The organism is Bradyrhizobium sp. C-145, from assembly GCF_023375135.1.
In the GTDB taxonomy this organism is placed as follows: domain Bacteria; phylum Pseudomonadota; class Alphaproteobacteria; order Rhizobiales; family Xanthobacteraceae; genus Bradyrhizobium; species Bradyrhizobium zhanjiangense.
The window spans coordinates 1,798,405-2,259,777 of record NZ_CP088150.1 but is presented as its reverse complement, the minus strand read 5'-3'; the positions used below and the strand labels follow the sequence as shown (position 1 = coordinate 2,259,777).

Below are 461,373 nucleotides of genomic sequence, written 5' to 3'. Positions count from 1 at the left end.
GACGGCGCGAAGCTTCGGACGATAGTCCGAAGCTCAGCCGATCTGGATTTTCGTGTCGGAAACGAACTGGTACGGCGGCACTGGCAGGTTCGCGGGCGCGGGCCCCTGGCGTATGCGGCCGGACGAATCGTACTGCGACCCATGGCAGGGGCAGAAGAACCCGTCGTAATTGCCCTCATGAGCGATCGGGATGCAGCCGAGATGGGTGCAAATGCCTATCACGACCAGCCACTGCTCGTGGCCGGACTTGACCCGGGCTTCGTCGGACTGCGGATCGGGCAGGCTCGCCACGTTGACGGCGCGCGCTTCGTCGATCTGCTTCTTGGTGCGGTGGCTGATGTAGATCGGCTTGCCGCGCCAGAACACCTTGATGTCCTGGCCCTCGGCGATCGGGCTGAGATCGACCTCGATCGGCGCACCGGCGGCGATGGTCGACGCATCCGGATTCATTTGCGAGATGAAGGGCCAGAGCGCGGCCGCGCCCCCTACTGCAGCGGCTGCCCCCGTTGCAACGAATAAGAAATCACGGCGTGTCGGATGGTCCGCCGAAGACGCTGTCGTCACGATTCCAACCCTTTCTTCTTATGCGACCGGTCGAACCGCTCCGGGGGGCGCCCATGAGGTCCCCAGAAGGCTGCCGGCGCCCGCGGCCCCCCGCGGCGGCAGAACTTTGCTTGCTCACGCCCAAAACGGGGAAAACAGCAGTCCAGAATCGTTCTATTGGCACCCTTGCCGGGCGAGCGCAAGCCCGCTATCGGCGCGGGAGCGTGCAATGCACGAATTCCCGGGGATGCGATGTTTTATTGAGACATTTTGCCCCCGCAACCAACCCGCCACAGCCCATGCAGATAGCGCTTTTCCAACCCGACATTCCCCAGAACACCGGCACGATTCTCAGGCTCTGCGCCTGTCTGGGCATGGCCGCTCACATCATCGAACCGGCAGGGTTCCCCGTCTCGGACCGCTCGTTCCGCCGGGCGGGAATGGACTACCTCGACCAGGTCAGCATCACCCGGCACGACTCCTGGGCGAGATTCGAGGACTGGCGTGCGGCACAAGGCTACCGCCTGTTGCTGTTCACCACCAAAGGTGCCACCGACTACCGCGATTTCCGTTACCAGACGTCGGACATCCTGCTATTCGGACGCGAGAGCGCCGGCGTCACGGATGCGGTGCTCGAGGCTGCGGATGCGCGGCTGGTGATACCGATCAGGGCCGGCCTGCGGTCGCTCAATGTGGCCATGACCGCGGCGATGGCCGCCGGCGAGGCGCTGCGCCAGATCCGGAACCCCGAAGGCCCAAAGGATTGAGGAGCGAGAGTTGAGTTACGCGGTCAAGGAAATCTTCCTGACCCTGCAAGGCGAAGGCGCCCATGCCGGGCGCGCGTCGGTGTTTTGCCGTTTTGCCGGCTGCAACCTCTGGAGCGGCCGCGAGGCGGACCGCAGCGAGGCGACCTGCAAGTTCTGCGACACGGATTTCGTCGGCACCGACGGCACGCTCGGCGGCCGCTACGCCTCGGCTGCGGAACTCGCCGACACCATCGCCGCGCAATGGGCCGCATCCACTGCCAACCGCTACGTGGTGCTCACTGGCGGCGAGCCACTGCTCCAGGTCGATACCGCCTTGATCGACGCCCTGCACGCCCGCGGCTTCGAGATCGGCGTCGAGACCAACGGCACGATTGCCGCCCCGGCGGGGCTCGACTGGATCTGTGTCAGCCCCAAGGGCGGCAGCGAACTCGTGCTACGCCACGGCCACGAGCTGAAGCTGGTCTATCCGCAGGCGCTCGCCGCGCCCGAGACCTACGAAGGCCTCGCCTTCGAGCGTTTCTCGCTGCAGCCGATGGACGGACCCGAGGTCGCCCAAAACACCGCGCGTGCGATCGACTATTGCCTGCGCCATCCGCAATGGCGGTTGAGCGTGCAGACGCATAAATCGCTCGGCATCAGATAGGATTGTTGACGGACAGATGTGGGAATTGACGAAATCGTTCCGCTTCGAGGCGGCGCACTCTTTGTCGGGCACGACGTTCGGTGCGGCGAGCGAAGAGATCCACGGCCACTCCTTCCGCGCCGAGGTAACGGTTCGCGGCACGCCGGATCCCAACACTGGCATGGTCGTCGACCTCGGGCTCCTTCAGCGCGCCATCGAGGACGTGCGCCTGATGCTGGACCACAAATATCTCAACAAGATCGAGGCGCTGGGCACCCCGACGCTGGAAAACCTCTCGCGCTTCGTCTGGGACAGGCTGGCGCATATCGGCAAGCTCACCCGCGTCAGCATCCACCGCGACAGTTGCAACGAGAGCTGCACCTATTACGGTCCGCAAGAGTGAGATTCGTAGGGTCGGCAAAGCGCAAGCGTGCCCACCGTTCGGAATCGCGGTGAAGATGGTGGGCACGGCGCAAGGGCGCCTTTGCCCACCCTACGGCAGGTTCGTTTCGGGAATTGAGTATGGACGCCTCAACAATCGAAGACCGCAAGGGCCGCGCTCGCGCCTGGTTCGAAGCCTTGCGCGACGACATCTGCGCGAGCTTCGAGCGGCTGGAGGACGACGCGCCGCAAAGCCTCTATCCGGGCGAAGCCGGTCGTTTCAAGCGCACGCCGTGGCAGCGCACCGATCATACCGGCGCGGCCGGAGGTGGCGGCGTGATGTCGACGATGCATGGCCGCTTGTTCGAGAAGGTCGGCGTGCATTGCTCGACCGTTCACGGCGAATTCGCCCCTGAATTTCGTGCTCAGATCCCCGGCGCCGCAGAGGATCCAAAATTCTGGGCCTCCGGCATCTCGCTGATCGCGCATCTGCGCAATCCGCATGTGCCCGCGGTGCATATGAACACACGCTTCGTCGTCACCACAAAAGCCTGGTTCGGCGGCGGCGCCGACCTTACGCCGGTGCTGGAGCGGCGGCGGACGCAGGACGATGCCGACAGCATCGCCTTCCACGCCGCGATGAAGGAGGCCTGCGCGCAGCCGAGCGGTGTCGCCGACTATGACAAGTACAGGAAGTGGTGCGACGAATATTTCTACCTGCCGCACCGCAAAGAGGCGCGCGGCATCGGCGGCATCTTCTACGACTGGCATGACAGCGGCGACTGGGACGCAGATCTTGCCTTCACCCAGGACGTCGGCCGCGCCTTCCTCAAGATCTATCCTGAGATCGTGCGGCGCAATTTCGCGAGCGCCTGGACCGCGGCGGATCGCGAGGAGCAATTGATCCGGCGCGGGCGCTATGTCGAGTTCAACCTGCTCTACGACCGCGGCACGATCTTCGGGCTCAAGACCGGCGGCAATGTGGATTCGATCCTGTCGTCGCTGCCGCCGGAAGTGAAATGGCCATGAGCCTCGCCATGCCGCCGCTCCCTCGCGCCATGCTGATCGACATGGACGACACCATTCTGTCGGCCTATGGCCGGCCCGAGATCGCGTGGAACACGATCACGGCCGAGTTCGCCGAAGAACTCGCGCCGCTGCCGCCACAGCTGGTCGCAACCGCGGTGCTGGCGTTCGCGCGAAACTTCTGGGCCAACGCGGAAGCCGCATGGCGGCTGAAGCTCGCCGAAGCCCGCCACCTCACGGTCAAGGGCGGCTTTGCCGCGCTCGCGGCCGCCGGCCACCGCGCCCTGCCCGACGATCTCGCCATCCGCATCGCCGACCGTTTCACCGCCTATCGCGAGGAGGAGATGTTCGTCTTCCCCGGCGCGCATGAGGCAATCGACCAGCTGAAGGCGCTCGGCATCAAGCTCGCTCTGGTGACCAACGGCGCCGCCGACACCCAGCGCGCCAAGGTCGAGCGCTTCGAGCTCGCGCACCGCTTCCATCACATCCAGATCGAAGGCGAGCACGGCTTCGGCAAGCCCGAGGAGCGCGCCTATCTGCACGCGATGGAGGCGCTCGGCGTCAGCGCTGATGACACCTGGATGATCGGCGACAATCTGGAATGGGAAGTCGTGACGCCGCAGCGCCTCGGCATCTATTCGATCTGGATCGACGTGCATGGCGACGGCCTGCCCGAGGGCTCGATCGTCAAGCCAGACCGCATCATCCGCTCGCTGACCGAGCTGCTGCCGGGGTAAACAAGCCCGCGACAACAAATTATCGAAAAACAACCCCATGCACAGTAGCCGACTGTTGCAAACTCAAGGGCTTACGGCAAACGCAAGCTCGATTTTCGATTTTACGAAATTCTTTTTGACACGTCGGGCAAAACAGGGGCATGATGGCATCGTCGCAGGCCTTGCGATGAAGGCCCCCTTTGCCAGCGGCCCCGGCACCTGAGCGTTCCGTGCATGGGAGTGCGCGGTCTCATCCACCGCCCCCGTTTTCCGGATGTCATGACAAATTGCTAGCTTCGCGTCCGGTCGATCAACGCGAAAGGACAATCCATGGAAGTGAAAGCCGGTGATGTCGTGATGCTGAAATCCGGCGGCCAGCCGCTGACGGTCGCGGAAGTGAAGGAGAACGACGTGATCTGCCTCTGGATGGGCATGGAAGGCGATTTGTTCCGCGAGACGCTGCCGCTGGCCACGCTCGCGCGCGTGGAAGAGGACGAGAGCGACGAAGACGACGAGGATGAAGACGAGGACGAAGACGACGAGGAGTAGGCAGACCGAAGACCACAGCGCCTGGTCAGATCGGAGTGCTCGGCTCCGGCGCGCCCGATGTCCGCTTCACTGCCACTAGCGCGCAATAGCGGACATCGCTGAATGTCGCAGAAGGGCCAAATCCGGACTCATGCGGGCAGCAAATTGGCCTGAGCCTATCCGACTTTGTCGTCGCTGGATTCACACCGTGATCAAGGCGCTGGATAATTTTTGAGGCCATGCGCTGCCCTCCTCTTCGAAATCTAAAGAATGATGACCTGTGCTGCCGCTCGTACATCGCGCGTCTCGAAGCCCTAGACCAGTTTTTTTCGGCCAACCTCTGAGTGCGGGCAAGATTGGAGATGCCGGGGCCTACGCACTCCCGATTTTCAAGCAACAAAGCGTGCCGCAATCGGCAGACATTTAAATTGCAACGCCGGGTAGAGGCGCGCGCTGGATATTTAAATTTCGTATCCAATTTGTTTGGAGTTGGCCAATCCGAATACCGTCACCGGTGTCCCCCCGGAGCGGCACGATGAATTTATGATCATGCGGCCGTGACCGCTATTCTAACTTGCCATCCTGAGGTTATACAATTAAAATGCAAAAAATATAATGCATTTAAATGGTGCGGGACGGCGAGATCCCGAGCCCGCTTAATTAGGGAAGGCTGATCATGGCCATTAAAAAGAATGTCGTTTTGAGAGGCGCGGCGGCTCCGACAGAGGTGACGGTTCCAACCTTCTCCTTCAGCCCCAACGATTCGCTCGCGCAGTTGATCGTCGACGCGTGGGTCGAAGACGATTTCCGAAATTCGCTGCTGGAACGTGAGGCGGACAACACTACCGTGACGGCCGCCGCCGCGAACCGAGCCAAAGTCGCGCTCGCGGCGCGAGGTATCTATCTGAACCGCGCGGTCATCATCACGGAAGAAGAGCACGATGGTCACTACATCATGCAAGACCCCGATGAAGTCGTCTTTGTGCTGCCGAACAGAGGCCGCGTGACCCCTCGACCCGGCCAGTCTCTTCTGGAAACGGCTCGCTTGCTGATGTCTTGTACGCCCAACGGAATCTAGCGCGGTTACCGTTCGGTTCGAGGGGAGGCGCGATCCGTCTCCAGTTTGAAGCGCGTGTCCGAAGTGGCAACGGCAGACAGACGGTCCGTGCTGAGCACTGCAGGTTGGGAGGTTTCTAATGAAGCGGTTGAGGACGGAGTGGGTCAACGTCACGGGTGATATTTCGATCATTGCTCGCGACTCCGGACAGGTCTGGTTCCACACCACGGGTGGGACGAAAGGGAACGTAGATCCATTCGCGACGCCGATGACGGGCGTGGGTACGGCGGGCAGCGCGATCGGGCTGCTCGACGGCGCGATCAATCTCGGATTTGCCGCGATTGAAGAACGCCTCGCACGTCCGGACCAGACGCTCGCGGGCTATGTTGCGGCCCTGGTCGGCGCCTATCACACGTCTGTCGATACGCCTCGAAATCTGCGGCGCGCGGCCAGCCGCTTCGAGGAACTGGGCAGGCCCGAGGTCGCGGCCTACCTTGAAGAACGGGCGCGCGAGGAGTCTGGTCACGATCGCCTCGCGCTCAAGGATCTGCGTGCGCTCGGTTTGCCGGCCGAGCGACTCGTCACCAATTTCATCCCGCAGGGGATCAAGCCACTCTGCAAGCGCTTCGATGACCTTTGCTCGCAGGACTACCCGATCGGCTGCATAGGGTATTCCTACTGCCTGGAGCGCATCGCCGCGCTCAAGCAGAAGGCCGACGTCGAGAAAGTCCAGGCGCTGTGTCCGGATGGCGTCGACGCGACCCGCTTTCTCAGAAGCCATAGCTCTCTCGGAAGTGAGGCCACGCACGTCAAAGACACCATCGACTTCGTCGCGTCTCTTCCTGCGAGTGACCGTATCGCAGTCGTTCAGGAGACGTATGAATCGGCATTGATCATGGCGGAAGGCTATAATCACGAACTCCATAAATCCGAAGCCGAGATGGTCGACGAGCTTCGACAGGCGATCGGAGAAGCGCTCCCATACTGTCTCAGTTCAGGGCCTTCAAAAGACGAGGATTGCAGCGCTCGTCCCGCGGCTTGAGCGGAACAGCGCGACGTCATCGCGGTTTGCTGGGCCTGAGCGCAAGCACGCACTGTTCCGGCGTCCCCGTCGTGAGATAGTATAAGGGGTCCTACGGCGGTAAGAGGAGGGCCTCTTCGATGACGAGGACAAACACCGACTTAGCTGAGTGGCTGGTCAGACACGGTCTAGGCCAGTACGCCCAAGCCTTCGCGGAAAACAACATCGAATATTCCCTCCTTCCGGATTTGACGGAAAACGATCTCAAGCAAATTGGAGTTTCTTCCTTAGGTCACCGCAAGAAGCTGCTTAGGGCGATTGAAGCATTGACCGCTTCGCGCCAGCCCGGCGGCGAGACGCTTGCGGGTTCAAGAGTCGCTGTGGCGCCGCCCTCCATTGCGCAGCATCGCGAACCTGAGTTCCGTCAGATTACCGTACTGTTCAGCGACCTTGTGGCTTCTACACAGCTCTCCGAGAAGCTGGACCCTGAGGATCTCCAAAAACTTATCGACGCGTACCGGGAGGAATGCAGCACCGCGATCGGGCGGTATGGCGGCGAGGTGGCCCGGTATTTCGGCGATGGCGTCATGGCATTTTTCGGCTGGCCCTCCGCTCATGAGGATGACGCCATTCGTGCCGTTCACGCCGCACTGGAGATCGCGTCCGGGGTCACGAAGATCTCAGGTCCGGTTACTCTGTCTTGTCGAGTGGGTGTTTGCTCTGGACCGGTTGTTGTCGGTGACATTGGAGATAGCGGCCGCTGGTCGATGGACGCGGTGGGAGAGACACCGAACATTGCGGCGCGCCTGCAGGCCCTTGCCGCTCCAGATACGGTACTCATCTCAGAGACGACGAGGCGTCTCATATCGGCCGCTTTTGATTTTCAGGACCTCGGCATCCACGAACTCAAGGGTGTGACTCACCCCCTTCATTTGTATCGCGTGCTGGCGGCGAAAAGCACGGTTAGCCGCTTCGAGGCTGCGCATACGGGCTCTCTTACTCCGCTCATTGGACGCTCAAGCGAACTGAGCCTGCTGCTCGACAGGTGGCAGAAAGTCAAGGAGCGTGATGGCCAGGTCATACTCCTTTCGGGTATTCCGGGAGTCGGGAAGTCGAGGCTGCTCCACGAGTTGAAATCGCATATTCAGCAGGAACCGCATATTCTGCTGCATCATCAATGCTCGCCCTACCATAATCAGAGCGCGTTCTTCCCCGTCATCGAGCAGATCCAACATTCGGCCCAAATAACACCGCGCGAGCCCGATGCAGACAAGCTCGCCAAGCTCAGGGCTTACCTTCCCGATAATTCCGCCGAGCCGGTCCTGCTGGTCGCCAGGCTGTTATCCATCCCAGTGCATGATCACCTCCAATTGTCTCGCCTGACCCCGCAGCAAATAAAGAACAGAACCATAAGTACGCTTGTCGATATGCTGTTGGCGTTCTCCGTCCAAGGGCCCACGCTCTGCATCTTTGAGGATGCACACTGGCTGGATCCGTCGACGGTTGAGTTGCTTGACCTGATTATCAGCCGGATCGACCACGCCCGCGTGCTGCTTATAGTGTCGTGCCGACCGGAGTTCCGCCCTGCATGGATCACTCATGCGAATATCACCGTGCACTCGCTGACTCGATTATCGCATACGGAAGTGAAGGCGATGATTGGAGGTCTGTTGAGGGGCGGGAGAATGCCTCAGCCGCTGCTGGACCAAATTATCGAAAAGGCCGATGGCGTCCCGCTATACATCGAGGAACTGACAAACAGTATGTTGAGCGCACCTGTACTCGGTCGAGGTGCGTCCGAGCGGACGGCACAAGCAGCATTGCTCAGGGTTCCGGACACGCTGAGTGACGCATTGATGGAGCGGCTCGACCGCGTTGCGCCGAGTCGCAAACTTGCAATGATTGCGGCGGTGATCGGGCGCGAGTTCTCTTATGATCTGTTGTCGGCCGTATCGCAACTCGACGAAGATAATATCCTGTCAGCACTCTCGCTGCTCGAACAGGCTGACATCATATATCGAGTCGACATTTCGCCTTCCCTCCGCTTCGCGTTCAAACACGTATTGCTGCGTGATGCGATCTACGATTCTTTGCTCAGGAGCAAAAGACAGCAGATCCACGCCGAGATCGCCATGGTCCTGGAGCATGACTTTCCGGAGCTTGCGGAAAATCAGACCGAAGTCGTGGCGTATCATCATCAGGAAGCAGGCAATCACAATTCGGCTATCCGTTATTGGTTCAAGTCCGGGCAGCGCGCGCTCGCGCACTCCGCCAACATCGAAGCGATTGCCAATTTTCGAAGTGCGCTTCAGCTTCTGAAAACGATGCCCGAAACGCCCGAGCGGACCAAACAAGAGGTCGAGGTTCAGCTGGCGCTGGGAATACCGCTTATCGCCGTCAAAGGGTATGCCTCCACGGAAACCCGCGAAGCGTTTTCCAGAGCTAGCGCCTTATGCCTGCGTCTCGGCGACATCCCTGAATATTTCCAAGCCCTGTTTGGGTTGTGGGGACACTCATGGATGGGGGGAAGGAACGATGAGGCGCTCAGCATGGCCGATGAGTTTCTGCTGCGGTCACGAGACTTGTCTAGCCCCGTGCTGGCGATGGTGGCTCATAGAGTGATGGGCAGCACGTTGTTGACAATCGGGGACTTCCAATCCTCAGCGAACCATTTCGAAGAGACGATCAGGCTTTCGATCAGCGAAGGAAGACAGCCCCTTTATCACCTTTACATGGTGGAGCCTCAAGCGGCTTCACTGCTGCTTCAGTCCTGGGACTTGTGGTTCCTCGGCTATCCCGATCGATCCCTTTCGCGCGTGTCGGAAGCGTTGGCCCTGGCTCAGGATCTTGCTCACCCGTACACAGTGGCGTTCGCTCATTACATGACCTCTGTCGTGCACCTTCTGCGCGGGGACGCCGCTCGCGCTCTCGAGAGCGCCCAGAACAGCTTCGAAATGTCACAAGAACAGCGGTTTTCGCTGTACGTAATTCTATCGCGAATTTCGCGAGGCCGGGCCGTCGGCGAGATTGGCCGAATTGAGGAGGCCCGATCCGAGATCGCACTGGGAATCGACGAGGCGCGGCGCAACGGTGTCGGTTTCATGATGCCAATGATGAATAGCTGGCTGGCGGAAATTGACGCCAAGGCCGGCGAGAATGAACGCGCACTAACGTTGGTCGAAAGGCTCCTGGCCGGCTTAGGTGATGTGACGGGCAGGGCATGGGAGTCGGAATTACACCGGCAAAAAGCCCAAATTCTCCTATCGCTCGACCCATCGAAAGTCGGCGAAGCCGAGTCTCATCTTAGGAAATCCATTGAGGTGGCGCGTGGTCAAGGCGCCAAGTCCTTGGAGTTGCGCGCCGCCACAAGCCTCGCAGAACTCTGGCGGAGCCAAGGAAGGATTGATGAGGCGCGCACGCTGCTAGAACCGATCTGCGATTGGTTTGACGAAGGAGCCGAAACGGCTGACCTCAAGCGTGCGCGCGATCAATGCGCACTGCATTAATCCTGCCTCTCGCAGAAGTGACAGCCAATCGGACCCTTTCCCGTCGACCCGCCATGAGCGGACATGATGGCGCTGGTCCGCCAGGTTAGCTCGGAGCCGCCCTCCGGCGGCCAGCCGCTGACGCTGGGCGTCATCGAAGCTGGTGACAGGGAGGTCACCAGTCCTGAGCGAATTCCCCTCACCACCGGAATTGGCCAACTGCCGGCGTTAGATGGCCGCCTCGGTCTGCGCGTCGAAAACGTGAAGCCTGGAAGGCCGCATGGCAACGCGCAGCTTATCGCCCACCCTCACCCTCGCGGTCGGCTCGATGCTCGCCACCATGATGCTCTCGCCGACCTTCATATCGAGCAGGATTTCCGAGCCGAGTTGCTCGACCACCTCAATCACAGCATCGAAGCATGGGTGGCCGAGATCAACGCTACCCGCCACGGTGAGGTCCTCCGGCCGCACGCCGAGCATGACCTCGCGTCCGATATGGCCGTGCAGCCGCTGCGCGGTCTCGTCCGGTAGCTTGATGCGCAGGCCGGAGTTCTCGGCGATCAGCGATCCATTCGCCTCGGTCACCGTAACGGCGGCGAAATTCATGGCCGGGGAGCCGATGAAGCCGGCGACAAACTTGTTGGCGGGCTGATTGTACAGCTCTAGCGGCTCCCCCACCTGCTGCACCACGCCGTCTTTCATGACCACGACCCGGTCACCCAGCGTCATGGCTTCGACTTGATCATGAGTAACGTAAATGGCTGTAGTGCCGAGTCGCAGATGCAACTTCTTCAGCTCAACGCGCATCTGCACCCGCAGCTTGGCATCGAGGTTCGACAGCGGCTCGTCGAACAGGAACACGCGAGGGTGGCGCACGATAGCACGGCCTAACGCCACGCGCTGGCGCTGGCCGCCTGAGAGCTGGCGTGGCCTGCGCTTTAGCAGTTCGCCGATGCCGAGGATGTCAGCCGCCTCCAGCACGCGCTTGTCTATCTCGGACTTTTCGAATTTGCGCATCTTCAGGCCGAACGCCATGTTGTCGTACACGCTCATGTGCGGGTACAGCGCGTAGTTCTGGAACACCATGGCGATGTCGCGGTCCATGGGCGCCAATTCATTGACCACGTTGCCGTCGATGGAAATATCGCCGGAACTGATCGCTTCAAGCCCGGCGATCATCCTGAGCGTCGTCGTCTTGCCACAGCCGGAGGGGCCGACGAACACCACGAACTCTTTATCGCGGATCTGCAGATTGACGTCTTTGACAGCGTGCACGCTGTCAAAGAACTTGTTGATCCCCTTGAGGACGACCTGGCCCATTCACTTTCACCTGCCTCCCAACGACCTACGCGCAATCTGGATTCGCGCCTTCGAATCCCTATGATCCGTCGTGCTGTCAGCCCTTCACCGATCCGGTCAATCCTGCGACGTAGTGCTCGACGAAAAACGAATAGGCGATAGCAACCGGTATCGATCCAAGCAGGGCCCCAGCCATCAGCGGTCCCCAGTAGAATACATCGCCACGGATCAGCTCCGATGTGACGCCGACCGGCACAGTCTTCTGCTCAGGCGAGGACAGGAAGACAAGTGCATAGATGAACTCGTTCCACGACAGCGTGAAAGCGAAGATGCCGGCCGAGAGGATGCCCGGGATCGCCACCGGGATGACGATGTAGAGCATAGCCTGCCAGCGCGAGGCGCCATCAATGCGCGCGCATTCCTCGAGCTCCTTGGGTACCGCCTTGAAGTAGCCCATCATGAGCCAGGTGCAGAACGGAATAAGAAAGGTCGGATAGGTCAGAATCAGTGACCAAGGCGTGTCACCCAGCCGATAGTTGCGTATGATCTCTGCCAGCGGAATGAACAGCAGCGTTTGCGGTACCAGATAAGTAATGAAGATGCCGGTGCCCAGGCTGCCGGCAAATGGAAAGTTCAGCCGCGACAGAGCATAGCCGGCGAACACGCCGCACACGAGCGAGATAGCGGTTGACGCGAGCGCGATGAACGTCGTGTTCCACAGCCACGATGCGAACAGCGTTTCCTCGAACAAGTACCTGACATGGTCCCAGGTCGGTTTCCAAGTCCAGAACGGATTGTAGTTGATCGAATTCCAAGGCCGGTAAAGCTCGCCGTCCGGCCGCACCGAAGTGATCACCATCCAGTAGAACGGGAACAGCAGGAAAAGCAGGAACAGCGCCATGGGGACGTAGAAGAACATCCACTTTCGCCACCTTGCGCCTTCGATCATGGCTCAGCGGACCTCCACGCGGCGGATGTAGAGAAGTTGGATAATGACGACCAGAAACAGGACCGGAAACATTGCGAGCGATATTGCGGCGCCCTCGCTCAAGAGGCCGGTGCCGATACCAATCTGATAGGCGTAGGTGGCAAACAGGTGCGTTGCGTTGGCTGGTCCGCCGCCCGTCATCACATAGACGATCTGGAAGTCGGCGAACGTCTGAATCACTGAGAACAGCACCACGACCATGGTCACGGGCAGCAGCAGTGGCCAGGTGATGTGCCAGAACCGCTGCCACGGCTTGGCGCCGTCGATGGCGGCGGCCTCGTTGAGTTCGGGACTGATAGTCTGCAAGCCTGCGAGCAGGCTGATGGCAAAGAACGGCACCCCGCGCCAGATGTTGACGATGATAATCGAGATCATGGCGAGGTCCGGATCGCCCAGCCAATTGATCCGACCGGTGATCAAGCCGAAATGGTAGAGGAGCCAATTGAGAACGCTGAACGTCGGGTCGAACATCCACTTCCAGGCGAAAGTCGAGAGCACGGTCGGGATAATGAAAGGCAGCAGGATGAAAGCACGGGTAAAGGCCTTGCCGCGGAAATTACGGTTGAGCAGCATGGCCAGCCACAGCCCGAGCGCCAGCTTGAAGACGGTGGTCACGCCCGTATAGAGGAAGGTGTTGTAAACGGAGGTGCGAAAGATTCCGTCATTGAAGATCTTGTAGAAGTTAGCGAGGCCGACGAAGTCGCCGGGCATACCGACGCGCGAGTTGGTGACCGACAGCAATATCCCTCGAATGAAGGGATAGGCAATGAACATGCCGAGCAGCGCGATGGTCGGCACCAGCAGCACGAATGCCAACCAGCGCTCGTCCTCGAGCAACCGCTGTCGCCGCGGAGGGGGCGCCTCGCGGAGCGTGGTGGCGGAAACCGCGCTTATCCCCATGTTCGATCCTCGTCGGCCGGAAGATTCCCTTCCCCCACGAAAATGGGAGAGGGACGGCTTAACCTCAGACGTAGACCTTCTTGAGCTCAGCCTCTGCCCACTTCACGGCATCCTCGGCGGGCATGCCTTGGACGGCCTTTGCGTACATATCAATGATGATGTACTTGGTAACGACCTCGGCTGCCTTGCGCGTAGAGGGGCCTTGGTAGCCAGCGAAGCGCCCTGTGCGCGCCGCTTGCTTGTAGGGCAGCATGATCGGGTCGTCGCCCCACAGCTTGTGCTTTTCCCAATCCGTGGTCGGGCCGACCGAGAAGCCCTTCTGGGAGACGAACCACTTGTCGTAGACGTCCTTGGAGTGAATCCAGCCAAGGAATTTCTTCGCCGCATCCTGGTTCTTCGAATAACCCGTCAGGAGGTTCGAGAACGGGACGTGATAGCTGAACTGCCCGCCGGGGCCCTTGGGCAGCGCGGCGTGCAGGATGTCGTCCTTCAATTGCCCGCCTGCCTCCGTCTTGTAGGTATCCGGCTTACGCAGAGCCTCGATGTAGATCGAGGCGCCATTGAGCGTGGCGCTGCACGTCCCGGACAGAAAAGCGCGGTTGTTGTTGGAATCGTCCCAGGCGAGCCCGCCTTCATCGTGGGCGTCCTTCCAGAAGGCCACCATGAACTTTACCGACTCGACTGTCGCTGGGCTATTCAGCACAACGGTCTTGCCGTCTGCTTCGACCTCTTTGCCGCCCCAGGACCACAGATAGGGGTAAGCGAAGGCGGGCGCATCGCCGAACGTGTGACCCAGCGTTTGGCCGATCGGCCGTCCCTTTGCCTTCAGCTTCTTGCCGGCCTCGCGATACTCTTCCCAAGTCTGGGGAAATTTTCCATCGGTGTAGCCGATCTCGGCAAACCAGGACTTTCGGTATGCGATCTGCAGGCCGACGATGCACCACGGCACTGCGATCCATTTTTTTCCGTCATTGGCGACCGCGCGGGATGTTTCGTAGAAGCCGCCCTGGCTCTTGCCGAGTGCCTCAGCGAGGTCGCTGACATCCGCGACGCTCTCGCCGTAAAGTTGCCCCCAATTGTTGAGGACACAGACGACGTCCGGGCCTGACCCCGACTGGATAGCCGAGGTGACGCGGGCCTGGATATCGTTGGCGTTGATGGTCTCGATATTGAGCTTTATGCCGAGCGCCTTCTCGCCCTCCCTGGCGATCTCGTTGCGCAGAAGCTGATCTGACGCCGGAACGAAGTCGGTCCAGCGCAGCCAGTGCACCGTGGTGGCTTGCGCATAGGCGGGCGCCCTGCCGGTCGCCAAGATGCCGGCCATGCCGCCCACAACCGCGGCACCGCCCTTGAGGACGTTACGTCGGGTTACCGTCGTCATGCATCCCTCCCTCTGTGTGTCTGAGCTGATGCCCTTCGGCCGGTCTTACGCCGGCTTGGACTCCCTTTCAGCCTATCGCGCCTCCGTGGCTCAACGCATGCCCACGCCGTCGCCTGCGCGATACGTTGGCTCGATGATCTTTTGTAGGTGTTCCACTTGCAGCGCCGTGGTGGCGAGTTCGCCGCGAAACATGGTGAATTCTTCGCAGAGCAGCGGCGCGACCACGTCGTTCCCAATCGTAGCGGCGATACGCCCGGCGGCCCGGATCGTGTCGGCGCTGCAGCATGAACCGCACCGTCATAACGGTCCCTCCCGCGCAGCGACGGTATTGCCGTGGCCAAGCGGGTTTTCCCCGTCTTATATGAAGTTCAGTACCGGAAGCTGGCGTGACGTCATTGTCGCCCGTCGCAGCAGGAAATCAAGTGCTAGCTTGACGCGCCGGCCATGGTCTCACTTCGGCTCTCTATGCGGGTTCGCGGCCAACGAGTCTCCTTTGGGGCAATCGCGCCAGGTCGCCGGCGGGTCGAAAGGGCTGCTTCGCACCTTTCATTCCTTTCTTCTGGAGATCTGGTCCTTCACCAAGAGCAAGCCGACGGCAAAGAGCCTGCTGGCGCACCTGTCGCAGCCGAAGGCAATCGAAAGGATGGTGGCCGCGAGCGGAGGCCACGACCTTCGGGCCTTCGACAACCTGACGACGCTCAAGACCTGGGCCGACCAAGGACCGCCGAAGGGCACGCTCTACCACTACCCGAATCCCTACGACCACCAGATCCTATCGATTGCCGCGCAGCCAACACCGCTCAAGATCGCAGTGCAGATCCATTCCTGGGGCCTCATGACCCAGATGACAGTCCGCCACATGCAGGGCGAGCCGCTAGAGAAGACGCTCGCCTGGGCTGAGGGCGAGGTTGAAGGCTACTTGCGCATGTGAAGTCGCGGGTCACGTCGTTGTCCAACGAGCAGACGTTCGATTGGGGCGGGTTCTCGGCATGTCCGGTCTGGCCTCAACTGCTGACATGCCGAGCGCGACCGTGATCTTCGTCTTAGCGGCCCTTCGGCGTTCACCCAACCGAAGCAGGCATCGGTCAGCGCGGCTGACATTTCAAGACAACAACTGGAATGGGCCCTTGGGGCGACCCCGTGAAAGCGCGTTGGCGCTGGCGTGTGATCCGTCGTACAAAATGTGCTGAGCAGGGTTGCTCGCGATGGTGCAAGAACGGCCGGTCCGGGTCGAGCGCAGGTTGTCGGCGATTTTGGCTGCCGATGTGGCTAGCCGATGTGGCTAGCTATTCGCGGCTCATGCACACGGATGAAGAGGCTACGCATGCCAAATTGGCGGCGCTCCTAGCCGATGCTGTCAATCCAGCAATCACGGAACACTGCGGCCACGTCGTCAAAAATACTGGCGACGGGTTCTTGGCGGAGTTTCCGAGCGCGGTTGAAGCAGTACGGGCTGCGGTGCAATTCCTCCCGTATTCATGAACTTTCAGTCGGAGACGCTGAAGACAGGCGCCTTGCTTTCCGCCTCGGCGTCAATATCGGCGACGTAATCGTCGAGCCGCACGACATCTTTGGCGATGGCGTCAACCGAGAGGTCGGGCTTGTCTGAACTGGAAAGTGCTCGGCGTGAACCTCCTGGCCACGGCGCGCGCCTTGCCCTCGCATGTTTCCAACGCAATCTTCTGGGCAAGCATGACATCTCCGATCGGCAGCGCGCCGATCGGCATGAAGCACAGCCCCTCCCGCACGCGGCCTCTTTCGTCAATCTCGCACACGTTCACCGACGTCCCGGCGTGGATCCGGTACCGCTTCCCACTTTCGCTTCCGACAACCTCGAAGTAGCCCCTCCTTGCGAACTGCTCCCACTGCGCGGGCGATAGCCAACGCCGCAAGAGCAGCAGCGACCGCCCCTCGGGTGTGCGCTCAGCGCCGTGCCTGATGAAGAGCATTCGCGCCGCTCTCGTGCGGGAGCGGACGCCCGACGCGGACGGCCGAAAGCCGAACATGAGCGGCTAGCCGCCGATCAATCTGGGGAAAAAGAGGGTTTCATCCGCACTGGGGTCGAACGATCGGATCTGCGAGATCTGACCGGGACCCGTCCGGACCGCGGCGGTGAAGCCGGCATTCGTCAGTTCATAGAACCGCTGCTCCGCCTTCGCCACTTCCTGCAGGTCGCGGGGGTTGAAAGGGTGATGGCTGTCGCCGGTGCGGTCCATCACGATCTGAATCGCCATGATCGTCCTCCTCGGATTGATAATGGCCCAAGGGATCCTATCCAGTATCCGACTAACGTGACGAACTTTCAAGACAAGACCACTTCAATCCGAAGAGCGATCTGCTGCTGACCGCAGAAGACAACCGAGTTCTGGAAACGTGCCGTCATCGACGCGGTCAGCGCGAATGCTGTCGTCGGCCCGCCATCGGGCCGCGACGGCCGGCTTCCTTCCGGCTGAAGCTGATAAGACAGGTCGAAGAGTATCCCGCAGGACCCGCGCGCGGCTCGTTCAGCCCTTTGAACGCATGCGGATCATGAATGTTTCATATGAATACTCCGCGATCTGCCACCAGAGATTCTCGTCGTTTCGAAAGTCCACTTGCGAATCGTAGATCTTCTTGAAATCAGGGTTGGACGCGGAGGTTTCCGCATTGACCTCGTTCGAAGCCTTTAGGCACGCTTCCATCACCGCCTGGCTGAATGGACGCAGAAGTGTCCCGTTGGCGACGAGCCGTTTGATGGCCGCCGGATTGCGAGCATCATAGCGCGCCTGAACGTCCATGTTGGCATAGCCGCAGGCCAGAGCGAGGAGCGACTTGTAAGCCTTTGGCAGGGCGTTCCACTTGTCCAGGTTGATGAAGAAATGCAGCGCCGTGCCACCTTCCCACCAGCCCGGATAATAGTAGTACCTCGCGACCTTGTAGAAGCCGAGCTTCTCGTCGTCATAGGGACCGACCCATTCGGTTGCGTCGATCGTGCCTTTTTCCAATGCGGGATAAATGTCGCCGCCTGCGATCTGCTGCGGAACCACGCCGAGCTTTGAAAGGGTCTTGCCCGCCCAACCGCCGATCCGCATCTTCAATCCGCTGAGATCTTCGACGCTGTTGATCTCCTTGCGGAACCAGCCGCCCATCTGAGTGCCGGTATTGCCGCCCGCAATACCGTATATGTTGTACTTCTTGCCGAACTCGTTGAGCATGTCCTGACCGCCGTGATCCTGAAACCATGCGTTCTGCTGGCGCGAGTTCAGGCCGAACGGTACCGAGCAATAGAGTGCGAAGGTCGGATCCTTGCCGATGAAATAATAGGCGGCGGTGTGGCACATTTCGACCGTTGCATTGCTTACTGCATCGACAGCCTGCAAGGCAGGCACGATCTCGCCGCCTGCGAAGGGCTGAATTTGAAACTTGTTGTCGGTAGCTTCCGCAACATATTTCGCGATCGTCTCTGATGCACTGAAAGGCACATCCAGCGACTTCGGCCAACTCGTGGTGCAGCGCCACTTTAGTTCAGGCATCGACTGGGCGATGGCTGGCGCAACAACGGCGGCAGACGCGGCGAGGCCGGCGCCTGCCGTACTTAGAAATTGACGACGTTTCATGGCGTTTCCCCTGTGGATGATTGCACATTGAATAGAACCGCCGGCCCGCGACGATTTCGACGGCAGTGCTCCTCCGGGGATCAAGTTTTCATGCGGGCCTTTCTTGGATGAACCCGGCAGATATCAATTATATCAGACATAGGGATGCGCAGGAGATGCGGACAGCCACCACCTGCAAGTCGAATAGGACCGGATGGATTGGGAAGCGGCCACGCTGCATTGCGGCAATCTTGCGCCGACGAACCCCGCCCGCCTGAACCACTGACGGCGCGAAGCGACGCAATAAATGACATCACTTCGGCTTGCGTCGTCAGGCGAGATGGCGAGCGAAGGTCCAGGACCGCTTCGGGTCAAAACCGGCGGTCTGGACCGGTGCAAGCCGCTTCCTGTCTACTCGACGGCCGCCGCTTGGACGCGCATCGAGCTAGGCAGCATCGGGCCAATAAGCGAAGTCGGTGTAGAGCTCGATGACCGAAATCAAATTGCCTCTGATGCCCGAGTGAACAGATTGGGCCGCCAGCTAACAGCCTATTCGTTGGGGAGTTGAAGGCGCCTTTGACCTGCCGTCGCTGGATTGTCGGGTGCCGGTGACTCCAGGTCGAAGAGGGAGTAGCTTCGCGAGGAGGAAGCCCCAATGCCGGCGGAACAAGGCCGGATCGAGATGCATCCAGGGGATAGCCCCATGGGATAGTGTTCAAAGGTACGCTGGGTGGTGGCGACCGCGAACAGACGGTGCGGGTTCAAAACCGTCTGCTGGGCGGTCTTGCGCCGGCGTCCTTTGAGCAGCTTCGTCCCTTCCTGCAGCCCGTTGCGCTCAAGCGCCGGGCAATTCTTCAGGACTACCACCATCCCATCGAGCATATCTACTTCATCGAACGCGGCGTCGCCTCGCTGCTGGTGCGAACGCAGCGTGATGGTCCGGTCGGAATCGCCATGGTTGGACGGCTCGGTTTTGTCGGAGTGGCGGCGGCGCTCGGTATGCAGCGCTCACCCAATCGCTGCCTAATGTCGGTCCCCGGTTATGCATTGCGCATCGCGGTGCCGGACCTAAGCAGGGCCGCGCACAGATCCCCGGACATCCAGCAGCAGCTGTTCAGCTATATCCACGCGCTGTTGGTCCAGAATGCGCAGACAACGCTTTGCAGCGCCCGCCACAGCCTGGAGGAACGGCTGAGCCGCTGGCTGCTGCTCGCAGCCGACCGCCTGGACGACCGGATCATCCCCGTGACGCACGATATGCTGTCGGTCATCCTCGGCGTGCGACGCGCCAGCATCACGACAACGCTTGCGGAACTGGAACAGTCCGGCGGGCTCATCAGGCAGCGAGGTGGCATCGACGTGTGCGATCACGCGGCCCTCGAGCTTAGAACATGCGAATGCTATCAGATCATAGCGTCGGAATACCGGTACCTAAATCGCAGCGGCCTGCACGAGCACCGCATTTCCGCGGACGCCGACCTTATGCGCGCCTGCCTTTGCTGCGTCTGACGCAGCCATCCAAACAGCTTGCTTCCGGCCAGCGCCGCGCGACTTCGTCCGCTGTCAATCTTTGTACGGCAGCGTACCGACTGACCGGCTTTAGTAGAAAGGCCGGTCCGGGCCTCAAAGCTATAGTGACGCCAGCGATAACAAGATCCAGGGCGGAGCTAGACTGATCCCTCATCTGGATGAGCCTTTCTCCAACTGGCGATATCCGCAGGAGGAGTCCAGATGAGCACGGGCAATTTTTTGCGCGTCACGCGACGTCGTTTCCTGACACAAACTGGTCTTATCCTCGCCGCCGCTTCGGTGCCGTCCCTTGCTGCCCCATTCGTTTCCCGTGCGCTTGCCGACACCAAATCCGTCTCCATCGTACAGTGGAGCCATTTCGTTCCGGAATACGACAAATGGTTCGATCAGTTCGCAAAGGATTGGGGCACGAAAAATAACCTCGACGTCACCGTCGACCACATCCCGGTCGCCAACGTCGCCGCGCGCGCGGCCGCCGAAGCCTCGGCTCAGTCAGGTCACGATCTGTTCGGATGGAACGGCGCAGGCGGAGCGCACCTCTACCGCAAATTCCTCGTCGACATGACAAGCCTCGTCGAGGCAACCGAGAAGAAGTACGGCAAGGTCAGCAGGATCGGCCGCCAGATCGGATACAACCAGGACGATAAGACTTGGTCAGCTTTCCCCGATTTTTACATCAACTTCCCCGCCATGTACCGCAAGAGCATGTGGGACGAGATCGGGATGCAGCCGGACACGTGGGACAACGTGCGTATCGGCGGCGCCAAGCTGAAAGCCAAGGGCCATCCGGTCGGCATTTCGCTCGGACACAGCAACGACCCGAACACGACCTGGCGCGGCCTGCTGTGGAGCTTTGGCGGTGCACTTCAGGACACCGAAGGCAAGAACGTCGTGCTCAACAGCAAGGAGACGATCGAAGCCGTCAAGTTCGTCACCGCGCTGTACAAGGAAGCGATGACGTCCGAAGTGCTGTCGTGGGACGACTCCAGCAACAATCGCTATCTCGTTTCGGGCATCGGCTCGCTGATCGTCAACCCGATCTCCGCCTATCGGACGTTCCAGAAGGCAAACAAGAAGGGCGCCGACGACACCTTCGTGATGGCTCCGCCAAAGGGGCCGGTACGCCAGATCATGGGCGGCGCTTCCGAATTCTACGGCATCTGGAAGTTCGCCAAGAACAAGGAAGGCGCAATCGAGTTCCTCAAATACTACGCCGATCATTGGCCGGAGGCGTTCAAGGCGAGCGAAGGCTACAATAACCCCTGCTTCGCCAATCTGGTGCCGAAGCCGATGCCGATCCTCTCGAACGATCCGACTTCGACGCCATCAGACAAATTAGCGGTGCTACAGGAGTCCGAGCAGTGGTCGGCCTCCCCGGGATATCCCGGGCCGTCCTGGCCCGCCGTCGACGAGGTCTATAACGACTTCGTTATCTGCGACATGATGGCAAAGGCGGCGAGCGGTCAGATGTCCGCCGAGGACTCGGTCAAATGGGCGCACCAACAATCTGATGCCATTTTCAAGAAGTGGCACGAGAAAGCCTGAAGCCGTGTCCGGACGCAGCCCTCCTTTGCGCGCTCCGGCAGCCGGCCACGTTGCAGCTCATTGGCAAACACGATTGGCGCCCTGCCCAGCGATTGGCAGCAGAGCGCCATGCATGAGCTCCGGGAGGATCGATGGCAGCCGTATTGACCAGGGATATCGTCAAGAAGTTCGGCGAGATTAACGCCGTCAACGGCATCTCGCTGAGGGTGCCGGATGGCGAGTTCATGGTGCTGCTCGGCCCCTCGGGCTGCGGCAAGACGACGTTCCTCCGCATCATCTGCGGCCTCGAGCAACAGACCAGCGGCGACCTCCTGATCGGCGGCAATGTCGTCAACGACATCCCGCCCCGCGCCCGCGGCATTGCGATGATGTTCCAGAGCTACGGCCTTTATCCGCACTACACGGTACGTAATAACATCGCCTTTCCGCTGCGCACGCAGCGCATGCCCTCCCAGGACATCCAAAACAAGGTCGAGTGGGCCTCGCAGTTGCTCGGCATCGGCCATCTTCTCGACCGGCGGCCACGCCAGCTCTCAGGCGGCGAGCGCCAGCGTGTGGCGCTTGCGCGCGCGCTCGTTCGCGAACCGACCGCGCTTCTGCTCGACGAGCCGCTGTCCAATCTGGATGCCAAGCTCCGTACCTCGGCCCGCCAGGAGATCAAGAACTTTCAGCAGCGCGTTGGCCTCACCACCATTTACGTGACCCACGACCAGATCGAAGCGATGGGCATGGGCGACCGTATCGCGGTGATCGATCATGGAAGGGTTCGGCAAGTGGGAACGCCAACCGATATCTATGAAGATCCTGCCGACCTTTTTGTCGCAACCTTTGTCGGCGCGCCGCCGATGAACATCGTCACCCGCAATTGCGGCGGCTATCTCGGATTCCGGCCGGAGAATTTCTTGCCCAGGGACATGATTGAAGACGGAGGCGCGACCGAATTTTCGTTTCGCGTCGACCGTTCGGAATATCTCGGGTCCGAGCGCATTGTTTACGGCGTGGTGGATGGCTTTGACTCGAAGCAGCCGATCACGGCGAAGTTGCCGCCAGCCCACGTCGCCGAAGGAAGCATTCGGCCCGGAGAGTGGCATCCGTTCGCCGTGAAGAACAGCGCGCTGCGCCACTTCGACGCCAACGGCAATCGTCGCACTCGCCACTGAACCGGGGATTCGCCGATGGCTGTCATCGCAGAGCCTGTTGCCAAGCCGATTTCGCGCTTTCACTTCGTCCTCGACCGTCGCGAGGTACTCGAAACAATCTTGGTCGCGCCGGCGATCCTCTACGTCTTGCTATTGGTCGGCCTGCCGCTCCTGCTCGCGGTCTATTACTCGCTCAGCGCCTATACCATCTACAACCCAACCTGGAAGTTCGTCGGCCTGGCGAATTTCGAGCAGATCCTGCAAAATCCGAATTTCCTCGACACATTGCGCAACACCTTCATCTTTACATTCGGGTCGCAATTGCTCGGCCTCGTGCTCGGAAAGTTCGGCGCCTTCCTGCTGTTGCAGCCCTTCCCCGGCCGCAAGATCGTGCGAGCGCTAATCATCCTGCCTTTTGCGGTACCGGTCGCGCTCGCTACGATCGCCTGGCAGTGGATGTTCGATTCGCTCTACAGCGTGATCAACTGGACCCTGATTGCGGCTGGCATCCTTACTCGCGAAGAGGCGCCGAACTGGCTCGGCAATCCGTACCTTGCGATGCTGTGCATTGTCATTATCAACGCTTGGCGCTTCTTTCCATTTGCCATCGTGATTTTCCTCGCCGGCATCACTGCGGTTCCGCAGGACGTGATCGACGCCGCGACGGTCGATGGTGCAGGCTTTTGGCGCCGCAACTACCAGATCATCCTGCCGATGATCCTGCCGATCATGGCCATCGGCCTGATCTTCGGCATCGTGTTCACGTTCACTGATCTTTCCATCGTCTTCCTGCTGACCCAGGGCGGCCCCGGTGGCGCAACCTCGGTGCTGGGCTTTGAAGGCTTTCAGACCGGTATTGTTTCCGGCGACGTGGCGCACGGCGCCGCGATCTCGCTGTTCATGCTGCCGGTGCTGCTAGTCGTGGTGATCTTCATGCTTCGCTTTATTCGTCGCCGGGAGATTTGACATGTCGGAGCCTTTTGTTCGCTCGCTCCGCGGAACCGGGTTTTTCCTCGGCGTCGCATTCTTCGTTATCCTGGCCGCGTTTCCGTTCTATTGGATGGTGATCACGGCGTTCAAGCAGAACAGTGACCTTTACAACGTCACCAACATCCCGTTCTGGTTCAACGAGCCGCCGACGCTGGAGCACATCAAGTACCTGTTCGAGGAAACCCTGTTCGCGCGCTGGCTGTTGAACTCGCTGATCGTCGGCGTCTGCGTTACCGCGATCACCCTGGTCACCGCGGTTCCGGCCGGTTACAGCCTGGCCCGCATGACCAGTCGCAAGGGCGAAGCGCTCGGAATCATGATTTTCCTAACCTACCTGGTGCCGCCGACTTTGTTGTTCCTGCCGCTGTCCCGGATCATCGCCGAACTCGGACTGCAAAACTCGATGTGGTCGCTGGTGCTGGTCTACCCGACCTTCACGATCCCGTTCTGCTCCTGGCTGCTGATGGGGTTCTTCAAGGCGCTCCCGGTCGAGATCGAGGAAGCCGCAATCGTCGACGGCTGCAGCCTGTTTGGCGCCTTCATCAAGATGGCGATCCCGCTGTCGGTGCCGGCGATCCTGACGGTGGTGATCTTTACGTTCACCCTGACCTTGCAGGAATTCGTCTACGCGCTGACCTTCATCTCGTCGTCCGACCAAAAGCCGATCACGCTAGGCGTCTCGACCGACCTGATCCGGGGCGACGTGTTCTTCTGGGGCGAGATCATGGCGGGCGCTTTGATTGCCGCCATCCCCGTAGCCATCGCCTACAATATCTTCCTCGATCGCTTCATCGCCGGCATCACCGGAGGCGCTGTCAAATAGCCGTCGTGCCGCTTCTGGCAAGGGGGTGAACTAGGCTCCTGTGCGCCGCCTTCTTGGACCCGCGCCTCGGCCGTAGCCGGACGCCGCGAGAACACAGAGCCGGATCCACTGTTCGGACATCATCCGACCATGGCGATGTGTCGGCTCAAAGAGAATGGGCGTTCGGACAGTCTGGCTGCCAAATTACATCGCTTGCGCCCGTACTACTTTGAGCGTTGAATTCATCGTGATGCTACGGCGCTGCTGAACGAATACATTCGGCCGCAGCAATCACCGTCTGGTGTCTGCACCCCTCGCCGAGGTCAGGAGACGAGCTGCACGGATGAGGCAGCTTCTGCAAGAGGCCGCAGCAGACTGCATGTTGGATGTAGTTCCCCGCGATACAATAAGGGAGGCAGAACAATGACAGTCAGTACAAGGCACCTTACCTATGTTGCCGCACTGGCCGCTATGCTTGCACCATCAGCTTGGGCGATCGCGCCGTCAGAGATCAATTCCGCTCGCATCGAGGCGGCCGAGCAGAACCCAGGTGATTGGCTGACCTATCACGGCGGCTATAAATCGTATCACTACAGCGGGCTCGATCAAATCAATGCGAGCAATGTAAAGAATCTCGAGGTCGCCTGGATCCATATGCCCGGACGTTCCACGCGCGGTCTGCAGTCGATGCCGCTCGTTGCTGACGGCGTGCTCTATTATTCGGGGTCCTATAGCCGCGTCTATGCGCTCGACGGGGCAACCGGCAAGATGATCTGGTCGCACTTTCCGGTGCTCGACGAGGAACTCGTCGCGATGCAGACGCACTCACCGTACAACCGCGGTGTCGCGCTCGGCGATGGCAAGGTCTTCGTTGGCACCGTCGACGGGCATCTCATCGCGCTCGACATGAAAACCGGCAAGGAGGTGTGGAACACGCAGCTGGTCGACTCCAAGAAGCTCACGGTCGGCTTCACGGGTGCGCCGCTGGTGGTGAAGGACACCGTCATCATCGGCAGCCAGGGCGGCGAATGGACCTCGCGCGGTCCGCTGTTCGGAGTCGATATCAAGACGGGCAAGAAGAAATGGGAATTCTTCACCGTCGCCGGCACCGAGGAAGCCAAGGCCACCTGGGGTGGTGATTCCTGGCGCACCGGCGGGGGTGGCGCATGGATGCCCGGCACCTACGATCCTGAAACCAACACCGTCTGGTGGGGAACGGCCAATCCTGCACCGCTTTACGACTGGTCCGGCGCGGACTGGAAGAACAGCGGACCGCGGCCAGGCACCAATCTCTACACAACTTCGGTCATCGCGCTCGATCCCGACACCGGCAAGCTGAAATTCTATCATCAGGAGCTGCCTCATGATGCATGGGATTTCGACTCGGCAGTCGGTGAGTTCGTGATGATCGACCGCGACGGCCGCAAGCTCGTCGTGCATCCGAACAAGGGTGGTTTTGTGTTCGTCTACGACCGCGCCGATGGGAAGGTGCAGAACGTGTGGCGGATCGCGAAGAATATCAATTTCGTCAAGGATATCGATCCGAAAACCGGCGAACTGATCGGCCGGCGCGACTTGAGTCTCGGGAAAGCGAGCGAGCCGCTTTGTCCGGCGATTGCCGGCGGCGTCAGCTGGAACTCGGGCGCCTACAGCCCGAAGACAGGCCTGTGGTACAAGCTCGCCCAGGAATGGTGCATGGATGTGGACGTGATAAAGACCACGCCAATCACCGAGCCGATGGCGCAGCTCAATATCGGCGCGAATTTCAAGCTCGTTCCGCCGCCGGACGGAGCGGCGCGCGGTCATCTTGATGCACGTGATCCCGTGACTGGTGCGAAGAAATGGGAGGTCAATTTCGACGAGCCTCCGCTGGCGAGCGTGCTTGCGACGGCCGGCAATCTGGTGTTCGTGCCTGACTCGCGTGGTGTGCTGCGCGCTTACAATGCGGAGACCGGACAGGAACTGTGGTCGCATTTCAATGGCGTCGGTCACAATGGCGGCATCATCAGCTACAGCGCCGGCGACAAGCAATACATCGCAGTGCCGGCCGGTTGGGGCGGCATGGTGGCGGACGAGTTCCCGGCCCTTTTCGGCGAACCCTTTACGAGCATGCCGAAGGACGCCGGTGCGCTCGTTGTCTTCACGCTGAAGCAATAAGAATGGTGAGGAGAGCCAGGGTGCAGTCGCCCCCTGTCTCTCCGGTCCAGATGCCAATGTTGAAGTCGATTCTTCTCATCGCCGGCATTGCGTTGTCAGTGCCCTTCGGCCTCTTTGCGCAGCAGAGCCAGGCTCCCAAGCAGGATCAATCGGCCCGCGAAACCGATATCGAGGGCGGGACGATGTTCGCGACCTCGTGTGGCTTCTGTCACGAGAACGGCGGCCGCGCCGCCGGCAAAGGGCCGAAGCTCGCGGGTACGGCGCGCAGCGACGATTTTATCGTGGAGCGGATCAAGAAGGGTAAGCCCGGAGCCATGCCCGCCTTCGGAGGCGCCTTTTCGGAGAGCCAGATCATGGCGATCCTGGCCTACATCCGAAGTCTGGAAGAATGAGGCCGGAGATGCGCCAAAGCGTTTTCGTAGGCCTTTTGGTCCTGCTCGGAGCCACCGGTGCCAGCGCGCGCTCGCTGGAGGCGATTCGTACACGCGGGGCGCTCACGCTTTGCGCACACCCCAATGCGTTGCCGTTTGCCAGCAAGCGTGATGTCGACCCCGGATTCCAGGTCGAGATCGCCCGTGAACTGGCGAAGCAGTTGAAGGTCGCGCTGGAGCAGCACTGGGTCGTCAACAGCTTTCAGTACCGCCGCGCGGACTGCGACATCATCATGGATGCGATCGCGAACCCCGCGGCGCTGGCGGAGGTGGGATTGCGCATGTCGCGGCCCTATCAGCGCAGCGGGGTCGCGTTGGCCGTCCGGGCCGACTCTGGCGCGGCGTCGCTGGCGGATTTGAGGCCTGGTCAGCGCGTCGGGGTGCAGGTCGGCTCGATCGCCTCCATGACACTCAGCAAGCGAGGCATCCAAACCTCTCCTTTTGTCTTCGAAGATGAAATCATGGACGCGCTTGCCAAGAACGAGATCGACGCCGCGGCGGTTACACCCGCCGCAATTGGTTGGTTCAACCAAGTTCATCCCGATGCGCACGTGCGCCGCATTCCTGCTTTCGAAGACGATCCCGACTTGAACTGGAATGTCGCTGTTGGGATGCTCAGCCCAGACGAGAAGCTCAGGCAAGGACTCGACGCAGCCCTTGAAGCATTGCTCGCCGACGGCACCCTCGCGCGGATCTACGCGCATTACAATGTCGAATTGCGGTCGCCAAAATGAGCAGGGCTCCCGGCGCAAGAACTGGCGGAGCAGCCGGAATTCATTGGATGATGTTCAGCCTATCTTGACGTTCAACTTCGTCTCAAACAGCCTCGTGCACAAAGGAGTGCCAGCCTTCGGCATCGCACCCCCGGGGATTTTGTTGGCCCGATTGCTCTGGATTCGGCAGGTCGTCTCTGGGGCATTCGCGTCGGTTTGGCCGGTGCCGACGACTTCCGCCCTCCCCCTATAAACAGACATCGTTACCGCGCGTCGGCTCGTCTCAAACGGGCCATATTGCACTTGCCATTCCCAAGGATGGAAATTCACTGGCTTTCCGCTATTTTGTGTTGAGCCGCAATTCTGTAGCGGCGATCTCGAAACGAGGTTCGCGATGACCTCCAGGTCCTCAATCAGGCGGCTCGGCGCGCCGCTCGTCGCTTTTTTTCTGACCATCTGGCCGTTGGTCCCTCCGGTACATGCGATTGAGGACGCTGCAAAGGTTGGCGTGGTGTCCTTTGGTCTGTACGGGGATCAAGGCGTGTTTAGATCCGAGGCGACCGGCGCGGCTGAGGTCGTGGCCGGCCGTTTCGAGACTGGACCGATCAACGTGGGGTACAATTCCAAGAAAGGGGGACGTGCAACGATCGAAGCTCTGACCAAGTCGTTGCAGACGGCCGCCAACCGCTTGGATCCCGAGAAAGACGTTCTCTTTTTGATTCTCACCTCGCATGGCTCTCCTGATGGCCTTGCAATCAAGGCGGGGCGGCTCACAGAAACGCTTACACCATCTCGTCTCCGCGACATGCTCGCGAAGACTGGTGTGCGACACAAGGTGGTGGTCATCTCGGCTTGTTATTCCGGAGTTTTTATCCCGCGCCTGGCGAGTCCCGATGTGCTGGTCATCACCGCGGCCGATGACAAGCATCCGTCATTCGGCTGCCAGGACAAGGCCAAGTGGACCTATTTTGGCGACGCTTTTTTCAATGTCGCGCTCCGGAAAGCCGTCAGCCTGAAGGATGCGTTTCTCGATGCGCGCTCACTCGTCCGGAAGCGAGAATTGCGGGAACATTTCGAGCCGTCGAATCCGCTCATGGCGGGCGGTGCAGACGTGCTGCCATTGCTTGTCGGACGCCCTTGAGCAACCGGCCGCGAGCGCCAAGGCTATTGCTCGCGGGCGTATCGCCGTTTCCGGTCACCCCCGATAAGCAGACTGTTTGGCGGCCCCCTAGGCTTCGCATTCGGGCCACAAGCGGAAAAGGGGCAAGTTGCTGCATTATCCACGAGCTTCCTCGACCTTTTGTAGGATCGAACGAAACCTCCGCGCGATGCTGTCCCCGAAGAAGCTCGCTATGGCGAGCCCTACGAACGCCCCAATGCCAAGGCCACCAAAGCCGAAAAATACGAGAAGGCCGGCAATAAACGCTTTGGCCCAATTAGCGCTCCAAAAATCCAGATAAGCGAGAAAGAAGAGCGCTGGGATATTAGCGCAGATCGCGAGGCCCCAGGCCAAGACTGGATGATTGCGACCGAGAAGTGGAAAAACGAAAGCAGCAAACGCAAATGCAACTGCGTTGCAAAAAATGATGTACCACATCGTCACTTCTTTCGACTGCGCTCATTGACCTGGATCGGTGCACAGCAATTGTACTCACAAAGTAACTGTTTTGCGTCAATTTCGGCCATTGGAACGGTCGCAATTAGCGCGCGCACTCTCAAGTCCGCGATGGGGTCAAAATCGGCAGTCTACACCGTTGCAAGCCCCTTCCGGTCTACACCCAACAGCCGACGCTTGGACCGGCATCGAGCTAGGCAGGATCGAGCCGCAAGCGGACATCATTCAATGACCTCGTCGGCGGCGGCGAGGAGTGTCGGGGTCATTTCGAGGCTGAGCGCCTTCGCAGCCTTCAGATTGATGACCAACTGGAATTTGTTGGGCCGATAGATCGGGATGTCGCCGGGCTTGGTCCCGTTCAGGATCTGATGCACGTCGATGGCAAGGCGTTGGGCAAGCTCGCCCAGATCCGGCGCATAGCTCATCAGCCCACCTGAATCCACATAGTCGCGAAAGGGATAGACGATCGGAAGATGAAGTTTCCTGGCGAGTTCGGCAATGGAGGCGCGTCGTGCCAAAAAGGTGCCGCTCGCGTCAACCATGGCAGCGTCGAATTGCTGTGACGTCATCTCGGCAAAGGCGCGACGGAGTTGCGCGTCATTTAACCTCCGGGAGGAAATTCCAGGTCAGCGCGATGCCCAGGCCCTGCCCCGCTTTCTGAAGCGACAATCCGAGTGAGGTATCCATAAAGATCCGGGACGACGTCAGGTAAGCGACCTTGGCGGCCAAGGGCACCGCCTCCTTCAGGATTTGCAAACGCTTGGCGACGATTTCGTAGCCTGCATCGATGCTGACACCCGTAAGGTTGCCTCCGGGATGCGCGAGGTTTGCAACCAATCCTGTCGCGATCGGATCTCCCATGATCGCAACAATCGGTATCGTTGTGGTGGCCGCCGCGAACGCTTCGACGAGATCATTAAGATTGACAACGATCACCTGCGGGTCGCGGCCAACGACGGCGGCGGCAAGAGACGCAAAATGTTCGGAGCGACCCTCTGCGGAATAACGCTCGACGACGATATTGGCTCCTTCCGCATAGCCCAACCCGCGCAGCGTTTCATGAAACCGCCGCACCCAGAAGGGGCCGGCAGTCTCGGTCAGCTGACCAGCGGGAATGCCCGAATGAACAAACGCAATGCGGTGCTGCCGCGGGGCCCGCTGCGCCCAAGCTGGGAGCGGCCAAGCCGCTGTCGCACCGCTCAGAAGCCTGATGAACTCCCGTCGCTGCATCGCCAATCCCCGACGCTCCGACCCGAAACTGCCGCCCGACCCATTCCGAGGCCAAAGCAACAGAAAGGGCCACCCTGCGGTGGCCCTTTTGATCATTTTTGAAGGTTTGCGAAGAACTTGGCGGCTTCGGCCTTCGCTTCCTGATCAGCTTTGGCGTCGTATCTGAGCGGCAAATTGAACTTCTTGCCGAGTTCGGTCGCTTCGGGGTTCGTGAACGCGTGCACAGCGCCGGGATACTCGATAACCTGATAATCGGCCTTCGCTGCGTCGAAGTCCTTCTTAAGCGCATCGTACTGCTCGCGCTTCGCGAACGGGTCGTCCGCGCCGTTCAGAATGAGGGTTTTAGCTTTGACGGTTCCCGGCGCCGGTGCAGGAGTGTTGAGACCAAGTGTTGCGTGAAAGCCCGCAACGGCGGCGAGATCAGCGCCGGCGCGTGCCATGTTCAGCACCACCGCGCCGCCGAAGCAGTAACCGACTGCGCCGACCCGCTGGGGATTGACCGAGCTCTGCTTGGCGAGTTGCTCCCGCGCTGCGTTGAAGCGCGCCTCCATCACCTTCGGATCCTTCATCACGGATCCCGAGAGCGCGCCGGCGTCCTTCGGGTTGTCGGCGGTCTTGCCGTCGCCGTACATATCCGCAATGAACGCCGTGTAGCCCTGCTGTGCGAATTTCCGTGCCTCGTTATGGATATGCTTGGTGATGCCCCACCATTCGGACACCATGACGATGCCAGGCCGCTTGGCCTGGGTCGCGTCGTCGTAGACAACGAAGCCCTTCATCGTGGTCTGGCCATCCGTGTAGGTGACCGGCTCTTCCCTGACCGCTGCGTGTGCGCTCGCGACCATGGCGATGGCGCAAAGTGCTCCCACTATGTTCGTTCGCATGCTGACCTCCCGCGGGTTTGGCACAAGACTAACATTGGCATACCAGCGACTCCTGCGCCAGGCTTTGAAACCCGTGCAGGTGCCCTCGGTGGCTGCGCCTAAACTTCAAGTTTCCGGACCTCCAGCTTGAGGCGGAGCGTGCCGACATTGCGCTTGGTCGCTGGATGACGCAAAGGCGCGTTGCGCGGTCCGCCCCAACCGGGCGCTGTGGCCCATCTCGGAAAGTAGGCTCTGGTCCGACCGGGAGCGATATGCTTTGATGGGTAGGGGCGAGTGGCGCGTGGTGGCCTCATGTACATGGTCATTCGCAAGTACACCAAGGTTCGTTCGGTCGCGGACGCCGCCCGCCGCGCCAAGAGCGGCGTCGGCGAGATCCTCAGGCAATCGCACGGCTTCAGATCTTACCATGTGCTGGATGCCGGCGACGGTGTCGGTATCGCCGTGATGATATTTGACGACCGCGAAAGCGCCAATGCGGCGAACGCCAAGATACTCGCGTTTGTTCAAGCCAGTCTGCATGACCTCGATCTTGGAGTTCCCGAAATCGCTGCCGGCGAGGTTTTGGTGAACATCGAGCCTAATGGGCCCTCGGGCATCAAGTAGCCGAAAACCTCAGCAGTTGCGTGGCGGGTGTCGCCCCTTACTCATGTCGACCTGATGTCCCCGTCGCGTTTGCAGCGATCACGCCCTGGGCATCTGCATGTCGTCGGCCAGGAATATGTGACTGCACGTGCTTGGGGAGCACAACGACATGAAGCAACACACCTCCGAAGCATTTTCCATCACAGCAATCGGCTGGACACCGCTCGTACTTATGGACACTGCGATGCCGCCACGAGATCCCGATGAAGACTAGGAGGAGGAAGACGACGAAGAGGACGATGACGAACCGGCGGTCGTGCGCGAGCCGGACGAAGACTAGGCTAGCGCGTGCTCGACAGTCGGCGCTATAATATCTGCCATGGGCTGGGATGCGAAAGACATAGCGCTCCTCACTAGGCTCTGGTCCGCAGGACAGAGCGCAGCGCAGATCGCGCGCCGTCTCGGGTGCAGTCGTAACGCGGTCTGCGGCATGCTGACTCGTCAGGGCCTGAAGCGCGGCCACAAGCCGCCCACGGCAAGACCCAAGATAAGGCCGCCCCCGAAGCTGAGGCCGACGTCATCGGCAGCCTGCGTCCGTCCGGTCGCAAAGAAGGTGTCGCGGAAGACAGCGGAGAGGCAGCAGCCCAAGGAATTCAGCAAGCAGCAGCTTTACGCCATGCTGGCTGAGGCGGTCAGAAACACTGGCTAAGAGCTCACCACGAACGTCGTTGCGCTTCGTCAGTGCCGGGCTCAGCTCGACGGGTTCTTCCGCCGTGTAGCTTCCCAAGCCATTGTCTGCTTTCAATGTCTGCTTTCAACTCAGATGGCAGCTCCGGCCAGCAAGAAAACGCCGCCAAGCGCGACCATCACGAGCCCAGGCCAGTTCGATTTGATGCCGAAGCCGCTACCTGGCCTTTCAGGTTCCAGCGTGTCACGCCCGGAGCGAAGCCACTTTCCACCGCTGAATCGGCCTCGCCAGATGGGCTGAAACGCCATTTGGAGTACGCCGACGAAAACAAGGAGCACACCAAGCAATATGAGAGTCATGCTCACCTCCTCTACCTGCGAACGCCGATAGGTTGCTGCGCCGAGAACCGTGGTCCATTCAGCGCCTGCCCGCTGCTCTCGGAATCAGACCGACCCTTGGAATCCGCCGGACACACCAGCGCGCCGCACGCAGGCTGGGGATCGCACTCACCGAAACTCAGGCGACGTCTAAGCGTCCTGCTTAGTCCTCGTCCGGCTCGCGCACGACCGGCGGTTCGTCGGTTTGGTTCTCTTCATCGTCTTGCTCTTCCTCCTCATCCTCTTCGTCGTCATCAGGATCTCGGGGCGGCATCGTGTCGGGCATGATCGCGAAGACGTGCCGGTCGATCTCGGCCGGAACCAGCTCGGGGAGTTGGGTCATGGTGTTGCTCCTCGGATGTGACCCTGGGGCACTCTACCCCTTTTCGGCGGGGCAGGCACGAAATTGGCGGCCGGCGCGGACGGTTGCGGGAGTGAAGGAGGAGGACTTTGCCTTTGGATGGCATGGAAGGCGATCTGTTCCGCGAGACCTGCGCGAGGTGCTGCGCCGGTCGAGTGCAGCCAGATGCCGGGCGGGCTGTTCAGCCCGGCGACCCGGTCCCCCGAGTTTGATCCAGCGCAAGATTCTGAATCGCTTTCAGGATAGCTTTGATCATTCAATGGTTCGTTGGAGGCCACAATGATCATTGAGCGCCTATCCCAAGAACACCGCAATATTGAGACGCTGCTCGCCGTGCTTGAGCACGAGCTTGAGATTTTCGATCGCGGCGACCACCCCGACTATGAGGTCATTCGCGCAATCATCAGCTACTTCGAACTCTATCCCGAGATTTACCATCATCCCCTGGAGGAGCTGGTCCTTGCCAAGCTAGAGCTTCGGGATCCGGCTGCGGCGGCAAGCGTCGGCAACCTGAGACTTGAGCACCAAAAGGGGACTGATCGTTTGCGCCGCGTTGCTCGTGCGATCGACGGTGTCCTGTCGGATCGGGAAATCCTTCGGCAAAACGTGGACAATATCGTTCGCGACTTCATAGAGAGCGAGCGGCGTCACATCATGATTGAAGACCGCGATTTCTTTCCTGCGGCTCTCAAGGCTCTAAAGCCTGCAGATTGGAGCGAAATCGCTTCGACCTCAATCGATCATGAGGATCCGCTGTTTAGCGAGGCTGCCGAAGAGACCTTCGGCGCGCTCCGAGAGCGCATCTTGCAGATGGAGCACGAGTCTGAAGTCGGACGACGTTAGAAGCGCTCCACCGGTGCACAATCGAAGATATCAATGCCTCGGCCGTGTATCAGGTCAGCTGCCTCGCCGCCGCCGAGATCATCACCAGCCCGCCGGTGATCACCGCGAGGTCCAAGATCGCGGTGTGGATGTGCACCGGCATCCGCTCGACGAAGGCTTTTGCGAGGAACGCACCGGGGATCGCAATCGCGCCGATCAGCAGCGCGAAGGCGAGCACCTGCGCGGTCACGGCACCGGCAAGGCCGAACACCGAGATTTTGATCAGGCCGGTGCCGAGCGAGATCATCGCATCGGTTGCGATCACCGCCGCGCCTTCGAGCCCGGCGGCCATCAGCAGCGATAGCAGGATCACGCCGGAGCCCGAGGTGCCGCCGACCAGCACGCCGTAACCGATCGAACCGGCGGCAAGGCCGGTGTCGCCGATCCTGACCTCACGGCGGCGCAGCACGCGGCGCAGCGGCACGCTCAGGATCAGCATGGAGCCGATCACGAGCGCCGCGCCCGCATTGGTCAGCCGCGTGTAGCCATAGGCGCCGAGTGCCGTCGTCAGCGCCGCGCAGAGAAGCACGATCAGCGCGCGGCGGCGGTCGGCATGGCGCAGATAGGCGATGGCGCGGCTGCAATTGGTGAAGATGGCGGAGATCGCGATGATCGGCACCACGGGCTCGGCGCCGACCAGCGGCACCAGCACCAGCGGCATCAAGGCGCCGGTGCCGTAACCGGCGAGACCACCGATGATCGAAGCCAACAACGCCATCAACGCGACCAGCAGGAGCTGAAGAATCGAGATGTCGGCGAAGCCTGAGACGATGGTCACGTTTTCTCATCGCGGCTGACGCGTGCCGCAGCTTGATCGGCGATGGAAGCGAGCGCGGCTTGCTCTAGTGGAAAATCCGCCGCAAGCCAAGCGTCCTCGGCGAGCGTCAACACATGTCCGAGCGAAGGCCCTTCCGCCATGCCGCGCGCGATGAAATCGGCGGCCTTCAGCGGAAATTTCGGCGCAGTCCAGCGCTGCGGCAGCTCGGCGAGCGCACGCCATCGCGACGATCCGATGTCGCCGCCGGCCCGCGCCCAGGCCAGCAACACGCGATCGTGATAGCACTCGGCGCCGAGGCGATAGAGCAGCCGGCGTGCGTCGGCCTCGTCCTTGGTGGCCAAGCGCCACCAGCGGTGCCCCATCGAATCCAGCGCCTTGGTCTCGCTATTGGAGAGCCGCAGGCGCGTGGCGATGCGCTTGGCATCCTCGGTCACGGCGACCGTCAGCGCGGCCAGGCGCCGCGTTGCATTCGCCGGCAGGCCGAGCTCGCGCTCGATCGCGATCATCGCCGACAGCGGACCTGTATAGACGACGCCCCCGGTCAGCGCCTGCAGCAATCCGCCCTCGGCCATCGCCAGCGCTGCGGCCGACGCACCGCCGGCCACCAGTAGCTTGAGCATTTCCATGCGCACCCGCTCGGCCGAGAGGCTAGCCAGGCCCGCGCGTCCCCGGATGCAGGCGAGACAGCCGTCACGGTCTGGCTCGCCCGCACCGAAGGCGGCGTGGATGCGGAAGAAGCGCAGGATGCGCAGATAATCCTCGGCGATGCGCTGGCCGGGATCGCCGATGAACCGCACGCGACGCGCTCTGGCGTCCGCGATCCCGCCGACATAGTCGTGCACGACGCCATCAGCATCGACCGACAGGCCGTTCATGGTGAAATCGCGCCGCTCGGCGTCCTTCACCCAGTCGCGTCCGAATGCGACCTTGGCTTTGCGACCGAAGGTTTCGGTGTCCTCGCGCAGCGTCGTCACTTCGTAGGGATGCCCGTCGATGACGAGCGTGACGGTGCCATGATCGATGCCGGTCGGCACGCTCTTGATGCCGGCGGCCTTGGCGCGCCGCATCACTTCGTCCGGCAACGCGGTGGTCGCGATGTCGATGTCACCGGGCTTAAGACCGAGCAGCGCGTTGCGCACCGCGCCGCCGACCACCCGCGCCTCTTCGCCGTCCGCGCCCAGCAATTGCAGCACGCGCGCGGTCCCGCCTGCGGTCAGCCAGGGCGCATGGGCAAGTAAAGGCTCCGCGATCATCCGTCGGCCCCTATTTTTCCACGCCCGGCACGAGCTTGCCGTTCTCGATATGGGCGGGAACGTAGGTCGAATCCGGCGCCGCGCCGGAGAAATGCGCGAGGCCGATCAACCCCGCGATCACCAGCACGATCGCCGCCAGCGCAAGGCGCGCGACGATCGCAACCGGCCAGGAAGATCGCGCGAACAGGCCGGTCCGGGTGGCGGCCAGGAACAGCGCATAGACGGCAAAAGGGATGAGGAAGATTCCGATCTCGGTCAGAACCGGCCGGATCATGATGAATAGATCCGCTCATAAAGCACACGCAGCATACCCGCTGTCGCACCCCAGATGTAGCGTTCCGCGAACGGCATCGCGTAATAGAACCGCTCCATGCCGCGGAATTCCTTGCTGTGCACCTGGTGGTTCACCGGGTTCATCAAGAAGGATAGCGGCACTTCGAACGCGTCATCAACCTCGGAATGGTTGATGGTGAGCTTGAAGCCCGGCCTGACCCTCGCGACCGTCGGCAGGATGCGGAAGCCGAAGGCGGTGCCGTAGAGATCAAGATAGCCGATCGGCTCGACGAAGTCCCGCGACAGTCCGACCTCTTCCTCGGCTTCGCGCAGCGCCGCATCGAGCGGTGAGGAATCGGTCGCGTCGATCTTGCCGCCGGGAAAGGCGATCTGGCCGGCATGGTCGTTGAGGTGCGCCGAGCGCTGCGTCAGCAGGATGGTCGGCTCGGGATGGTCGACCACCGCGATCAGGACCGCCGCCGGCCGCACCGGCTGCTCGCGCGCGATGATCTCCAGCATCTTGTCGGTGCCGGGGTCGCCCGAGGCCGGAATGATATTCGGATCATAGAGGCCGGGCGGGACGTCGAAGCCGAGCCTGGCCCTGGAGCGGGCGAAGAAATCCGCCGCGCTGAGCGCGACCGGATCGTTCTTCAGGATAGTTTTGTTCAAAGCGCGGCCCTCACCTGCTCCGCGTCGGCCATGGCGAAGAATTCGCCGGCCGACTCGACGCCGAACATCGGCTGGCCATCGACCATCCGCTCCTCGCCCATGTCAACCAGATCGTAATAGAGCGCACGGGTGACCTTGGCCCAGAGATCGGCGCGGACATGCAAGTAGGGCGTCAGCCCGCCGTCCTTCGCCTGCTCGAAGCGCAGCCGGTGCGCGGCATCGCAGGTCACCCAGTCGTCGACATTGGTGCGGAAGCTCAGCACGCGGTGGCTGCCCTCGCCGTGCTTCAGCATCTCGACCGCCATGAATGGCGCGTCGTCGACGCGAATGCCGACCTTCTCCACCGGCGTGACCAGGAAATGCTTGTCGCCTTCGCGCTTGAGAATGGTCGAGAACAGGCGGACCAGCGCATGACGCCCGATTGGCGTCCCCATGTAGAACCAAGTACCATCAGAGGCGATTCGGATATCGAGATCCCCGCAAAACGGCGGATTCCATAGATGCACCGGAGGCAGGCCCTTTTTGGCGCCCTCGGCATTGGCAGCGCTTTTGGCGGCGGCAGTCAGCCCCTCGAGACCGCGATCGGCACTCTGCCCTTGGTTCGCCATGGTTTGCCCTGACTTTGTCATTTGGCACGATTGGTGCAGGTCTACGTTGTACCTCGGTGAGCGGTTCCACTCCGGATGAGTCCGGTGTGCGAGGTCGCCACTTCGTGATGCCGTACATAACCCGAAGCCGATAAGGTGGGGATAGGTTAATTCAACGAATACATGGCCTTCCTGCAAGTCTAGCATAGGGCCCATGATCCGACGGATGGCCTGACGTGATGTGCTGAGGTGAAGCGCTGACGTGACGACGCAGGCAAGCCGCGTGGCAGGCTGAAGGAGCGAGCGAATGGCGGAAAGTGTCGAGAAACTCGAGGACGGTATCGTCCGTTCGGCCGAGCAGGTGTCGGGCCAGATTCGCGCGGCGAAGGAAGCGATCGCATCCGTCATCTTCGGCCAGGATCGCGTGATCGAGAACACGCTCGTCACCATCCTCTCCGGCGGTCATGCGCTGCTGATCGGCGTCCCCGGCCTCGCCAAGACCAAGCTGGTCGAGACGCTCGGCGTCACGCTCGGCTTAGATGCCAAGCGCATCCAGTTCACGCCCGACCTGATGCCGTCGGACATTCTCGGCGCCGAGGTGCTAGACGAGAGCACCGCGGGCAGGCGTGCGTTCCGCTTCATTGCAGGTCCGGTGTTCGCGCAGCTCCTGATGGCCGACGAGATCAACCGCGCCAGTCCGCGCACGCAGTCGGCGCTGCTGCAGGCGATGCAGGAGCAGCACATCACGGTTGCGGGTGCGCGCCACGACCTGCCGAAGCCCTTCCACGTGCTCGCCACGCAAAACCCGCTGGAGCAGGAAGGCACCTATCCGCTGCCCGAGGCGCAGCTCGACCGCTTCCTGATGGAGATCGACGTCGACTATCCCGATCGCGACGCCGAGCGCCGCATCCTGTTCGAGACCACCGGCGCCGAGGAGACGCTGGCCAGGGGATCGATGACCGCCGATGCGCTGATCGCCGCGCAGCGGCTGATCCGCCGCCTGCCGGTCGGCGATTCCGTGGTGGAGGCGATCCTGTCGCTGGTGCGCTCGGCCCGTCCGGGTCCCGACGCCGGCGAAGCCGGCAAGTTCATCGCGTGGGGACCCGGCCCGCGCGCCAGCCAATCGCTGATGCTGGCTGTGCGCGCGCGTGCGCTGATCGACGGCCGTCTCGCGCCCTCGGTCGACGACGTGCTCGACCTCGCCGAGCCCGTGCTGAAGCACCGCATGGCGCTGACGTTCCAGGCGCGCGCGGAAGGACGCACGATTCCGGACGTGATCCGGCAATTGAAGACACGGATCGGTTGATGGCGGCAGAGAACGGGCACACAGCAAAGGAGATCATAGCGATCCGACGTGCCGATGGCGAAAGCCGCACGCTCGCCGCTTCGCTGCCGCGCCTGGTGCTCGAGGCCCGCCGTATCGCCGCCAACGTCATCCACGGCCTGCATGGAAGGCGCCGTGCCGGCTCCGGCGAAAGTTTCTGGCAGTACCGTCGCTTCGTCTCGGGCGAGCCGTCGCAGAACGTCGACTGGCGCCGCTCGGCGCGTGACGACCATCTTTACGTGCGCGAGCAGGAGTGGGAAGCCGCGCACACGGTCTGGATCTGGCCCGACCGCTCGCCCTCGATGGCCTTCGCCTCCAAGACCGCGCGCGAATCCAAGCTCGAACGCACGCTGATCGTCGCCTTCGCGCTGGCCGAGCTGCTGGTGTCCGGCGGCGAACGCGTCGGCATTCCCGGGCTGATGGCGCCGACCGCGAGCCGCAGCGTGATCGACAAGATGGCGCAGGCGATGCTGCCTGACGATGCCGAACGCCTCAGCCTGCCGCCGTCCTTCGTGCCCTCGGCGCTTGCCGAGACGATCGTGCTGTCGGATTTCTGGTCGCCGATCTCCGAGATCAGGGCCACGCTCGCAGGGCTCTCCGGCTCCGGCGCACATGGCACCATGGTGCAGATCGTCGATCCCGCCGAAGAGTCGTTTCCGTACTCCGGCCGCATCGAGTTCGTCGAGCCGGAAGGGTTCGGCGTGATCACCGCCGGCCGGGCCGAGAGCTGGGTGCAGGATTACACCGCGCGGCTCACGCTGCACCGCGACCAGATCCGCGCCGAGACCAACAAGCTCGACTGGCTGTTCACCACGCACGCGACCGACCGCTCGGCCGCCGAACTGCTGTTGTTCCTGCATGCCGGCCTGCAGGTGAGCAAGTCGGGCGCACGCACCACGACGATCAAGGCGGGGCCGGCCGCATGATGGGATTGCCGCTCGCCTTCACCGAACCACTGCTCCTGATCGGCCTCGTCAGCCTGCCCGTGCTGTGGTGGCTGCTGCGGGTGATGCCTCCGCGGCCGCGCCGGATCGAGTTTCCGCCGACACGGCTGTTGTTCGACATCGCGCCGCGCGAAGAGACGCCCTCGCGGACGCCGTGGTGGCTGACCGCGTTGCGCCTGCTCGCGGCGGCGCTGGTGATCTTCGCCGCCGCCGGCCTGATCTGGAATCCGCAGACGGGTCTTGCCGGCAGCAAGGCGCCGCTGATGATCATATTCGACGACGGCTGGAGCGCGGCATCGCATTGGGACGTCAGGATCAGGGCCGCCGACGAGCTGATCGCCAACGCCGACAATGACCGCCGCGCCATCGCGCTGGTGCCGCTGTCCGAGCCGAACCGCGACATCACCCTGATGCCGGCGGGCGCAGCGCGCGTCGCGCTGCGGCAGCTCGCGCCAAAGCCCTATTCGATCGACCGCGTCGAGACCCTGACCGCAATCGATCGTTTCCTCAAAGCCACCGGCGACTGCGAGATCGCCTGGCTCTCCGACGGCGTCGACACCGGCCGCGGCGAGGAATTCGTAGCTGGCCTCGGCAAGACCATCGGCGATCGCAGCCTGACCGTGTTCGAAGGCGGCACCTCCGCGCCGCTGGCGCTGGTCGCGGCCGAGAACGCCGCCGCCAGGATGACGGTGAAGGTGCTGCGCACCGACAGCGGCATCGCCGTCGGCACCGTGCGCGCGCTGGACCAGAAGGCCTCGCCGATCGGCGAAGCCCGCTATTCATTCGGCCCGCAGGACAAGGAGACCGACGCGGCGTTCGATCTGCCGGTCGAGCTGCGCAACGACATCACCCGGCTCGAGATCTCGGGCGAGCGCTCCGCCGGCGCGGTGCAGCTGCTGGACAAGCGCTGGCGCCGCCGCGCCATCGGCATCGTCTCGGGCTCGACCAGCGAGACCGCGCAGCCGCTGCTGGCGCCCACCTTCTATCTCACCCGCGCGCTGGCGCCGTTCGCCGACGTGCGGCTCGCCGACAAGGGCTCGCCGCAGCAGGGCATCACCCAGTTCCTCGACCAGAAGCTGCCGATGATCATCCTCGCCGATGTCGGCACCATCGCCCCTGAGCTGCGCGAGCGCCTCAATGCCTGGATCGATCAGGGCGGCGTGCTGGTGCGGTTCGCAGGGCCCCGGCTGGCGCAGGCCGAAGACGATCTCGTGCCGGTCAAGCTGCGCAAGGGCGGCCGCACGCTCGGCGGCAGCCTGACCTGGGAGAAGCCGCAGCATCTCGCCTCCTTCGCCGCCGACGGTCCGTTTGCCGGCGTCGTGGCCCCCAAGGACGTCACCGTGAGCCGCCAGGTGCTGGCCGAGCCCGACGCGGTGCTCGCCACCAAGAGCTGGGCCTCGCTGGAGGACGGCACGCCGCTGGTGACGGGCGAGCATCGCGGCAAGGGGCTGGTCAGCCTGTTCCACGTCAGCGCCGACATGCGCTGGTCGGATCTGCCGATGTCAGGCACCTTCGTCGAAATGCTGCGGCGGGTGGTCGACATGTCCGGCTACACGTCCAAGCCCGGCGCCGGGGTCGCGGCCGAGACGACCGCCGAGACGGTGGCGCCCCTGCACATCCTCGACGGCTTCGGCGCCTTCGGCCCGCCGCCGGCCACCGCAAAACCGCTGCCGGCGGATTATCGCGATCGCGCCACACCCGATCATCCGCCGGGCTTCTATGGTCCGGCCGAAGGACCGCTCGCCGTGAACACGCTTGCCGCCGCCGACCGCATCGCAGCCCTGAACACCGCGAGCCTGCGCGCCCGGCACGCCACCTACACCAACGCCGAGCCGCGCGACTTGCGCGGCTGGCTGCTGTCGACGGCGCTGGCATTGTTCCTGATCGACGCAATTATCGTCGCGCTGCTCGGCGGCGGGATTGCCGCGCTGCTGCGCCGCCGCGCTGCGCCAGCGATGATCGTCTTCGCGCTGGTGCTCGCAGGCGTCGCGGCGCTCTCGCCGACGCCGGCGCGCGCCGACGGCGTCACGGACGAGTTCGCGATGAAGGCGGTGTCGCAGACCCGCCTCGCCTATGTCGTGACGGGCAATGCCGACGTCGATTCCATCGTCAGGGCGGGGATGAACGGGCTGACGCTGTTCCTGGCGCAGCGCACCGCGCTCGAGGCCGGCGACCCCGTCGGCGTCAATCCCGCGCGCGACGAGCTCGCCTTCTTCCCGCTGATCTACTGGCCAATCGTGCCCGGGGCGCCCAAGCCGCCGCAGGATGCCATCAACAAGATCGACGCCTACATGAAGCAGGGCGGCACCGTGCTGTTCGACACCCGCGACGCGATCGAAGCACCGCCCGGCGCGAACGGCGCGGCGCAGACCCCGGCCATGCAGACGCTGCGCGAGATCCTGTCCTCGCTCGACGTGCCCGAGCTCGAGCCGGTGCCGCGCGAGCACGTGCTGACCAAGACCTTCTACCTGCTGCGCGACTTCCCCGGCCGCTTCGTCTCCGGCCAGACCTGGGTCGAGACCCTGCCGCGCGACGAGGACGAGGACAGCGCGCAGCGGCCGGCGCGCGGCGGCGACGGCGTCTCGCCGATCATCATCACCTCGAACGACCTTGCCGGCGCCTGGGCGGTGCGGCCCGACGGCCAGGCCATGCTGCCGGTGACCGGCGGCGACACCCGCCAGCGCGAATTCGCCTACCGCGCCGGCGCCAACATCGTGATGTACACCCTGACCGGCAACTACAAGGCCGACCAGGTGCACGCACCCGCCCTGATCGAACGGCTCGGGCAATAGGATAGATATGAATTACGGCATCGCGTTCACGCCGCTTGTTCCCGCGATCGTCCTCTGGCTTGCGCTGGCGGCGATCGTCATTGTCGCGCTCGTGCTGCTGCTGGCGCGCGCACGCGGCGCCGCCGTGCGTGTGGCCGCGTTGGCGCTGTTCCTGCTGGCGCTCGCCAATCCCTCCTTCACCCGCGAGGATCGCGATCCCCTCACCTCGGTCGCCGCCGTCGTCGTCGACAAGAGCCCGAGCCAGAATTTCGGCAACCGCAATCGCGAGGCCGCGCAAGCGCAGGAAGCTCTGGTCGACAGCCTGAAGAAGATCAAGGGCCTCGAAGTCCGCGTCGTCGATGCCGGACAGGCCGACGGTGAGACCGACGGCACGAAACTGTTCGGCGCCCTCGCCTCGGCCTTGTCGGACGTGCCGGTCGACCGCGTCGCCGGCGCGTTCCTGATCACCGACGGCCGCGTCCACGACATTCCGGCGAACGCCGCCGCGCTCGGCTTCCAGGCGCCGGTGCAAGCGCTGGTCACCGGGCAGAAGGACGAGCGCGACCGCCGCATCGCGATCACGGCAGCGCCGCGCTTCGGCATCGTCGGGCAGACCCAGACCATCAGCTACCGCCTCGACGACCAGGGCGTCTCCGGCGAGCGTGCCAAGGTCACGGTCCGCAGGGACGGCGAGGTCATCAACGAGCGCACGCTGTCGAGCGGCCAGGCCGCGAGCGTCGACGTCGACATCAAGCATGCCGGTCCGAACATCGTCGAGATCGAGGCCTCGCCGCTCGAACGAGAATTGACGCCGGTGAACAACCGCGCGGTCGTTGCCATCGACGGCGTGCGCGACAAGCTGCGCGTGCTCTTGGTCTCGGGCGAGCCGCATTCGGGTGAGCGCACCTGGCGCAATCTGCTCAAATCCGACGCCAGCGTCGATCTCGTGCATTTCACCATTCTGCGTCCGCCGGAGAAGCAGGACGGCACGCCGATCAACGAATTGTCGCTGATCGCGTTTCCGACCCGCGAGCTGTTCCAGCAGAAGATCAACGAATTCCAGCTGATCATCTTCGACCGCTACGCCCGCCAGGGCGTGCTGCCGATCGCCTATTTCGACAACATCGCGCGTTATGTGCGCTCCGGCGGCGCGGTGCTGGTCTCGGCCGGCCCCGACTACGCCTCCAACACCAGCATCTGGCGCACGCCGCTGGATTCGGTGTTGCCGGCCGAGCCCGTCGGCGTGACGGAAAAGCCGTTCTATGCGCATCTGTCAGACATCGGCAAACGCCATCCCGTCACGCGCGGGCTGGAGGGCTCGGGATCCGAGCCGCCGCATTGGAGCCGGTTCTTCCGCACTGTCGACACCCGCAATGCGGTCAACCCCCCTGTGATGACCGGGGTCGACGGCAAGCCGCTGCTGTTCCTGTCGCGCTTTGGGGAGGGCCGCGTTGCGCTGCTACTGTCCGATCACATCTGGCTATGGGCGCGCGGCTATGAGGGCGGCGGCCCGCATCTCGACCTGCTCAGGCGGATGTCGCACTGGCTGATGAAGCAGCCGGATCTCGATGAAGAAGCGCTGCGCCTCCAGGTGCAGGGCAAGGATCTCATGGTGGTGCGCCAGACCATGTCGGACAGCGTCCAGCCGGTGAACGTGACCTCGCCGTCGGGCGTGTCGCACGACCTGACGCTCAGCCCCGGCGATCCCGGCGAGTGGCGCGCCAGCCTGCCGGCGAACGAGCTCGGCCTGTGGCAGGCCACCGACGGCACGCTGAAGGCGCTGATCAATGTCGGCCCGACCAATCCGAAGGAGTTTTCGGAAGTCACCTCTACCACCGAGACGTTGAAGCCGCTGACCCAGGCGACCGGCGGCAACGCCGTGCGCGTGGCCAGTGGCTCCAGCGTCGAGCTGCCGCGCATCCTGCCGGTGCGCTCCACCAGCGTCTTCCACGGCGACGGCTGGATGGGCGTGCGGATGCGCGATGCCAGCGTCGTGAAGGGCGTCGGCGTGCTGCCCATCTTCGCCGGCCTGATCGGCCTGTTGCTGCTGCTCGGCGCCTTCGCCGCGACCTGGGTCCGCGAGGGGCGGTGATCTCTTGGTCGGGGCCTCGTTCAACCTCTCCCGCTTGCGGGAGAGGTTGGCGCGAAGCGCCGGGTGAGGGTTCTCTCCAAACAGGGGGTCTCGCCTTTCGAAGACACCCTCTCCCCAGCCCTCGCCCGCAAGCGGGAGAGGGAGCGCACCTTCTGCGTTGCTGCATCAGGCCTAATCTCAATCCACTCTAGTTGCCGGAACGACACATTGGGTCGGCGGCCTGCGCGCGCCGATCCGCCCGCCGTTGACATCCGCTGATCGATCGGGCGATGTTATATTGTAACGCCGCGATGCCAGGGGATTGGCCGCGCGGTGTGGGGCGCTTTCGGATGAAATGGTTTCGGTCAAATGTGAGGCACGGTGCCCGGCTCGCGCTGTTCGCGATGCTGGTGCAGTTCGCGCTGACGTTCGGCCATAGCCACTGGTTCGCGCAGGCCGCGCCCCTCGCCCAATCCTCGCTGCAGCAGACGGACAGCGCCAAGGACATCGCCAAGGGCGTTGCTGCGATGGACCGCGCCGCGGTCCAGAAGCAATCGCCCGCCCGTCCTGACCGCGAGCATCCCGGCGACGACAATTGCGCGATCTGCGCCGTCGTCGCGATGGCGGGCACAATCGTGTTCGCGACGCCGCCGGTGCTGCTGCTGCCGCGGGCGATCGAACTGCTCCACCGCACCACCGATGCCGAATTCATCCATCTGAAATCGGCCGGCACGGCGTTCCAGCCACGCGCCCCTCCTGCGTCCTGACCTCCAACGCTTGATCATGCCCAGCCTCGCCGCATGGCGGCGAATGCCTGGGAGAAGTTGAAGTCGAATTCCGTCGCGCTGCGACGGCAGGCCGCCTCCGATCAGCAGACAATCATGCGGACGGCCTGGCTGGAATCAGGACCATGTCATTTCAATTGCGACGCGCGCAGCGCCTTGGCGGAGCAAGCCTGCTCCTGCTCGGCGTCGCCGCCACGCCCGCCTTCGCCCAAGAGCCGGCACAACAGCCTGCGCAAGACAAATCGTCGACCGAGATCCCGGCCGTCACCGTGACGGCGCCGAGCCCGATCGTGCGCCGAGCGGTGGTGCCGTCGCGGACCCCGGGTCGCGGCACGCGAACCGCGCGGGTGCGCAGCCGGCAACAAACGGCGGAAGCCCCGCCCGCAGCCCCCGCGCCCGCCGCGCCTCAGCAGGGCGTGCTGCCTATCGTGACCAACCAGTTCGCGACCGTCACGGTGGTGCCGAATGAAGAGATCCGCCGCGAGGGCGGCGGTCAACTCGGCGATCTCCTGTTCTCCAAGCCCGGCATTACCGGCTCGAGCTTCGCGCCCGGCGCCTCCAGCCGGCCGATCATCCGGGGCCTCGATGTCAACCGCGTCGGCATCGTCGAGAACGGCACCAATGGCGGTGGCGCGTCCGATCTCGGCGAGGATCATTTCGTCCCGATCGATCCGCTCGCCACCAACCAGGTCGAAGTGGTGCGCGGGCCGGCCGCGCTGCGCTACGGCTCGACCTCGATCGGCGGCGTCGTCAGCGCCACCAACAACCGGATTCCGGACGCGATGCCGTCCTGCGCGCCATCGTTCCAGGCCTACGGCCTGCCGACCAAAGCCCCGCTCGCGAGCGCCGCGACCTCGCCTTGCGTCACCGCCGAGACGCGCACCGCGTTCAGCTCGGTCGATCGCGGCGTCGAAAGCGGCGTGCTGCTCGATACCGGCGGCGGCAATTTTGCATTCCACGCCGACGCCTATGGCCGCACGACCTCCGACTATTACATCCCGAGCTATCCCTATCTCACCGACCAGTCGCGCCCCGTGAACGGTCGCCAGCCCAACTCGGCGACGCGCTCCGACGGCGCCTCGATCGGCGGCTCCTACTTCTTCCAGGGCGGCTATATCGGCGCGTCGATCACCCAGAACGACTCGCTCTACCACATCCCCGGCATCGACGGCGCCGACCACAACACGCGGATCGACGGCCACCAGACCAAGATCAACGTCAAAGGCGAGTACCATCCCGACGCGGCCGCGATCGATGCCGTCCGCTTCTGGGCCGGCGCGACGGATTACCGGCACAACGAGATCGGCCTTGCCGATCCCGCTGACCTGAGCAGCGACGGCATCAGGCAGACCTTCACCAACAAGGAGCAGGAGATCCGCACCGAGGTGCAGCTGATGCCGTTCAACGCCCGCTTCGCCGAGGTGACGACGGCGCTGGGCTTCCAGGTCGGGCATCAGGAATTGAGCGCGCCGAGCCCCGACAATCCCGGCACGCTGTTCAACGGCCTGTGGGACCCCAACAACAGCACCCGCGTTGCCGGTTACGCCTTCAACGAGTTCAAGTTCACGGAGGCGACGCGGGCGCAGATCGCCGGCCGTATCGAGCATGTCGAGCTGCACGGCACGACGCCGGACTTCCCCGCCGATTACCTGCCCGACGGCACGCCACAGGCGGCGATCTCGCGCAATCCGTCCTTCACGCCGAAGAGCGGCAGCATCGGCCTGTTGCAGGACCTGCCGGGCGGCATGGTCGGCAGCATCACCGCACAATATGTCGAGCGCGCGCCGAAGGCGGCCGAGCTGTTTTCCCGCGGCGGCCACGACGCGACCGCGACCTTCGACATCGGCAATCCGAACCTCACCATCGAGACCGCGAAATCGGTCGAGCTCGGCGTGCGCAAGGCGACGGGGCCGTTCCGGTTCGAGGCGACGGTCTACTACACGCATTTCGACAATTTCATCTTCCGCCGTCTCACCGGCGTGTCCTGCGACGACGACTTTGCGTCCTGCGGCACGCCGGGCGCCGAGCTGAACCAGGCGGTCTACTCGCAACGCAATGCGAATTTCCGCGGCGGCGAATTCCAGTCGCAGCTCGACGTCGGCGCGTTCCAGGGCGGCATCTGGGGCATCGAGAACCAGCTCGATTTCGTCCGCGCCACCTTCAGCGACGGCACCAACGTGCCGCGGATTCCGCCGCTCAGAATGGGCGGCGGCGTGTTCTGGCGCGACGACAACTGGCTGATGCGCGTCAACCTGCTGCATGCCTTCGCGCAGAACAACGTCGCGGTGATCGCGGAGACGCCGACGGCGGGCTACAATCTGCTGAAGGCCGAAGTCAGCTACAAGACCAAGCTCGACCGCAACTGGTTCGGCGCACGCGAGATGATGGCCGGCATCGTCGGCAACAATCTCCTCAACGAGAACATCCGCAACTCGGTGTCCTACACCAAGGACGAGGTGTTAATGCCCGGCATCGGCGTCAGGGCATTCGCGAACTTCAAGTTCTGATCTCGTGTCAGTCGGGGCCTACGGCCCCCGACATACATTGTCATTGCGAGGAGCCCTTGCGACGAAGCAATCCAGGCTGCTTTTGCGGAAAGATTCTGGATTGCTTCGCTGCGCTCGCAATGACGGTGTATGAGGCAACGCCGCGCTTCCAATTCGCAGCGTCGTAGCCCCTACCCCCGCGCCTTGCTCCAGTCGGGACCGACCGCGCCCGACACGCCTTCGAAAGCGCCGTCGACGAGCTCGAACACCAGGATACGGGCGGCGTCGACCGGGCCCGGCATGGTGACGCGGCCCTTGGGGACCGGCTTGAAGCCGACCCGGCTGTAATAGGGCTCGTCGCCGACCAGGAGCACGATGGCGTGGCCTTTTTCCTTGGCGTCCTTCAGCGCGCGCTCCATCAACAGACGGCCGATGCCGCGGTCGCGGAACGGCGGCTCGACGGTGAGCGGCCCGAGCAGCAGCGCCGGCGTGTCGCCGATCAGGATCGGCAATTGCCTGACCGAGCCGACCAGCAGCGTGCCGATGCGCGCGGTGAAGGACAGTTCGAGCAGATGGTCGACGTGCTCGCGAATCCGATAGGCGCTGAGCACGAAGCGGCCGGGACCAAAGGTGCGCTCGTGCAGCCGTTCGATCGCCTGGGCGTCGCCGGCGGCCTCGGGAAAGATGGTGAGTGAGAGATCGGTCATGTCAGTTGGCGGGATAGCACCTGAACGCAGCGCGGTCCATCGGGCAGCAAAGATGCTCAGTTCCTTTTCAGCGCCGGCGGGAGAGGTGTTCTGACTCGCCGTTGAACGACCAGTACAGCCCGCCCTCAGCGCCACGTCGCAATCAGGGGCTTGCCGCCCAGCACTTCCGCGATCCGCAGCCGTGTGCCGGGCGTGGTCCCCTCGGGCAGCGCCGTGATCGCGAAGTACCCGCATTCGACGATCTCGTGATTGGGCGCGGGCAGGCGGTCCTGACTGAACTGCCTGACGACGTAGACCGCGACATGGTCGCGGCGGGAGACGTGGCTGTTGAGGAAGATGCCGTGCAGCACGGCATCTCCGATCAGATCGATGTCACCCTCCTCCTTGAGCTCGCGCCGTAGCGCGTGCGCCATGGTCTCGCCGAAATCGACGCCGCCGCCGGGCAGGTACCAGCCGCTGACGTAGCTGTGCCTGACCAGGAACACCCGGTTCTCCGCGTCCAGCACCACGGCGCGGACGCCGAGCGTCATGCCGCGGACCAACAGGAAATAGACATGGAAGAGGCGCCGCAGCAGCGGCTCGAATTTTCGTCGAATGGTGTTCAGACGTTCTCCCATCAGGCTTTCCTTGACACCCCCTTTTGAGGCCCTGCTTGCGCGCCGGCTGCGACCTTGCCATTACAGCGGAGCAATAGCGAGGCAATCGCGCGCCATGGCCCCCTTCACGCTCGCCCATCTGTCCGATCCGCATCTGCCGCCACTGCCGGAGCCGCGGCTGATCGAACTCGCCGGCAAGCGCGCGCTCGGTTACGTCAACTGGACGCGCAATCGGCACAAATACCAGCGCCGTGAGGTGCTCGACGCGCTGGTTGCCGACATGAAGGCGCAGGCGCCCGACCACATCGCGGTAACGGGCGATCTCGTCAACCTCGCGCTGGAAGCCGAATTCGCGCCGGCCCTGGCCTGGCTCGAAAGCGTCGGCCCGCCCGACCGCGTCACCGCGATCCCCGGTAATCACGATGCCTATGTCAGCGCGACGCGTCATCGTTTCGGCGAGACGTTCCTGCACTACATCGCCGCGGACACGCCCGACACTGTGGCTTTCCCAGCCGTCCGTCGGCGTGGGCCGCTGGCGCTGATCAGCCTGTCGACGGCGGTGCCGACCCTGCCGCTGATGGCGACGGGCACGCTCGGGCGCGATCAGCTCGCGTCGCTCGAACAGGTTCTCGACCGGCTCGCCGCGGAAGACGTCTTCCGCGTGCTGCTGGTGCACCACCCACTGAAATCCGTCGCGCGCCAGAAGCGGATGACGGACGCGGCCGAGCTGCTGGCACTGTTGAAACGCCACGGCGTCGAGTTGATCCTGCACGGGCACGACCACATTCATTCGACGATGTGGTTCGAGGGCCCGAACGGCAACATCCCTGCGGTCGGCGTGCCCTCCGCCTCCGCGCTCGCGCACGGACGCTACCCGGCGGCGGCGTATAATCTGTTCACGATCGAGAAGGACAATGCCGGCTGGCGTTGCGAGCAGACGGTGCGGAGCTTGGGGGCCGGATTCCAGATCGGACAGATCAAGCATACGCGGTTGATTTAGTTCACCGTCATTGCGAGCGCAGCGAAGCAATCCAGAGTCCCTCCGCGGAAAGATTCCTGGATTGCTTCGTCGCAAGGGCTCCTCGCAATGACGACGGAGAGAGCCTCACCAGCTCCGCAGGGCCGCCAGCAAGGCGACGCCGAACAAGGCGGCGGCGCCGAGGATGAAGCCAAACACGAACGGCCACAGGCGCGAGCGGCGCGGCGGCTCGGTGGCCGGTGCTTGCGGTTCGGGCGGGACCACCATCGCATGCTCGCGCTCGATCATGCGACGCGCGACATAGTCGGTGACGGCCTCGACGATAACAGCGGTGTCGTGCGATTCGGCGAGCACGATGCGGCCGAAGCGGGTGTCCTGGACGAAGCGGTACATCCGCTTGTCACGCCCCATCATGATATGGGCGACGACGTCGATCCAGAGCCTGGGCGTATCGCCTTGGCTGATGCCGCGGTCGAACAGGTCGATCTTATCAGGCACCTGCGCGAACAGGGGATCGAGCGCGTCGTTGAGGATTTCGAGCCGGGCGACCTCGGCGTCCCTGAGATCGACGACCACGCCGGTCCGGTCGGCGGCCTCGATCCGGGCGCGCAACAGCGCATCGCGCAGCCGCACCGGGCGCGGCTGGCTGGGATGGATTCCGCTGGTTTCGGGCTCTGACATTGTCGGCCTCGTCCTCAAACACCATGGTTAACCTATCAGCAACCACAGCGTCCGCAAAGGGCCCACAATTCCAGATACTTACGGCACCCACAGACGTTTCACCCGTGCCAAAAACAGACGATCCCACCCAGGCAGGGCCTGGATGGGACCATCCGTCCTTGGACGTCTTCTTAGTTCAGTGCGTCAGGCTGGGACCCGCGACGGCTCTTCCACGATGGAGAAGCGGACGCCGGCCTTGTGGCGGCTCTCCTCCGACACCTCGCGCCAGCAGTCCTCGGCTTCCTTGCGGGTCTTGAACGGACCTTTGACCTGGGCCGAGCCTTCCACGAGCTTGTGGAAGTTCATCGAACCGAACTCGCCCCCGATCACCCAGAAATTGCTGCCTGTGGTCATTGTCAGTCTCCTGTCGAAGTGCCTGATGCGTTAGCCGAACTGGTTCATCGTGTTGTGGACGCCACCCGCCTTCAGGGCAGCTTCGCCGGCGAAGTACTCCTTGTGGTCGTCGCCGATATCGGAACCGGCCATGTTCTGGTGCTTCACGCAGGCGATGCCCTGACGGATCTCGGCGCGCTGGACGTTCTTGACGTAACCGAGCATGCCCTGCTCGCCGAAATACTCGCGTGCGAGATTGTCGGTCGAGAGCGCCGCCGTGTGATAGGTCGGCAACGTGATCAGGTGATGGAAGATGCCGGCACGCTTGGCCGAATCCGCCTGGAAGGTGCGGATTCGCTCGTCGGCTTCCTTCGCCAGCGGCGTGTCGTCATACTCCGCCTTCATCAGCTCGGCGCGGTTGTACTGGCTGACGTCCTTGCCGGCTTCCTTCATCGCATCGTAGACCTGCCAACGGAAGTTGAGGGTCCAGTTGAACGACGGCGAGTTGTTGTAGGCCAGCTTCGCATTCGGAACGACCTTGCGGATGCGGTCGACCATCTTGGCGATCTGCTCGATATGCGGCTTCTCGGTCTCGATCCAGAGCAGGTCGGCGCCGTTCTGGAGCGAGGTGATGCAGTCCAGCACGCAGCGGTCTTCGCCGGTGCCGGGGCGGAACTGGTAGAGGTTGGAAGGCAGCCGCTTCGGACGCATCATCTTGCCGTTGCGGTTGATGATGACGTCGCCATTCTTGGCGTTCTCCGCCGTCACTTCCTCGCAATCCAGGAAGCTGTTGTACTGGTCGCCGATGTCGCCGGGCTTGTGGCTGACGGCGATCTGCTGCGTCAGGCCGGCGCCGAGCGAGTCGGTGCGGGTCACGACGACGCCGTCTTCGACGCCGAGCTCGAGGAAGGCGTGGCGGCAGGCCCGGATCTTCGCGAGGAAGACGTCATGCGGCACGGTGACCTTGCCGTCCTGATGGCCGCACTGCTTCTCGTCTGAGACCTGGTTCTCGATCTGAAGCGCGCAGGCGCCCGCCTCGATCATCTTCTTGGCGAGCAGATAGGTCGCCTCCGCGTTGCCGAAGCCGGCATCGATGTCGGCGATGACGGGCACGACGTGGGTCTGGAAGTTGTCGATCTTCCCGATCAGCTCCTTCTCCCTGACCTTGTCGCCTTCCTTGCGCGCCTTGTCGAGCGCGCGGAAGATGTCGTTGAGCTCGCGGGAATCCGCCTGACGCAGGAAGGTGTAGAGCTCCTCGATCAGCGCCGGCACCGAGGTCTTCTCGTGCATCGACTGGTCGGGCAGCGGGCCGAATTCGGAGCGCAGCGCGGCGATCATCCAGCCCGAGAGATACAGGTAGGTGCGATCGGTCTTGCCAAAGTGCTTCTTGACCGAGATCAGCTTCTGCTGGGCGATGAAGCCGTGCCAGCAGCCCAGCGACTGGGTGTACTTGGTGGGGTCGCCGTCATAGGCGGCCATGTCGGCCCGCATCAAGGCCGCGGTGTAGCGGGCGACGTCGAGGCCGGTCTTGAAGCGGTTCTGCAGGCGCATGCGTGCGACGGCCTCGGCCGTCACCCCGTTCCAGGTCGGCTGGGTCTTAAGAAGCGTCTGAGCCGCCTCGACCTCGCTCTGATACGAAGCCGGGCGCAGGAGGGGGCTGATGCCGCGGGGCTGATAATTCATGGCCTGATCCTTTTCGCTGACGACGACTGTTTTGCCATCGACATTTTTGACAGTGCATTGCGAAATGCGTGTCAGGAGCTAAACGCGAAAACGGAAACTTCGTACAGGCGCCTTGTTTTTTATTGGTGATGTCATGTAACATCGGAACATGTAATAGATGTTATTTTGTAAATGCTGTTAAGAATTTAGGTCAACGAGACTGTCCTTGATGTACACGGAGACCTGAAATGGCCGCCGATTCCGGCAAGAAACTCTTCGTCGGTCCGCGCTTCCGGCGCATCCGGCAGCAGTTGGGGCTGTCGCAGACCCAGATCGCCGAAGGGCTCTCGATCTCGCCGAGCTATGTCAACCTGATCGAGCGCAACCAGCGCCCGGTGACGGCGCAGATCCTGCTGCGGCTGGCCGAGACCTATGACCTCGACCTGCGCGACCTCGCCACCGCCGACGAGGACCGCTTCTTTGCCGAGCTCAACGAGATCTTCTCCGATCCGTTGTTCCGCCAGATCGACGTTCCCAAGCAGGAGCTGCGCGACCTCGCCGAGCTCTGCCCGGGCGTGACCCATGCGCTGCAACGGCTCTATGCGGCCTATACCGAGGCACGTCAGGGCGAGACGCTGGCGGCGGCGCAAATGGCCGACCGCGACGTCGGCACGCGCTACGAGGCCAATCCGGTCGAGCGCGTGCGCGAGCTGATCGAGGCCAACCGCAACTATTTCCCGGAGCTGGAGCAGGCCGCGGAAACTCTTCGCGACGAGTTGAACGTGCCGGCCGAAGGGCTCTACGCGGCGCTGGCCGCGCGCTTGCGCGAAAAGCATTCGATCCAGACCCGCATCATGCCCGTCGACGTGATGCGCGAGACACTCCGGCGGTTCGACCGCCACCGCCGCCAGCTCCTGATCTCCGAGCTGGTCGACCCGCCCGGCCGCGCGTTCCAGCTCGCCTTCCAGCTGGGCCTAGGTGAATGCGCGCAGCATCTGGAGACCATCATCGGTCGATCCGGCCCGCTCGACGACGCGCCGCGGCGACTGTTCCGCATCACGCTCGGCAATTACTTTGCAGCCGCTGTCATGATGCCCTACCCGGCATTCCTCGCCGCGGCCGAGGCGCTCAATTACGACATCCACGTGCTGGCGCAGCGCTTCAATTCCGGCTTCGAGCAGGTCTGCCATCGCCTCACGACATTGCAGCGGCCGAACGCGCGCGGCATTCCGTTCTTCCTGCTCCGTGTCGACAATGCCGGCAACGTCTCGAAGCGCTTCTCGTCAGGCACGTTCCCGTTCTCGAAATTCGGCGGCACCTGCCCCTTGTGGAACGTGCACTCGACCTTCGACACGCCGGACCGCCTGCTCAAGCAGGTGATCGAGCTTCCCGACGGCACGCGCTATTTCTCGATCGCGCAGATGGTGCGCCGCCCGGTCGCGCCGCATCCGCTGCCACAGCCGCGCTTCGCCATCGGCCTCGGCTGCGAGATCCGTCACGCCGCGCGCCTGACCTACGCCGCGGGCATCGACCTGGAGAAGACCGAAGGCACGCCGATCGGCGTCAACTGCCGTCTCTGCGAGCGCGAAAACTGCGCCCAGCGCGCCGAGCCGCCGATCACGCGCACGCTGATCCTGGACGAGACGACGAGAAGGGTGAGTTCGTTTGCGTTTTCGAATGCACGGGAGTTGTGAGGGGTGTTCGATGGCAAGCGTGCACCACACACCACCGTCGTCCTGGACAAGCGAAGCGCAGATCCAGGACCCATTACCCCAAGATCGAGTTTGGCGTCACTACGATCTCGCGCCACAACTACTCCCTGGGGTAATGGGTCCTGGCTTTCGCCAGGACGATGTTGGGGACATAGCTCGCGCTTAAATCACGCCAGCGTATGCACGATCACCGGCCCGGCCACGGCGCGGGCGTCGCCGGCGAGCAGCGGCCCCAGATCCTTCTCGATCCAGGCGATCGCGCGCCGGTTCGCCTCCTCCGCCTGCTCGAACTTGTCGAAGATCGAGATCGCGGTCACCGTGTCGTCGCCGGCATAGACGACGTAATAGGCGCGGAAACCGTCGACGTCGCTGATGATCGGAACGGCGCCGTCCTTGATGCGGCGCGCCAGCTCTTCCGCACTCCCGCTTTTCGCCTTGGCCTGACGGATGGCGGCATACATGGCATCCTCCTTCCGGCTACTGATGTGAGGGCCCGGTGCCCGAAGCGGATGTTACGCCGAAGCGCGCCGCCAATCCACGCTTGGTTAACCCCGCCCTAATCCGCCTCCACGATCTGCAACCAAGGATTAAGCACGCCTCAACATCGGTGCCTTAGTCTTGCCCCACTCACTTTTCGCAAACAACGGTGGCCTATCCTGCCGGCGAAGTGAGATCAGGGGGTTCATCATGCGCATTGCGTTGCTGCTGACCGCAACCATCGTCGGCGCGCTCTTCGCCAATCCATCCATTGCCGGATCGCTCGATGCGTCCACTGACGCAGCGCAGCCGCTGCCGCCAGGCTTCCAGAGCTACCGCGGCTACATGTTCGACCTGTCCGAGAATCGCGACCGCAAGGATGTCGACAAGCTCACCGACAATCTGAAGAGCCAGATCGACGTCGTCGAAGGCGTCGGCCTGTCGCCGCGCGTGCTGCGCTTCTTCCACACCGTTCCGATCGTCGCGAGCGAGCTGGCCTGCCTCGACGAAGGTGCCGCGACCGCGTGCTACGGCCGGGTCACGCCGGACATCCAGCGCAGCGCGCCCCGGACGCTGACGGTCTGGGACCCCGGCAAGCAGCGCTGGACCAATCCCAATGCCATCGATCTCGCGGTCGATTCGGGCCTCGGCGTGATCATGCTGCGGCCCGACATGATGCGTTACGAGAAGGAGGCCGTGCTGCTGCACGAGCTGCTGCACGCCTATCACGCGCGGCTGTTGCCGGACGGCTACGCCAACAAGGGCGTGATCGCCTACTATGCCCTGGCCAAGTCCAAGGACCTGCTGCCCAAGGAATCCTATGCGCTGAAGAATCCCATGGAGTTCTTTGCCGTGACCGCGAGCATCTTCCTCTCCGGAAAGAGCGAATTCCACGATCCGAAGTCGCGCGAGACGCTCAAGGAGAAGATGCCGGACTATTACAAATATCTGGTCGGCGTGTTCGGCTTCGATCCCGACCCGGCAGCCTCGAGCGGTCCGGTCGCCTCGCTGAAGTGAGGCAGACGTCGCGCGTCCTGCGCCAGACCACATCAGAGCCGCGCGAAATGCGCGGCTTTTTTGTTTTGTCAGCCGGAAGCTGCGGATGACGCGCAGGCGGCAATTGCCAAGGCGGGGCTCGATCTGCATAGTCCCGCCCGCATCGATACCGTTTTCGAAGGGGATAGAACAACATGGCGGACGCCGACCTGGATGTCGTGATCCGGCAACTGGCCAGACAGCTGCATACGGGCCTGATGACCCGCGCCAAGGAGCGGCGGGATCGCTTCAACGGCCTTGCGGCCAAGGCCAAGGGCAAGGAGACCAGCGACCGCTTCAAGATGATGGCCAAGGCCACCCTGGAGCAGGCCACCGCCGCCGCCAAGCGCCTGCAGATGTCCGCCGACAACGTCGCCGACAGCTACGCCCGCGCCATGCGCCTCGCCGCCAGCACGCCGGTTGCGGCCAAGGTGGAGAAGAAGGCGAAGGAAGAGAAGCCGGCGAAGAAGGCTGCCAAGGCGAAGAAGGCAAAAGCCAAGAAGGCGAAGTAAGGCGCGGCGCTTATCCCTTGCGGGAGAAGGTGGCATAGGCGGCCTTCGGCCGCCGTTCTTGAGAACGCCGATACTTCGCATCGGCTATGGCGCCGGATGAGGGGTTGTTTCCGCAAGTTCAGCCGCAAGAGATTCGCGCGCGGAGAGATACCCCTCACCCGTCTCGCCGCTATCGCGGCGAGCCACCCTCTCCCGCAAGGGGAGAGGGAAGGCAGCGAAGTCTCACGACAATCTCACCTTCTCGGCGCGGCGAGCCGGGTCGGCTCGACATTCGAAAGCTCGGCGAGCTTGGCGCGCGCGGCTTCGCGGGTGCGGGCGTCCTTGCCGGGCGGCAGTGCCAGCGTGGCTTCGAAATCGGCACGTGCATCGTCGGTCTGGCCATGGGCGAGGAATGCGAAGCCCCGGTCGAGGCGGGCCTGCGCATCCGAGGGATCGAGGCGGACCGCGGTGCTGTAGCTCAGGATGGCACGGTCGAGATCGCCCTTGGCGGCGAGCGCGAGACCGCGCTGGTGATAGGGCGCGGCGAGCTTCGGATCATGCGCGATCGCCTCGTCATAATCCGCGATGGCAAGCTCGAGGTCGCCGTTCTGCCGGCGCGCCAGCGCCCGGTCGCGATAGAGTGAGGCGCGGTTGGGATTGAGGTGGATGGCCTCGTCGAAATCGGCGATCGCCCGCCTGAGGTCGCCGTGGCGCAGCGCGGTCCGCCCGCGCCCTTCATAGGCGAAGGCGATCAGCGAGCCGCGCAGCGGCGAGAAGCCGATCACGGCCGAGCAGATGTCGGGATCGTCCTCGTCGCCGCAATTGACGACCATGTGCGTGGACAGCCCAATGAGCACGCAAAGGACGATCAGCAATGGTACGGCAGCTCTGGTCATCTTCGACGCTGGCCGGCTGAGGTCCGGCCACGCATCCCCTTTCGAAGAAATGGTCTCGCCGGGGTGTTAACACCGGCGCCGGGGAATTTGTGTGCGCCAGGTCACAAAGCCTGGCGCAAATTCCAGCCGGTTCCGCGTCAGCCCCAAGGACCACGTGAAGGAGAGGAGCGGCCCCACGGGCTTCGCGGCGGATAGTTCTCGTTGGCGCCGACCGACGGCGCCTGCGCGCCGAGCTCGGCCGCGAGCTGTTGAAGCGCCGCGATGCGGTTCTGGGTCGAGGGATGGGTGGCGAACAGATTGTCGACGCCGTGGCCCGACAGTGGATTGATGATAAACATGTGCGCGGTTGCGGGGTTTCGCTCGGCTTCCAAGTTCGGCACCTGATGCGCGGCGCCCTCGATCTTCACCAGCGCGGACGCCAGCCACATCGGCTGTCCCGCAATGCGCGCGCCGAGATTGTCGGCGGCATATTCGCGCGTGCGGCTGATCGCCATCTGCACCAGCATGGCGCCGAGCGGGGCGAGGATCATCATCAGGATCGAGCCGACGATGCCCAGACCATTGTTGTTGTCGCGATTGCCGCCGAAGAACATGCCGAACTGCGCCAGCATGGAGATCGCGCCGGCGATGGTCGCGGTAACAGTCATCAGAAGCGTGTCGTGATTCTTGATATGCGCGAGCTCATGCGCGATCACGCCGGCGAGCTCCTCGCGGCTGAGCTGGTTCATCAGGCCCGTGGTGACGGCAACCGCGGCGTTCTCGGGATTGCGTCCGGTCGCGAACGCGTTGGGCTGCGGCTCGTCCATCAGGAACACGCGCGGCATCGGCAAGCCGGCGCGGCCGGCAAGCTCGGCGACGAGACCGACCAGCTCCGGCGCGCTGGCACGATCGACCTCGTGGGCGCCGTACATCGAGAGCACCATGCGGTCGGAGTTCCAGTAGGTGAAGAGATTGGTCGCGGCGGCAATGACGAGCGCGATCATGGCGCCCGAGGCACCGCCGATCAGATAGCCCACGCCCATGAACAGGGCAGTGAGGCCTGCGAGCAGCATTGCGGTACGAAGATAGTTCATGGCCGTCTCCTGGCGCGGCCGCGCCGCTGGAGGCATTGCAGGCCGGCAAGCCTGAGGTAGGGATGACCCCGGCCCGGGTGCAAGGTTTCAAGGTGCGTCGCGGGGCCGCGGCTATTGTGGGAAGAGGTCATTCGGGGTCACCCAATGGGCCCGGACTGACGAAGGGAATGGCTCGGCCGCTTTCATTCCTTTAGACTGCGGCAGATTCCTCCTCCCCTCCGGAAACCTCATGCTCCTGACCCGATGTGCGATCGCGACCATTGCTCTCGTCGCGTGCTCCTTTGCTGCCTCCGCCCAGTTCGCGCCAACGCCCGCCAAGCCCGTGGCGCCGAAGGCGCCCTCGCCGCGCGCGGCATCGTGCCACAATGGCGCGAGCTTCGATCGCTTCCTGGCCGACGTGAAGCAACAGGCGGTGGCCGCCGGCGTGTCGCAGCGCACGATCGCGGAAGCCTCGCCGTATCTCGTCTATGACCAGGGCATCGTCAATCGCGACCGCGGCCAGCGCGTGTTCGGTCAGCTCTTCACCGAATTTGCCGGCCGCATGGCCGCATCCTACCGCATGCAGAACGGACAGCAGCACATCAAGCAATACGCGGCCGCATTCGCGCGCGCCGAGAAGGAATATGGCGTGCCGCCGGCCGTGATCGCCGCCTTCGGGGGGCTGGAGAGCGACTTCGGCGCCAACATGGGCAATTTGCCGACGCTGAAATCACTGGTGTCGCTCGCGTATGATTGCCGCCGCTCCGAGATGTTCGTGAACGAGACCATCGCCGCGCTGAAGATCATCGACCGCGGCGATCTGCATCCCGACGAGATGATCGGCTCCTGGGCCGGCGAGCTCGGGCAGACGCAATTCCTGCCCGTGCATTATGTCAACTACGCGGTCGATTATGACGGCGACGGGCGGCGCGACCTGCTGCGCTCGGGACCCGACGTGATCGGCTCGACCGCGAATTACATCGCCAATGGATTGAAATGGCGGCGCGGCGAGCCGTGGTTGGAAGAGATCAAGGTGCCGCAAAACCTGCCGTGGGATAAGACCGATCTCACGGTGCGAGAGCCACGCTCGACCTGGGCCCAGCTCGGGGTGACCTATCCCGACGGACGGCCACTGCCGAATGACAATCTCGCGGGGTCCGTGCTGCTGCCGATGGGGCGCTTTGGACCAGCCTTCATGGCGTATGCGAATTTCGCGGCTTACACCGAGTGGAATAACTCGCTGATCTATTCGACCACCGCGGGCTATCTCGCCTCGCGCATCGCTGGCGCCCCGCCAATGCGCAAGCCAATGACGCCGGTGGCGCAGCTGCCGTTCAACGAGCTCAAGGAATTGCAGCAATTGCTGGTACGTGCCGGCTTCAATGTCGGCAAGGTCGACGGCGTGCTCGGCCAGCAGAGCCGCGCCGCGGTGAAGGCGATGCAGATCAAATACGGCCTGCCGGCCGATTCCTGGCCGACCGCGGAGCTCTTGGCACGCATGCGCGGCGGCACGGCGCAGGCGCAGCCAGCGGGTGTGTTGCGATAGCGGTCCATCCGCTGTCATGCCCAGCGAAAGCGGGCATCCAGTACGCCGCAGCCCATCGGTTCAGCCACAGCCGTCTCGCCGTACTGGATCGCCCGGTCAAGTGTTCAGCCCGGGGACATGACCGACGGGTGTTCGGGGACATAGCCGACACTTTCTCCGCTCGCCAAGTCGATGATAGCGATTTGGTGGGCGGCAAAGAAGATCCCGTATTGCGCATCGTTTGCCGAGGGGCGGATGGCGAGGCGCTCGCCACGGAAGGCCTGTGGCACTTTCCACAGACGTCCCTTGAAGCTGACATAGGCCTTGGTCGTGGAGACGCGGCGCACGATCTCATGGCTGTCGTATTCGACCTGTGGCAATCGATCGGGCATTGGTCGCTGGCTGGGCCGATATCGACTGGCCGGGACCTGTTGTCCGAGCGCCTCGTGTGGCCGTTCGAAGTTGTAGACTTCCCGCCAGGCGTCGAAGGCACGCTGCGTCTCTGCGAGATCGCGGAACTGTCGCAGTGCGAACACCTCAGCCGCGAGGGTGCGGTGGAATCGTTCATTCTTGCCGCGGCTTTGCGGGTGATATGGGCGGCTGCGGATGACGGCGACGCCAAGCTTGAGCAGCCACACCGAGAACCGTGTCCATCGCTCGCCGGAAGGATCACCCCAGGGCGAACCATTGTCGACGAAGAAGGCCTCCGGGAGCCCGTAGTGGCGAAAGGTCTTCTCCAGGCGGCTGCGCACGGTATCTGTGCGTTGATCGGCACAGGCCTGCAGACACAGATCATAGCGGGAGTGGTCATCCACCACCGTCAGAGGATGGCACTGGGTATCATTGCCGAGCCGAACCCAGCCTTTGAAGTCCATCTGCCACAACAGATTGGGGGCCGGCATCTCGAAACGCTGGCTTGCCATCGGGCCGCCGATCGGAGGCTTGATGCGGCCAGACCGACGCAAGATCTGATGAACTGTTGAGACTGCTGGCGAACGCAAACCATTGCGCTCCAGGCAGTGAGCTATCTTGCGAGCTCCCCATGCCGGATGGGCATCGCGCACCGCGAGAATACGTGCCTCGAGCTCGCAATCGGTCTGTCCCGGGCTCGCATGCGGTCGGCGCGAGCGGTCGTTGACATTCTGATCCGCTTGCCATCGTGCAAGCCACTTGTAGCCCGTGTCGGGATGGATATTGAACCGCCGGCAGAGCTCCCGCCGGTTCGCTCCCTCCTGCATCGCAAGCCGCACGAACTCCCGCCGCTGATCCATCACCGACACCTCTCGCCAGGGCATGGACTTGGCCTCCTTTACCGCCAAATCCCTGCACTATGATGTGTCGGCTATGTCCCCGAACACCCGTCGGTCATGTCCCCGGGCTGAACATCAAGCCGGGCGATGACGGTGTGAGAGAATTTTCGCATCGCACAAGCCGCTTCCGCGATTGTATTTTTCCATGACGTTCCCATGTGAGTGGCTCAGGTTTTCTCCTGAGGTTTTCCACCATCACAGCGAGCATCACATGTCCTTCTACGACGCCGTCGTCCCCGCCTATTTGCAAATGCTAAATAGCCTCACCGGCCTGCTCACCAAGGCGGAGGCGCATTGCGCGGCCAAAAAGATCGACCCCGGCGTCCTGCTCGGGTCCCGCCTCTTCCCGGACATGCTGCCGCTGTCGAAGCAGATCCAGCTCGTCAGCGATTTCGCCACCAAGGGCTGCGCGCGGCTGACCCACAGCGAGGTGCCGTCGACGCCCGACACGGAGATCAGCTTCGCGGAATTGAAGCAGCGGCTGGCGAAGACGATCGACTACGTGAAGTCGTTCAAGCCCGAGCAGTTCGAAGGTGCCGACGTCAAGGACGTCACCTTCCCGGCCGGTCCGGACAAATCCATCACCATGAAGGGCCAGCAATTCCTGAGCGCGTTCTCGCTGCCGAACTTCTATTTCCACGCCGCAATCGCCCACGGTATTTTGCGCCACAACGGCGTCGAGATCGGCAAACGCGATTTCCTCGGCGCGAACTGATTTGCCAAATCGCACGGCCGCGTAGCGGAATTTCCCTGCCGTGGCCGAAATTGCACATGAATCATGCTACGCGGCCTTGCCGCGTAGCTCGCCTGCAGTTTGAGTATGGCTCCGCCCTTGCGCCTGATGTCGCGATGCACAAGTGTTCGTGACCTCTCATTGCCTGGAAACATTCCCCATGAGCCGTCCGACCAAATTGTTTGAGACCTACAAGCTCGGCCCGATCACGCTGGCCAACCGCCTGGTGATGGCGCCGCTGACGCGCAACCGTGCCGCGCCCGGCACGTTCGTGCCCAGCCCTCTCGCCGCCGATTATTACAGCCAGCGCGCCTCCGCCGGGCTTCTGATCACCGAAGCGAGCCAGGTCTCGCAGCAAGGTCAGGGCTACCAGGACACGCCCGGCATCTATTCCAAGGACCAGGTCGCCGGCTGGCGCAAGGTCACCGATCGCGTGCATGAGCGCGGCAGCAAGATCTTCATCCAGCTCTGGCATGTCGGCCGCATCTCGCATGTCGATCTCCAGGCGAATGGCGCAGCCCCGGTGGCGCCGAGCGCGATCCGCGCCAAAGGCAAGACATTCGTGAACGGCACCTTCGCCGACGTCTCGGAGCCGCGGGCGCTCGAGGTCTCCGAAATTCCGGGGATCATCGACGACTTCAAGCGTGCGACGAAGAATGCGCTCGAAGCCGGTTTCGACGGCGTCGAGATCCACGGCGCCAACGGCTATCTGCTCGACCAGTTCGCCCGGGACGGCGCCAACAAGCGCACCGATGCCTATGGCGGCTCGATCGAGAACCGCGCGCGGCTGATGCTCGAGGTCTCCAAGGCGGTTGCAACTGAGGCCGGCGCCGACCGCACCGGCATCCGCATCTCGCCGGTTACGCCGGCCAACGACCTCTCCGACTCCAACCCACAAGCCTTGTTCGATCACATCGTCGACGGTCTCAGCGCGCTCAAGCTGGTCTATCTCCACGTGGTCGAGGGCGCCACCGGCGGTCCGCGCGACATCGCGCCGTTCGACTATGCATCCTTGCGCAAGCGCTTTGCCGGCGCCTACGTCGCCAACAACGGCTACGATTTCGATCTCGCCACCAAGGTGCTGGACGCGGACGCTGCCGACCTGATCGCCTTCGGCAAGCCCTTCATCTCCAACCCCGACCTGGTCGAGCGGCTGAAGCAGGGCGTAGGCCTGAACGATTGGGACAAGGCCACATTCTACGGCGGCGGCGCCAAGGGGTACACGGATTACCCGACGCTGGCGGCGGAGCCGGCGGAGTAAGGCGCATACGCTGTCATGCCCCGCCACCGGGTCTCGCCTCCGGCGAGCCCGATGGCGGGCTCCGGCGGGACATCCAGTACGCCGCATCTTCTCGATTCAATCACGACCGTCTCTGGAATACTGGATCGCCCGCCTTCGCGGGCGATGACACCGAATGTGTGGGACGCTTGTGCCACAAGCTCGTCATTGCGAGGAGTTCGCGACAAAATTGCGAAGCAATTTTGCGCTGGCGATGAAGCAATCCAGACTGGCTCCGCGGAAAGACTCTGGATTGCTTCGCTGCGCTCGCAATGACGGCGCGGTTGCAGGGTGCGCTCACCAACAAAGAAGGTCGGGGTTGCACCCGGCCTGTACCTGCCGGCAGACTCACGCCAATGCGCGTGTCTCAGTTTCTGCAGTCACCATGCGTTCCACGATGCGACGCATGCGCTGCGGGGCGGCATCGATGGCGAGGCGGATGGTCTTGGCATTGGGGCGCGCCTGCACGACCTCCTCGATGCGCTCCAGAATCTCCTTGTCCTCGTTAAAGGCGATACGGAAATCGGCGTGCAGGCGCTGATCGACATCGGCATCGTCAAGCGCAAAATTGCGAATATGAAGCCAGTGATCGATGCAGATGTGATCGTCGACCGGCGTGATGAAGTGGCATGCGAAGATGCGCAACCCCCTGCCCCGGTCTGTGGCATCGACGATCTTGCCTACGTCCGCGCTGCCGAAATCGATCACCGCGATACAGGGCGCGATATAGTCGTAATAGTGCCAGCGATCGACATTGCCGGCGAAATTGCCGTACTTGGCGAACAGCGGGATCGGCGGCGCGTTCCTGATCCACCGCCACACCAGAACGCCATCCTCGGAAAAAGTGTGCTCGACCGGAATGTCTTCGCTGGCCGAATTGCCGAGCGTCGACAGGTGGACGAAGCTGACATGCGCGGGATCGCAGAGATTGTCGGCGAGGTTGAGATAGTTGGTTTCGATTCGAAGAGCGTCTCCTTCCGCCGCATGCCAGTCGTTCTGACCGTATTGCGGCAGATCATAAATCCGCGACGGGTCGGCGAGCGCGGGATCGCCGGGCCAGATCCAGACCAGTCCCATCTTCTCCCTGAGCGGATAGGACGACACCCGTGCATTCGGCGGGATCATCGACTGCCCCGGAATCCGGACACAGCGCCCGTTGGCCCCAAATGTCATTCCGTGATAGCCGCACTCGATTGCATCGCCCTTGAGCTTGCCCATCGACAGCGGCGCCAATCGATGTGGGCATGCGTCGTCGAGCGCAACGACGCCGCCCGCTTCGCTGCGGTAGACGACAAGGTCCATGCCGAGAATGCGGTGGCGCGACAACGTGCGCGTGACGTTGCGCGACCACGTCAGCGGGTACCAAGTGTTGCGGGGAGCAAGCAGGTTCATGCGGCACCTCTAGTTCTTGAGCTTGGCCATCACCTCGGCGTCGGCGGGCTGGTAGTCGGCGCCGTCGACATAGCGCCAGTCGGTCATCACGCCCTGGCCGTCCCGTACTGCGAGCCTGCCGACATAGACGCCCATGGTGGATTGATGGTCGATCGCACGGAAGGCGATCGGCCCGACCGGCGTGTCGACCTTCAGATGCTCCATCGCCTTGATCAGATCATCGGTCTTGGTGGAGCCGGCCATCTCGATCGCCTTCGCGAGAACCAGCGTGTTGGTGTAGCCGATGAGTGCGCCGATGTTGGGCGGCTCTTTGAAACGAGCGACATAAGCTTGCAGGAACGCATCATGGGCCGGGGTCTTGATCTCGCTCCAGGGATATCCGGTGACCAGCCAACCGGGCGGCGCCTCGTCCCTCAGCGGCGCGAGATATTCCGGCTCCCCGGAGAGGATGCTGACGACAGCGCGGTTTGCGAACGCCTTGCGCGTCGACCCCTCGCGCACGAACTTGGCGAGGTCGGCCCCGAATGTCGCGTTGAAGATGGCGTCCGGGCTCTCCGCCATCATCGCCTGCACGACCGCACCTGCATCGATCTTGCCGAGAGGCGGCCATTGTTCGGAGACGAATTCGACGTCGGGCTTCAATCGCTTCAGTTCGCGCTTGAAGCTCGCCACCGCCGCCTGACCGAACTCGTAGTTCGGTGCAATCGTCGCCCAGCGCCGCGCGGGGAACTTGGCCGCCTCCTTTGCGAGGATGGACGCCTGGGTATACGTGCTCGGCCGCAGCCTGAACGTATAGCGATTGCCCTTCTCCCAGATGAGGGCGTCAGTCAGGGGCTGTGAGGCGAGGAAGAATGTCCGCTTCTGCTTTGCGAAATCGGCGACGGCGAGGCCAACATGGGAGAGGATCGTGCCCGTCAGGAGGTCGACCTGCTCACCGTCGACGAGCTGACCGGCTGCGGTGATGGCGACGTCCGGTTTGCCGGCGTCGTCACGGGCGATGATCTCGAGCTTGCGGCCGAGCACGCCGCCTTTGCCGTTGATCTCGTCGCGCGCGAGCTCCCAGCCCTGGCGATAGCCGCGGGTCCCCAGCGGGAGGGCCGAATAGCTTGAGATATCTCCGATCCTGATCGGCGGCGGCTCTGCGGCCCGACCTGCGCCGCAGGCCACCGCCAGGACAAGTCCGACGAACTTCGCAACAGCCAAAATGCGCATATCAGCCTCCCGCCATTGGGACCAGCTTATGTATGTAGTACTTACTACATAGCGAATACCAAGAGCTAGTGATTGTCAATGGCGAAGAAATCGGCGGGCTTGCCAAAAAAACGGCAAGCCCCATCCTGCTGGTTGTGATTCCCTGGGATACGCGATGCCCAACGATACAGAGCTGCCAGCCCGTACACTGGCCGGCCCGCGCCTCAAGCGGGCAGCCAAGCGGAAAAAAGCTTCAACGGTTCGACGGACGCGAGCGCCCGATCAGACCCGCGAGGCCATTCTGCGTGCGGCCGTCGCCGAGTTCGCCCGCGAGGGCTATGGCGGCGCGCGGGTCGACCGCATCAGCAAGGCCGCCAAGAGCAACGACCGGATGCTCTATTACTACTTCAAGAGCAAGGAGAAGCTCTTTCATCAGGTCATCGAGCATTGCTATGCCGATCTGGTCGCGTCGGAAGAGGCGCTCGATCTCGACTTTTCCAGCCCGCGCCAGGCGCTGGCGGCACTCGTCGCCTTCAATTGGAACTACTATTGGGCCCACCCGGAACTATTGAGCATTCTCGCTACGGAGAATCTCTTCAAGGGTCGTCACGTCAAGAACAACATCCGCCGCAGCTTCGCAAATACCCAACTGGGCATGCTGGAGCGCGTGCTCCAGAGCGGCATCGAGCGGCGTGAGTTCAGGCCGGACTGTGACCGCCTCCACCTTTATCTGTCGATCCTATCGCTGACCTATTTCTACCGCGCCAACCTCTATACGCTGTCGAGCTACATGCAGACCGACCTCGCCGATCAGGAGATGCGGAGGGCGTGGCTTGCACATGTGCAGGCCATGATCGAGGATCTGGTGAGACGGAAGGAGTGAAGGCGCGCGCTACAGGCTCGTCATGGCGAGCGCAGCGAAGCAAACCAGAATCCTTCCGCGGCGACAGTCTGGATTGCTTCGCTGCGCTCGCAATGACGGTGTGGAGACAGCGCGCCGAACTCCAGAAAAAGGAGAAAGGCCGGGATCGCTCCCGGCCTTTCGTGCTTGATGATGCTTTACGCGCCGCTTACTTCGCTTCCGCGCGCTTGGGCGGGGTGGCCGGCCACGACTTGATCAGCGTGTCGTAGTCGACCGTCTCGCCCTTCGGCTTCTCGTTGGCGAGCTTGCGCTGCGGGGCAATCGTGCCGTCCTTCTGGGCCTTGGCGAACCAGTATTCGGCCGACTCCTTCTTGTGCAGCTTCGGACCGCAGGCGCCCTGCACGCCGGACTTCTCCAGGCGCTCCATGACGGAGTCCTGGGCGGCCGCAAGGGCATCCATCGCGGCTTGCGGCGTCTTCGCACCGGACGATGCATCGCCGATGTTCTGCCACCAGAGCTGCGCGAGCTTCGGATAGTCGGGCACGTTGTTGCCGGTCGGGGTCCACTGCACGCGGGCGGGCGAACGGTAGAACTCGATCAGGCCGCCGAGCTTCGGCGCACGTTCCGTGAAGGACTTATCCCAGATGTCGGATTCACGGATGAAGGTGAGACCGACATGGCTCTTCTTCAGGCTCACCGACTTGGAGACGATGAACTGGAGATAGAGCCAGGCTGCCTTGCGGCGGTCCGCCGGAGTCGACTTCAGCAGCGTCGCTGAGCCGGCGTCCTGGTAGCCGAGCTTCATGCCTTCCTTCCAGTACGAGCCATGCGGCGACGGAGCCATGCGCCATTTTGGCGTACCGTCCGCGTTCACCACCGGCAGACCCGGCTTCACCATGTCGGCGGTGAAGGCGGTGTACCAGAACATCTGCTGGGCGATGTTGCCCTGCGCCGGCACCGGGCCGGCCTCCGAGAAGGTCATGCCCTGCGCCTGCGGGGGCGCGTACTTCTTCAGCCACTCGAGATACTTGGTGATCGAGTAGACCGCGGCCGGGCCGTTGGTGTCGCCACCACGCTCCACTGAGGAGCCGACCGGACGGCAGCCTTCCATACGGATGCCCCACTCGTCGACCGGCAGGCCGTTCGGAATGCCCTTGTCACCGTTGCCGGCCATCGACAGCCAGGCGTCGGTGAAACGCCATCCGAGCGAGGGGTCCTTCTTGCCATAATCCATATGGCCGTAGACCTTGACGCCGTTGATCTCCTTGATGTCGTTGGTGAAGAACTCGGCGATGTCCTCATAGGCGGACCAGTTCACGGGCACGCCGAGCTCGTAGCCATACTTGGCCTTGAACTTGGCCTTGTAGTCGGGATTGGTGAACCAGTCGTAGCGGAACCAGTAGAGGTTGGCGAACTGCTGGTCGGGAAGCTGATATAGCTTGCCGTCCGGCCCCGTGGTGAACGACTTGCCAATGAAGTCGTTGACGTCGAGCATGGGATCGGTGACGTCCTTGCCCTCGCCGGTCATGTAATCCGACAGCACGATGGTCTGGCCGTAGCGGAAGTGCGTGCCGATCAGGTCGGAATCGTTGATCCAGCCGTCATAGACGTTCTTGCCCGACTGCATCTGGGTCTGGAGCTTCTCGACGACGTCACCTTCCTGGATGAGGTCGTGCTTGAGCTTGATGCCGGTGAGCTCGGAGAACGCCTTGGCCAGCGTCTGCGATTCATATTCGTGGGTCGTGATGGTCTCGGAGACGACGTTGATCTCCATGCCCTTGAAGGGTTCGGCGGCCTTGGCGAACCATTCCAGCTCCTTCTTCTGGTCTTCCTTCGACAGCGTCGAGGGCTGGAATTCCGCGATCCACTTCTGGATCACGGCGTCGTCGGCGGCGCGAACCGGCGCCGAGACAGCGAACGACACCGCAACAATCGCGGCGACGCTGGACATGGTCAGAAAGCTATTCTTGGTCAATGGACCTTTCCTTCTCCTAAACTGTCGCATGTTATTCCTCCGTTGCAGCGACAAACTTTTATACAGGCCCGGGTTGGTCCCGGATCTGGCCGTCCCTTCGCAAGCTTCAGACCGTGCGGAAAATGAGCACGGCCGTGGCCAGCGAAATTCCTGACGCGAGCCACAGGCTCGAGATCTCAAAACCCTCCTCACCGATCGGCAGCGTGGCGATCGCATCGGTGCCGACGAGGCCGATCCACACGAGGTGAATGACGGCGGCCGCGATCAGCGAGATGAACAGGCGGTCGCCGCGCGTGGTCGGAATGCTGAGTACGCCGACGCGCTCGGCCTCGGGATAGACCGCGGCAAGCCACGTCATCACGGCCAGCGTGCAGGCGAGCGCGGCGAAGAAGATCGCGGTCGGCAGCGTCCAGGCCATCCATGCGATTGATTCCATGCTCGCCTCCTTACACGCGACCGAGCGCAAAGCCGCGCGCGATATAGTTGCGGACGAACCAGATCACGAGCGCGCCCGGAATGATGGTGAGCACGCCGGCGGCGGCGAGCAGGCCCCAGTCCATGCCGGCGGCCGACACCGTGCGCGTCATGATCGCGGCGATCGGCTTGGCCTGCACCGAGGTCAGCGTGCGTGCGAGCAGGAGCTCGACCCAGGAGAACATGAAGCAGAAGAACGCGGCGACGCCGATGCCGCTCGCGATCAGCGGCACCAGGATCCTGATGAAGAAGCGCGGGAACGAATAGCCGTCGAGGAAGGCAGTCTCATCGATCTCGCGCGGCACGCCGGAGACGAAGCCTTCGAGGATCCACACCGCCAGCGGTACGTTGAAGATGCAGTGCGCCAGCGCGACCGCCCAGGGCGTATCGAACAGGCCGATCGCCGAATAGAGGTTGAAGAACGGCAGCGCATAGACCGCGGCCGGCGCCATGCGGTTCGACAAGAGCCAGAAGAACAGGTGCTTGTCGCCGAGGAAGCGGTAACGCGAGAACGCGTAGGCCGCCGGCAGCGCCACCGCGATCGAGATGATGGTGTTGAGGACAACGTATTCCAGCGAGTTGATATAGCCGGAATACCAGCTCTCGTCGGTGAAGATGCGCTTGTAGTGCTGCAGCGTCGGGGTGTGCGGCCACAGCGTCATCGTCGAGACGATCTCGCTGTTGGTCTTGAAGCTCATGTTGACGAGCCAGTAGATCGGCAACAACAGGAAGATCAGGAACAGCCCCATGACGAGGCGGCGGCCGGGGATCGAATGCATCAGGCCACTCCTTCCTTAGGCTTGAGCGCGGGCACGGGCTTGAGCCCAGCCACAGGCTTGGGCTCCACCGCCGGCTCGCTCTCCGCCTGGACTTTGCGTTCGACGCCGGCATTGGTCATGACGGTGTAGAAGATCCAACAGACGATCAGGATGATCAGATTGTAGACCAGCGACAGCGCGGCGGCCTTGCCGAGGTCGAACTGGCCGAGCGCGATCTTGACGAGCTCAATCGACACGAAGGTCGTGGAGTTGCCGGGCCCGCCGCCGGTGACGACGAAGGGCTCGGTGTAGATCATGAAACTGTCCATGAAGCGCAACAGCACAGCGATCAAGAGCACGCGGTTCATCTTCGGCAGCTGGATCGCCTTGAACACGGCCCAGCGCGAGGCGCCGTCGATTTGGGCGGCCTGGTAATAGGCTTCGGGAATCGACTTCAGGCCGGCATAGCAGAGCAGCGCGACGAGGCTGGTCCAGTGCCAGACATCCATCACGATGACGGTGACCCAGGCGTCGATGTCGTTGGAGACGTAATTGTAGTCGAAGCCCATCGCGTTGAGGACATAGCCGAGCAGGCCGATGTCCGGACGGCCGAAGATCTGCCAGATCGTGCCGACCACGTTCCACGGAATCAATAGCGGCAGCGCGAGGATCACGAGGCAGGCCGCAACGGTCCAGCCCTCGCGCGGCATCGACAGCGCGACGACGATGCCGAGCGGCACCTCGATGGCGAGAATCACCAGCGAGAAAAACAGATTACGGCCGAGCGAGGCGAGGAAGCGGCCGCCGAGATCGGTCGAAGGATCGAGCAGCTCCTTGAACCAGCCGACGCCGTTCCAGAAGAACTGGTTGTTGCCGAAGGTGTCCTGCATCGAATAGTTCACCACCGTCATCAGCGGCAGCACCGCCGAGAAGGCGACGACCAGGAACACCGGCAGCACCAGGAACCAGGCTTTTTGGTTGACGGTCTTGTCCATCAGGCGGCTCCCTCCACCAGAAGGCTGTCGGCATAGACGTGGACATGCGACGGATCGAATTGCAGCCCGGCGTTGCCATCCGGGCTGGTGAAGCCGCCAGGGGCGCGCGCCGCGAGCTTTGCGTCCCCGAGCCGCGCTCGCGCGAAACGGATGCGACCGAGATCGTCGATGCGCTCGATCTTCGCGGTGAGCAGGTCGGGCGCGGGCGCGACGACCTCGACGAATTCGGGACGGACGCCGATCTCGATCTTCGCGCCCGAAGGCAGATTGTCGTAGCTGCGGTTGAGCGCGATGACATGGCCGCCGATCCGCGCCTCGCGTCCCCTCACCTCCGCGGGCAGGATGTTCATGCCGGGCGAGCCGATGAAATAGCCGACGAAGGTGTGCGCCGGCCTGTCGAACAGTTCGGCCGGCGTGCCGCTCTGCACCACGCGGCCGTCATGCATGACGACCACGGTGTCGGCGAAGGTCAGCGCCTCGGTCTGGTCATGGGTAACGTAGATCATCGTGAGATCGAGCTCGCGATGCAGCGCCTTCAGCTTGGAGCGGAGCTGCCATTTCAGCTCCGGATCGATCACCGTCAGCGGCTCATCGAACAGCACGGCGGCGACGTCGGAACGCACCAGGCCGCGGCCGAGCGAGATCTTCTGCTTGGCGTCGGCCGTGAGCCGCGTCGCCTTGCGGTTCAGATAGGGTTCGAGATCGAGCAGGCGGCCGATCTCGGCAACGCGCTTGTCGATTTCGGCCTTCGGCACGCCGCGGTTCTTCAGCGGAAACGCCAGGTTCTGCCCCACCGTCATGGTGTCGTAAATCACCGGAAACTGGAATACCTGGGCGATGTTGCGCTTCTGGGTTGACAGCGGTGTGATGTCCACCCCATCGAACATGATCCTTCCGCGCGAGGGCGTGATGATGCCGGAGATGACGTTGAGCAGCGTGGTCTTGCCGCAGCCGGACGGCCCGAGCAGCGCATAGGCGCCGCCCTGCCGCCACGTCATGGTGACGGGCTTCAGCGCAAAGCTATCCGGCGCGGCATCATTGCCGCCGTAGGAGTGCGCGAGATCGACGAGGTCAATGCGGGCCATGTCGCACCTCCCTCAAGAGCTTTTTCTGTTTGACGCGTTTTCTTCACGCGAACCGCTACGCACTTCGCTTGAAAACGCTATGCCAGGAGCCGCGACGAGCCGGTCGGCCGCGTCGAAGACAAAGACATCATTGGGATCGAGCACGGCATCGATGGTCTGGCCCGGCTCGAACTCATGCACGCCGTGCAGCACCGCCACCCAATTCAATCCGTCGCGGGTCAGATGCACGAAACTCTCCGAACCGGTGATCTCGGTCACCGTCACCGTGGCATGGAAGGCGTGGCGGTCGGCCTCGCCATCGGCAAGGGCGAGCTGATGCGCGCGGAAGCCGACGCGATAGGCGCCGTCGGCAAGGCCTGCATAGAGCCCCCTGGCCGGTGAGGTCGTGCCGCCGGCATATTGCACGGAGCCGTTCTTCTTCTCGAGACCGACGAGATTCAGCGGCGGATCCGAAAACACCTGGGCGACGCGCAGCGTCTGCGGGCGGCGGTAGACGTTGGCGGTCTCGCCCATCTGAAGCGCCCGGCCCTCCCACATGCACACCGTATTGCCGCCGAGCAGCAGCGCTTCGGTCGGCTCGGTCGTGGCATAGACGAAGATCGCGCCGGAAGCCTCGAAGATGCGCGGCAGCTCGGCGCGCAGCTCCTCGCGCAGCTTGTAGTCGAGATTGGCGAGCGGCTCGTCGAGCAGCACGAGGTCGGCGCCCTTGACCAGCGCGCGCGCGATCGCGGTACGCTGCTGCTGGCCACCGGAGAGCTGGAGCGGCGTGCGCTTCAGGAACGGCTCGAGGCGGAGCAGTCTTGCAGCCTCCGCGACACGCGCCTCGATCTCGTCGCGCGGCTTGCCCTGCACGCGCAAGGGCGAGGCGATGTTCTCATACACCGTGAGCGAGGGGTAATTGATGAACTGCTGATAGACCATCGCGACCGAACGCTGGCGCACATCGGCGCCGGTGACGTCCTTGCCATTGACCAGCACCTTGCCCGTGGTCGGCTTGTCGAGGCCGGCGAGCAGCCGCATGATCGAGGTCTTGCCTGACAGCGTCGGGCCGAGCAGCACGTTGAGGGTTCCGCTCTCGAGCGTCAGCGAGACGTCGCGGATGTGCGGGACGCCTTCGACAGTCCGGGTCACGTGATCGAGTGTCACGGTCATGAGCGCCCTCCCGCTTCCAGCAGGGGAGTTTGCGGCACGGCGTGGGTCCTGATCCAGTCGTCAAGCGCCGCGATCTCGTCGGCAGATAGTCGCAGGCCGAGCTTGGACCGGCGCCAGACGATGTCGTCGGCGGTGACGGCCCATTCATTGGCCATGAGATAGCGGACCTCGCGCTCGGTCAGCGTCGCACCAAAGGCCTGGCCGAGATCGGCGGCCGATTTCGCATCGCCGAGCAGCTTGATCGCCCTTGTGCCGTAGGCGCGGGCGAGGCGCCGCGCATGCTCGTGGCTGAGGAAGGGATAGCCGCGCTGGAGCTCGGCGATCAGGCCGTCGATGTCGGACACGTTCATGTCGCCGCCGGGCAGCGGCCATTTGCCGGTCCAGCCCTCGCGCGCTTTCGCGCTGCGAAGATAAGGCGCGAGCCGTTCCAGGGCCTCTTCGGCGAGGCGGCGGTAGGTCGTGATCTTGCCGCCATAGATCGACAGCAGCGGCGCGCCGCCGGGTGTGTCGAGCTCGAACACATAGTCGCGGGTTGCGGCCTTGGCTTCGCTGGCGCCGTCGTCATAGAGCGGGCGCACCCCGGAATAGGTCCAGACCACGTCCTCTGGCGTGACCGGTTTGGCCAGATATTCGCTGGCGGCAGCGCAAAGATACTGGATCTCCTCAGGTGTCGCCTTCACCTTGGCGGGATCGCCGTCATAGTCGCGGTCGGTGGTGCCGATCAGCGTGAAATCGTCCTGGTACGGGATCACGAAGATGATGCGGCCGTCGGCGTTCTGGAACATGTAGGCGCGGTCGTGGTCGTAGAGCTTCTTGACCACGATGTGCGAGCCCTGGACCAAGCGTACCTTGGCCTTCGCGTTGACGCCGGCGCCGCGGCCGAGCACGTCCTCGACCCAGGGACCACCGGCATTGACCAGCGCGCGCGCCTGGATCGACGAGCGCGCGCCAGTCAGCGTGTCGACCATGCTCACGGTCCAGATGCCGTCGGACTGGCGGATCTCGGTCGCGCGGGTGCGGGTGCGGATCTCGGCGCCCTTGTCGGCGGCATCGCGCGCGTTCAGCACGACGAGGCGGGCGTCATCGACGAAGCAGTCGGAATATTCGAATGCGCGGGAGTAGCGGTTCGGGATCAGCGGGCGGCCGACCTCGTCGCGTCGGAGATCGACCGTGCGCGTGGCGGGCAGCAGGTGGCGGCCGCCGATATGGTCATAGAGGAAGAGGCCGAGGCGCAGCAGCCAGGCCGGGCGCAGGCCGGCGTGATGCGGCAGGACGAACCTCAGGGGGCGGATGATGTGGGGCGCGATGCCCCAGAGGATCTCGCGCTCGATCAGCGCCTCGCGGACTAGGCGGAACTCGTAATATTCGAGATAGCGCAGGCCGCCATGCACCAGCTTGGTCGACCAGGACGACGTCCCGCTCGCCAGATCGTTCATTTCGCACAGGAAAACCGTGTTGCCGCGGCCCACCGCATCGCGCGCGATGCCGCAGCCGTTCACACCGCCTCCGATAATGGCGAGGTCGAAAATACGCTCCAACAGACGCATCCCCCGAAGACCGCCCGTTCCATCGAGCGGCTACTTTCGTTTTTGATTAGATCACACCGGAAAACGAAAGCAAGATGAAAGAGAGGTGAAAGGAAGTGAAAGCGGAACATTTTATGTGGGCGTTGCGAGGGACAAGCCGCAATGTAGCGGAGACCCAAAGCAGGACTCACTGAAATGGAGCGGGGAATCGAGCTACCAGTAAATGCGTTGACTGCTTAAATGTAGTAACATGCCTACATAAGATTTGTACCGGCGAAGCCCCGGCCAGGAGGTGCAAGCAATGGTGACCACTCTCACCAGCCGAGAGTTCAATCACGATACCAGCGGCGCAAAAAAAGCGGCTTCGCGGGGACCGGTCTTTATTACGGACCGCGGCCGCCCGGCCCATGTCCTGCTGACGATCGAAGATTATTTGCGCCTAGCTGGCGGGCACATGAGCCTTGCCGAAGCCTTGGCGCAGGCCGGAACGGACTTCGATTTCGATCCGCCGCGCATTGCCAGTGGGATCTTCAAGCCGGCCGATCTCGACTGATGTTTCTGCTGGACACCAATGTCATTTCCGAACTGAGGCGACCAAATAAAGCTCATCGCAACGTCGCCGCCTGGGCCAGCTCAATTCCGGCGGCAAGCTTCTTCATATCCGTCATCTCGATACTCGAAATCGAACTTGGCGCACGCCTTATCGAGCGCAAAGACACCACGCAAGGAGCCATTCTGCGCGCTTGGATCGACAACCAATTTCTGGCTCGCTTTGAAGACCGAATCCTGGCCATCGACACGGCCGTGGCGCAGCGCTGCGCCCAACTTCACGTTCCCAACCCGCGCGCCGAACGCGACGCTCTTATTGCGGCAACCGCGTTTGTTCACGGCTTGACGATCGTTACGCGCAACGTCGGGGATTTCGAACCTACCGGCGTGCCGCTGCTCAACCCGTGGGGCGACGCCTAAGGCACTATCGCAGCCTGACCACCGGCGCCGCTTCAGGCGCGGCGTCCTGCGCATCGGCCTGGGCCTCATCGATCTCCCTCACCTCCTTCGGCATCGCTTCGACCACCTCGATGCCCTTGCTGTGGCAGATGGTGGCGAGGCGCTCGGGCAGCTCCTGGTCGGTGACGAAGGTCTGGATCTGGGTGATGTGAGCGATGCGCACCGGCGCGCTGCGGCGCAGCTTTGTGGAATCGGCGACCAGCATGACGCTGCGGGCATTGGCGATGATGGCCTGCGCCACCTGCACCTCGCGATAGTCGAAGTCGAGCAAAGCGCCCTCTTCATCGATCGCGGACGCACCGATGATGGCATAGTCGACCTTGAACTGGCCGATCAGCTGCGTCGCGGTCGAGCCGACCACCGCGCCGTCGGCGCGCCGCACCGTGCCACCGGCGACGACCACCTCGATGCGGGGATGGCGGTAGAGCAGCATGGCAACGTTGAGATTGTTGGTGATGACGAGGAGATCCTCGTGCGAGGTCAGCGCGCTCGCGACCTCCTCGGTGGTGGTGCCGATGTTGATGAACAGCGAACAGCCGTTCGGGATCAGCGAGGCGGCGGCGGCGCCAATCGCCTTCTTCTCGTCGGCGGCGACGAAGCGGCGCGCCTCATAGGCGAGGTTTTCGACGCCCGAGGCGATGATGGCGCCGCCATGGATGCGGGTCAGCGATCTCCGCTCGCAGAGATCGTTGAGATCTTTCCGGATGGTCTGCGCGGAAACCTCGAACCGGCGCGCGAGCTCCTCGACCATGACGCGGCCCGAGGCGCGCGCGATGTTGAGGATTTCGGCTTGGCGATGGGTCAGTCCGGTCACGGCAAGGGCCTCACATCAGGAAGCTGCATGGTGCGGCGGTTCACGCGTCCGGTCAATGCGTGATCACGGTTAACGGACAAGGATCTTCACCACGCCATCGCGGCTGCGAGGTGCGCAAGCAGCTCCGGATCGTCGAACGCACCCGCGGAAGCGACCGCGCCGGCCGCAACGAGGTCAGCATGGCTGAGCGTGGTGCGCAGCCCGATGGTGGGAATGCCGGCCGCCGCGGCCGATTGCACGCCGGAGCGTGAATCCTCGAATGCGATCGAGGCTGGCGCGCTGGCGCCGACGAAACGCAGCCCTTCCTGATAGGGCAGCGGATGCGGCTTGCCGTGCGGCAGCTCGTCGCCGATCACGATTGCCTTGAACCGCTCGGTGATGCCGAGGCCCGAGAGCAGCAGCTCGGCGTTGAGCCGCGGCGCGTTGGTCACGGCGACCATAGGGATGCCGGCACCATCCGCACGGTCGAGCAGCGCCATCAGCCCCGGTATCGGCGCGATCTGCCCGGCCACCAGATCACGAAAGATCGCCTCCTTCTCGCCGAGGATCGCGAGCCGCCGTTCCGGCGATTCGTCTGGCAGAAATCGCTCCCCGATCGAAACATTGGAAAAGCCCTGAAGCTCGCGCTTAAAGCGCTCATCATCCACGACGTGGCCGCGCGGGGCGAACACGCGGTGAAAGGCCTCGCGATGAAGCGGATCCGTATCGGCCAGCGTGCCGTCGATGTCGAACAGCAACGCCCTGCCCATCGCTTGCCTTTTGGCCTCGATCATTTCCGTACTTTCCCACATGCGCAGCGCATCAATGCGAAAGACGTATCAATACGGCCTCGCACGCGCAATGAGCATCCACATGACGACAATGCGACACTCGACAAAGTCGCGCGCGGCTGCAACACTCGTCGCAAGATCAAAAAGGAGGAAACGATGACGATCAACCGACGCGATCTGGCTCTCTCGACTCTCGCCGTCTCCGCGCTCGCTCTCACCACACCGGCGTTCGCTGCCTCGGCAGACGAAGAGGCCGTGGCGAAGAAGGTGGAGGCCTTCCGTCTCGCCCAGATCGCGGCCGACCCGAAGGCGCTCGGCGCACTGTGCTGGGACGATCTCAGCTACAGCCATTCCAGCGGCAAGGTCGAGGACAAGGCGACCTTCATCGCCAACGCCACCGACGGCAAGTCGAAATTCCTGTCGATCGAATACAAGGACCCGACCATCAAGGTCGTCGGCCCTGCGGCGATCGTCCGTTTCCACTGGCTTGGCGAGCAGGAGATGGCAGCCGATGGAAAAAAAGTGTCGACCAATCTTCATATCCTGATGAACTGGCAGAAGCAGGGCGACGACTGGAAGCTGCTCTCGCGGGCTGCGACGAAGTTGTGATGACAGTTCTTACCCTCTCCCCTTGCGGGAGAGGGTGGCTCGAGGCGAGACGGGTGAGGGGTATGCTTCAGCGAGTCATTCTCTCGCTTTTCAATTGCCGATAGACCCCTCATCCGGCGCCATAGCCGAAGCTTTGCTTCGGCGTTCTCTTAAGAACGGCGGCTGAAGCCGACTTATGCCACCCTCTCCCACAAGGGGGAAAAGGAAAGGCAGCTGTGTGCTCGGCAAAAAATTCCGACCTCGCGCCTCGCGCGCCCCAGAATGACGAGTGCGGCGCTTACGCCGCCTCCTTCTCATCGCCGTTAATCAACTTGCGCGCGGCGCGCTCGGCTTCGCGGGCGTTGCGGAAGAGTTGACCTTCGAGGCGGTTGAAGCGGTGGGATGAAGCGAAGAAGCAGTAGCCTCCGGAAGAACGAACGACGATACCTGCGGTCTGCGAGTCGACTTCGATGATGTAGCTATCCGGCATGGTCCGTGGATTCCTCAGTGCGGGCAAATAACGGTGCTCCTGCCCAAAGGTTCCTCAGGCATTTGAGGCCGTTTCCACCCCGAATCGACACGCAATTGAGTACGCTGGGACCTCATCCGTTTTATGACTGGTTCTTGACTGGTTCTTGGCGAGGGCGCGACGCGATGACTTCGTCGCGCCGCGTTTGGCGGTGCTGCACATCTTCGCGAGATGAGGCAGAGCGTCGCGCGCGATTACGTCGCGATCCTCGTGTCGGTCGCGCGAACCGCCTGCGGGCGGCCGTGCTCGTCGATCGAGACGTAGGTGAAGTTGCCGTCGGTGACGAGGAACGGATGCTCCTCGCCGCGCCGCAGCGCCCATGCTTCCAGATGCACGGTGAGCGAGGTGCGGCCGACGCGCACGAGATTGGCGTAGACGGACACGAGATCGCCGACATAGACCGCCTTGCGAAAATTCATCGCTTCGATCGCGACAGTCACCGTGCGCGACTTCGCGACTTTCGAGGCGAACACACCGCCGCCGACATCCATCTGGCTGAGCAGCCAGCCGCCGAAGATGTCACCATTGGCGTTGGTGTCGGCGGGCATCGCCAGCGTGCGGATGCAGAGATCGCCGCTCGGCCCGGTCATGGCTTGTTCGTTCATGCCTGTCTCACTTGAAATTGTCCCAGCCCGGATCGGGCGCGAAGCGCTCGCCGAATCGCTCGGCCAGTGCGCGCAACGTGGATACGACATTCTCCACGCCACGCGTGCGCGCATAGTTCAACGGACCGCCACGGAACGGTGCATAACCGGTGCCGAAGATCATGGCGCCATCGACCGCGTCGGCATCGTCGACGATGCCTTCGCGCAGCGCCGCGACGCAGACATTGGACATCGGCAGCACCAGGCGATCGATCATCTGGTCGGTGACGCGCGGACCGGTCTCGGGAAGCTGTGCCTTCTCCGCCTTGCCGTCCTTCCAGACATAAAAACCCTTGCCGCTCTTGCGGCCGAGTTCACCCTTGGTGACCTTCTCGCGCAGCCAGGCCGGCGTCGGCGGCAAGAGATCGCCGAACTTGGTGCGCAGCATGTCGCCGACATCGAGACAGATGTCGAGCCCGACCTGGTCGGCCAGCTCGATCGGTCCCATCGGCATGCCGAACTGCTCGGCCGCGGCGTCGATCAGCCGCTGGTCGGTCTTCTCGTCCAGCATCACCATCGCCTCCAGCATGTACGGCGTCAGCGCGCGGTTGACGAGGAAGCCGGGCGAGCTCTTCACGGCGAGCGGCAGGCGATCAATCGCGCCGACGAAGGCGAGCGCCTCCTTCAGCACTTGCGGGTCATTGCCGTCATGGCTGACGACCTCGACCAGTTGCAGCCGCGACACCGGATTGAAGAAGTGCAGGCCGACCAGCCGCTCCGGCCGCGCCAGCGTCGTCCGCAGATCCTGGAGCGGAATGCTCGACGTGTTGGTCGCAAGGATCGCGCCCGGCTTCATCCGCGGCTCGATGCCGGCATAGACCTTCTGCTTCAGCTCTAACTTTTCCGGCACGGCCTCGATGATGAGATCGGCGTTGCGCACGCCTTCCCCGTCCATGTCAGGGATGAGGCGATCGAGTGCGTCGCGCACGTCGGTCGGCTTGCGGATGATCTTGCCGTAGAGCTCGTTGGCGCGCTTCACCGCGCCGGCGATCGGCTCCGCCTTCATGTCGGCGAGCGAGACGCGCAGTCCCTGCCCCGCGCACCAGGCCGCGATGTCGCCGCCCATGGCGCCGGCGCCGATGACATGGACATGCTTGACGGCATTGCGGCTGCCCGCCGCCTTCTTCATCTGCTCGCGCAGGAAGAACACGCGGATCAGGTTCTGTGCGGTCGGCGTCACCATCAGCTTGGCAAATGACGCCTGCTCGGCCCTCAGCATCGCGATCTTGCTGCCGCCATGGGTCTCCCAGAGATCGATCAGCGCGTAAGGCGCGGGATAGTGCTCGCGGGACGCCGCCTTCGCCGCCTCCGAGCGCATGCGCTTGGCGAGCAGCCCGCGCACGAAGCCGAAACCCGCCGCGCGCGTCAGCAAGCCCGGCCGCGCCCGCTTCAGGCGTCCGAACAGCGCGTCCTTCACGGCGTTGTGGACGTGGCGCTCCTGCGTGACGGTGTCGACGAGGCCGAGTGATCTGGCGCGGCGCGCATCGATGGTGCGCCCGGTCAGCATCAGGGTCATCGACTGCGTCGGATTGACCAGCGCGGTGAAGCGCGCGGTGCCGCCGAGGCCGGGATGCAAGCCCAGCATCACCTCCGGGAAGCCGAACCGCGCCCCCTCGATGGCGATGCGAGTCTGGCAGGCGAGCGCAACCTCGAGGCCGCCGCCGAGGCAGAAGCCGTGGATGACCGCCACCGTCGGCAGCCTCAGGGCTTCCAGATGGTCGACCACCGCATGCGCGGCGCGGATGCGCGTCTCCACCATGTCGGGATCGCTGGCGCCGCGGAATTCGTTGACGTCGGCGCCCGCAATGAAACCGGACGGCTTGGCCGAGCGGATCACGAGGCCGGCGGGACGCTCGGTCTCGATCGCCGCGAGCACAGCGTCGAACTCCTCCATCACATCCGAGGACAGCGTGTTGGCGCTTGTCTCGGCGCGGTCGAACAGCAGCCAGGCGACACCATCGGCATCGCGTGTCAGCTTGAAGTGCTTGTAGGGACCGTCGGTCGCAGGCTTGGGCCCGAGCGCCAGCACGCGGTCGCCAAGCGCGGTCATGATCTTGGAATCCATGGTCACACCGCCTCGATCAGCATGGCGCCGCCGAGCCCGCCGCCGATGCATTCGGTGGCAACGCCGCGCCGCGTGCCAAGCCGCTTCATCGCGTTGACGAGATGCAGCACGATCCGGTTGCCGGAGGTGCCGACGGGATGGCCGAGCGAGATCGCGCCGCCGTCGACATTCAGTCTTTCGTGGTCGATCTCGCCTGCTGCGCCGTCGAGGCCGAGAATCTCACGGCAGAATTTATCGTCCTTCCACGCGGCGAGGCAGCCGAGCACTTGCGTCGCAAAAGCCTCGTTCAGCTCCCAGGTCTCGACGTCTTTGATGGTGAGGTCGTTGCGCTGGAGCAGCGGCGTCGCCGACATCACCGGACCCAGGCCCATGATGCTGGGATCGAGCGCAGCCCAATGGCTGTCAACGATGACGGCTTTCGGCGTCAGCTTGTGCTTGGCCACCGCCTGGTCGGAGGCCAGGATCACCCAGGAGGCGCCATCGGTGATCTGCGAGGAATTTCCGGCGGTGACCTGTCCCCAGGGGCGCTCGAACACCGGCCGGAGCTTTGCCAGCGTCTCGGCCGTCGAGTCCTTGCGCACGCCGTCGTCATGGTCGAAGAACTTGCCGTCGCGGGAAAACGCGGTCTCGACCTCGCCCTTGAGAAAACCCGCGTCTTGCGCATGCGCGAGCCGGCGATGGCTCTCTGCGGCGTAAGCATCGGACTGCGCTCGGGTGATGCCGAAGAGATGGCCGACGACCTCGGCGGTCTGGCCCATATTCAGATCGGTGACGGGATCGGTCAGTCCGCGCTCGAGGCCGATGATCGGCTTGAGATAACGCGGGCGCAGCTTGAAGGCCGCGCCGAGCTTCGCAGCCACGCCCTTGGCGGTGGCAAGGCCGGCAAACCAGCGCACGCCGGAATTCGGCCAGACCAGCGGCGCGTGGCTCAGCGCCTCGGTGCCGCCGGCCAGGATCATGTCGGCATGGCCTTCGCGGATGTAGCGATAGGCGGTGTCGATCGACTGCATCCCGGAGCCGCAATTGATCTGCACGGTGAAGGCGACCATGTCCTCGCCCATGCCGAGCCGCAGCGCGGCGACACGGGCCGGGTTCATCTCGTCCGCGATCACGTTGACGCAGCCGAGGATGACTTGGTCGAAGTCAGTCGGGGCGAACAGCTGGCGCGCCAGCAGCGGCCGGCCGCATTGCACGGCAAGATCGACCGGCGTGAACGGCCCTGGTCCCGAACGCGCCTTCAGAAACGGCGTCCGGCTGCCGTCGACGATGAAAACCGGTCGTGCCATCAGCTCGCCGCCCTCTGTTCACCGAGTTCCTGGAAGAATTGATGCACGTCGCTGGATTTCTTGTAAATCGGCGACAGCGCCTCCGGCGCAAAATCGTCGACCTCAATCACCTCGGTGACGGCGTCGCGGGCCGCGGCAACCTGCTCGCCCTCAGCCTGCGTGATCACGCCTTTGGTGACCGCTTCCTTCCAGTCGCGGACATGCGCCGCGCGCATGCGCTTGGCGATGGCCTCCGTGCCGGCGACCAGCTTGAACGCGCGCTCCAGCCGGGCAAAGCCGCCGTTGTCATCGACTTGGGCCAGATCCGGCGTCAGACGCTCGCGCGCCGCCGAGGGCTCCAGCACCAAGCTCGCGCATTGGTGCACGACACGGTCGGAGGGGCCGAGCACGCGGGCACCGAACGGCTGGACCACGAGCTTGAGGAAGATTGCGACAAAGCGGTTCGGCAGATTCGCGAGGATTTCGGCGAGCCGGTTCTCGATGGTCCGGAAGCCCGTCGCCATGCACCATTCCAGCGCAGCGAAATCCTCCTTCTGCCGGCCCTCGTCCTGCCAGCGCTTCAGCACCGCCGAGAGCAGATAGAGCTCGGACAGGATGTCGCCGAACCGCGCCGACAGCATCTCCTTGCGCTTGAGCGCGCCGCCGAGCGTCAGCAGCGCCATGTCGGCGCAGAGCGCGAAGGCGGCGGAGTAACGCGAGAGCTGGCGATAGAAGGGCGTGGCATCGCCCGCGTCCGGCGCAGGCGCGAAGGCGCTAAAGGTCCAGCTCCGGCCGAAGGCGCGGAACAGGGTCCGGAAGCTGTGGCCGACGTGCTTCCAGAACGCCTTATCGAACGCGGCGAGGCCACGCTCGCGATCGGTGTCGGCCAGCGCGTTCATCTCGTCGAGCAGATGGGGATGGGCGCGGATAGCGCCCTGCCCGAACACGATCAGATTACGAGTCAGGATGTTGGCGCCTTCCACCGTGATGCCGACCGGCACGGCGCGATGCAGATTGCCGAGATAGTTTTGCGGACCGTCGATCACGGCCTTGCCGCCGTGGATGTCCATGGCATCGTCGATCGCGACCCGCATCCGCTCGGTCGCGTGCAGCTTCATGATGCCGGAGATGACGGCAGGATGAATGCCGGCATTCAGCGCCGAGCAGGTCAGGCGCCGCGCGGCGTCCAGCTGATAGGCGGTCGCGACGATGCGCGCGAGCGGCTCCTCGATGCCTTCAAACTTGGAGATGGAGATGCCGAACTGCTCGCGGATGCGGGCATAGGCGCCGGTGGTGCGCGCCGCAAAGGCAGCGCCGGCGGCCGAGAGTGATGGCAGCGAGATGCCGCGACCGGCGGCGAGCGCGGTCATCAGCATCTTCCAGCCCTGCCCCAGGCGCTCCTTGTCGCCGATGACATAGTCGAGCGGAATGAAGACGTCGCGGCCCCGGTTCGGTCCGTTCTGGAACACCTGCATCGACGGCAGATGACGGTGACCGATCTCGACGCCGGGCAGATTGGTCGGGATCAGTGCCACGGTGATGCCGAGCTCTTCCTGATCGCCGACGAGATGATCGGGATCATAGGCCTTGAAGGCGAGGCCGAGCAGCGTCGCGACGGGGCCGAGCGTGATGTAGCGCTTGTGCCAGTTGAGCCTGAGGCCGAGGACTTCGCGGCCCTCGAAATCGCCCTTGCAGATGATACCGGTGTCGACCATCGAGGCGGCATCGGAGCCGGCCTCGGGGCTGGTGAGGCCGAAGCAGGGAATGTCGCGGCCGTCGGCGAGGCGCGGCAGCCAGCGCTGCTGCTGCTCCCTGGTGCCGAAGCGCATCAGCAGTTCGCCGGGGCCGAGCGAGTTCGGCACCATCACCGTGACCGCGGCCGCGATCGAGCGCGTCGAGATTTTCCGCACGACTTCGGAATGCGCATAGGGCGAGAAGCCGAGGCCGCCAAACTCCTTCGGAATGATCATGCCGAAGAACTTCTCGCGCTTGACGAAGTGCCAGACGTCCTGCGGCAGGTCGCGCCATTCCCAGAAGATCTTCCACTCGTCGAGCATGGCGCAGAGTTCGTCGACAGGGCCCTTGAGGAAGGCCTGCTCCTCCGCGGTCAACCTCGCCTGCGGGACCTTCAGCAGCTTCGACCAGTCAGGATTGCCGGTGAAGAGATCGGCGTCCCACCAGACGTCACCGGCCTCCAGCGCCTCGCGCTCGGTATCGGACATCGCCGGCAGCACGCCGCGCGCGCGAGAGTGAAGATCGGCTTCGTCAGAGTGTCGCGGCGGAAGCTCATGGCGGACCTCATGCATCGGCGCGGTACCGGGCATTTTAGCGGAAACTGGCTGGCGGAGGCGAACACTTCGCCTGCAAAATTGACGCGGCCGCGGGCGGCCGCCCAAGGTCATAACGGCCGGGGCGTGAGGGCAGTTCCGGGAGGGGGAATGGGGTGAATGTCTCGCCACGGTCATTCCGGGGCACGCGAAGCGTGAGCCCGGAATCCATCGTGCGGCGGGTTTGGTAGATGAATGGATTCTATGATGCGCAATTGTGCATCATAGTTCGCGCCTGGCGGCGCGCCCCGGAATGACGGCATGGGAAGAGGCGCCTGCCTAATCCGGCCGGACCATCTCGAACATATTTTCCGGCTTGATCTCGAAATAATCGCCGCGGCGGCCGGCACGGACGATCGGGCGGGCGGCGGCGGTCTGGTAGATGCCGTCCTTGATCATGGCCTTGTCGATGTGGACGGCGACGACCTCGCCCAGCGTCAACCAGGCGTCAGCCTCCTTGCCGGCAGCGCCCTTGAGGCGGACGATGTCGGAGACCTTGCATTCGAAGGCGACGGGGCTCTCAGCCACGCGAGGCACGTTGACGAGCCGGCCGGGCACGGCGGTGAGGCCGGCGACCTCGAATTCGTCGACCTCGGGGCCGACATGCGCGGCGGTCGCGTTCATGTGCTTCGCCAGATCCATCGTGGCGAGATTCCAGGCGAACTCGCCGGTCTGCTGGATGTTCTCGACCGTATCCTTCCAGTTGGTGGAGGAGAAGCCGATGATCGGCGGCACGTAACAGAAGGCGTTGAAGAAGCTGTAGGGCGCGAGGTTGACATGGCCCCTGGCGTCGCGCGAGGAGATCCAACCGATCGGCCGCGGCGCGATGATGGCGTTGAAGGGATCGTGCTTGAGGCCGTGGCCCTTGGAGGGCTCGTAGAAATAAAGCTCTTTGTCGGTCACGCTGGCTTTCCCCTGCTCGTCATTGCGAGCGCAGCGAAGCAATCTAGGATCCGTCCGCGGAGACAGCCTGGATTGCTTCGCTACGCTCGCAATGACGGAGTTTGACGATCCGTCCTGGGCCGCCACGCGGCGGTCAGCCCGGAGCGGTCGGCCTGCTTATAGGAAGAAACGGCTCCGCCCGTCAGTGGCGCGGCGACAGACCCGCGATGACGAAATCGATCATCTGGTCGATGGTCGGGCCCGGCTTGGTGGCGCACTGGGCGATCATCTGGGGGTGGAAGAAGCGTATCATCGCGGTGCAGGCGCAGAGCGAGGCGAGCTGCAGGTCGGGCGCCTCGAACTCGCCGGAGGCAACGCCTTGCGCGATCATCTGGCCGATCACGCCCGCAATGCACTCCATGTGGGCGACGCAGACGTCCCAGTCCTCCTCCATCGCGATCGCGACCATCTCGTGCAGCTTGTTGTCACCGACATAGCGCTCGGTGTTCATTCGATGGATGGTGGTGAGCAGCTCGCGGAAGCGCGGGAGCACCGGGCCGGGCCGGGTCACGATCCGCTGCGCCTCCAGCTCGACCTCGCCCATCAAGCCCCGCGCCACCGCCTGATGGATCGCCTTCTTCGATTCGAAGAAGCGATAGACATTGGCGGGGCTCATCCTGAGCTCCTTGGCGATGTCCCCGACCGTGGTCTTCTGATAGCCGATCTGGCGGAACAGCCGCTCGGCCACCTCAAGGATACGATCCCGGGTGTCGCCTTCGATATGTTCCGCAACCAGTGTCATCTGTCAGGACTCGTCATTCAGCACTACTTCTCACTTATTCAGCCGCTTCAGCAAGCGGAATTGCGTGCTGGTCATCGCTCCCATGCTGCGGCGCGGCAGGCTGCTCGGGGGTGCCCGCCTCGTCCAGGCTCTTCCTGAACCAGAGCGCATAGAGGCCCGGCAGGTACAAGAGCGTCAGGAAGGTCGCGACGAACAGGCCGCCCATGATGGTGATCGCCATCGGGCCCCAGAAGGCCGAGCGCGACAGCGGGATCATGGCGAGGATGGCGGCGAGCGCCGTCAGCACCACCGGACGGGCGCGGCGGACGGTCGCCTCCACGATCGCCTCGCGCCGGGTCAGGCCGTGCGAGACGTCGGTCTCGATCTGGTCGACCAGGATGACGGTGTTGCGCATGATCATGCCGGCAAGCGCGATCAGGCCGAGCAGCGCCACGAAGCCGAACGGGGCATTGGCGACGTTGAGCCCGAGCGAGGCGCCGACAATGCCGAGCGGCGCGGTCAGGAACACCAGGATCAGGCGCGAGAAGCTCTGCAGCTGGATCATGAGCAGCGTCAGCATCACCATGACCATCACCGGGAAGAGGATGAAGATCGAGGCGTTACCCTTGGCGGATTCCTCGAACGCGCCGCCCGGCTCGATGCGGTAGGCCGGCTCGAGGTTGTCCTTGATCGCCTTCAGCTTCGGCGTGATCTGGTTGGTGACGTCGGGCGCCTGCACGCCGTCGACCACGTCGGAGCGCACGGTAATCGCCATGTCGCGGTTGCGCCGCCACATGATCGGCTCCTCGTGGGCATATTCGATCTTCGCGATCTGCTGCAGCGGCACGGCCACGCCGTTACGCGAGGTGATGGTGAGGTCGCCGACGCCGCCGAGGTCGAGGCGTTCGGACGGGATCGCACGGGCGACCACGCCGACCTTCTCGATGCCGTCACGTACCGTCGTGACCTGCGAACCCGAGATCAGCATCGCCAGCGCCTGCGAGACCTCCTGCGGGGTCAGGCCCATGGCACGAGCACGGTCCTGGTCGACGACGAGCTTCAGGTAGGGCGACTGCTCGTTCCAGTCGAGCTGGACGTCCTTCATGCTCTTGTTCTGGCGCATGACGTCGCGGACCTGGTAGGCGATCTCGCGCACCTTGTTGGCGTCGGGCCCGATCACGCGGAACTGGACGGGGAAGCCGACCGGCGGGCCGAAATTGAAGCGGTCGACGCGGACGCGCGCCTCCGTCAGCACGCCCTCGGCAGCGGCGTTCTCGATCTTGGCCTTGATCCGCTCGCGCGCCTCGACGCCCTTGGCGACGATGACGATCTCGGCAAAGGCCTCGTTCGGCAGTTGCGGGTTGAGGCCGAGCCAGAAGCGCGGCGAGCCCTGGCCGACATAGGACGTATAGGTCTCGATGTCCTTGTCGTCCTTCAGCAGCGTCTCGGCCTTCTTCACAGCCTTCTCGGTGACGTTGAAGGCAGTGCCCTCGGGCAGACGCAGCTGGAGGAACAGCTCGGGCCGCTCCGACAGCGGGAAGAACTGCTGCTGGACATGGCCGAAGCCGACGATCGAAGCGACGAAGACGCCGACGGTCGCGACCACCACGGTGATGCGGTGGTTGACACACCATTGCACGATGGCGCGCAGGCCGCGGTACATGCGGGTCTCGTAGACCGCGTGCGGATCGTGGTTGTGGTGCTTCATCTCCGGCAGCAGCTTGACGCCGATATAGGGCGTGAAGATCACCGCCACGAACCAGGAGGCGACCAGCGCGATCGCCACGATCCAGAAGATGCTGCCGGCATATTCGCCGACCGCAGAATTGGCAAAGCCGATGGGGAGGAAGCCAGCGGCCGTGACCAGCGTTCCCGTGAGCATCGGAAACGCAGTTGATTCCCAGGCAAAGGACGCCGCACGCATGCGGTCCCAGCCCTGCTCCATCTTTACCACCATCATCTCGACCGCGATGATGGCGTCGTCGACGAGCAGGCCGAGCGCGATGATCAGCGCTCCCAGCGTGATGCGATGCAGGTCGAGCGACATCGTATTCATGACGACGAAGACGATGCCGAGCACCAGCGGCACCGACAGCGCGACCACGATGCCGGTGCGCCAGCCGAGCGCCAGGAACGAGACGAACAGCACGATGACGAGCGCCTCCATGAAGGAGTGCACGAACTCGCCGACGGCGTTCTCGACCACCTTGGGCTGGTCGGCGATGAGCTTGACGTCGATGCCCTGCGGCACGGCCTTCATGAATTCGCTGGTCGCCTTCTCGACCTCCTTGCCGAGATCGAGGATGTTGGCGCCCTTGGCGGTGACGACGCCGATGCCGATCGCGGGCTTGCCTTCCTGGCGGACGACGAAGCTCGGCGGATCGACATAGCCATGGGTGACGGTGGCGATGTCGCCGAGGCGGAAGACGCGGCCGTTGCTCTCGACCGGCGTCTCGGCCACGGCCTTGGCGCCGTCGAGCGCGCCGGTGACGCGCAGCGGCACGCGCTGCGACGAGGTTTCGACCGTGCCGGCCGGCGTCACGTTGTTCTGCTTGGCGAGCGAATCGAACAGCGCCTGCGGCGTGATGCCGAGGGTGGCGAGCTTGGCGTGGCTGAACTCGACGAAGATGCGTTCGTCCTGATTGCCGTAGACGTCGACCTTGGTCACGCCGGGCACCTTCAACAGGCGCTGACGGAAGCCTTCCGAGACCTTCTTCAGTTGGGCATAGTCGGCGCCCTCGCCGGTCATCATGTAGAGGATGGAATCGACGTCGGAGAACTCGTCATTGACGACGGGCCCGAGGATGCCGGACGGCAGCTGGCCCTGCACGTCGACCAGCTTTTTGCGCAGCAGGTAGAAGAGATAGGGTACGTCCTTCGGCGGAGTGTTGTCGCGGAAGGTCACCTGGAGCGCGGTGAAGGCGGGCTTGGAATAGGTCTGCACCTTCTCGAAATAGGGCAGCTCCTGGATCTTCTTCTCGATGGGATCGGCGACCTGGGTCTGCATCTCCTGCGCGGTCGCGCCCGGCCACATCACGGAGACATTGACCACCTTCACCGTGAAGAACGGATCCTCGGCGCGGCCGAGCTTCTCATAGGAGAAGAAGCCGGCGACGCCGAGCACGATCATCAGGAAGAGCACCAGCGTCGGATGGCTGACGGCCCAGGCCGAAAGGTTGAAGCGCTTCATCGCACTCTCCGAAAGACGATCCAATTGCCAAAAACGACAGCCACTCTGTTCAAGGCGTCATCGCGAGGCAGCGAAGCAATCCAGGGGGCTGGGCAGGTTCTGGATCGCTTCGCCGCTTCAGCCTTCGCATTTGCGCTCGGGCCGAAACTCGCCTTGCAACGACGAACTCAAAAACACTTAGAAAGACAGCGACGACACGATCCGCACCCTCTGGCTAGGATCGAGCTTCTGCACGCCGAGGGCGACGATCTTGGCGCCCTCTTCGACACCGTTGGTAATGACGACGTCGTTGCTCTCGTAGGATTTCACCACGACCGGCTTCAGCGTGACCGCGCCGTTATCGTCGACAACGTAGAACGAGGGCTTGCCGCCTTCGTTGAAAAGCGCCGACAGCGGCAGCCGCGCAACACGCTCGGTGGCGGCGTCCGACAGCGTCAGCGTCGCGGTCATGCCGAGCGCGACCTTGTCGTCGGCCTCGGGCAGCGAGAATTTTGCCAGATAGGTGCGCGTGGCAGGATCGGCCGCCGGCGCGATCTCGCGCAGCTTGGCCGTGTACTTCCTGTCCGGCTCGGACCAAAGAGTGACACTGGCGACGCCCGACTTGGCGCGTCCAACCAGCGTCTCAGGGATCGCGACGACCGCTTCCTTCTCGGCAAAGCGGGCGACACGGATCGAAGCCTGGCCCGCGGCGACCACCTGGCCGGGCTCGATCAGCGTTGCGGTGACGACGCCACGGGCGTCGGCAACAAGCGTCGCGTAGGAAAGGGAATTCTTGCTCAATTCGAGCGCGCGCTCGGCGCGGTTCAGGCGGGCGCGGGCTTCATCCGCGGCGGCGCGGCTCGAGTCCATCTGCGCGTCCGTGGTCCAGCCCTTGGCCTTGAGGTCCTTGGCGCGCTGCTCGGCGGCGGCAGCCTGGGCCAGCACACCGGTCGCGGCGGTCTGCTCGGCCAGCGCCTGCTCGGCCTGGAGCTTCAAATCGACCTCGTCCAGGGTGGCGAGCGGCTGACCAACCTCTACCGTCTGGCCGACTTCGACCAGGCGCTTTGCGACCTTGCCGGCGACTCGGAAGCCGAGGTCGCTCTCGATCCGCGGCCTGATGGTGCCGACGAAACTCCGCTCCGGCGTCTCGGCATCATAATGGGCGGTTGCGACCAGAACCGGCCGCGGCGGCTCGGCCTTCTCGGCGACGGTGTCATTACACCCGGCCAGCGCAGCGGCCATCAGGGCCAGCGAGACACCCGCCAAGAGCCTGGAATAGCTGGACAAAACCGACCGGACGAACATCGAAGGACACTCCTGCATCTCGAATGAGAGGAATGTCGACTAATCACTGATAAAAGTCAATAATCGTCAGTCATCAGGAAAGCGTGATCGTGAAGAGGTAGTAAGGATTGGGCGGCTGCGGCTAAGAAGGTGCTATCGTAGGGTGGGCAAAGCGTAAGCGTGCCCACCGGAGGGGGTTCCATAGGGGAAGATCGTGGGCACGGCGTGCGAAGAGCACGCCTTTGCCCACCCTACAAGGGTCGCGTTACCGCCCCCGTTCAGCAAACTCCTGCTTGCTGTCGTGGACGCCGATGAAGACCAGGAGGCCGGCGATCAGCGGCAGAACGGCAAGGACGAGCAAACCGGTCGAGGTCTGGCCGGTGGCTTCCTTGACCCAGCCGATCAGATAGGGACCACCGAAGCCGGCGAGATTGCCGATCGAGTTGATCAGGGCGATGGCGCCGGCCGCCGCCGTGCCGGAGAGCCAGGCGGTCGGAAGCGTCCAGAACACGCCGAAGCAGCAGAACACCCCGATCGCGGCGACCGTCAGCACCACCATCGTGAGGGTGGGGTCGGTGAGATAGGAGGAGATGCCGAGCGCAACGGCGGTGAGCAGCAGCGGCGCGCCGACATGCATCACGCGCTCGCGGCTCGCATCCGAATGCCGCGCCCACAGGATCATGGCGATGGTGCCGAACAGATAGGGGATCGCGGTGACGAAGCCGGTCTGCGCGTTGGTGAGGCCGAACGCCTTGACGATCTGCGGCAGCCAGAACTGCATGCCATAGAGCGCGCCGACGAAGCCGAAATAGATCAGGCTGAGCGCGATCACCTTCGGCGACGACAGCGCCTGGCCGAGCGAGGGATGCTTCACCGCCTGCTTGGCGGCGATCTCGGAATCGAGCTTGGCCTTGAGCCAGGCTTTCTGCTCGGTCGAGAGCCAATTCGCCTTCTCCGGTCTGTCGGTGAGATAGAACCAGGTGATGAGGCCGAGCAGCACGGAAGGGATGCCCTCGATGATGAACAGCCACTGCCAGCCCTTCAGCCCCATCATGCCGTCGAGCCCGAGCAAGAGGCCCGAGACCGGCGCGCCGATCACGGTCGAGACCGGCACGGCGATGGCGAAGGCGGCGAGGAATCGCGCGCGGTATTCGGCCGGGTACCAATAGGTCAGATACAGGATGATGCCCGGGAAGAAGCCGGCCTCGGCGACGCCGAGCAGGAAGCGCAGGACGTAGAAGCTCGTGACACCGCTGACCAGCGCCATCAGCGCCGAGATGATGCCCCAGGTCACCATGATGCGGGCGATCCAGCGGCTGGCGCCGAATTTTTCCAGCGCAAGGTTGCTCGGCACCTCGAAGATGAAATAGCCGATGAAGAAGATGCCGGCGCCCCAGGAGAAGATCAGCGGCGTGAACTTCAGCTCCGCATTCATGGTCAGCGCGGCGAAGCCGAGATTGACGCGGTCGAGATAGGAGAAGAAGTAGGCCAGCACCAGGAACGGAATCAGGCGCCAGGAGATGGCGCGGATGGTCGAGGTCTCAATGTCGCTCTTACTGGCGTTCCTGGCAGCGCCGGCGGAACCGGCATAGGTGGTGGTCTGGCTCATGGCTCCCCCCGGGGTTGTTGCTTTTGTGGGCTGGTTGGCGGTTTTCAGCATCGCAGGCAAAGAGTCAATGGAGCGAGCAATGCACGGAGCGCAGCCGGATAAACCTGTTGCGCTGTTACGGACATCCCTGATCCGCGCCGCCCTCGCGCTCGGGGTGATCGTCTGCGGACTCTCCTTGCGCTGGTACGGCTTTCCGCTCGGACTGCCCGCCTTCGTCGTGAAGTATGGTGGCTCGATCTTGTGGGCGACAATGGTGCTTCTGCTGGCCGGGGTTTTGCTGCCGCGGCTCACTCGGACGCAGATCGCGGCGACCGCGGTGATGATCGCCATCGTGGTCGAGTTCTCCCGGCTGGTTCACACGCCGTGGCTCGATGCGTTCCGGCTGACGACGGCTGGCGCGCTGCTGCTGGGGCGGATTTTTTCGCTGTTGAATTTAGTGGCCTATGCGGTGGGGATTTTGCTCGGCGTTTGGCTCGATCGAATTGTCACAATGCGTGGTCTCGTAGGGCGGGCAAAGGCGCCCTAGCGCCGTGCCCACCATTCGCATCACCTAGGACGATGGTGGGCACGCTTCGCTTTGTCCACCCGACGAAACCGACACCGTGGCGAGCAGTGTTCACTCCGCCAATTGAAACCGCTCGAAGCGATCGAGTTCGTCCTCGATCTTGCGCTTGAGCTCCTTGCGGCCTGCGGTCTTCTTGCCCTCGCCGACCCAGGTCCATTTCTGCATCAGGAGCTTCTTCGCCTGCCGGTCCGTCTTGAGGTCGAGCGCGGCAACGATCTCGTCGCCGACCAGGACGGGCAGCGCGAAATAGCCGAGCTTGCGCTTGGCCTTCGGCACATAGGCTTCGAACAGATGGTTGTAGCCGAAGATGAGATTGGTGCGCTTGCGCTGGATGATCAGCGGATCGAACGGCGACAGGATATGGACGAGATCCGGCGATGCCCGCTCACCCAGCTCCAGCGCGCCCGGCGCCGCCCAATGCTCCTGCTTGCCCGCGCCGTCGATCGCGACAGGCACGAGCTCGCCGCGGCGCACGCGCGAGGCGACCAGGCCCGCCACCGCCTTCTTGCGCGGCGCATCGAGATGGCAGATCGAATCCAGGCTCACCACGCCCTGCGAGCGCAGCGCGCGCTCGAGCAGATAGGCCGTGATCTCCTTCGCCGACGCGGGCTTCGGCAGCTTGTCCCAGCCGAAATGCCGCGTCATCAGTTCATAGGTCTTGAGCATGCCCTGACGCGCGCTGATGGTCACGGCGCCGGTGTAGAAGGCGAGCTGCAAGGCCCGCTTCGAGGGCTTGCGGCTCTGCCACAAATGCTCTTTCTCGACGAGCACGTCGTCCTCGATGTCGCGGATCGTCAGCGGGCCGGCGCGCAGCAGCCGCATCACCTTGCGCGTGTCGGCCGGCTGCACCGAAGCGAACCATTTATGGCCCTCGCGCCGGTGCTCGCGCATCGCCGGCAGGAAGAAACGGAAGTCGCTCGCCGGCACGTAGGACAGCGCATGCGTCCAGTATTCGAACACACTTCGGTCGACGCTCTGGGCATGGCGAAGATCGGCGCGCCGGTAGGACGGGATACGGCTGAACAGGATGTGGTGGTGGCAGCGCTCGATCACGTTGATGGTGTCGATCTGCACATAACCGAGATGAGCGACTGCGTCCGCGACGGCCTGCGCGCCGTCGCCGAACGGGGCGCGCTCGCCCAGCCGCTGTGCATGTAGCCAGATCTGCCGGGCCTGTATCGTCGAGAGGGGAAGAGGTTTCGGGGACATTGCGGAAAGCAATGTAGCGGGATTCGCGCCGAGGCAAACAAGAGAGGCAAAGAAAACCGCGCTGCCATCTGCTGACAGCGCGATCTGTCGACGAATGGAGCAAATTATTTTGCGCTCATCTTCTGCGCCTGCATGTAATGCTTGCAGGCGGCGCGCATATTGCCTTTGCTCATCTCGCTGTTGGCCGCAGCCATTTCCTTGGCCATCGCCTGTTTGGCGGGCGAATCCACGGTTCCCATCGCGGTCATGGACTTGCCGATGGCCTCGCCTGTGCAGGGCTGCATCTTTGCCGCAGAAGCCGGCGAGACCGCGAACGCAGCGAGCACAACGGCCGAAAGCAACATCTTCATCGAATGTCTCCTCCGTAGAACAAAACCGGCGTCATGCCGGCCAACGCAAGAGCCATTCTTCAGCGACAAGTTTTCAGGGAGAAGACATTTTCGTTGCTGCGGCGCAGCGATAGCCGCTCCTAGCGTGCGGCTTTTGGGCGCTCCCCAAGGCTGCCGGTGGCAGTGTCCGGCTCGCACGAGGCCTTGCCGCGCCCCTCCGACTGGCAGCGATAGACGCTGCCGGTGAGACGATCGACCAGCCACATGTTATCCTCGGCCGGCCCTTCCAGGCCGACATAGCGGGAGGTCAGCCCCGTGATCAATGTCGACAGAAGGATCGCCACCGCGATCATCGCCGCGCCGATATAGATGGGCATTGAGCTCAGGGACACTGTCCGATCCGGCGGGCCGCTGCGATAGAACTGGTAGTCACTCGGCCTCGGCACTGGATGGAACTCGGCTCCCTCGCGGACGAATTATTGAATGATCAAAACCTGCTAGGCGCGCATCTGGACGAATTCTTGTTCGTAGGCGGGCCGTGGGGCGACGCCTTTGCGACGATCGGTGAACGCGGATTTCCGGGAGTGGTCGGGGAGCTGGTTCGGCGCAACCCCCAAACCAACACTGTGACCTCCGGCTCGTGGCTTCGAATGTGACAAAGATCACATCAGGGTCTTTGAACCTTCCCTAGGCTCGCAACATCAAATCGCCATCAGGCGTAACAGCGAGGATACGACAATGACCCGTTTTGATAAATTTTTCGGACTGAAGGCGATTACTCTCTCCGCGGCCCTGTCGATGACGGCGAGCCTTGCCCTGGCCGGCGACAACAACGTCTCCGCGGGCCAGATCCTGGATGCACTGAAGCCGAAGCCGGTAACTCGTGGCCTGTCCGTTGGGCCGCAGGTCGATACCGCCGCGCAGGCCAAGGAATCGACCTTCCTCAACACCGTGCGCAACCGCTCGACCCGGTCGCTATCGACGGGCGAACGCGAGCAGATTGCAGAGCTCGCGGCGACCAAGCCGAAGATCGATCTGGAGATCCAGTTCGACTACAACTCGGCTGAGATCGCCAAGACGTCGGTGGCATCGGTGCAAGCGCTCGGCAAGGCTCTGTCCGATCCGGCGCTCAAAGGTTCGACCTTCGTGGTCGCCGGCCACACCGACACGATCGGCGGCGAACAGTACAACCAGGGCCTCTCCGAACGGCGCGCCGACACCATCAAGAAATACCTGGTGCAGAACTACGGCCTGAACAGCGCTGATCTCGTCACCGTCGGTTACGGCGAGACCAAGCTGAAGGACGCCGCCAACGGCGCCGACCCGATCAACCGCCGCGTCCAGGTCGTGAACATGGACACCAAGACCGCGTCGAAGTGATCTCCAAGTTACGCCTGACGAAACGCGCCGCCTGCTCTAATCCGGCAGGCGGCGATGTCATATCCAGCTCTGGAACAACATCAGCCGGCCGAAGGTTCGCATGGAGGTGCCGACGAAGGCCGCGGAGATCGGCAGCAGAAGCGCAAAGCCGGCCGCGGCGACGCTGACATAGGCCCACAGCAGCCAGCGCGGCAGCCCCTCCCGGCGCAGCACATAGACCAGCGCAAGCGACGCCGCGGTCGCGGCCGGCAAATAGTAATAGATGAAACCCAGCGTGCGCGGCAGCAAGGCCCAGGCGAGCCAGGGACCGAAATAGAACGCCGCAATCAGGAATGCATCCCAGCGCCGCGCCACGATGAAATCGCGTAGCACCACAGTGAGCGCGAGCAGCGCCGGCCATAACACCAGCGGATTGCCGAGGAAGACGATCGCGGCAATGTTGTCCTCCGTCGTCTTGTCGAACAAGAACCAGACCGGACGGGCGAGCAACGGCCAGGATGGCCACGCGCTCATATAGGTGTGGCCGGCGATCGCGGTCGTGGTGTTGTCGGTGAAGATTCGCCGCTGCGCCTCGATCAAATCCGGCAACGACAATCCATAGAGCGGAACGAAAGCGGCAAGATACGTCAAGGCCGGCAGGACGGCGAAGCAGAGCGCGGCATGCTGCACCCGAAAACCGGCCCAGAGATCGGGCCGATACCAGTCGCTCGGCCTGGCGTCGGCAAACTGCGTGCGCCAGCCCTGCATCAGGCGGATCACCGCAACGATAACGATGCAGACGCCCAGTGGAAACAGGCCGCTCCATTTGCAGGCCGCAGCACAGCCAAACAGGCTGCCCGTGAGCGCGAACAGCGCATGCGGCCGCTCTCTTCGAAAACCATGCATGAAGGCGGCGGTCGCGAGCAGGCCGAAGCCGAGCGCAAAGATGTCGAGCATGGCGATGCGCGCCTGCACATAGAGCATCTGGTTGCTGCCAGCGATGAGCGCGGCTGCGATCGCGGGCCCCTGCGCGGAGAACAGCGCGAGGCCGCACAGATAGATCGCGACGACCGCGAGCGCGCCGAACAAGGTCGCCGGATAGCGCCAGCCAAACGCGTTGTCGCCAAAGGCTGCGATCGATGCCGCGATCAGCTCCTTGCCCAGCGGCGGGTGCATTGGATTGAGCATCGGCTCCGACATCACAGGCGCCAGCATCTGCCGCGCCGCCGGCACATAATGCACCTCGTCGAAGACGAACTTCTCCGGCGTCGCGAGACCGATCAGCAGCGCGAGATGAGCAACCAGGAAAATCGCGACGGCAATGACTGCGCTCCGCGACACTTTTGGAACCGCGGATAATTCGAGCGTCGGCTGTGGAGATGTTTTGCGTGGCAAATTGGCGTCACCGCGGACAAAAAGGAGATCGCGGTTTTCATTGAACGCATTCTGCCGCGACTGTCACTAAGCATAACGCACGTCCCGCGCCGCTTGTGATAATTCCGCCACATCGCAAGTGCGCGCGATCCGGTACGATCAGGGACATATCGATCGGTTGCGAAATGAATTTGCGTTTCTGGCTTTTCCCCTCTCTGTTGTCGGCCGCATTGTGCGCAGGCCCTTGCGCGCAGGCGCAGACGCGCGTCGGCGAAGCCGTCGTGATCCAGAACGAAGTGGTGCGCGTGGCCGTGACCACCACGCCGATCAATGTCGGCGACAGCATGCTGCGCGACGAGACCGTGCGCACCGGCGCCGACAGCGCAGCGCGCTTCGTCATGACCGACAGCACCAACCTGTCGCTGGGCCCGAGCGCCACGCTGAAGCTCGACCGCACCGTCTTCAACGACCAGCACAGCTATCGCGACGTCGCGATCCGCATGACCACCGGCGCCTTCCGCTTCGTCACCGGGCACTCCGAGAAGACGGCCTACAAGATCACGACCCCGCTTGCGACCATCGGCGTGCGCGGCACCACGCTCGACATCCTCTCGCAGCGCAGCCGCTCCGTCGTCGTGCTTCAGGAGGGCGCGGCCAGCGTCTGCACGAAGAGCTCCCAGTGCGTGCAGCTCACCCAGCCCGGCGACGCCGCCATCATCACCTCGACCGGTGGCAAGGTCGGCATCACCAAGACCAACACACCGCCCTGGACGTTTGCCGCCAACTGCGCAGCGAGTGCTGGGCTTTGCGCCGTCAACCAATATGCCGCCGCCTCGCCGACCATCACGCCTGCCGTCCAAGACGACGGCATGCTGTGCGGGCGGTGACAATGGTGAAACTCCGCTTGAAGCGCTGGGTTCTCGCTGGCGCGCTGGCCGCCTTGGCTGCGCTTGCCTTTGCGCTGGACATTCGACCGGCGGCAGCCCAGGCGACGTGCGGATCCGAATGCGGTGAGCCGACGCCTGACCCGACCTATTCGCCGTCCCCAACGCCGACCTATTCTCCGTCACCCTCCCCCTCGCCGAGCCCCTCTCCGTCGCCCTCGCCGACCCCGGATCCTGCGTCCGCGCCGAGCCCGAATCCATCGCCAAGCCCGACGCCGACCGGCGCGGATTCCAGCGGCAATTCGATCGGCGGCCTTGCCAATCAGCGCTTCAACCAGATGATCACCAACCGCGTGCTCGGCACGGTACTGCTCGGCGTCAACGAGCAGATCAATTGCAGCGACTGCATCAGCGCGTTCGGCTCGGCCGGCTCGTTCTCCGCCGGCATCCACGGCCGCAAGGAGCTGACCAACAATCTGTCGCTGCTCGCCGGCATCGCCTACACGCACTACAACGAGGGCGGCTACAAGATCACGAGCGCACCGATCGGCGCCTTCGCGCTACGTTATGACTTCACCGACTGGGGCTCGTCGCGCCCGTTCTTCGACGTCGGCGCGATCCTGACGCCGTGGGAGAAGGCGCGCTACACGCGCAGCTACGATACTAGCCTCGGTCCTGTGAGCGTGACCGGCTCGACCAACGCATCGAACTACGCCGTGTACGGCCGCGCCGGCTGGATCAGCCGCCTGTCGCCGCGCGACGAGGTCGCGGCCTCAGTCGAGGTCTGGCAGCTCTGGCAGCGCGTGTCGGGCTACACCGATAGCGCAGTGGCCTTCAATCCGTTCGACGCCACGATTGCGACCGGTACCGACCGCACCAGCCTGGTCAAGATCGGCGGCCAGTGGACGCATCTCTACGGCAGCAACATCGAGGCCAATATCAACGGCGGCTGGGTGCAGTCGTTCGCCAGCCACAGCGGCATCGTGGCGACCGTGACCGGCAACGGCGTGGTGGTCCCGAGCATGGGCACCCAGGGCTGGTTCGAATATGGCGGCCGCCTCGGCTTCCGCCTGCAAAAGGGCTGGATCGTGGATCTCTTCGCCAACGGCACGCTGGGCCCGCAGCCGGTCGGCAACACCATCCATGGCGGCGTGGGGCTGCGGATCAACTACTAGAAAGCCTCACTGAAGCACAGTCTCGTAGGGTGGGCAAAGCAGAGCGTGCCCACCAACGCTCTCAATCGGGGATGGTGGTGGGCACGGCGCAAGCGCGCCTTTGCCCACCCTACGGCACCTGTGTTGACGTCACGCCGCCGACTTGCCCTCGAACGCGCGACGCAACGCGTCGACATCCAGCTTGACCATCTTCATCATCGCCTGCATCGCGCGCGCGGCCGCGGCCTTGTCCGGGCTCGACAGGAATTCGAACATCACATTCGGCACCACCTGCCAGGCCACGCCCCAGCGATCCCTGAGCCAGCCGCACTGCTCTTCCTTTCCGCCATGGGCGAGGAAAGCGTTCCAGACGCTGTCGACCTGGGCCTGGTCGTCGCAATTGATCATCAGCGACAGCGCGTGGGTATACTCCATCTTCATCCCGCCATTCAGCGCGACCAGGCGCTGCCCGCCGAGCGTGAACTCGACGACGAGCACCGAACCCTGCTTGCCGGAGGGGCCATCGGAGACGTTGCGCTGGACATGCACGATCTTGGAGTCGGGCAGCAGGGAGACGTAGAAGTTGGCGGCTTGTTCAGCGTCACCGTTGAACCACAGGCAGGGCGTGACCTTGGACATTTGAATGCTCCTGTTCTGGGCCGCGATCAGGCGTTCGCCATCTCGGGCTGCAGAGGGGCGGCCGCGAGATCCATCCAGTTCACGCCCCACATGTGGCCGTCCGGATCCTCGAAGCTGCGGCCGTACATGAAGCTGTATTCGTCCTTCGGACTGGGATCGGCCACCCCGCCCGCAGCCTCGGCCTTGCCGACAATATCATCGACATCGCTGCGACTGTCCGCGGACAGGCAGAACAGCACCTGATTCGAGGTCTTGGCATCCGCGATCGGCTTCGGCGTGAACTGACGGAATTTGTCGTAGGTCAGCAGCATGGCGAAAATGGTCTCGGAAAAGACCATGCAGCTCGCTGTCTCATCGCTGAATTGCGGGTTCTTGACCGCGCCAATCGCCTCGTAGAAGGCAGTGGCGCGCTTGAGGTCGGTCACCGGCAGATTGACGAAGATCATCTTGGGCATCGGAAGCTCCTTGGCGGGGGTTCTGCCCAAGGACGGACCAGCCGGCGGTCATCCGACACGGCTTCCGAATATTTTTTGGTCTTCCCGCTGCGAGGTTCTGTCGCACCGAACCTCGCTCCTCGGACGGCCTTACTTCTTCTCGTTGGGATCGCGGTGCACTGGGTCGATCCACAGCACGGTCTCGGGCTTCTCGACCGGCTCGATATCGAGATTGATCGCGACCGCCTCGCCGTCGCTGCGCACCAGCACGCATTCCAGCACCTCGTCGGGGCTGGCGTTGATCTCCTGATGCGGGACGTAAGGCGGGACGAAAATGAAATCGCCGGGCCCGGCCTCCGCGGTGAATTGCAGACGCTCGCCCCAGCGCATCCGCGCCTTGCCCTTCACCACATAGATGACGCTTTCGAGATGGCCGTGGTGATGCGCGCCGGTCTTGGCGTCGGGCTTGATGCTGACCGTGCCCGCCCACAATTTCTGCGCGCCGACGCGCGCGAAATTGATCGCGGCCGCGCGGTCCATGCCTGCCGTCGACGGCACGTTCGTATCGAGCTGGTTGCCGGGAATGACGCGCACGCCGTCATGTTTCCAGCGATCTTCGTGATCGTGTGCATGGTGCGAATGCGTGTGGTCATGGCCGGTCATGGGACTTGCTTTCTGTTGGTTCCTTGGGCGGCAAACTAACCCAAAGCCGCACCCACGAGCCACAGCAAAATCGGAGCCCTCATAGTCATGAGACCATGCTTTCGCGAGCAAACCCGTATGGCTCAGTCATCCCGGGGCGATGCGCGGCACGAACCCGGGATGACTGCGCAAACTATTTTACCGCGAGCAATTCCACGTCGAACATCAGCGTCGCGTTCGGCGGGATCACGCCGCCGGCACCGCGGGCGCCGTAGCCCAGCTGCGGCGGGATGATCAGCGTACGCTTGCCGCCGACCTTCATCGAGGCAACGCCCTCGTCCCAGCCGGCGATGACGCGGCCCTTCCCGATCGGGAATTCGAACGGCTCGTTGCGATCGACGGACGAGTCGAATTTCTTGCCCTTCTGGCCGTTCTCGTAGAGCCAGCCGGTGTAGTGCATCACGCAGATCTGGCCCGGCTTTGGCGAAGCGCCAGTGCCGGCGACGCTGTCGATGATCTGCAAGCCTGAAGCTGTGGTCATGGTCTTTCCTGCAGTCTGGGCCGAGGCCGTGGTGGAAACGAAATGCGACACGCCGGCGACCACGGTGATCGCGAGTGCCGACATCAGGGCGAGGAGTGCGCGCTGGAAACGCTGCATTAGGCACCTTCCGTTTGAAGCGGGAGGTGTCTAGCGCAACGCGGGTGAGGTTTCCACCCCTCACACCTCGATATTTTCCAGCCGGACCGGCAGCTTGCGGATGCGCTGGCCCGTGGCGTGATAGATCGCATTGCAGACCGCCGCATTGGTGCCGACATTGGCAAGCTCGCCGAGGCCCTTCGCACCTGCCGGATTGATGTGATCGTCCTGCTCGGAGAGCATGATGACCTCGACGCTGGGCACGTCCGCATTCACGGGCACGAGGTAGTCCGCGAAATTGTCGTTGACGTAGCGCGCGTTGCGTTCGTCGATCTCGGTGGCCTCGAGCAGCGCCGACGACATGCCCCAGATCAGCCCGCCCATCAGCTGGCTCCGCGCGGTGCGCGGGTTCATAATGCGGCCTGCCGCGAACGCGCCGACCAGACGGGGCGCACGGATTTCGTGCGTGAAGCGGTTGACGCGGACCTCGACGAACTCCGCACCGAAGGCATAGGCGATTTGGTCTTTCATGGCGTGGCCACCGACCAGCCGCACCTGGCCGCTGTGCATGGCGCGGAAGGAATCCAGCGGCGCGTCTTCCGGCTTCCACTCGCCATATTCCTCGACGACGCCGACACCGAGCGCGTCGAAGGCTTTCTCCAGGTCGAGCGCGCGGTCGCCCTTCGCCGCCTGCGTGGCCGGTGTCTGGCCGATACCCACGGTCTCCTTGGCCTTGTCCGTCAGGCTTTGGCTCGGCATCACCGCCTTGAACAGGCGCTGGCGGATCTGGTCGCACACCATCATCACCACGGAGCAGGTGCTGGCCGTCGAATTCGAGCCTCCGGCAACCGGCGCCGGTGGCAGATCGCTGTCGCCGATGAAGACGGCGACCTTCTCGAGCGGCACGCCGAGCCGCTCGGCGGCGGTCTGGGCGATGACGGTGTAGGCGCCGGTCCCGATCTCGTGGCCGGCGATCTCCACACGGGTGCGGCCGTCACGCTGGAGGCGCACGCGCGCGGCGGACGGCCCCATGTGCGTCGGATAGCAGGTGGTGGCACAGCCATAACCGATCAGCCAGTCGCCATCCGACATCGATTTCGGCTGAGGCGAACGCTGCGCCCAGCCGAACGCCTTGGCGGCGTCGTCGAAGCAGGCCATCAGCGACCGCGACGTATAGGGCTTGCCGCTGATCGGCTCAACGGTGGTGTCGTTGATGCGGCGGAGCTCGATCGGATCCATGTTCAGCTCCACCGCCAGCTCGTCCATCGCGCTCTCCAGCGCGAACAGATACGGCACCTCCGGTGGCGAGCGCATGAAGCCGGGCGTGTTGCGATCGGCGCGCACGATCGAGACGACGCTGTCGACGTTCGGACAGGCATAGAGCCGCGTCGTCGTCTTGGTGCCACCGACGCAATAGGGATCGGGGCGCGAAGAGACCTCGGCGCCCTCGTGCCTGAGCGCGACCAGCTTGCCGTCGCGACGCGCACCAAGCTTGATCTCGTGGCGGGTCTCGGCGCGATAGGTGGTGATGGTAAAGCCCTGGTCGCGGGTCGGGACCAGCTTGATCGGCCGGTTCACGCGCTGTGCGATAGCGGCGATGATGGCGGTGCGCGGCGTCATCGATCCGCGCGAGCCGAAGCCGCCGCCGACATAGGGATTGACCACGCGGACCTTGTCGGCGTCGATGCCGAGCTGTTCGGCGACGCCGTTCTTCAGACCGTAGACGAACTGGCTGGGCTCGTAGATGACGAGGTTGTCGCCCATCCAGGCGCAACTCGTCGAGAACAGCTCCATCGGATTGTGATGCTGCGTCGGCGTGTCGTAGGAGGCCGTCAGCTTGACCTCGGCCTCGTCGAACGCCTTGGCGAAATCGCCGACCTTCGGGTCTTCCTTGAACTGAGCATTCTGTCCCTTCGCTGCCGCCGTGGTCGTTCCGGGCGAGTCGAAGGTCGCGCTTGGCGTAGTGGCCGTGTAGCTGACCTTGACCCGGTTGGCGGCCTCGCGCGCCGCCTCGTAGCTCTCGGCAACGACCACCGCAATGATCTGGCCGTCATGGGCAATATCGGCCGATTTCAACGGCTGGATCGTCGTGCCCGCATAGCCGCCATTGCTGAAGAGTTTCGACTCCTTCAGCTTCGGTGCGTTCTCGTGGGTGACGATGTCGATCACGCCGCGGACACGCCTGGCGTCATCGAGATCGAAGCGATCGACCCGCCCCTTGGCGATGGCGCTGGTGACGAGGAATGCATAGGCGGGGTCGGCGAGCGGCATGTCGGACGCATAGGTCGCGCGTCCAGTCACCTTTACGGCCGCGTCATAGCGCGGCACGGGCTGGCCCATGTTCGTCTTCGGCTCCGGAGCAGCAGCGGTCATGATCAGATCTCCATCGTTACGGCCTGCTGGAGCGCGCGTGCCACTACCCGCTTGCCGAGCGCGATCTTGAAGCTGTTGTGCCGCCGCCCCCTGGCATCTGCGAAAGCGGCATCGGCGACGCGCTGCGCAAGAGCTTCGTCGAACTTTTGCCCCTTGAGCAGCGCCTCCGCTTCGCGCGCCCGCCAGGGCACAGTGGCGACACCGCCGAGCGCGACGCGCGCGTCCCTGATCGTGCCGTCCTGCACGTCGAGCGCGACCGCAGCCGAGGACAGCGCGAACTCGTAGGATTGCCGGTCGCGCGCCTTGAGATACACCGAGCGCGGCCAGCGTCCTGGCACCGCGAAGGCCGAGATCAGCTCACCGGGCTGAAGCGTGGTTTCGATGTCGGGCGTACTGCCCGGCGTCTTGTGAAGCTGGGCAAACGGCATGCTGCGCGTGCCGGCCTTGCCCGTGATCTCGACCATGGCATCGAGAGCGATCAGCGCCTGGGCGAAATCGCCTGGATAGGTCGCGATGCACTGGTCGGAGACGCCGAGCACGGCATGCATGCGATTGACGCCGTCCATCGCGGCGCAACCGGAGCCGGGATGGCGCTTGTTGCAGTTCTCATAGGAAACATCGCGGAAATAGCTGCAACGCGTTCGCTGCATCACGTTGCCGCCGAGCGTCGCCATATGGCGCAGCTGGGCGCTCGCCGCGAGCTTCAGCGAATTGGCAATCACCGGATAGTTGCGCTGGATGCCGTCATGCGCGGCGACGTCGGACATCTTCGCGAGCGCGCCGAGCCGCAGGCCGTCATCCTTCGGCTCGATCGCCGACCAGTCGCGCGCGAGCGGATTGATATCGACGATCGCGGCCGGCCGCATCACATCCAGCTTCATTAGATCGATCAGCGTGGTGCCGCCGGCGAGCGGCTGCGCAGGGGCCTGTGTCAGCGGATTGTTCGCGGCCGCGGCGGCGCTGAGCGCCTGCACGGCCATGTCAGGGTCTGTTGCCCTCTGATACGAAAACGGTCGCATGCGCCTAGCCTTTCATGATCTCGGGCGCGGCCTGCTTCACGGCGGCGACGATGTTGGGATAGGCGGCACAGCGGCAGATATTGCCGCTCATATATTCGCGGATGTCCGCCTCGTTGTTTGCATGCCCCTCCTTGACGCAGGCGACGGCAGACATGATCTGGCCGGGCGTGCAATAGCCGCACTGGAACGCGTCGTTGTCGATGAAGGCCTGCTGCATCGGATGCAGGCGGTCGTCGGTGGCGAGGCCTTCGATCGTCGTGATCTCCTGGCCTTCGGCCGCAAGTGCGAGCGTCAGACACGACACCACGCGCCGGTCGCCGATCAGCACCGTGCAGGCGCCGCACTGGCCGTGATCGCATCCCTTCTTGCTGCCGGTGAGCTTGAGCTGTTCGCGCAGCGCGTCGAGCACAGTGGTTCGCGCATCGATGCTCAGGCGCTTGTCCTTGCCGTTCACGTGGAGGGTGACCTCGACAGGAAGCGCCGGATCTTGTGCGACCGGCGCATTCGCGTCCTGCGTGGCGGCACGCGCCGTCATCGGTACGAGCGCGCTCCCAGCGACGCCGGCCATGAAGGCGCGCCGATCGAATGCGGATGCTCTGGAACTTGATTTATCGGACATGGACGGCCTCCACTGCTTCAAACCAAGCAGCGCACGCCTGCACCGCTCATCGCCCCTTAACCTGAAGCAATGAGCTCCGTTCCGAACGAGAAAGGGCGACGCAGCAAATGCCGCGCCGCCCTTCGTCAACTTTTCCTGATCTGTGCGGGGAACCGCGCGGGCGCTCAATAGCCCAGCGCGCAACCGTCCTTGCGCGGATCGGAACCGCCGGTGAGTGTGCCCTTGTCCCAGTCGATCCAGATCGCCTGGGCGCCGCCGAGCGGACCGACCACACTGGTGGTCTTGTGGCCGAGCTTCTTCAGGCCCTCGACGATCGCGGCGGGCACGCTGTCCTCGAGCTGATACTGGCCCTCGTAATGCAGGCCGCGCGGCATATCGATCGCCTCTTGCACGTCGCAGCCATAGTCGAGGATGTTGGTCAGCACATGCGTCTGGCCGGTCGGTTGATACTGTCCGCCCATCACGGCGAACGGCATCACGGAACGGCCACCCTTGGTGAGCAGGCTCGGCATGATCGTATGCAGCGGGCGCTTGCCGCCTGCGATGCAGTTGGGATGGCCCGGCTGGATGCGGAATCCGCCGGCTCGGTTCTGGAACAGGACGCCGGTCTTGTTGGAGACGATCGCCGAACCGAAGGAATGGGCGATCGAGTTGATGAACGAGCAGACGTTGCGGTCCTTGTCCACCACCGTGATGTAAATGGTCGACGGATTCATCGGCGGCGCGACATTCGGCAGCTCGAGCATGCCGTCCATCCGGATCTTGCTGATGTACTCGTCGGCAAAGCCCTTGGCGAGCATCTCGGCGACGTTGATCCTCATATGATCGGGGGCAGCGACATGCATCTCGCGATTCATGTAGGCGATGCGCGCAGCCTCCGCCTCGAGGTGGAAGCGCTCGACGCTGAGCGGTGCGAACTTGGTCAGATCGAACCGCGACAGGATGTTCAGCATCAGCAGCATGGTGACGCCGGGTCCGTTCGGCGGGCACTGCCAGACGTCGTAACCCTTGTACATGGTGCCGATCGGCGTGGTCACTTCCGTCGTGTGCGCGGCGAAATCATCGAGCGTGTGCAGGCCGCCGATCCCGCGCAGGGTTTCGACCATGTCCTCCGCGATCTCGCCCTTGTAGAAGGCGTCGCGGCCGTCCTTGGCGATCGCGCGCAGGGTCTTGCCGAGCTCTGCCTGGCGGATGACGTCGCCGGCCACCGGCGGCTTGCCGCCCGGCAACAGGTAACGCACGGTGTTGGTGCCACCCTTCAGCTTCTCGAACTGGTTCTTCCAGTCGAAGGCGATGCGCGGCGCGACGACGTAGCCCTCTTCCGCCGCCTTGATCGCGGGCTGCAGCAGCCGGTCGAAGCCGAACTTGCCGTGATCGCGCAGCACGGTGGCAAAGGCATCGACCACGCCGGGGATCGACACCGCATGCGCCGAGGTCAGCGGGACGGAATTGATCTTGCGCTCGAGATACCAGTCGGCGTTCGCCGCCTTCGGCGCGCGGCCGGAGCCATTATAGGCGATGATCTTGCCCTCGCCCCGCGGCTGGATCAGTGCGAAGCAGTCGCCGCCGATGCCGGTCGATTGCGGCTCGATCACACCGAGCACGGCCGAGCCGGCGACCGCTGCGTCCACCGCCGTGCCGCCCTCGCGCAGCACCTCGATCGCGGCGAGCGAAGCCTGCGGATGCGAGGTCGCCACCATCGCATTGGTGGCGTGGACCGTGGACCTGCCGGGGAAATGGAAGTTTCTCATGCGAATTCTTGCTTTCTTGGACATCCGGCGCGACGGCGCGCCATCTCGGAAAAACCCGGCCTACATGACATATTCCGGCCAGCCGGAGCAATGCTGGCATACCAATGAAATGGCTGCCATCCGCTGGGCGTATGGACCGTTCACGGCTTTCAGCCATGCGGGTTTTCCGGGCGCCGGCGGGCTGCTAAACGAGCCGCCATGTCTGACAACAATTCGGTCACCAAGGTTGCCGCCTTCTACCAATTCGCCGCCCTCCCGGATTACCGCGAGCTGCGCGAACCGTTGCGTGCGTTCTGCGCTCGCCTGGCGCTGAAGGGGAGCGTGCTGCTGGCCCAGGAGGGCATCAACGGCACTGTCGCGGGCACCCCGGAGGCGATCGGCGCCTTCGCTCACGAGCTCGCGCACGGCGACATGTTCGGCGGCCGGCTCGACAATCTCGAACTCAAATTCTCGACCGCCGCGGCGATGCCGTTCGGCCGGCTCAAGGTGCGGCTGAAGAAGGAGATCGTCACGCTCGGCGATGCGACCGCCGATCCGACAAAGCAGGTCGGCACCTATGTCGACGCCGCCGAATGGAACGCGCTGATCGCGGCACCCGATACGCTGCTGCTCGACACCCGCAATGCCTTCGAGGTGGCGATGGGCACGTTCGAGGGCGCGGTCGATCCCGGCATCAAGAGTTTTGGCCAGTTCAAGGATTTTGCCGCCGCGCAGCTCGATCCGGCAAAGCACCGCAGGATCGCGATGTTCTGCACCGGCGGCATCCGCTGCGAGAAGGCCAGCGCGCATCTGCTCGCGCGCGGCTTTGCCGAGGTCTATCACCTCAAGGGCGGCATCCTCAAATATCTGGAGCAGGTGCCGGAGACGCAGAGCCGCTGGCGCGGCGAATGCTTCGTGTTCGACGAGCGCGTCGCGCTCGGGCATGGATTGCGCGAGCTTGGCTTGCGAGAACTTGGCCTGCGCGAACCGGACAAGGGGCACGGCCGTGACGAATGAGATCAAGACGCTGAGCGAGCGAATCGACACGCTGGAGATGCGCCTTGCCTATCAGGACGACACGATCGAGACGCTGAACCAGACCATCACGGCGCAGTGGAAGCAGATCGATGCGCTGACGCGGCAGATCGCACAGCTGAGCGAACGGCTCCAGGAGGCCGAGGCGAATGCGCCGGGCCCTGCCAACGAGCGCCCGCCGCATTATTGAAAAAGATGAGCTACTGGCCAGACGCCTTGGGCATCAGGCTGGCCACTTCGCCCGACATCATCAACCGGTTGCGCCCGGCTTCCTTCGCGGCGTAGAGCGCCTGATCGGCCGCCTCGACGAGCGAGGCCACGCCCGCCGTGCGCTCCAGCACCGGCCGGCACGCCGCGCCTCCGAGCGAAGCGGTGACGCAACCGGTCGCACGGTTGGTGGTGTGGACGAGGCCCGCCTCGCGGATCGCGCGCCTGATCCGGTTGCCGATCCGGGCGCAGCCTTCGGCATCGGTGTCCGGCAGCAGCATGGCGAACTCCTCGCCGCCATAGCGGGCCGCCAGATCGCCGGGACGCTGCATCTCGGTCGCGATGATCTGCGCCACCACGCGGAGGCAGGCGTCGCCCGCGGGATGGCCGTATTCGTCGTTGTAGGCCTTGAAGTGGTCCACGTCGATCATCAGCAAGGCGAGGCTGGAGCGGTCGCGATAGGAACGCGCCCACTCCTCCTTCAGCCGTTCGTCGAAGCGGCGGCGGTTGGCAAGGCCCGTGAGGCTGTCCTCGATCGCGAGGGTCTCGAGCCTGGTCTCCAGCTTCTTGTGTTCGGATATGTCGCGCGAGATCGCCACCACGCCGTCGACGCGGCCATTGTCCTTGCGCGTCACCCGCATGGTCGATTCGAGCCAGACTTCGCCGTTCTCCCGGTGCGCGTTGCGATAGACGAGGCGCGCCTCCTCCGTCTCGCCACGCTTCATGGCGTCGACGATCGCCTGGACCTGCGGCAGATCCTCCGGATTGATGCCCGCGAGCGCAGGCGTGCCGATCAGTTGATTGGCGCGCCAGCCGACGAGGCGCTCCGACGCAGGCGAGACATAGCGCAGCCGCTCGTCGAGCCCGATGCGGGTCACCATGTCGCTGGAGCCTTCCGCGAGCAGGCGGAAGTGAGCCTCCTTCTCGATCAGGGCCGCGGCCATGCGCTGGCCCCGCTGCAACTGCCGCACCAGCATGGCACCGATGATCGCGATCAGCATCACCAGGGCGATCACGTAGAGCATGCGGGAGATTGCGGCCGCGCGCCAGGGCGCCAGCAACTCGTCCTTGTCGACGGTGGCAAGCAGGACCAGCGGGTAGCGGCTGCTGCGCTTGAAGAAGCTGACGCGCTGGGCGCCGTCCAGCGGCGACTTGAAATGATAAGCGCCGCCCGGCCGCTGCAGGCTGGCGTCGCGGAACAGCGGCTTGTCGGCAACACTGTGTCCGACGAACTTTTCGTTGTTCGGGTTGCGCGCGACGATCAGGCCGTCGCCATGCGTCAGCGCCACCGAGCTGTTGCGGCCAATCTCGAACTGCTCGTAGAAATGCGAAAGATATTTCGAGCTGATGGTCGCGAGCACCACGCCGCCGAAGCTGCCGTCCGCCTTGTTGAAGCGGCGCGACAGGGTGACGACCCATTCGCCGTCCAGGAGGCTCTTCACGGGACGGCCGACATGGGGCTCTCGTTTCGGAGAGAGCTGGTGATGACGGAAGAACGCGTCGTCGCTGAAGGTCGAGCCGATCGTGCCGGGCAAGGTCAGCCAATTGCCCTGATCGTCGATGATGCCGAGGCTGTGAATGCGCTCGATGGCCTTCTTTCGCGCTTCCAGCAGGGTACGCAGCTTCGCGATCGTGGCAGGGCCGGCGCCATCCATCTCCAGCCGGCTGACGACGCCGACGACGCCGGAATCCAGGAGATCGAGGCTGTCCTCTGCATGCTGTGTCAGCGAGCGGGCAACGTTGGCCATCTCGGTCTCGGCGCTCTTGAGCACGGCATCGCGCGCGGCCCATTCGCGCCAGGCGCTGACCCCAAGGATGGTCGCGCAGGTGAGCACGACGAACGCGGCCGCGCGCAGCGGCAGACGGCTCCATCCGGCTCTTTGGGTCGCAGCACTCATGCGGCAGAATTCTCCGATCGTTCGGAAACTCTGCCGCTTCTGTTATTGAACTCTGAAATTACCGCAGCAATGCGCGGCGATCCCGTAGTCGTACGGACGCAAGCGTCAGCGCATTGCTAACAGAACATTAGCGTGCTTATCGGAATCCGGCTCCCGCCGGCTAGCTGAAGATGGCCTTAACTTTGTTCCAGAGCGAGGGATGCTCGGCATCCGCATCCGCCTTCGAGGGTGTCGGTTGCGCGGCGCTCACGGGATCGGAGGCCGGGAACGTATCCTTCAGACCGTCATCGAGCTTGGCGTTGCGATCGGCGGCGAGCGCTTCGCGCAGGTCGTCGGCGTGCTTGTCGTGCGGCGCAGGGTTGAATGTCTGAGCCATGAGATCCTCCTCGATTGGCTGGTCAACGCGGCGCATTTGCGCTGGTTCCCCTGTTCCGCTCGTGCCTCCCACGGTGTATCAGGAACCTCAATCTGCATCAGGACAGCTCGTGCCCCAGTCTGCGACAAAGCCCTTCATCGACGTGCTCTCCGGCCAGCGCCAGGCCATCCCGCCCATGTGGATGATGCGGCAGGCCGGCCGCTACCTGCCGGAATATCGCGAGGTGCGCGCCAAAGCGGGCGGCTTCCTCGATCTCTGCTTCACCCCGGAGCTTGCCGCGGAGGTGACGCTGCAGCCGATCCGGCGGTTCGGCTTCAATGCTGCGATCATCTTCTCGGATATTCTGGTGATCCCCTATGCGCTCGGCCGCTCCGTGCGATTCGAGGTCGGCGAAGGCCCGCGGCTCGAACCGCTGGATGATCCGGCGAAGGTTGCGACGCTGGCCGCGCGCGCCGATTTCTCCAAGCTCGCGCCGGTGTTCGAGGCGCTGCGGATCGTGCGCGGCGCGCTTGCTCCCGAGGTTGCCCTGATCGGCTTCTGCGGCGCGCCGTGGACGGTGGCGACCTACATGATCGCCGGCCAGGGCACGCCCGACCAGGCGCCGGCACGAATGATGGCCTACCGGCATCCGGAGGCCTTTGCGCAAATCATCGATGTGCTGGTCGACAACTCGGTCGAATATCTGCTGGCGCAGCTCGCCGCCGGCGCCGACGCCTTGCAGATCTTCGACACCTGGGCCGGCGTGCTGCCGCCCGCCGAGTTCGCGCGCTGGTCGGTCGAGCCGACGCGGCGCATCGTCGAAGGCGTCCGCGCGAAGGCGCCGGATGCGAAGATCATCGGCTTCCCGCGCGGTGCCGGCGCGCAGCTACCGGCCTATGTCGAGGCAACCGGCGTCAACGCGGTGAGCATCGACTGGACCGCGGAGCCGGCCTTCATCCGCGAGCGTGTGCAGAGCAAGGTCGCCGTGCAGGGTAATCTCGACCCGCTGGTGCTGATCACTGGTGGCACGGCGCTCGACCGCGCCGTCGACGACGTGCTGGCGAATTTTGCGCAAGGACGCCTGATCTTCAATCTCGGGCACGGCATCCAGCCGGAAACGCCGATCGCCCATGTCGAGCAGATGATCAGGCGCGTGCGGGGCTGATTTATTTCGCCCGTGGGGCGCGGCAAAACAAAAAGCTGCGAAAACAACCCCATGCACAGTAGACAAGTCATTGAGAAGTCTAGGCCGGCATGATTCACCCCGCGCGTTTGACACGTCGGGCAAAACAGGCGCAGGATGGTACCGTCGCGCATTGTGATTTCGCGGGCAGGCTCAGCGCGGCCGGCTGCGCTCGATGATCTCGGCGGCCCCTTTGGCCAACAAATCCAGCCCCACAGCACGACCGAGCTCGCGCGGACGGTTGGCGGGGCCGGAGTGTGAGGCTTCGATGATGGTATTGCCGGAAAGGTCGAGCACGGATGCGGCCAGCGACATCTGATCACCGGCAATGGTCGAGAACCCGGCCACCGGCGAATTGCAGTGACCGTTGAGCACCCACAGCACTTCGCGCTCGGCATCGGCGCAGGCATGCGCGGCGGGATCGTCGATCGATGAAAGGATTTGCCGCGTCTGCCAGTCCTGCGCCGCGCATTCGACCGCGACGATGCCCTGCCCCGCCGCAGGCAGCATCTCCGCCGCGGTGAATTCATAGGCGATGCGGCTGGAAAGACCGACGCGGTCGAGGCCCGACCGCGCCATGATCAGTGCATCGGCCGGCCCCACCGTGCCGCCATCCGGCAGGCGCTGCTTCTCGCCATTGTCGAGCTTGCGCACGCGCGTGTCGGCGGCGCCGCGGAAGTGGATCACCTCCACCTCCGGAAACAGGCGCCGCGCATAGGCGGCGCGGCGGACAGCGTTGGTCCCGATCTTGAAACCCTTGCCGCGGGACTGGCGCAGCGCCTCCAGCGTCACGCCGCCGCGCAGCACCAGCGCGTCACTGGGCGGATCGCGCGACAAGGTGGCGCCGATGACAAGGCCGGGCGTATCCTCGTTGCCAGGCATGTCCTTCAGCGAATGCATCGCCGCCTGGAGCTCGCCCGACAGGACGGCGGCGCGGATCTGCGCCACGAAGGCGCCGCCCTTGCCGCCGTGGGGCAGGAGCTTGCTGGTCTGGTCGAGATCGCCGGTGGTGTCGAACTTGACGATCTCGATATCGAGACCGGGCACGGCGGCGGTCAGGCGGCGCGCGATCTCTTCCGTCTGTGCCAGCGCCATCGCGCTCTTGCGGGTGCCGATCTTGAATCGCGTAGCCAAGTCCTGATCCTTTCGAGACGCGTCATTTTGTTTGAGCATGATCTTATCGGAAAACCGGTTCCCACTTTGCGCTAACGCGGCCCTTCGGGTCCGGATCATGCTCTAACGCGCATCCTCCAATATCATGTCGGAGGCCTTTTCGGCGATCATGATGATCGGCGCGTTGGTGTTCCCCGACACGAGGTCCGGCATGATCGAGCCGTCGACAACGCGAAGGCCGACGAGCCCCCTCACCTTCAGCCGCTGGTCGACCACCGCGAGCGCGTCATTGCCCATACGACAGGTCGAGGTCGGATGGTAGATGGTGCTGCCGCGCTCGCGGCAGAAATCCAGGAGCTCGGCATCCGTGGATACCTTCGTGCCGGGGTCGACCTCGCCAGCGACGAACGGCTTCAGCGCCGGCGCGTTCAGGATCTTGCGCAGGATCTTGAGGCCCTCGACGTTGGTGGTGCGGTCGGTCTCGGTCGACATGTAGTTGATGCGGATCTCCGGCGGCACGGTCGGGTCGGCGCTTTTGATGCGCAAGGTCCCGCGGCTTTCGGGCCGGAGCTGGCACACGGAGGCGGTGAAGCCGGAGAAATCGTGCAGCTTCTCGCCCATCTTGTCGGTCGAGAACGGCAGGAAGTGCACCTGGATGTCGGGCGAAGCCAGCCGCGGGCTGGTCTTGAAGAACGCGCCCGCTGTGCCGGCCGCGATCGTCAGCCAGCCCTTCCGGAACAGCGCATAGCGCGCGCCGGCCATCGTACGGCGGAGCGGATGATTGATGGTGTCGTTGAGCGTGATCTTCTGCGAGCAGCGCATCACGATGCGGACCTGCATGTGGTCCTGGAGGTCATGGCCGACACCGGGAGCATCGAGCACGATGTCTATGCCGTGCTTGCGCAAGAGATCGGCGGGACCGACGCCGGAGAGCTGAAGCAGCTGCGGCGAGTTGTAGGCCCCGCTCGAAAGCACGATCTCCTTGCGGGCCCGCGCGCGGCGCAAGGCCGCGCCTTGCCGGTATTCGACGCCGACGGCGCGGCGCCCTTCGAACAAGACGCGCTGGGCGTGTGCGGAGGTCTCGATCTTGAGATTGCTGCGGGTCTTGGCCGGGCCGAGATAGGCCACCGCCGTCGAGGCGCGCCGGCCGTTGCGCGTCGTGGTCTGGAACAGGCCGACGCCTTCCTGCGTGGCGCCGTTGAAATCGGGGTTGTAGGGCAGACCGGTCTCGACCGCGGCGTCGATGAAGGCCTTCGACAGCGGATCGGTCACGATCATGTTGGAGACCGGCAGCGGCCCGCCCGTGCCGTGAAATTGATCGGCGCCGCGCGACTGGTTCTCGGCCTTCTTGAAATAGGGCAACACGTCGTCATAGCCCCAGCCGGTGTTGCCGAGCTGGCGCCAGCGGTCGTAGTCCTCGTGCTGGCCGCGGACATAGAGCAGGCCGTTGATCGAGCTCGAGCCGCCCAGCGTCTTGCCGCGCGGCTGGAACACCTGGCGTCCCTTCAGTTCGGGCTCCGGCTCGGTCTGATACATCCAGTTGACGCTCTTCTCCTTGAACAGCTTGCCGTAGCCGAGTGGGACGTGGATCCAGATGTTGGAATCCTTCGGGCCGGCCTCGAGCAGCAACACACTGTGCCTGCCGTTCGCAGAGAGCCTGTTGGCGAGCACGCAGCCGGCGGAGCCGGCACCGACGATGATGTAGTCGAATTCGGGATCGGACGGCGCGAGCGAGGAATTTGCGTTCATGCGCTACTGTTCTTCTTGTTGGTGTTGGCGTTTCCGTTTCGTCACTTAGCACAATCATGCACGCAGGCGCAGCGCCTCGACCAGCGACCTGAACGCACGGGCATATTCCGCACCCGCCCTTGCGATATCGGCGCGCCCGGCGCAGGCGACCGCGGCTTCCGTGACGGCGCCGAGCAGCAGCCGTGCCAGCGGCTCGACCGGCTGGCGCGCGATCAGGCCGGCGTCCATGGCCGCCGCGATCGCGCGCGGCAGCTTGCCGCCAAAGTGCTTGGCGTCGATCTCGCGCCAGCGTTCCCAACCGAGCACCGCGGGCCCGTCACGCAAGATGATCTGGCCGGCGGGGCCCTTTGCCGTCGCCGCAAAGTAGTGCTGGGTACCGGCGACCATGGCGGCGAGAACGTCCTTCTCAGCGCGCGCGGTGCTGTCGATCTCGACGACGAGGTCGCGCGAGACCTGGTCGAACACGGCTTCGAACACCGCTTCCTTGGTCTTGAAGTGATGATAGACCGCGCCTTTGGCAATGCGGGCGGCCTCGGCGATCTCGTCCATGGTGGTGGCGGCGAATCCTCGGCTCCCGAAGAGGCGGCGTGCCGCCGTCAGGATCGCTTCCATCGTCGCCGCGCGCCGTTCCGCCTGCTTCGCCATCAGTCTCGTCTAATCGAATTCGCAGCAAGCGGCCAGTTGACTTTTCGACCATCGGTCGGTATTTACCGACTATCAGTCGGTTTTGATTTGTGAGGTGTTCGATGCCGAGCCGTGACATTGTCGAAGCGTTTGCGCAGCGGCTGGAAGCCGGAGACTTCATCGGCGCCATCGAACAGTTCTGCACGCTTGATGCCGTGACCTACGAGAACAACGCTGCCTCGACGGTCGGCCGCGACAAGCTCGTCGCCAAGGAACGCGGCATGCTGGCTGCGTCCAGGGACGTCAAGGCCGTGCGTATCGGGCCGAGCCTGATCGAGGGCGACCACGTCGCGACCCGCTGGGTCTTCAGCTTCACCAATGCCGAGGGCGTCACGCGGACACTGGACGAGATCGCGTGGCAGACCTGGCGGGGCGATCAGCTGATCGAGGAACGGTTTTATTACGATCCGAAGCAGCTGGGGCGGTGACCGCGCCTCTCTCTCGCCCTACCACCGCTGTCATCGCCCGGCTTGCTGCCTTCGCTGATGCTTCGGCGTGCCGAGCGCCCGCGTGGGCCTCGGCGTAGCCTTGGCGGAGCCGGGACCGGGCGATCCAGTACGCCGCGGCGGCTGTGATGAGTCGAGGGGCCGCGGTGTACTGGATGCCCCGCCTGCGCGGGGCATGACAGTGGAGTTAGGGGGCGAACATTCCCCTGCCGTCACGCATTTGTATCGATTTGTTATCGATACCTTCGTTTGAACACGTAGAAGTGCTCATTCCGATCGCGGCAGCTATGGATAATTCATAGTTCGTCAAAGGTTTGCAGCGAATTTTCCGGTTCTAGCCGGACAATCGGCCGATGCTGCCAGGCTCTGGAATGCGGACTCAAACGACCAGCTATTTCGCACGGCTGTTCGCCGGCGATCTGTCGGCCTTTGGCGGTCCCGCAACCGACGAGGCCGTGGCCGGCCATATCCGGGCCGAGCAGATGTCGCTGGTGCTCGGCTATTCGTTCGGCATCATGCTTGCCAACGCCTGCAACGCCATCGTGCTGGCCATCGCGCTGTGGCAGTCGCCGGACAGGATGCCCGCCCTGATCTGGGCGGCCATCGTCGCCAGCGCCGCGATCGGTTTCGGCGTGCAATCCCACGCCGCGCGCCGCATCACCAAGCCGCAATTCGTCTCGCGCCGCGCCATGCACCGGCTGGTGCGCAACGCCTTCATCCTTGGCGCGGCCTGGGGCATCGTCCCGGTCGCCTTCTTCGCCGATGCTTCGACCGGCGGCCAGCTCGTCATCACCTGCCTGTGCTCGGGCATGCTGGCGGGCGGCGCGCTGGCGTTCGCCACGATCCCGATCGCGGCCATCGCCTTCACCGCGCCCATCTTCCTCGGCATCGCCATCTGCCTCGGCAGGAACGGCGATCTCGCCTTCCTGCTGATCGCCTTCCTCGTCGTGGTCTACGGCAGCGTGCTGCTGCGCGGTGTGTTCGTCAATTCGTTCGCGTTCGCGCGGCGCGTGATGCGGCAGATCGAGGCGGAGCGCACGGTGCGGCAGGATCCCCTCACCCATTTGCCCAACCGTGTCGCCTTCAACGAAACGCTTGATGCCGCGCTCAAACGACTGGCATTGTCCGGCGAGGAATTCGCGGTGCTGCTGCTCGACCTCGATCGCTTCAAGGAGGTCAACGACCAGTTCGGTCATCCCGCCGGCGACGAATTCCTGGTCCAGGTCGCAAGCCGCCTGCAACGCTGCACGCGCGCGGCCGAGCATGTCGCGCGCATCGGCGGCGACGAATTCGCGCTGGTCATGAACAATTTGGCGCGGCCGGAAGATGCGCTCGAGATCGCCGAGCGCTTCGTTGCTGCTTTCACCGAGCCGTTCCAGATCGAGGGCCGCCAGATCGTCGGCGCGACCAGCGTCGGCATTGTGCTGGCACCGCGCGACGGCACCACGCCGCTTGACGTCATGAAGAATGCCGATGCCGCGCTCTATCGTGCCAAGAAGGCGGGAGCCGGCACGGTCTGCTTTTTCGAGACCAGCGACGACAGGGTATCGCGCGACCGCAAGGCGCTGCAATCGGACCTCGCGGGCGCGATCGCGAGGGACGAGCTGTTCCTGGTGTTCCAGCCGTTCCTCGATCTCGGCGACAACCGCATCACCGGCTTCGAGGCGCTGCTGCGCTGGCAGCATCCCACACGCGGGCTGGTGCCGCCGAGCGAATTCATCCCGATCGCCGAGGAGACCGGACTGATCCACGAGATCGGCGAATGGGTCATCCGCCGCGCCTGCGCGACGGTGGCGCAATGGCCTGAAGAGATCAGGGTCGCCGTGAATTTCTCAGCGGCGCAATTTCACAACACCGGCGTCCTCCAGACCATCGTGCAGGCGCTTGCCGATGCGAAGGTCTCTCCCAGCCGGCTCGAGATCGAGATCACGGAATCGATGCTGCTGTCGAAATACGGCTCGGCAGAATCAGTCCTGAATGCGCTGCTGGAGCTCGGCGTCACCGTGGCGCTCGACGATTTCGGGACGGGCTTCTCCTCGCTCACCTATTTGCGCAAGCTGCCGTTCAGCCGCATCAAGATCGATCAGTCTTTCATCAGCGACGTGCTGGTGCAGCCGGACTGCGCCGCCATCGTGAAGTCGGTGATCTCGCTCGCGCGGGACCTGCACATCGGCGTCGTCGCCGAAGGCGTCGAGACCGCCGACCAGCTCGAATATCTGCGCCAGATCAGTTGCGACGAGGTGCAGGGCTATCTGATCAGCCGGCCGGTGGCGGCCGATGCCGTGCTGGCGCTGCTGGACGCGAAGAAGTATCGGGCGACTTACGCGGCGTAGGTGGAAATTATAGGGGGCCTGAGAGCCGGCGATGAGGGCGGTGAGCCCCCTCTCCCGCTTGCGGGAGAGGGCTGGGGAGAGGGTCTCTCCACGGAGGGACTCTCCAAGAGGAGAGAACCCTCACCCGGCGCTTCGCGCCGACCTCTCCCGCAAGCCGGAGAGGTGGAGGCCGCGGCGCCGTCCATTTATCCTCACGGAATTCCGGGCTCGGTTAGACCGCATCCGCGCGCAGCAGCGTGTCCACCGTGATCGTACCCCGCGCGCGGGAGACGCAGGCGCAGATCTTCTGGTTGCTCTGCTTCTGATGGTCGCTGAAGAAAACGTCGCGATGGTCGATCTCGCCGTCGACCGCGACCACGTCGATGGCGCACAGGCCGCATTCGCCGCGCTTGCAATCATACATCACGTCGTGGCCGCTGGCATTGAGCACGTCAAGCATCGAGCGCTCGCGCGGAATCTCGAGCTCGACATTTGAGTCCTTCAGACGCACCCGGAACGTCTCGGTCGGCAGCGTGCCGCTGGAGCCGAACGTCTCGTAGCGCAGATCGGGAAGCGGATGGCCGGCGCCGATCCAGGCGTGGCGCGCGGCATCGAGCATGCGCATCGGGCCGCAGAACAGCACGAGCGCGCCTTGAGGCAGCGAGACGAACAGGGCCTCGAGATCGAGGCGCTTACCTTCGTCGCTGGCATGAACGACCAGGCGATCGTCGAGCAGCGTGGCGAGATCGTCGAGATAGGCGGCTTCGCTGCGCGAACGCACGGCATAGTGCAGCGTGACGTCAGCGCCGCGGCGGGTCAGCGCCTGCGCGGCGCCGAGGATCGGCGTGATGCCGATGCCGCCGGCGATCAGGCAATAATTTTCGCGCGCCCAGTCCACCGCAAGCAGCGAGGCGGGCTGCGTGATGTCGAGCCGCGCGCCTGGCGCCAATTGCCACATGTAGCGCGAGCCGCCGCGAGAATCCTCAGCGCGGCGCACCGCGATCTTGAGGCCGTGGGACGAAGCTTCGCCGACCAGCGAATAGGACCGCGTCTCCGGCAGGCCGTCGATGCTGACGCTGACATTGATGTGGCTGCCGACCGGATAGGCCGCACCGTCGAACTGATCGGGCCGGATCAGGAATTCGCGGATGCCGGGCGCAAGGTCGCGCGTCGAGACGAGCGTCGCCGGAATCCAGGTTTCGATGAAGCGCATGGTGATTGCCTCAATCGTTTGCGGTCTTGATCAGCGCGAGTGCCGGCAAGAGGTCGAGATGGGTCCGGTTGCGCAGCGCGAGCCGCAGGTTTCGCACCGCGAGCCGCGCATGCTCGCGCATGACGGCTTCGGCGCGCGCGCCTTCGCGGTTCTCGATCGCGTCGATCACGACGCGATGATGCTCCTGCCCGATGATCAGGATCTGTTGGGCCTCCGGCAGCGCCGACTGCGCCATCACGAAGCCGCTCGGCGAGGCGAACGGTAGCGCCGAGGCGCGGTCGATCTGCCGGATCAAGGGCGGGCTGCGCGACAATTCCGTCAGCAGGGCGTGGAAGCGCGCGTTCAGCGTGACGTAAGACGAAAATGCGTCGACCGAGATCGGCACCTGGCGCAGCAATTCGTCGATCGCGGCGAGGCACTCCTTGAGCGGCTCGAGCTCGCGCGCGGAGACACCGCGCTCGGCGGCAAAGCGCGCGGCGAGGCCTTCCAGCGTGCCGCGCAGCTCGATGGAGTCGGAGATATCGCGCTCCGAGAACGCCTTCACCATGAAGCCGCCGGATGGGATCGCCTCCAACAGGCCCTCCTCCTCCAGCCGCACCAGCGCCATGCGCACCGGAGTGCGCGAGGCGCCAGTCGTCTCCACCGCCTGGAGCTCGGAGATGCGCTCGCCCGGACGCAACGAGCCCGACAGGATCTGATCGCGCAGCGCTAGCTGCGCCTTCACGGTCTGCGAGATGGAACGATCAACCTCACGTTCGGCCATCGTCTACTCCGCGGCCTGGAGATGTGTTGGCGCGTTTTCCTTCGCCACCATGCGATCGATCAGCTTGCGCGACCACATCGCGCCGGCGTCGATGTTGAGGTTGTAGAAGATGCGATCCGGGTTCTCGTCCATCGCGCGCTGCTGCGCTTCGAGAATCAGCTCGTCCTCGTGGAAGATGCCGGAGACGCCCTCGCGGATCTCGGTGGTGATGCGCTGCTCGCCGAGGCGATAGTTGCGCACGAAGGCCCAGAAATAATGGCAGGTCTTCTCGGTCTCCGGCGTGATGGTGTTGAGCACGAACCCGTTGACGCCCTGCGAGCGGTCGCCCTCCGGCGCGCCGGTGCCGGTCGGCGCCACGCCGACGTCGATGGCGATGGTGCACGGGGCCTCGAAACGGATGATCTGCCAGCGATCGACGAGACCGGGCTTGCCGAGCTGCTTGGCCCAGAACGGCGGCGGCTCGATGCCGCGCATCCAGCGCGTCACCGTCACCGTCTTCTCGCCATGGGTGACGTCGAACGGCGCCTCGGCCACCGCATCGTTACCGATGGAGGAGCCGTGCACGAAAGTCTCGTGGGTGAGATCCATGAGATTGTCGAGCACGAGGCGATAGTCGCATTTGACGTGGATGGTCTTGCCGTCGCCGGCCCAGGCCGGATCGTGATTCCAGTGCATGTCCGGAACGAGCGCGGGATCGGCCAGCGCGGGATCGCCCATCCAGAGCCAGATGTAGCGGTGACGCTCGACCACGGGATAGGCGCGGACACAGGCGGAGGGATTGATGGTCTCCTGCGAGGGCATGAAGGTGCAGCGCCCTTGCGCGTTGTACTTCAGGCCGTGATAGCCGCAGACGACCGTGTCGCCTTCGAGCCGGCCCTTGGACAGCGGCACTAGGCGATGCCAGCAGGCATCCTCCAGCGCGGCGACCGAGCCGTCGGCCTTGCGGTACATCACGATGTGCTTGCCGCAGATCGTCCGCGGCAACAGCGCCGGCTTCACCTCGGCATCCCAGGCGGCGGCGTACCAGGCGTTCATGGGGAAGGGTTTTGTCATCGGTCTCGCTCCCACGGGCTTATGCATACGTTATGTATACAGTATCAGCGATGCGGGATCAATCAAGCCCGACCATAAAGTATTAAAGTACCTAAATCGTCGTTATTGTATACATCGCACCCGTCATTCCCCGCGAAGGCGGGGAATCCAGTGCTCCGCGGCGGACATAGGGTTCACACAACTCCTGCCGCGGCGTACTGGATCGCCCGCCTGCGCGAGCGATGACACCGGAGGATACGGCGACCGCTCCGCTGGAGGGGCCCCTGCGGCGCCGGCCCCGCGCCCTACGCCCCGAACACCTTCGCCAAGCCGGCCTTGGCTTCTTCCTGAATGCGCGTCAGGTGCTCGGCGCTGCGGAAGCTTTCCGCGTAGATCTTGTAGACGTCCTCCGTCCCCGACGGCCTGGCCGCGAACCAGCCGAAATCGGTCTCGACCTTGATGCCGCCAAAAGGCTCGCCGTTGCCGGGCGCCTTGCTCAGCGTAGCGCGGACGGGATCGCCGGCGAGATCCTTCAGGCCGAGCTGCTCGGGTGTGACGGACTTCAAAATGCTCTTCTGCGGCCCGGTGGCGGCGACGTCGATGCGCGCGTAATGGGGCACGCCGAACTCGGCGGTGAGGTCATTGAAGAGCTGGCTGGGATCGCGGCCGGTCTTGGCCATGATCTCGGCTGCGAGCAGGCCGAGGATGGCGCCGTCCTTGTCGGTGGTCCACACCGTGCCGTCGCGGCGCAGGAACGAGGCCCCTGCACTCTCCTCGCCGCCAAAGCCGAAGGAGCCCGTGAGGAGGCCGTCGACGAACCATTTGAAGCCGACTGGCGTCTCGACCAGCTTGCGCCCGAGCTTTTTCGCAACGCGGTCGATGATCGAGCTCGACACCACGGTCTTGCCGATCGCGGCATCCTTGCCCCAGTCCGGCCGGTGCGCGAACAGATAGGAGATCGCGGTCGCAAGATAATGGTTCGGGTTCATCAGGCCGCCGGTGCGCGTCACGATGCCGTGGCGATCGGCATCGGTGTCGTTGGCAAAGGCGACGTCGAAGCGGTCACGCATCCCGATCAGGCTCGCCATGGCGTAGGGCGAGGAGCAGTCCATGCGGATCTTGCCGTCCCAGTCGACCGTCATGAATCGGAAGGTCGGATCGATCGCCTCGTTCACGACGGTGGCCTTGAGGCCATAGCGCTCGATGATCGGATGCCAGTAATGCACGGCGGCACCGCCTAGCGGATCGATGCCGATCGTGACGCCGGCGGATTTGACCAGGTCGAGATCGACGACATTGCCGAGATCGGCGACGTAAGGCGTGATGAAATCATAGGCGTGGACATTCGCGGATTTCTTCGCCTTGGCATAGTCGATGCGCTTCACGCCCTTGAGGGCGTCGGCGAGATAAGCATTGGCGCGCTTTTCGACCACGCCGGTGACATCGGTGTCGGCGGGGCCGCCATGCGGCGGATTGTATTTATAGCCGCCATCTTCGGGGGGATTGTGCGAGGGCGTGATCACGACGCCATCGGCGAGGCCCGAGCTGCGCCCCTTGTTGTAGGTCAGGATCGCGTGTGAGATCACCGGCGTCGGCGTGTAGCCGCCGTCCTTGTCGATCATGACGTCGACGCCGTTGGCCGCGAACACCTCGACGGCGCTGACCAACGCGGGCTCTGCCAGCGCATGGGTATCGATGCCGATGAAGAGCGGGCCGGTCAGCCCCTTTTCTCTTCTGTAGTCACAAATCGCTTGCGTGGTCGCGAGGATGTGACCCTCGTTGAAGGTGTTCTTGAACGAGGTGCCGCGGTGACCCGAGGTGCCGAACGCAACCCGTTGCGCGGGGTCGGCCGCATCAGGCTTGCCGGCGAAATATTCCGTCACCAGCCGCGGAATATTGGTGAGCGCGTCCGGCGAGGCCTGCTTGCCTGCCGCGGGATGAACATCAGCCACTGAAATACCTCGTCCTTGTCAAATTGAGGCCTGCTGCACCATAGCATCGGGCTTGCACGCGCCAACTCAAAAGCCATTAGCGACACCGGCAACAAATGGCCGCATTTGGGCCCATGAATAGTGACATGACCATTTTCGCAACGACCCTGCTGCTCGCCGGTTCCTTGGCGCTATCGTCTCCGGCACATGTCGGGCGAACCGACGTCGAACTCAACCCGATGCTGCGCAACGCGGCCGTGGATCATGACCTCGCCAAGGTGAAGCAGCAGTTTGAACGGGAGCTCCACAGCGACGCTGCAGACCGCTCCGCGGCATCCAGCCAGCGCTAGCGCCGCGGGCCGGGCGCATCCAAAGGCATTCCTGACGGCCGCACATGGCGTTTACTTCCTTGGGGTCGCCTTGAAAGAGGCAGGCACCACAATGCAAATTGCGGGATCATGCTATGGTTGATGCGTCCCCGCTGCCGCGCCGCAAGGCCGGTTTGTTAACTCCAAAGCTCTATCACAGACCCATGCTGTGGGATCGGACACGCTTCAATCTCGGCGCGACGTGGGGACGCGTGGCGGTCGCCCTGCTTTTGTCGACTCCGATCTGCGCGCAGGCCAAGGACGGCGGTCCGGACGAGCCGCGCACGACGGCGACGCTGCCTGACGGCGGGATCGAACTCGGCGCCGGAGAAACGCCGGCATCCCGCGCCGCGATCCGGAAAATCATCGAGCGAGAGATCGCAAACACCCATTTGCCCGCCGACATCGCCGAAGCGGTGGTCTTCGTCGAGAGCGGCTACAATCCGGCCGTGATCGGCAGCGTCGGCGAGATCGGGCTGATGCAGGTGCGGCCCGAGACCGCAGCGATGCTGGGATTCCGGGGAAGCAATGCCGAACTGGCAGAGCCGGACATCAACATCCATTACGGGGTGATTTATCTCAGCCAGGCCTGGCGTCTGGCCGGCGGGGATCTCTGCCGTGCGCTGATGAAATATCGGGCGGGTCATGGCGAGGAGACGATGACCCCGCGGTCGCAAGTCTATTGCAACCGGGCCCGTAACCGGCTTCTCGCGATGAACTCGGCATCGCTGAACGTCGAAGCCACGGCCGTTCCGGCTCCCGCGCCCCCGGCCATTCCCGCGGCTGCTGCGGCGCCGGCAAAACTGGCAAGTGCACCGAAGATGTCGACGCAGCCCAAAGCCGTCTATGCCCGATACCGTCAGGGCACGGCCGCCGCCAGCCGCGCCTATTGGGCCGCCCACGAGGCCCGGATCAGCCAAATCAAGGCTCGCATCGAAGCAAGATGGAAGCGCGTCGCATCACGTTGACGGCGATGCCCCGATCTGCCGCTAGAGCCGCTCGCTGAGCGCGAGCTTGTAGCCGACGCCGGTGACGGTCGCGATCACGGGCGTGCCGCTGCCGGTGCGACACCGCCAATTCGGCACATCCGGCTCCGCACGTCCGCCGTTAACGTAAAGGACGCCTTCGGCTTCGAAAACGCCGGCTCCGCCTCTATGGTCCCCGCTCGCAGATATGAGACCACGGAGAAGGCGTGATGCAGGGGCAGGCCCGCTTGGCAACCGGTCGAACCAAAGAAGGCACAACGTCCTTCGGCCGTTCGCACACGCTCGACTTGCTGCGCGGTCTTGCCATTGCCGGCGTGATGGCGATCCACGTCTCACAGTCGTTCCCGTCGCACATCGGCGCCGTCGACTTCGCCTTCATGTGCGGCTGGACCGGCGTCAACGTGTTCTACTTCGTCAGCGCCATGACGATGTGCCTGATGTGGACGCAGCGCACCGAAACGAATCCGGCGCGCAAGTTCTACATCCGCCGTTTCCTGCGCATCGCGCCGCTGTTCTGGCTCGCGATCCCGGTCTACCTGCTCGTCAACGGCACCGGGCCGAGCGCCAACGCTCCCAACGGCATCGGACCGCTTCAGGTGATCCTGACCGCGACGTTCCTGCACGGCTTCTGGCCGGACAGCGTCAACAGCGTCGTGCCGGGCGATTGGTCGATCGCCGCGGAGATGACGTTCTATCTGGTCTTTCCGCTTCTGATCACCGCGTTCGGAGCACGCCGTCATCTCTATCTCGCGCTCGCGATCGTGCTGCATCTCGTCAATGTCTGCCTCTTTAAGCCGTGGGCCTTCGCGCTGTTCTCGGCCTATTACGGATCGGGCAACGAAGCCTTCGTCTGGACCACGCTGCACATCAGCTTCCTCAACCAGCTTCCGGTTTTCCTCGTCGGCTGCGCGCTGTTCTTCTCGCTGCGCGACGGCTTTGCGAAGTCGGATGCCGCGGTCTTCGCCGTCTTCATCGCAGTGTCCTTCATCGCCGACCGCGCCACCGGCTCGCATGAATTCAACTATCTGATGATCAATCTCGTGCTCGGTGCGCTGGTCGCCGGCTGCATCCGTCTCGAGATCCGCTGGCGGCCGCTCGAGACGCTCGGCCGCAATTCCTATTCGATGTATCTGTCGCACTTCGCGGTGATCTGTGGCCTGAGCCAGATCTGGCCGCTCGCGGACGGACCGGTCTCGTTGCTCATCGCCTATGCCGTCACCGCCGCGCTCAGCTATTTCGTCGCCCGCGCGACCTGGCATCTGGTCGAGCGGCATGCGCAGGATCTGGCGCACCGCCTGACGTCCGCGCGGGCGGACCGATCAACCATCCGGCCGACCCTCGCCGCCACTGCGGCCGCCATGCGCTGAGCGGCCTGCTCCGTTCCGGCGTCGGCCTTGATGCGGCTTGCTTGGCTTGCCGTGTTCAAATCTACTGTGAAAGATTTTCACGCTGGAGGTGGCGCCATGGAGGTCATATTGCTCGGCACCGGCGGCCCACGCCCGGATCCACGCCGGATGGCGACGACCACGCTGATCAGGCTCGGCGACGAGAACATCCTGATCGACGCCGGCCGCGGCGTCATGCTGCAGCTCAGCAAAGCCGGCGTGCCGCTCGGCGCCATCAACACGGTCTTTCTCACCCATCACCATTTCGACCACATCGGCGACCTCTACGATGTGATGCTGAATTCATGGATGCATGGCCGCAAGGACGAGCTGCGCATCTATGGTCCCCCGGATACCGAACGGCTGGTCAATACGCTGATCACGCAGGTCTACGACAAGGACATCACCTGGCGGGATCGCGGCGAGCCGACCTTCGGCGGCTGGAAACCGGTGGTCGCAACGGACATCGTGCCCGGCCCCGTTCTCGACACCGGCCGCTGGAAGATCAGCGCCGAGCTCGTCTCGCATGGCGACGGCCTCGACATGCCGCCGGCCTTCCTCCAACGCTGGATGTGTCTCGGCTACCGCTTCGAGGCGGAGGGCAAGGTCATTGCGATTTCCGGCGACACGGTCCCCTGCCCCGGTCTCGAGCGACTGGCTGAGGGCGCCGACCTGCTGGTTCAGTGCTGCTTCCTCGCAACGCCAGAGATCAACAACGAGCACTTGCGCCGGCTTGCGAAATTCACGATCGCCTGCGGCGATACGGTCGGCAAGGTCGCGGCCAAGGCCGGTGTCAAGAAGCTCGCCCTGACCCATCACCGGCCGCGCACCGACGATTCCATGCTGAGCGCGCTGCTCAACGATGTCCGGCGGGATTACTCAGGCCCTGTCGTGCTCGGCGAGGACCTCACGCGCATCGAGGTCTAACGGAGATCTCAGGACGATCCGATGTCGATCCGGAACGACAAGCGTTCTTCCGCTCCCGCCGCGATATGCATCAGGCCAGGCTTGTCGGTGAACTCGCCCTCGAAGCTGGCGGGACTGGCATGGCCGCGCCAGGGCTCGATACAGAGGAACGGCGCGCCCGACGGCTTCGACCAGACGCCGAGCTCGCGAAAGCCGCGCCAGGACATTTTCAGCCAGGGCCCGGTTGATGCGCCCGGCCCGGCGGCATAGCGGACCGAGCTGCTCTCAATGCGGTCGAAGATGACAGCGTCATCGACGAATAGGGCTTCGGACAAGGGCAGCGATTTATCTTTGACCGGACTTGGCTCCGTTGCCGCGCGCAGTAAGCCGCCGTCGAGACGGCGGACGGGAGACGCTTCCGCGTTCGCAAAGGTCAGCGCATAGCTCTCCTTCGCCAGTCCGGATTGCAACGGCCAGTTGAAGGCGGGATGACCGCCGAGCGACGCCGGTAATGTCTCCTTGCCGGTGTTGGCGATGGTGAACGTCACATCAAGGCCTGTGTCGTCGATCGCATAGGCCACGGTGAGCCGGAACGTGAACGGATAGAGCGCGCGCGTCGCCTCGCTGTCTTCGAGCACCAGGGTGCAGCGGCTCTCGCCGCGTTCTGCCCAGGCAAAGCGGTTGTCGCGCGCAAAGCCGTGCTGGGTCATCCGATACGTCTTGCCCCGGTGACGCAATTTGTCATTGGCGAGGCGCCCGACGATCGGAAACAATAGCGGCGCGTGGCGCGGCCATTCCGGCCCCGCCTTCCAGACGAATTCGATGCCGCCTCCGTCCTTGAGCGAGCACAACTCGGCGCCGTGCGCCTTGATGGCCGCGCTGAGCCGGCCGCTTCGAATGGAGTGGGTTTCATCGCTCATGCGCGACATCTACACCGCGACCCCATATGCAGCAAGGCGGCGCCAGCGGAGGCGTGACGGTCATCGATGGCGCTTGCTTGTACAGAGCGTTGAAACGTAAAAGAGAATTTGGGTTCGTTCTGTGGACCATCGCCAGCTCGACACCGCGACTACGTGCAGCAACTCGCATGATCAGCGCCTGGGTTGTTACGCCGTCGGACCTTCAGAGCAGTCGCGCTAGGCCGAATACAAAAGTAAGCCGCCGAGGTCCGCAACGCCCTCGACTTTGCCACAGGACTGAGGCGCAGCCGCGAACTCGAGCACCGACCATACCTTCGACCCCGCAGTCCCAGATGTCCCAGCAGGGAGTCCTCTCAGGACGATGCGGCCGGTTTCGACTCAGCACGACGGGATACCCCAGCGCCGGCGAGTTCGTCGGAATTGGAGTTGCGTAACAGGAACAACGACCTCCAATCGCGCTGATGGCCAAATTCGATATAGCGATAGCTCAGGGCACTTAGCAGGATTGTTATTGCAAGATACGGAAATGAAAGTCGAAGCGTGTCTTGCAACGGAGACGTATCGGGCGGGATCATTTCAACCATGATGATCGAATGCCACGCATAGATACTGTAGCACATGCATCCGACGACCTGAATTGGCCACGCCTCGAACAAGCGATTTGCGGACCATGCCCCGCACAACACCGCCAGCAGCACCATGGAAAACCCGGCGCAAAAGATCGTGGCGTAGAGAATGCTCACAGCCCAGGGGCCATTATCCTTGAGATAGATGGCGGCAATCATCAGCAGCAGTCCGGGCAGCAGCCCGCGCGACTGAAATCTCCTGAGTGAAACACTGTCCCTGGACTTGACGTAGAGATCGCAAACCAACATTCCGAAAATGAACTGGTAACACGACCCAAATATTCCACCCACAAACGGGCGAAACATCCCAATCCGATCCACCGCGATAAGATGCCCAGCCACCACGAAAGCTGAGCAAATGACGACGCTCAACAGCAACAGCCTTCCAAGGCCGAAGCGCGCGATCAGAAGAATCAGCAGCGGAAACAAAAGGCTGAACCAGATTTCAACGCCTACGGACCACAATACGGGATTGGAGGGGGGCATAAACCCGTGCGGCACAAAAATGAAAAGCGTAGATAACAGTCCGCCGAGCTCCAGGTACCACGCGTGCGATCCAGCGGGCGACTTGGCATGGAGTGCAATCGTCACGAGGACAACCGTATAGTAAAGTGGAAGCAACCGGGCTGCGCGATGCCAATAGAAATGCGGGAAGTCGGCGAGCCGATCGATGGCTCGCTTCTTTGTGCGATAGGGCAGGTACAGAACGAATCCGGAGAGCACAAAAAAGATATTTACGCCCAAGAAGCCGTGCTTCGCGACAATGGCCAGGAGACCGTTTGGATCAAGTTCGCCGGGAAACGCCGGCGCGCTGGATGTGAACGGAACAAGCAAGTGAAAGAGGATCACCATCAAGATGGCGAGTCCGCGAAAACCGTTGACGGCCCCGATCTTCTGCGCGCGACTATCGGCTATGATGGTGGAACCTGGGGATTGTAACGACAAGGGGGCAATCTCAGTATTCGTGGTTTCCTGTTTGCGATGTTCGCTACGTTGAGCGAGCTGTCAATCGATGGCCGTCGCATCACTCACGACACGTGCGATGCCAAACCGAAGGCGCATTGACCAGCAAATAGGCAAGTCATCGGATCGCGGGGGATGCAGCGAATATCTCGTATCGCGAACACCTCACGCCTCGTCGGAAGCGATCCTCAGGCGAGCGCAGCCCTCCCCGGACACGGCGAACGACGTGCCTTCAAATCGTCAATTACGGCATCTATCAACTACGGGATATAGACGGTAGCAGGTTAACTCTGAGGCAGAATTATGAGTGGGCGCGTATAGTTTGATGGTTGGGCTCCTCATCATATTTGTTCTGCTCGCGATTGGCTTCGCGGCCGGCTACGGCACGCGCGAGCTGATCTCTCGTAAGCGGCACGCCGAGTACTTGCACTTGCAGCCCTACGTTTCGCCCGCGCTCAGAACCGGGCGACCATCTTCCGATGAAAGCACCAGGACGCGATACGCCACACCTCAACCCGCAATGACTGAGCAGGTGAATTATGACATGCCTCAGTCGTTTAAACCCGTATCCATTCGGGAGCCGAAGCCAGTGAAATCGAAATCCGGGCCTGCCGGCGCAAGCTTGCGTCTGATCGAGCCGCAGTCCTCTAAACCCGATACCGGATCTTTGCAGTCCGTGGACATTGAGCAGAGCCTCGAAGAACTGGTCGGACTCCTGCTGCGCAAAAGACAGGGGAGCTAGGACCGGTCTCATCCGAGGCGTCTTGGTCACAAGCCTCTTGCCGCGTTTGCGTGTCGGCCTGTTGCCGAGGTCGACCACCCGGGGTGGAAAAGTAAAGCCCCTGGAACCGAAAAGCATCAATGTCAGCAGGAGAACTCCGGGATCCAGGGGACCGGATCGACGATCGAGCAAGTTCCAGGGCAGAACCGCCCGCCCGCAGCACGGCGGTAGGCGCACCAAAGATTTGGCCACGCCTGCGCAAAAGTGGTATGTTTTTAGCGGTTCTGTGGCTACAATACGGCCCGTCACGCGTCCAGAACATCTCTGGTGCAAGAGCAGGAGGGCAGATCTTGGTTGTGCTGATGATCGCAAGCGCCGTGGCCGGTGTTCTTCTGGGGCGTTTTCTTCGCGCATACGCCCTTATTCCCGCAACGATGCTGATCCTGGTTGCCGCGTGGTATTTGGGTCTTGAGCAGGGTTTCGCCACGGGCTTGATAGCATTCGTCGCCAGCGCGGTAATTTTGCAAGTCGTCTATTGCGCGAGCCTGCTGATCTATCTGCTCATCGCGAACCTCTCGGTGCTCGACCAGGTGCAGTCGGAGGCATCACCGCAGATGCGTGAATCGCGAATCGCAGTCTAATCAGACCCCTATCATGAGCGGCCGGCGAGGATGTTGTCGCATGGCCGTATATTGTTACATCCTCCTGTAGAAGCTCCGCACCTGCTTAATTGCCATGCAGATCATCCCGCAGGGCCGCATTCCTGCCGGTGTGCTTGTGAGCGCTTCGTTTACGCGGCATGATCCCCTGCGCGCGTGATGCTCTGCAGAAAGCTCTTGCCGCAGCTCCAATCTGCTCAACGGCTCGAAAGATCTCCGGCACCAACTGAATACGCTTGGCGGAGGCTTCTTCTTTGACTTTGATTTCGGCCCCTTGAAACTTCAGCGGAATGGCTGTGTTGCACAAAGTCGACCGGGCAAAATGTTTTTGGACGACACGACCGGCGACAAGCTGGAGCGACACATCAAGTATGCTCAAGACGTTTGAAGTATGCTCAAGACGTTTGGAAATGAATGGTAACGCAATTTATTTGGAACCCGACGCGAAGCCGTCGGCCGATATTCCTCGATTGCAAAGAAGAAGCGCACATTTGCGCCCTGCCACGGGCTTATGAGGCTAGATCAACCCGCTGAGACAAAGTGACCGTCCATAGCACCTATATTCGCCGTCTTTATTCGATAATGCAGATGTGATCGGTTGGCTGGAAATTAAAAATGGAATTGCTGGCGAGAACAGCCGCGGGCGGCAACGGCGCGCAGAACGCGTTACAAAAGTTGATCGTAAGGGGTCAAGCGGCTGTCGCACTTTTGACGCCAGCGCGATCACGGGCCAAGCAGCGTCCCGATCCGGTCATTCACCGGATTGATACCCGGCCCCTCGACTTCGGCGCCGATGAGATCGTGGCTGTTGGCAAGCTCCGCAACGAAATGCTGCGATTACCCGAATTCCTGCGCCATCATCGCCGGCTCGGGGTCGGACGTTTCCTCGCGATCGATGACCGTTCGGATGACGGCACGCGAGCATTCCTGCTCGATCAGCCGGACGTTCACGTGTTCGAGATCCGGGAGCCCTTTGCAGAATCAAGTGGTGGCGCGCGTTGGACCAGCGCCGTGCTCGACCAATTCGCGCCAGGACGGTGGGCGCTGACGCTCGACGCCGACGAACTCTTTGTCTATCCCGGTTGCGAAAATTTTGATCTTCGATGGCTGTGCCGATATCTGGAGAGCACCGGCGCCGATTGCATGACCGCGGAGATGGTCGATATGTATCCACGCTGGCTCGGAGGCCCGGAGCGCTACCAAGCCGGTGAGAGCCTCGTCGCGTTCTGCCCCTACTTCGATTCAGATACCTATGTGAAGCGCCGTCGGCGCGGCTTTCCGACCAACTACCTGGTGGGCGGTGCGCGAGCGAGGCTGTTTTATGACGAACCGATGCCGCCGAAGATCGCCCTTTATGACGCACTCGTACAGTTGCTTGAGCCATACGGGCTGGCGCGGCTGCTGCCTGCAGTTAACATCACGCGCTGGCAGCCACCGCTGCTCACTAAAGTGCCGCTCGCGCGCTGGTTGCCCAGCCGTCGCTATATCGCCGCCGGTCACCTGATGGCCCCACCAGGCAAGCCAGGCGATGTCACAGGCGCCCTGCTCCATTTCAAATTTCTCCACGACTTCACCGATAAGGTCGCAATCGCGGTCCGTGAAGGGAATTACTATCTCGGATCGGTCGAGTATCAGCGCTACGCGGAGCGACTCGATCAAAATCGGTCATTCGAGCTCATCTATCCGAAAAGCCTGATCTACCAATCATCCGACGACCTTGTCCGTTGCGGCCTAATGCGTCTCTCTCCGGCCTATCAGGCCGCGACGCGATAACCTGCCCCACCGCTTCTTGTACACAGGAGGCGCGCTGGAGCCTTCCTCCAATCGTCATCGGACCCCGTCGTTGTGCTTGATGTTTTCGTCGGAAGGACCGACCGGTATCCGCTGTTCCGGAGCATTGATCTCATCGATCAGCTTGCGGCCGAGAAGCCGAAGGAGAAGCTTCCTTCCACGCACCAGTGCCGGATAAAGTGCCCTTGCGAGGCGTGGCCGGGAGAACACCAGCCGATTAAGGCGATTGAAGACAGTCGTCTCCCCGGCAAGCGTTGCCAGCAGATGCATTGCATCGGCCCCATGGTAGTGCCGCCCACGCCAGCGAACCACCATGCCTTCATTGAGATCGAGGTTGCGGGCGCGGATATCGCCGACGATCGGATGCTCCGAACGCGCGTCGATCAGGTGAATGCGCTGCCCACGCTCCCGCAACTGGTACAGCAGAACATAGCGGCTGCATAACGGGCACTCGCCGTCATAGACCACCCAGATCTCGTCATCACTATGGGTCAATTCGATAGTCCGTTCGATTCCGAACGTCGCGCACAAGCTTGCCCTCCGCCAGGCCGAGGCATACTGAGTCCACCACATAGTGATAGGCGACGATATCGTCCATGGTCAGCTTGTTGAATTCGCCATACAGCCATGGATTGGACAGCATGTGGTGCGGATAGGCATAAAAGCTGTTGTTGTCCTTCACCCAGGGATAGACACGAAAAAAGCGATCCGTCTCGCGGACCAATTTTTCCACGGCCTCCATGGCTACGCCTGTGTCCTGACGCGGAAGGATCTCCGGGCCGCAGGTAGTCGCGTCGTGCCAAGTCGTAAGATCGTGGTTGTTGCCGCCAACGCGAGCCCGGAAATGATTCTCAGGGATGTACATGGTTCCGGTTCCGATCATGTACGAGTAGATGCCGAAATACGTGGAAGGCGCGAGAACTTGGCGACCATCGCGGGTCTCGACGAAAAGCCGCGGGCTTGCCAGCTTCGGCCCGTCCAGCCATCCCAGGTGATTGGTGTAGAAGAAGAACCGGCCACAGATGACGGTCACGACCATCACAACCTTCATCGCCGGGGTGAACCCATCATGCGGCAGCGTGCGTGCCGCGACTACGATGAACAGGTTGAGCGCAATCCAGAAGAAGAAAAGAGCCCCGAGCGTGAAGTACACGCCGATGTGGAAGACGTCGAACAGCAGGCAGAAGAACGACAGCGCGCGCGTCGAGATCGCAGCCAGGGGCGACAGGAGCTGGGCACCCAGCACGAAGACGTTGAAGATCAGCTGGTTGCTCACGATCGCGTCCCAGATGGTCTGCAATGCGCCCGGCCACAGGCCGAGCGGGGCGTCGCCGCGTTCGAGGCCCATCAGGATCGAGGTTTGCGTGGGATTTGCGAGCAGCCAGGTCCATGGCTTCTCGCCACCAGCCTGCAGCTTTGCGATTCCCGACCAGAAATAGCTGCCGAGATGCGCCCCGACGGCGCACGCCCAAATCAAGCCATAGGCGCGATCGCGAAGCTGCTTCACGTCATCTGCGGAAGCGAACAGAGTTCGCAGCCACGGCACGCGATCCATAACCCAGGCGCTGGTGAGAACGATCGTGCCGAGCACGCCAAGCACGGCGAAGTTACCGACGTCGAGCATACCGAGATAATCGGTCTCCGTCACGAAGATGCCGGACACGACGCTCACCATTTCGCGCCATGCATGATAGAAGTAGAACAGCGGCACAAGAAATGAAGGACGCCAGATCGCGGCTATTCCTGCCACAACCGCAAGCACCGCACCGTAGCGGAAGAACAGAATCTTGTCGCCCGCCCCGAACAGGATGTTGGGAGGCCCTGCGAAGGGCCCCAATGAATCGAACAGCAACTGCACAAAGATCGTCATTCCGATCGCGAAGGCGGTGATCCGCAATGGCGGCGAGAAATCACGGTAGCGAATGGAGCTGAAGGCGAGCGCGCCGGCAAATGCCGAGCAAACCAGCACCAGAGCGTAAATGTCAGACCAGCGCGCGAGATGTGTGACGGCCCGCCGCGAAATCGCAGATAGAATGACGGCTACTGCAAGGAGGAAGAGAGGTCCCGCAAGCGACGCGACGCCAGACCGCACTCCTTGCCGTGATGCAACAGTGTACAACGTCATCCCGTCTCGGACCTCCGGAGCTTCGCCATCGAGATCAACCGAACATTATAGAATGACTAGCGGCCTGCAAATATCGCAAGCCAGCTTGCCCTTCTCCTGGTGTGAGTGCTCACAAAATCATCTCACGGGAACCTCAGCGCTGTGAATTGAAATATGACAAACTGCGGGCATTGATGTGACCACAAGTGTCCGCATTGACGTTGGTGACGTCCGGCCATCGCTTGAGATCAGTTTCGAGCAGGCTCGCCCAGGTACGCCGATCCCACATCGCCCGATCACGTCTTCCGTTCGTGTCAAGGCCAAGCTAAAAGCCGGAGACGATCGGAACCGCCATCGTGCAGCGCGCTGGATTTCCCGCGGCATTTGCTGGCAGGCGCGAGACCGCGCAAGAGGTGTTTGAGATCGCGGGGGGTGAGCTCGTTGGACAAGGACAGCAAGTCACGGGCCGTAACCAACATCCTCATAACGGGCGGGTCCCAGGCCTGGAAACTGTCGGCCGGTTTTGTCCTGACGATATTCTCGACGCGAAATCTTGCCCCGTCCGACTTCGGCCTGCTGGCCATGTCTGCGACGGCCGCAACGTTCCTCGGGCTCATCAAGGATGTCGGCGTTGGACAGGCTATCATTCAACGCGCGGAAATCGCCAAGGGCCAGATCGATGCGCTGTTCTGGCTGTCGGTGCTCGCTTCCGCGGCATCTGCTCTCGTTCTGGCATTGAGTGCGCATCCGGTTGCGCTGTTTTACGGCGATACGAGGCTTCAGCAGCTCATGATCGCAATTGCCGGCCTAAGTTTCATTGCTGGCCTTCCGACCGTTCCGGCGGCGCTACTTGCCAGAGAATCCCGATTTAAGGCCCTAGCAATCCTGGATGTCGCCGCGACAACCGCTTCCGTTGTCGCAGGGATCGTCGCTGTAATCATCTTGAGAAACTATTGGGCACTTTACCTGTCCACGCTCGTTCTTACGCTCTTTTCGACAATCGGGATCTGGGCCTATTCCGGCTATCGCCCCGGATATCCCAGTCTGGACAGCGAGACGCGGCACATGGCGCGATTTGGCCTGCACGTGTCAGGGTTCAACCTCGTCAACTATCTTTCGAGAAATGCGGACAACATTCTCATCGGCAAATTTCGAGGCGGCGACGAACTTGGCCTGTACGATCGGGCCTATAAGCTGTTGCTGCTGCCGATCGTCCAATTACACAACCCGATCGGCCAGGTGATTGTCCCGCTGCTTTCGCGGCTTCGTTTCGATAAGGAGAGATATCTCAGTACCTACAACGATGCCCTTTCCATGGTTATGCTCATATGTCAGCCGGGCATCGTGTTCGCCATCCTGCTCTCGGAGCCGCTCTTCAGAGTTCTCCTTGGCGAGCATTGGGTGGGCGCAGCCCCGATTTTTTCCTGGCTCGGCGTTGCCGGCTTGATCCAGGTCGCGACCGCGACGGCAGCTTGGCTGTTCCTCAGTCAAGGCCGTAGCCAGGAGTACTTCAGGCTTGGCGTTTGGACCGCCTTGATCAACGTGACCTCATTCCTCGTCGGTCTTCCTTGGGGCGCGCTCGGAATCGCCGCGGCGTATACGCTGGTGAACTGCACCGTCGTGCTGCCGCTTTGCGCGATATCTATCGGTCGTCATGGCCCGGTGACGACAACGAGCCTGGTCAAGACGACCGTCCCGCATTGGATCGGTTGTGGCGTTGCGGCGGCCGTCACAAGGATTTCGAACATCTCATTGCTGGATGGAAACTCTTTCGCTGGGCTGGTTACGCTGCTGGCGCTTGCCTATGCATCATACCTCCTCGCCATGATCTCCTTCACGCGGAAACGGGAACTTGCGAAACGCGCGTTGCGCAACGTTGTTCGAAAGGCAAAGACCTTCAGCGAAGCATGAAGTCATGCAACTCCGCCAGATGGACATCAATCGGGGCTACCGCGTGAACGGCGTCGACCTGATGAAGGCTCGAGTCAACATCTGGATAAGTGGTGGCCGCGAGGAGCCCTACCTTGGCCGTTTCATGAAACGCCTCGTTAACTAAGTCATATGCGTTGGAGGTGGCGGACTGCTCGAACATGAACCCCTCGCCTCCCAGGCGCGCGGTGCCGACGGCTTGTGCGGTAGCAGGAGGCTGCGACGGCGCAACCGCCGAAAAATCAAAGCTAGCCTTCGGAGGATCGATAACCAGCGTGCCCCCGGATCCGTCGCTCGAGAGATTGAAGGTCGAGTTGGTGTAGTTGCCAACAAGCGAGATATGTGCCGTGTGATTTTGAGCGTCGACCACGGTCAACACGCCACCGGCTGTATCGCCGGAAAAGGACGCCGTCGTTCCCGCTCCGTACGCGATGTCCTTCAGGTCGATATGGTTGGAATTTGACGCGGTGCCGTCACCCGTCAGACCGATGAGCGTTCCCGTAAATTGCGACGCGTGGTCCAACACCAGATTGCCGGTCGACGCCTTGAAGGTGATCGACCCGGAAGCGGCGCCGGACAATTCGAGCGTGGCGCCGGGGTCGACCGTCGCGGCCTGTGACATATTGCCCAGATTCAATACGACATTTCCGGAGATCTTGAGGATGGTCGATGACGTATTGATTACACCATCGCCATTGAGGTCCTGATAAAACGTCGTCTCGACCGCTTTAAGAGCAGGGTCGGTCGGGGACACCTTGTTCAGGAGGTTCGATAGATAGTTGCCATTGCTGTCCGTGGTCCACACACAGAGTTCGCCGGTGGCCGGAATCTTCCAGGCGACATCATAGCCGCTGGTCGTTTGCTCAACGCCCACCGGCGTCCAAGCGCCGAACTGTCCCGACACAACCGCTACGCCACCGTACTTCAAGGTCGGCCCCGCGCCGCTGGCCATCGCGTCGAGCAAGTAATTCGAGCCGACCAGAACCAGGCTGGTTGAGCCGGACGCCTCGATTGTCGTGCCTGAAACCTGCTGGGGCGTTGGTGGAAGACCAATCACGCCATCACCGTTGAGATCCTGGTGAAAGAGGGTCTCGCTCGACTCAAGAGCCGGGTCGGTGCCGGACACCTTGTTCAGATAGTTGGATACGAAATTGCCGTTGCTGTCGGTGCTCCAGACCGCGAACTGGCCGGTCGAGGGGATCTTCCACGCGACGAGATAGCCGTTCGACGACGCTTCCGCAGCCACTGGCACCCATGCGCCAAGCTGCCCCGCGACAACGGCCGTTCCGCCATTCTTCAGGATCACCGATGAGCCGGCCGTCGAAAGGTAGAAGTTGCTTCCCGACTTGATAAGCGATGTCGTGCCGGTCGCTTCGATCACCGTACCCACGGCGGAACTGAAAGCATTGGAAAGCTGGCTCAAATTGCCGGCGATGTCGGTGGCGGTCGCGGTGAAGCTGTGTTGCCCTGCCGTGAGCGATCCGGTGGTGACGCTCCAGGCCCCACTCGTCGCCGCGACGCCCGTGCCGAGCAAGGTCGAGCCTTCGTACAGCCGGACAGTGCTTCCGGCTTCTGCCGTGCCGGACACGATTATCGCGCTCGAAGCTCCAGGTGCGCCCGAGGTCAGGATAGGTGCAACCGGGGCACGCGTATCGACCGTGACGTTCAGCGCACCGGAGGAAGCGCTGACGTTGCCGGCGGTGTCCGCGGTCTTGCCGGTAAAGGTGTGATTACCGTCCGCCAACGTTGCGGTGGCAAAGGACCAGGCTCCGTTGGTATCGGCGATCGCCGTTCCGATCATCGTCGCGCCGTCGAAGACCTGCACCGTGCTCCCGGCGTCCGCGGTTCCAGTCAAATTCACGTGGTTGACATTGGTGACGCCATCGCCGGCGACGTTGCTGTCGGGCGAGAACGACGCGAGCTTGGGCACGTTCGGGGCGATCGTATCGATGGTGACATTCACCCCGGCTGAGAGCGCGGTGAGATTGCCGACACCGTCCATCGCTGCGGCGGCAAAGGTGTGGCCGCCTTCGGCCAGCATTGCAGTCGCCATGCTCCAGCTACCGTTGCCGTCGGCGATCGCCGTGCCGATCTGAGTTGTCCCGTCGAAAACCTTGACGGTTACACCTGCCTGCGCGCGACCCGTGAGGACCAGATGATTTGTATTGATGAGGCCCGACACGATCGAGCCGCTGTCGTTGACAGCCGAGATCGTCGGCACGGCGATAGATGTCATCGTCATCGGCGAATTCGTCGCGGAAACGAATGAATAGTCGGCCGACGTCAAGCTGGTGACGCCCGCAATGCGCAGCGTATCTGCTCCACCCGCGTAGTGAACGGTCCACACGTCGTTCACATGGGTCAAATAGGCGCCGCTATCATAACCTTTCAGAATCAGCTTGTCGTGTTCGGCAGTCGCGCTTGTGAAGACGTGGAAATCGGCGACTGTATCGTTGCCGCTGCCTGCATTGTAAATGAAGGTATCGTTTCCGGCTCCTCCGGAGAGCCAGTCATTCCCGCCCGCGCCATCCAGGAAATCGTCACCGCTCGAGCCGACCATACGGTTTGCCATTTGGTTGCCGACGCCGGCGAGCCCGCCCATCATCAACGTCAAGTTTTCGACGTTTGCCGACAACGTGTACGACGTCCACGCCTCCACACTGTCAACGCCGCCGCCGGGATTCTCGACGATTTTCTGGTTCGCATTACCGATGACGTAGGTATCGTCGCCGTTCCACCCGACGAGCGTGTCATCGATATTGACCGCCGAGAGCTTGTCGTTCGCCGCGGTACCGTACACCATGCGGCTGCTCGCTTTCCCGCTGATCCAGGACGTAATTGTCCCGCCGGCCGGGAGCGTTGCTGGCAATTGGAAATCGTCGCTGGTGAATGCCGAGACCGTCGTGTTGCGGAACACCAGGGTATCCTGGCTCGTCAGCTTCAGATATACGTCGCTTCCGACCTGGCTCATCGCCGCTTGAACGTCGGCGAATGAGGTGAAGGCAAAGCCGTTCAATTGGACAACATCGTGTCCAGCGCCTGATCCCGGCGAAAAGTCGGTGATGATGTCCGAACCGTCGCCGGAGTTGATTACGAAGCTATCCGCACCGCCCCCGCCGGTCAGGATATCATTGCCGAGCCCGCCGGTGATCACGTTTGCCGCGGCATTGCCGATGATGATGTTGGACTGAATATTGCCGGTCGCGTTGATGGCCGCCGAACCGGTGAGCGTCAGATTCTCGACGTAGCTCGAAAGCGTATACCTCACGGAGGAGTTTACCGTGTCGATGCCTCCGCCATAGGCCTCGATAACCTTCGCACCGGAATCGGTGACGACATAAGTGTCATCGCCGGCACCGCCGGTCATGACATCGGCCCCTCCTGCACCACCGATCAGATCATTGCCGGATGTGCCGCTCAGCGTGTCCGCAGCCGCGCTTCCCACGATCGTGTTGGTCGGTGCGCCACTCGTGAGCAGGGTGTAGTTCGCAAGCGTGTACTCCGGCAATTGATAGGCTTTGATTGAATCGATCGTCATCGTCGCCGTCGATCCTGGAGCGGCGTTGCCCGGCCAGCTCCCGCCCATCGCCAGATTGGCGATCATATACATCGCCGAATTCATGTCGGAGGGTGTGGCCTGCTGTGCGACCACCTTCCCGTCGACGAAGAATGTCAGGTCGTAAGGGGTCCATTTGAGCGCAAACGTGTGTTCTCCGGTGGTCAGGTTGGCTGTATTTGCCCAACCCCCATTCGTCGCAGGCGCGTAGGGCGAGTGAATGGCCCAATGCGCCTGGTCAGGATCCTGACCAAAGGCCTCGAGCACATCGATTTCCGTCTTGAGGTTATTGGCAGTGCTGGGCAGCAACCAGAACGCCGGCCACGCGCCGCTCGTGCTGGGCAGCGTGGCCGTCATCTCGAAATAGCCGTAGGTCTGGGTAAAGCTGTTCTGGGTCGAGATCATGCCCGACGAGAAAATGGCACTGCCTGTATAAGGCGTTGCGCTCGCAGGCAAGGGCTGCGCCGTGATGACGAGGTGACCGTCCTGAATCGAGAACGGATTAAGCCCGAGCGACGTTGACGCCTGAGTTGCCGGCAGCCCGGAAAAGCTGGGATCGACATACACTTCCTGTTCGCCGGCCAGCCCGTAGCCTGCCGCTCCGCTCCAGGCATAACTCGTGCGCCAGGTCAGGCTGGGATCCTGCCCCGCGGACAGCGTGTTGAAGTCGTCGTTGAAGGTCTGGACCAGTCCAGTCAGGGGACTGACGATGTTTATATTGGCGGTCGTGAGATTCTGGAGGCTGGTGTTTTCAAGTGTTATCGTTTCGCCGCTGGCGATCGTCAGGACAAGGTCGGTGCCCACCTGCTTCATGGCCGCCGTGACATCAGTGAACGTCTTGAAGCCGGTGTTGTTGAGCTGCAGGATGTCCCCGCCGGCGCCCGCCTGAAAGTCGGTGACGATGTCGTTGCCGTTGCCCGCTGTCACGACAAAGGTGTCGCGACCGGCCCCACCGGTCAGCACATCGTTGCCTCGCCCGCCGTCAATCATGTTGTCGCCGGCATTGCCGACAATGATGTTGTTGAGATCATTGCCGGTGGCGGGCGACGGAACACTATCTGTCAGGACAAGATTCTCGACGTTCGGCGCATTGACGAGGCTGTATCCATTGATGTTCCAGACACGGATCGTATCGATACCCTCTCCGGCCTGCTCGACAACCTTGGTGTTGTGGTCATAGACATAGTAGGTGTCGTCCCCTGCTCCGCCGATCAGCGTGACGCCCGTGCCGCCGGCCTCCATGCCGTCATTTGTCGCCCCGGTCGTCAGCGTGCCGCCTGCGGGGACGGTACCCGCCCAGTTCCATGCCGTTCCGCTCGCTGGCAGCGGATTGTCCAGCGCGACATTGCTTGCAACCAAGGTCGAAAGCGCGACATTCTGCAGCGTCAGGGTTTCGGTGGACGACAGCGTGACGACCGTATCGGAGCCCATTTGGGTGGCCGCTGCCAGGAAACTGGCGAACGTCGCAAAACCGTAGTTCTGCAACCGCAACACATCGCCGCCTAAACCCGCCTGAAAATCAACGACCGTATCGGAGCCGTACCCCTTCGAGATGACGAAGGTATCGCTGCCTGCGCCTCCGGTCAGAACATCGTTTCCGGTCCCGCCAAACAGAACGTCAGCACCGGAACTTCCATTGATAATGGTCATGATGGATACGTGCTCCTTTTACGTGGCACACAACTATGCATGCGTTCAAAAGAACCTTATGGATTCGACGCAATTTGACGCATGATGAGAGAAACAGCTGGCGGCTGGCGATTTCTGCGGAGACACCGGAATGCTACGGGCTCATGTGAAGTCCACGCTGCTTTGCAAGTGTAGGACCCGTCATTCACTGAGCAGGCGCCGAACACGCTGGGTTCCGATTAGGGAACCGTATTCCGCATCCGATATGTGAGCACATCATCTTGCGAAGTTCCCGTTACGCACGCTCCTCGACTCGCCAGGACTTTCGCCGGAGGGCCCTCAGCGCGAACTCGGCCGTTTTCAATGCACACCACATGGTCCGCATCGCGCACTGAATCCAGGCGATGTGTTATCAGCAACAAGGTTCGGTTCTTGAATTGTAGCTGGATCGCGCGTCGAATGCTGTCCTCGAGCGTCAGATCGAGCGCGCTCATCGCTTCGTCGAGGATGAGGAACTTCGGATTGCGCACAATCGCACGTGCAAGACCAAGACGCTGACGCTGACCGCCCGAGAAGCGCAGACCATGCTGTCCTATCCAGGTGTCGTATTTGTGAGGTAAGGCCTCGACGACCTCTGAAATGCCCGCGACCCGCAGCGCCTGCCGAACCTCTTCCTCGGAGGCGTCGTTCCTAGCCATCCGCACGTTTTCGATCACCGTGCCTTCGACCAGGTCGACATCCTGGCCCGCAATCGCGAGCATGTCGAGCCAATCGGTTCGACGAACGTCTTCGATGGATCGCCCATCAACCCGTATGACACCCGCGTTGGCCGAATAGAGTCGCAACAATAGATTTACGATCGTGGTCTTGCCCGCTCCACTGGCTCCAATGAGCGCAGTGGTCTTCCCCGCAGGAATGTCAAACGAAACATCCAAAAGCGCGGGCTCGGTACCGGCATCATAGCGGAACGTCACGTTGCGAAATGAAATGCCGTTCTCCAGTTTAGCCACGGCCACGTGCCCGGCCTTCGGGTACTCCTTGTCATCTGTCGACCTGATGGACCGCAGCTGCGGCTCGATCTGCGCCATATACAGCAGGTTCCCTTCCAGATCTCGCATATGCGGCTGCAATCGATAGAGCAATGCGACCGCGGTCAAGCTTGTCGCGAAGCCAATTCCCCACATATCAGCGAACGCGATGACGAGAAACAGCACGGCAAGATAGCCCACCTCCGTCAGGGGCGAGACCAGAGCGGACAGACGCGCAAGCCGCAGCGCGACCTGCCGTGCCTGCGTCGACGCGTGCTCGAAGCGCTTCTGGTGAACCTCCTCCTGGCCATATGCGCGGATCGTGCGCATACCCTGGAGTGTCATCAGCATATGCTCACCCAGTTTTTGATGAACCAGCTTGACGCCGGCACCCAACTGCTGAATCGGCAACGAAAGATGACGCAATCCAGCCGACACGAGCATTGAGGCCGCGACGGCGAGGACGGTTATCTTGATCGAGAGCGCCAACAGAAAGGACGCGAAGAGAAAAACCGAGCACGAACTCACGATAATGCGGGTAAGAGTGGCGTATGCCCCGGAGATCACCCATGTCTCGGTTCCCAACACCTCCATGAGATATGCTTCGTCATGGCGTTGGAAGAACGAATACGAAGTTGACAGATACTGCAGATGAACGCGGTTGCGCGCGACTTCATTGATCTTCTCTCCAACACGCGCACTGATTAATGTGTTGATAAAGGAAAGAGCACCGCGAGCAATGATGAGAAGGAGCAGCACGACAGCAGTTTCGCTCGAGCTGTGAAACCAGTTAGCCGCATATCGGAGCGCTTCGCCCAGGAGGCCACTGGTCGACGTTGCAAGTTCCACCTGACCCATGGCGAAATAGAAGAACAGGAGTACGAGAGTAATCCCGACCGTCTCCGCCAACGATGTAGCAAGGCCAAGGACAATCAGCGCGGGCGTCACCCAACCGGGCAGCGGAGCAAGCTTGAGCAGCTTGAACAGTTCGACCAATGCAGCGCGGCGAGCAGCTCTCGGTCTTCGTATGTTGTTCGGGTGCTCTGTCATAGCGATTGACTTGGATCGCCGATGGCAAACAACGAAGCTGGAGGTCGAACCACCCTGCGACGCTGATGACGCCATTTCCACCGGATTTCCGAGACGGTATCCCGCGGAACATCGTGCACGGCGACCCTGAGCGCGAGCAAGGGATGCCGTCTGAAAAGGTGTCCAAAGATTGAAACGAAGTACCACAACTGACCGCCCGTCAGAGCTCTGCGAAGCAGCCAACGCGCATAGTTTCTGAAGCCCAGGTCGAGGAGCGCCCTGCGCTCAGGGTGCCGCGTCATGATCTCATCCGCGACCAGCATCCACGACCGGAACATCCGCGTCTTGTTGCTTGACATGTTGTTCGGGAGGTAACGATAGCCGATCTGGTACTCGGGCACGACCGCGAACTGGTACGCCTCCGCGACACGGCAATAGAACAGCAGATCCTCGCAGCCTTCTGCCCCCGATGCCCTGAGTCCGCTCTCGAAACCTTTTGCAGCTATGAGGGCTTCGCGGCGGACCAGCGCCGAGCTGCCGTTGCCAATGAAATTTCCCTGACAGAGATAGTCCAGCACCTCGCCCGCATGAAAGACGGGATCGGACCTGGCAGTTACGCGACTATCGGCATCGATCCAGTCATACCAGCTGTAGACAAGACCAGTCCGCTCTCCTGCATCAAGCAAGGCTTGAAGCTGTTTCTCAATCTTGCGGAGCGTCCAGAGATCATCGGCATCAATGAACGCGACGAAGTCCGCGCGCGCCGCCTGCCAGCCCGCATTCCGGGCGGCCGCCACCCCTGCATTACGCTGTTCTATGATGGTTATTCGAGAATCCTCGGCCAAATGTCGCTGGACGACCGCAATCGTATTGTCGGTGGAGCCGTCGTCCACGACTATGATTTCCAGCTCCCGATGCGACTGAGATCTGACGCTGCGAAGCGTCTCGTCGATCGTTGCATCGGCGTTGTAGGCCGGAATAACCACACTGACGAGGAGCGCACCGGTGCTCATTGATACTGCTCCAAGCAGCGCGCGAATGTGTCCAGCGTAAAATCGCCCCTGACCTCAATTCGCGGCAGGTCTAACAAATTGTCTCTGAGGGTGGCGGCCCGGCTGACCGTTTTGAACAGGGTCTTGTAGCCGCATTCGGCTGCGAGGATTCCAAGCCGCTGATCCGTGGAGCCAAACGGCGCGGCAAGCGACGTTATAGGTCGCCCAAGCCATCGCTCCAATTGCGCACGAGATCGCGTCAGTTCCTCGGCGAGATTCCAGGTCGCAAGTTCCTCGCTGCGCGGGTGGCTCGCCAAATGGCTACCAAAGGATACGCCTTCGGCGGCAAGCCCGGCAATCCTGACCGCATCGAGCAGCGGAGCGGGTTCTCCGAACGGAGCATCCCACTCCGCCCGCTTTCCCGCGAAGTCGGTCGCAACGAACACCTCTGCCGAGAAATCGTTTGCCTGCAGGATCGGCCATGCATGCTCGGCAAAATCCTCGTACCCATCGTCGAAGGTGATCAGCACCGGCCTGCCAACGAACGGATGATTGCTTGCCACGAACCAGGCGAGCTGATCCGAATTGATCGCGTGGTAGCCATTTCGGCGCAGCCACAGCATCTGTTGCCCGAACGCATCCGGAGACAAGCGGTACCGCGCCAGTTCGCCGGGTCCTTCGGCCGCAATTCGGTGGTACATCAGGACCGGAACGTGCGTGCGTCTTTCGGATTGCGCGACGTCAAACCTGCGCGCCGCAGCCCCACCCCACACGATGGACCGCGCAACCTCGACCTCGATCGGCGCGTCGATAGCCGCGCATGTCACCTGTGTGTCAGGGGCCGCTTCGCCCGGAAGTAACCGCCTGAACCGATCGATACGGTACAGCTCCGTCTCGATCGACGTCTCCAGGGCGAGTCCGGGTACGCCCTGGAGAATTCGTGTGATCGTCTCCGCCCCATACGGACTCTCCCAGTCGAGCCCCGTTCGCGACATGTTGTCCTTCAACACAAAGGCATGGGCCGCCACAAGGTGACCGCCAGGACGCAGCGCCTGCACCAGTCGCTTCGCGACCGACTCTAGTTCGGCTTCATTATTAAGGTAGTAAAGGACCTCGGAGCAGACGATCAGATCGATGTCCTGCGGGAGCGGATCGGCGGACAAATCCAGTTGAGAGAATTCGATATTCTGATGCCCATTGCATCGGACACGAGCGCGATCGAGCGCCTTGGTCGAAATATCGGCGGCCCTGAGGCGCTTGACCCTGGGTGCCAATTGGCGCGTGAAATGTCCTTCCGCGCACGCGAGCTCGAGCGCGTGATCCACTGGCTGGTCTGGCAGAAGCTCGAGCTGCCGAGTGTACTTTTCCTGTTCATACGGCGAACCATAGTTCCAGGATCCTCCTGCTCGAAGAAACCCTCCCAAAATTGCTGGCGTGCGGTGTCTCGAGGCTTTTCGGCACATCGCTTCCGTCTGCTGGAATCGGGGATACCTGAAATGGCCAGCGGCCGCGCCTCACGCGAGGCCCGCGTGGCCAACTCGCGCAGGCGCTCCCGATGAGTATCTCGGCCGTCTCGCATCAAAGATCGAACCCGTTCGGTCCGCTTGTGGAGTGCGATTTTCGCCCGAACCAGCCTTCCAATCTGGTCTTTGACCTGCAAATGAACGAGGCCATGGCCGGCCAGCGCGATCCAGAAGCGGCTGTCGACAGTGCCGAGGGCACCAATATCGAGCAGCGTCAGGATGCGAGGCCCGTCACAGAGATAGACGTACAATCGATCAACAGTCCCGATCGGCCTAATAGTACCGATACGGCGAAGGTCAACGCGCGTGCCGAACGTCAACGTGAGGACCCTGGGCGCCGAAAGGTCGTCATAGTCGAGCACTTTCCGCTCAAAGCGGTATTGGCACTTTCGCCCTGCCGCCGGGTCGTTCCATGCGCGACCGATCGCTGAAATGAGGTTGGTTACGCCCTCCCCGTATTGCGGCCACCGTTCCGCCAGCTTGGCGGGCACCGTTCTTGCCCCGACCGTCACGGCATCGAGCAGAACAGCGGCAATGAAGTCCGCCGTTGTCTCGGTCTTTGGAATGTCGCTGAGCGTTTCCAGCGATGGATCGCTGGCGTTCCTGCGGCCGCATTCAACTCCGGCGCACCAGAGCGCGAAATACGCGTACGCCGTCGCGGCGCTGCCATATGCAGTTGATGCTCCAGACCGATGTGCAGGTGCCGGCTCGCTGACGCGCTTATCGCTGGAAAATCCGCGCGCAATGACCACCTGCGCATCGGCCAGCATCCGTTTGACGTCTTGTGTCAGAGAACGGTCGCTTGTTCGATAATAGCTCAATTTCTCATCGACATGGATCCACCTGCCGCCGCAGCGAGCGATCCGTTGCCATAGGTCCCAATCTTCGCACGTGCGGAGACTGGTCTCAAAGCCACCAACCTTTGCGACCGCGCCCTTTAGGACGAGCACGCCATGGATGAACGTGGCACACGTGCGGGCGAACCGTTCAAATGCGTTGTCCTGGATGGCCGGATCGCGGCGAACGGGAGTTTCACTGCCGTCAGGCATAACCCGGCAACAGTTGCAATAGGCGGCCACCGCCGCGGGATCGCGATCCAGCGCAGCATTCATCCGCGCAAGGAAGGATCGATCAATCCAATCGTCACTGTCCAGGAACAGTATTCGTTCGCCGCGCGCGCTTGCAATTCCCTTGTTGCGGGCACCGGAAGCGCCTGCTCCGCCAGTCTGCAGAATCCGAAAGCGGGAATCCCGCGCCACGTATTCAGCCACGATCGCGGCCGTGGCATCGGTCGAACCGTCATCCACGACAAGCGCCTCCCAGTCGGCGGCGCTCTGCGCGAGCACGCTGTCAAGCGTTTCAGCAACGGTCCCTGCAGCATCGCGGGCGGCGATCACGACGGACGTACGCGGATGGGCCGTCATCTGCGAAACCTTCGACGATGATAGAACAGCAATCCGGCGAGATATCCGGTCACCTCCTCCTTCAGGAAGCGGTCGCGAATGTTGTCTCCTTCCACTACTTTCCGGAGCAGCCGAGAGAAGTACCAACGCGGCTTGCGATAGTAGGCCAGACGCCGGTTCGCCGAGATTCCCGTTCTTTCATACTGCACCAAAAGCGCTGCCGCATGACCGCGCATGTAGTGATAGATCTGGCTGGCCAGGCCATCCATTGTCCTGCGGTGAAAGTGGAATGCGATTGACGCCGGAGTGTAACGACACGTGTAGCCGCCCGCGAGCAATCGATACCAGTATTCCGAGTCGCCCGAGCAGCCGGCCTGACCGACGTCCAGTCGCTCATCAAAAAGCCCGACGGCCTGAAACACCTCGCGCCGGAACGCCATGCTCGCTCCGGCGCCGATGTCCCACGCGGGAAGGACCTGGCCGCGATGCGATCGGAAGGCTGCGCTGTCGTAATCCTGTTCGCGATAGCCTTTGCCAAATCCCCAATACGTCTCGAAATGCCGTTGCGCCTCGGTCGCGAGCTCGGCGGGAAGCACCAGCCCAGTCACCGCACCGATCTGGGGGGAGTCAAACGCACATGTCAGTTGCTCCAGCCAACGCGGGTGAAGCAGCACATCGTCGTCCGTATAGGCGACAATATCTCCGGTCGCCTGGAGCGCGCCGGCATTGCGCGCAATATCCAGACCGGGTCGCTCCTCGCGAATATAGGTTGCTGCCGCGGCCAACGCGACATCCCGCGTCCGCCGATCGCGCGATGCATTGTCCACCACAATGACTTCTCGGGGAGGATGGGTCTGCCGCGGCAACGACGACAAGCATTTTTTCAGCTCCTCCGGACGGTCGCGCGTGCAGATCACCACGCTCGCCGAGAGCCTCACTTTCGTCGGGATTCGCACTTGGGAATCGACGGCTGACAGGAAGGCGTCGTCGATATGATCGATCCTGGCGTCGGTTATCTGGCCTTCATGCATCAGCACATGGCCGATCGGCTGGTCGGCGCGCCAGAACACCGTCATGCCCTCGTTCAATGTCGTTACCGCAACATCGGACGCCGACGTCACGGAGACATGCGCCACGCCTCTTCCCAGTCCAATTCCTGCGAATGGGGTGTCCATCATCGTCGTGCGAAATCATGCCGGCGGGTTGCTATCGCTCCACCTGAGCGCAGTCTCAATAATGAAATCGATCCCGGATTGGCGCGGGCTCCAACCGAGCTCCCGCTTGGCTTTGGCAAAGGAGGCGACGAGCATGGGCGGGTCGCCCGCGCGGCGCGGGCCGCGGCGGACGACCGGATCGTCTCCGGAGACACGCTTCACGGCCTTTATTAGTTCGAGCACACTCGTGCCAACCCCTGTACCGAGATTGAAGACATGAGTACCGCCTCGAGCCACCAGCATGTCACCTGCGAGAAGGTGCGCCTGCGCCAGGTCATTGACGTGGATATAGTCCCTGATTGCACTGCCATCCGGCGTCGGAAAGTCCGTTCCCAGAATGGTGAAAGGCCGATCGGGTCGGCGCGCTGCTTCGATCGCCAGCGGAATGGCATGCGTTTCCGGTTCGTGGCGCTCGCCGAGCTCGCCGTCAGGGTCACAGCCCGCCGCGTTGAAATAGCGCAGCGAAACCGACGACATCTCGTACGCGCGACCAAAGTCCTCCAGCATACGCTCGATGATCATCTTGGACCAACCATAGGGATTAATCGGCGCCTGCGGATGTGTTTCGTCTATCGGGGTGTGCTTGGGTACTCCGTAACTGGCACACGTGCTGGAAAAGAGCACGCGCGAGCAGCCGGCCGCTCGCATTGACTCCAGGAGGGCAAGCGTTCCTCTCGTGTTATTGTCGTAATAGATGGCGGGATCAGCCACGGATTCGCCGACATAAGCCAGCGCCGCAAAGTGCGCGACGAGGTCTGGCTTATAGGTGTCCAGCACTGCGCGCACGCCGGTTGAATTGCGAATATCGCACTCGACCAACGGTCCCCAGCGCACCGCATCGCGCCAGCCCCGGGAAAGATTGTCGAGCGTCACGACGTTCCAACCCGCCGTCGCAAACGCCTTGCAGCAATGCGAGCCGACGTAGCCGGCACCGCCGGTGACCAGAACGGTCTTCTTCATCTCGCCGCGTCCGCGCGCTGCGCATCGGTCGGAGGTGGGGGACTACCGAAATTTGTCGGACCGGTAAAATCGTTACGCGGCTTAATCAACCTTCGCGCCAACAACACTCAACTCCTTGTCACGAAGAACGACCTTGTTCTTGATCTCCAATATTCCAAATTCCATCAAATCATATCTAGATGGATTGTGGCGTCATTCGTACGATCAAACGGCGGCGCGCAGACGCGTGGAGCTGCCACGCGCAGTTGCAAAGGCCCGAAACGGTGCAATACATGGATTGATGTTGCGAAGTTATTGCTTCGCTACGGTTTCATCCGCGGGATAGAATCGCGCCTGATGCGCTTCCGATAGAACCTGTCCCGTCGATGATTTCACGAGGGCGGTCCATTCATACAGACCCGGCTTGCAAGGACCAAATGTCCGGATCGTCCCCGATGGCACGACGCCATTGCTCGGAACCGGAACGTTCTGGCCTCCCATTTCGCGAGCGCCTTCCGCAAGTGTGAGCGTCATCGAAGTGGCACCGGCGGGAATGTTGCGCAGACGTATCTCCGGATTTGGGAACAGCGTGACACAGCCGTGCGCCCCGCGCCATGAGAAATCCAACGTCATCGGATCGGCCGATGCAGGATGACAGACCGCTAGCAACAAAGCGACGGCAACAACAACAGCTCTCACATATCGCTCCCAGTCCGGTTCGCTTCCGATCTTCAAGCGATCGGGGCACGCGCTATTCACGATTCACGCAGAATAGATCGCCCATTTTAAGGCGCCATCGGTAAGCCCACTTGCTGATCGATGCATCAAAAGAAGCAGTCACGAGTTGGCCATTCTTTTGACGGACCGTCGGTTCGTCCTTTGGCGTGCATCAACGACCATTCCCGCGCCTGCCAACGGATTGAGCAAACAATGGCAAGTGGCAGCTAAACCGTGTCCAGAAACGTCCTGATCGTCGTACCCGTTTTGAACGAGGCTTCCCATATCGAGACCGTTGTCCGCAATCTGGCGCGGGACAGTCTCGACGAGGATCGCACGATAGTGGTTGCAGATGGCGGCAGCACCGATGGGACGCCTGACATTGTCCGCCAGCTCGGCAGGGAGATTCGCGGCGTCCATCTGTTGCGCAATCCCCAGCGGCTGCAGAGTGCCGGGGTCAATCTAGCCATACAAGTCTATGGTGCTGCGGCGCAGGTCCTGGTGCGGTGTGACGCCCATTGCGAATATCCAGCCGATTATGTTTCGAGCCTCCTCAAGACTCTGGACGAGCGCAAGGCCGACTCGGTCGTGGTCCCCATGGACTCCCGAGGTGACGGCTGCCTGCAAAAGGCCGTCGCCTGGGTCTCGGACACCAAGGTCGGTTCGGGCGGATCGGCACATCGCGGCGGAAAGCAAAGCGGCTTTGTCGATCACGGGCACCATGCGGCGATGACCATCGATGCCTTTCGCAGGGCCGGTGGTTACGATGAAACCTTCACTCACAATGAAGATGCAGAGTTTGACTGCAGGCTGCGTGCACTCGGCGGCCGGATATTTCTGGATTCGGACATCCGCCTTTCATATCGACCGCGGTCGAGTTTTCTGAGTCTGGCGAAGCAGTACTTCAACTACGGGCGTGGTCGATCGAGAACGGTGAGACGGCATCCAGGATCGTTGCGACTGCGTCAATTCCTGGTGCCCACTCATGTTGCATTGACGCTCGGCGCCATCGTGCTGTCGCCGGCGGCGCCGCTGCTGTTGACGTTGCCGGCGGCCTATCTGGCGATACTGGCGCTGATCGCAATGATGATTGCAGTAAAACATCGCTCCATTTGCGGGCTGCTTGCACTGCCGGCCGCTGTCGTGATGCACTTCGCGTGGGCACTTGGCTTTTTCTGGGGCATCCTGTCGATCCGCCAGGCCACCTGGCAGATGACCCCTTCAGTTTCCTGAACCCTGCAGAACCTGGGCACTGGCCGGCGCGCCCACACGCCGGCCCGCCTTCGCATAGGCCGCCTCGGTCAGGCGTGCAATCGAGGTCCACGTCGGCACCGAGTCTCGCAGATCCAGCATTCCTTGACTCTTGCGGTTTCGATAATCGGGGTCGCTGATCAAGCGCTCGAGCGTCCGGGACAATGCGGCGGGATCACCTGGAGGAACGAGCGTCCCCTCTGCCCGATCGCTCAGCCATTCCGAGAACGTTCCAAGGTTCGAAGCGACGATCGGGCGTCCCGCCGCGATCGCCAGCATCAGCACACCCGATGCGTCGATATCCCGGTACGGAAAAGCCAGGATGTCAGCGCGCGCGACCAGCGAGGTCACTTCATCTTCCGGAACGAAACGCAGGTCGAATTCGACATGGTCTTCGAGCTGCAGATCCTTCACCATCGCAAACAGCGGCTCCATCGCCATTTCCGGCCAGCCCACGACCTTCACCACGCAATTCGCCCTCACCTCTCGGGGAAGCAGCGCAAGCGCGCGAAGCATGACGTCGACGCCCTTGTAGGGCTTTATCTTGCCGAACAGGAGTATTTGAACGCGCCCGTCCCCGGCCGAGGGCTCGTCGGCCGGTCGGGTGATATGATCCGTCAGCAATCCGTGCGCGATAACGGATATCTTTTCGTCCGGGATACCAACGCGTAGCAGGCGATCGCGCGCAACGGTCGTATGAACGATAAGATGGTCGAAGCAATGCAGAATGCTGAACACGCCAATTCGCTGTATCCGCGAGCTCGGATTGTTATTGAACGGATTCGAGTCATGGACGGTCAGAACCGTTGGCGCGACCCTCCTGAACTTGGGAATGAACTGGCTGTCGACGATTGCCAGCGGCGCCCATTGAAAATGGATCACATCGGGCGGCGTCTTCCTGAAGCGCCTGATCAGCCGTGTCATTGATTCAGCGTGACTGAGGCCCTTCAGCCCCAGCTGCACGTTGCGTGGAAGTCTCTTGAAAAAGCGCGACTGCAATCCCGGATAAAAATGCCGGTCAAGAAACAGGTCTTCATCAACGGAGGGCTTCCGCCCGAGCTGGCGCCCGACAATGCTGGCTGCATGCCCAATATCGGTCAATCCTTTGGCTAATTTAAGATCATATGGCCAAGTAAACAGTGACGGATCGATCAGAGCGATTTTCATGCGATTGCCTCACCAACCATGCTTTGCGGACCGTGAAATTACTTCTGGCTCATCAAGGCATGGATTGATAGCCTCTTCTGTCACCTTCAAATTGTGAGCGACACGCGTTGAAGATCAGCATCGTCATAACTGTCTACAATTACGAACGGTATGTCGGATTGGCAATCGACAGCGCGTTGAATCAGACCCGTCCGGCGGACGAGATCGTCGTCGTCGACGACGGATCGATCGACGGTTCCCGCCAGATCATCGCCGGCTATGGTGACAGGATTCGAGCCATATTTCAGGCAAATCAGGGCAACATCGCAGCATTCGAAGTTGGGTATCGCGCGGCGACAGGCGATGTACTGCTGTTCCTCGATGCGGACGACATCCTGATGCCGACGGCGGTCGAAAACGTCGCCGCGCACTGGCGTGAAGGTGTTTCGAAAGTTCAGTTCAATCTGGACATCATCGATGGCGCCGGCAGGCGACTTGGGCGCTCGTTTTGTGCGTTTCCTGAATCCTATGCACCAGACGATGTGCACGCAGAATTTACCCGGTCGGGAACGTACATCTGGCCAGTCATGTCGGGAAATGCGTACTCCCGAGAGTTTCTTCGACAGGTCATCCCCCTCAACCCGCCCGTCGGATATGACGGCGCCCTCAACACGATCGCGCCTCTTTACGGAGACGTGATCACGGTGCAGGAAACCCTGGGGCAATATCGGCTCCATGGCAGAAATATCAGCCGAAATGACGCGAAGGGCCGGGCGCAGCGCTTTCCGGATTTTCCTAGGCAGATCGGGTTCCGCGTCGCCGAGTTCGATATCCTGAAGGCACATTGCGACAGGAAGTCCATGCACGTGCAAGCGGCACGGCCGATCGATAACGAGATCGTCTTTGTCAACTATCGCCTCGCGTCGCGTAAATTGGGACTGCGCTATGTTGGGCAGGACGCGGACACGTCGAGTTCACTTCTCCGCCGTGGGATATGGCTTGCGCTGACCACGACCACACATTGGCGCGCCGCCGCCTCTCATATCGTCTGGTTCACAGGGTTGTTCTTGAGCCCTTCCTGGCTTGCGTACCAGCTGATCATGCTCCGGTTCAACAGGGCAGAACTCCTGAGGCCGCTCGTCAGGTTCGGAAGTGTCATCCGCGGCAAGCCCGCCTGAGGGGCAACGGCGCAAAGGCAACCCGCCTCGTCAGATCTCGTCCGGCGCACTCCGGGCGTCAATCACGCGCTTTCGATCGTACGAATTGTCTCCGGCATTGGCCCGGAAAGACCGGTTGCGCCGACGAGGCGGGCGCGAATTCGCCTGTCGGACTGGCGAAGGCGGATATTTTCCGACAGGCGCAGAACATATTCCTTCGATTTCCACGCAAACCGAGCCGCTCTGTCAAACGCACTAGGCTCGCGGACCGACTCCGCCGCCTTTGCGATCGAAGATGTCAGCGTCGCCTCAAGGCACGGAAAAGGAAACAAGGCATAATTGTGGAGGCCATTTGCCCAGAAGCGGTCCATCTCCCAGTCGATCGGCCGATGGATCGTTGTCACGCTGTCGATGAATCGACGCGCGGCATGGCCGGAGATCAGATACGCTTGCGTTCCCATTGGCGCACGCTCAAACCGCACCAATTCCCGCTGATCCAGCCAGGCAACGTGCTTGCACGGCGCCATGTGTCGTCCATACAGCCGTAGATAGTCGATCTCGGCAGCCTTGCAGATGTCCGGAAGCGATCGAAAGCTGAACCCGGTATCGAGAATGACGTCGTCTTCGATCACAAGTGTCCATGAATTGTCGGCATCTGACGCTGCCACTTGCGCCATGACGCTCATATGACTCGCTGCGCAGCCGATCTCGGCCCGTGAAAGGCCCCTGCCCCAAAAGCGGATGGCCAGCGCTTCATCATATTGCGGGAGCCCCTTGGCCGGCACACGCAAGGCATCAAAGAAAGTCCATGGAATCTCAAGCGACTCCAGATTTGCACTCGCGCGCTCGCGGCGCACGGAACCGGCCAAACTAATCGCCACAATTCTGAGATTGCTGCCCATGGATTGATCAGTCCGACACCTTGATTGGGAACCGTATTGCACGTGATCTCCAAACGATTACCGCGAACTTGTCTCTGCTGACAAGGACGCGGCACGTGCCCGGCGGTTGCCATGCTGGTGGCCATTTCACATTCTTGTCTCGTAAAGCACAGCGAAATCTGCGGCTATACCTAAAGCGGTCCGCATTCGGAGGCCTTGGATCGAACCAACGGTTCCTCACAGACGAGTGACACATGTACATCGCGAAAGTCGCGATGGTCTCAAGCAAAGAGGCGCGGATGCCATCAAAGCATCGATTCACCAGCACCATTGCAGCATTGTCCGTCGCGTCATTGGTTGTCGGTGCCTCAGTAATTTATCTTGGCGCTATCAATGATGGACTCATCCCGCTGTTTAAGGAACGCAGCCAGGTCGTCGGCGGCGCCGTCATCGGCCAGAATGGCAGCGGGTTGTATGCGAGCTATACGCTGTCGTGGGGTGATGAATTCAACACTCTCGATATCGTGGGTCCTGCAAACCCTCGCGGCAAGTTCTTCCCGACTGGCGCCTATCATCCAGGCATCCGCGGCAATACCACGTCGCTCGGGACGGCTTTTGATGCCGACCCGCTGACCACAGGCTACAAGGACCGCAACCGCGGCGTCGCGGTTGGCTTCGACAACATGTCGGTCTCCGGCTCGGTCCTGCGCCTCGGAGCGCGCAAGGCAACAGCGCGCGAGCAGGCATTCCTTACGCCGACCGACCGATCCATCAACGAAGGCGTGCGGCCGCACCTCTCCGCGATGATTCATACCGCCGGGGCGTTTGCATACTACCCGACCACCAACGCCGTCATCATCGAGATGCGTGCCCGGTTCAGCCCCAGGCTTACAAATCCGGCCGGCTTTCATCCCGCGTTCTGGACCTATTCGGTCGCACCCGTGCTCAATCCAACCGGCAACGAGTGGGATCTGGAATGCAACTCCCAAGGGATGCACTTCAGCAATATCGTCCATACCTCGGGGGCAATCTCGACCGACAACAGCGCCGGACCATTCGACTATATGGACGGCGCGTTCCACGTCTTCAGCTTTGTCTTTCGAAACGGTGGAAACACCCAACTCTACGTCGATGGCGCGCTTCGATCCCAGTTTGCCGGCGTGGATTCCAATACCAAGAATATGCCCTCATTTGTGCTGCTGACGTCACACATATTCAACAACACGTTCGCGGGCGAGGCGTATGACGCCGCAGCGTGGGCCAGCTCGGCGACCGGCGCCTATCTCGATGTCGACTGGATCCGCGGCTGGCGGACGACAGGCGTCAAGCATTGGAAGCCGCTGGTTTCGGTCGCAGATCTCAATGTCGATTACGACGGCAACGGCAAGATTGTGCTGCCGAGCGCCAAGGCCCTCTGGGGTGATGCAAGCGTTACCGAATTCGTCCAGGTCATACCCTATGACAGCTCCGAACCCGACATGACGGAGCAGACAACCTTTACGCAATTCCCGGAAGGAATTTCCTACGATGCGGTGTCGCGCACGATCAAGGCGGACTTCACCGCCGGCAAGGGCAATGCCGGACGGTCTCATGTCGTCGTTTACGGCTACAAACCTGACGGCTCAACGATGGAGCCGGTGCGATTCTCCATCAATCGCGGTCCGCGCGTGACGACGGGCCCCCTTTCAGCCGCCGCAGGCGACAGCTACCACCACGATGTCTATGCGGAGTGCGATGTCGGGGTCATGATGCCGAAGATCTTGTCCGTCAAAGGACTGCCGCGGGGGCTCTCCTTTGACCGATCCACCGGACTGATCAGCGGCGGCCCAACGGCAACAGGGGTCAGCAAGCTGACAATATCCTGCGCAAACAATGCGGGCCAGACGACAGAGAGGACGACGACGTTCACCGTCCACGCGCACGATGCGGCGAGCCGCCCGGACCGACGATGATGCTCGACCTTCAACCTTGATCCGTCGGGGCGGAACCGCCAAGAAATTTTGCGAGTGCCTCGGCCACACTCGTGCTCAATGGCCGGCTCAACTTTTCGAAGGGCTTGCTCCAGGCATCGACAAAGGTGCTGATTTTCCCATAATTGTTGTCAAGGACCGAGTGCGGCACATTCAACAACACGCAAAAAATGTGCGTGTGAAGCCGGTCCGTGATCACATAGGCCGACGATCCAACTTGTCTCATTCCGCGGGCTACACGGTTCGACGCCAGAAGGTGAAACCAGCGAATACGCACATCGAGCTCTGACGGCTTCCTGCCCTTGAGCACGAGGAGCGCCGTCTCAAGCAGCGCCTTCACAAACAACCACTTTCCCAAGCCTCGTCGTTCGACGAGCCAGTCCTCGACAACTGCAACGTTTGGGAGCGGAGGGAAACCTTTTCGCTCCACCTTCTCGTGATCGGTTCGGAGCAGCAGCAACAATTTCCTGGTTATTGCTGCTGGCGAGCTCTGCGCCCCCAGACAGAACGCCATGTCCGGACAGAGATCGACGGGCGCCGTAAATTCCTTTGTCGCGATATTCAAACTTTGCACGTCGCGGACCAGAATCCGGAACTTTTTATGCGAGTTGATAATGTCCGCGGCGCGCTTGAGACTTGCCGCCGAGGAGAAGTGTATGGTTTGCGGCAACTGGATGATCTGGCGATCCGGAAACTCCGACAGAAGCCTGAGCCGAAACTCCTGATGGCTGGGCCACAGGTCGCCGAAATTGCCCCCACCATGGATAAGGATAGGTCCGGCAGGAACGGCTCTTTCAAACTCTTCCCTTGACCAGGTGTCATAGGTGCAGACGTAGGACGGTGCTCTGCCTAGCTTCTTCTGCAGATAGGTCTCTTCACCCAACCATATGGCGCTGTCGCCCACATTTGAGTGGTTGGGGAAATCCACCAGCGCAAAATTCTCGACGCCCTCCAGATGAGGCCCGATGACCCTGTCGATTTCATTCTGTAACTCGGTAATGAGGGAACGAGAATCCTTCATGGGCTTTTCGGCCATCGTCCTGAGCTCTTCGGCGCCACCGGTCGCATCACAGCATCGAACCGCTTCTGATGCATCACCCAAACTTCGCATTCGTCAAACCCACTTCTGCCATTGCGCGAGGCACTCGCTACGGTTGCGCGAAGGACTTGACCGCAACGCCGGACTTTTGCGCTGCCGAGCTTCCCGCGTCGGTCATTCGATCTTTCGCACTCAGCCGGCTTCTGCCTCTAACACGCGCGCTCCCTCGGCGTCCCTACCGATGCGGAAGCTGACCGGGTTCCAGAGCACGGAATAGATCGGCTTAGCAGCCAAAAGGCAAGTCTCGGCAACGCCGCCTTAGCGACAACACCGCACATATTCATGACAAAAATCGAATCTATTGAAGTCCTAAGGCAGGCAAATGTGTTCATCGCAACGAACATAGGCATCGAGCCTACGGGAGTGCCGCTTCTTGCAGCAAGCCCGCACCCAGGTGCGTTAGCGAGTTCGGAGTGAACTGCATGATTGGTTTGTTGAAAGACTACGTAAAGGCACGCCTGCTCGATAACGACTTTATGATATCCGGCACCTCAAAGGAGGAGGAGCTCAGGGAGTTCTTCCGGGACCTTTTCCCTGTCGTGACGGACAAGAAGTTGATTCGACTGGGCGGATCGGCTGATGGCGGCTATCTGGTTCCGGACGACCTGGATGGATGCGTCGGCTGCTTTTCACCGGGCGTCTACAACGTCTCTGACTTCGAGCTCGGCCTTGCCGAACGCGGCATCCCATGTTTCCTCGCTGACTTCTCGGTGGATGCACCCGCGATCCACAATGACCTCCTCGATTTCGAAAAGAAATTCCTCGGAAACGAAAACAATGCCAAGTTCATGACTCTAGAGAACTGGATGTCGAGAAAGGGCCCTCACACCGGCGACCTCATCCTCCAGATGGACATTGAAGGCGGCGAGTACGAAGTTCTCATTGAAACGAGCTGGGAGTACTTGAAGCGCTTCAGGATCATAATCATCGAGTTCCATTCCTTGGACAGAATTCTCAATCCGATCGGACTCAAGCTGATCGGCGCTGTTTTCAAGAAGATCACCAAGCACTTCGACGTCGTACACATTCATCCAAACAATTACTTCAAACCCATCGAATACAGGGACTTCAAGGTCCCGCCGATCATGGAATTCTCGTTCTTGCGCAAGGATCGCGTTTCTCGCCGGACGCCTGCGAGAAGGTTTCCTCACGACCTCGATAGGAGAAACGTCGCAAACAGGGATGATGTCGTGCTGCCGAAATGCTGGTTCGCTCCGGAGTGATCGCCCCGTGGCCGCGCCGATGAATCGCGCCAGCCGCTGACAGCGGGCGCGCCGATGCGCGACCGTTGGCTCGCAATGACGAGGCGCGGTCCCTATTCCCCCGCCTGACGGTTTTCGCTGAGATATGCCTGATAGGCCAACTTGAGCCCATCCTCGAGCGAGGTCTTGGCCCGCCAACCCAGCTTCGCCAACCGGTTGACGTCGAGCAATTTGCGTGGGGTGCCGTCGGGGCGCGAGGTGTCAAAGCTGATCTCGCCGGAATAGCCGACGGTCGCCGCGACTAGGCGTGCAAATTCGGCGATCGCAATGTCCACGCCGGTGCCGATGTTGACGAGCTCGCCGCTCGAATAGGTCTTCATCAGGTGGATGCAGGCGTCCGCCAGATCGTCGACAAAGAGGAATTCGCGCCGCGGCGTGCCGGTGCCCCACACCACGACGTTCTTCGCCCCCGACGTCTTGGCCTCATGGAAGCGGCGGATCAACGCCGCGACGACGTGGCTGTATTCGGGATGATAGTTGTCGCCGCGACCGTAAAGGTTGGTCGGCATCACACTGATGAAGTTTGAACCATACTGGCTGCGATAGGCCTCGACCATCTTGATGCCGGCGATCTTGGCGATCGCGTAGGGTTCGTTGGTTGGCTCCAGCGGGCCAGTCAGCATCGACTCTTCGCGCAGCGGCTGGACTGCCAGTTTGGGGTAGATGCAGGAGGAGCCAAAGAACATCAGCTTCTCGCATCGATTGACATGCGCAGCGTGAATGACGTTGGCCGCGATCGCGAGATTTTCGTAGAGGAACTCGGCGCGCAGCGTATTGTTGGCGACGATGCCGCCGACCTTGGCGGCAGCAAGGAACACTGCCTGCGGACGCCTTGCAGCGAACCATCTATCGACGGCGGCCTGGTCACGCAGGTCAACCTCGCTCCGCGACACCGTCAGCAGCTCGACATTTTCCGTCGCAAGCCGCCTCACCAACGCGGAGCCAACCATGCCGCGATGGCCGGCGACGAAGACGGTCTTGCCGGCAAGTTCAAATGGATTGCTTGCCATTGGCAACCTCTCGCCTGGCCTCGAACAAATCGGAAGCCACCATTTCCTTGACCAGTTGCGCGAACGGGGTCCTGGATTTCCAGCCAAGCTTCTCGCGCGCCTTGCTGGGATCGCCGATCAGGAGATCGACCTCGGTAGGACGGAAATAGGTCGGATCGATTCGCACGACGATCCTGCCTGACTTCTTGTCGATACCGGTTTCCTCGACGCCCTTGCCCCGCCATTCGACTTTGCGGCCGACTTCGGCAAAGGCGAGCTCCACGAACTCGCGCACCGAGCGGGTCTCCCCGGTTGCCAGCACGAAATCGTCGGGCCGGTCGGCCTGCAGGACCATGTGCATGCCTTCGACATAATCCCTGGCGTGGCCCCAGTCGCGCTTGGCCTCGAGATTCCCGAGATACAACGTCTCTTCGAGGCCCGTCTCGATGCGGGCAACGGCACGCGTGATCTTGCGGGTGACGAAGGTTTCGCCGCGGATCGGGCTCTCGTGGTTGAAGAGAATGCCATTCGAGGCGAACATGCCGTAGGCCTCGCGGTAGTTCACCGTGATCCAATAGGCGTAGAGCTTCGCCACCGCGTAAGGGGAGCGCGGGTAAAAGGGAGTCGTTTCCTTCTGCGGCACTTCCTGCACGAGGCCGTAGAGCTCGGAGGTGGACGCCTGATAGAACCGCGTCTCCTTTTCCATGCCAAGAATGCGGATCGCCTCCAATAGCCGCAGCGTTCCGATCGCGTCAGCATTCGCGGTGTACTCCGGGCTCTCGAAACTGACCGCCACATGGCTCTGTGCAGCCAGATTGTAGATCTCGGTTGGCCGGATCTGCTGCATCAGGCGGATCAGGTTTGTCGAATCCGTCATGTCGCCGTAATGCATCAGGAACGGCACATCGCCGGCATGCGGATCCTGATAGAGATGATCGACACGGGCGGTGTTGAAGGAGGACGATCGCCGCTTGATGCCGTGGACGACGTAGCCCAGGCCAACCAGATACTCAGCGAGATAGGCACCGTCCTGACCGGTGACGCCCGTAATCAGCGCGACGCGGCGCTTCGACCTTTCATTCATATTGCTCACCCGACTGCTTAATTGTCATCGACGATTTTCCCATTTTCCCGAACCTGTTGGCGATTGCGCCGAGGATTCGCAGGATCTCACGCTCGGGCCCGGCCGGCGAGCCTGTCGCTCGCCAGAATCCAAAGAGTGACCCGACATAGGCAAGCGCGCTCACGAGAACAACAGCGATCAACCGAGCATAGACGTGAGACTCATGGCCAACAGATGTGATGAAGGCCAAATTGGTCAGAAGACCGACAATGATCATCGTGCAGGTGGACAAAGCGGTCCTCAGATTCACGAGAAATTGCCGGGAGACAGAAGTGTCGATCAATTCGCGGACCAGGACCATGTTGTAGACGACACCGCCAAGCGTAACCGCCACGCGAGCTACCAGCAGGCCAAGTAACCCTCCTACCCACAGGCCCGCAACAATGACAGGCAGCCTCACGATTAGGATCGCAACGTCGCGATGAAATAACCTGCGCGTCTGCCCAAGCGCCAGACCAAGGGGTTGGACGGTCGCGCTGAGCGTATGCAACGCAATTGCACCACCGAGGAGCTGGATCACGATTGTCGCGCCTGCCCAGGCCTCACCCAGCACAAGCGGAACGAATTGATCGGCGATCAACGCGAAACCGAACCCGGCCGGAAAGGCGATCGCACACAGCATTGCTTGCGCCGACAGATAAGCTCGTTGAAGGGCGGCTTTGTCGTCCCTCAGCCTCACGAACGCGGGAAACAGCGTCCCGGCAAGCGGATTTGTTGCTTCTCGTGTCGGCGTCGCGGCCAGGTCGCTGCCCAGCACATATCCACCCAGGGCGGATTTCCCGAGAAAATATCCAATGATGATCTGGTCGAAACGCCAGTTCAGCGTGCTGACGGCCTGTCCGAGCGATAGCCACACAGAGAACGAGAATAGAGAGCGGCTACCCTTTATCCGGAATTTCGGTCGGAACGGCTGGATCAGATAAGAGGCGACGACATCGATGAAGTTGGCGACGACAGCCCCGGCGATCAGCGCCCAGTAGCTCCTGAAGCAAATGGCGATCCCGGAGGAGACGAGGATGGTAGCGAGCGCCCGGCTGCTGCTCGTCACAAATTCCTGCCAGAAGACGAGTTGACGCTGCATCATCGCTAGCATCGGATTTCGAAGGCCGGATATCACGATCGAACAGCTCAGGACCAACAGGATCGGAATCAAACGTCCATCGCCGTAGGACAAAGACACCGGATAAGCGAGCAACGACAGCAAGAGTGCGAGCAAGCAGGCGCGAGCCAGGCTCAACGTCCATGCGGCGTGGAATTGATCTTCACTTGGATCCTTATGGTGAATGAGCGCCGATGCCAGGGACAGTTCAGTCATCGACGTCAGAACAGCAATGATGGCCGTCGCGACGGCAACCAGGCCGAAATCCTCCGGCGTGAGCATTCTTGCCAATATGAGCGTGTTCAGGAAGCCGAGACTGGCAACCACCAGCCGGCTCACGCCGATCCAGGCAGCTCCGATGGCGATTGAATTTTTCGACAAAGGGGGCGCCGTACGCGCACCAATAGCGACCATTTTCAATGCTCGTTCATTGACAGATGGCCTCCAGTGCGCGCTTGAAGATGTCAGGCGCAACCTCGAAATCGAATGGACTGGGCCCAAACGCTCCCTGCGGGCGCGTTCCCTGGCTATCCCCCACGATGTAAGAATAGTCCGCGCCGGCGGACGTTGCGATCGTGTAGTAGTAGGGATGCACGTGGTCTGAAGGGATCAGCTCCAGGACTTTCGTTCCAGGCGAGCAGAATACGAGATTGGTGAGCCCCGCACCATGTGGGCCAACGACAATCGAGCATTCCGAGAAAAACGCCGCTTCATCCTCAACGTCATCAAAGTCGTAGACCTGGAAGCCGAACTTTTTCAGTGCAGGCATCAGCTCTTCTTCGTTGGCAATCTTCCTTTGTCCTTTGCGCGGAACGTATACGCGCCTGTCGTGACGAAGCGGCGACTTGGCTACCTGTAAGCGGAAGAACTCCGTAAGCCATGGCGCATAGTTCCGTCGCAAGCCTGGAAACGAAGTGCCGATTACGAGATCGGCCTGGATATCCTCCTGGGCTGCCCACACGCACTTGTGCATTGGAATTCCAAGCCGGCGAACGAGTTTGGCTGCCGTTTCGGACGCAGGCTTGGGCAAATAGACCCAATCGACATCATCGAGCGACAGGCCACTTTTTTGAAATAGCGCCAAGCGTCCCAGGCAGTCGAGCAGGAAGTGCCCATAGTTTCCTCCGGCGAAATCACTCGCCAGCGAGAGACAGGTGCCGCTTAGCGGCAGCGGCGTCCCGTAGGCAATTGATCGCGGATGGCGCGAGAACGACGATCCGTACCAGGTGCTCTCGTAGAGCAGCGATCCATCCTCCGTCACGAGCCAGCCGTCGGGACCGAGGATGCGGGCCTTGTCCAGGCGGAGAATGCCTAGCTCGGGCATTCTGTTGTCAACGCTTTCACCGAAACCTGCGTCGCGGCTGCCGAATCGAACCGGCGGCTTCCGCGCCAGTACCTCTTCCTCGACGGCAGTCAGCCAAGTATGCGGATGTTCACTTCGCCACGTGCGATGATCACAAAGCCGGCTCGGGCTGCCGCGCAATGCACCACGGAGGATTTGCCTGACGGCGCGAACCTTTGAGTTCATGGACGACTACCATTGCAAGAGACACTGACCGTGACAGGCAAGCCCGCATGACGGCTCACGTGCCATGGCCAAAGCAAAATTCAGACCGACCTTCGGACAGCGTGCCGATCGCAATCAGCGGTACTCGGCTTGATCCAGATCAGACGGAGCTTGATGCAACCTTTGGATGCACCCCTCCGATCAGCGGCGCACATGCAGCGACAGTAGACGGCAAGATCTGGCTTTTTTTGGTTGGATCACCGTGGTGTCGCAAGCAACTGGGACTTCTTTGGGGCCGACCTCGCCCGCGACCTCAGCCGTCAGTTTGCTGCCCAGCAGATAGTTCCCTTCACGCGGCACGGCCGGCAGCGCAAATTCGATCACGCTGACGCCATCTTCCCCTTCCTTGCGAGAGACCTGTTGCAGCGGCTTCTTTGCCGATGCGACCATGACGCCGGTTGTTGCATCGAAGACGTAGGCATGAAGCGTTCGATTTGTCGGATAGTCGTCCGGAATCTTGATCGGAATTTCGATCTTGAGCGGATCGGTTGTGCTCAGTGACAATACCCCCGCATCCGGCTTCTTATCCGCTACCACATTCGTAACATTAAGGAATGTCGGCTTGGGCATGTCGTTGAGCGCCGCCCTATATCCAAATTCATTCGGATCCGGTGTCACGTCGCTCGGGCCGCATTTTCGGCTCCCCCGCTCAGAGGACGTGAACTGGCAGACGCGAACGTAGTCGATCTTGAACGTCTGCGGAAAAGCCGCGTCATCGATCCCGTGCCGGCCGGCCCAGGCTGCTCCGCCGATGGCGAAATTGAGATCGATGTGCGCCGGCGGCCCCAACTGGCCGTCCTTCCTGAGCCACTGATACATGCGCGTGTAGACGAGACGGCCGTCCCAGAAGAACGAAATGCGGTCAGGAGCCCAAACGAAGCCAGCAATATGCCAGTCCTTGTTCAGATCCTCCTTGCTGACCATGTCCTGAAACCTGAGCACGAACGAGTTGTCCAGATACGTGTAGGACTGCGGCGTCCACTTATCTTTACTCATGGCATTCGAGTGCAGCATGTTCGGCTTGTCTTCCACGCCATTGATGACGTACTCGAAAATGTCGATCTCCGGCGGATGCCAGAACTTTCCATCGATGTCGTAATCGGCTTCGAGCCAGAATGCCGGCCACGATCCCCGCGCATTCGGAAGAAAGACCCGCGCTTCATAGTAGCCGTAGTAGAATGTCTGATGGCTCCGGATCATCGCGGAATCGAACGTGTCCGTCCCCTCATTCTTTTTTGCAGTCAGATTCAGCGCACCTTCGGACACCACGTGGTTGTCGCGGTAGCGCTGCTTTTCATCGTTGAAACGATCCATCGTTTCGTTGTTGTAGATGTATCGGGTGGCCCATTTGGTTCGATCAAGCTTGTCGCCGTTGAACTCATCCGAAAAAACCAGCTCCCAGCCAGCGCACCAGGCCGGCGTTGCGGATCCGAGTGCAACGAGTATCGAGGCGACACAAAGGACTTGCCTGCGCACGGCTGCGATCATCAACGAGGTCCTTTCGGTTCGGCTGTTAGCCCGGCCGGGAAACGCTGTGCCGGTCCAATGCGCAAAGACGATGGCAACGGTTATGCTGCCACGTCGCAAGCCGGCACAATCAAGCGCACGACTCTGCGGCTTTTTCCCGAATAGACAGTCAACTTGCGATCGTTTTGGGGCGCTGACTGGTCGAACAATCAAGAACATTTGACTGTTCCTCGATCAGGTTCCCTCCCTGAGTGCCGTCGAGTGCTTGAATGATCGGCCGGACGGCCGGTTTCGCTTCCGAAGCCCTATCGAGCCGTTTTCGAATCTGTCCCGTCACCTTCACTTCAAGGAAGCGATGGCTGATCGTTGCTACGATAAGCGACGGCGGAAGCGAGACCAGGAGGAAAAACAGTTGCGATCCGCTCCCCAATGCATCGATCATGCCCGTTCGATGCATGATCAGCTTGACCCCGGCCATGACGATCGGCGGCCAGAGATAAAAACTGAAGCTGATCGTTCCCAGCCACTGCATCACCTGCCAACGCAGCATTCTTCCGAACAGACCGTTTCCTCGGGACATGCCGAGCAGGAAAATAGTCCCGAAGACGCCACCAAGAACAACAAATGGAAAAGCAGAGACCCAGTCATGGAATGACAAATATGCCGGCGTGACAAAGCCAACGTAGTCTGTTGCGCTGGCAAGCTCGAGGCCTCTCCAGACAGTCAGGAACAGCACGAAGAAGATCGCCGGGTACTTCGCCAGGGATTGCAACAAGATCGACGATAAGTACTTCTCCGCAATGAGCACGCCACCAATCATCAGGAGCGCGCGGGGATAGTACACGAGCAAGATCAGCGAACTGACGGCTAATGCCAGGGCCAGCGGCCGACTGACGCCGCTGGTCAGGAAAACGACAGCACATACTGCATAGAACAGGAATTCGTATCCGAGCGACCACGCGGCGGGATTGATCTGGATGATGTCAATAAATGGAGGCGGCGCCAATAGATTTGCACCAACCAGCAGCAGACTTGGACCCTTTCCTGAAAGCCAGCCAAAAATAGCGATCGCGAACACGGTCGCCCAGAGCACAGGAAGGATCCTCGCATAGCGATCAAGAATAAAGGTCACGACCGAGGATGCCCGATACAGGCTTGGCAGAATCACGATTCCACTGATGCCGAAGAAGAACTCGACACCGAATTTTCCGGTCTGCAGCGCTTCCCCCAACAGCCCCCTGGCAAACAGATCGAACGTCGGGAGGCCGGAATGAACGACGTGATAGACGAATACCATGAGGCAAAACAAACCTCTGGCACCATGAACGTAAGGGTTAAATCTTGCGCTCGTGTCGTGTTCCATGTGGGAAGTCACTACAGGCTCAAGTATAGAGGGTGAACAGCCTCACGAGCGAGACCAAGATCGACCGCGATCGTTGCCCTGCGCTCAGACGTACCCACCAACCGAGGCGCCAAGAAGCAGTAATCGACGAGTCCTAACATGGTGAGCCTCGACACATTCCCAGCCAGAACCTCGTCTAACAAGCGCGCTGCAGCAGCGTCAAGCGACGAGACCAACAGCGTCATTTTCGCGCATATCGCCTTCATTCTGTGCATTTGCATGCAGCGCTTCGGACTCCTCATCGGAACCGGACAGATCTTCTTTTCGCTGTTCGGATTCTTCGCGCTCGTCGCGTGGGGATGGTGGGTTGGTCTGGTGAGCATTCGCGGGCCGCAGACTCTCGCATTCGGACTCGTCGTCGTCTGGTTTCTCTTCAGCGCGGTCGCCGCAGCCGAATCTCCCGATCGCGGTGTCGAGACCAGTGCGGCATCACTTGCGATGGTTCTTGTCACGAATTCGATCTTCCTGTTTGGACCCTCGACGAGATTCTCGAACGAGGCGGTCCTTCCCGTCTTCCTGTTCTATGTTCGCCTGTGCGCCGTTCTGGCAATCGTCCAGATCGTTCTTCAATTCGGCGGAATACGCATCTTCTCGTTCAAGGATGCAATCCCGGCGCTCGATCCGGTCCTCGTCGAGTCCGCCTACAATCAAAATGCGGTGGAATTTTATGGGTCTTTGAATCGGCGCGCGAACGGGTTTTTCCCGATGGAGCCGGGAGCGCTGTCTCAATTGCTCGCTATAGGTGTTATCGTCGATGTGTTCGTTTTGCGGCGACTTGCCTATCTTCCGTTGTACGCCATCTCGTACGTGCTCACTCGGTCCGGATCTGGCCTCCTGGTGCTCGTCGTGTCCCTCGGTGCCTATCCCCTGATTGCTCCGCTCAAATCACTGCGGGTTATCGCCATCGGGGCGGCCGTTGCCTTGGTGATCGGCACAACGTACCTCGTTGCACCGGAACCTTTTGATCCCATCGTTAGTCGGCTTGATGAATTCAGTTCAACCAAGTCGAGCGGCTATGCTCGCTACGTCGCACAACTACAGACCTGGGACTATCTCTTTCAGACCGACAGAGTGCTTATCGGGTCCGGGCCCGGCGGGTTGGAACGCTCGCCTGCCTACTTTGGCGGCAGCGGAAATCCCGTTCTCAAGCTCGTCGCGGATTACGGAATTATCGGGCTACTGATTTTCCTGTTCTATCTCATCCTCTCGATATTCAGGAAAGACAACTCGATGCTCGCATTGACAATGCTGGCCTGCTATCAGCTCGGCGGCGGCAACCTCGCGATGGCTCCATTCCTGATCATGATGGCAATGCTGTGCGTATGGTCGCAGCCGCCAGGCGCCGGCCTCAGGTCGATCCGTCCCAAAGCTGCCGTCTGACCGAAGTGTCCCAGCCCTGCCCTGATCATCGAATGATCCGGAATCGGCCGAGCAACGCGCGCAACCATTTCGGCCGCTGGGCGGGCACGTAGCGCAAACTCACCAGGGCCCGACGGAAGTACTGCGGACTGATCAGGATGCAGAAGATCCAAGCCAGCAGCGATATGCGCTGCGATCTTGAGAAACCTTGCGGCGACGCAGCCGCTCCAAGCGCATCGACAGCGATGCTCAATGAACTATCCGCCGCGATTGGATGAAGGTCCGGCCGCAGCTTGAACGACGCTATCCGCAAACAAAGAAATATCAAATTGCTCTTGAGCGCATCGGGCGCAACCGGCAGCTTCTCCGTGCGCGCGATCTCGGAAAAGAACTTGTACCGCCTCCGCGTGAGGTCGATCTCTCTCGCAAAGCGGGTATCGTCGAGTTGAAGGAAAGCCCCGTGATTGAGGCCGTGCACGCGATAGTCTGCCAACGGCTTGGTGATCGTCACGATCTCGCCACATGCAGGAGCGGCCGCCAAAAGATAACTGTCCGGAGCCCGATCAACGAAGTCGGACTCAAAGCCGAAGACACGCTCGACAAACCATTTCGGGTAGGCATTTCCTGACCCGGGTGGCGTCGGATAGGCGCCGGTGGTTGCCATCCACTTGCGGACATCCTCCGAGGACGGACAGGAGAAGTACTGCGGCAGGACATTTCCGGTCGGCTTCCCGTCGGCATCGATCACGCGCATCTGAAACTGATATTTGCTCGCGGCTTTGGACCAGACGGATACGATCTCCGTCATGACATCAGGATGCAGGGCATCGTCCGAGTCGAGAAATATGATGATATCGCCGGACGACCTGCGAAAGCCGTTCACACAGGACATCATCTGCCCGGCGTTCGCCTGGCTGATGATTGTGACTTCGTCTGCAAATTCGTTGATGACGTCGAGTGAATGGTCCGTCGACCCGTCATCGACGACGATCACTTCGACGTTTGGCCATCGTATGTCCAGCGCGCTGCGGATCGCGGATCCCACGTAAGCTGCGTAATTGTGGTTCGGAATGACGACCGAGAGGCGCGGCGGGGTCGCCAGTTCGACTTCTGGCAACACTGCGTGCCCTGGTATCTCCTTCAACATTCGCCGCTCAGAATACTCGCGTTGTAAGTACGTCGCATGACCGCCGACAGAACATCACAGTCGACGGACGTCAGACACCCAATCCAGGAAGGTGCAGCCTCTAGCACGTGTTTTCAAGCGCAAGGAAGAGGCAAGATTCCTCCTGCAATCCCGGGAACCATTTTGCCTGTCATTCTGTTGCCGCAACTGCAAATCTATCCTGCCGCCGACAATCGCGGCTTCTTTCGAGAGCTGGTCCCAACCATCATGGATGTGCAGAGCAGTGAAGATACATGATAACCGATCTAGGCGCTCAGACGGTTATGTGGCGATATGTGTAGCGATCGCTTCATCGCTCCTCGCAACGACGGCCGATGCTCAAATTTCCGGCTTCGGTCGCACATCTCCTCCGATGTATGGCGGCTCCGGCATTTCCACTCGGCCTTCGAGTTCGATTCGACCGATGGAAGGTACTTTCGCTCCAAATCACACGACAGCGGACGGAAAGCTTTGCATATCGGTCAATCCATTGACGCACCCCCAAGCCAACAATCCCAAGATCATCGAGCAGATCGTGCTGGTTCAAAACATTTGCGGTCAATCGATCAGGGTTCGGGTTTGCTACGCGGGAAGTTCCGACTGCATTGTCGTTCCGCTCGCAGGCTACCAGAAGCTGCAGAGACTATTGGGGATTGCGGCCGGATCAACGAACTTTCAATTTGAGTATCGCGAGCTCTATTGAGTCGTCGATTCAGACGAAAACCCCTGGTTGCACGCTCAAGAAATGTGCGAGTTGCCGCTTGAACCGAGGCCACCGCATTCGGGATCGCCAAGATGGAACTGACGCTTCCGCGTTCACACGCGCTGCCTGTAACGATCTTGTTATCGCCGCATCAAAAGCGCACGACTAACCAATTGCTGCCCCGATTTGCTCGCTTCATTGATACCCAGCAGCGAAAGCGCTCGCGGTCGCGAGCGGGCGTACCGCGTGTCAAGCGATCCTGGTCTGTGCAGGTACAACTCTTGCAACGGCGGGGCGTGCAGTTCTTCAATGCGCGTGCTCGATCGTCAGCAAGCCTTGACCGAACTTCGTCGCAGTTGATTCAGCACATTCACTCACGTTGACCCTCGCGCACATGTCCCATCCCACCCAGGCTATTGTATTTGGAGGCGCAGGCTTCATCGGTACACATCTGATGACGCGAATGCTCGCTTCCGGCCGCTACGACCGAATCGTCTCAGTGGATATCGCGAAGCCCAGGGCGCACGTCGAAGGCGTCGAATATGTCCATCATGATGTCCGTGAGCCAATCGACCCGAAGCTCGGTGGCGGGGTGCCTGCCGATATCTTCAACCTCGCCGCGATCCATGTCACCCCGGGTCATCCGGACGGCGACTATTATTATACAAACGTGCTGGGTGCGGTGCACGTCTGCCGATTTGCGAGAGACACTGGCAGCCGGAATGTCATCTTTACCAGCTCGATATCGGTCTACGGTCCGACGGAAACCCCACTTACCGAAGATGCGACGCCAGTCCCCGTCAGTGCTTATGGGCGTTCCAAACTCTCGGCCGAAGCAATCCATCGCCTATGGCAGTCGGAGGACCCGGACAGGCGGCTGACCATCGTGCGCCCCGCCGTCATCTATGGGCGCTACGAGCGAGGTAATTTCACGCGATTGTCGAGGCTTCTCGAAAGGCGAGCGTTCATCTATCCCGGCCGAACCGACACCATCAAGTCGTGCGGCTACGTGAAGGACCTGGTCTCGTCGATGCTCTTCATGGCGTCTCGCAACGACAGTTTGTCGATCTACAATTTCTGCTATGAGCACCGTTACACCATCAGCGAGATTTGCTCCGCCTTCTCTGAAGCTGCCGAATACCCAAAGCCGACGATAACGATTCCGGTATGGCTCATGAATCTCGCCGTGCTTCCATTCGAGGTGCTGCAAGCTGTCGGCATCAAGACCGGCATCAATCGTGACCGGATCAAGAAGTTGTGGTTTTCTACGAACATTCTGCCGAAGCACCTGATCGCAAGCGGGTTCAAATTCGACTACGATCTGGCAAGCTCGCTTGTGGATTGGAATCGGGAATCCTCCATCAAAGATTTTGATTGAGGTCTCGTTGGCTTGATCATTCAAGTGCCCGGAGATCGGAGATTCACCGGTGGAACTTCAAAGCCGACCCTCGCCACCATAGCGGACGAAACCAGACTCGTTCGCATTCCGGCGTCTCATTCGGTCGTAACCCCTGAGACCGGATTCGACTTGCCTGCGGCAGCTGATCGATCCCCATCCTTGTCCGTCACACTCAGGCCGATATTGCATCGCAGAATTCGTGGCCGGTCGGGCGCTGTTCCACCGGGTCGGCACGCGGGATTCGGGCAACCTGCCCAATTCATGGGCGAACAATGATCTTCTCAGGCGGCGTAAATTGCCTCGATCTTGAAAGTCGCTTTTTTGGCGGAGTTGACGGAGATGGCATTATGACGATTTTGCGGCGAGCGGCACCGACAATGGCCCGGCAGCGTTGCCGACACTTCTCTGACCAACAACGTGCCGAACGATCCGGCTAGGTGTTCTCGCCGAGGCCTCGATGCCATTGCTCAACTCTCGAGCGCCGCGATCTCGATCACCGCATCCGGCGTGTCGACAACGTGCAACTTCTACGCGGCACTTTGCAATTCACGAATTCAGCGCGGCGGCAAGGCCAGCCTGATGCCGCATTCACAGAGATTTAGGTAGGCGGGCCGGATGCTTCAAAAGATCACATCTCGCGAGATTGAAACCACCGCGCCGGAGGCTCCATCGCTGGAGCAGACCATCTCCTCTGCGCTTGCGCTGGTGAGCCGCCAGTATCCAGTAATGATTTTCACGCTGCTCCTGTGCATCTGTCTTGCCGGCGTTTACGTGTTCACGGCACCGAAGCGATATACCGGAACGGCCATCCTGATGATCGACAGCCGCAAGATGCAGGGCCTGCAGACGCAAGCGCCCGCGACCGGCGCAGACAACCCGATCGACTCGGCGATGGTCGACAGTCAGGTCGAACTTCTCAAGTCCGAAGCGATCGCCTCCAAAGTCATCAAGGACCTGAAACTTGCGGAGTCGGCAGACTTCATGAGCGACGGTGGCGGATTGCTCAGCAGCATCAGTAACGCGATTACCAGAATATTCTCCGAGTCGACCCCGCCCACGGAAGAGCAAATACTGCGCGCAGCACTCGCTCGCTTTGCGAGCGGCCTCAGCATCAAGCGCGTCGGCGTGAGCTATGTTATCGAGATCTCCTTTCAGGCATTATCGCAGGACCTGGCAGCGCGGATCGCCAACGCGGTCGCCGACGGCTATATCGTGGACTCGTTGGAATCGAAATATCAGGCCTCGAGACGGGCGGCGGTCTGGCTGCAGGACCGATTGAAGGAATTGCGGTCGCAGGCGTCTTCCGCCGAACGCACCGTTGCGGATTTCAAGGCCAAGAACAACATCGTCGACGCCGGCGGGCGACTGCTCACCGAGCAGCAACTCGCTGAAATCAATACTTCGTTGACGACTGCGCGTAGCCAACGTGCGGAGGCACAAGCTAAGCTCGAACGCATCACCGCGATATTGAATGCGGACACCGAAGATTCCAAGGTCATTCTGAATGAACTGGCGACTGTGAGCGAGACGATGGCCAACCCGGTCATCACCAAGTTGCGCCAGACCTATCTCGAGTACGCGGCCAAGCAGGCCGATTGGTCGAACCGGTATGGATCGACACATCTGGCGGTTGTCAATTTACGCAACCAGATGCGAGAAATCCGACGCTCGATCATTGACGAACTGCGACGCACGGCCGAGGTCTACAAGAGTGACCTTGAAATTGCCAAGGCGCGCGAGGAGTCCAGCCAGAAGAGCTTGAACGATACGATCGCGGTCTCGAATAATACCAGCCAAGCCCAGATCATCCTGAGAGATCTGGAAAGCAACGCTCAGAGCGCTCGCGCATTGTCGGACAACTTTCTGCAACTGTACATGGTCTCGGTTCAGCAGCAATCGTTTCCCGTTACTGAAGCGAGGGTGATCAGTCAGGCCGCGTCGACTCTTCCCAACAAGACGTCGCCAAGAACGACACTCATTCTGCTTGCGGCGATCGTGGGTGGGTCGATTCTCGCGGCTCTCGTCGCAATTCTACTTGATATGATGGATCGCGTCTTCCGCACCGTTTCTCAGGTCGAGCAGTTCGTGGATACCCGCTGTCTCGCTTCGATTCCGGTCATAGAGCAGGGTGCCGTCAAAGCGATTTCCGCTGAATCCGGCAAGGCCGCCTGGCGATTCGGTAAACGCGACAAGCCCAAACCGCAGCAGGCACCGCCGAGGTACGGAGCATCTGGCACGACGTTGCCACTACATGGGTCCGCGCCCGGGTTCAGCCACCAGCAGTCGCATCGCGACCGTCTGCTTTCAACCGAGGAGAGCGTCGGGCGGCACGTGATCAATGCCCCGTTTTCACGCTTCGCAGAGGGATTTCGGTCAATCAAGCTAGCCAGCGATTTTGCAAATTTCGGTGCAGGGTCCAACAAGGTCCTGGGGATTACCTCCGCACTTCCGAACGAGGGAAAGTCAACCGTCAGCGAAGCGCTGGCGCAGACCCTGGCGCAAAGCGGGTGCCGTACGCTGCTGATCGATGGCGACATCCGCAACCCAAGCCTCACCGCAAGGCTTACGCCGGCTGCTCAGGACGGCTTGATCCATGTCGTCATCGGCCAAGCCGACTGGAGGAACGTGGTCTGGATAGACCCGCAGACGAATCTACATTTTCTTCCTTGTGCCATCACATCCCGCTTCTCGAATTCGAGCGACCTTCTGGCCTCGCAACAGATGGAAGACCTGTTCCAGCAACTACGGCAGCACTTTGATCGCATCGTTCTCGATCTTAGCCCGCTGGCGCCGGTCGTCGACGTTCGGGCGACCAGGGGGTTGGCTGATTCCTATATCCTTGTCATCGAATGGGCGAAGTCGAAAATCGATATCGTCGAGCGCGTGCTAGGCGAAACGCCGGTTGTGCGCGAGCGGATGCTCGGTGCGGTTCTTAACAAGGTGAACGTGTCGGTGATGAGCCGCTACGATACGTACGGCGCAGCCTACTATCGCAATCGATACTACAAGAGGTATGGTTACGTCGATTGACGTCAGATGCTTGATCCGGACCGGTGGGCAGCGCTTGCCCGATTTTTGACAGGGCCCTTGGATACAATATGAATGATTTGGCGCTAGCGCATGTCAGGTCGGCGCTTCTCATGGCGCGCTCAGTTCTGCTCGGCGCCGGTCTGTTGATGACGACGACTCCCGGTCGAGCCGAGCCGGTGCGTCCGGGCATTCTGAACTGCGGGTCTGGCATCAGCGCCGAGCAGCGTCGACGTTGCGACGAAGAGGCATTCAAGCAGATCGAGTCCGGCAGCCAATCGACACAGCTTGAGGGCGGATGGCGCCTAGTGAAGAGCAAGAATCCAGACGGCGGCGACGATGCCATTTCAGTGATGCATGTCGTCGATAGTGCCAAGTCGGATACGCGCCTTGCCGGTCTGAGCCTGCAATGCGGGAAGGGCGGCATCGAAATTGTACTCATTGTACTCGAGCCACTGTCCCGCTCGGCGCGACCGAACGTAGCCCTCATGGCAGGAGAGAAGCGCGCAGAGTTCCAGGCATCTGTGATCCAGGGCGGCGTGGCGCTCCTACTACCCGCCGACGCCTCGAAGCTTGCTGCCAGCGACTGGCAAACCGCAAACGAGCTTGCGGTCGAAATCGGTACTACACCGAGCGCGATCCGCGGCGCGGTGCCGATGGCTGGACTGGCGACGGCTCTCCGTTACTTGTCGCAGCACTGCTATGCTCGATAGTTTAGCTGGTCACGGAAACTGTCATGCCGGGCGAATCCCGTAAATCGACTGCATGTGACGAGTTGACAGGCCGCGTTGTGATGATGCGTCATAGTGGCAACTATCCGATCATCCATCACCGAGACGACGCGTGCTCGGCTATGCGACGCGTATCAATGTCCCACTCGCGCAATGCTGCGCTCCATTCCCGCTTCCACGTCTCACGGTTCTCCGATTGCTTATCGCTTCCTGGCTTTTGATCACATTGCTGGCCGCGACTCCGATCTTGGCCATCACAAGCGGCTCCTTCGCACAGCATGTGATTTCACTTGCTACTGCCTTGATGATGGCAATGGCAACAAGAGGTCCGGAGGCGCAAATCGCGTCTGCCGCGCAGTTGCTGAAGCAATTTCTCCTTATATTCTTGCTTCCGGTCGTCTGGATGACGTTGCAAATCGTTCCGATGTCTTCGCTTGCGAACCCGATCTGGTCGGCGACTTCGATCGCATTGAATCAGCCATCGCTGCAGGGCCGCATTAGCGTTGATACGGGCGCAACGCTGCAAAGCCTGTTCCTCTATCTGGTCAATGTGTCGCTCCTGGTGTCGACCGTCATCATCACAAGGGATCGCCGTATGGCCGAAACGATCCTGTTCGTATTGAGCGCAGTGACGACCCTCATGTCAGTCGAGTTCCTACTCGGCCGGCTCGATTTATTCGCCGGAATCATTCCCCAGTCCGGCGCAGCTAAGAATCTGTTTCCGGCAGCTGCGGCTCTTGCGATATTGACAAATGGCGCGCTGGTCGCTCGGGCACTCGAACGCCACCTGCACCAGCAGAACATCCACAATCTGGCCTCGCCCCAACTGTGGGTCGGCGTTTTCTGCGGCCTGTCAGGAATTGCCGTAGCCTTCGCCGCACTTGCGGCCCTCGAACAACACACATTGGTGGCGGTTACTGGCTGCGGATTGATGGTCCTTGTGTTCATAGCCGCTGTCCGGCGCTTGGGATTTCGGTTTTGGCCCTCGGCTCTATTGTTCTTGGTCCTTGCAGCAATCGCCAGCGCGATGGTTGTGCCGCACTCTCTATCCGGAAGCTTGGGTCTCGTTGGATTCGTCAGCCTCCCCCCGGAAGCAGTTGCGCCGGCAAGGCACCTGCTCTCTGATGCACCAACGTGGGGGAATGGTCTCGGAACCTTTAGGTTGACTTCGAGAGCCTATCAGGAGTTCGGAGCTGCGCTGGCAGACCCTCCCTCTACCGCAGTCTTGATGGCTGTCGAGGCGGGAAGATTGCCGAGCGCCATCCTGGCAGCGTTCGCCGCCCAGTTCTTCCTCGTTAGCTTTCGCGGCGCCGTCCGGCGAGGACGTGATTCCTTTTTCGCGGCCACCGCGGCCGCCGGCGTCGTCGTTGTACTCTGCGAGAGCTTTCTTGACTCAAGCCTCTCAAACCCCACGATTCAAGCGATTGTGGCGATGATGGTTGGAGTTGGACTTGCACAATCAGTGGGACGGACCAGTGGCGCCAACCACTCGGCGGCATCCGCGCACCGTAACACTAGCTTTATATTGAACTAATGCATCGACAATGAGTTCATCGGGCTCCTTTCGCATTCTTTTGATGGCGTTGACCGTGACGGTCGGATGCTATGCCATTGTGTCGGCCGTGACGGCGCTAAGGCGGACAACATTTCCCGCAGATGCGGCCGAGATTGGGGCGCGGTGGACTGGAGATGCGACCTCAGTGTTGGGAACGCGCTCGCCGTTTGGATCGGAGCTGGAGAGCAATCATTCCTTGATCGGCGCGCTGCAGACAATTGAGTCCGGTCAGCAAGGGCCCACGATCCTACGATCAATAGCGCATACCGACGCTCTCAGCCGGGTCCGGCGGACGCTGTCGACCTCTCCTTACAATCCTGAACTATGGCTGGCGCTGGCGCTGCTTCAGGTCCAGCGGGACCCGCACGATCCGGTCGTGGTCGAGGCCCTGAAGATGGCATATTTCGTCGCACCAAACGACGCGCGATTGATGCCGGTGCGGATCGACATGGTGGCCCACTTCGACGCACTCGCCCTTCCCGATGTCAAGGACCTCGTACGCAATGACATTCGGCTCATCCTGATACGCCGATCTGGGTCGAGATCGGCACTTGTGTCCGCTTATCGGAGGGCATCAAAACTGGGCAAAGCTTTCCTGGAGGATGCCGTTGAATCGATCGACCCGTCCTTCCTGGCAACACTGCGCGGTTGAATTCGGACAGGACACTCCTGATGAAGTGCGGGGAGCCGTCGGCACCGGGTGATGCCGGAGTTGACCGCTTCGTTCATAGGTTACAGATCTTCGATCGTTCAGGAAAAGGTTATGATTGGCGCGCTGCCGCGCGTTTTCTTTTCACGATCAATGCTCTTGCGCTATACGGGGCGGTTCCCGCCGCCGGCGAACTCACCTAGCGCTCGCGCGATCCATAAGTCCAGCGCCAACCGTAGTGGTACGGAGTCCACAAACGACGGTCATTGTCGTAGCCGATGTTTGCGGGGATTGACGAAGGCGGGCGTGGGGTGATCGAGACAATCTCGGGAACTCATCGGCTGAAAAGGAGCCTGCTGACGCTGCAACAGCGCTGTGCACCCTTTCCTTCCGCGGTTCCGACGGTTAACTTGATCCCATACTGCTGCATTTCGGTGGGACTGGATGACGATACTTGCCATATTAAGCATCTGGCTGCTGCTCAACGTTTTATTCGTGCTCATCGTGGTTCCTCCCCGCGGGTCGCGATCGCGGCTCAACAGGTCGGGAACAATCCTTGCGCCGGTCCCGATCGAAAAGAATCAAGACCAGCTCGATAACAACGAAAAATTCTCCCTTCGCCACGCTCTCGGATCACTCGCGACGGGAGTCTTTTTCGTCCTGATGCCCCGGCTGATCGCGATACGGGAGGTCATCGTGCGGCTATGGAACAGGACGCGTAGGCATAAGGCCTAAAACTTGGTGATGAGCGCGACGACCTGATTCAAAGGCTCCAAAAGGAGTCCTCGCCTCAATCCGCATCTAGCTCAGCGCATATGAATGAGTCCGCGCCGCGCCCCGCCAAGGCCGCCCCGCTGACCTAGTACGCCTCTTGGGAAATGACGGTAGCCGCCGTGCGCGCCATGATTTTCAGATCGAGCCAAATGCTCCAATTCCTTACATACCAAACGTCATATTCTACCCGCTTTTCCATCAGGTCGATGGTCGGCGTTTCCCCCCGGAAGCCGTTAACCTGAGCCCAGCCCGTGAGGCCCGGCTTCATGTGGTGGCGGTATACGTAATTGCTGATGATCTCGTCATAATAATTATCGTGGGCAAGCGCATGTGGGCGTGGTCCGACCAATGACATGTCGCCGCGCAGCACGTTCCAGAGCTGGGGCAACTCGTCAATGCTGGTCATGCGGAGGAAGCGCCCAATCCTCGTGACGCGCGCGTCCCTCTTGGTTGCCTGAGTAATCGAGTTACCATTCTCGCACACGTACATGCTGCGAAATTTCCAGATATCAAACGGCTTGCCGTTGAAGCCGCGGCGCGACTGTCGAAAGATCACGCTCCCAGGCGAATCCAGCTTGATCAGAATGGAGACGGTGATCAGCACCGGCGCCAGGGCCACTAGCGAAAACAACGCCAGACCGATGTCGAGGCAGCGCTTCTGGAGACGTTCAAACACGCTGAGCGGTGGTCGCTGAATCTCGATTGCCACCGTGCCGCTGACCGGCAAAAACGGGCGCGATACCAGATCAGCGATCGAATTGTCCGGCAAGAGACGGATCGGCTGTGGTACAGCGCGCAAGTGCAGTTCGAGTTGCTGCAACAACGGCAGCTCGTTCCAATCAACCGCCAACAGGTACTCCTCGACATCCGCTGCACGGGATTGGAGAATGACATCGCGAATTTGCCTCTCCCAGCTGGTCCCATGGTTGTTAGCGGGAAGCACGAAATGGCGAACCACGTCGAATCCGTTCTTGCGCAGGTCCTTGAAACGGCTCGAGGTGAAATCAAGCGGCTTCAAGCTGAGCAAGGCAACCTTGCGATCGACCAATCGGCCCTTGGCAAAGTTCGTGCCGAGCACCCACTGCCACGCAAAGCGCAGGCTGAGCAACCCAAGGCCGCCAATTCCGGTGAAGACGAGGAACGTGCCGCGGGACAGATTGTCCGACGATTTCAATAGAAACGCCGCGACCGCAAGGATCGTCAGTGACACCAGCCAGATGATCACCGCTTTGCGCAATTGCCAGACCAGACTAAGCAAACGGTGCGTTGCATACACACCCTGAAAATAGGCGATTGCAACGAACACTGCGCTGACGATCAGTCCGGCGCCGATGGGCGCTCCGTCTCCAGATGACGGCGTGGCGACGCTATAAAGTTCCGACGCCAGCGCGTAGCAGAGCAAGATCAGCAAAAGGTCGGCCGCGATGACGAGGAGCTGAAAAGGCTTCTGAAGAGCCGTGCCCCGTGCGGAGGACGTGGCATAGGTGCTATCAGAGCCATAAGTGGCAACAACCATTCGATCCTCTACGTGTGGAGAGTGCCTGGCGGTCATTGTGATGCTGAAGATTTACCGCTTCCAAACGAAGGGTGTTAAGTGATCGCAGCGACATTGTGGCGCTGCATGCAAAACTTTTGCGATGCACGAATGATGTGTCGCGTTGAAATGCGCATCGACAATTCGACGCGCGCTGAAAATCTCGTCACAGTGCTGACATATCAGCGACGCGCTGCCGCATTTTGACTCAAGTTCCATATCCTCCGCGTGCTTTAACGGTCACGCGAGCGCGTCTTCGCTCATCTTTGAGGCGCTCATCCTGTCGCGAGAGCGCGAGGAGCCACTTGCGGGAACATAGATGAATTTCAATCTGCGGATGCATCAATGCATCTTTGCCGCGCTATGCAGTACAGCGCTGCAATTTCCGCGGACTGGTGGAACCCGTCGCAAGGGTGGGCAAGAAGTTCCGCCCTTCTTTTGGCGTGATCAAGCCGGAGAACGAGGACCTACTCCATCCACCGCACATTGTTCGTATCAGATGGGGAGTTCTCAGGTGCCGGCGACTTGGGGAAATTTCTCGACCACCTGATCGATTTTGCTCCATGATATCTTTCGCCCGACCACGTCGGCCAATCCACAAGCCGCACTTGCCCGACGGGATTCGCATCTATGCGATCTCGGATATTCACGGCTGTGCGCATCTGCTGCAGCCGATGTTGCGGGTGATCGACGCCGACGTGGCTCGCAGCCGCCCGCACTATGCGATCGAGGTTTTCATGGGCGATTACATCGATCGTGGTCCGGACACGCGCGCCACCCTCGACATCCTCGTCGAGCGGAGTCGCCGGGGAAATGCGGTCTTCCTCAAAGGTAATCACGAGGCATTTCTGGTGAGGGTGTTCGAGGACCCTTCACTGTTCGAGGATTGGATTGCCGTCGGCGGAACCCAGACATTGATGTCCTACGGGCTCGCTCCGCCAGATCTCAAGCGCGACGAGCCAACATCGATTTTGCGCGATTTGATTCGCGCAATGCCGACTGAGCATCTGGAATTCCTGGACAATCTGCGGCTGAGCTTTACGTGCGGAGACTTCTTCTTCGTTCACGCCGGCGTTCGACCTGGCGTGGCGCTATCCGAACAGCAGGAGAACGATCTCTTGTGGATTCGCGAGGAGTTCCTGGAGAGCAAAAAGCATTTCGGCAAATATATCGTGCACGGTCACACGCCAGTGCGGCGCGCCGATGTGCGAAACAATCGCGCCAACATCGATACCGGCGCCTATGCGACCGGCAATCTCACCCTGATGAGCATCCAGGGAAGCCGCATGCTCGCGGTGTGACATGTTGGCAACCGCTTGCCATCTGCCAAAGCCCCTTCCGCGACGAGGGTCGAATGGGCCTCGGCGCCCAGAGGTGACGCGCCTTGCCTAATTGAGGACTTGCCTAATTGAGCAAGCAGGGCTTCTGCGGCCGGGCACGCGTCTCGGCCATCCAATCGTTCCAGGCTCGCTCATGCTTGACGTAGAGCTCCAGCCAGCGCGCGCCGTGCTCGTTCTGGTGCAGACGACGCTCCTGGTCAGGCAAACCGGCGCGCAATCGCGCATCCGGATTGTCCAGCGTTTCGAACTCGACCGTCTCCGAAATCGTCAGGCCGACGAGAACACGCTGTCCCGCGCCATCCACGATGTATCGCCGCGGAGCGTCCTTCTTGGGTTCACTCATCTCGTCATGCCCCCATTCGTTTCAGTGAGAACCCCGAGTGCCCCCCGGCGAGCCCGACGGTGCCTAAAAGGCTCGTCGGGCATGGCCGAATGTTGAGGTGGGAGTCGAGGTCTCACCGGAACTTGCAGCCCTTCGCTGGACGCGCCAAGCACGCAGCGCATATCCCAAGATGAGGCCAGCGCCAAAAATGGAAGCGGAGACAAATGCAGAAGCCATGGAGAGTCGTCCCGGATAGTCCGGGGACACATCAAGACCGAGCAGTGTGTCGACATCATGATTCTCGGTGCCTCCCGGCGCCGAAAGATTGTTCACGCCTCGACTTCTTGTGTGCATGCAATGCGATGCCGCGTCCGCTCGTCCTCCCCATCTCTCATTTCGGTCCGGAACGATCACTCTCTATATAGAGAAGCCTTTGCGAGCTATATAGAGAAGCCTTTGCGAGCTGGCGGGCCCGAGCCTTTATCGTCGAGCAGGAGCGCTTCGAGCAGACCTTGTCTCCCGCAACGGGGAATTTCGCGCCGATCGTTCGGCCGATGCCCTTGCAACCGTCCGGGAGCCGTCGCATTATTTCGCATCGCATTTTAGAAGGGATTCAATCCAATGAACTTCCGCGTGCTTATTCCATGCATTGCTCTGTCTGCTCTTGGCCTCACCTTGACCGCATCCGTGGCGCCAGCCGCCGAGCTCGCGCTTGGTCCGGCGCATCATCGGGCGGCTTCCGTCCAAGGCGGACTTGTGCTGTGGGATGATGTCTACCCGCCCGCGATCTATGGTCCTCAGCTTCGCCCGGTCGAGGAAGTCGCGGCCATGAAGGCGCAGGCACGGCCCGTGTCCCAGCGCTGGTGGGGATACTGGTACGCCTGGTAAATTGGAGAGCGCTTGGCTGAGGCCGAGCCAGGCTGGATTAACGACTGCCGCCACAACGGGTAACCGGATGGCGGCGGTCTTTGTTTTGAGGCGCGCTGCATATGTCCGGCGGCCGCGGGGGCCATAGGGCCCCGAAGCCGACGCCTTCTCCAAAGCCTAGGTGATGAGGAAGTTGCCATTGTGCAGCGTGCCAGTGGCATTTTGCAGGCTAACGTCCATATCACTGGCTCCATCGCCATCGATATCGATCTGGAGGTAGTCGTTGCCAGGCCCAAAACTCTGCAAATGGGCCGAAGCCTGGTTGGCGCCGAGGAGCGCCGCACTATCCACATACTCGATGTGACCGCCGGCGATGCTGATGCCTGAGAAGGTAAAGCTATCGTTGGCTGCGTCGAAATTGTGAATGGTATCGGCAGCACCGGCGGCGGAATCTGCGATGCTGACGAAACGGAAACTGTCGTGGCCCGCACTGGCGAAGATCTCATCCGCGCCCGCGCCGGCAGTGATCGTCGTGTTGCCGGACGTATTGCCGATGGTGATCCTGTCGAAATTCGCGCCAGCATTGATGTTTTCGACGTTGCTTACCGTGATGTCGTAGACGTTCGCGTTGAAGGTCAAGCTGTCATTCCCGTCGCCGAGATCGATCACGTTCGCCGGACTGCCGTTCAACGTCAGGGTATCGTTCGACGAGCTCCCGTTGAGCAGATTCACGTTCCAGAGATTGTCGAACGAATTGCTGCCTGCGGCGAGGTTCAGCACATTGGCTGTACCCTCGCCGAGATTGACCGTGACGCCGGATACGGTGTTCAGAAGTGTGACCGTGTCGTCCGATGGGTTGAGATTGCCGGTGAAATCACTGCCGTTGAGGTTTTCGACCCCAACGATGCTGAGCGAATTCACGCCATTGGCGAGAGAAACCAGATCGCTGCCACCGCCCATGTCGATTGCGATGCCGTCGACATTGTTCGTCAAGCTCAAGGAATAATCGCCTGCATTGCCGTTGATGTGCTCGACACCGACCGCGGCAAATGCAGCGAAGTTTCCGTTGAGGACGATGGTGTCCTCGCCATTGCCGAGGTCGATTGCGACCCCGTTCGCAGCAGAGATTGCGCCGGTCACACTCAGAGTGTCATCACCCCCGGTTCCATTGACGTGATTGACGTCGAAGATATTCACGAACGAGTTCGCGCCGGCGGCGAGATTCATCGTGTTGTCGCCGTTGCCGAGGCTGATCTCCAGGCCAGTGACCGTCGTCGACAAGTTGAGCACGTCATTGACGCCAGGCGTCGCACCGAAATCGGATCCGGCGATCCCCTCGACGTCCACGAGGCTCAGCGTATTGGTACCGCCCACGAGGCTGAGATGGTCATTGCCGGCACCGAGGTTTACGACCAATCCGTCAGCGTGGTTCGTCAGGTTGACGAATTCGTCGCTATTGCTGCCGACCAGGTTCCCGACGCCGGCAAGATTGAGCGTGTAACCGTTGCCGAAGACGCTGCCGTTGAGCAAGACCGTGTCCGCGCCCCCGCCGCCCAGATTGATCTGATGGCCGAAGATGTTGCTCCCGATACGGAGATAATCGTCACCGGCCGTTCCGATGACGGGCGCATTGCCGGAGATCTGCTGTTGCGTCGAGAGATCAATCGGACTGCCCGAAGAACCCGACGACAGCAACACGATGCCGTCGCTGAACTGTAGCACTTCGACATTGCTCAGGCTGTCGGTGCCGTCACGGCCCGCCGTATTGTCTTGAACCACAATCGGTCCAGGCGTCGTGACGGTATACTGCGATTGCGTCCCGCTGAAGATCACCATGTCGGTGCCGGCGCCGCCATCGATCGTGTCGTTGCCGCCCTGGCCGGTGATGCCGTCATTGCCGCCGCCGGCACTGATCGTGTCGGCGCCGCCACCGCCGAAGAAGTACTCGTCATTTGAACTGCCGACCAATGTGTCGGCCAGATTGGAACCCTGGACGCTGTTGACGCCACCCGTGATGACGTCGGCGCCTGCGGCCCCGCTCACCGCTCCGGTCGAGAGATCGACGGAAATGCCTCCGCTTGCCTGGGAATATGAGACGCGCGTATTGCCGTTGCCGGTGATGGTATCGTTGCCGAGGAGGCCCTCGAACAAATTGAAGGTACCGAACAATCCGACGAATGTCGCCGCATTGTAAGTGTCGGCCTGGTTGCTACCGGTCGCGCTGTTGACACCGGTATAGGTGTCGGCGCCGATCGAGCTGCCGCCGGTTGCAGTCCCTGCCTGCAGGTTGATCGTTACGGCATCGGCCGCGCTGGCGTAGATGATGCGGGTGTTGCCGTTTCCGGTGATGGTGTCATTGCCGGCCAAGCCTTCGAACTGATTGAAATTGCCGTTGTTGCCGACGTTGTTGACGGCGGCATTCTGGAAGCCAATCGCACCAAAATTCGTCGCCGTGAAGACGTCGTTGAAAGTGGTGCCCTGGGCGCCCTCGATCCCGCGGAACGTGTCATTGCCGATCGAACTGTCACCGGTCGCAGTGCCGGCCGTGAAGTCGATGGTTACCGGGCCGGTGGAGAAGTAGATATTGTTGTAACTGATGAGGTCGAAGCCGCCGCGACCATTGATGGAGTCGTCACCGGCAAGGCCAGTGAACGTCTCGGTAGCTGCGGTGTTGTTGCTTCCATAAATGACATCGTTGAACATCGAGGCCATCACGGCATTGACGCCGCTGAAGGTGTCGCTGCCGGTGGATGCGTCACCACTCGCCGTGCCCGCCAGCAGGTCGACGGTCACGAGACCGGTCGCATTGGTGAACGCGATACGCGTGTTGCCGTTACCGGTGATGCTGTCGTTGCCTCCCATGCCGATGAATTCGTTGAAGGTCCCGTTGGAGCCGGCATTCGTGCTGCCTGCACCGAAGCCGGTGGCGTTGAAGACGTCCGCGTCATTCGAGCCGCGCACGGATTCGATCGATCGAAGCGTGTCGGTGCCGACCGTCGCAGCATCGCCCGTCACGGTTCCCGCAGCGAGCTGAACGTTGATGCCGCCCACGGCTGCCGGATCGAGCGCGTAGTCCGCCCGGTCGAAACCGGCCCGGCCATCGATGGAGTCGTTGCCGGCGCGACCTTCGAAGGTCTCCACGGTCCCCGGTCCATTGGCGCTGCCCAGCAACTGGTCGGCAAATCCAGAGCCGACGATGCCGGCAAAGCCCGAGCCAACCAGGGTATCGGTCCCGACCGAGCTATCTCCCGTCGCCGAATGCGCGGCCAGATCCACTGTCACGCTACCCGTCGCGTTGGCGTAAGAGATGCGCGTCAGCAGCGCACCCAGGCTGTTGGTGGCTCCCGTGATGTTGTCGTCGCCGCCGCGACCCTCGAATTCGTTGAAGCCGAGATTCGTGCCGGCAATGCCGGTGTTACCCGCAAAGCCGGTCGCGTTGAACGTGTCGGCAAAGCTGCTGCCGACGATGCCCTCGATATTCGCGAGCGTGTCAGTTCCGACACCCGGACCTGTCACCGAGCCTGCGGCGAGACTTGCGGTAATGCCGCCCGTCGCATCGGTATAGTCGGCGCGGTCGAAGCCGAGGCCGCCGTCGAGCAAATCATTGCCATCGAGGCCCTTCAGGCGATCGTTGCCGCCGAGGCCACTCAGGCTGTCGGCATAGGCTGTGCCGGTCAGCGTGTTCGCATTGCCGTCGCCAGTGAGGTTGACGCCTTGCCCCAGGATGAAATCGGCCGCCGTCAGGTTCGACAGCGTCACGTTCGAGAGCGTCAGGCTGTCGCCATTGCCGAAGTCGATGACCGTGTTCAGCCCAACCTGAGTGGCAAGCGCCTGAACCTGCGCAAAACTGGAGACGCCCGCGACGCCCGTGAGGTCGATCTTGTCAGTCTGCGCCTGCAAGAAGTCGCCGATGGTGTCCGCGCCACCGCCGGTGGCGTAGACGAAGGTATCGGCGCCGAGACCGCCACCCAGGAAGTCGTTGCCGGCACCGCCGTTGAGCAGGTCGTTGCCGTTGTTCCCGAACAACTGGTCGCCACTGGCCGAGCCGGTGATCGTGTCGTTGAAGTTCGAGCCCGCGACGTTGGTCACCCCTCCTGTGATGGTGTCGTGACCCACAGAGCCGTCGCCGTCCGCGGTGCCGCCAGCGAGATTGACGGTCACACCTGACGTGGCGCTGCCGTACTGGATCTGGGTGGAGCCGTTGCCGGTGATGGCATCGTTGCCGGAGCCGCCCTGGAAGAAGTTGGCCCCGACGAAGCCGGCCGCGTTGAACGTATCGTTGCCGCTGCCGCCGACCGCACTGTTGACGCCTGTGAAGGTGTCATGGCCGGTTGAGGTATCGCCACTGGCCGTGCCTGCGGCGAGGTTGATGGTCACGCCGGACGTCGCATTCCCGAACAGGATCTGCGTGTTGCCATTGCCGATGATGGTATCGTCGCCGCCCTGGCCCTGGAACGCGTTGAACCCGACGAATCCCGTCGCGTCGAAGCTGTCGGCAAGATTGCTGCCGGTTGCGCTGTTGACACCCATAAAGCTGTCATGCCCGACCGAGGCATCGCCGCTGACGGTGCCGCTGCCGAGATCGACAGTCACCCCGCCAGTTGCATTGGCGTAGATGATGCGGGTGTTGCCGTTGCCGGTGATGACGTCATCGCCGCCCAGGCCTTCGAACTGGTTATAGGTGCCGTTGTTACCGACGTTGGAAGCGCCATTCTGGCCGTAGCCCGTTGCGTTGTAGCTGTCGGCGTAGCCCGTGCCCTGAATGCCCTCGATCGAGCGCAGCGTATCGCTGCCGATCGACGCATCGCCGGTCGCCGTGCCTGCCGCCATGTCGACGGTCACGCCGCCCGTGACCGTGCTGAGGCTGTTGTAGATGGCAACGTCGAACCCGCCGCGACCGTCGATGTAATCGTCACCGCCAAGACCGGTGAAGTTGTTGTTGAAGCTGCTGCCGAGCAGCGTGTCCGAGAAAGTCGAGCCCTGCACCGCATTGACGCCGGTGAAGGTGTCGGTCCCCTCGGTCGCACCCGTGGCACTGCCGGCGACCGTGACTGCATTCGTCGTCCCGACGGCGCTGGTCTCGAGGTCGACGCTGACGCTTGAGGCGGCGATCTGGTAGTTCAGGCGGGTGAAGCCGTTGCCGATGATGGTGTCGTTGCCGCTGGCGCCGGCGAAGTCGTTGAAGGCCCCCGAGGAGCCGACATTGGTCGCCCCGGCCTGACCGAAGCCGGTCGCATCGAAGGTGTCGTCAAAATTGGTGCCGCGGGCGGCCTCAACGTTGCGCAACGTATCGGTGCCGACGGTCGCATCGCCGTTCACAACGCCCGCGGCCAGGTGAACGTAGATGCCTGACGTGGTCGTCGTATCCGAATTGTAGGTGACCTGGTCGTAGCCGCCGCGGCCATCGATATAGTCGTCGCCGCCGCGCCCCTCATAGGTCTCATAGGTGAAGGCCGCATTGTCGCTGCCGTAGATCGTGTCGTTGTAAGCCGAGCCCCAGATGGTCGAGACATTGGAGAAGGTGTCGTGACCGACGGAGGCGTCGCCGTCGGCGGTGCCTGCGCCGATATCGACCGTGACGGCACCGGTCGCGCTCAGATAGGACAACCGCGTCACCGCCTGCCCCAGGGCGTTGAGATCGCCGATGACGCTATCGTCGCCGCCGCGCCCCTCGAACTCACTTTGACCGGCCGCCACGCCGGGCAGGCCGGTCGAGCCAGTAAATCCAGCCGCGTTGAACGTATCGGCAAAATTGCTGCCGAGGATGCCCTCGACATTCGCCAGCACGTCGCTGCCGACGCCGGGACCCGTCACCGAGCCGGCCGCCAGGTTGGCGGTGATGCCACCCGTCGCATCGCTGTAATCGGCGCGGTCAAAACCCTGGCCGCCGTCGAGCTGGTCATTGCCGCCGAGCCCCTGCAGGACATCGTTGCCGCCGAGGCCGCTCAGGATATCGGCATAGCCGGTGCCGACCAGCGTGTTCGGATTGGCGTCGCCAATCAGGTGAACGCCCGGCGAGAAGATGAAGTCCGCCGCGGTGAGGTTCGACAGGGTGACGTTCTGCAGCGTCAGGCTGTCACCATTGCCGAAGTTGATGAACGTGTTCGGCCCCTGCTGTGAGGCGAGCGCCTGGACGTCGGCCAGCGTATAGATGCCGGTGACGCCCGAGAGGTCGATCTTGTCGGCCTGCGCTTGCGAGAAGTCGCCGATGAAATCGGCTCCGCCGCCGCTGGCATAGATGAATGTGTCGGCTCCGCCGTTGCCGAGCAGACTGTCGGCACCGCCGCTTCCCTTCAGCGTATCGCTGAAGCCCGATCCGGCAACGCTGTTCACACCACCGGTAATGATGTCGTGCCCGACCGAGGCATCGCCGCTGACGGTGCCGCTGCCGAGATCGACAGTCACCCCGCCGGTCGCATTGGCGTAGATGATGCGGGTGTTGCCGTTGCCGGTGATGACGTCATCGCCGCCCAGGCCCTCGAACTGGTTGTAGGTGCCGTTGTTGCCGACGTTGGAGGCGCCATTCTGGCCGTAGCCCGTTGCGTTGTAGCTGTCGGCGTAGCCCGTGCCCTGAATGCCCTCGATCGAGCGCAGCGTATCGCTGCCGATCGACGCATCGCCGGTCGCCGTGCCTGCCGCCATATCGACGGTCACACCACCCATGACCGTGCTGAGGCTGTTGTAGATGGCAACGTCGAACCCGCCGCGACCGTCGATGTAATCGTCACCGCCAAGTCCGGTGAAGTTGTTGTTGAAGCTGCTGCCGAGCAGGGTATCGGCGAAGGTCGATCCCTGCACCGCATTGACGCCGGTGAAGGTGTCGGTCCCCTCGGTCGCACCCGTGGCACTGCCGGCGACCGTGACTGCATTCGTCGTCCCAACGGCGCTGGTCTCGAGATCGACGCTGACGCTCGAGGCGGCGATCTGGTAGTTCAGGCGGGTGAAGCCGTTGCCGATGATGGTGTCGTTGCCGCCGGCGCCGGCGAAGTCATTGAAGGCCCCCGAGGAGCCGACATTGGTCGCCCCGGGCTGACCGAATCCGGTCGCATCGAAGGTGTCGTCAAAATTGGTGCCGCGAGCGGCCTCGACGTTGCGCAACGTGTCGGTGCCGACGGTCGCATCGCCGTTCACAACGCCCGCGGCCAGGTGAACGTAGATGCCTGACGTGGTCGTCGTATCCGAGTTGTAGGTGACCTGGTCGTAGCCGCCGCGGCCGTCGATATAGTCGTCGCCGCCGCGCCCTTCATAGGTCTCGTAGGTGAAGGCGGCATTGTCGCTGCCGTAGATGGTGTCGTTGTAGGCCGAGGCCCAGATGGTCGAGACGTTGGAGAAGGTGTCGTGACCGACGGAGGCGTCGCCGTCGGCGGTGCCTGCGCCGATGTCGACCGTGACGGCACCGGTCGCGCTCAGATAGGACAATCGCGTCACCGCCTGCCCCAGGGCGTTGAGATCGCCGATGACGCTGTCGTCACCGCCCCGCCCCTCGAACTCACTTTGGCCGGCCGCCACGCCGGGCAGGCCGGTCGAGCCGGTAAACCCAGCCGCGTTGAACGTATCGGCAAAATTGCTGCCGACCACCCCCTCGATGCCAACGAGTGTGTCGGTTCCGACGCCCGGCCCTGAGGCGACGCCTGCTGCCAGATTGATCGTGATGCCGCCGGTCGCGTCGGTATAGACGGCGCGGTCGAAGCCCGCTCCGCCATCCAGGAGGTCGCTGCCACCCAGGCCCTGAAGGCGATCGTTGCCGCCGAGGCCGCTGATGGATTCGGCATTTGCCGTTCCGGCGAGGCTGTTGGCGTCGTCGTCGCCGACGATCGGCGCGGCCGGCGTGCCGAACAGGAAATCGCTCGCCGTCAGGCTGCTCCGAGTGACGTTCTGAAGCGTGATTCCGTCACCGGAACTGAACGTGATGACCGTGTTCGGGCCGCTCTGCTCCGCGTGCGATTGCAGATCGGAGAGGCTATAGATGCCGTAGACTCCGGTCAGATCGATCCTGTCCTGGCCATGGACGAAATCCTGGATGAAGTCGAAACCGCCGCCGCTCGCATAGACAAAGGTGTCTGCACCGGCTCCGCCGCTAAGGAAATCGTTGCCGGCTCGGCCATCCAGCGTGTCATTGCCGCCGCTGCCGGAGAGGCCGTCATTGCTGGCGCTACCGACGATCGTATCGTTGAAATTCGATCCGAAGACGTTGAAGACGCCCCCGGCGATGGTGTCATGGCCGACCGAGCCGTCACCATCAGCCGTACCCGCGGTGAGATTGATGGTCACGCCGCTGGTCGCGCTGCCATACTGAATCAGGGTGTTGCCGTTGCCGATAATGCTGTCGTTTCCGGCGTTGCCCTGGAATGAATTGAAATTTGCGTTGACGCCGGTGAAGCCCGTTGCGTCATAGACGTCGTTGAAATTGCTGCCGATGGCGCTGTTCACGCCGCTGAAACTGTCGTGGCCGACCGACGTGTCGCCGCTGGCAGAACCGGCCGCGAGATTGATGGTCACACCGCCGGTGGCGTTGTTGTACTGGATCTGCGTCGTGCCGTTGCCGATGATCTGGTCGTCGCCCCCCTGCCCCTGGAACGAGGTCCCGCTCGGGCCAGAGAATCCGGTCGCGTCGAAAATGTCGGCAAAGTTGCTGCCGAGGGCGCTGTTGACACCGGTGAAGCTGTCGTGACCGGTCGAACCGTCACCGTTGGCGGTGCCGCCCACGAGATTGATGGTCACGCCGCCGGTGGCATTGGCGAAAATGAGGCGTGTGTTGCCGTTGCCGGTGATGACGTCGTCACCGCGCAGCCCTTCGAACTGGTTGAAGGTCCCGTTGTTGCCGATGTTGTCCCCGGTCACGCCGTAACCGGTCGCATCGTAGGTATCGTTGAAGTTTGTGCCCTGAATGCCTTCGATCGAACGAAGCGTGTCCGTGCCGTTCGAGACATCGCCGGTGACGATGCCGGCCGCCATATTGACGGTGATGCCCCCCGTGGTGAAAAAGATGTTGTTGTAAGACGATACGTCGAAGCCACCGCGGCCGTCGATATGATCGTTGCCGGCAAGGCCGGTGAAGGTATCGTTGGTCGCGCCGCCATACAGGGAGTCATCGAACATCGATGCTTGGACGGCGTTGACGCCCGTGAAATGGTCGGTGCCGACGGATGAATCACCGGTGGCGATGCCGGTCACGAAGTCGACCTGGACGCCCGCCGTCGCATTGTTGAAACCGAGCCGCGTAAAGCCGTTGCCGGTGATGGTGTCGTCGCCGCCGTTGCCGGTGAACTCGTTGAACGTCCCATTCGAGCCGGCATTGACGCTGCTGGAGCCGAAACCGGAGGCATTGTAGGTATCCGCGAAGTTGGTGCCGCGGATTGCCTCGATCGCGCGCAGCGTGTCCGTTCCGATGGTGGCGTCGCCGGTCACGATGCCGGCTGCCAGATTGACCGTGATTCCCGTCGCCGTGGTCGGATCGACGTTATAGTCGACGCGGTCATAGCCGCCGCGGCCGTCGATATAGTCGTTACCGGCCAAGCCCGAGTACACTTCCGCGGTGAACATCGGATTGTTGCTGCCGAGAATCGTGTCGTCATGGGCTGAGCCCCAGACGCCGTTGAAGCCGGAACCGACCAGCGTATCGTGGCCCACCGACGCATCACCCTGCGCATAGCCGGCCGCGAGATCCACCGTCACCGCCCCGGTCGCGCTCACATAGGAGACGCGCGTGAGCTCCGCCCCCTGGCTGTTGGTATTGCTGATGATGGTGTCGTCGCCGCCCTTGCCCTCGAACTCATTGTAACCGACGGGGCTGCCCGGAACACGCGCGTCGCCGGTGAATCCGGCGCCGTTGAATATGTCGGCGAATTCGCTGCCGATGGCGGCTTCGATGTTGACGAGCGTGTCCGTATCCACTCCGGCGCCGGACGCGGTTGCCGCCGCGAGATTGATCGTGACTCCGCCGGTCGCGTCGGTATAGACGGCGCGGTCGAATCCTGGCCCGCCGTCGAGAACATCGTCACCGGCACCGCCCGTGAGATAATCCTTGCCGGCGCCACCAAAGAGAATGTCGTTCCCGGCGCCGCCGCTGATGCGGTCGTTGCCGTCCTGACCGTCGATCAGATCGCTGCCACCCCCGCCCGAGAGCACGTCATCGCCGAGCGAGCCGAACTGGGCGCTGCCGACCGGCGTCAGCACGGCATTCCCGACCTGCTGGTCAAGGTTGTCGACGTAGAGGGTGGTGAGCTCAGTCACCGAATCCGGGTCGGAAAAGTCCGTCGCGGCCAACTGGTCCGTGGCCGCGCCTTGAGCAACCTGGCCGGCCTGCGCTAGCTCGGTCACGTTCGTAGCTGATTGAATACTCTTGTTCGCGGCAGCAACGACCTCGACAAGCGTCGCGGCAGCCGCCGCGTCGACGCCGGAGGACACAACTACGCTCTGCACCGTTTCCTGCGAGCTGAGATCGAAGGGCAGCGGATTGTCCGGATCGGCCTGAGCGGCAGCAACCGCATCCGCAATTGCGGCTATGACCGTATCCGGCGCAACGCCGACGGCCGAGACCTGCGCCACCGTGCTCTGGACCTGGATGGCCGCCGCAAGCACCGCGGTCGCCGTTGGATCGCTATTCACCGCATCAGGCACCGGATCGTACGACCTCAAGTCGATACCGGTCAGGTCAAGGTCGAAGGCGGCGGCCACGGCGTTCATGGCCTGGTCAGCTGTCAGCGACGTGCTGTCGATCAAGGCAGCGATCAACGTCGTCAGCGGCGTGATGACGGTGGATCCCTCCGGCGCCCTCAGCACGCCATCGACCTGCAGTCCCGTCGAGATGTCGACACGGCCGATGCTCACGAGCGGACCGGATCCGCCGGACAGCGTGAAGCTACCGTCGGCCCGGGTCGTCGTGAACGCCTCGCCCGCATCGAGAATTCCGTTGTTGTTGGCGTCGGCAAAGACCGTGGCTCCGCCGATGTAGCCGTCAATATCCAACGCATTGATCTCGTTGGCGCCGGGCGTCACGGTCAGCGTGAGCTCGGCCGAGCTCGACGCCCGATGCACGCCGTCGTCGGAGGTGGCCGTGACCTTCAGTGTGAATGGGGTCGTGCTGCCGACGGCATTGTGCGGGATCAAGACGATCTCGGAGATTGAATCGCCGGTCACGAGCCAGGTGCCGTCTCCGATTGCCACGCCGTGCTCGACGTCAAACGTCGTCGGCACACCTTCGATCTTGACCGACAAGGTGCTGCCTTGATCGACTTTGCTGGCCGCGACGTTGAGCGTGATCTCTCCGTCGGCGGCGCCAGATGCGTCCTGAACGCTCAAGCTCGGCGCGTCCTGCGCGCCGTGGATATCGAAGCTGATCTCCTTGGTCGTGCCGTCGATCGACGTGACGGTGAAGGTCTCCGTCTTGGTGTCGGTGGCACTGAGATATTGGATCGCCGCGTTGTCGACCGAATAGGTGTAGTGACCGTCGGCAGACAGTGTCACTGCGCCGAGATTGCCCGGTGCCGTGATCACGCCGGCCTGGAACGCGGCCTGGTTCTGGTCGGGATCGCTGATGGACAGCTGCCCCGATGCCGTCAGCTGGCTGTCCTCGGTGACGTCGTGCTGTGCAGGATCACCTATCGCGGCTACGTCGTTGGCGCCCGTGATGTTCACCACGATATCGGAGGTGGCGCTGCCGTCGGCCGAGGCGACCGTCAGGGTGTCGGTGACGTGCTGCCCTGCGACGAGCGAATCCGATTTCGCAGAATCGAGCGTATAGGTCCAGGCACCGGTCGCTGGATTGAAGGTGAAGTTGCCGTACGTGCCGGCCAGGGAAGCCGGGGTGGCGAAATGGTCTTGGCCGCTGTCGAGGTCGTGCACCGCGAGTTGGCCCGACGCGTTGGGATCGCCGGCCACTGCGTCGGCAACGCCGCCGGCCTCGATCACCGAAATATCCTGGCTCCCAGACACGGTGATCGTGGCCGCGTCGTTACTGCCGGTGACGGTCACCGTGAGCGTCGACGAGCCCGTGCCTCCGTGGTTGTCAGCATTCGTGTAGGTGAACTGATCCGTTACCTGCTGGCCTTCGGCGAGCGCTTGCACGGATGCGCTGGAATTGTTGAGCGTATAGGTGTAGGCGCCGGTCGCCTTGGTGACGACCAGCGTTCCATAGGCGCTGACGACCGTGATCGTGGTGCCGTTGTCCGTGCCTCCCGCTACCGCCGATACGATGTGGGTGTCGCCGACATCGGCATCCGTGTCGTTTGCGAGCAAATTGCCGCTCGCAACCGTCGTCGCATCCTCCGTGACGGAGACGATATCTGCGACTGCGACCGGCGCATGATTGGTCGCGCCTTCGATGACGACCTCGACCTTCTCGATCGAGACGATGGCCAGGTTGAAGCTCCTGAACGCGTAGTCCGCGCTGCCATAGCGCGCGATAAGCGCCTGGATTGCCGCAAGATCGGACCTGAACGAAGCCGAGTTCGCCAGTTCCTGCGTGACGACGAGGCGGAGCGTGTCCTGGCCTTTGCCGCCATCATAGATATCGCAAGAACCCACATTCTCCGAAACGCGGTAGATCAGGATATCGTTGCCATTCTCGCCGCTGACGATGTCACGACCCGCACCGCCGTCGATGATGTCGTCGCCGTTTCCGCCGCCGATCAGATCATTGCCCGTCCCACCGAGCAGCGTATCGTTGCCGTTGCCGCCGAGAATGACGTCATTTCCGGCGCCGCCATCCACCGTGTCATTGCCATTTCCGGCGTCGATCAGGTCGTTGCCCGCACCAGCATTTATGCTGTCATTGCCGTTGCCGGCCTGAATGAGATCATTGCCTGCCCCGGCGTTGACGATATCGTCGCCGTTTTTTGCATTGATGACGTCAGCCGTATTAGTGCCGGCGATCTGATTGTTTGCGTCGGTGCCGTTGATGATCATGGTGGTTCATCTTCCTCGATAGGGCAACAGGCATTGCTCGCGAGCGCGCGGAAGCGGCTTGCGTTATGCGGATGGAGAAATCTTCAATCGTCGATGGTGGAACGCGATATGGACGCGACGCGTAACGTCGTGCGGTCCCTCATGGTGAGCCCCTTCCGTAACCTCTTTGATTTTTCAAGTTCGCCGTCAGCCCAACGGCGCGAGTTGGAAATGAACTGGTCTTGTTATTGTTCTACTGAAGTACCGCTCGACGAGGCATCGTGATGCAGCGTCGAACGTCGAAGTCGTACCGCGGACCGTCAAAAGGTTTTTGACAATTGCAAATTGTTTCCATTGTTGCGCGACAGCGTCAAGACAGCACAGCTGCTAACCTTAAGCAGGACGCGAACCGAACGGTGCAGCTGCGAAATTATGCGTGTCCGATTTGCGACGGCCGGCCATCTCACCGAGCCAAAGCATCGACGCGTCGCCGGGCCACGGCGCAATCCGCACCGAAATGAAATGTGCGCGCTCTCCACCTGTCGCGATCGGACCAGATCGCCCAAGCTGCTGATAAAACGAATTGCTACCGTTGATAGCGCCGGCCCCCGGGCCGCGTCGCGTGCCGCAGACCGCACTGCGACACTCTGACGCGCCGAGGCGTCCCCACAGAAACAGAGCATGAGCGGAAACCGAAAACCTGCAACAAACTGGCTCAAGGCCTTAATTCCTGGATCAAAGGCTATTCCTCCCCAATGGAATAGCGCTGGCACGTCTCGACGCATGACCCGAATGGGTCATTGAGAGCTTGCTGGCGCCGCCTCACGGCAGCGATCTCATTAGACTTTCGTCGACCGCGATTCTTCAGGAAAAGCAGGCAACAGGGCTTGCTTCGAGCTGCCGTCTCACGAAGCATCCTGGACCAGGGAAGCGCGTTCGAGGGGGCCCAGGGTCGGTTGTGGGCCTTCTGCACGGCATGCAACGAAGCTCGCCGGCTGCAACGAATGCCTTGGGCACGGCGGAGGGGGGCCGCTCTTGAGGACCAATAAGATAGACCATCAGGAATTGTCGAAGGTCATCGATCGGCTCGGCGAAGCCGCCGTGAATCCAGATGCGTGGCGCGACATCATGGATGACATTTGCAAGGCGGTCGGAGCGTCAGCGGCACTCCTGCTTCAGAGCGACATCAGGACCCCGGACGTCCCACGCACCGAATCGATCGACGAAGGGACCCAATTCTACTTCAGGAACAACTGGCATCTGAAGGATCCCCGCGCCAGGGGGTTTCCGCGCATGATGGCGGGCGAGGTCGTGACCGACCTCGACGTGATGACCCTGGAGCAGATTCGCTCCGATCCCATGTACAACGAGGTGCTATTTCCGTTCGGATACCGTTGGTTCGCCGGCATAGGCTTCTGGGCCGACACCGCAGCATGGGCATTGACGATCCAGCGAACGGGCCGCGAGGGCATGTTCGAGACCCGCGACAAGCAATTGCTCGCGCAATTGGCGCCGCGCCTCACCGAGACCGCCACGCTCGCGACCGCCGTCGGCAGGGTCGCGCTGACGTCGATGACCGACGTCCTCAGCCGTGTTCGTCAACCTGCATTGGTCCTCAACCGAGAGGGAATGGTCCTGCGCACGAACGAGGTGGCCGACTGTGGCTTTGACGATGAGATCCGCATCAGGGAGCGGCGTCTCGTTCTGCGCGACAAGCAGGCGATGACGAAACTCGATCAGCTGATCAGCTTGATCCGGTCTACGCCTGACGCCATCGCGATCCCCGCCTCTCCGATCCTCATTCGTCGGACGACAAAGCCACCGGTTGTCTTACGCATACTGCCAGTGGACGGCGCCGCGCGTTCCGTCTTCCTCGGAGCGCGTGCCGTGCTGATCCTATCCAACCTCGTCCCGCGCGCTGCGCCAGACCCGGCGCTCATCGGCCAAGCCTTCGACCTCACACGAGCCGAAGCTCGATTGGCCGCGCTGCTTGCAACTGGCGCATCGATCGACAGCGCCTCCGAACACCTCGGCATTTCGCGCGAAACGGCTCGCAATCACCTGAAAGCGATCTTCTCGAAGACGGGAGCGCACCGCCAGTCGGAGCTGGTCACTCTCGTTTCTCAACTGGCATGAGCGGGACGTTACTATCAACGCTGCAAGACTCTTCGGCGTCCTCACAGGTCGCTACAGGTCCAGCTGGTTGCGCAATGCGTCACGCTCTTCAAAGAGTTCTCGGAGTCGCTGAGCATTGTCGGATTGCATCTCCTGCCATTCGATGCGATCCTCCGCGGTCCACAAGTAAGACTCGCGATTGAATCGGTCTTTTTCTGCCTTATCAAATTCCATGTACAGTTTGATATCGCACTCAACTTGATCAAGTTGCTCTCGAAGAGTTCTTGGCATCAGCCGTTCCCTCGGCTCTGCCTCTAGCCCACTTTTGATCTTTGACGCTATCGGTGCGGCGATCAATAGGCCTTCTCTCCCCACGGATGATGCCCTCAATCTTATTTAAAGTTGTATGGTCGGCGTGGCTCTCTCTGCGTCAATCCTTGGCCCGAACGATCAACAAGTCGGGGCCCGTATAGGCCGCCCGTTGATGAACGCGTCACTCTAAGCTGCCGTAGCATTGTCCAGAATCATTCACTTACGATTGCAACGTATGCAAAGTGAAGAGTGATCGGTGTTTTTGAACCGTCCAATATGATACGGAGGCTTTTGGGATGATATCCAGCACCAATCAAAGTCCCAGTTCTGCCAGACAACCGTGGTCCGGCAGATGGTCTTACCTCGATGCGAGCGCCAACAGTAAATTGCTCTTTGATTGAGAGAGAATCTTGCATCGCTGATGCCCGCACCAAATTCCGGGTTTACTCGATCCAGGCTACGGCTTCTTGGTCGAAGCGCCGAAGACGCTGGCTTGCCATTTCATCACCAGGCGCGGTCCAACAAGGATTTCCTCGTCGACGACTTTTGCGGACTCGCGAACCAACGGCAATAGTGACCTCGCTTAGTAGCAAGCGTATTTTGCCCCCGGCCTGCATCCCTTCTTAGCGCCCTTGGCTTTGTCGGGTGTGTTTTGCTGGGCCAGTGCTGGAGACGGGTAGAGCGGCGCGACGGTCGAAATAGCGAACAGAATTATGACTGTGAGCATGATCGATTTCATCGAAGACACCCCTTCTTGACCCGCACAGATTTATCTGCCATTTTAAATACGACGCATTGATATAAAATATTTAAAAAGACCTCTTCAAGAGCTATTTTCAAATATCGTACTCATTCCCGCCCGGATGGAAGATGATGGACGAGAAGATTGTCCGTTTGCGCACATATCAGAAGAACATAGATCGGTATGTGCGCCTGCTCGAAACGACGCTGACCGAAGTTGAACGGCAGTACATTGAGAGGCGCCTGACCGAAGAACGATCGGCTATGGCATTGCTGTCTGCCTCGTCGCTTCAGATGGCCATCGAGGCTAACGTTGCCAATCAGGCATGCAATCGCCAGCCCAGCTTCAACGCCGCGGAATAGAGCTAACATCGGTCAACCGAGATCCGCTGTGCAACTGCCCCGCAAGTGAGGATGCACAGAGATCCGGGCAGCGACGAATGCACGAATCTGCGCAAGCGGCTGCGGTCCGCAACTCTACGTCAGCATGGCCGGAATCGGGTCCGGTGCCAAAGCCGGAATTTTTTGGTCATTGCATCGGTGATGCGCGCGCCGATGCTCTGGGCCTGCTGCTGCTTGCACTAAGCTGAAGGACAAGCTTGGCAGCGGTTACCTCTCTGATCGGGACTTAGGTCAACTAACCTTCGGATGTGCCTCGGAGCGCAATTTGAACAGCCTTGCGAATTCGCTCACTTTGGCTGGGGGCGATGCCATCCAAGTGGTAAATCCGGCATAGCAGGCCGTTGATGCGCCTTACGATAACGCGGTTACTGGAATGTCGGTTGCGCGCGCGCACCAACTGACGCCGCACCTCGATCAGGTCAAGGCGACGAAACGCTCTTGATCGTACCATGTGAGTTGGACCTTCCGCACGGGTGCCAACGCTCTCGCTTGATTCCGGGGTCGAACGATCATGGGCTTCAAACAGATTCCGACGCCGACCGCACAATCGGTTTGCAGTTAATTTACGATGTGTTATTAACACAAAATTAATTAATTTCAATTTCTGAGTGGGGCACTATTTGAATACCCCATTAAACCAAAAGCTCGATGTTGCCGGATCTGAGGTCGCTTCGGAGTCCTTCAGCTTCCCTGAACCTCGCCCAGCCAACGCGCTCATCATTCCTGACGCGCATCTCTTGTTCTCGGGTGAATATGCACGTTCGGGCCATGATCTCATCATTTCCGATCCCAACCATCGGATCACGATCCCCAATTACTTTCTCGGTGAGAAGCGTTCGCCGCTCAGCTCTGCGGACGGCGCACTGCTCGATGCAAGAGTCGTTGAAGCTCTCACCGGCTACCAAACCTTTGCTCAAGCCGGAGGAAATGCTGCCGCTGGAAAGGTGATTGGCCATGTCGCCACCATAACGGGCAGCGCGAGCATCGTTCGCAACGGCGTTACTATCGAGGCGAATAACGGAGACGTCGTCTATCAGAACGATATCGTGCAGACTGGAAGCAGCTCTACCCTCGGCCTCGTTCTGATCGACGGCTCAACGTTCAACCTGAGTGCCAATGCTCGCTTCATGTTGAACGAATTGGGGTATGAGGGGCAGAGTAGTGCGAGCGGTACCTTAGTCAGTCTGACGAGTGGCGCGAACCATTCGCTGTTCACTCTCGTCCAGGGCGCCGCCAGTTTCGTCGCCGGCCAGGTTGCCAAAACGGGTGACATGCAGGTCGCAACGCCTACCGCCGTGATCGGAATTCGCGGTACAGCCGTCCTTCTTAACGTCGATGCAGTGGATGGACAGGTCTCGGTTTCCGTTGCTGATCAGCAAGACGGTCAGGTTCATTCCGTACAGGTCTTCAAATGCGTCCCAACGAACTTGCTTCAAGGTGTTTGTACCGCGGGGGATCCAATCGGGATAGTTACCAGCGACGGCCCATCGATGACCATCACGCCAACCGCGAATTTCGAGGTGATCACCCAAGCCGTCAGTAAGAGCCCAGGCCAGGTTGCGCAGGAATTCAACGCCTTTCAGCAGGTGTTAACGACCTACGATATCGGGAAACAGATCGCTCCAGACACTCCGGCACCTAGCGACGGCAAGCGAGGAGACGTCGATACAAAATCACTGCAGAAGTTCGCTGGGAGCCCGCCACCATCACCCACCGAGGCTCCGACTACCGTTGTTGCGGACGACGTCAAGGGCCAAGCTGGTGGCGGCTCGATCACTCCAACTTTTGCGCCCCTCGCCTCCATCACGGGAGGTTCTGCGTCCGCATCGAAACCGCTCGTCCCCACTTTGGATACAACGCAAGTTATCGCCTTGGTTTCGTTGGCGCCTGTAACTATCGCCAATGCAGGTGGCCCAACCAATCAAGGAGGCCAAACGATCAGCGGAACTGTCGACGCGTCCCTCGTTGGAACGACAGTGACGCTGTACGATACCTACAATGGTGTCACCACACAAATTGGAAAGGTGACCGTTGGCTCCGGCGGTGTTTGGAGCACGGCAGTCACTCTGGCAGGAGATGGCGACCACAGCATCGTCGCTTTGGACGCTAGCGGCAACGTTAGCACAAGCGTGCCCGTTGTTTTCACCCTCGACACGACGGCGCCCACCGTCGCCATCACCAGCGCGGGCGGACCGGTGAACCAGGCGAGCCAGACCATCACCGGCACGGTGGGCGTGGCCGATGCCGGCGCCACCGTCACCGTCCTGGACGGCACCACCGCAATCGGCACCGCCACCGTGCAGGGCAACGGCAGCTGGAGCAGCACGGTCACGCTCAACAACGGCCCGAACTCGCTGACCGCGCGGGTGAGCGATGCGGCCGGCAACACCGCGACCAGCAGCGCGGTGGTCTACACGCTCAGCACCACCGGCCCAACGGTGACCGAGGCCCTGGTCGCCGACACCGGCACTTCAGTCACTGATCACGTCACCGCCAACCCAGCGCTGAGCGGCACCGGCCTCGCCAACACGGTGGTGCATCTGACGATCGATGGCGTTCTCAGCACCGCCACGGTGACCACCGATGCGCAAGGTGCCTGGTCGTTTACACCAAGCGGGCTGGCCGATGGACCACACACCATCGTGGCGAGCCAGTCCGACAGCTTCGGCAACACCGGGTCGGCCTCGCTGAGCTTCTCGCTCGACACCACGGCCCCCGCCGTCGCGATCACCAGTGCGGGCGGGCCGGTCAACCAGGCCAGCCAAACCATCACCGGCACGGTGGACGTTGCCGATGCCGGCGCCACCGTCACCATCCTGGACGGCACCACCGCGATCGGCACCGCCATCGTGCAGGGCAACGGCAGCTGGAGCAGCACGGTCACGCTCAACAACGGCCCGAACTCGCTGACCGCACGGGTGAGCGATGCGGCCGGCAACACCGCAACCAGCAGCGCGGTGGTCTACACGCTCAGCACCACCGGCCCGACCGTGACCGAGGCCCTGGTCGCCGACACCGGCACTTCGGCGACTGATCATGTCACCGCCAACCCAGCGCTGAGCGGCACCGGCCTCGCCAACACCGTGGTGCACTTCACCATCGACGGCAGCCCGATCGCGGCGACGGTGACCGCCGATGCGCAAGGTGCCTGGTCGTTTACACCGAGCGGGCTGGCCGACGGACCGCACACCATCGTGGCGAGCCAGACCGACACCTTCGGCAACACCGGCTCGGCCTCGCTGAGCTTCTCGCTCGACACCACGGCCCCCGCCGTCGCGATCACCAGCGCGGGCGGGCCGGTCAACCAGGCCAGCCAGACCATCACCGGCACGGTGGACGTCGCCGATGCCGGCGCGACCGTCACCATCCTGGACGGCACCACCGCGATCGGCACCGCCACCGTGCTGGGCAACGGCAGCTGGAGCAGCACGGTCACGCTCAACAACGGCCAAAACTCGCTGACCGCGCGGGTGAGCGATGCGGCCGGCAACACCGCAACCAGCAGCGCGGTGGTCTACACGCTCGGCACCGCCGGCCCGACGGTGACCGAGGCCCTGGTCGCCGACACCGGCACCTCGGCGACTGATCATGTCACCGCCAACCCGACGCTGAACGGCACCGGTCTCGCCAACACCGTGGTGCACTTCACCATCGACGGCAGCCCGATCGCCGCAACGGCGACCACCGATGCGCAAGGTGCCTGGTCGTTTACACCAAGCGGGCTGGCCGATGGACCACACACCATCGTGGCGAGCCAGATCGACAGCTTCGGCAACACCGGCTCGGCGTCACTGAGCTTCACCCTGGACACGACGGCCCCGGGCGGCGGCACGCCAGATCTGACGGCGGGCTCGGACAGCGGCAGCTCGGGCACGGACAACATCACCTCGGCGACCTCGCCGAGCTTCACGGTGGCGCTGAGCCCGACGGCGGCCATCGGCGATACAGTGCAGCTGTTGCTGGGCGGCTCGCCGCTGGCACACCCGGTCACGCATGTGATCACGGCTGCCGACGTCACGGCCGGCAGCGTCAGCTTGACGGTGACTGCCGGCGATCTTGGCGCCGATGGCGCCAAGCAGGTCACGGCACAGCTCAGCGATGCCGCCGGCAACAGTTCGACGACTGCTGCGCTGAGCTTCACGCTGGACACCACGGCGCCCACCGTCGCGATCACCAGCGCGGGCGGGCCGGTGAACCAGGCCAGCCAGACCATCACCGGCACGGTGGACGTTGCCGATGCCGGCGCGACCGTCACCATCCTGGACGGCACCACCGCGATCGGCACCGCCATCGTGCAGGGCAACGGCAGCTGGAGCAGCACGGTCACGCTCAACAACGGCCAAAACTCGCTGACCGCACGGGTGAGCGATGCGGCCGGCAACACCGCAACCAGCAGCGCGGTGGTCTACACGCTCAGCACCGCCGGCCCGACGGTGACCGAGGCCCTGGTCGCCGACACCGGCACCTCGGCCACCGACCACGTCACCGCCAACCCGGCGCTGAACGGCACCGGCCTCGCCAACACGGTGGTGCATCTGACGATCGATGGCGTTCTCAGCACCACCACGGCGACCACCGATGCGCAAGGCGCCTGGTCGTTTACGCCGAGCGGGCTGGCCGATGGACCACACACCATCGTGGCGAGCCAGTCCGACAGCTTCGGCAACACCGGGTCGGCATCGCTGGGCTTCACGCTGGACACCACGGCACCGGGCGGCGGCACGCCAGATCTGACGGCGGGCTCGGACAGCGGCAGCTCGGGCACCGACAACATCACCTCGGCGACCTCGCCGAGCTTCACGGTGGCGCTGAACCCGGCGGCGGCCATCGGCGATACGGTGCAGCTGTTGCTGGGCGGCTCGCCGCTGGCACATCCGGTCACGCATGTGATCACGGCGGCCGACGTCACGGCCGGCAGCGTCAGCCTGACGGTGACTGCCGGTGATCTCGGCGCCGATGGCGCCAAGCAGGTCACGGCACAGCTCAGCGATGCCGCCGGCAACAGTTCGACGACTGCTGCGCTGAGCTTCACCCTCGACACCACGGCGCCCACCGTCGCGATCAACAGCGCAGGCGGGCCGGTCAACCAGGCCAGCCAGACCATCACCGGCACGGTCGGCATCGCCGATGCCGGCGCCACCGTCACCATCCTGGACGGCACCACCACAATCGGCACCGCCACCGTGCTGGGTAACGGCAGCTGGAGCAGCACGGTCACGCTCAACAACGGCCAAAACTCGCTGACGGCGCGGGTGAGTGATGCCGCCGGCAACACCGCGACCAGCAGCGCGGTGGTCTACACGCTCAGCACCACCGGCCCGACGGTGACCGAGGCCCTGGTCGCCGACACCGGCACTTCAGTCACCGATCACGTCACCGCCAACCCGGCGCTGAGCGGCACCGGCCTCGCCAACACGGCGGTGCACTTCACCATCGACGGCAGCCCGATCGCCGCGACGGTGACCGCCGATGCGCAAGGCGCCTGGTCGTTTACGCCGAGCGGGCTGGCCGATGGACCACACACCATCGTGGCGAGCCAGACCGACTCCTTCGGCAACACCGGGTCGGCATCGCTGGGCTTCACCCTGGACACGACGGCCCCGGGCGGCGGCACGCCAGATCTGACGGCGGGCTCGGACAGCGGCAGCTCGGGCACGGACAACATCACCTCGACGACCTCGCCGAGCTTCACGGTGGCGCTGAACCCGACGACGGCCATCGGCGATACGGTGCAGCTGTTGCTGGGCGGCTCGCCGCTGGCACATCCGGTCACGCATGTGATCACGGCTGCCGACGTCACGGCCGGCAGCGTCAGCTTGACGGTGACTGCCGGCGATCTCGGCGCCGATGGCGCCAAGCAGGTCACGGCACAGCTCAGCGATGCCGCCGGCAACAGTTCGACGACTGCTGCGCTGAGCTTCACCCTGGACACCACGGCGCCCGCGGTCGCGATCACCAGCGCGGGTGGGCCGGTGAACCAGGCCAGCCAGACCATCACCGGCACGGTGGACGTCGCCGATGCCGGCGCGACCGTCACCATCCTGGACGGCGCCACCGCGATCGGCACCGCCACCGTGCAAGGTAACGGCAGCTGGAGCAGCACAGTCACGCTCAACAACGGCCCGAACTCGCTGACGGCGCGGGTGAGCGATGCGGCCGGCAACACCGCGACCAGCGGTGCGGTGGTCTACACGCTCAGCACCGCCGGCCCGACGGTGACCGAGGCCCTGGTCGCCGACACCGGCACCTCGGCGACTGATCATGTCACCGCCAACCCGGCGCTGAGCGGCACCGGTCTCGCCAACACCGTGGTGCACTTCACCATCGACGGCAGCCCGATCGCCGCAACGGCGACCACCGATGCGCAAGGCGCCTGGTCGTTTACGCCGAGCGGGCTGGCCGATGGACCACACACCATCGTGGCGAGCCAGACCGATCCCTTCGGCAACACCGGCTCGGCCTCGCTGAGCTTCACCCTGGACACGGCGGCCCCGAGCGGCGGCACGCCAGACCTGACGGCGGGCTCGGACAGCGGCAGCTCGAACACGGACGACATCACCTCGGCGACCTCGCCGAGCTTCACGGTGGCGCTGAACCCGACGGCGGCCATCGGCGATACGGTGCAGCTGTTGCTGGGCGGCTCGCCGCTGGCACATCCGGTCACGCATGTGATCACGGCCGCCGACGTCACGGCCGGCAGCGTCAGCCTGACGGTGACTGCCGGTGATCTCGGCGCCGATGGCGCCAAGCAGGTGACGGCGCAGTTCAGCGATGCCGCCGGCAACAGTTCGACGACTGCTGCGCTGAGCTTCACCCTCGACACCACGGCGCCCGCGGTCGCGATCACCAGCGCGGGTGGGCCGGTGAACCAGGCCAGCCAGACCATCACCGGCACGGTGGACGTCGCCGATGCCGGCGCGACCGTCACCATCCTGGACGGCACCACCGCGATTGGCACCGCCACCGTGCAGGGCAACGGCAGCTGGAGCAGCACGGTCACGCTCAACAACGGCCAAAACTCGCTGACGGCGCGGGTGAGTGATGCGGCCGGCAACACCGCGACTAGCAGCGCGGTGGTCTATTTTGTCGGCGTGCCCGGCGCCATTCTCGGCGACGCTGGCGACAACACCCTGACCGGGACTGCCGGGAACGATGTATTCCAGGGCTTTGGTGGTAATGACATATTCAACGGCTTGTCGGGTGTTGATCGAGCGGTCTATGTCGACGCGACCGGGGGCATCACCGCCGATCTGACGGCAGGGACCGTGACGGGTCCAGGTGTCGGCACCGACACGTTGATCGGTATCGAAGCCATCCAGGGCAGCAACTTTGCCGACCATTACTCGGCGGTCGGCTTCAGCGGCAATTCCGGGGTGCCTGGTACGCCAATTGGCTTCAACAGTTTCGAAGGCATGGGGGGAGATGACATCATCGCCGGCACGGTCAATCCTTCCGGAGAGATTCTGACTCGCATTTCCTATGTCAGTGCGACAGCGGCAGTCGTCGTTGATTTCGCCGCGGGAACGGCGAACGGCGATGCATCAGTCGGCAACGACACCTTCACCAACGTCAACTCGGTCATTGGGTCGGCATTTGGAGACACGCTGCGGGGCAGCGACAATCCGAACGGCACTTTCGAGCAATATGACGGTCGTGCCGGCAACGATCTGATCGATGGCCGCGGCGGCTACGATTTCGCCATCTATAACAACGACGTCGCCACAGCCACGGGCATAACCGTCAATCTTGCAACCGGAACCGTCACTGGCGATGCTACGATCGGAACCGACACGCTGCGGTCAGTGGAAGCCGTCCGCGGCACCAACTTCGCTGATACTTACGATGCCACCGGTTTTAGCGGCACCAGCACCAATGCTGGATCAAGCGGCACCTTCAATAATTTTGAAGGCATGGGCGGCAACGATACCATCATCGGCAATGGCAACACCCGTATCCAATATACACAATCAAGCGCCGGCGTGACGGTCGATTTCCTTGCGGGCACCGCGATCGGCGATGCCTCGGTGGGGACCGATACATTCACCGGCGTCAACGCCGTCATGGGCTCGATGTTTGCCGACACCTTTTCGGGCAGCGGCGCCAACGAGAACTTCATGGGCCTTGCCGGCGATGATTTTATCGACGGAAAAGGCGGCTTCGACACGGCGCAATATGCCAACCTCACCTTCACGACGGGTGGGATCAGCGTTCACCTTGCAGCTGGAACGGTGACAGGCGATGCCTCGAGCGGCACCGATACCTTGCGTTCAATCGAAGCCATTCAGGGCACTAACTTTATCGACACCTATGACGCGATCAATTTCGGCGTCACGGGAGCTATCGATCCCGCTACCGGCCTCCCCTATGCCAACGTCGGCAACAATGGCACCTTCAATCAATTTGAGGGAATGGGCGGTAACGACATCATCACCGGTAACGGCAATACGCGTCTGATCTACGCCAATGCGACCGGTCCCGTGACAATCACTTTCAGTCTCAATGGCTGGACCAGCAGCACCAGCGGCGCGTCGGGGACCGTAACCGGCGATGGGTCCGTAGGCACCGACACCTTCTCCGGTGTCGGCTTGGTATCGGGATCGTCATTTGCCGACACCATCACCGGCTCGAACAATCCGAACAACACCTCCGAAGACTTTTCGGGGCGCGCCGGCAATGACTTCATCGACGGAAAGGGTGGGTTCGACAGAGCTTTCTACAACAACGACGGCACGGCTTCAGGTATTCAAGTCGATCTGGCTTCGGGCGTGGTGACCGGCGACGCTGCTATCGGAACGGACACCCTTCGATCGGTCGAAGCGATCCGTGGGACCGCCTTCGCCGACACTTATGTCGCGACCAATTTCGGCGTCTCCGGGCCGAATCTCGGCGATTTCGGTACTTTCAATGAGTTTGAGGGGATGGCTGGCAATGACACCATCACCGGCAACGGCAATACCCGCATTGCATTCTACAATGCCCTGGACGGGGTGACCGTCGATCTCGCCGCAGGCAGCTCCCACGGGACGGCCTCCGGTGACGTCGCAGGCACCGGGATAGACACGTTCACCGGCGTGAATGCCGTCCGCGGCTCGTCGTTTGCCGACGTCATCCTCGGAGATGCCAATGCCAATACCCTCGACGGCAGGGATGGCAACGACCGGATCGATGGCCGTGGCGGTGCCGATACCCTGACTGGCGGGAACGGCTCTGACACTTTCGTCTATGCCGATGGCGGCGGAGCAGACACCATCACGGACTTTGACCGCAGCCAGGGCGACACCATTGATCTGACAGGTTTGTCCGGCATCTTCACGTTCGCAGACGTTCAATCGAAATCGACGTTGAGTGCTGGCAATACCATCATCAATTTTGGGAGCGGAAATACTCTGACGCTGATTGGTGTGACAAGCCTCCAGCAAAGCGACTTCATCTTTCCGAACGCCACCAACGGCACCTCGGGCTCGGATGTGCTGCTCGGAACGAGCCAAGCGGATGCAATTTACGGGCTTGCAGGAAATGATCGGCTTCAGGGATTCGGCGGCAACGATCTGCTCGACGGCGGGGCCGATTTCGACCGCGCTGTCTACACCGATGCCACGGGCGGAATCTCCGTCGACCTGGCGGCGGGCACGGCATCCGGTCCGGCAGTGGGCTCCGACACGCTCGTCGCGATTGAAGGCGCAGTTGGCAGCGATTTCGCGGACACATTCAATGCGACCGGCTTCGCGGGAGCCACCGGTATTCCCGGCACACCCGTCGGGTTTAACGAGTTCGAGGGTCGGGGCGGCAATGACACCATTCTAACTGCCGTGAACCCATTAGGCGCGGCTCTGACGCGGGTTTCTTATGTGAGCGCCACCGCGGGTGTGACTGTCGATATCGCAGCCGGTACGGCGGATGGAGATGGATCCGTTGGTCACGACACGTTTGTCGGCTCCGGCATTATTGCAGTCTGGGGCTCTGCGTTCGCCGATACCCTTTTCGGAAGCAACAATGGATTCGGCACGATCGAGGTCTTTGCAGGCTTTGCTGGCAACGATGTGATCGACGGCCGCGGCGGCTTCGACCGTGTCGACTACAATAACGATCCGACCACCACATCAGGTATCACCATCAATCTCGCGGCTGGCACCCTGACGGGAGATGCCACGGTTGGTAATGATACACTGGTGTCGATCGAAGCTGTCCGCGGCACCAATTTTGCTGATACCTACAACGCCTCCGGGTTTGGCAACACCAGCACGAACTCCGGATCATCGGGGACCTTCAATGAGTTCACCGGCGAGGGCGGCAACGACATCATCATCGGCAACGGCAACACGCGCATCGGATTCAATAATGCGACGGCGGGCGTTGTGGTGGACATAGCAGCCGGCACGGCTACCGGGGACTCCTCGGTCGGAAGCGATACGTTCACCGGCGTGAATGCCATCATGGGCACGATGTTCATCGATTCCCTGTCGGGAAGCAGCACCAACGAGACATTTACAGGGCTTGGCGGCAACGACACGATTGACGGTCGCGGCGGCTTTGATACCGCCAGCTATCACAACATCTACCTTTCGACCGGCAGTGTCACCATTGACATGGCAACCGGCACGGCTACGGGCGATTCCTCGATCGGCGTGGACACGCTGCGCTCGATCGAAGCTATCCAGGGAACCATCCTTGCCGATACCTATGTGGCAACGGGATACGGCCTCGCAGGCGCTCTTAACGTCGGCAACAACGGCACCTTCAACCAGTTCGAGGGACTTGGTGGTGACGATTCCATCACCGGCAATGGCAGTACGCGTCTGGTCTACAGCAATGCAACCGGTCCAGTGACGATCACTTTCGGCCTTAATAGCTGGACCAGCACCACCAGCGGCGCGTCGGGGACCGTGACCGGCGATGGGTCCGTAGGCACCGACACCTTCTCAGGCGTTGGCTCGGTGTCGGGGTCGTCATTTGCCGATACCATCACCGGCTCTAACAATCCTAATGGCACCGCGGAAGATTTTGCGGGTCGCGGTGGCAACGACTTCATCGACGGCAAGACTGGTTTCGACAGGGCGCTCTACAACAACGACGGTTCTGCGTCAGGTATTCAGGTCGACATGGCTTCGGGCGTGGTGAGCGGCGACGCTACTATCGGAACGGACACCCTTCGATCGGTCGAAGCGATCCGCGGGACCGCTTTGGCCGACACTTATGTCGCGACCAATTTCGGCGTCTCCGGGCCGAATGTCGGCGATTTCGGTACTTTCAACGAGTTTGAGGGGATGGCCGGCAATGACACCATCACCGGCAACGGCAATACCCGCATTGCATTCTACAATGCCCTGGATGGGGTGACCGTCGATCTCGCCGCCGGCAACTCCCACGGGACGGTCTCTGGTGATGCCGCAGGTACGGGGACAGATGCGTTCACCGGCGTGAATGCCGTCCGTGGTTCAGCCTTCGCTGACTTCATTTTCGGCGATGCCGGCAACAACACATTGGATGGGCAAGCTGGAAATGACGTGATCCAGGGGCGAGGAGGCGCCGACACGTTGATAGGAGGAGCGGGAAACGACCAATTCGTCTTCGCGGCGGTTTCCGACTCCACGGTAGCAAGCCATGATACGATCAGTGATTTCGTTCATGGTGCGGACCTCATCGACACCTCGGCGATCGCGGGAGTGACGAGCGTCCAGGGCCTGCTAAGTGGAGGCGCCCAAGTTGCGGCGCATAGTATCGCGTGGATTCAGAGCGGCGCGAATACAATTGTCTACGTCAACAGCTCGGGCGCTGCGCAGAATCAGGGGGCGGCGGATATGGAAATTGTTTTGACCAGCGTTACTGCGAATACTTTGACCAATCAGGACTTTCTCTTCCAGATCTAACGGCGCAATTCTTTGCTCCTCGGAGATCGAGGGCGTCCCGCTAATCTGAGCCCGGTCGTGACGCCGCTAGTCGATGCGCTGGATCGGTACGTCATCGTGCGCGCGGAGCCGCCCGCCCAAAAGCGTAAAAGGGACCGGGGATCAATTCCCTGCTTTCAGGGAATTTTGCAGGGAAAAATGCCCGCCACAGGGGCGCCACCGGGCATAAAAATGCGAAATGGGCGTTGAAATCGCAGGCATTGCGTCGCGATGCATTAAAATCGAAACAGGGAAATTCCGCTGATGATGAGGGAATGTGCTCGCGTCAAACAGGCAAAATGTCTTGCCGCTCCCATCATTGGAGCGGATTGGATTGGCTCTGTGACGTTTGGGGTGCTCAAGGAGAGGCGCCTCCCCACGAGCGCGACCGTCGCCGATATGCCGTCGGCAATGAAGCAAGATCACATCCCGATGACAACGCTTCCGACGGGTCAAAAGCAGCGGCGCATGCGATCATGGATCGGCGACCGCTCTTCCACCGACAGCTAACGCACGACTACTTAGGCGCGTCGCAAAGGCCCGCGCAACTCAATCTGAGTTGGTCGCTGTTGTTAGACGCGAGATATCTCCCCGCCGCGGCCGCCATGGTTCGCAAGCAACCCCATCCCCATCGCGATCGTGGTGCTTCCAATAGCCTGGCTCTCCGCGCCTCGCGGGTGCTAGGCCGACCAAGCGGGCAAAATCACAGTTGGGGGCGGACGCGATATGTTTGAGCGTCATCGTGACGGGCCACGGGCTCGAAATAAGGAGCCAAATAGCCGGATAGGCGACCAAAATGGCAGCGGCTGCGATCAATGCCGTGATAGCCCACCGCAGCTTAGTAGTTCGATTATGGCGCGCCGATACCGCACGGAAACTACGCTGCAATGTGCAGTCGCTGTTCAGGACCGGGACCGGGACGAACGGGATTGGGGTTAGGAAGGTGGGGCATGAAATGATCAGAATACCATCACGGAAATCTTCATTCGCGAACTAGGTGCGCGGCAGGCGCGTTCGAAACACGGCGGCTATGTCGCCACCTCGCTTGCGGCCGATTCGCCCGTAACAGTTCGCATTCGCAAGCTCTGTCTGTACTCGATGGCCTCGGCTATTTCGCGGAATTCCAACAATTGGCCGGCTAGTTGATCAAGATGCGCCTTCACCTTGGATGGCGTCGCTCGAAAGAACTCTCGTCTTCGGTTCACTTCGTTTACGCGGCAGTCCGACAATCGATCATGCATGGACGTTTCGATCCCCAAAAGAACTGGACTGCCGCCGGAGTTACCAACACGATCTCAGGTTGAATGAGAATTCCAGAGCGTCCCTGCACTTTCAAGCAGAGTCGTGAGATCGCGACGTCAGACCTTGGGCTTAGCGCAAGGGCCGAAGCACCCGTCAATTTCCCAAGTATTGGCCAGCAGACTCACTGGTTAACTACTGCGGTCAAGCGCCGCACCATGACAAGCCGAAGCCAAAGCAATAGGGCCGAGCAGAAGTCCGACGTTTGGTCCTGCTCACCCGCAGGGAGTTCGTGTATCGAGATCGCGGCCAAACTGGGCCGTCCCGCCGGCTCAGTGAGGGCGAATGGCGCGGACGATAGGCATACTGTTGAAGAGGTCGCTGTCGAGGGACCTCTCATGCGCTGCCCGAACGAAGGCAACGCGGCTGATCCTAAAGGCCGAAGCCTCGACCAATCTCCCGCACAAGCTTGAGCGCGGCGTCAGTATTGCGGCCATAGAAGAACGCTCGATCAAGCTGCGAGAAGATGCCTATTCCAAATAGCGCGATAGCAATGCCTCTAAACATGGTTGTGGATCGGGTTGAACGATGCTGCGAAAGTTCAAAACGGCCCCAGCCGCAGGATTGGGGCAACAGCCGGGGCCGGCATTCCCATTCCAATGTGCCGCACTCCGCGGTAATCGGCACCCGCTCAGCTAGCCACATGAAAGCTAATGAACTCTTTCGCTCGCCCTTGTTCGGGCGGCCCGCCCCCGCCGTCGAAGTTGGTGCAATGTGTCGCACACACTCCCCGTCTGCTGCTTCGCTGACCTGCGCACGCTTCTCCTCTCGATGCGGAAAGCGAATTTAGAACGCCTACTGGCGCGCCGTCCTGAAGGCGTCTTCGTCAGTCCCTTTGAACGCGGTGAGCTTGGGCCTGATCTGTTTCGAGCTGCCTGCACTTGAAGGGCTAGTATGCAAGCCCGGGGACCGGCCCCGAGGCTGGATGCTGTCGCGCTTGAATCAAAGTGAAGAACCGGTCCCACCCCCGGTTGCTTGCGTCAACGAAGCATTTGCCTGAACTTTTTCACGGCTTGGCTTCATCCCGCACCTAGCCTAACATTAGCTAGCTTTAAAGCGAACCGCATCAGCCAGCGGACCTTCATAGCGATGGGGGCTTATCGTGGCCGCGGTGTCGTTTGGCAGAGCGACGGGTTTCTCTATGAGCCGCGGCTCTTGCGATGCGCCTTCAAAACCTCACTTTTGATAATTGGCTGGAGCACGCATTTGGACGCGAGGTTCGCTTTCAGCAAGCGCCTTGGTACTTCGATGCCGCGCATGATTGGTGGGATCCGCCCCCGATAGAAGCCGTGGCTTATCTCACTCGACTGTTTGAAGATCCGGAGCCAGCGTTACAGGGATTCGCTGATAGCCAAATCGCGCAAGGCTTAACCTATCTCGTGAATACGAACGCAGGTGGCGATAACCGATGGCTTTGTTCAACTGATGTTCCGGTCGAAGACCGTGTTCGGTGCTTCCGTCGCTGCTCTATTTGCGAAATTGTTCGAGCCTCGTTGCGCTCCTACCCTGTCCCACCTGAGCGAGGCCGATACCAAAGCACTAAACTGTGTTTGCTACATGTGGTGGGATGCGTTTCCGAGCTTGGCTCTTCCTGACGACCCCGACCTGCCAACGCTCCACGATTGCGCGCTGCATACCATGGAGCGCATCCTTCAGCTCAAATCGATCGCCTGCCAGGAAAGCGCTCTACACGGGCTTGGACACTGGCACCGAGACTACAGCGAGAAAGTCACCCAAATCATAGACCGCTTTTGCCAGGCGCATTCTAGCGCCGACCCGCGCCTTTCGGCCTATGCCCGATCGGCTCGGTGCGGATGCGTCCTGTGATCCGCGGCAGTGGCGCCATGGTTGCGTCCCGTCCCGCATTGAGCGCATCATCGAGACCTCGTGTTGAGGATTATCAGGGAGTCGGCGGCGCCCGAACAGGGAACGGCCGTCAGCGTCCGAACGTCGGAAGTGTCTATTGTCGCGCACTTACTCGAGGTTCGCCCTCAATGCCTCAGTTGCAGATCGCCGGATCGGCGTGTTCGATGCAGCGGAGCTGGCCCTGGTGGTCTTTCACTCACTCGAGAAGCCAAGCGAATACAGCTGAGCAGATGAGCTGGCCTTTTTCCCGGCGCGATCGCGACTGCGGCACTCAATTGGTCTGCGCTTTTGGACCGAGGCCTGGTCGATTAGGAAATCGTCCAGCTTGCACCCCCTCGCAGTTGCGGCCGCAGCCACCGAGGCAGCCTACCGCGACCGGACCATGTCTCCGCCGGGTTCTTCGGATTGCGATATTTGGGACGCACGGGCGGATAGGGACGGCGCTTGCGATCAAACCGTGTGGCCTCGTCGGCCAGTCCAATCTTCTGGAGTCATTCCTCCAACCGTGCTTTCCGTACCAAAATTCTCTGGATGACGCTGGCGGCCACCTGTTGGTGAAGTATGCAGAGCTCGTCAAGGGAGAGAGAATTGAAATGCGCGGTATTCATGGCTTGATCCGAATTCCCGAGAGAAGGCGCACGCAGACAAATCGGGAATGACGGAGCAGACAAGCCGTCAGTTAAGTCCGAGCCGGATAATCCACATTTAAATGCGGGAGATTGCAGGGAGAAGGGGATGACGGCGGTAATATCATGGCGGAGCATTTAATTTGCTCTGAGGGATAAGGCTCGTTGAGGCCCTCACAGCGGGATCGTGACATCCAGAAACTTACCGCCCGCCAGTTGCGCGTTCGCATCGCCAGTTGCCAGCGCGGACAGGAGCGCAAATGTGACCGCAGCGACGGCGATCAACCGGGCGGCTGCGTCGCGGACCGCGGGCGGGAGCGATGTCCGGCGACACGCAGGTGGCTCGATTGATTGAGCGCGCGTGCAGCAACCCAGGCGGGCCGGACGAGCCGATTAATTCGGTTGCCAGGACCACGATTAATTCATTGCGCTGCCAGATTTAAGTCGTATGGGAGCCCATGTCGCCGCGAAGGCTCGTGCCGGGTGGGGGGGCATCACCGGGAGTTTTCGATGTCCGGTCATTTGCGATGTTATTTCGCCAGTTTGGTCCTTGCTGGAGGTCTTACGGCCACACCTGCGTTCTCTAATCCATTCACCGACTTGTTCAATGTTGCTCCGCGCGAGCCCGCTGCAACCTCTTCGCCGCAGCCGGAATGCTTGTCGCGGCCCGGCAATTCGCCGGGCCCAGGCCAGCGCTGGGTGTATCGGTGGGACGGTCACCGCAAATGCTGGTTCTTGGCCGAGGGGATTGCGCCGGTGCGAAAGCCGGTTCATGGCCGTGTGGCCAACCGCGCCGCACGCCCCGACGAGAACGCGGCCGCGCGGCAAAGCCAGAGCCCGGTGATCGATGCGCGCGCGGAATTGCTCGGCGCTTCGCCGGCCGAGGAGGCTTCGCCGAGGCCGCCGGCACGCGAACTCAAGCTGGCTGATGCCGCGTCTGTTGTCGATGCGGGCACGCCGGCGCTGATGACCGCGGCAACCGTCACCAATCGCCCCACCGGCCCGCTCACGCCCGAACACTCCGTGCCGCCCCAACTGGACGTGGAGAAGCTCGCGCGAGCCGCCTCACCTCCAGCTATGCCGATGCGCAATGAAGAGGCGCCCGACGAGGCGCGCAGCCGGACGGTAACCTGGCTAGGTGTGCTGCTGATGACGCTGGGGGGCTTCTCGCTCCTAAGCTCGAGTCGCACGCTTCGGCAGGTGGTGAGATTGCGCTTCTGAAGCGCGCTATACGGCTTACCTGACGCGCTCACCGCGAAGTCGATGAGTTCACGCTTATAGCTGAATTGCCACACGTACAAAGGTTCCGCGCACCGCCACTGAGTTTCTCCCTGACTTGGACGGACATTCGATTACGATGACGGTGCCTCTTTGGGATGGGACTACCATCATGCGGTACAAAGTGTTCGTGGTGGACAGCAGCCGCCGAGTGATCTGTGCCGCAAAGTCGACTGCATCGACGAGCAGGCGGCAAGGCATCGAGCCGGTGGCGAGCACGACGTGGAGCTTTGGGAGGGTGACCGGCTCGTTGCGGTTTTTCAAGGTGCGACGCCGAACGGAAATCGGTGCGAGCGCCCTGTCCGAATAGACGGCCGGTCTCGCCGCCGCGTTAGTCCACGGCGCTTGCTCTGCTGCCGGGTTTGGCACACCGTCTTCTGCCGATTGTTCTTGCTTCTACACGCCGGAGCTTACCTCGAAGCTTCTCCACTTCTCTAAGCTCCGCCACAAGCGCTTGGCGCCGTTCACTCAGAACGGCACAGCTGTAAATCTGACGCAGACTGGACATGATCGCCTCGAACTATGACTTGAAGTAAGAAGTCGATGAAAAGAGAAGCAACGAAGAATCACTCAGCCGAAGCTCACTGAGCCAAAGCCGCAGCCGCCAGATGCTCCCAGTACTCTGCCTCAGCGAGCAGTTTCCAGCTTCTCTCAGGTTGGCGCACGGCAGTCTGTCGGCAAAGCAACGCCATGGCGCGAAAACGGCGGGCAGCTTCCATTTTGAGCTCCCATTTTTCCCAAGCATATTTTTTAACTTTATGCTGGAGTCATCAGCATTATCAATCATAATCGAATTTATCATTCTAACGGCAGCCGTTTAAGCGGCTGGCGACGAGCCGACGGGGAATTGCTTTCGATTTGAACTTCACATCAGTTTCGAATCCGGCTGCTTGCCAGGGTGTTGCGCGTTCAAGCGCGTCTGCGGCCGTATCGCGGACGTGTGAAGCGGCACCGCGATCACGGGAACGCCTGGGCAAGCATCGCAATGTCCGGCTCCGAACCGGTTGGAGCCGCGGGACTCGTCTCCAATTCGTCCGCTGCTGAGCACCGAACCATATTGGCGATCAGCCTGGCGCAAATGCTGGGCTTATTCGTCGGCGGCGCTTGGAGACTTCGCAAGAGCCGACCGCGCAAAGGCAAGCCGGATCATGTCGTGGACCGAGCACATCTCGCCGGGCGAGCACGATGTTGTCGGCTTGCACGACCTCGCAGGATCATGTGTCGGCGTTCATCCGGGCAGCGACCGCAACATCGGATAAAGCCCGTATGAATCCGGGTGCTTCCCGCCCGAAGCGAAGCAACCGCCTCTTTGCGGCTGATTTTCATGCATTAATTATTAAATACAGAGGTTGAATAAATAAATGGACCGCCGCATTATTTTAATCTAGCTTTAATTTAATCCCGAGCCCAACGATCGTGATCGCTCCTGATCACGCACGGCACTCGGGAGCCGAACAATGCTGCAGATCGATATTGTCAACGTGGGCGGACGAGGACCGCACACGAATGGGCAGGGGGATACAGCTCTAAATCTTTTCGCGTAACTTGCGAGCGGACATGTCATTCGTCCGAGCGAACGCTCGCGGTCTGCGTGAATTGATTTGGCGGCGACACTCTCTGCTCAGCATTAGCAGACGAGGGTCGCGAATGAGCATGAGGCGCGCGCGTTTTGTCTGGGAGTCCGAGACCATCTTCGGCCGGGCTCAAGTTGAAGTCGATCTTCAGGCGATTTCGAATTCTTCTCTGTCGGCATGTGATCCTTCGATCGAGCTCAGTGTGCGGTTCGCGAACGATTCCGTCGCGCACGGCCCGACGCTCAAGGACTATCTCTCGTTCCTGTCAGGCCGCGACCGGCTGTTGCGAGCTCGGAGCGACGCTAGCTCCAGACAAGCTTGAGCTCGTCGCATGCATTCTTCGCACATTTTCGTAGCCCTTAGCATGACGACAGTCTTGCTCGGCAGCACAGCATTTTTCTTCAACGGTGTAGGCAAGGCATCGGCCGACCATCACCGCGCAATTGTGCAATTCCAGGTCCGTGAACGCGGACGGCATATCACCCAGAGGATTTAGCTATGGCGACGCAGACGACGGGCGGCGGCAGCACGGTTTCGTTCGGAACTACTCCGCAAGCCAACACCGATATTTTCTCGTTCACGGAAGACGCCAGCAACATTCTCATCTTGAATGTGCTGGCAAATGATCTTGGCGGCGCTGCCAAGACGCTGTTCTCGCTGGACGACGGAACGAGCGCCTCCGCGTCCACCAAGAGCTACGCACCTGCGGATTTGCTGGTCAAGGACGTGGCGTACAGCAGTGACGCAGCCGGCATGGCCGGAACCGGTGACCGCAGCGCGCTCGGTGCGCGCATCTGGATCGCATCGGACGGCACCGTTCATTACGACAAGGGCGACATCAACGCTCAGCTTCAGGCGCTGGCGGCCGGGCAAAGCCTGACTGACACATTCACCTACGCGATCCAGCTGGGCAACGGCACGCTCAGCTGGGCGACGGTGACACTCCAATTCAATGGCGCAAACGACGCGGTCTATATGACCTCGAGCCCGCAGAGCGGCTCGGTGGTCGAAGGCGCGCCGTCGACATCGGCCCCCTCGGAGTCCCTGAATACCGCAGGCACCATCAGCTTCACCGATGCGGATCTGAGTGATACGCACACAGCGACGTTTGTAGCGTCACCCACGAATACAACCTCGCTTGGCACGTTTTCGCTCGATCCGGTCAACGAGGCGGCCAATGCCGCGAACGGCTCGGTGCAGTGGCACTATGCCTTGAACAATAGTGCTGCGCAGTATCTCGCCGCTGGCCAGAGCGTCACCGAGAGCTTCGTGGTGACCGTCAACGACGGCCACGGCTCGACGTCTACGCAGACGGTTACGGTAACGATCACCGGGACCAATGATCTGGCAACCGTCAGCTCGGACTCCAGGTCCGTCACCGAAGGCGACACCGCCGCGGCGCTCAACACTTCCGGGCAACTCACCATCACCGACCCGGACACCGGCGAAGCCCATGTCGTGGCGCAGACCAACGTCCACGGGACCTATGGCGACTTCACGATCGATGCCAACGGCGCCTGGAGCTACATCGGCAACGGTGCGCACAATGAGCTCACCTCTGGCCAGCAGGTCCAGGACCAGTTCACGGTGATGAGCCAGGACGGCACCGCGACCGGCACTGTGACGGTGACGATCACCGGAACCAACGACAACGCGACCGTTAGCTCTGACTCGAAGTCCGTTACCGAAGGCGACACTACGTCAGCGCTGAACACCTCGGGTCAGCTCACCATCACCGACCCGGACACCGGCGAAGCCCATGTCGTGGCGCAAACCAATGTCCACGGGAGCTACAGCGACTTCACGATCGATGCCAACGGGGCCTGGAGCTACACCGGCAACGGCGCCCACAATGAGCTCACCGCCGGCCAGCAGGTGCAGGATCAGTTCACGGTGACCAGCCAGGACGGCACCGCCACCGGCACCGTGACGGTGACCATCACCGGGACCAATGATGCGGCGACGGTCTCGTCGGACTCCAAGGCGGTGACCGAAGGCGACACGGCAGCAGCGCTGAACACTTCCGGGCAGCTGACGATTGTGGATCCCGACAGCGGCGAAGCCCATGTCGTGGCGCAAACCAACGCGCATGGGGCCTACGGCGACTTCAGCATCGATGCCAACGGGGCCTGGAGCTACACCGGCAACGGCGCCCATAATGAGCTCACCGCCGGCCAGCAGGTGCAGGATCAGTTCACGGTGACCAGCCAGGACGGCACCGCCACCGGAACGGTGACGGTGACCGTCACCGGCACCAACGACGCGGCGACGATCTCGTCCGACTCGAAGTCCGTGACCGAAGGCGACACGGCAGCGGCGCTCAACACTTCCGGGCAGCTGACGGTTGTGGATCCCGACAGCGGCGAAGCCCACGTCGGCGCCCAGACCAATGTCCACGGCAGCTACGGTGACTTCAGCATCGATGTCGACGGGGCCTGGAGCTACACCGGCAACGGCGCCCACAATGAGCTCACCTCTGGCCAGCAGGTCCAGGATCAGTTCACGGTAACAAGCCAGGACGGCACGGCCACCGGTACCGTCACGGTGACCATCACCGGCACCAACGATGCCGCCACTGTCTCATCGGACTCGAAGTCCATGACCGAGGGCGATACCGCCGCGGCGCTCAGCGCCAGCGGCCAGCTCAGGATCACCGACCCGGACACCGGCGAAGCCCATGTAGTGGCGCAGAGCAACGTTCACGGCAGCTATGGCGACTTCGCCATCGATGTCGACGGGGCCTGGAGCTACACCGGCAACGGCGCCCACAATGAGCTCACCGCCGGCCAGCAGGTGCAGGACCAGTTTACGGTCGTGAGCCAGGACGGCACGGCGAGCGGCACCGTGACGGTCACCATCACCGGCACCAACGACGCGGCGTCGGTCTCGTCGGACTCCAAGGCGGTGACCGAAGGCGACACGGCAGCAGCGCTGAACACTTCCGGCCAGCTGACGATTGTGGATCCCGACAGCGGCGAAGCCCATGTCGTGGCGCAGAGCAACGTCCACGGCAGCTACGGCGACTTCAGCATCGATGCCAACGGGGCCTGGAGCTACACCGGCAATGGTGCGCACAATGAGCTCACCGCCGGCCAGCAGGTGCAGGATCAGTTCACGGTGACAAGCCAGGACGGCACCGCGACCAGCACCGTGACGCTGACCATCACCGGGACCAATGATGCGGCGACGGTCTCGTCGGACTCAAGGTCCGTGACCGAGGGCGATACCGCCGCGGCGCTCAACGCCAGCGGCCAGCTCACCACCACCGACCCGGACAGCGGCGAAGCCCATGTAGTGGCGCAGAGCAACGTTCACGGCAGCTATGGCGACTTCGCCATCGATGCCACCGGCGCCTGGAGCTACATCGGCAATGGCGCCCACAACGAGCTCGCCGCCGGCCAACAGGTGCAGGATCAGTTCACGGTGACCAGCCAGGATGGCACGGCCACCGGCACTGTGACGGTGACCATCACCGGCACCAATGATGCCGCCACTGTCTCGTCGGACTCGAAATCCGTCACCGAGGCCGACACGGCCGCGGCGCTCAACACCTCCGGGCAGCTGACGATTGTGGATCCCGACACGGGCGAAGCCCACATCGTCGCGCAAACCAACGTCCACGGCACCTACGGCGACTTCAGCATCGATGCCAACGGCGCCTGGAGCTACATCGGCAATGGCGCCCACAATGAGCTCACCGCCGGCCAGCAGGTGCAGGACCAGTTCACGGTGACCAGCCAGGACGGCACTGCCACCGGGACCGTGACGGTGACCATCACCGGGACCAACGACGCGGCGACGGTCTCGTCCGACTCGAAGTCCGTCACCGAAAGCGATACCGCGGCGGCGCTCAACACCTCGGGGCAATTGACCATCACCGACCCGGATTCGGGCGAAGCCCATGTCGTGGCGCAGAGCAACGTCCACGGCACCTATGGCGACTTCACGATCGATGCCAACGGCGCCTGGAGCTACATCGGCAATGGCGCCCACAATGAGCTCACCGCCGGACAACAGGTGCAGGATCAGTTCACGGTGACCAGCCAGGACGGCACGGCGAGCGGCACCGTGACGGTGACCATCACCGGGACCAATGATGCGGCAACCGTTAGCTCGGACTCCAAGGCGGTAACCGAAGGCGACACAACGTCGGCGTTGAGCACCAGCGGCCAGCTCACCATCACCGACCCCGACATCGGCCAGGCCCATGTCGTGGCCCAGAGCAACGTCCACGGGACCTATGGCGACTTCACCATCGACGCCGACGGGGCCTGGAGCTACACCGGCAATGGCGCCCACAACGAGCTCACTGCCGGCCAGCAGGTGCAGGACCAGTTCACGGTGACCAGCCAGGACGGCACCGCCACCGGCACCGTGACGGTGACGATCACCGGCACCAACGACAACGCGACCGTGAGCTCGGACTCCAAGTCCGTGACCGAGGGCGATACCGCCGACACGCTCAATACCAGTGGCCAGCTCACCATCACCGATCCGGACACCGGCGAGGCCCACGTCGTGGCGCAATCGAACGTCCACGGCACCTACGGCGACTTCACCATCGATGCCAACGGCGCCTGGAGCTACGTCGGCAATGGTGCCCACAATGAGCTCACTGCCGGCCAGCAGGTGCAGGACCAGTTCACGGTGACCAGCCAGGACGGCACTGCCACCGGGACCGTGACGGTGACGATCACCGGGACCAACGACAACGCGACCGTGAGTTCGAACTCCAAGTCCGTCACCGAGGGCAATACCGCCGACGCGCTCAATACCAGTGGCCAGCTCACCATCACCGATCCGGACACCGGCGAGGCCCACGTCGTGGCGCAATCGAACGTCCACGGCACCTACGGCGACTCCACGATCGATGCCAACGGCGCCTGGAGCTACGTCGGCAATGGTGCCCACAATGAGCTCACCGCGGGCCAGCAGGTGCAGGACCAGTTCACGGTGACGAGCCAGGACGGCACCGCCACCAGCACCGTCACAGTGACCATCACCGGCACCAACGACAACGCGACCGTGAGCTCGGACTCGAAGCCCGTCACCGAGGGCGACACGGCAGCAGCGCTGAACACTTCCGGGCAGCTGACGATTGTGGATCCCGACACGGGCGAGGCTCATGTCGTGGCGCAGAGCAGCGTCCACGGCACCTATGGCGATTTCACCATCGATGCCGACGGGGCCTGGAGCTACACCGGAAATGGCGCCCACAACGAGCTCACTGCCGGCCAGCAGGTGCAGGATCAATTCACGGTGAAAAGCCAGGACGGCACCGCCACCGGTACGGTTACGGTCACCATCACCGGCACCAATGACGCAGCAAGTGTCAGCTCGGACTCGAAGTCCGTCACCGAGGCCGACACCGCCGCAGCGCTCAATACCAGTGGCCAGCTCACCATCACCGACGCCGACAGCGGCGAGGCTCATGTCGTGGCGCAAACCAACGCGCACGGGACCTATGGCGACTTCAGCATCGATGCCAACGGCGCCTGGAGCTACATCGGCAATGGCGCCCACAATGAGCTCACCTCTGGCCAGCAGGTGCAGGATCAGTTCACGGTGACCAGCCAGGACGGCACCGCCACCGCTACGGTGACGGTGACCATCACCGGCACCAATGACGCGGCAAGTGTCAGCTCGGACTCGAAGTCCGTCACGGAAGGCGACACGGCCGCGACGCTCAACACCTCCGGGCAGCTGACGATTGTGGATCCCGACACGGGCGAAGCCCATCTCGTGGCGCAAACCAATGTCAACGGCACCTACGGTGACTTCACGATCGATGCCAACGGCGCCTGGAGCTACACCGGCAACGGCGCCCACAATGAACTCACCGCTGGGCAGCAGGTGCAGGACCAGTTCACGGTGGTGAGCCAGGATGGCACCGCCAGCGGCACGGTCACGGTCACCATCACCGGCACCAACGACACGGCCATCGTGAGCTCGGACTCAAAGCCCGTGACCGAGGGAGATACCGCCGCCGCACTGAACACCTCCGGGCAGCTGACGATTGTGGATCCCGACAGCGGCGAGGCCCATGTCGTCGCGCAGACCACCGTCCACGGGACCTATGGCGACTTCACGATCGATGCCAACGGCGCCTGGAGCTACACCGGCAACGGCGCCCACAATGAACTCACCGCCGGGCAGCAGGTGCAGGACCAGTTCACGGTGGTGAGCCAGGATGGCACCGCCAGCGGCACGGTCACGGTCACCATCACCGGCACCAACGACACGGCCACCGTGAGCTCGGACTCGAAGTCCGTGACCGAGGGAGATACCGCCGCCGCACTGAACACCTCCGGGCAGCTGACGATTGTGGATCCCGACAGCGGCGAAGCCCATGTCGTCGCGCAAACCACCGTCCACGGGATCTATGGCGACTTCAGCATCGATGCCAACGGCGCCTGGAGCTACACCGGCACCGGCGCCCACAATGAGCTCACCGCCGGCCAGCAGGTGCAGGACCAGTTCACGGTGACAAGCCAGGACGGCACCGCCACTGGGACCGTGACGGTGACCATCACGGGCACCAACGATGCCGCCACTGTTTCATCGGAGTCCAAGTCCGTCACCGAGGGCGACACCGCAGCTGCGCTCAACACCTCGGGCCAGCTCACCATCACCGACCCGGATACCGGCGAAGCCCATGTCGTGGCGCAGACGAACGTGCACGGCAGCTACGGCGACTTCAGCATCGATGCCAATGGCGCCTGGAGCTACACCGGCAACGGCGTCCACAATGAGCTCACTGCCGGCCAGCAGGTGCAGGACCAGTTCACGGTGACAAGCCAGGACGGCACCGCCACTGGGACCGTGACGGTGACGATCACGGGCACCAACGATGCCGCCACTGTTTCATCGGAGTCCAAGTCCGTCACCGAGGGCGACACCGCAGCTGCGCTCAACACCTCGGGCCAACTCACCATCAGCGACCCCGACACCGGCGAAGCCCATGTCGTGGCGCAGACGAACGTGCACGGCAGCTACGGCGACTTCAGCATCGATGCCAATGGCGCCTGGAGCTACACCGGCAACGGCGTCCACAATGAGCTCACTGCCGGCCAGCAGGTGCAGGACCAGTTCACGGTGACAAGCCAGGACGGCACCGCCACTGGGACCGTGACGGTGACGATCACGGGCACCAACGATGCCGCCACTGTTTCATCGGAGTCCAAGTCCGTCACCGAGGGCGACACCGCAGCTGCGCTCAACACCTCGGGCCAACTCACCATCAGCGACCCCGACACCGGCGAGGCCCATGTCGTCGCCCAGACCAATGTCCACGGGACCTACGGCAACTTCAGCATCGATGCCAACGGGGCCTGGAGCTACACCGGCAACGGCGCCCACAATGAGCTCACCGCCGGCCAGCAGGTGCAGGATCAGTTCACGGTGACAAGCCAGGACGGCACCGCCACCGGCACCGTGACAATCACCATCACCGGCACCAATGATGCCGCCACCGTCTCGTCGAACTCCAAGTCCGTCACCGAGGCCGATGCCGCAGCGGCGCTCAACACGAGCGGCCAGCTCACCATCACCGACCCCGACACCGGCCAGGCCCATGTCGTGGCGCAGACCAATGTCCACGGGACCTACGGCGACTTTACCATCGATGCCAACGGCGCCTGGAGCTACACCGGCAATGGCGCCCACAATGGGCTCACCGCCGGACAGCAGGTGCAGGACCAGTTCACGGTGACCAGCCAGGACGGCACCGCCACCGGCACTGTCACCGTAACCATCACTGGCACCAACGACGCGGCAAGTGTCAGCTCGGACTCCAAGGCGGTGACGGAGGCCGACACCGCCTCCGCGCTGAACACCTCCGGGCAGCTGACGATTGTGGATCCCGACACGGGCGAAGCCCACGTCGTCGCGCAGACCAATGTGCACGGGACCTACGGCGACTTCACGATCGATGCCGACGGGGCCTGGAGCTACACCGGAAACGGCGCCCACAACGAGCTCACTGCCGGCCAGCAGGTGCAGGACCAGTTCACGGTGACCAGCCAGGACGGCACCGCCACCGGCACCGTGACGGTGACCATCACCGGGACCAACGACGCGGCGACGGTCTCTTCCGACGCGAAGTCTGTCACCGAGACCAACACTGCCGCGGCGCTGAACACCAGCGGCCAGCTCAGCATCACCGACTCCGACGCCGGCGAGGCTCATGTCGTGGCGCAAACCAGCGCGCACGGGACCTATGGCGACTTCAGCATCGATGCCAACGGCGCCTGGAGCTACACCGGCAATGGCGCCCACAATGAGCTCACGGCGGGCCAGCAGGTGCAAGACCAGTTCACGGTGACGAGCCAGGACGGCACTGCCACCGGCACTGTGACGGTGACCATCACTGGGACCAACGACAACGCGATCGTGAGCTCGGACTCGAAGTCCGTGACCGAGGGCGACACGGCAGCAGCGCTGAACACTTCCGGGCAGCTGACGATTGTGGATCCCGACAGCGGCGAAGCCCATGTCCTGGCGCAGAGCAACGTCCACGGCAGCTACGGCGACTTCAGCATCGATGCCAACGGGGCCTGGAGCTACACCGGCAATGGCGCGCACGATGAACTCACCGCCGGCCAACAGGTGCAGGACCAGTTCACGGTCGTAAGCCAGGATGGCACCGCCACCGGCACGGTCACGGTGAGGATCACCGGGACCAATGACGCGGCAACCGTCAGCTCCGACTCCAAGGCGGTGACGGAGGGCGACATTGCCTCTGCGCTGAACACCTCCGGGCAGCTGACGATTGTAGATCCCGATACGAGCGAAGCCCATGTCTTCGCACAGACCAACGCGCACGGCAGCTACGGCGACTTCAGCATCGATGCCAACGGGGCCTGGAACTACAGCGGCAACGGCGCCCACAATGAGCTCACCGCCGGACAGTTGGTGCAGGACCAGTTCACGGTGACGAGCCAGGACGGCACCGCCACCGGCACCGTGACGGTGACGATCACCGGCACCAACGACAACGCGGCCGTGAGCTCGGACGCCAAGTCCGTGACCGAAGGCGACACCGCCACCGCACTCAACACCTCGGGCCAGCTCACCATCACCGACCCGGACACCGGCGAAGCCCATGTAGTGGCGCAGAGCAACGTTCACGGCAGCTATGGCGACTTCACCATCGATGCCAACGGCGCCTGGAGCTACACCGGCAATGGTGCCCATAATGAGCTCACCGCCGGCCAGCAGGTGCAGGACCAGTTCACGGTAGTGAGCCAGGACGGCACGGCGAGCGGCACCGTCACGGTGACGATCACCGGCACAAATGATGCGCCGCTCGCCGTGAATGACACCGGTGCCGCGACCGAGAAAGGCGGCACGGCCAACGGATCGGGGGGCACCAACGGCAGTGGCAATCTGCTGACCAATGACACCGATGTCGACAGCGGCAGCCTGACGGTCAGTGCGATCCGCACCGGCGGCACCGAGGGGGCCGGCACGGCCGGCACTTTAGGCGTCGGCCTGGTGGGCGCGCACGGCACGCTGACACTCAATGCCAACGGCAACTACACGTACGTGGTCAACGAGAACGACGCAACCGTGCAGGCGCTCAACGTCGGCCAGTCGACGACCGACACCTTCAACTACACCGTGACTGACGGCAGCATGACCGACACGGCGGTGCTAACCGTTACCATCAGCGGCGCCAATGATGCGCCGGTCAACACCGTTCCGGGGCAGCAGACCGTGGGAAACGGTACCGGCGGCGGCTCGACAGCAACTTTCACGCTGAGAGTCAGTGATGTCGACAACGGCATCGAGACTGTTTCACTCTCACTGGGCAACTCCCCGCAATCGTCGACCGGCATTTTAACACTCTCCACTACATCAGGCCTTACATTCAGTTCCGGTGCCAACGGCACGAAGGCCATGACGTTCTCCGGCTCGATCTCGGACATCAATGCGGCCTTGGCTAGCGTGACGTTTAGTGGTGGGTCAAACAACACCACGCGGACGTTGACCATGACAACGACCGACGCAGGAGGCCTCGCCGACGCTGACACCGTCACGATCGTGAAAGGGAGCGGAGCCACTGCCCTTGCGCCCGCCGGTATCGCCGGCGAGGCCATCAATCTGGCTCTGGTCGATCCTTCAGATGATCCCAACGATGTCATCACCGTCACGATCAGCGGGGTGCCCTTGGGCTGGAGCCTTAGTAACGCTACGAATAACGGCGATGGCACCTGGACTGCTCAGACAAATGATGTGCAATCGATGACAATCACTTCGCCGCTAGATTTCGCGGGTGCGGTGGTGCTGAACGTCACGCAAACCTGGACGAACGCCGATGGCACTACGGGAACGGCAACCGTGGCCGACAATGTCGAAGCCTATGCGCAGGGATCGCCGATCTTTGCTGTGTCGGGCGACGATCATCTGACGGCTTCGAGCGGGAACGACCTGCTGGTGTTCTCGCAGCCGATCGGTCACGACGTGGTTTATAACTTCGACGCGATGCACGACCAAATCGATCTGATCGATTACGCCACCGTCACCTCGTTCGCCGACGTCCAGGCGCATACTGTGAGCGACGCCAACGGCAACGCCGTGATCGAGTTGGGAGAAGGCCAATCGATCACCTTGCAAGGTCTGGATCCGACGTCGCTCACATCGAGCAATTTCGTGTTCGATCAAACCCCCGTTACGGAAAATTCCGGCAGCCTGGTGATAGGCGACGGCGCGTTGCTTCCGTTGAGCGGCACCATCGACAACACGGGTACAATTGAGTTGAACTCGACCGGAAACGGGACAAACCTCGAGCTGATCGAACACGGCATCACGCTCCAGGGTCATGGGCAGGTCGTGCTGTCCGACAGCGATCAGAACCTGATCACCGGAACGACCTCAGACGTCACGCTGACGAATGTGGACAACACGATCGCCGGCGCGGGCCACCTCGGGGACGGGATGATGGGACTGGTCAACAAAGGCCTGATTGTCGCCACCGGCATCAATGTGCTCGATATCGATACCGGGACGAACACCATCGTCAATTCCGGAACGCTTGAAGCGACTGGGAGCGGCGGGATGGTCATCGACAGCAACCTTGATAATTCTGGGCTGCTGTGGGCGCATGGAGCCAACATCACCCTCAATGGCAGCGTCACTGGCGGCGGCACCGCCTTGATGGATGGAGTAGCCACGCTCGAATTCGGAGCCGCCTCATCGACCAAGATAACGCTTGATGCCGGAGCCACCGGGACAATCGTGCTCCACGACTCCTTCGACTTTAGCGGGGTCGTGTCCGGATTTAACGGGGATGACCACCTCGATCTCCTCGATGTGGCATTCGGGGTCGGCACGACCGCGAGTTATGTCGCAAATCAGGCCGGCACTGGAGGAACCCTGTCGGTGACTGACGGCGTCCATACCACCGACATTACCCTGTTGGGCCAGTACGATGCCGCGGGCTTCCAGACGGAGGCAGACAAGAACACGGGAACGCTTATCAGCTATCACGACTATCTGGTCTGACGTTGCGGGGGATGGATCGGGCGAATGTTGCGGCCCGGCTTGCCGAGCTCTATGCGATCGAGACCATCATCCGGGCCAGACCGCCGTCATCCGGCAGAGCGCGCGCCAAGCCAGATCGCTGCCGCTGGTTGGGGCCATGAAATTCTGCTGGAAGCCCAACTTGCCCACATCCCGCCCCGCAATAGCGTTGCTGATGCGATCCGTTATGCGCTGGCCCGCTGGGACGCTCTTTGCCGCTTCGTCGATGATGGCCGCATCGAACTCGATACCAACACCGTTGAGCGCGCGATCCGGCCCATCGCGCTCGGCCGCAAGAACCATCCGTTTGCCAGATCCGACGGCGGCGCCGATCGCTGGGCGACGGTCTGCTCCCTCCTCACCACCGCCAAGCTAAACGACGTCGAGCCCTTCAGCTATCTCCAGGACGTGCTCGAGCGCATCTCTATCGGGCATCCCATCACCCGCCTCGACGAGCTCCTACCGTGGAACTGGCGACCACCGACCGTCGTCAACGGACATCACGTGTCAGAAATGGACGCTTACAGCCTCCGGCCCTCCGGCAGCGAAAGGACTAGGGTCTTGGAGGTGTTGATCGCTGCGCGTGATGGGCACGCGACAACCGCCAGCATTGAGCACCGACCGGGGCCTCGACTTAACCATCGGAATGAGAGATGGAGCTCTGACTTCAGCGCATGACGTTGCGCGCCACGTGCAATCACCAGCACGGAGAACGTCGCTGCGAGCACCTCAAACGGGCTACGCCTGCCGCACAGTACCGCGAGCGGGCCACCATAACGTCCAGTCCCTCTGGACAGCCCTGTTTGTAACCTGATATCACGCTCCAATGGATGACTACAAGCGCAACCAGGTCGAGGACGCCATTGTGGCGGGGCTCGGCGCCAATGACGCCAAGTCAGCGGCGAACCTAGTGACGCGCCTAAAACGCCTATTGGACACCGACCGTGCGTTAGACGTGCGTCCGCAATCGAACCGAGCCGAACTGGCTAACTACGCTTTTGTTAGTGGCGACGCTCCGGGTAAGGGCGGCCAGATTCAGTTTTCGGAATATGAGAGCTTTGCCTTGCTGATCGGCTTGCAAATGCTCAATCACAGATGGCCGCAGAAATTTGTCGTCGAATCCTTGCGGCGCATCAGGCCGGCGCTGGAACGCCAGCATAAAAAGATCATGAAGCTCGATCGCGCCAAGTTGTTCGATCCGGATCAGATCCGGCTGCAAGCCAAACCTGGGAGTCCAGCTTTGGCGACGACCTCACCAGTATTTTTACTGATTTGGTCGGATCAACGGACGGCGGAAGACCCCGCCCCGACCGTTGAGATTTTCGAGGACTATAGCGCGGCGTTCAAGCGTGGCCTTGAAAAGCCGGGCCGTTCCACCACCTGGCTCGAACTCACGCGATCAGCACACGCGTTGTCAGAACAGCTCGCCAAGACGCGACCGCGCAAGCGAGGACGCAGCTGAACCAGCCGAATAGAAGGAGAAGGACCATGCACTCACGTTTAATTGAACCCCATATCGACGCTTCAAAACAAGTTGGCGCGACCGGTGCATGGGCTGGCGAAGCTACCGCGGCCACGGAAGCGCGCATAGGGGCGCGCGGACTGAATGAGCCGAAGGAAAAAGTACGATGCACGCATGTCCAATTGAAACCTGTATCGACGCTTCCAACAGGCCACACGACAAAACATCCGCGCTGTCACCCAAAGGAGTAAACGATGACTGCATCATCGAAACACAACGAGGTCTTCACACAACTGGGACCGGTCGAGCGTCTTGCCATCGAGGCAATTTCGCTGCCTCGGCGATCGCTCCGCAAACACACCGATCGGCACAAGAAACAATACGCGAAATGCATCGAGAAAGTGGGCTTGATCAGCCCTGTTATCATCGATTCTGCGGGCGTGATCGTGGCCGGTTTGATCTGGTACCTTGGCGCGCTGCAGCTTGGCTTGCGCGACCTCCCGGTCATCCGAGCCACGCATCTCACTCCCGAAAAACTCGAACTCTACCGGATTGCTGAGCAGCGGCTCGGCGAGCTAGCGCCTTGGGACGACCGCGCGGTCGCAGAAACCTTCAAGGAGCTCTCTCAGCTCGACCTTGGGTTCAGTCTCGAGGTCACGGGCTTCTCCCAGGGAGAGATCGATTTTCGAATCGAGAATCTCGAATCTCTGCAGGTTGAGCCGTCTCCTGACCCAGCCGACATCGTTCCTGCAGCTCTCCCGACCACGGTTTCGGCTGTCAACGATCTCTGGCAAGCCGGACCACATCGGATACTGTGCCAAAGCGCACTTCAGTCCGATTCATTCTCCGCCCTCATGGCCGGCGAACGCGTCCGCGCCGTGATAACCGATCCGCCGTTCAACGTCCCCATTCGAGGGCACGTCTCGGGCAAAGGACGCATTCGCCACCCCGAGTTTGCGATGGCGTCCGGCGAACTGTCCGATGACGGGTTTAAGGGTTTCCTGAGCGGCTATCTGCGCCATGCGACCGAGCACCTCTCCCAGGGAGCCCTCCTCTACATTTTTATGGACTGGCGCCACTCCGCTCAGATTCTTGCCGCCGGCAAGGCAATTGGCGTCGAGCTCAAGAACATATGCGCGTGGGTCAAATCGAATGCTGGCATGGGATCACTCTATCGCAGCCAGCACGAATTCGTCTTTGTCTTTAAGCACGGCAAAGTGCCCCACCGCAACAACGTCGAGCTCGGTCGACATGGTCGCTTCAGAACCAACGTATGGCAATATCCAGGATGCAATAGCTTCGAACGTAACGGCGAAGAAGGTAACCTGCTTGCCTTACACCCAACCGTGAAGCCGGTTCAGTTGCTTGCCGATGCGATCCTCGACTGCACGGAACGCAATGACATTGTTTTGGACAACTTCCTGGGCAGCGGCTCGACTTTGCTGGCAGCCGAAAGGGTCGGCCGGCGCCTCTACGCGACGGAGCTAGAGCCGCGTTACGTTGACGTCGCGATAAGGCGCTGGCAACGCCACACCGGCCAAAGCGCTGTCCACGTCCAAACCAGGCGCCTGTTCGACGAAATCGCCGCAGATCAGCAACGGGAGTGCGCGGAATGACCAAGCGCAAATCCGAAAACTATCAGGTTGGCTACGGAAAACCTCCCAAAGAGCGACGCTTCAAGCCCGGCCAGTCCGGCAATCCAAGCGGTAGGCCGAAAAAGTGTCTCACGTTAATCGAGCTAGTTGCACACGAAGTGAAGCGGAAGCGACCCATCGTCGAAGACGGCCAACGATTGCGCATTGAGACGGACAGGGTACTGGTTAAGCGACTGATCGATCTCGCGCTCAAGGGCAATTTGAGAGCCTTGAGTTTGATGATGACACTGATTCAGCAAATTCGCGAAATCGAAAGTGCAAAGATCGAACGCGATTATGACGCGATGTCGATGGAGGAGATAAGGGCCGATTTCGAGCGACTACGGGCCACCACGCGGGCCGACCTCACCCGCGCCAAGGGGATTGACGATACTTTTCCGTAGCCCGGAGAAGATCCAGCCGGATGGCTGTCCAAGGCGCAGCCTCACGCTGAGTCGTCTCTAATCGATCGCGTTTGGCTAGGCGAGCCTCTCCATCACCCAATCGTGCAGCCCGAGCCGCATGATGGTCGAACCTAACTCGCGACCGGTCCAGATGTGAATGTCAGCGCGGTCGTCGGGGGCGCTCAGCGCCCCCTTCGGCGAATGACAAATGAAGAAGAACCGGTCGAACTGCTCGGTGGCGTCCATCCGGCGGATATAGGCGTCCAAGGTCTTTTGGCTGGCGGCAGACTTGACCTGGACTGCCGCCCGCTCGTTGATCACCGCATGCTCCAGCTCGAGGTCGACCAGCTTCTTGGTGCCACCGAGCACGGAGACTCGATTCCAGCCACTGCGCGCAAAGATGATGTCAACGAGGGTTTCGAAATCGGCCCAGTGCAGCAGCTGCAGGGCCTCGATCGTTACCTCGAGCAGCGCGGTCCGGATTTGGCTGGCCTTCGCGACGATCGGCTCCTCGATACCATTGATCCGTCGCAACAGGTAGTCCTGCGCCTTTGACCGCACAGATCGTCCGCCGATTAGCTTGCAACCTTGGTCAGCTTGGTGCTGAGCGAGCTTATTTTGAGCGGCGTCCCATTGATGTCGGTGTTGCACCACCTGAAGCGCTCGCCTGCACGCGTTGGATCAGGTTTGACCCAGGTGACCTCTCGCTCCGCAAACGTCCACCACAGATGATCGCGCGCGAACGTAATCCAAAGACACGCTTCGTCCAAATCGTAGAAGTCGGCAACCTCCTGCGCGTCGCGCGCGGTGGCCTGCGGCGACCGGCCAAGCGCAATCAGGTGGGTGATGATCTTCGCCCGGTTGCCTTCACGGGCAAGTTCGTGGGTCACCGACCCATAGCCGAAGTGCAGCTCAGCGCGGTCCAGGCTGTTCTCCCACCGGCCGCCAGCGCCGAGCTTGATGTACCGAACCGTCGTCGCTGAGACCTTCATAAGGTGCCCCGTGGCTGTACCACTGATAGCTCGGCCGACCAAAATTATCCAGTTTTGGGATAATCCAAGTTGGGGATCAAATTGACCGCCGCCGATTCTCTGGCCCGGCGGTCATGCAAAAGTCCCTGAGATCCGCGGAACATGCCCGCCTGATCGAACTTCTTGTCGCAGCGCGACAGAAGGCCGGCATCCGCCAGCATGCTTTGGCCAAGAAGCTCGGACGGCCGCAATCGTTCATTGCTAAATATGAGGGCGGCGAACGACGGATCGATGTCTATAGCGCGACAATCAGGATGAGAGCGGCGCGTCAATCAAGATGAGACGAGGCGGCCGAGTCAGGAGATAATTGACGCTGGCCGCCGGCTTGGCAAGCGTTGATTGACGCTGCGCGACAATCAAGCGGCGCTGCCAGCGTCAATCGCAGTCTTGTCGAGTTCGTTGGGGGTAGTGTGAACAGGCGGCCGGCCTGGACCGCGCTTGCGATCGAGGGCAACTTTTCGACGGTAACTTTCGACGTTCATCTCGAGGATCGTGGCGTGGTGGACCAAACGATCGATGGCAGCCAACGTCATTGCTTGGTCCGGGAAGATACGCCCCCATTCGCCAAATGGCTGATTGGCCGTGATCAGCAGCGAGCGTCGTTCGTAGCGGGCGGCGATCAACTCGAACAGCACACTGGTTTCCGCCTGATCCTTGCTCACATATGTGATGTCGTCGAGGATCAGGAGGTCATAGCGATCGAGTTTGCCGATCGCGGACTCCAGCGCCAGCTCGCGCCGCGCGACCTGCAGCCGTTGCACCAGATCAGTGGTGCGCGCGAAGAGAACGCGCCAACCGTTCTCGACGAGAGCCAGGCCGATCGCCGCGCCGAGATGGGTCTTGCCGCCGCCCGGTGGACCGAACAAGAGCAAATTGGCGCCGGCCTTCAACCAGGCGTCGCCGGCAGCGAGCGCCATCGCCTGTGCCTTTGATAGCATCGGCACGCTCTCGAAGTCGAAGGTGGCGAGCGTCTTGCCGGCGGGCAAACGCGCTTCCACCATGTGTCGCTCGATCCGACGGCGGGTACGATCGGATGCCTCGTGCTCGGCAAGGGCGGCGAGGAAGCGGGCGGCAGGCCACCCTTCCTTGTCCGACTGTGCGGCGAGCTTCGGCCAGATCGCCTTGACGCCCGGCAGGCGGAGCTCATTGAGAAGCAACTCGACACGAGCAGCATCGACGGAGGTGGCGATGCTGGTCATGCTGCCTCTCCCAGATTCGAGCGGCCCGACATGACGCTGACGGAGGCGAGTTCATCGTAGACGTCGAGCGGCGCCAGCTTGACGGCGACGCGCGGGATCGAGGCCGCCTCGGGTCGGAAGCGGTCGCGCAGCGCGGCAAGATCGGGTAACTGTCCGGCGTCCAGATCCATCGCGATCGCCTTGGCGAGCTCGGCTTCGCAGGCTCGCTCGTGGGCCAGCGCTAGAAGTTCGACCGTCACCTTGCAGGCGCGCCGATCGTCACCGTGCTCCCGCAAGGTCTCGAACAGGCGTCTGTAAGCGGCGCGCGGGAAGAGCTGGTCGCGATAGACGAGGTTGAGGAGCGCCATCGGCTTGCGCCGCAGGGCATGGATGACGTGCCGATAATCGACGACATGCCCGCCCTGGCTCTCCGACACAGGCCGACCGCGCCGCAACGTCACAACCGGCGTGACGCCGAGGAAGCATTCGAGCCGGTCGTCGAAGATGCGCACACGCAGGCGATGGCCAATCAGCCTTGAAGGAACGGTGTAGAACACGCGCCGCAGGATGAAGCCGCCTGACGACGTCACCGGGATCACTTTCTCGTCGAAGTCGGTCGTGCGGCCTTTCGGCAGCGGCGCCAATGCCTCCTTCTCGAGCGCGATCGGCTTGGCGAGATTGGCGTTGCGCCGGCCGACAATCTCGTCGACAAAAGCCCGGTAGGCATCGAGACTGGCGAAGTCGCGCGTCCCCCGCAGCAACAGCGCATCTTCCAGTGCGCGCTTGAGATGGCCGTGCGCACTCTCGATCGAGCCGTTCTCGTGTGCAATGCCCGCATTGTTGCGTGTTGGTGCCATGCCATAGTGGCCCATCAGCGCAGCGTAGCGCTGTGTCAGATCCTCACGCGCGTCAGCCGCCAGATTGCGGAACGCCGCCGATAGGCTGTCGCTGCGATGCTCCCGTGGAACGCCGCCAAGCGCCCACAGGGCGTTCTGCAAGCCCTCCGCCAGGGCGACGAAGCTTTCGCCCCCGAGCACGACATGGGCATGCTCGAAGCCGGAGAACGCCAACCGGAAGTGATAGAGCCGGTGATCGAGTGGCTCACCTACGATGGTAATGCCGAGCGCGCTCACGTCGGTGAAGTCGGACAGACCCAGCCGCCCGGGCTCGTGCTCTTGGCGGAAGATCACGTCCTGTTCGGGGCCGTTGAGCGCCCGCCACGCATTGATGCGCCGCTCCAGCGTGCGTCGGATGTTGGGGTTGAGGTCGCGATGCCGCCGGCGCAGTTCGTCCAGCACACCGATCACGCGGATGCCGGGAGCAGCCTTCAGGATCGGAACGATCTCGGCGTCCCAATAGGGCGCGAGTGGATCGGATCGTCGCCGGCCCCTCGGCGCCTTCTTCTGCGATGGCGGGCGCGCATCGCCCTCAATCCGATACGCACTCGCTTTCGAGAACCCCGCCTTGGCCGCGGCCGCTTCGGGGGACAATGTCAGTCGGTAGGTCATGTACAGCCTCATCTGGTGGTCGGTGATGTGAAGGCCAGGCAAGGCATCGATTCCCTCTTGTCGAGACGAATCAAAAGCTTGCACCAGCCCCGCCCAGCCGCCAGACGGGTCCAAAAACGCGCCACGCCGATGGGGACGGTCCTCCGGTCGGGCTACGCCCTCCCTTCGGTCCGTCCCCATCGGCGCAGTCTCACCTTGATTGTCGCTGGAGTCTCACCCTGATCGCCGCCGCGCAGATGTCGTAGAATTTGTCGCGATCGCCCGAGCGCTGGGCGTTGATCCCGTGAAGCTATTCCGGGAATTGCTGTCGGCTAAAGCTCGTGGTTCTGCTCGCAAGCGGCCCACGCGCTAAGCCCCATCAGGCTTTGGCGGGCGGTTTTGGGAGCTCTGCCGCAGCCATGGGGGTGGTGCGGACAATTTCCAGAACGAAGCCAAGTGACCACGCGTCAACCTTTAAGGCTGAGCGCTCGAAGCGCCCGCCTCTGTTGCACTAAAGCGGCCCGTTCGTAGCGCTCAAGCCCTTTAAGACATTTTAGGTCTGCCGGAAGCGGCCCGCCCAAGAGCGCCGCCAACTTCTCCTGCCGCAAAGTGCGGAGGCGCAGCAGCGCGAGCTTGGACCGTGCAAGTACCATCGCCGACTCCGGTGTGACCTGATGCCCGAGCCCCAAAGCAATTGCGACGGCAAAATTCTCGGTCACGGCAGGATCGCCACTCCGTGCCAACCCATGGCGCAGCGCATTTTGGCTGGACCTCGCCTTTCCACCCGCCGTTTTCGGGCCGGTACTGCGCTTGGCGTTGCTGCGATTGGCTTCGATTTGTCGAATTGACGCCATGTCCGAGCTCCTCGGCTTTTGCTGATTGCGACACCCGGAGAACTCGCTCCAATGCATTGAGATATCAAGAGTTTTCGGGGCGAAAGAACAGCAAATTTGCTGCAGAAAGGACTGGCATTCCCGCGCAAAAGGAGCGTTACTGATCCGACCGGGCCTTGGCCATTGGCCCCGGTCTCTCTCCTCGCCGGTGCGGGGCTTTTGGTGGTGCGGCGGCAAGCCGCGTGTGCCAAACCAAGGAGAGACCCGGTGATCCCGATTTCAACCGACGGCGCCGAGGCGCCCCACTCCGTCATCAGGTTCAGTCCGCACGACCGGCGCGCCTTCATCGGCGGCTCGGACGCGCGCATCATCATGGGCGATGATCAGGACGAGCTCATGCGCCTGTGGCGGGAAAAGCGCGGCGAGATCGCGCCACAAGATTTGTCCCGCAACCTGGTCGTTCAGCTCGGCATCGCCACCGAAGCGCTCAACCGCAGCTGGTACCAGGGCGCCACGGGTCAAGCGATCACCGACATTCAGAAACGGATGCGCCATCCCGTCCACGCCTGGATGGCGGCCACGCTGGACGGCATGGTCGCGCAGAGCGGCGCGGTGTTCGAGGCCAAGTTCATGCTGCCCTGGGCCTTTACCGAGGAGGCAGCGGCCGAGAAGCACATGGCGCAGCTGCAACACAACATGTGGGTGGTCGCGGCGCGCTCGGCCGTGCTTTCGATCATCACCGGCGGCGGCAAATGGGTGGAGATCACCGTGCATGCCGACCCGCTCTACCAGCACCTGCTGCTGACCGCGGAAAAGAAGTTCTGGCGCTGCGTGCAGAGCGGCGAGCCGCCGCTGCTGTTCGGAATCGAGACCCCGCGCCCGCGGCTCGCGGCGATCAAGGTCGTCGACATGACCGCCTCCAATCTATGGGCCGAGTGCGCGGCGAGTTACCTGCGCACCCGGGCGGCCCATGGCGAGCACGAACTAGCCAAGACCGAGCTCAAGAAGCTGCTGCCCGAGGATGCCAAGGAGGCATTTGGCCACGGCGTTCGCGCCAAGCGCTCCAAAGCCGGCGCGATCAGTTTTGATCCGGTTGAGACGGAGCGCGTCCATGCACCAGGCAAGTGAGCATATCGGGGCGATCGCAGCCGCCTTGGCCCGTGCGCAAGCCGAACTGACCAACCCGGAAAAGACCCTGACCGGGATGATCCGCTCGCCGTTCCTGCGCGATGACGACCGCACCTTTCGTTACGCCTCGCTGGCGAGCGGCCTCGACATCGTGCGCAAGACCCTCAGCCAGCAGGAGATCGCCACCATCCAGAGCACCCGGGTCGAGGCGACCACCGGCCACATCCATCTCACCACCCTGCTCGCCCATTCCTCCGGCGAGTGGATCTCCTCGGACTGGCCGGTCTGCGCCTCAAGGGACGTCGAGGCGCCGCACCGGATGGGCGCGGCGCTTACCTACGCCCGGCGCTACGCCCTGTTCGCGCTGGTCGGAATTGCCGGCGAGGATGATCTGGACGCCCCGGACGCGGTGGCCAGCCCGCCGGCAGCAGAGCCGCAGGCAACCGCGGGCGCGAACCCCAAACCCGCCAAGGGGATGCTAAACCGCGCACCGGTGCTGGGGCCGCCGCAGTCGGCCGAGCTCCGGGAGCAACTCTTGCGCCAGCTCGCATCCCTAGCCGCCAGCGAAGACCTGCTGGCCTGGGCCAAGGCCAGCCTGCCGCTGAAAAACACCCTGCTGGAAGCCGACGCCCGGGTCGTCGAGGCCGCCTATCAGGCCAAGCTTGAGGACGCTGCGGGTCCCGCGGCAGCAGCGTCGCTCCCTGCTGCGGACGCCGAGGCCGCGCTGCAGCCAGCACTGCCTGCCACGCCTGAGACCGGGCTCGCACATGCCAAGGAGCCTCCCCGCAAGCGCAGCAAGGCGCACCTGTTATTTGTCCAGGAGCAGCCCTGCCTCGTCTGCCAGCAAACGCCGTGCGATGCCCATCATCTGAAATTCGCCCAACCCAGAGCGCTCGGCCGCAAGGTCAGTGATGAGTTCGCCGTTCCGTTGTGTCGCGCGCATCACGAGGAGCTGCATCGGCACGGCAACGAGCGCGCTTGGTGGACCAACCTGCAGATCGCGCCGTTACCGGTCGCGCAGGACTTGTGGGCTGCGAGCCCCGTCCACGGTCCGGCCGACGCCGCGGTCGGCACCGCGCCCCGTCCCGCAAACCTTGGTTCGGAGGCCTCATCCCGATGAACGGGCCCTTCCAAACGGCGCGCGAACTAACCGCAACGGCGCTGCCGGTCGAGTTTGAGGCGTTGGCGCCGCCGCCCCTGCTGCTGCCCGGGGAACACCTCGAACATTACCAGGCCCTGCGGCAGGTGATCTTCGCGGACCTTGCGCCCCGATCCGCCATCGAGTGGCTGCTCGCGATCGACGTCGCCGAACTGTCCTGGGAAATCCAACGCTATTTGTTAAACGGCGAAAGGTGGGTGCCGGCTAACCAATCGACCTCGCCGGCTCGCACTGATGTCGCCGTGCCCCGTGGTGTCCCGGCTGCTGGAGCTAACCGGACAACGCGATTCCTACGATTGGGCGTTAACCGTATAATGCCGAATCGGGGCCTGCCGAGTCGGCGGCCTTGCATTGGGGCCGCCTTTGTCGCCATCGACCTCCTCGCGACCGTTCGGAGCGCGCTATTCCGTCCGGGCCTATGTCTTCATCTTTGTGGCCGTCTTTGTCGCGTCGTCGCTTCTATTGCGGGCTGGCTGGTCCTGCGATCGGTAACATTCGTCGAAGCAGAATTTCAGAAGCGCGCGGCGCAGGAAATCCTTGCGTCGATCGAGCGCGAGATTGCCGGTATTCAGAACGTGTTATTGGCGCTGGCAGCCTCGCCGGCAACGCATGACGGAGAGCTGGCGCAGTTTCAGCGCCGCGCCGCCAAGGTTGCCCGGCAACTCGACCTGCCCATCGTCTTGCGAGAGGTCGGCACCGGACAACCGGTGATAGGCCCTTCGCTGGAGCCCGATAGGCTCGTTCTCCAGAATGTGTCGGTACCGACCCGGGAAGCAATTCGGCGAACGGGCGAGTCGGGAAGGCCGGCCGTTTCCGGCGCTTTCTTCGATCCAAGCGCGGGTAGATATGTGGTAACAGTGGCGGTGCCGTTCGGGGAGGGCCTTTGACCAGAAGGCCTTATCCTGCCTTCTGCTCCGAGACCTGAGTCCGAACGGTAGGGTTGGTCTGTCTTGCGGGGAACGGAGTCAGTAACAGCGACCCGGCAATGATCACGGGCGTGTTTCACGTGATGGAATTTGCCGGCTCACGAGGCTTGTCGGCGGACTAAAATGGATGGCGAACAACGGTGTGCCGGCGTGAAAAAAAGGCCGCACCGGGATTCCTAAAGAACACCTGGCATGGGGGATAGATGACCAGGCTTTCAGCGGGATCCGAATCGTCGATTCGACCCATGTTCTAGCTGGTCCGTTTGCGAGCTATCAGCTCGGCGTCCTCGGTGCGGAAGTTAACAAGGTCGAATCTCCGCACAGTCCGGTAGGACATCTCCGCCGGTCCTGGAGCTGTTGGGTGCGCACGAAGATGGGCGGCCCGAGCGCCCCAGTGGACCTCGAGACCGGACAGCGGACCCAGTTGTCATTCGTGTCGCGCGAAGTAGCGGAATCCGTGCTGCTTGATCAGTTCGTCCCGCTTCGCGGATTCGAGATCCTCCTTCATCATCTCCCGAACTAGGCTCTCGAACGACGTTTTCGGCTCCCACCCGAGCTTCTGTTTCGCCTTGGCAGGATCACCGAGAAGCGTCTCGACTTCCGTCGGTCGGAAGTACCTGGGATCGACCGATACAACGCACTTTCCAGTTTTGGCATCGTATCCCTTTTCATCGACCCCCGCGCCTTCCCAGCGAATTCGCATTCCAATCTCGCTGGCCGCGACATTGACGAAGTCCCTCACCGAGTGTTGTTTGCCGGTGGCGATGACGAAATCCTCTGCCTTCTCCTGCTGCAACATCAACCATTGCATCTCAACATAATCGCGGGCATGTCCCCAGTCGCGCAGCGCGTCGAGATTACCGAGATACAAACGTTCCTGCAGGCCCAAATGGATCCGCGCCAGGGCGCGCGTGATTTTTCGGGTGACAAAGGTCTCGCCCCGGACGGGAGACTCGTGATTGAACAGGATGCCGTTGCAAGCATACATCCCATAGGCTTCGCGATAGTTCACTGTAATCCAGTAGGCGTAAAGTTTAGCAACCGCGTACGGTGAGCGCGGATAGAAAGGCGTGGTTTCTTTCTGAGGGATCTCCTGGACCAACCCATAGAGTTCGGACGTCGAGGCCTGGTAGAAGCGCGTCTTCTTCTCCAAGCCGACGATCCGCATAGCTTCGAGAATCCGCAGAGTGCCCAGGCCGTCGGAGTTGGCCGTGTATTCGGGTTCCTCAAATGAAACGGCCACATGGCTCTGGGCAGCGAGATTGTAGATCTCGTCTGGCTGCACCTGGCCCACAATCCTGATGAGGCTCGAGGAGTCCGTCAGGTCGCCGTAGTGGAGCCGAAACGGCGGGTCGGGCTCGTGCGGATCGAGATAGAGGTGGTCGATGCGATCGGTGTTGAACAGCGAGGTTCGCCGCTTGATGCCGTGGACTTCATAGCCTTTCGCAAGAAGCAATTCAGCGAGATAGGCGCCGTCCTGCCCCGTAACGCCCGTGATTAGTGCTCGTTTTTTGGTCATGCAAATCTCGTCTAATTTGGCAGCTGTTCTTACCCAAAAGCAACGCTCGGTGCTAGCGAACGCGAAGCATTCTTGGGCTGTTTACTTGCTAATGTTAATGGCCTGAGGAGGACGGCTTTGGGTCGGGGCTTGGCCCCAAGCGGCCAGACATCTTCGGCGACTGAGAGCGCAACCCGCAAACGCAGCCCGTTGAGATCGAGAGCCGAGCCTCGCCACTAAAAACGCCGCAAGCGTGCGCACCCAGAGCCGGGGAGCCCGATCCGACTCTGTGCGCACAAGAACGTACTTGTCCAAGGCTTCGTTCAGTTCAATGACGATCGTGCTCAGATTGTCGAGAACGAAGACACTCCTTCCTTCTCGTGCAAGCAGGACAAAATGATGTTCTCCGCTTGCGCGGATGATCACCTCCGCGAGAAGAAGCGATGAACTTGGCCAGCCGGCGCGAAGCAGCAAATGGCGTTTTGTGACGGCATAGTCGCTGCAGTTTCCATCAAAAGGAAAGATCTGCCAGTCGTGATCAAGCTGACTGGCCACCTGCTTCTTTGGCACAATAGCGACATTGACGGTCGAGTTGATTTGGTTGAGCTCCCGCCAGCGCTGCCCTCGAGATTGGAAGTTCGTTATCCGCCGGTCGGGTTGTTCCTCACATTCTTCAGGATACTGGATGCAGAACAGCGCGAACGAAAGGGGAGGCACGACCTCCAGGGTCTCGATAGTTGAATGGGCTGGTTGGGTGCAAACGCAATACATCGTAGCCAGCATGCGGGCAGCTTGTCTGATCATCGCTTCGGCCTGCAAGCTCCAGAGTCTTAATCGGCGTGGGGTCCCGACGCCGATCGGCGCGCTAAGCTATTGATCTAACGAGTGGTGGAGGGGGCAATCTTGGACGCTTATTCACATTTTTGGCTTTTGCCGGACACGCTAGGTAAGCAATAGGTAAGCAGTCGCCACGACCTTCCCGCCAGCACCGCGCTGAGCTTCGATTTTTTATTCACAAGTACCCACCCGTTTTGGGGCCCCACTGCTTCCCGATCGGAGCGCCAAAAGAGCCATTTCGTGCCCACTCACGTCGAATGGGTCGTGGATCAGCCTCAGTGTTCCAATCCCTCGACCGGGTGATCTCATCAACAGCCAGCGCGCCGGCAAGCCGATCACGCCAAAGGCTGGAAACGCCGTCGACCTGATGGAGGCGCCGTAGCGTCGGTAAGGAGGCCCCGCTGGTAAAGGCAGCCAAGCCCGCCAAGAAGCCGCGCAAGGCTTCGAGCGGCCAGAAGGAAATGCTGATGCCCATCGAAGGCAAGAAGCCGGCGAAGGAAACCGCGGCAAAGAGGACGGCGGCCAGGCCGCAGCGGAAGTCAGCCTAGCCCAGTGCGGAAATCCAGACGCGCTTCTGTGATGCGCAACCTAACCGCGCTTGCGCGCATCCGATTTCCGTCTCAGGTCTGCCCGAGGCCCCAACATGCTCTTTTTCGCGTTTCGTGCTTGCCTTGTGACGGGCTCGTTGCCACGTCAGTGTTTACTCACGCCGCCAATCAACCTTGTAGGTCCGGAAGCCGTCACCGGCGGCCGTGAGAATGCCATCCTTCAATTTTCCCGATAGCCGTGCGCTCACCAAGCGATGCCCGCTGCTGTTCTCTATGTTCACCTCGATTGTAACGTCTCCCTTATCGGAAACAACTCCAGAGATCACATTGCTCAGGCCGGGGTCTCTGGCAGGGTATCGCGCGGAAATTTTGCTCTCTCTGACAATGATGCCTGACGCCGCATAGCAACGAGCAGTGTCCTCCCGATAAGGCCCAAGGCACACTTGCCCCCCATAGCGGCCATCTTGCGCCAGCGCTATTTGGCGCTGTCGATAGAACGAATACGACCAGTATCCTCCGATTAGCAGCAACGTAAGCCCAACAATTCCTCCAATCAGTTTCCAACTTGGCCTGCGTCTCGCGGCTGCCGCAGACGCGTGGAGTTCGCTTGATTCGGCGATGGAATAAGTGCGCACCGGTTGAGGAATGTTTTTGTAGTTTTTTTTGCCCAAAGGTTTGAATGACAGCGACAGCTTGTTTCGAATCTGATCGTAGACACTGCCTGAAATGCAAACCCCGCCGGGGTCCGCTGCGGACTGGATCCTGGCCGCAACATTAACCCCATCACCAAGCAAGTCCGACCCTTGCAACATGACGTCGCCGAGATTTACGCCGATACGGAACCTGACTTGGCGAGATGGTGCCAGTTGATCATTTCGCGTCCGCAAAGCTGCTTGAATTTCTGTCGCGCAGCGCACGGCTTCAACGGCGCTGCCGAACTCCGCGAGAATTGCATCACCTGCGGTGTTGAAGACGCGTCCGCGGTGACTGGCAACAAGCGACTCAAAGACCGCTTTGTGGCCGCGAAACGTTTGCACGGTCTGCTCTTCGTTTTCGGCCATCAGGCGGCTGTATTCCGCAACATCGGCCGACAGAATCGTCGCGAGCTTCCGTTCGACCATCTCGGAGACGCCAAGTTCATCAACCATAGGCTCCGCCCTGATGCGATGACGAAAACTTCTGTCAAAGGCTCATCGATCTACGCAAAAATGCGATCGTATCTGCGAGTGATTTCGCGCGCGTCTGTGAACTGAATCCCATCGAATACCCTCGGCTATCGCTTCGGCAGCTCTCCCACAGCGTCGGGTTGAAGCTCTTGTCTTCTCCGTTTATCAACAGACCAATCCGCGCTTCACCAATGAGCATTGTCGGACACTTGCGTGCGCTGCCGAAATCCTTGAAAAAGTTGGGCGCGCGGAAGGCAGGATTGGTCCAGCCATGGTACGCGGCGGGATAGGTTAGCTTTTCGATCGACTGCGGCGTATTCGTGCTCGTCAGATATGCCAGGTAAGTGTCTACCTTGTCGGCGGGAGTCAACTCGTCCTTCTCTCCCAGAAGTAGAAGAACGGGAGAGCCTGTGTAAGCGGTTGGGCCACCGCGAGTGCCCATCGTCCAAGCCGGATAGAAAGCTACGTGGGCAGCAAAGCGTTGATCTGGCGCCATCGCCTTACGAAATCTCTCGAACGCGGCCATATGCGCAACATCGCCGCCCAGCGAAAACCCGACCACCGCGATCTTTTGCGGATTTATCTTGGGTTGGCCAGCTAGAAACCTTAATGCAGCGAAGGCGTCGGCAAGTACCGAGGGATTGACGCCTGGATTAGCTCCCGCCGTTTGGCTACTCCATTTCCGCGATTTAATGCTGTCATAGGTCAGCGTCGCAAAGCCGGCCTTTCGCAACTCAGCAGCGAACCAGCCCTCGTTTGCCTCATTGTAGCCGCCAATCGTATGGGCAACTACTATTGCCGGGTAACGACCTTCTTTACCGCTTGGGAAACGTAGATCTGCGTTGATGTTGACTTCCCCGACAGATGCTCCCTGGATCGCCTGTACGAAATTCGAGAACGTGACTGATGAAAACGTAGTCTCTGCCGAAAACGCAGTCGATGACGCCAGGGAAGACGCCAGGATCCCTATTACGCAAAGCCTGAGCCTGGATGCCATTTTCATTTGCTGAGATCAGCGCCAAGCGCTTCCCTGTTGAAGAGATGAAAACCAAATCAATTAGGGCTTATGGTATTTCAGCAATCGAGCTTTCTCAGCACAGTCACACAAAGATTTAGCCGGCCTTGCAATTCTAGCAATCTTAGTTTGTCTTACTCAGGTGACAATTTTGAATTGGATTGTGGGCAAGGATCGGTCCCATTACAAGGACTTTTGGGACCTAAGTGGTGACAGCCAGATCGCGCTCTGTAAGAGGGCCGATGGTTGAAATTGATAACCTCGCCTCCGTCGAGCCGGAGCATCGACGATGGTTCACGTTTGCCCCGCGTACACGGCGCAGTCGGCTATCGGTCCGCGCGCTACCAGAGGGCTAGGGGCGCAACTAGACCTGCCGCCCTTGCATACAGGCGACAACGAAGTCTCGTCTGGTCCGGCGGTCAAACCTACTTCCTGTATAGCCTCGTTGAAGAGATAACTCCTTGCATCGAGCGAGTCTTGCCGCAAAGAATCCGGGGTAATTCCGCTGCAAGCACTGTCTTTTCTCAGGACCAAACGGGAGGCTCCTGCACATTTGTGCCTGTGCAGGAGACCACATTCCGAACAATACAATTGCGCGAACAATGGCTTTCATCTGTTTCGCTCCCATCGCTAAAGAATTAATGTTCCGTCAGAGGGAGGGGTCAATTAGCCCAACTTGTCAGACTGGCCCGCCATGTGAACCCGCAGAGAGCGCCGGGAGAACTGCAGTTTCAGGTGCTTTCGATTTCGAAGGCCACTGGGACTCTGAGGTCGACGTGAACGGCTTGCCGAGGACGCCGCGGGAGATCAGGGCGGCCGACCTCCTGTAGCACGGAGATCGCGTCTGGATCGCCACCGACGCTGCTTCATCATCAGCATCGAGATCGCTCCTGCCCGAGACGTCCTTTCGACCCGTCCCTCGTTTTCTGGGGGCACAACGCAGGGATTCCGAATTGCTGGGCTGCGGCTTTTTCACCTGTTCCGCCATCCTGTGCAAAGACACGCCAATCCTCAATTTGGCAACAGCCTGTTGCAAAATTGAACTTTGGGATCTACTCGGCCACCGCATCTTCCTTCTCGCCGGTCGCGACGATCTTTAGGGCTCCGTCCAGCGGTGGCCCCTGCAGCGCCTCCTACGAAGGCGCCCGCAGCCATACGTCGTGCTCCTCGGGCGTCGTTAGGATCACCGCCCGCGCGAGCGGATTGCCGCGCATCAGCGCATAGGCGGCAATCACAAGCACACCACCGTGCCGGAGCATATGGCCTCCAGCCATCGCCGCTACACCGGCTGGACCATCGTGCGCATCCGCCAGGACGCCGCCGCGATCGGCCCGGCGACCAGCGCGTTGTGCGACCTCATTCTCGACGAACGCTCGCACCCCGAGCAGGGATTCCGCGCCTGTCTCGGCATCCTCCGGCTCGCCGCGTCCTACGGGCGCGAGCGCCTGGACGCGGCAGCCGCGCGGGCGATCGACATCGGCGCGCGCACCTATGGCTCGGTCAAATCGATCCTCGCCAACAACCTCGATCGGCGTCCTGGTCCCCAGCCTGTCGGTAGGTCGTCATCGCGATTGATGAGAAGCAAGTAAGCGCTCTCGCGGCGCTTAATGTTGGCTGCTCGTGCCCAAGCGACGTCATCGGTGTCATCCCTCTTTAGGCAAGCGAACCGCATCTTCCATCGGCAGTGGGGAATGAGGCGTTAGAGACCGGACCGACGTCTCGCTGCTCTTGCCAAGACCCCAAGGTTTCCGAGGAGATGTCTTGCCGCTATCGCCGCACTCTTGCCTTCGGTGACTTCCTGGAGCTTATACTCAAAGTAGTCGGGCAGGACGCGATCCAGGTCGAAGGGGCTGGTTAGCGACGAATAACCTTCGGGACAACGATCGCCGCGACAAAAAACGAGAAGGTTCTGTCGATACCAGGGCCGAATTCGGCTGTCGTCATATATCTGCGGTCGGACGCAATCGAAGGCGCTGTAACCATGGCCGCTGAAACGTTCTGCCCAGTAGGATGGCCACTGCTCGTTCAGGTGGTTTCTACCGCCCTGCCCTTTGACTGCAGCAGAGAACAGTACGATTGGTGCAGCGGCCACGAGCGCGGAAACGAACTCATTCGCGCTACTCTCGGGCAAATGCTCGGCCACCTCTAACGAACACGCCAAATCGAATTTGCGGCCGATATCGGTGATGGATCGAAGGTCCATGGATCTGAACCTTTCCGACGGAATTCTGAGCTGATCACGAGGCACATAGTCGCCGTCAATTCCGAGATAATCGCTCACACCGTTCGTAGCGAATTCGTGCAGCCAGGCGCCGACACCGCAGCCGACGTCAACGACCGAATTGACTTTGAAAAGTCGAAGCACCAGCGGGACGATCACCGACGCAGATTCGAAAGACCCGCCTGACTGTTCCTTGAAGAACTGCGCACCGTAATGCTCAGCGACAGATTTCTCCATATCGACACCTCCGGACACCCAACCCGCCGGACAATCAAAGCTGCGCCATGCCGGCGCATAACGTCAAGCCCGTCACTCATTGGAGTTGCAGCAAAAATGCGACCTGTGCGATCGAGTTCCGTACTGCCACATTTGTGGTAAGCGACCTCGGCTCGCAGATCGCACTCTCAATTTCGGGCGCTGCAATAACGCGCGCTCTATGCGGCAATACGTTCGGGGGCTTTTCGGAAAAAGGCCTTCCTCCGTCTTCAATTGATCTTTCACCGACTTTGAAGCACCTGGGCAACATCGCGTACTTCGTCGAATGCGTCGCCGCTTTGCCGCCATTGTTTCCAACGGAACACTGGCGTGCTTAGTATAGAGTGGGTTGACCTCCCTTCACGCACAGGTCAAATTGCCGGGTGGGCTGTTCAGGCGATAAGCACAGGCGAACTCATTATGCTCACAGCGCCGCTACGCTTTGCCGGCCGATTGCGCCGCTACATTTCCCGCCGCCTTTACGGCGATCCCGACTCCTATCTTGAACTATGTTCCGGCGTGATTCATGTCGGGGCAAATGCTGGCCAAGAACGGGACCTCTATGCCCGACACAAACTCAAGGTGGCGTGGATAGAACCTGTGCCGGAGCAATTTGAAATGCTTCGACAAAATATCCGCTCGCTGCCTGACCAGCGGGCAATCAACGCGCTGATCGCCGATACTGATGGCAAGCCCTATACTTTCCATGTCTCGAACAATGATGGCCTGTCATCGTCCATTCTGGATTTGCAAGACCACAAGGACATTTGGCCGGATGTGCATTTCGTCCGCGACATAACGATTCGTTCTTCGACGTTGAAAACGGCTCTTGAAATGTGGCAGGTCGATCCCGGGCAATACAATGCCCTTGTGTTGGACACCCAGGGCTCGGAGTTGCTGGTTCTGCGGGGTGCGCAAGACATCTTGCGGCAATTCAGATTCATCAAGGCTGAAGCGGCGGACTTCGAGTCATACCGGAATTGTGCGACCGTTGATCAAATACGCTCTTATCTGAAAGATTTTGGCTTTCAGGTGAGACGCGAGGACCGGTTTGCGAAGCGTGCATCTGGTGGCGCCTATTTCGACATCTTGTTCGAACGCGTCTAAGGCTGAGGTCACCGAATAACGCCAATCTGCCGGCTTTGGTCCGAGCGGATATTATCTGCAGATTACTTCTCCGCGCCTGGCGGGTCAGCTCCGACTTCTCCTTCGCGTATCCGCCGACACTAGCCCCTGCCTCGCCGCCGCCCCACGAACAGCTGAAAACGGACAAACTCCCCGAACGAAATGCGTGGTACTGATTGTTCGCGCGTTTTCTAGATGCAATGTGCACAGCAACAGACATGCAGCCCGTATCGCGAGCGGCGACCCATTTCAGAGCCGATGTCGAGGGGCTGAGGGCGATCGCAGTTCTATCGGTGGTCGCCTTTCATTACGGAGTTCCGGGCTTAACCGGCGGATTTGTCGGTGTAGACGTGTTCTTCGTCATATCCGGCTTCCTGATCACGCAACTTTTGCTTCGGGAGATAGCCGCGACCGGGAAACTCGATTTACTTGGCTTCTATGGTCGCAGGGCTAAGAGACTCTTGCCTGCCGCCTTCGCGGTCACGCTAACGACCCTGATCATCGGATACTTCGTGCTGGCGCCCTTTGAACAGAAGGAGATGGCCAAGTCGGCCGCAGCTTCAGCGCTGTATGCCGCCAATGTTTGGCTCCTCCGCCAATCCATGAACTATTTCGCCCCCGAAAGTTCGCTCAATCCCTTCCTTCATACGTGGTCACTTTCAGTCGAGGAACAATTTTACTTGGTCTGGCCCGCGTTTCTCCTCATTGTCGGTCGTTTCAGCCAAAAGATCATCTTGCTCGCTCTACTGATCGTAGTGTTCGGATCGTTCGCTGCCTGCATCTACCTGACCTACGGCAAGCAAGCTTGGGCGTTCTATCTCGCGCCCCCTCGGGCGTGGGAGTTTGGAGCAGGAGCTCTGATCGCAACAAGACCCTTCGAGCGCTGGGCAAAGCAGCCTGGCTCGAGTTCGATCGTTGGATGGTTGTCCTTCGCAATTCTCATCCTGTCATTCTTTGCTATCGACGGCTTCATGGCGTTCCCGGGAGTAGTTGCCGTTGTTCCGGTGGCAGCTACGGCACTGCTGCTGCTCACGGGGAACAATCCTGCTGGACCATCGGCTTTGCTCAGGACGCATCCGTTTCAGTTCTTCGGTGCCCGGTCCTACGCCATTTACCTCTGGCATTGGCCGATTGCAGTTCTTGGTACGGTGCTTGTTGGCAGCACGGCACTCGCCAATTGCCTTTTCTTTGTCATGACAATCGTTCTCTCGTCGCTCAGCCTCGCCTGGCTCGAACACCCCATCAGAGCTAGTCACTGGCTGGCACAACGATCTGTACGATCAATAGTCATGGGTGGCGCCGTTACGTTAGCCGCCACGGTTGCCGGCATCCTTTCGTTCGCCATTGCGCAGCACGTCACGAATGCCGCGCAAGCGAAGATAGTTGCCTCGACTTCGAAATATTCACTTTCGAGCGAGAGTGGTTGTCTGGCCGGGTTCACCACACAAAGTCCCACCCGCTGCGTGTTCGGCCCATCTAGCTATACAAAGACAATTGTGCTGTTGGGAGATTCTCACGCCGATCAATGGACGACCGCGCTCGCGGCTATTGCCGAACAGAGAGGATGGCGGCTTATTACCTACCTGAAGGCCTCGTGTCCTATCGCCGATATCCCGGTTTCCAAGGTCTACAGTTTGCGACTTCGCCGGCTCTCGCCGCAGTGCGCAAGCTGGCGCGAGCAGGCAATCGCCATGATAAAAACTCAAGATAGCCCGGACGCGATACTGTTGGCGCAGTTTTCGAGCGGAAACGTCAAGGGACCATTCACCAATCTGGGACCTCACGCAGTGAGCATTGAGACATGGGAGCGTGGATTATTTGGAGCGCTCAAGGAACTCGAACCGGTCAACGCCAAGCTCATTGTGATCCGCGACAATCCCACTCCTTACCACCCCGTCGGCAATTGTCTTGCTCGGGCGGAATGGCGGCGCTTACCATTTAGCACCTGCAGTCGCAGTCTTTCGCTCACTACAAGCAACGAAGTGTTCGAAGCAGAGCAACGTGCCGTCTCGTCCATTAACAACGCGCGCATGATCGACCTAACATCGTCGATTTGCACAGGCTTGGTATGTCCGGCCATTCGCGACGGCGTCGTTGTCTATAGAGACGCAAACCATCTCACAGTCGATTTCACACTAGTGCTTATGGATCGTCTCGCCGCAGAACTAACAGCCGCCCTCTGAGGAAGATCCTGTCGGTCAAGCATCGCAGCGAGCGAGACTCGGGTATGAGCGCTCATCGCGGCGCTTACTTCCGGCTAGTCTCGGTCGAAAGGCGCTTTCCAAAAGAACTCTCAAAAGCTACCTCCAATTGCTTCAGGTACTTACGGAGATCGATTTGCGAAATTGCCCGTATCCCGCGAATCCCTTCTCGATACTCGCAAAGTGAAGCAGCGAACTTGCGCTCGGTGAGCACCCGCCATCGGGGCATGCCAGCTTCAGCCTTGAGCCTCGGGCTCGTTTGCGGAGTTGATTGATGCTTCAATCATCCGGACTGGCGACTTCCTCTTATGCATCATCAGCTCGTCGGCCGCTTGCAATTTAAAGAACCGGTGCACCTGCTGATCGATCAGTCGCTCGATGCGCTCTTCGGCGGCAAGGTCTGCGAACAGGCGCTTCTCGTTCAGCACCTTCGCAGCAGCTTCTGCGGAACGATTGCCTTCTGTGGTGGGGTGACGCCTGCGCACCATTGGAAGCAATACGCCGTCAACCTCCCTTTTAAGCGCAACGATCCATTGAGAATTGGTTTCGTAGTTTCCTTCCGGGCAGGCCTTCTTGAGGTGTTCGGCGAATTCGGCGGGCAACATCTCAATTGCGCGCCGTAAGGTCGACGCAGCGAGGTCGCGATAGAGGCTGGTACTGAAATTAAAGAGCTCATCGTAATCTTCGCGGACGCGCCGAGAGCGCGTATTCGCCTCAGTGAGCCTTGCGGCCTCCTGTTTCATGTGTTCGAGCCAATCATCAGCGAGCGGCGGCGGGTGCTGCCACAGAACAGCATTTTCCGCACGATCAAGTTCGGCAGCCAGATCGAGTTCGCGCCTCTTCTGAATCCGACGCTTGCGCCACATCAGGGAAGCGATGCTCGCCATGCATTCTTCCTGGAGAGGGCCGTCGGGGCAGTATTTCTCGATTAGCCGACGACACAACCGGTCGAACTCGTCCGCGCTTTCCCAAGGCATCAAGTCGATCGAAGAGAAGGCGCCGTGCTTCAGGGCGCTCGGCTTCCTGGAGATGACAGCTTTCCGCGCGCTACCGGCGGCTCTTGTGCGAGGGCTGAGAGGCTCATCTTGAGACATGAGGTAACTTCTCCGTCTTGCTAAAAGCCGACCTCCCCCTTTCGATTTTTGTTCTGAAGTTAGAAAAATCGGCCAGGCGAGAGCCTGCTGCGGCATTCCCGTTGCCGATTCGAATACTGATCTTCCTACCGTTCGAGAAAGCGGTCTAGCTCTACCGTCAGAATGTCCACACTTTTGAAGGGCCGAGCTAGCGCGGGCTACCGACAGGCTGCAAGCGCACTACGGGCCAGCTAAAGGCGCCGGTCGGCACATCTGCCATACGCATGAATCAAATGAACATCAACTCTGCGGCGAGCGTTACCAGCCAAAGCAGTAGGCGCACACGAGCAATACCATGCGGCGTTCAATGGAAATTATACACAAGCTCAAAGTCCAACCGGAGAACTCGGAGACCGCTCAGGAAATGATGCAGTTGCATCGGCAATAGATCGCTTGTTGACGGCGATCGCGAACGCTCAATCCGCACTGACCTATGAACAAATGGCGATTGAGGACCGCATCACCTCCGCGCTCGCTCGCCGCTTTGGGCTTTGGAGATAGATGGACGTGCTCGTCGGTCGACAGCAATCTCCGCTGATGTAATAAACTCGTCTTCCTGGCGTTAGCCTAGCCACGCCGATCCTATTGTGGGCTATCGTCAGTAGAGCGGAGGCGGAGGCGCGCTCGCCTCGCCTGCCGCTTGTGCCCAAAGCTGACACCATGTGCAGGTGGCGACGAAACCGACTGCTCCCTTGACGCCCCTCAGAGCGATGAGGCCATGAAGGTCGACAAAGTTTCATCCGCGGTCCTGCGGCGCGCCTTGTTCTGCCAAACGCCCGAGGTCACGTCAGGAACCGGGCGATGCCTTCGCGCATACAAGCCAGGATTTCATCCTGCCGCTCCTCAAGACGGGACACTGGGCCGCCGACGCCGAGGACCAGGTTGCGTCCGAAGTCGCGCTTTGGCAGCAGGACTGCAATCACCCCGGCGTCCTGGACGATGATGTGTTTTGAGAACATGTAGCCGTCGCGCCGGATGCCGTTGATGATCTTCATCAACGCGTTCAGTTCGAAGTGCTCTTCCCGCGGGCAAACGGCATTGATGCGGCGCAGTAGCCGTTCAATCTCGACGTCGGTATGACCACTGAGCAGCGTCCGCCCGATTCCGCTGATCGCAAGCGGCCGGACATCGCCAGACTTCACTTCGAAGCGCAAACGTTTGCTGGTTTGTAAAGCGTGAATGTATTGAGCATGCAGATCGGATTGCGTGCTGATGCTCACAAGCTCGTCGAGCTTCTCATGGACGAAATCGACCAGCGCAAGGATGGCGCTGTCGCCGAATAGCCCGGTGTCCAGCCACCGGCCCATCTGGGCAATGCGCATCGTCGGCATGTAGGTGCGATTGTAGCTGTCGTAGAACAGGTAACCGAGCATCGCCATGCTCTTCAGCAACGCCGCAGCGCTGGACGTGGGATAGTCGCACTTGGTCGCGACTTCCTTTAGCGAGATCGGTCGTTTCACATCCTCGAAGTACTCGAGGACTTCGAAGATCCGCTTGGCTGACTTGATGCTGGAATCCATCATCTTCACATATGTGGAAATATTTCCAATAACTGGATCAGATATTCTGAATAGGCCAGAACTTGGCGCGAGCGCAAACTTAGCGCCTTAACACCGTGATCGCGACTATTTTCCATATATATGTAAATAGAAATACATATCTGTAAAGAGTAGACTCAGCGGCGCCCTGCTCTTAGTGTTCTCCCCCGGCCGGCAAGGCCGCGGCGTCACAGCCGCCCAACAACAAAAACGCTCACGGGTGGCGCGCGCTTGCAAGGAGACGTCATGGAGCTGGGAATGAAATTGTCTGCCGCGTTCGACTGATGCCGGCCGGAGCGACCGGTCGCTGCACGGCTCCCCGTCGCCAAGTTGAACCTGCTCGCGACCATTCTCTTGAAGATCAACCCTCGCGCTCACGACGGTGACGCTGGCCAGGCCATTGTGCGCAGCGACGGCAACACCTCTCAATACCGAACAGGGATTTGCTTGCATGGACTATCGATTGCCTGAAGGCAGCTGCGATTGTCATTTTCACATCTACGGCCCGTTCGATCGCTTTCCGCCCGGAAACGAGGGACGCTTTACCGCCGCACGGCCATTCACGATCGAAGACGCCTTTGCCATCTGGGACAAGCTCGGCGTCACGCGCGGCGTTATCGTTCATGCGGTGGGATCTGGAGAAGACAACGCTGTCACTTACGACGCGCTGCGTCGCTATCCCGACAGGCTTCGTGCCGTCGCAATCCTGCGGCCCGACGTCTCGGATCGCCGGCTCGATGAACTCACCAATGCCGGCTTCAAGGCGGTGCGCGTCACCATGATCCGGCAGGACGGCAAACCGGTCTCGACACTCGGCACCAGCTACGACGATCTGGTCAAGCTCGCCCCTCGCATCGCGGAGCGAGGCTGGCATGCCCAGCTCTGGATCGAGAGTTCGGATCTGGTCGCCGCTGCCGCCGAGCTTGAGAAGCTGCCGCTGAACTACGTGATCGACCATATGTCGCGGACCATGGCCGACAAGGGGCACGAGCATCCGGATTTTCGCGCCTTCACCGACCGGCTGAAGACCGGCCGGTACTGGACCAAGATCTCGGGTGCGGATCGCAACACGCGTGTCGGCCGTCCCTATGCGGACACGGCGCCCTTCATGCGCGCCATCGTTCAGGCTGCCCCGGATCAGGTCGTGTGGGGCAGCGATTGGCCCCATGTTGGCCACAGCGCCGAGACGAGGCCCGATCTTCAGGATCTGCTTCGCCTGCTGCACGAGTGCGTCCCCGGCGAAGCCATCCGCCGAAAGATCCTGATCGCCAATCCGGCGCGGCTCTACAATTTCTGACAAGACCGAGGAAGCCTTGGAGAACAACAACAAGCTGCCGCTCGATGGCGTGATCGTCATCGATCTCGGGCAGGTGTATCAGGGTCCGTATGCCGGCTTCCTGATGGCGCAGGCCGGAGCGACCGTCATCAAGGTGGAGCCGCCGAACGGCGAGCCGGTGCGTCATCGTGCCCGCATCAGCAAGGGCAACGCCGTCCCGTTCGCGATGCTCAATGCGAACAAACGCAACATCAGCCTGAATCTGAAGTCGCCAGACGGGGCCAGGGTCCTGAAGGAGCTCGCGGCGAAGTCCGACGTGCTGATCGAGAACTACGCGCCAGGCGTGCTCGATCGACTGGGCGTCGGCTACGCCGTGCTCAGCGCCATCAATCCGCGGCTGATCTACGGCTCGGCCACCGGCTACGGCCTGTCGGGCCCCAGCCGGGACAATCTGGCGATGGACCTGACCGTCCAGGCGATCTCCGGCATCATGAGCGTGACCGGCTTTGCCGATGGTCCCCCGGTCAAGGCGGGGCCGGCCATTACCGACTTCATCAGCGGTGTGCATCTGTACGCCGGCATCCTCACCGCGCTCTACGATCGGGCGAAGAGCGGCCGCGGCCGGCTGGTCGAGATCGCGATGGTCGAGACCGTCTATCCGGCGATGGCCTCGAACCTGGCCGACGTCTTCAATCGCAAGGCGGCGGCCCCTCGCACCGGCAACCGCCACGGCGGGCTCGCGGAGGCGCCCTATAATGTCTATCCCGCGTCCGACGGGTATGTCGCCATCATCAGCGTCAACGAATCCCACTGGACCGGACTGACGCGCGCGATGGGACGGCCGGAGCTGGCCGACGATGCGCGCTTCAAAACGGTGCTCGACCGTTTGAAACACATCGATCTGACGGACCAGGTCGTCTCCGAGTGGTCCTCGCAGCTCACGCGCGACCAGGTCACCGAGCTTTGCCGCATCAACAGGGTACCTTGCGCCGCGGTTCGCGATTTGCGTGAAGTGACCGAGGACAATCACCTCCACGCCAGGGGCATGTTGCGCGAGATCGAGCACCCGGAATACGGCGACATCCTCGTTCATCGCAGTCCGCTGGTGCTCCACGATACGGCAGCGCCGGACTACGTCCCGTCCGCGCGTCTTGGTCAGCACAATGGCGAGGTCCTGTCGGAATATCTCGGCTTGTCCACCAGCGAGATCGATGCGTTGCGGCGCTCCGGCGCCATTGCACAAGCATGACGCACGTCGAGGCGCGAATTTCCGGTCCGCTAATTCGGGGGAAGATCACAATGGTCAAGCTGTTTGAAAGCATCGCGTTTCGTGGCGTCGAGTTGAGCAACCGGATCGTCGTCTCGCCGATGGGCATGTACTCGGCCGAGAACGGCTACGTCACGCCGTTCCATCTGGTTCACTATGGCAAGTTCGCCATGGGCGGGGCCGGACTTGTCTTCGTCGAGCAGACGTCGGTGACCCGGAAGGGGCGCATCACCAACGGCGATCCCGGATTGTGGGAGGACGGCCAGATCGACGGCATGCGCCAGATCGTTCATGTCATCAAATCGCATGGCGCCAAAGCGGCGATCCAGATCAATCACGGCGGACGAAAATCGAGCCAGCAGCGCGCGTTCCGGGGCAACAGTCATTTGACGGACCGCGATATCGAGATGGGAGAGGAAACCTGGGTGCCCACGGGGCCGTCGGATGTCGCGTTCTCCGAAGGCTTCCAGACTCCTATTCCTCTTAGCAAGGAAGGCCTCGTCGGCGTGCGCGATGCATTCGTCGCGACGGCGCGCCGGGCCGTGCTGGCGGGTTTCGACGTCATCGAGCTTCACATGGCTCACGGCTATCTCCTGCAATCATTCCTGTCGCCGCTCGCCAATTTCCGCAGCGACGAATATGGCGGCAGCCTCGAAAACCGGATGCGTTTTCCGCTGGAAGTGACGCGCGCCGTGAGGGCCGCGCTCCCTTCGTCCACCCCGCTCTTCGTGCGCATCTCGGCCACGGACTGGATCGATGGTGGCTGGGAAATCGAAGATAGCGTCGTCTTCTCCCGCAAATTGAAGGAGCTGGGCGTTGATCTGGTCGACTGTTCGACAGGCGGTAATCTTCGCGCCGGATCGACCAATGCCAATCTCGGTCGCGGCCCAGGCTACCAAGTGCCGTTCGCCGAACGCATTCGCCACGAGGCCAACATTGCAACCGGCGCAGTCGGCATGATCCGAACCCCGGATTTCGCGGAGAAGATCCTGCAGGACGACCGTGCCGACCTCATCTTCATGGCCCGCCAGATGCTCTTCAATCCGTTCTGGGCGCTCCACGCGGCAGAGCATTTCGGGCTGACCGGCAACTTCGAGAAGTGGCCCGAACAATATGGCTGGTGGCTCGCCAAATGGGGCGGAGCGCTTCGCACCAATGGCGAAAGCCTGCACGGGGTGGAGCGATACCACGAGGCCGCGGAATAGCGGCCTCCGCCAGCGCGGCTGGCGTCGCAAGATCGATTCTGATTTCGAGGGTTAAAATTTCAAAGGGAGTGAAAAAATGAGAAGTGTGCTGGCCGCGTCGATGGTCTTCCTAAGTCTTGCTTCGGCTCACGCGCAGACGCCTGCGTCGAAGCCGGTCAAGCTCGGCGTGCTCAACGATCAATCGGGCCAATATGCGGATGCCGCGGGGCCTGCGGCCGTTGAAGTCACCAAGATGGCGATCGCCGATTTCGGCGGTAAGCTGCTGGGGCAGCCGATCGAGCTCATTTTCGCCGATCATCAGAACAAGACGGATATCGCCTCGGCTATCGCCAGGCGCTGGATCGACACGGAAAACGTCGACGTCATTCTCGACATCGGAAACTCGGCGGTCGCGCTGGCGCTTGCCGATCTGGTCCGCGACAAGAACAAGATGATGATCGTGTCGTCGGCGGGGGCCTCGACGATCACCAACGAAAAATGCTCCCCCAACACCTTCCAGTGGACGTATAACACCAACACGCTGGCGCGCAGCACGGCGAAGGCGTTGATGGGGCAAGGCGGCAACGAATGGTTCTTCCTGACGGCCGATTATGCCTTCGGTCACGCGTTCGAAGCGGATGCTTCGGCCGTGGTCAAGGCGAACGGCGGCAAGGTCGTCGGTTCCGTACGCCACCCCTTCAACACAAGCGACTTCTCGTCGTTCCTGCTGCAGGCCCAGAGCTCCGGCGCCAATGTGCTGGCGCTCGCCAATGCCAGCGGTGATACCTCCAACTCGCTCATGCAGGCTCACGAATTCGGCTTGCTCGGACTCAAGAGCAAGATGAAGGTGGCGGCGCTGCTGTTCCAGATCACGGATGCCAAGTCTGTCGGTCTGAAAAACATGCAGGGTCTGTACACTTCGGAGGCCTTCTACTGGGATCGGAATGACGCCTCGCGCGCGTTCGGGAAGCGGTTCTTCGAGAAGGTCGGCCGTATGCCGACCATGGTTCAGGCCGGCCTGTACTCGGCAACCATGCACTATCTGAAGGCCGTCGAAGCGGCCGGAACGCTCGATACCGCCGCCGTGCTCGCAAAATTTCGTTCGATGCCCGTGAACGATTTCTTCTCGGAGAAGGGATATGTTCGTGAGGACGGCATGCACATCCACGACTACTATCTTCTGCGCGCAAAGACGGTCGAGCGGTCCAAGGGACCTTGGGACTTCTATGACGTTGTCGCAACCGTCCCGGCCGAAGACGCCAACATTCCTCGCGAACAAAGCAAGTGTTCGCTGATGAAGAAGTCCTGATCTCCGGGCGTCATGGACCAGCCAGGGCTTGATCGGCAGTTGCAGTGCTGCCGCTCAGGCCTCTCGCTTCCAACGCTCGGGAAATCGTCAGCACTACTTTTCACATCCATGGAAATGCGACGTCGTTCCTGACGCGCATTGGCATGCGGAGACTGGCCCCCTAATCTTGGATCAACAAGGGAGGCCGGGATGAACGAAACGTTGCTGTTCTCGCCACTACGTATCCGGGATGTCGAATTCAAGAACCGGATCGTGGTCCCGCCGATGCTGCAATACGTTGCAGAGCGCGGCTTTCCGACGCCCTGGCATCTGAGCAACGCCGGCAAATTCGCCGCGGGCGGCGCCGGTCTTGTGATCGTGGAGTCGACCAAGGTCGAACGCCGCGGCTGCGGGACGATTGGAGACCTCGGCATCTGGGATGACAAGTTCATCGCGCCGCTCCGGCAGATCGCCAGCCTCATCAAATCGAACGGCGCGTTGGCTGGCATCCAGCTCGGGCACACCGGCCGGAAGGGCAAGGCCCGGCGTCCCTGGGAAGGTGACGGCACGCTGTCTGCGCAGGAGCTCGCAGCGGTTGAGGACGTGCAAGGCTGGGACCTGATCGGTCCGAGCCCGCTTTCATTCGGCAGCGGCTATGTGACGCCCCGTGCCCTGGAGCGCAGCGAGATCCCCGATGCGATCGACGCCTGGGGCAAGGCGGCGGCGCGGGCCGACCAGGCCGGCTTCGACGTCGTCGAGCTGCATGCCGCCCACGGCTATCTGATCCATTCGTTCCTCTCGCCCGAGGCCAATCAGAGAACGGACGACTATGGTGGCAGCGAAGCCAACCGAATGAGATTTGCCATCGAGGTCGCCGAGTCCGTTCGCGCCCATTGGCCGGCGTCCAAGCCCCTGTTTGTCCGCCTGTCGATCGAGGACGAGGCGGGTTGGGGACCGGCGGAGAACGCCCGGCTGGTGCGTATCCTGAAGACGAAGGACGTCGATGTCATCGACTGCAGCACAGGAGGCCTCAACAGCAAGGTCCCGAACTTTTTCCGCCTCAACGCGTACGGCTATCAGGTCCAGTTCGCGGACTATATCCGCCGCGAGGCAGACATTATGACCATGGCGGTCGGTCTCATCATCCACGGCGATCAGGCCGAAGCGATCCTTCAGAACAAGAAGGCCGATCTCGTCGCGGTCGGCCGCGAGTTCATCAATAACCCGAACTGGGCGATGGACGCGGCACAGAAGCTCGGCGCCGATCCGACCTTCAGCGCGGTCCCGCCCCAAATGGGTTACTGGCTCGAAAAGCGAGCCCGCCGCGGTTTCGGCGGAAATCCCTCCACGTGGCAAAAGGGCATCGCGGCGGATAGCTGATCACCGCTGGGCGGAGTTGCGGAGCCGTTCCGCTCATGTTGATTACCTGCAGGCGTGCCGTGGCTCGCCTCGTGCAGAATCCGAGCAGCGAGCAATCAGAGAGACATGTCCACTTCAGAACTGATCAGGCAGATCGAAGCGCGGCGTCCGCCGGCATGGGAGCTTCTCGGCATAGGAGGCGTCACCTACGATAAGATACTAAACCGCGTCACGATCGAGTGGCATGCCGAACAACGCCACTGCCACTCGGTTGAAGGCCACCCAAGGGGCGGCATCGTCCAGGGCGGAATTGTCACGGGATGGCTCGACGCCGCCATGGCCACCGCGTGCCTGTTGCGTGGTGAATACCAGATCGCGGTCGCAAGCCTCGAAATCAAGGTCGCGTTCCTGCTGCCCGCGCATCCGGGCCTGTACCGTTCTTACGGCAAGGTCGTGCGACAATGACGCAGCATCGGCTTCCTGGAAGCCGAGCTGCGGGATTCGAACGACGTGCTCATCGCGACGGCAAGTTCGACGGCGGCCCTGCGGGCCAAGAATCCCGCCGGGACCAGCCCAGTGTGATCCCCTCGCGGCTTTCGGCTCTCAGAAGCCGTAGAGCCGGCTCGGATTGTCGATCAGGATCTTCCTGCGGACAGCTTCGTCAGGCACGCAGCGCCTGAACAGGTCCATCAGCACGGACTCTTTCGGGACCGCATCGCCGGTGTGTCCGACATGCGGCCAATCGCTGCCCCAGACCAGCCGGTCGGGGTTAGCGGCGGCCAGCGCCTTCATGAAATCCTCGGTGTCCTTGTACGGGCTGCCGACGCGCGTGTTGCGGTCGGCGCCGGACAGCTTGCACCAGTAGCGGCCGCTCTTGAGGCCGCGGTCGCAGAACCATTGGTAGCCGCTGTAATTGACAGTCTTGTCCGCCATGGTACGCCCCTGGTGATCAATCACGAAATCAAGCGGGAGCTTTTCGATCTCAGGCGCCAGCTGCTGCAGATCGCCGGTCTCGATCCAGAGCTGCGCGTGCCAGCCGCGCTCGGCGATGCGCGGCGCCAAGGCCTTCAGATCGTCCAGGTTCATGCCGCCCGACATCACGGGCTTGCCATCCTGATACAACAGATTGATGCGCACGCCCTTGAAGCCGGCGTCGGTCAACTCGTCCAGCCGCTTGTCAGTGACGTCCCGGTTGAGGATCGCGACAGCGCGCAGCTTGTCTGGAAAACGCTTCAAGGCTTCGAGCGTCACCTCATTGTCCGAGCCGGCATTGCCGGCATGGACGATAACGCCGCGCGAGATGCCGATCGACTTCCAAACGTCGAACAGCATCTCGACCGGGAATTCCTGCTTCGGCGAAAACCGGCCGGCATGGTCGGCCGGGAAGCGATTGAAGGGCCCGTAGATGTGGACATGGCAATCGCAGCTGCCGTCCGGGAATTTTTCGAGCTTCTCCGTCATGATGGCCCCTCACTTGCCAGTGAAATTGGCGGATCGGCGCTCCGCCGTGGATTTGACGCCTTCGCGAAAATCGTCCGTCACACGCAGGCGGTTCTGCTCGGCGAGCTCGTGATCCGTGGCGCGCTTGACGCGGTCCGCCAGACCTGCCCGCATGGTGGCGCGGGTCGACAGGAGGCCGAGCGGCGAGCATTCGGCAATCTCCTGCGCGAGCGACACAGCGGCCGCACGAACCTGATCCTGAGGAACCAGCACGCTGGCCAATCCCATTGCCCGCGCCTGCTCACCGGTGACGCGCCGGCTCGTGTAGAACATCAGCTCTGCGTTCGACTTGCCAATGGCTTCCGGCAGCGTGACGGTCAGCCCGAAGCCGGGGTGGAAACCGAGACGGGTGAAGTTCGCGGCAAACCGGGCCTCGGGGCACGTCACGCGAAAATCCGCCGACATCGCCAGGCCAAAGCCGCCGCCGATCGCCGCGCCATGCACGGCCGCGACGATCGGCTTCTTGTTCCGGAAGATGCGAACCGCCTCGATATAGAGGTGGCCGCCGTCCCGCCGGTCGTTGTTCGCCTGCGCGCCCTGAGCCGGCGTATTGAAATCCGCACCGGCGCAGAACGCCTTGCCCTGCGCGGCAAGGACGACCGCCCGGATTTCGCTCTCCGCATCAATCTTGTCGAGTGCGTCGGCAATGTCGCGAATAAGCTGAAGATCAAAATAATTCAGCGGCGGCCGCTGGATCTCGATCGTTGCGACGTGGCCTTGCCTGGTAACTGCGATATCAGTGCTCATGTGGTGCCGAATTCCTTTCGTATCTGCTGATCAGCGAAGCCCGAGCCCGCGCGCGATGATGCCACGCAGGACTTCCGTGGTGCCGCCCTGGATCGTCAGCTTCGGTGCGATCTTGAGCTCGAAGTCCAGCTTGTTGCGGAAGGCGTCCTCTTCGTCGTCCTCGAGGTCGAGCAGCGAAGCGAGCTCGCGGACCCGGTGCGGCAGGCCCTGCTCCCAGACCGTGCCGAGGTCCTTGACGATTGCGGCCTCGACGACGGGTTCGCGGCCGGCCTCGAGCATCCCCGCCACCGAGACGGACATGCGGCGCAGCGTGTGCAATTGCGCGACCAGTCGCCCGATGCCGACCGTCACTCGGACGTCCGGCTTGACGCCCGCCGCGTTGGTGAGCGCGAGCAGCGCGTCATAGGTTTCGAGAAACCGCTCCGGCCCGGAGCGCTCATAGGCCAGCTCGCTCGTGGCCTGCTTCCAGGCACCGTCGACCTCGCCGATGACGTGGTCATCCGGAATGAAGGCATCTTCGAAGATGACCTCGTTGAAGTCGCGCTGGCCGCTCATCTGTCCGATTGGTCGGCAGGTGATGCCCCGCGTCTTCATGTCGACCAGGAACGACGTCAGGCCATGCCGCCGGTTCTCCTTGATCGAGCTCGAGGTCCGGAACAGGCCGATCATGTAGTCCGCCAGATGCGCACTGCTGGTCCAGACCTTCGATCCGTTGATCAGCCAGCCGCCGTCGGTCTTGGTCGCTTTCGTCCGCGCCGCGAACAGGTCCGAGCCGGAGTTGGGCTCGCTCATGCCGATGCAGAAAAACAGCTCGCCGCGGATGATGCGGGGAAGCACGTCCTGCTTGATCTTTTCATGGGCGTAGCGAATGAGGGTTGGACCGCTCTGCCGATCCGCGACGAAGAAGCGCCGCACGGGAGCATTGGCAATCCGCATCTCCTCGGTCACGACATAGCGCTCGAGAAAGCTGCGCTCCTGACCGCCATACTTCTTCGGCCAGGTCATGCCGATCCAGCCTTTCGCGCCGACGCGGCGGGAGAATTCATCGGCATTCTTCGCGCCGACCTCCGGCCCGTCGGGATCGAACGTGCCCGCTGCGATCTCGCTCTGCAGAAACGCCCGGACCTCCTTGCGCAGCTCCTGGCAATGATTCGGCAGGCGCATGGCGTCGAAATGAATAAGGGACATTGTGGCTCCTTTCAGCGAGAGGCCAGCAAGGGCCAGAGCTCCCGGGGACCTCTGGCTGTGATGAACTCGCCAAGCTTAAGGCTCCAGAACGTTTCGTCGCCGAACTCATCCCGCCACGAGAGCAGGCGCAGCGTGAAGCGGTGCAGGATGTGCTCATCCGTAAACCCGATCGCGCCGTGCACCTGATGGGCGATGCCGGCACCGACCTCTGCGGCCTCGCTGCAACGAATCTTGGCTGCTGCGATCTCCAGCAGAGCTGCGTCATCATCGAAGCCGGTGTTGGCGATGGTATCGGCCGCTGACGCCGCAGCGGACGCTGCCGCAGCAACCTCACCGCCGAGCCGGGCCAGGCTGTGCTGAATTGCCTGGAATTTCGAGATCGGCTTTTCGAATGCGATCCGCTGCTGCGAATACAGGACGGAAAGCTCGAGTATCCTGTCCAGAGCACCCGCAATCTGCTGCGCTCGCGCCGCCGCGCCCATCAGCAGGAGAACATACTTTTCTTGAGCTGCCGCACCCTTCACGCGTGAACATTCAACCGGCAACACGTTCGCGAATTCCACGGTGTCGCGCGCATCGTCCGCGAGACTCTTGCCGGGCCTGAGTTTGCAATCGGCCCTTCGGACCAGAGCCACCGCAGGCCCGTCGTCCGCCGTGGCCAGCACGACGATATGCTCGACATCGCCGGCGAAGGGCACCATGCGGGCGCGGCCGTTGATGCGGCCGGTGCTGTCCAGCGTGAGATGATCTTTCGGCCGCACCGGTGCCACCGTCATCTGCCCGCCCGGCGCGGTCAGACCCGCACGGTCCAGCAGCCACCCGGCCAAAAGCGTTTCCGCGAGCGGCGCTGCCAATGCCGCGCGGCCTGCCTCGCGGATGATGCCGAAGCCATCGGCCAGGGACGCCCCTGCCCCGCCGGCGGTCTCCGAGACCCAGGCGAGGTCGAGGCCAATCTCCTGCAGCGACGACCAGAGCGGCGCCTTCCAGGCATCATCACGCTTCTGCACGATCGTCTGTGGATCGGCCAGATCCGCAAGGACACGCGCGGCGGTTTCGACGACGAGGGTTTCCGAAGCTGACATCGTCATTTTCTCACAATGTGGATGAGGGGCGCGGGCCGATCACGCCCTCGGTTCGCAGCGCGGCAATCTCGGGCTCGGACATGTCGAGCATCGACGTCAGCACCTCATCGGTGTTCGCGCCCAATCTGGAGGAGACCGCCGCCGGCAACCTGTCGGCGCCGTGGATGCGGATGGGGCTGTTCGGAATCACGATCCGTCCGAACTGCGGGTGCTCGATCCATTCCAACATGCCGCGCGCATGCATGTGCCGGTCGTTGCAGACCTCTTCGAGGTCGCGGACCGGCGCGGACGGTACCTTGAACTTCGCGAGCGCAGCGCAGGCTTGCTGTCGGGTTATCTTCGAGCTCCAGTCCGCAATCAACTGGTCGGTTTGGTCCATGTTGCGAACACGCGCGACTTTGTCCCGAAATCGCGGATCATCTGCGAGCTCGGTGCGCCCGATCGCCTGCAGCAAATTGCTCCAATGCTTGTCATTGGTCGCGATGATCGCGATGTACCCATCGCTCGCCGGATAGACATTGTACGGCGCCGCGGAGAGCCCGCCGTGCCGATTTCCGGTGCGCGGCGGCGCCCGGCCGATGTCGTACATGTAGGCAAGGTTCGAGGCGAGCGCAGGAAACACAGCCTCCTGCATCGCGACCTCCACGAGCCGGCCGACGCCCGTGATCTGCCGCTCGTACAATGCCGTCATCACGCCGGCATAGAGGTGAATTCCACTCATGAAATCGACCAGCGCCGGCCCCGCCTTGACGGGCGGGCTGTCAGGAAAGCCGGTGACGCTCATGAGGCCTGACACGGCCTGAACGGTCACGTCCATGGCCAGATTGTCCTTGTCCGGGCCCGACAGCCCGTAACCGGATCCCGAAGCGTAGACCAGCCGGGGATTGAGTTCGTGCAACACGGACCAGCCGATGCCGAGCCGATGCATCACGCCCGGCGCGTAGTTTTCCAGAAGAACGTCGGCGTCCTTGACCAGGCGCTTGAGGATTTCCTTCCCTTTCGTGGATTTCAGGTCGAGCGTGATGCACTTCTTGTGGCCGTTGAGCATTGCGAATGGTGCGCCCGAGCCGCGACTGACGCTGTCGCGCTGACGAACCGGCTCACCTGCCAGCGGTTCGATCTTGATTACCTTGGCCCCGGCCTTGGCCATCAGGTACGTTGCGTAAGGGCCCTGATAGACCTGACCAAGATCGATGACCGTGAGGCCATCGAGCGGAAGATTGCGTCGACCCTGCATGTCTCTGCCTCAAATCCTTTGCAACGAGCTGTGTCCGCTAGGCGCCGAGATAGGCTTCCTGGATGTCGGGGGCGTCAGCGATTTCGCCGGCCGATCCCTCGCGCACGATCGAGCCAACCCTCAGCACATAGGCGCGGTCGGCGATCTTGAGCGCCGCGCGCATGTTTTGTTCGACCAGAAGCGCCGAGAGGCCCTTGGCCCTCAGCGCGCCGATGGCGCCAAGCACGAACTTGGAGAAGAACGGCGACAAACCGAGCGACGGCTCGTCGAACAGGATGAGCCGGGGACGTGCCATCAGACCTCGGCCGATCGCAAGCATCTGCTGCTCGCCGCCGCTGAGATTTCCGGCGGCCTGCCGGAAGCGCTCGCGCAGACGCGGAAACATGTTCAGCACGTCCTCGACCGTGAACACGGGGCCGCTGCCAAACGCATCGACGATGTTCAGATTCGCCTCGACCGTCATCGACGGAAAGATCTCGCGCCCTTCGGGCACGTGGCTGATGCCGGCCCGGCTGAGCGTCCAGGGCTTGCGGCCGTCGATACGCTGTTTTGCAAATTCGATGCGGCCCGCCGCGATCGGCAGAACGCCGGAGATCGCGTTCAGCAATGTGGTCTTGCCGGCGCCGTTGGCGCCCAAGATGGCGACGATCTCGCCGCGATTGACCGATAGCGAGACGCCACGGAGCGCAACGACCTTGCCATAAGCCGCCGAGACGTCCTTGACCGTCAGCAGCGTGCCATCATTCGTCATCATCAGTCCCCAGGTATGCGGTCACGACTTCGGGATGGCTGAGAACGTGATGCGGCGCGTCCACCACGACCGGCTTGCCGTCGACGACGACGAGCGCGCGGCCACAGAGCTGCCGGATAACGGCCATGTCGTGCTCGACGATCAGGAGCGTCCGTCCGGGGGCGATCGCACGGATCAGCGCGATGAAGTCGGCGGTCTCGCGGCCGTTCATTCCGGCAGCCGGCTCATCGAGGAACATGATCTTCGGATCGGACATCAATGCGATGCCGACAGCGAGCCGGCGCTGCACGCCGTAGGCCAGCACGCCGGCCTTGCGGTGTCGCTCTCCGTCAAGGCCGATCAGCGTGAGCACCTCCTCGACGCGAGCCTGGAAGGCCTGCTGATCCCCGGCATAGGATTTGCTGCCGATGATCCGGCCCAGGACGCCGTGATGAAAGCTCGCATGGCGCCCGAACAGGAGATTTTCAAGCACCGTACTTTCGGCGAACACCGCGGTCCTCTGGAACGTTCGGGCGACGCCCGCGCGCGCGATGAGATGCGGCGATATTCCTGCGATCTCGCTACCCATGATGCGGATCGATCCGCTGGTCGGCACGGTGATGCCGCAGAGGATGTCGAACAACGTCGACTTGCCCGCGCCATTCGGACCGATGATGCCGAAGATCTCGCCTTCCTGGACGTCGAGGCTGACGCCGTTCAGGGCCGTCACGCCGCCATACCGCTTGACGATGTCCCGGGCCGAGACGGCTGGACGCTCAACGACTGCGATCGTCATCTGTCTTCCTTCCCAACCGGTCACGCAGAGCAAGGCCCAGTTGATGCAATCCCCCGGGGGCAAACATCATGATCAGAATGATGATCGACGAGAACACCAGGATCCTCACGTTCGGATCGAGGTTCATGGCCTGCGGTATCAGCGTGAACATCGCAGCGCCGATGACGGGACCGATCACGAGCTGGGCGCCGCCCAGCAGCACCATCAGGAGGCCATCCACCGTGTTCGCGACGCTGAACACCTCGGGCGTCACGATCTGGGTGTAGGGAACGGCAAGCGCGCCGGCCAGCGCAGCGAACGGCGCACTCAGCATGAACGCCTTCAGTCGGACACGCGCGACATCGACGCCGACTGAGCGGGCGAGATGAGGATTTTGGCGCACGCTGTCCATCGCGCCGCCGAACGGAGACCGGCGCAGGGCGACCAGGAAGAGGATCGCGAGCAGAAGAATCGTGGCAGTGACCGCGAAATAGGTCTGCGGATCCGACAGCTCAAGCGGGCCGATCTCGATCGGTGGAAAGCCGAACAGGCCGAGCGGACCCCCGGTGATCTCCTCGAGATTCGTCGCCGCGACCATGGCGACGCCGGTGAGGCCCCAGGAAACGATCGAGAAATAAGCGCCGGTCAGACGCAGCGTGATGACGCCGATGATCGCGGCCAGCACCACGGACAAGACGAGCGCGATCAGCACCGCGACCTCGAAAGGCAGCCCCAGCTTGCCCATTCCGATCGCCGCGCCATAGGCGCCGACGCCGAAGAACAAACATTGGCCGAGCGGCACTTCCCCGACGCCGCCGAGGATGATGTTGATGCTCAGAGCGAACAGAGCGAATGCGCAGGTGTAGCCGGCGAGAGTGACCACAAACGGATCGGTGAACGCGAATACGAACGCCGCGATGGCCACAACGGCGCATACGACATAGAGCGACTCTCGCGCCATTCGCCCCGACTTATTCCTGGCGATGGCGCCGACCTGCTGCTTCCTGTCCATCACCGTGCCGAAATCCTGAATCGCCATGTCAGTGCCGATGCTGCTGGAGTTGGCCGAGCAGTCCCTGTGGCCGGAACAGCAGCGTGGCGATCACGAGTCCCCACCCCAACGCGGGGGTCCACGACACCGACACGAAAGTCTCGAACAGGGCGTTGGCAACGCCGATCAGCAGCGCTCCCAACATCGCGCCGGGGATGCTGCCCATCCCGCCCAGGATCACGACCGTGAATCCAACGATTAGCGCGCTGTACCCCATCGTCGGGTAGATCGTCGAAATCGGCGCCAGCAGCGCACCGGCCAAACCAGCGGCGGCGACGCCGAGCACAAACGCGAGTGCGCGGATCCAGGGCACGTCGATGCCGGAATAGAGCGCACCACGCGCATTCTGGGCAACGGCCACGACCTGCTGGCCCTTGATGCTCAGGCGGAGCCACAGGCCGAGCGCTCCGAGCACCAGCACCGAGCAGATGAAGATGAATGCGCGTTGGGAGGTCACGAAGATGCCCAGTAATCGCATCGTGCTCTGCCCAAGCGGCGATGTCACGGGAAGCGGATCAGGCCCGAAGATCAGGATCAATCCGGCCACCGCGGCCTGGCCGAGCGCGAAGGTCACGATGAGCGAACCGTGGTGCGAGTCGCCGTAGAGGCTGCGCCGGATAACGATCCATTCGGTCACGGCGCCGATGACCACGACGATCAGCACCGAGAGCGGCACAGCGGCGAAATAGTTCAGGCCTCGCGACGTCAGCAGATAGCAGGCATAGCCGCCCATGGCGAAGAACGCGCCATGGGCGAAGTTTGCAATGCCCACGATCCCGAAGATCAGCGTCAGGCCGACGGCAATGACGGCGTAGCCGGCGCCCAGCACCATTCCGTTGACGAGGGTTTGAACCAGAAGTTCCAAAGCCGTACGTACCTTTTGCGTTTAATCCGGTCGATCTTCAGTTCGCGCTGACGCGCTCGAGCTGGACGACAGCCCCGTTCTCAACTCGCTGGATGTAGAAGTACGGCGCGCGCGCCCTGCCCTTCTCGTCGAACTTGAGCAGGCCACGCGGGCTCTGCCATGCACCCTCCCGAATGGTTTTCGAGATCTTGTCGTAGTCGCTATCGGTGCCGGCCTTGTCCATCGCGGACGCAATCAGGTTGATCGCTTCGAAGATCACCAGCTCGCCTTTGCCCGGGACGCTGTTGAACTTCTTCTGGTAGTTCTCGACGAATTCTTTGCCGTCGGGCCCCGGATCGGACGCCATGAAGATTTCGCCGGTGATGACGCCGTTCATGGCGCCCTCCGACGGCTTGATCATGCCCGGCGTCACCACGCCCGGCGACATCACTTCGGTCTTGAAGCCGCCGATCTGACGCACCTGCTTCCAGAGCTGCGCCGCGCGCGCCGGATAGGCGTCGGCGACGTAGATCATGTCCGGATTGCTCGCCTTGATCTTCGTGAGGATGGACGTGAAGTCGTTGGTCTCGGCGTCGTAGGTCGATGCGCTCATCAGCTCAATGCCGGCGGACTTGAGGCTCACCTTGAGCTTCTCAAGCACCGTCTTGTTGAACTCGGAGTTCTCGCCCATGTAGGCGACGGTCTTCGGCTTCAGCGTCTTGATGATGTAGGCGTTGAACGCCTCCGAATTGAGCGACACCGTATTGTTGATCTGGAACAGCCAAGGGCTGCCCTGATCCGTGATGGCGTCGGCCTGCGCGCCGGCGTTCACCTGCAGAATCCGCTTTTTCGTGACCGAGGATTCCGCGAGCACGACCGAGCTGTTGGTGCCCCCGGTGATCGCCTTCACGCGCCCCACGGACATCAGCTTCTGCACCGCTGCGACGCCGCCCTGCGGCGTGCCCTTCTCGTCCTCGAAGACCAGCTCGATCTTCCGGCCGCCGAGAATGCCGCCGCGCTGATTGACGAGGTCCGCCGCATATTCAGCGCCGCGCTGCAACTCCTGGCCGTAAGTCGCCGCCGCGCCGCTCAGGGGCAGCGCGAGGCCGATCTTGACCGAGTCGGCCGCCATCGCGCCGGGCGCGTAGGCGAGTTGCACAGTGGCAGCCACGACGGCCCCCAACGAAAACATGATCTTTCGGCGATCCGCATGCATCATCGTTCTTCCCCTATGATTTTATCCGGCCAGCCCATGGCGACGCCGCGGCGGCCTTCTTGAATGCAGGACAATTCAGATGTTCGAGCTCAATTCAGATTGCGCTGAAAGAGATCGAACAGACGCTCCCAATGCCGCTCGCTGCTGGCCTTATGGTAGAGGCGCCGTGTTGGAAAGGCAAAGCCGTGCTCGGCTTCCGGATAGTATTCCATCCGTCCCATGATGCCGGTCGTCTTGATCGCCTGCGACACCTGCTCGAGCATCTCGGGCGGCGCGTAGTGATCATGCTCGGCGAGAGCAAAGTAGATCTCGCCCTTGATCTTGTCGGTGACGAGATGTGCGGAGTCCGGCTGGTCGGTGACGAGGCGCGCACCGTAGACGGAGGCGCCGGCGGCCATGCGATCAGGAAACACGCCCATCGCGCGATAGACGTAGCGGCCGCTCATGCAGTAGCCGACGCATCCCGTCTTGCCCTGCCGCGCCGCCGGTTCATTGGCGAGGAAGTCGAACATGACCTGAGTGTCCTCCATCACCATCGTGTTGGTGAGGTGACGGTTGAGCTTCCACATGAACTCCAGCTTGTCTGCGCAAGCGGGGTCCCACAGCCGATTGGCGTCGAGATCGACGCAGCGGACCATGCGGTAATACATGTTCGGCATGATGACGTAGTAGCCGACTGTCGCGAGACGCCGGCACATGTCGGACAGCTCCTCGCGGACGCCGACCGAGTCCATATAGAAGATGACGACAGGGAACGGTCCTGGACGGTCCGGGTGAAACACATACGTGTTCATCACCCCGTCCTTGGTTTTCAGATCGACGACCTTCTCCTGCACGACTCCACCCTTCTAACCATTTTGTATCTCCGCGCGTTCAAGGCGTGGAGTGGGCGGAAGAATGTGCCGGGCCGAAGCTGAAAGCCAGAGCATTACAGATATGCGTGTGTATTTACAGATATGTGAAAATGGCGCTCGGTCAGTTGCGGGCTTTTGGCGCGGGAGCGCCATCCTCGCGCGAGACGAATTTGTCGATACCTTCGCGCAGTGATCTCAGGATCTGCGTTCGCTTGGACACGAGCCGATCGACTGGCCCGCCGACGCCGATCGCCAGGATGCGGCCGTGGCGCCGCTCCGGCAACAACATACCGATGACGCCTGCCCCCGCCGTCACGGTGTGAAGGGAGATGACGTAGCCATCCTTGCGGATCTTGCGGAGCTTCTGCATCAGCTCCTTCAGATCGACCTTCTTCTTCCGGTCCTCTTCCTCGAAATTGATGCGGCGCACGAGCTTCTCGATCGTCTCATCAGAGCGCGCGCTCAGCAGCATCCATCCGAGACCCGAACGCGCAAGCGGCCGGATCGTCCCGGGCCTGATCGAAAACTGGATTGTGCGCGGCGAAGGCTGGACATGGATATATTGCATGTACAGATCGCTCTGGGTCGCGATGCTGACCGTCTCTTCCGTTTCCTTGTTGAGGTGGTTGACCAGCGCCGAAATTCCGCGCTCACCGAAAAGCGCGCCTTGCACCCAGTGCCCGAGCTGAACGATCCGCATGGTTGGCATGTACGTCCGCGAATAACGGTCGAAGTCGACATAGCCGAGCACCACCATGCTCTTGAGAACCGCGGAGGCGCTTGAGACGGGGTAGCCGAAACGCAACGCGACCTCCTTGAGACTGAGGGGGCGCTGCACTTCGTCGAAATATTCCAGGATCTCGAACAGCCGCTTGGCCGTCTTGATGACCTCTTTGGACATGGTTTCCTCTCGCTTTTTCACATAGATAGAAAAGTTTTCCCGTGTACGAAAGGCATTTCGCGGGTTCCTCGCGTTTGCTAGAAGGCTCGCCAACTGAGGTCGCCCATGGTTTCTGCAGAGCAGATGAAGTTCGAAGTGTCCGATCGCGTCGCGACGATCACGTTCGACCGACCGGACAAGATGAACGCCTGGACGCCGGTCATGGAGAGCGAGCTGCGCCGCCTGATGGCGATCGCATCCGAGGACGACGAGGTCCGGGCGATCGTGATCACCGGCGCAGGCCGGGGCTTCTGCGCTGGCGCCGACATGGGCCGCCTCTCCGACGCAGCGTCAGGAAGCGCAGCCGCCGCTGCACCGGTCGTCCCCCCGGAGAGCGATGATGATCTGGCGCAGCGATACAGCTATCTCCTGGCCGTTCCCAAGCCGATCATTGCGGGCATCAATGGCGCAATCGCAGGCGTCGGTCTTTGCATCGCGCTCTATTGCGATCTGCGCTTCATGGCCGCAGGCGCAAAGCTGACAACGTCCTTCGCCCGGCGCGGCTTGATCGCGGAGCACGGCAGCGCCTGGATGTTGCGCCGGCTCATCGGACCGATGAATGCCGCGGATCTTCTTCTTTCGGGGCGCGTGGTTGAAGCTGCGGAAGCCGAGCGGCTTGGCCTCGTCAGAATGCTGCCGGCGGACACTTTCCGCGAAACCGTCCAACGAATGGCTTCGGACTTCGCCAATCTCTGCTCTCCCCGGTCCATGCGCATTATCAAGCTGCAGCTGACGGCCGCTCCCCGGCAGACATTGGCCGAAGCCACGCAGCTCGCGAACAGGGAGGTCGTGATCTGCCGCGGAACGGAAGACTTTAAGGAGGGCGTTGCTCATTTCGTCGAAAAGCGGGCGCCGCGCTTCACCGGCAAGTGAACGCGAGGTCGCGCGCGTCTTTCAACGAAACTGAGTTCCGGGCCGAGCGCTTGCCCCGGGCGCCGGAGCAGCCGGGCTCGGCTGGGCATGGGCAATATTGTGATCGGCCGCGGCTGGCTGCTCGAGGGTCGCGAGAAAGCTGCGGCCTTCCGCGGTGATGCTCCACATGCCCGGCTCGCGCATCACCAGTTTCTGGCCGAATATATCAAGGTCGGGCACCCGCTCGGCCACGCGCTTCATACGTCCGGTCCATTCCTGGCCACTCGTATAGAGGATAGCAAGGTGCTGCTTGATGACCTCGAGACTGGCCCGTCCGTCGGTCTGCCCGTCGAGAATCTTCAGTATCGAAAGCTGGAAACTCACATGCGACTCAGACCGTACGATTCACCTGGGCCCTATATGTGAGTGGAGCATGATGTGAAAGTCATGACCGCTCCGTCGAACTTGGATACCGGCCCTGTCGATGGGCTCGACTGGACCTGCCAGCGCAACCCGACTAACGTGCCGCCAAATGGACATGGAATAAGGATTTCGGCGCGGCGTTACCGGATGTCTGCGGAATTGCCGGCACAGTCAGACGATGGCCAGAAGAAGCAAGACAGGAACAGCAGACGATCAGATCACGGAAGCCACGAGCTACGGCCCGCCGGCGGCGGGATCGGTCAAGTCGGCGGGACGTGTACTGCGAATTCTGGAATTCTTCGACGAGATCCAGCGGGACGCGCGCGTTGCCGAAGTGGCCGAGCGGCTGGGATTTCCGCAATCGTCGACCTCGATCCTGCTCAACTGCCTCGTCGAGCTCGGTTACATGGACTATCTGCCGGGAAGCCGCAGTTTCCTGCCTTCGCCTCGCGTCACCTTGCTCGGGACCTGGCTCGACAAAGGCCCTGTCAGAAACGGCAGCCTGATGAGGATGCTCGAAGAGCTCTCCCAGAAAACAGGTGACACCGTCATCATTGCCGCGCGGAGCGGCATCTTTGCGCAATATATCCACGTCTTGCAGGCGCGAGCGACCATGCGCTTCCACGTTCCGCCCGGGTCCAGGCGCCTCGTCGTCTGGTCAGCCACCGGATTTTCGCTGCTGACGGCCAGCAGCGACAAGGAGATTCGCAGCCTGTGCACGCGCACCAACGCGGAAGCGGCGCTCGACATACCGCGCATCGATATCAATCAGGTGCTCGAAAATGTGGAGCGAACGCGGCGTGACGGGTTCTTCTTCTCGGCCGGCCTGGTCACGCCGGGCGCCGGATCGATTGCCGTACCGCTGCCCGAGGGCATCGATGGCTGGAACCGCGCGCTTGCTGTCGCTGTGTCAGGCCCGCTCCAGGATATCACGCGGCGACAGACGCAGATCGTCGCGCTGCTCAACGATGTCGTGCAGCGCTATCTTTGTCCAACCTCCTCGAGCTAGACGGCACCGGCGGTTGCCGCCCGGTCAACGAGCAGCGGCCACAAGCCTTCGTCGTCCTGCTCGCGGATCATCCGGCCGGTTTTTTTCTGCCACCAGCTCCAAGGCACCTCGTTCGAGGTGCTGGAGATCATTCCTTCCTTGGTGCAACACTGATTTGATGCCAGGCCATGCTGAAGACCCCCCACGCGATGCCGCTGGTGGATTTCATCAACGAGACAATTGAAGTTCTTCACCAGCAGCCCACTCCGCATGAGATCAAAGTGAAGCGCCTGAGCGTTCTGCGAGATGCGGAGGCAGAGGGGCGATTTGAGCAGACCTTCAACATGCTCAACGGAACTCATTGACGGATTCCACAATAAATCTGCGAATGAGTCGTGCTCGCAGCTTTCCTCACCCACGAAAGTCAAGGAGCGCGCGGTCTTCGGCAAGCGCATGATCGAGTTTCAGAATACACGCATGGTGTCCGAGGGACGACGGGGTTGACCAGCCCGGTCCGTTGGGCTGCGTTGCCCTTCAAGCACCGATGCGAGCGCCGAGCCGCGCTCCGAAAGCGAGCGCCCCAGATCAGCAGGAGCAAAGTCAAGAGAAACTACTCTCAGGCCGAATTGGCCGATGTGCATGGAGCTATGCGGCAGTGACGGCCTTGCTGTCGATGGCGGCCTGGATTTCGGCCTCGCTCAGGCCGGCCTCGCGCAGCACCTCGCGCGAATGCTCGCCGAGGTGCGGCGCGACGCGATGGATGCCGGCCGGGCTTTCCGAGAATTTCGTCGCCGGGCGCGCCTGCCGGATGCGTCCTTCGGTTGGGTGATCGACGTCTGCGAACAGCCCAACGGCGGCAAGATGCGGCTGCTCCCCGATCTCAGTAAGCCGGGCGAAGGCGGTGTGCGGCACATCTAGCCGGAGCAGTAATTCCTCCCACTCAGCGGTGGTGCGGGTCAGGCCGATCTCACTCATGCGGTCATAGATTTTGTCGATGTTCTGGGAGCGTAGCACGGGATCGCGCACGCCGAGTTCATCGCTCAATTCAGGGCGGCCCACGGCTTCAAAAAACCCACACCAGTTGTCCCCGGAATAAGGCAGCATGGTCAGCCAACCATCCTTGGTTCGCACCGGGCGCCGATTCTTCATTCGCTTGTAGCCGATCGGGCCGATTGGCGGATCGAAGGCGTGGCCGCCTAGCATCTCGATGCTGTTGAAGCTGGCGATGGTTTCCAGCATTGGCACTTCGACCATCTGGCCCTGCCCGCTGCGCTCACGCCGGAATAGAGCGGCGGAGACCGCGCCGACCATCGCCATCGCGCAGATCTTGTCGCCGATCAGGCTCGGGACAAATTCAGGCTCCTCGTCCGATCCGATCGATGACGCAAGCCCTGACGCAGCTTGGATTATTTCGTCGAAGGCGGGTCGCGCCGCCCACGGACCGTCTTGGCCGAAGCCGGTGGCCGCAGCATAGATCAGCCGGGGATTGAGTGTCGCGCAGGCCTCGTAACCGAAGCCAAGACGCGCCATCGCGGCCGGGCGCACATTCGTGACGAGCGCGTCGACGGTTGGGATCAGCTTCGCGAGCGCGGCCTTGCCCTCGGGCTTCTTCAGATCGAGCGCGAGGCTGCGCTTGTTACGGTTGACCGCCATGAATTGGCCGCTCATGCCGCGGTTACGAAATACACCCGTGTAGCGCCAGGTGTCGCCGGCGGGCGGCTCGACCTTGATGACATCGGCGCCCCAGTCGCCTAACATCTGCGCGGCATAGGGACCGAACAGCACGCTAGTCAGATCGAGAACGCGGATACCGCTGAGGGGACCTGTCAGCATTTCTTCAACTGGGGCTGGAGGAATCGACCAATAAATGCCAAGCGGGAAAAGCTGGAGCACCTGCCCGCTTGTCATTGCGTCTGGACTATTCGCCGATCACGTCGCCGAACAGCTCCCAAGATTTGTCGTTGAACCGCGCCATCTGCAACTGGCGGATCGGCGTGACCTGTTCGGCCGAGGTATTGAGCTTGATGCCCGGCAGCAGCATCGGCAGCTCGACGTCCTTGAACGACTGCGTCTGCTTCATCAGGTTCGCGCGCGTCAGATCGTTGCCGGCACGTAGTAGCACCAACTCCATGATCTGCGCCATGGTGTAGCCGGTGACGTTGAAGATGTCGGCAGGATCAGCTCCGGGATTATACGTCTTCATCCACTCGCGCCAGGCCTTCATGCCAGCGTCATTCTCCCACCGCGGATCGCCGGGATCCTTCTGAAAGGCGCCGGTGACGATGCCGATGGAATTCTCGAGCCCGGCCGGTACCAACACGGAGCCCACGGAATTGGAGACGGCGGGAAGGATGATCTGCGGCTTCCAGCCGAGCTCCGCGATCTTCTTGATCGCTTGCGCCGCGAATTTCGGCGTGCATTCGTTGAAGACAACGTCGGCGCCGGCGGCCTTGAACTTAACTATCTGCGAGTCGACGGTCGGATCGGATGTCTCGTAGACGGCTTCAGAGACGATCTGATTGACGTGCTCGCCCAGCCCTTCCTTGAAGCCCGCAAGATAGTCGCGCCCCGGATCCTCGTTCGGCGTGATGACGGCGATTTTGGCGTCCGGCTTGTTCGCCAGAATCCATTTCGCGTAGATCCGCCCCTCCGTCCTGTAGGTCGGCTGCGAACCGGTGGTCCAGGGGAAATGCCGCGGGTCATTCCAGCGGCTGGCGCCGCTCGACGGAAATAGTTGCGGTATCTTCTTGGCGTTGAGATACTTCTGCGCCGCGATGTTCGGACCAGTTCCGAGCATCGAGAACATCGCCAAAACTTCATCGCTCTCGGCGAGACGCCGCACCTGCTCCACCGTCTTCGCCGGCGAATATGCATCGTCCATGCTGAGAAGCTCGACTTTGCGTCCGTTGATGCCGCCCTTGTCGTTGAGCATCTTGAAATAAGCGATCTCGGCGCGACCAATCGCGGAATAGGCCGAGGCCGGCCCCGAATAGGGCATGGTCTGGCCGAGCTTGATTGTCGTGTCCGTCGCACCCGTGTCGTAGTTGCCGGCGATTGCAGCCGAAGCGACACAGAAACTTGTGAATAGAGCGAAAGCGCCAAGGACGAGTTGTCTTCTCTGCATTTCAAATTCTCCCCGCCAAGACCGTGACCGCGAGCTAACGGCGTGTCGTTTGTTCTTGATTGTCCCAAGCCGCAGTAATCTCGACATCGCTGGCGGAGATTATACTCGCGGTTTGAAGTTTGAGATGTAGCGGAGATGTCAGACGCTTATGCGCAACTTGCAATCGCTCGTCGTGCAGCGCCGTCTACGTCCAACCTCCTCGAGCTAGGCGGCGCCGGCGACTGCCGGCCGATCGACGAGCAGCGACCAGAAGCCTTCGCCGCCCTGCTGGCAGATCATCCGGCCGGTTTTTTCCTGCCACCAGGGCTCAGCGCCCCATTCGTCGCGCCACGACCAGAGACGACGGGTGGCGTAGTGCAGCGGATGCTCCTGGGTAAATCCCATCGCGCCATGGACCTGATGGCAGAGCGCGGCGACCTGCCCGGCAGATTCGCCGCACCGGGATTTTGCGATCGCAACGGCGAGCGTGTCATCGCCCAGCCTCGGCGATTCCGTGAGCGCATCACCCGCCGCCGACGCCGCGGCAAACTGGCCTGCCGCAATCGCCAGCATGTGCTGGATCGCCTGGAATTTCGCGATCGGGCGGCCAAACTGCACGCGCTCATTGGAGTAGGACAGCGCATACTCCATGCACCGCTCCATCCCGCCGATCATCTGCTGGACACGGATAGCGGCGCCAAACGGCATCAGGCCATCGGCGCCGAGGCAGGCGGGCGCCGGCAAGATGTCGCTCGCGGCCAATCGCACGCCGCCGAAATCGACGTCTTCGCGCGGCTCATAGGCAACGTTCCGACGCGTCTTGTTCGAGCGCGTCTTGCCGCTCGGCACGCGGCACAGGAAGGCTTTGCCATTCGCGTCGCGAGCAAGGACGAGCACAGACGGTGCCTGCTTGCCCCAGGCAACATGTCGCGCGATGCCCTGCAGCGTTGAGCCCGTGGCATTCGACGTAAGGGTGATGCGATCCTGGGGATTGACCGGCGCAAGCGTCACAGCACCCGCGATGACCTCGCCGCCGGCGTAGGCCCAGAGCGCGTTGGCGATCATGGTCTCCGCCAGCGGCAGCGGAACGGAATGAAATGCACACCTGCGGATCAGGTTTGCCGCAACGTCCGGGGCCAGCCCCGCCCCGCCGTTCATTTCGGGCACTAGCGCCAGCGGCAATCCGGCGTCTTCCACCGCACTCCAGAGCGCATCGGGCCACTGCCCTGCGTCGGCCGCGGACAGAACCTTCTTGTCAATGTGTTGCGCAAACAAGCGATCGGCCTGTTCGAGCACAATGGCGGACATGTCTTCCACGGCGTCCTCCCCGTCAGCGCAGGCCAAGACCGCGGGCAATCATCCCGCGCAGAATTTCCGGCGTGCCGCCGCGAATGGTGAACGAGGGCGCGTGCAGCAGCACATGCGCCATCGCCTGCGAATACTCGTCGTCGTCATCAAGACTCGCCTCGATCGGCAACAGCTTCCGCACCATTTCCGGAACCTCCCTTTCGAATGCCGTTCCGACGTCCTTGACGAGGGCGGCTTCCGTGACCGGGCTCTCGCCGCGCTCCAGAAGCCCGGCGATCGACGACGACATCCTGCGCAGCGTGGCGAAGTGAGACGCCAGCCGGCCAATCTCGACCGCCTGCCGCTCATTCGGCTCGCGCCCGATCTTGTCGACCAGCTCGACCAGGAGCCGGATGTCAGACATGAAACGATCCGGGCCGGCGCGCTCGAACGCCAGTTCGCCCGTCACCCGCGTCCAGCCTTCACCGGGCTTTCCGATCATCATGTCGTCGGGAACGAAGCAGTTCTTGAAGAACACCTCGTTGAATTCGTGCCCGCCAGACAGGTTCATGATCGGCCTGATCTCGATACCTTCCGAGCCCGTATCCACGATGAACTGGGACAGGCCGGCGTGACGGTTCTCGCTCGGCGGCTCGGTGCGGGCCAGCACGATCAGGTAATGAACGCGATGCGCGTTCGAGGTCCAGATCTTGGTGCCGTTGATGACCCAGCCGCCATCGACCCTGTCCGCCTTGGTGCGGGCCGCCGCAAGGTCGGAGCCGGAATCAGGCTCGCTCATGCCGATGCCGAAATAGCATTCGCCCATCGCGATCTTCGGCAGGATCAGCTCCCGCGCCCGCTCGCTGCCGTGCTTGAGGATCTGCGGCCCGGACTGCCGATCCGCGATCCAGTGCGCGCCCCCCGGCGCACCGGCCGCGAGCATTTCCTCGGTCACGACGAAGCGCTGCAGGTTGGAGTACTCGCCGCCGCCATATTGCTTCGGCCAGGTCATGCCGATAAAGCCCGCCTTGGCGGCGCGCTTGCTGAACTCCGGATCGAATGTCGACCAGGATGTCCGGTGGGCCGCGTAACAGCCGTTGTCACGCTCCTCCTGCAGGAAGGCGCGGGCCTTGCGCCTCATCTCGTCGGCCTCGGGCGGCAATTTGAGGGATTCGAACCGGAATGCGCGCATTCTAGCCTCCATTCATCAAAAGTCGTTGTTTGGCGGAATATCAGTCGTCAACTGCGCCTCACTTGCGACTGCCGCTGATGGAAGCCATCTCCGCGGCGTCCACGCCGATTTCCGCGAGGATCTCGGCCGTATGCTCACCTAGCCGCGGCGCATGGCGGCGGAGCCGGAACGGCGCCGAGCTGAAGGACACCGGCGCCCGGATTGATTTGTACGCTCCTTCGGACGGGTGCTCGGCCCGGCTGAACATGCCGACCGCCTTCATGTGCTCGTCGTCGGGCAGATCGGCGAGGCCGAGCACGGGCATGCAGGGAATGCTGACCTCGTCGCAGAACGACACCCAAGCGGCCGTGGAATGCCTGGCGGCTTCCTGCTCGATAATTTCGTAGAGCGTCTCGAGATGGGCTGCCCGCTCGACCAGCGGAAAGAAGCGGGTGTCGGACTTCAGTTGGGGACGGCCGACGAAGTCGAAGAAGTCGCGCCAGTTGCGATCCGAATAGGGCAGGATGCACATGTATCCGTCGCGCGTGCGAAACGGCTTCCGGCGCGGACTGACGACTCGGCTATAGCCGGGATTGCCGAGGGACGGCTCAAAGGCGAAGCCAAGCAGATGCTCGATATAGGCGAATTCCGCCGTGGTTTCGAACATCGGCACCTCGATCGCCTGACCTCCGCCGCCGCGCTCACGCTGGAACAGGGCTGCCATCACTGAATAGGCGATCGCCTGCCCGGACAGCTTGTCGCACAGCACCGTCGGCATGAAGGCCGGCTCGCCGCGCGCGGCCATATGCAATGCAGCGAGCCCGGAGCCGGCCTGGATGATATCGTCATAGGCGGCCTTGTCGCGGTAAGGCCCCTTCTCGCTAAACCCGTAAGCGCCGCAATAAATGATCTCAGGCTTGATGGCGCGAACTACCTGATAGCCGAGCCCTAACTTGTCGATGGCCCTGGGCCGCAGCGAGTGGACGAACACGTCGGCCGTCGCGATCAGGTTGCGCAGGGCATCCATCCCCGACGGCTGCTTCAGATCGAGCATGACGCTGCGCTTGTTGCGGTTGAGATGGAGAAAGCCGCCGGCCATGCCTTCATGGCGATTGGGCCGGTAAGTCCGGAAAGAATCACCTTCCTCGCTCTCGATCTTGATCACGTCGGCCCCGAGATCGGCCATGATGTGGGTCGCAAACGGTCCCATGATCACGTTGGTCAGGTCGATGACGCGAATTCCACCTAACGGGCCGTCTGCAGGGGTCGTGTCCATCCGGAAGCTCTCTTGTTCAACTTGCCGCGCCGACTGGCGCGTGCCGGGCGGGACGTCCAACTTCTACGTGATTGCAATCGGATCAATACGGTTCGGCCCGGTCGCGCCAATTATCACATATGCGATTGATTACGCCCCTTCGCTCTCTTGCTGGCGGGAAGGCGATCAAACATAGTTTCGCCCAACCAAAAAAAGACTTGGGAGAAAACAATGATATCGACGAGCCGTCGCCAACTTGCGGGCGTGATCGCGGGGGCTATTGCATTGGCCGGCTTCGCGGCGCCAGCCGCAGCCGCCGAGAAATGGGATCTTTACATCTACAATCCCGTAGCAACTGTGGCAGCGGCCAAGGGCATGAATGCCGTCGCCGAGCAGATTGAAAAGGACACCGGCGGCGAGCTGTCGGTCCGGCTGCACCTCGGAGGATCGCTCCCCATCAACACCACCACCATCACCCAGGCCGTCAGCGACGACGTCGTGCAGATGGGCGACGACGGGTATTTCCTCGGCAACGTGCCGATCGGCGGTGTCCTGCGGCTGCCGATGCTGATCCGCTCGCTCCATGAATACAAGAAGGCGGCGGACATTATGGCGCCGTACCTGGAGAAGGCCTTCGAGAAGAAGGGCGTCCTGGTGCTTGGGCAATATCTCTATCCCTACCAAGTCGCGTTTTCGAGCAAGAAGCTGACCGCGCTGGCCGACATCAAGGGCCAGAAGATCCGCGTGACCTCGCCCGAGCAGAGCGAATTCATCAAGCGGCTCGGCGGCGTGCCGGTCACGCTCGGCGCCCCGGAAGTTCCCTCCGCACTCGACCGCAGCATCGTCGACGGCGTGCTCACGGCGAACACCGGCGGCGGAAATACCTGGAAGGACCTGCTGAAGTTCAACTACCGGCTAGGCATCAACTATTTCAACTCCGTCGTCATCGTGAACAAGGACCGCTTTAACAAGCTGTCGCCGGAGATCCAGGCCAAGGTCCGCAAGGCCGTTGCCGACAACATGCCGCTGATCACCAAGTCCATGGCGGATGAGGAAGACAGTCTCAGCAAGAAGTTCGCCGAAGGCGGCATGACGGTGACCGAGCAGCAGCCCGGCGATCTCGACGTCGGTACGAAGGTAATCTCGACCTATTGGGACGAATGGGCAAAGGCGAAGGGGCCGGATGCTGCGGCGGCGCTCAAGCAGGTTCGTGCGGCGCTCGGCCGGTGATCGGACATGGCCAGCAGCATCGAGATCAAGGAGGTGGCGCCTGACGGCGCCGTCCACCTCATCGACAACGTCTCATCGGGCCCCGGCCCGGTGGAGAACGCCTCGGAAGCCGTCTGCGCGCTCTTGCTGATCGGCATGATCGTCCTGATCGGGGCCGAGGCGATTGCGCGCAATGTGTTCGCGACGTCGCTTCAGATCACCGACGAGATCGGCGGTTATCTGCTGGTGGCGACGACCTTCCTGAGCATGTCAGTCGCCGAAGCCCATGGCGCGTTTCACCGGGTCGAACTGGTCCAGGCCCGCCTCGGACAATCCGCCCGGCTTATTTCGCAGATCCTGTTCGACCTGATGTCGCTGGTCGCCTCCGCATTTATCACCTGGCAGCTCGCGCGCCTGGTCATGAACTCGTGGCGCTCGGAGGACGTGGCGCCCACGCCGCTCCAGACGCCGCTGTGGATGCCACAAACCACCATGGCGATCGGCATGTTCCTGCTCTGCCTCGCCCTCGTCCGGACCATCCTGGCCAGGGTTCGCTGCCTTCGCAGGAGTGCGCAGCCATGACCGCGGGCGTCGAACTGATTTTTGTGCTGGCGATCTTCATCGGCCTGCTTTGCGCAGGCATGACGATCCCGTTTGCGATCACGGTGCCATCCGTCCTCTATTTGCTCCTGCACGCAGGCCTCCCCGGCTTGAAGGGCATCGGCCTCGTCAGCTGGGGCAGCATGAACAGCTTCACGCTGAGTGCCATTCCCCTGTTCATCCTGATGGCAGAAATCCTTCAGGAGAGCCGCCTTAGCTTGCGGGTTTATCATGGCCTGTCCAAGCTGGTGTCCTGGATCCCCGGCGGCCTGCTGCAAACCAACATCGCCGGTTGCGCGATCTTCGCCGCCATCAGCGGCTCGAGCGTGGTCACCGCCGCCTCGATCGGGCGTGTCGCGCTCCCCGAACTGCAGAAGCGCAAATACAGTCCGCGGATGTCCGCGGGTTCGCTGGCGGCGGGAGGCACGCTGGGCATCCTGATCCCGCCGAGTATCGCGATGATCGTCTACGGCACCTTCACCGAGACTTCCGTCGCAAAACTGTTCATGGCCGGCGTGATGCCCGGCCTGCTACTGACGGCGATGTTCATGGCCTATATCGCGGTGCATGCCTGGTTCAAGGCCGGGACCGCTCCAATCGAAGTCGGCGCCCGGTCGGTTCGCGAATTCCTCGCAGCTCTGCTCGACGTCATCCCCTTCATGGCGCTGATCGGCGGGACCATCGGCAGCATCTATTCGGGGCTGGTCACGCCGACCGAGGCAGCGGCGGTCGGCTGCGTGCTGGCGATGATCATTGCGGTGTTCTGGGGCGAGTTCAGCGTCGCGATCCTCTGGCGCGCCTTGCAGACCACCGTGCGCGTGTGCGGCAACATCCTGTTCATCGTCTATGCCGCCTTCCTGTTCTCCTACGCGATCAGTTACGCCGGCGTCGGTGAGCAGATCACCCAATTCCTGGTCAATCTTAAGCTTTCGAAGCTGGAGTTCTTCTTCGCCCTGTTCGTTCTCTACACGGTGCTGGGCTGCCTGGTCGAAAGCCTCGGCATGATCGTGGTGACGGTGCCGCTGCTCTATCCCGTTCTCGTTCAGTACGGCATCGATGCGATCTGGTTCGGCGTGATCCTGGTCCTCTTCATCGAGATGGGCCAGATCTCCCCGCCGATCGGCATCAATCTGTTCGTGATCCAGAGCATCTGGACCGGCAAGCTGAGCGACGTCGTCGCGGGCACGATCCCGTTTCACCTGATCATGTTCGTGCTGCTCGGCCTGCTCGTCATGTTCCCCGAAATCGCAATGTGGCTGCCTTCACAAGTCACTGCCGTGCCTTAAGCGAGATGCCCTAATGTACGCACCACCCCAAGAGATCAAGACCGAGGTCTTCGCCCGCCTGCCGGACAAATTCCGCCGCAAGGACCCCGACAATGCCTGGTCGCTGGTCAACCGCCGCGGCCTGACGGCGGACTCCTTCATCGAGGGTCCGTCGTTCGACCGCGACGGCAATCTCTATATCGTCGATATTCCCTATGGGCGGATCTTCCGGATCTCGCCGGCGGGGGAGTTCACGCTGGTCGCCGAATACGACGGCGAGCCGAACGGATTGAAGATCGCGTGCGACGGGCGGATCGTGATCACGGACTATCGTCATGGCCTCATGACGCTCGACCCGGCCAGCGGCAAGGTCACCTCTATGCTGGAGCGACGCTGGTCAGAGCGTTTCAAGGGCGTCAACGACCTGGTCTTCGCCGGTAACGGCAACATCTACTTCACCGACCAGGGCCAGACCGGCATGCACGACCCAACTGGCCGCGTCTATCGCCTACGCGTGGACGGAACGCTCGACCAGATCGTCAACAACGTCCCCAGTCCGAACGGCCTCGTGCTCAACGGCAGCGAACATATCCTTTACGTTGCCGCCACGCGGGGCAATGCGATCTGGCGAATACCGCTGATGCCTGATGGCACCGCATCGAAGGTCGGGATCTTCATCCAACTGTCCGGGAGCCTCGGCGGCCCCGACGGCCTCGCGATGGACGAGCAGGACAACCTTGCCATCGCTCACGCCGGCCTTGGCACGGTCTGGATCTTCAGCCGCCTCGGCGAGCCACTCTATCGGATCCGCTCCTGCCAGGGCCTAGCCACCACCAACGTGGCCTATGGCGGCGCCGACAACAAGAGCCTCTACATCACGGAATCCGAGAGCGGCTGCATCCTGGTCGCGCGCGTTCCCGTTGCTGGACGAGTCATGGCATCGCATCGATAGTGCTGGAAGAGGTTGGCAAGGGCTCGGGGCCAGGCAGGTCACGACAGAACAGCCGGATAATTGTTTATTACGAAGAATGAAAGGGCAGCCTTCATGTTGAGGAAGGTTCGAACAGTCATACTGATGCTTGGCCTGACCGCTTCGGGATCGGCGATGGCCGCATGGCCCGACGACAAACCGATCGAGGTCGTGGTTGGCTTCGCCGCGGGTGGCGGGACCGACGTCATGGCCCGCAAGCTTCTTCCTTTCGTCGAGAAGAGGCTCGGAAACGCGAGATTTGTCGTCCTCAACAAGCCCGGCGCCGGCGGCGAGATCGCGTTCACCGCGATCGCACGCGCGGCCCCCGATGCCTACTCGATGGGCGTGGTCAACGTGCCCGGCTACAACTTCCTGCCGATGACGCGGAAGACCCAATACACCATGGACGAGATCCGTCTGGTCGCGCGCGTGGTCGACGATCCCAGCGTGATCGTCGTTCGCAACGACAGCCCGTTCACGACGCTGGCAAGTGTGCTCGGCGCATTGCGCAAGAAGCCCGGTTCGGTCACATTCGGCCATAACGGCGCTGGCACGAACGGCCATTTGGCCATCCGCATGCTTTCAAAGGCCGCCGGCGTCGAGCCGAACGAGATTTCCTATCGCGGGACAGCGGCGCAGAGGACCGACGTCCTCGGCGGCCATCTCGATATCGGAATGGTCAGCCTGAGCGAAGTGCCCGAGCTGCACGGCACGAACAAGGGAGAGCTCCGGGCCATCGCAATTCTGTCGAAGGCTCGTTCCCCGTCCTTGCCCGGCGTACCCACCGCCGAGGAAGCCGGCGTTCCCGTCATCATGACCGCGGAGCGCGGCTTTGCGCTGCCGAAGGGGGCACCTGACGACGTCGCGAAGAAGCTGGAATCTGCAATCGCTGAGAGCCTCAGGGATCCCGACTACGTCAAGAGCTCACCTGGTGATGCTCCGGTGCTCGCCTTCATGCCCGGAGCCGAATGGCAGAAGCGCCTCGACGAGATGACGAAGGCGTTGCAGCCGCTCGCCAGCGAGCTGGCCGAGCCGAAATAGCTTTAATCCAGCAGAGCTCGCCGCTTATGCCTATCCCTCATTGATATCCGGCGGGGCAAGCACATTCTCGGACGGATGCGGACCGACCAACTCCATGCCGAGCGGCCGGTCGTCATCGAAAGACGGTGGCGTTCAGGCTCTGCGCCTCCGGAACGCCTACACCAGCCATTCGCTAAGTTCGACAATAGGTGGTCCAGCCCCATTTCTAACGTGCCGCAGCGATTTCCTGGGGCTGTCGGCAGCCCTCCGCCGACAGAAGGCCCCCGCGCCGAGTCCATCAAGGCACTGCAGGAACGGATCAATAACGGCATTGATCCGCTCTATGTGGGCGAACTGGTTCGCGAGGCCATCGAAAACGACCGGCCCTACATTTTCACCGATACTGAGCACGAACCGTTCGTCGACAAGCGCTTCGCAGCGATCAAGCAGGGCTTCGACCGTATACGCGGACGAACGCCGCGACGTTAGCTCTCGCATCTGCTCACAGGCGACGCCGCGGACACGGTAATTGGGTTTCCGAAAACTACTTCCAACGGTAGCTCTAGCGGACCGATAAATGGGTCCCCATTTCTTTGGTCCAACACGTTGCGCCAGCTCTGCCCATTGCGATTCGGCTGAATGAAATGAAGAACAGATATTTTGGTTCTGAACGTTTGCTACTGCTCTATGCAAAGCAGTTCACCACTCTCGTGGCGGCCTACAGAGGCAGCGATTTAAACATGCAAAGCCGTCTTCATTTGAAGATGTCTCACATCCTTGAGCTAAGCGGCAAGGCAATGACAGCTGCAAAGCGCAGATGTGAATGTCGGTTGGAATACGACATCCGTGACTTCGTCGTACACAGAAGACCCTTCGAACGGCCTATCGCTTCTCATGAGGCCGAAGCGGTGCGGCGCTATTATGCCACACCTTCTGTCTACCATCTCGTCGCTTCGTCGGGGTTTGAATTATCCGGACTAGCCGATCTCCTCGAGGGATGGGCTCAGGACAAGCGGCTCGATTGTCGCTCAATGATCGAATTGCTCGGCTGGTCCGAGGGCATGCGTAGCTTGGTGGACGCGGTCGGCCTCGACTATACGGCCCTGCCCTGGCCTCAGGGCCCAAAGCCCCCGCTTTTCAAGTTTCTCGCGACCAAAATACTTCGACGCTAGCTACGCGTTCCTATGCCTTGGAAAATGCAAGGAAGGTTACGTGAGCCGGATTGAAAGATTCCGACGCACCTTCGGACCAACTCGCCTAAACCCGCACTCGCCGCCGGCTCGGAACGAGCCACTGCCGCGGCCGCTCCGTGGCGGAAGAAAGCCTTCTCGATAGATAGCAATTTAGAGTGCCTGCACTAGCCGCGTCTAGGCGTCGGCTTACGCATGCGGACACCAGGGCCGCCTCCGTTTTCCTCTATGAACTCGATCCCGGCAGCCTGCAAAGCCCGCAAAATTTTTGAAGACGTCTCGGCTCGCCCGCCGAGGGAGTCGTCCGACGCTTCCAGCCGCTTAATCGTGGGAATCGAAACGCCGGCGGAATGAGCCAACTCGTCTTGCGACCAACCCAAGAGGGCACGTGCAGCCTTCACCTGACGAATTGATACTTTTAGTATTGACATTTGAGGTGTGATTGATACTTTTGGTATCATATGAGGTTGAATCGGATGGCGGAGAATTACAACTATGCACGCAATTGCCAACTCAAGAGTCGATCGCCGTTACTACATTGGCGGGTCCGACGCCCGCATCATCATGGGGGACGATCAGGACAAGCTGCTCCGGCTTTGGCGCGAGAAGCGGGGCGAAGCGCTGCCACAGGATTTCAGCAATGACTTGATCGTCCAGCTCGGCAGCATCACCGAGGATCTCAACCGCACTTGGTATGAGCGCGTGAGCGGCCACAGCGTTGAAGACGTGCAGAGAAAGGTCAGGCACCCGATCCACAAATGGATGGGGGCTACCTTGGACGGAAGGGTGCAGCAAACCGGTGCGGTGTATGAGGCCAAGTTCATGCTGCCCTGGAATTTCTCCGAAGAAGCGGCAGCCGAGAAACACATGGCTCAGCTGCAGCACAACATGTGGGTCGTGGCGGCACGTTCAGCAGTGCTTTCGATCATTACCGGAGGCGGCAAGTGGATCGAGATCACTGTTCATGCTGACCCGCTGTACCAGCACCTCCTCCTCACTGCGGAAAAGAAGTTCTGGCGTTGCGTGCAGACTGGCGAGCCGCCCGTGCTGTTCAACATCGAGACGCCCCGGCCGCGGCTTGAGGCGGTCAAGATCGTCGACATGGCAGCATCCAATTCTTGGGCAGAGCTCGCTGCAGTTTATCTTCGCACTCGGGAAGCCCATAGCGATCATGAATTTGCCAAGGCCGAACTGAAGAAGCTGGTGCCTGAGGACGCGAAGGAAGCAACTGGTCACGGCATCAAGGCCAAACGCTCCAAATCAGGCGCAATCAGCTTCGAGGTGTTTTCGATAGAGGTCGCTCATGCACCGGTCCAGTGAGCGCATTGGCGCCATCGCCGCGGCTTTAGCCAAAGCACAGGGCGAGCTGACTAATCCTGAGAAGACAATGACTGCCACCATCTACTCGCCGTTCCCGAGAGAAGGAAGCCGAACCTTCCGCTACGCCTCGCTCGCAAGCGGGCTTGACGTCGTGCGGAAGACGTTGAGCCAGCAAGAAATTGCAACAATTCAGACGACGCGAACCGAACAGGCGACCGGCCATATCTACCTCACCACGCTTCTTGCCCACTCGTCGGGGGAGTGGATTTCGTCGGACCTTCCGGTGTGTGCCGGCAAAGACCTGGAGGCTCCCCATCGAATGGGAGCGGCACTCACATATGCGCGCAGGTATGCGCTCTTTGCACTAGTTGGCATTGCCGGCGAGGATGATCTCGATGCCCCTGATAGTTCGGCCGCGCCGCCCACGCCGCCTGAGCCGAACATCGCCCCAAGCCCGAAGAGCAAGTCTCCCAAGATCAATGGGGAGCGTCCAGCAATCCTAAACCAGAATAAATCCTCCGAGCTGCGCGACCAACTGCTCGGTGAAATCGCTCCTTTGGAAACAAGCGACGATCTTCTGGTTTGGGCAAAGAGAACCCTACCTATTAAGAACTCCCTCGCTCAGGCCGATGCCCGCAGCGTCGAAGATGCTTATCAACAGAAACTCACGAAGCTGGAATCATTCGGTACTAACGTTGCGGAAGACCAACTCGCCCCAGCGGGTCGTGGACAAACTCAGGACGATTTCTCCTCGGGTGAAGCGAATCATTCAGGAGACAATTCCCGCGCCGACTTGCAGGGGCAGCTGGCTTTTCCTAAGGAGCCAGCGCGGAAGCGAAGCAAGGCACATTTACAGTTCGTCAGAACACAACCGTGTCTGATCTGCAAGCAGACGCCTTGCGATCCACATCACGTCAAGTTCGCTCAGCCTAGATCCTTGGGACGCAAAGTGAGTGACGAATTTACCGTTCCTTTGTGCAGGGCACATCATCAACAGCTGCACCGAAAAGGCAACGAGAAGGCATGGTGGTCAGACATGCAAGTCTTGCCGCTGCCTATCGCAAAGCAGCTCTGGATGTCGAGCCCCATTCACAGAAGCTCGGCCGCACAATGATATTCCACCCTAGAATTTCTTGTGAGTACTGATGGGTTGATGTTAAAAGCCTCACCCTCGAACACTGGGCATCTTGCTCAGTGTTAAGGTCAGCCAAGCGGCGCCGAGCTCCTCAAGGAGGTGTTGCTGACGAGGCTCGGTATGGATACCGCTAGTATGTAGGAAGGGCACGAAGCAGGAACAGGCTGCGTGTCCCAGGAGGGCTCGGGCGGAATGGCGGCGCTTACCATTTAGCACCTGCAGTCGTAGTCTTTCGCTCACTACAAGCAACGAAGTGTTCGAAGCAGAGCAACGTGCCGTCTCGTCCATCAAGAACGCGCGCATGATCGGCCTAACATCTCATCGCGGCACTTACTTCCGGCTAGTCTCGGTCGACAAAGCTATCGTAGCGGAGCTGGTTGAGGCCAGGCACCTCAGGGTACACGAACCGCATCCTCGACCGGCAATGCAACGTTGTCGTTAGCGCCTGCCGAGCCGCTTTCCTTTTTCCCAGTTGAGTTGGACTCCCCTGCCATGACTTCCGCCCACCGCCGAACGATGGTCCACCGATCCCATCGCTCGAGGGCGCGCTTTCGTCCTTCATCGCCGTAACGCCGGCGCAGTGCGGGCGACTCACTGAGCTGGCAGATCGCAACTTCCAGAGCGGACAAATCTCCCGGCGGAATCACGAGACCGGCGCCGGTCACTTCCGCCGCCAGCCCGGTACCTTCTTCGGCCATCGCTATGACCGGCCGCGCGGACGCGAAGATCGCACCAAGTTTCGAGGGCAACACCAGATCGGCCGCCTCGGCCTTCTGCGGAATGAGATGAAAATCGGCCGTCGCCATCAATTCGTTGAAGCTCTCGTTGGGCTGAAGTCCGAAAAAATGGACGTTGGAATGTCCGGCGCCCATCTGCTCGAGCCTCATTTTGTGCGGTCCCTCGCCGGCAAGAATAAAGTGAACATTTGGACGGCTTTGCTCCAAGCTGACCGCAGCCTCGATTACGAGATCGAGCCCCTGCTTGTTCGACATCGTTCCAGAGTAGAGCGCAACAATATCGCCCTCGCCAAGGTTTAACTGCCGGCGGTATCTTGTCATTCGTGATCCGGGGCAGATCGTGCTGGTATCAATCCAATTTCTGACCTCAAGCGCTTTGTTGGGCGATAGTCCTTTGATTACCAGGCGCAGCAGCATCGCCTCCGAAATAGTTGAGACGCGATCGAATGATTTGAGGATTGCAGCTTCCGTTCTCAACATCCACTTGCGCAGTGAATGGTTGCGCAGCAGACCAAGATCGAATGCCGCGTCCACCTCGAAATCCTGCACATGAAGCCATGATTTGGCACCGACGCGGCGAGCGACGAACGAGACGAAGGCAGCCGACATCAGAGATGGCGCGACAGCGATCATAACGTCGGGTCGCCAGGATAGCGCCTCGAAGAGGACCGGCGCCGCGCTCGTGAGCGCGAATGAAGCGTGATGGACCAGCCGTTTAGCGCCCGAGGGATGTCCGGGCACATAAATCGGCGCACGTGTTACTCGAACGCCGTTAATATCCCTCGATCTGAAGTACGACGATTTGAACGCGGGGGGGATCTTCCAGGCCGGATAATAGGGAGGCGCCGTAATGACTTTTACTTCATGACCTTCGGCTGCCAAACTTTCGCAGAGCTCGGCGTTGTATTTCGCCACGCCAATCAGATCGGGGGCATAGTTGATGCCGACCAAGAGAACACGCATAAAGCACACCCCAATTCAAACTTCAGAATAAAAAAATCGCTTGCAATCTAAGTCGTCTACTCAGCGCGTTGCGCCGACTTCCAGATGACGTCCGTAGCCTCCTAGATAATCTGCGTAGGCCGTCGCGAGGCCGGCTCGCAGAGCAACTTTCGGTCGCCAACCAAGCCCTCGAATTCTCGAGCTATCCAGCAGCTTGCGTGGCGTTCCGTCAGGCTTGGAGGTATCGAACGCGAGCTTGCCTCCATAGCCCACGACTTCCGCTACGGCCGCCGCGAAGTCTGCGATCGATAACTCATCACCACTACCGACGTTTATCGGTAGGTCGCTCGAATAATTCTTCAGAAGGAAAACGCAGGCATCGGCGAAATCATCGACGTTGAGAAATTCGCGGAGCGGCGTGCCGGTGCCCCATACGGAGACGCTCGGCGCATTGGCGACCTTGGCTTCGTGGAAGCGCCGGATCAGCGCTGCAGGAACGTGACTATGGTCCGGATGATAATTGTCGCCGCGACCGTAAAGATTGGTCGGCATCACCGAGATGAAACCATCGCCATATTGCCGACGATACGCATGGCACATCTTGAGGCCGGCAATCTTGGCGATCGCGTACCACTCGTTGGTCGGCTCAAGCGGTCCCGTCAGCAATTCGCTTTCGGCGATCGGCTGCTTGGCGTGCTTAGGGTAAATACACGACGAGCCCAGAAAGAGCAGGCGCTGCACGCCAACCGAGTGACTTGCGCGGATCACGTTCAATTCCATCGCAAGATTGTCGCAGAGAAAGTCGACCGGGAAATTATTGTTGGCCGCGATACCACCAACCTTTGCAGCGGCGTGAACCACGACCTCGGGACGATTGGCCTCAAGCCATTTCAGCGTGGGTTCTTCTTTTGTGAGGTCCAGCTCACGCCGATCGGCGACCAGCACGGCGCAGTTCTCTGACGCAAGCCTACGGACGACGGCCGATCCCACCATGCCGCGGTGACCCGCGACAAAGACACGTTTGCCCGTGAGCTCGTAGGTTGAGACCCCTGTCATCGTATCCTTACCAGCGTCCGTTTGACCGGATCACCGCTCCGGGCGATCCGACCACCGTCGCTTGCGCAATCACGCTGCCGATGCAGCCCCGTCAAACTGGTAACACAATCTTCACCACGCGACAGCCTGTCGCGGCACCACAAAGATATTCATGATGAACGGCACTGAGCGCACAAAAGGTCAGCGTAATGAAACAAAAACGAGCAAGGCAGCCGCATGAGCTGTGCGGCTGCCTGGAGAGATACTTGATTAGTGGCAGCCGCCGTTAGCTCACCCTCAGTACGCCCGGCGGAGGACAGGACCGATAGGCGCGCAAACGCGGTCCATGTACCAGCCATAGGGCGTCTCGACCCGCACCAAGGGGCAACGGCGCACCGGCACATAGCGGTATGGGTACGGCTGCGCCCAGAACGTAACGGGCGTCACCTGGCTCTCGCCCGTGAGCAGGGCAGCCGGTGCCGGCATTTGCATCGCGGCACTTGCTCCGCTCGCTGCGCAGAAGGTAGCAGTTGCGGCCAAAAGTCCCGCTCGCATCAACGTCTTAAACATCCCAAAAAGCTCCTCGCCCTTGCGGATTTGATCCCCGACTCGTGCTTGCCAGACCCCAGCCGAGCCCGTAAAGCCACTCCGCAACTAGCCCAAATAGTGAACCGAACTTTACCAAGGCCACCGGCGGAAATGCAACCGATGCCGGGGCGGCCGGGGCACTTTTGGGACGATATGGCGCGCAAGTGTGGCTTCTTGGTCCTACTTTTCCTCGCTCCAGGCACCCGGGGCGGCGAGGTCGGGTGAACGGCGGTACACATCCCGAAGGAACTGGTAGTTGACCGTCTGAGCCAGCGGCACGTCTTCCTCGCCGAGCTTGGCGAAAATGAGAATATCCCGGAGCGTCCGCCAGCGGCTTTCGTCGTAGTCGCCAATACGACCGCCCGTCGGCAGCACCAACGGCCGCTGCTGCTGCAGCTCGAATTTCAGCCGCTCAGAGCTCAGCCTGGTCGGGCCGGCGCCCACGAGAACGGGCACGCTCCGTGCATAGTCCGCGTAGGTAAATTGCCAACCTCGAATGAGGCCCTGAAGGATGTCGGCAATCATGGATGGCTGTTCATGGACGAGACCATTGCTCGCGAAGTAGACCAAGCCAGGGACATGGATGCCGTAGTCTTGCGGCTTGATGACATTCAGCTTCACGAAAGCCGAACTGGAGGAATCGGGTTGCTCGTCGATTGCGGTGATGATCGCATCCACCTCCCCGGCCCGCAGAGCCTCGAAGCTGTCGCGGCCTGGGACCTTGGTGATCTGGCTCCGGGGAAGCCCGAGCTGCGCCATCATGGCATCGAAAACGACGTCTCCCTCACTCGCCCTGCGGTATCCGACCCGCTTTCCGACCAGATCAGCCGGCCGCCGCAATCCCGAGGCTTCGAGCGTGAAAATCGCGACAGAAGTATCGAGAAAGCTCGCAGCAAAGGCGGTCACGGGCACGCCACGCCAGCTCGCGAGCAAGAACTTCTGGCCGCTCGTCACGCCGATGGCATGCTGGCGTGCAATGGTTTGGACGAAGTCAGGGTCTTCAGGCTGGGCCGACACCTCAATACGGGAGGAGAAGTATCCCTGTCTGGATGCCGCGAGTTCGCCGGCAAACCGCGCGCCATATGGCCCGTCCAGGACCAGTTTGACCGTTACGGGCTTGGAAGCTGTTGGCGCTCGTGGAGGGGCCGCATCGGAACGAAGAAGGAGAAGCACGATTCCCACTGAGGCGACGGCCGCAAGGCCGATGCCAACGTACCACTTCCCTCTCGGCCGCGCCCTTCGCCGGGACTGGATTCGAGGCAACGAGATCTTCCTAACAAGTTGTGGAATTTGACATATCAGCTGAGGCGAGATGGACGACAATACAGTTGTGGGGTAAGGTTAATTTTTCCTTCGCCTTGTTTTAACAGCGATTTTGACCGATAGCGCAGCTGTTCAAGCAAATAAATTTTATGTCGCTGGATTTCGCAGGATGACGATTCTTTCCACTCGGCCGGTGCCCGTCCCTGGTTCTGTGACGGAAAATCGCGTGGTCGAGCAATCTCCGACAACAGCTATAAGAATTGCGCCGAGCTGGTTGCGCCCTGTGGTTGCCGAGTACTTGATAGCAATGGTCGATGCAGCTCTGATCGTGGTCAGCGGAGTCGGCTGCGCGGTTGGCTATCACGTGACCACCGCGGGCACGCTCGGCAAGGCCGACATCTATGCGGCGGCGAGCCTGCTCGTTGCCATCAATTTCGTGCTTCTGACCATCGTGCAGCAGGGCTACCGGCTGAAGGCGGTCACCTACTTAGCCCGCACGTTCCGGATGACGCTGACGACGTGGACCGGCTTGTTCGGCGCGCTGCTCGCGATCGCCTTCACGATGAAGGTCAGCGAAGAGTTCTCCCGCGGCACTACGATCTCGTTCTATCTGATCGGTCTCGCCGTCCTGCTAGTCTGGAAGACTGCGGCTGCGCGCTGGACTGCGCAAGCCTTGCGCACCGGCGGCTTCGCCAATGGCCGCGCGATTATGATCGCAGAATTAGGGCTTGCCACCTCGTCCAACGCTGTGGATGACCTCGGCCAGCACGGCTACCGCCTGATGCGGATCATGGAAATCCCCGCCAGGCAGCTCGCCTCGCCGCTGCTGCTCTCCGCGCTGGCGCCGCGCTTCGAGGAGCTGATCACGTACGCGCGCGAGCACCGGATCGAGCACGTCTTCCTGCTGATCAACTGGAGCCGACAGCATGCGATCGATAGCATCCTGGACATGCTGAAGATCCTCCCCGTCCCGGTGCATCTGGTGCCGGACGCCAACACGGCGCGCTTCCTGCGCTACCCGCTTGAAGGCACCGGCAACACCTTCACCGCCGAGCTGCGCCGCGCCCCGCTGTCCATTCGCGAACGCGCGCACAAGCGCGCGCTGGACCTTGTCGGCGCGATCCTTGCGCTCTTCGTGTTCGCCCCCGTGATGCTGGCCGTCGCCATGCTGATCAAGCTGACCTCGAAGGGCCCGGTGTTCTTCCGCCAGACCCGCAACGGCTTCAACGGCCGTGCGTTCAAGATCGTTAAGTTCCGCACCATGCACGTGCTGGAGGACGGCCCGACCATTGTACAAGCGCAGAGGAACGACCCGCGCGTCACGCCGATCGGCAAATGGCTGCGGAAGACGTCGATCGACGAGCTGCCGCAGCTCTTCAATGTTCTGAGCGGGGTCATGTCGCTGGTAGGCCCCCGCCCGCACGCGGCCGCCCACAACACCGAATATGAGCAGATCATCGGCAATTATGCCTTCCGCCACCACGTGAAGCCAGGCATTACGGGATGGGCGCAGATTAATGGTTATCGCGGAGAAACGAACACGATCGAGCTGATGCAGAAGCGCGTGGAGTACGATCTCTGGTATATCAACAATTGGAGTGTCTGGCTGGAAATCTCGATCATCTTGCGGACGGCCGTGACCATCTTCCACAAAACAGCATACTAAGCTTGCCTTACGTAAGGATTTTAGTTGGACATGAAATGGCCGTCAGTATCTCGGCGCAAGTTCATAGAACGTTCGTTTGCGCTTTCTGCATTTCCAACGCTTTCTAGCGCCAAGCCGATGACTTCAAGTGCGTCAAAAGCAGCTTGGATGAGCGGCCGTTGGGGCATCATGCTGCACTGGATTGCTCCAGGGCCTGCAGCCAGATCGGGCCGATACCGATCTGATGTCAACGATGCAGTGGATCACTTCGATCTTGATCGTCTTGTGAACCAGATATCGCGCACGAAAGCTTCTTGGGTAATCTTCACGGTAGGCCAGAACAGCGGATTCTATGCAAGCCCAAGTTCATATCTCAAATCGATTGCTGGAGCCGGGCGAACCCCCACCCGTGATCTAGTCTTAGACTTAGCCAAAGCGCTTCACTCTAGAAGCATAGCGATGATTGCCTATGCGCCTGGAGAGATAAAGGCTGTAAAAGAGCTGCATGACTCCTTTGGTTGGAATCCCGAGAATCAAGTCGTCTTCCAACAAAGGTATACCGAATTTCTACGGGAATACGCGGTGCGTTACGGCAGCTATTGCGCAGGTTGGTGGATTGATGGATGCTACAATTGGCGAGATTTCCCGAATTCGAGCCGAGATTGGCCTCTTTGGTGCAATGCTTTGAGAGCCGGGAATCCGAACGCAGCCTTGTCCTTCAATGATGGATGCTTCCTCGTCAATCATCCGTATCCTTTAACAGACCAGCAGGATTTTCTTTCTGGTGAAGCCGATGGGCTCAGCTCTGCCGGTCCGCTGATTAAAAAGAGTGGAGCCACTCGACCCTTCGCCTTGACCGATGACTATCTGCAGGCACTGCCCTGCCAGGCTCACGTCGTGGCACCGATCGACAACAACGGAAAATGGGGCTACGGAGGACCGGGAGAAATGGGACCTCCGTTGTACACGGTTGAACATCTGTCAGGTGTGATCAGTCGCTATCGTGCCTTAGGGGTCGCGCTCACATTCAACATCGGAATATACCAGGAAGGATTCCTCGGCGACCAAACCGTCGAATTTCTTGAGCGCCTGCCATAGTCACGAATCGAGTTTGGGATGCCGGCCAAGTACATCATGTCGCACAACTACGCATACGTCTCCAATCCTGGCGGCGTAGCAGATGTGGCACAAAACCTATCGGTGGCCTTCAAGAATAATTTGGCCGGCTTCCACGAGGTCTTTCCCTCCGAGAGCCGCTCTAAGGCACGAACGTTTCACCGTTTCGCCAGCGAAATCACATTAGAACTTAGGCATTGGAGAAAAGACGTCGTTCTTATATTTCCTAATTATTTCGCATTTCCGCTACCCGGCTCGTCAACGCGAGACATCGTTGTCGTGCACGACCTGCAATATAAAAGCTTTCCGCAATTTCATTCTTTGCCTAAGAGATTGCTGCTGGAAGCCTCGCACAGATTAGCAAGAAGGCGAGCAGCTGGGATCGTCTTCATCAGTAAAGCGACAGAAGGGGATTTCGACCGATTTTTTGGTTTACCGCGAAAGCACAGGGTTATTCTAAATCCGGTAGCGGTACGGGATCTCGGAGCGATCGACGCTCGCCTGACTAAGGCGATTGGGTCTTCACCTTATGCAATAGCGAACTTTCACCATTATCCTCACAAGAACATCGAGAAGGTCTTGTCGTTCTTTCGCCAGATGCGGCTTCAGTATCCAGAATTGAAGCTTGTGCTGACCGGTAGACACTCACAAATTGGCTTGCTGTTGAGGCAATACGGCCTGGACGACGACTCTGTAGTAGTCAGTGGCTTTCTCCCGAAGAACATGGTGCTTCAGTTAGTTGCCAACGCGGCGTTTTTCGTTTCGTTGTCCCTGTTTGAAGGGTTCAACATGGCCGCTGCGGAGGCCGCCAAGCTCGGCCGACCACTGCTGCTGTCCAATATTACCGTACATCGGGAGCTATTTGATGATTTTGCCTTCTTTGTCGATCCTCACATTGCCGAGTTTCCACTCAGTAGTTTCAACGAATATTTAAGGGAGCATCGCTCGAAGGGGTACTGGAAATTCTCCGATGCCACCGAACCAGAGGCAGTCGCAGCGCGTTATGCTGATTTTTTTGATGAAGTATTAGCAGAACCGGAGAATCGAGCATGAGTGCAGGCTCGAACCCCTTTCCCAAGATCAACAGCTTTTCTCAAGGAAGCAGGTAGAATTGGCTTATCGAGACGCTTTCATTGCGCGGCTTCGCTTCTCCGCGCTTGTCTTGGGCCGGGCGCTCGTCTATGCGACGGGTTTCCTATATAATTTCGTCTTTTCAAAGCTGCTGTCGCCGAGTGAATTTGGGAGCTTCGCGACGGTCATGTCTGCGGCGGAACTACTCGCCGCTTTATGCACTATGGGTGGTTCACTTCTGATCTACCGATACGTTCGACGGTCGCAAGCTATTTCAGTGACTGCGATGGCCCTGATGATGATTGTGGGTACAGTCATCGCTTCGCTCATTACCATCGTTGTGAACGGCATTTCCGAACTTTACGGACAAATATTGATGAACGGACTGCTAGTGGCAGTCCCTTTGGGAGCTTCGGTATTGCTTATCAGTGGGTACCGAGGTTTAGGTCGAGTAACCATCTTCGTGATCGATCCCGCAATCCGCTACGTGCTCTACATCTCTTTGATAATCTCGGCGTATCTTTGCGTCCAGATTGACAGTTTTGGCGCTCTGGTAACCGTGTCGCTAGCCAACTTTATTTTGGCGACCGTCTATGGCGGAGTTCTTGCCTGGCAGAAACGGCTATCTACGGAAATCCCGCCGATCGAATGGAATGAGCAATGGTCAATTCTGATGACCGCCGTTGCTGGATTCATGGTACGAAAGAGTGATCTGCTTATTTTCGCTTTCGGAATTAGCTTAGCGGCGATGGGCGGACTAAAGATCGCCATTGTGCTAGCCGAAGCTCCTCTACAGTTTGTTCAGGTTCTCTACTTCCAACATGCCAGCCTCTTTGAATTTCAGTCATCACATGCTGACGCAAAGCGAAGATCAGTAGCGGTCAATCTGGCACTTACCGCTGTTGCACTGACTCTAGCCATGTACGCTGTTTCGCAAGTACTCCAGTCGACCGTCCTCGAGCAGTATCGTTTTACTTGGGCTTTGCCCTACTTGGCTGGCTACTTTCTCTGTAAGCTGATAACCATCCCACTCGATCAAGCCTATGTCATGGGAAATAAGACTCGCGAACTAATGCTGACTTACGGAATAATGGCCGGAGCCAAGCTACTGACGTTGGGAGCTGGCATTATGCTGCTCGGAGAGAATGCTGTTCTCCTCTATCCGATTGTCGGACTAGTTGAAATTTGCATTGTCGAATGCTCCACCCGTTACTCATTCGGCAAATCGTTTTTCCATTTGCTCATAGGATCGAACCCTTCCGTCAGGTTAAAGTCACTTTGATGCCCCCCCGTAGCACTCAACGCGCACGCAGTGTTTTATCTCCGTTCTCGTTGGCGGTGTTCGCAACGTCTGTCGTTGGAGCGCCATTCTTTTTGCTTTTTGGCCCCAATGCGATCACGTACTATGGCTTATTCGCGCTGTACGCATCCTCCTTAGGGATTTGGTTCATTCACGGTGATTACAGGGAGGACTTTCTTGCTCTTTCAACTATGTTTGTGTCCGTATACGTCTTGCTACCCGAACCGGCCTTATCGGACGCGCACTATTATTTCTGGGGAGCATCGTCTGAATTGAACGAACCGAATGTCCGCGTTCTCCTGCTGTGCGCGGCGTTTCTCGGAACGGGTGCTGCAACCACTCTGAGTGTACCTCCGGCTCCCCCTCGATTGCCGAAAATCCCTATCGTGGAGCTTAGAATTCTCCCCCTGCTCATGATAGCTGCCATTCTGGTGATGTTTGCTGCCGTGTTTCCAGACATATTATTCTCCAGTCGAACAGAAGCAGCCATAAGCTTGGGCGCGGCAAGACCTTTTGAAATGCTGCTACTTTTACTGCTTCCGCGTGGAGTTGCGATCGGATACTGCATTCTCTTAATGATGCGGATCTGCAGTTTGGTGAAAAACAACCGGATCCCGCTTTTTGAAATGCTTTTGCTTCTGCCCGGCTTGATCTATTTCAACCCGGTCGCTCTTTCCCGGCAGGCCCTATCTACAGGCGTGCTTGCGCTATTCTTTATCTTGTCGCGGTACCGCTTGCTTGACCGGCGATGGATCGTTGGTTTTCTTCCTTTGGCAGCGCTCTTTTTAGCACCGGCGCTTTCTAATATTACAAGGTATGAGATGCGCAATGATTGGTTTCCATTTGCCCCCGATTTCGATGTCCACCAGAACGCCGCTGTAGCGCTGCAGTTGCTGGATGCGGAAGGGTTCAGGTGGGGAAGCCATCTTCTTGCATCTCTATCCACCGTTCTTCCATCCGAGCTGAAGCTCTTTGAATCCTCTCATCTACTGGCCTCAGAGCGACTGAAAGGACTTTACGATCAGACAAATATCTCGCTACCGGCGTTTGTCGAATTTTTCATTGACTTCGGATGGATTGGCCTGTTTGCACTGACCTACCTTGTCTCTAGGGCACTCCGAGCAGTACAGACCAGGGCTTACTTCCATCGGAGATCCGATCTGTGGATCATAGGAGCTTCCTGCATTGTAGGCGGAGATTGGCTGGCTCTAAATCGCGGCCCTTTCTTAGGCAACGCACCGGTACTAATCATATTTCTAATTGGTTGGACGTTTTGCTACTGCGTTGCAGTAAAGTCGAGACAATCCAAATTATTGAAGCCGGAATCATACTCACGTCACGGCGCAGTGCCGGCCAATTAGAATATCGGAGAAACAAGAGGTGTCTCGGATTTGCTATTTGGGCCCAGATCAGCCTGGCTCATACTCTGGGTCTCCATTCTATTTTGCTTCCGCGCTTAGGTCCGCTCTGACAGAGGCGGAGCTTGGCGATTTCCATATCGTTCGGACGCCGAGGACCAGAGAGGTTCTCGCACAAGCAGTCATATGGGGAATGCTCAGGAGGTCTGACCCAAGAGTTTACAACATCTCGATCGAGTTCTTGGACAGGGTCTTGCGCAACGTACCATTTGCAGAGCGGTCCGTGTGGATATATCCTTTGCAAGCAATGCCTACCGCCCTCCTGTCATCTGATCACAAGAAGGTAAGGATTGCTCAGTTCATTGACTGCACTTTGAGCTATTTGATCGAGGGATACCGGCTTGAGAGCCGACTGTCTCGTTCTGTCCGGCGACAGCTACTCGATCGAGAGCACGAATCGTACCTACGCGCCGATGCGATCTTTTGTTTCCACGAGGGCATCCGCCAAGAAATAGTAAGCCGTCACGGAATCGCTCTCGACAAGGTACGAACAATTGGACGAGGCGTTAATATTGACAGGGCTGTCGCAGAGCCGGGCCGGCACTCATCTTCGGAGCTCTTCAAACTGATTTTTGTAGGCGCGGACGCTCATAGGAAAGGTCTCTTCGAGCTAATCGCAGCAATCGATCGTTTGGTGGAAACTCAGAGGAATCGGGTCGAACTGACCGTTATTGGCCCCCCAGCAAATAAAGTACCAAAACGACCTTACGTTCGGGCCAAAGGGTTTCTTGGCGTTGAACACCGCGAAACAGTTCTCGAGCTAATGCAAGCGGCTGATGTTGGCGTGCTGCTGTCTAGTGCTGAAGGTCTTCCAGGCTTCATTTGGGAGATGCTCTATTTGGGAAAGCCGGTTCTTGTCGCCAATCTACCGCACTATGACGATCTCCCAGCCGGTTTTCCGATCGTGCAGGTTTCACAGCCTCTCAAGCTTGATGAAGTCACCGAAACGTTGAGTAAGATGATTGACCGAACTCTCATGTCCCCTGCACCATCGATGGAACTGCGAAGCTCTCTTTCTTGGGAGGTACAAGCCAAGATAGTCAGCGATTGGATTAAATCGGCGTGCCAGTAGCGCGCTTATGCTTTGGGTGGTGGGCATCGCTGCAATGATCTCCAAATTGCCAGCAACGCTGTTATCCTGGAAAGCCGCTAATCTTGGACCGAAGTAGATTGGGGCCCAAGTTGTGACACGCGTGTCCTGGCCTTAACTGGTCCGATATAGCCAGAAAGTGCACGGTAAAGAGGCATGGCACGAACGCGGCGAAATGAAACAATCCGGGAAGTAGCTACCCCCAAATGTGCGGCGGGCGGAATGACGGAATTCAGGGCAATTAGGTTAATGCTGTTCGGTCAGCGCTCTTGGGTTAGGCGGTCATTAGATTGCAGGTCTTTTCAGGCCGAATGCATGTCGCTTGCCAGCCAATTTGATGAGGATCCGCGTCAGAGCCTCTTGACCCGGAATCTCAATAAACCTCCGAGACAAAAATGAAGCTGCAAAGGTGAGGGGGCACGCAACAATAATCGCGTGCAGTCGAGGAACGTGCTGCTGGTCCGCGAGCCAGACCAAAACCAGAGCGATGGGCAAATGAAGCAAGTAGAGGGAGTAAGAGTACTCGCCCGACTCCACGAGCCAGCGGGGAGGTTGCAAGGCAGTGATCGCCGCGCACCAAACGGAAGCAATATAGGCACCGTTGAGAAGAAAGTACGTTAAAGGAGGGATTCTCGCCCACCATTCATCGCGTCCGAAGGCGGAGTAGCCAACTGCTAGAGCCAACGCAACAAAGACGGGTACGCTGCGATAGCCAGAGACCAATCGATAGAGCATCATCCCTGCGATGAAGAGATGACCAAATTTGATCATCGTTAGGAATTCAAGCTTGAGCGCGTGAAGGTCGATGTGAGAGATCCGTACGGCATACGCCAAGACGAGCCATGCAATGGCGAAGTAGTCGATATTTCGAAGTAAGCCGAGAGCGACAACGCAGGCCATAACAAAGTAAAACAGTAACTCATATGCCAGTGTCCAATACGGAGGGATCAGGTCCTCAACCATCATGAATTTTTGCAAGAGGGTCAGATTTATCACTGCTTGGATCGGGGTGGCTGCGCCTATCGAAAAAAGAAACAGAGCCGACAGGACGACCGAGACGATGTAGGCGGGATAGATTCTGGCGACTCGTCCAATTAAGAAATGGAGACTATTGGTCGCTCTGTCGAGCGTGAGCAGTATCACGAAACCGCTGATGACGAAGAAGAGCTCAACGCCTGTCAGCCCAAGATGAAAGAAATTTCTAGCCGTGTCAGGCCATAGATTTGGCCATTGGAAATCTAACAATGCCTCGTAATGGAACGCCATAACCGCCGTCGCGGCGACGCCGCGCAAAGCGTCAATTGACCGATATCTCATTTCGCGAAACCAGCTCTATATCGCAATCATTATCACGCAATCACTGAGTTGCTTTCCCTGCCAAGGACACAGATGGCCTAAGACCGTAAATCTGCACAGATTCCAGTCGTTTCCCGAAGTCTGATGTAGACGGAAGAGCAATTATCTCGCAACGCCGTAGTGAGCGCATTCTTGCTGAAGCCAAGGCGCATATTATTAGGGCATTCGCCTAGCACTCAAATTCAGGATGCAACGTCCAGATAGACTTATTAAAGACCCGAGACGAGCTCTATTTTGCCGCCGTTTTGCGCTTGATAAGATAACTCACACGCCCGATCGGCCCTTGGCATATCCGTTGGATCGGGTCCGTCGCGCCGAAAAATTCGTTAATCGCCTTTGTGCAGCCATCCCATGTTTGATAATCGTCTATCAGAAGCACCCCCCCCTCAGCTACGCTTGTCCAAAATTTCCTAAGGCACAGAATCGTACTCTCGTACCAATCAGCATCTAGTCGAAGGACGGCTATAGGTCCAACTCTCGACATATCGAATGTTGGAAAGGTCTTATCGTAAAAGCCTTGAATGATTCGGCGATTGTATGAAGGCCCCCTGACTCGCGATATAGCCCCCTCAAATTCCTTGATCGTAGCCCTGCAATTATCGCGGTAGTGTATAGAGCTAACGTCAGCCTGATAAGCCACTGCCGCTGGTCCATCTTCCGACGTCGCGGGCGGCAAACCTTCGAAGGAATCAAAGAAGTAATATTGACGGTCGGGCCCCATTGTACTCATCAGTCCAGCAGACATGCCGCCTCGCCATGTGCCGCACTCGATAATTGCGCCGGGGACGTTGCGTGCCGCAGTCGAAGCTATCGCCAGATTCTCAATGTACTGTAGATGACCGACCATAGTAGCATTTTTAAACTTGCGATAGACAAGCTCCGCGCGCAATGCTGCGGTCGCGTATCGAATTTTATTCAAAACTTACCCCTACTTAAAATTTTCGGCTGCTAGAAAGACAAACAACAGGTCTGGCGGGAGACGGGCCGGCACTTGGGACGCGTCTGGTGTCAGATGAGGCCCGGAGCCGGAACGCACAGCGATTCCTAGGCGTCGATTAGGTTCAACCTGGTTTGTTCAGACGCTTTTCGAAAGCCCTCGCTGTAGCCCGCGGGATCTTCTTCAATAAATCCCGCGGTCCATCTTGCCTAAGCGACATCTCTGGGTGCACGATATCTAATATGCTGCCCAGTGCATCCGAGCAATTCAGCTCAGCTCCCTTTTGCTCTGTCATATAGAGCAGTGCATTCTGCTTGTACCAGAAATCAATTTTGTCACTGTACCACACCTTAGGTCTAACAAGGTCATAGGGCAGCCGCCCCTGCGAGCGAAAGAGATCCGCCCAATAACTTTGCCATTGCTCGTTGACGTGGTTATTGCCGCCTTGTCCTGGTACGGCGGCCCCGAATAGAACCACATCGGAAAGCCCACAGAGGTCTGAAATTAAGGATGGCGCCCTTCGTTCAGATAGATGCTCGGCCACTTCCATGCAGATGACGAGGTCAAATCGGTCAGTTAGTGGGATGCTCGCTTCGAGGTCGGCCAGCACTACAGGCTCGGTTATCGCCATCCTCGCGTCTTTTATCCAGGCTCCCTCAACGCCCACCACCCTTTGAGCGCCCAGTGACTTTGCAGCAGCTAGCCAAGTGCCGACGCCGCAACCGACGTCTATGACGCTCTTAGGTTTTACTATTTCGAAAACGATAGGAAGCATATTTACAGCGGACGAGAATGACGCCTCGCGCTGCCAATTGTAGAACTCTTCGCCATAAAACGTGTTGGACATGCTACTTCTCTGCAGCCCCAAAATCATACGATACTTCGATTCATGTCGTCTTAGATAAGGGCGAGCAACGATTAAGACGTGATACGGTTAATCTCGACGAGGGGCTTTATTTTCCTCAGAGAGCTGATTAGCCCGAACTTAATAGCTGCAGCCAAACGCCTCCGTTCTAGCACATCAGCCATCGATATTTTGTACCTGCCCTGAAAGTGCAATGCGAGGGGGCTAACAAGAGAGCCACTTCTTGTGCGAAACTTGAAAATTCCGTCCGAATGGACCAGTTGCTTTACACCCAATCTCATACTGAATTGATCTGGCTCAGAATGAGTAGCTAACGCAATATTGTGATCAATCGTCACACCCTGGATGATAGTGGTACTATTCAAAAAATTTGGCTTCTCACTTTGGACCCACAACGCACAAAGGGTCATGTCGGAGACGCCGGACCGGTTCGATATCTGCTGGTTAGTGGACGCTGTCGACCTAATCAGCTCCTGACCTTTGCTAGATGTGTAACACCAAACGATGAAATTGATGAACGACGCAAGGGAATCTCTCGTCCAGTAAGAGAAATGAGGGGACATTTCCATGTACGAAGATCCTCTACCGCGCTGATCCAGCGCGCTCAACATTACGTCTACCCCTCCGACATACTGGTCTATGCACGTTGTGAAGCAGGGCTGAACCAAAACGTCAGTGTCAGACAGGATGGCGTCGTTCAGACAAGAGCGGACTAAGTACTCATTTACCGCGAAATAGCGATCGAAGCACGCCAGTTCAAATGCCGGCGGGTTCGGAGACAAATGAAAATAGTTTTCTCGAAAGCGCTTATAATGGGAATGTGACCTCTCCGGACCGGACTGCACTACTTCTACGTTGGCGCTCGACCTCTTGCAGGACTCCAAGAAAGCGGCGAGATGCGGTACAACTCGACTCTCGTATGCAACTATTCTTGGCGGCATCTGTACTCCGGTCTCTGCTAATCTATCTGGCCATTTTACCTAGCGCTGCTGAATGGAGTAACGGAAGAACCGCCTTCCGCTCGTGCTGCCTAAGACCGTGTCGACCCGTTTGTACGCCTGCACATCAAACAGATTGCAATTTTCTGACCCAAAGTAGCAGACTTTGACTTTGATTGCTCTGGGGCAGTTGTTTTTTACGCTAACTATATCATCCATGATTTGCGAGTTCACGATATGGGTACGCGACATAGCCTCCACGTCTAGACAAGGTCTATTCAACGCGTCCCGAATAACGGGTGAATTAGACTTTTCAGCCGGTCCTTGGATGGTGAATCGAGAACTTGTTTCGCTACGTGCCTCGCCGCCCAGGATGGAGAGCCAAGCTGCAAGTAGAAGCGTAATGGCAGGACAGGAAACAAACCGCTGACTTGTGGTCTCAACAATCACCGCAAAAACCTTTCGTCAATTCTAATTCCAGGCACGTCAGCCTTTACACCGATCTGCGCCAATTTCCTTGCGAGCGTCTCGCGACGCGAAATATCTACGGATACCAGATTGCTAAGAAGGCGGACTCGCTCTTCCCACCCGACCCCAGTAAGGTTGGCCATTGCAATCTCGATAAACTCTGCATCGACCATCTTCGCAAATTCCGCGATGACCGAGTCTTGGGTTTTCCTTTCAAGCAGAGCGAACACGGAGAGCGCTAGTCTATTTCGACGAAGTGCAACCCACCCCTCCAGCGGTCCAGTCATATAGGACTGATGGAGATAGCTGATACATTCGCGACGGAAGCCATTCCGTGTCGTGTCGATAGAATACATCATCAGCCACAGGAAGGAATCAGTCGGATACACGGCGAGCGTCAGCTGGATCTTCCTTTCGGCTGTCTCCAATCTATGATCCGCTTCAGTCGAGCCGTTTCGTTCGAGCGCGTCCTCACCCGCCTGCAATTGGATTAGAGCTTCGGCGCGCGCGAGTTCCGGCGGCGATGGCGTCCTGACCGGTTGCGCCTGCATTCGATTCAAAATCTCCGCCAAAGCTCCCGGTCTAAACCTAACCTGTTTGAGAACTTGCTCGGAAACTGTTCGGGCTGCCGCCGTCAGCCAGAACGAAGGAAAGACCGAAACGGACCAAAGCACGCTGGCAAGGCCAAGCAAGCAGATCGACGTCCGCAATACTCTCCGCTGCATCTAGATCAACTCGATTTGAGCCTGCGCTACTCCACATATCCATATCGGGCATAGTATTTTTGATAGTAGTAGCGACCGTGATACGACTCATAGCGCGACAGCAGCCTAGTGTCGGCCTTGTTCAAAACGATGCCCAAAAGCTTGTCCTGAATTTCCGGCGCGTTGCGCAAGTTATGCCGTACCACGTCAATCTTGGTCTTGCCCCATTCGACGACAAATACATAGGAATCGACAAAAGGTGATGTGACGCGGACGTCCACGACCGGCGCCATTGGCGGCATGTCAAGAACGACATAATCGTATTTCGAGCGTAGCAGCGCTACGAGGTCGCGCATCTGCTTAGAGGCGAGGATCTCGTTAGTATGCAGCAACTTCGAGGTGGTACCTGCGGGCAGGATCGCGAGTTGGGTTTGTGGATCGACCGTGATGACATCCTGGAGCTGCGCCTGTTGAGCGACGACATCGACAAGGCCTCTTTGCGTATCCGTCATCAGCAGGGCACGCGACAGCGAGGGATTGCGCAAATCGGCGTCGACCAGAATCACCCGGGCGCCGCCGTGGGCGATGAGCTGCGCCAGATTGGTTGAAAGCGTACTCTTTCCCTCGTTGGGCAGGGTCGAAGTCACTGCCAAGACCCGGTTCTCGCGCACGATCGAATTGAGATCGACCGCCACCTTCAGTGAACGCACCGCTTCTGAGAAGCGCGACAAGGGATTGTCCACCACGTAGCGTAACAGATCCGACTGAGGATTATTCTTCCTCCTGCCGAGCTTCCCTGGAAGCGTCGGACCTAGGCCTGGCCCGCGTAGAGTCGGCAGGATAGCCAGGCAATTGGCGCCGAGTTGCTCCTCGACTTGGACCGTGGTGCGAAAAACCTTGTCAATGAGCTCGCGCGCGATCGCGATTCCCAAGCTGAGCATCAAACCGCCGAGTAGCGCCGCAGCCAGGATCATCAAGCTTTTGGGAGAGCTCTTGATCAGCGGAGTGGTCGCCGCGCTGATCACACGCGCCTCGGTTATTGGGAACGACTGCTGCTGCACGCTTTCCATATAGCGCTGCAAGAAATTGTCATACATCGCCTGATAGGACTGCGCGTTGCTCTCGAGCTCGCGCAGCTGCACCTGGGCCTGATTGGTGAGCTGCGATTCCGAGACCACGTTGGCGAGGCTCGACTTGATCGCCTCTTCCCGAGTCATCGCGATGTCGTAGTCGCTCTTGTAGGATTCCTGGATGCGCCTAAGCTCATCCTGAATGTTCTTCCTGATCTCGGCCATTTGGGTGCGCAGATTGACCGCAGCTAGATGATCGCGACCATATTTGGTGGACCAGATCGATTCCTTCGAGGCCATATCAACATATTGCCCGCGCAGCTTGACGATAGTGTCGTTCTTCAGCGCGTCGGTTATGTTGGCATCCGGAATGTCTTGCTTGACGATCTCATTCATGCGATCGAGCCGAGCCTTCGCCTCGGCAGTGGCCGCATGCGCCAGGATGAGTTGGCTGTTGACCTCCGCAAGCTGCTGCTCATTCATCAGCCGCCCGCCGGCGTCGACGATATTGTTGGCGGCCTTGAAATCTACGACTGCCTTCTGCGCGGCGGAAGCCTGGGTGCGCAATTCCCTGATGCGATCTTGCAACCACACGCTGGCGCGGCGCGTCGCCTGGTATTTTGCCTCGAGCTGGTCGACAATATAGGCGTCGGCGATCGCGTTCGCGATCTTAGCAGCCTTCGCTGGATCCGGCGAAGTGTAGCCAATTTCCATCACATAGGTCAGCCCAACCCTTTTGATGATGCGACTCCTCTCAAGGTGCTGCAGCGCCTTGCGCGTCAATTCAAATTCGGAAGGCGCGTTGCCGGAAGAAAAGAAGCCGACAAACGTGCCCATGATCGCGCCAAACAGGCCGCCTCCGTTGGCGATGAATTCCGGATCTTCCGTGAGATGTAGGTCGCGGATCACCGCGAGGCTGATGTTCTCGGATTTCAGGATCTCGACCTGGGTTTCAACAGTGGCGGAATCGATCGCGATATCGCCGAGCACGGATTGCTGCTGGAATAGCTGCACCTTGCGGGTGTCGATCACCATCGAAGCGGTGGAGGTGAATTGCGGCGCGGCGGTGAAGAGATAGAGCAGCGCCAGGATCACGCAGCTCGAGACGATCGCGACCATGGTCGGGAACTGGCGGCGGACGATGTCGAGATAAGAGGTCAGCGTCTGCGACGGAGAGCCGTCGGCCTCGGCGAAATCACGGTTGATCTCCGAGGTCGGCTTGTTCACCTGCAACATCTAGGAATTCCTGAAAATGAATCGATTAGCTTAAAGATTGGAAGTCTACCAATAGGCCCGCGGCATCCGGAGGAACAAATCCGATCCGTAAAGCTCACCTACGTCCAAGACTAACACAATATCATCTGCAATTGAATGTCATTGATGCAGCGCAACCATCCCAACTCGCAACCAATTAATGTGAACCTTAACAAGCTAAAAGCAAAGCGGCGCCGACGGCGCCGCTGTTATGATGAAGGAAGCTCGTGCCTTTCGCTGATTACCGCGGGCTGACGCTGTTCGTTGTACTTCCAACCGAACCACTGGCGGTACCCGTGCCATTGTTTGCAGTCGTATTGCTGCCGAACGTAGAGCCACCGCCGCCATTGCCGCCGGTCGCAAATCCGCTCGTTCCCGTCGGGCCGCCCGCGCCAGTACCGCCGCCACCCGCGCCGCCTGTTGCAGCAGTCGCAACGTCGCCAGTCGCGGCCTGATAGGCGGCGATCACATCGGGATTTCCGGTGCCGGCGATCGCGGTCTGGATCTCATTGCCATAGGCCTGGTCCTGCTGCGCCGCCATGCGAGCCACCTGCGCGAGACCGGCCACGATCGCACGCATCTGGTCCTTGCTCGTCGCGGGATCCTTCAGAAGCGCGATCAGGCCCGGGAGCGTGGTCGGATCGGAGGCGCCGAGGTCGCGCACGCGCGAGATCAGCTGCGGGCCGCCGGTCGGATATTGCTGCAACAAGCTGTTGGGCGAGGCCTTGAACTCGGAAATGATTTGGGCCGGCAGTTGGCGCTGCGGCGGATAAACGGCGGCACTTGCGACTGAGGTGATCGTCGCGGTGAGGGCCGCGGCGGCAGCCATGCGAAGCGCAATCTTGATAACGCTCATAAATAGACCTCCAAAAAAATCAGCTGCCCCGCTTTGCTTCCTCGGCCCCGGGGCAAATGGCTGTGCAGCGCGGAACCTATCCGAAGAGAAATGAGCTGTCCATTTATTCTAAAGACTTCGTAAACAGCGCAACTGCTTCAAATCTAGATACTTTCATGAAGCTGAGGCATTCGCCGCGCGGTTGTGTCAGCGGTTGAGGTGCGGCCCTCGCCTCGCTCGCGGGTAGCGACGGCATCGCTTGCGGAGCGGCCCTCCCGGGTCGAGAAGGACTGCGCCAGGCCCGCGCCGAAAAGCGCAAAGAATGGAATGCTGTAGCCGGGCACCTGGAGCGTGAAGTCGAGGCACGAATGCAGCAGCGACAGCGTGGCGGTGGCCGCGGCCGCCAGCGGGATGATGGCGTCGCGCCGTCGCCCGAACACGCCCTTGGCCAGAACCAGCAGCATGATCCCCCAGGCGGCCGCAACCAGGAGCGCCATCGGAATGCCCACCTCGGAGGCAAGCTCCAGCGGCGTCGAATGCGCGGCATCCCAGATGCCGCGAATCGAGATGTTGGGACTGCGATAGGGCGGGAAGGCCCATTGGAAGGTGCCCATGCCGGTGCCGAACAGGGGATTATCGGCGATGATTCGAAGCGTCGATTTCCACGCCTCGATGCGGCCCTCGTCGACCAGGCCCTGGCTGTCGAACCGGCTCGAGACGCGGCCGCCCAGGAGCTGTAAGAGGCCGAGCGCGACGGCGAGGCCGGAGCCGAGCGAGATCCAGATGCCGGTGCGTCGCGGCAGATCCTTCCGGAGGAACAGCGTGAACGCGACGATCATCGCGAGCAGCGACAGGCCGACGCCGGCGCGCGATCCCGTCATGAACATCGCCATCAGGCAGATCAGGAGACATGTGAGCTGCGGCAGGATTTCTTTTGGAGGGATCGTGCGCAGATCGAGCGACAGGCGTCGCCATTCGATATGCCGCTCCGGCAGGCGGCGGCGGACATCTTCCAGGATCAGCAGCATCCAGATCACCGCGCAGGAGCCGAAATAGGCCGCCGCCGTGTTGCGGTTGATAAAGGTGCCGGTGACGCTGCCGAGATAGGCCGTCTTGTCCCGCCACAGGATCATGGTCGGCTCGATCAGGAACGAGAGCACGCCATAGAGCGCGTAAGCCGCGCCCGAGATCGCGATCACCCACAGCATGCAGCGCGCGCGCTCGCGATCGGCCCCGACGGTGATGCCGAGGACGATGGCGAGGATGTTGGCGAGCGGCGCGCCGAGCGCGAAGAACGCCTCGTTCTTCACGATGGAAGCGGACGGGGCGATCGGCACGCCGAGCAGATCCGACGCCTGCTTCCAGATCGGCTGGAATGGCGCGACCCAGGGATGATCGGATAGCTGCTCATGCAGCACGAACGCGTAGGCGGCAACGATCACGGCGATGCCGGCGAGCAGCCATAGATGCGGCCTTCGCAGCTCGCGCGTCGGCGCGAAGATCACCGCGATTCCCAAGCACAGGCACCAGAACGCGATCGACAGATCGTTGGTCGAGCCGAACGGAAACGGTGCGCTGGCGACCACGAAGAACAGGATGAAGGTCGCGGGCAGGCTCCACGACCAGCGAATCCTGGACCAGCTTATGTTGGGAGGCCAAATGCGCATCGTCGTTCTGGAGCGAGCTTTGCTTTAGCTTTTAGACGAAGCAATCAATCGGATAGATCTTCAGATCAACGTTGAGGCGGCTGTTCCGGGTCTGCGCCCGGAAGGCGTAGAATAGCCCAAGACTATCACTCCCCGGCTTGAGTTTTATTCCGGGGGTTAACTCATCCGGTGGGACCAAAAGGCCGATGTGCCGGTTGATGGCGGAAATCTCGATCCGCCCCTCCCCCTCGCCGAACCGACCCTCAAGCCGGGTGACGGTGACCTTGGGCAGGCCGCGGCGCTGATGACAGACATCCTCCTCCCAGAGCTTGGTCTGTTGGACCAGCGGCTTGCCCGAGCCATCGGGGACGACGATCTCCGGTAAAGACGGGCGCAGCATCCCGAAAAATCGGCTCTCTTTGGAGTTCGCCGACAGCCGGACTGTGAACGAGAGCTCGCCCTTTTCCCCGCGAAGACGCGACAAGATCGGCGCATCGGGTTCGGCGGAGACTATCACGTCGATGCGATGGCGAACGCCGAGCTCCCCTGCAGCAGCAAGGGCCTGCCCGAACGGTCCAAGTCCGACGGCAGCAGGGACGAGAGCCAGAAGACGCCAGAATGCTCGAAAGCGCATGAAGCCCCTTGCAACACTGCGGGATGACCGATGGCCGGCGCGACGTGCTCAGTGGCGCCTTGATCCAAATCCCGAAATCGTAGCCGCAGCAGAACCGCTTCGGTTGCTAAACGAAAATGGCACCGGGACAAAGCCCCGGTGCCATCGGTTTTGGTCGATCAAGTCGGCGTCTTACGGCGCCGTCTTGATGTTGTTGCGGAAGATCAGGACATCGTTGGAGAGGTTCACGGCATCGCTGCCGGTCGCCATGATCACGCGCAGGTAGTTCAGGAACTTGGCAACTTCGACGTTGCGCGAGTTCGAAACGTAGATGATGTCCTGGTTCTTCATCATGACCTTGGTGGCGAGGAAGAAGCCACCCGGATCGCGGAAATTGACCGCGAAGATGACCGGGATCGTCTCTGACGTGTACTTGCTCACGTCGATGCCGAGCTGGGCGGCAACCTCGCGCGGCTCGCGGCGGTAGAGATACACGGCAGCCGGATCGGCCTGGCCATCCAAGAGACCACCGGCCTTGCCGACGGCTTCGCCGAGGTTGATGCGCCAGGCATCGAAATTGAACTCGCCGCTCTGGCCGCTGGCGCCGAACGCCAGGAACTTCTGCTGCTCGCGATAGACATAGATGCTGTCGTCGGGGCGAACATAGATGTTGTTCTCGGGCGTCATCACGAGATTTTCGAACGGCACGGTTGCCCGCCGTCCGCCACGCTCCAGCATGACCCAGGTCTCGAAGCCCTGACCCTTGATACCGCCGGCGCGGGTGATCGCGTCGAGCACGCGATCCTTCGCACCCGCCGCGCTCGCCGGATAACGCGCCGGCGAGTTGACTTCGCCGAGCACGCTGATGAGCTGGGTTCGCTGCGAGGACATCGCAACCACAACCTGCGGCTCGATGGCGCGGTTGGATATCTTTTCAACGATGGCTCGCTGAATCTGAACCGCTGTGAGGCCCGCCGCCTTGACCTGACCGGCATAGGGCACGGTGATGAAGCCGTCATTGTCGACCGATTGATCCGGGATCGTCACGAAGTTACCCGGACGGACGCCGGCTTCCGCCGGGATGAACAGACCACCGGCGGCAGCTTCGAAGATAGTAACGCTGACGACGTCGCCGATGCCGAACACGATGCTGGCCGGCGGCCGCTTGTCCGTGAAGGCCCCCGCGAGCCCCTTGGGCTCGTGGGTGTGCAGGATCTTCACCGTAGCGGGGTTGATCGGCACCAGCTCGTAAGCAGGCGCGTTTTCTGTCTGGATCTTGTTGTTGACGTCATCTGTCAACGGACCCGAGCCGGGATTGGTCGAGCAGGCCCCGAGCGCTAAAGCGACCAGCAAGAACGCAGGCTTGAACACATAGGTCTTGGCAATAGATTGCATGAATCGCGCCCGAGAGGTCCCCAATTGATGTAAATTGGTACGGCCTAGGGGGCGGTGCGACAAGGGTTCCCGGTGGTTAATGGTGCGATCCGTCCGCCACTGTTGCGTGCGGGCCACTCTTTGGGGCGTAGTTTAACCCTTTGTGACCATTTGTTGTGTTTGGTGTGCCCGGTCGCCAAACAAATCGCCTAAGGCGAGGGCGTGGTGTGTCCAGGACAAGGCTCCTTCCCTCTTTATATTAAGATCAAGAATCCCCGTGTCTGGCCTCCTTCTAATCCCGCTGCTGGCAGGTTCCCTCCTTGGCGCCGCTGATCGCCCATTGGACGGTACAATACCTTGCGCTGACAGCGCCCGATCCACCTGCCACGACCCGGCTGTTGTTGAGGTCGCCACCTCCGCCTCCTCCTCCGTCTGGAAATTCAGCCGGACCCAAGGGACGAAGGACGGCGAGAGCTTCGCCGCGATCATGAAGACGGCGGACACCAGCCAATCCGATCCGGACTTCGCCGGCCTGATCGTCCGTTGCGCGCCGAAGGGCAAGATCGACGTGTTGGTGGCCTTGATCCGGCCTTTCCCACCGCGGAGCCATCCTAGGGTCACGATCGCTGCGGCCGGCGGCGGCACCTTGACCTTTTATGCCAGCATGGCGGCCGCGGGGGCCGCCGTGCTCTTGCCCGATGAGGTCTCGGCCTTTGCCGCCGGAAAGTGGCAGACGACCCCCTCACTGTCCGTTGCCGTCGAGGAAAGCGACAGCGAGATCAAAGGTACGGTGGCCCTAAACGGACTGCGGGAGGCCTATCATTCGCTGCTGGCAAATTGCAGCCAATAGGCCAAATTTAGCCATACAACTTAAGGGTCTTTTTAGCGGGGGAACCTAGGGTCCGGAGCACGGAGAGTGTTTCGGATGACCGCGTTTTTGATTTTCAGCTTTCTCGTAGGTGCCGTGCTGGGCCAACGCTTTCGCGTCCTGGTGCTCCTGCCGTTGACCTTCGTCATGGTGCTCGCCGCGATTCCGGTCGGCTTGATGGTCGATCTCACCGTGGTTGAGAGCCTGAAAGACGTGATGTTCGCCGCCATTGCCCTCCAGGGCGGCTATCTCTTTGGATCAGGGGCGCGCTTTGGCCTTGCTGCCGCGCGTGCCAGACGCGTGTTCGCCCGCCCAGTCAAGACGGCTCGCTGATTTACGCCGACTGACACTGCGATGGACCTTCGCGGGCGCGCGAAGGCTGAAGGTCAAGCTGTTGTCCTGATAGACGTCTGTTTGAAAACCCATCGCCCGCTTGTATGGTGACCTGACCGTTTCAGGATTCCCTTCGAGCGCGCCGTTTGTCCTTCGCTTATTTTGCCCTCATCGTTTCAATCGTCTCAGCTTCTGCTCTCGAAATTGCCGGCGCCAGGGTCGGTGCGCAGCTCGGGACGATGGCCGCAGCGCTGAGCTTGCTGGCGGCCGCTTCGGCCGCGCGGAAGGCCGACTACGACCATTATGTGCGCGCGGCCGCCTGGGGCCGGTGGATCCTGCTCGCCATTCCGCTGTGCATCGCGGCCCAACTCGTCCCTCTTCCGCTGAGCTGGGCGCATCCGATCTGGGCCAGCGCTCACGACGTCCTCGGTGGCCTGTCGCTCGGGCCGATCACGGCCGATACCGGCTTGACGGTGAACGCGCTGCTGCTGGCACTCGCGGCGATCTCATTGCTCGGCGTCACCATCCTGGTGGTCCGCAACCGCGGCCGTGCCGAGCTGGTTCTCTTCGTGCTCAGCGGAGTGACCGCGGTCTCCGCCTTGACCTTGGACTTGCATCGGCTGTCGCCGGCCGTTGCGGCAGCCGCGCCCTCTGACTTCACCACGACTTTGGCCGGCTTCGGCCTCATGCTCAATTTAGCGGTCATGCAGCTCGCTGCTGAACGGGCCGAAACGCATCACTCGGTCCTTCGCTCGATCGCGATCGGCCTTTGCGGCCTTGTCGGAGCCTCGGCCAGCGCAGCCGCGATCTTTGGGTTTTCCGGAACGAACAGCGCGATCGCAGCGGCCTTTGGTGTTATGCTGATCCTGCTGATCCTCGTCATCCGGAGGCTCGACCTCTCGCCGTTGGCCGCGGGCGCATTGTCGGCGGCAGCTCTGATCGGCGCGACCATCATCCTGACCTTCCTCTTCGAGAAGAGCTCTGGGCCGATCCTCATGCGGCTCGTCCCGGATGCGGGAGGCGAGACGAAGGCCGCCCTCGAGCGGATGTTGGCCGACACACGCTGGTTCGGCGCGGGGGCAGGAAGCTTTTCGGCCGTCGCGAAGATCTATCAGAGCGAGGCTGGCACGACTTTGGCTGCGCCCTCGGCGGCCATCGCCGTCTTTGCGGATACGGGATGGATCGGTTTGACCGCCATGATGGCAGTAAGCCTGATCGCTCTGGTGCGCCTGTTCTTCGGCGCGCTCCAGCGCGGACGCGACTCGTTCTTCCCAGCGGCGACCGCGGCCTGCGTTCTCTTTGCACTCGTCCAGAGCTTCGCCGGTCCGGGACTGCTGCGCCCGGCAGCAATCCTGTGTCTTTCGGTGATCGTGGGACTGGGGCTGTCGCAGAGCGTCAGCCAATCCTCATCACGATAGAACGCCGATCATCAGACGGCGCGATCGCCGAGTGACGCCCAGTAGTTCGGGTTCTTGGGTGACTGGATGCGGACCCAGCGATAGGGCTTCTTCGACCACGGTAGGATGTGACCGGAGAGATTGTCCAGCACGAGATCGCCGGAGAAGGTGCGCACCACGACCACGAGATGATGCTCGCCCCAGGTGGTCACGACCTCGCTGAGCAGCACCGAGCGCGCCGGAAAGCCCTTGGCGATCAAATCGTGGCGTTTTGTCACAGCGTAGTCGTTGCAGTCGCCGCTCGCCGGATGCAGCAGCCATTTCTCGCCGCGCAGCCCCTCCAGGTTGGCCTCGGGACGGATCGCGGTGTTGATCCTTTGGTTAACCTCTTGCATCTGCGCCAGCCGTTCGGCCGTAAGCTTCAGACGACCGCCCCTGAACACGATCTGCTGCGGCCGCGGCCTGCACTCGTCCTTGTACTTCAGGCAAAAGATGGTGAACGCCATCGGTGCCAGAGTCGGCTGATCGAACTTGATGTACTGGATGGCACCGCGCAACCCCAAGGGCGCGCCGACGAAGGCGGCTTCCGCTCTCTGCTGCACCCCCGCAGTAACGACGATTGCGGCCACGGCCGCCAGGAACTTTACAACTTTGCGCATGTCGCGCTCCCCTTCTTGTAGGAAAGGACGCTACGCGAGACCTCTTGAAATACGGCTCAAAGGCCACGCGATCCTTTAATCAAAATGCGGGCGCGTTGGTTGCAAACAATTAAGAATATCGATGTGTGACTGGTTCTGCTAAGAGCGGTCACGACGCTCGTGACGCTGGATGCGATTCGACCGACCTGATGGGCCTTTCCTCACGCTTTCGAAAGAAGACCAAGCCTCGGCTACCCGACGGCGTTCGCGTCTATGCGATCGGCGACGTGCATGGCCGCGCCGATTTGCTTCAATCGCTGTTAACCGTGATCGACGCCGATCTTGCCCGCTCGGCTCCCCAACGAGCCATCCAGGTGTTTCTCGGTGACTATGTCGACCGCGGCCCGGACTCGCGCGCCGTTCTTGATCTCTTGATCGCGCGCTCGAAATCACACGAGACGGTTTGTCTGAAGGGCAACCACGAAGTCTTCCTGCTCGAGGTCCTCAGGGACCCCGCCCGCTTGCAGGAGTGGCGCCACTATGGGGGCCTCCTGACGCTGGTCTCCTATGGCATCAGGCCGACCATGAATCCGTCCGCGGAGCAGCAGGTCGAGCTGATCGAGGAATTGAAGCGCGCGCTCCCGCCCGAGCATCTCGCCTTCCTCCAGCAACTGCCGTCCTCCTTCACGTGCGGCGATTTCTTTTTCGTTCACGCCGGCGTCAAGCCAGGCATCGCGCTCGATCGCCAAAAGGATGAGGATCTGCTCTGGATCCGCGAGGAATTCCTGGCCTCCGAGGAGCGCTTCGGCAAATATATCGTTCACGGTCACACGCCGGTCAGCGCGCCCGATATTCGACCAAACCGCATCAACATCGACACCGGCGCCTACGCGACCGGCAACTTGACGCTGTTGACGATCCAAGGCGATAGTCTGCTCGCAATTTGAGGGCTCTGGCTGAACCTCGGTCCCGTCGTCGGCTCGCGCTCACAGGCCTCGTCAATTCCACCATGAATCGCATGATCCCGCTTCGTGTCATCGGCATCTTGACCGCAATCGTGCTGGCGCTTCACACCGGCATGGCGTTCTACGGCGATCTCATACGGCCGAACTTTCGTGCGAGCGACTTGTTCTCGGGCGAGATTCCGCCCGACAAGGCCAAGCTGGCGGCAGCCGGTGGCCTTGCATCCTTTTCATGGGATGGCGAGTTGCTTGCGAATTACGCGGCAGCGATGGCCGCTGACTTCCTTCACCGCCCCTCCATCGACGCGGGCGGCAGGGCCAGCGAGAACAAGGCAGCTCAAGGTGCCGTCGTGGCCGCCTTGAAACTATCACCGATCAGGCCCGCGCTATGGCTCACGCTCGGCACGCTACAGGCTCAGGCCGGCGAGGCGGTAACGCCTGCGGTGAAGATGTCTTACTTGACCGGATCGGTGCCGATCGACGTTGCCTTCTCTCGCGTTCAGACCGTGACGTCGAGCGCGGCCGCGACCGATGAAGAGATCAAGCTCCTGGCGCAGTCCGACATCCGGTCGGCGCTGGCCAATCGCTCTCGTTACGAGCCCCTGCTGATCGCGGCCTACGTGCAGGCGACGCCGCAAGGCAAGTCGCTGCTGCTCGAGACCACGAAAGTGACCGACCCCAAATTCAACGAGATTATGCGGCGATACTGAACCCGTGCGAGCTTCGTTGCTATCGCTCCTGGGCTGCCGCGAATTCCTCAGCGCACCGATTTCGGGTTGACCGGCACAAAGTCGTGATCGCGGCGCGGTTGCTCGGATCGCCCCTGGTAGACGAACATGCCTTTCTTGGTCGCGACGATGTCGCCTCGTTGCAAGCTGTCGTCGTTGAGGAGACGTTCGGACGCGACAAGGTCCGGATCTTCCGGAATCGGCTTGTAGAGCTCTGGATGCTCGCGCCGCTCGCGTGAGACCTCCTTGGCGCGGCGCCGCGCGTCCTCGATCCGCTGCCGCCATTCGTCGCGCGTGATCTCCGGCTCGCTTGGCGGAAGATAGTCGTTGATCGAGGGCTCCGGTTCGGTCTGAGCGAGACACAAGGACGGACAGGCAAGACTAAGGCCGAGCAACCGGCAACGATGATGACCGCCTGAGGCAGCTTCCCAAACCGCTTTTCACAGTGGCCACGTCGACCCGTTCGCACGCTAATGACTCCAGGCAGAGCGACAAGGACTGCCATTGACCAATTTCCTCATCTCCAGTTTTTCAGTCTATACCTTTGCCGATTGCAAGAAAGCCAATTCGCGGGGCAACCTTTCCACTTAGCTCGCGGGGATTTCAGCACCTGGGGGCCTTCGGGGGCCGTCCTATCAAAAAATTGAAAAACAACCCCATGCACAGTAGCCGGCACCAGTCGGATCAATGGGTTACGCCTTTTCCGAAATTCGGATTGACTCGTCGGGCAAAACAGGGGCAGGATGGCATGATCCGGAAAGAGGCCGACGGATGATTGATGTATCTGAGATCCGCGTCATTTGATCGGCTTGAGGGCAAACGCTCTGTTCTAAGACCTCGTTAGGTCATTGCTGTTAACTTCGGCACGCGCTGGTGGAGTTGCCGAGAATGCGTGCAAGACCGTTATTGCTGTTAAGTATTGCCGTCGCGGCTTCCTTCATGTCTGGCCTGACGGCGCACGCCAGTCCCGTCTGCATCAAGGAGCGGACGCCGTTTGCCTTTTCGGAAGATTCAGTGAGATGGACCATGTCGATCGCGCCTGGGGCAGATTGCATCCAGGGACTGCGTTGGTCGTATATGCAGATTTTCAACGTGTCGGTCGTGAGCGGACCATCATGGGGACAATTGGCGGTGGTCGGGTCCGGCTTCCGCTATTCGGCAGGAAACGAAACGCCCGGCGCCGACAAGTTCACGCTGGTGATCTCGGGCAAGGGCCGTCATCATCGCGAGACATCGATCCTGGAGGTCGAGGTAAACCCGCAATAGCTGTCTCACGACGCCACCGAAAGGTGCAGGCAGGGCTAACGACGGCTCGACCCGCTGCCCCGGGTTCTGTTCCCGTGATAGGGGTGAGCGTGTCCGCCCCTCGTCACGGGAGGCTCGATTCGACTCGGAATATTTGGCGTCGCTGTGGACGGCGAGGGCTGCGACGGGTTGACGATGATCACGTTGCGATTGGGCGTCGACGGATCGTTGACGCCCTGGGCCCAGGCGCCGGCAGGCACGACAAGCGCGAGTGTGATCAAGACTAAGCGTTTCATGCGAGATCTCCCGAGCAAGAACGTCAGGGAGGCGAACACCGTTCCTTCACGGCTGCTTCACGGTTCCTTGCGTGACCTCACCGAGGCACGGCAATCAGCTTGCCATCCCGCCAGACGCCTTGGACCGCCCTTCCGGCAGGAAGGCTCCCCGTCACATTTCGGACGGCGGTCGGCCGCGACGCGGCCTGGATGGTCTGCGCCTTTTTCGTGGGCGTTGTGATGATGCTGGAGCTGGTGGTGTTGGCCTGATCCTTGACCCCTTGCGCCGAAGCGGGCTGAACCAGGAACGCCAAAAATGTGATTGCTGTCAAAATGCCGCGCATCGTCAAACACCGGAAAGAGGAGCTGGGCGAAATGTCACAGGTTTTTGCCCAAAAGCAAGCTCTTCGAGACATGTGCGCGCAGGATCGAGGGATCCGGGGATGAAAAAGCCTAGCGAAACAGCTGTATCCGGGGTAGTTGATCGGCCTTGATGACCGAGCCCGGCGACACTGCAGCCAACGCGGACGAGATCAAGGCTGGACTTGTCCGCCTGTTATCAGGGCGGATCCGCGAAATCTCCGACGACCCCGGGCAGATGCGGGACGTCGTTTACGAATTGGCCCGCATCAGGCTGCTGGAACAATTCAACCACGCCGATGCGCGGGAGGCGCGCGCGCTCCAGCAAGTGCTCGAACGCGCCATCCGGGAGGTCGAACGGTCCTTTGAGCGAAGCGAGCCGTCCTCACCGGCAAGGGCAGCCGCCACTGTCGTGGCGAATTCTCCGCCGGACAACGCCCCTGCTCCGCCGCCCATTCCGACGCCGCCGGCTATGGCTTCGCCAGCCCCTTCGAAGGCCGCGGAAACGCCACGCGGACCCGCGGCACCGTCAAGATCGCTGGACCAACTCAAACGGAGCGGCGTCTTCAAATCTCTCGTTCGATTGACCGCCATCCTCCTGGTCATTGCGGGTGTCGGGGCCGCGGCTGCCTATTGGTCGCGATTGAGGACACAACCGACCACATTGTCGCAGGTGGCGCTGCCGCTCGAGCGCGCACCCAAAGGCCCGGAATCTCAGCCGGCCGTCACTCCGACTCCCTCGGTGGGCGAAACCGTTGAACGGACCCCGAATAAGGAGCCGACGCAAGCTGCACAGCCGTCGATGCCTTTGCCGACGACGTTCGGCGTCTACGCCTTGAGCGAGGGCCAGCTCCATGAGCTCAAGCCGGTGCCCGGAAAGATTCCGGACCGGCGCGTCGCGATCTCGGCAGCCATCAACACGCCGAGCGCAACCACATTGATGGGCGGCGACGTCAGATTCATCGTGTTCAGGCCCGACGGGGGTGTCGATGCGAGCGGAACCGAAGTTCGGGTGGTCGCGAAAGTCTCCCGGGCGATGGGCGTCGATGCCACCGGGAAAGCCGCCATGGTCAGCGCCGGCGATTCCTGGGTCATCCGCAGCATGTCGTACCCCTACAAGGTAGGTCCGGTCGAAGACCAGTCGAGAATGCTGTTGCTCCAACCGGAGCAAGACGGCTTTACGCTCGCCCCCGGTCGCTACGTCGTGGTGGTCAAGGGCATGGGCTACGACTTCACGGTCGCCGGAACGGTCACTGATCCCAATCAATGCGTCGAACGCATCAATGCGGCGAACGGCGCGTTCTACTCGCCCTGTCCGCCGCCCCGACGCTAAAGCGCGATGAGATCAGGATGTATCGTCATCGCGCTTTAGGTTGTTGTTTGAGCATGATCTTTTCGGAAAATCGCGGCGCACTTTTCCGGATCATGCTTTAAAGCATGATCGGTTCTGATTGAATCAGAACCGAAGCTCTAGATTCTTGTTTTGACGCGTTTTCTTCACGCGAACCGGTATCCGCTTCGCTCGAAAACGCTCCGGCCGTAGCCACCCTGTTCTTATTTCGCCGGCTTGTTGTCCTTTGGCGCGTCCGCCGGCATGTCGTCGACCTTGCCATTGTTGGCAACGCATTTTTGGAAGTATTCGCGCTTATCCTTGGCCGTTCCCTTGGTGCTCCCGGCCGCGGGGTTGCCGATCTGTTTGGGCGGAAAGGCCTTGGCCATCGCCGCATCGCATGCGCGGGCCACTTCCGCCGTGATGGCCGAAGCCGTCGCCGGCGCGGCCAGCGTCAAAGCGCATGCCAATCCAACCAACGTCCTCAAATTCTTGACTGGCACCTCTTTCGCTCCTTCAATCCGTGAATGGCCGCCGAACCATATCAAAAAGGCTCGAAGCGCCCAACGGCAAAGCAGCGCCGAATTGTCACGCGGTCTGCCCTGCCTGCCGCAGGGCTATCGGAAATGACTCTTGGTGGCGGCCTGCGCGCACACGCCTCGTCCTTCGAGACGGCGCTTACGCGCCTCCTCAGGATGACGCTAATCGGCGTCAGCCCCGTTGAAACTGCTGCCGCGCATTCCGTCCTCATCCTGAGGAGCCCGCCTAGAGCGGGCGTCTCGAAGGATGGCCGCAGAGCGCGCAGCAAGATCCGCGATACTAGCTGTCGAGCTGCGGCGGCTTGAAATCCGGAAAGCGCGTGAGCATTGCGGTCTTGACGAACTTCAAGTGCGCGATGGTGCTTGCCAATTCCTTGAGCCGTCGCTGGCCATTCGAGATGTCGGCCGCAAAGAGATCCTGATGATAATTGTCGAGCGGCTCCCGCTCGAGATACTCATCGGTGCCGTTTCCGAAGGTGACGGATGCACGTGCGAGAGCATCGTCAACACGCCGGTTGAGGCCGGCCTGCTCCCTCTCCGCCTCCTGCAATGCTGTTTCGATCGCCGCCAGCACGGCACCGATCCGCGCGCGGTCGGTCTCTGCGTCACGCTCGACGGAGCGGGCTTTAAAACCTTTGTCCTCACGGCGGGAGCCGAGAAGATTGTGTGCGCGCGCTCTCAGGAACAGCTGAAACATTTGGGCCATCCCACATTCGAGATTTAGGCGGCTACCATCGGTCAGACATAGTTAACAAAGCTTAAATCCTGCGCCCGCTCCGCCTGGCTTTGTGCGATCCACGCCCGCCAAGCCCCTTCGTGCTTGGAATAGAGCTCAAGCCAGCGAACTTCGTCCGCCGCAACGGCTCCGTCGTTCACACAAATCTCGGACGCGAATTGCGCCGTCTCGTTCTGTGAAGGATCCAGCGCTTCGAACTCCGCCGTCTCTTCCAGCGAAAGGCCGATCAGGACGCGATGCCCTTGGGCGTCGACGAAATACCTGCGGGGTGCGTTGTGCCTTTGATCAATCATTCGAATGGCCCTCATTCATGATCCAAGGCCCCGGAAGATCTTTCAGTCGCCGATCAAAGGTACAAACAAAAGCGATCAAAATGAGGACGCAAGTCGCGCCCAGCAACGCAATCAAATACGCCATCTACGCCCACTCATGCGGGCCCCGAGAAAATCGAGGCGGCTAAACTCTTGCAATGAACCGATACGTTTTAGGTTGCCTTTCCGAAGCTCTCAAGGACCGCACCACGTTAACCTAACCGCACATGGTTATCCGACCTTGCCGCGAGGCAAGATCAACTTCCGACCGAAACATCGCGCCCATGGTTCTGCCATTACGATGGATGCTCGCTTTGTCTCACTCCCATCGATGCCGGCGTGTAGGGCGCATAGAGACGATATCGTTCTGATCGCTTGCGCGAGCGCCACGCTCGCACACCATAGCCACAGCCAAAGCCAGCTGCAAAAATCGAAATCAAAACCAGAATCGCAAGCATTTGGAATGTTCCCAATTTTCGGAACGCTCCTCCCGGTACATTTCAACGTGATGTTGCGACGACTTCAAGGTCATCGGCGCTGAAACTTTTGTCAGACGATCATGAAGTTTGTGCAACATGGTGCTTGAAGTTTGGTCGCGCGAAAACCTAGGGGCAGGAGAGGATGACGAAATCTCTCATTGTTCGAGAGCGATATCCAGCCGACGATGTTAACCCCTGTTCACCTCGGCAAGCAGCCGCAAGCTGCAAGCGCGCTGGTGGTCGAGCATGTCTGTAGTTTGCGTGATGAAGCTACCTCCGACACATTTTTCGCACGTGGCTGCTGGCGATTGCAGACAATTCCTACGAAACCTCCGTGGTTATACGGAGCGTCATACACCAACTTCATCGCGGTAAGGTTGAGCGGTTAGCTTAATCCGCAGTGTTTGTTGCGAAGTCTCGCGTTTCGCTTATCCATCTTCGCACCGGGCTCCCCCAAGTCCGGCCCCACCCAAGCAAAGCCGTCGAGCGAACATGGGTCGCTTGGCGGCTTTGTCCCTTGTGTCGACGAGAGGATCATTTCGGTTATGGCGCGCAAGCCCTGGTCGTTCAAGGAAGACCGCCGGCTCATGGAGCTGGCCAAGTCTTCGGCTTCGCTGGAAGAGGCGGCGAAAGTTCTCGGGCGCTCGACTGATGCGATCAAGCGCATGGCGTTGCGGCTTGGTCTTTCGTTGAAGCCGAAGACGAATAAGAAAGGCTAGCCTCGGAAAGAGAGAGTCGAGGACGGCAGCGCCATCATCGCGGCAAGGCTCCTCTTCGACCCAGCGGCAGCTTTTCGCCTTGGCAGGACGGAACCAAAGCAACCATTGGGTGTTTGATTCCAGACTTCACGGCGAGGTCTGGCAGTGCTCCACTTTGCCATTTCCGCGATATTGGTTTGGCTGGCGATCAACGTCGCTTTCGTGGTGCTTCGGCTGCGAGCCACCCGCCATCCCGCCACGCTCCACCGCGATAGGCCGAGCCGACCTTCTCCAGAGGTCATTTCCCTCCGCCATCGCGGCGGGCGGTGAGCGCCAATTGAGCCGCCTGCCTGCGGCGGTCCGTCCGGCCCGTTCACCGGCCAGTTGTACGTCTTCTTCTAGGCCCCTCTAAAGGTGGTTCCGTAGCTGGGGCATCTCCGTTCCTTCGGCCCGTTAAACGCTATCTTAGTCCCCGCAGGCTAGGATCAATTTTCAAGCCTGCCCTGAATTTCGCCCGGACCGGATGAGATTACAGCGACCCGACCTCCCGTTTGCGGAGCTCGTGCTTGCGAGCACGATGGCGTTCGCCCTGGCGGGCCATTTCGCCGCGGAGGCCGTCATTCGCCACCAGCAGGCGCATCAGCTGAGCGAGTTGACCGAGGTCGTTCTGCGCCGCTCCGAATTTGCGGTCGATTTTGCCGCGGCCAGCCTGGACGAGCTCGCAAAGCGCAATCTCGCCAGCTGCGAGCCCGCGGCATTGCAAGCCATCCGCCTCCACGTCTATCAGCGCTCGGCGATCAAGGACGTCCGCCTCGTCAACCCGGACGGCTCGGTGATCTGCTCGGCCTATTCCGAGACGCTCGAATTCGACAAGGGATGGGTGAATCGCCGCGATATGCTGCCTTCGCGCGACAAGGCGCTTTCGCTGTTCCGCGTGGAGCAGTTCGGCGGCGACGCCTTGGGCGTGCTCAGGGACATCAATGGCAGCTCCGCCCTCGTCGCCATTGTCGGCATCAACGCCAGCCTGTTCGACATCATGCCTGCCGAACTGCGGGCGCACAGCGAGGTGATCCTCGCCTTGAGCAGTGGCGAGAAGCTTGGCGAATTCCAGACCGACGCCGGCAAGTCCCTGCTGGAGCCGATCAGCTTCGACAGGACTTCCACGCGCTTCCCGCTTCATGCCACGATCGGGCTCGAGCATGCGGTGCTTTCGAGCTGGAATCAGGAGGCTTATTGGCCCGCGCTCGCAGTAGCCCTTGGACTTGGCGCAATCTTTGGCATCCTGCTGGCACGCAGCCGCCGAATGGAGGGGCCCGTCGCCGATCTCGACCGGGCGCTGGCGGCCGGCGAATTCAAGCCATACTACCAACCGATCTTCGATCTCAGGACAGGTCAGATCAAGGGCTGCGAGATTCTGGTTCGCTGGCTGCGCCGAGATGGCTCGGTCGTCCCGCCGATGAACTTCATTCCGCTCGCCGAATCCAGCGGACGCATCCAGGCGATGACCTGGCAGATCCTGGGATCGGCGCTCGCCGAGCTGAAGCCATTGCTGAGGGCAAACAAGAATTTCAAGATGTCCTTGAATGTCGTGCCCGGGCATCTCCTGAGTGCAGGCTTCGTTGAAACGCTGCGTCGCAAGGTTCTGACCGCAAGGGTCTCCGCGCGCCAGATCGTGGTCGAGATAACCGAGCGCGATGAGCTCGACGATCTCGCGCGCGCCGCGGCGGTTGTCGCCGAGCTGCGGGACCACGGCTTCCGCGTCGCCATCGACGACGTCGGCGTCGGCCATAGCGGACTGTCTCGACTGAAGGGCCTCGGCGCCGACATGATCAAGATCGACAAGTTCTTCGTGGACACGATCACGGTGGACGCGTCGACGACGACGATCGTGGAGATGCTGGTGGCGCTCGCGAGAGACCTCCATATGAGCGTGGTCGCCGAAGGCATCGAGACCGAGGAGCAGCTCCGCGCACTGCTCGCATCCGGCGTAGCGGAGGGCCAAGGTTATCTCGTTGCGCCGCCCCTGCCCTTCGCCAAGTTTAGTGAGCTCGTCGAGTCGCGCCGGGCGGCGCAGTCAGGCGCGGCGGTCTCGAACGATGCGGCTTTGGTGGCCTGACCGTCGAGGAAGAACTTCCGTTTCCCTAACGGGAGGGTGAGCCGCCAAACGGTATCACCGTGCTTGTGCCAGCGGAGCCTTTGACAGCGGCCAACGCCTTTAACGATATTTTCGTCTTTCGAACCGGACGGGCGCCCAACCTTGTATGTTGGCGCTATGGGCAGGAGCCACCTCATCGCAGCCGCGAGCATCTGTCTAGCGCTGATCGTCTATGCCACCCTGGCGAAGCTGGCGGGAAGACCCGCGCTCATGGGACATCACGAGGCCTATTGGATCGTCGTGATCGAGCGCTTCAGCGCCTATGGGCTGCTCGGCTTCCTGCTTTCCTTCCTGCTGCCGGGACGGCTCGGTTTGGCTTGCTCGCTCGTCGTGGCGGTCGCTATGGGGCTGGAGCTGATGCAGGCGTTCATACCCAACCGGGATCCGGGCTTTCTCGACGTGCTCCAGAAGGCGGCGGGGGGCACCGTGGGTGTCATGCTCGCCCAGATGATCCTGGCGTTCTTGCCGAGACCGCCGTCCTGAAGCGACCGGTATCGCTTGAGCGAGATGACCGGTGGCACGCGCAACCGGTCCTTACTTCATCATCTGGCCGCGCAACTCACCGCCCGGGTTCGCGGCCGTATGGATGTTCGCGTACCATTTTCCGGTCAGCAGATCTGCCGCCTGCGCGTCGGTGAGTGTGGCACTGCCCTGGATCGGGCTTTGCACCGTCTTGAACGGGAGGACGATGCCGGCGTTCTTGCCGGCTTCGCCGGGGCCATGGAAATGCGCCCCCATTGCCGGTCCAGTCAGCCCGGCATAGGTGACGGTGTAAGTCAGAACCTTCGTTACAGTGTCGTAGCTGGCTTCTGCCTTGCCCGATCCGGACGAGCTGTTCGGGGGCACTTCATTGCCTCCCTTGAGCTCGGCTTGCAGCTTCACGGCTTCCGCGTTTGCTATTCCGCTCGCTGCAATGACGCTTCCAACCAGCGCGATCGTCCCCAACAGTGCCACCGACGGCCGACACACGGCTTTGCTCATGCACTCCTCCTGCAGGCTTCGCTCCCCATCGCGATTTGAACACCGACGACAGCCGGAAATTCCGCTGCAGAGCTTATGCTGATTCGGGACAACGAGCGCGGGAATTAGCCTGCGGCGTAGGCCGGAACATGCGGAGGTTCAGGCCACCCCTCGCCTGCTGTGGAGCTGGGTGGGAGCCAGGAGCTCGGCCATCTGCCGGTGGGTGTTGTGCAGCGCCTCAATGGCGCAATCGAGTTCGAAATCAGCCTCACGAACGGATGCAAAGAACCTGGCCGTCAGTGCCAGATCGAGTTTGACCCGCGTCGTCCCGTCGCGACTTTTGCGACGATCGAGCGACAGATGGATGGCGCGGTCCCTGGCCTCCATTGCGCCGCAGCCGCAAAGCGCGCCGAGTTCGTCGTATGTCATCCAGATTTGAGGCATGTTCTTCCACCACGCTTGATCGGCCGCGAGACTAGCTCCCGCTTCTAAAGGCAGAGTTGCTGCAGCGCGGCCGCGGCGTGATTTCGAGACAACAGCGTCAATGCAACGCTAATCACGGTGCTGGGCGCGCGTGGAGCTACGCGAATTCACTTGGACGGGCCGGCCGTGAACGGATGCCGCGGCCGGTAACGGCTGTCGGGCCCCTTGGGCAGCTTATCTACGTTCAGCCTCACGACTGCGCTCCTGACGTCGGCAGGCGGCGCGTCTTCCTGGCTGTAGATCAGCGTCGCCTCGAACTTCACGTCAGGCGCTTGCTTCGCCGTCCCCGAGCAGGTCGCCATCGCACCGCTGAAGACGCCGGAGAGATAGACTTCGACCTCGTCACGTCCGAACACGGTTGGCGGGCCCTCCGCATGACGGCGCGTGGTCAGAACGGCAGTGAAACGCTGGTCGTCATCGAATTGATAGGAGCCGCCATAGGTGAAGAAGCTGTCGCTGCCCGAAATCCGGCCCTGGGACAGATGCACAATGCCGGTGCCTTGCGCTTGCGCGGTTCTAAACCATGCCGCGTATTTGCCCTCTTTCAGCATGGAAACATCCGTCGTGAATTCCATGCGTATTTGCAACGAACCGTGGGGCGCGACAATGACCCAAGCGGCGTGCATTCCGCCACGGTTAATGCCTCGCAAAGTCAACCTGTCAAATTGCTGAAGCCGGCAGTGACGTCAGAACAGTTCTATGCCGTCATCGGCAGTCTCGACCGCCTCGACCCGGCGCGTAGTGGCGATCGACGCCAGCCCGAGCGTTTGCAGGAATTGCCTGTGGACGTCCCGCTCGCGCTCCATCGTATAGCGCGCGAAGAGTTCGTCGAGCATGGCCTCGTCCTGCGGACGCGGTTTCTGCGCGCCGGCACCGGCCGTCTCGAGGCGCGCAGCGACCGCGGGCAAAGCCGCGGAGCCTTCGCCGAGCGTGCTCATCAGGCCTTGCGCCGAATTCATCAGCCCCTCGAACTCCGCGCCTTCAACCACGAGCCGATTCATCAGCTTGCCGAGCCGTTCATTGCCGGCCTCGACCTCGCGCAGCGCCTGAAGGATCTGCGGCTCGAGCTTGGCGAGCTGCGTGGGATCGCCCTGCACGCGGAGTTGCTTCAGTTCCCTGGCCGAGCGCTCGATGCCATCGAGCACCGGCCGCAAGCGTCCTGCCCCCGCCGAGACCTGGTCGGCGGTCGTCTTGAGCTCGTTGGCGATGACGACGAAGGCGCTGCCGCGGCTGCCGAGATGGCTTGCCTTGAGACCGGCATTCATCCCGATCAGCGTGATGTCGACGGTCGCCTCGGCAAGCCCGGCGATCGCCTGACGAAACTTCGTCAGCGTGTCCTCGACGATCGCAAGCGCTTCATCCACCGAGCGGCCAGCGCCCTCGCAGGTGGCAATCAGGGTCGAGGCGTGTGCCAGCGTCTCTTTGATGCGCGCCAGGAACGATGACGACCCGCCGTCCTCGCCGCCGAACAGCGTGCGGCCGTGGCCGACGACACTGCTCGCATCGTGCAGGATGGCGGTCAGCGCGCGAACGATCTGGCCGATGTCGCCGCCAAACTCGCGCTGGGCATCCCTGAGCTGGACCGCCTGCAACTGGCAAATCGCGCGCGCGCCGTCATTGCTCGCGACCGGTTCAGGAACGAGGCTCGGGGTCGATTCCGAGGCGAGTCCGAGACCGTAAGCGACATGCTCGAGGCGCTGGCGCGTGCTGTCGCCGGCCTGCAAGGAGATGATCGCGCTCCCCACCGCCTCGGCGATCTTCCTGGTGCTGGAACTCGCAAGGTCGGCGAGACGGCTGCTGTTGCGGCGCTGATCGTGCAATCCGGAATAGGCCGCACCAAGCTCGACGCTCTCCGCCGCCAGTTGATTCCGGTAGCGGCTCTCGAACTCCTTCTGCCGGCCGAGTGCGGTGGCGACCGCCTCGGACAGGCGCTGCTGATCGCGCGCGCAGCCCTCGATCGAGCCCTGCACGGCCCTGCCGAGATCATAGGCCTCCTGCGTGAAGGCGAGAAAGCCCTCGCGGTCGCCGTCGAGCGAGGCTGCCTCGATCCGCGCGCTGCGGGCGATGATGGTGATCATCTGGATGTGCTTGAACACCGGCTTGAGCAGCGAGGACGCCTCCGCCGTGCTCTTGCCGATCGTCTCCAGCAGGGCAGTCTCGGCCGGAAGCGCCTGCGCCAGCTCGCTGAGCTGTGCGGCGATCTCCTGCAACGCGGTCGCGGCGCCCTCGATCTCTGCGCCGGAGAGTTCCGAGGACAGCGTCGCGAGACCTTGGTTCAGCTCCTTGAAGATGAGGTGGCCGCGCCCGAGCTCCTGGCCGACGCGCGCGAACACGTCTTCGATGCGCGAGGAAACGTCCTCTACCGCGGTGATCGCCTCATTGAGCGTGTTGGCCGGAATGACGGACATTGCGATCAACCTGCCGCCGCGGCGTGGCCGGCCTGGTACCAGTGCATGATCTCGCGCGGGATATGATGCAGCGATACGACCTTCTCGACGCCGCCATGGGCGATGGCTTCCTTGGGCATGCCGAACACCACGCAGCTCTCTTCGTCCTGCGCCCGCGTCGAGGCGCCGAGCTTGCGCATCTCCAGCATTCCGCGCGCGCCGTCGTCGCCCATGCCGGTCATGATCACCCCGAGCGCGTTGGCGCCGGCATGCTGGGCCGCCGAGCGGAACAGCACGTCGACGGACGGACGATGGCGCGACACCGGCGGGCCATCCTTGATCGCGATCTGGTAGCGCAGGCCGATGCGCTGGAGCAGCATGTGACGGGCACCCGGCGCGATGTAGGCGCAGTCCGGCAGCACCGGCTCGCCGTCCTCGGCCTCCTTGACCCGGATCTGGCAGACGCCGTCGAGACGTTTGGCAAAGGCCGCGGTGAAGCCCGCCGGCATGTGCTGGACGATGACGATAGGCGGACAATGCGAGGGCAGCATCTCGAGGACGTCGTTGAGCGCCTCGGTGCCGCCCGTCGAGGCGCCGATGCACACGATGCGCTCGGTGGTCGGGCGGACCTTGCCCTGCACCGGCGGCGGGATGATCGCATCGGCCGTCAGCTTCTTCTCGACCACCCGACGCTGCGCACGCGGGCGCACCCGGGCGCGGGCGGCCGATTTCACGGCCTCGCGCAGCCGCGTGGAGCATTCGAGCAGCGCCTGCCGCGTGTCGATCTTCGGCTTCGGCACGATGTCGACCGCACCCGCCTCGAACGCCTCGAACATCACGTTCGAGCCCTCCTCGGTCAGCGAGGAGCAGATGATCACCGGGATCGGACGTTGCGCCATGATCTTGCGCAGGAACGTCATGCCGTCCATGCGCGGCATCTCGATGTCGAGGATGATGACGTCGGGAATTTCGTTCTGGAGGCGGCGCGCCGCCGCGAACGGATCCGAAGCCGTTGCCATCACCTCGATGTCGGGATCGTCGTTGAGGATCGTCTGCAGGATTTGGCGCACCGACGCCGAATCGTCCACGATCAGTACGCGAACTTTCTCCTTCGGCATTTTTGGCGGCGCTCCGATCAAACCTGGAAGATGGTGGGCTGGACCTGCTTCAGACCCGGCACGGCGCTGTGAATCATCGATTCCGAATGCCCGACCAGCAGATAACCGCCGGGCCGCAAATGGCTGCACAGCTGCTCGATCACCTTGCGCTGGGTCTCGCGCTCGAAATAGATCAGGACGTTGCGGCAGAAGATGATGTCGACGTCGCGATCGACGGGATAGGACGTATCCATGAGATTCATTCGCATGAAATGCGTCATGCGCCGCAATTCCGGTACCACCCGCACCTCGCCGCGCGACTTGTCCCGCGACAACAGGAAATATCGCTTCACGAAGTTTTCCGGCACCGGCGCAAGCACGTCGCGCGTGTAGATGGCGGTCTTGGCAAGGCGCAGCACTGCAGTCGAGATGTCGGTCCCGAGGATGCGGTATTGAAACCGCGAGCCGTTCCGCGTCATGTCGTCCAGCACCATCGCGGTCGTATAGGCTTCCATGCCGGTGGAGCTCGCCGAGCTCCAGATCTTCAGGTTCGCATTCTTGCGTCCATGCGATTTGAGCAGGGCGGGGATCGCGACATCCCGCAAGAAGGTGAAGTGCTGCGGCTCGCGGAAGAAGTCGGTCTTGTTGGTCGTCACCACATCGATGAGATGAGTGAGCTCGGTGTCGAAATGATCGGCCTCGAACAGGTTTTCGACGTACTCGTTCAGATCCGAATAGTTCAGCGCGCGCACGCGCTTGTGCAGCCGCCCTTCCAGCATCAGCCGCTTGCCCGGCGGCAGCTTGATGCCGACCTGGCCCTCGATCAATTGGGCGATGGTCCGGAAGTGGCGGTCCGACAGATGCACGGCCGTATCCTGCACGGCGGGCATCATGGCCGCCTGCCCCGGTCCGGGATGGCCGCCTGCAGTGAATGTCGGGCCGTCCTGGCCATCTTGAATCCTACGCGTTCACGTAACCGCTGAAAACGGACCGGTCCACCGTCATCGAGCGGGCCGGCCCGCAGGAGCCCTCGCGGGCCCTAGCGCTGGAAATCGGCGTCCCGGTCGTCCCCGCCGTCGTTCATGTCGAATGCGAAGCCGCCGCCATTGGCAGCCTTCAGGGCGCGCACCGGCTTGCCTTGCGGCTTCTTGGCCGGACGCTCAGTGGCCGCCATTGTCGCCGCCTTGGCCCGCAACTGATTGACCGCCCGATCGATCGGGGCAGCCGCGTGGCTCTTTCCGTCGTGCTCGATGCGGAAATAGGCGATCGTGGACTGCAGCTGTTCGGCCTGCGAGGCGAGCTCCTCGGAGGTCGAGGACACCTGCTCGGAGGCGCTGGCGTTCTGCTGGCCGACCTTGTCGAGCTGCTGGATCGCCTGATTGATCTGCGCCGAGCCAACGTCCTGCTCGCGGCAGGCCGCGGTGATCTCCTCGACGAGCTCGGCTGTCCTCTTGATGTCCGGAACGAGCTTGGAAAGCATGGCGCCGGCCTCCTGCGCCACCTTGACGGTGTCGGCCGAGAGCGTGCCGATCTCGGCGGCGGCGGCCTGGCTGCGCTCGGCGAGCTTGCGCACTTCGGACGCCACCACCGCAAAGCCCTTGCCGTGCTCGCCGGCGCGGGCGGCCTCGACCGCCGCGTTGAGCGCGAGCAGGTCGGTCTGGCGCGCGATCTCCTGCACGATCGTGATCTTCTCGGCGATGGTCTGCATCGCGTCGACGGCGCGGCCGACCGCGGCGCCGCTGGCCTCCGCGTCCTTGGCGGACTGCGCCGCGATCTTCTCGGTCTGGTTGGCGTTGTCGGCGTTCTGCTTCACGTTCGAGGCCATCTCCTCCATCGAGGAGGAGGCCTCCTCGGCGGACGAGGCCTGCTCGGTCGCGCCCTGCGAGAGCTGTTCGGCGCTGGCGGAGAGCTCCTGGCTGCCGGCCGAGACGTTCTGCGCCGCGGTGAGCGCCTCCGATACGATCTGCCGGAGCTTCTCCACCATGCGTTCGAGCGCGAGACCGAGCGTGTCCTTGTCCGACAGCGGCTTGGCTTCGACCATCAGATTGCCTTGTGAGATCTCATTGGCGACGGCCGCGGTCTTGTTGAGGTTGACCGTCATCGCGTTCAGGGACTTCACGAGATCGCCGATCTCGTCGTTGCTGGACGCATCGATCTTCTGGCTGAGATCGCCGATCGCCACAGCATCCGCCAGTCCGACGGCCTTGGCGAGGGACCGGCTGATATTGATCGAAATCCAGACTGCGCTGATCGCGGCAGCGATGAGCGAGACGACGATGAGAACGATGAGGATCAACTGGGCGCGACGGCTGTCTTCATTGGACTGCACGGCCTGCTCGGCCATCTGCCTCTTCGTGTTCGCGACATAGGCTCCCATCGCCTCCGTCGCGTCCGCGACCACCTTGCGCCCGTCACCCATCGAGCGCTCCGTTGCCTTGGTCTTGTCCGTCTTTGCCAGCCTGATCGTCTCTTCCTGGTAGACATTCATCCTGGCGTAGACACTCGCAAAATTGTCGAGCAGCTTCCTGCCACCTTCACTGGCGAGCGCATAGACCTCGTCCTTGATCTTCGTCGCCTCCTCGCGGAGCTTGGCCGCGTTCGCGGCGAATTCATCGACTTCGCTTGGTGTTCCCAGAATTGCGTTCTTTTCCGCCCTGACCTGCTGCCAAATGATCCTTTCGACTTCGGATGCTTTCTCCATCCGCTTGGCGCGAAGCACCATGGAATCTGCAGTCGCGGCCATGTCGGCCAATTTCGTGTAGCTCACAGCGCCTGCCACAATGAACAGAAGGATGACGACGCCGAAGGCGCTGGCAAGCTTAGCTTTGACGGTGAATCTCATGTTCGATCTCATTGGTTCAAATTGGGATTGCTACTCGGCAACGCTTTACGCTTCGCAATTCATGCGGCGCGAGATGCATCGGCATCACGCCCCTCCGGGATCTCGTCATGCGCCATCAGCTTGGCGAGATCGAAGATGACGACGAACTTTTCGCCCTTACGGCCGATTCCGGCGGCATAGTCGGATTGCCATTTCCCGCCGACTTCGGGGATGGGCTCGATCGCCTGCTCGTCGATATCGGTGACCTCAAAGACGCAGTCGGCAACGAAGCCGACGCCGACCAGGCGATCTTTCATCGGTACATCGAGGATGATGATCCGGGTTGCTTCAGTGGCAGCGACGCTCGGCAGGCCGAGCTTGGTCCGGAGATCGACGATCGGATAGCCGCTGCCGCGCACGTCGATCATGCCGAGCAGGAAATCCGGCGCATGCGGAAGCCGCGAGATCGGCCGCATGTCGAGAATTTCGCGGACGTTGCGGATGCTGATGCCGAACGTCTCGCCGGCGAGCCCGAGCGTCAGATATTGCGAGGTTGCGGCCATGATGCAGTCCAAGGGTCCGAAGGAGGGTCCGAAGGTTTGGAAATGAGCACGGTCCGGCTCGAGGCCGGACCAGTCAGTCAGCGTTGAAACTCGGCGTCGCGATCGTCCTCGCCGTCATGCATGTCGAAGGCGAAGCCGCCGCCGCTTGCGACCTTCATCGCACGCGCCGGCTTGCGGACGGGCGCGGGCTTCTTCGCGCCCCGGTCCGCCGCCGCCATGTGCGCAGCCTTGGCACGGAGCTGGGTCACGGCACGGTCGATCGGCGCGGGCGCGGCACTCTCGCCGCGGCCGGCATGCTCGATGCGGAAGAACGAGATGGTCGACTGGAGCTGCTCGGCCTGCGAGGCGAGCTCCTCCGAGGTCGAGGACACCTGCTCGGAGGCGCTGGCGTTCTGCTGGCCGACCTTGTCGAGCTGCTGGATGGCCTGGTTGATCTGGGCCGAGCCGACGTCCTGCTCGCGGCAGGCGGCGGTGATCTCCTGAACCAGCTCCGCGGTCTTCTTGATGTCGGGCACGAGCTTGGACAGCATCTGGCCCGCCTCCTGCGCCACCTTCACACTCTCGGTCGACAGCGTGCCGATATCTGCCGCAGCGGCCTGGCTGCGTTCGGCGAGCTTGCGGACCTCGGAAGCGACCACGGCAAAACCCTTGCCGTGCTCGCCGGCGCGTGCGGCCTCGACGGCCGCGTTGAGCGCGAGCAGGTCGGTCTGGCGGGCGATCTCCTGCACGATGGTGATCTTTTCGGCGATGGTCCGCATCGCCTCGACGGCGCGACCGACAGCGACACCGCTGGCTTCGGCATCCTTGGCCGATTGCGCAGCAATCTTCTCGGTCTGGTTGGCGTTGTCGGCGTTCTGCTTCACGTTCGAGGCCATCTCCTCCATCGAGGAGGAGGCTTCCTCCGCGGACGAGGCCTGCTCGGTCGCGCCTTGCGAGAGCTGCTCGGCGCTGGCCGACAGCTCCTGGCTGCCGGCGGAAACGTTCTGCGCCGCCGTGATCGCCTCGGCGACGATCTGCCGGAGCTTCTCGACCATGCCGTTCAGCGACTTGACGAGATCTCCGATCTCGTCGTTGCTCGCCGAAGGTATGGTCTGGCTGAGGTCACCCTCGGCGACCGCGCCTGCGAGGCCAACAGCCCTTCCGAGCGAACGACTGATCGAGATAGAGATCCAAAGCGCGGCCCCGATCGCAACTGCCAACGAGATGCCGATCAGCGTCATCAGCAAGAATTGCGCCTGGTGCCCCTCTGCCTTGGATTGGACGGCCTGCTCGGCCATCTGCTTCTTGGTGTTGACGACATAGGCGCCCATCGCCTCCATCGCGTCTGCGACGACCTTGCGGCCGTCGCCCATCGAGCGCTCCATGGCCTTCGTCTTGTCCATCTTCGCCAGCCGGATCGTCTCTTCCTGGTACGTATTCATCTTCGCGTATGCGGCTGCAAAGCTGTCGAGCAGCTTCCTGCCCGCCTCGCTCGCCAACGCGTAGACCTCATCCCTGGTCTTCGTCGCCTCCTCACGAAGCCTGGCTGCTTCCGCTGCAAATTGTTCGGCCTGGGCTTCCGTTCCGAGAACGGAGTTCTTTTCCGCGCGCAGTTGAAGCAGGATATCCTTTTCGATCTGCGTCGCCTTCTCCATCCGGCTTGCGCGCAGGACCATGCTGTCTGCGGTCGCCATCATGTCGCTGAGCTTCATGTAAGCCACACCGCCCGCAAGCGCGGACAGGATGATGATCAAGCCGAATGCAGTGGCAAGCTTTGCCTTGACGGTAAATCTCATTTCCAGCCCCTACCCCAGTCTCGCCTGAGACCCCGTTTCAATTCAGAATGCGTTCCATGTTGGGAACGATGACGAACTCTTCCCGCCATTTGGCGATGAAGCGAATGAATTCCGGCTTCCAGTGCATGCCGACGCGCGGCGTCTGCTGCACGTCCGTGTGCGAAATCTCCGTGACCTCGTAGACCTTGTCGGCGGTGACGCCGACCAGCACAGGCTCGCCGTCAAGCTCGAGCTCGATGACGACGATGCGCGTATCGGCCGAATTGTCGAGCTGCGGCATGCCGAAGCGGATACGGAGGTCGGCGAGCGGAATGACGTTGCCGCGCACATTGATCACGCTGGGAACGAAGGCGCGCGCACCCGCGACCTTGGTCACGGGAACGGGATCAATGATCTCGCGCACGAGGCCGGCGTCGAGCGCGAATTTCTCCTCGCCGAGCCCGATCATCACGACCTGCATCGCGTCAGCCTGGCGCTCGCCAGCCAAACCCTCGTTCATCACGCTGCCTCGCTGATGTGCTTCTCGACCTTCGACTGAGCCAGCGCGACGAGCTGCGCGACGTCGAGGATCAACGCCGCCGTGCCGTCACCGAGGATGGTCGCGCCGGAGAACATCGTGACATCGGAATGCAGCTTGGAGAGCGACTTGATCACGGTCTGGTGGTTGCCGATGATCTGATCGGCAACGAGGCCGACGCGGGTCTCGCCGGTCGAGATGATGATCGTTTTCTGGTGGCGGTCGGGCACGCCCGATGCGCTCATGATCTCGCGCAAGCGCAGGAACGGGACCAGATTGCCGCGCACGTTGAGGAAATTGCGGCCGCGCGAACGTTCGTCCTCGGCCGTGAGCTCGACGCATTCTTCCACCGCCGACAGCGGAATGATGTAGCGGCCTTCGCCGACGCGGATCAGGAGGCCCTCGATGATTGCGAGCGTCAGCGGCAGGCGCAGCGTCACGGTGGTGCCCTGGCCCGACCTGGTCGACAGGTCGATCGAGCCGCGCATGTTCTCGATGGTGCGCTTGACCACGTCCATGCCGACGCCGCGGCCTGATAGCGCCGAGATGGTCTGCGCGGTCGAGAAGCCCGGGTGGAACAGAAATTGGTGGATCTCGTGATCGGTGAGCACGGCCCCCGCCGCGATCAGCCCCTGCTCTTCCGCCTTGGCGCGGATGCGCGCGGTGTTGAGGCCGCCGCCATTGTCCTTCACGGTGACCAGCACCTGCGCGCCGGAATGGACGGCGGCGAGCTCGATCCGGCCCTGCTCGGTCTTGCCGCTGGCAGCGCGCGTCGCGGTGTCCTCGATGCCGTGGTCGATGGCGTTGCGGATCAGGTGCACCAGCGGATCGGCGAGGCACTCGATCATGGTCTTGTCGAGCTCGGTGTCCTCGCCCGAGGTGACGAATTCGACCGGCTTCGACAGGTCGCGCGACAGATCGTGCACCAGGCGGCGGAAGCGGCCGAACAGCGAGCCGATCGGCACCAGGCGCGCGCCCATCGTGGTGTCGCGCAAGGAGGACGCAAGGCGCTCGATCTCCTCGGCGATCATCTTGATCGAGAGGTCGGAGCCGGCGGCGGCGAGCTGGGTCAGCCGCGCTTGGGCGATGACGAGCTCGCCGACCCGATCCATGAGCTCGTCGAGGCGCTCGGCCTGGACGCGGACGGTGGCGATGCCGCGATCGTCGCGCTTGGCCTCGGCCTTCGGTTCCGGCTTTGATTCAGATTTCGGCTCCGCCTTTGCAACAGGCTGCTCGACCGGCGCGGCAGCAAGCTCAACCGCCGGCGCAGGCATCTCGGCCAGCGGGGCCGCCGGCTCCTCGTCGAGCAGCTGGAACAGCGGTACCGGGGCGGGCGCCTCAACATGCTCCAGCGGCGAGAGCGTCAGCTTCATCTCGTCCTGGACGAACATGAAGACGTCGTCGATCGCGTCCTTGTCGCAGGCCGCGTGCAGTTTGACATCCCACTTCAGATAGCAGTCTTCGGGCTCCATCTCGTCGAGGAACGGTATGCCGTCGGTGATCGGGACGACGAAGCAGGGGCCGAGCTTGCAGAGATCTTCCAGCAAGTCGAGCGGGTTCGAGCCGTTGCGCAGGACGTGGGATTCGAATTCGAGATTGAGGTGCCAGCCGGCCTGCTTGCGCGCGCCGGGGACCAGCGGCGGCGCCTCCTCGATCTCGGCGACGGGTGCGGCAGGCTGGTCGGACGAGACGAAGCGCCTGAGGTCGTCGAGGATGGCTTCGCCGATGATGTCGTCGGTGGACTGGGGATCCTCGATCAGGGCGCGGATGTAGTCCTTGGCGGCGAGCGCGACCGAGATCAGCTCCTGCGTCGGCTTGATCTCGCCTTTGCGGACGCGGTCGAAGGCGGTCTCGAATTCGTGCGTGAACGAGGCGACCTTGTCGAAGCCGAACATGGCGCCCGAGCCCTTGATCGTGTGCAGGGCGCGAAATGCGGAATCGACCAGCTCGCGGTCGTCGGGACGCTGGCCGAGATCGAGCAGAGCCCCTTCCAGAACTTCGAAGAGCTCGCTGGCTTCCTGACGAAAGACCTCGGTCGGGTCCATTGCGCTCATGCACGCACCAGCTTGCCGACGACGGCGAGCAACTGCTCGGGCTTGAACGGTTTGGTGATCCAGCCGGTGGCGCCGGCGCTCTTGGCTTCCTGCTTCACCGTGTCGTTGGATTCGGTAGTCAGGAACACGATGGGCATGCCGACCGCGCTCGGCAGCTTGCGCAGCGCCCGGATCAGCTCCAGCCCGTTCATGACGGGCATGTTGAGGTCGGTGATGACGAGGTCGAGCTTGCCGGCCTGAGCCTTGGCAAGCCCCTGCGCGCCATCGCCGGCCTCGATCACGTTGTGACCGGCCGGCTCGAGCACGACCTTGATCATTTGCCGAATGCTGGGGGAATCGTCGACGGTCAGAATCGTGGCCATCAGGTGCCATCTTTCTTTTGCGGGAAGTGCTGATCCATCATCGCTTCGCTGGCAAAGCCGGCGCGGCGAAGGGTGTTGCGCAGAGACTGAGAGAAGGAGGTCAGGACCACCGGGCGGCCTTGCGCCTCGCCCGTCTTGGCGGTCGACAGCAGAAGCTGGATCGAGGTGACGTCGGCCTTGTCGACGCTGGAGCAGTCGATCTCGAGCCGCTCCTGGCGGCCGAACGCCTCGCGAATGAGGTCATAGACGCTGCGAATGGCCGCAATGCTGCAATCGGCGGGCAACCGCAACGACCACTTCGGCTCCGTGGGATTGAGCGCCATCGCTGCCCCGCCTTTGCAAAATTCCGATACACGTTTAACGCGAATCGGATGAGCAAACCCCTAACGCGGGACTCCGTACAACTACGGGTCACACTCCCGCGTAATTCGCGCAAATGCATGCAAGCGTGCACAGCCTGCTGACATCTCGTGCGCGGGCGCGCATTTCCTTGAGCGCCATGGCCTCCGTACGGGCATTTGCTTCGCGTTAAATTCGCTCGGGTTATGCGTGGGGTTCGTGCCTTTGCCAGCGAAGAGAGCCCCGGCCGCCGATGCTGACCCAAGCGCTTCTGGTTGATGACAGCCGTTCCGTCCTCAACTTCCTCAAACGTCATATCGAGGCCGAAGGTCTGGTCGAAGCCACCACCTTCCTCGATCCCGTCGAAGCGCTGGCCTGCGCGCGCGAGCGCGTCTTCGACCTCGTGCTGGTCGACTACGAGATGCCGCATATGGACGGCATCAGCTTCATCCGTGTCTTCCGCACCCTGCCCGGCTGCGCCGACATCCCGATCGGGATGATCACCTCGCGACAGACCGATGACCTCAAGATGGAAGCGCTGCAGGCCGGTGCGACCGACTTCCTGCCCAAGCAGCCGCAAAGCGTCGAGATGACGGTACGTCTGCGCAACTTGATTCAGCTTGGTGCAGCCGTGCGCAAGCTCAGCGATCGTGCCGCGCATCTGGCCAGCGACGTCGCGGCAGCAACACGAAAGCTCGGCGAGCGCGAGGAGGAGATCATCCTGCGGCTCGCGCTCGCGGTCGAATACCGCGACAATGACACCGGCGAGCACACCCTGAGAGTCGCCCGCTATAGCCGCATCATCGCCGAACAGCTCGACCTGCCGGCCCGGCTCTGCCGCGACATTTATCTGGCCGCGCCCCTGCACGACGTCGGCAAAGTCGCCATTCCCGACAATATCCTGCTCAAGCCCGGCAAGCTCACCGAGGAGGAGATGGCAGTGATCAGGACGCATGCAACGATCGGCGAGCGGATCCTGGCGGATTCCAGCTGCGAGCTGATCCGGCTCGGAGCACAAATTGCCGCAGGCCATCACGAGCGCTGGGACGGCGCGGGCTATCCGAACGGCCTCAGGGCGGACGCGATTCCGGTCGCCGCGCGCGTAGTCGCGGTCGCCGATGTCTTCGACGCCCTGACGACCCGTCGGCCCTATAAGGAGCCGATGCCGCTCGAGGTGGCGCGCAATTACCTGGTCGAGAACAAGGGTCGACAGTTCGATCCGGCCTGCGTCGAGGCCTTCCTGTCGCGCTGGGACGAGGTGGTCGAGATCGCCGCCGGTCGGCTTGATACCCGATCGCCGATTTGAACCTGTTCCTGATAAGGTGCACCAATATCAAAGAGTGATTCTGGTCACACTTGCCTGGGCGCGCCGCTGCTAAGCATCGGACCGGGACGGGGACCGGCAAAGTATCGGTCGAACTGAATGAGAATACGCATGAGAAGCCTGATCGGCGCCCTTGTCGGCGCGTTCTGTGTTGCGGGCTCCGCCCTGGCGGAGACCCCGGCCGCAATCGTCGAGGATGTGCAAGGCAAGATCGACGGAGTCGAGTTCATGGACTATGTGGCGCCGGGCAAAATCATCAAGCTCGGGCCCAAGACCAGCATTACCCTCAGCTATCTCAAATCCTGCTTGCGCGAGACGATCAGCGAAGGCGTCGTCCTGGTCGGCACTGAACAGAGCACCGTGCAGCTCGGCGACGTGCAGCGCGCCAAGGTGCCCTGCGATACCAAGGCGGCGCAGCTCTCCGAACGCGAGGCGAACCAGAGTGCCGCGACCACGTTCCGGACCATGCGGTCCGATGCCAAGGGCGCTCCGTCCAAGCTGCCGACGATCTATGGCGTTGCGCCGCTGGTCCAGGCCAAGAGCGGCAGCACGCTGGTGATCGAGCGCACCGACGGCAAGGAGCCCACGATCAGCGTGCCGCTCAAGAACGACGTCATGATCCGCGGCAAGTTCTATGACTTTGCCAAGGCCGGAAAGTCACTGACCCCGGGCGGCAGCTATCTCGCCATTCTCGGCGCCAAGCGTTACGCCTTCCAGGTCGACGCCAGCGCCACCGCGTCGCCCACCCCGGTGATCGGCCGCTTGCTGCGGCTCGAATAGACGGCCTCGACAACACGATGCGGCGGATCGGCAGGCGGGACATCGTTGTGGCGATCCTGATCGCGCTCCTCGCGGGCGCGATCGTCACGTCTCCGCCACTCCAGATGCTGCAAGGTCTCTCGCTCGACATCCTCACGGCGATGCGCGGCAAGCTGGTCGGCGAGCGCCGCGAACCTGCGACGTCGCCAGTCGTCGTGGTGGCGATCGATGGAGAGACCTACGACACACCACCCTTCAAGGGATCGCCGACCCAGACCTGGACGCGCGAAATCGGCCGGGTGCTCGGCAGCATCACCGAGGGCGGCGCCAAGGTTATCGGCTTCGACGTGATCTTCAAGAACTCGATCGAACAGTCGGAGATTCCTTTCGGCGACATGTCGGTCGGCAGCCGCATGAAGGGATTTGATCGGGATTATCTGATCGCCCTGCGGCAAATCTCCGACAGCGGCAAACTCGTGCTCGGCGAAATCCTGAGCATCGATCATCCGGAAGTGCCCTATCGCGCACAGCAAGTGGCAGTGCGCAACACCATCCGCGCGCTCAATGTCTACACCGACCACGACGACGTGATCCGCCGAATGCCGTTGAGCTTTGCCATCGAGGGCAGGTCGGTCCCCGCGATGGCGGTCGAGCTCGCTGCGCGTGCGCTTGGCGCAAAGCCCGAAATTGCGTCGTCCGGCGCGACCGAATTGTCCGGCTATGCGATCCCGAGCGCGATGCCGAATACAATGACGCTCAACTTTCGCGGGCTGGGTCGCGACGTCCCGACCTTCTCCTTCGCCGACCTGCGCGCCTGCGTCGAGAAGGGCGATCGCGATTTCTTTCGCCGCGCCTTCGACGGCAAGGTCGTGCTGCTTGGCACGGTCCTGAATTTCGAGGACCGTAAGCTCACCTCGATGCGCCTGTCTGGCGGATATGACGGCACGCCGGCCGCGCGATGCGCCCTGCCCGCGCCGGAGCGTGGCGCGCAACGCCCGCGCAGCGATGTCGCCGGCGTGTTCGTGCACGCCACCGTCGTTCGCAACCTGATCGAACGCGATGCCGTGACCGAGCTCGGCTTTCCCGCACGGAGCATTCTCACGATCGCGTTCGCCCTCGTCATCGCTTGCGCCGCCGGCATGCTTGCGCCGAGCGGCGCGCTGATTGCCTGGCTCGGCCTCACCGCCGTTTACGCCGCAATGGCCGTCGGTGCGTTCGTTCACGCATTGGCGCTGCCGCTGACCGAGCCCGCGCTCGCAAGCCTTGCGGCGCTCGCGATGATGATCGGCTACCGCTTCGTGCTGGCCGATCGCGACGAGCGCTTCCTGCGCAAGAGCTTTGCCCTCTATCTCGCCCCTGAAGTGATTAACACCATGGTTGCGTCCGGCAAGATGCCGGCGCTCGGCGGCGAGATGCGCAATGTCACCATGTTCTTCTCCGATCTCAGCGGCTTCTCCTCGATCGCGGAGACGATGACACCTGGCGAGCTTGTGACCCTGATGAACGAGTATCTGTCCGCCATGACCGATATCATCGAGGGCCATGGCGGCTACGTCGACAAATATATCGGCGATTCCATCGTCGCCATGTTCGGTGCTCCGGCCGACGATCGCGCACATGCGCGCAATGCCGTCCATGCCGCGCTGGAGTGCCACCAGAAGCTGGCGGAGCTCAACGCCGACAATCCCGCTTTCGCCGGCCATGGCCTGTCGCACCGTATCGGCCTCAACAGCGGCGAAGCCGTGGTCGGCAATATCGGCTCGCGCCGCCGATTCAATTACACCGTGATGAGCGACACGGTGAACGTGGCCTCGCGGCTCGAGGGTGCCAACAAATATTACGGCACCGCGATCATGGCCTCCGAAACCACGATGGCGCAGACCGGCGACACCTTCGCCTGGCGCGAGCTCGATGCGATCAGGGTGATGGGACGCGGCGAAGCGATCAGGGTGTTCGAGCCGCTGGCGGAGAGGGGCGCAGAGAGCGCCGAGCAAACAAAGGTAGCCGCGGCGTATGCCGAAGGGCTGGCCTGCTGGCGGGCAAAGGATTTCGTCAAGGCGGCTGATGCGTTCGATGGCGTAGCGAAGATCGATCTACCGTCATCAATATTCGCGGAGCGCGCAAAAGCATTAACTGCTAATCCGCCACCGCCGGAGTGGACGCCGGTAAACACGTTGGAAGGGAAGTAGCGACGTCAACCGCGGGCGTACTTCCCCTCTCCCCTTGTGGGAGAGGGTGGCTCGCCGCGCAGCGGCGAGACGGGTGAGGAGTCTCTCTCCGCGCGCACTTCTCTCAATGAGTCCGTGGAGGGAGACCCCTCATCCGGCGCTTCGCGCCACCTTCTCCCACAAGGGGAGAAGGGAAGACGTCCGCGCTAGACGCGCCCCTGCCTAAAACGGCAGCCCCACATAATTCTCCGCGAGCAGGCGCTGCGCGGTCTCCGACGAGAGCAGATAGTCGAGCTCCGTCTGCTGAAGCCGATCCTCATATTCGAGCCGATCGGGGAAGCGGTGCAGCAGCATCGTCATCCACCACGAGAAGCGTTGCGCCTTCCATATCCGCGCCAGCGCCTTGGCGGAATAGCCCTTGAGGCCGGAATCGTCGCCGTGCTGATAGTGCGCGAGCATGGCGTGGTAGAGGTAGTAGATATCGGAGGCGGCGCTGTTCAGCCCGCGCGCGCCGGTCGGCGGCACGATGTGGGCGGCGTCTCCGGCGAGGAACAGGCGGCCATAGCTCATCGGCTCGGCCACGAAACTGCGCAAGGGCGCGATGCTCTTCTCGATCGACGGACCGGTGATCAGGCGGCCGGCGACCTCGACCGGCAGGCGGCGCTTCAGCTCGGCCCAGAACGCATCGTCGCTCCAGTCCTCCACCTTGTCGGTCAAGGGCACCTGGATGTAGTAGCGGCTCAGCACCTGCGAGCGCAGGGAACAGAGCGCGAAGCCGCGCTCATGCTTCACATAGATCAGCTCGGGCGACACCGGTTTCGTGCGCGACAGCACTCCTAACCAGCCGAACGGATAAACCTTCTCATATTCGCGCAGCACGTCTCTTGGGATCGACTTGCGGCTGACGCCGTGAAAGCCGTCGGCGCCGACGATGTAGTCGCAATCGATGCGAACGGTCTCGCCGTTCGAACGATAGGTCACGTAGGGACGGTCCGACGTCAGATCGCGCGGCGTCACGTCCTCGGCATTGTGCACGACCTTGCCGCCGAGCCGGTCGCGCGCTTCGTAGAGGTCGCGCGTCAGCTCGGTCTGGCCGTAGACCAGCACAGAATTGCCGCCGGAATGCTTGTGCAGGTCGATCTGGGAGAGCATGCCGTCATGGGCGATCTCGAACCCCCGATGGATCTCGCCCTCGCGGTCCATCCGCTCGCCGCATTGCGCCTCGCGCATCAGTTTTGCAAAACCGTGCTCGAGCACGCCGGCGCGGATGCGGGCCAGCACGTGGTCGCGGCCGTATTTCTCCAGCACGACGGTATCGATGCCCTTCAGATGCAGCAGCTGGGACAACAGCAGCCCGGACGGCCCGCCGCCGATGATACAGACCTGAACTTTCATTTTTGCGTCCTCCCGTCGGCGCTATTTTGCAGATTCAAAGCCGCAAACCGATGGAGGGTTTCGTCTTTGTCTTGTACTATTCGAACATGAGAAGCACAGCCCCTGCCCCGGCGATCCGGGTCTACAATCTCTTTGGCGAGTCCGGTGACCTGCCCGACGTCGTGCATTGCGAGACCATCGCGTCCCGCTCGGTGCTGCACGACTGGACACTGGCCGTGCACCGCCACGCCCGGTTGCACCAGGTGCTCCTGATCGAGCGCGGTGGCGGCGAGGCAACGCTGGACGGGCGCGTGGTATCCTTGAGACCGATGCAGATCGTCAACGTTCCGGTCGGACACGTCCACGGCTTCCGCTTCGTGCCCGATACCCAGGGCTGGGTGCTAACCATCGCCGCGGAGATCCTGGACGAGGCGCTGCTTGCGGCCGAAGGTCTGCGCGGAGCTCTGTCGCAATCGGGCGTGGTGCGCGGCACGCCGCAGATTCGCGCCACCATGAAGCAGATCTTCGCCGAACACGCCGCCCGCGATTTCGGCCGCGCGCATGTGCTGCGCGCGTTGTCGTCGGCCATGATCGGGCTCGTGGCGCGCGCGCTCACGAGCGAGAGCGGCGGCAACGGTTCAGCGGAAAGCGGATTGTTCCGCCGCTTCGAGGCGCTGCTGGAGCAGCATCATCTGGAGCGCTGGAGCGTCGCCGACTATGCCAATGCGCTGTCGGTGACGCCGACGCATCTCAACCGGATCACGCGGGCGGCGACCGGCGACACAGCCTCGCATCTGATTCTCAACCGGCTGATCCGCGAGGCGCGGCGCAACCTCGTTTACACCAACCTGCCGGTCTCGACGATTGCGTACGCGCTCGGCTTCGAGGATCCCGCCTATTTCAGCCGCGTCTACGCCGCGGCCACCGGGCTGTCGCCGCGCGCCTTCCGCGCGCAGCTCCATGGCAGCGAAAGCTGAGGCCCCGGATGCCAAACTTCCAAGCGTCGCATTCTACTCGCGTGCGCTTTCCCGCCTGCCATGGATCGGCTCTTCCTCGGGATGCCTCTTGTCGTAGTGGAGGAAGAGATCGAGCAGCGCCAGAAGCACAATGACGATACCGAAGCCGATGCTGAGGTGCATCGCGCGCGTGTGCGGGAAGCCAAGCAACCAGGGCGACACGATGAGCCAAATGCCCATCAGAACGTTGAGCCACTCCTCCCAATCCCGATAGGCGATGATGGCAGCCAGCGACAGGATGCCGATGATCGCGCTCGTTACCCAGAGGTCGATCTTGCCCTGGCTGATCGTCAGCTTGAACAGCCACGGGGATATGAAGAGTACAGCGGCGAGAAACAGATTGTAGACGTCAGGGACAGTTTCGCGCTCTTGCAACCTGCTCATGACACACCTCTCAACGAGGATATGTTGGAGGAAGCATTCGCCAGCGCTTTGGTTCCCGATCAACGCGCTTGGCACAATAGACTTTGGTCGCAGGCTGTGGTGTGAGCCGACCTGCTCAATCCGGCGTCTTCGCAGCCACTTACCTTCGTATATAGGCCCTTTACCTCAGTACAATTGAGTAGGGCATGCGCAGGCTTTAGCGTGGCTGCATTCGGCGCCCTGGCGCTGGTGGCATGGAACCTCCCTGACCTTGGCGCAAGACGGCTACCCCTGTCTGGTCGTCTGCGCCGCCTTTTTCAGCAAGCCATCGGCGCCTTCAGTGTTTTCCGGCTGGCAAGGCGTGCCCTGTCGGCTGGACCGGCTTTTTTGCGGAACTGGAGATTTGTGCACAATGTCTTCTCTCGAGAAGATCGCACTCTTTATCGATGGCTCCAATCTCTATGCCACCTCCAAGGCGCTCGGCTTCGACATCGATTTCAGGCGGTTGCTCGGCGAATTTCAAAGCCGAGGCTCACTGTTGCGCGCTTTTTACTACACGACCGTCATCGAGGATCAGGAGTTTTCGTCAATCCGCCCGTTGATCGATTGGCTCGACTATAACGGATACACCGTCGTCACGAAGCTCACCAAGGAGTACGTCGACGCCACCACCGGCCGCCGCAAGGTGAAGGGCAGCATGGATGTCGACCTCGCCGTAAGAGCGATGGAGCTCGCCGAGCACGTCGATCAGATCGTGTTGTTCTCGGGCGACGGGGATTTCCGTTCGTTGGTGGAAGCCCTGCAGCGCCGCGGTGTTCGCGTGACGGTCGTCTCCACGCTCTCCACTCAGCCGCCCATGATCGCGGACGACCTGCGCCGACAGACGGACGTATTCATTGATTTGGCAGAGCTGAAGCCAAAAGTGGGGCGTGATCCCGCCGACCGGCCGCGCGAGCTGCGGCAGCCACCGCAATTCCTCACGCGCGGATCGATCAATCGGGGCGACCGGGTGGAATGATCTCGGGACGGCCGCCGCCCGTCACACGTCGAAGAACACCGTCTCCTCCGGCCCCTGCAAATTGATCGTGAAGGCATACACGACCTTGCCGGCGCGTTCGCTGCGCGTGGCAACCAGCGTCTTGCGGCGCACCGGCGGCTCGACCAGGTTGAGCACGGGGTCGGCGGCATTGGCGGCCTCTTCATCCGAGAAGTAGAGCCGCGTGTTCAAGCCGATGTTGATCCCGCGTGCAACGATCCAGACATTGACATGCGGCGCGCATTTGCGGCCCGCCTTGTCGATGATGGCACCGGGCTTGATCGTTTCGAAGCTGACGAGGCCGCTGTCGAAGTCGGAGCCGGCGCGGCCCCAACCACGAAACTCCTGCTCCAGCGCACCCGCCGAGCGGTCGGCCGGATGGTTGTAGCGACCGGCCGCATTGGCCTGCCAGATCTCCAGCAGCACGTCGCGCAGCGGCGTACCGGTACCGTCGAGGACCCTGCCTTCCAGCGTGATGCGTTCGCCCTTGGTGTTTGGCGTCACCAGGACATTCGAAAAGTTCTTCTCGAAGATGTCGAAGCCGGCCATTGCCGGGATCAGACCGATATGAACGTAGGGACCGGCGGTTTGCGAAGCGGTTTCCTTGAGGTAGTTGAGCGGCTGCGGCATTGCTCAGTTTCCTTCGGAGCGATTTTCGAAATAGGTGGATCGCTGGCCGCGCAGCACGATGTCGAAGCGGTAGGTGAGCGAGTCGAAGGGTGTGGAGGCGTTGAGATCGAGCGGCGCGACGAGGCGGTCGAGCGCGTCCTTGTCCGGGATCGTCGTCAGGATCGGGCAGACCGGGATCAAGGGATCACCCTCGAAATACATCTGCGTGATCAGCCGCTGCGCAAAGCCGGAGCCGAACACCGAGAAGTGGATGTGGGCGGGGCGCCAGCTATTGACGTAGTTGCGCCAGGGATAGGGCCCGGGCTTCACGGTGCGGAAGTAGTAGTAGCCGGTGTCGTCGGTCAGCGCGCGGCCGCAGCCGCCGAAATTGGGATCGATCGGCGCCAGATAGGTGTCCTTCTTGTGCCGGTAGCGGCCTCCGGCATTGGCCTGCCAGAACTCGACCAGCGTGTTCGGCACGCCGCGGCCCGTCTCATCCAGCACACGGCCGTGGACGATGATGCGTTCGCCGACGGGATCGCCGTCCTTGGCGTAGTTGCGGATCAAATCATTGTCGAGCGGGCCGAGATCGTTGTGGCCGAACACCGGCCCCGTGATCTCCGAGACCGAGTTCTCTAGCGACAGCAATGCCTGGCGCGGCGAACGCAGCACCGAGGACTTGTAGCCCGGTGCGTGCGCCGGCGGATGGATCGAACGGTCGCGCTGGAAGAAGCCGCCATCGCGGGGCGTGAACGGCTCAGGGCGGTTGAGGCGGGGATCCTGCAAGGCTGCGAATGGAGCCTGGGCATTCATCGGCGTTGTCTCTCCCTTGGCGCCCCGGGGTCCGGGGGCGCGGCTTATCGGGAGATCATGAGCCGGTCTATTCCACAGATAAATAGATCGATTATAATATATTTCATGAAAGAAATCGATCATTTGGCCCTCGATGGCCACGCCCTCGAGCTGTTCCTGGCCGTGCTGGAAGAAGGCTCGGTGACGGCGGCCGCCACGCGGCTCGGCCTGACGCAATCCGCCGTCAGCCACGCCCTGAACAAGCTGCGGCGGATCGCGGGCGATCCGCTGTTCGCCAAATCCGGCCGCGGCATCGTCGCCACGGCCCATGCCCAGGCGCTGGCCGGAAAGGCACGCGCGCTGATCGACGAGATGCGCAGCTTCGCCGGCGGCGTCGCTTTCGCGCCGGCGCAGGCCCAGCTATCGCTAACGATCGCCGCCAATGACTTCCAGCGCGACCTGCTGCTGCCACGGTTCTTCGATCATGTCGCCGCGCAAGTGAAGAGCTTGAACCTGCGCGTGATCCCCTCGCAGTCGCCCTCGCCCGCGATGCTGCGCGAAAACCGCTGCGATCTGCTGATCACGCCGTTGCCGCCCGCCGGCGTCGACATCGTGCAGAAGCGGCTGCTGAGAGACCATTACGTCTGCTATTACGACGCCAAAGCGCGTGCCGCGCCAAGCGGCCGTAGCGCCTATCTTGCCGCGCGCCACATCACGGTCGTCTACACCGACAACGAGCGGCTCGACTTCGACCGTCGCTTGGCAGCCAATGGTTTCCACCGTGACATCGCCATCTCCGTGCCGAGCTTTTCGGGCGTGCCATCGTTCCTGCGCGGCTCGCAGATGCTGGCGAGCATGCCGAGCCTGCTGGCGCCTGGCGTCATGCTGGGCTTCGCCCACGTGCGAATTCCCCTGGCCTCGCGCACACAGACACTGGCCGAGCTGCCCATGTTCATGGTCTGGCACCAGCGCTACCAGAAGGATCCGGCCCATCGCTGGATCAGGAATCAACTCGAGACTGTCGCCGCGACGGCCGCCGCCTGAGCGACGGGCCGCGGCCTGCGAAAACCTGATTCCCGCCAAAGCCACTGGTTGCGCAGGGGGAGCCACGCTAAAATCCCTCTATGACCGTGACCGACATTGCGAGCCGAACCTACAATCACAGCTGGCGGCTGGATCCCATCATCCGCAGCCTGCTTGATACCGATTTCTACAAGCTGTTGATGTTGCAGATGATTCGGGAGGATTACCCGGATCAGCAGGTGACCTTCTCGGTCATCAACCGCTCGCGCCAGGTGCGCCTCGCCGAGATCATCGACGAGGGCGAGCTGCGCGCCCAGCTCGACCATGCCCGCACCATCCGTTTCTCCAAGAAGGAGCTGATCTGGCTTGCCGGTAACACCTTCTACGGCAAGACCCACATGTTCTCGGCGGACTTCATCCGCTGGCTGGCCGAATTCCGCTTGCCCGAATATGAGCTGCGCAAGGTCGAAGGCCAGTACGAGCTGCATTTCCACGGTCCCTGGACCCACACCACCATGTGGGAGATTCCGGCACTTGCGATCCTCAACGAGCTGCGCTCGCGCGCAGCAATGAAGGACCGCGGCCGCTTCGAGCTCGACGTGCTCTACGCCCGTGCCAAGGCCAAGTTGTGGACCAAGGTAGAGCGGCTGCGCAAGCTGGAGAATTTGCGGTTGTCCGACTTCGGCACCCGCCGCCGCCACGGCTTCCTCTGGCAGCGCTGGTGCGTGGAGGCGGTGAAGGAAGGCCTCGGCTCATCCTTCATCGGCACCTCCAACGTGCTGCTCGCGATGGACAACGATCTCGAAGCCATCGGCACCAACGCGCATGAGCTGCCGATGGTCGCGGCCGCGCTTGCCAGGGACGACGAGGAATTGCGCTGGGCGCCGTATCGCATCCTCGACCAGTGGCGCCAGACCTATGGCGGCAATCTCCTGATCGCACTGCCCGACGCCTTCGGCACGAAAGCGTTTCTGCGCGATGCGCCGGAATGGGTCGCCGACTGGACCGGCTTCCGCCCCGACAGCGCACCGCCGATCCAGGCCGGCGAGGAGATCGTCGCCTGGTGGAAGAAGAAGGGCCGCAATCCCAAGGACAAGCTGCTCGTCTTCTCCGACGCGATGGACGTCGGCTCGATCGAGGAGACCTATCACCACTTCGCCGGCCGTGTGCGGCTCTCGTTCGGCTGGGGCACCAACCTCACCAACGACTTCGTCGGCTGCGCGCCGGACGGCTCGTTCAATCTCGATCCCATCTCGCTGGTCTGCAAGGTGTCGTCGGTCGACGGCCAGCCGGCCGTCAAGCTCTCCGACAATCCGGAGAAAGCGACCGGCCTGCCCTCGGAGATCGAGCGTTACCTGCGCGTGTTCGGCGACGCCGGCCGCGTGCGCAAGCCGGTGCTGGTGTAAAGTGGAATCGCATTAGGTCGAATCCATTGCCGCGGGCTCGCTCACCTCTCCCGCTTGCGGGAGAGGCGTAGGCCGCCTTCGGCGGCCGTCATCTCAAGAGACGCCGAGGCAATGAACCTCCTCCGAATGAGTGGACATCTGTAGTAGGCTCATTGAGCCCGGAGGTGTCGAATGGAACGTCAACGTCGGTCATTTACCGAAGAGTACAAGCGCCAGGCCGTTGAGCTGGTGGTGTCGAGCGGTCGCTCGATCACGTCGGTAGGCAAGGAACTCGGGCTGCGCGACTCGGTGCTGCGGCGTTGGGTGGATAAGGCCGGGCAGCAGCCGGCATCGGCGGCGTGGCGCCCCACCACGCAGGCGACGCCGATGTCGGCGGACCAGGCTTCGGAGATCGCCCGGTTGCGCCAGGAGAACGAACGGCTGCGCATGGAGCGCGACATTTTAAAAAAGTCGATCGCGATCTTTGCCGGAACCCGGACATGAGCTTCCGCTTCATCGAGGACCATCGCGACGCCTATCCGGTACGATTGATGTGCGCCGTGCTCGAGGTCTCGCCGGCCGGCTATTACGCCTGGCGCGATCGCCCGGCGAGTCAGCGGACCAAATCCAATGCCACGCTGCTGGCTGCGATCCGGCAGGCCCATCACGACAGCAGCGGACGCTACGGCAGTCCCCGCGTCCATGCCGTGCTGCGGACGCAGGGCCGTGGCGCCAGCCGCGGCCGGATCGAGCGGATGATGCGCCGGCACGGTATCCGCGCCATCACGGCGCCGCCGCGCCGGGTGCGCACCACCGACAGCCGTCACGACCTGCCGATCGCCCCGAACCTGATCGCGCGCGACTTCACAGCGGAAGCCCCGAACCGCGTTTGGCTCGCCGATATCACCTACATCCCGACCGCGGAGGGCTGGCTGTATCTGGCGGCCGTCATGGATCTCTTCAGTCGAAAGATCGTCGGCTGGGCCATGCGGGATCACATGCAAGTCGAACTCGCATCCGCGGCGTTGACGATGGCCATCCAGCAGCAACGGCCGCAGGCCGGATTGATCCACCACTCCGATCGCGGCGTGCAGTATGCCTCACACGCCTATCGCGACGCTCTCACGGGCGCCGGCATCGTTGCATCGATGAGCCGCAAGGCCGATTGCTACGACAATGCCCCGATGGAGAGCTTCTTCCATACCCTGAAGACCGAGCTCGTTCACCATCGCGACTACCAGACCCGCGCCGAGGCCCAGCGCGATATCTTCGCCTTCATCGAGGGCTTCTACAACCGCACCCGGCTCCATTCCGCGATCGGATATATCGCCCCGATCGAGATGGAGCTAAAAGCCGCTTAAACCCCTCCACTTTTTCGGGGGAAGATCACAAAGCCTCGGCTATGGCGAAGCGCCGGGTGAGGGCTCTCTCCATTAGGGGATTGTCCCATCGCGGAAGCACCCTCTCCCAACCCTCTCCCGCTAGCGGGAGAGGGAGCCCACCTTCGCCTTTGCGGCTATCGAGCCTTATCTCATCATGCTCTAGCAGCGGACTGGACTCCTCTCGATCGGGTAAACGGCGCACGATGAATGCGAAGCATTGGTTCGCCGATGCCGCGCGAGTTCCGATTGACCGGTATTTGACGCGATCTGCGCGCATCCACTTCACAGCGCCTTCACCGTGCGGTGCAGTCGCTCGCGTTTTCAGGTCGAGTTAAGCAACATTCTGCTCTACTTCGCGTTGTAGGCCAACGCTCCGCTGGGATCGTTGATCGATTTGGGGAAAGCAGGGTGTTTCGCAGAACAGCGACGTCGACGAAGGGACACAGTTTCCTTCACGTGATCAAGCTCGTCTCGCCTTTCGTGATGGTCGTCCTGCTCCAGGCGGCGATCGCGGGATTCAGCCTCGAGGTGATGTCATCGGTCCGCGCCTATGTTGCAGGCGAAGCGTTGTGGTCGCGCTCGCAGAAGAACGCCGTCTATTTCCTCCATCGCTACCTGCATTCGGGCGAGGCAAGCCAGTTCGCGCAATACCGCGCCGCGCTCGCCGTTCCCATTGGCGACGAGTTCGCGCGCTGGGCGCTCGAGCGCGATCCGGTCGACGTCGAGGTCGCCCGCATCGGCTTCCTGCAAGGCGGCAACCATCCCGATGACGTGCCGGGACTGATCTGGCTGTTTCGCTACTTCAACCGCGTCAGCTTCCTCCAGGAAGCGATTCGCGAATGGGCTGCCACCGATCCCATGCTGCTGGAGCTCAGCGTGTTCGGCGAGGTGATCCGCTCCGAGCTGGAGAACGGCCCCATTCAAGACGACGACCGCCTGCAATTCCTGTCGTCGCGCCTCTCGGATCTCAACACCCAATTCACGGTGCATGCCAAGCGGTTCTCCACTGTCCTCGGTGAAGGCTCCCGTGCCATCAAGCTGACGCTGACTTGCATCAACATCGTCACCGCCGCGACGCTGATCCTGCTCCTGATCTGGCATACGCGGCGGTTGGTGCTGCAGCGACAGGCATTCGAGGATGCCTTGCACGCCGAGAAGGAGCGTCTGGCCTGGCAGGCGTCGCACGACTGGCTGACCGGTCTGTCCAACCGCCGCGCCTTCGAGGCGCGTCTGCAAAGCGAGCTAGACAATAGTGCGGCGGGCTCGCTGGGCCTGATCCTGCTCGATCTCGACCAGTTCAAGAGCGTCAACGACAGCTGCGGTCATCTCGCCGGCGACCGCCTGCTGTGCCAGGTGGCGCGCCTTCTGCAACAGGATCGGCATGCGCATGATCAGGTGGCCCGGCTCGGCGGCGACGAATTCGGCCTGATCCTGCCCTGGTGCCCGCCCGCGAAAGCTGTCGATATCGCCGAACGGCTGCGCCGATCGTTCGAACTGTTCAATTTCGCCTGGGACGACCGTTGCTTTGCGGTGACCGCCAGCATCGGCGTTGCCTGCATCGCCGACCGCAACACCACGCTCGAGGACGCGATGCGACGTGCGGATGCAGCCTGCTATCGCGCCAAGGAAAAGGGACGTAACCGGGTCCAGGTCGACGGCGGGAGACCGGACGTCGTCGTCGTGACAGCCCGGCCACGCGAAGCTGCGCGCGCTTGACCCGCGCGCCCCGTCACCGCCGAGGCAAAATGCCGAGGCCGGCGAGATGGGCGTCAACAAATTGTTCGATCTGCTGGCGCAGCATCTGCGGCGGCACGGCCACCATGCGCTCCTCGAGGCCGAGCGAGATGATTCCATGCACCGCGGAAAACAGCGTGCGCGACAACAGCGCGATCTTCACGTCATCCGCATCCGGCAATAGCCGCACCAGGGGTGGATGCATCAGCGCGAAGGCATCCATGACCATCTGAAGGATGTCGTCGGGATATGGACGGTCGTCCTCCATCCGATGCTCGAACAGCGAGCGCAACAGGTTGGCGTGCTCGGCAAAGAAGTCGAGATAGGTCGCGGCAAGTCCATAGAGCTGGCGAACGGGATCCTCGGCTGGAACTCCGCGCAGCCGCGCCGTGAGCGCCTGAACCGTCTCCCGGTTCACGGTCAGGATCACCCCATCGAAGTCGCCGAACTCGTTATAGACGCTGCCGACCGAGCAGCCGGCAGCCTCCGCGACATCCCGAACCTTCAATGATCTCAGCCCCTTAGCGGAAATGATGCCGCGGGCGATCTCCACGATCTGAAGTCGTCGCCGATTTTTTTTCTGCCCGCGCAACGATTCTTCTTGAACATTGTTCATCTTCAAGCTACTCATGTGAACATTGTTCAAATTAACCCGGAGACCTGCAAAATGCAAACCCTCGCTGTTGATATCGCCGCCACCTTCCTCGATGACGCCGCAGCTCTCGTGACCGGCTTTGGCCGGGCCCTGCTGCGGTTCGCCATGGCCCCGATCGATCGCATTGCAAATGCCTGCGACATCGCCGGCGTGCTCACCGAGCGGCGCGCGACCTTCCGGATGTGGCGGAAGAGCCGTGCCCGTGCGCGTCACGAGGGCCGCCGGTTCAGCCTGCTCGGCCGCCTCTCGCCCTTTCGCCACCTCGCCCATCTCACCTGAGACGGACGCAGCCGGCACGTTCCGATCGGTTCGAATGCAATATCCGGTTGCAACAAAGGACTCACCATGTCCCGACATTCGCAACCGACACCGCGGCGCTAGACAATGCGGTTCAGCTTTTCCTCACCGCTGGGCCGATATCCCGACAAGTCTTCTCCGGCCGAACCTGGCCGCGACCAGACATTTGCGAACCTAACGAGACCAGCTGGAGACCAACAGGATCGGAGGGATCGAGGGGACAAAGCAGGCCGGCAACCTCGTCACCCTGCAATCGTTCGTCCACACCCTTCCGGTCGTGACGCTTCACAGACAACGTAACGAATCTCAGGCTGCCTTTTTCAAAACAGGACTAGTCATGATCAGGGAATTGATGTCGTCACGCCGCTTCGCGCCGCTGTTCTGGGCGCAATTCTTCTCGGCGCTCAATGACAACGTGCTCAAGAACGCACTCGTCATCATCCTGCTTTACAGTGCCGCGACCGGCCATGGCGATGCGCTGGTGACGATCGCAGGCGCCGTCTTCATCTTTCCCTATTTCATCCTGTCCGGGCTCGGCGGCCAGCTCGCCGACAAATACGTCAAGTCCGTCGTCGCAAGGCGGCTCAAATTCGCCGAGATCTTCGCCGCTTGTTTTGCTGCCGCCGGCTTCTTCCTGCATTCGGTGCCGCTGCTGTTCGCAGCGCTCGCGCTGTTCGGCATCATCGCCGCCCTGTTCGGCCCAGTGAAATATTCCATGCTGCCGGACCAGCTCGAGCTCGGCGAGCTCGCGACCGGCAACGCGCTGGTCGAAGGCGCGACCTTCATGGCTATCCTGCTCGGCACCGTCGCCGGCGGCCAGTTCGTGGCCGGCTCGGCGCATATGGGCTGGGTCGCATCGGCCGTGGTCGTGCTGGCCCTGTTGTCCTGGGCCTTCGCCTCCCGCATTCCCGCGACCACGCCGTCTGCGCCCGAACTGCCCGTCACCGCCAATCCCTGGACCTCGACGCTCAGCCTCCTCAAAACGTTGCACGCCGATCACCGGCTGTGGGACGGCACCGTGATCGTCTCCTGGTTCTGGCTGGTCGGCGCCATCGTGCTGTCGCTGCTGCCGGCGCTGGTGAAGGACGTCGTGGGTGGCACCGAGGGCGTGGTGACGCTGTGTCTTGCGATCTTCGCGATCGGCATCGCCATCGGCTCGCTGTTCGCCGCCAGCCTCAGCCACGTTCGCCCGAACCTCGCTCTGGTGCCGATCGGCGCCATCATCATGGGATGTTCTGGCCTCGATCTCGCCTGGGCCATCGCCGTGACCACCAAGGGTCAGGACATCACCGCGGCCGGTTTCGCGACCTCGTTCGCGGGCCTGCGCATGATGATCGACTTCGTCGCCTTTGCATTCGGCGGAGGCTTATTTGTCGTTCCCTCCTTTGCTGCCGTCCAGGCCTGGTCGGCGCCGTCCGAGCGCGCCCGCATCATCGCCGCCGGCAATGTGCTGCAGGCCGCGTTCATGGTGGTCGGCTCGCTGTTCGTCGCGCTGTTGCAGGCGGGCGGATTGCATGTCGGCTGGATCTTCTTCGGCCTCGGCGTCGCGAGCTTCGGCGCGGTGTGGTTTGTCCTGACCAAGTGGGGCAAGGAAGGTGTGCGCGACTTCGGCGGACTGCTGTTCCGTGCACTGTTCCGCACCGAGGTGCGCGGCCTTGAGAACCTGCCTCCACCAGGCACCCGCATGCTGATCGCGCCCAACCATGTCAGCCTGATCGACGGCCCTCTGCTGCACGCCGTGCTGCCGATCGACGCCAGCTTCGCTGTCGATACCGGCATCTCGAAGGCCTGGTGGGCCAAGCCGTTCCTGCGCGTGGTCAAGCACTACACCATGGATCCGACCAAGCCGCTGGCCGCGCGCGACCTGATCAAGCTCGTCGCCGCCGGCGAGCCGGTGGTCATTTTTCCGGAAGGACGCATCACCGTCTCCGGCTCGCTGATGAAGGTCTATGACGGCACCGCGATGATCGCGGACAAGGCCGACGCCGTGGTCGTGCCGGTCCGCATCGAAGGCGCGCAGCGCTCCCATCTCAGCTATCTCAACAGCAGCCAGATCAAGCGCTCCTGGTTCCCGCGGGTGACGGTCACCATCCTGCCGCCGGTCAAGCTGCCGGTCGACCCATTGCTGAAGGGCAAGGCGCGCCGCAACGCCGCCGGCAGCGCGCTCCAGGACGTGATGATCGACGCCCTCGTCAAGAACGCCATGCTCGACCACACGCTGTTCGAAGCGCTCGGGCACGCCTACCGCGATCGCGACACCGGCAAGGTCATCATCGAGGACGCGCTCGGCACCAAGCTGACCTATCGCAAGCTGATCCTCGGCGCGCAGGTCCTTAGCCGCAAGCTCGAGAACGGCACCTCGGTCGGCGAGAATGTCGGCGTGCTGCTGCCGAACTCGGCGGGCGTCGCCGTCGTCTTCATGGCGCTGCAAAACATCGGCCGGGTGCCGGCGATGCTCAACTTCTCGGCGGGCCCGGTCAACGTCCTCGCCGCCATGAAGGCTGCGCAGGTGAAGACCGTGCTGACCTCGAAGGCCTTCATCGAGAAGGGCAAGCTGGACAAGCTGATGGCGGCGATCTCCGCGGAGGCTCGCGTCGTGTATCTCGAGGATGTCCGCGCCTCGATCAGTGCCGCCGACAAGATCAAGGGTCTGCTCGCCGGCACCGCGCCGCGCGTCACGCGCCAGGCGAATGATGCGGCCGTCGTGCTGTTCACGTCGGGCTCGGAAGGCACGCCCAAGGGCGTGGTGCTGTCTCATCGCAACATCCTCGCCAACGCGGCGCAGGCGCTGGCGCGGGTCGACGCCAATGCCAATGACAAGGTGTTCAACGTGCTGCCGGTGTTCCACTCCTTCGGGCTGACCGGCGGAATGATGATGCCGCTGCTGGCGGGCATTCCGATCTACATGTACCCCTCGCCGCTGCACTACCGGATCGTGCCCGAGCTGATCTACCAGACCGGTGCCACGATCTTGTTCGGCACCGACACGTTCCTCACCGGCTATGCACGCTCGGCACACGCCTACGACTTCCGCACCTTGCGCCTCGTGATCGCCGGTGCCGAAGCGGTCAAGGATCGGACGCGTCAGGTGTTCATGGAGCGCTACGGCATCCGCATCCTCGAAGGCTATGGCGTTACCGAGACCGCGCCGGTGCTGGCGATGAACACGCCGATGGCCAACCGTCCCGGCACCGTCGGCCGCCTGTCGCCGCTGATGGAAAGCCGGCTCGATCCGGTCCCCGGCATCGACGACGGCGGTCGCCTCTCGGTGCGCGGACCGAACGTGATGCTCGGATATTTGCGGGCCGAAAATCCCGGCGTGCTCGAGCCGCTCGCCGAGGGCTGGCACGACACCGGCGACATCGTGTCGATCGACGCAGCCGGCTTCATCACCATCAAGGGCCGCGCCAAGCGCTTTGCCAAGATCGCGGGCGAAATGGTCTCGCTGTCGGCGGTCGAGAGCATCGCGACGACGCTGTGGCCGCAGGCCGCATCGGTCGCCGTGTCGATCCCCGACCAGCGCAAGGGCGAGCGCATCGTGCTGCTGACGACAGAGAAGAACGCCGAGCGCAGCGCGATGCAGGGCCAGGCCAAGACGATCGGCGCGTCCGAGTTGACCGTTCCGGCAACGATCATGGTGGTCGACAAGGTGCCGCTGCTCGGCACCGGCAAGACCGACTATGTCACGGCAACGACGATGGCCCGCGAGCAAGCGTCGACACCGGAGCGCGAGGTGGCGTAACGAGAGATGCATGGGGCGCCCCAAACAGGCGAGGCGCGCTGCCCGGGAGTGGTTCTGCTTCATGGCATCGCGCGGACCTCTGCCTCCCTGAGCAAGCTGGAACGGGCGCTCCAGGCAAGCAGGTTCGCGACGCTCAACATCGACTATGCCAGCCGCAAGAAGCCAATCGCAGCGCTTGCGGACGATATCCACCCGGCAATCGCGCGCTTCGCCGAACGAAGCGCGCCGCTGCACTTCGTCGCGCATTCAATGGGCGGTCTCGTCGCGCGAGCCTACATCGCAAGATACCGGCCGCCCCGCCTTGGCGGCATCGTGATGCTGGGCACGCCGAATGGCGGCAGCGAGGTCGCCGATCTCTTGAGCGGATCTCGGCTCTACCGCGCATTCTATGGGCCCGCCGGGCTGGAGCTCACCACGCCGGCGACCCAGCCGGGCGTGCTGCCGCCCGTGGACTATCCCGTCGGCGTCATCGCGGGTAACCGCTTCATCGATCCCGTCGCCGGCCTCTTCGTCCTGCCGAAGCCGAATGACGGACGGGTGTCGGTGCAGAGCGCGATGCTGGCCGACATGGCGGACCATATCGTCGTGAAGGCGTCCCATACCGGATTGCCCCGCCACACTATTGCAATCGCACAGACGATCGCCTTCCTGCGCAAGGGCCGCTTTCAGCCGGGGTAGCGGTCACGCCGCCGTCCGCCGCTCCTGCGCATAACGCACCAGCGCCGCGAAGCGATAGATGCCGTGCACGAACTTGCCATAGGGCATGGTGATGAACAGCGCGAACACCGCGCCGAGATGCAGCGCCAGCAACGGCCCCATCGCAGCGGTCTCGCGCAGGAGCAAAAGAGCCATGCCTGTGATGCCGGTCAGGAACAGCATGGCGATGAAGCCGACATCCATGCCGTAGCGGCTCTCGTCGAGCAACGCCGGATCGCGCCGCATCCTGGCCCAGAACAGGCCGATCGGCCCGACGATCAAGCCGATGCCGCCGAGCGTACCGAGCACGACTGGCAGGTCCCACCACGGATACGGCGCCTCGCGGCCGAGCAGATAGTGATACAGCGTGGCGACCGAGGTCGCGGCAAAGCACAGTAGGAAGCCGTAGAAGGTCAGGTGGTGATAGAGCTTGCGCCGATCGGTCGGCTTGTCGTCTTCGTTATAGCAGCCGACGCCGCCGCCATGGAGATACCGCAGTTCGCCGGCATCGCGGATCGCCTGAAAGATCGAACCGCCATCGGCGCGGCCGCCAATCGGCGGACCGATGTCGCGCCAGAAGGCGCGCACGCTCAGGACGAGAGCAAGGATCGCATAAAGCAAGGCGGCGCTGAACAGCGCGGCCATCGCATTATGCGGCATAAGCTTGTAAAAGGCACCGGGGCCGGTGTGCACGCCGAACAGCACGCTGCGGTCGTTCCAGATGGCGAAGCCGAGGATGAAGGCGGCCATGCTCAGCGCGGCGATGATGCTGATGACGAGGCCGTTCCGCGCAAATGTGCCGGATAGCACCCGCGGCCAGGCATAGCCCGCGTAGGACTCGGCGCGCGCAATTGCCAGCGTCTTCGGAACGTTGACGTTGAATTCATGCGGCGGCGAGAACTGGCAGTCGACATAGCAGGCGCCACAGGCATGGCAGAGATTGGCGAGATAGTTGAGGTCGCCGTCGGAGAAGGCGCGGCGCATTTCCATAGCCGGAAACACCGCGCACAATCCCTCGCAATAGCGGCAGGAATTGCAGACCGTCATCAGACGGTCGGCTTCGTCCAAAATTCTGGTTCCGTGCATGGCTTTACTTCGTCAGGCCCTTTGCTTCGAGCCACTTCTGGATCAGGCCTGCGACCTCGAGGTTGTTCTTGTCCATCATCACCATATGCGAATTGCCCTTGATGCCCGCCTGCGGGAGGTCGACGACGTCGACGCTGCCGCCGGCCGCCTTGATGGCGTCCGCAAAGGCGATGCCGTTGGCACGGATCTTGGGCCAGCGCGAATCGCGCTCGATATAGTCGCCATAGATGATGAGTGTTGGAATGTTCTTCAGCACATCCGCCTTGGCGGGATCGCCGATGCCGGCCGGCTCGATCGCAATCAGCGCCTTGACCTTGTCAGGCCGGGCTTGCGCGACCTTGAAGCCGAAGCTGCCGGCCTGGCTGTGGAATAGGATCACCGAGGGACCGACGCGATCGATCTCGGCGATATAGGCGGCGATGGCCGCATCATCAGTCGTGGTCCAGCGCGGGACGTTCTGCTTGACGAAATTGTCGTAGCCCTCGACCGGAAACTGGTTGCCCGGCAACAGCTTTCGCTTGGCGGGATCGGGGTCGTAGGAGTTCGGACCATCGCCGATGCGGAAACGCTCGAACGGATTGGCCGTGGTGAGGAAGACCGGCTCGCCCTTGAAGATATCGGGGTATTGCGCCCAGCCTGCGCGCCCGCGCTCCACCGCGTCGGAATTATAGACCGCCCACCCCTTGCGCAGAAAATAATTCAGCCAGCCTTCGCGTCCGTCAGGCGTGGTCTCGTAGGTGACGCCGGTCAGCCCGCCGCCATGCCACATCAGCAGCGGATAGGCCCCCTTCTCGTTTGCCGGCAGGAAGTATTGCACATACATCTGCTCGACCTGATAGGTGCCGTTGGGATCGACCTTGGCCGGCACGCCGCCGGGTGTGAACACGACCTCCCTCACCGGCTTGCCGGAGATTTCGACGAGACGCCCACCGACATGGAACGAACCCATGTCGCGCAGGGTGATCGGCTCGGCGGCGCGAGCGTGGCCGACGATCAGCAAAGCCGTGATCAACGCGATGGCAAGGCGCGACATGGTGTCTCCTTAAGTCTTTTCTTCATTCTAGTTCTTCGCCTGGCGTGCCGCTTCCCGTCCTGCGATCCGTCCGAACACGCTGCCGATGGTCATGCCCATGCCGGCGGCATAGCCCTTGCCGAGCACGTTGCCGGCCATGATCTCGCCGGCTGCGAACATGTTGGCCGACGGCCTGCCGTCAGCCATCAGCATGCGCGCCTCCTTGTTCACGCGCGTGCCGAGATAGGTGAAGGTAATGCCGGGCCGCACCGGATAGGCGAGATAAGGCGGCGTCTCGATCCGCCGCGCCCAATGGGTCTTCGGCGGCGCGATGCCCTCGGTGCGACAGTCGTCCAGGATCGTGTGATCGAAGGTGCCGGGCCGCACCGCGGCGTTGAACTCGGTGATGGTCTTTTCTAGCGCCGCCGGATCGAGCTCCAGCTTGCCGGCAAGCTCCGCCACCGTCTGCCCGGCGATCGGCGGAAACAGCGTCGGCATAAAGCTCGTGACCACGGTCGAGTCGAAGATGATATAGGCGATCTGGTCCGGCTGCGCCGCGACCAGCCGGCCCCAGATCGCGTAGCGCTTCGGCCAGATGTCCTCGCCTTCGTCATAGAAGCGCTGCGCATGCTTGTTGACGACGATGCCGAACACGACGGAGTCGTGGCGGGTGATAATGCCGCCGTCGAATTTCGGCGCGCGGGCGTCGATCGCAACCGCATGGCACTGGGTGGGATCGCCGACCTCCTGCACGCCTTTGTCGAGCAGCATCTTCAGGATCGAGCCGCGATTATAGGGCGTACCGCGGATCAGGAAATTGTCGGCGGCCTCGCCCCAATATTGCTTGAGCCATTCGATGTTGGCCTCGAACCCGCCGGCCGCCGCGACCAGCGAGGTCGCGCGGATCTCGGTCTCGCCGTTGATCGGCCGCTTGAGGCGCGCGGCGAGGAACATGCCGTCCTCGATCACGAGATCGATGACTTCGGCATCGTATTCGACCTCGACACCCAGCTGCTCGGCCGTGAGATAAAGCGCATTCAGCATCGCGCGGCCGCCGCCGAGGAAGAACGAGTTGGTGCGGCCGAGGCTCAGCGTGCCGCCGAGCGACGGCTGCCAGCGCACGCCCTGCTCCACGATCCAGTTCAAAATGTCCTTGGACTCCCGGATCATGTGACGGGCGAGCACCTCGTCAGTCTGCCCGCCGGTGACGCGCAGCAGGTCCTCCCAGAACTCCTCCTCGGTATAGGGGCCGGTCAGGATTTCCGTGGCGGCGTCATGGGCGCAGCGCATGTTGCGGGTGTGGCGGGTGTTGCCGCCGCGATAGAACTTTGGCGCACCCTCGAGCACCAGCACCGACGCTCCAGCGCGCCGCGCCGCGATCGCCGCGCACAGCGCGGCATTGCCACCGCCGATCACCAGCACATCGTACTTGCTGCCCATACCGTCTGCCCGCTGGCACGCGAGATTAGAGACATTCTGTCCGTCAGCGACCATGCCCAACCAGGGCGCCGTTGCGTACCTTTGTATACAAATATATACATAGACGACGCAACCTGCATTTCCGCATGGGCGGATGCGCATCGAGGAACAATGGCCAGACGTCCGGCAAAGACAGGCGGAACGATCTCGCGCGGCGGCGGTATCGCGCTGGGCGAAGCCGTGTTCCGTTCGCTCTGCGAGGCACTCCAGGCCGGCAGCTACCGCGCCGGCGACCGCCTGCGCGAGGAAGAGGTCGCGCAGCGGCTGAAGGTCAGCCGCACCCCGGTTCGCGAAGCCCTCGGCCGGCTCGCGGCACGCGGCTTCGTCGAGCCGGCCGGCGGCCGCGGGCTGATCGTGCGCAGCCTCGACATCTCCGAGGTGCTCGAGCTCTACGCCATGCGCGAGATCATGGAAGGCGCCGCCGCGCGCCTCGCCGCCGCACACGCCTCCGCCACGGAGATCGACGCACTCCGCGATATCGAGCAAGCCCTTGTCGAGGTATCGGAGAGCGACGCGGCCGAGATGGCGAGGCTCAATCGCGCCTTCCATGAAGCTATCTGCCGCGCCGCGCGCAACCGCTATCTCGACAACGCTTCGCGGGAATTGCAGGACTGGATCGCCCTGCTCGGCCCGACCACCTTTACGGTGACCGGCCGTCCTTCAACCAGCCACGGCGAACATCGGGCCATCATCGACGCCATCGCCGCGCGCGACGGCGACAGGGCCGAGCAGCTTGCGCGTGCACACATCCGTGAGGCCCTGCGTTGCCGGCTGAAACTGCTGCAGAAGCAGTAGCGCCGATCACGCTTCGAAGACGCGCGTCAGCAACCAGTAGCCGCCGAGCAGGCTGATTGCCGCGGAGACAGCATAGACCAGCCTCGCAGCCCGCACTGGCTTTGACCGGTCGGCTGCAAACAGCCGATCGACCAGGCCAAGCAGCGGCAGCACGATCGAAACGATCGCGACCTGCCCGATCTCGACGCCAATGTTGAAGGCGGCGAGCGCCGGCACCACCGCGTTCGGCGGCAGGCCGATCTCCTGAAGCGCACCGGCGAAACCAAAGCCGTGGATCAGTCCGAACAGAAAGGTCACGCGCCAGCGCTTGTCGATGTCGCGCGAAAAGAAATTCTCCACGGCAACGAACAGGATCGAGGCGGCGATCGCCGGCTCCACGATCCGGCTCGGAATGGCGAGGACGTCCAGCGCGGCCAGGGACAGCGTGAGCGAATGGGCAATGGTGAAGGCGGTGACGATTTTGATGATGGGAATAAGCCGGCGTGCCCACAGCACGACGGCGATCAGGAAGGCGATGTGATCGTAGCCGAGAAAAATGTGCTCGATGCCGGTGAGGAGATAGCGCTGCATCGTCGACCACAGCAGCGGCGCGGGGGCGGACAGCGTGACCGTGGTATTGCCAGAATCGAGCAGCGCCTGCGCCTCGGTCCCATTCTGCGCGACCAGCACCACCTGACGCGCGGTGGGGTCCCTCTCGGTCAGCACGGTGGAGCGATAGACGATGTCACCGGCCACGGCGGCACAATCGAAACTGTTGCGATAGATGATGCCGTCGCCGTCCGCCAGGATCGCGGCAGTCCTGGCCGAGCACGCCGTGCCGCCGGCGCCGGTTACCGCGAGATGTGATCGTACATAGGTCAGGATCGAGGCCGCGGCCATTTCGACCGCGGCCGGATCGACCGCATCTTGCTTCGCGTCATAGACCTTCGTACCGACAAGCCGGTCGACGTCGCTACCCTTGAGTGCCACCTCGATGGTCACGGCGCGAGCGGCGGTCAGTGCCACACGTGCGGTCGACAGATTGACCTGGTGTGCCCATGCCGGCATGCCGATGCCGAGCAGAATCATGCCGAGCAGCGCCAGGCGCGCTCGCATCATGATCCCGCTCCGACCGCGCGCAGCAGCTCCGTCAAGCGGCGCATCTCGAACTCGGCCACCGTGACCACGGCGCCCTCGGGCGCGAGCCGCGCGTAACGATCGAGGCTGTCGGCGGAGGCGCCGAATTCGAGCCTTGCGAGCGGCGCCGACGCGTCGCGCGCGAAGACCAGAACGATCAGGCTCGGCAGATTGAGGCCGTAGCGCGCCAATTGCGACGGATCGGCAGCGCCAATCCGCGTCTCGACCGCAGCGGCATCGAACGCACGCAGCGCTGCATCGATAATGCGGGCCTGCTCGGAATCGGCGACATGGACAACATTACCGGCGGCATGGTTGTGCTGACCGAGATGGCGGAACCAATTGCCGCCGGCATCGCGCTCGAAACGGGTGAGCTTGCCGGCGAAGACGATCTCGAGCGCCCAGACCTGCGCCATCGATACCGGCAGCAACAGGCTCTTGCCACGGCTCGCCGCATCGGCGCCGGCCGGACCGCGCAGGCGGCGCGTCATGTCGAAGGTGACGCGCCACTCCTCGCCGACATGGCGCGGCATCAGGTATACGGCGGGGCGACCGCTGACCCGGACATAGTGCGACGTGTTCGCCGGATTGAGCGCGCCCACATTCACCGACGTCGCCGTACCGTCGACGGCCTCGATGACCGCGACGGTTGCGGGTGGGTCCAGACCGAAGCCCGCGAAGCTTGCCGGGCTGAGCTCGCCGGCTTGGATTTCGCGCGCCGGCTCGCTCACCGTGGCGAGCCGCAGCGCCGTCTCGAGATGCGTCCTGAGCTCAGCCGGCATGGTGCCATCCAGCCCCTCGATCGCCCATGCGCCTTCCCTGCGAAGCAAGACGACGCTGTCACCATCCGAACGGATCTCCACCCTCCGAATGTCGGCCGGCGTGAGGGCCAGGAGGCCCTTGGGTGCGAATGCGACCTTGCTGCGCAGCGCCGGCCACTCTCCACTGAGGACCAGCAGCCCGAGGAGCGCCACCAGCACCACAGCCAGGAGCAGCATCAGCCATCGGGGCGTCCCGCCTCCGGCCGCCCCGGCCCTCACCGCCGCCTCCACCACATCGCAACACCGAACAAGGCCGTGCTCAGCGGCAACAGCACTTCCAGCACAATGAAGGTGTCGCGCATCTGGCCGCTGGTCAACACGATCTCCGGCAGCTTGAAGGTCTGCGGTGCGACACTTGGCGAATTATCATCCTCGGCGAGCCAGCGTAGCGTGGCGAGCGACAGCTCGCCGTTGGAGACATAGGGGAAATATTCGTTGCTCGCGAACTTGCTGGTCCCGGCTATGACCATGCGGAAGCGCTTGTCTGGCGCGCCGCCCGGCCAGGTCCCCTCGAGAGCAACCGCGAGCGGCTGGGCATTGCGGGGCCGTGTTGCCGCCCCATCGCTCGCAGCGGCGCCATTCCTGGGCGAACGCAGGTAGCTGTCCTGGCTGCTGGCCGCGAGCACGATCGTGCTTACGCCGCTTGGCGGCTGCGTGACCGCGAGCGGCCGGACTTGCGGAAACACGGTCAACGCCAGGCGCCGGGTGATCGGATGCGGCGGATAATAGGGGACCGCGACCTTGTCGGCGTCGGTGCGGAAATGGTTGAGGGGATCGATCACGATCGCCGCCTCGGTCGACAAGCCGACAGGCCTCAGCAGCAGGCGCTCGAAATCGCCGTTGACCTCCGATAGCGGATCAATCAGCAGCAGAAGCCGGCCCCCTCCTCTGACATAGTCGCCAAGCAGCGCCGCCTCGTCAGCGGAAAAGGCGGTGCGTGGGCCGACATCGGCCACGACCGAGCAGTCTGACGGGATGCTGGAGGCAGTCGCCGTGACGAGCTCGCGCATTTCGAAACCGATCTGGTTCAACGCGAGCTGGAGACGGTCGAGCGCTTCCGGCGCCGCCTCCAGCACGTCGCCAGCGCCGGGCGTCTCGTGCCCCTTCAGCGTCTCGACATGGCTGAAATGGAAATGCGAAGGCAGCGGCCGAAACGTCTCGCCGTGACCGGTGACGAAGCACACAGTCTCCACCCGCTTGCGCAGCACCCGCAGCGCCGCATAGCCGATGCGAGCGGGATCAATGACGTTCTCGACCAGGACCTTGCGATCCTCGGCCTGGAGCACCGCCGTGTTGTAGGCGCGAACGCCGAGATCGCGGGCAAGGCCTGGCTCCTTGTCGAGATCGATGGCGCGGAACGCGAACAGCGCATGATTGCGCGCCGCGGTCTGAACCAGTTCCTTGACGTTGACTGCATTTGCATCGCCGGCATTGTAGAAATAGGTCAGGGACAGCGGGACGCGCAATTGCGCGATCACGTCGGTGAGCTGCTGCGGCGGCGTGTTGCGCCCTTCGCGGCTGACGTCGAAGTGCAAATCATGACGATAGAGCGCAACGTTGGCGCCGATCACGACGGCGATGGCGGCAAGGACGATCGACGTGTTCGCGAGCCAGGCCGAACCGCCGCTGCGCAACGGCAGCCTGATCGCGACGATGAAGAGTGCGAGCAAGGTGAGACCGCAGGCCATGAACAGCAAGGTGTTCGAGGCCGACTCGCCAAGTCCGGCAAAGCCGAGTGCGCCGCAGATGATCGCTCCGGCCGCCAGGACGAGCAGCGCGACGTTCGATCTGGCGGGGCCGGTCATTCGGTTGCCTCTCACCGCCGCGCCAGCGCGCGGACCGTCAACAGCAGCATCAGCAGCGTGACGCTGAGGAAGAAGCCCACGTCGGACAGGTAGATCGAGCCGACGGCAAAGGGACGGAAATGGACCGAGAGCGACAGGTTCACCACCAGCGTGTCGAACGGGCTCGGCAGCAGCCAGCCGAAATTGTCGATGATCCAGAGCAGGAGGAACACGCTGAGCGAGATCAGCGCCGCGATCACCTGGTTGGCCGTCAACGCCGAGGCCAACAGCCCCGCGCCGACCAGCGCCGAGCCGAACAGCAAGAGGCCGAAATAGCCGCTGTAGATCGGGCCGAAATCCGGATCGCCGAACCAGGCGAGCGCGGACGCATAGGCCCCCGACAGCACAAGCATGACCACGATCAGGCTCATCGCGGCGAGAAATTTCGCAAGCACGATGGCGACCTCGGAGACAGGCGCGGTCAGCAGCACCTCCAGCGTCTTGAGCTTCCGCTCCTCCGCGAACAGGCGCATGGTGATCAGCGGCGCGGTCAGCATGAACAGCACGAACATCTGGAAAAAGACGTGCACCATGCTCGGCTGATGGCTGAGGAACAGCGTCAGCGTGAAGCTATAGCCCATGACCAGCAGGAACACGGTCATCAGCACGTAGGCGATCGGCGAAGAGAACAGCGCTGTCGCTTCCTTGCCCAGCAGCACGGCAAAGCTTCTCATGCGGCCGCCTCCGGCTGGCGGGTGAGGTCGAGAAACACCCGCTCGAGGTCGGGCCGCAGCTCGGTCAGCTCACGCACCGCAATTTGCGCACCGACCAGCGCGGACAAGAGGTCGGCGGCAAGTGCGGGACGCCGATCCGCCGCAACGACAAAGCGCCCACCTCCATCGGCAGCGGCGACGATGTCGCGCACGCCGGCGACAGCATCAGCCGCAGCGCGAATGAATTCGAGCGACGCATCCGCCGACAAGCGAAGCCGGAGATCGGGCGCGGCATCCTTCAATGCATCGGATGTCAGCAGCACGCCATCGAGCAGGATCATCACCCGCGACGCAATCTTCTCGATCTCGGGCAGGATGTGCGAGGCCATGAGCACGGTGTGCCGTCCGGCCAGCGACTGGATCAGGTCGCGTACGGCGATCACCTGATGAGGATCGAGCCCGCTGGTCGGCTCGTCCAGCACCAGAACGTCTGGATTGCCCAAGAGTGCTTGCGCGATCGAGACACGCTGGCGGAAGCCGCGCGATAATTTGCCGGCTGTCAGCTTCATGACGCGCACAAGGTCGAGCCGCTCGGCCGCCTCGTCGACCGCGGCCCTTGCCTTCGCCCCGTGCAGGCCCTTGAGCCCCGCCATAAAATGCAGGAATTCGCCGACCCGCATGTGGTCGTAGAGCGGCGCATCTTCCGGCACGTAGCTGATGGCGCGGCGCACACCGATGGAATCCTCAACCACGTCGTGACCGGCGACCGCAATGCGCCCGCTCGTCGGAACCAGATAGCCCGTAAGCATGCGGAAGATCGTGCTCTTGCCGGATCCGTTCGGCCCGAGCAGTCCGACGATCTCGCCCGGCGCGATGGAAAACGAGACGTCGGCGACAGCGCGCCGCGGCCCGTACCATTTTGTCACGCGCTCGGCGACAACGACCGGAGAGACAGCCGGAAGCATGAAGACTTTAGACACCCCTCTGGCAGGTACTCCCTCGGAGCACCGAACGGAATCCCGGGCACAGGGACCCGGGATAACGACTTGCGCGAGATGACCCGATGTCGCGAACCGATCACTCGTAGAATTCGGGTGAGTGCTTGTGCGCCTTGAACACGTCGGGATCGTGGGCGTAGATGATGTCGGCGCCCTCGGTGTCGCGGACCCGCTTCACCCAGGCATAGGCATCGAGCATCCCGACCGGATCATAGACGCTGCCGATGCTCGGCAGGATGTTCTTATCCAGATTCTCCTGGAGATAGATGGCGTCGCTGGTCAGCACCACTGTTCCGGTCTTCGGCAACCGCACCACCAGGATCTGGCTTCCGGGCGTGTGCGACACGGTGCGATGGATGAAGACGCTGTTGTCCCCGAACAGATCGAGATCGCCGTCGAGCTCGATGGTCTTGTACTTGGCCGGCATGCCGCCGCCGACGCTGTTGCGCAGCATGGCGAAGTCGTCCGAGATGAAGAAGGTTGCATAGCCCGGCGCCGGCCAGAACGCGTTCCTGATCTCGTCACGCTGGAACACGAAGGTCGAGTCCAGGAATTTTCCGATGTTGCCGGCGTGATCGACGTGGAAATGGCCGAGCACGACATATTTGATATCGGAAGGCTTGACGTTGATCTTGGCAAGCTGTGCGTCGATGGCGATGTCGGGCGAACGGCCGGGGTCAAGCGCCTTCACGAACGGGCCCCAATAGTCGGGATCCTTGATGATGCGGTCGTTGTTGCCGCAGTCGAACAGCACGTCGCCCTTCGGATGCCGGATCAGAAAAAAGCCGACCGGGATCTGGACCTTGCCACTGCTGCCATTCTGAATGATCGACTTGTCGAGATTGAGCGCCCCCGACGAGAAGACGTAGAGCTTCATCTCCTTCGGCGGCTCCGCGGCCATCACGGCACCGGACATAAAAAAAAGTCCTGCGGCCAGCGAGCCAAGGACCTTCGACGCAATCCCCCGCATGTCGTCCTCCCTGTTTTCGACGCACTTTTTTTCAGCGGATGTCGTACCCTACCATAGTCTAATGACGCTGTGCAGGATCAATGCACGCGAGCATGCAATAAATTCAACCTGCAAGACGCTGCGTTTGTGCACCGCAACTGATGGCGCGTGCAACGCGCCGGCGTGGTCAGGCAATCACGTCGACCACGGCTGCCTTGAGGACCTCGCGCGCATCGTCCGGCTTGAGCCGCACCTGTAAGCCGCGCTGGCCCCCGTTGAGATACACCTGTTCCTGCGTCATGGCCCGCCGGTCGATCACAGTGCGCACCGGCTTGCGCTGCCCGAACGGGCTGATGCCGCCGACCTTGTACCCGGTGACGCGCTCGGCCTCGAGCGGCTTCATCATCTGCGCCGACTTGCCACCCGCGGCGACGGCGAGCTTCTTCATTGAGACTTCCTGGTCGGACGGCACAACCACGCAGACCGGCTTGCCGTCCACTAAGGCCATCAGCGTCTTCAACACCCGCGCCGGGTCTTCACCTAGCGCGGAGGCGGCCTGGAGCCCGATGCTCGCGGCATCGGGATCGTAGTCATAAGTGTGGACGGTGAAGGCAACTCCGGCGGCTTCAAGCGCGCGCGTGGCGGGGGTGACTTTGGACATGAGTCACGTTTACCACCGTCATTGCGAGGAGCGAAGCGACGAAGCAATCCAGAATCCCGCCGGAGAGACAGTCTGGATTGCTTCGCTGCGCTCGCAATGACGATGTGGGCACTCTTGCGCGCCAAACCCTCGGTGTCATCGCCCGGCTTGACCGGGCGATCCAGTATCCCAGACGCCGGCATTGGAGAACTCGCTCTTACCACATCCGCCGCGGCGTACTGGATGCCCCGGTCAAGCCGGGGCATGACAGCGGTTTCTGTGGCAAGCCTCGTGCGCGATGACGACAGCGGAGTTTTGGCGGCGCTACGCCGCCAAACTCCACAGGGAGGAGGTCGCCCCTACTCCGCCGCGTCGCGCATCTCCACGCGCTCCGCCCTGGCCGCGCAGAACTTGAACTCCGGGATCTTGCCGAAGGGATCGAGCGCCGGGTTGGTCAACAGGTTCGCGGCCGCCTCCGCATAGCAGAACGGCATGAACACCATGTTCTCGGGCACGTCGCGGTCGGAGCGCACCTTGACCTCGACGGCGCCGCGTCGGGTCTCCAGGCGAATGAAGTCGCCCGGCGCGAGGTTCTTCTTCCGCATGTCCTTCGGCGACATGAACGCGACCGCTTCCGGCTCGATCTGATCGAGCACCTGGGCGCGGCGTGTCATCGAGCCGGTGTGCCAATGCTCCAGCACGCGGCCGGTGGAGAGCACCATCGGGTATTCGGCGTCGGGCAGTTCGTCCGGCGGGATCACCTTGGCCGGCACGATCTTGCCGCGGCCGCTCGCGGTCGGGAAGCCCGTGGTGAAGATGATCTCGTTGCCGGGCTTGTCGGGAGCATCGGCCGGATAGGTGACCGCGCCTTCCCGCACCAGCCGCTCCCAGCTGATGTTCTTCAGCGACGGCATCAGCTCCGCCATCTCGGTGTAGACATCGCCGGGGCCGGAATAATTCCACGGCAACCCCATGCGCTTACCGATCTCCTGAATGATCCAGAGATCCTGCCGCGCATCGCCCGGCGGCTTGATCACCTGACGCGCGAGCTGCACCCGGCGGTCGGTGTTGGTGAAAGAGCCCTCCTTCTCCGCAAAGGCCGAGGCCGGCAGGATCACGTCGGCATGGAATGCGGTCTCGGTGACGAAGAGATCCTGCACCACGAGATGATCGAGCATGGCGAGCGCTTCGCGGGCATGCTGGAGATCGGGGTCGGACATCGCGGGGTTCTCGCCCTCGATATACATGCCCTTGATCTCGCCGGCATGGATCGCGTTCATGATCTCGACCACGGTCAGGCCGCGCACGGGATCGAGATCCTGCTGCCAGAGCTTTTCGAAAGCGCCGCGCAAGTCGTCGCGGCCGACCGGCTGGTAGTCCGGCAGGAACATCGGGATCAGGCCGGCGTCGGAGGCGCCCTGCACGTTGTTCTGACCGCGCAGCGGATGCAGGCCGGTGCCGGGACGGCCGACCTGGCCGGTGATCAGCGCCAGCGCAATCAGGCAGCGCGCATTGTCGGTGCCGTGGACGTGCTGGCTGATGCCCATGCCCCAGAAGATGATGGAGGATTTTGCGCGCGCATAGGTCCGCGCGACCTCGCGCAGGGTCTGCGCCGGGATGCCGCAGATCGGCTCCATCTTCTCCGGCGTGAATTCCTTGATCTTCTCCTTGAGCTCCTCGAAGCCTTCGGTGTAGCCGGCGATGTACTGGTCGTCGGTCAGGCCTTCGGTGATGATCGTGTTGATCATCGCGTTCAACATCGCAACGTCGGAGCCCGGCTTGAACTGCAGATGCTTGGTCGCGTGACGCGACAGGCTCTGTCGCCGCGGATCCATGACGAACAGCTTGGCGCCCTTCTTCGCCGCGTTCTTGATGTAGGTTGCCGCCACCGGGTGGTTCACGGTCGGGTTGGCACCGATCACCCAGATCACTTCGGCGTCCATCGCGGCCGCGAACGGCGCCGACACCGCGCCCGAGCTCAGGCCCTCGAACAGCGCCGCGACCGACGAGGCGTGGCACAAACGGGTGCAGTGATCGACATTGTTCGAGCCGAAGCCGGTGCGCACCAGCTTCTGGAACAGATAGGCCTCTTCGTTGGAGCCCTTGGCCGAGCCGAAGCCCGCCAGCGCCTTCACGCCTTTCTCGTCGCGGATCTTGACGAGACCCTTGGCGGCGATATCGAGCGCCTCTTCCCAGCTCGCTTCACGGAAATGGGTGAAGGGATTGGCCGGATCGACCTGGTCGTTGGCGTCCTTCTTCGCATTCGGCAGCCGCACCAGCGGCTTGGTCAGACGATGCGGATGGTGGATGTAGTCGAAGCCGAAGCGGCCCTTGACGCAGAGACGGTTGTGATTGGCGGGGCCGTCGCGGCCCTCCGCATAGATCACCTTCTCGTCCTTGACCTCGTAGGTCACCTGGCACCCGACGCCGCAGAACGGGCACAGGGAATCGACCTTCTTGTCGGCATAGATGACGCGGGTCTGCTTGTCGTCGAGCATCACGGCCGGCATCAACGCGCCGGTCGGGCAGGCCTGCACGCATTCGCCGCAGGCGACGCAGGTCGATTCGCCCATGGGATCGTCGAAGTCGAACACGATCTTGGCGCCGGCATTGCGGTAGGCCATGCCGATGACATCGTTGACCTGGACCTCGCGGCAGGCGCGCACGCACAGGCCGCACTGGATGCAGGCATCGAGATTGACGCGCATCGCCGGATGGCTGGCATCCGTCGCCCAGCGCTCGGCGGCGGGGAAGCGGCTCTCGGTGACACCGGTGGTCTCGGCCCAGTGCCAGAACTTCGAATCCGGATCATGCGAGGTCTCGCGCGCCGGCTGGTCGGCGACGAGCAGCTCCATCACCATTTTCTGCGCAGCAATCGCGCGGGCGCTCTCGGTCTTCACCTTCATGCCGACCGACGGCGTGCGCTTGCACGATGCCGCCAGCACGCGCTCGCCTTCGATCTCGACCATGCAGGCGCGGCAGTTGCCGTCAGGGCGATAATCGGGTGCGGGCGAATAGCAGAGGTGCGGGATCTCGCGGCCCTGGCGCTGGGCCACCTGCCAGATCGTCTCGCCGGGTTTGGCCTCGACCTGCTTGCCGTCAAGCTCGAACGTAATCTTGGTCATTCGGCCGCGTCCTTGAACTCGTCAGGGAAATATTTGATCACGGTGGTCAGCGGATTCGATGCCGCCTGTCCGAGCCCGCAGATCGAGGCATCGCGCATCGCTTGGCTCAATTCTTCCAGCAAGGCCCGATTCCAGACCGGCTTCTGCATCAGCAGCGCCGCTTTCTGGGTTCCGACGCGGCACGGTGTGCACTGACCGCAGCTCTCGTCCTCGAAGAACTTCATCAGGTTCAACGCCGCCGCGCGCACGCTGTCCTTCTGCGACAGGATCACGATCGCGGCGGAGCCGATGAAGCAGCCATATTTTTCCAGCGTGCCGAAATCGAGCGGGATGTCGTCCATCGATGCCGGCAAGATGCCGCCGGACGCGCCGCCCGGCAGGTAGGCATAAAACTGATGGCCGTCGGCCATGCCACCGCAATATTCGTCGATCAGCTCGCGCACGGTGATGCCCGCAGGCGCCAGCTTCATGCCGGGATTCTTGACGCGGCCCGAGACCGAGAAGCTGCGCAGGCCATGACGCTCATGGCGGCCATTGCCCTTCCACCAGTCGGCGCCCTTCTCGACGATGTCGCGCACCCACCACAGCGTCTCGATGTTGTTGATCAGCGTCGGCAGGCCGAACAGGCCGACCTGGAACGGGTAAGGCGGCTTGTGCCGGGGCAGGCCGCGCTTGCCCTCGATGCTCTCCAGCAGTGAAGATTCCTCGCCGCAGATATAGGCACCGGCGCCGCGGCGCATATGCAGCGTCGGACCGCCCGGCGGGAGCTTGGCGATCTCGCGTTCGAGGATCTCGCGTGAGGCCGGATATTCGTCGCGCAGATAGATGTAGACGTCGGAGGCCTGCACCACATGCGCGCCGATCAGCATGCCCTCGATGAAGCGATGCGGATCGGTTTCCAGATAATAGCGGTCCTTGAACGTGCCGGGCTCGCCCTCGTCGCCGTTGATCGCCATCAGCCGCGGTCCGGGCTCGCCGAGCACCGCGCGCCATTTGCGTCCCGTCGGGAAGCCTGCGCCGCCGAGACCGCGGAGCGAAGCGTCGTCGAGCGCCTTCAAGAGATCGTCCTTCGGCAGCTCGCCGGAGCGGAGGCGATTGAGCAGCTTGTAGCCACCGCCGGCGAGGTAGGCCTCGTAGCCGACATAGTTGGGCAGATGCGCGTGGGTGTCGCCGGCCTTCGCGGCCGCCATGACATTGGCGACGGTGGCGTGGTCGACGAAGTTGTGGCCGACCTCAGCAGCAGGCGCGGTATCGCAACGGCCAACGCAGGGCGCGCGCACGACGCGGATGCCAGGGCCCGAGGCGCTCTGCAAATCCTGCAGGAGCTTCTCACCGCCGAGCATCGCGCAGGTCAGCGAATCACAGACGCGGATCGTCAGCGGCGCGATGTCGGGCTCACCTTCCTTCACCACGTCGAAATGAGCGTAGAAGGTCGCGGTCTCGAACACCTCGGCAAAGGCGAGCTTCATCTCGTCGGCGAGCGCGGCGAGATGCGCGGCCGAAATCTGGTGGTACTTGTCCTGGATCAGGTGCAGATATTCGATCAGCAGATCGCGCCGCCGCGGCCTGTCGCCGAGCAACAGCTCGATCTCGTGCGCCGCCGTAGGGTCGACCTGGCGCCCCTTGGGCGTCGCCTTGGCTCGCTTCCGTCCCTCGCCCGGATGTTCGAACGAGCGGACCTGTTGCACGTCGTGGCTCATCGCTGCGTCTCGTAGCCCTTCTTTAGAACAAGTCCAATCCTAATCATTGGCATACCAGATGCCAAGAGAATTCGTGCGTTGCAATAAGTATTTAGGGGGCATGCGGCCAAAAAGCCGCATGCCCCGCTCGGATTGATCTGGCGCCGCCCTCATGCACCTTGGAGTGGAGATTCCCGCTGCGAGAGGGCCCTGCGCGATCAGAAGATCTTCACCGCGCTCTCGAGCGTCTTCAACACGCCCCATGCGATCGGAATAGCCACGAAGGCCCAGAACAGCGCGGCCGAGACATCGAGCCCACCCTTCCCGATACCGAAGGAGCCGTGCTGGATCACCGCTTCGCTCTTGGCGCTCGCTGCCTGCAACTTGGCGACCTCTTCCGCGCTCATGTTCCACTTCGGATTGACCGGCCTGATCAAATAGTTGCAGATCAGGCCTGCAATCAGCATCGCGCAGAGGATGTACATTGTGGTGTCATAGAGTTTGTCCCGCGGCACGCCGGCCGCAAGCTGGAACTCGCGGATATAGTTCACCACCACCGGGCCGATGATGCCCGCGGTCGACCACGCCGTCAGCAGCCGGCCGTGGATGGCGCCGACGAACTGAGTGCCGAACATGTCGGCGAGATAGGCCGGCACGGTCGCGAAGCCGCCGCCATACATCGACAGGATGATGCAGAAGGCGAGCACGAAGAACAGCTTCGAGCCCATCGCCGCGAAGGTCGGCGCCAGCGCGTAGAGCACGATGCCGAGTATGAAGAACGTGTAGTAGGTGTTCTTGCGACCCATGAGGTCCGACATCGACGCCCAGAAGAACCGGCCGCCGATGTTGAACAATGACAACAGGCCGGCGAAGCCGGCGGCGATCGCTGCGATCGCAGCTTTCTGTTCAACCGAAAGCTGGCCGAAGCTTAGCTCGGGATGCCCAATCAGCTTGCCGGCGAAGATCTCCTGGAGCATGGGCGAGGCCATGCCGATCACGCCGATACCCGCCGAGACGTTCAAGCAAAGCACCCACCAGATCAGCCAGAATTGCGGCGTCTTGTGTGCGTTATTGAGGTGCACATGGTGCTCGGTGATCATCGACTTCTTCTCGGTCGGCGCGGTCCAGCCCTCGGGCTGCCAGCCGGTCGGAATCACGCGATAGGCGAAGGCGCCGATCATCATGAAGACAAAATAGATCACGCCCATCAAGAGAAAGGTCTGCCAGACGCCGACGTCGGCGGCCGACTTGAACCCAGGAAAGAAACCAGGAGCGCCCAATTCAAAATGGAAGGAGCCAAGATCGAAGCTGAGGAATTTGCCGCCGTTCACCAGAATGTTTGCCAGAGGCGCTCCGATCATGGCGCCGCCGCCAAATCCCATGATGGCCATGCCGGTCGCCATGCCGCGGCGGTCCGGAAACCATTTGATCAGGGTCGACACCGGGGAAATGTAGCCGAGGCCGAGACCGACGCCGCCAATCACGCCGCAACCAAGCCACATGATCCAGAGCTGGTGGACGTAGACTCCGAAGGCACCAATCAGAAGACCGCCGCCCCAACAGCAGGCGGCGACGACGCCCGCCTTGCGCGGACCGGCGCGCTCGAGCCAGCCGCCCCAGATCGCAGCGGAGACGCCGAGCAAGACGAAGAACAGCGTGTACATCCACCCCAGGCTTGCGACCTTCCAGTCGCAAGTGGTGGTGAAGAGCTCTTGCCACAGCGACATATCCGGGCAGGCTTTCGGTGCGGTCAACCCGATCGCGCGCGACAGCGGCAGCCAGAACACCGAGAAGCCATAGGCCATGCCGATGCACAGATGGATGCACAGCGCTGCCGGCGGCACCAGCCAGCGATTGAACCCGGCGGTCGCGATCGTGCGTTCACGATCGAGGAAGCCGGAAGCACCAATTGGTGCAAGAACGGTATCGGCAGTCGTCATAAGCATTACCTCCAAAGCGTGGCCTTGCCGGCACATCGGTTTGAGACCGGTCGTGTGCGAGCTTGGCAGCCGCGCATGACAGGTCGGACTTCATGCCGAAGCGGAATCGTCTGGTGAGCATCGCCTCATGCGCGCCGAGCAAACGGCTGATCGCGGGTGACGTCCCTTCGCCTCGCGAGCAGCGTTGCAGTGACGGCAATCGCGCCCTCATCCCCCTCAACACCCTGTCTTGAGATGAGCAACGCGCGTGCCAGAAATAGCATCGTGACAATTCAACGACTTCCCGCAGCGCAATGTGCTGCGTCGGACAGAATGTCCCGAGATCCTCGGACAAAATGTCCAATCAGCTCGCTTCCGGCAGCCACACCGTGAATGTACTCCCGGAACCGACGCGGCTTTCGGCCGTGATCTGTCCGCCCTGGCGCTTGATCAGCGTCTGGCTGATCGAGAGGCCGAGCCCGGTGCCTTGCCGCCGTTTCGTGGTGTAGAAGGGGTCGAATATCTTTTCGATCACCTCGGTGCTCATGCCGATGCCAGTGTCGGCGACCTCGATGGCGACGCCTTGATGGCCGTCGCGCTCCGCATCGAAGGAGCGGAGCGTCAGGGTTCCGCCTTCCGGCATGGCGTGGATCGCGTTGACGATGAGATTGACCAGGACCTGCTGCAGCTCGTTGCGATTCATCAGCACGAGCCGGTTGGCGCGGTCGTCCCTGACCACGGCGATCTCGGTCTTGTTCAGAAGATGCTGCACCAGCGGCAGACAGTCGGAGATGACGCTCGCCAGCGCATGGCGCTCGACATAGCCGGCATACTCCTCCGGCCTTGCAAACTGCAACAGCTTGGTCACGATCTGGCTAATGCGGTGAATCTGCTCGTCGAGCAGGCGAAACTCGACCTTCGCCTTGTCGGCATCGGCCCCGAACACGCTGCGGATGACGTCGAGATTGCCCTGCATCACCGCGATCGGATTGTTGATCTCGTGCGCAACGCCGGCGGTGATCTCGCCGATCGCAGCCAGCTTCTCCGACATGATGAGCTGCTTGGTGGTCGCCTCAAGCTTGAAATTGGCGTGCTCGAGGTCGCGCGTGCGCTCCCGCACGCGAACGTTCAGCTCCTCATTCCATTCCCGGAGCTGTCGGTCGCGTTCCTGGATCTGGTCGAGCAGGCTGTCGAGATGAACCGCGACGCGGCCGATCTCGTCACCCAACACCGGCATCTTGGTGCGGGCGGAGAGGTTCCCGCGCTCCACCTCGGTGATCGTCGCCGTGACGCGCTCCAGCGGCATGAAGATGGAGCTCGCCCAGCGCAGGAAGATTGGTACGGTCGCTGCGGTGATCGCGATGAACGCTGCGATGATGATCATCAATGTCTGGTATTTGGCTTCACTGAACGGCTTCTCCAGAAAGCCGACATAGAGCATGCCGACCCGCTTGCCGTAACTGTCGACCAGCGGCTCGTAGGCGGAGATGTACCAGTCATTGACCACGAAAGCGCTGTCGAGCCAGGTCCGCCCCTCGCCCAGCACGGCCGAGCGCACCGCCGCCGACACGCGCGTGCCGAGCGCGCGCCGTCCCTCGAACAGACGGACGTTGGTCGATATCCGCACGTCGTCCAGGAACAGCGTCGCAGTGCCCTGGCTGCCCTCCGGCAGGCTCGCCGCGCGATAGACGAGATCGTTGATCGTGTCGATGAATTCGAGATTCTGGTTGAGCAGCGTGCCGCCGACCAGCGCAGCGGCGCCACCGTCAGGTAGCATCGCCCGGCTCGCCGCATGCACGACCATGCCGCGCGTCTCGGTGCTGCGGTCGGTCGGCACCGCGTTCGGGGTCGGCACGAGGTCCAATCGCGCGCGCTCAGCCAGGGCCGGCGAAATTGCGGCGAGCTCGTCATTGCCGAAAATGTCGACGCCCGTCGCAGGGACCTGTCCCGACAGCGCCGACCTGATGATTGGCCAGTCACTTCTCGGTCGATGCTGCAGCGGCGGCGATGAGGCCAGGACGTCGCCGCGATCGTTGGTCAGATACAGGAAATCGAGACCAATTTCCTTGCGGGTCTCGTCGAGCAGATCCTGCAGGGAGCCGCGCGCATCCGGCGCCAGCACCTCATGGAAGCGGGCCGACAGGCTGAGCGCCCGGAGCTGGACGCCGGTCTTTTCCAGGATGCGGGCGAGATATTGGTGGGCGATGGTGAGATCGCCGTTGACCTTGGAGATCAGGGTCGCGTCGAACTTCGCGTTCCAGCGATAGATCGCAACGCCGAGCAGGAGCGGCAGGATGACCAGCATCGGCAGCAGCGCGATGGCGAGCAGCCGGAAGCGGACGGAGCGTCCCCGCACGGGCTCGCCGCTGCGGCCGGCAGCATCAGACATCCCACAACGCGCATTTGCGGTCGATGGTCTTGCGCGAGATACCGAGGCGACGCGCCGCCTCCTCGCGATTGCCATTGACCTCCTTCAGCACGCCGAGAATGTGACGGCGCTCGAGCTCCGCGAGACTGTCGGCAGGCGCCGACTGACCGTTGTTGCGGGGACCGGCGAAATCGTCGGGGAAGGCGCCGAGGATCAGCGTGCGCTCGATCAAATTGCGCAGCTCGCGCACATTGCCTGGCCAGTCATAGCTTGCGAGCGCCGCCCGCACCGCGGCGTCGATCGGCACCGGCGGCATGCCGAGCTGAGCCGACAGCTTGCTCATGAAGATGGCGGCAAGCTCCTGCACGTCATCGCCGCGATCCTTCAGCAGCGGCAGGCGGATTTGCATCACGTTGAGCCGGTAGAACAGATCAGCTCGGAAACGGCCCTTCTCGACCTCCTTCTGAAGCTCGGCATTGGTTGCGAAGATGAAGCGAAGGTCGACCGGAACCTCACGCTCGGAGCCGACCGGACGGACGCGGCGGTCTTCGAGCACGCGGAGCAGCTTGCTCTGCATCGGCAGCGGCAGCTCCCCGATCTCGTCGAGGAACAGCGTGCCGCCATGCGCATACAGGAATAAGCCCTCGCGTCCCGAATCGGCGCCGGTGAACGCGCCCTTGATGTGTCCGAACAGCTCGGCCTCGATCATCTCGGGCGGGATCGCCGCGCAATTCACGGGCACGAAGGGTTTGTCGGCGCGGTCGGACAGCGAGTGGATCGAGCGCGCTGCCACTTCCTTGCCGGTGCCGGATTCGCCGGTGAGGAGAACCGAGGTCGGCAGGCGCGCGACGCGCGCGATGGTCTCCCGTACGCGCAGCGTCGCTGCCGACTGTCCGATCAGATTGTCGCGCAGAAAGGTGCGGTCGGACGAGGCACGCAGAGCATAGCGCAGGACATAGTTCTCGCGCTGGAGGCGGACACGGTCGAGGCATCGTGCCACCGCGTTGAGGATCTGGTTGGAGCGGAACGGCTTGAGCACGAAATCGGCCGCACCGGCGCGCAGGGCCTGGATCGCAGTGTCGAGGTCGGCGTAGGCGGTGATCAGGATGGCGTCGGCGAAAAAGCCGACGGCGCGCTGCTCGGCGAGCCAATCGACGCCATTCTTGCCTGGCATGATGTTATCGAGAATGACGACGTCGTAGCGGTTGGAATCGAGCTTGCGCGAAGCCTGGTCGGTATCGGCCGCCTCGTCCACCAGCTTGCAGCGCGGCGCAAGCGTGCGCACCAGGAAATTGCGCATGCCCGGCTCGTCGTCGACGATCAGGATGGAGGCCTGCGCCAGCGCGCCGAACTCCGGCCCTGCAGCCGTCTTGCCGAGCTTGACGGCAGGCTCGCGGCCCACCGCGGGACTTGCAGCTGCGCTTGCCCTCGAAGTTGAGAAAGTCATGCCCGATGTCTTAGGTTTGAGATCCATCCACCGCAATATTCGGCGCTTTCGCACTGCAGCGAAGCTTCCGGCCGCTTCCCCCGCGGGCGCAGCATAGTCAAACGTCACCGCCGTGAACATTCGCCTTTCTACGGGGCGTCGCTCTTTTCGACCAGGAATACGATGCGCGCGTCGTTGCGCTCGGTGATCTCGACCTTGTCGCCGGTCTCGCGAATCAGATTCGGAATGTCAATCACCGACAAGGGATCGGTGCAGTGCACTTCGAGTTGATCGCCAGGCTGCAACGGCTTTAGCGCCTTGCGCGTCTTCAGAGCAGGTAGCGGGCATTTCAGCCCGGTGAGATCGAGCGTCGTTCGGGTCATGGGCGCAACATGGCGGGATGAGGCGATGGCGTCAACGCAGCCGCATCAGAGCAGATCGGCGTAGGGTAGGAAACCTACGCTGTGCCCCGGCTCGACATTCGTGACGTCCTCGCCGAGTTCGACCAAGCCGTCGGTCTCGATCAGCGACGACAACAGCCCAGCGCCTTCCCGCGGGAACTTGATGACCTCCAGCGCGCCGTCCTCTCCGCGCCGCAAGGAGACGCGAACATATTCGCGCCGGCCCGCCTTCTTCTTGTAGGTGAACGCGGCGCGCACAGGGATCGGCGTCAGCGGCTCCGGCAGGCTGCCGGCGAGCGCCAGCACCGTCGGCCGCACCACATGGACGAAGGTGACGAAGCTCGCAACGGGATTGCCGGGCAATCCGATCAGCGGCGTGCCGTCGATGATGCCCATTGCGACCGGCCGGCCGGGCTTGATCGCCATCCGCCACAGCACCAGCGAGCCGATGCTCTCGACCGCCGCCTTGACGTGATCCTCTTCGCCGGTCGAAACGCCACCGGTGGTAAGGATAAGGTCGTGTTCACCGGCGACTTGCTTCAGGCCGTTCGCAAGCGACGTCCGTTCGTCCCGCAAGATGCCGAGATCGCTGACCTCGCAGCCGAGCCGGCGCAGCATCGCCATCAGCATGAAGCGGTTGGAATCGAACAGTTGCGAGGCTGCGCGCGGTTCGCCGGGCGAGGCCAGCTCGTCACCGGTCGAGAACACCGCGACGCGGATGCGCCTGACGACGTCGAGGCTGGTCAGGCCGAAGGCGGCGGCGAGGGCAACGTGCTGCGGCCGCAAGCGCTGGCCGGCGCGCAGCGCGACGTACCCTTCGGGAATGTCCTCGCCCGCAGGGCGAACATTGGCACCCGGCTTCAGTCCCGGCGGCAGCACGATCTTGCCGGAATCATCGATGCGGACATCTTCCTGCATGAAGACCGTCTCGGCATCCGGCGGCATCGGCGCACCCGTGAAGATGCGCGCGGTGTGGCCGGGCTTGATCGGCGTCTGTGCAAGGCCGCCGGCCTGGATGCGGCCGTCGAGCGGCAACGCCTGCTCCGTGCCTTGCGGAAGATCCGCGCTGCGGACGGCGTAACCATCGACGGCGGAGTTGGTGAAGGGCGGCAGCGGCAAAGGCGCGGCGATATCGTGCGCCAGCACGCGCCCATCCGCTTCGACGAGCGCCACGGTTTCGAGATCGGCGATCGCATTGACGCGCGTGGTGATCAGGCCAACGGCCTCGTCCACCGACATCATCGGGCCGCCGAAGGCAAAGCAATCGTCCGATAGTTGCGCCATGGTGCCTCGTCCGCGCATCGCGGCGCTTTTTGCCACCGCTTCCTCGACCGGCATCGCCGCGCGGAGCAACAATGCCGCCGCGGCCGGAATATCGTCGAGATGGACAGTCGGCAGCCGGGTGTCAACCGCGACGTCGGCGACAATACCGGCAATGCCGGGATCGTCTGGAAACAGCAGTGGCTTGCCATTGGCGCCGCGAAACACCTCGATCTTGCGATGTGGCTCGCGCTTGAAGCCCTCGACCACGACCAGATCGACCGCGGACAGCTTGCCCAAGAGTTCCGGCAGCCGCGGCTCCGCCGCGCCGCGCAATTCGTGCATCAAGGCCCAGCGGTTGGACGAAGCAACCAACACCTCGGCCGCGCCGGCCTCGCGATGGCGCCAGGAATCCTTGCCGGGCACGTCGACGTCGAACTGGTGATGCGCGTGCTTGATCACGGAAACGCGCAGGCCCTGCGCGTTGAAATGCGGGATCAGCCGCGTCAACAGCGTGGTCTTGCCCGCCCCACTCCAGCCTGCAAGGCCGATGACTTTCATAACCACCCGATCTCCGCCAACGGCTCGCCCGCCGATGGAACTTCCGGCCTCTCCCCGCCATGCTTATATCGGCTTGACCCGAATGTCATGCTAACCTCGCAACCATGATGAAGATCGACAAGACCCCGGTGCCCCTGATCGTCCCTGACACGGACGACCCGCGCCTGACCCAGAGCGTGACCGGGACCGACCAGACCGGCGCCAGGGTCGAGATCAAGGTGCCGATGGAGCGGCCGCTGACGCTCTACCTGAATTCGCAGGAGATCGTCACCATGATGACGATCGGCGACTATCCGGAATATCTGGCGCTCGGCTACCTGCTGAACCAGAACATGCTGAAATATAATGACGCGGTCACCGAGGTCGAATACGACGATGACCTCCAGGTGGTCGTGGTGCGCACCTCACACCACACCAATTTCGAGGCCAAGCTGAAGAAGCGCACGCAGACCTCGGGCTGCGCGCAGGGCACCGCCTTCGGCGACCTGCTGGAAGCGGTCGAGAGTGTCGCACTGCCGAAGGCGGAGCTGCGCACCTCCTGGCTCTACCAGATGACGCAGACCATCAACACCATGCCTTCGCTTTATCTGGAGGCCGGCGCGATCCATGGCTGCGTGCTGTGCAAGGAGGGCACCCCGCTTTGCTACACCGAGGACGTCGGCCGTCACAACGCCGTGGACAAGATCGCGGGCTGGATGTACCGCCACGGCGTCGAGCCTAGCGACAAGATCCTCTACACCACGGGACGCCTCACCTCGGAGATGGTGATCAAGACTGTGCGCATGGGCATTCCGATTCTGGTGTCGCGCTCCGGCTTCACCGCCTGGGGCGTCGATCTCGCAAGGCAGGTCGGGCTGACGCTGATCGGCCGCACCCGCGGCAAGCGCTTCATCGCACTCTCGGGCGAGGACCGCATCGTCTACGACCAGAACCTCGCTTACGTCGAGGAGGAATCGGCCAAGCACAAGCGCAAGGGTGAAGGTGGTGACGACTGAGATTCCCGCGACGAGTGTTCCGCCGACTCTTGGCGTTCTGCTCGCCGGCGGTCTCGCCCGCCGCATGGGCGGCGGCGACAAGCCGATGCGCAGCATCGGTGGCCGCACCATCCTAGAACGTGTGATCGCGCGCCTTTCATCCCAATGTAGCGGACTGATCCTCAATGCCAACGGCGATCCCGCGCGCTTCGCCGCGTTCGGCTTGCAGGTGGTCGCCGACGACGTGCCCGGCTTTCCCGGCCCGCTCGCCGGCATCCTCGCCGCGCTCGACTGGACCGCGACAAACCGACCGAACATCGAGTGGGTGCTCAGCGCCGCCGGCGACTGCCCGTTCCTGCCGCGCGATCTGGTCGCCCGCCTACATGAGGCGCGAGCGCGCGAGAACGCGCAACTCGCGGTCGCCGCATCGGGCGATCAGTCGCATCCGGTGATTGGGCTATGGCGCGTGGATCTGCGTGAGGAGCTACGCCACGCACTCGTCGTCGAAGACCTCCGCAAGATCGACCGCTGGACCGCGCGCTATCCGCTGGCAACGGTGACATGGCCGACCGAGCCGCTCGACCCGTTCTTCAATGCCAATACCGTCGAGGACATCGCCGAGGCCGAGCGGCTGGCGGCGCTGGATGACGCATCGTAAGGCGGTGTGCTCCGGTTAGCTTGGATCATTGAGAAGCGCCGCTTCGTCAATCTACGCGGGTCGGAACCCCGCCCGCTCCAGCGCGGCGCGCGCTTCATTCGAGCCGAGTGCATCGAGAAAGGCCTGCACTGCCGGCCGGTCTTTGCGCGCCGTCACCAACGCGAAGTCATAATGCTCCTCCGCGAGCGGAATGAAACCGAGGCCGACCGCATGGGCGACCGGCGCGATGGTCATGCCCCAGTCGGCGCGGTGCTGCGCCACGGCCGCCGCCACCGCATTGTGCGAGCGCGGCTGGTTCCAATAACCTTCCGGACGCGCCCCGCCGAGCAGCCGGTCGATCAGGATGCGCGTGCCGGCGCCCTGGTTGCGGTTGACCATGATGCAGGCGGGGTCGGCGAGCGCCGCTGCAACGGCGTCCTTCGCACCGAGGTCTTCGAAACGCTTGTCGCCCTTGCGGAAGACGATGCCCTGCATCCGCCGCCAGCCCGGAACGAGCTCGAGCCCCTCGACGAGATAGGGCGTGTTGTAGGTCTCGCTCTTGTCGTCGAACAGATGGATCGGCGCGAGATCGCACTCGCCGCGCTTCGCCGCGGCGAGCCCGCCGAGGCTGCCGACCGCGATCGAGCGTACGGTCAGGCCGGCATGCGCGAGCTGTGCGGTAACGAGATCGAGACCGGTGCAATGGCTGCCGACGATGACGAGATCGGGCACGCGCACATGCGGCGTGAACAGCGTCACCTCGGCCTGCGTGCCGGCCGGCATCTGATCGGCGAGCGCGTCGATGCGCAGAAAGCCATCGGCCTGCGCGAATGACGTGATCGCACCGGATCCTTTGCCGGAGGGATAGGCGATCAGGCCGTCCCGGCCCTCGACCAGCGAGACCATGACGAATTCGGTGCGGCCGAGTTCGGAGGCGATGCGCACCGGCACGGTCGCGCTGACCTTGGCCTCGGAGCGCGGCGGCAGCCCGGCCATCCTGCGCAGCACCGGCACGATCATGTCGTGGAAGGTGAACATCGCCGAGGTCGGAAAGCCCGGCAGGATCACCACCGGCTTGCCGTCGCAGACCGCAAGGCACAGCGGCTTGCCGGGCTTGAGCGCAACGCCATGCGCGATGATTCCGGGCTGGCCGAGCCGGTCGATGATGCGGTGGGACAGGTCGCCCGCGCCTTTCGACGTGCCGCCCGACAGCACCAGCATGTCGGCATCCGCCAGCGCGCGGCGCATGGCGGCTTCGAGCTTGGCTTCATCGTCGGGAATGGCGCCAAGGAAGACCGCCTTGCCGCCATTCTCGTCGATCGCAGCAGCGACGATCGCACCGTTGGTGTCGTAGATCTCGGCGGGCGCGAGCAGCTCTCCGGGCTGCACCAGTTCGTCGCCAGTGGAGACGACGGCCACAAGCGGCTTGCGCGCGATATTCACCTCGGCGATGCCGCAAGCGGCCAGCATGCCGATCTCGCGCGAGCCGATGATCGTCCCCGCACGCAGCAGCGCTTCGCCGCGCGCGATGTCGGATCCGGCATAGGAGACGAATTGCCCGGGAGACGTGGCGCGACGAACCTCGATCGCATCCGACCCGGCCGGCTGGGTGTGCTCGACCATGACGACAGCGTCGGCGCCGCGCGGCAGCGGACCGCCGGTGGCGATCGCTGTTGCGGATCCAGCCGCCACTTGCAGCGTCGGGGCTGTGCCGCAGTGGATGGTTTCAGCGTTCAGCGCGAGACGAACGGGTGCACCTTCCCCCGCCGCAACGACATCGGCTGAGCGGACCGCAAACCCGTCGACATTGGAGCGGTCGAACGGCGGAACGTCGATCGGTGCCGTGACGTCTTCGGCGAGCGCCGCACCGAGTGCATCAGCGAGTTTGCACACTGCACTCGGAATCGACCGCGGGAACAGCGCCGCCTCGAAGCGGGCCAGCGCTTCCTCCCGCGACAGGACCTTCAGGAACTGCTCCTGTTCCAGCGCGCTGCGCTCTTGCGACCGCGGAATCATCGTCATGCCGGAACCCATATCACTCCCGCATCAGATAAGCACCGACCGGCGTGCCCGCCGCAAATCCCTCGTGGCTGGCGGGGACGAGCAGCCATGCATCGGCACGGACGATGGCCTGGAGCGACCATTCGCCCACGGCAAGCGGCATCCACGCATGATGTTCCTCGGCCAAGAGGACGATTTCGGCGATGCCGACGCCGGATGCGATCTTGCGCGCGAGCGGCAAGCTCACCTGTCGGCGTGGCCGGCGCGCCGACAGGTGGTCAATGAGCGGCAGCACGAACGCGAGCCAGGCCGCGAGCGCATGATCGGGCGAGCCGGGCAAGGCGACAACGGGAATTCGCCCGAGCCGGCCGACCGCGGCGGTGCGTCCAGGCTGCAGCGCAAGGCCATGGGCAAGCACCTCGCCGCGCCGGGCCAGCGCCGCGACAGCTGCATCCCGGCGACCGACGCCACTGCCGCCCACCGTCAGCAGCAGATCGCAGGAGGAAGCATCGAGCGCCTCGGCAATCGATGCTTCATCGCGCGCGCCGGCCTCAAACGTCTTCACATCCAGTCCCGCTGCGCGCGCGATCCCGGCGATCGTCTCCGCTGTCGTTGTTGCGTCCGGCACATTGACGATGCGCAGCCGCGGCCGCCGCACGAAAAGCTTTGCCAAGCCCGCAACGCGTGCGATCAGCAGATCGGCCGCAGCGATGGGATATCCCTCGGCGCCGGCGGGCGTGCACGCGGCGACGTCGCTTCCGGCGCGCCTGACGCCCTGCCCTGGCACGGCCTCTGCCAGCACTAGGAAAAGCGGACCTGACACCTCGACCGCGCCGGCATCGAGCACGCAGTCACATCCCTCCGGCATCGCGTCACCGGCATCGACCCACGCAGGAGCCATCGCCAGCGGCAGCGGCGCGTATGCCGACGCACCGACGAGATCATTGGCCGAGAGCGCCCAGCCGTCTGCGGCGGCAATGTCGCGCGGAGGATAGACGGCAAGCAGCGGAGTGCCCACCGCAATGCAACCGATCGCTTCCGCCAGCGGCAACTCCGCTGGCGCAACAGCATCGACGTCTCGCAGCAATGCGGCGAGCGCAGTGTCGAGCGGCGTGAGCGAGGACGGCAGGCGTTGGGTCATGCGCCATGATGGACCATGCATCGCCCGGTTTGGCAACCGCCGGCAATGCGGCCTCAGCCGCCCGACCTGTCCGAATTGGGGAAGAACAGCTGCTGCCCGTCGACCTTATAGCCGGCGATCGCCGTCTGCCCCTCCGGCGAGGTCAGCCAGTCGATGAAGGTCTGTGCGAGATCCTTCTTCACGTTCGGAAACTTCTCGGGGTTCACCAGCATCACGCCGTACTGATTGAGCAGCCGCCTGTCGCCTTCGACGACGATGTCGAGATCGCCGCGATCCCTGAACGAGATCCAGCTGCCGCGGTCCGACAGCACATAGGCGTTCGTGGCGCGCGCGGCGTCGAGAGCCCTCGTCATGCCCGACCCGGCCTCGCGATACCAGGCGCCCTTGGCGCTCGCGATGTCGATGCCGGCGACGATCCAGAGTGCGAGCTCCGCGGCGTGGGTGCCCGAGCGGTCACCGCGCGTCACGAACGGCGCCCCCTTGGCCTCGATCGCCTTCAGCGCGGTCGCGATGTCCTTGCCCTTCACCGCGGCGGGATCGCTCTTCGGCCCGATCAGCACGTAGTCGTTGTACATCACGTCGAGGCGCTTCACGCCGAAACCATCGGCGACGAATTTCTCCTCCTGCGGCCGCGCATGCATCAGCACGACGTCGACCTCGCCCCTTCGCGCCCCGTCGAGCACTTCATCGGCGCGCCGCGCGATCACCGTCACGTCGATGCCGGTCTTCGCGCGGAAGATCGGCAGCAGATAATCGAGCAGGCCGGACTCCTGGGTCGCTGTCGTCGTGGCGAGGACGATGCCACGCTCCTCCGCGGCTGACGCCGCAACGCCCGCAGCAAGGCCGCAGAGAAGCGCGAATGCAACGGCGAGGCGGCGGACGGCCATGATAAGGGTTCCCATTGGCTGTGACGGGATCATGATGATGATCGATTGCGCCGCACTCGTGACGCCATCTGCTCCTCGCGCTCCCCACTCGGGAAATTTCGGCAAAGCGCGAGCGCTTTGGGATCGTTCACCAAAGCAGAAATCGCGCGCGCGGATGTGTTGCAAAGCAGCGAGATGATCGGGCATGGTTCCCGCGGACACGAATTGAAATGCAGAATTCCACCTGCGTCGAACGTCAAAAAGAAGCAAGAATTTGCATAGGAATGCAGGATGGAATTCCTGACGACCAGCGAAGCCGCCGACTATCTTCGGCTCGGCGAACGCAAGCTTTACGAACTCGTCACCACCGGTGCGATCCCTTGCACCAAGGTGACCGGGAAGTGGCTCTTCCCGCGGCACGAGCTCGATCTCTGGGTGCTGTCGGGACTGGCGCGCCCGGCCGGCATGCTGATCGCGGAGCCGCCGCCGGTCGTGGGCGGCAGCCAGGACGAGCTCTTGGCTTGGAGCCTGCGCGAATCCGGCTCTGGGCTCGGCTCGATGAGCGAGGGCAGCGCGCGCGGGCTCGAGCGCTTGCAGCGCAACGAGGTGATGGCCGCGGCGGTGCACTTCCATGCCTTGGACGCCGCCGACAATCTCGCCAGCGATGCCAGTGTCGAAGCGCTGCGGGCAGCTCCGGACCTGCACGATGCGGTGCTGGTCGCGTTCGTGCGCCGCGAGCAGGGTCTCGTGCTGCCGCACGGCAATCCCAAGCAGCTGCACGACCTGTCCGACGTGCTCGCACGCGGCGCCAGGATGGCGATGCGACCACAGGGCACGGGCGCGCAGATGCTGCTCGACGGGCTGCTCAAGCGCGCGGGCGCCTCGACGCGGGATTTGCGCCGCATCGAGACGCCGGCTCTGACCGGCCCGGACCTCGTCGATATCCTCCGCGCCGGCCAAGCCGATTGCGGGATCGCGACGCGCGCGGCGGCGCGCTCGGCCGGGCTGGATTTCGTGCCGCTGGTCTGGGAGAATTTTGACCTCGCAATGCGGCAACGCAGCTATTTCCGCCCCGCCATGCAGGCCCTGCTCCGGCTGCTCGGCGAAAGGCGGCTGCGACAGCGCGCCGAGGAGCTGACCGGCTACGACCCCTCGCCCGCGGGACAGATCCGCTTTGCGGCCTGACATTGACGCCCGCCCTCGAATAGTTGCAAAAGAAACCAATTCAGCCGGGCATACCCGGGCAACACCGGCCAACGAGCCGGATCAGGGGAGGAGAAGCATGAATCCAAACAGATTTGGACTGCCGGTCGCGGCCGCCTTGGCGGCGCTGCTGCCGGGTGTGGCGTCGGCGCAGGTGTCGGACAACGTCGTCAAGATCGGCGTGCTCACCGACATGAACGGCCCGGCCTCGGCACCGACCGGCCAGGGCTCGGTGACGGCGGCGCAGATGGCGATCGACGATTTCGGCGGCACCGTGCTCGGCAAGCCGATCAGTGTCGTGATCGGCGACCACCAGCTCAAGGCCGATGTCGGCGGCGCGATCGCGCGGCGGTGGTACGACGTCGACCAGGTCGATCTGATCGTGGACGTGCCAGTCTCCGCGGTCGGGCTCGCGGTGCAGAACATCGCCAACGAGAAGAAGCGGCTGTTCATCACCCACTCCACCGGCACCGCGGATTTCCACGGCAAATTCTGCTCGCCCTACGCGATCCAATGGGTGTTCGACACCCGCGCGCTCGCGGTCGGCACGGCGGATGCGGTGGTCAAGCGCGGCGGCGACAGCTGGTTCTTCATCACCGACGACTACGCCTTCGGCCATTCACTGGAGCGCGACGCCTCCGCCGTCGTCACCGCCAATGGCGGCAAGGTGCTGGGCTCGGTGCGGCCGCCGCTGGCAACGCCCGACCTCTCCTCCTTCGTGCTGCAGGCGCAGGCCTCCAAGGCCAAGATCATCGGCATTGCCGCCGGTCCGCCCAACAACATGAACGAGATCAAGACCGGCTCGGAGTTCGGCGTGTTCAAGGGCGGCCAGCAGATGGCGGCGCTGCTGGCGCTGATCACCGACATCCACGGTCTCGGCCTGCAGGCGGCCCAAGGCCTGCTCCTGACCACGTCGTTCTATTGGGACATGGACGACAAGACCCGCGAATGGTCGAAGCGCTATTTCGCCAAGATGAACAAGATGCCGTCGATGTGGCAGGCCGGCGTCTATTCCAGCGTGATGCACTATCTCAACGCCATCAAGGAGACCGGCACCGACGATCCGCTTAAAGTGGCCGCCAAGATGCGCGAGAAGCCGATCGAGGATTTCTTCGCCCGCAACGGCAGACTGCGCGAGGACAATCTGATGGTGCACGACCTCTGGCTGGTTCAGGTGAAGACGCCGGAGGAGAGCAAATATCCGTGGGACTATTACAAGATCCTCACGACGATCTCCGGCGACAAGGCGTTCGGGCCGCCGGACCCGGCATGTGCGCTGGTGAAGAAGTGACGGGCAACGCAAGCTAGCCGCAAAACGTCGTGGCCGGGCTTGTCCCGGGCATGACGAGCGTGGGTGTGGTTGCGACCGTCACTTCACAACTCCGATCTCGCGAAAATACTTCATCACGCCCGGATGGATCAGCTCCACCTTTGGCGCTGCCGCGACCGTGTTCGCGGCCGTCGTCTCGCAGGCCTGCGCCAGCTTCTTGCAGAACGTCACTTCTGCGCCGTGCAGCGTCTTCGCCAGCCGATAGGCGACGTCATCCGGCAAATCCTCGCGCGTCAGGACAAAACTCCACGATCCCAGCGAAGCGATCGGCTCCGTCTGCCTCGGATAGCTATTGGCCGGCACGGTGAGCGGCTTCAGGAACGCATGCCTGGCGCGGATACGCATGATCTCTTCTGCGCTGGGCGCAATGAAGCGTGCGCCTGACGCACTCGATGCGACCGCGGCAAAGCCGGGCCAGCCGATGCCGGCGCCCCACAGCGCGTCGACGCGGCCGTCTTCGACCATTGCGGGGCCGTCGCCGGCGCGGTCGAGATAGACCGCCTTGAAATCCTCGTCCTGCTTAAGGCCGAGGCCATCGAGCACGTAGCGCGCCAGGATCGGCAGGCCCGAGCCCTTGGCGCCAAACGCGACGGGCTGACCGACCAAATCGCGAATGGTCTTGTAGGGACTGTCCGCCCGCACCGCGAACATGCCAGGGTTGGAATAGATCGCGGTGAGAATTTTCAGCGCTACTTTCGCACGGCCGATGCCGGCAAAGGCTTCATAGGCCGGCTCGCCTGCGACCAACGCGAGATCGAGCTCGCCTTTCTCCAGCAGCGGGATGTTCTCGTTGCTGCCCTTGGTGTTGCGCGGGACGATGCTGATTTGCGGATCGGCCGCGTTTATCACCTCCGCGAAAGCGTTGCCGTAGAGCGGAAAGCCGCCGCCCGGCGTCGCAGTGCCGAGGCTGAGTGTCGTGGTCGGAATGGCGTTGCCTCCGGTTTGAGCCGCGGCGGAGCTGGCGAGCAGCGCCGCGGCGAGCAGAATAGTCGCGAATCTCATGGTCATTTCCGCCGAGCCTGCGTCAACACCGACTTGCGACGATGTAGGCAGCAGCCCGATTTTGTGAAAGCATGCCCCCAACGACAATAGAACAATGGGAGGCGTCATGTTGCGAATTTTGCGTAAGGGTGTTTTCGGGCTCGCAGTTCTTTTAGGTCTTTTCAGCGCCACACCTCCCGCCTCCGCCGCCTATCCCGACCGCCCCGTGCACTGGCTGATCGGCTTTTCCGCCGGCGGCCCGGTCGACATCGTGGCAAGGATCATGGCGCAGTGGCTGTCGGACCGTCTCGGCCAGCAATTCATCGTCGAGAACCGCACCGGCTCCGGCGGCAACATCGCGGCCGCCGCCGCGATCAACTCGCCGCCGGACGGCTACACGCTGCTGTTTGTCGCGCCCAACAACGCGATCTCGACCTCGCTCTACAAGAAGCTGCCGTTCGACTTCCTGCGCGACACCGTGCCGGTCGCCAGCATCATGCAGCTCACCAACATGCTGGTCGTCTCCAACGCGTTCCCGGCGAAGACGGTTCAGGAGTTCATCGACTACTGCAAGGCCAATCCCGGAAAAGTCTCCTTTGCCTCGTCCGGCAACGGCACCTCGGTGCACATGTCGGCCGAGCTGTTCAAGGTGATGACCAAATGCGACATGGTGCACGTGCCCTATCGCGGCTCCGCCATCGCGTTTCCCGACATCATCTCCAACAAGGTGCAGCTGATCTTCGACAACCTGCCCTCCGCGATGGAGCAGGCGAAGGGCGGCAATGTCCGCGCGATTGGGGTGACCTCGCCGCAGCGCTGGCCCAGCGTGCCCGACGTGCCCGCGATCGCCGAGACCGTGCCGGGCTTCGAGTCCGTCGGCTTCTACGGCATCTCCGCGCCGAAGGGCACGCCGCCCGAGGTGATCGAGATCCTCAACAAGGCCGTCGGCGAAGCCCTGAAGGACCCGAAGCTGGTCGCCCGCCTCGCGGAGACCGGCGGCATCCCCAAGCCGATGACCCCGGCCGAGTTCGGCAAGCTGGTCGCCGACGAAACCGAGAAATGGCGCAAGGTGGTGGAGTTCGCCGGGGTTTCGGTGGACTAGGAAGCGGCCCTGCGCCGGGGTGCGTCGCTCGCGGGCAAGAGGGCTGGAGGGGCCGACAGGCCCCTTCAAACCAAAACGTGCGAAAACAACCCCATGCACAGTAGAAGACGTGAGCAATCACAGGGGGTTAGAGAAACGCAAGAGCAGGAACCGGCCGGATGACCGCATGGCCATTTGACTCGTCGGGCAAAACACTGGCAAAATGCGATTATTCCGAATCCAGCAATCATCCGACCAGCAGTGCTTGCCGCGCAGCCCCGGATTTCCGTTGACCAGAGCCGGCATTGCACCCCCGCCTCAGGCCCTGTAAACGAACCGCGCACCGTTGCCGGCCGCGCAAAGCGGCCGCCTCGCGGCGGGGCCTGTAGCTCAATGGTTAGAGCCGGCCGCTCATAACGGTCTGGTTGCAGGTTCGAGTCCTGCCGGGCCCACCATTCCGCAGCATCATCGCCCTTGAAAAGTATTCGTTCCGCTGTCACACCCGGCCCACTAGGGTGTGACAACGGTTCGCGCGGTGTTCGCTGGCGCGTTTTGGAAACGTTCGCATGTCTCGATTAAGCCGTAGCCGGTACAGGCGTCGCCCGTGTCGGCTCACTCCGGGTTGTCCAACTTATCAATCTCGGCCCTTGCCAGCGCCGTGGCTTTCTCGGTGGCCTGCTCTTTCGTGAGGGTGCTGCTGCTCAATCGGCGTGCGACAAGGTTATCCCAATAGAACCGGATCGACTTCCATCCGTCCGCAAACCCCACCTCAAGGCTCTCGCAATCGTCGTCTACGCCACGGTGAGGGATGATGCGGATGGGTCGCCTTCGGCCATGGGGCTATTGCTAGCATTCCGGAAGGACGTGGACAACGACGGTCCCTGCGCACAGTCGTGGCGGACCGTGCATGCTATGATCAACGCATGATGCGTCGGCAGAGCCACCACGAAGTGCTAAATATACGGCGCGCAGGACGTTGCCGCAGCCCAACTATTTGACTTGGCTCCGCATCCGAGTGGGATTGATGCCCAAGGAAGACGGCTACAAAAATTGGCTCCGAGGTTTTCAACCGAAGCCTACGAGATGGCAAAGGTTTTTAGCTTTCTTCAATTCCAAAGCCGAGACGAAGTAGTCGAACGACATGTGCAATCTCTACAGCATCACGACGAACCAAGCGGCCATCATCGTCCTGTTCCGCGTGACGCTACGTCGGCAACCTGCCGCCGATGCCCAGCGCATTCTCCGACTACCCTGCCCCAGTGGTCCGCAACACCGAGGCCGGCCGCGAGTTGGCAATGATCCGCTGGGGCAATGCCGCCACCGCCGCGCACGGGCAGCCCGCCCGGCGCCGTGGGGGCGTGGGACGAGCGTAGGACAGTCCTGCCTCGATATGAGATGTCGGCTCGAAGAGGAGGACCGTCGCGCGAGGGGCCGGGGGAAGTTCCGGCGTCGGTCCCTCGGATTTTTTCTGCATTTGTCGAAGTCCTCATTAAGCTGCAGATTGAGATTGAGTCCAACTAAGGGGGCAGCCTGATGTCGGAGATCGACCCGCATACGCTGGAGGGCCATCTCTCGAAGCTAGTAGAGGACTGCGAGTCCTTGACGATTGTGTTCGGCGTGCAGAATGCATGCACCATGTACCCGCCCTACATCGTGGGGAGGGATTTCATCGCTGGGAGCGATCATACGGATCACGCAAAAGCTAGGCCTCTCGTGGCGCCGTTCAACAGCATCCAACAGATCATCTGTCACCCGACGAAGAGCTAGGACGCCGTCGGCGATGTCCGCTTCGCTCCGATGCCGACCGCATTTGTGCAACCGCAGCAAATGTCGCGATGGGCCGATCTCGAATTACGGTGACAGTGCACTCAAATGACCTCTTTCGCCTCGGCACACATCGTCGCTGGCATGAGGACGATTTCAGATATTGCAGTTAAATGCTTCGAGCCATGTATTTGGGCTCGGGAAGGGACTTCCGCCATGACCTCCCATATCCTGCAATTCGTCGAACTCTCGGACCAGGACCGCGCCGTCCTCGCCGAGGATCAGGAACTCAGCCCGAACGACGTGGCGGACATCTTAGGTATTTCTCGACCGCTGGTCGTGCACCGCATGGACATTGGCGATCTCCCCTTCCGATATGTCGGCAAGCACCGCCGCACGAAGCTAAAGGACGCATTGACGCTGAAGACGTACCCAGCGGAAAGCGCTGGAGGTCCTTCCGGCCGATGCGGAGGAATACGAGCGGGCCCGCTCCGCGAAGAAATTTGAGAAGAGCATCCGACGCTTTTCCAACCGCCGGTCCACGCCCAAGGATGTTGATCAACTCGTTCTTGGCACTACGAACGCTCCATACCGCCGGACAATCAATTCGACGGATCTCGTGGCTCGCCTCACGTCGAGAGATTGGCAGAACTGGATCGCGCATGTCGTCACATTCTTCACTGAGGTGCGACCTGAACTGGTTTTGCAGTTCGCTCGCCTTCACGCCATTCCCATCAAAGATTTGGCTGCCGCTTATCGATCGATGAAGTCGGCCACTGGCGAGACCAACCCCGCATTGGAGCGCGCATTTGAGCGGCTGGCGTAGCTTACTTGGTCGAACGCTCGATGGGCTTTCGGACCTGGAGCAACAGGGCCGGCCGGTGCCCGATTGGGTACTCGGTGGTGGCACGGCCTCCGCCGTATGGCGTCGTCCTGGTCGCCAGGAACACAAAGTTGCGAACACGATCACTTCAAGGCGAGTTCGAGTTGGCGATCGTTCTATCAAAGGAGAATTGCGCCGCTCATCGCAAACGCCTCCACCGACGCAAATGGACCCTGCATCTCATCGGTCATGGGGATGCTTCTATTCTTGAGCCAAGCTTGCGCTTCCTCGTCCGCGACAGCAATCTATCGTGCAAGTGGTTTGGTCCCGAGGCTCCAACGAGAGATAGGGCCTTTATCGCACACAGCGACTTTGTCCGAGTTCAAATCCAGCCTTTCGGAGAGCCTATCTTCGTCGTACCATGGCTTCCCCCGAAAAATCGGGTGAACGCGAGACGGCGCGAATTCCTCCGGGCGCAACGGCGGCCTGTTCGTCTCCACTGGTGCTGAGGCGAGGGATGGACCGCAAGTCGGCCAGATGTTCCTCCAGCGCACGCGTCGCCTCTTTAAATTAAAAGTCAGTCATAGTGAACGACCCAATTGCCTAGTCCAGGCGCGGACGATGTCCGATCGACGATCATTAGTTTCCGACATGGATTCATACCGCAGCGTCAGCTACGTCGGCGGTCTGGTCGTGATTGGAGTGATCTATTTCGCCTCGGCAAAGGGTGGCCTTGCCCTCGCCTCCATTCATCCCAGCGCAACGCCAATTTGGCCGCCGACAGGCGTTGCGCTGGCGGCGGTGCTGTTGCGGGGATATCGAACTTGGCCCGCAATTTTTGCGGCGGCGCTGATCGCCAATGCGACGACGGCAGGCTCCGTTGCCACTGCAACTGCGATTGCAACCGGTAACTCTCTTGAAGCGATTGCCGGCGCGTATCTCATCAATCAGTGGTCAGGCGGTTGCGAAACGTTTTCAACCCCAAATTCCGTCGCAAAGTTCACCCTGATCTGCGTCGTGATCGCGACACCGATCAGCGCCAGCATTGGACTGACCAGCCTGGCACTCTTCGGGTACATCGAGCCGGAGAATTTCGCGGACGCGTGGATCACCTGGTGGCTGGGCGACGTGACCGGCGCACTAGGCATTGCCCCCGTGATCGTGCTGTGGGCATCAAACCACCATCATGCCTTCAACCGGCACGAATTTGTGGAGACGGCAGGGGTCCTCGCGACAGCGGCGGCTGTTGGCCTCATTGCTTTCAGCCCCCTGATCGAGCAGACGCCCGGCCGAGATCCACTCGGCTTCCTGGTGATCCTGCCCATGTTATGGGCGGCGCTGCGTCGCGGTCCACGCGATACCGCAACGGTTGCCCTCGTGCTTGCGGGCATCACGATTTGGGGAACGCACACGGGCGGCGGCCCCTTCGCGACGCCAGATCCCAATGCGTCATTCCTTCTCGTGTTGATGTTCTTGATCAGCATTACCGTTCCAAGCTTGCTGTTGAGCGCGGATGTCGAGGTCCGCAAGATTGCTGAAGGAAGCCTGCGCCGCGCGCACCTCGAACTCGAGCAGAAGGTCGCAGAGCGCACGCAGGAGCTGCAGCTCGCCAACGCAGCGAAATCGCGCTTTCTCGCCATGGCAAGCCATGATTTGCGGCAACCGTTACATGCGTTGGGGTTGTTCGTCGCCCAGCTGCGCACGCCGCTCAACCCGGATGAAAGGACAAAGACGATCGAACGGATCGACGCCACCCGCAAGGAAATGGATGAAATGTTCAATTCGCTCCTGGACATGTCCAGGCTGGATGCCGGGATACTCACGCCCAAAATGACCGAGTTCCCGATCGGGCGCCTGTTGCAGAAAATCGAGACGGCGTTTGACCAGGCGACGCAAAAAAAGGGTCTGCGGCTACGCGTCAGGCCAAGTGATGTCTGGGTGCGAAGCGACGCGATGCTGCTCGAACGCATCATGCTGAATCTTGTATCAAATGCCGTGCGCTATACGTTGCAGGGCGGTGTCCTGGTCGGATGTCGTCGTCGCGGTGAAATGTTGCGTATCGAAGTATGCGATACCGGTCCTGGCATTCCCGACGATCAAAAGCACAATATCTTTGGCGAGTTTTTTCAAGTTCCCACCTCAGAACAGAACCGGTCGGGGGGACTGGGCCTCGGCCTCGCCATCGTCGACAAGCTTCGCCTGCTTCTCAACCATCAAATCGACCTGGCCTCGACTGTGGGCCGAGGTTCGCGATTTGCGATCCTGGTTCCGAAAGTCGATCAATGCGTCGGGTCCGCGGCGCCCGCCGATTTACCATACCCAGGCGCCTTCGCGGTCGACGGCAAGGCAATTCTCGTTATTGCCGATACTCCGATCGTGCAAGAGGGAACGGGCGAATTGCTCAGCAAATGGGGATACTCGGTTCTTGCCACCGGATCCGACGAAGCTGCACTCGTCCGACTTGCCGAGCGCGAACAGCGCCCAGATCTCATAATCTCGGACTATCATCTCGCAAGTGGGAAGACCGGAATCTGGGCAATTGAACAAATCAATGCGGCGTTTGGCTCGTCAATTCCCGCCATTCTCGTCAGCGGCGATACCGGAGCTGAACCTCTGCGGGACGCCAGGGACAGAGGTTACATCTTGCTGCACAAGCCCGTCGACCCGATGCGGCTCCGCGCTGTCATGCATGAGCTCCTTAGGGATCATGATGGTGGAAGCGGCACCGGGGCAGCTTCATGATTCAGATTTCGGCGGCCATTCCCAGCCCATTTTTCCGACCTTTATGACGGCCTCAGTGCGCGTCGCTACGCCGAGCGCCTTGAGAACGACCGTGATGTGATTCTTCACCGTCGGCACTGCCATATTGAGCGTCCTGGCAATGACCTTGTTGCTTTTTCCCTTCATCAGCAGCGCAAGTACGTCGATTTGACGATCGGTCAATCCGCGCCCCTTGAGCGAGTCGCGAGCTAATGGTTTATCTGCAAGCCGCGGACCCGCCGTTTCCTCCAGAATCTCCGAGGGAATGTAAACTCCGCCGGAGAACACCAACTCAATAGCGTTGAGCATCACGTCACGTTCCGTGGTTTTCGGGATGAAACCCAGCGCGCCAAGTTTGAAAGCGCGCCTGACCGTGTCCTGATCATCGGAGGACGAGAGAATGATGATAGCAATCGTCGCATAGCGATGGCGCAGTTCGCAAAGGACAGAGAAGCCGTCGCGGTCAGGCAAATTGATATCGAGCAAAATGAGGCTGATATCGGGATGCTGCTCGACGATGTGCATGGCCTCTCGACTGCTCGAAGCTTCGAATATCACGGCCTCTCGCTTCAATTGCTTCAGGACGCCGTGCAACGCCTCGCGGATCAATGTGTGATCGTCAACAACAAGAACCTTCATAAAAATGCTCTCCGTTCTCTGAGCGCCCGGAGATCAATGAAATCATACACCCACCTTCGAAACCGTCCACCTTCTATCTCTGGTCCAGTGGTTCCGCCGTCAGGCACTCAAAGTAGGAGTCGAGCGCTGCTGTGTGCAATGGTTGCAATCGGCACTCAATCGTAGTGAGCGCGGACGACGTGAAGCACGGTACTTGCTGGCCTCCGTCCACGCGAGCGATGAATTACCCATCACGTGTCTGAGGGTATCAAATAGATACCGCAGCCCGGACGGTACCTTGGTCATAGGACCTAGGCACCTCTCTGTACCGACCTGCGGCCGATTTACACACTGCGCCACTTGAACGATGATGTGGACAGTCCGCCTCTCCACCAGCGTTTTACTCGGCGCGGCCATATGATCATTGTCGCAATTGCTGTCGTGGCCAGGTCGATGTGAAGCAACCCTGAACTGCGGCGCTGTCACGACCCGCAGGGCCGCGCTTTTTTTCAAATTCGATCCGTCTCGATCGTTCCTCTTTAAGCGTGCGCGCACGCTGGACGAGGCAAGCCAATGCATGATCGAACCGCCACCCCGAAGCCATCCGCGGACGCGCTGCCGGAGCTGAAAGCCAACGGCCGCGACCCGCGCATTGACGCCTGCCGCGGCATCGCGCTCTGGTGCATCTTTCTTGATCATGTCCCCAATAACATTGGAAGTTGGCTGACGCTGCGAAACTACGGCTTCAGCGATGCCGCGGAAGTGTTCATGTTCGTCTCGGGCGTCACCTGCGCACTGGCCTACGGAAAGGTATGGAGGTGCGAGGGATGGACCAGCGTGATCCGCCGGACGCTGCGGCGAAGCCGGGACATTTATGTCGCATTTCTGCTGCTCACGCTCGCCTGCGCCCTCCTGGTCCACATCGCTGGCGTGGAACGTCTTGCTGACGAGAGCAATACGCGCATTCTGCTGGACCAGCCGGGCGCGACGCTCGCGCATGCGGCGATTCTGCAGTACCGCCCGGTCAATACCGACGTGTTGCCGATCTTCGTGCTTCTCCACCTCTTGTTCGCGCCGTTGCTGTGGTTGCTGCTCCGACTGCCGAACGTGACGCTTGGCGCCTCGCTGGCGCTTTATACGCTGGTGCATATGTTCGGCTGGTCCTTGCCGGCGTGGCCGAACGGCCACTGGGCTTTCAATCCGCTGGCCTGGCAGCTGCTAGTGGTGCTTGGCGCGTGGATGATAATCGAGGGCGAAAGAGTGCGCCCCTGGTTAACGTCACGCATGGCGCTTGCGCCTGCCGTTCTCTATCTGGTGTCCAGCCTCGTCATCGCATTGAGCTGGAGAATCAAGCCGCTGGAAGCGTTGATCCCGCTGGGGCTGACGAAGTTGGCTTACCCGATGGACAAATCGAATCTCGATCCGCTGCGTCTATTGCATTTCCTGGCTCTTGCAGTTGTAGCGGTATGGTTCGTGCCGCCCAATCGCCAAGCATTGACGACTGCGGTGATGCGCGGCGCCATCCTCTGTGGCAGGCACTCGTTGCCAATCTTCTGCCTCGGCGTTCTGCTTACGCTCGTCAGCCTCCTGGCGCTGCTCGACATATCTGAGGGGCTTGCGATGCAGATCACGCTCAGCGTTGGTGGCGTCCTAACGATGATCGTGGCGGCGACGCTGCTGAACTTGATCAAGATCAAACGCAGGCCGCAGCCGATCATTGCACGGCCGATGGGTGTGCGCGCCCCGCAGGACGCCTGGGGCACCGTTGGCTGGCGCACCCTGGAGGCGTTTCGCCGAGGACTGCGCGAGGTCGGATGGGCCGGCGGCCAGAAGCGCCTCATCGATTGTCGGTTCGCGGAGCGGCAATCCCACCAGGGTCCTTGCCTCGCAGGCGAATTGGCGCGGCTCAAGGCGGATGCCATCGCGGCCTCGTCATGCCCACCAAGTCAGTCCTCTTCCGTATCCGTCTGACCTGACTTCTATCACTCGAGCACAATGTCTGTGGCCTCCGCGACGGGCTCGGCGAAAAGGCCAGCATGATCGTCGCGGAGTCGAGGCGGCCGCGCGGATCAGATCTTGGGGATCTTAGCCCGCTCAACCACGCCCGACCACTTCGCGATTTCGGACTGGATCAGCTTCTGCATCTCGTCGGGAGAGCTGCCACGGACTTCGCCTCCGACGGCCGTTTCCAGCCGCTGCCTGATCTCGGGATTCTTGAGGATGTCGAGTGTCGCTGAGTTGAGTGCGGCGACGACGGCAGGCGGGGTGCCCTTGGGAGCGAGAAGGCCCGCCCAGGTCCGCACGTCATATCCCTTGACGCCGGCTTCTTCGACCGTCGGAACATCCGGCAACAGCGCGGTTCGCGTCGGCGAAGTGACTGCCAAGCCCCGAATGGCCCCACTCTGGATTTGCGGTGCAAGCAGGACGGGCGTGCCGACGATGACGGGCACTTCTCCGCCGAGAAGCGCGGTGACGGATTGGGAATCCCCGCGATAAGGTACATGCACCATGTCGATGCCGGCCATCGCGTCGAGCAGCTCTCCCGCAAGATGATGCGTGCTGCCGAAACCGACCGAGCCGAAGCTGAGCGCGCCGGGCTTCTGCTTTGCCGCCGCGATCAATTCGGCGAGCGATTTGGCCGGGTAGTCGTTACGCACCGCAATGACCAGCGCGTAGTAGACCAGCGTCGAGATCATGTCGAAACTCTCGGCCGGCTGGTAGCTCAGACTCTTGTAGGTCGCGGCCGATGTGGCGTGGGCACCCGTGACGAGTCCGATCGTATAGCCGTCGGGCTCAGCCTTGGCGATCGCGTCCGCCGCAATGTTGCCGCCGGCGCCGGGCTTGGCCTCGACGATGATCGGTTGCTCGAGCTTCTTGGACAGCCCGTCGGCGATGATGCGCGACAGCGTATCGGCCGCACCGCCGGCGGCAAAGCCGTGAATCAAGCGTATCGGGCGCGACGGATAGTTGTCCGCCGACTGGGCCGGGCCGGCCGCCACAAAGCTGCCAAGCAGAAATCCGGTCGCAGCAAGTCGCTTCATCCACCGCATGGATGCATCCTCCCCTTGACTGTTGTTTATGCTCTAACGGGCGAACTCGACGCATTCCGGTGATGGCGGCAGACCCCAGACGTCGCGCGGCAGTCCGACCCAAACCTTCGGGCGCTGCGGACGATCGCGATGCCAGGGACGCGGATCGAAATAGCCGAGCTCCTCATCGATCATGCGGTCGAGATCGTGGAACAGCTCGACCAGATGACCATCGGGATTGCGGTGATAGACCGCTGTGTTGTGGCCGGGACCGTGACGGACCGGCCCCCAAAGGATGGGGAGCTTGTGGCGGGCGAGATGATCGCAGGCCTGCTGCATATGGGACGGGCCGCGCAATTCGAATGCAAGATGATGCAGGCTGCGCACGGGAGCACGGGCGAAGTTCAGCGTGTGATGTTCGTAGCCGCTGCGCATGAAAACGAAGCGGTCCTCGACCCAGTCGGAAACCCGCAAACCCATGACGTTCGCATAGAACTCCGAGGTCGCAAACGGATCGGGCGTACGAAGCGCGACATGGCCGAGCTTGGTGACAGCGAGCGCGCCGATCCGCTCCTGTGCCGGCGTAGGCGTCCAACCCTGGATCAATTCGAACTGCGTTCCTTCGGGATCGATGAACGACAGCAGCCTGGAGACGCCGGGCAGAGGATCACTCCGCAGTTCAGGACGCAAATCCGCGCGTTTCAGGGCGGCGCTCAGCGCCTCGATCTCGACATTCGGAGAAATCTCGAAAGCGATGCTCTTCAACGCTGCCTCGCCGGGCTCGATCACCAGCGAAAGCTGCTCGGAATCGCTGGCGAGAAAAATGCGATGTCCATCGCGACCGACCAGGCCGAGGCCAATCACTCTGCGGTAATAGTCGAGCAGTCGCTCGCAATCCGGCGAGGCGAAAGTGGCGTGTCGCAGCCGTGTGAATCGAGCAATGGGCGCTTGAGTCGTCATTGTGTTGGTTCACCCTCTCATGGCGTCATGATGATCTTGCCGAGCGCGGAGCCCTGCTCGAGCAGTGTGTGAGCTTGCCTGACCTGGTCGAGCTTCAGTGTCGCCGAGATGGCCGGCTTGATCGCGTTGCGGCTCAGGGCCTCGATCACGTTGCGCATCAGCGCGCGACGGCCCTCGCGATCATGGTCATAGATGTGGAAGGAGAAGCAACGCACCGCCGGGCAGATGTCGAGATGATTGCGCATCGCCGCCATCAGATTCTCTTCCGGCAACCCGGCGAAGGCGTTGTATGACAGCAGCGTGCCCCATTTGCCGAGCGCGCCGAGATAGGAGGTGAACTCGGGTCCGCAGACGTGATCGAGCACGAGACCGACGCCCTCGCCGTTTGTCGCTTCGCGGGTCTGCGCCACCACATCCTCGCTTCGATAGAAGATGGTGTGATCGGCGCCGTTGCTTCGCGCGAACGCGGCCTTCTCCTCGGTCGAGACCGTGCCGATGACGGTCATCTGCGCCAGCTTGGCCAGTTGCACCAGCGCGGTGCCGACACCACCGGCCGCGCCAATCACCAGCACGCTTTTCGGCGCGCGCGGATGGCGGCACTCGTGCAGCAGTGCGTAGGCGACCTGGTAGTTCGACAGGCACACCGCTGCTTGCAGATCGACATTGTCGGGAAGTGCATGAACGGCGTCTGCCGGTGCGACGACGTATTCGGCGTAACAGCCGCCGCGCTGCGACAGATCACGCGCGCTCAGCAGGACCTTCTGGCCCACCTGCAAGCCTTCAACGCCCGACCCGAGCGCGGCAATACGGCCGGCAACATCATTGCCGGGATTGGCCGGCAGCGGCGGCATCCATTTGTAGACGCCGCGGCGGATCAGCACGTCGGGCTGCCCCACCCCGAACGCCTCAGCACGGATCTGAACTTGTCCGGCGGCGGGCGCTGGCACCGGCGCCTCGACCAGCTCGAGGGCATCCGGCCCGCCCGGCTGACGTACCAGAACCGCTCTCATGAGCTCATCTCCCCTCCCTTGAACCCGCATTTTCGAAAATACTAGCGGTTACGAAAATTATTGCAAGATGGTCGTTGGCGCGGCATCTTGGGCCATCGATTCATCGGCAGGACCATGTCTGACAGCGCCATTCGCCCCCGCAAGGAATTCGGCAAGACGATCGCCGCCGACATCACCCACCGGCTGCGCGAGGAGATCGTGACCTGCGCTCTGGGCCCCGGCGAGCCGCTGCGCTTCGACGTGTTGCGCGAGCGCTTCGGCGCGAGCTTCACCACTTTGCGCGAGGCGCTGACCGCCCTTGCCGCCGAGGGCCTGGTCGACGCCCAGGAGCAGCGCGGATTTCGCGTGGCACCGGTCAGCCGCCAGGATCTTGTCGAAGTCACCGATGCCCGGGTTCTGATCGAAGTGGAGTTGATCCGCCGCTCGATTGAGCGGGGCGACGACGACTGGGAAATCGCCGTCATCTCGACGCTGCACAGGCTGAAGCGCATCGAGCAGCGCGATCCCGAGCATCCGCTGCGCGATCCCGAATGGAAGATCGCCCACCGGCAATTCCACCAGGCGCTGGTCTCCGCCTGCGGCTCTGCGACCCTGCTCGCGATCCGGGCCGAGCTGTTCGATCGTGCTGAGCGTTACCGGCATCTGTCGGCCAATTTCCGGCCGCGCCCTCGCGACAAGGCCGGCGAGCACCAGGCGATCATGCAGGCGGCCATATCGCGCAATGCCGATCTCGCCGTGCAACTGATCGAGACCCATATCCGCACCACCGCGGACAACGTCGCGAAATACGCCGGACACCTGCTCGACGCCGAATAGGCGCTGCGGCCTTTTTGGGTCCCGCGGGCTTGCGTCTCGCATGATTTTCGAAAATAATACATATCATCGAAAAATGCCAACGCGCGGGTCGTAATCATGAAGCTGCTGTCGTTCTTGGATGGAAATCGGGAAAGTTGGGGCGCCGTTGTCGAAAACGGGGTCGTGGATCTGGGCCGCGCCCTGCCTCAGTATCCGACGCTCGCGGACTTCGTCGGCAGCGACGACTTCGCGCGGCGCGATGCCATCGTCGCCCAGCACAAGCCGACGATGGCGCTGAGTGCCATCAGATATCTGCCGGTGATCCCGCGCCCTGAGAAGATCGTCTGCGCCGTGCGCAATTATCTCGACCACCACAATGAAGCGGTCGCCTTCGGCATGAAGCGCGAGATCACCGAATTCCCGCCGATCTTCCTGCGGGTCTGGCGATCCCAGGTCGGCCACAACGCACCGGTGGTCCGGCCGAAGGTCTCGGACAATTTCGACTGGGAGGGCGAGCTCGCCGTCGTCATCGGCAAGGGCGGCCGTCACATCAGCCAGGCCGACGCCTGGAATCACGTCGCGGGCTATTCGATCTACAACGACGTCAGCGTGCGCGACTGGCAGCGTCATGCGCAGCAGATCGCCTCCGGCAAGAACTTCGTCGGCACGGGCCCGTTCGGACCGTGGCTGGTCACGCCGGACGAGATCGGTGATCCCGCCAAGCTGAAGCTCGAGACGCGCGTCAACGGCGCGACGGTGCAGTCCTCCGACACCTCAATGCTGATCTTCTCGATCCCGCGGCTGGTCGAATATTGCTCGACCATTTTCGACCTCGTCCCTGGCGATGTCATCGCCACTGGCACGCCGGCCGGTGTCGGCTTCACCCGCAAGCCGCCGATCTTCCTCAAGCCCGGCGACGTGGTCGAGGTCGAGATCGAGAACATCGGCGTGCTCAGTAATCCGGTCGTGGACGAGGCATAGCTTCGCATGTCGTCCTATGACATTCGCAAGACCGCACTCAGTGTCGAGACGGTCTGGCACGAGCGCGGCCCCCGGCTGGAAAAGCCGCTCCTGGTCGGGACGGCCGTTGCCGTCGTCGCCAATCCCTTCGCGGGCCGCTACGAGCCGAACCTGATGCCGTTTCAAGCGTCGTTGCGTGAGCTCGGGCGCGCGCTCGCGACCCGCCTGATCGCGCAACTTGGCGGCGCGCCGCATATCGAAGCCTATGGCAAGGGCATCATCGTCGGCGAGGACGGCGAGCTCGAGCACGGCGCCGTCTGGCATGAGGCTGGCGGCCAGGGCATGCGCGAAGTGCTTGGGCAACCCAAGGCGATCGTTCCGGCGGCGAAGACCATCGGCGGTCCCGGCACGCGCCTGATGGTCCCACTTGGATACATCCACGCGTGCTATGTGCGCAGTCATTTCGGGACGGCTGAGATGACGCTCTGGGATGCACCGAGACGTGACGAGATCGCCTTCGGCCTGGTGATGGCGACCGGTGGCAGGCCGCATGCGCGGATCGGTGGGCTCGCCGCATCGGATATCTCGGTGCACGAAGGGCAGCGCTGAGAGTCTCGGCATCGCTGCTCAGCGCTCCGGCGAAACCTGTAGCTCGGCGTGGACCGGTTTACCAACTCAAGCCTTTCTGGATTGCTTGGATTGTCGATGAGCGTTGTCTCGGGATCGCGAATGGCCCGCAGGATGAGCCTTGCCCTTATCAGCAGGCATCAGATGCCCGAGCGGCAATTGGGAGGTTTGCTTCAACCGATTGAGAACGATGGACGAGCGCACGTGCGCAACGCTGTCGTGCGGTAGGAATACGTCATTCAGCAGGCGTGACAGTGCCCTCAGGTCGGTGATCGTGGCCTTGATAAGGTAGTCGGCTTCGCCCGTAAGCGCATACGCCTCCTGCACTTCCTCCAGGCTCTCGATGAGCTTGAGGAAGCGTCTCGAATTGTCCGGCGAGTGCGTTGCGAGCGTCACCTGTACGAAGACGACGATGCCCAGCCCGAGCGATTCTCGATCGAGATGAGCATGGTAGCTTGCGATCGTGCCGGCATTTTCGAGCGCCGCGCGACGGCGCGAACATTGAGATGCCGACAAGCCGACAACATCGGCCAGTTCAAAATTCGACAAGCGTCCATCGGACTGGAGCGCTTGCAGCAATTTCACGTCAAACTGGTCCATGCGTGATCCTTGCACAGTAATGGCGATGTGCGCATGTTTCACGCATAATCTGATTTTGTCGAGCAGATTATGCGAAGATCGTGCAACGGAGCCGCGGTATTTTGATCTAAATCAAATACTATTCCAGGAGCGCGATATGGGTCCCTTCCCTCACGATGCCCCACCCGCCACGATTTCGGCAGCCAATCCGGCCGGCACCGACGGCTTCGAGTTCGTCGAGTTCGCCCATCCGGAGCCGCAGAAGCTCGCCAAGCTCTTCGAGCAAATGGGCTACACCGAGGTCGCCCGGCACAAGACCAAGGACATCTCTGTTTGGCGCCAGGGAAAGATCAATTACGTCCTGAACCGCGAGCCGAACTCCCATGCCGCCCGCTTTGTCGCACAACACGGACCTTGCGCGCCGGCGATGGCCTGGCGCGTCGTCGATGCCAAACACGCCCTAAAGCGCGTCCTCGAACTCGGCGGAACGGAATACACCGGCAACGACAAGTCACTCGACGTGCCCGCCGTCGTCGGCATCGGCGGATCGCTGCTGTATCTGGTCGAGACCTATGGCGCGAAGGGTTCGCCCTATGCAGCCGAATATGACTGGACCGGCGAAGTCGATCCGACACCGAAAGGCGTCGGGTTCTATTATCTCGATCACCTGACGCACAACGTCATGCGCGGCAACATGGACACCTGGTACAAGTTCTACAGCCAGACGTTCAATTTCCGCGAGATCCGCTACTTCGACATTTCCGGCAAACTGACCGGCCTGACCTCGCGCGCATTGACATCCCCCTGCGGCAAGATTCGGATCCCGATCAACGAAAGCGCCGACGACAAGAGCCAGATCGAGGAATATCTGCGCCAGTACAAGGGCGAGGGCATCCAGCACATCGCCGTCGGCACCGACGACATCTATGCGGCGACCGACGCTATCGCCGGTCGCGGGCTCGAATTCATGCCGGGGCCGCCCTCGATCTACTACGACAAGTCGTTTGACCGCGTGAAGGGCCACACCGAGCCGCTCGATCGCATGCGCAAGCACGGAATCCTCATCGACGGCGAAGGTGTCGTCAATGGCGGACTGACCCGCATTTTGCTTCAGATCTTCTCCAAGACCGTGATCGGCCCGATCTTCTTCGAGTTCATCCAGAGGAAGGGAGATGACGGCTTCGGCGAGGGCAACTTCAAGGCCCTGTTCGAGAGTATCGAGGCCGATCAGATTGAGCGCGGCGTCCTCAAGGCATCCTGATGGAGGCAGCCATACCTGACGCATGGAAGAGCTATCGCGGCGCGCCGGCCGAAGGAACCATCCTGTGCGACGCCCATGACGTTGGCGAAGGGAGCCTCAAGTCCATCAAGTTCGGTCCCGCAGATTTTCCGATCCTGATCGTCAGGTCGGCGGGCAATCTCGCAGCCTATGTCAATGCCTGTCCGCATCAGTACCTGCCCCTCGATCATCGCGGGGAGAACGTGCTGAGCGCGGACGGCAAGGTCCTTCGGTGCACCAACCACAGCGCCGGATTTCGCGTTCAGGATGGCACCGGCGTCGAGGGACTGGGCCTGAATTGCGCCCTCGATGCCATTCCGATCGTCGTGGATGACGACGGTCGGATTCGCGTGCATGCCGCATCAGCGGCTTGAGCAATCCAAAGTCCTCTGCCCGACCTTGGCAGTCGACAAGGATCATGCCTCATCTGCGATCGTGTTGCGCAGGATACCGATGCCCTCTGCTTCCACCTCGACGACGTCGCCGGGCTTCAGCCAGATGGGCGGCTCGAAGCGCGCGCCGGCACCCGTCGGCGTACCGGTCACGATGACATCGCCAGGAACCAGCGTCGTGAAGGTCGAGATATAGTTGATGATCTTGCGGAAGGAAAAGATCATCCGGCTCGTGCGGTCCTGCTGGCGGACCTCGCCGTTGACCCGGGTTTCCAGCTTCACGTCGCCAAGCTGGCTCTCATCGGTATAGGGATGAGCCAAGGCCCAATCGAACCGGTGCGATCGAAGTTTTTCCCCTGCGTCACATTGAATTTGGCGTGCCGCACCCAATCGCGGATCGTGCCTTCGTTGCACAGCGATATTGCGGCGATATGGTCGAGCGCTTCGCTCTGTGGAATCCGGCGACCGCCCTTGCCGATCACAATGACGATTTCGCCTTCATAGTCGAGCTGCGGGCTCTCCGGGGGACGCAGCAGAGCCTGTTCATGGCCCGTGAACGAGCGCGGAAAACGGATGAAGAGCGAGGGATTTGAGGGGGCTGCCTGCCCGTCCTTGTATTCCTCATTTCGGTCCGGAAAGTTCACGCCGACGCAGATGATTTTTTCCGGTGCCGGAATCGGAATCTCGTAGCGGATATCAGTGACCGGAAAATCCGCCGGCAACCCGGCGCTCTCCTCGGCCAGCGACAGCAGCGCGCCGGCTTCGATCACCTCACGCAACGTACGCCAACGCTTGCCATGGCGGCCGGACAGGTCGACGACGCCCTGATCGGCCAGGAGACCGTAGCCGGGTGTACCGTTGCGGGTGAAGCTGACGAACCTCGGACGAGACATGTGGTGCCTTTCCCTCGTTTCAGGCGATATGCGAATGCCCGGTCACGGGGCGATGATCGGCTGGGCGGCCAGATCGGCGTCGCGCGGTTCAGCTCCGGCAAAGAGGCTGCCATGCTCGAACCAGGATTTCGGCGCGGGCGCTCCCCAAAGCGTCTGACGTTGCGGATCCTTCAGGTCCCATTTGATCGGCTCGAGATCGGGATCGACCGTCTGGTAATCGGAGCAATAGATCTCGATCCGATGACCATCCGGATCAAGGATATAGAGGAAGAAGGCATTCGAGATGCCATGGCGGCCGGGACCGCGTTCGATGTTGGACACCCATCCGGTGGTGGCCATGAGGTCAAGCAGATCGATGATGTTGAGCGGGGTCGGCACCCAGAATGCGGTGTGGTGCAGGCGCGGGCCGCGGCCATTGGTGAAGGCCAGATCGTGAACGCCGCCCTTGCGGTGAGTCCAGGCCGCCCACAACCGCCCGGTCTCCTCATCCGCCGTGTACTCTGTCACGCGGAAGCCGATCTCGTTGTAGAAGGCGACGGATTCATCGACGTTCGGCGAGAAGCAATTGAAGTGATCGATGCGGAGCGGCTTCACGCCCTTGTAGAGCGCGTATTTCTGATGAATCGGCGGCAGCCGGTCCATCTTGGAATAGAACTCGAGGGGAATGCCATGGGGATCGCGGGTGCGGAACGTGCGGGACTGATAGGGACGCTCGACCCATTCAACCGGCAGATCCATGCTCTTGAAGAACTGGGCCGCCTTGTCGAGGTCCTCCTCGCTGAACACCTTGAAGCCGAGGTCACGGGCTTCGATCTTCTCGGACTTCCTCAGCACGATGCAATGATGGCCGCGCTCTTCCATCGCCCGAAGATAGATCGCCTCCGAGCTCTCGTCCGTCACCTGCAAACCAAGCGTGTCGACATAGAAGGCCCGTGACCTCGCAAGATCGCTCACGCCGAGTTCGACATGACTGAGACGCACGATGTTGAATGGTGGATAAAGATTGGGCTTGGGCAATGCCATGATTTCCTCCGTTGGTCTGCTGCGGACCGCTTAGCCGCCCAATTTTTGGATGTTGTGCGCGGTGGTGGCGAACGCGACGTTCTTTGTCTCCATATAGAAATCGAACGACCAATCTCCGCCGTCGCGTCCGATGCCAGAGTTCTTCACACCGCCAAAGGGCGTCGGCAGGTGACGAACATTCTCCGAATTGACCCAGATCATGCCGGCTTGCAGCCGGTCGGTGAAACGGAAGGCACGGGTGACGTCGGCAGTCCAGAGATATCCGGTGAGGCCATACTGAACGTCGTTGGCGAGCGCGAGGGCCTCGGCCTCATCCTTGAACGGGATCGCCGTCAGCACCGGCCCGAAGATCTCTTCCTGCGCGATGCGCATTTGGTTGTTGGCGCCGGTAAAGAGTGTCGGCGCAACGTAGCAACCGCCGCCGGGACCGTCGATCTTGCGGCCGCCGGTCGCAATCGTGGCGCCCTCCGTTCTACCAATCTCGACGTATTCGAGCACCTTCTTCTCGTGAACCGGATGGATCAACGGACCGATGACGGTCTCGGGATCGAGTGGATGCCCCACTTTGATCCGGCTGGCCTTCTCCGCAACCATCGCCGTGAATTTATCATAGATGCTCGCCTCGACGAGAAGACGCGAGGACGAGGTGCAGCGTTCACCGTTGAGAGAGTAGATCATGAACACGGCCGCGTCCGCGGCGCGCTCGAGGTCGGCATCCGCGAATACGATCACCGGATTCTTGCCGCCCAGTTCGAAATGAACACGCTTCAGCGTATCGGCGCCCTGTTTCATGATCATCGATCCGGTGCGGCTTTCGCCGACGAAGCCGATCGCCTTGATGAGCGGGTGCTCGGTCAGCGCCTTGCCGGCGTCCTCGCCAAAGCCGTTGACGAGATTCCAGACGCCCTTGGGCAGCCCGGCCTCCTCCGCAATCTCGATCAGCAGACGTGCAGTCAACGGCGAGAATTCGGCGGGCTTGTGGACGATGGTGCAGCCGGCCGCGAGCGCCGGCGCGATCTTCCACGTCGACAGCATGAAGGGCGTATTCCAGGGCGTGATGATGCCCACCGGACCGATCGGCACGCGGGTGGTCATGTTCACCTGACCGGCGGTGCGAAGCGACTTGCCGTCGCGCGCCTCGGGCGCGCGGTCGGCGAAGAAGCGGAAATTCTCCGCTCCCCGCAGCGCGGCCTTGGCCATGAACTTCAACGACTGTCCCGTATCCATGCACTCGACGAACGCAATCTCTTCAGCGCGGGCGACGATGGCGTCGGCGACCTTGTGCAACAGCTGCTTTCGCGCATCGCCGGATGTTTCGGCCCATTGCGGAAAGGCCGCTTGCGCCGCCCTCGCGGCGCGATCGATGTCCGCGGCCTTGCCATGCGATACCTTGGCGAGCGGCTTCAGGTCGACCGGAGAGATCGTTTCAAGAGTCGCATTGTCCGCAGCCGGGACATCTTCACCGCCGATGCGGTTGAGCACGCCCGTCTCTCTGAAGCGGGCAAGGTGGCGCTCGGCCTTGACGATATTTTCCTGCAGCTTGGACATGACGGTTCACTCCCTTTTGCAGCGCCGCACGCGGGCAGCGACCCTCCACCTGTTTTCGCGATTCCAGAGACGAATGGCATCGCCCTTCCGACGGCCTCAATCCCGGGTATCGGTGGATATACTTAACATGTTAAGTATTGTGTCAACTGTCAAGCGTTTTCGCACCTCCACTTCACGGCGAAACGCCCCGACCGGTTTGACACAGGGTACGAGACGCGAGCCCATGCCGGGAATATTCGCCTCGGCCAAGCCATGGTCGAATCCATGGTTCCATAGATCGCGTTGAAGAAATCGACGGCGCCGGCTTCCTTTCAGGATCAGCGCGTGCGCGTGCTCCAATGGCTGCCGTTGCAACCGGAGGCGCGAATTCGGAACTAAAATACCAGCAACAGTCCCGAAACCAGCAGGATGCTGAGAATAATCCGCCGGAACAGCGCGTCATTGACGCAGCGAAAAACATAAATACCGAGCGCCGTTCCTGCGAGGAGCGCCGGGATGCTGACTGCGAAGTCAACCAGGACCTTTGTCGAGAGATCTCTTCGGATCAGCATAAGAACAAGGGTGAATATCTGCATGGCGGCGATGAAGGGTTGAACCATTCCGCGCTGCTCGGTTTTTGGCACCCCGTGGATGTCACACCATATGGTCGGTATTGCACCCGGCATTGCCGTCAACCCGCCGATAAAGCCTCCGCCGAAACCGATTAATGCATTGCGTCCCGCATTCATCTGCAAGCGATGAGAAAGCACCGGCCGGAATAACGTGTAGGCCGCATAGCAGGCGACCGCGAGACCAAAGCTCTCCCTGAATATCCGCGCGTCTGCAGCTTGCAGCAACCACACAGCGATCGGGACGCCAAGCAACCCGCCAACGACGAGAACTGAGCTCTGCTTCCAGCGGATGCTTTTTCTCAAGGCCCAGAGACCCGTGGCCTGCACGGTGATGCTGCAGGCCATCATCAGCGGGACCGCCTCCAGTGGCGGGAGAACGTGAAGGAGAATAGCGCCGGCCACCGCCGAAAAGGCAAAGCCCGCGAGGCCCGAGACGAACGCGCCGCAAAACACTGCGATACTGAGCAGGCAAAACGACGCAATGTCGCCCATGAGCTAATCTTTCATCCTGGAGTGGCGACCTTGCGATTAGTCTTCCGACGACAGCCCGGGCGGCTCGGGCGCTGCTCCGGCATCGCTCCGGCGGGTCGAAGTCAACATCGTGGCTGCAAGGATGTGCAAAATGACAAAGCAGATGGCGATCGTTGCAAGCAGCGCATTCTCGCTCAATGCCGAAATCAGAAGCTTGCGTTCGAACGACTCGTCACTGGCCGACATTTTCACCTCCGCCAACATCTGACCGCGAGGCAAACTGGTGCCACGTATTGTCGATCAGACGACGATACTGTCGAAGGGTGCGCCCTGCCTGCAGCCGTCGCGAATGGTGGAGCGTTTGAAGGAGGCGCCCAAATCGGTGTTCTTTTCGGGAAGAACCCATGGAGGCGACGAACGAATTCGCCGAAAATGGCGCATCGCTTCTGGTTGAAGCTCTGCTGTTGAATAATGGTACGGAGGGTGCCGCGATCGACTGAAACATCTTGTGAAGCAACGCTCCATAGAACACGCGAGTGAGACGCGGCGCTCTTTCTTCCAAGCGCATGACACGAACACCTTGTGTAAGTGGCCAGATACGGCTGGAAGTATCGAACGGGACGCCGCGCCGCGCTTTAAGGCGAGCTTAATTTGTTCTTATCGTTTCCTTGATTTTGCAGGGTGTGCTTGATTTCGACCCCGTGTACCGGTTGAATATCCGCCTCGCGCGCACCTCCGAAGGCATTGTTTTGCTGTATCTATTTGACGAATTTGTTCTCGACACCGACCAGCGGGAATTGCGCCGTGACGGACGTGCGATTCCGTTGCAGCCTCAGGTTTTCGACCTCCTCGAATATCTGATCCGCCACCGCGCCCGGGTGGTGACCAAGGACGATCTGATCAGTGCAATTTGGGGCGGGCGCATCATCTCGGAGTCAGCGCTCACCACCCGCATCAACGCCGCTCGTACGGGAATAGGCGATTCCGGCGAGGCGCAACGGCTGATCAAGACTTTACCGCGCAAAGGCGTCCGCTTTATCGGCACGGTGCGGGAAGCACCGAGGGAGGTCGAGAGCGCAGTCGCACCTCTGAAGATCGAAACCTCCAACCTGGTGGTCGGCCGGGCAGGCCCCCTCGGGATGATCGACCAGATGACCCGGCACGTATTGTCCGGCAAACGGCAGATGGCTTTCGTCACGGGAGAAGCCGGAATTGGCAAGACGGCGTTCATCGCCAAATCCATCGAGCGGTTGACGGAACAGGGCTTCGATCTGCTTTATGGGCGCTGTACCGAACGGTTCGGAACAGATGAGGTCTTTCTGCCGCTCATCGATGCCCTGGTGAACAGGTATCGAACGAACGGTCCCGAACTGATTTCGGCCGTTCGCATCCACGCGCCCACGTGGCTTCTGCAATTGCCAGGCGCCATCGACGCATCGGAACGCGCGGCTTTCCAGAATGAAGTGTTCGGCGCGACGCGTGAGCGGATGCTGCGCGAGTTTTGCGATCTCCTCGAAGCGCTGAGCGTCGACCGCCCCTGGGTCATTGTTCTCGAAGACCTGCATTGGAGCGACTTCGCGACACTCGACGTGCTGTCTCGTTTCGCGCGCGGGAACGGTGAGGCACGCGTGCTGGTCCTCTGCTCCTATCGGCCGGCGGACAGCGCCATCGGTGGGCATCCGATCCGCCGCCTGCACCAGGATCTCCAGGTTCATGGGTGCTGCAGCGAATTGCACCTCGATCGATTGTCGCCCCAGGAGGTCGAGCACTACCTCGCATTGCGTTTCAATGACGCCGAATTGGCCTCGGCCCTGTCAAAGCCGGTATTCGAGCGAACGTTGGGGCACCCGCTGTTCGTTGCGTCACTGCTCAAGCATCTGATCGACCAGGAATGGATCGTCGAGCTGGACGGCAGATGGCGCCTGTCGTCACAAAACGCATTTGCTCGAGACGGCATTCCGGACAGCCTCTTGAAGATGATCGGCCATGAACTCGAACGCCTTACCGATAACGAACGGCGCCTGCTCGATGTCGCCAGCGTTGCCGGCGAAGAATTTTCTGCAGCTCTCGTTGCAGCCGGCCTATCCGATGACGCCATCGACGTTGAACGCGACATCGAAGCGTTGATCCGGAAGGATCATATCCTTGTTCGTTCAGGTGTTTCCGAATGGCCCGATGGAACTTATTCGGGTGCTTACGCCTTCCGTCACATTCTCTATCAGAACGTCATTTATCAGAATCTACCGCCTGGACATCGCGCGCAGACACACAAGCGCTTGGGCAAAAGGCTGCAGGAGGCCTATGCGGGCCGCACCGGCGAAATAGCGCCAGAGCTTGCCCTTCATTTCGAGCAGGGTCGCGATTTCCCGAGCGCGTTGCGCTACCTCGGAGAAGCGGCACAGAGCTCGATGAAGCGCCTCGGCCATGCCGAGGCCGCGAGCTATCTCACCCGCGCGCTTGGCATACTCGACCGCTTCGATGCTGCCGACAAACTCTCAACCCGCATCGCACTTCTGCGGCAACGAAGCTTGGCTCTCCGTTCGGGAGGCGACCTCGTCGGCTCGATCCGCGATCTCCAGGATGTGATTGCGTGCGCCGAACAGGTCGGTGAAATCAAGCAGCAGCTCAACAGTCTCATGGCCGTGAGCTCTTTATGGCTGCGGGTCGATCGCCACGCCTGCCTCGAGGCAGCCGACGATGTATTGGCGCGAAGCCAGGCGCTTGCGGACGACACATTCAAGGCCCTGGCCCAGGGCAGCAGCGCCAGCATCAACCTGTTCCTCAACGGCTGGAGGGATCAGGACGCCACGCTCTGCGACAGGGCGATCGAGTTGAGCGCCAGCGCGACCAACTATGGCATCCTCATCCGGCGTCATGGAATATCGGGGATCGTTGACTGCTGGAGATCGCGGTACCAGCAATGCCGCCGCGCCGGCACGGAGGGAAAGCGGCTGGCGCGCATGGTTGGCGACGTTTACACGTTCGTCCTGTTCAATGTCCTCGAGTCGATCGCGCTCATTCATCTTGGCGAGTGGCGCGAATTACAGCGCGAAATCACGGCCGGCCTCGAACTGGCGGTCAGGAACGCGAACGATCCCAGCAGCGCATTGTGCCGGCTGACGCTTGCGTGGTTGCATGTCGAAGCGATGGATTTCGAGGGAGCCCGGGAGCTCTGCGAAAGCGTCGACGACAGTCTGCTGGTGGGCGATCAGTCCACATACTTCCACAAGCGGGCCGTCCTTGCGAAGGCGTTTGTTGGCCTGAATGATCCGTTGGGAGCTCGCAAGCAATTCGATGATATTGAGCGCCGCAGGCGTGAAGAAGGCATCGACATCGAATTTACTGCCGCAACGCAGGTGTATCATTGTCTCGGCGAATATTGCCTGCTGATCGGCGACTTTACCCAGGCTCGGAGATGGGCACGCCAGCTGCACGACTATGTCGCATCGGCGCCCGATCTCAATCACCTGGCCAAGGCCCACGAGCTGCTCGCGCGCATTGCATTTGGCCTGGGCGATTCGGGGGACGCTCTACCGCACCTCTCCCGCGCGCTGGAGATCGTTGACGACGCCGATTTCCCGATTGCTTCGTGGCGGGTGTACGGCACTGCCGCCGAGATCTTCGCGAAGCACGGAGACGTCGACAGGGCGGCGACTTATCGCTTGCGATTTGTCGAGACCGTCCGAAGGCTCGCGCGAAATTTCGAACCCGAGGATCGGCTGCACAAGAGCTTGCTCGCTGGGTTAGCAACGCGAACAGCGCAACTGGAAGCGATGACCTCGCTGCCTCTGCGGCCCTCTTAGCCGACGGGCTTGCCGAACGCGTTTGAGAACTCACCCCTCCACCCGCCACAGCCGCCACCGCTCCGGCACGCCCTTCAGCTGATGCACGCCGTGATCCCTGAACCGGATCTCGGGCTGCGAAACCAGCTCCTTGACCGCACTCGACACCAAAACCTCCCCCGCCCGCGCCTTCGCGGCAACGCGGGTGCCGATGTGGAAGGCGAGACCGACCATTTCGCCGCCGCTGATCGTGTATTCGCCGGCGTGCAGGCCTACCCTGATCTCGAGCCCGAGCGTGCGCACGGCCTTCTGGATCGCGGTCGCGCAATTGATGCCGGCGGCGGGCTTCTTGAAGGTCGCCAGCACGCCGTCGCCGGTGGTCACGACTTCCTTGCCGCGCGAGCTCTTCAGCTCCTTGCGGACGGCTGCATACCCGAGCTTCGCAGCCTTCGCGATGGAGCCGACAATATCGACGATCAGGATGGTGGCGAGCGCCTGCTTGAGCTCGGTGCTGCGCATCGTGGATCTGCGCCGCAGCGCGATGGGTCCGGTCAGCGGCTCGTAGCGATGGTTGCGCCGCCGCGCGATCGCCGCCGTTGCGTAATCGATGGCACGTTGCGCCGTGCCGCAACGAACGGTCTTCTCCTGCGGCGATCGCGACCAATAGACTTTGCGCCCGTCGCCGGCGCCCTGCACTTCGACGGCCCCCCACTTCAGGAAGACCGCCGAGCCGACGCGCCTGACACACCACGCCTTCGACGTGTATCCGGAAACGTTGGACTGATGGACTCCGATGCGAAGGAATTTTGGCATGAACGGGCGGGCCAAAGACCGTTTGGGCGGACCTTCGGCAAAACGTAGCCCTACAATCCAACGTTGGCAACAGGACTCCCCTCCTCTCTCCTAGGCCCGCATCCTAGGCTCCGCTGCCGCCGCAGATCGCGGGGTCCGAATTTTCGTTCGATCTCGGAAACGCAACGATCAGGCAGGCGCGATCGCGGCCATGGCCGTTGCGGGCGCGGCCATTCAAGCCAGCTCGCCCCCGAAATGACGTGGACATCTATGACGACGACGTCACCGGTCTTCCGCGCGCCGTTACCCCTGATACGCAAACAGTTCGATGGGGTCGCTGAAGCCGCGCACCTCGTGTTGGCCGACATGCTCCAGCTCGAACTCCCGCTCCACCAGCTCGGCGAAGGCGCGCGACAGCAGCACCGTTCGTCCCAGCTGCTTGGTCAGAGCCTCGAGGCGGGAAGCCATGTTGACGGCGGGGCCGATGACGGTGAAGTCGAGCCGGCTGGTCGAGCCGATATTGCCGTACATGACGTCGCCGACATGGACGCCGATGCCGTAATTCAGCGGCGCGCGGCCGGTCCCGTTGTTGCGCTCGTTCAGCGCGGCCATGGCCTTGCGGGCTTCGGTCACGGCATGCAGCAGGTTGGCGCAGGCATCGGGCTGGCTGAGCGGGAAGATGGCGAGCAGGCCGTCGCCGATGAATTTGAGGATCTCGCCGCCATGCCGCGCGATCGGCTCGGACATCGCGTCGAAATAGTCGTTGAGCAGATCGATGACGTCGTCGCGCGGCCAGTTGTCGGAGATTTTTGTGAAATCCCTGAGATCGCAGATCATGATCGCGGCGCGCACCGTCGTGCCGGTGCCACGCCTGGTGGCGCCGGCCAGGATCAGCTCGCCGGCATGGGAGCCGACATAGGTTTCGAGCAGCGTGCGCGCCAGCCGGTTCTTGACGCGGATCTCGCTGACCAGCGCCAGCACCGGCAGCAGCTTCTTCAGGCCCGCGATGTGCGCATCGTCGAATCCGCCGGGCCGGTCGGTCGCGAAGGTGACGATATGGCGCTTGCCGAGCGTGTGGTAAAGCGGCCAGGCCACATAGTCGGTCAGGCCTCGCGCCCGCATCTCGTCATAGAGGGCGTGCTTGCGGCCGAGCGAGGAATCCTGCTCGAGCCGCTCGCGCACCTCGGCGGCGCCGTCATGGATTTCGTTGGCGGCGCTGCCGATATATTCGGATCGCTCACGCACGTCATAGTCGACGCGCGCAATCTCCGCTTCGCGCATCCCATCTGACCACATCATGCGGGCCCCCAGCCATTGTGGGTGATGGATCAGGATGTGAAGCGTCGATCGCTTGAGCGGGATGCCCGCCTGCTGGAGGCGGACGCACATCTGCGCGAAGATAATGTCGAGGAAGCGCTCGTCGCGCGTGCCGTTGGTCAGCCAGTCGACGACGCTGTCGGCTTGCGTGGGGGCGTGGTTGTCTGGCGGCGCGTCCATATCCTGCCCCTTTGAGCGGCGGTCTGCATCGAGCAGATATCGTGCTCCGACGCGGCGGCGTCAACCTGGCCAATTGCCCGGTTTGTGCGCAGCGGCTTGGCGGGACAGTCGCCGTCTAGCCGACGATCCGGATCGATCCCAGCACCGCCAGACCCGATGCGAGCGCAAGGCGCGATGGCTCGGTGAGCTCGATCTTCAGCGTGCCGCCGCCAGGAATGGCAAAATGCGCGTCGCCAAGACGGATGCTGCAATCGTCCCGAACCGCGTAAACCAGATGCGTGCCGGCAAACAACGCTCGATCGCCGGGCTCCCTGAGCGCTTCGAGCTCGATCTCCGCAGCACCCCGCCGCGCCATCAGGTTCACGACCTCGACGGGACCCGCCTCGAGCTCGGTGACGATCGCGAGCTCGCCGGCAAAACGCACCGTGGTGAACGGCTCGCGCTCGTCGAATTCCTGCGTGGGCGACTTCAGCACCAGCCCGCGCCCGCCTACGATCATCTGGAGCCGGTCGATGCCGGGCATATGGGAGAACGGACCCGGCGCCACAATCGGTGTGCTGGCGAAGCGCCAGAGCAGGCTGTCCCAATCCTTCACGGGCGCGCCAGCGCGATGGGCATCCGCGATATCGGTGAAAATGCCGCCGCCGTTCTTCCAGGGCGAGCGGGTGTAGTGTTCGGATTTGAGCAGCGTGGTTTTCATGTCCGCATCATGCCCGTGATGGGCCGACTTTGCCAACCGGTTTGGCAAATAACGCGCGCCGATTCCGAGCGCCTGCCATCAGACCTTCGCTTCGGAGCCCGCCGGTCAGCTCGTTGAGCAACGCGTTTGCTACTTCGTCGTCAACGCTGCGACCGGACGCCAGGAGTCATCGGGTGCAGCGGCGGACAATTTCCGACAGCGCTCGCGCATCAGCTCGGCTGGACCATCGCGGCCGCGCTCAGACAGCACGGCTTCGAAATCGGCGAGCGCGGCAGTAAACCGGCGTGCGCGGTAATGGGCAAGTCCCTGCGCGTAGTGACCGACCCAGGCGGGAGGTTCGTTCCCGATGCCATCCTCCCCGACGAGCCCGATCAGCTCATAGACCGAAAATCCCTCCTCGCGTCCGTACACGGCAATGCTGTCGATCTCGCGCGTGATGATGGCGCCGCGGGCCAGACGTTCGGTTGCCTCGCCGATCAGGATTTGCGTGCCGTAGGATTTGTTGGCGCCCTCGAGACGGCTGGCAACGTTCACGGCGTCGCCAATCACGGTGTAGTTCAGGCGCAGCTCCGAACCGATATTGCCGACCAGCATATGGCCGGAATTGATGCCGATCCGGATCTGGAGCGGCTGGCCGAGATCGTCGGCAAGGCCAGAGGCGTCGATTGCTCTCCGGCAGCCGAGTGCCGCGCGGCAGCATCGCAGCGCGTGGTCGGACTGCGGCTGCGGCGCGCCCCAGAATGCCATCACGGCATCGCCGATGAACTTGTCGATGGTGCCGCCGTTGGCGACGATGACCTCGGAGGCGAGGTCGAGGTAGCGCGACAACAGCGGCACCACGCGGTCGCCGAGCCGCTCCGACAATCCGGTGAAACCGGCGATATCGATGAACATCACACTGAGCACCTGAATGCTGCCGCCGGGTTTGGCCTCGACGCCTTGACGCAGCAGCGAACGGACGAGATCGGCCGGGATGAACTTACGGAACGCGGAGAGGCCGGCTGCCATTTCGGCGATCGCGCCCGACAGGCTCGCGATCTCCTTGAGACGCGACGGATGGCGGCGGACCTGCTCGAGCGCGAAAGCCTCGACGTGGCGGAGCTCGCCCACGACACGCGACAGCGGCGCGGCAATGACGGAGCGCGCCAACATTGCCGATGCCAGCGCCGCCAGCACGGCGCCGATTGCGAGGCCGAGGATCAGGCGACGCAGCGTCGCCTCGACCGGTCCGAGAAACTCGGCCTCCGGGATCACCGTGGCGAGCGACCAGCCGTGAAAAGGCAGCGGCGCGAGCGCGACTTCATAGGCCGCGCCAGCGGACGTCAGCCGGCTGCGCGAGGCCCGCTTGCGGCCCTCGTCGCCTGCCGCCGCGAGCGCCAGCCGCGCCAATGGGAGCAGCTTGGTATCGCCCTTGGCGGGATGCAGCTCGTCGGCGTCCTTATCCGGTGCGGCGACCAGCTCACCGCTATCATCGATGATGAAGGCCGTTCCCGTCCGCCCGACCTCGAGCTGCGACAGGAAGCGCGCGAGCCGCGTATATTCGATCATGATCGCGAGCACGCCCTGCCGCTCCTGATAGACGTCGATCGGTCCTGCGAAGGCAATCGACGGCCGCTCGCCGGTGGGATGGTCCATCACCCTGAACCATTGCGGCTCCTCGGCCGCGAGCCCAGCCTTGAACCAGGTGCGGTCGGCGACGCGAAACTCGGTCGGCTCGAAACGGCGATTGGCGAACTCGATATCGCCGGGCACCACGTCATACTCGTCAACGCGCCGCTGGCCCGCATGGTCGGTCAGCGATATCTCCATCATCTCCAGACGGCGATCGCCGAGCTTATGCGCGGAGAAGAAGGAGCCGTCCGGCCAGCCGAAGGCGACCCAGGAGATCGTCGCCTGCGACTGCAACTGCGAGAGGAACACGAATTCCCGCTTGTCGGCCTCGCGGGTGTCGAGCACGTTCTGGAGGAACAGGGTGCGGATTGCCGTGTGCGCGGCGCGCGCCTCGTCGACGATGGCCGAGACCTCCTTGCGGACCGCCGCGACGATCTGCTCGTTGATAGTCGAAGCAAGCTGCCGGCTGGTCGCCTCCGCCGTTCGCCACCACAACAGGCTCGACAGCGCCGCGGTCAGCAGGATCGCGGCCAGGACCAGGGCCGAGACGGCCAAGCGAATGCTGACCGTCAGCCTGGCGATCGCGCGAAGCTGCCGTCCAGGATCGACGTTCATGGTTGTTTCCGCCTTCGGCCGCGCACGGCTCCTATCATTGCTCTACGCAGGCTTCCGCCGTTCATTACCTCTGGCAGGCCCAATCGATCGCAGCCAATGCTCTCCCGCTAATGTCTCGATAGCGCCAAGGCATTGGATTTGAACGGCCGCATGCCCGCTAATCCTGACCCAAGCGCACCTGTGGTGCGCCAGATCCAAACGGTCTCACGGATTCGTGAGCAGCTTCGCGGTAACGCGGGCTGTGCGCGGAGCGAAGCAGACCATGCGCCTTCGCCTGCCCGGGCGATGCTATCTCGAACAGGAGAAACTCCGATGTCTGCCAAGCATGTCGTCACGTCGATCGTTCTCGCCGGCGCGGTATCAACCGCCCTCGCCACCCTTGCCGCCGCCGGCCCGCTGACCAAGGCGGAGGGCGATGCGGCCATCGCCGCCAAGAAGGAAAAATGCTTCGGCGTCGCGCTGAAGGGCCAGAACGATTGCGCGGCGGGGCCGGGCACGACTTGCCAGGGCACCTCGACCGTCGACTTCCAGGGCAACGCCTGGAAGTTCGTGCAGGGCGGCACCTGCTCCGGCATCGAGCTGCCGAACGGCAAGAAGGGTTCGCTCAAGCCGGTCTAACGCGCGGCGTCGCGCCCACGACAATATGGAAAAGCGGAGGAGACCATGACGACGGCAATCGTGCCCGACGTGTCGGCGGTGCCACTCCGCTACTCCGCTCCCATCGGCGGCGTTGCCGGGACGAGCTTCAAGCCCGAGCACCTCCAGGCCATCCTGAGCGCGGACCGGCAACGCGGATTCTTCGAGGTGCACGCCGAAAACTACATGGGCGCGGGCGGCGCGCCCCATCGCGCGCTGGAGGCGATCCGCCGCGACCATCCGCTGTCGCTGCACGGCGTGTGCATGTCGATCGGTGCACCCCAGCCGCTCGACAAGGCGCATCTGGCCCGCTTCCGAGGCTTGGTAGCTCGCTACCAGCCGGCGCTGGTCTCCGAGCATCTTGCCTGGTCGACGCATGACACCAGCTTCTTCAACGATCTTCTGCCACTGCCTTACACCGAAGCGACGCTGGCTTGCGTCTGCGACCACATCGACCAGGTGCAGAACGCGATCCGCCGTCCGCTGCTGCTGGAGAACCCGTCGACCTATGTCGCCTTTCGCGAATCGTCGATGAGCGAGACCGATTTCATCCGCGCCATTGCCGAACGCACCGGCTGCGGGCTGCTGCTCGACATCAACAACGTCTTCGTATCCGCGACCAATCACGGATTTTCCGCGCTTGAGTATCTCGCGGAGTTTCCGCTGTCGCGCGTCGGAGAGATCCACCTCGCCGGCCATGCTGAGCAGGCGGACGACGAAGGCGACCTGCTGCTGATCGACAGCCATGACGGCCCGGTCGCGGATGCCGTGTGGAAGCTCTACGAGATCGTCATCCGGCGCCGCGGCGGCGTGCCGACGCTGATCGAATGGGACAGCATGATTCCGGACTGGCCGGTCCTGCAGGCGGAAGCCACCGCAGCACAAGCGATTCTGGATCGTTACGGCCCGGCCGCGCTGGTGGGAGACCGTCATGCCGCCTGAGCAGGATCTATCCTTTGCCGCCGCCTTTGCGCGGGGCCTGCTGGACCCCGCGCGGTCGGCGCCTGCGATCGTGGCGGGTCCCAACGGCAAGGCCGCCGGCAAGCGCTACGCCGTCTACCGCAACAATGTCACGGTGAGCCTGATCAGCGCGCTCGCTGCGATTTATCCAGCGGTTCAGCGCATCACCGGTCCTGATTTCTTCCGTGCCATGGCGCGCTTCCACATCCGCAGCAGCCCGCCAACTTCGCCGCTGCTGTTCGAATATGGCCGCGAGTTTGCCGACTTCATCGCAAGATATGAGTACGCGCAGACAATGCCCTGGCTTGCCGATGTCGCCCGCATCGAGCGGGCTTGGCTCGATGCCTACCATGCGCAGGACGCCGCGCCGCTGTCGCCCGCCGGGCTCGCAGCCGTCGCCACGGAGCGACTGGCCGATCTCGTCTTCGTCCCGCATCCGGCGCTGCGGATCGTGCGCTCGTCATTCTCGGCGGTGACGGTCTTTGCCGCCAACCGCGACGACGCACCGCTTGAGCGCATCGACGCATCTACGCCGGAAGACGCACTGATCACCCGGCCCGAATTCGACGTCATGGTGCGGCGCCTTCCGCCCGGCGGCGCAGTGTTTGCCGAACGTCTGGCGTCGGGCGAACCACTCGGCGGGGCCGCTGCGTCGGCGCTGGATGCATGCCCCGATTTCGATCTCACTTTCAACATCACCGGCCTGATCGAGGCTGGCGCGTTCACTTCGCTTGTTCTCGGAGACGCACGATGATCACCGACCAACGCATGACCGCAGGAAGCGGCCTGCCGTCACTCGGGCTGCTGCTCGACAAGGCCAACGATCTGATACGGACGATTGCCGCGCCCTCGCTCGTTCAGCTCGTGCTGCGCGCGGCGCTTGCCGTTCCGTTCTGGCGCTCGGGCATCCTCAAGTGGGACGGCTTCCTCAGACTCAACGACACCGCGGTGGCGCTGTTCAGCGACGAGTTCATGCTGCATCTGCCCGGCGGGCCCTATCACTTTCCTGCGCCGGCGGTGCTGGCCTTTCTGTCGGGATGTGGCGAGATCATGTTTCCGATCCTGCTGGTGCTGGGTCTCGGCACACGGTTCGCCGCGCTCGGATTATTGTTCATGACCGTCATCGTCGAGCTCACCGTGCCCGACGGCTGGCCGCTTCACCTCACCTGGGCGGCCATGGCACTCGCTCTCATGGCTTACGGACCCGGGCATATCTCGCTCGACCATCTCATCTGTCGCGCGCGATCGCACGCGCGATAAGACGCTGCCGGCCTCACATCCCGCTCAGGCCGCTGTCGACCGCGAGCGTCTGCGCGGTGACGTAGACGCTTTCGTCCGACAGGAAGAACAGCACCGCATAGGCGATGCAGCAGCCGGCCCGGATCACGTCTTTGCTGGCGCGGCGACGTGGCGATCCGTGCTAGCTTGAATCCCGTGTCCAGACCTTCAGCGAGGCAAGCATGTCCGACACTGACAAGGTTTTCGCCGGCTCGGTCCCAAAGCTCTACGACGAATATCTCGTCCCGATGATCTTCGCCGAGTATGCCGACGACATCGCAAGTCGCGTCGCCGCACTTTCGCCCTCGGTCCTACTCGAGACCGCCGCAGGCACCGGCGCCGTCACGCGCGCGGTGACGGCAGCGCTGCCGCCCGGCATCCGCTACGTTGCAACCGATCTCAACGAGCCGATGCTGGCGATCGCAGCGCAGCGCCAGGGTGAGGATCCCCGCGTTTCATGGCGCCAGGCGGATGCAACCGCTCTTCCCTTCGGCGACGCCGAGTTCGACGTGGTCTGCTGCCAGTTCGGTGCCATGTTCTTTCCGGACCGCGTCAAGGGCTATTCAGAAGCAAGGCGCGTCTTGAAGCCGAGCGGCACGTTCCTCTTCAACGTCTGGGACCGCATCGAGGAGAACGTGTTCGCCCACGATGCAACGATGGCCCTCGGCAAGTTGTTTCCCGATGATCCGCCTCGTTTCATGGCCCGGACACCGCACGGCTATTTCGACCAGACGATCATCCGAGCCGATCTCGAACGCGCAGGTTTTGGCAACGTCTCGATCGAAACGCGGGCCAACATCAGCCGCGCGCCAACGGCGGACCACGTGGCGATCGCATACTGTCAGGGAACGCCGCTACGTGGCGAGATCGAAGCCCGGGATGCGAGCAGGCTTCAGGCTGCGACCGACGCCGTTGCCGAGGCGATCCGAATCCGCCACGGGTCAGGGCCGGTCGAAGCCAAGATCCAAGCGCTAGTGATCACGGCGCGCCGCATCTGATGACTTCGGCGTCCATCACGTACGGTCCCGGCGCGGTGGCGCGCCCGCTTACCACCAATTCCGCTGCATCGGCTGCGTCGATTGATAGTACTGGTACTGGCCACGCTGCCGGCGCGGATTGACCGGTTGCACATACGGGTCGCGCTGCTGGAAGAAGAAGAAGCCGTTGCCGCCATTGTCCCAGCCGTCATCGCTCGCGATCATGGCCGGCGCGGTCGGCTTGCGCGTGATGAAGCCGCCCTGCGGCTGGTTGCTCAGCACCGCGACGAATTCGGTGCGGTAATTGGTCTCGCTGCTCAGCGGTTCGTCCGAGATGATGATTGACGAGCGCGGCAACGCGGTCGGCGCGATGCGGTCGAGCACCTCCTGCGGGATGGTGATCCGGTCGAGCGCGTTCCTCGCCCCGTCGCCGTTTTCGATCGTGACCACGCTCCAACGCAGGCCCATATCGGTCTTCGCCATCGCCGTGAAGATGTGCGTGCCGAGCGGCAGGTCGGGATTGCGGATCGTGACGGGGACCTCGATGCTGGTGTCGAACACCTCGCCGCCGCCGTCGGGCGCCGGCTTGTGGGTATTTCGCCGCACATACAGCTTCTGCGTCGCGCGGCTGATGTAGACCGAGACCGGCTCGAGCGCGAGCTTTGCGTCGGTCGCCGCCTTCACGACGTCGGCCTTCCTGGTCGCCGCCGCCTTGGCGGCCTCCTTGGTGGCGGCGGCGGCGTCGCGCTTCGGCTGCGCGGCGGTCTTGGCAGCATCGAGCTGCGTCGCGGCATCCGCCGCCTTGGTGGCGGCCTTCTGCTTCAGCTCCTCGGCCTTGGCGCGGGCCTGATCGGTCTTTGCGTTCGCGAGCGACTTGTCGGCGAAGGCGAGCTCGGCGTCAGCGCGGGCCTTCTGCTGGTCCAGCTTGCGCAGCGCCGCCGGGAGCGAGGCGGCTTCTTTCGCCGCGGCCGATGCGGCCTTCTTGGCCTCGTCGGCGGCCCTCGTGGCCTCCTCGGCCTCGACGGAGAGCTTGTCGGCACGGCTCGGCGCCGCCGCCATGGCCTCCCGCTTCGGCATGAATAGCGAGGGGTGAGAGAACTCAGTCGGGACCGCATCGTCCGGCGAGATGATCACGCGCATCCCGATATACGTCTTTTCGAACAAATTCTCGGCAAAGCCGAACGGCATCCGCACGCAGCCATGCGAGGCGGCATAGCCGGGCAGCGGCCCGCCATGCAGCGCGATGCCATTCCAGGTGATGCGCTGCATGTTCGGCATCCAGGCATCGTCATACATGGTCGAATGATGGTCCTTGTCCTTCTCGATGACGGCGAAAACGCCGGCCGGCGTCTCGCGTCCCGTGGTGCCGGTCGACACCGGCGCGCGCAGGATCCAGCCGTCGGCGTCGTAGAAGGTGACCTGCTGGCTCTTGATCGACACGATCGCCATGATTGGCTCGCCGGCCACGCGCGGCGCCACCGCCTCGGCCGCCTGGCGGGGCTGCTTGGCCGCGGTCGCCGGGGCCACCGCTGCCAACGTGGCCACTGCCGCAAGCGCAATGATCCCGGCAGGCCCCCGACGCCGCATCGCCCTGGTGGATTGCGCCGTCGTCGATCGGTTTTTCATGCCATCCTCGGTCGAACTGCCAGTCTGCCGGTGTCGCTCAAATGTCAAATTGCGCTCTTTGACTTAAGAATTCGCAGCCGCCTTACGTTCCCTCTGTGGCGAGATTCGGCACGTTCCGGCGACAATCTCTCATATATGACGGTTCGCACAGGCGGAAGGCGGCCTCCGGCCGAAGCTGGCCCGAAGCTGGCCTCGATCGCTGCGGCAGAATGTCCGGATCGGGTGCCCGGGGCCGGCGTCTGGCGGCGACCGCGCCCACTGCGCAACTAGACGCCCAGCGCCTTCCGGTTGAACGTTCGCAGGAGGCGCAGTGACAACGTTCGCACGTTCGCAACGTTCATCAGCCACGCCGCGGCAGCGTAAGCGAGGCCACCGGCGAGGCTCACGACGATGAGCGACCCAGGACCGGTGCCTTCCGCCTGCGATCGCGCGATCAGGATCGCGGCCGCCATCGCCGCAGCGGAAGCGGCAACAGCGGCGAGGCGGTTGAGGTCGAACGGGACCGGGTGGGCGCGATGCATCAGGACGACGGCAACGAGGAAGCCGATCGCCTCGGTCGCGAAAGTCGCCAGTGCCGCACCGTAGAGCCCGTAGCCGGCGACCAGCGCGAACATCAGGATGACGCTGACGACCAGCGTGAGGAAGGACTGTGCCGCCAGCATGAAGGGCCGTTCGGCGAGCTGGAAGCTGATCTGGACATAGAACTGATTGGCAATGCCGAAGAAGCGCGCGAGCACCAGGGTCGGCAGCAGCGCGGACACACCGGCGCGGAAGTCGACGCCGACCAGCGTGCCGGCGACCTGGTCTGCCGCCAGCGCGAGCCAGACCGCGACCGGCGCGACGACGACGAGCAGCAGCTCGAGGCTCTCGGTCAGCCGCTCCCGCGTCACCGCATCGTTCTTCTCGGACAACGACCGAAACACCAGCGGCACGGTGGCCGCCGCGACGCTGGAAGCGATCATGACCATGAACTGGCGCGGGAGGTCCGCGGCGACGCCAAAAATGCCGGCGGCATCCTTGCCTAGCAAATAGGCGACGATGAGGCGGTCGCAGGCTGAGTAGACCGCAACGGAAAGCCCGGCCAGCGTCAATGGCAGGCCATAGCGTGCGAGCTGCATGAACTGGCTGCGCTGGAAGCGCGCGATCTTGGTGCGGTCACCAACCAGATTCAGGATGATGCCGGTGAGCGAGCCCAGGCCGAATGCCGCGAGCAGCCCCAATCCACCCCAGCCGAGCCAGATGCCGGCGAGGCCAAAGCCGACGCTCGACACGCTGCGCACGATCGAGATCGCCGCGAACCGGTAGGGCCGCAGCTTGGCGCGCTCGAATTCCTGGCCGACATCGACTGCATTGGCCATGATCGCGACGAACATGCTGGCGAGCAGCAACTCGACGCTGACGTCGCTGCGGAACAGGAAGACCAGCGGAGTGGTGGCGCAGAGAACCGCGGCGGTCAGCGCAAAGGCGACCATGACCGTACCGCGAAAATCCACCTCCGCAGACATCGCCTGATAGCGCGATACCGACAGCTTGATCCAGGCGAAGAAGATCGCGCCCAAGATTCCGGCAAGGCTGATGCCGACGACATAGACGCCGTACTCCGCCGGCGTCAGCAGCCGCGTGTAGGCCGTGACCGCGAAGAACCCCACCGCCGCCGGCAGGATGTAGGCGACGAGATAAATGGAGAAATGACGGTTCAGCATGCGGACTGGGACCGGTTGCGGCCGTGAGGATTAACGAAGCGTTAAGACACTTGGACTTTGCTGGAACAATCGAACTGCGCCGCTGGGCTTCGGCAAGATAGCCGCATAAGCCTGCAAATCGGACCGCGAATGAAGCGTTCGCGCGGTTATCGCGCGTTAGCGTTAAATTTGCCCTGTCCTTGAAGGGGCCGGCGGGATCACAGAAAAGAAGCAATGATAGCGAAACGTCGCCCGACTCCTCCGATGCGCTGATGTGACTGACATGGACGTTGCCGAACGAACACGGGCGAAGCCGACCTCTCGGCCGCATCGCGGCGCTGACGCGCCGCTGGTTCCGGCGACCCCAGGCATGACTGGCGGCGACAGGATGGTCCTCAACCTCTTCTTCGAGGAACGGGACGACCGCTGGTTTCCCGGTGACCGCCACCTCCGGCCGCTGCTGCGGCGCTTGCTGCTGGGCAAGTCCTACATCAGCGGCCAGCGGCGCGTGCTCCTCAATCTGTGCGCAGGCCTCGATCGGCTCGGCATCCGCTATCGCGTCAACGATTATCGCTACATCCAGAAGCATCCCGAAGAACTGGCCTGCATCATCGGCCGGCCGTTCGTGCTCGACTGGTTCAAGTGGAAGAACCCGCTGCTGCTCGGCGTCGCCATGTACGACCACCCGATCGATGCGCCGGAGAGTCTGAAGGACCTCGACGTAAAGCGCGTGCTGGTGCCATGCGCCTGGTACGCCGATATGTTCCGTCCGCACTGGCCCCACGTCGGCGCCTGGCCCGTCGGCATCGAGACCGATTTGTGGACACCAGCGCCAACCGAGAAGAGCGTCGACGTGCTGCTCTATGACAAGGTCCGCTGGGATTACGAGCGGTACGAGGCGGAGCTGATCGAGCCGGTCCGCAGGTATCTCGAAGCGAGCGGCCGCTCCGTCGAGGTGATCCGCTACGGCCACTACAAGGAAGACGACTACAAAGCGGCGCTAGCGCGTTGCCGCAGCATGGTCTTCCTCTGCGAGCACGAGAGCCAGGGCATCGCCTGCCAGCAGGCGCTGTCGAGCGGTGTCCCTGTCTTTGCCTGGGATCGCGGCGGGCCGTGGCAGGATCCGAAATATTTCCCGAACAAAGTGAGGTACCAGGGCGGCGTATCCTCGGTGCCTTATTTCGATGCGCGCTGTGGCATGACCTTCACCGATGCTGACGGCTTCAGATCCGGCTGGAACGGCTTCTGGTCGCAGGCTAGCGCCGGCGACTTCGCGCCGCGCGACTATGTGCTGGACAATCTGACGCTCGAGAAGGGCGCGCTTCAGTATTACGAGATCGCCGAAGCGGCAATGCAGAACCACGCGTGACGAGGCTCGACAGACGCGAATTCCTGCTCGGTAGCGCCGCAACGCTCGCAGCGGGCGCATCCGCGTCAGCAGTGCCGGCCTCGAAACGTGCCCAGCGCCGCCCGGGCTATGGCGCTGCGGCCACGCTGTGGGACCTGCAAGCCGATCCGCGGCTTGGGGACGCCATCAGCACCTATTGCACGCAGGTCGTGCCGGTGCTCGAGCTGAAATGGCCGATGCTGCGGCCGGACGCGCACACCTTCGCCTTCGAGCGCGCCGACGCGATCCTGGATTTCGCGCGAGACAACGATCTGACGATGCGCGGCCACGCGCTCGCCTGGTATCACGACATTCCGGACTGGACCAAGCAGATCAAGGACGGCAAGGACGTCGAGCGCGCCTTCGTCGATCACATCGGCACCGTCGTCTCCTATTACAAGGACAAGCTGACGTCTTGGGACGTCGTCAATGAGCCGATCCCGGACAATCCGAAGAAGATCACTGACCGGCGCGATACGTTCTGGACACAGCATCTCGGCGAGCGCTGGATTCCGCTGGCCTTCCGTACCGCCGCCGCGGCCGACCCCTTCGTCAAGCTCGCGATCAACGAATACGACATCGAATCGGCCAAGGACTCCTTCACCGCCAAGCGCGCAGCGTACCGTAACCTGATCATGGATTTGCTCGACCAGGGCGTTCCACTCCACGCCGTGGGCTTGCAATCGCATCTGCATGCCGAGCTCGAGATCGACACGCACGGGCTCGCCGAATTCGTCACCGAGCTGCGTTCCTGGGGGCTCGAGGTGCTCGTCACCGAGCTCGACGTCGACGACCAGAAGCTGACGGGAAGCCCGGCGGAGCGCGATGCCATCGTCGCCAAGCGCGTCGACGATCTGCTGACGGCCATTTCAACCAGCGGACCGGTGCGTTCGATCCTGACCTGGGGCATCTCGGATCGCTACAGCTGGATCAACGGCACCTTCGCCCGCAAGGACAAGCAGCCGAACCGTCCTCTGCCGCTGGACGGCGAGTTCAAGCCGAAGCCGTTCATGGACGTGATCAGCAAGTTCACGAAGGATGCTTGAGCGCGCTATTGTTTGAGCATGATCTTTCCGGAAAACCGCTGCACACTTTGCGCGAACGCGGCCCCTCGGGTCGGGATCATGCTCTAGCGCGTCTTCGGCACCTCGAATGCGGCCACCTCTCCCATATGATCGGGCGACAGGCTCGGCGCGCGCCGGTCGCGCGAATTCAACCGGAACACATCGCGGATGTCGTCGACCGAGGTCGACGAATAGGACTGGATGCAGAGCGCGACCTGTTCGGGCGAGGCGGCACGCATCATCGCTTCGATGGCCGGACGGTCGAGGCGCGTGTCGTCCCAGTGCGAGACCGCGATGCTGTCTTCCGTGACCTGGTGAGTGGCCAGGTGCGCGGGCGAGCTCGCGACGAAATGGCCATAGAGCAGGTACTCGGAAAATTTCTTCTTGCGGCACAGCGCCAGGGCCCAGTTTAGCCCCGTCGCCGCCTTGATGGCGCCGGTCATCGCGCGCGCGGTGTCTCTGTCCCACACCAGCGCGTTGCCGACATAGTCGTCCGCGGGGAAGGACCGGTCGTTCACGCCAAGGAGCTGATCGATCGTGCGCAGCCACAGGGCGTGCAGCGGCGCATCGGCAGCGATGGCCTTCGGCGTGACGAAGAGCGGCGTCTTCTCACCGCCGGCGTATTGGCCGACGTCGAATTCGCGGAAGAACAGATTGTCCGAGTCCAGGATGCAGACGCGCTGCTCCGGCGCGTTGAGGACGCCGGCGATCTTCAGGATCTGCTGGATGTGCCAGCCGTGCACCGGTGACGAGAGCAGCGAAAGCCAGACGCGCCGGCTGATGAACTGGAGGGCCGGCGGCAGCGCGAAGAGCCATTTCGGCAGGTAACGCGAGGCCGGGACGATGACGCGCTTGTCGGAACCGAACCGCTCGAACAGCGGCACGTCCTCATCGTTAACGAGAACATAATGCCGCGTGTATCCCGAGAGCCAGGTGTCGATGCTCTCGCTGAGCAGCGAAAAGCGCTCGATATCCTTGGCGTAGCTGGCGGTCAGCAGGGCAACGGAATGCATGGGCGCGCTCGAATGGCAGTCAGGCCGCAGTCATAGCCGCGTCAGGGCGCGTTGGATACGTCCATTCGCAATCAAGGTAAAATGAAACGAAGTATTAGCCATCCGCCGGCAGCCCCTGTTCGAGTCTGCGAAAGCGCAGTGGCGCCAGTGCGGAAGCGCGCTGCCACCAGTCGGCGACGCGGTCGTCGAGGGCGGACACGCCGCGGCCCTGACCGGGAAAGATCCGGATCTGCTGCACCGCCTCGGCCTCAAAACCCCTGCCCTTGCGCGTGATCTTGAGGGCGGCTCCTTCACGGTCCCGCTGCGTCAGCGGCACCAGGAGGCGGCCGCGCGGACGGAGCTGCTCGAGCCAGAGTGGGTGCGGGTGCGTGAAACCAGCGTGCACGATGATGACGTCGGCGGGTTCGCTGATCTTCTCACATCCATCGCCATGGACCACCTCGACATTGCGATAAGCGCGGAGGTGACCCGCAGCGCGCTTCGCAAACCGCTCGTCGCATTCGATTGCAAGCACCCTGCCCTTTGGGCCGACGATCTTCGACAGCACCGCGGAAAAATAGCCGAGCCCACAGCCGATCTGGACCACCCGGTCCTTCTCCCCGACCTCGAGCACGTCGATGAAGTGCGCCCACAGGCTCGGCAGCCCGGTATCAAGCCGGCGGCGCGCGTCGATCGCGACCAGCACATTGTCGTAGAGATGTACGGGATCGGCGTCCGGCGTCAGCCGATAGCTGCGCGACGTCGCGCTCTTGGTGCGCCAGGGTCCCCTTGGCAGAAAACCCTCGCGCGGGACGGTGGCGAGCGCTTCGAGCAAGCGCTGCGAGGCAATCCGCTCGCGCTTTGCGATTGTCTCCACGTAACGCGCACGCGCTGCGGCAAGATCGCTCATGTCAAGGGGCGGCCTGCTCGCGGACGAGCGCGTCCGCACCGAGCTCGTCGACCAGCTGCATCGCCTGCTTCAGGTCCGGCGTGTAGAAACCTTCGCTGAACTTGCCGACGATGGGCACGAGCAGGAGCCTTGCGTGCTCGCGCCTGCCGGCCTGGTGCGACAGCCGCGCGAGGCTGACGGCGGTACGAAGCTCCCAGGACAATGCGCCCTGCTTGCGCGCGGTCTCCAGCGACAGGGCGAACATATCCTCGGCCTCCCGCACTGATGCCGGGTCGCCGTCCGACAGCGTGATCTCGCCTTGCAGGCGATAGACTTCGGCGAGGTAGGAGTGATCGCCGGTTCGTCTTGCGGTCGCGAGCGCACCATCCAACGCGCGCAAGGCGGCATCTCGCATCCCGACTTTGGCATAGGCCTCCGCGAGCAGGCAGCGGAACCAGCAGCCGGCGAGCCAGGAATCCATCGCCTCATACTCGTCGAGGCCGAAGCGCATCTGGCTGAGGCCTTCGTCGGCTTCGCCGAGCTGAGCCACCGCCCAACCGCGCAGGATCGCCGCCTGCTGCTTCCAGTGCAGGAAATTGTGCTCGGTGGCGATGATCATAGCGCGGTTGGCGTGATCACGCGTGCCCTCGACGTCACGCAGATGTTGGCAAAGATAGGCGCCGAACATGAGCGCGAAGGCGAGGGTGAAGGGATGGCGGATCTTCTCGGCGTTCGCGATCGCCTGCTCGCTGTGCTGGCGCGCCGCGTCGGGACGGCCGAGGAACCAGAGGAGATAACCGAGATAGGAGAGCGAGACGACGCCGGGATCAATGCCGTGACGCTCCATCAGATCGGAGTGCAGATCGGGGCTGTAGAGGTTGATGCAGCGGTGCAGGTGATGCTGGGCGGCAGCAAAGCGGCCGCGATAGAGCATGGTCATCGCGATCGCGCGGTGCGCCTCGATCAGATAACCGGTTTGCTGCGACGGCTGCGCCCGCTGGTTCAGCCGCTCGCGCTTGGCGAATCTCAACAATTCGACGCTGAGATCGTGCGCGCGCGTGAGATCGGCGCGGATGAAATGGCACACCCAGAGCCCGCGCGTGGCGGCGAAGGTCTTTTCGTCGTCGTCGAGCTGCTGGCCGAGCTCGAGCGCGCGGATGTAGTTCTCCTCGACCTCCTGCACGGCATAGCCCTTGGCGGCGATCAGCGCGTTGCCAAGTGCGATCCGCAGCTCGAGCTCCATCTCGTCGGCGCCCTGCATGCGCGCATTGGCCTGCACGACGCTGAGGCCGCGCCGCAAATGACCGATCGCTTCCAGATTGGCGCCGCTCTTGGCCGCCTGCTTGCCGGCCTTGAGCCAGAAGCTCGCGGCGCCCTCGCTCTGGCCGGATTCGGTCAGGTGATGAGCGAGCAGCTCCGGTTCGCGCTCGGTCTTCTCCGGATACATCTCGGCGAGCACCTGGGCGATCCGGGAATGCAGCTTGCGGCGCTCGCTGTGCAGCAGGCTCGCATGCGCGGCGTTCTGGATCATCACGTGCTTGAAGGAGTAGAGCGCGTCCGGCGGATGGCCGCGGCGCATGATCAGGCCCGCCTGCTCCAGATGATTGAGCGCGGCTTCGATCTGCTCGGCGGGCGTGTTGGCGACCGCGTGCAGCGTCTCGTAGGAAAACTCGCGGCCGATCGTGGCGCCGATCTGTGCGATCCGCTTGAACGGTCCCATCCGGTCCAGACGCGCCATCAGCGAGTCCGTCAGGGTCGCCGGGATCGCGAGCTGCCGCCACGGGCCCGACAGCACGTAGCGCCCATGCCGCTCGGTCAGGAGGTTGGATTCCAGAACCGTCTTGGTCAGCTCTTCCAGGAACAGCGGCACGCCGTCGGTCTTGACGATGATCTCCTCGACGACTTCCTTAGGCAGCTCTCGTCCGGCGACGCGCTCGACCAGCGTCGTGCGCAGCTGCCGGCTCAGACGGTTCAGCACCAGGGTCGTGACATGCGAATGCGCGTTCCAGCTCGGCTGGAATTCGGATCGCGCGGTGATGATGACCAGCATGGGCCGGTTCTGCACCCGGTCGACCAGGAGGTCGATCACCTCGCGCGAGGTAGGGTCGATCCAATGCAGATCCTCGAACACAATCACCAGCGGCATCTCGCGCGCAAGGCCCAGGAAGTGATTGACCAGCGCCGCGACGGTCGCATCCTTCTGCTGCTGCGGCGAAAGGTCGAGCCGCGGATAGCGGTCGCCGGTCGGTATCGACAGCAGTGCAGCAAACAGCGGCGCGACCTGCTCGACGTCGCCATGCGCAGCGGAGATCGCGGTTTCCAGACTCGCCAGCGACTGCGCGGACGCATCCTCGCGGTCGAGACCGAGAGAGAATTTGAGCTGCTCGACGAACGGATGGAACGCCGTGGAGGTGTAGTAAGGCGAGCACTGAAGCGAGACTTGTCCATGGCGATCGCCGGATATCCGTTCGAAGATTTCCTGGATGATGCGCGACTTGCCGATGCCGGGCTCGCCGAACTTGACGACGACCTGGCCGTCGCCGTCCTTGACCTGCTGCCAGCGCCCCATCAATAGCGCGATCTCCTCCTCGCGGTTGACGAGCGGCGTCAGCCGCGTGCCCATGGCGGCGGCAAACCGGGTCTCCACCCGCGAGGCGCGCATCACGTGCCAGGCTTGCGTCTTCTCGGAGATGCCCTTCAAGTCATGGACGCCGAGATTGCGGTAGTCGAACTTCCCCTTCAGCAGCGCTTGGGTCGAGGCAGAGATCACGACGCCGTTGGGCGGCGCCAGGCCTTGCAGGCGCGCGGCGAGATTGACGGTTTCTCCGACCGCGGAATCGCGCTCCTCGGTGCCCTGCCCAACCAGATCGCCGACCACGACGAGACCGGTCGCGATCCCGATGCGGACGGCGGGCGAGTGGCTGAGCGCACCGCGTGGCTCGGTCGCGCGCGCGCTCGACAGCACTCGCACGATCTCGAGTCCGGCGCGCACCGCGCGCTCGGCGTCGTCCTCATGAGCGGTCGGATAACCGAAATAGACCAGGATACCGTCGCCGACGAAACGGGCGGCAAAGCCCTCGTAATGCTTGACCACGCGGACACAGGTTTCGCGGAAGCCCGCGATCATGTCGCGCACGTCTTCCGGATCGAACTGAACCGAGAGCGAGGTGGAATCCACCATGTCGCAGAACATGGTGGTGAGCTGACGCCGTTCCGCGCCAACCTCCGCCCGCGCTTGCGGAGGCGCCACTGCCGCCGACGGCTCCGCCGTTTCAGCCTGGAATAGCGCCGACATGGCTCGCTGAAGCCGCTTGCGATCACCGAGCGGCAATCCGAGCTCGACTAGATCCGACTCGGTCAGGTCCGCCACGACGTCGAGATCGAGACGGTGCTGCGCGAACAGATCAGTGTAGTGGCCGAGACCGATACCCTCGAGCCAGCGCTTCAGCCCGCCCTCCGTTCCCGTATCCGGCTCGTTCTCCAGCATGGTGATTTCTGCCCGACCATCACTCCGTCCTAGGGCTTTGGACCCCTCAACCACAGATTTTGGGGCCCGAACTTCACCTCAGACTGGACGCGTTCCCTAACTCCTGGAAAGAATAGCTCAATCAGATCAAAAGGGAATGGCGTTGTCGGACATTGCATCCGGAGCGAAACGGGAATCGGAAGGCGTAGGCGCCGAAATCAGGTCCTTTGCCGATATCGGCGGCGTCCTCGACTTCCATGCGCGGAAGATGCCGGCGGCACCCGCCCTCCTCGCCCCGGGCCGGCCGGCCCTCAGCTACGGCGCACTGGGCGAATTGATCCAGCAACTTGTCCGTACCTTACGTGGGCTCGGCATCGGTCCCGCAGACCGTATCGCCGTCGCGCTGCCGCGCGGCGCCGACAGCGCACTGGCATTGATCGCGGTCGCCTCGAGCGGTGCCTGCGTCCCCATCGATCCCGATCTGACCGCGGACGAGCTGCAGCGCTATTTCAGCGAACTGAAGCTGACGGCTCTCGTGACTCGAGCCGACATGAACTCGGCGAGCCGCGACGTCGCCAGGGCGCTCGACATCGCGGTGATCGATTTCGTGCCGGGGCCGGTGAACGATCTCGCCGGCTGCGCGTTCATCGGGCCGACGATCGGGCCGGCAAATGCCAGCGGCACCTCGCGCGGCGACGACGATGCATTCATCCTGCTGACGTCAGGTACGGCGGCGCGGCCGAAAATGGTGCCGCTGACGCATCGCAATGTGTGCCTATCCGCCCACAATGCCGGCCGCGTGCTGTCGCTCACGTCGCACGATCGTCTGCTCAATGTCCTGCCGCTGTTTCACGCCCATGGTCTGATCTCCGGCCTGCTGACAGCTCTGACCGCAGGCTCCAGCGTGATCTGCACCGACGGTTTCGACGCCTCGTCCTTCTTCAGTTGGATGCGGGAGCTGCAGCCAACCTGGTACACGGCGGTGCCGACCATTCATCGCGCGCTGCTGACGGCAGCGGAAGCTGATCCGGACCGCGTCCGGCCGTCGTCCTTGCGCGTGATCCGTTCGGCCTCCGCCTCGCTGGCGCCGGCGATCCTCGAAGGGCTGGAGGCGACGTTCGGCGTTCCCGTGCTCGAGACCTACGGCATGACCGAGGCGGCCTCGCAGATCGCGGCCAACCCGTTCGAGCTACGCAAGGTCGGATCGGTCGGCCGCGCGGCAGGCCCGGAGATCGCGATTATGGACGAGACGGGCCGCGCAGTCGCGAGCGGCACGCATGGCGAGATCATGCTGCGCGGCCCCAGCATGAGCCGCGGCTACTATAATGACGCGGCGGCGACAGAGGCCGCGTTCCGCAACGGCTGGTTCCGGACCGGAGATCTCGGCTATCTCGACGCCGACGGCTACCTCTTCATCGTTGGCCGCATCAAGGACGTCATCAACCGCGGCGGGCAGAAGATCTCGCCGCTGGAGGTGGAAGAGGTCCTGCTCAGCCATCCGGCGGTGCTGGAGGCGGGCGTGTTCGCTGTCCCGCACGAGAAGCTCGGTGAGAACGTTGCGGCCGTCGTGGTGCTGCGACCGAATTCCGAGGCGAGCTCGGAGCAGTTACGCCAGTTCGCGCGAAAGCGGCTCGCGCCCTACAAGGTGCCGAGCCTGATCCGCAGCGTCACCGCGCTGCCGAAAGGCGCCAGCGGCAAGGTCAAGCGCAATGCGCTGGTCGATCTGATCGCAACAGTAGAGGGCGGCGACGAGGCCCGGCTGCCGCGCAACGCGCTAGAGACCCAGCTCGCCGCGATCTGGGCCGGTCTATTGGAGCTGCCGCAGGTCGGCGCCGATCAGGACGTCTTCGCGCTCGGCGCGGATTCGCTCGCGGTGACGCAGATGCGCTCGCGCCTGCGCGAACGCTTCAACGTCGATTTCTCCTTCGAGGACATTTTCGACTGCGCCACGGTCACAGCTCTTGCGGCCCGGCTCGAGACCGCCGCAGGCCACCGCGAGGCGGCGCTGCCGGCATGGCGCAAGGCCATAGACGCGGACGCACCGCTGTCGTTCCAGCAGCAGCGGATGTATTTGCTCTCGCGGCTCGATCCGACCAACTACAATTACAACGTCGCCGAAGTCGCGCTTCTCAAGGGCCCGGTCGACGTCGCGGCGCTTTCTGCGGGCCTCGCGGCGATCTGCGTGCGCCACGAGGCGCTGCGCTCGGTTTTCATCGAACGGCAGGGCGAGCCGGCGCAGCTTGTGCTGCAATCGCCACTGCAGTTCGAGCGGATCAAGCTCAAGCCGTGCCCTGCGGACAAGCGGACCGCAGCGATCCGGCGCGAGGCGCTCAAGCTCGCGCAACATCCGTTCGATCTTTCGCACGAACCGCCGCTCAAGGTGACGCTGCTGTCATTCGACAAGACGAGCCACGCGCTGGTGGTCAACGTCCATCACCTCGTCACCGACGGCTGGTCGCAACGGCTGTTCTGGGAAGAGCTTGCCGCCCATTATGCGGCCGCGCACAAGAGGAGCGCCGCCGCGCTGCCGCCACCCGCCTTCCAATATCGCGACTTTGCGCTGTGGCAGCAGAGCTGGGCGCAGACGCCGGCGGCAAAGGAACAGCTCGACTATTGGCGAACCCAGCTCGACGGCGTCACCATGCTGCCACTGCGAACCGACCGACCGAGGCCGGAGATCTGGAGCGGCCACGGCGCCCGTCGCTATCTCGAATTCTCAAAGACTCTGTCGGCCGATCTGCGCACGCTGAGCCAGAACCAGGGCGTCACACCGTTCATGACGCTGCTCGCCGCGTTCCAATGCCTGCTGTTCCGCCACACCTCGCATGAGGATGTCGCGACGGGATCGCTGATCGCCAATCGCAACCAGATCGAAAGCGAGCGCCTGATCGGGCTGTTCGCCAACACTCTGATCCTGCGCAACGATTTCAGCGGCGATCCGAGCTTCGGCGAGATGCTGCGGCGGGTGCGGCAGGTCACATTGGACGCCTACCGCAACCAGGATCTTCCAATCGAGGAAGTGTTGCGCGCGCTCCAAGTCGCGCGCCGCAGCGACGGCAATCCGCTGTTCCGGGTCATGTTCATCCTCCAGAACGCCTCGATCGAGGCGGTGCGCTTCCCGGGCCTCTCGACGCGGCGGCTGGAAGTCGATCCCAAGGTGGCGCGCTTCGACATCACGCTCGAACTGGTCGAGGCCGACGGCCGTTTCACCGGCTTCTTCGAATACGCCACCGATCTGTTCGACGCGGCGACGATCGACGGCATGGCGGCCCAGTTCAAGACCCTGCTCAAGGCGGCCATCGCCAATCCGGAGCAGCGCATCTCGCGCCTGCCGCTGCTGACCGAAGCCGAACGCCGCCAATTGCTGGCGAAAGGCCGGGGCGTGCCGGCCAATTTCACCACGCGCGGCAATTTGAGCGAACGCTTCTACCGCCAGGTCAGGACGACACCGAACGCTATTGCGGTGTCGGACGGACGCACGTCCCTGAGCTATCGCGAGCTGGCGCGCCGCAGCCAGGCGGTCGCGCGCTGGCTGACCCGCGAGGGCGTTGGTGCCGAGAGCGTGGTCGCCTTGCTGGCGGAACGCGGGCCCGACCTGCTCGCCGCGATGATCGCGGTGCAGCGCGTGGGCGCGGCCTTCCTCAATCTCGATCCCGACCAGCCGACGGCACGGCTCGCGACCATCCTCGGATCGAGCTGCGCCCGCGTGCTGCTGACCGGGCGGGCCCAGTCCGCCATGGTCGAGACGCTGCTCGATCCGCTGGTCGAGCGCATCCATGTGGCCGAGGTCGAAGACGTGATCGCGTTAGAGGCGACCAAGCCGGCCCGCGCCGCACCGCGCGCCGCCGCGAGCCTCGCTTATCTCGTCTATACCTCCGGGTCCTCCGGCACGCCGAAGGGCGTCATGATCGAGCAGCGCGGCCTGTCGAACCATCTGGCCTCGCTCATCTCCGAGCTCGGGCTCACGGCCAGGGACGTGATCGCGCAGACCGCGCCACAGAGTTTCGTCATTTCAGTCTGGCAGTTCCTCGCCGGTCCCATGGTCGGCGCCCGCGTGCATATCTGCGGCAACGCGACCGTGCGGGACCCGATCCTGCTGGCGCAGGAGATCGCGCACGAAGGCATCACGGTGCTCGAGATCGTTCCCTCGCTGTTGCGGGTCGTCGTCGAACGGATGAACGAGGCGCAGGTCCAACGCGCCTTCTCCAAGTTGCGGCTGCTGATCTCGACCGGAGAGCCGCTGCCCGTCGATCTCTGCCGGGCCTGGTTCGCCCGCTGCCCGAAAGTGCCGCTGATCAACGCCTATGGCGCGTCGGAATGTTCTGACGACGTCTCCCTGCATCGCCTGACCAAGGCCCCGGCAATCGCGACCGGCAACGTTCCGGTCGGCGCGCCGCTGCCGAACACCCAGCTCTACGTACTCGACGCAAGCCTCCAGCCGCAGCCGGTCGGCGTGACCGGCGAGCTCTTCATCGGCGGCGCCGGCGTCGGCCGCGGCTATATCAACGATCCCGCCCAGAGCCGGCTGCGTTTCATGCCCGATCCGTTCTCGCGCCGGGCGGGCGCGCGGCTTTACCGGACCGGCGACCTCGCCCGGCGCCGCGCTGATGGCACGATCGAATGCCTCGGCCGCGCCGACCATCAGGTCAAGATCCGTGGCTACCGGATCGAGCTCAAGGAGATCGAGAACGTACTTGCCGAGCATCCGAGTGTGCACGCCGGCATCGTCGAGCCGCGTCGCGAGGCGAGCGGCGATATCAGGCTGATCGCTCATATCGTCGCAAGGCCCGGCAGCACCAGCAGCGCCAGCGAGCTGCGCGAATTCCTGAAGAGCCGGCTGCCGGGCCATGCCATCCCGTCCGCATTCCTGTTCCTCGATCAGGTGCCGCTCAATGCCCACGGCAAGCTCGACCGGTCTGCGCTGCTGGCGCCGGCGCAGCAGGACGTGTCCGGACCGGATGCGGCCGTACCGGCGCGGCGCTTCACCGAAAAGGCGATCTCCGACATCTGGATCGACCTATTGAAGGTCGAGAGCATCAGTGTGACCGACAATTTCTTCGATCTCGGCGGCCATTCGCTGCTCGCGGGACAGGTGATGGCGCGCGTCGCACGTGCGCTCGGCGTGTCGCTGCCGATCAAGACCATCTTCGAGGCCGCGACGATCGAAGAGCTGGCCCGGCAGGTCGACGCGGCCGTAGCGGCGAAGCCGCGCAAGCCTGCCGCAAGCGGGATAAGGCAAACTGAAACGAGGCTGGCCGACCGCCGTCCTCCGACGCTCTCGATCGCGCAGGATCAGATGCTGCGGATCGAGCAGAACCTGCCGGGGCTGCCGCTGTTCAACCTGCCATTCGCCTTCCGCCTCAAGGGCCCACTCGATCGGGCCGCCCTGGCGCAGGCGATCGATGATATCGTCCGCCGGCACGAAGCGCTTCGAACCAGTTTCGACTGGAACGGCGAGGGGCCAGTCAGCCACATCGTCGCGCCCGGCACCCTCGGCCGCGTCCTGACCAATGAGGTCATCGGCGATGGTCTTCCCCACAACAACAAGCGACGCAGGGCCCTGGAGCTCAGGAAGATCGATCTCCTGATCGAGCAGGAAACCTATACTCCGATCGACACCACGCGCGCGCCGCTGTTGCGCGCCCGGTTGTTGCGACTCCACGACAACGATCACGTGCTGCTGCTGACGCTGCATCACGCCATCGTCGACGGCTGGTCGATCGGCGTGCTGTTCGAGGAATTGTCGAACCGCTATGCGGCGCTGGCCGGATATCCGTCGGTGCCGCTGCCGAAACGAGCGCCAGCCTTTTCGGACGTCGCGCGCTGGCAGCGCTGGTGGTGCGGCACCGACGCGGCCCGCCGCCAGCTCGCCGACTGGACCGAGAATTTGCGCGGCGCGGCCCCGCTCTTCGATGGCGAATCAAGACCGGGTGCATCCACCGGGCATCATCCGGTGAGCCTCGAGCGTGAGCTGATCGGCCGGCTCACGGCGTTCGCCGGCCGGCATAACGCTACGCTGTTCATGTGCCTTCTCACCGGCCTGAAGGCGCTGCTGCTGTCGCGGACGAGCCGCACCGACATCGTGGTCGCCACCGCCATGGCCAATCGCGTCCAGCCGGACACTGACCGAATCGTCGGCCCGTTCGAGAACACGGTGATCGTCCGCACCAAAATCACGCCGGAGCTGTCGTTCGTGCAAGCCTTGGCGCGGGTGCGCCAGAGCGTGCTGGACGCGCATGCCCGGCAGGAGCTGCCGTTCAACATCCTGGCCGACCATCTCGAGCAGGAAGGGGTAGATCCGGCCTCGCTGCTCCAGGTCTACTTCACCCTGCAAAATCCGCTGCGCCAGCCGCTCGATCTGCCTGATCTCGCGACAGAATCGATCGGCAACATCGCTCGCGAGGGCCAGCCGGTGCTGCCGATCGACCAGACCTGGCTGTCACTGATGCTCAAGGAACGCCCGACCGGAATCACTGGTTCATGCAATTACAAGCGGGAGCTGTTAGACGGCCGCATGGTCGGCGCCTGGATGGAGGATCTCGTCGCGTTGTTGGCGGCGGCGATCGCCGAGCCCAGCGCGCCTCTCGGCAAATTGCTCGACCGCAGAGCAGCCTGATTTCAAGCCGGAGGAAAACGCCGGCTCGTCGAAGCTGTGAATGATCCAGTTGCATCTTGATTATTTGGCGCCACCGCGCAAGATTGTTCGCGGGCTTTGATTTGCACGATTATTTTCAACCGGGGAAATGTTATGGGTTTCATCAAATTTACGAAGAAGACCTCGCTCAGCGAGGAGGACCGCAAGGCACTGCGAGAGCTGCTCAACTTCGAGAAAGACAAGCTCAAGGTCGCGCTGAAGGATGTCGACGATAGCCTTAAGGCTCTGCGCGGGGCCAAGAAGAAATCCAGGAAGAAGAAAAAGTAAGCGTCGGCCGGGGACGCCGCACGATTGTTTAAGAATCGACCGCTCACCTGTCGAGTTGGGGTCTCGCACAAGCTTGCGTCTGTAAACCGGCCAGCAATCGACAAGGATTCGCCCGAGTGGACCGCTAGAAGCGGTCTGCTCAATTGATTCTTGCGTCCAGCGCCGGGGGATTCCCTCCCGCCTGACGCCAAAGGCCTCATTGATGGCAGACGACGGAATTGAACTGTTTGTCGGACTGATCGAGACAATCGACACGCCAGGCGTCGTCGATGCGTGCTGGCGCCTGCTTTCGGCCGACGAGCGGATACGCGCCGACCGTTTCATGTTCGAGCGGCATCGCCGGCAATATATTTTCGCGCACGCCATGCTGCGCATGGCGCTGTCGCAGGTCGCCTCCAACGTTGCGCCCTCCGACTGGTCCTTTGCGGCCGGCCGCTATGGGCGGCCGTTTGTCGCAGCGCCCAAGACCTCGACCGCGCTGCATTTCAGCCTGTCGCATGCCGACGGCTGCGTCGCCTGCGTCGTGTCGCGGCATGAGGCCGTCGGCGTCGACGTCGAAACCGTATCCCGGCGCGTCGCGCCGTTATCCACCGCGCTTCGCTTCTTTGCCCCGGAGGAAGTCGAAGTCTTGCGCGGACTGCCCGAGCCCGACGCGATCGAGCGCTTCTTCGACTATTGGACGCTCAAGGAAGCCTACCTGAAGGCCAGGGGTTTTGGGCTCAATCTGCCGCTCGATGCATTCGCAATGCAGGTGTCACGCGCGGGCATCGAGATCAGCTTCAAGCCCGATATCGCCGACGATCCGCATGGATGGCGCTTCTCGCTGTGCTCGCCATCGCCCTCACATCGCCTCGCGATCGCCGACGGCTCCCGTGCGGACGGCGGCCTTCCCATCAGCCGCAATGCCTGGCCGCTCCAGGAAGCGGCTGAATGACGACCTCGCGGCTGCGCGTCCGTCGATGCAATGACGCGTTTTCCGGCCTCTGCCCGCATCCGCCTTCGCCAAGGCTTCTGGCAAGGGCGGCAAGAGGCGGAGATCACCGCGCCTCTTCGAACCCTGCCAGCACCGAGGTCAGGTTCGCGCCCAAAATATCCGAGAGGTAGCCGCCCTCCTGCACGAATACGGTTGGCAGGCCCATTTTCGCGATGGCCTGGCCGATGCGGCGGAAGCCCGGCGTGGTGACGGCCAGTCCCTTCAGCGGGTCGTGCTCGGAGGCATCGAGACCGAGCGCGATGACGAGGGCGCCAGGCGCAAAGGACTCGATCGCCTTGCGCGCGACGTCCAGCGCCTGGATGTAGCCGTCATCGCCGGTGCCGATGGCCAAGGGAATGTTGAGATTGGTGCCGAGGCCGGGGCCCTCGCCACGCTCATGAGCATAGCCCCACACGAACGGATAATACGCAATCGGATCGGCATGGATCGAGATCGTGTAGACGTCCGGTCGCGCGTAGAAGATGCCCTGCGTGCCGTTGCCGTGATGGACGTCGACGTCGAGGATCACGACTCGCTCGTGCTTCTGCCGCAGATGAGCCGCCGCGATCGCGCTGTTGTTGAGGAAGCAGAAGCCGCCCGCCATGTCGCGATAGGCGTGATGGCCCGGCGGACGGCAGAGCGCATAGGTCGCATCCTCGCCGTCCATCACCATCTGCGCCGCGGTGACTGCGACGTCGGTCGCGGCACAGGCGGCCGCCCACGTGCCTGGCCCGATCGGCGCGGCGGTGTCGGCGGTGTGCCAGCCGAGCTTGCCGACGATGTGGGTGGGATAGGTCGCGGCGTGGCGCACCGGATGGATGTTGCCGATCATCTCCGGGCCGGAATCGCCGAGCGCAGTCCAGGCATCCCAGGCTTCGCTCAGGAACGACAGATATTCCGGACTATGGATGCGCGCGCGGGGGCCCTGCCCGAATTTCGTCGGCTCGACCAGTTGATGCTTGCCATCCTTCAATCCCTTGAGCAGACGGTCGGCGCGCTCGGGCTGTTCGGTGGTGCGCTTGACGACACCGCGAACCAGGAAGAATTGCGGATCATGGCTGCGATGAAGTTCGGTATGAACGGCTTTCACTCAAACGCTCCGTGGGTCGCATGCTCTTTAATGTGCCGCAGAGTCTTGATCTCCGCGGCGGCCAGATGCAAGCAAGAAGAATGCCGCTCCTGTCGCGTTGCCCTGCGCTGAAGGCAGATCGCCCGTGATGCTCAGCAACGCCCGCGCTGAAGACAGTGCTCGCGGCCCTGCTGGTCGGTGCGGAAGGCCTCGATGAAGCCGCCCTGGCGCTGCGTGACGAAGACGGTCTTGCCGTCGCCACCGCCGAAGGCGAGGTTGGTCGGCTCCTTGGCCCTCAGCGCGATCTCGCGCTCGACCGCGCCGTTGGGCTTCATCAACGCGATCGTGCCCTTGAGAATGCGCGCCACATACAGCCGACCGGTGACATCGGTGCGCAGGCCGTCGATGGTGTCGGGCTGGAACGACTTGACGAGCCTTGCGTCGACGAGGTCGTTGCCCCGGATGCCATAGGACCAGATCTGGCCGCTGCTGGATTCGCCGACATAGAGCGTCTTGCCGTCAGGACTGAGATCGATGCCGTTGGTGGTGCCCATCGCGCGCGGCGCCGCCATGACCTGGCCCTGCACCGATCCGTCCGCGGCCTTCGCGATGCGCCAGATGTGCCCCTCGCGGCCCTTCCAGTTCGGGTCGCTCGCATAGATCGTGCCGTCGCGGGCGATCGTGATGTCGTTGGGCTGGTTCATCTCGTCGGAGTGAAACCAGAGGGACGGCTCCGTCGCTCCCTTCGGAATCGTGAAGACGTTGTGCTTCTTGTAGTCGGCAATGAACATGGTGCCATTCCGATCGAAGCGGATGGCATTGCCGACGCTGCCTTCGGGCAGCATCGTGAACGGCTCCGACGCCGCCCCGCCGGCTGGCAGCCTGCCGATGGTGCCGGGCTTGCCGAGATTGACCACGAAGAGGTTGCCGTCGAGGTCGGCGGCAGGCCCTTCGATGCCGAAGGTGTATTCGCCCGTGGGCGTCACCTGTGCGCTTTCAAACAGCTTGGTCTCGGCAGCGGCCGGCAGCGTCGCGACGAGCAAAATGCTACTGCACAGGCACCAGAAATTCCTGCCGGATGTAATAGCCATCGCCGTCGGTGCACTCGCCGTTCAGATAGGGATCGGCCGGCCGGAAGAATCGGCTGAAGCCGGGTTTGTCTACAGCGCTCCTTTGTGTCACGACCACGACCTTGGCGGCCGGTATTTCGCCGCATTCCTTGTTGGTCTTATCAAAGAACTTGCGCTGCGGCGGACCGGGCTTGATCCGCATCCGCGTACCCGGAACCATTTTCGCAACGAGCAGGTCCGCGATATCGAGCAGTCGCGTGTAACCCGGCTCGCTCTTCCGCAGGCCCTCACCGCCCGGCGGCATCAGCTTCTCCGCACCGAGGCCGCGCAGTCGCGTGCGCAGCTTGCCGGCGTCGGGATCGCCCGGATAGAGCCAGCCGTCCTGCGACAGCATGAAGCGGAGCACGGCTCCGTCCTTGTCCGCATCCGATTGTCCCGGCTTCAGGCCGAAATCCGAGTGGCATCCGACGCAATGCTTCTCGACGAGGCCCTTGCGCAGCGTCGTGAGCCGGACGCTGTTCTGTGCGTCTCTCACCACGAATGCCGCGAGCTGGTCGATCATCGCCTGGCTGCGGATGTCGCAGGGTAGCGGCGCCGGCGCGTCGCCTGTGGCGCGATCGATGCGGATCACGGTCTTGTTCTTGTCCTCGACCAGCCAGATCGCGCCGTCTTCCGCCACCGTCATGCCGACCGGGGCGCCGTGCGGCCGCGCGCCGTTGACGCGGTGCCAGCCTGAAATCAGCTCCTCGAACGGCGCGGCGGCGACTTCGCCGGCATCGGTCAGGAAGCTGAGGGTCGGGTCCGCGGCGCAACTGACGTGATAGTGCACCGGCGCCGGGACGGGCTTTGGGAAGCCGTGGTCGTCGACGTCATAGATGAGGACGCGGCTGCCGGTCGGGCGATAGCCGTGCAGACCGACCAGCAGCTTGCCCTCCAGCTCCGGGAATTTTGTGCCGTGATAATAGAGCATCGCGAGCGGCGCACCGTGCGGCGGCATCAGCGAGAGCGGCGGCTTGTAAAGCGCATTCGCGGTGCAGAGCGATTTGTAGACCCCGGACTGCAGGACGCCCCTGAATTCCGGGCTCGGCGTCGACACATCGTAACAATAGGGCCAGCCATAATGCCTGCCTTGCTCGATCGCGTTGATCTCCTCGTTCGGCTTGAAGATGTCTGGCAGGTCGCGGCCGTTCTCGCCTTGCAGGAAGGCGTAGCCGGAATCGGGAAAGTTCGGATGCAGCGCCAGCGCCATCGAATTGCGCAAGCCCCGCGCATAGACGGTGTGAGGCGGATCCGGATCGCTCGGCTGCAGCGCCGGGAAGACGCCACCCGCAGGCGGCGTGTACAGCCAGATCGATGCCATCGCGGACGCGCCCTCGGCGGCCGCGCAAGGCTTCGTGATCGGTGCCGGCGTGATGCAGTCGTCGCTATGTGAGCCGATATTGACGAACAGCCGCCCGCTCCTGTCAAAGACAAACTGCTTGAGCGGATGGGCGCTTTCGTCGAGCCTGGTGCCGTCGGGCAGACTGATCCGTCGGCCGGGCATGCGACGGATGATGGTCTCGACCGTGCCGCGCGGATTGTCCGCAAGCGGATCGAACCGGAAGATCGTCTCTGCGGTCGAGGCATAGAGCTTCCTGTCGGGGCCGATCACCAGACCGAACGGATACTCGACGCCGGTCAGCAATTCCCTCAACCGCTGGCCTTGGGGCGCGCGCGGGTCGAGCAGCAGCAGCCGTCCGTCAGTATGGCCCCAGCCGCCCATGTCGGCCACCACGAACAGGTCACGGCCCGGCACTTGGATGATCGCGCGCGGGAATTTCAGGCGGTCGTCCTCGCTGGCGACGAGGCCGGTGCAAAAGCCTGCCTTCATGTCGATCTGGATCCTGGGAAAAGCGAGATCGCCGCTGCCGCAGTTGTCCGTGCCGATCGCATAGCCGCCTCTCCTGGCGAACTCGGACGATGCCCCGGGGGCAAGACCAAGCAGGAGCGCGACGAAGGCGGCTGCACACACGCGCAGGCTCCGGCGCTCCACGCAGATTGTCAGATGTTTCACTGCCGCCTCCCCCGACTTTCGTCGGAGGTTGTTCCATGCCGCCGAAGCGCGGTCCAGCTGATCATCACCCGCCTGTGATTAAACCTGTAACGACCTCGGAGGCGACCAATCTCCGTAAATTCCCTTACCGGGTTCGACCCGAATGTTTCGCGAATGCCTCGGGTGGTATCAGTTTGCCATCCCAATCGCTCCCTACAGGAGGCGTATATGGTCCAGGTCTATTTTCACTGCTCCAATACCGAGGGCACACTGATCGATCGCTACGGCGCCGCCGTCTCCAATCTCACCGAGGCCCGCGACCGCGCCGCCCAGATCATGCGGTCGATGATCTTGACGCCGAGCAACGAGGATTGGCGCGACTGGGTGATCCATGTCAGCGACGACGATGGCGAGGAGATTTTCGATCTCCCCTTCACGGCCATGCTCGGCAAGCCGCATTGAGGTGATGCCATGCTGCTCGCTCCCTTGACCCTGCTCCGCCACCCCCTGAGCTTCGTCGCCACCAAATGGCAGACCTTGATGAGGGTCGCAGGCGATCCTTACCGCCCCGAGCTTCATTACATGCGCGGCCCTGGCCCGAAATGGCGCGCCAAATATCAGGCGAGCCGGCTGACCCGCCCACTCTGAGCGCTCCGGCTCGTCGCTTTCCCATTGATCTCCGTCGTCATGGCCGGGCCTGTCCCGGCCATCCACGTTTTTGGAGCACCCGCGGAAGATATGGATGCCCGGGACTAGCCTGGTCGCGACGAACCAGTATCCTCCCATCCCGCGCCTGTTTCACCAGCCATGTCGCGCCCGCTTTCGATGTTCTCGTTGGCGGCAATGTGCCATTGTCCGCGGGCTTCGCCAATTGCGGAGCCTCGACGTTAACGCAGCAAAGCCACGACAAACATCAAGACGACAACATGCCTCACCAGTTCAGCCGCGCCCAACAGATCCGCAAACCCGCAGTCAGAACCAAGGGCGGCATCGTCGCCGCGCAATCGCGCCGGGCCGCCGAGGTTGGCGCAGAGGTGCTGGCGGCGGGCGGTGACTGCGTCGACGCCATCGTCGCGACGACGTTTGCGCTGAACGTGCTGGAGCCCTGGATGAGCGGCATGGGCGGCGGCGGCGCGATGGTGCTCTACCGCGCCAAGGACAATCGCTACGAGGTGATCGACTACGGCATGTGCGCGCCGCAGAGCCTGCGCGTAACCGATTATCCGATCACGGGCGAAGGCGCGGCCTCCGACCTGTTCCCCTGGCCGCGGGTGAAGGATGATCGCAACATTCACGGGCCTGGCTCGATCGCGGTGCCCGGCGTCGTCGCCGGCATGGAGGAAGCGCATCGCCGCCACGCCAGGATGCCTTGGAAAGATCTGGTCGTGCCCGCAGCGACGATCGCCGGCGAAGGCCTGCTGGTCGATTGGTGGACGACGCTGATGATCGCGAGCACGGCCACCGATCTCCGGCGCTATCCCGCCAGCGCGGAGATATTCCTGAAGGACGGTCTGCCGCCGAATGCGCCCTGGGGCATCAAGGCCGAGACGCGGCTGCCGCAGGACAAGCTGAAGGCGACGCTGGCCCATCTCGCCGCGGCCGGCCCTCGTGACTTCTACCAGGGCGATCTCGCCAAGAGCATCGCTTCCGACATCAAGGCCGATGGCGGTTCGCTGTCGGTGGAGGATCTCGCCGCGTTCCGCAGCCACCTGCGCGAGCCGCTGGCGATCCCCTATCGCGGCGGCAAGGTGTTTGCGACGCCGGAGCTGACGGCAGGGCCGACGATGGCGCATGCGCTACGCCTGTTGCAGCAGAACCTGAAGCCGGGCACCGCGCCGGATGCGGCCGCTTACAGCGAATACGCGCTCGCTTTGCAATCGGCCTACCGGCAGCGGCTGGGCGACATGGGCGATGCCGACGGCAAGCGCTCGCTCGGGGCGGAATATCTGGCGCCGGCCTGCACCACGCATTTCTCTGTGGTCGACCGTCACGGCAACATGGCCGCGGTGACCCAGACGCTGCTCTCCACCTTCGGCTCGAAATACGTGACGCCGCACACCGGCATCCCCATGAACAACGGCATCATGTGGTTCGATCCGACGCCTGCTACCACCAACTCGCTCGCCCCTGGCAAGCGTTGTCTCACCAACTACACGCCCGTTATCGCCGAGACGAAGGACGGCAGGCGCCTCGCGGTCGGCGCCTCCGGCGGCCGCCGCATCCTGCCGGCGGTGATGCAGCTCGTGTCCTTTGCGATGGATTTCGGCATGGACCTCGATGCCGCCATCCACCAGCCGCGCATCGACGCCAGCGAAGGCGCGGTCGTGATCGGCGATGCCCGCCTGCCCGCGGACGCGCGCAAGACGCTGGCGGCGCGGTTCGACTATGAGGAGACGCAGGTGCAGGCACTGCCGATGAAGTTCGCCTGCCCGAGCGTGGTGATGCGCCAGGGCGACACGAATTCGGGCGCGGTCGAGATTTTCCAACCGTGGGCCGAAGCGGTGGTGGAAGGCTGAGCGCACGGATCGATGCGAGCTTGTGCCAGCGCTCGTTGAGCCGTCGCGCGATTGCGAATCTCCGCGAGCGTCATGACTCCTCCACATTCGCAGGGAACTTACCCACCCGCCGTTCGTTCAGTGAACGGACAAGTGCGCTCGCCCCAGTGGAGGACATGATGAAGAAACTTGCGCTCGCCGCGTCGCTGATGGTTGCGGCCGGTCTCACATTGACCAGCCCTGCACTGGCCAAGGGCGGGCATGGACATGGGCACGGCTACGGTCGTGGCCACGCGATGGGCTATCATTACCATGGCACGCCGCCGGGATGGTACCACGGGCGCAAGGTCGGCTGGCGCGGCATGGGCTGCCCGCCCGGCCTGTGGAAACAGGGCCGCTGCTGAACATTGCATCGAGCAAGGCGCTGCCTCGGCAGCGCCGTTTCTATATCCCTAACCGATCTCTCACCCGACCCGTGATCACCGCTGTAGTCACCCCGATCGGCCAGAACGCGTGCATCGGCATCGGCTTGATGCCCGTGATCGGCATATCGATTTCCACCTTCGGTCCGCCGATCAGCCGCCGCGCCAGCTGCGCCCCCATCGCGGTGGAGAGCGCAACGCCGCGCCCGTTGCAGCCGAGCGAGATCAGGATGTTCTCCGCGGGCTCATGCACATGCGGATAATGATCCGCGGTGATCGCGAGCCGGCTGTTCCAGCCATGCGTCCAGGCGACGCCCTTGAGCTGCGGCCATAGCCGCTCGGCGTAACGCATGAGGTAGGCGACGTCGTTGGGCGACTTGATCCAGCGCATCGGGCCGCGGCCGCCCATCAACAGGCGGTTCTGCTGATCGATGCGGTAATAGACCGTGATGTGGCCGCTCTCGTAGAGCACGGGACGCGTCGGCATGATCGCGCGCGCGATAGCGTCCGGGAGCGGCGCGGTGGCGGCGATCGAGGAAAACACCGGCACGATGGTGCGGCGAAGTGCGGGCCAGAGATCGTCGGTGAAGCCATTGGTGGCGAGCAGGACTTTTTCGGCATGCACGATCGCGTGCGGCGTCTCGATGCGCCAGCGCGTGCCATCGCGGCGCAGCGACAGCGCCGGCGTCTCGCCAAAAACCTTCGCACCGGCGGAGATCGCGGCGCGCGCGAGGCCGCGGGCATAGCTGAGCGGATGCAGATCGCCGCCACGCGTGTCCAGCATGGCACCGATATAGCGGTCGGTGCCGGTCATCTCGCGCAACTGCTCGCGGTTCAGGAATGACACCGGCATGCCGCGGCGGATGCATTGCTGCGCGGTGTTTTCGATCGCGGCGGCGCTGGCCTCGTTATAGGCCGCGCGCAGCGTGCCGTTCTGCCGCGCCTCGCAGGGAATCTGGTAACGGCGGATCAGTTCGTGGGTGAAGTTGGTGCTGCCGTAGGAGAACTCGATCATGCGGCCGCCGAGATCTGCGCCGAAATCGGCCTCGATCTGATCGGGATCGTGCTTCAGTCCGGGATTGGTGTGGCCACCATTGTTGCCGGACGCGCCCCAGCCGGGCTCCTGCGCCTCCAGCACCAGCGCCTCGACGCCCTGCTCGGCCAGGTGCAACGCCGTGGACAGGCCGGTGTAGCCGCCGCCGACGATCGCGACGGAGACGGTCTTGTCGACGTCGAGCGGCGGCGTGGCGACCGGCGCGACGGCGGTGTCGGCGTAGAGCGAGGGCGGCAGAGGCAGGCGCGTGGTCATGGCAAAGACCGATCAGAGCGGATGCAGCACACGGCGCAGAAAGTCCTGCGTGCGCGGATGCTGGGGTTGGTTGAGCAGCGCCTTGGCCGGCCCCTGCTCGACGATGACGCCGCCGTCGATGAACAGCACGCGATCGGCGACGTCGCGGGCAAAGCCCATCTCGTGGGTGACGACGACCATGGTCATGCCGTCGTCGGCGAGCTTGCGCATGACGCCGAGGACGTCGCCGACGAGCTCGGGGTCGAGCGCCGAGGTCGGCTCGTCGAACAGGATCGCCTTGGGCTGCATCGCAAGCGCACGCGCGATAGCAACGCGCTGCTGCTGGCCGCCCGAGAGTTGCGGCGGATGCGAGTCGGCTTTCTCGGCGAGCCCGACCTGGGCGAGCAGCGCGCGGCCGCGCTCCAGCGCCTGCGCACGCGGCTCCTTCTTCACATAGAGCGGTCCCTCGACCACGTTCTCGAGCGCCGTACGATGCGGGAACAGGTTGAAGCGCTGGAACACCATCGAGACCTGGGTGCGGATCGCCACGATCGACGGTGCATCGCGATCGACCTTCAGACCTTCGACGCTGATCTCGCCGCGGTCGTAGCTCTCCAGCCCGTTGATGCAGCGCAGGATTGTAGACTTGCCCGAGCCGGACGGGCCGATGATGCAAACCACCTCGCCTTTTTGCACCGACGCATTGATACCCTTGAGCACCTCGACCTTGCCAAAGCTCTTGTGGACGTCGTTCAGCTCGATCATCGCTTGCCAGCCCGCTTCTCGAAGTGACGGACCAGCAGGATCAGCGGGATGCTCATGGTGAGGTACATCAGTGCAACAAGGGTGAACACGCTGGTGTTCTTGAAGGTCGAGGACGCGATCAATTTGCCTTGCAGCGCGAGCTCGGCGACCGTGATGGTGGAGGCCTGCGACGAATCCTTCAACATCATGATCATGACGTTGCCGTAAGGAGGCAGCACGATGCGGACGGCCTGCGGCAGGACCACGCGGCGCATGGTGAGCCACCAGCCCATGCCGATCGTCTGCGCCGCCTCGATCTGGCCCTTGTCGATCGCCTCGATGCCGGCGCGGAAATTTTCCGCCTGATAGGCCGAATAGGCGATGCCGAGCCCGAGGATCGCCGCCTGCAACGCCGACAGCGTGACGCCGAGATCGGGCATCACGAAGTAGAGATAGAACAACAGCACGATGATCGGGATGCCGCGGATCACGTTGATCAGGCTGGCGCTGAGCATCGACAGCACCTTGATGCCGGAGACCCGCATCATCGCCCAGACGAGGCCGAGCATCGTCGAGAGCAGCAGCGAGCCGACCGTGACGATGATCGTCAGCGCAACGCCGTTCAGCAGGATCGGAAAGAACTCGACGGCGTCGCGCCAGAAGCCTTTCATCGGGCAGCCTTCGACCGGTCTCTATTGATCAGACTTTGACGATCAACCTTGCGCCTTCAGGCCCCATTTATCGAGGATCTTGGCGATGGTGCCATTGGCTTTGAGCTTCGCCAGCGAGGCGTTGATCTTGCCGAGCAGCGCGGTCTCGCCCTTGCGAACGCCGATGCCGACCGAGCCGACGGTGACGGGCTTGTAGCCGTCGACGAGGCGCACCTCGGGGAAGCCGCCCTGCTTCAGATTGTAGGCGAGGATCGGATAGTCGGCGTAGCCGGCCTTGAGGCGGCCGGTGTTCACGTCGCGCAATATGTCGGGGATGGTGTCGTAGGCCTTGACCTCGGCGAACAGGCCGGACTTCTTCAGCGCATCGACGAAGGCGGTGCCGACCTGGGCACCGACCGTCTCGCCCTTCAGGTCGTCCTGCGTGGCATAGGCCTTGGTGTCGCTCTTCGGCACGACGAGGCCTTCGCCGTAAGTGTAGATCGGGTCGGAAAAGTCGACGACTTCCTTCCGCGGCGGCGTGATGAACATCGCAGCGGCGATGATGTCGATCTTGCTCGAGGTCAGCGACGGGATCAGCGCCGAGAACTGCATCGGCTCGATCTGCACGTTGAAGCCGGCGTCCTTGCCGATCTCGGTGACGAGATCGACCATGATGCCCTGGATGGCGTTGGTCTTGGTGTCGAGGAAGGTGAAGGGAATGCCCGTCGGGGTCGAGCCGACTTTCAGCACCTGTTGCGCCGAAGCCGGCACCACGGCTGCAATTGCGAGTGCCGCGATCGCGGCCAGACCAAAACGCTTCATCGCATCCCCCTTTGGGTCTGGCCGATGGCGGCGCTGGCGCGTGTCATGGGATCAGACGTTGCGGGCCAGACCGTTTCGGCCTATTTTCACCAATATGAAAATTTGGTCACACTTTCGCGGATCGCGCAAGCGGTTTTCATGCACATGAAGGAAGCGATCTGACGTGAGCGGTGGCAAAAGAATGCGCAAACCGGCCGCGAGGCCGGCGAAGAAGCTGAAGGCCAAAGCCAGGACCAAGGCTGTCACCAGACCCGCAGAGCCCGCGATGGACGTCGCAGTCGGCCGCCGCATCAGGGACCTCCGGCGCGTCAGGCAGTTTTCGCTGGAAACGGTCGCGGCGCGTACCTCTCTGTCGATCGGGTTCCTCAGCCAGATCGAGCGCGGCCTGTCATCACCCTCGCTGCGTGTGCTGGCGACGCTGGCCGACGTGTTCGGCGTCGGCATCGCTGCGCTGTTCGGCGCGAGCCCGAGCGCTGACGGCGGATCCGACCAGGTCGTGACGCGTGGGCTTGAGCGCCCCGAGCTGAAGCTCTGGCGCACCGGCGTATCCAAGCAATTGCTGAGCCCGGCGAGCGCCGACAACAAGCTCAATCTATTCCTGGTGCATCTGGAGCCCGGCGGCTCCACCGGCGACGAGCTCTACACCCATGACGGCGAAGAGGCCGGCCTCGTGCTCGAAGGCGAGATGATGCTGACGGTGGACAGCGAGACATGGTCGCTGAAGACCGGCGACAGTTTTAGGTTTGCGAGCCGGCGGCCGCACCGGTTTTCCAATCCGGCGCAGGATGCCAAGACGGTGGTGCTGTGGGTGAACTGCGTGACGGGGGCGTAAGCTTCCCTCCTTCCACGCGCACATTCTCAGCTCCGTGCATCCTTCGAGGCTCGCTCAGCGGCGCTGTTGCGCCGCCGCGCTCATGCCTCAGGGTGACGGTGATAGATTAAGGGCGCGCTGCCTCCACGCCGTCATTGCGAGGAGCCCTTGCGACGAAGCAATCCAGACGGTTTCCGCGGACGGATACTGGATTGCTTCGCTGCGCTCGCAATGACGCGCGGAGAGACCGTCACCCAAACCGATGTTTGTACCGGTCCACCGCCAGCGCGCTCACGTCGATGTCGGGCTTCTTGCCCGACAGCATGTCCGCGAGCACGCGCGCTGAACCGCAGGACATGGTCCAGCCGAGCGTGCCGTGGCCGGTGTTGAGGTGGAGATTGGCGTATTGCGTCGGGCCGATCACGGGCGGACCGTCCGGCGTCATCGGACGCAGGCCGCTCCAGAACGTGGCCTTGGCGAGATCGCCGCCGCGCGGAAACAGGTCGGTCAGCGAATGGTCCAGCGTGGCACGGCGCGCATCGTAGAGCTTGTCCGAGTAGCCGGAGATTTCGGCGGTGCCGCCGACGCGGATACGATTGCCGAGGCGGGTGATCGCAACCTTGTAGCTCTCGTCCATCACGGTCGATTCCGGCGCGCCCGTGGCGTCCTTGATCGGCACCGTGATCGAATAGCCCTTCACCGGATAGACCGGCAGCGAGATGCCAAGCGGCGCAACGAGCCGTGAGGACCAGCTTCCGAGCGCGAGGACGTAAGCGTCTGCCTGTAACAGGCCGGCACTGGTCGCGACGCCGCTGACACGCGCGCCATCGGTGACGATGCGGTCGATGCCTGTGTTGAATATGAAGCGCACGCCGAGCGCCTGGGCATGCTTGGCCAGCGCCTGCGTGAACATGTGGCAGTCGCCGGTCTCATCCTGCGGTAAGCGAAGCCCGCCGACGAACTTCTCCTTCACGCCGCCGAGCGCCGGCTCGACCGCGATGCAGCCCTCGCGGCTCAGCACCTCGAAAGGCACGCCGTACTGCTTGAGCACGGCGATGTCCTCGGCCGTACCGTCGAGCTGCGCCTGGTAGCGGAACAGCTGGAGCGTTCCTTTCGAGCGCTCGTCATATTGAATGCCGATGTCCCGGCGCAGATCGCGCAAGGAATCGCGGCTGTATTCCGCGATCGGGATCATCCGGCTCTTGTTGACCGCGTAGCGCGCGCTGGTGCAGTTGCGCAGCATCTTCAGCAGCCAGACCCACATCACTGGATCGAGCTTCGGCCGGATCACCAGCGGGCCGTGCTTCATCAACAGCCATTTGATCGCCTTTACCGGCACGCCGGGGCCGGCCCAGGGCGAGGAATAGCCCGGCGACACCTCGCCGGCATTGGCAAACGAGGTTTCCAGCGCAGGCTCGGGCTGGCGGTCGATGACCGTCACCTCATGGCCGGCACGCGCGAGGTAGTAGGCAGAGGTGACACCGATGACACCGCTGCCGAGGATCAAGACTTTCACGCTTGGTCAAACTCCCGCGGCATCATGCGCCGCTGCAAGAAGAAACTCCGTGAACCGCGGGAGCAATTATCAGGCCACCTTCTTGATGGCGTCGCCGAGGATCGAGACCATCTGGTCGATATGGCTCTTCTCGACGATGAGCGGAGGCGACATCGCGAAGCTGTCGCCGCTCATGCGCAGGTAGAGGCCCGTGTTGAAGCAATCGACCATGACGTCGTAGCCGCGGGCACCGACCGCACCGCCGCGCGGCGCCAGCTCGACCGCGCCCATCAGGCCGCAATTGCGGATGTCGACGACGTTCGGCAGGCCCTTCAGCGAATGCAGCGCATCGCGCCAATATTCGGCGATCGACGCACCGCGCGTGAGCAGGCCTTCATCCTTGTAGATGTCGAGCGTCGCGATGCCCGCGGCGCAGGCGGTCGGATGCGCCGAATAGGTGTAGCCGTGGAACAGCTCCATCTGATTCTCGGGGCCGACCATCAGGCCGTCATGCACCTTGCGGCTCGCAAACACCGCGCCGCAGGGAATGGTGCCGTTGGTGATGCCCTTCGC

General features: G+C 62.2%; 379 protein-coding genes, 1 tRNA gene and 11 pseudogenes (1 of these 391 only partly in view). 169 read left to right on the top strand and 222 right to left on the bottom strand.

All coding sequences use genetic code 11. The annotated features are described in order from the left end of the window. Window positions 1-33 precede the first annotated feature (33 nt). The gene (petA, locus tag LRP30_RS10365) at window positions 34-564 is read right to left on the bottom strand and encodes a ubiquinol-cytochrome c reductase iron-sulfur subunit (RefSeq protein ID WP_011085272.1); all 531 of its coding nucleotides are present in this window, start codon (window positions 562-564) and stop codon (window positions 34-36) included. 278 nt (window positions 565-842) lie between these two features. On the opposite strand from petA, the gene LRP30_RS10360 reads away from it, so the two are divergent. The 9 genes from LRP30_RS10360 (at window position 843) to LRP30_RS10320 (ending at window position 10,167) form a co-directional block, all read left to right on the top strand. Then, window positions 843-1,310 carry a tRNA (cytidine(34)-2'-O)-methyltransferase gene (locus tag LRP30_RS10360; RefSeq protein WP_249760248.1) on the top strand — a complete coding sequence of 156 codons (468 nt, stop codon included), beginning with the start codon at window positions 843-845 and terminating at the stop codon, window positions 1,308-1,310. 10 nt (window positions 1,311-1,320) lie between these two features. Next, a complete protein-coding gene (gene queE / locus LRP30_RS10355) occupies window positions 1,321-1,953 on the top strand; it encodes a 7-carboxy-7-deazaguanine synthase (RefSeq protein ID WP_249760247.1) in 633 nt (210 codons plus the stop codon). Between the two features lie 16 nt (window positions 1,954-1,969). After that, window positions 1,970-2,335 carry a 6-carboxytetrahydropterin synthase gene (locus LRP30_RS10350; RefSeq protein ID WP_128935592.1) on the top strand — a complete coding sequence of 122 codons (366 nt, stop codon included), beginning with the start codon at window positions 1,970-1,972 and terminating at the stop codon, window positions 2,333-2,335. Window positions 2,336-2,454: 119 nt separating this feature from the next. Continuing rightward, the gene (gene hemF, locus LRP30_RS10345; protein ID WP_249760246.1) at window positions 2,455-3,342 is read left to right on the top strand and encodes an oxygen-dependent coproporphyrinogen oxidase; all 888 of its coding nucleotides are present in this window, start codon (window positions 2,455-2,457) and stop codon (window positions 3,340-3,342) included. Next, complete coding sequence (locus tag LRP30_RS10340; protein ID WP_249760245.1) at window positions 3,333-4,076, top strand: HAD family hydrolase; 744 nt, start codon at window positions 3,333-3,335, stop codon at window positions 4,074-4,076. Before hemF ends, LRP30_RS10340 begins: the two co-directional genes overlap by 10 nt. 309 nt (window positions 4,077-4,385) lie before the next feature. After that, window positions 4,386-4,604, top strand: a complete 219-nt coding sequence (locus LRP30_RS10335) for a DUF2158 domain-containing protein (RefSeq protein WP_091894253.1) — start codon at window positions 4,386-4,388, stop codon at window positions 4,602-4,604. A gap of 655 nt (window positions 4,605-5,259) precedes the next feature. Beyond that, window positions 5,260-5,661 carry a hypothetical protein gene (locus tag LRP30_RS10330; protein WP_128935595.1) on the top strand — a complete coding sequence of 134 codons (402 nt, stop codon included), beginning with the start codon at window positions 5,260-5,262 and terminating at the stop codon, window positions 5,659-5,661. A gap of 118 nt (window positions 5,662-5,779) precedes the next feature. Beyond that, window positions 5,780-6,682: a hypothetical protein gene (locus tag LRP30_RS10325; protein WP_249760244.1), complete on the top strand. Its 903-nt coding sequence runs from the start codon at window positions 5,780-5,782 to the stop codon at window positions 6,680-6,682. Between the two features lie 119 nt (window positions 6,683-6,801). After that, on the top strand, window positions 6,802-10,167 hold the full coding sequence (locus LRP30_RS10320) for an adenylate/guanylate cyclase domain-containing protein (RefSeq protein WP_249760243.1): 3,366 nt from the start codon (window positions 6,802-6,804) through the stop codon (window positions 10,165-10,167). Window positions 10,168-10,374: 207 nt separating this feature from the next. On the opposite strand, the gene ugpC is transcribed toward LRP30_RS10320, so the two are convergent. From ugpC to LRP30_RS44940, 5 genes are all read right to left on the bottom strand, one after another. Beyond that, window positions 10,375-11,466: a sn-glycerol-3-phosphate ABC transporter ATP-binding protein UgpC gene (gene ugpC, locus LRP30_RS10315; RefSeq protein ID WP_249760242.1), complete on the bottom strand. Its 1,092-nt coding sequence runs from the start codon at window positions 11,464-11,466 to the stop codon at window positions 10,375-10,377. A gap of 76 nt (window positions 11,467-11,542) precedes the next feature. Beyond that, window positions 11,543-12,364, bottom strand: coding sequence for a carbohydrate ABC transporter permease (locus LRP30_RS10310; RefSeq protein WP_244551276.1), 822 nt, complete (start codon window positions 12,362-12,364; stop codon window positions 11,543-11,545). A 33-nt stretch (window positions 12,365-12,397) separates the two neighbouring features. Continuing rightward, a complete protein-coding gene (locus LRP30_RS10305) occupies window positions 12,398-13,333 on the bottom strand; it encodes a sugar ABC transporter permease (RefSeq protein ID WP_249760241.1) in 936 nt (311 codons plus the stop codon). A gap of 64 nt (window positions 13,334-13,397) precedes the next feature. Continuing rightward, window positions 13,398-14,714, bottom strand: coding sequence for an extracellular solute-binding protein (locus LRP30_RS10300; RefSeq protein WP_249760240.1), 1,317 nt, complete (start codon window positions 14,712-14,714; stop codon window positions 13,398-13,400). A 90-nt stretch (window positions 14,715-14,804) separates the two neighbouring features. Continuing rightward, entirely contained in the window at window positions 14,805-14,939 is a 135-nt protein-coding gene (locus LRP30_RS44940; RefSeq protein ID WP_256477659.1) for a hypothetical protein, read from the bottom strand. 290 nt (window positions 14,940-15,229) lie between these two features. On the opposite strand from LRP30_RS44940, the pseudogene LRP30_RS10295 reads away from it, so the two are divergent. Next, window positions 15,230-15,645: pseudogene (locus LRP30_RS10295) on the top strand (ABC transporter substrate-binding protein); the annotation flags it as partial. A 274-nt stretch (window positions 15,646-15,919) separates the two neighbouring features. Next, window positions 15,920-16,302: pseudogene (locus LRP30_RS10290) on the top strand (adenylate cyclase); the annotation flags it as partial. On the opposite strand, the gene LRP30_RS10285 reads toward LRP30_RS10290, so the two are convergent. The 3 genes from LRP30_RS10285 to LRP30_RS10275 all read right to left on the bottom strand — a co-directional run bounded on the left by LRP30_RS10285 (window position 16,298) and on the right by LRP30_RS10275 (window position 18,310). Beyond that, window positions 16,298-16,720 carry a hypothetical protein gene (locus tag LRP30_RS10285; protein WP_128935601.1) on the bottom strand — a complete coding sequence of 141 codons (423 nt, stop codon included), beginning with the start codon at window positions 16,718-16,720 and terminating at the stop codon, window positions 16,298-16,300. The pseudogene LRP30_RS10290 and the gene LRP30_RS10285 sit on opposite strands and share 5 nt — an antisense overlap. A gap of 6 nt (window positions 16,721-16,726) precedes the next feature. Beyond that, window positions 16,727-16,948: a hypothetical protein gene (locus LRP30_RS10280; RefSeq protein WP_128935602.1), complete on the bottom strand. Its 222-nt coding sequence runs from the start codon at window positions 16,946-16,948 to the stop codon at window positions 16,727-16,729. A gap of 270 nt (window positions 16,949-17,218) precedes the next feature. Beyond that, window positions 17,219-18,310: a TRAP transporter substrate-binding protein gene (locus LRP30_RS10275; protein ID WP_249761741.1), complete on the bottom strand. Its 1,092-nt coding sequence runs from the start codon at window positions 18,308-18,310 to the stop codon at window positions 17,219-17,221. 690 nt (window positions 18,311-19,000) lie between these two features. Here LRP30_RS10275 and LRP30_RS10270 point away from each other — a divergent pair. The 9 genes from LRP30_RS10270 to LRP30_RS10230 all read left to right on the top strand — a co-directional run bounded on the left by LRP30_RS10270 (window position 19,001) and on the right by LRP30_RS10230 (window position 28,737). Beyond that, a complete protein-coding gene (locus tag LRP30_RS10270) occupies window positions 19,001-19,798 on the top strand; it encodes a Crp/Fnr family transcriptional regulator (RefSeq protein ID WP_249760239.1) in 798 nt (265 codons plus the stop codon). A 222-nt stretch (window positions 19,799-20,020) separates the two neighbouring features. Further along, complete coding sequence (locus LRP30_RS10265; protein WP_249760238.1) at window positions 20,021-21,364, top strand: extracellular solute-binding protein; 1,344 nt, start codon at window positions 20,021-20,023, stop codon at window positions 21,362-21,364. Window positions 21,365-21,495: 131 nt separating this feature from the next. Then, the gene (locus LRP30_RS10260) at window positions 21,496-22,524 is read left to right on the top strand and encodes an ABC transporter ATP-binding protein (RefSeq protein ID WP_249760237.1); all 1,029 of its coding nucleotides are present in this window, start codon (window positions 21,496-21,498) and stop codon (window positions 22,522-22,524) included. A gap of 15 nt (window positions 22,525-22,539) precedes the next feature. After that, a complete protein-coding gene (locus tag LRP30_RS10255) occupies window positions 22,540-23,469 on the top strand; it encodes a sugar ABC transporter permease (RefSeq protein WP_128938050.1) in 930 nt (309 codons plus the stop codon). Between the two features lies 1 nt (window position 23,470). Continuing rightward, window positions 23,471-24,316 (top strand): carbohydrate ABC transporter permease, encoded by an 846-nt coding sequence (locus LRP30_RS10250; protein WP_128935607.1) that lies wholly within the window; start codon window positions 23,471-23,473, stop codon window positions 24,314-24,316. Between the two features lie 450 nt (window positions 24,317-24,766). Next, a complete protein-coding gene (locus LRP30_RS10245; RefSeq protein ID WP_249761740.1) occupies window positions 24,767-26,452 on the top strand; it encodes a PQQ-dependent dehydrogenase, methanol/ethanol family in 1,686 nt (561 codons plus the stop codon). 56 nt (window positions 26,453-26,508) lie between these two features. Further along, window positions 26,509-26,844 (top strand): cytochrome c, encoded by a 336-nt coding sequence (locus tag LRP30_RS10240; RefSeq protein ID WP_249760236.1) that lies wholly within the window; start codon window positions 26,509-26,511, stop codon window positions 26,842-26,844. Between the two features lie 8 nt (window positions 26,845-26,852). Further along, window positions 26,853-27,617, top strand: coding sequence for a transporter substrate-binding domain-containing protein (locus LRP30_RS10235; RefSeq protein ID WP_249760235.1), 765 nt, complete (start codon window positions 26,853-26,855; stop codon window positions 27,615-27,617). 373 nt (window positions 27,618-27,990) lie between these two features. Next, window positions 27,991-28,737, top strand: a complete 747-nt coding sequence (locus LRP30_RS10230) for a C13 family peptidase (protein ID WP_249760234.1) — start codon at window positions 27,991-27,993, stop codon at window positions 28,735-28,737. Between the two features lie 135 nt (window positions 28,738-28,872). On the opposite strand, the gene LRP30_RS10225 is transcribed toward LRP30_RS10230, so the two are convergent. The 4 genes from LRP30_RS10225 to LRP30_RS10215 form a co-directional block, all read right to left on the bottom strand. After that, complete coding sequence (locus tag LRP30_RS10225; RefSeq protein ID WP_249760233.1) at window positions 28,873-29,193, bottom strand: hypothetical protein; 321 nt, start codon at window positions 29,191-29,193, stop codon at window positions 28,873-28,875. 239 nt (window positions 29,194-29,432) lie between these two features. Further along, window positions 29,433-29,753, bottom strand: a complete 321-nt coding sequence (locus LRP30_RS44935; RefSeq protein ID WP_256477658.1) for an ABC transporter substrate binding protein — start codon at window positions 29,751-29,753, stop codon at window positions 29,433-29,435. A gap of 55 nt (window positions 29,754-29,808) precedes the next feature. Continuing rightward, entirely contained in the window at window positions 29,809-30,441 is a 633-nt protein-coding gene (locus tag LRP30_RS44930) for an ABC transporter substrate binding protein (RefSeq protein ID WP_256477666.1), read from the bottom strand. A gap of 92 nt (window positions 30,442-30,533) precedes the next feature. Further along, window positions 30,534-31,325 carry a dienelactone hydrolase family protein gene (locus LRP30_RS10215; protein ID WP_249760232.1) on the bottom strand — a complete coding sequence of 264 codons (792 nt, stop codon included), beginning with the start codon at window positions 31,323-31,325 and terminating at the stop codon, window positions 30,534-30,536. A gap of 291 nt (window positions 31,326-31,616) precedes the next feature. Here LRP30_RS10215 and LRP30_RS10210 point away from each other — a divergent pair, with 291 nt between their 5' ends. Further along, window positions 31,617-31,928: a hypothetical protein gene (locus LRP30_RS10210; RefSeq protein WP_091894301.1), complete on the top strand. Its 312-nt coding sequence runs from the start codon at window positions 31,617-31,619 to the stop codon at window positions 31,926-31,928. Between the two features lie 358 nt (window positions 31,929-32,286). Continuing rightward, the gene (locus LRP30_RS10205; RefSeq protein ID WP_249760231.1) at window positions 32,287-32,616 is read left to right on the top strand and encodes a GcrA family cell cycle regulator; all 330 of its coding nucleotides are present in this window, start codon (window positions 32,287-32,289) and stop codon (window positions 32,614-32,616) included. Between the two features lie 110 nt (window positions 32,617-32,726). Here LRP30_RS10205 and LRP30_RS10200 read toward each other — a convergent pair whose 3' ends face one another. Both LRP30_RS10200 and LRP30_RS10195 read right to left on the bottom strand, forming a co-directional pair. Further along, window positions 32,727-32,954: a hypothetical protein gene (locus tag LRP30_RS10200; protein ID WP_128943692.1), complete on the bottom strand. Its 228-nt coding sequence runs from the start codon at window positions 32,952-32,954 to the stop codon at window positions 32,727-32,729. 181 nt (window positions 32,955-33,135) lie between these two features. After that, complete coding sequence (locus tag LRP30_RS10195) at window positions 33,136-33,315, bottom strand: hypothetical protein (RefSeq protein WP_128935614.1); 180 nt, start codon at window positions 33,313-33,315, stop codon at window positions 33,136-33,138. Window positions 33,316-33,612: 297 nt separating this feature from the next. Between LRP30_RS10195 and LRP30_RS10190 the strand changes: the two genes are divergently transcribed. Then, on the top strand, window positions 33,613-34,176 hold the full coding sequence (locus LRP30_RS10190) for a hemerythrin domain-containing protein (protein ID WP_128938059.1): 564 nt from the start codon (window positions 33,613-33,615) through the stop codon (window positions 34,174-34,176). A 49-nt stretch (window positions 34,177-34,225) separates the two neighbouring features. Here the strand turns inward: LRP30_RS10190 and LRP30_RS10185 are convergent, their stop codons facing one another. From LRP30_RS10185 to LRP30_RS10165, 5 genes are read right to left on the bottom strand one after another with little or no spacing between them, the layout of a single operon-like run. Continuing rightward, a complete protein-coding gene (locus tag LRP30_RS10185) occupies window positions 34,226-34,993 on the bottom strand; it encodes a sulfite exporter TauE/SafE family protein (protein ID WP_128938060.1) in 768 nt (255 codons plus the stop codon). After that, window positions 34,990-36,246 (bottom strand): CCA tRNA nucleotidyltransferase, encoded by a 1,257-nt coding sequence (locus LRP30_RS10180; RefSeq protein WP_249760230.1) that lies wholly within the window; start codon window positions 36,244-36,246, stop codon window positions 34,990-34,992. The genes LRP30_RS10185 and LRP30_RS10180 overlap by 4 nt, the downstream gene beginning before the upstream one ends. A gap of 10 nt (window positions 36,247-36,256) precedes the next feature. Further along, a complete protein-coding gene (locus tag LRP30_RS10175; RefSeq protein ID WP_128935618.1) occupies window positions 36,257-36,520 on the bottom strand; it encodes a DUF6111 family protein in 264 nt (87 codons plus the stop codon). Beyond that, window positions 36,517-37,188 (bottom strand): CoA pyrophosphatase, encoded by a 672-nt coding sequence (locus LRP30_RS10170; RefSeq protein WP_128935619.1) that lies wholly within the window; start codon window positions 37,186-37,188, stop codon window positions 36,517-36,519. The genes LRP30_RS10175 and LRP30_RS10170 overlap by 4 nt, the downstream gene beginning before the upstream one ends. Beyond that, a complete protein-coding gene (locus LRP30_RS10165; RefSeq protein ID WP_128935620.1) occupies window positions 37,185-37,796 on the bottom strand; it encodes a DUF1285 domain-containing protein in 612 nt (203 codons plus the stop codon). The genes LRP30_RS10170 and LRP30_RS10165 overlap by 4 nt, the downstream gene beginning before the upstream one ends. A 286-nt stretch (window positions 37,797-38,082) precedes the next feature. Here LRP30_RS10165 and LRP30_RS10160 point away from each other — a divergent pair, with 286 nt between their 5' ends. The 6 genes from LRP30_RS10160 to LRP30_RS10135 all read left to right on the top strand — a co-directional run bounded on the left by LRP30_RS10160 (window position 38,083) and on the right by LRP30_RS10135 (window position 48,177). Further along, window positions 38,083-39,081, top strand: coding sequence for a MoxR family ATPase (locus tag LRP30_RS10160; protein ID WP_128935621.1), 999 nt, complete (start codon window positions 38,083-38,085; stop codon window positions 39,079-39,081). Further along, a complete protein-coding gene (locus LRP30_RS10155; protein WP_249760229.1) occupies window positions 39,081-40,025 on the top strand; it encodes a DUF58 domain-containing protein in 945 nt (314 codons plus the stop codon). The genes LRP30_RS10160 and LRP30_RS10155 overlap by 1 nt, the downstream gene beginning before the upstream one ends. After that, window positions 40,022-42,835 (top strand): DUF4159 domain-containing protein, encoded by a 2,814-nt coding sequence (locus tag LRP30_RS10150; RefSeq protein ID WP_249760228.1) that lies wholly within the window; start codon window positions 40,022-40,024, stop codon window positions 42,833-42,835. The genes LRP30_RS10155 and LRP30_RS10150 overlap by 4 nt, the downstream gene beginning before the upstream one ends. Before the next feature lie 7 nt (window positions 42,836-42,842). Further along, on the top strand, window positions 42,843-44,906 hold the full coding sequence (locus tag LRP30_RS10145) for a hypothetical protein (protein ID WP_249760227.1): 2,064 nt from the start codon (window positions 42,843-42,845) through the stop codon (window positions 44,904-44,906). A gap of 329 nt (window positions 44,907-45,235) precedes the next feature. Then, complete coding sequence (locus LRP30_RS10140; RefSeq protein WP_249760226.1) at window positions 45,236-45,652, top strand: DUF2946 family protein; 417 nt, start codon at window positions 45,236-45,238, stop codon at window positions 45,650-45,652. A gap of 143 nt (window positions 45,653-45,795) precedes the next feature. Then, window positions 45,796-48,177, top strand: coding sequence for a TonB-dependent receptor (locus LRP30_RS10135; protein WP_249760225.1), 2,382 nt, complete (start codon window positions 45,796-45,798; stop codon window positions 48,175-48,177). Between the two features lie 170 nt (window positions 48,178-48,347). On the opposite strand, the gene LRP30_RS10130 is transcribed toward LRP30_RS10135, so the two are convergent. Further along, window positions 48,348-48,863, bottom strand: coding sequence for an N-acetyltransferase (locus tag LRP30_RS10130; RefSeq protein WP_249760224.1), 516 nt, complete (start codon window positions 48,861-48,863; stop codon window positions 48,348-48,350). A 125-nt stretch (window positions 48,864-48,988) separates the two neighbouring features. After that, a complete protein-coding gene (locus tag LRP30_RS10125) occupies window positions 48,989-49,480 on the bottom strand; it encodes an NUDIX domain-containing protein (protein ID WP_128935628.1) in 492 nt (163 codons plus the stop codon). Window positions 49,481-49,574: 94 nt separating this feature from the next. Between LRP30_RS10125 and LRP30_RS10120 the strand changes: the two genes are divergently transcribed. Next, window positions 49,575-50,459 carry a metallophosphoesterase gene (locus LRP30_RS10120; RefSeq protein ID WP_128935629.1) on the top strand — a complete coding sequence of 295 codons (885 nt, stop codon included), beginning with the start codon at window positions 49,575-49,577 and terminating at the stop codon, window positions 50,457-50,459. Window positions 50,460-50,564: 105 nt separating this feature from the next. On the opposite strand, the gene LRP30_RS10115 is transcribed toward LRP30_RS10120, so the two are convergent. The 3 genes from LRP30_RS10115 to LRP30_RS10105 all read right to left on the bottom strand — a co-directional run bounded on the left by LRP30_RS10115 (window position 50,565) and on the right by LRP30_RS10105 (window position 53,174). Then, window positions 50,565-51,119: a hypothetical protein gene (locus LRP30_RS10115; RefSeq protein ID WP_164934386.1), complete on the bottom strand. Its 555-nt coding sequence runs from the start codon at window positions 51,117-51,119 to the stop codon at window positions 50,565-50,567. A 183-nt stretch (window positions 51,120-51,302) separates the two neighbouring features. After that, the gene (locus tag LRP30_RS10110; RefSeq protein ID WP_128935631.1) at window positions 51,303-51,512 is read right to left on the bottom strand and encodes a hypothetical protein; all 210 of its coding nucleotides are present in this window, start codon (window positions 51,510-51,512) and stop codon (window positions 51,303-51,305) included. A gap of 30 nt (window positions 51,513-51,542) precedes the next feature. Continuing rightward, on the bottom strand, window positions 51,543-53,174 hold the full coding sequence (locus tag LRP30_RS10105; RefSeq protein ID WP_128935632.1) for an isocitrate lyase: 1,632 nt from the start codon (window positions 53,172-53,174) through the stop codon (window positions 51,543-51,545). Window positions 53,175-53,401: 227 nt separating this feature from the next. On the opposite strand from LRP30_RS10105, the gene LRP30_RS10100 reads away from it, so the two are divergent. Beyond that, on the top strand, window positions 53,402-54,847 hold the full coding sequence (locus LRP30_RS10100; RefSeq protein ID WP_128935633.1) for a short-chain fatty acyl-CoA regulator family protein: 1,446 nt from the start codon (window positions 53,402-53,404) through the stop codon (window positions 54,845-54,847). A 185-nt stretch (window positions 54,848-55,032) separates the two neighbouring features. On the opposite strand, the gene LRP30_RS10095 is transcribed toward LRP30_RS10100, so the two are convergent. Beyond that, window positions 55,033-55,326, bottom strand: coding sequence for an antibiotic biosynthesis monooxygenase (locus tag LRP30_RS10095; protein ID WP_249760223.1), 294 nt, complete (start codon window positions 55,324-55,326; stop codon window positions 55,033-55,035). A 226-nt stretch (window positions 55,327-55,552) separates the two neighbouring features. Between LRP30_RS10095 and LRP30_RS10090 the strand changes: the two genes are divergently transcribed. Together LRP30_RS10090 and LRP30_RS10085 are read left to right on the top strand one after the other, a co-directional pair. Then, entirely contained in the window at window positions 55,553-56,359 is an 807-nt protein-coding gene (locus LRP30_RS10090) for a hypothetical protein (protein ID WP_249760222.1), read from the top strand. 173 nt (window positions 56,360-56,532) lie between these two features. Continuing rightward, a complete protein-coding gene (locus LRP30_RS10085; protein WP_091898092.1) occupies window positions 56,533-56,889 on the top strand; it encodes a hypothetical protein in 357 nt (118 codons plus the stop codon). Window positions 56,890-57,122: 233 nt separating this feature from the next. On the opposite strand, the gene LRP30_RS10080 is transcribed toward LRP30_RS10085, so the two are convergent. After that, window positions 57,123-57,764, bottom strand: coding sequence for a tetratricopeptide repeat protein (locus LRP30_RS10080; RefSeq protein ID WP_249760221.1), 642 nt, complete (start codon window positions 57,762-57,764; stop codon window positions 57,123-57,125). A gap of 137 nt (window positions 57,765-57,901) precedes the next feature. After that, window positions 57,902-58,837 (bottom strand): zinc metalloprotease HtpX, encoded by a 936-nt coding sequence (htpX, locus tag LRP30_RS10075; protein ID WP_128938072.1) that lies wholly within the window; start codon window positions 58,835-58,837, stop codon window positions 57,902-57,904. Between the two features lie 229 nt (window positions 58,838-59,066). On the opposite strand from htpX, the gene LRP30_RS10070 reads away from it, so the two are divergent. Continuing rightward, window positions 59,067-60,362 (top strand): lytic murein transglycosylase, encoded by a 1,296-nt coding sequence (locus LRP30_RS10070; RefSeq protein ID WP_249760220.1) that lies wholly within the window; start codon window positions 59,067-59,069, stop codon window positions 60,360-60,362. 104 nt (window positions 60,363-60,466) lie between these two features. On the opposite strand, the gene LRP30_RS10065 is transcribed toward LRP30_RS10070, so the two are convergent. Continuing rightward, the gene (locus LRP30_RS10065) at window positions 60,467-61,636 is read right to left on the bottom strand and encodes an IS481 family transposase (RefSeq protein WP_128936665.1); all 1,170 of its coding nucleotides are present in this window, start codon (window positions 61,634-61,636) and stop codon (window positions 60,467-60,469) included. A gap of 226 nt (window positions 61,637-61,862) precedes the next feature. Here LRP30_RS10065 and LRP30_RS10060 point away from each other — a divergent pair, with 226 nt between their 5' ends. Further along, a complete protein-coding gene (locus LRP30_RS10060) occupies window positions 61,863-62,366 on the top strand; it encodes a DUF1993 domain-containing protein (protein ID WP_249760219.1) in 504 nt (167 codons plus the stop codon). 178 nt (window positions 62,367-62,544) lie between these two features. Further along, entirely contained in the window at window positions 62,545-63,645 is a 1,101-nt protein-coding gene (locus LRP30_RS10055) for an alkene reductase (RefSeq protein WP_249760218.1), read from the top strand. Between the two features lie 366 nt (window positions 63,646-64,011). Here the strand turns inward: LRP30_RS10055 and LRP30_RS10050 are convergent, their stop codons facing one another. Both LRP30_RS10050 and LRP30_RS10045 read right to left on the bottom strand, forming a co-directional pair. Further along, the gene (locus tag LRP30_RS10050; protein WP_249760217.1) at window positions 64,012-65,055 is read right to left on the bottom strand and encodes an aromatic ring-hydroxylating dioxygenase subunit alpha; all 1,044 of its coding nucleotides are present in this window, start codon (window positions 65,053-65,055) and stop codon (window positions 64,012-64,014) included. A gap of 9 nt (window positions 65,056-65,064) precedes the next feature. After that, the gene (locus LRP30_RS10045) at window positions 65,065-66,267 is read right to left on the bottom strand and encodes an ABC transporter substrate-binding protein (protein ID WP_249760216.1); all 1,203 of its coding nucleotides are present in this window, start codon (window positions 66,265-66,267) and stop codon (window positions 65,065-65,067) included. 154 nt (window positions 66,268-66,421) lie between these two features. On the opposite strand from LRP30_RS10045, the gene LRP30_RS10040 reads away from it, so the two are divergent. Continuing rightward, window positions 66,422-67,129: a TetR/AcrR family transcriptional regulator gene (locus tag LRP30_RS10040; protein WP_249760215.1), complete on the top strand. Its 708-nt coding sequence runs from the start codon at window positions 66,422-66,424 to the stop codon at window positions 67,127-67,129. A gap of 187 nt (window positions 67,130-67,316) precedes the next feature. On the opposite strand, the gene LRP30_RS10035 is transcribed toward LRP30_RS10040, so the two are convergent. From LRP30_RS10035 to glpD, 7 genes are all read right to left on the bottom strand, one after another. After that, window positions 67,317-69,059 carry an ABC transporter substrate-binding protein gene (locus LRP30_RS10035; RefSeq protein ID WP_164934424.1) on the bottom strand — a complete coding sequence of 581 codons (1,743 nt, stop codon included), beginning with the start codon at window positions 69,057-69,059 and terminating at the stop codon, window positions 67,317-67,319. 130 nt (window positions 69,060-69,189) lie between these two features. Beyond that, complete coding sequence (locus tag LRP30_RS10030) at window positions 69,190-69,519, bottom strand: DUF2160 domain-containing protein (protein ID WP_128935646.1); 330 nt, start codon at window positions 69,517-69,519, stop codon at window positions 69,190-69,192. A 10-nt stretch (window positions 69,520-69,529) separates the two neighbouring features. Further along, on the bottom strand, window positions 69,530-70,336 hold the full coding sequence (locus tag LRP30_RS10025) for a carbohydrate ABC transporter permease (RefSeq protein WP_128935647.1): 807 nt from the start codon (window positions 70,334-70,336) through the stop codon (window positions 69,530-69,532). Then, complete coding sequence (locus LRP30_RS10020) at window positions 70,336-71,310, bottom strand: sugar ABC transporter permease (RefSeq protein WP_128935648.1); 975 nt, start codon at window positions 71,308-71,310, stop codon at window positions 70,336-70,338. The genes LRP30_RS10025 and LRP30_RS10020 overlap by 1 nt, the downstream gene beginning before the upstream one ends. Continuing rightward, window positions 71,310-72,395 (bottom strand): ABC transporter ATP-binding protein, encoded by a 1,086-nt coding sequence (locus LRP30_RS10015; RefSeq protein WP_249760214.1) that lies wholly within the window; start codon window positions 72,393-72,395, stop codon window positions 71,310-71,312. Before LRP30_RS10015 ends, LRP30_RS10020 begins: the two co-directional genes overlap by 1 nt. A gap of 12 nt (window positions 72,396-72,407) precedes the next feature. Further along, a complete protein-coding gene (locus tag LRP30_RS10010; RefSeq protein ID WP_249760213.1) occupies window positions 72,408-73,547 on the bottom strand; it encodes an ABC transporter ATP-binding protein in 1,140 nt (379 codons plus the stop codon). Next, complete coding sequence (gene glpD, locus LRP30_RS10005) at window positions 73,544-75,094, bottom strand: glycerol-3-phosphate dehydrogenase (RefSeq protein WP_249760212.1); 1,551 nt, start codon at window positions 75,092-75,094, stop codon at window positions 73,544-73,546. Before glpD ends, LRP30_RS10010 begins: the two co-directional genes overlap by 4 nt. 280 nt (window positions 75,095-75,374) lie before the next feature. Between glpD and LRP30_RS10000 the strand changes: the two genes are divergently transcribed. Both LRP30_RS10000 and LRP30_RS09995 read left to right on the top strand, forming a co-directional pair. Further along, entirely contained in the window at window positions 75,375-75,626 is a 252-nt protein-coding gene (locus LRP30_RS10000) for a type II toxin-antitoxin system prevent-host-death family antitoxin (protein ID WP_249760211.1), read from the top strand. Continuing rightward, window positions 75,626-76,042, top strand: coding sequence for a type II toxin-antitoxin system VapC family toxin (locus tag LRP30_RS09995; RefSeq protein WP_249760210.1), 417 nt, complete (start codon window positions 75,626-75,628; stop codon window positions 76,040-76,042). Before LRP30_RS10000 ends, LRP30_RS09995 begins: the two co-directional genes overlap by 1 nt. Window positions 76,043-76,046: 4 nt before the next feature. Here the strand turns inward: LRP30_RS09995 and LRP30_RS09990 are convergent, their stop codons facing one another. Next, a complete protein-coding gene (locus LRP30_RS09990; protein ID WP_091898058.1) occupies window positions 76,047-76,895 on the bottom strand; it encodes a DeoR/GlpR family DNA-binding transcription regulator in 849 nt (282 codons plus the stop codon). A gap of 86 nt (window positions 76,896-76,981) precedes the next feature. Next, a complete protein-coding gene (locus tag LRP30_RS09985; RefSeq protein ID WP_249760209.1) occupies window positions 76,982-77,668 on the bottom strand; it encodes an HAD-IA family hydrolase in 687 nt (228 codons plus the stop codon). 153 nt (window positions 77,669-77,821) lie between these two features. On the opposite strand from LRP30_RS09985, the gene LRP30_RS09980 reads away from it, so the two are divergent. Beyond that, complete coding sequence (locus LRP30_RS09980; protein WP_091898055.1) at window positions 77,822-78,274, top strand: nuclear transport factor 2 family protein; 453 nt, start codon at window positions 77,822-77,824, stop codon at window positions 78,272-78,274. A gap of 277 nt (window positions 78,275-78,551) precedes the next feature. Here the strand turns inward: LRP30_RS09980 and LRP30_RS09975 are convergent, their stop codons facing one another. From LRP30_RS09975 to LRP30_RS09930, 10 genes and pseudogenes are all read right to left on the bottom strand, one after another. Continuing rightward, a complete protein-coding gene (locus tag LRP30_RS09975) occupies window positions 78,552-78,743 on the bottom strand; it encodes a hypothetical protein (RefSeq protein WP_091898053.1) in 192 nt (63 codons plus the stop codon). A 233-nt stretch (window positions 78,744-78,976) separates the two neighbouring features. Continuing rightward, window positions 78,977-79,387, bottom strand: coding sequence for an acyl-CoA thioesterase (locus LRP30_RS09970; RefSeq protein ID WP_091898051.1), 411 nt, complete (start codon window positions 79,385-79,387; stop codon window positions 78,977-78,979). Window positions 79,388-79,394: 7 nt separating this feature from the next. Then, window positions 79,395-81,491 (bottom strand): 3-hydroxyacyl-CoA dehydrogenase NAD-binding domain-containing protein, encoded by a 2,097-nt coding sequence (locus LRP30_RS09965; protein WP_249760208.1) that lies wholly within the window; start codon window positions 81,489-81,491, stop codon window positions 79,395-79,397. Between the two features lie 2 nt (window positions 81,492-81,493). Next, the gene (locus LRP30_RS09960) at window positions 81,494-82,777 is read right to left on the bottom strand and encodes an acetyl-CoA C-acetyltransferase (protein WP_249760207.1); all 1,284 of its coding nucleotides are present in this window, start codon (window positions 82,775-82,777) and stop codon (window positions 81,494-81,496) included. Continuing rightward, window positions 82,777-85,046: pseudogene (locus tag LRP30_RS09955) on the bottom strand (acyl-CoA dehydrogenase). The gene LRP30_RS09960 and the pseudogene LRP30_RS09955 overlap by 1 nt, the downstream one beginning before the upstream one ends. Window positions 85,047-85,362: 316 nt before the next feature. Beyond that, window positions 85,363-85,986, bottom strand: a complete 624-nt coding sequence (locus tag LRP30_RS09950; RefSeq protein WP_249760205.1) for a flavin reductase family protein — start codon at window positions 85,984-85,986, stop codon at window positions 85,363-85,365. 181 nt (window positions 85,987-86,167) lie between these two features. After that, on the bottom strand, window positions 86,168-86,767 hold the full coding sequence (locus tag LRP30_RS09945; RefSeq protein ID WP_028160320.1) for a TetR family transcriptional regulator: 600 nt from the start codon (window positions 86,765-86,767) through the stop codon (window positions 86,168-86,170). A gap of 34 nt (window positions 86,768-86,801) precedes the next feature. Next, the gene (locus LRP30_RS09940) at window positions 86,802-89,936 is read right to left on the bottom strand and encodes an efflux RND transporter permease subunit (RefSeq protein ID WP_249760204.1); all 3,135 of its coding nucleotides are present in this window, start codon (window positions 89,934-89,936) and stop codon (window positions 86,802-86,804) included. A gap of 177 nt (window positions 89,937-90,113) precedes the next feature. Continuing rightward, window positions 90,114-91,220 carry an efflux RND transporter periplasmic adaptor subunit gene (locus LRP30_RS09935; RefSeq protein ID WP_128938089.1) on the bottom strand — a complete coding sequence of 369 codons (1,107 nt, stop codon included), beginning with the start codon at window positions 91,218-91,220 and terminating at the stop codon, window positions 90,114-90,116. Between the two features lie 244 nt (window positions 91,221-91,464). Further along, the gene (locus LRP30_RS09930) at window positions 91,465-92,808 is read right to left on the bottom strand and encodes an MFS transporter (protein ID WP_249760203.1); all 1,344 of its coding nucleotides are present in this window, start codon (window positions 92,806-92,808) and stop codon (window positions 91,465-91,467) included. Window positions 92,809-92,887: 79 nt separating this feature from the next. Here LRP30_RS09930 and LRP30_RS09925 point away from each other — a divergent pair, with 79 nt between their 5' ends. Then, window positions 92,888-93,334 carry a DUF2809 domain-containing protein gene (locus tag LRP30_RS09925; RefSeq protein WP_249761739.1) on the top strand — a complete coding sequence of 149 codons (447 nt, stop codon included), beginning with the start codon at window positions 92,888-92,890 and terminating at the stop codon, window positions 93,332-93,334. 90 nt (window positions 93,335-93,424) lie between these two features. Here the strand turns inward: LRP30_RS09925 and LRP30_RS09920 are convergent, their stop codons facing one another. The 3 genes from LRP30_RS09920 to LRP30_RS09910 form a co-directional block, all read right to left on the bottom strand. After that, complete coding sequence (locus LRP30_RS09920; protein WP_249760202.1) at window positions 93,425-94,582, bottom strand: crosslink repair DNA glycosylase YcaQ family protein; 1,158 nt, start codon at window positions 94,580-94,582, stop codon at window positions 93,425-93,427. 104 nt (window positions 94,583-94,686) lie between these two features. Further along, window positions 94,687-94,932 carry a hypothetical protein gene (locus LRP30_RS09915; RefSeq protein WP_128935661.1) on the bottom strand — a complete coding sequence of 82 codons (246 nt, stop codon included), beginning with the start codon at window positions 94,930-94,932 and terminating at the stop codon, window positions 94,687-94,689. 119 nt (window positions 94,933-95,051) lie between these two features. Continuing rightward, complete coding sequence (locus LRP30_RS09910; protein ID WP_128937546.1) at window positions 95,052-95,288, bottom strand: hypothetical protein; 237 nt, start codon at window positions 95,286-95,288, stop codon at window positions 95,052-95,054. 361 nt (window positions 95,289-95,649) lie between these two features. Here LRP30_RS09910 and LRP30_RS09905 point away from each other — a divergent pair, with 361 nt between their 5' ends. Continuing rightward, window positions 95,650-96,291: an OmpA family protein gene (locus tag LRP30_RS09905; protein ID WP_091898980.1), complete on the top strand. Its 642-nt coding sequence runs from the start codon at window positions 95,650-95,652 to the stop codon at window positions 96,289-96,291. A 57-nt stretch (window positions 96,292-96,348) separates the two neighbouring features. On the opposite strand, the gene LRP30_RS09900 is transcribed toward LRP30_RS09905, so the two are convergent. Then, a complete protein-coding gene (locus tag LRP30_RS09900) occupies window positions 96,349-97,611 on the bottom strand; it encodes a phospholipid carrier-dependent glycosyltransferase (RefSeq protein ID WP_249760201.1) in 1,263 nt (420 codons plus the stop codon). Window positions 97,612-97,829: 218 nt separating this feature from the next. Between LRP30_RS09900 and LRP30_RS09895 the strand changes: the two genes are divergently transcribed. After that, on the top strand, window positions 97,830-98,531 hold the full coding sequence (locus tag LRP30_RS09895) for a FecR family protein (protein WP_346016211.1): 702 nt from the start codon (window positions 97,830-97,832) through the stop codon (window positions 98,529-98,531). 2 nt (window positions 98,532-98,533) lie between these two features. Then, a complete protein-coding gene (locus LRP30_RS09890) occupies window positions 98,534-99,703 on the top strand; it encodes a hypothetical protein (protein ID WP_249760199.1) in 1,170 nt (389 codons plus the stop codon). Between the two features lie 129 nt (window positions 99,704-99,832). On the opposite strand, the gene LRP30_RS09885 is transcribed toward LRP30_RS09890, so the two are convergent. The 8 genes from LRP30_RS09885 to ggt form a co-directional block, all read right to left on the bottom strand. Continuing rightward, window positions 99,833-100,321 (bottom strand): VOC family protein, encoded by a 489-nt coding sequence (locus LRP30_RS09885; RefSeq protein WP_249760198.1) that lies wholly within the window; start codon window positions 100,319-100,321, stop codon window positions 99,833-99,835. A 26-nt stretch (window positions 100,322-100,347) separates the two neighbouring features. Then, complete coding sequence (locus tag LRP30_RS09880; protein ID WP_249760197.1) at window positions 100,348-100,776, bottom strand: VOC family protein; 429 nt, start codon at window positions 100,774-100,776, stop codon at window positions 100,348-100,350. A gap of 129 nt (window positions 100,777-100,905) precedes the next feature. Beyond that, window positions 100,906-101,418: a cupin domain-containing protein gene (locus LRP30_RS09875; RefSeq protein ID WP_128935667.1), complete on the bottom strand. Its 513-nt coding sequence runs from the start codon at window positions 101,416-101,418 to the stop codon at window positions 100,906-100,908. Between the two features lie 172 nt (window positions 101,419-101,590). Beyond that, complete coding sequence (locus tag LRP30_RS09870; RefSeq protein ID WP_249760196.1) at window positions 101,591-102,055, bottom strand: FKBP-type peptidyl-prolyl cis-trans isomerase; 465 nt, start codon at window positions 102,053-102,055, stop codon at window positions 101,591-101,593. Between the two features lie 60 nt (window positions 102,056-102,115). After that, window positions 102,116-104,407, bottom strand: a complete 2,292-nt coding sequence (locus tag LRP30_RS09865) for a xanthine dehydrogenase family protein molybdopterin-binding subunit (RefSeq protein ID WP_249760195.1) — start codon at window positions 104,405-104,407, stop codon at window positions 102,116-102,118. A gap of 2 nt (window positions 104,408-104,409) precedes the next feature. Continuing rightward, window positions 104,410-105,426 (bottom strand): xanthine dehydrogenase family protein subunit M, encoded by a 1,017-nt coding sequence (locus LRP30_RS09860; protein WP_249760194.1) that lies wholly within the window; start codon window positions 105,424-105,426, stop codon window positions 104,410-104,412. 4 nt (window positions 105,427-105,430) lie between these two features. Next, on the bottom strand, window positions 105,431-106,045 hold the full coding sequence (locus LRP30_RS09855) for a (2Fe-2S)-binding protein (RefSeq protein ID WP_128938102.1): 615 nt from the start codon (window positions 106,043-106,045) through the stop codon (window positions 105,431-105,433). Window positions 106,046-106,209: 164 nt separating this feature from the next. After that, window positions 106,210-107,796, bottom strand: a complete 1,587-nt coding sequence (ggt, locus tag LRP30_RS09850; protein ID WP_249760193.1) for a gamma-glutamyltransferase — start codon at window positions 107,794-107,796, stop codon at window positions 106,210-106,212. Between the two features lie 198 nt (window positions 107,797-107,994). Here ggt and LRP30_RS09845 point away from each other — a divergent pair, with 198 nt between their 5' ends. Next, the gene (locus LRP30_RS09845) at window positions 107,995-108,792 is read left to right on the top strand and encodes a rhodanese-related sulfurtransferase (protein ID WP_249760192.1); all 798 of its coding nucleotides are present in this window, start codon (window positions 107,995-107,997) and stop codon (window positions 108,790-108,792) included. A gap of 37 nt (window positions 108,793-108,829) precedes the next feature. Then, window positions 108,830-109,000: a SlyX family protein gene (locus LRP30_RS09840; protein ID WP_244551453.1), complete on the top strand. Its 171-nt coding sequence runs from the start codon at window positions 108,830-108,832 to the stop codon at window positions 108,998-109,000. A gap of 10 nt (window positions 109,001-109,010) precedes the next feature. On the opposite strand, the gene LRP30_RS09835 is transcribed toward LRP30_RS09840, so the two are convergent. Next, window positions 109,011-110,915, bottom strand: a complete 1,905-nt coding sequence (locus LRP30_RS09835) for a diguanylate cyclase (protein WP_249760191.1) — start codon at window positions 110,913-110,915, stop codon at window positions 109,011-109,013. Window positions 110,916-111,075: 160 nt separating this feature from the next. Continuing rightward, on the bottom strand, window positions 111,076-111,291 hold the full coding sequence (locus LRP30_RS09830; RefSeq protein ID WP_091898984.1) for a hypothetical protein: 216 nt from the start codon (window positions 111,289-111,291) through the stop codon (window positions 111,076-111,078). A gap of 109 nt (window positions 111,292-111,400) precedes the next feature. Between LRP30_RS09830 and hemE the strand changes: the two genes are divergently transcribed. Beyond that, window positions 111,401-112,435 carry a uroporphyrinogen decarboxylase gene (gene hemE / locus LRP30_RS09825; protein WP_249760190.1) on the top strand — a complete coding sequence of 345 codons (1,035 nt, stop codon included), beginning with the start codon at window positions 111,401-111,403 and terminating at the stop codon, window positions 112,433-112,435. Window positions 112,436-112,606: 171 nt separating this feature from the next. On the opposite strand, the gene hemC is transcribed toward hemE, so the two are convergent. The 3 genes from hemC to LRP30_RS09810 all read right to left on the bottom strand — a co-directional run bounded on the left by hemC (window position 112,607) and on the right by LRP30_RS09810 (window position 115,960). Next, window positions 112,607-113,587 (bottom strand): hydroxymethylbilane synthase, encoded by a 981-nt coding sequence (hemC, locus tag LRP30_RS09820; RefSeq protein ID WP_249760189.1) that lies wholly within the window; start codon window positions 113,585-113,587, stop codon window positions 112,607-112,609. 102 nt (window positions 113,588-113,689) lie between these two features. Continuing rightward, entirely contained in the window at window positions 113,690-115,315 is a 1,626-nt protein-coding gene (locus LRP30_RS09815) for a choline dehydrogenase (protein WP_249760188.1), read from the bottom strand. A gap of 54 nt (window positions 115,316-115,369) precedes the next feature. Beyond that, window positions 115,370-115,960: a TetR/AcrR family transcriptional regulator gene (locus LRP30_RS09810; protein WP_249760187.1), complete on the bottom strand. Its 591-nt coding sequence runs from the start codon at window positions 115,958-115,960 to the stop codon at window positions 115,370-115,372. Between the two features lie 101 nt (window positions 115,961-116,061). Here LRP30_RS09810 and LRP30_RS09805 point away from each other — a divergent pair, with 101 nt between their 5' ends. Next, window positions 116,062-116,427: a nuclear transport factor 2 family protein gene (locus LRP30_RS09805; RefSeq protein WP_249760186.1), complete on the top strand. Its 366-nt coding sequence runs from the start codon at window positions 116,062-116,064 to the stop codon at window positions 116,425-116,427. Window positions 116,428-116,816: 389 nt separating this feature from the next. Further along, entirely contained in the window at window positions 116,817-118,778 is a 1,962-nt protein-coding gene (locus tag LRP30_RS09800) for an EAL domain-containing protein (RefSeq protein ID WP_249760185.1), read from the top strand. Window positions 118,779-118,989: 211 nt separating this feature from the next. Here LRP30_RS09800 and LRP30_RS09795 read toward each other — a convergent pair whose 3' ends face one another. The 4 genes from LRP30_RS09795 to pgm all read right to left on the bottom strand — a co-directional run bounded on the left by LRP30_RS09795 (window position 118,990) and on the right by pgm (window position 123,717). Then, complete coding sequence (locus tag LRP30_RS09795) at window positions 118,990-119,970, bottom strand: PDR/VanB family oxidoreductase (protein WP_249760184.1); 981 nt, start codon at window positions 119,968-119,970, stop codon at window positions 118,990-118,992. A 10-nt stretch (window positions 119,971-119,980) separates the two neighbouring features. Then, window positions 119,981-120,733: a GntR family transcriptional regulator gene (locus tag LRP30_RS09790; RefSeq protein WP_249760183.1), complete on the bottom strand. Its 753-nt coding sequence runs from the start codon at window positions 120,731-120,733 to the stop codon at window positions 119,981-119,983. A gap of 3 nt (window positions 120,734-120,736) precedes the next feature. Beyond that, window positions 120,737-121,786, bottom strand: a complete 1,050-nt coding sequence (locus tag LRP30_RS09785; RefSeq protein WP_249760182.1) for an aromatic ring-hydroxylating dioxygenase subunit alpha — start codon at window positions 121,784-121,786, stop codon at window positions 120,737-120,739. Between the two features lie 284 nt (window positions 121,787-122,070). Next, on the bottom strand, window positions 122,071-123,717 hold the full coding sequence (gene pgm, locus LRP30_RS09780; RefSeq protein WP_249760181.1) for a phosphoglucomutase (alpha-D-glucose-1,6-bisphosphate-dependent): 1,647 nt from the start codon (window positions 123,715-123,717) through the stop codon (window positions 122,071-122,073). 125 nt (window positions 123,718-123,842) lie between these two features. Between pgm and LRP30_RS09775 the strand changes: the two genes are divergently transcribed. The 4 genes from LRP30_RS09775 to LRP30_RS09760 all read left to right on the top strand — a co-directional run bounded on the left by LRP30_RS09775 (window position 123,843) and on the right by LRP30_RS09760 (window position 127,362). Beyond that, entirely contained in the window at window positions 123,843-124,046 is a 204-nt protein-coding gene (locus LRP30_RS09775) for a hypothetical protein (protein WP_128955412.1), read from the top strand. 182 nt (window positions 124,047-124,228) lie between these two features. Beyond that, a complete protein-coding gene (locus tag LRP30_RS09770) occupies window positions 124,229-125,032 on the top strand; it encodes a transglycosylase SLT domain-containing protein (protein ID WP_249761738.1) in 804 nt (267 codons plus the stop codon). Between the two features lie 227 nt (window positions 125,033-125,259). Continuing rightward, the gene (locus LRP30_RS09765) at window positions 125,260-126,417 is read left to right on the top strand and encodes an acyltransferase (protein WP_249760180.1); all 1,158 of its coding nucleotides are present in this window, start codon (window positions 125,260-125,262) and stop codon (window positions 126,415-126,417) included. 96 nt (window positions 126,418-126,513) lie between these two features. Then, the gene (locus tag LRP30_RS09760; RefSeq protein ID WP_249760179.1) at window positions 126,514-127,362 is read left to right on the top strand and encodes an MBL fold metallo-hydrolase; all 849 of its coding nucleotides are present in this window, start codon (window positions 126,514-126,516) and stop codon (window positions 127,360-127,362) included. 8 nt (window positions 127,363-127,370) lie between these two features. Here the strand turns inward: LRP30_RS09760 and LRP30_RS09755 are convergent, their stop codons facing one another. Together LRP30_RS09755 and LRP30_RS09750 are read right to left on the bottom strand one after the other, a co-directional pair. Further along, window positions 127,371-128,261: an aldose 1-epimerase family protein gene (locus LRP30_RS09755; protein WP_249760178.1), complete on the bottom strand. Its 891-nt coding sequence runs from the start codon at window positions 128,259-128,261 to the stop codon at window positions 127,371-127,373. 353 nt (window positions 128,262-128,614) lie between these two features. Next, window positions 128,615-129,832, bottom strand: coding sequence for an acyltransferase (locus tag LRP30_RS09750; protein ID WP_249760177.1), 1,218 nt, complete (start codon window positions 129,830-129,832; stop codon window positions 128,615-128,617). Window positions 129,833-130,175: 343 nt separating this feature from the next. Here LRP30_RS09750 and LRP30_RS09745 point away from each other — a divergent pair, with 343 nt between their 5' ends. Both LRP30_RS09745 and LRP30_RS09740 read left to right on the top strand, forming a co-directional pair. Then, entirely contained in the window at window positions 130,176-130,592 is a 417-nt protein-coding gene (locus LRP30_RS09745; RefSeq protein ID WP_128935690.1) for a hypothetical protein, read from the top strand. Window positions 130,593-130,921: 329 nt separating this feature from the next. Next, a complete protein-coding gene (locus LRP30_RS09740; RefSeq protein ID WP_128938122.1) occupies window positions 130,922-131,212 on the top strand; it encodes a hypothetical protein in 291 nt (96 codons plus the stop codon). Window positions 131,213-131,297: 85 nt separating this feature from the next. Here LRP30_RS09740 and LRP30_RS09735 read toward each other — a convergent pair whose 3' ends face one another. After that, on the bottom strand, window positions 131,298-131,594 hold the full coding sequence (locus tag LRP30_RS09735; RefSeq protein WP_249760176.1) for a hypothetical protein: 297 nt from the start codon (window positions 131,592-131,594) through the stop codon (window positions 131,298-131,300). Window positions 131,595-131,845: 251 nt separating this feature from the next. Between LRP30_RS09735 and LRP30_RS09730 the strand changes: the two genes are divergently transcribed. Next, a complete protein-coding gene (locus LRP30_RS09730; RefSeq protein ID WP_249760175.1) occupies window positions 131,846-133,003 on the top strand; it encodes a glycosyltransferase family 2 protein in 1,158 nt (385 codons plus the stop codon). A gap of 54 nt (window positions 133,004-133,057) precedes the next feature. Here the strand turns inward: LRP30_RS09730 and LRP30_RS09725 are convergent, their stop codons facing one another. Together LRP30_RS09725 and LRP30_RS09720 are read right to left on the bottom strand one after the other, a co-directional pair. Beyond that, window positions 133,058-133,489 (bottom strand): DCC1-like thiol-disulfide oxidoreductase family protein, encoded by a 432-nt coding sequence (locus tag LRP30_RS09725; RefSeq protein ID WP_249760174.1) that lies wholly within the window; start codon window positions 133,487-133,489, stop codon window positions 133,058-133,060. Between the two features lie 16 nt (window positions 133,490-133,505). Further along, window positions 133,506-135,140 carry a hypothetical protein gene (locus LRP30_RS09720; RefSeq protein WP_249760173.1) on the bottom strand — a complete coding sequence of 545 codons (1,635 nt, stop codon included), beginning with the start codon at window positions 135,138-135,140 and terminating at the stop codon, window positions 133,506-133,508. 426 nt (window positions 135,141-135,566) lie between these two features. Between LRP30_RS09720 and LRP30_RS09715 the strand changes: the two genes are divergently transcribed. Continuing rightward, window positions 135,567-137,036 (top strand): lipopolysaccharide biosynthesis protein, encoded by a 1,470-nt coding sequence (locus LRP30_RS09715; RefSeq protein WP_249760172.1) that lies wholly within the window; start codon window positions 135,567-135,569, stop codon window positions 137,034-137,036. On the opposite strand, the gene LRP30_RS09710 is transcribed toward LRP30_RS09715, so the two are convergent. The 8 genes and pseudogenes from LRP30_RS09710 to LRP30_RS09675 form a co-directional block, all read right to left on the bottom strand. Next, window positions 137,023-142,260 carry an Ig-like domain-containing protein gene (locus LRP30_RS09710; protein WP_249760171.1) on the bottom strand — a complete coding sequence of 1,746 codons (5,238 nt, stop codon included), beginning with the start codon at window positions 142,258-142,260 and terminating at the stop codon, window positions 137,023-137,025. The genes LRP30_RS09715 and LRP30_RS09710 overlap by 14 nt on opposite strands. Before the next feature lie 218 nt (window positions 142,261-142,478). Then, on the bottom strand, window positions 142,479-144,263 hold the full coding sequence (locus LRP30_RS09705) for an ABC transporter ATP-binding protein (RefSeq protein WP_249760170.1): 1,785 nt from the start codon (window positions 144,261-144,263) through the stop codon (window positions 142,479-142,481). 50 nt (window positions 144,264-144,313) lie between these two features. Then, the gene (locus LRP30_RS09700; RefSeq protein ID WP_249757991.1) at window positions 144,314-145,309 is read right to left on the bottom strand and encodes a glycosyltransferase family 2 protein; all 996 of its coding nucleotides are present in this window, start codon (window positions 145,307-145,309) and stop codon (window positions 144,314-144,316) included. After that, the gene (locus tag LRP30_RS09695; protein ID WP_249757992.1) at window positions 145,306-146,751 is read right to left on the bottom strand and encodes an SAM-dependent methyltransferase; all 1,446 of its coding nucleotides are present in this window, start codon (window positions 146,749-146,751) and stop codon (window positions 145,306-145,308) included. The genes LRP30_RS09700 and LRP30_RS09695 overlap by 4 nt, the downstream gene beginning before the upstream one ends. Before the next feature lie 893 nt (window positions 146,752-147,644). Beyond that, window positions 147,645-148,235: pseudogene (locus tag LRP30_RS09690) on the bottom strand (glycosyltransferase family 2 protein); the annotation flags it as partial. Next, entirely contained in the window at window positions 148,232-149,290 is a 1,059-nt protein-coding gene (locus LRP30_RS09685) for a glycosyltransferase (protein ID WP_249760169.1), read from the bottom strand. The gene LRP30_RS09685 and the pseudogene LRP30_RS09690, both read right to left, overlap by 4 nt. 114 nt (window positions 149,291-149,404) lie before the next feature. After that, window positions 149,405-150,388, bottom strand: a complete 984-nt coding sequence (gene galE, locus LRP30_RS09680) for a UDP-glucose 4-epimerase GalE (RefSeq protein WP_249760168.1) — start codon at window positions 150,386-150,388, stop codon at window positions 149,405-149,407. A 291-nt stretch (window positions 150,389-150,679) separates the two neighbouring features. Next, window positions 150,680-151,066, bottom strand: a complete 387-nt coding sequence (locus tag LRP30_RS09675; protein WP_128938132.1) for a hypothetical protein — start codon at window positions 151,064-151,066, stop codon at window positions 150,680-150,682. 252 nt (window positions 151,067-151,318) lie between these two features. On the opposite strand from LRP30_RS09675, the gene LRP30_RS09670 reads away from it, so the two are divergent. Continuing rightward, on the top strand, window positions 151,319-152,317 hold the full coding sequence (locus LRP30_RS09670) for a glycosyltransferase family 2 protein (RefSeq protein ID WP_249760167.1): 999 nt from the start codon (window positions 151,319-151,321) through the stop codon (window positions 152,315-152,317). On the opposite strand, the gene LRP30_RS09665 is transcribed toward LRP30_RS09670, so the two are convergent. Further along, window positions 152,306-153,502 (bottom strand): glycosyltransferase, encoded by a 1,197-nt coding sequence (locus LRP30_RS09665; protein WP_249760166.1) that lies wholly within the window; start codon window positions 153,500-153,502, stop codon window positions 152,306-152,308. The two genes, LRP30_RS09670 and LRP30_RS09665, sit on opposite strands and share 12 nt — an antisense overlap. A 107-nt stretch (window positions 153,503-153,609) precedes the next feature. Between LRP30_RS09665 and LRP30_RS09660 the strand changes: the two genes are divergently transcribed. Then, window positions 153,610-154,659, top strand: coding sequence for a glycosyltransferase (locus LRP30_RS09660; RefSeq protein ID WP_249760165.1), 1,050 nt, complete (start codon window positions 153,610-153,612; stop codon window positions 154,657-154,659). 62 nt (window positions 154,660-154,721) lie between these two features. Here LRP30_RS09660 and LRP30_RS09655 read toward each other — a convergent pair whose 3' ends face one another. Then, a complete protein-coding gene (locus LRP30_RS09655; protein ID WP_249760164.1) occupies window positions 154,722-155,540 on the bottom strand; it encodes a glycosyltransferase family 25 protein in 819 nt (272 codons plus the stop codon). 233 nt (window positions 155,541-155,773) lie between these two features. Between LRP30_RS09655 and LRP30_RS09650 the strand changes: the two genes are divergently transcribed. Beyond that, window positions 155,774-157,471 (top strand): putative Ig domain-containing protein, encoded by a 1,698-nt coding sequence (locus LRP30_RS09650; protein ID WP_249760163.1) that lies wholly within the window; start codon window positions 155,774-155,776, stop codon window positions 157,469-157,471. A 10-nt stretch (window positions 157,472-157,481) separates the two neighbouring features. On the opposite strand, the gene LRP30_RS09645 is transcribed toward LRP30_RS09650, so the two are convergent. After that, window positions 157,482-158,525: a polysaccharide pyruvyl transferase family protein gene (locus LRP30_RS09645; protein WP_164934396.1), complete on the bottom strand. Its 1,044-nt coding sequence runs from the start codon at window positions 158,523-158,525 to the stop codon at window positions 157,482-157,484. A 485-nt stretch (window positions 158,526-159,010) separates the two neighbouring features. Between LRP30_RS09645 and LRP30_RS09640 the strand changes: the two genes are divergently transcribed. Further along, window positions 159,011-159,811 (top strand): FkbM family methyltransferase, encoded by an 801-nt coding sequence (locus tag LRP30_RS09640; RefSeq protein ID WP_128935710.1) that lies wholly within the window; start codon window positions 159,011-159,013, stop codon window positions 159,809-159,811. Window positions 159,812-159,903: 92 nt separating this feature from the next. Here the strand turns inward: LRP30_RS09640 and LRP30_RS09635 are convergent, their stop codons facing one another. The 6 genes from LRP30_RS09635 to LRP30_RS09610 form a co-directional block, all read right to left on the bottom strand. Continuing rightward, complete coding sequence (locus LRP30_RS09635) at window positions 159,904-160,860, bottom strand: GDP-L-fucose synthase (RefSeq protein ID WP_249760162.1); 957 nt, start codon at window positions 160,858-160,860, stop codon at window positions 159,904-159,906. Then, window positions 160,841-161,923 (bottom strand): GDP-mannose 4,6-dehydratase, encoded by a 1,083-nt coding sequence (gene gmd / locus LRP30_RS09630; RefSeq protein WP_249760161.1) that lies wholly within the window; start codon window positions 161,921-161,923, stop codon window positions 160,841-160,843. The genes LRP30_RS09635 and gmd (LRP30_RS09630) overlap by 20 nt, the downstream gene beginning before the upstream one ends. After that, on the bottom strand, window positions 161,916-163,475 hold the full coding sequence (locus LRP30_RS09625) for a lipopolysaccharide biosynthesis protein (protein WP_249761737.1): 1,560 nt from the start codon (window positions 163,473-163,475) through the stop codon (window positions 161,916-161,918). Before LRP30_RS09625 ends, gmd (LRP30_RS09630) begins: the two co-directional genes overlap by 8 nt. Before the next feature lie 13 nt (window positions 163,476-163,488). Next, on the bottom strand, window positions 163,489-164,589 hold the full coding sequence (locus LRP30_RS09620; RefSeq protein ID WP_249760160.1) for a glycosyltransferase family 61 protein: 1,101 nt from the start codon (window positions 164,587-164,589) through the stop codon (window positions 163,489-163,491). Window positions 164,590-164,769: 180 nt separating this feature from the next. Next, window positions 164,770-166,116 carry a glycoside hydrolase family 16 protein gene (locus LRP30_RS09615; RefSeq protein WP_249760159.1) on the bottom strand — a complete coding sequence of 449 codons (1,347 nt, stop codon included), beginning with the start codon at window positions 166,114-166,116 and terminating at the stop codon, window positions 164,770-164,772. Window positions 166,117-166,264: 148 nt separating this feature from the next. After that, window positions 166,265-167,458, bottom strand: a complete 1,194-nt coding sequence (locus tag LRP30_RS09610) for an acyltransferase (protein WP_249760158.1) — start codon at window positions 167,456-167,458, stop codon at window positions 166,265-166,267. 138 nt (window positions 167,459-167,596) lie between these two features. On the opposite strand from LRP30_RS09610, the gene LRP30_RS09605 reads away from it, so the two are divergent. After that, a complete protein-coding gene (locus tag LRP30_RS09605) occupies window positions 167,597-168,877 on the top strand; it encodes a hypothetical protein (protein ID WP_128938145.1) in 1,281 nt (426 codons plus the stop codon). A gap of 25 nt (window positions 168,878-168,902) precedes the next feature. Here the strand turns inward: LRP30_RS09605 and LRP30_RS09600 are convergent, their stop codons facing one another. Then, entirely contained in the window at window positions 168,903-170,003 is a 1,101-nt protein-coding gene (locus tag LRP30_RS09600) for a glycosyltransferase family A protein (protein WP_249760157.1), read from the bottom strand. A gap of 442 nt (window positions 170,004-170,445) precedes the next feature. On the opposite strand from LRP30_RS09600, the gene LRP30_RS09595 reads away from it, so the two are divergent. From LRP30_RS09595 to LRP30_RS09570, 6 genes are all read left to right on the top strand, one after another. Then, window positions 170,446-170,724 carry a hypothetical protein gene (locus tag LRP30_RS09595; RefSeq protein ID WP_128935719.1) on the top strand — a complete coding sequence of 93 codons (279 nt, stop codon included), beginning with the start codon at window positions 170,446-170,448 and terminating at the stop codon, window positions 170,722-170,724. A gap of 394 nt (window positions 170,725-171,118) precedes the next feature. After that, complete coding sequence (locus LRP30_RS09590; RefSeq protein WP_128935720.1) at window positions 171,119-172,102, top strand: NAD(P)-dependent oxidoreductase; 984 nt, start codon at window positions 171,119-171,121, stop codon at window positions 172,100-172,102. Between the two features lie 636 nt (window positions 172,103-172,738). Then, window positions 172,739-175,153: a polysaccharide biosynthesis tyrosine autokinase gene (locus LRP30_RS09585; protein ID WP_128935721.1), complete on the top strand. Its 2,415-nt coding sequence runs from the start codon at window positions 172,739-172,741 to the stop codon at window positions 175,151-175,153. Window positions 175,154-175,221: 68 nt separating this feature from the next. Beyond that, window positions 175,222-175,863 (top strand): hypothetical protein, encoded by a 642-nt coding sequence (locus LRP30_RS09580; RefSeq protein WP_249760156.1) that lies wholly within the window; start codon window positions 175,222-175,224, stop codon window positions 175,861-175,863. A 130-nt stretch (window positions 175,864-175,993) separates the two neighbouring features. After that, entirely contained in the window at window positions 175,994-177,415 is a 1,422-nt protein-coding gene (locus LRP30_RS09575; protein WP_249760155.1) for a hypothetical protein, read from the top strand. A gap of 43 nt (window positions 177,416-177,458) precedes the next feature. Beyond that, window positions 177,459-178,088 (top strand): hypothetical protein, encoded by a 630-nt coding sequence (locus tag LRP30_RS09570; RefSeq protein WP_249760154.1) that lies wholly within the window; start codon window positions 177,459-177,461, stop codon window positions 178,086-178,088. 856 nt (window positions 178,089-178,944) lie between these two features. Here LRP30_RS09570 and LRP30_RS09565 read toward each other — a convergent pair. Next, window positions 178,945-180,375: an undecaprenyl-phosphate glucose phosphotransferase gene (locus LRP30_RS09565; RefSeq protein ID WP_128935726.1), complete on the bottom strand. Its 1,431-nt coding sequence runs from the start codon at window positions 180,373-180,375 to the stop codon at window positions 178,945-178,947. A 581-nt stretch (window positions 180,376-180,956) separates the two neighbouring features. Between LRP30_RS09565 and LRP30_RS09560 the strand changes: the two genes are divergently transcribed. Then, on the top strand, window positions 180,957-181,694 hold the full coding sequence (locus LRP30_RS09560) for a metallophosphoesterase family protein (protein WP_249761736.1): 738 nt from the start codon (window positions 180,957-180,959) through the stop codon (window positions 181,692-181,694). 103 nt (window positions 181,695-181,797) lie between these two features. Here LRP30_RS09560 and LRP30_RS09555 read toward each other — a convergent pair whose 3' ends face one another. Continuing rightward, window positions 181,798-182,076: a hypothetical protein gene (locus tag LRP30_RS09555; protein WP_249760153.1), complete on the bottom strand. Its 279-nt coding sequence runs from the start codon at window positions 182,074-182,076 to the stop codon at window positions 181,798-181,800. A 666-nt stretch (window positions 182,077-182,742) separates the two neighbouring features. Here LRP30_RS09555 and LRP30_RS09550 point away from each other — a divergent pair. After that, a complete protein-coding gene (locus LRP30_RS09550; RefSeq protein ID WP_245509153.1) occupies window positions 182,743-182,943 on the top strand; it encodes a hypothetical protein in 201 nt (66 codons plus the stop codon). 156 nt (window positions 182,944-183,099) lie between these two features. On the opposite strand, the gene LRP30_RS09545 is transcribed toward LRP30_RS09550, so the two are convergent. Continuing rightward, window positions 183,100-195,828: a VCBS domain-containing protein gene (locus tag LRP30_RS09545; protein ID WP_276017372.1), complete on the bottom strand. Its 12,729-nt coding sequence runs from the start codon at window positions 195,826-195,828 to the stop codon at window positions 183,100-183,102. 1,272 nt (window positions 195,829-197,100) lie between these two features. Here LRP30_RS09545 and LRP30_RS09530 point away from each other — a divergent pair. Beyond that, window positions 197,101-197,943, top strand: a complete 843-nt coding sequence (locus LRP30_RS09530) for a LuxR C-terminal-related transcriptional regulator (protein ID WP_249760152.1) — start codon at window positions 197,101-197,103, stop codon at window positions 197,941-197,943. 51 nt (window positions 197,944-197,994) lie between these two features. On the opposite strand, the gene LRP30_RS09525 is transcribed toward LRP30_RS09530, so the two are convergent. Beyond that, window positions 197,995-198,279, bottom strand: a complete 285-nt coding sequence (locus tag LRP30_RS09525) for a hypothetical protein (protein ID WP_245471518.1) — start codon at window positions 198,277-198,279, stop codon at window positions 197,995-197,997. Window positions 198,280-199,104: 825 nt separating this feature from the next. On the opposite strand from LRP30_RS09525, the gene LRP30_RS09520 reads away from it, so the two are divergent. Beyond that, on the top strand, window positions 199,105-199,338 hold the full coding sequence (locus tag LRP30_RS09520; RefSeq protein ID WP_091894168.1) for a hypothetical protein: 234 nt from the start codon (window positions 199,105-199,107) through the stop codon (window positions 199,336-199,338). 671 nt (window positions 199,339-200,009) lie between these two features. Here the strand turns inward: LRP30_RS09520 and LRP30_RS09515 are convergent. Both LRP30_RS09515 and LRP30_RS09510 read right to left on the bottom strand, forming a co-directional pair. Beyond that, window positions 200,010-200,333 (bottom strand): hypothetical protein, encoded by a 324-nt coding sequence (locus LRP30_RS09515; RefSeq protein ID WP_245508475.1) that lies wholly within the window; start codon window positions 200,331-200,333, stop codon window positions 200,010-200,012. 219 nt (window positions 200,334-200,552) lie between these two features. Then, window positions 200,553-200,771, bottom strand: a complete 219-nt coding sequence (locus tag LRP30_RS09510) for a hypothetical protein (RefSeq protein ID WP_245508474.1) — start codon at window positions 200,769-200,771, stop codon at window positions 200,553-200,555. A 735-nt stretch (window positions 200,772-201,506) separates the two neighbouring features. Between LRP30_RS09510 and LRP30_RS09505 the strand changes: the two genes are divergently transcribed. Next, window positions 201,507-211,244 (top strand): Ig-like domain-containing protein, encoded by a 9,738-nt coding sequence (locus LRP30_RS09505; protein WP_249760151.1) that lies wholly within the window; start codon window positions 201,507-201,509, stop codon window positions 211,242-211,244. Between the two features lie 567 nt (window positions 211,245-211,811). Here LRP30_RS09505 and LRP30_RS09500 read toward each other — a convergent pair. Together LRP30_RS09500 and LRP30_RS45210 are read right to left on the bottom strand one after the other, a co-directional pair. Beyond that, window positions 211,812-212,003 (bottom strand): excalibur calcium-binding domain-containing protein, encoded by a 192-nt coding sequence (locus LRP30_RS09500; RefSeq protein WP_249761734.1) that lies wholly within the window; start codon window positions 212,001-212,003, stop codon window positions 211,812-211,814. A 2,732-nt stretch (window positions 212,004-214,735) separates the two neighbouring features. Next, the gene (locus LRP30_RS45210; RefSeq protein WP_346016210.1) at window positions 214,736-214,852 is read right to left on the bottom strand and encodes an H-NS histone family protein; all 117 of its coding nucleotides are present in this window, start codon (window positions 214,850-214,852) and stop codon (window positions 214,736-214,738) included. Window positions 214,853-215,788: 936 nt separating this feature from the next. Here LRP30_RS45210 and LRP30_RS09485 point away from each other — a divergent pair. Then, on the top strand, window positions 215,789-216,274 hold the full coding sequence (locus LRP30_RS09485; protein WP_249760150.1) for a hypothetical protein: 486 nt from the start codon (window positions 215,789-215,791) through the stop codon (window positions 216,272-216,274). A 638-nt stretch (window positions 216,275-216,912) separates the two neighbouring features. On the opposite strand, the gene LRP30_RS09480 is transcribed toward LRP30_RS09485, so the two are convergent. After that, window positions 216,913-217,050: a hypothetical protein gene (locus LRP30_RS09480; protein WP_249760149.1), complete on the bottom strand. Its 138-nt coding sequence runs from the start codon at window positions 217,048-217,050 to the stop codon at window positions 216,913-216,915. 1,353 nt (window positions 217,051-218,403) lie between these two features. Between LRP30_RS09480 and LRP30_RS09475 the strand changes: the two genes are divergently transcribed. The 5 genes from LRP30_RS09475 to LRP30_RS09455 all read left to right on the top strand — a co-directional run bounded on the left by LRP30_RS09475 (window position 218,404) and on the right by LRP30_RS09455 (window position 232,928). Continuing rightward, window positions 218,404-229,410, top strand: coding sequence for a VCBS domain-containing protein (locus tag LRP30_RS09475; protein WP_249760148.1), 11,007 nt, complete (start codon window positions 218,404-218,406; stop codon window positions 229,408-229,410). Between the two features lie 24 nt (window positions 229,411-229,434). Further along, entirely contained in the window at window positions 229,435-230,106 is a 672-nt protein-coding gene (locus LRP30_RS09470; protein ID WP_249760147.1) for a transposase, read from the top strand. 148 nt (window positions 230,107-230,254) lie between these two features. After that, window positions 230,255-230,890, top strand: coding sequence for a hypothetical protein (locus LRP30_RS09465; protein ID WP_249760146.1), 636 nt, complete (start codon window positions 230,255-230,257; stop codon window positions 230,888-230,890). Window positions 230,891-231,144: 254 nt separating this feature from the next. Continuing rightward, window positions 231,145-232,506 carry a DNA modification methylase gene (locus tag LRP30_RS09460; protein ID WP_249760145.1) on the top strand — a complete coding sequence of 454 codons (1,362 nt, stop codon included), beginning with the start codon at window positions 231,145-231,147 and terminating at the stop codon, window positions 232,504-232,506. Beyond that, a complete protein-coding gene (locus tag LRP30_RS09455) occupies window positions 232,503-232,928 on the top strand; it encodes a DUF5681 domain-containing protein (protein WP_249760144.1) in 426 nt (141 codons plus the stop codon). The genes LRP30_RS09460 and LRP30_RS09455 overlap by 4 nt, the downstream gene beginning before the upstream one ends. A 75-nt stretch (window positions 232,929-233,003) precedes the next feature. On the opposite strand, the gene LRP30_RS09450 is transcribed toward LRP30_RS09455, so the two are convergent. From LRP30_RS09450 to LRP30_RS09425, 6 genes are all read right to left on the bottom strand, one after another. Continuing rightward, the gene (locus LRP30_RS09450; protein ID WP_249760143.1) at window positions 233,004-233,462 is read right to left on the bottom strand and encodes a restriction endonuclease; all 459 of its coding nucleotides are present in this window, start codon (window positions 233,460-233,462) and stop codon (window positions 233,004-233,006) included. A 41-nt stretch (window positions 233,463-233,503) separates the two neighbouring features. Next, the gene (locus LRP30_RS09445; protein WP_249760142.1) at window positions 233,504-233,920 is read right to left on the bottom strand and encodes a hypothetical protein; all 417 of its coding nucleotides are present in this window, start codon (window positions 233,918-233,920) and stop codon (window positions 233,504-233,506) included. Between the two features lie 44 nt (window positions 233,921-233,964). Continuing rightward, complete coding sequence (locus LRP30_RS09440) at window positions 233,965-234,120, bottom strand: hypothetical protein (protein WP_249760141.1); 156 nt, start codon at window positions 234,118-234,120, stop codon at window positions 233,965-233,967. Window positions 234,121-234,315: 195 nt separating this feature from the next. Beyond that, on the bottom strand, window positions 234,316-235,158 hold the full coding sequence (istB, locus tag LRP30_RS09435; RefSeq protein ID WP_249756397.1) for an IS21-like element helper ATPase IstB: 843 nt from the start codon (window positions 235,156-235,158) through the stop codon (window positions 234,316-234,318). After that, window positions 235,155-236,657, bottom strand: coding sequence for an IS21 family transposase (istA, locus tag LRP30_RS09430; protein WP_249761693.1), 1,503 nt, complete (start codon window positions 236,655-236,657; stop codon window positions 235,155-235,157). The genes istB and istA overlap by 4 nt, the downstream gene beginning before the upstream one ends. Window positions 236,658-237,091: 434 nt before the next feature. Then, entirely contained in the window at window positions 237,092-237,478 is a 387-nt protein-coding gene (locus tag LRP30_RS09425) for a hypothetical protein (protein WP_249760140.1), read from the bottom strand. 246 nt (window positions 237,479-237,724) lie between these two features. Between LRP30_RS09425 and LRP30_RS09420 the strand changes: the two genes are divergently transcribed. The 4 genes and pseudogenes from LRP30_RS09420 to LRP30_RS09405 form a co-directional block, all read left to right on the top strand. Continuing rightward, window positions 237,725-238,585, top strand: coding sequence for a YqaJ viral recombinase family protein (locus LRP30_RS09420; RefSeq protein ID WP_249760139.1), 861 nt, complete (start codon window positions 237,725-237,727; stop codon window positions 238,583-238,585). Then, the gene (locus LRP30_RS09415) at window positions 238,569-239,705 is read left to right on the top strand and encodes an ERF family protein (RefSeq protein WP_249760138.1); all 1,137 of its coding nucleotides are present in this window, start codon (window positions 238,569-238,571) and stop codon (window positions 239,703-239,705) included. The genes LRP30_RS09420 and LRP30_RS09415 overlap by 17 nt, the downstream gene beginning before the upstream one ends. Continuing rightward, window positions 239,702-240,631, top strand: coding sequence for a PDC sensor domain-containing protein (locus tag LRP30_RS09410; protein ID WP_249760137.1), 930 nt, complete (start codon window positions 239,702-239,704; stop codon window positions 240,629-240,631). The genes LRP30_RS09415 and LRP30_RS09410 overlap by 4 nt, the downstream gene beginning before the upstream one ends. A 238-nt stretch (window positions 240,632-240,869) precedes the next feature. Beyond that, window positions 240,870-240,989 (top strand): annotated as a pseudogene (locus LRP30_RS09405) (CoA transferase); the annotation flags it as partial. 108 nt (window positions 240,990-241,097) lie between these two features. On the opposite strand, the gene gmd (LRP30_RS09400) reads toward LRP30_RS09405, so the two are convergent. Further along, window positions 241,098-242,189, bottom strand: a complete 1,092-nt coding sequence (gene gmd, locus LRP30_RS09400; RefSeq protein ID WP_249760136.1) for a GDP-mannose 4,6-dehydratase — start codon at window positions 242,187-242,189, stop codon at window positions 241,098-241,100. A gap of 81 nt (window positions 242,190-242,270) precedes the next feature. Then, window positions 242,271-242,987: a transglutaminase-like cysteine peptidase gene (locus tag LRP30_RS09395; protein WP_249760135.1), complete on the bottom strand. Its 717-nt coding sequence runs from the start codon at window positions 242,985-242,987 to the stop codon at window positions 242,271-242,273. Window positions 242,988-243,306: 319 nt separating this feature from the next. On the opposite strand from LRP30_RS09395, the pseudogene LRP30_RS09390 reads away from it, so the two are divergent. Beyond that, window positions 243,307-243,553: pseudogene (locus LRP30_RS09390) on the top strand (Ku protein); the annotation flags it as partial. Between the two features lie 152 nt (window positions 243,554-243,705). Here LRP30_RS09390 and LRP30_RS09385 read toward each other — a convergent pair. From LRP30_RS09385 to LRP30_RS44925, 3 genes are all read right to left on the bottom strand, one after another. After that, entirely contained in the window at window positions 243,706-244,701 is a 996-nt protein-coding gene (locus LRP30_RS09385; RefSeq protein WP_249760134.1) for an adenylate/guanylate cyclase domain-containing protein, read from the bottom strand. Window positions 244,702-244,735: 34 nt separating this feature from the next. Then, window positions 244,736-245,716 (bottom strand): dienelactone hydrolase family protein, encoded by a 981-nt coding sequence (locus LRP30_RS09380; protein WP_249760133.1) that lies wholly within the window; start codon window positions 245,714-245,716, stop codon window positions 244,736-244,738. Window positions 245,717-246,867: 1,151 nt separating this feature from the next. Then, a complete protein-coding gene (locus tag LRP30_RS44925; RefSeq protein WP_256477657.1) occupies window positions 246,868-246,993 on the bottom strand; it encodes a hypothetical protein in 126 nt (41 codons plus the stop codon). Between LRP30_RS44925 and LRP30_RS09375 the strand changes: the two are divergent. After that, window positions 246,931-247,323 (top strand): annotated as a pseudogene (locus LRP30_RS09375) (IS21 family transposase); the annotation flags it as partial. The gene LRP30_RS44925 and the pseudogene LRP30_RS09375 sit on opposite strands and share 63 nt — an antisense overlap. 110 nt (window positions 247,324-247,433) lie before the next feature. Here LRP30_RS09375 and LRP30_RS09370 read toward each other — a convergent pair. Beyond that, complete coding sequence (locus LRP30_RS09370; protein WP_128938159.1) at window positions 247,434-248,192, bottom strand: methyltransferase domain-containing protein; 759 nt, start codon at window positions 248,190-248,192, stop codon at window positions 247,434-247,436. 438 nt (window positions 248,193-248,630) lie between these two features. Between LRP30_RS09370 and LRP30_RS09365 the strand changes: the two genes are divergently transcribed. Together LRP30_RS09365 and LRP30_RS09360 are read left to right on the top strand one after the other, a co-directional pair. Beyond that, a complete protein-coding gene (locus LRP30_RS09365) occupies window positions 248,631-249,317 on the top strand; it encodes an FkbM family methyltransferase (RefSeq protein WP_249760132.1) in 687 nt (228 codons plus the stop codon). A gap of 236 nt (window positions 249,318-249,553) precedes the next feature. Then, entirely contained in the window at window positions 249,554-251,518 is a 1,965-nt protein-coding gene (locus LRP30_RS09360; protein ID WP_249760131.1) for an acyltransferase family protein, read from the top strand. Between the two features lie 254 nt (window positions 251,519-251,772). Here the strand turns inward: LRP30_RS09360 and LRP30_RS09355 are convergent, their stop codons facing one another. Both LRP30_RS09355 and LRP30_RS09350 read right to left on the bottom strand, forming a co-directional pair. Next, a complete protein-coding gene (locus LRP30_RS09355; RefSeq protein WP_249760130.1) occupies window positions 251,773-252,423 on the bottom strand; it encodes a hypothetical protein in 651 nt (216 codons plus the stop codon). 1,028 nt (window positions 252,424-253,451) lie between these two features. Next, complete coding sequence (locus LRP30_RS09350; protein ID WP_249761733.1) at window positions 253,452-254,192, bottom strand: helix-turn-helix domain-containing protein; 741 nt, start codon at window positions 254,190-254,192, stop codon at window positions 253,452-253,454. Between the two features lie 466 nt (window positions 254,193-254,658). Between LRP30_RS09350 and LRP30_RS09345 the strand changes: the two genes are divergently transcribed. The 6 genes from LRP30_RS09345 to LRP30_RS09320 all read left to right on the top strand — a co-directional run bounded on the left by LRP30_RS09345 (window position 254,659) and on the right by LRP30_RS09320 (window position 261,046). After that, complete coding sequence (locus LRP30_RS09345) at window positions 254,659-255,504, top strand: amidohydrolase family protein (protein WP_249760129.1); 846 nt, start codon at window positions 254,659-254,661, stop codon at window positions 255,502-255,504. A gap of 16 nt (window positions 255,505-255,520) precedes the next feature. Next, window positions 255,521-256,732 (top strand): CoA transferase, encoded by a 1,212-nt coding sequence (locus tag LRP30_RS09340; protein WP_249760128.1) that lies wholly within the window; start codon window positions 255,521-255,523, stop codon window positions 256,730-256,732. A 50-nt stretch (window positions 256,733-256,782) separates the two neighbouring features. Beyond that, window positions 256,783-257,955 (top strand): NADH:flavin oxidoreductase/NADH oxidase, encoded by a 1,173-nt coding sequence (locus LRP30_RS09335; protein WP_247305445.1) that lies wholly within the window; start codon window positions 256,783-256,785, stop codon window positions 257,953-257,955. A 76-nt stretch (window positions 257,956-258,031) separates the two neighbouring features. After that, a complete protein-coding gene (locus tag LRP30_RS09330) occupies window positions 258,032-259,243 on the top strand; it encodes an ABC transporter substrate-binding protein (protein ID WP_249760127.1) in 1,212 nt (403 codons plus the stop codon). Between the two features lie 189 nt (window positions 259,244-259,432). Then, complete coding sequence (locus tag LRP30_RS09325; protein ID WP_247305439.1) at window positions 259,433-260,602, top strand: NADH:flavin oxidoreductase/NADH oxidase; 1,170 nt, start codon at window positions 259,433-259,435, stop codon at window positions 260,600-260,602. A 105-nt stretch (window positions 260,603-260,707) separates the two neighbouring features. Further along, the gene (locus LRP30_RS09320; protein ID WP_249760126.1) at window positions 260,708-261,046 is read left to right on the top strand and encodes a PaaI family thioesterase; all 339 of its coding nucleotides are present in this window, start codon (window positions 260,708-260,710) and stop codon (window positions 261,044-261,046) included. A 138-nt stretch (window positions 261,047-261,184) separates the two neighbouring features. Here LRP30_RS09320 and LRP30_RS09315 read toward each other — a convergent pair whose 3' ends face one another. The 12 genes from LRP30_RS09315 to LRP30_RS09260 form a co-directional block, all read right to left on the bottom strand. Beyond that, on the bottom strand, window positions 261,185-262,042 hold the full coding sequence (locus LRP30_RS09315) for an amidohydrolase family protein (protein WP_249760125.1): 858 nt from the start codon (window positions 262,040-262,042) through the stop codon (window positions 261,185-261,187). A gap of 9 nt (window positions 262,043-262,051) precedes the next feature. Next, the gene (locus tag LRP30_RS09310; protein WP_247305432.1) at window positions 262,052-262,828 is read right to left on the bottom strand and encodes an enoyl-CoA hydratase/isomerase family protein; all 777 of its coding nucleotides are present in this window, start codon (window positions 262,826-262,828) and stop codon (window positions 262,052-262,054) included. A 30-nt stretch (window positions 262,829-262,858) separates the two neighbouring features. Next, entirely contained in the window at window positions 262,859-264,016 is a 1,158-nt protein-coding gene (locus LRP30_RS09305) for an acyl-CoA dehydrogenase family protein (protein ID WP_249760124.1), read from the bottom strand. An 11-nt stretch (window positions 264,017-264,027) separates the two neighbouring features. After that, entirely contained in the window at window positions 264,028-265,098 is a 1,071-nt protein-coding gene (locus tag LRP30_RS09300; protein ID WP_249760123.1) for an acyl-CoA dehydrogenase family protein, read from the bottom strand. A 10-nt stretch (window positions 265,099-265,108) separates the two neighbouring features. Beyond that, window positions 265,109-266,335, bottom strand: a complete 1,227-nt coding sequence (locus tag LRP30_RS09295; protein ID WP_249760122.1) for a CoA transferase — start codon at window positions 266,333-266,335, stop codon at window positions 265,109-265,111. A gap of 37 nt (window positions 266,336-266,372) precedes the next feature. Continuing rightward, on the bottom strand, window positions 266,373-267,089 hold the full coding sequence (locus tag LRP30_RS09290; protein WP_346016209.1) for an ABC transporter ATP-binding protein: 717 nt from the start codon (window positions 267,087-267,089) through the stop codon (window positions 266,373-266,375). Beyond that, window positions 267,076-267,861, bottom strand: a complete 786-nt coding sequence (locus tag LRP30_RS09285) for an ABC transporter ATP-binding protein (RefSeq protein ID WP_249760121.1) — start codon at window positions 267,859-267,861, stop codon at window positions 267,076-267,078. The genes LRP30_RS09290 and LRP30_RS09285 overlap by 14 nt, the downstream gene beginning before the upstream one ends. Continuing rightward, a complete protein-coding gene (locus LRP30_RS09280; RefSeq protein ID WP_249760120.1) occupies window positions 267,842-268,879 on the bottom strand; it encodes a branched-chain amino acid ABC transporter permease in 1,038 nt (345 codons plus the stop codon). Before LRP30_RS09280 ends, LRP30_RS09285 begins: the two co-directional genes overlap by 20 nt. Window position 268,880: 1 nt before the next feature. Beyond that, the gene (locus tag LRP30_RS09275) at window positions 268,881-269,723 is read right to left on the bottom strand and encodes a branched-chain amino acid ABC transporter permease (protein ID WP_247305410.1); all 843 of its coding nucleotides are present in this window, start codon (window positions 269,721-269,723) and stop codon (window positions 268,881-268,883) included. 70 nt (window positions 269,724-269,793) lie between these two features. Continuing rightward, window positions 269,794-270,906, bottom strand: a complete 1,113-nt coding sequence (locus LRP30_RS09270; protein ID WP_249760119.1) for an ABC transporter substrate-binding protein — start codon at window positions 270,904-270,906, stop codon at window positions 269,794-269,796. A gap of 134 nt (window positions 270,907-271,040) precedes the next feature. Then, on the bottom strand, window positions 271,041-271,787 hold the full coding sequence (locus tag LRP30_RS09265) for a dienelactone hydrolase family protein (RefSeq protein WP_249760118.1): 747 nt from the start codon (window positions 271,785-271,787) through the stop codon (window positions 271,041-271,043). 139 nt (window positions 271,788-271,926) lie between these two features. Beyond that, window positions 271,927-272,706, bottom strand: coding sequence for an IclR family transcriptional regulator (locus tag LRP30_RS09260; protein WP_249760117.1), 780 nt, complete (start codon window positions 272,704-272,706; stop codon window positions 271,927-271,929). A gap of 105 nt (window positions 272,707-272,811) precedes the next feature. Here LRP30_RS09260 and LRP30_RS09255 point away from each other — a divergent pair, with 105 nt between their 5' ends. Next, window positions 272,812-273,618: an enoyl-CoA hydratase-related protein gene (locus tag LRP30_RS09255; protein ID WP_249760116.1), complete on the top strand. Its 807-nt coding sequence runs from the start codon at window positions 272,812-272,814 to the stop codon at window positions 273,616-273,618. Between the two features lie 21 nt (window positions 273,619-273,639). Here LRP30_RS09255 and LRP30_RS09250 read toward each other — a convergent pair whose 3' ends face one another. Further along, window positions 273,640-273,981: a hypothetical protein gene (locus tag LRP30_RS09250; protein ID WP_249760115.1), complete on the bottom strand. Its 342-nt coding sequence runs from the start codon at window positions 273,979-273,981 to the stop codon at window positions 273,640-273,642. Window positions 273,982-274,198: 217 nt separating this feature from the next. Here LRP30_RS09250 and LRP30_RS09245 point away from each other — a divergent pair, with 217 nt between their 5' ends. Beyond that, window positions 274,199-275,029 (top strand): helix-turn-helix domain-containing protein, encoded by an 831-nt coding sequence (locus tag LRP30_RS09245; RefSeq protein ID WP_247305393.1) that lies wholly within the window; start codon window positions 274,199-274,201, stop codon window positions 275,027-275,029. On the opposite strand, the gene LRP30_RS44920 is transcribed toward LRP30_RS09245, so the two are convergent. Further along, window positions 275,026-275,160, bottom strand: coding sequence for a hypothetical protein (locus LRP30_RS44920; protein ID WP_256477656.1), 135 nt, complete (start codon window positions 275,158-275,160; stop codon window positions 275,026-275,028). The genes LRP30_RS09245 and LRP30_RS44920 overlap by 4 nt on opposite strands. Window positions 275,161-275,196: 36 nt before the next feature. Here LRP30_RS44920 and LRP30_RS09240 point away from each other — a divergent pair, with 36 nt between their 5' ends. Continuing rightward, on the top strand, window positions 275,197-275,373 hold the full coding sequence (locus LRP30_RS09240) for a hypothetical protein (RefSeq protein WP_249760114.1): 177 nt from the start codon (window positions 275,197-275,199) through the stop codon (window positions 275,371-275,373). Between the two features lie 280 nt (window positions 275,374-275,653). Here the strand turns inward: LRP30_RS09240 and LRP30_RS09235 are convergent, their stop codons facing one another. From LRP30_RS09235 to LRP30_RS09215, 5 genes are all read right to left on the bottom strand, one after another. Then, window positions 275,654-276,841, bottom strand: coding sequence for a CoA transferase (locus LRP30_RS09235; protein WP_249760113.1), 1,188 nt, complete (start codon window positions 276,839-276,841; stop codon window positions 275,654-275,656). Between the two features lie 85 nt (window positions 276,842-276,926). Further along, window positions 276,927-278,132: an ABC transporter substrate-binding protein gene (locus tag LRP30_RS09230; protein WP_249760112.1), complete on the bottom strand. Its 1,206-nt coding sequence runs from the start codon at window positions 278,130-278,132 to the stop codon at window positions 276,927-276,929. A gap of 204 nt (window positions 278,133-278,336) precedes the next feature. Beyond that, a complete protein-coding gene (locus LRP30_RS09225) occupies window positions 278,337-279,419 on the bottom strand; it encodes an acyl-CoA dehydrogenase family protein (protein WP_249761731.1) in 1,083 nt (360 codons plus the stop codon). Between the two features lie 22 nt (window positions 279,420-279,441). Then, entirely contained in the window at window positions 279,442-280,590 is a 1,149-nt protein-coding gene (locus LRP30_RS09220; RefSeq protein WP_249760111.1) for an acyl-CoA dehydrogenase family protein, read from the bottom strand. A gap of 58 nt (window positions 280,591-280,648) precedes the next feature. Then, window positions 280,649-281,845, bottom strand: a complete 1,197-nt coding sequence (locus tag LRP30_RS09215) for a CoA transferase (RefSeq protein WP_249760110.1) — start codon at window positions 281,843-281,845, stop codon at window positions 280,649-280,651. Window positions 281,846-282,055: 210 nt separating this feature from the next. Between LRP30_RS09215 and dctP the strand changes: the two genes are divergently transcribed. From dctP to LRP30_RS09180, 7 genes are all read left to right on the top strand, one after another. After that, the gene (gene dctP, locus LRP30_RS09210) at window positions 282,056-283,054 is read left to right on the top strand and encodes a TRAP transporter substrate-binding protein DctP (protein WP_249760109.1); all 999 of its coding nucleotides are present in this window, start codon (window positions 282,056-282,058) and stop codon (window positions 283,052-283,054) included. Window positions 283,055-283,060: 6 nt separating this feature from the next. Next, window positions 283,061-283,615: a TRAP transporter small permease gene (locus LRP30_RS09205; protein WP_249760108.1), complete on the top strand. Its 555-nt coding sequence runs from the start codon at window positions 283,061-283,063 to the stop codon at window positions 283,613-283,615. Then, window positions 283,612-284,919, top strand: a complete 1,308-nt coding sequence (locus tag LRP30_RS09200; RefSeq protein WP_249760107.1) for a TRAP transporter large permease — start codon at window positions 283,612-283,614, stop codon at window positions 284,917-284,919. Before LRP30_RS09205 ends, LRP30_RS09200 begins: the two co-directional genes overlap by 4 nt. A gap of 13 nt (window positions 284,920-284,932) precedes the next feature. Beyond that, complete coding sequence (locus LRP30_RS09195) at window positions 284,933-285,850, top strand: SMP-30/gluconolactonase/LRE family protein (RefSeq protein ID WP_249760106.1); 918 nt, start codon at window positions 284,933-284,935, stop codon at window positions 285,848-285,850. Window positions 285,851-286,003: 153 nt separating this feature from the next. Then, window positions 286,004-286,909, top strand: coding sequence for a tripartite tricarboxylate transporter substrate binding protein (locus LRP30_RS09190; RefSeq protein ID WP_249760105.1), 906 nt, complete (start codon window positions 286,004-286,006; stop codon window positions 286,907-286,909). A 210-nt stretch (window positions 286,910-287,119) separates the two neighbouring features. Further along, a complete protein-coding gene (locus tag LRP30_RS09185) occupies window positions 287,120-287,377 on the top strand; it encodes a hypothetical protein (protein ID WP_249760104.1) in 258 nt (85 codons plus the stop codon). A gap of 155 nt (window positions 287,378-287,532) precedes the next feature. Further along, a complete protein-coding gene (locus LRP30_RS09180) occupies window positions 287,533-288,060 on the top strand; it encodes a hypothetical protein (RefSeq protein ID WP_249760103.1) in 528 nt (175 codons plus the stop codon). A gap of 185 nt (window positions 288,061-288,245) precedes the next feature. Here the strand turns inward: LRP30_RS09180 and LRP30_RS09175 are convergent, their stop codons facing one another. After that, window positions 288,246-288,509 (bottom strand): helix-turn-helix domain-containing protein, encoded by a 264-nt coding sequence (locus LRP30_RS09175; protein ID WP_249760102.1) that lies wholly within the window; start codon window positions 288,507-288,509, stop codon window positions 288,246-288,248. 64 nt (window positions 288,510-288,573) lie between these two features. On the opposite strand from LRP30_RS09175, the gene LRP30_RS09170 reads away from it, so the two are divergent. Both LRP30_RS09170 and LRP30_RS09165 read left to right on the top strand, forming a co-directional pair. Next, window positions 288,574-289,398, top strand: a complete 825-nt coding sequence (locus LRP30_RS09170) for a YqaJ viral recombinase family protein (protein ID WP_249760101.1) — start codon at window positions 288,574-288,576, stop codon at window positions 289,396-289,398. Next, on the top strand, window positions 289,382-290,512 hold the full coding sequence (locus LRP30_RS09165) for an ERF family protein (protein WP_249760100.1): 1,131 nt from the start codon (window positions 289,382-289,384) through the stop codon (window positions 290,510-290,512). Before LRP30_RS09170 ends, LRP30_RS09165 begins: the two co-directional genes overlap by 17 nt. Before the next feature lie 413 nt (window positions 290,513-290,925). Here the strand turns inward: LRP30_RS09165 and LRP30_RS09160 are convergent, their stop codons facing one another. The 3 genes from LRP30_RS09160 to LRP30_RS09150 all read right to left on the bottom strand — a co-directional run bounded on the left by LRP30_RS09160 (window position 290,926) and on the right by LRP30_RS09150 (window position 295,008). Further along, complete coding sequence (locus LRP30_RS09160) at window positions 290,926-292,233, bottom strand: WcaI family glycosyltransferase (protein ID WP_249760099.1); 1,308 nt, start codon at window positions 292,231-292,233, stop codon at window positions 290,926-290,928. Window positions 292,234-292,293: 60 nt separating this feature from the next. Continuing rightward, window positions 292,294-293,268: a GDP-L-fucose synthase gene (locus LRP30_RS09155; RefSeq protein WP_249760098.1), complete on the bottom strand. Its 975-nt coding sequence runs from the start codon at window positions 293,266-293,268 to the stop codon at window positions 292,294-292,296. A 747-nt stretch (window positions 293,269-294,015) separates the two neighbouring features. Beyond that, on the bottom strand, window positions 294,016-295,008 hold the full coding sequence (locus tag LRP30_RS09150; protein WP_249760097.1) for an ABC transporter substrate-binding protein: 993 nt from the start codon (window positions 295,006-295,008) through the stop codon (window positions 294,016-294,018). Between the two features lie 397 nt (window positions 295,009-295,405). Here LRP30_RS09150 and LRP30_RS09145 point away from each other — a divergent pair, with 397 nt between their 5' ends. The 6 genes from LRP30_RS09145 to LRP30_RS09120 all read left to right on the top strand — a co-directional run bounded on the left by LRP30_RS09145 (window position 295,406) and on the right by LRP30_RS09120 (window position 302,720). Next, entirely contained in the window at window positions 295,406-296,764 is a 1,359-nt protein-coding gene (locus tag LRP30_RS09145) for an undecaprenyl-phosphate glucose phosphotransferase (RefSeq protein WP_249760096.1), read from the top strand. A 30-nt stretch (window positions 296,765-296,794) separates the two neighbouring features. Next, on the top strand, window positions 296,795-297,841 hold the full coding sequence (locus LRP30_RS09140) for a hypothetical protein (RefSeq protein ID WP_249760095.1): 1,047 nt from the start codon (window positions 296,795-296,797) through the stop codon (window positions 297,839-297,841). 18 nt (window positions 297,842-297,859) lie between these two features. Continuing rightward, window positions 297,860-298,912, top strand: a complete 1,053-nt coding sequence (locus tag LRP30_RS09135; RefSeq protein ID WP_249760094.1) for a glycosyltransferase — start codon at window positions 297,860-297,862, stop codon at window positions 298,910-298,912. Window positions 298,913-298,970: 58 nt separating this feature from the next. Then, complete coding sequence (locus LRP30_RS09130; protein ID WP_249760093.1) at window positions 298,971-300,212, top strand: hypothetical protein; 1,242 nt, start codon at window positions 298,971-298,973, stop codon at window positions 300,210-300,212. Window positions 300,213-300,502: 290 nt separating this feature from the next. After that, complete coding sequence (locus LRP30_RS09125) at window positions 300,503-301,591, top strand: hypothetical protein (RefSeq protein ID WP_249760092.1); 1,089 nt, start codon at window positions 300,503-300,505, stop codon at window positions 301,589-301,591. A gap of 250 nt (window positions 301,592-301,841) precedes the next feature. Continuing rightward, window positions 301,842-302,720, top strand: coding sequence for a glycosyltransferase family 4 protein (locus LRP30_RS09120; RefSeq protein WP_249760091.1), 879 nt, complete (start codon window positions 301,842-301,844; stop codon window positions 302,718-302,720). A gap of 303 nt (window positions 302,721-303,023) precedes the next feature. Here LRP30_RS09120 and LRP30_RS09115 read toward each other — a convergent pair whose 3' ends face one another. The 8 genes from LRP30_RS09115 to LRP30_RS09080 all read right to left on the bottom strand — a co-directional run bounded on the left by LRP30_RS09115 (window position 303,024) and on the right by LRP30_RS09080 (window position 314,819). Beyond that, entirely contained in the window at window positions 303,024-304,055 is a 1,032-nt protein-coding gene (locus LRP30_RS09115) for an acyltransferase (RefSeq protein WP_249760090.1), read from the bottom strand. A 1,100-nt stretch (window positions 304,056-305,155) separates the two neighbouring features. Then, on the bottom strand, window positions 305,156-305,878 hold the full coding sequence (locus LRP30_RS09110; RefSeq protein ID WP_249760089.1) for a class I SAM-dependent methyltransferase: 723 nt from the start codon (window positions 305,876-305,878) through the stop codon (window positions 305,156-305,158). Window positions 305,879-307,280: 1,402 nt separating this feature from the next. Beyond that, complete coding sequence (locus tag LRP30_RS09105; protein ID WP_249760088.1) at window positions 307,281-307,994, bottom strand: hypothetical protein; 714 nt, start codon at window positions 307,992-307,994, stop codon at window positions 307,281-307,283. Between the two features lie 59 nt (window positions 307,995-308,053). Further along, entirely contained in the window at window positions 308,054-310,312 is a 2,259-nt protein-coding gene (locus tag LRP30_RS09100) for a polysaccharide biosynthesis tyrosine autokinase (protein WP_249760087.1), read from the bottom strand. A 259-nt stretch (window positions 310,313-310,571) separates the two neighbouring features. Continuing rightward, window positions 310,572-311,186, bottom strand: coding sequence for a hypothetical protein (locus LRP30_RS09095; protein ID WP_249760086.1), 615 nt, complete (start codon window positions 311,184-311,186; stop codon window positions 310,572-310,574). A 143-nt stretch (window positions 311,187-311,329) separates the two neighbouring features. Further along, window positions 311,330-312,832: an O-antigen ligase family protein gene (locus LRP30_RS09090; RefSeq protein ID WP_249760085.1), complete on the bottom strand. Its 1,503-nt coding sequence runs from the start codon at window positions 312,830-312,832 to the stop codon at window positions 311,330-311,332. Window positions 312,833-312,863: 31 nt separating this feature from the next. Next, complete coding sequence (locus LRP30_RS09085) at window positions 312,864-313,445, bottom strand: hypothetical protein (protein WP_249760084.1); 582 nt, start codon at window positions 313,443-313,445, stop codon at window positions 312,864-312,866. A gap of 171 nt (window positions 313,446-313,616) precedes the next feature. After that, on the bottom strand, window positions 313,617-314,819 hold the full coding sequence (locus LRP30_RS09080; RefSeq protein WP_249760083.1) for a polysaccharide biosynthesis/export family protein: 1,203 nt from the start codon (window positions 314,817-314,819) through the stop codon (window positions 313,617-313,619). Between the two features lie 466 nt (window positions 314,820-315,285). Between LRP30_RS09080 and LRP30_RS09075 the strand changes: the two genes are divergently transcribed. From LRP30_RS09075 to LRP30_RS09065, 3 genes are all read left to right on the top strand, one after another. Continuing rightward, window positions 315,286-315,648 (top strand): hypothetical protein, encoded by a 363-nt coding sequence (locus LRP30_RS09075; RefSeq protein ID WP_249760082.1) that lies wholly within the window; start codon window positions 315,286-315,288, stop codon window positions 315,646-315,648. Between the two features lie 75 nt (window positions 315,649-315,723). Continuing rightward, entirely contained in the window at window positions 315,724-315,999 is a 276-nt protein-coding gene (locus LRP30_RS09070; protein WP_249760081.1) for a hypothetical protein, read from the top strand. Between the two features lie 239 nt (window positions 316,000-316,238). Then, on the top strand, window positions 316,239-317,417 hold the full coding sequence (locus LRP30_RS09065; RefSeq protein ID WP_249760080.1) for a hypothetical protein: 1,179 nt from the start codon (window positions 316,239-316,241) through the stop codon (window positions 317,415-317,417). Window positions 317,418-317,428: 11 nt separating this feature from the next. On the opposite strand, the gene LRP30_RS09060 is transcribed toward LRP30_RS09065, so the two are convergent. Continuing rightward, on the bottom strand, window positions 317,429-318,055 hold the full coding sequence (locus LRP30_RS09060; RefSeq protein ID WP_249760079.1) for a transglutaminase-like cysteine peptidase: 627 nt from the start codon (window positions 318,053-318,055) through the stop codon (window positions 317,429-317,431). A gap of 188 nt (window positions 318,056-318,243) precedes the next feature. On the opposite strand from LRP30_RS09060, the gene LRP30_RS09055 reads away from it, so the two are divergent. Together LRP30_RS09055 and LRP30_RS09050 are read left to right on the top strand one after the other, a co-directional pair. Continuing rightward, complete coding sequence (locus tag LRP30_RS09055; RefSeq protein WP_249760078.1) at window positions 318,244-318,981, top strand: metallophosphoesterase family protein; 738 nt, start codon at window positions 318,244-318,246, stop codon at window positions 318,979-318,981. Between the two features lie 62 nt (window positions 318,982-319,043). Beyond that, a complete protein-coding gene (locus LRP30_RS09050) occupies window positions 319,044-319,706 on the top strand; it encodes a hypothetical protein (protein WP_249760077.1) in 663 nt (220 codons plus the stop codon). A gap of 47 nt (window positions 319,707-319,753) precedes the next feature. On the opposite strand, the gene LRP30_RS09045 is transcribed toward LRP30_RS09050, so the two are convergent. Further along, the gene (locus LRP30_RS09045) at window positions 319,754-320,119 is read right to left on the bottom strand and encodes a hypothetical protein (protein ID WP_249760076.1); all 366 of its coding nucleotides are present in this window, start codon (window positions 320,117-320,119) and stop codon (window positions 319,754-319,756) included. A 631-nt stretch (window positions 320,120-320,750) separates the two neighbouring features. On the opposite strand from LRP30_RS09045, the gene LRP30_RS09040 reads away from it, so the two are divergent. After that, the gene (locus LRP30_RS09040; protein WP_249760075.1) at window positions 320,751-320,990 is read left to right on the top strand and encodes a hypothetical protein; all 240 of its coding nucleotides are present in this window, start codon (window positions 320,751-320,753) and stop codon (window positions 320,988-320,990) included. A gap of 352 nt (window positions 320,991-321,342) precedes the next feature. Here LRP30_RS09040 and LRP30_RS09035 read toward each other — a convergent pair whose 3' ends face one another. Beyond that, a complete protein-coding gene (locus LRP30_RS09035) occupies window positions 321,343-321,588 on the bottom strand; it encodes a hypothetical protein (protein WP_128935769.1) in 246 nt (81 codons plus the stop codon). Between the two features lie 149 nt (window positions 321,589-321,737). On the opposite strand from LRP30_RS09035, the gene LRP30_RS09030 reads away from it, so the two are divergent. Then, window positions 321,738-322,937, top strand: a complete 1,200-nt coding sequence (locus tag LRP30_RS09030; RefSeq protein ID WP_249760074.1) for a hypothetical protein — start codon at window positions 321,738-321,740, stop codon at window positions 322,935-322,937. A 221-nt stretch (window positions 322,938-323,158) separates the two neighbouring features. Here the strand turns inward: LRP30_RS09030 and LRP30_RS09025 are convergent, their stop codons facing one another. Beyond that, window positions 323,159-323,323, bottom strand: a complete 165-nt coding sequence (locus LRP30_RS09025; protein WP_249760073.1) for a hypothetical protein — start codon at window positions 323,321-323,323, stop codon at window positions 323,159-323,161. Between LRP30_RS09025 and LRP30_RS09020 the strand changes: the two genes are divergently transcribed. Continuing rightward, entirely contained in the window at window positions 323,316-323,564 is a 249-nt protein-coding gene (locus LRP30_RS09020; RefSeq protein ID WP_164940317.1) for a hypothetical protein, read from the top strand. The genes LRP30_RS09025 and LRP30_RS09020 overlap by 8 nt on opposite strands. Before the next feature lie 189 nt (window positions 323,565-323,753). On the opposite strand, the gene LRP30_RS09015 is transcribed toward LRP30_RS09020, so the two are convergent. Next, window positions 323,754-324,170 (bottom strand): hypothetical protein, encoded by a 417-nt coding sequence (locus tag LRP30_RS09015; protein ID WP_128935771.1) that lies wholly within the window; start codon window positions 324,168-324,170, stop codon window positions 323,754-323,756. A 41-nt stretch (window positions 324,171-324,211) separates the two neighbouring features. After that, complete coding sequence (locus LRP30_RS09010; protein WP_128938186.1) at window positions 324,212-324,502, bottom strand: hypothetical protein; 291 nt, start codon at window positions 324,500-324,502, stop codon at window positions 324,212-324,214. Between the two features lie 1,042 nt (window positions 324,503-325,544). Between LRP30_RS09010 and LRP30_RS09005 the strand changes: the two genes are divergently transcribed. From LRP30_RS09005 to LRP30_RS08995, 3 genes are all read left to right on the top strand, one after another. Then, entirely contained in the window at window positions 325,545-325,718 is a 174-nt protein-coding gene (locus LRP30_RS09005) for a hypothetical protein (RefSeq protein WP_164940318.1), read from the top strand. Between the two features lie 556 nt (window positions 325,719-326,274). Then, complete coding sequence (locus tag LRP30_RS09000) at window positions 326,275-327,813, top strand: EAL domain-containing protein (RefSeq protein ID WP_249760072.1); 1,539 nt, start codon at window positions 326,275-326,277, stop codon at window positions 327,811-327,813. A gap of 156 nt (window positions 327,814-327,969) precedes the next feature. After that, complete coding sequence (locus tag LRP30_RS08995) at window positions 327,970-328,335, top strand: VanZ family protein (RefSeq protein WP_249760071.1); 366 nt, start codon at window positions 327,970-327,972, stop codon at window positions 328,333-328,335. A gap of 51 nt (window positions 328,336-328,386) precedes the next feature. Here the strand turns inward: LRP30_RS08995 and LRP30_RS08990 are convergent, their stop codons facing one another. The 13 genes from LRP30_RS08990 to LRP30_RS08930 form a co-directional block, all read right to left on the bottom strand. After that, the gene (locus LRP30_RS08990) at window positions 328,387-328,833 is read right to left on the bottom strand and encodes a CHRD domain-containing protein (protein WP_128938190.1); all 447 of its coding nucleotides are present in this window, start codon (window positions 328,831-328,833) and stop codon (window positions 328,387-328,389) included. A gap of 138 nt (window positions 328,834-328,971) precedes the next feature. After that, window positions 328,972-329,256: a hypothetical protein gene (locus LRP30_RS08985; protein ID WP_128938191.1), complete on the bottom strand. Its 285-nt coding sequence runs from the start codon at window positions 329,254-329,256 to the stop codon at window positions 328,972-328,974. Between the two features lie 146 nt (window positions 329,257-329,402). Continuing rightward, complete coding sequence (locus tag LRP30_RS08980) at window positions 329,403-329,846, bottom strand: hypothetical protein (RefSeq protein ID WP_249761730.1); 444 nt, start codon at window positions 329,844-329,846, stop codon at window positions 329,403-329,405. A gap of 135 nt (window positions 329,847-329,981) precedes the next feature. Beyond that, complete coding sequence (locus LRP30_RS08975) at window positions 329,982-331,703, bottom strand: chemotaxis protein (protein WP_249760070.1); 1,722 nt, start codon at window positions 331,701-331,703, stop codon at window positions 329,982-329,984. Window positions 331,704-331,708: 5 nt separating this feature from the next. Continuing rightward, window positions 331,709-332,800, bottom strand: coding sequence for a chemotaxis response regulator protein-glutamate methylesterase (locus LRP30_RS08970; protein ID WP_249760069.1), 1,092 nt, complete (start codon window positions 332,798-332,800; stop codon window positions 331,709-331,711). 17 nt (window positions 332,801-332,817) lie between these two features. After that, complete coding sequence (locus LRP30_RS08965; protein ID WP_249760068.1) at window positions 332,818-333,672, bottom strand: CheR family methyltransferase; 855 nt, start codon at window positions 333,670-333,672, stop codon at window positions 332,818-332,820. Between the two features lie 146 nt (window positions 333,673-333,818). Then, on the bottom strand, window positions 333,819-335,621 hold the full coding sequence (locus LRP30_RS08960; RefSeq protein WP_249760067.1) for a methyl-accepting chemotaxis protein: 1,803 nt from the start codon (window positions 335,619-335,621) through the stop codon (window positions 333,819-333,821). 59 nt (window positions 335,622-335,680) lie between these two features. Further along, window positions 335,681-336,163, bottom strand: a complete 483-nt coding sequence (locus tag LRP30_RS08955) for a chemotaxis protein CheW (protein ID WP_128938196.1) — start codon at window positions 336,161-336,163, stop codon at window positions 335,681-335,683. A 77-nt stretch (window positions 336,164-336,240) separates the two neighbouring features. After that, complete coding sequence (locus tag LRP30_RS08950; RefSeq protein WP_249760066.1) at window positions 336,241-337,938, bottom strand: methyl-accepting chemotaxis protein; 1,698 nt, start codon at window positions 337,936-337,938, stop codon at window positions 336,241-336,243. Window positions 337,939-337,975: 37 nt separating this feature from the next. Continuing rightward, the gene (locus LRP30_RS08945) at window positions 337,976-338,437 is read right to left on the bottom strand and encodes a chemotaxis protein CheW (protein ID WP_164934405.1); all 462 of its coding nucleotides are present in this window, start codon (window positions 338,435-338,437) and stop codon (window positions 337,976-337,978) included. Next, a complete protein-coding gene (locus LRP30_RS08940) occupies window positions 338,437-340,509 on the bottom strand; it encodes a chemotaxis protein CheA (protein ID WP_249760065.1) in 2,073 nt (690 codons plus the stop codon). Before LRP30_RS08940 ends, LRP30_RS08945 begins: the two co-directional genes overlap by 1 nt. Continuing rightward, window positions 340,506-340,871 (bottom strand): response regulator, encoded by a 366-nt coding sequence (locus LRP30_RS08935; protein WP_008142319.1) that lies wholly within the window; start codon window positions 340,869-340,871, stop codon window positions 340,506-340,508. Before LRP30_RS08935 ends, LRP30_RS08940 begins: the two co-directional genes overlap by 4 nt. After that, entirely contained in the window at window positions 340,871-341,194 is a 324-nt protein-coding gene (locus tag LRP30_RS08930; protein WP_128938203.1) for an STAS domain-containing protein, read from the bottom strand. Before LRP30_RS08930 ends, LRP30_RS08935 begins: the two co-directional genes overlap by 1 nt. Before the next feature lie 269 nt (window positions 341,195-341,463). Here LRP30_RS08930 and LRP30_RS08925 point away from each other — a divergent pair, with 269 nt between their 5' ends. The 3 genes from LRP30_RS08925 to LRP30_RS08915 all read left to right on the top strand — a co-directional run bounded on the left by LRP30_RS08925 (window position 341,464) and on the right by LRP30_RS08915 (window position 345,482). Then, window positions 341,464-342,516, top strand: a complete 1,053-nt coding sequence (locus LRP30_RS08925; RefSeq protein ID WP_128938204.1) for an HD domain-containing phosphohydrolase — start codon at window positions 341,464-341,466, stop codon at window positions 342,514-342,516. A 129-nt stretch (window positions 342,517-342,645) separates the two neighbouring features. Continuing rightward, the gene (locus tag LRP30_RS08920) at window positions 342,646-343,314 is read left to right on the top strand and encodes a hypothetical protein (protein WP_249760064.1); all 669 of its coding nucleotides are present in this window, start codon (window positions 342,646-342,648) and stop codon (window positions 343,312-343,314) included. Between the two features lie 17 nt (window positions 343,315-343,331). Further along, entirely contained in the window at window positions 343,332-345,482 is a 2,151-nt protein-coding gene (locus LRP30_RS08915; protein WP_249760063.1) for an adenylate/guanylate cyclase domain-containing protein, read from the top strand. Window positions 345,483-345,683: 201 nt separating this feature from the next. On the opposite strand, the gene pobA is transcribed toward LRP30_RS08915, so the two are convergent. Next, window positions 345,684-346,856, bottom strand: a complete 1,173-nt coding sequence (pobA, locus tag LRP30_RS08910) for a 4-hydroxybenzoate 3-monooxygenase (protein WP_249760062.1) — start codon at window positions 346,854-346,856, stop codon at window positions 345,684-345,686. Between the two features lie 50 nt (window positions 346,857-346,906). On the opposite strand from pobA, the gene LRP30_RS08905 reads away from it, so the two are divergent. After that, the gene (locus LRP30_RS08905) at window positions 346,907-347,812 is read left to right on the top strand and encodes a helix-turn-helix domain-containing protein (protein ID WP_128935792.1); all 906 of its coding nucleotides are present in this window, start codon (window positions 346,907-346,909) and stop codon (window positions 347,810-347,812) included. Between the two features lie 33 nt (window positions 347,813-347,845). Here LRP30_RS08905 and LRP30_RS08900 read toward each other — a convergent pair whose 3' ends face one another. Beyond that, window positions 347,846-348,235: an SPW repeat protein gene (locus LRP30_RS08900; protein WP_249760061.1), complete on the bottom strand. Its 390-nt coding sequence runs from the start codon at window positions 348,233-348,235 to the stop codon at window positions 347,846-347,848. Between the two features lie 391 nt (window positions 348,236-348,626). Between LRP30_RS08900 and LRP30_RS08895 the strand changes: the two genes are divergently transcribed. Then, window positions 348,627-349,232: an NYN domain-containing protein gene (locus tag LRP30_RS08895; protein ID WP_128937555.1), complete on the top strand. Its 606-nt coding sequence runs from the start codon at window positions 348,627-348,629 to the stop codon at window positions 349,230-349,232. Between the two features lie 21 nt (window positions 349,233-349,253). Here LRP30_RS08895 and pcaG read toward each other — a convergent pair whose 3' ends face one another. Further along, window positions 349,254-349,880, bottom strand: a complete 627-nt coding sequence (gene pcaG, locus LRP30_RS08890) for a protocatechuate 3,4-dioxygenase subunit alpha (protein ID WP_128935794.1) — start codon at window positions 349,878-349,880, stop codon at window positions 349,254-349,256. A 3-nt stretch (window positions 349,881-349,883) separates the two neighbouring features. After that, window positions 349,884-350,672: a protocatechuate 3,4-dioxygenase subunit beta gene (gene pcaH, locus LRP30_RS08885; protein WP_249760060.1), complete on the bottom strand. Its 789-nt coding sequence runs from the start codon at window positions 350,670-350,672 to the stop codon at window positions 349,884-349,886. Window positions 350,673-350,777: 105 nt separating this feature from the next. Between pcaH and LRP30_RS08880 the strand changes: the two genes are divergently transcribed. From LRP30_RS08880 to LRP30_RS08865, 4 genes are all read left to right on the top strand, one after another. Continuing rightward, the gene (locus LRP30_RS08880; protein ID WP_164934407.1) at window positions 350,778-351,695 is read left to right on the top strand and encodes a LysR family transcriptional regulator; all 918 of its coding nucleotides are present in this window, start codon (window positions 350,778-350,780) and stop codon (window positions 351,693-351,695) included. Between the two features lie 80 nt (window positions 351,696-351,775). Then, window positions 351,776-353,080, top strand: coding sequence for a nicotinate phosphoribosyltransferase (pncB, locus tag LRP30_RS08875; RefSeq protein ID WP_128938217.1), 1,305 nt, complete (start codon window positions 351,776-351,778; stop codon window positions 353,078-353,080). Between the two features lie 171 nt (window positions 353,081-353,251). After that, window positions 353,252-354,420 (top strand): IS3 family transposase gene (locus LRP30_RS08870; RefSeq protein WP_249757655.1). Its coding sequence is split into 2 segments (ribosomal slippage): window positions 353,252-353,540 and window positions 353,540-354,420, totalling 1,170 coding nucleotides; the frame shifts between segments, so codons are not numbered across the junction. 429 nt (window positions 354,421-354,849) lie between these two features. After that, window positions 354,850-356,157 carry a GGDEF domain-containing protein gene (locus LRP30_RS08865; RefSeq protein ID WP_249760059.1) on the top strand — a complete coding sequence of 436 codons (1,308 nt, stop codon included), beginning with the start codon at window positions 354,850-354,852 and terminating at the stop codon, window positions 356,155-356,157. 13 nt (window positions 356,158-356,170) lie between these two features. Here LRP30_RS08865 and LRP30_RS08860 read toward each other — a convergent pair whose 3' ends face one another. Next, window positions 356,171-356,791 (bottom strand): TetR/AcrR family transcriptional regulator, encoded by a 621-nt coding sequence (locus LRP30_RS08860; protein ID WP_206734846.1) that lies wholly within the window; start codon window positions 356,789-356,791, stop codon window positions 356,171-356,173. A gap of 51 nt (window positions 356,792-356,842) precedes the next feature. On the opposite strand from LRP30_RS08860, the gene LRP30_RS08855 reads away from it, so the two are divergent. From LRP30_RS08855 to LRP30_RS08845, 3 genes are all read left to right on the top strand, one after another. Further along, the gene (locus tag LRP30_RS08855) at window positions 356,843-357,109 is read left to right on the top strand and encodes a hypothetical protein (protein WP_164940883.1); all 267 of its coding nucleotides are present in this window, start codon (window positions 356,843-356,845) and stop codon (window positions 357,107-357,109) included. Between the two features lie 355 nt (window positions 357,110-357,464). Then, window positions 357,465-360,869 (top strand): acyl-[ACP]--phospholipid O-acyltransferase, encoded by a 3,405-nt coding sequence (locus LRP30_RS08850; protein WP_249760058.1) that lies wholly within the window; start codon window positions 357,465-357,467, stop codon window positions 360,867-360,869. Window positions 360,870-360,875: 6 nt separating this feature from the next. Beyond that, window positions 360,876-361,547, top strand: coding sequence for an alpha/beta fold hydrolase (locus LRP30_RS08845; RefSeq protein ID WP_249760057.1), 672 nt, complete (start codon window positions 360,876-360,878; stop codon window positions 361,545-361,547). A gap of 3 nt (window positions 361,548-361,550) precedes the next feature. Here the strand turns inward: LRP30_RS08845 and tcuB are convergent, their stop codons facing one another. The 3 genes from tcuB to tcuA are packed head-to-tail and all read right to left on the bottom strand — an operon-like array spanning window position 361,551 to window position 365,103. After that, window positions 361,551-362,651: a tricarballylate utilization 4Fe-4S protein TcuB gene (gene tcuB / locus LRP30_RS08840; RefSeq protein WP_249760056.1), complete on the bottom strand. Its 1,101-nt coding sequence runs from the start codon at window positions 362,649-362,651 to the stop codon at window positions 361,551-361,553. A gap of 4 nt (window positions 362,652-362,655) precedes the next feature. Beyond that, complete coding sequence (locus LRP30_RS08835; RefSeq protein WP_128935803.1) at window positions 362,656-363,684, bottom strand: esterase; 1,029 nt, start codon at window positions 363,682-363,684, stop codon at window positions 362,656-362,658. A 27-nt stretch (window positions 363,685-363,711) separates the two neighbouring features. Further along, a complete protein-coding gene (gene tcuA / locus LRP30_RS08830; protein ID WP_249760055.1) occupies window positions 363,712-365,103 on the bottom strand; it encodes an FAD-dependent tricarballylate dehydrogenase TcuA in 1,392 nt (463 codons plus the stop codon). A 150-nt stretch (window positions 365,104-365,253) separates the two neighbouring features. On the opposite strand from tcuA, the gene LRP30_RS08825 reads away from it, so the two are divergent. Further along, a complete protein-coding gene (locus LRP30_RS08825) occupies window positions 365,254-365,937 on the top strand; it encodes a GntR family transcriptional regulator (protein WP_249760054.1) in 684 nt (227 codons plus the stop codon). 6 nt (window positions 365,938-365,943) lie between these two features. Here the strand turns inward: LRP30_RS08825 and LRP30_RS08820 are convergent, their stop codons facing one another. The 14 genes from LRP30_RS08820 to LRP30_RS08755 form a co-directional block, all read right to left on the bottom strand. Beyond that, window positions 365,944-367,035, bottom strand: coding sequence for a HupE/UreJ family protein (locus tag LRP30_RS08820; RefSeq protein WP_249760053.1), 1,092 nt, complete (start codon window positions 367,033-367,035; stop codon window positions 365,944-365,946). Then, the gene (locus LRP30_RS08815; protein WP_249760052.1) at window positions 367,032-368,051 is read right to left on the bottom strand and encodes a DUF4340 domain-containing protein; all 1,020 of its coding nucleotides are present in this window, start codon (window positions 368,049-368,051) and stop codon (window positions 367,032-367,034) included. The genes LRP30_RS08820 and LRP30_RS08815 overlap by 4 nt, the downstream gene beginning before the upstream one ends. A 38-nt stretch (window positions 368,052-368,089) precedes the next feature. Continuing rightward, window positions 368,090-369,679, bottom strand: coding sequence for a Gldg family protein (locus tag LRP30_RS08810; RefSeq protein WP_249760051.1), 1,590 nt, complete (start codon window positions 369,677-369,679; stop codon window positions 368,090-368,092). An 11-nt stretch (window positions 369,680-369,690) separates the two neighbouring features. Continuing rightward, window positions 369,691-370,392, bottom strand: coding sequence for an ABC transporter permease subunit (locus LRP30_RS08805; RefSeq protein ID WP_249760050.1), 702 nt, complete (start codon window positions 370,390-370,392; stop codon window positions 369,691-369,693). Then, entirely contained in the window at window positions 370,389-371,336 is a 948-nt protein-coding gene (locus LRP30_RS08800; RefSeq protein WP_249760049.1) for an ABC transporter ATP-binding protein, read from the bottom strand. The genes LRP30_RS08805 and LRP30_RS08800 overlap by 4 nt, the downstream gene beginning before the upstream one ends. Window positions 371,337-371,448: 112 nt before the next feature. Continuing rightward, window positions 371,449-372,285, bottom strand: coding sequence for an N-acyl homoserine lactonase family protein (locus LRP30_RS08795; protein ID WP_164940322.1), 837 nt, complete (start codon window positions 372,283-372,285; stop codon window positions 371,449-371,451). 220 nt (window positions 372,286-372,505) lie between these two features. Further along, window positions 372,506-372,979 (bottom strand): Cys-tRNA(Pro) deacylase, encoded by a 474-nt coding sequence (gene ybaK / locus LRP30_RS08790; RefSeq protein WP_249760048.1) that lies wholly within the window; start codon window positions 372,977-372,979, stop codon window positions 372,506-372,508. A gap of 338 nt (window positions 372,980-373,317) precedes the next feature. Continuing rightward, the gene (gene fdhF, locus LRP30_RS08785; RefSeq protein ID WP_249760047.1) at window positions 373,318-376,083 is read right to left on the bottom strand and encodes a formate dehydrogenase subunit alpha; all 2,766 of its coding nucleotides are present in this window, start codon (window positions 376,081-376,083) and stop codon (window positions 373,318-373,320) included. Next, window positions 376,080-377,783: an NADH-ubiquinone oxidoreductase-F iron-sulfur binding region domain-containing protein gene (locus LRP30_RS08780; protein WP_249760046.1), complete on the bottom strand. Its 1,704-nt coding sequence runs from the start codon at window positions 377,781-377,783 to the stop codon at window positions 376,080-376,082. Before LRP30_RS08780 ends, fdhF begins: the two co-directional genes overlap by 4 nt. 197 nt (window positions 377,784-377,980) lie before the next feature. Continuing rightward, on the bottom strand, window positions 377,981-379,702 hold the full coding sequence (locus LRP30_RS08775) for an OFA family MFS transporter (protein WP_249760045.1): 1,722 nt from the start codon (window positions 379,700-379,702) through the stop codon (window positions 377,981-377,983). Between the two features lie 343 nt (window positions 379,703-380,045). After that, complete coding sequence (locus LRP30_RS08770; RefSeq protein WP_249760044.1) at window positions 380,046-382,070, bottom strand: cache domain-containing protein; 2,025 nt, start codon at window positions 382,068-382,070, stop codon at window positions 380,046-380,048. Beyond that, complete coding sequence (locus LRP30_RS08765; RefSeq protein ID WP_128935817.1) at window positions 382,063-383,496, bottom strand: sigma-54 dependent transcriptional regulator; 1,434 nt, start codon at window positions 383,494-383,496, stop codon at window positions 382,063-382,065. The genes LRP30_RS08770 and LRP30_RS08765 overlap by 8 nt, the downstream gene beginning before the upstream one ends. 128 nt (window positions 383,497-383,624) lie before the next feature. Next, window positions 383,625-383,858 carry a sulfurtransferase TusA family protein gene (locus LRP30_RS08760; protein WP_249760043.1) on the bottom strand — a complete coding sequence of 78 codons (234 nt, stop codon included), beginning with the start codon at window positions 383,856-383,858 and terminating at the stop codon, window positions 383,625-383,627. Window positions 383,859-383,903: 45 nt separating this feature from the next. Further along, window positions 383,904-385,697 (bottom strand): bifunctional molybdopterin-guanine dinucleotide biosynthesis adaptor protein MobB/molybdopterin molybdotransferase MoeA, encoded by a 1,794-nt coding sequence (locus LRP30_RS08755; RefSeq protein WP_249761729.1) that lies wholly within the window; start codon window positions 385,695-385,697, stop codon window positions 383,904-383,906. 104 nt (window positions 385,698-385,801) lie between these two features. Between LRP30_RS08755 and fdhD the strand changes: the two genes are divergently transcribed. Next, complete coding sequence (gene fdhD / locus LRP30_RS08750; protein ID WP_249760042.1) at window positions 385,802-386,692, top strand: formate dehydrogenase accessory sulfurtransferase FdhD; 891 nt, start codon at window positions 385,802-385,804, stop codon at window positions 386,690-386,692. Beyond that, window positions 386,673-387,329, top strand: a complete 657-nt coding sequence (gene mobA, locus LRP30_RS08745; RefSeq protein WP_249760041.1) for a molybdenum cofactor guanylyltransferase MobA — start codon at window positions 386,673-386,675, stop codon at window positions 387,327-387,329. The genes fdhD and mobA overlap by 20 nt, the downstream gene beginning before the upstream one ends. Before the next feature lie 51 nt (window positions 387,330-387,380). Here mobA and LRP30_RS08740 read toward each other — a convergent pair whose 3' ends face one another. The 3 genes from LRP30_RS08740 to LRP30_RS08730 are packed head-to-tail and all read right to left on the bottom strand — an operon-like array spanning window position 387,381 to window position 391,337. Continuing rightward, the gene (locus LRP30_RS08740; protein WP_249760040.1) at window positions 387,381-389,330 is read right to left on the bottom strand and encodes a molybdopterin biosynthesis protein; all 1,950 of its coding nucleotides are present in this window, start codon (window positions 389,328-389,330) and stop codon (window positions 387,381-387,383) included. A 13-nt stretch (window positions 389,331-389,343) separates the two neighbouring features. Then, window positions 389,344-390,450, bottom strand: a complete 1,107-nt coding sequence (locus LRP30_RS08735; protein WP_249760039.1) for a molybdopterin-binding protein — start codon at window positions 390,448-390,450, stop codon at window positions 389,344-389,346. A gap of 53 nt (window positions 390,451-390,503) precedes the next feature. Further along, entirely contained in the window at window positions 390,504-391,337 is an 834-nt protein-coding gene (locus tag LRP30_RS08730) for a substrate-binding domain-containing protein (protein WP_249760038.1), read from the bottom strand. 270 nt (window positions 391,338-391,607) lie between these two features. Between LRP30_RS08730 and LRP30_RS08725 the strand changes: the two genes are divergently transcribed. Both LRP30_RS08725 and LRP30_RS08720 read left to right on the top strand, forming a co-directional pair. Next, the gene (locus tag LRP30_RS08725; RefSeq protein ID WP_249760037.1) at window positions 391,608-392,501 is read left to right on the top strand and encodes a helix-turn-helix transcriptional regulator; all 894 of its coding nucleotides are present in this window, start codon (window positions 391,608-391,610) and stop codon (window positions 392,499-392,501) included. A gap of 97 nt (window positions 392,502-392,598) precedes the next feature. Next, a complete protein-coding gene (locus LRP30_RS08720) occupies window positions 392,599-393,810 on the top strand; it encodes an ABC transporter substrate-binding protein (protein WP_091884229.1) in 1,212 nt (403 codons plus the stop codon). Between the two features lie 78 nt (window positions 393,811-393,888). Here the strand turns inward: LRP30_RS08720 and LRP30_RS08715 are convergent, their stop codons facing one another. Next, complete coding sequence (locus LRP30_RS08715; RefSeq protein ID WP_249760036.1) at window positions 393,889-394,851, bottom strand: TAXI family TRAP transporter solute-binding subunit; 963 nt, start codon at window positions 394,849-394,851, stop codon at window positions 393,889-393,891. Window positions 394,852-394,957: 106 nt separating this feature from the next. Here LRP30_RS08715 and LRP30_RS08710 point away from each other — a divergent pair, with 106 nt between their 5' ends. From LRP30_RS08710 to LRP30_RS08680, 7 genes and pseudogenes are all read left to right on the top strand, one after another. Next, entirely contained in the window at window positions 394,958-395,932 is a 975-nt protein-coding gene (locus LRP30_RS08710) for a tripartite tricarboxylate transporter substrate binding protein (protein ID WP_249760035.1), read from the top strand. A gap of 358 nt (window positions 395,933-396,290) precedes the next feature. Then, window positions 396,291-396,366: transfer RNA gene (locus LRP30_RS08705), tRNA-Ile, on the top strand. A 686-nt stretch (window positions 396,367-397,052) separates the two neighbouring features. Continuing rightward, window positions 397,053-397,236 (top strand): annotated as a pseudogene (locus tag LRP30_RS08700) (SOS response-associated peptidase); the annotation flags it as partial. Window positions 397,237-397,444: 208 nt separating this feature from the next. Next, window positions 397,445-397,678: a hypothetical protein gene (locus tag LRP30_RS08695; RefSeq protein WP_128935836.1), complete on the top strand. Its 234-nt coding sequence runs from the start codon at window positions 397,445-397,447 to the stop codon at window positions 397,676-397,678. Between the two features lie 213 nt (window positions 397,679-397,891). Beyond that, window positions 397,892-398,182: a hypothetical protein gene (locus LRP30_RS08690; RefSeq protein WP_346016208.1), complete on the top strand. Its 291-nt coding sequence runs from the start codon at window positions 397,892-397,894 to the stop codon at window positions 398,180-398,182. Window positions 398,183-398,294: 112 nt separating this feature from the next. Then, a complete protein-coding gene (locus LRP30_RS08685) occupies window positions 398,295-398,501 on the top strand; it encodes a hypothetical protein (RefSeq protein WP_249761996.1) in 207 nt (68 codons plus the stop codon). Window positions 398,502-399,119: 618 nt separating this feature from the next. Then, window positions 399,120-401,240 carry an MASE1 domain-containing protein gene (locus LRP30_RS08680; RefSeq protein ID WP_249760034.1) on the top strand — a complete coding sequence of 707 codons (2,121 nt, stop codon included), beginning with the start codon at window positions 399,120-399,122 and terminating at the stop codon, window positions 401,238-401,240. Here the strand turns inward: LRP30_RS08680 and LRP30_RS08675 are convergent. Continuing rightward, window positions 401,235-401,897: a response regulator transcription factor gene (locus LRP30_RS08675; RefSeq protein WP_128956415.1), complete on the bottom strand. Its 663-nt coding sequence runs from the start codon at window positions 401,895-401,897 to the stop codon at window positions 401,235-401,237. The genes LRP30_RS08680 and LRP30_RS08675 overlap by 6 nt on opposite strands. Window positions 401,898-402,449: 552 nt before the next feature. On the opposite strand from LRP30_RS08675, the gene opgC reads away from it, so the two are divergent. Beyond that, window positions 402,450-403,847 carry an OpgC domain-containing protein gene (opgC, locus tag LRP30_RS08670; protein WP_249760033.1) on the top strand — a complete coding sequence of 466 codons (1,398 nt, stop codon included), beginning with the start codon at window positions 402,450-402,452 and terminating at the stop codon, window positions 403,845-403,847. Window positions 403,848-403,945: 98 nt separating this feature from the next. On the opposite strand, the gene LRP30_RS08665 is transcribed toward opgC, so the two are convergent. The 3 genes from LRP30_RS08665 to LRP30_RS08655 are packed head-to-tail and all read right to left on the bottom strand — an operon-like array spanning window position 403,946 to window position 406,875. After that, a complete protein-coding gene (locus tag LRP30_RS08665; protein ID WP_249760032.1) occupies window positions 403,946-404,926 on the bottom strand; it encodes a tripartite tricarboxylate transporter substrate binding protein in 981 nt (326 codons plus the stop codon). A gap of 33 nt (window positions 404,927-404,959) precedes the next feature. Then, window positions 404,960-405,865, bottom strand: a complete 906-nt coding sequence (locus tag LRP30_RS08660; protein ID WP_249760031.1) for a VOC family protein — start codon at window positions 405,863-405,865, stop codon at window positions 404,960-404,962. Between the two features lie 17 nt (window positions 405,866-405,882). Continuing rightward, the gene (locus tag LRP30_RS08655; RefSeq protein WP_249760030.1) at window positions 405,883-406,875 is read right to left on the bottom strand and encodes a zinc-dependent alcohol dehydrogenase family protein; all 993 of its coding nucleotides are present in this window, start codon (window positions 406,873-406,875) and stop codon (window positions 405,883-405,885) included. A 114-nt stretch (window positions 406,876-406,989) separates the two neighbouring features. On the opposite strand from LRP30_RS08655, the gene LRP30_RS08650 reads away from it, so the two are divergent. From LRP30_RS08650 to LRP30_RS08640, 3 genes are all read left to right on the top strand, one after another. Continuing rightward, window positions 406,990-407,691: an FCD domain-containing protein gene (locus LRP30_RS08650; RefSeq protein ID WP_249760029.1), complete on the top strand. Its 702-nt coding sequence runs from the start codon at window positions 406,990-406,992 to the stop codon at window positions 407,689-407,691. Between the two features lie 96 nt (window positions 407,692-407,787). Next, window positions 407,788-408,651 carry a fumarylacetoacetate hydrolase family protein gene (locus LRP30_RS08645; RefSeq protein WP_249760028.1) on the top strand — a complete coding sequence of 288 codons (864 nt, stop codon included), beginning with the start codon at window positions 407,788-407,790 and terminating at the stop codon, window positions 408,649-408,651. 6 nt (window positions 408,652-408,657) lie between these two features. Further along, complete coding sequence (locus LRP30_RS08640) at window positions 408,658-409,239, top strand: amino acid synthesis family protein (RefSeq protein WP_249760027.1); 582 nt, start codon at window positions 408,658-408,660, stop codon at window positions 409,237-409,239. 168 nt (window positions 409,240-409,407) lie between these two features. On the opposite strand, the pseudogene LRP30_RS08635 reads toward LRP30_RS08640, so the two are convergent. After that, a pseudogene (locus LRP30_RS08635) lies at window positions 409,408-409,857 on the bottom strand (Lrp/AsnC family transcriptional regulator); the annotation flags it as partial. A gap of 136 nt (window positions 409,858-409,993) precedes the next feature. Here LRP30_RS08635 and hppD point away from each other — a divergent pair. Together hppD and LRP30_RS08625 are read left to right on the top strand one after the other, a co-directional pair. Beyond that, complete coding sequence (hppD, locus tag LRP30_RS08630; protein ID WP_128956615.1) at window positions 409,994-411,097, top strand: 4-hydroxyphenylpyruvate dioxygenase; 1,104 nt, start codon at window positions 409,994-409,996, stop codon at window positions 411,095-411,097. After that, on the top strand, window positions 411,097-411,489 hold the full coding sequence (locus LRP30_RS08625; RefSeq protein WP_249760026.1) for a Rieske 2Fe-2S domain-containing protein: 393 nt from the start codon (window positions 411,097-411,099) through the stop codon (window positions 411,487-411,489). Before hppD ends, LRP30_RS08625 begins: the two co-directional genes overlap by 1 nt. A gap of 42 nt (window positions 411,490-411,531) precedes the next feature. On the opposite strand, the pseudogene LRP30_RS08620 reads toward LRP30_RS08625, so the two are convergent. From LRP30_RS08620 to LRP30_RS08600, 5 genes and pseudogenes are all read right to left on the bottom strand, one after another. Then, a pseudogene (locus LRP30_RS08620) lies at window positions 411,532-412,400 on the bottom strand (fumarylacetoacetate hydrolase family protein). Window positions 412,401-412,442: 42 nt separating this feature from the next. After that, window positions 412,443-413,423 (bottom strand): 3,4-dihydroxyphenylacetate 2,3-dioxygenase, encoded by a 981-nt coding sequence (gene hpaD / locus LRP30_RS08615; protein WP_249760025.1) that lies wholly within the window; start codon window positions 413,421-413,423, stop codon window positions 412,443-412,445. 30 nt (window positions 413,424-413,453) lie between these two features. After that, window positions 413,454-414,971: a 5-carboxymethyl-2-hydroxymuconate semialdehyde dehydrogenase gene (gene hpaE / locus LRP30_RS08610; protein WP_249760024.1), complete on the bottom strand. Its 1,518-nt coding sequence runs from the start codon at window positions 414,969-414,971 to the stop codon at window positions 413,454-413,456. A gap of 374 nt (window positions 414,972-415,345) precedes the next feature. Then, the gene (locus LRP30_RS08605) at window positions 415,346-416,074 is read right to left on the bottom strand and encodes a sulfite exporter TauE/SafE family protein (RefSeq protein WP_249760023.1); all 729 of its coding nucleotides are present in this window, start codon (window positions 416,072-416,074) and stop codon (window positions 415,346-415,348) included. Between the two features lie 36 nt (window positions 416,075-416,110). Continuing rightward, on the bottom strand, window positions 416,111-416,299 hold the full coding sequence (locus LRP30_RS08600; protein WP_128938290.1) for a hypothetical protein: 189 nt from the start codon (window positions 416,297-416,299) through the stop codon (window positions 416,111-416,113). Between the two features lie 437 nt (window positions 416,300-416,736). On the opposite strand from LRP30_RS08600, the gene LRP30_RS08595 reads away from it, so the two are divergent. Continuing rightward, window positions 416,737-419,856: an AAA family ATPase gene (locus tag LRP30_RS08595; protein ID WP_249760022.1), complete on the top strand. Its 3,120-nt coding sequence runs from the start codon at window positions 416,737-416,739 to the stop codon at window positions 419,854-419,856. 30 nt (window positions 419,857-419,886) lie between these two features. Here the strand turns inward: LRP30_RS08595 and LRP30_RS08590 are convergent, their stop codons facing one another. The 4 genes from LRP30_RS08590 to LRP30_RS08575 form a co-directional block, all read right to left on the bottom strand. Further along, window positions 419,887-420,648 (bottom strand): adenylate/guanylate cyclase domain-containing protein, encoded by a 762-nt coding sequence (locus tag LRP30_RS08590; RefSeq protein ID WP_249760021.1) that lies wholly within the window; start codon window positions 420,646-420,648, stop codon window positions 419,887-419,889. Between the two features lie 282 nt (window positions 420,649-420,930). Continuing rightward, window positions 420,931-422,124 carry an adenylate/guanylate cyclase domain-containing protein gene (locus LRP30_RS08585; RefSeq protein ID WP_249760020.1) on the bottom strand — a complete coding sequence of 398 codons (1,194 nt, stop codon included), beginning with the start codon at window positions 422,122-422,124 and terminating at the stop codon, window positions 420,931-420,933. A gap of 115 nt (window positions 422,125-422,239) precedes the next feature. Further along, window positions 422,240-422,824: a HutD family protein gene (locus LRP30_RS08580; protein WP_249760019.1), complete on the bottom strand. Its 585-nt coding sequence runs from the start codon at window positions 422,822-422,824 to the stop codon at window positions 422,240-422,242. Window positions 422,825-422,953: 129 nt separating this feature from the next. Continuing rightward, window positions 422,954-425,050, bottom strand: a complete 2,097-nt coding sequence (locus tag LRP30_RS08575) for an adenylate/guanylate cyclase domain-containing protein (RefSeq protein WP_249760018.1) — start codon at window positions 425,048-425,050, stop codon at window positions 422,954-422,956. Between the two features lie 312 nt (window positions 425,051-425,362). Here LRP30_RS08575 and LRP30_RS08570 point away from each other — a divergent pair, with 312 nt between their 5' ends. From LRP30_RS08570 to LRP30_RS08555, 4 genes are read left to right on the top strand one after another with little or no spacing between them, the layout of a single operon-like run. Further along, window positions 425,363-425,668: a DUF2282 domain-containing protein gene (locus LRP30_RS08570; RefSeq protein ID WP_249760017.1), complete on the top strand. Its 306-nt coding sequence runs from the start codon at window positions 425,363-425,365 to the stop codon at window positions 425,666-425,668. Window positions 425,669-425,713: 45 nt separating this feature from the next. Then, window positions 425,714-426,628: a DUF692 domain-containing protein gene (locus LRP30_RS08565; RefSeq protein WP_249760016.1), complete on the top strand. Its 915-nt coding sequence runs from the start codon at window positions 425,714-425,716 to the stop codon at window positions 426,626-426,628. Beyond that, the gene (locus LRP30_RS08560; protein WP_249760015.1) at window positions 426,618-427,400 is read left to right on the top strand and encodes a DNA-binding domain-containing protein; all 783 of its coding nucleotides are present in this window, start codon (window positions 426,618-426,620) and stop codon (window positions 427,398-427,400) included. The genes LRP30_RS08565 and LRP30_RS08560 overlap by 11 nt, the downstream gene beginning before the upstream one ends. Further along, the gene (locus LRP30_RS08555; RefSeq protein WP_128935857.1) at window positions 427,397-427,906 is read left to right on the top strand and encodes a DoxX family protein; all 510 of its coding nucleotides are present in this window, start codon (window positions 427,397-427,399) and stop codon (window positions 427,904-427,906) included. The genes LRP30_RS08560 and LRP30_RS08555 overlap by 4 nt, the downstream gene beginning before the upstream one ends. 13 nt (window positions 427,907-427,919) lie before the next feature. Here the strand turns inward: LRP30_RS08555 and LRP30_RS08550 are convergent. Beyond that, a pseudogene (locus LRP30_RS08550) lies at window positions 427,920-428,012 on the bottom strand (oxidoreductase); the annotation flags it as partial. 94 nt (window positions 428,013-428,106) lie between these two features. Here LRP30_RS08550 and LRP30_RS08545 point away from each other — a divergent pair. Further along, complete coding sequence (locus LRP30_RS08545) at window positions 428,107-428,922, top strand: class I SAM-dependent methyltransferase (RefSeq protein ID WP_249760014.1); 816 nt, start codon at window positions 428,107-428,109, stop codon at window positions 428,920-428,922. 48 nt (window positions 428,923-428,970) lie between these two features. Here LRP30_RS08545 and LRP30_RS08540 read toward each other — a convergent pair whose 3' ends face one another. After that, on the bottom strand, window positions 428,971-430,527 hold the full coding sequence (locus LRP30_RS08540) for a L,D-transpeptidase (RefSeq protein WP_249760013.1): 1,557 nt from the start codon (window positions 430,525-430,527) through the stop codon (window positions 428,971-428,973). A gap of 266 nt (window positions 430,528-430,793) precedes the next feature. Further along, entirely contained in the window at window positions 430,794-432,230 is a 1,437-nt protein-coding gene (locus LRP30_RS08535) for an oligosaccharide flippase family protein (RefSeq protein WP_249760012.1), read from the bottom strand. A 262-nt stretch (window positions 432,231-432,492) separates the two neighbouring features. On the opposite strand from LRP30_RS08535, the gene LRP30_RS08530 reads away from it, so the two are divergent. Together LRP30_RS08530 and LRP30_RS08525 are read left to right on the top strand one after the other, a co-directional pair. Beyond that, entirely contained in the window at window positions 432,493-433,578 is a 1,086-nt protein-coding gene (locus LRP30_RS08530; protein WP_249760011.1) for a glycosyltransferase family 1 protein, read from the top strand. Then, window positions 433,575-434,642, top strand: coding sequence for an endo-1,4-beta-xylanase (locus LRP30_RS08525; protein ID WP_249760010.1), 1,068 nt, complete (start codon window positions 433,575-433,577; stop codon window positions 434,640-434,642). The genes LRP30_RS08530 and LRP30_RS08525 overlap by 4 nt, the downstream gene beginning before the upstream one ends. Window positions 434,643-434,725: 83 nt before the next feature. On the opposite strand, the gene LRP30_RS08520 is transcribed toward LRP30_RS08525, so the two are convergent. The 3 genes from LRP30_RS08520 to LRP30_RS08510 all read right to left on the bottom strand — a co-directional run bounded on the left by LRP30_RS08520 (window position 434,726) and on the right by LRP30_RS08510 (window position 440,028). Continuing rightward, window positions 434,726-435,673: a DUF6492 family protein gene (locus LRP30_RS08520; RefSeq protein ID WP_249760009.1), complete on the bottom strand. Its 948-nt coding sequence runs from the start codon at window positions 435,671-435,673 to the stop codon at window positions 434,726-434,728. A 94-nt stretch (window positions 435,674-435,767) separates the two neighbouring features. Continuing rightward, window positions 435,768-436,562, bottom strand: a complete 795-nt coding sequence (locus LRP30_RS08515; protein WP_249760008.1) for an rRNA adenine N-6-methyltransferase family protein — start codon at window positions 436,560-436,562, stop codon at window positions 435,768-435,770. A gap of 1 nt (window position 436,563) precedes the next feature. Next, window positions 436,564-440,028, bottom strand: coding sequence for an AAA family ATPase (locus LRP30_RS08510; protein ID WP_249760007.1), 3,465 nt, complete (start codon window positions 440,026-440,028; stop codon window positions 436,564-436,566). 136 nt (window positions 440,029-440,164) lie between these two features. Between LRP30_RS08510 and LRP30_RS08505 the strand changes: the two genes are divergently transcribed. From LRP30_RS08505 to LRP30_RS08495, 3 genes are all read left to right on the top strand, one after another. Continuing rightward, window positions 440,165-446,623 (top strand): non-ribosomal peptide synthetase, encoded by a 6,459-nt coding sequence (locus LRP30_RS08505; RefSeq protein ID WP_249760006.1) that lies wholly within the window; start codon window positions 440,165-440,167, stop codon window positions 446,621-446,623. Between the two features lie 132 nt (window positions 446,624-446,755). Then, complete coding sequence (locus LRP30_RS08500) at window positions 446,756-446,929, top strand: hypothetical protein (RefSeq protein ID WP_164934413.1); 174 nt, start codon at window positions 446,756-446,758, stop codon at window positions 446,927-446,929. Window positions 446,930-447,131: 202 nt separating this feature from the next. Beyond that, window positions 447,132-447,863, top strand: coding sequence for a 4'-phosphopantetheinyl transferase superfamily protein (locus LRP30_RS08495; RefSeq protein WP_249760005.1), 732 nt, complete (start codon window positions 447,132-447,134; stop codon window positions 447,861-447,863). A gap of 103 nt (window positions 447,864-447,966) precedes the next feature. On the opposite strand, the gene LRP30_RS08490 is transcribed toward LRP30_RS08495, so the two are convergent. The 3 genes from LRP30_RS08490 to LRP30_RS08480 form a co-directional block, all read right to left on the bottom strand. Continuing rightward, entirely contained in the window at window positions 447,967-448,992 is a 1,026-nt protein-coding gene (locus tag LRP30_RS08490) for a histone deacetylase family protein (protein WP_091884056.1), read from the bottom strand. A 131-nt stretch (window positions 448,993-449,123) separates the two neighbouring features. After that, window positions 449,124-450,062, bottom strand: coding sequence for an SMP-30/gluconolactonase/LRE family protein (locus tag LRP30_RS08485; RefSeq protein ID WP_249760004.1), 939 nt, complete (start codon window positions 450,060-450,062; stop codon window positions 449,124-449,126). Then, a complete protein-coding gene (locus LRP30_RS08480; RefSeq protein ID WP_249760003.1) occupies window positions 450,019-452,094 on the bottom strand; it encodes a PQQ-dependent sugar dehydrogenase in 2,076 nt (691 codons plus the stop codon). The genes LRP30_RS08485 and LRP30_RS08480 overlap by 44 nt, the downstream gene beginning before the upstream one ends. Before the next feature lie 207 nt (window positions 452,095-452,301). Here LRP30_RS08480 and LRP30_RS08475 point away from each other — a divergent pair, with 207 nt between their 5' ends. From LRP30_RS08475 to LRP30_RS08460, 4 genes are all read left to right on the top strand, one after another. Next, window positions 452,302-452,535 carry a hypothetical protein gene (locus LRP30_RS08475; RefSeq protein ID WP_091884042.1) on the top strand — a complete coding sequence of 78 codons (234 nt, stop codon included), beginning with the start codon at window positions 452,302-452,304 and terminating at the stop codon, window positions 452,533-452,535. A gap of 9 nt (window positions 452,536-452,544) precedes the next feature. Continuing rightward, window positions 452,545-452,721 carry a hypothetical protein gene (locus LRP30_RS08470; protein WP_164934414.1) on the top strand — a complete coding sequence of 59 codons (177 nt, stop codon included), beginning with the start codon at window positions 452,545-452,547 and terminating at the stop codon, window positions 452,719-452,721. A gap of 278 nt (window positions 452,722-452,999) precedes the next feature. After that, a complete protein-coding gene (locus LRP30_RS08465) occupies window positions 453,000-454,589 on the top strand; it encodes a gamma-glutamyltransferase (RefSeq protein WP_249760002.1) in 1,590 nt (529 codons plus the stop codon). Between the two features lie 155 nt (window positions 454,590-454,744). Next, entirely contained in the window at window positions 454,745-454,972 is a 228-nt protein-coding gene (locus tag LRP30_RS08460) for a hypothetical protein (protein ID WP_164934415.1), read from the top strand. A 40-nt stretch (window positions 454,973-455,012) separates the two neighbouring features. Here the strand turns inward: LRP30_RS08460 and LRP30_RS08455 are convergent, their stop codons facing one another. Genes LRP30_RS08455 through LRP30_RS08440 form a run of 4 tightly spaced genes read right to left on the bottom strand, consistent with a single transcriptional unit; the run spans window position 455,013 to window position 458,494 of the window. Beyond that, window positions 455,013-456,299, bottom strand: a complete 1,287-nt coding sequence (locus tag LRP30_RS08455; protein ID WP_249760001.1) for an FAD-binding oxidoreductase — start codon at window positions 456,297-456,299, stop codon at window positions 455,013-455,015. A gap of 12 nt (window positions 456,300-456,311) precedes the next feature. Next, complete coding sequence (locus LRP30_RS08450; RefSeq protein WP_249760000.1) at window positions 456,312-457,043, bottom strand: amino acid ABC transporter ATP-binding protein; 732 nt, start codon at window positions 457,041-457,043, stop codon at window positions 456,312-456,314. After that, window positions 457,040-457,693: an amino acid ABC transporter permease gene (locus tag LRP30_RS08445; protein ID WP_249759999.1), complete on the bottom strand. Its 654-nt coding sequence runs from the start codon at window positions 457,691-457,693 to the stop codon at window positions 457,040-457,042. The genes LRP30_RS08450 and LRP30_RS08445 overlap by 4 nt, the downstream gene beginning before the upstream one ends. Before the next feature lie 42 nt (window positions 457,694-457,735). Then, complete coding sequence (locus tag LRP30_RS08440) at window positions 457,736-458,494, bottom strand: ABC transporter substrate-binding protein (RefSeq protein ID WP_128935875.1); 759 nt, start codon at window positions 458,492-458,494, stop codon at window positions 457,736-457,738. A gap of 24 nt (window positions 458,495-458,518) precedes the next feature. Here LRP30_RS08440 and LRP30_RS08435 point away from each other — a divergent pair, with 24 nt between their 5' ends. Both LRP30_RS08435 and LRP30_RS08430 read left to right on the top strand, forming a co-directional pair. After that, a complete protein-coding gene (locus tag LRP30_RS08435) occupies window positions 458,519-458,656 on the top strand; it encodes a hypothetical protein (RefSeq protein ID WP_164934416.1) in 138 nt (45 codons plus the stop codon). Window positions 458,657-458,675: 19 nt separating this feature from the next. Next, window positions 458,676-459,326 (top strand): XRE family transcriptional regulator, encoded by a 651-nt coding sequence (locus tag LRP30_RS08430; protein ID WP_249759998.1) that lies wholly within the window; start codon window positions 458,676-458,678, stop codon window positions 459,324-459,326. Window positions 459,327-459,555: 229 nt separating this feature from the next. Here the strand turns inward: LRP30_RS08430 and LRP30_RS08425 are convergent, their stop codons facing one another. Both LRP30_RS08425 and LRP30_RS08420 read right to left on the bottom strand, forming a co-directional pair. Next, window positions 459,556-460,821, bottom strand: a complete 1,266-nt coding sequence (locus tag LRP30_RS08425; RefSeq protein ID WP_249759997.1) for a D-amino acid dehydrogenase — start codon at window positions 460,819-460,821, stop codon at window positions 459,556-459,558. Between the two features lie 69 nt (window positions 460,822-460,890). Beyond that, window positions 460,891-461,373 carry the end of an aspartate aminotransferase family protein gene (locus tag LRP30_RS08420; protein WP_249759996.1) on the bottom strand. It continues 846 nt past the right edge of the window, so 483 of the gene's 1,329 nt are visible here — the last part of the coding sequence; its start codon lies beyond the right edge, outside the window — the gene reads right to left on this strand; its stop codon occupies window positions 460,891-460,893.

What these genes read in the sequence shown, in the direction of transcription:
- LRP30_RS10360 (WP_249760248.1), top strand. Translation starts at nt 843, where the DNA reads ATGCAGATAGCGCTTTTCCAACCCGACATTCCCCAGAACACCGGCACG.
- LRP30_RS10350 (WP_128935592.1), top strand. Translation starts at nt 1,970, where the DNA reads ATGTGGGAATTGACGAAATCGTTCCGCTTCGAGGCGGCGCACTCTTTG.
- hemF (WP_249760246.1), top strand. Translation starts at nt 2,455, where the DNA reads ATGGACGCCTCAACAATCGAAGACCGCAAGGGCCGCGCTCGCGCCTGG.
- LRP30_RS10340 (WP_249760245.1), top strand. Translation starts at nt 3,333, where the DNA reads ATGGCCATGAGCCTCGCCATGCCGCCGCTCCCTCGCGCCATGCTGATC.
- LRP30_RS10335 (WP_091894253.1), top strand. Translation starts at nt 4,386, where the DNA reads ATGGAAGTGAAAGCCGGTGATGTCGTGATGCTGAAATCCGGCGGCCAG.
- LRP30_RS10330 (WP_128935595.1), top strand. Translation starts at nt 5,260, where the DNA reads ATGGCCATTAAAAAGAATGTCGTTTTGAGAGGCGCGGCGGCTCCGACA.
- LRP30_RS10325 (WP_249760244.1), top strand. Translation starts at nt 5,780, where the DNA reads ATGAAGCGGTTGAGGACGGAGTGGGTCAACGTCACGGGTGATATTTCG.
- LRP30_RS10320 (WP_249760243.1), top strand. Translation starts at nt 6,802, where the DNA reads ATGACGAGGACAAACACCGACTTAGCTGAGTGGCTGGTCAGACACGGT.
- ugpC (WP_249760242.1), bottom strand. Translation starts at nt 11,466, where the DNA reads ATGGGCCAGGTCGTCCTCAAGGGGATCAACAAGTTCTTTGACAGCGTG.
- LRP30_RS10310 (WP_244551276.1), bottom strand. Translation starts at nt 12,364, where the DNA reads ATGTTCTTCTACGTCCCCATGGCGCTGTTCCTGCTTTTCCTGCTGTTC.
- LRP30_RS10305 (WP_249760241.1), bottom strand. Translation starts at nt 13,333, where the DNA reads ATGGGGATAAGCGCGGTTTCCGCCACCACGCTCCGCGAGGCGCCCCCT.
- LRP30_RS10300 (WP_249760240.1), bottom strand. Translation starts at nt 14,714, where the DNA reads ATGACGACGGTAACCCGACGTAACGTCCTCAAGGGCGGTGCCGCGGTT.
- LRP30_RS10285 (WP_128935601.1), bottom strand. Translation starts at nt 16,720, where the DNA reads ATGTTCGGCTTTCGGCCGTCCGCGTCGGGCGTCCGCTCCCGCACGAGA.
- LRP30_RS10280 (WP_128935602.1), bottom strand. Translation starts at nt 16,948, where the DNA reads ATGGCGATTCAGATCGTGATGGACCGCACCGGCGACAGCCATCACCCT.
- LRP30_RS10275 (WP_249761741.1), bottom strand. Translation starts at nt 18,310, where the DNA reads ATGAAACGTCGTCAATTTCTAAGTACGGCAGGCGCCGGCCTCGCCGCG.
- LRP30_RS10265 (WP_249760238.1), top strand. Translation starts at nt 20,021, where the DNA reads ATGAGCACGGGCAATTTTTTGCGCGTCACGCGACGTCGTTTCCTGACA.
- LRP30_RS10260 (WP_249760237.1), top strand. Translation starts at nt 21,496, where the DNA reads ATGGCAGCCGTATTGACCAGGGATATCGTCAAGAAGTTCGGCGAGATT.
- LRP30_RS10255 (WP_128938050.1), top strand. Translation starts at nt 22,540, where the DNA reads ATGGCTGTCATCGCAGAGCCTGTTGCCAAGCCGATTTCGCGCTTTCAC.
- LRP30_RS10250 (WP_128935607.1), top strand. Translation starts at nt 23,471, where the DNA reads ATGTCGGAGCCTTTTGTTCGCTCGCTCCGCGGAACCGGGTTTTTCCTC.
- LRP30_RS10245 (WP_249761740.1), top strand. Translation starts at nt 24,767, where the DNA reads ATGCTTGCACCATCAGCTTGGGCGATCGCGCCGTCAGAGATCAATTCC.
- LRP30_RS10240 (WP_249760236.1), top strand. Translation starts at nt 26,509, where the DNA reads ATGTTGAAGTCGATTCTTCTCATCGCCGGCATTGCGTTGTCAGTGCCC.
- LRP30_RS10235 (WP_249760235.1), top strand. Translation starts at nt 26,853, where the DNA reads ATGCGCCAAAGCGTTTTCGTAGGCCTTTTGGTCCTGCTCGGAGCCACC.
- LRP30_RS10230 (WP_249760234.1), top strand. Translation starts at nt 27,991, where the DNA reads ATGACCTCCAGGTCCTCAATCAGGCGGCTCGGCGCGCCGCTCGTCGCT.
- LRP30_RS10225 (WP_249760233.1), bottom strand. Translation starts at nt 29,193, where the DNA reads ATGTGGTACATCATTTTTTGCAACGCAGTTGCATTTGCGTTTGCTGCT.
- LRP30_RS44935 (WP_256477658.1), bottom strand. Translation starts at nt 29,753, where the DNA reads ATGGTTGACGCGAGCGGCACCTTTTTGGCACGACGCGCCTCCATTGCC.
- LRP30_RS44930 (WP_256477666.1), bottom strand. Translation starts at nt 30,441, where the DNA reads ATGCAGCGACGGGAGTTCATCAGGCTTCTGAGCGGTGCGACAGCGGCT.
- LRP30_RS10215 (WP_249760232.1), bottom strand. Translation starts at nt 31,325, where the DNA reads ATGCGAACGAACATAGTGGGAGCACTTTGCGCCATCGCCATGGTCGCG.
- LRP30_RS10210 (WP_091894301.1), top strand. Translation starts at nt 31,617, where the DNA reads ATGTACATGGTCATTCGCAAGTACACCAAGGTTCGTTCGGTCGCGGAC.
- LRP30_RS10205 (WP_249760231.1), top strand. Translation starts at nt 32,287, where the DNA reads ATGGGCTGGGATGCGAAAGACATAGCGCTCCTCACTAGGCTCTGGTCC.
- LRP30_RS10200 (WP_128943692.1), bottom strand. Translation starts at nt 32,954, where the DNA reads ATGACTCTCATATTGCTTGGTGTGCTCCTTGTTTTCGTCGGCGTACTC.
- LRP30_RS10195 (WP_128935614.1), bottom strand. Translation starts at nt 33,315, where the DNA reads ATGACCCAACTCCCCGAGCTGGTTCCGGCCGAGATCGACCGGCACGTC.
- LRP30_RS10190 (WP_128938059.1), top strand. Translation starts at nt 33,613, where the DNA reads ATGATCATTGAGCGCCTATCCCAAGAACACCGCAATATTGAGACGCTG.
- LRP30_RS10180 (WP_249760230.1), bottom strand. Translation starts at nt 36,246, where the DNA reads ATGATCGCGGAGCCTTTACTTGCCCATGCGCCCTGGCTGACCGCAGGC.
- LRP30_RS10175 (WP_128935618.1), bottom strand. Translation starts at nt 36,520, where the DNA reads ATGATCCGGCCGGTTCTGACCGAGATCGGAATCTTCCTCATCCCTTTT.
- LRP30_RS10165 (WP_128935620.1), bottom strand. Translation starts at nt 37,796, where the DNA reads ATGGCGAACCAAGGGCAGAGTGCCGATCGCGGTCTCGAGGGGCTGACT.
- LRP30_RS10160 (WP_128935621.1), top strand. Translation starts at nt 38,083, where the DNA reads ATGGCGGAAAGTGTCGAGAAACTCGAGGACGGTATCGTCCGTTCGGCC.
- LRP30_RS10155 (WP_249760229.1), top strand. Translation starts at nt 39,081, where the DNA reads ATGGCGGCAGAGAACGGGCACACAGCAAAGGAGATCATAGCGATCCGA.
- LRP30_RS10150 (WP_249760228.1), top strand. Translation starts at nt 40,022, where the DNA reads ATGATGGGATTGCCGCTCGCCTTCACCGAACCACTGCTCCTGATCGGC.
- LRP30_RS10145 (WP_249760227.1), top strand. Translation starts at nt 42,843, where the DNA reads ATGAATTACGGCATCGCGTTCACGCCGCTTGTTCCCGCGATCGTCCTC.
- LRP30_RS10140 (WP_249760226.1), top strand. Translation starts at nt 45,236, where the DNA reads ATGAAATGGTTTCGGTCAAATGTGAGGCACGGTGCCCGGCTCGCGCTG.
- LRP30_RS10135 (WP_249760225.1), top strand. Translation starts at nt 45,796, where the DNA reads ATGTCATTTCAATTGCGACGCGCGCAGCGCCTTGGCGGAGCAAGCCTG.
- LRP30_RS10130 (WP_249760224.1), bottom strand. Translation starts at nt 48,863, where the DNA reads ATGACCGATCTCTCACTCACCATCTTTCCCGAGGCCGCCGGCGACGCC.
- LRP30_RS10125 (WP_128935628.1), bottom strand. Translation starts at nt 49,480, where the DNA reads ATGGGAGAACGTCTGAACACCATTCGACGAAAATTCGAGCCGCTGCTG.
- LRP30_RS10120 (WP_128935629.1), top strand. Translation starts at nt 49,575, where the DNA reads ATGGCCCCCTTCACGCTCGCCCATCTGTCCGATCCGCATCTGCCGCCA.
- LRP30_RS10115 (WP_164934386.1), bottom strand. Translation starts at nt 51,119, where the DNA reads ATGTCAGAGCCCGAAACCAGCGGAATCCATCCCAGCCAGCCGCGCCCG.
- LRP30_RS10110 (WP_128935631.1), bottom strand. Translation starts at nt 51,512, where the DNA reads ATGACCACAGGCAGCAATTTCTGGGTGATCGGGGGCGAGTTCGGTTCG.
- LRP30_RS10105 (WP_128935632.1), bottom strand. Translation starts at nt 53,174, where the DNA reads ATGAATTATCAGCCCCGCGGCATCAGCCCCCTCCTGCGCCCGGCTTCG.
- LRP30_RS10100 (WP_128935633.1), top strand. Translation starts at nt 53,402, where the DNA reads ATGGCCGCCGATTCCGGCAAGAAACTCTTCGTCGGTCCGCGCTTCCGG.
- LRP30_RS10095 (WP_249760223.1), bottom strand. Translation starts at nt 55,326, where the DNA reads ATGTATGCCGCCATCCGTCAGGCCAAGGCGAAAAGCGGGAGTGCGGAA.
- LRP30_RS10090 (WP_249760222.1), top strand. Translation starts at nt 55,553, where the DNA reads ATGCGCATTGCGTTGCTGCTGACCGCAACCATCGTCGGCGCGCTCTTC.
- LRP30_RS10085 (WP_091898092.1), top strand. Translation starts at nt 56,533, where the DNA reads ATGGCGGACGCCGACCTGGATGTCGTGATCCGGCAACTGGCCAGACAG.
- LRP30_RS10080 (WP_249760221.1), bottom strand. Translation starts at nt 57,764, where the DNA reads ATGACCAGAGCTGCCGTACCATTGCTGATCGTCCTTTGCGTGCTCATT.
- htpX (WP_128938072.1), bottom strand. Translation starts at nt 58,837, where the DNA reads ATGAACTATCTTCGTACCGCAATGCTGCTCGCAGGCCTCACTGCCCTG.
- LRP30_RS10070 (WP_249760220.1), top strand. Translation starts at nt 59,067, where the DNA reads ATGCTCCTGACCCGATGTGCGATCGCGACCATTGCTCTCGTCGCGTGC.
- LRP30_RS10065 (WP_128936665.1), bottom strand. Translation starts at nt 61,636, where the DNA reads ATGCCCTGGCGAGAGGTGTCGGTGATGGATCAGCGGCGGGAGTTCGTG.
- LRP30_RS10060 (WP_249760219.1), top strand. Translation starts at nt 61,863, where the DNA reads ATGTCCTTCTACGACGCCGTCGTCCCCGCCTATTTGCAAATGCTAAAT.
- LRP30_RS10055 (WP_249760218.1), top strand. Translation starts at nt 62,545, where the DNA reads ATGAGCCGTCCGACCAAATTGTTTGAGACCTACAAGCTCGGCCCGATC.
- LRP30_RS10050 (WP_249760217.1), bottom strand. Translation starts at nt 65,055, where the DNA reads ATGAACCTGCTTGCTCCCCGCAACACTTGGTACCCGCTGACGTGGTCG.
- LRP30_RS10045 (WP_249760216.1), bottom strand. Translation starts at nt 66,267, where the DNA reads ATGCGCATTTTGGCTGTTGCGAAGTTCGTCGGACTTGTCCTGGCGGTG.
- LRP30_RS10040 (WP_249760215.1), top strand. Translation starts at nt 66,422, where the DNA reads ATGCCCAACGATACAGAGCTGCCAGCCCGTACACTGGCCGGCCCGCGC.
- LRP30_RS10035 (WP_164934424.1), bottom strand. Translation starts at nt 69,059, where the DNA reads ATGTCCAGCGTCGCCGCGATTGTTGCGGTGTCGTTCGCTGTCTCGGCG.
- LRP30_RS10030 (WP_128935646.1), bottom strand. Translation starts at nt 69,519, where the DNA reads ATGGAATCAATCGCATGGATGGCCTGGACGCTGCCGACCGCGATCTTC.
- LRP30_RS10025 (WP_128935647.1), bottom strand. Translation starts at nt 70,336, where the DNA reads ATGCATTCGATCCCCGGCCGCCGCCTCGTCATGGGGCTGTTCCTGATC.
- LRP30_RS10020 (WP_128935648.1), bottom strand. Translation starts at nt 71,310, where the DNA reads ATGGACAAGACCGTCAACCAAAAAGCCTGGTTCCTGGTGCTGCCGGTG.
- LRP30_RS10015 (WP_249760214.1), bottom strand. Translation starts at nt 72,395, where the DNA reads ATGGCCCGCATTGACCTCGTCGATCTCGCGCACTCCTACGGCGGCAAT.
- LRP30_RS10010 (WP_249760213.1), bottom strand. Translation starts at nt 73,547, where the DNA reads ATGACCGTGACACTCGATCACGTGACCCGGACTGTCGAAGGCGTCCCG.
- glpD (WP_249760212.1), bottom strand. Translation starts at nt 75,094, where the DNA reads ATGCGTCTGTTGGAGCGTATTTTCGACCTCGCCATTATCGGAGGCGGT.
- LRP30_RS10000 (WP_249760211.1), top strand. Translation starts at nt 75,375, where the DNA reads ATGGTGACCACTCTCACCAGCCGAGAGTTCAATCACGATACCAGCGGC.
- LRP30_RS09995 (WP_249760210.1), top strand. Translation starts at nt 75,626, where the DNA reads ATGTTTCTGCTGGACACCAATGTCATTTCCGAACTGAGGCGACCAAAT.
- LRP30_RS09985 (WP_249760209.1), bottom strand. Translation starts at nt 77,668, where the DNA reads ATGATCGAGGCCAAAAGGCAAGCGATGGGCAGGGCGTTGCTGTTCGAC.
- LRP30_RS09980 (WP_091898055.1), top strand. Translation starts at nt 77,822, where the DNA reads ATGACGATCAACCGACGCGATCTGGCTCTCTCGACTCTCGCCGTCTCC.
- LRP30_RS09975 (WP_091898053.1), bottom strand. Translation starts at nt 78,743, where the DNA reads ATGCCGGATAGCTACATCATCGAAGTCGACTCGCAGACCGCAGGTATC.
- LRP30_RS09970 (WP_091898051.1), bottom strand. Translation starts at nt 79,387, where the DNA reads ATGAACGAACAAGCCATGACCGGGCCGAGCGGCGATCTCTGCATCCGC.
- LRP30_RS09965 (WP_249760208.1), bottom strand. Translation starts at nt 81,491, where the DNA reads ATGGATTCCAAGATCATGACCGCGCTTGGCGACCGCGTGCTGGCGCTC.
- LRP30_RS09960 (WP_249760207.1), bottom strand. Translation starts at nt 82,777, where the DNA reads ATGGCACGACCGGTTTTCATCGTCGACGGCAGCCGGACGCCGTTTCTG.
- LRP30_RS09945 (WP_028160320.1), bottom strand. Translation starts at nt 86,767, where the DNA reads ATGACACTGGTTGCGGAACATATCGAAGGCGACACCCGGGATCGTATC.
- LRP30_RS09940 (WP_249760204.1), bottom strand. Translation starts at nt 89,936, where the DNA reads ATGAAGCGCTTCAACCTTTCGGCCTGGGCCGTCAGCCATCCGACGCTG.
- LRP30_RS09935 (WP_128938089.1), bottom strand. Translation starts at nt 91,220, where the DNA reads ATGTTCGTCCGGTCGGTTTTGTCCAGCTATTCCAGGCTCTTGGCGGGT.
- LRP30_RS09930 (WP_249760203.1), bottom strand. Translation starts at nt 92,808, where the DNA reads ATGAGCCAGACCACCACCTATGCCGGTTCCGCCGGCGCTGCCAGGAAC.
- LRP30_RS09925 (WP_249761739.1), top strand. Translation starts at nt 92,888, where the DNA reads ATGCACGGAGCGCAGCCGGATAAACCTGTTGCGCTGTTACGGACATCC.
- LRP30_RS09920 (WP_249760202.1), bottom strand. Translation starts at nt 94,582, where the DNA reads ATGTCCCCGAAACCTCTTCCCCTCTCGACGATACAGGCCCGGCAGATC.
- LRP30_RS09915 (WP_128935661.1), bottom strand. Translation starts at nt 94,932, where the DNA reads ATGAAGATGTTGCTTTCGGCCGTTGTGCTCGCTGCGTTCGCGGTCTCG.
- LRP30_RS09910 (WP_128937546.1), bottom strand. Translation starts at nt 95,288, where the DNA reads ATGCCCATCTATATCGGCGCGGCGATGATCGCGGTGGCGATCCTTCTG.
- LRP30_RS09905 (WP_091898980.1), top strand. Translation starts at nt 95,650, where the DNA reads ATGACCCGTTTTGATAAATTTTTCGGACTGAAGGCGATTACTCTCTCC.
- LRP30_RS09895 (WP_346016211.1), top strand. Translation starts at nt 97,830, where the DNA reads ATGAATTTGCGTTTCTGGCTTTTCCCCTCTCTGTTGTCGGCCGCATTG.
- LRP30_RS09890 (WP_249760199.1), top strand. Translation starts at nt 98,534, where the DNA reads ATGGTGAAACTCCGCTTGAAGCGCTGGGTTCTCGCTGGCGCGCTGGCC.
- LRP30_RS09885 (WP_249760198.1), bottom strand. Translation starts at nt 100,321, where the DNA reads ATGTCCAAGGTCACGCCCTGCCTGTGGTTCAACGGTGACGCTGAACAA.
- LRP30_RS09880 (WP_249760197.1), bottom strand. Translation starts at nt 100,776, where the DNA reads ATGCCCAAGATGATCTTCGTCAATCTGCCGGTGACCGACCTCAAGCGC.
- LRP30_RS09875 (WP_128935667.1), bottom strand. Translation starts at nt 101,418, where the DNA reads ATGACCGGCCATGACCACACGCATTCGCACCATGCACACGATCACGAA.
- LRP30_RS09870 (WP_249760196.1), bottom strand. Translation starts at nt 102,055, where the DNA reads ATGCAGCGTTTCCAGCGCGCACTCCTCGCCCTGATGTCGGCACTCGCG.
- LRP30_RS09865 (WP_249760195.1), bottom strand. Translation starts at nt 104,407, where the DNA reads ATGACCGCTGCTGCTCCGGAGCCGAAGACGAACATGGGCCAGCCCGTG.
- LRP30_RS09860 (WP_249760194.1), bottom strand. Translation starts at nt 105,426, where the DNA reads ATGCGACCGTTTTCGTATCAGAGGGCAACAGACCCTGACATGGCCGTG.
- LRP30_RS09855 (WP_128938102.1), bottom strand. Translation starts at nt 106,045, where the DNA reads ATGTCCGATAAATCAAGTTCCAGAGCATCCGCATTCGATCGGCGCGCC.
- ggt (WP_249760193.1), bottom strand. Translation starts at nt 107,796, where the DNA reads ATGAGAAACTTCCATTTCCCCGGCAGGTCCACGGTCCACGCCACCAAT.
- LRP30_RS09845 (WP_249760192.1), top strand. Translation starts at nt 107,995, where the DNA reads ATGTCTGACAACAATTCGGTCACCAAGGTTGCCGCCTTCTACCAATTC.
- LRP30_RS09840 (WP_244551453.1), top strand. Translation starts at nt 108,830, where the DNA reads ATGCGCCTTGCCTATCAGGACGACACGATCGAGACGCTGAACCAGACC.
- LRP30_RS09835 (WP_249760191.1), bottom strand. Translation starts at nt 110,915, where the DNA reads ATGAGTGCTGCGACCCAAAGAGCCGGATGGAGCCGTCTGCCGCTGCGC.
- LRP30_RS09830 (WP_091898984.1), bottom strand. Translation starts at nt 111,291, where the DNA reads ATGGCTCAGACATTCAACCCTGCGCCGCACGACAAGCACGCCGACGAC.
- LRP30_RS09815 (WP_249760188.1), bottom strand. Translation starts at nt 115,315, where the DNA reads ATGAACGCAAATTCCTCGCTCGCGCCGTCCGATCCCGAATTCGACTAC.
- LRP30_RS09810 (WP_249760187.1), bottom strand. Translation starts at nt 115,960, where the DNA reads ATGGCGAAGCAGGCGGAACGGCGCGCGGCGACGATGGAAGCGATCCTG.
- LRP30_RS09805 (WP_249760186.1), top strand. Translation starts at nt 116,062, where the DNA reads ATGCCGAGCCGTGACATTGTCGAAGCGTTTGCGCAGCGGCTGGAAGCC.
- LRP30_RS09800 (WP_249760185.1), top strand. Translation starts at nt 116,817, where the DNA reads ATGCGGACTCAAACGACCAGCTATTTCGCACGGCTGTTCGCCGGCGAT.
- LRP30_RS09795 (WP_249760184.1), bottom strand. Translation starts at nt 119,970, where the DNA reads ATGCGCTTCATCGAAACCTGGATTCCGGCGACGCTCGTCTCGACGCGC.
- LRP30_RS09790 (WP_249760183.1), bottom strand. Translation starts at nt 120,733, where the DNA reads ATGGCCGAACGTGAGGTTGATCGTTCCATCTCGCAGACCGTGAAGGCG.
- LRP30_RS09785 (WP_249760182.1), bottom strand. Translation starts at nt 121,786, where the DNA reads ATGACAAAACCCTTCCCCATGAACGCCTGGTACGCCGCCGCCTGGGAT.
- LRP30_RS09775 (WP_128955412.1), top strand. Translation starts at nt 123,843, where the DNA reads ATGACCATTTTCGCAACGACCCTGCTGCTCGCCGGTTCCTTGGCGCTA.
- LRP30_RS09770 (WP_249761738.1), top strand. Translation starts at nt 124,229, where the DNA reads ATGCTGTGGGATCGGACACGCTTCAATCTCGGCGCGACGTGGGGACGC.
- LRP30_RS09765 (WP_249760180.1), top strand. Translation starts at nt 125,260, where the DNA reads ATGCAGGGGCAGGCCCGCTTGGCAACCGGTCGAACCAAAGAAGGCACA.
- LRP30_RS09760 (WP_249760179.1), top strand. Translation starts at nt 126,514, where the DNA reads ATGGAGGTCATATTGCTCGGCACCGGCGGCCCACGCCCGGATCCACGC.
- LRP30_RS09755 (WP_249760178.1), bottom strand. Translation starts at nt 128,261, where the DNA reads ATGAGCGATGAAACCCACTCCATTCGAAGCGGCCGGCTCAGCGCGGCC.
- LRP30_RS09745 (WP_128935690.1), top strand. Translation starts at nt 130,176, where the DNA reads ATGGTTGGGCTCCTCATCATATTTGTTCTGCTCGCGATTGGCTTCGCG.
- LRP30_RS09730 (WP_249760175.1), top strand. Translation starts at nt 131,846, where the DNA reads ATGGAATTGCTGGCGAGAACAGCCGCGGGCGGCAACGGCGCGCAGAAC.
- LRP30_RS09710 (WP_249760171.1), bottom strand. Translation starts at nt 142,260, where the DNA reads ATGACCATTATCAATGGAAGTTCCGGTGCTGACGTTCTGTTTGGCGGG.
- LRP30_RS09700 (WP_249757991.1), bottom strand. Translation starts at nt 145,309, where the DNA reads ATGAGCACCGGTGCGCTCCTCGTCAGTGTGGTTATTCCGGCCTACAAC.
- LRP30_RS09695 (WP_249757992.1), bottom strand. Translation starts at nt 146,751, where the DNA reads ATGTGCCGAAAAGCCTCGAGACACCGCACGCCAGCAATTTTGGGAGGG.
- LRP30_RS09685 (WP_249760169.1), bottom strand. Translation starts at nt 149,290, where the DNA reads ATGACGGTGTTCTGGCGCGCCGACCAGCCGATCGGCCATGTGCTGATG.
- galE (WP_249760168.1), bottom strand. Translation starts at nt 150,388, where the DNA reads ATGAAGAAGACCGTTCTGGTCACCGGCGGTGCCGGCTACGTCGGCTCG.
- LRP30_RS09665 (WP_249760166.1), bottom strand. Translation starts at nt 153,502, where the DNA reads ATGAAAATCGCTCTGATCGATCCGTCACTGTTTACTTGGCCATATGAT.
- LRP30_RS09655 (WP_249760164.1), bottom strand. Translation starts at nt 155,540, where the DNA reads ATGGGCAGCAATCTCAGAATTGTGGCGATTAGTTTGGCCGGTTCCGTG.
- LRP30_RS09650 (WP_249760163.1), top strand. Translation starts at nt 155,774, where the DNA reads ATGTACATCGCGAAAGTCGCGATGGTCTCAAGCAAAGAGGCGCGGATG.
- LRP30_RS09645 (WP_164934396.1), bottom strand. Translation starts at nt 158,525, where the DNA reads ATGGCCGAAAAGCCCATGAAGGATTCTCGTTCCCTCATTACCGAGTTA.
- LRP30_RS09640 (WP_128935710.1), top strand. Translation starts at nt 159,011, where the DNA reads ATGATTGGTTTGTTGAAAGACTACGTAAAGGCACGCCTGCTCGATAAC.
- LRP30_RS09635 (WP_249760162.1), bottom strand. Translation starts at nt 160,860, where the DNA reads ATGGCAAGCAATCCATTTGAACTTGCCGGCAAGACCGTCTTCGTCGCC.
- gmd (WP_249760161.1), bottom strand. Translation starts at nt 161,923, where the DNA reads ATGAATGAAAGGTCGAAGCGCCGCGTCGCGCTGATTACGGGCGTCACC.
- LRP30_RS09625 (WP_249761737.1), bottom strand. Translation starts at nt 163,475, where the DNA reads ATGGTCGCTATTGGTGCGCGTACGGCGCCCCCTTTGTCGAAAAATTCA.
- LRP30_RS09620 (WP_249760160.1), bottom strand. Translation starts at nt 164,589, where the DNA reads ATGAACTCAAAGGTTCGCGCCGTCAGGCAAATCCTCCGTGGTGCATTG.
- LRP30_RS09615 (WP_249760159.1), bottom strand. Translation starts at nt 166,116, where the DNA reads ATGATCGCAGCCGTGCGCAGGCAAGTCCTTTGTGTCGCCTCGATACTC.
- LRP30_RS09610 (WP_249760158.1), bottom strand. Translation starts at nt 167,458, where the DNA reads ATGGAACACGACACGAGCGCAAGATTTAACCCTTACGTTCATGGTGCC.
- LRP30_RS09605 (WP_128938145.1), top strand. Translation starts at nt 167,597, where the DNA reads ATGGTGAGCCTCGACACATTCCCAGCCAGAACCTCGTCTAACAAGCGC.
- LRP30_RS09600 (WP_249760157.1), bottom strand. Translation starts at nt 170,003, where the DNA reads ATGTTGAAGGAGATACCAGGGCACGCAGTGTTGCCAGAAGTCGAACTG.
- LRP30_RS09595 (WP_128935719.1), top strand. Translation starts at nt 170,446, where the DNA reads ATGGAAGGTACTTTCGCTCCAAATCACACGACAGCGGACGGAAAGCTT.
- LRP30_RS09590 (WP_128935720.1), top strand. Translation starts at nt 171,119, where the DNA reads ATGTCCCATCCCACCCAGGCTATTGTATTTGGAGGCGCAGGCTTCATC.
- LRP30_RS09585 (WP_128935721.1), top strand. Translation starts at nt 172,739, where the DNA reads ATGCTTCAAAAGATCACATCTCGCGAGATTGAAACCACCGCGCCGGAG.
- LRP30_RS09580 (WP_249760156.1), top strand. Translation starts at nt 175,222, where the DNA reads ATGAATGATTTGGCGCTAGCGCATGTCAGGTCGGCGCTTCTCATGGCG.
- LRP30_RS09570 (WP_249760154.1), top strand. Translation starts at nt 177,459, where the DNA reads ATGGCGTTGACCGTGACGGTCGGATGCTATGCCATTGTGTCGGCCGTG.
- LRP30_RS09565 (WP_128935726.1), bottom strand. Translation starts at nt 180,375, where the DNA reads ATGGTTGTTGCCACTTATGGCTCTGATAGCACCTATGCCACGTCCTCC.
- LRP30_RS09560 (WP_249761736.1), top strand. Translation starts at nt 180,957, where the DNA reads ATGATATCTTTCGCCCGACCACGTCGGCCAATCCACAAGCCGCACTTG.
- LRP30_RS09555 (WP_249760153.1), bottom strand. Translation starts at nt 182,076, where the DNA reads ATGAGTGAACCCAAGAAGGACGCTCCGCGGCGATACATCGTGGATGGC.
- LRP30_RS09545 (WP_276017372.1), bottom strand. Translation starts at nt 195,828, where the DNA reads ATGATCATCAACGGCACCGACGCAAACAATCAGATCGCCGGCACTAAT.
- LRP30_RS09530 (WP_249760152.1), top strand. Translation starts at nt 197,101, where the DNA reads ATGATGGCGGGCGAGGTCGTGACCGACCTCGACGTGATGACCCTGGAG.
- LRP30_RS09520 (WP_091894168.1), top strand. Translation starts at nt 199,105, where the DNA reads ATGATGGACGAGAAGATTGTCCGTTTGCGCACATATCAGAAGAACATA.
- LRP30_RS09515 (WP_245508475.1), bottom strand. Translation starts at nt 200,333, where the DNA reads ATGGCCAATCACCTTTCCAGCGGCAGCATTTCCTCCGGCTTGAGCAAA.
- LRP30_RS09510 (WP_245508474.1), bottom strand. Translation starts at nt 200,771, where the DNA reads ATGAACCTGACCGTCTTGCTGATCAGCAACGGAAACCGAGACCTGTCC.
- LRP30_RS09500 (WP_249761734.1), bottom strand. Translation starts at nt 212,003, where the DNA reads ATGACGCTCAAACATATCGCGTCCGCCCCCAACTGTGATTTTGCCCGC.
- LRP30_RS09480 (WP_249760149.1), bottom strand. Translation starts at nt 217,050, where the DNA reads ATGGAAGCTGCCCGCCGTTTTCGCGCCATGGCGTTGCTTTGCCGACAG.
- LRP30_RS09475 (WP_249760148.1), top strand. Translation starts at nt 218,404, where the DNA reads ATGGCGACGCAGACGACGGGCGGCGGCAGCACGGTTTCGTTCGGAACT.
- LRP30_RS09470 (WP_249760147.1), top strand. Translation starts at nt 229,435, where the DNA reads ATGTTGCGGCCCGGCTTGCCGAGCTCTATGCGATCGAGACCATCATCC.
- LRP30_RS09465 (WP_249760146.1), top strand. Translation starts at nt 230,255, where the DNA reads ATGGATGACTACAAGCGCAACCAGGTCGAGGACGCCATTGTGGCGGGG.
- LRP30_RS09460 (WP_249760145.1), top strand. Translation starts at nt 231,145, where the DNA reads ATGACTGCATCATCGAAACACAACGAGGTCTTCACACAACTGGGACCG.
- LRP30_RS09455 (WP_249760144.1), top strand. Translation starts at nt 232,503, where the DNA reads ATGACCAAGCGCAAATCCGAAAACTATCAGGTTGGCTACGGAAAACCT.
- LRP30_RS09445 (WP_249760142.1), bottom strand. Translation starts at nt 233,920, where the DNA reads ATGAAGGTCTCAGCGACGACGGTTCGGTACATCAAGCTCGGCGCTGGC.
- LRP30_RS09440 (WP_249760141.1), bottom strand. Translation starts at nt 234,120, where the DNA reads ATGCTGGCGGATGCCGGCCTTCTGTCGCGCTGCGACAAGAAGTTCGAT.
- istB (WP_249756397.1), bottom strand. Translation starts at nt 235,158, where the DNA reads ATGACCAGCATCGCCACCTCCGTCGATGCTGCTCGTGTCGAGTTGCTT.
- istA (WP_249761693.1), bottom strand. Translation starts at nt 236,657, where the DNA reads ATGAGGCTGTACATGACCTACCGACTGACATTGTCCCCCGAAGCGGCC.
- LRP30_RS09425 (WP_249760140.1), bottom strand. Translation starts at nt 237,478, where the DNA reads ATGGCGTCAATTCGACAAATCGAAGCCAATCGCAGCAACGCCAAGCGC.
- LRP30_RS09415 (WP_249760138.1), top strand. Translation starts at nt 238,569, where the DNA reads ATGCACCAGGCAAGTGAGCATATCGGGGCGATCGCAGCCGCCTTGGCC.
- LRP30_RS09410 (WP_249760137.1), top strand. Translation starts at nt 239,702, where the DNA reads ATGAACGGGCCCTTCCAAACGGCGCGCGAACTAACCGCAACGGCGCTG.
- gmd (WP_249760136.1), bottom strand. Translation starts at nt 242,189, where the DNA reads ATGACCAAAAAACGAGCACTAATCACGGGCGTTACGGGGCAGGACGGC.
- LRP30_RS09385 (WP_249760134.1), bottom strand. Translation starts at nt 244,701, where the DNA reads ATGGTTGATGAACTTGGCGTCTCCGAGATGGTCGAACGGAAGCTCGCG.
- LRP30_RS09380 (WP_249760133.1), bottom strand. Translation starts at nt 245,716, where the DNA reads ATGGCATCCAGGCTCAGGCTTTGCGTAATAGGGATCCTGGCGTCTTCC.
- LRP30_RS44925 (WP_256477657.1), bottom strand. Translation starts at nt 246,993, where the DNA reads ATGCTCCGGCACGGTGGTGTGCTTGTGATTGCCGCCTATGCGCTGATG.
- LRP30_RS09370 (WP_128938159.1), bottom strand. Translation starts at nt 248,192, where the DNA reads ATGGAGAAATCTGTCGCTGAGCATTACGGTGCGCAGTTCTTCAAGGAA.
- LRP30_RS09365 (WP_249760132.1), top strand. Translation starts at nt 248,631, where the DNA reads ATGCTCACAGCGCCGCTACGCTTTGCCGGCCGATTGCGCCGCTACATT.
- LRP30_RS09360 (WP_249760131.1), top strand. Translation starts at nt 249,554, where the DNA reads ATGCAGCCCGTATCGCGAGCGGCGACCCATTTCAGAGCCGATGTCGAG.
- LRP30_RS09355 (WP_249760130.1), bottom strand. Translation starts at nt 252,423, where the DNA reads ATGGCGAGCATCGCTTCCCTGATGTGGCGCAAGCGTCGGATTCAGAAG.
- LRP30_RS09350 (WP_249761733.1), bottom strand. Translation starts at nt 254,192, where the DNA reads ATGATGGATTCCAGCATCAAGTCAGCCAAGCGGATCTTCGAAGTCCTC.
- LRP30_RS09345 (WP_249760129.1), top strand. Translation starts at nt 254,659, where the DNA reads ATGGACTATCGATTGCCTGAAGGCAGCTGCGATTGTCATTTTCACATC.
- LRP30_RS09335 (WP_247305445.1), top strand. Translation starts at nt 256,783, where the DNA reads ATGGTCAAGCTGTTTGAAAGCATCGCGTTTCGTGGCGTCGAGTTGAGC.
- LRP30_RS09330 (WP_249760127.1), top strand. Translation starts at nt 258,032, where the DNA reads ATGAGAAGTGTGCTGGCCGCGTCGATGGTCTTCCTAAGTCTTGCTTCG.
- LRP30_RS09325 (WP_247305439.1), top strand. Translation starts at nt 259,433, where the DNA reads ATGAACGAAACGTTGCTGTTCTCGCCACTACGTATCCGGGATGTCGAA.
- LRP30_RS09320 (WP_249760126.1), top strand. Translation starts at nt 260,708, where the DNA reads ATGTCCACTTCAGAACTGATCAGGCAGATCGAAGCGCGGCGTCCGCCG.
- LRP30_RS09315 (WP_249760125.1), bottom strand. Translation starts at nt 262,042, where the DNA reads ATGACGGAGAAGCTCGAAAAATTCCCGGACGGCAGCTGCGATTGCCAT.
- LRP30_RS09310 (WP_247305432.1), bottom strand. Translation starts at nt 262,828, where the DNA reads ATGAGCACTGATATCGCAGTTACCAGGCAAGGCCACGTCGCAACGATC.
- LRP30_RS09305 (WP_249760124.1), bottom strand. Translation starts at nt 264,016, where the DNA reads ATGTCCCTTATTCATTTCGACGCCATGCGCCTGCCGAATCATTGCCAG.
- LRP30_RS09300 (WP_249760123.1), bottom strand. Translation starts at nt 265,098, where the DNA reads ATGTCAGCTTCGGAAACCCTCGTCGTCGAAACCGCCGCGCGTGTCCTT.
- LRP30_RS09295 (WP_249760122.1), bottom strand. Translation starts at nt 266,335, where the DNA reads ATGCAGGGTCGACGCAATCTTCCGCTCGATGGCCTCACGGTCATCGAT.
- LRP30_RS09290 (WP_346016209.1), bottom strand. Translation starts at nt 267,089, where the DNA reads ATGATGACGAATGATGGCACGCTGCTGACGGTCAAGGACGTCTCGGCG.
- LRP30_RS09285 (WP_249760121.1), bottom strand. Translation starts at nt 267,861, where the DNA reads ATGACGATCGCAGTCGTTGAGCGTCCAGCCGTCTCGGCCCGGGACATC.
- LRP30_RS09280 (WP_249760120.1), bottom strand. Translation starts at nt 268,879, where the DNA reads ATGGCGATTCAGGATTTCGGCACGGTGATGGACAGGAAGCAGCAGGTC.
- LRP30_RS09275 (WP_247305410.1), bottom strand. Translation starts at nt 269,723, where the DNA reads ATGGTGCTGGGCGCCGGCTACGCCGTCATTGCCGTCGGCCTGACGCTG.
- LRP30_RS09260 (WP_249760117.1), bottom strand. Translation starts at nt 272,706, where the DNA reads ATGTCCAAAGAGGTCATCAAGACGGCCAAGCGGCTGTTCGAGATCCTG.
- LRP30_RS09255 (WP_249760116.1), top strand. Translation starts at nt 272,812, where the DNA reads ATGGTTTCTGCAGAGCAGATGAAGTTCGAAGTGTCCGATCGCGTCGCG.
- LRP30_RS09245 (WP_247305393.1), top strand. Translation starts at nt 274,199, where the DNA reads ATGGCCAGAAGAAGCAAGACAGGAACAGCAGACGATCAGATCACGGAA.
- LRP30_RS44920 (WP_256477656.1), bottom strand. Translation starts at nt 275,160, where the DNA reads ATGATCTCCAGCACCTCGAACGAGGTGCCTTGGAGCTGGTGGCAGAAA.
- LRP30_RS09240 (WP_249760114.1), top strand. Translation starts at nt 275,197, where the DNA reads ATGCTGAAGACCCCCCACGCGATGCCGCTGGTGGATTTCATCAACGAG.
- LRP30_RS09235 (WP_249760113.1), bottom strand. Translation starts at nt 276,841, where the DNA reads ATGCTGACAGGTCCCCTCAGCGGTATCCGCGTTCTCGATCTGACTAGC.
- LRP30_RS09230 (WP_249760112.1), bottom strand. Translation starts at nt 278,132, where the DNA reads ATGCAGAGAAGACAACTCGTCCTTGGCGCTTTCGCTCTATTCACAAGT.
- LRP30_RS09225 (WP_249761731.1), bottom strand. Translation starts at nt 279,419, where the DNA reads ATGTCCGCCATTGTGCTCGAACAGGCCGATCGCTTGTTTGCGCAACAC.
- LRP30_RS09220 (WP_249760111.1), bottom strand. Translation starts at nt 280,590, where the DNA reads ATGCGCGCATTCCGGTTCGAATCCCTCAAATTGCCGCCCGAGGCCGAC.
- LRP30_RS09215 (WP_249760110.1), bottom strand. Translation starts at nt 281,845, where the DNA reads ATGGACACGACCCCTGCAGACGGCCCGTTAGGTGGAATTCGCGTCATC.
- dctP (WP_249760109.1), top strand. Translation starts at nt 282,056, where the DNA reads ATGATATCGACGAGCCGTCGCCAACTTGCGGGCGTGATCGCGGGGGCT.
- LRP30_RS09205 (WP_249760108.1), top strand. Translation starts at nt 283,061, where the DNA reads ATGGCCAGCAGCATCGAGATCAAGGAGGTGGCGCCTGACGGCGCCGTC.
- LRP30_RS09200 (WP_249760107.1), top strand. Translation starts at nt 283,612, where the DNA reads ATGACCGCGGGCGTCGAACTGATTTTTGTGCTGGCGATCTTCATCGGC.
- LRP30_RS09195 (WP_249760106.1), top strand. Translation starts at nt 284,933, where the DNA reads ATGTACGCACCACCCCAAGAGATCAAGACCGAGGTCTTCGCCCGCCTG.
- LRP30_RS09190 (WP_249760105.1), top strand. Translation starts at nt 286,004, where the DNA reads ATGGCCGCATGGCCCGACGACAAACCGATCGAGGTCGTGGTTGGCTTC.
- LRP30_RS09180 (WP_249760103.1), top strand. Translation starts at nt 287,533, where the DNA reads ATGAAGAACAGATATTTTGGTTCTGAACGTTTGCTACTGCTCTATGCA.
- LRP30_RS09175 (WP_249760102.1), bottom strand. Translation starts at nt 288,509, where the DNA reads ATGTCAATACTAAAAGTATCAATTCGTCAGGTGAAGGCTGCACGTGCC.
- LRP30_RS09170 (WP_249760101.1), top strand. Translation starts at nt 288,574, where the DNA reads ATGCACGCAATTGCCAACTCAAGAGTCGATCGCCGTTACTACATTGGC.
- LRP30_RS09165 (WP_249760100.1), top strand. Translation starts at nt 289,382, where the DNA reads ATGCACCGGTCCAGTGAGCGCATTGGCGCCATCGCCGCGGCTTTAGCC.
- LRP30_RS09160 (WP_249760099.1), bottom strand. Translation starts at nt 292,233, where the DNA reads ATGCGTGTTCTCTTGGTCGGCATCAACTATGCCCCCGATCTGATTGGC.
- LRP30_RS09155 (WP_249760098.1), bottom strand. Translation starts at nt 293,268, where the DNA reads ATGACAGGGGTCTCAACCTACGAGCTCACGGGCAAACGTGTCTTTGTC.
- LRP30_RS09145 (WP_249760096.1), top strand. Translation starts at nt 295,406, where the DNA reads ATGGTCGATGCAGCTCTGATCGTGGTCAGCGGAGTCGGCTGCGCGGTT.
- LRP30_RS09140 (WP_249760095.1), top strand. Translation starts at nt 296,795, where the DNA reads ATGAAATGGCCGTCAGTATCTCGGCGCAAGTTCATAGAACGTTCGTTT.
- LRP30_RS09135 (WP_249760094.1), top strand. Translation starts at nt 297,860, where the DNA reads ATGCCGGCCAAGTACATCATGTCGCACAACTACGCATACGTCTCCAAT.
- LRP30_RS09115 (WP_249760090.1), bottom strand. Translation starts at nt 304,055, where the DNA reads ATGAGATATCGGTCAATTGACGCTTTGCGCGGCGTCGCCGCGACGGCG.
- LRP30_RS09110 (WP_249760089.1), bottom strand. Translation starts at nt 305,878, where the DNA reads ATGTCCAACACGTTTTATGGCGAAGAGTTCTACAATTGGCAGCGCGAG.
- LRP30_RS09100 (WP_249760087.1), bottom strand. Translation starts at nt 310,312, where the DNA reads ATGTTGCAGGTGAACAAGCCGACCTCGGAGATCAACCGTGATTTCGCC.
- LRP30_RS09095 (WP_249760086.1), bottom strand. Translation starts at nt 311,186, where the DNA reads ATGAGCGTTATCAAGATTGCGCTTCGCATGGCTGCCGCCGCGGCCCTC.
- LRP30_RS09090 (WP_249760085.1), bottom strand. Translation starts at nt 312,832, where the DNA reads ATGCGCATTTGGCCTCCCAACATAAGCTGGTCCAGGATTCGCTGGTCG.
- LRP30_RS09085 (WP_249760084.1), bottom strand. Translation starts at nt 313,445, where the DNA reads ATGCGCTTTCGAGCATTCTGGCGTCTTCTGGCTCTCGTCCCTGCTGCC.
- LRP30_RS09080 (WP_249760083.1), bottom strand. Translation starts at nt 314,819, where the DNA reads ATGCAATCTATTGCCAAGACCTATGTGTTCAAGCCTGCGTTCTTGCTG.
- LRP30_RS09075 (WP_249760082.1), top strand. Translation starts at nt 315,286, where the DNA reads ATGAAGACGGCGGACACCAGCCAATCCGATCCGGACTTCGCCGGCCTG.
- LRP30_RS09070 (WP_249760081.1), top strand. Translation starts at nt 315,724, where the DNA reads ATGACCGCGTTTTTGATTTTCAGCTTTCTCGTAGGTGCCGTGCTGGGC.
- LRP30_RS09065 (WP_249760080.1), top strand. Translation starts at nt 316,239, where the DNA reads ATGGCCGCAGCGCTGAGCTTGCTGGCGGCCGCTTCGGCCGCGCGGAAG.
- LRP30_RS09060 (WP_249760079.1), bottom strand. Translation starts at nt 318,055, where the DNA reads ATGCGCAAAGTTGTAAAGTTCCTGGCGGCCGTGGCCGCAATCGTCGTT.
- LRP30_RS09055 (WP_249760078.1), top strand. Translation starts at nt 318,244, where the DNA reads ATGGGCCTTTCCTCACGCTTTCGAAAGAAGACCAAGCCTCGGCTACCC.
- LRP30_RS09050 (WP_249760077.1), top strand. Translation starts at nt 319,044, where the DNA reads ATGAATCGCATGATCCCGCTTCGTGTCATCGGCATCTTGACCGCAATC.
- LRP30_RS09040 (WP_249760075.1), top strand. Translation starts at nt 320,751, where the DNA reads ATGTCGATCGCGCCTGGGGCAGATTGCATCCAGGGACTGCGTTGGTCG.
- LRP30_RS09035 (WP_128935769.1), bottom strand. Translation starts at nt 321,588, where the DNA reads ATGCGCGGCATTTTGACAGCAATCACATTTTTGGCGTTCCTGGTTCAG.
- LRP30_RS09030 (WP_249760074.1), top strand. Translation starts at nt 321,738, where the DNA reads ATGACCGAGCCCGGCGACACTGCAGCCAACGCGGACGAGATCAAGGCT.
- LRP30_RS09025 (WP_249760073.1), bottom strand. Translation starts at nt 323,323, where the DNA reads ATGGCCAAGGCCTTTCCGCCCAAACAGATCGGCAACCCCGCGGCCGGG.
- LRP30_RS09015 (WP_128935771.1), bottom strand. Translation starts at nt 324,170, where the DNA reads ATGTTTCAGCTGTTCCTGAGAGCGCGCGCACACAATCTTCTCGGCTCC.
- LRP30_RS09010 (WP_128938186.1), bottom strand. Translation starts at nt 324,502, where the DNA reads ATGATTGATCAAAGGCACAACGCACCCCGCAGGTATTTCGTCGACGCC.
- LRP30_RS09005 (WP_164940318.1), top strand. Translation starts at nt 325,545, where the DNA reads ATGGCGCGCAAGCCCTGGTCGTTCAAGGAAGACCGCCGGCTCATGGAG.
- LRP30_RS09000 (WP_249760072.1), top strand. Translation starts at nt 326,275, where the DNA reads ATGGCGTTCGCCCTGGCGGGCCATTTCGCCGCGGAGGCCGTCATTCGC.
- LRP30_RS08995 (WP_249760071.1), top strand. Translation starts at nt 327,970, where the DNA reads ATGGGCAGGAGCCACCTCATCGCAGCCGCGAGCATCTGTCTAGCGCTG.
- LRP30_RS08990 (WP_128938190.1), bottom strand. Translation starts at nt 328,833, where the DNA reads ATGAGCAAAGCCGTGTGTCGGCCGTCGGTGGCACTGTTGGGGACGATC.
- LRP30_RS08985 (WP_128938191.1), bottom strand. Translation starts at nt 329,256, where the DNA reads ATGCCTCAAATCTGGATGACATACGACGAACTCGGCGCGCTTTGCGGC.
- LRP30_RS08980 (WP_249761730.1), bottom strand. Translation starts at nt 329,846, where the DNA reads ATGCTGAAAGAGGGCAAATACGCGGCATGGTTTAGAACCGCGCAAGCG.
- LRP30_RS08975 (WP_249760070.1), bottom strand. Translation starts at nt 331,703, where the DNA reads ATGTCCGTCATTCCGGCCAACACGCTCAATGAGGCGATCACCGCGGTA.
- LRP30_RS08970 (WP_249760069.1), bottom strand. Translation starts at nt 332,800, where the DNA reads ATGCCGAAGGAGAAAGTTCGCGTACTGATCGTGGACGATTCGGCGTCG.
- LRP30_RS08965 (WP_249760068.1), bottom strand. Translation starts at nt 333,672, where the DNA reads ATGATGCCCGCCGTGCAGGATACGGCCGTGCATCTGTCGGACCGCCAC.
- LRP30_RS08960 (WP_249760067.1), bottom strand. Translation starts at nt 335,621, where the DNA reads ATGAGATTCACCGTCAAAGCTAAGCTTGCCAGCGCCTTCGGCGTCGTC.
- LRP30_RS08955 (WP_128938196.1), bottom strand. Translation starts at nt 336,163, where the DNA reads ATGGCCGCAACCTCGCAATATCTGACGCTCGGGCTCGCCGGCGAGACG.
- LRP30_RS08950 (WP_249760066.1), bottom strand. Translation starts at nt 337,938, where the DNA reads ATGAGATTTACCGTCAAGGCAAAGCTTGCCACTGCATTCGGCTTGATC.
- LRP30_RS08945 (WP_164934405.1), bottom strand. Translation starts at nt 338,437, where the DNA reads ATGAACGAGGGTTTGGCTGGCGAGCGCCAGGCTGACGCGATGCAGGTC.
- LRP30_RS08940 (WP_249760065.1), bottom strand. Translation starts at nt 340,509, where the DNA reads ATGAGCGCAATGGACCCGACCGAGGTCTTTCGTCAGGAAGCCAGCGAG.
- LRP30_RS08935 (WP_008142319.1), bottom strand. Translation starts at nt 340,871, where the DNA reads ATGGCCACGATTCTGACCGTCGACGATTCCCCCAGCATTCGGCAAATG.
- LRP30_RS08930 (WP_128938203.1), bottom strand. Translation starts at nt 341,194, where the DNA reads ATGGCGCTCAATCCCACGGAGCCGAAGTGGTCGTTGCGGTTGCCCGCC.
- LRP30_RS08925 (WP_128938204.1), top strand. Translation starts at nt 341,464, where the DNA reads ATGCTGACCCAAGCGCTTCTGGTTGATGACAGCCGTTCCGTCCTCAAC.
- LRP30_RS08920 (WP_249760064.1), top strand. Translation starts at nt 342,646, where the DNA reads ATGAGAAGCCTGATCGGCGCCCTTGTCGGCGCGTTCTGTGTTGCGGGC.
- LRP30_RS08915 (WP_249760063.1), top strand. Translation starts at nt 343,332, where the DNA reads ATGCGGCGGATCGGCAGGCGGGACATCGTTGTGGCGATCCTGATCGCG.
- pobA (WP_249760062.1), bottom strand. Translation starts at nt 346,856, where the DNA reads ATGAAAGTTCAGGTCTGTATCATCGGCGGCGGGCCGTCCGGGCTGCTG.
- LRP30_RS08905 (WP_128935792.1), top strand. Translation starts at nt 346,907, where the DNA reads ATGGAGGGTTTCGTCTTTGTCTTGTACTATTCGAACATGAGAAGCACA.
- LRP30_RS08900 (WP_249760061.1), bottom strand. Translation starts at nt 348,235, where the DNA reads ATGAGCAGGTTGCAAGAGCGCGAAACTGTCCCTGACGTCTACAATCTG.
- LRP30_RS08895 (WP_128937555.1), top strand. Translation starts at nt 348,627, where the DNA reads ATGTCTTCTCTCGAGAAGATCGCACTCTTTATCGATGGCTCCAATCTC.
- pcaG (WP_128935794.1), bottom strand. Translation starts at nt 349,880, where the DNA reads ATGCCGCAGCCGCTCAACTACCTCAAGGAAACCGCTTCGCAAACCGCC.
- pcaH (WP_249760060.1), bottom strand. Translation starts at nt 350,672, where the DNA reads ATGAATGCCCAGGCTCCATTCGCAGCCTTGCAGGATCCCCGCCTCAAC.
- LRP30_RS08880 (WP_164934407.1), top strand. Translation starts at nt 350,778, where the DNA reads ATGAAAGAAATCGATCATTTGGCCCTCGATGGCCACGCCCTCGAGCTG.
- pncB (WP_128938217.1), top strand. Translation starts at nt 351,776, where the DNA reads ATGACCGTGACCGACATTGCGAGCCGAACCTACAATCACAGCTGGCGG.
- LRP30_RS08860 (WP_206734846.1), bottom strand. Translation starts at nt 356,791, where the DNA reads ATGAACAATGTTCAAGAAGAATCGTTGCGCGGGCAGAAAAAAAATCGG.
- LRP30_RS08855 (WP_164940883.1), top strand. Translation starts at nt 356,843, where the DNA reads ATGCAAACCCTCGCTGTTGATATCGCCGCCACCTTCCTCGATGACGCC.
- LRP30_RS08850 (WP_249760058.1), top strand. Translation starts at nt 357,465, where the DNA reads ATGATCAGGGAATTGATGTCGTCACGCCGCTTCGCGCCGCTGTTCTGG.
- LRP30_RS08845 (WP_249760057.1), top strand. Translation starts at nt 360,876, where the DNA reads ATGCATGGGGCGCCCCAAACAGGCGAGGCGCGCTGCCCGGGAGTGGTT.
- tcuB (WP_249760056.1), bottom strand. Translation starts at nt 362,651, where the DNA reads ATGCACGGAACCAGAATTTTGGACGAAGCCGACCGTCTGATGACGGTC.
- LRP30_RS08835 (WP_128935803.1), bottom strand. Translation starts at nt 363,684, where the DNA reads ATGTCGCGCCTTGCCATCGCGTTGATCACGGCTTTGCTGATCGTCGGC.
- tcuA (WP_249760055.1), bottom strand. Translation starts at nt 365,103, where the DNA reads ATGGGCAGCAAGTACGATGTGCTGGTGATCGGCGGTGGCAATGCCGCG.
- LRP30_RS08825 (WP_249760054.1), top strand. Translation starts at nt 365,254, where the DNA reads ATGGCCAGACGTCCGGCAAAGACAGGCGGAACGATCTCGCGCGGCGGC.
- LRP30_RS08820 (WP_249760053.1), bottom strand. Translation starts at nt 367,035, where the DNA reads ATGATGCGAGCGCGCCTGGCGCTGCTCGGCATGATTCTGCTCGGCATC.
- LRP30_RS08815 (WP_249760052.1), bottom strand. Translation starts at nt 368,051, where the DNA reads ATGCTGCTCCTGGCTGTGGTGCTGGTGGCGCTCCTCGGGCTGCTGGTC.
- LRP30_RS08810 (WP_249760051.1), bottom strand. Translation starts at nt 369,679, where the DNA reads ATGACCGGCCCCGCCAGATCGAACGTCGCGCTGCTCGTCCTGGCGGCC.
- LRP30_RS08805 (WP_249760050.1), bottom strand. Translation starts at nt 370,392, where the DNA reads ATGAGAAGCTTTGCCGTGCTGCTGGGCAAGGAAGCGACAGCGCTGTTC.
- LRP30_RS08800 (WP_249760049.1), bottom strand. Translation starts at nt 371,336, where the DNA reads ATGCTTCCGGCTGTCTCTCCGGTCGTTGTCGCCGAGCGCGTGACAAAA.
- LRP30_RS08795 (WP_164940322.1), bottom strand. Translation starts at nt 372,285, where the DNA reads ATGTCCGGTGCCGTGATGGCCGCGGAGCCGCCGAAGGAGATGAAGCTC.
- ybaK (WP_249760048.1), bottom strand. Translation starts at nt 372,979, where the DNA reads ATGTCCAAAGTCACCCCCGCCACGCGCGCGCTTGAAGCCGCCGGAGTT.
- fdhF (WP_249760047.1), bottom strand. Translation starts at nt 376,083, where the DNA reads ATGACCAAGATTACGTTCGAGCTTGACGGCAAGCAGGTCGAGGCCAAA.
- LRP30_RS08780 (WP_249760046.1), bottom strand. Translation starts at nt 377,783, where the DNA reads ATGAGCCACGACGTGCAACAGGTCCGCTCGTTCGAACATCCGGGCGAG.
- LRP30_RS08775 (WP_249760045.1), bottom strand. Translation starts at nt 379,702, where the DNA reads ATGACGACTGCCGATACCGTTCTTGCACCAATTGGTGCTTCCGGCTTC.
- LRP30_RS08770 (WP_249760044.1), bottom strand. Translation starts at nt 382,070, where the DNA reads ATGTCTGATGCTGCCGGCCGCAGCGGCGAGCCCGTGCGGGGACGCTCC.
- LRP30_RS08765 (WP_128935817.1), bottom strand. Translation starts at nt 383,496, where the DNA reads ATGACTTTCTCAACTTCGAGGGCAAGCGCAGCTGCAAGTCCCGCGGTG.
- LRP30_RS08760 (WP_249760043.1), bottom strand. Translation starts at nt 383,858, where the DNA reads ATGACCCGAACGACGCTCGATCTCACCGGGCTGAAATGCCCGCTACCT.
- LRP30_RS08755 (WP_249761729.1), bottom strand. Translation starts at nt 385,697, where the DNA reads ATGAAAGTCATCGGCCTTGCAGGCTGGAGTGGGGCGGGCAAGACCACG.
- fdhD (WP_249760042.1), top strand. Translation starts at nt 385,802, where the DNA reads ATGATGAAGATCGACAAGACCCCGGTGCCCCTGATCGTCCCTGACACG.
- LRP30_RS08740 (WP_249760040.1), bottom strand. Translation starts at nt 389,330, where the DNA reads ATGACGATGATTCCGCGGTCGCAAGAGCGCAGCGCGCTGGAACAGGAG.
- LRP30_RS08735 (WP_249760039.1), bottom strand. Translation starts at nt 390,450, where the DNA reads ATGACCCAACGCCTGCCGTCCTCGCTCACGCCGCTCGACACTGCGCTC.
- LRP30_RS08730 (WP_249760038.1), bottom strand. Translation starts at nt 391,337, where the DNA reads ATGGCCGTCCGCCGCCTCGCCGTTGCATTCGCGCTTCTCTGCGGCCTT.
- LRP30_RS08725 (WP_249760037.1), top strand. Translation starts at nt 391,608, where the DNA reads ATGGAATTCCTGACGACCAGCGAAGCCGCCGACTATCTTCGGCTCGGC.
- LRP30_RS08720 (WP_091884229.1), top strand. Translation starts at nt 392,599, where the DNA reads ATGAATCCAAACAGATTTGGACTGCCGGTCGCGGCCGCCTTGGCGGCG.
- LRP30_RS08715 (WP_249760036.1), bottom strand. Translation starts at nt 394,851, where the DNA reads ATGAGATTCGCGACTATTCTGCTCGCCGCGGCGCTGCTCGCCAGCTCC.
- LRP30_RS08710 (WP_249760035.1), top strand. Translation starts at nt 394,958, where the DNA reads ATGTTGCGAATTTTGCGTAAGGGTGTTTTCGGGCTCGCAGTTCTTTTA.
- LRP30_RS08695 (WP_128935836.1), top strand. Translation starts at nt 397,445, where the DNA reads ATGTCGGAGATCGACCCGCATACGCTGGAGGGCCATCTCTCGAAGCTA.
- LRP30_RS08690 (WP_346016208.1), top strand. Translation starts at nt 397,892, where the DNA reads ATGACCTCCCATATCCTGCAATTCGTCGAACTCTCGGACCAGGACCGC.
- LRP30_RS08680 (WP_249760034.1), top strand. Translation starts at nt 399,120, where the DNA reads ATGTCCGATCGACGATCATTAGTTTCCGACATGGATTCATACCGCAGC.
- LRP30_RS08675 (WP_128956415.1), bottom strand. Translation starts at nt 401,897, where the DNA reads ATGAAGGTTCTTGTTGTTGACGATCACACATTGATCCGCGAGGCGTTG.
- opgC (WP_249760033.1), top strand. Translation starts at nt 402,450, where the DNA reads ATGCATGATCGAACCGCCACCCCGAAGCCATCCGCGGACGCGCTGCCG.
- LRP30_RS08665 (WP_249760032.1), bottom strand. Translation starts at nt 404,926, where the DNA reads ATGCGGTGGATGAAGCGACTTGCTGCGACCGGATTTCTGCTTGGCAGC.
- LRP30_RS08660 (WP_249760031.1), bottom strand. Translation starts at nt 405,865, where the DNA reads ATGACGACTCAAGCGCCCATTGCTCGATTCACACGGCTGCGACACGCC.
- LRP30_RS08655 (WP_249760030.1), bottom strand. Translation starts at nt 406,875, where the DNA reads ATGAGAGCGGTTCTGGTACGTCAGCCGGGCGGGCCGGATGCCCTCGAG.
- LRP30_RS08650 (WP_249760029.1), top strand. Translation starts at nt 406,990, where the DNA reads ATGTCTGACAGCGCCATTCGCCCCCGCAAGGAATTCGGCAAGACGATC.
- LRP30_RS08645 (WP_249760028.1), top strand. Translation starts at nt 407,788, where the DNA reads ATGAAGCTGCTGTCGTTCTTGGATGGAAATCGGGAAAGTTGGGGCGCC.
- LRP30_RS08640 (WP_249760027.1), top strand. Translation starts at nt 408,658, where the DNA reads ATGTCGTCCTATGACATTCGCAAGACCGCACTCAGTGTCGAGACGGTC.
- hppD (WP_128956615.1), top strand. Translation starts at nt 409,994, where the DNA reads ATGGGTCCCTTCCCTCACGATGCCCCACCCGCCACGATTTCGGCAGCC.
- LRP30_RS08625 (WP_249760026.1), top strand. Translation starts at nt 411,097, where the DNA reads ATGGAGGCAGCCATACCTGACGCATGGAAGAGCTATCGCGGCGCGCCG.
- hpaD (WP_249760025.1), bottom strand. Translation starts at nt 413,423, where the DNA reads ATGGCATTGCCCAAGCCCAATCTTTATCCACCATTCAACATCGTGCGT.
- hpaE (WP_249760024.1), bottom strand. Translation starts at nt 414,971, where the DNA reads ATGTCCAAGCTGCAGGAAAATATCGTCAAGGCCGAGCGCCACCTTGCC.
- LRP30_RS08605 (WP_249760023.1), bottom strand. Translation starts at nt 416,074, where the DNA reads ATGGGCGACATTGCGTCGTTTTGCCTGCTCAGTATCGCAGTGTTTTGC.
- LRP30_RS08600 (WP_128938290.1), bottom strand. Translation starts at nt 416,299, where the DNA reads ATGTCGGCCAGTGACGAGTCGTTCGAACGCAAGCTTCTGATTTCGGCA.
- LRP30_RS08590 (WP_249760021.1), bottom strand. Translation starts at nt 420,648, where the DNA reads ATGCCAAAATTCCTTCGCATCGGAGTCCATCAGTCCAACGTTTCCGGA.
- LRP30_RS08585 (WP_249760020.1), bottom strand. Translation starts at nt 422,124, where the DNA reads ATGGACGCGCCGCCAGACAACCACGCCCCCACGCAAGCCGACAGCGTC.
- LRP30_RS08580 (WP_249760019.1), bottom strand. Translation starts at nt 422,824, where the DNA reads ATGAAAACCACGCTGCTCAAATCCGAACACTACACCCGCTCGCCCTGG.
- LRP30_RS08575 (WP_249760018.1), bottom strand. Translation starts at nt 425,050, where the DNA reads ATGAACGTCGATCCTGGACGGCAGCTTCGCGCGATCGCCAGGCTGACG.
- LRP30_RS08570 (WP_249760017.1), top strand. Translation starts at nt 425,363, where the DNA reads ATGTCTGCCAAGCATGTCGTCACGTCGATCGTTCTCGCCGGCGCGGTA.
- LRP30_RS08565 (WP_249760016.1), top strand. Translation starts at nt 425,714, where the DNA reads ATGACGACGGCAATCGTGCCCGACGTGTCGGCGGTGCCACTCCGCTAC.
- LRP30_RS08560 (WP_249760015.1), top strand. Translation starts at nt 426,618, where the DNA reads ATGCCGCCTGAGCAGGATCTATCCTTTGCCGCCGCCTTTGCGCGGGGC.
- LRP30_RS08555 (WP_128935857.1), top strand. Translation starts at nt 427,397, where the DNA reads ATGATCACCGACCAACGCATGACCGCAGGAAGCGGCCTGCCGTCACTC.
- LRP30_RS08545 (WP_249760014.1), top strand. Translation starts at nt 428,107, where the DNA reads ATGTCCGACACTGACAAGGTTTTCGCCGGCTCGGTCCCAAAGCTCTAC.
- LRP30_RS08540 (WP_249760013.1), bottom strand. Translation starts at nt 430,527, where the DNA reads ATGAAAAACCGATCGACGACGGCGCAATCCACCAGGGCGATGCGGCGT.
- LRP30_RS08535 (WP_249760012.1), bottom strand. Translation starts at nt 432,230, where the DNA reads ATGCTGAACCGTCATTTCTCCATTTATCTCGTCGCCTACATCCTGCCG.
- LRP30_RS08530 (WP_249760011.1), top strand. Translation starts at nt 432,493, where the DNA reads ATGGACGTTGCCGAACGAACACGGGCGAAGCCGACCTCTCGGCCGCAT.
- LRP30_RS08520 (WP_249760009.1), bottom strand. Translation starts at nt 435,673, where the DNA reads ATGCATTCCGTTGCCCTGCTGACCGCCAGCTACGCCAAGGATATCGAG.
- LRP30_RS08515 (WP_249760008.1), bottom strand. Translation starts at nt 436,562, where the DNA reads ATGAGCGATCTTGCCGCAGCGCGTGCGCGTTACGTGGAGACAATCGCA.
- LRP30_RS08510 (WP_249760007.1), bottom strand. Translation starts at nt 440,028, where the DNA reads ATGCTGGAGAACGAGCCGGATACGGGAACGGAGGGCGGGCTGAAGCGC.
- LRP30_RS08505 (WP_249760006.1), top strand. Translation starts at nt 440,165, where the DNA reads ATGGCGTTGTCGGACATTGCATCCGGAGCGAAACGGGAATCGGAAGGC.
- LRP30_RS08500 (WP_164934413.1), top strand. Translation starts at nt 446,756, where the DNA reads ATGGGTTTCATCAAATTTACGAAGAAGACCTCGCTCAGCGAGGAGGAC.
- LRP30_RS08495 (WP_249760005.1), top strand. Translation starts at nt 447,132, where the DNA reads ATGGCAGACGACGGAATTGAACTGTTTGTCGGACTGATCGAGACAATC.
- LRP30_RS08485 (WP_249760004.1), bottom strand. Translation starts at nt 450,062, where the DNA reads ATGGCTATTACATCCGGCAGGAATTTCTGGTGCCTGTGCAGTAGCATT.
- LRP30_RS08475 (WP_091884042.1), top strand. Translation starts at nt 452,302, where the DNA reads ATGGTCCAGGTCTATTTTCACTGCTCCAATACCGAGGGCACACTGATC.
- LRP30_RS08470 (WP_164934414.1), top strand. Translation starts at nt 452,545, where the DNA reads ATGCTGCTCGCTCCCTTGACCCTGCTCCGCCACCCCCTGAGCTTCGTC.
- LRP30_RS08465 (WP_249760002.1), top strand. Translation starts at nt 453,000, where the DNA reads ATGCCTCACCAGTTCAGCCGCGCCCAACAGATCCGCAAACCCGCAGTC.
- LRP30_RS08460 (WP_164934415.1), top strand. Translation starts at nt 454,745, where the DNA reads ATGATGAAGAAACTTGCGCTCGCCGCGTCGCTGATGGTTGCGGCCGGT.
- LRP30_RS08455 (WP_249760001.1), bottom strand. Translation starts at nt 456,299, where the DNA reads ATGACCACGCGCCTGCCTCTGCCGCCCTCGCTCTACGCCGACACCGCC.
- LRP30_RS08450 (WP_249760000.1), bottom strand. Translation starts at nt 457,043, where the DNA reads ATGATCGAGCTGAACGACGTCCACAAGAGCTTTGGCAAGGTCGAGGTG.
- LRP30_RS08445 (WP_249759999.1), bottom strand. Translation starts at nt 457,693, where the DNA reads ATGAAAGGCTTCTGGCGCGACGCCGTCGAGTTCTTTCCGATCCTGCTG.
- LRP30_RS08440 (WP_128935875.1), bottom strand. Translation starts at nt 458,494, where the DNA reads ATGAAGCGTTTTGGTCTGGCCGCGATCGCGGCACTCGCAATTGCAGCC.
- LRP30_RS08435 (WP_164934416.1), top strand. Translation starts at nt 458,519, where the DNA reads ATGGCGGCGCTGGCGCGTGTCATGGGATCAGACGTTGCGGGCCAGACC.
- LRP30_RS08430 (WP_249759998.1), top strand. Translation starts at nt 458,676, where the DNA reads ATGCGCAAACCGGCCGCGAGGCCGGCGAAGAAGCTGAAGGCCAAAGCC.